Source organism: Myxosarcina sp. GI1 (genome assembly GCF_000756305.1).
In the GTDB taxonomy this organism is placed as follows: Bacteria; Cyanobacteriota; Cyanobacteriia; order Cyanobacteriales; family Xenococcaceae; genus Myxosarcina.
Map to the genome: position 1 here is coordinate 461,374 of NZ_JRFE01000014.1, position 360,630 is coordinate 822,003.

Annotated in this window: 309 protein-coding genes, 5 tRNA genes, 3 rRNA genes, 7 pseudogenes and 1 CRISPR repeat array (1 of these 325 only partly in view); of the genes and pseudogenes, 140 read left to right on the top strand and 184 right to left on the bottom strand. The window is 40.4% G+C overall.

Annotated elements, in window-relative coordinates; translation table 11 throughout:
• Positions 1 to 901, bottom strand: partial view of a beta-carotene ketolase CrtO gene (gene crtO / locus KV40_RS08950; protein ID WP_036480073.1) — the 5' portion only. 791 nt of this gene lie to the left of the window's left edge; only the first 901 of its 1,692 coding nucleotides appear in the window; it begins with the start codon at positions 899 to 901; the stop codon falls past the left edge of the window.
• A gap of 391 nt (positions 902 to 1,292) precedes the next feature.
• On the opposite strand from crtO, the gene KV40_RS08955 reads away from it, so the two are divergent.
• Positions 1,293 to 1,709 carry a CsbD family protein gene (locus KV40_RS08955; RefSeq protein ID WP_052055487.1) on the top strand — a complete coding sequence of 139 codons (417 nt, stop codon included), beginning with the start codon at positions 1,293 to 1,295 and terminating at the stop codon, positions 1,707 to 1,709.
• Positions 1,710 to 1,824: 115 nt separating this feature from the next.
• Here KV40_RS08955 and KV40_RS08960 read toward each other — a convergent pair whose 3' ends face one another.
• From KV40_RS08960 to KV40_RS08980, 5 genes are all read right to left on the bottom strand, one after another.
• On the bottom strand, positions 1,825 to 2,583 hold the full coding sequence (locus tag KV40_RS08960) for a phytanoyl-CoA dioxygenase family protein (protein ID WP_036480076.1): 759 nt from the start codon (positions 2,581 to 2,583) through the stop codon (positions 1,825 to 1,827).
• A 53-nt stretch (positions 2,584 to 2,636) separates the two neighbouring features.
• The gene (locus KV40_RS08965) at positions 2,637 to 3,854 is read right to left on the bottom strand and encodes an ABC transporter permease (protein ID WP_036480079.1); all 1,218 of its coding nucleotides are present in this window, start codon (positions 3,852 to 3,854) and stop codon (positions 2,637 to 2,639) included.
• A 39-nt stretch (positions 3,855 to 3,893) separates the two neighbouring features.
• The gene (locus KV40_RS32030) at positions 3,894 to 4,295 is read right to left on the bottom strand and encodes a hypothetical protein (RefSeq protein WP_052055488.1); all 402 of its coding nucleotides are present in this window, start codon (positions 4,293 to 4,295) and stop codon (positions 3,894 to 3,896) included.
• 444 nt (positions 4,296 to 4,739) lie between these two features.
• A complete protein-coding gene (locus tag KV40_RS08975) occupies positions 4,740 to 5,873 on the bottom strand; it encodes a glycosyltransferase family 4 protein (protein WP_036480082.1) in 1,134 nt (377 codons plus the stop codon).
• Positions 5,874 to 6,694: 821 nt separating this feature from the next.
• The gene (locus KV40_RS08980; protein ID WP_036480782.1) at positions 6,695 to 6,979 is read right to left on the bottom strand and encodes a DUF427 domain-containing protein; all 285 of its coding nucleotides are present in this window, start codon (positions 6,977 to 6,979) and stop codon (positions 6,695 to 6,697) included.
• 132 nt (positions 6,980 to 7,111) lie between these two features.
• Between KV40_RS08980 and KV40_RS08985 the strand changes: the two genes are divergently transcribed.
• The 3 genes from KV40_RS08985 to KV40_RS08995 all read left to right on the top strand — a co-directional run bounded on the left by KV40_RS08985 (position 7,112) and on the right by KV40_RS08995 (position 10,246).
• Positions 7,112 to 9,199, top strand: a complete 2,088-nt coding sequence (locus KV40_RS08985; protein WP_036480085.1) for a hydantoinase/oxoprolinase family protein — start codon at positions 7,112 to 7,114, stop codon at positions 9,197 to 9,199.
• Positions 9,200 to 9,269: 70 nt separating this feature from the next.
• Entirely contained in the window at positions 9,270 to 9,827 is a 558-nt protein-coding gene (locus KV40_RS08990) for a (2Fe-2S) ferredoxin domain-containing protein (RefSeq protein ID WP_036480088.1), read from the top strand.
• A gap of 197 nt (positions 9,828 to 10,024) precedes the next feature.
• Positions 10,025 to 10,246: a hypothetical protein gene (locus KV40_RS08995; protein WP_036480091.1), complete on the top strand. Its 222-nt coding sequence runs from the start codon at positions 10,025 to 10,027 to the stop codon at positions 10,244 to 10,246.
• A gap of 195 nt (positions 10,247 to 10,441) precedes the next feature.
• Here KV40_RS08995 and purF read toward each other — a convergent pair whose 3' ends face one another.
• The 4 genes from purF to KV40_RS09015 all read right to left on the bottom strand — a co-directional run bounded on the left by purF (position 10,442) and on the right by KV40_RS09015 (position 15,506).
• Positions 10,442 to 11,914 (bottom strand): amidophosphoribosyltransferase, encoded by a 1,473-nt coding sequence (gene purF, locus KV40_RS09000; protein ID WP_156113996.1) that lies wholly within the window; start codon positions 11,912 to 11,914, stop codon positions 10,442 to 10,444.
• A 123-nt stretch (positions 11,915 to 12,037) separates the two neighbouring features.
• On the bottom strand, positions 12,038 to 14,356 hold the full coding sequence (gene purL / locus KV40_RS09005) for a phosphoribosylformylglycinamidine synthase subunit PurL (RefSeq protein ID WP_036480093.1): 2,319 nt from the start codon (positions 14,354 to 14,356) through the stop codon (positions 12,038 to 12,040).
• A 106-nt stretch (positions 14,357 to 14,462) separates the two neighbouring features.
• On the bottom strand, positions 14,463 to 14,723 hold the full coding sequence (locus tag KV40_RS09010; protein ID WP_253274201.1) for a hypothetical protein: 261 nt from the start codon (positions 14,721 to 14,723) through the stop codon (positions 14,463 to 14,465).
• A gap of 147 nt (positions 14,724 to 14,870) precedes the next feature.
• Positions 14,871 to 15,506 carry an L-threonylcarbamoyladenylate synthase gene (locus KV40_RS09015; protein ID WP_036480099.1) on the bottom strand — a complete coding sequence of 212 codons (636 nt, stop codon included), beginning with the start codon at positions 15,504 to 15,506 and terminating at the stop codon, positions 14,871 to 14,873.
• Between the two features lie 279 nt (positions 15,507 to 15,785).
• On the opposite strand from KV40_RS09015, the gene KV40_RS09020 reads away from it, so the two are divergent.
• Positions 15,786 to 16,358, top strand: a complete 573-nt coding sequence (locus tag KV40_RS09020) for an HPP family protein (RefSeq protein WP_036480102.1) — start codon at positions 15,786 to 15,788, stop codon at positions 16,356 to 16,358.
• Between the two features lie 31 nt (positions 16,359 to 16,389).
• Here KV40_RS09020 and KV40_RS09025 read toward each other — a convergent pair whose 3' ends face one another.
• Complete coding sequence (locus tag KV40_RS09025) at positions 16,390 to 17,022, bottom strand: Vat family streptogramin A O-acetyltransferase (protein ID WP_036480105.1); 633 nt, start codon at positions 17,020 to 17,022, stop codon at positions 16,390 to 16,392.
• 118 nt (positions 17,023 to 17,140) lie between these two features.
• Positions 17,141 to 18,808 (bottom strand): DUF3352 domain-containing protein, encoded by a 1,668-nt coding sequence (locus tag KV40_RS09030; RefSeq protein ID WP_036480108.1) that lies wholly within the window; start codon positions 18,806 to 18,808, stop codon positions 17,141 to 17,143.
• A 154-nt stretch (positions 18,809 to 18,962) separates the two neighbouring features.
• On the opposite strand from KV40_RS09030, the gene KV40_RS09035 reads away from it, so the two are divergent.
• The 4 genes from KV40_RS09035 to KV40_RS09050 all read left to right on the top strand — a co-directional run bounded on the left by KV40_RS09035 (position 18,963) and on the right by KV40_RS09050 (position 21,725).
• On the top strand, positions 18,963 to 19,313 hold the full coding sequence (locus KV40_RS09035) for a rhodanese-like domain-containing protein (protein WP_036480110.1): 351 nt from the start codon (positions 18,963 to 18,965) through the stop codon (positions 19,311 to 19,313).
• Between the two features lie 99 nt (positions 19,314 to 19,412).
• Positions 19,413 to 20,489 carry a heat-inducible transcriptional repressor HrcA gene (gene hrcA, locus KV40_RS09040; RefSeq protein WP_036480111.1) on the top strand — a complete coding sequence of 359 codons (1,077 nt, stop codon included), beginning with the start codon at positions 19,413 to 19,415 and terminating at the stop codon, positions 20,487 to 20,489.
• Between the two features lie 16 nt (positions 20,490 to 20,505).
• Complete coding sequence (gene dndE, locus KV40_RS09045) at positions 20,506 to 20,895, top strand: DNA sulfur modification protein DndE (RefSeq protein ID WP_036480113.1); 390 nt, start codon at positions 20,506 to 20,508, stop codon at positions 20,893 to 20,895.
• Positions 20,896 to 20,915: 20 nt separating this feature from the next.
• Positions 20,916 to 21,725, top strand: a complete 810-nt coding sequence (locus tag KV40_RS09050; protein ID WP_036480785.1) for a YwqG family protein — start codon at positions 20,916 to 20,918, stop codon at positions 21,723 to 21,725.
• A gap of 69 nt (positions 21,726 to 21,794) precedes the next feature.
• Here the strand turns inward: KV40_RS09050 and KV40_RS09055 are convergent, their stop codons facing one another.
• Both KV40_RS09055 and KV40_RS09060 read right to left on the bottom strand, forming a co-directional pair.
• Positions 21,795 to 22,664: a methylated-DNA--[protein]-cysteine S-methyltransferase gene (locus KV40_RS09055; RefSeq protein ID WP_036480115.1), complete on the bottom strand. Its 870-nt coding sequence runs from the start codon at positions 22,662 to 22,664 to the stop codon at positions 21,795 to 21,797.
• A 366-nt stretch (positions 22,665 to 23,030) separates the two neighbouring features.
• Complete coding sequence (locus tag KV40_RS09060) at positions 23,031 to 24,740, bottom strand: M48 family metallopeptidase (RefSeq protein ID WP_052055490.1); 1,710 nt, start codon at positions 24,738 to 24,740, stop codon at positions 23,031 to 23,033.
• 440 nt (positions 24,741 to 25,180) lie between these two features.
• On the opposite strand from KV40_RS09060, the gene KV40_RS09070 reads away from it, so the two are divergent.
• The 6 genes from KV40_RS09070 to KV40_RS09090 all read left to right on the top strand — a co-directional run bounded on the left by KV40_RS09070 (position 25,181) and on the right by KV40_RS09090 (position 28,933).
• Positions 25,181 to 25,366: a hypothetical protein gene (locus KV40_RS09070; RefSeq protein ID WP_036480119.1), complete on the top strand. Its 186-nt coding sequence runs from the start codon at positions 25,181 to 25,183 to the stop codon at positions 25,364 to 25,366.
• Positions 25,366 to 26,421, top strand: a complete 1,056-nt coding sequence (locus KV40_RS09075; protein ID WP_216595590.1) for a DUF3326 domain-containing protein — start codon at positions 25,366 to 25,368, stop codon at positions 26,419 to 26,421. The genes KV40_RS09070 and KV40_RS09075 overlap by 1 nt, the downstream gene beginning before the upstream one ends.
• Positions 26,422 to 26,429: 8 nt before the next feature.
• Positions 26,430 to 27,026, top strand: a complete 597-nt coding sequence (locus KV40_RS09080; protein WP_036480789.1) for a CPBP family intramembrane glutamic endopeptidase — start codon at positions 26,430 to 26,432, stop codon at positions 27,024 to 27,026.
• Positions 27,027 to 27,229: 203 nt separating this feature from the next.
• On the top strand, positions 27,230 to 28,297 hold the full coding sequence (locus KV40_RS09085) for a hypothetical protein (RefSeq protein WP_052055491.1): 1,068 nt from the start codon (positions 27,230 to 27,232) through the stop codon (positions 28,295 to 28,297).
• Between the two features lie 185 nt (positions 28,298 to 28,482).
• Entirely contained in the window at positions 28,483 to 28,614 is a 132-nt protein-coding gene (locus KV40_RS36950; protein WP_256381113.1) for a hypothetical protein, read from the top strand.
• A gap of 52 nt (positions 28,615 to 28,666) precedes the next feature.
• Positions 28,667 to 28,933 carry a hypothetical protein gene (locus tag KV40_RS09090; RefSeq protein ID WP_052055492.1) on the top strand — a complete coding sequence of 89 codons (267 nt, stop codon included), beginning with the start codon at positions 28,667 to 28,669 and terminating at the stop codon, positions 28,931 to 28,933.
• A gap of 8 nt (positions 28,934 to 28,941) precedes the next feature.
• Here KV40_RS09090 and glnT read toward each other — a convergent pair whose 3' ends face one another.
• The 10 genes from glnT to KV40_RS09140 form a co-directional block, all read right to left on the bottom strand.
• Entirely contained in the window at positions 28,942 to 30,267 is a 1,326-nt protein-coding gene (gene glnT, locus KV40_RS09095; RefSeq protein WP_036480123.1) for a type III glutamate--ammonia ligase, read from the bottom strand.
• Positions 30,268 to 30,459: 192 nt separating this feature from the next.
• The gene (locus KV40_RS09100; protein ID WP_036480125.1) at positions 30,460 to 31,767 is read right to left on the bottom strand and encodes an FMN-binding glutamate synthase family protein; all 1,308 of its coding nucleotides are present in this window, start codon (positions 31,765 to 31,767) and stop codon (positions 30,460 to 30,462) included.
• Between the two features lie 80 nt (positions 31,768 to 31,847).
• Positions 31,848 to 32,564 (bottom strand): hypothetical protein, encoded by a 717-nt coding sequence (locus KV40_RS09105; RefSeq protein WP_052055493.1) that lies wholly within the window; start codon positions 32,562 to 32,564, stop codon positions 31,848 to 31,850.
• A gap of 110 nt (positions 32,565 to 32,674) precedes the next feature.
• A complete protein-coding gene (locus KV40_RS09110) occupies positions 32,675 to 33,628 on the bottom strand; it encodes a hypothetical protein (protein ID WP_036480127.1) in 954 nt (317 codons plus the stop codon).
• A gap of 184 nt (positions 33,629 to 33,812) precedes the next feature.
• Positions 33,813 to 34,358: a hemerythrin HHE cation-binding protein gene (locus KV40_RS09115; protein WP_253274203.1), complete on the bottom strand. Its 546-nt coding sequence runs from the start codon at positions 34,356 to 34,358 to the stop codon at positions 33,813 to 33,815.
• Positions 34,359 to 34,531: 173 nt separating this feature from the next.
• Positions 34,532 to 35,146, bottom strand: a complete 615-nt coding sequence (locus tag KV40_RS09120; protein ID WP_036480131.1) for an NTP transferase domain-containing protein — start codon at positions 35,144 to 35,146, stop codon at positions 34,532 to 34,534.
• Positions 35,130 to 36,185 carry an XdhC family protein gene (locus KV40_RS09125; RefSeq protein WP_052055494.1) on the bottom strand — a complete coding sequence of 352 codons (1,056 nt, stop codon included), beginning with the start codon at positions 36,183 to 36,185 and terminating at the stop codon, positions 35,130 to 35,132. The genes KV40_RS09120 and KV40_RS09125 overlap by 17 nt, the downstream gene beginning before the upstream one ends.
• A gap of 57 nt (positions 36,186 to 36,242) precedes the next feature.
• Positions 36,243 to 38,969: a molybdopterin-dependent oxidoreductase gene (locus tag KV40_RS09130; protein WP_036480133.1), complete on the bottom strand. Its 2,727-nt coding sequence runs from the start codon at positions 38,967 to 38,969 to the stop codon at positions 36,243 to 36,245.
• Positions 38,970 to 39,141: 172 nt separating this feature from the next.
• Positions 39,142 to 39,966 (bottom strand): xanthine dehydrogenase family protein subunit M, encoded by an 825-nt coding sequence (locus tag KV40_RS09135; RefSeq protein WP_036480135.1) that lies wholly within the window; start codon positions 39,964 to 39,966, stop codon positions 39,142 to 39,144.
• Positions 39,967 to 40,211: 245 nt separating this feature from the next.
• Entirely contained in the window at positions 40,212 to 41,222 is a 1,011-nt protein-coding gene (locus KV40_RS09140) for a DMT family transporter (protein ID WP_036480137.1), read from the bottom strand.
• A 276-nt stretch (positions 41,223 to 41,498) separates the two neighbouring features.
• Between KV40_RS09140 and KV40_RS09145 the strand changes: the two genes are divergently transcribed.
• Positions 41,499 to 42,053, top strand: a complete 555-nt coding sequence (locus tag KV40_RS09145; RefSeq protein ID WP_036480140.1) for an SH3 domain-containing protein — start codon at positions 41,499 to 41,501, stop codon at positions 42,051 to 42,053.
• A gap of 297 nt (positions 42,054 to 42,350) precedes the next feature.
• Positions 42,351 to 43,682 (top strand): guanine deaminase, encoded by a 1,332-nt coding sequence (gene guaD, locus KV40_RS09150; RefSeq protein ID WP_036480142.1) that lies wholly within the window; start codon positions 42,351 to 42,353, stop codon positions 43,680 to 43,682.
• 128 nt (positions 43,683 to 43,810) lie between these two features.
• Here guaD and KV40_RS09155 read toward each other — a convergent pair whose 3' ends face one another.
• On the bottom strand, positions 43,811 to 44,098 hold the full coding sequence (locus KV40_RS09155) for a hypothetical protein (RefSeq protein WP_036480145.1): 288 nt from the start codon (positions 44,096 to 44,098) through the stop codon (positions 43,811 to 43,813).
• Between the two features lie 46 nt (positions 44,099 to 44,144).
• On the opposite strand from KV40_RS09155, the gene KV40_RS34845 reads away from it, so the two are divergent.
• Positions 44,145 to 45,611: a hypothetical protein gene (locus tag KV40_RS34845; protein ID WP_156113997.1), complete on the top strand. Its 1,467-nt coding sequence runs from the start codon at positions 44,145 to 44,147 to the stop codon at positions 45,609 to 45,611.
• Positions 45,612 to 45,733: 122 nt separating this feature from the next.
• The gene (locus tag KV40_RS09165) at positions 45,734 to 47,152 is read left to right on the top strand and encodes an NCS2 family permease (RefSeq protein WP_052055496.1); all 1,419 of its coding nucleotides are present in this window, start codon (positions 45,734 to 45,736) and stop codon (positions 47,150 to 47,152) included.
• A gap of 176 nt (positions 47,153 to 47,328) precedes the next feature.
• On the opposite strand, the gene KV40_RS09170 is transcribed toward KV40_RS09165, so the two are convergent.
• Both KV40_RS09170 and KV40_RS09175 read right to left on the bottom strand, forming a co-directional pair.
• Positions 47,329 to 48,855 (bottom strand): nucleoside hydrolase, encoded by a 1,527-nt coding sequence (locus KV40_RS09170; protein WP_052055497.1) that lies wholly within the window; start codon positions 48,853 to 48,855, stop codon positions 47,329 to 47,331.
• Between the two features lie 546 nt (positions 48,856 to 49,401).
• Complete coding sequence (locus KV40_RS09175; RefSeq protein ID WP_172657259.1) at positions 49,402 to 50,466, bottom strand: NYN domain-containing protein; 1,065 nt, start codon at positions 50,464 to 50,466, stop codon at positions 49,402 to 49,404.
• A gap of 789 nt (positions 50,467 to 51,255) precedes the next feature.
• Positions 51,256 to 51,545: direct repeats of the CRISPR family, unit length 36 nt; unit sequence GTTTCTCTTTTATAGAGAACCTAATTGAATGGAAAC.
• A gap of 105 nt (positions 51,546 to 51,650) precedes the next feature.
• Between KV40_RS09175 and KV40_RS09180 the strand changes: the two genes are divergently transcribed.
• The gene (locus tag KV40_RS09180; RefSeq protein WP_036480150.1) at positions 51,651 to 52,004 is read left to right on the top strand and encodes a DUF6717 family protein; all 354 of its coding nucleotides are present in this window, start codon (positions 51,651 to 51,653) and stop codon (positions 52,002 to 52,004) included.
• A gap of 100 nt (positions 52,005 to 52,104) precedes the next feature.
• Here KV40_RS09180 and cas1 read toward each other — a convergent pair whose 3' ends face one another.
• On the bottom strand, positions 52,105 to 53,106 hold the full coding sequence (gene cas1, locus KV40_RS09185; protein WP_036480152.1) for a CRISPR-associated endonuclease Cas1: 1,002 nt from the start codon (positions 53,104 to 53,106) through the stop codon (positions 52,105 to 52,107).
• Positions 53,103 to 53,390: a CRISPR-associated protein Csx18 gene (csx18, locus tag KV40_RS09190; RefSeq protein ID WP_036480154.1), complete on the bottom strand. Its 288-nt coding sequence runs from the start codon at positions 53,388 to 53,390 to the stop codon at positions 53,103 to 53,105. Before csx18 ends, cas1 begins: the two co-directional genes overlap by 4 nt.
• Positions 53,391 to 53,646: 256 nt before the next feature.
• Between csx18 and KV40_RS09195 the strand changes: the two genes are divergently transcribed.
• Positions 53,647 to 54,810, top strand: a complete 1,164-nt coding sequence (locus KV40_RS09195) for a YafY family protein (protein WP_052055498.1) — start codon at positions 53,647 to 53,649, stop codon at positions 54,808 to 54,810.
• A gap of 51 nt (positions 54,811 to 54,861) precedes the next feature.
• Here the strand turns inward: KV40_RS09195 and KV40_RS09200 are convergent, their stop codons facing one another.
• From KV40_RS09200 to KV40_RS34850, 6 genes are all read right to left on the bottom strand, one after another.
• On the bottom strand, positions 54,862 to 57,888 hold the full coding sequence (locus KV40_RS09200; protein ID WP_036480156.1) for an AAA family ATPase: 3,027 nt from the start codon (positions 57,886 to 57,888) through the stop codon (positions 54,862 to 54,864).
• On the bottom strand, positions 57,875 to 58,873 hold the full coding sequence (locus KV40_RS09205; RefSeq protein WP_216595570.1) for an exonuclease SbcCD subunit D C-terminal domain-containing protein: 999 nt from the start codon (positions 58,871 to 58,873) through the stop codon (positions 57,875 to 57,877). Before KV40_RS09205 ends, KV40_RS09200 begins: the two co-directional genes overlap by 14 nt.
• A complete protein-coding gene (locus KV40_RS36155; RefSeq protein ID WP_216595571.1) occupies positions 58,833 to 59,045 on the bottom strand; it encodes an exonuclease subunit SbcD in 213 nt (70 codons plus the stop codon). The genes KV40_RS09205 and KV40_RS36155 overlap by 41 nt, the downstream gene beginning before the upstream one ends.
• A 27-nt stretch (positions 59,046 to 59,072) precedes the next feature.
• Entirely contained in the window at positions 59,073 to 60,815 is a 1,743-nt protein-coding gene (locus tag KV40_RS09210; RefSeq protein WP_036480158.1) for an ATP-binding protein, read from the bottom strand.
• A 21-nt stretch (positions 60,816 to 60,836) separates the two neighbouring features.
• Positions 60,837 to 61,628 carry a hypothetical protein gene (locus KV40_RS32040; RefSeq protein WP_052055499.1) on the bottom strand — a complete coding sequence of 264 codons (792 nt, stop codon included), beginning with the start codon at positions 61,626 to 61,628 and terminating at the stop codon, positions 60,837 to 60,839.
• A gap of 72 nt (positions 61,629 to 61,700) precedes the next feature.
• Positions 61,701 to 61,850 (bottom strand): hypothetical protein, encoded by a 150-nt coding sequence (locus KV40_RS34850; RefSeq protein WP_156113998.1) that lies wholly within the window; start codon positions 61,848 to 61,850, stop codon positions 61,701 to 61,703.
• 172 nt (positions 61,851 to 62,022) lie between these two features.
• On the opposite strand from KV40_RS34850, the pseudogene KV40_RS09220 reads away from it, so the two are divergent.
• From KV40_RS09220 to KV40_RS09230, 3 genes and pseudogenes are all read left to right on the top strand, one after another.
• Positions 62,023 to 63,737 (top strand): annotated as a pseudogene (locus KV40_RS09220) (Mu transposase C-terminal domain-containing protein).
• A gap of 2 nt (positions 63,738 to 63,739) precedes the next feature.
• On the top strand, positions 63,740 to 64,639 hold the full coding sequence (locus KV40_RS09225) for a TniB family NTP-binding protein (protein ID WP_253274205.1): 900 nt from the start codon (positions 63,740 to 63,742) through the stop codon (positions 64,637 to 64,639).
• Complete coding sequence (locus KV40_RS09230) at positions 64,639 to 65,136, top strand: TniQ family protein (protein ID WP_036480160.1); 498 nt, start codon at positions 64,639 to 64,641, stop codon at positions 65,134 to 65,136. The genes KV40_RS09225 and KV40_RS09230 overlap by 1 nt, the downstream gene beginning before the upstream one ends.
• A gap of 42 nt (positions 65,137 to 65,178) precedes the next feature.
• Here the strand turns inward: KV40_RS09230 and KV40_RS09235 are convergent, their stop codons facing one another.
• From KV40_RS09235 to hsdR, 7 genes and pseudogenes are all read right to left on the bottom strand, one after another.
• Positions 65,179 to 66,690 carry an ATP-binding protein gene (locus KV40_RS09235; protein WP_216595574.1) on the bottom strand — a complete coding sequence of 504 codons (1,512 nt, stop codon included), beginning with the start codon at positions 66,688 to 66,690 and terminating at the stop codon, positions 65,179 to 65,181.
• Between the two features lie 129 nt (positions 66,691 to 66,819).
• Positions 66,820 to 67,059: a helix-turn-helix domain-containing protein gene (locus KV40_RS36165; protein ID WP_216595575.1), complete on the bottom strand. Its 240-nt coding sequence runs from the start codon at positions 67,057 to 67,059 to the stop codon at positions 66,820 to 66,822.
• A gap of 253 nt (positions 67,060 to 67,312) precedes the next feature.
• Positions 67,313 to 68,110: pseudogene (locus KV40_RS33295) on the bottom strand (restriction endonuclease subunit S); the annotation flags it as partial.
• Positions 68,111 to 68,176: 66 nt separating this feature from the next.
• On the bottom strand, positions 68,177 to 68,491 hold the full coding sequence (locus KV40_RS34130; RefSeq protein ID WP_156113999.1) for a hypothetical protein: 315 nt from the start codon (positions 68,489 to 68,491) through the stop codon (positions 68,177 to 68,179).
• Between the two features lie 16 nt (positions 68,492 to 68,507).
• On the bottom strand, positions 68,508 to 68,756 hold the full coding sequence (locus tag KV40_RS09245; RefSeq protein ID WP_036480162.1) for a DUF433 domain-containing protein: 249 nt from the start codon (positions 68,754 to 68,756) through the stop codon (positions 68,508 to 68,510).
• Positions 68,753 to 70,600, bottom strand: a pseudogene (locus tag KV40_RS09250) (N-6 DNA methylase). Before KV40_RS09250 ends, KV40_RS09245 begins: the two are co-directional and overlap by 4 nt.
• Before the next feature lie 4 nt (positions 70,601 to 70,604).
• Positions 70,605 to 73,427, bottom strand: coding sequence for an EcoAI/FtnUII family type I restriction enzme subunit R (hsdR, locus tag KV40_RS09255; RefSeq protein WP_081942816.1), 2,823 nt, complete (start codon positions 73,425 to 73,427; stop codon positions 70,605 to 70,607).
• Positions 73,428 to 73,621: 194 nt separating this feature from the next.
• Between hsdR and cas12k the strand changes: the two are divergent.
• A pseudogene (gene cas12k / locus KV40_RS36180) lies at positions 73,622 to 75,538 on the top strand (type V CRISPR-associated protein Cas12k).
• A 1,000-nt stretch (positions 75,539 to 76,538) separates the two neighbouring features.
• On the opposite strand, the gene KV40_RS09265 reads toward cas12k, so the two are convergent.
• A tRNA-Asn gene (locus tag KV40_RS09265) sits at positions 76,539 to 76,610 on the bottom strand.
• Between the two features lie 180 nt (positions 76,611 to 76,790).
• On the opposite strand from KV40_RS09265, the gene KV40_RS09270 reads away from it, so the two are divergent.
• Positions 76,791 to 77,276, top strand: coding sequence for a hypothetical protein (locus KV40_RS09270; protein WP_036480164.1), 486 nt, complete (start codon positions 76,791 to 76,793; stop codon positions 77,274 to 77,276).
• Here the strand turns inward: KV40_RS09270 and rimM are convergent.
• Both rimM and KV40_RS09280 read right to left on the bottom strand, forming a co-directional pair.
• A complete protein-coding gene (gene rimM / locus KV40_RS09275; RefSeq protein WP_253274206.1) occupies positions 77,273 to 77,926 on the bottom strand; it encodes a ribosome maturation factor RimM in 654 nt (217 codons plus the stop codon). The two genes, KV40_RS09270 and rimM, sit on opposite strands and share 4 nt — an antisense overlap.
• Before the next feature lie 58 nt (positions 77,927 to 77,984).
• Positions 77,985 to 79,247: a valine--pyruvate transaminase gene (locus tag KV40_RS09280; protein WP_036480168.1), complete on the bottom strand. Its 1,263-nt coding sequence runs from the start codon at positions 79,245 to 79,247 to the stop codon at positions 77,985 to 77,987.
• 216 nt (positions 79,248 to 79,463) lie between these two features.
• On the opposite strand from KV40_RS09280, the gene KV40_RS09285 reads away from it, so the two are divergent.
• Positions 79,464 to 79,994 carry a GNAT family N-acetyltransferase gene (locus KV40_RS09285; RefSeq protein ID WP_036480170.1) on the top strand — a complete coding sequence of 177 codons (531 nt, stop codon included), beginning with the start codon at positions 79,464 to 79,466 and terminating at the stop codon, positions 79,992 to 79,994.
• Between the two features lie 84 nt (positions 79,995 to 80,078).
• Here KV40_RS09285 and KV40_RS09290 read toward each other — a convergent pair whose 3' ends face one another.
• Positions 80,079 to 80,753, bottom strand: a complete 675-nt coding sequence (locus KV40_RS09290; protein WP_036480172.1) for a DUF4335 domain-containing protein — start codon at positions 80,751 to 80,753, stop codon at positions 80,079 to 80,081.
• 1 nt (position 80,754) lies between these two features.
• Positions 80,755 to 81,384: a DUF3038 domain-containing protein gene (locus KV40_RS09295; RefSeq protein ID WP_036480174.1), complete on the bottom strand. Its 630-nt coding sequence runs from the start codon at positions 81,382 to 81,384 to the stop codon at positions 80,755 to 80,757.
• A gap of 129 nt (positions 81,385 to 81,513) precedes the next feature.
• Here KV40_RS09295 and KV40_RS09300 point away from each other — a divergent pair, with 129 nt between their 5' ends.
• The 4 genes from KV40_RS09300 to cydB all read left to right on the top strand — a co-directional run bounded on the left by KV40_RS09300 (position 81,514) and on the right by cydB (position 86,179).
• The gene (locus KV40_RS09300; protein ID WP_036480176.1) at positions 81,514 to 82,032 is read left to right on the top strand and encodes an adenine phosphoribosyltransferase; all 519 of its coding nucleotides are present in this window, start codon (positions 81,514 to 81,516) and stop codon (positions 82,030 to 82,032) included.
• Between the two features lie 79 nt (positions 82,033 to 82,111).
• Complete coding sequence (locus KV40_RS09305) at positions 82,112 to 82,990, top strand: NAD(P)-dependent oxidoreductase (protein ID WP_036480178.1); 879 nt, start codon at positions 82,112 to 82,114, stop codon at positions 82,988 to 82,990.
• A 711-nt stretch (positions 82,991 to 83,701) separates the two neighbouring features.
• Positions 83,702 to 85,144 carry a cytochrome ubiquinol oxidase subunit I gene (locus KV40_RS09310; RefSeq protein WP_036480181.1) on the top strand — a complete coding sequence of 481 codons (1,443 nt, stop codon included), beginning with the start codon at positions 83,702 to 83,704 and terminating at the stop codon, positions 85,142 to 85,144.
• A gap of 21 nt (positions 85,145 to 85,165) precedes the next feature.
• Positions 85,166 to 86,179 (top strand): cytochrome d ubiquinol oxidase subunit II, encoded by a 1,014-nt coding sequence (cydB, locus tag KV40_RS09315; protein WP_036480184.1) that lies wholly within the window; start codon positions 85,166 to 85,168, stop codon positions 86,177 to 86,179.
• Positions 86,180 to 86,292: 113 nt separating this feature from the next.
• Here cydB and KV40_RS09320 read toward each other — a convergent pair whose 3' ends face one another.
• Positions 86,293 to 87,201: a UbiA family prenyltransferase gene (locus tag KV40_RS09320; RefSeq protein ID WP_036480186.1), complete on the bottom strand. Its 909-nt coding sequence runs from the start codon at positions 87,199 to 87,201 to the stop codon at positions 86,293 to 86,295.
• A gap of 181 nt (positions 87,202 to 87,382) precedes the next feature.
• Here KV40_RS09320 and psb34 point away from each other — a divergent pair, with 181 nt between their 5' ends.
• A complete protein-coding gene (gene psb34 / locus KV40_RS34855; RefSeq protein WP_036480189.1) occupies positions 87,383 to 87,553 on the top strand; it encodes a photosystem II assembly protein Psb34 in 171 nt (56 codons plus the stop codon).
• A 252-nt stretch (positions 87,554 to 87,805) separates the two neighbouring features.
• Here psb34 and KV40_RS36660 read toward each other — a convergent pair whose 3' ends face one another.
• On the bottom strand, positions 87,806 to 89,068 hold the full coding sequence (locus tag KV40_RS36660) for a CAP domain-containing protein (RefSeq protein WP_072013801.1): 1,263 nt from the start codon (positions 89,066 to 89,068) through the stop codon (positions 87,806 to 87,808).
• 744 nt (positions 89,069 to 89,812) lie between these two features.
• Here KV40_RS36660 and dprA point away from each other — a divergent pair.
• Positions 89,813 to 90,928, top strand: coding sequence for a DNA-processing protein DprA (gene dprA, locus KV40_RS09340; protein ID WP_036480190.1), 1,116 nt, complete (start codon positions 89,813 to 89,815; stop codon positions 90,926 to 90,928).
• A 4-nt stretch (positions 90,929 to 90,932) separates the two neighbouring features.
• Here the strand turns inward: dprA and KV40_RS09345 are convergent, their stop codons facing one another.
• From KV40_RS09345 to KV40_RS09385, 9 genes are all read right to left on the bottom strand, one after another.
• The gene (locus KV40_RS09345) at positions 90,933 to 91,472 is read right to left on the bottom strand and encodes a hypothetical protein (RefSeq protein WP_036480193.1); all 540 of its coding nucleotides are present in this window, start codon (positions 91,470 to 91,472) and stop codon (positions 90,933 to 90,935) included.
• Between the two features lie 259 nt (positions 91,473 to 91,731).
• On the bottom strand, positions 91,732 to 92,097 hold the full coding sequence (locus tag KV40_RS09350; protein WP_036480196.1) for a hypothetical protein: 366 nt from the start codon (positions 92,095 to 92,097) through the stop codon (positions 91,732 to 91,734).
• 62 nt (positions 92,098 to 92,159) lie between these two features.
• Entirely contained in the window at positions 92,160 to 93,797 is a 1,638-nt protein-coding gene (locus tag KV40_RS09355; protein WP_036480199.1) for an NAD(P)/FAD-dependent oxidoreductase, read from the bottom strand.
• Between the two features lie 331 nt (positions 93,798 to 94,128).
• Positions 94,129 to 96,324, bottom strand: a complete 2,196-nt coding sequence (locus tag KV40_RS32055) for an EAL domain-containing protein (RefSeq protein WP_052055502.1) — start codon at positions 96,322 to 96,324, stop codon at positions 94,129 to 94,131.
• A gap of 286 nt (positions 96,325 to 96,610) precedes the next feature.
• Entirely contained in the window at positions 96,611 to 98,623 is a 2,013-nt protein-coding gene (locus KV40_RS09365; RefSeq protein ID WP_036480202.1) for a ribonuclease catalytic domain-containing protein, read from the bottom strand.
• 77 nt (positions 98,624 to 98,700) lie between these two features.
• Positions 98,701 to 98,916: a 30S ribosomal protein S18 gene (gene rpsR / locus KV40_RS09370; RefSeq protein WP_036480205.1), complete on the bottom strand. Its 216-nt coding sequence runs from the start codon at positions 98,914 to 98,916 to the stop codon at positions 98,701 to 98,703.
• A 20-nt stretch (positions 98,917 to 98,936) separates the two neighbouring features.
• Complete coding sequence (gene rpmG, locus KV40_RS09375) at positions 98,937 to 99,131, bottom strand: 50S ribosomal protein L33 (RefSeq protein WP_036480208.1); 195 nt, start codon at positions 99,129 to 99,131, stop codon at positions 98,937 to 98,939.
• A gap of 50 nt (positions 99,132 to 99,181) precedes the next feature.
• On the bottom strand, positions 99,182 to 99,712 hold the full coding sequence (locus tag KV40_RS09380; RefSeq protein ID WP_036480211.1) for an RDD family protein: 531 nt from the start codon (positions 99,710 to 99,712) through the stop codon (positions 99,182 to 99,184).
• A 233-nt stretch (positions 99,713 to 99,945) separates the two neighbouring features.
• Entirely contained in the window at positions 99,946 to 101,163 is a 1,218-nt protein-coding gene (locus tag KV40_RS09385) for a bifunctional sterol desaturase/short chain dehydrogenase (RefSeq protein WP_036480214.1), read from the bottom strand.
• Between the two features lie 437 nt (positions 101,164 to 101,600).
• Here KV40_RS09385 and KV40_RS09390 point away from each other — a divergent pair, with 437 nt between their 5' ends.
• Positions 101,601 to 103,034: a glycosyltransferase family 2 protein gene (locus KV40_RS09390; RefSeq protein WP_036480217.1), complete on the top strand. Its 1,434-nt coding sequence runs from the start codon at positions 101,601 to 101,603 to the stop codon at positions 103,032 to 103,034.
• A gap of 156 nt (positions 103,035 to 103,190) precedes the next feature.
• Entirely contained in the window at positions 103,191 to 103,358 is a 168-nt protein-coding gene (locus KV40_RS09395; RefSeq protein ID WP_036480220.1) for a metallothionein, read from the top strand.
• A gap of 22 nt (positions 103,359 to 103,380) precedes the next feature.
• Here KV40_RS09395 and KV40_RS09400 read toward each other — a convergent pair whose 3' ends face one another.
• Positions 103,381 to 105,396 carry a DNA phosphorothioation-associated putative methyltransferase gene (locus KV40_RS09400; protein WP_052055503.1) on the bottom strand — a complete coding sequence of 672 codons (2,016 nt, stop codon included), beginning with the start codon at positions 105,394 to 105,396 and terminating at the stop codon, positions 103,381 to 103,383.
• 129 nt (positions 105,397 to 105,525) lie between these two features.
• On the opposite strand from KV40_RS09400, the gene KV40_RS09405 reads away from it, so the two are divergent.
• Positions 105,526 to 106,278, top strand: a complete 753-nt coding sequence (locus tag KV40_RS09405) for a nucleoside phosphorylase (RefSeq protein WP_036480223.1) — start codon at positions 105,526 to 105,528, stop codon at positions 106,276 to 106,278.
• A 90-nt stretch (positions 106,279 to 106,368) separates the two neighbouring features.
• On the opposite strand, the gene rpsD is transcribed toward KV40_RS09405, so the two are convergent.
• From rpsD to rpmI, 4 genes are all read right to left on the bottom strand, one after another.
• Positions 106,369 to 106,977, bottom strand: coding sequence for a 30S ribosomal protein S4 (gene rpsD, locus KV40_RS09410; protein WP_036480226.1), 609 nt, complete (start codon positions 106,975 to 106,977; stop codon positions 106,369 to 106,371).
• A 174-nt stretch (positions 106,978 to 107,151) separates the two neighbouring features.
• Positions 107,152 to 108,837, bottom strand: coding sequence for a glycerol-3-phosphate dehydrogenase (gene glpD / locus KV40_RS09415; RefSeq protein WP_036480229.1), 1,686 nt, complete (start codon positions 108,835 to 108,837; stop codon positions 107,152 to 107,154).
• 394 nt (positions 108,838 to 109,231) lie between these two features.
• Positions 109,232 to 109,585 carry a 50S ribosomal protein L20 gene (rplT, locus tag KV40_RS09420; RefSeq protein WP_036480232.1) on the bottom strand — a complete coding sequence of 118 codons (354 nt, stop codon included), beginning with the start codon at positions 109,583 to 109,585 and terminating at the stop codon, positions 109,232 to 109,234.
• 63 nt (positions 109,586 to 109,648) lie between these two features.
• The gene (rpmI, locus tag KV40_RS09425) at positions 109,649 to 109,852 is read right to left on the bottom strand and encodes a 50S ribosomal protein L35 (protein ID WP_036480234.1); all 204 of its coding nucleotides are present in this window, start codon (positions 109,850 to 109,852) and stop codon (positions 109,649 to 109,651) included.
• Between the two features lie 216 nt (positions 109,853 to 110,068).
• Here rpmI and KV40_RS09430 point away from each other — a divergent pair, with 216 nt between their 5' ends.
• The gene (locus KV40_RS09430; protein WP_036480237.1) at positions 110,069 to 110,464 is read left to right on the top strand and encodes a hypothetical protein; all 396 of its coding nucleotides are present in this window, start codon (positions 110,069 to 110,071) and stop codon (positions 110,462 to 110,464) included.
• 62 nt (positions 110,465 to 110,526) lie between these two features.
• On the opposite strand, the gene KV40_RS09435 is transcribed toward KV40_RS09430, so the two are convergent.
• On the bottom strand, positions 110,527 to 112,746 hold the full coding sequence (locus KV40_RS09435; RefSeq protein WP_036480240.1) for a PhoX family phosphatase: 2,220 nt from the start codon (positions 112,744 to 112,746) through the stop codon (positions 110,527 to 110,529).
• Positions 112,747 to 112,799: 53 nt separating this feature from the next.
• Here KV40_RS09435 and KV40_RS09440 point away from each other — a divergent pair, with 53 nt between their 5' ends.
• Positions 112,800 to 113,399 carry a TVP38/TMEM64 family protein gene (locus tag KV40_RS09440; RefSeq protein WP_052055504.1) on the top strand — a complete coding sequence of 200 codons (600 nt, stop codon included), beginning with the start codon at positions 112,800 to 112,802 and terminating at the stop codon, positions 113,397 to 113,399.
• 50 nt (positions 113,400 to 113,449) lie between these two features.
• Here KV40_RS09440 and KV40_RS09445 read toward each other — a convergent pair whose 3' ends face one another.
• From KV40_RS09445 to KV40_RS09470, 6 genes are all read right to left on the bottom strand, one after another.
• Positions 113,450 to 113,773 (bottom strand): hypothetical protein, encoded by a 324-nt coding sequence (locus KV40_RS09445; protein WP_036480242.1) that lies wholly within the window; start codon positions 113,771 to 113,773, stop codon positions 113,450 to 113,452.
• A 79-nt stretch (positions 113,774 to 113,852) separates the two neighbouring features.
• Entirely contained in the window at positions 113,853 to 114,248 is a 396-nt protein-coding gene (arsC, locus tag KV40_RS09450) for an arsenate reductase, glutathione/glutaredoxin type (protein ID WP_036480244.1), read from the bottom strand.
• Positions 114,249 to 114,269: 21 nt separating this feature from the next.
• The gene (gene arsB / locus KV40_RS09455; RefSeq protein WP_036480247.1) at positions 114,270 to 115,424 is read right to left on the bottom strand and encodes an ACR3 family arsenite efflux transporter; all 1,155 of its coding nucleotides are present in this window, start codon (positions 115,422 to 115,424) and stop codon (positions 114,270 to 114,272) included.
• A 234-nt stretch (positions 115,425 to 115,658) separates the two neighbouring features.
• On the bottom strand, positions 115,659 to 116,303 hold the full coding sequence (locus tag KV40_RS09460; protein ID WP_036480249.1) for a class I SAM-dependent methyltransferase: 645 nt from the start codon (positions 116,301 to 116,303) through the stop codon (positions 115,659 to 115,661).
• Between the two features lie 20 nt (positions 116,304 to 116,323).
• A complete protein-coding gene (locus KV40_RS09465) occupies positions 116,324 to 117,346 on the bottom strand; it encodes a PstS family phosphate ABC transporter substrate-binding protein (protein WP_036480251.1) in 1,023 nt (340 codons plus the stop codon).
• Between the two features lie 96 nt (positions 117,347 to 117,442).
• Entirely contained in the window at positions 117,443 to 117,766 is a 324-nt protein-coding gene (locus KV40_RS09470) for a helix-turn-helix transcriptional regulator (RefSeq protein WP_036480253.1), read from the bottom strand.
• 251 nt (positions 117,767 to 118,017) lie between these two features.
• On the opposite strand from KV40_RS09470, the gene KV40_RS09475 reads away from it, so the two are divergent.
• The 3 genes from KV40_RS09475 (at position 118,018) to KV40_RS09485 (ending at position 120,329) form a co-directional block, all read left to right on the top strand.
• Positions 118,018 to 118,416 (top strand): Npun_F0494 family protein, encoded by a 399-nt coding sequence (locus KV40_RS09475; RefSeq protein WP_036480255.1) that lies wholly within the window; start codon positions 118,018 to 118,020, stop codon positions 118,414 to 118,416.
• 54 nt (positions 118,417 to 118,470) lie between these two features.
• Positions 118,471 to 119,964, top strand: a complete 1,494-nt coding sequence (gene cobQ / locus KV40_RS09480) for a cobyric acid synthase CobQ (protein ID WP_036480257.1) — start codon at positions 118,471 to 118,473, stop codon at positions 119,962 to 119,964.
• Positions 119,965 to 120,089: 125 nt separating this feature from the next.
• Positions 120,090 to 120,329 (top strand): 2Fe-2S iron-sulfur cluster-binding protein, encoded by a 240-nt coding sequence (locus KV40_RS09485; protein WP_036480258.1) that lies wholly within the window; start codon positions 120,090 to 120,092, stop codon positions 120,327 to 120,329.
• A 174-nt stretch (positions 120,330 to 120,503) separates the two neighbouring features.
• On the opposite strand, the gene KV40_RS09490 is transcribed toward KV40_RS09485, so the two are convergent.
• The gene (locus tag KV40_RS09490; protein ID WP_036480820.1) at positions 120,504 to 121,109 is read right to left on the bottom strand and encodes a VWA domain-containing protein; all 606 of its coding nucleotides are present in this window, start codon (positions 121,107 to 121,109) and stop codon (positions 120,504 to 120,506) included.
• 353 nt (positions 121,110 to 121,462) lie between these two features.
• Here KV40_RS09490 and KV40_RS09495 point away from each other — a divergent pair, with 353 nt between their 5' ends.
• Positions 121,463 to 121,789 (top strand): hypothetical protein, encoded by a 327-nt coding sequence (locus KV40_RS09495; protein ID WP_036480261.1) that lies wholly within the window; start codon positions 121,463 to 121,465, stop codon positions 121,787 to 121,789.
• A 59-nt stretch (positions 121,790 to 121,848) separates the two neighbouring features.
• Here KV40_RS09495 and KV40_RS09500 read toward each other — a convergent pair whose 3' ends face one another.
• Positions 121,849 to 122,823, bottom strand: coding sequence for a LysR family transcriptional regulator (locus tag KV40_RS09500; protein WP_036480264.1), 975 nt, complete (start codon positions 122,821 to 122,823; stop codon positions 121,849 to 121,851).
• A 160-nt stretch (positions 122,824 to 122,983) separates the two neighbouring features.
• On the opposite strand from KV40_RS09500, the gene KV40_RS09505 reads away from it, so the two are divergent.
• On the top strand, positions 122,984 to 123,700 hold the full coding sequence (locus KV40_RS09505; RefSeq protein ID WP_036480266.1) for an NnrU family protein: 717 nt from the start codon (positions 122,984 to 122,986) through the stop codon (positions 123,698 to 123,700).
• Positions 123,701 to 123,798: 98 nt separating this feature from the next.
• Complete coding sequence (locus tag KV40_RS09510) at positions 123,799 to 124,146, top strand: co-chaperone YbbN (protein WP_036480268.1); 348 nt, start codon at positions 123,799 to 123,801, stop codon at positions 124,144 to 124,146.
• Between the two features lie 127 nt (positions 124,147 to 124,273).
• Here the strand turns inward: KV40_RS09510 and KV40_RS09515 are convergent, their stop codons facing one another.
• The gene (locus KV40_RS09515) at positions 124,274 to 124,702 is read right to left on the bottom strand and encodes a hypothetical protein (RefSeq protein ID WP_036480270.1); all 429 of its coding nucleotides are present in this window, start codon (positions 124,700 to 124,702) and stop codon (positions 124,274 to 124,276) included.
• Between the two features lie 140 nt (positions 124,703 to 124,842).
• Between KV40_RS09515 and KV40_RS09520 the strand changes: the two genes are divergently transcribed.
• The 3 genes from KV40_RS09520 (at position 124,843) to KV40_RS09530 (ending at position 127,960) form a co-directional block, all read left to right on the top strand.
• The gene (locus KV40_RS09520; protein ID WP_036480272.1) at positions 124,843 to 125,574 is read left to right on the top strand and encodes a precorrin-2 C(20)-methyltransferase; all 732 of its coding nucleotides are present in this window, start codon (positions 124,843 to 124,845) and stop codon (positions 125,572 to 125,574) included.
• 205 nt (positions 125,575 to 125,779) lie between these two features.
• Positions 125,780 to 125,980 carry a hypothetical protein gene (locus KV40_RS09525; protein WP_036480274.1) on the top strand — a complete coding sequence of 67 codons (201 nt, stop codon included), beginning with the start codon at positions 125,780 to 125,782 and terminating at the stop codon, positions 125,978 to 125,980.
• A 582-nt stretch (positions 125,981 to 126,562) separates the two neighbouring features.
• Positions 126,563 to 127,960: a diguanylate cyclase gene (locus KV40_RS09530; RefSeq protein WP_036480276.1), complete on the top strand. Its 1,398-nt coding sequence runs from the start codon at positions 126,563 to 126,565 to the stop codon at positions 127,958 to 127,960.
• Here the strand turns inward: KV40_RS09530 and KV40_RS09535 are convergent.
• Positions 127,957 to 129,663, bottom strand: a complete 1,707-nt coding sequence (locus KV40_RS09535) for a TrkA family potassium uptake protein (RefSeq protein ID WP_036480278.1) — start codon at positions 129,661 to 129,663, stop codon at positions 127,957 to 127,959. The genes KV40_RS09530 and KV40_RS09535 overlap by 4 nt on opposite strands.
• Before the next feature lie 102 nt (positions 129,664 to 129,765).
• Positions 129,766 to 130,443 (bottom strand): hypothetical protein, encoded by a 678-nt coding sequence (locus KV40_RS09540; protein ID WP_036480280.1) that lies wholly within the window; start codon positions 130,441 to 130,443, stop codon positions 129,766 to 129,768.
• Between the two features lie 117 nt (positions 130,444 to 130,560).
• Between KV40_RS09540 and KV40_RS09545 the strand changes: the two genes are divergently transcribed.
• The 3 genes from KV40_RS09545 to groL all read left to right on the top strand — a co-directional run bounded on the left by KV40_RS09545 (position 130,561) and on the right by groL (position 134,970).
• On the top strand, positions 130,561 to 132,111 hold the full coding sequence (locus KV40_RS09545) for a trypsin-like peptidase domain-containing protein (protein ID WP_052055505.1): 1,551 nt from the start codon (positions 130,561 to 130,563) through the stop codon (positions 132,109 to 132,111).
• Positions 132,112 to 132,329: 218 nt separating this feature from the next.
• On the top strand, positions 132,330 to 133,154 hold the full coding sequence (locus tag KV40_RS09550) for a response regulator transcription factor (protein WP_036480283.1): 825 nt from the start codon (positions 132,330 to 132,332) through the stop codon (positions 133,152 to 133,154).
• 139 nt (positions 133,155 to 133,293) lie between these two features.
• Entirely contained in the window at positions 133,294 to 134,970 is a 1,677-nt protein-coding gene (groL, locus tag KV40_RS09555; protein ID WP_036480285.1) for a chaperonin GroEL, read from the top strand.
• A gap of 86 nt (positions 134,971 to 135,056) precedes the next feature.
• Here groL and KV40_RS09560 read toward each other — a convergent pair whose 3' ends face one another.
• The 6 genes from KV40_RS09560 to KV40_RS09585 form a co-directional block, all read right to left on the bottom strand.
• On the bottom strand, positions 135,057 to 135,428 hold the full coding sequence (locus KV40_RS09560) for a VanZ family protein (RefSeq protein WP_036480822.1): 372 nt from the start codon (positions 135,426 to 135,428) through the stop codon (positions 135,057 to 135,059).
• An 89-nt stretch (positions 135,429 to 135,517) separates the two neighbouring features.
• Positions 135,518 to 136,270, bottom strand: a complete 753-nt coding sequence (locus tag KV40_RS32060; protein WP_052055506.1) for a response regulator — start codon at positions 136,268 to 136,270, stop codon at positions 135,518 to 135,520.
• A 266-nt stretch (positions 136,271 to 136,536) separates the two neighbouring features.
• Positions 136,537 to 136,920 carry a cell division topological specificity factor MinE gene (gene minE, locus KV40_RS09570; protein ID WP_052055507.1) on the bottom strand — a complete coding sequence of 128 codons (384 nt, stop codon included), beginning with the start codon at positions 136,918 to 136,920 and terminating at the stop codon, positions 136,537 to 136,539.
• Positions 136,921 to 137,018: 98 nt separating this feature from the next.
• Positions 137,019 to 137,816, bottom strand: coding sequence for a septum site-determining protein MinD (gene minD, locus KV40_RS09575; protein WP_036480287.1), 798 nt, complete (start codon positions 137,814 to 137,816; stop codon positions 137,019 to 137,021).
• A gap of 21 nt (positions 137,817 to 137,837) precedes the next feature.
• A complete protein-coding gene (minC, locus tag KV40_RS09580) occupies positions 137,838 to 138,650 on the bottom strand; it encodes a septum site-determining protein MinC (RefSeq protein WP_036480289.1) in 813 nt (270 codons plus the stop codon).
• 125 nt (positions 138,651 to 138,775) lie between these two features.
• Positions 138,776 to 140,098: a four-carbon acid sugar kinase family protein gene (locus KV40_RS09585; protein ID WP_036480291.1), complete on the bottom strand. Its 1,323-nt coding sequence runs from the start codon at positions 140,096 to 140,098 to the stop codon at positions 138,776 to 138,778.
• 333 nt (positions 140,099 to 140,431) lie between these two features.
• On the opposite strand from KV40_RS09585, the gene KV40_RS09590 reads away from it, so the two are divergent.
• Entirely contained in the window at positions 140,432 to 142,756 is a 2,325-nt protein-coding gene (locus KV40_RS09590) for an ARC6/PARC6 family protein (protein WP_036480294.1), read from the top strand.
• Between the two features lie 16 nt (positions 142,757 to 142,772).
• Here the strand turns inward: KV40_RS09590 and KV40_RS09595 are convergent, their stop codons facing one another.
• Positions 142,773 to 143,165 (bottom strand): TIGR02588 family protein, encoded by a 393-nt coding sequence (locus KV40_RS09595; protein WP_036480296.1) that lies wholly within the window; start codon positions 143,163 to 143,165, stop codon positions 142,773 to 142,775.
• A gap of 49 nt (positions 143,166 to 143,214) precedes the next feature.
• Complete coding sequence (locus KV40_RS09600; RefSeq protein WP_036480297.1) at positions 143,215 to 144,102, bottom strand: TIGR02587 family membrane protein; 888 nt, start codon at positions 144,100 to 144,102, stop codon at positions 143,215 to 143,217.
• 82 nt (positions 144,103 to 144,184) lie between these two features.
• Between KV40_RS09600 and KV40_RS09605 the strand changes: the two genes are divergently transcribed.
• Positions 144,185 to 144,820, top strand: a complete 636-nt coding sequence (locus KV40_RS09605) for an alpha/beta hydrolase (protein ID WP_172657262.1) — start codon at positions 144,185 to 144,187, stop codon at positions 144,818 to 144,820.
• A gap of 42 nt (positions 144,821 to 144,862) precedes the next feature.
• Here the strand turns inward: KV40_RS09605 and KV40_RS09610 are convergent, their stop codons facing one another.
• Together KV40_RS09610 and carA are read right to left on the bottom strand one after the other, a co-directional pair.
• Positions 144,863 to 145,192 carry a hypothetical protein gene (locus tag KV40_RS09610; protein WP_036480301.1) on the bottom strand — a complete coding sequence of 110 codons (330 nt, stop codon included), beginning with the start codon at positions 145,190 to 145,192 and terminating at the stop codon, positions 144,863 to 144,865.
• A gap of 13 nt (positions 145,193 to 145,205) precedes the next feature.
• Positions 145,206 to 146,342, bottom strand: a complete 1,137-nt coding sequence (gene carA, locus KV40_RS09615) for a glutamine-hydrolyzing carbamoyl-phosphate synthase small subunit (RefSeq protein WP_036480303.1) — start codon at positions 146,340 to 146,342, stop codon at positions 145,206 to 145,208.
• A gap of 282 nt (positions 146,343 to 146,624) precedes the next feature.
• Between carA and KV40_RS09620 the strand changes: the two genes are divergently transcribed.
• Positions 146,625 to 147,566 carry a hypothetical protein gene (locus tag KV40_RS09620; RefSeq protein WP_036480306.1) on the top strand — a complete coding sequence of 314 codons (942 nt, stop codon included), beginning with the start codon at positions 146,625 to 146,627 and terminating at the stop codon, positions 147,564 to 147,566.
• A gap of 175 nt (positions 147,567 to 147,741) precedes the next feature.
• Positions 147,742 to 148,017, top strand: a pseudogene (locus tag KV40_RS09625) (pentapeptide repeat-containing protein); the annotation flags it as partial.
• A 19-nt stretch (positions 148,018 to 148,036) separates the two neighbouring features.
• Here KV40_RS09625 and KV40_RS09630 read toward each other — a convergent pair.
• Positions 148,037 to 148,899 (bottom strand): annotated as a pseudogene (locus KV40_RS09630) (IS1634 family transposase).
• Positions 148,900 to 149,011: 112 nt separating this feature from the next.
• Between KV40_RS09630 and KV40_RS09640 the strand changes: the two are divergent.
• Positions 149,012 to 149,623, top strand: coding sequence for a pentapeptide repeat-containing protein (locus tag KV40_RS09640; protein WP_052055509.1), 612 nt, complete (start codon positions 149,012 to 149,014; stop codon positions 149,621 to 149,623).
• Positions 149,620 to 149,946, top strand: coding sequence for a divalent-cation tolerance protein CutA (gene cutA, locus KV40_RS09645; RefSeq protein ID WP_036480308.1), 327 nt, complete (start codon positions 149,620 to 149,622; stop codon positions 149,944 to 149,946). Before KV40_RS09640 ends, cutA begins: the two co-directional genes overlap by 4 nt.
• A 208-nt stretch (positions 149,947 to 150,154) precedes the next feature.
• Here the strand turns inward: cutA and KV40_RS09650 are convergent, their stop codons facing one another.
• Both KV40_RS09650 and KV40_RS09655 read right to left on the bottom strand, forming a co-directional pair.
• The gene (locus KV40_RS09650) at positions 150,155 to 150,544 is read right to left on the bottom strand and encodes a phosphomannose isomerase type II C-terminal cupin domain (protein ID WP_036480310.1); all 390 of its coding nucleotides are present in this window, start codon (positions 150,542 to 150,544) and stop codon (positions 150,155 to 150,157) included.
• A 94-nt stretch (positions 150,545 to 150,638) separates the two neighbouring features.
• Positions 150,639 to 151,010 (bottom strand): DUF4359 domain-containing protein, encoded by a 372-nt coding sequence (locus KV40_RS09655; protein WP_036480312.1) that lies wholly within the window; start codon positions 151,008 to 151,010, stop codon positions 150,639 to 150,641.
• Between the two features lie 105 nt (positions 151,011 to 151,115).
• Here KV40_RS09655 and KV40_RS09660 point away from each other — a divergent pair.
• A tRNA-His gene (locus tag KV40_RS09660) sits at positions 151,116 to 151,188 on the top strand.
• Between the two features lie 318 nt (positions 151,189 to 151,506).
• Here KV40_RS09660 and KV40_RS09665 read toward each other — a convergent pair.
• The 8 genes from KV40_RS09665 to KV40_RS09700 form a co-directional block, all read right to left on the bottom strand.
• Positions 151,507 to 151,779 (bottom strand): hypothetical protein, encoded by a 273-nt coding sequence (locus KV40_RS09665; protein WP_036480314.1) that lies wholly within the window; start codon positions 151,777 to 151,779, stop codon positions 151,507 to 151,509.
• Between the two features lie 136 nt (positions 151,780 to 151,915).
• Positions 151,916 to 152,257 carry a nucleoside triphosphate pyrophosphohydrolase family protein gene (locus KV40_RS09670; protein ID WP_036480316.1) on the bottom strand — a complete coding sequence of 114 codons (342 nt, stop codon included), beginning with the start codon at positions 152,255 to 152,257 and terminating at the stop codon, positions 151,916 to 151,918.
• A gap of 31 nt (positions 152,258 to 152,288) precedes the next feature.
• Positions 152,289 to 153,155, bottom strand: coding sequence for a histone deacetylase (locus tag KV40_RS09675; protein WP_052055510.1), 867 nt, complete (start codon positions 153,153 to 153,155; stop codon positions 152,289 to 152,291).
• 40 nt (positions 153,156 to 153,195) lie between these two features.
• Complete coding sequence (locus tag KV40_RS09680; RefSeq protein WP_036480320.1) at positions 153,196 to 154,944, bottom strand: ABC transporter ATP-binding protein; 1,749 nt, start codon at positions 154,942 to 154,944, stop codon at positions 153,196 to 153,198.
• An 86-nt stretch (positions 154,945 to 155,030) separates the two neighbouring features.
• Positions 155,031 to 156,173 carry a citrate synthase gene (locus KV40_RS09685; protein WP_036480322.1) on the bottom strand — a complete coding sequence of 381 codons (1,143 nt, stop codon included), beginning with the start codon at positions 156,171 to 156,173 and terminating at the stop codon, positions 155,031 to 155,033.
• 146 nt (positions 156,174 to 156,319) lie between these two features.
• Positions 156,320 to 156,814 (bottom strand): phosphohistidine phosphatase SixA, encoded by a 495-nt coding sequence (gene sixA, locus KV40_RS09690; protein WP_036480325.1) that lies wholly within the window; start codon positions 156,812 to 156,814, stop codon positions 156,320 to 156,322.
• A gap of 216 nt (positions 156,815 to 157,030) precedes the next feature.
• The gene (locus KV40_RS09695) at positions 157,031 to 158,281 is read right to left on the bottom strand and encodes a bifunctional oligoribonuclease/PAP phosphatase NrnA (protein ID WP_036480327.1); all 1,251 of its coding nucleotides are present in this window, start codon (positions 158,279 to 158,281) and stop codon (positions 157,031 to 157,033) included.
• A 167-nt stretch (positions 158,282 to 158,448) separates the two neighbouring features.
• Entirely contained in the window at positions 158,449 to 158,946 is a 498-nt protein-coding gene (locus KV40_RS09700; protein ID WP_036480330.1) for an HNH endonuclease, read from the bottom strand.
• A gap of 169 nt (positions 158,947 to 159,115) precedes the next feature.
• Between KV40_RS09700 and alr the strand changes: the two genes are divergently transcribed.
• Entirely contained in the window at positions 159,116 to 160,312 is a 1,197-nt protein-coding gene (gene alr, locus KV40_RS09705) for an alanine racemase (RefSeq protein WP_036480333.1), read from the top strand.
• Here the strand turns inward: alr and mutT are convergent.
• The 3 genes from mutT to KV40_RS09720 all read right to left on the bottom strand — a co-directional run bounded on the left by mutT (position 160,309) and on the right by KV40_RS09720 (position 162,370).
• On the bottom strand, positions 160,309 to 160,725 hold the full coding sequence (mutT, locus tag KV40_RS09710) for an 8-oxo-dGTP diphosphatase MutT (protein ID WP_036480336.1): 417 nt from the start codon (positions 160,723 to 160,725) through the stop codon (positions 160,309 to 160,311). The genes alr and mutT overlap by 4 nt on opposite strands.
• Positions 160,726 to 160,866: 141 nt before the next feature.
• On the bottom strand, positions 160,867 to 161,196 hold the full coding sequence (locus KV40_RS09715) for a DUF760 domain-containing protein (RefSeq protein ID WP_036480338.1): 330 nt from the start codon (positions 161,194 to 161,196) through the stop codon (positions 160,867 to 160,869).
• Positions 161,197 to 161,413: 217 nt separating this feature from the next.
• Complete coding sequence (locus KV40_RS09720) at positions 161,414 to 162,370, bottom strand: RNA polymerase sigma factor, RpoD/SigA family (RefSeq protein ID WP_036480341.1); 957 nt, start codon at positions 162,368 to 162,370, stop codon at positions 161,414 to 161,416.
• Positions 162,371 to 163,010: 640 nt separating this feature from the next.
• Here KV40_RS09720 and KV40_RS09725 point away from each other — a divergent pair.
• A complete protein-coding gene (locus KV40_RS09725) occupies positions 163,011 to 164,930 on the top strand; it encodes a S9 family peptidase (protein WP_036480343.1) in 1,920 nt (639 codons plus the stop codon).
• 451 nt (positions 164,931 to 165,381) lie between these two features.
• Here the strand turns inward: KV40_RS09725 and KV40_RS37290 are convergent, their stop codons facing one another.
• Entirely contained in the window at positions 165,382 to 165,642 is a 261-nt protein-coding gene (locus tag KV40_RS37290; RefSeq protein WP_371260774.1) for a helix-turn-helix domain-containing protein, read from the bottom strand.
• On the opposite strand from KV40_RS37290, the gene KV40_RS36670 reads away from it, so the two are divergent.
• From KV40_RS36670 to holA, 4 genes are all read left to right on the top strand, one after another.
• Positions 165,578 to 165,805, top strand: a complete 228-nt coding sequence (locus KV40_RS36670) for a hypothetical protein (RefSeq protein ID WP_253274211.1) — start codon at positions 165,578 to 165,580, stop codon at positions 165,803 to 165,805. The genes KV40_RS37290 and KV40_RS36670 overlap by 65 nt on opposite strands.
• A 91-nt stretch (positions 165,806 to 165,896) precedes the next feature.
• Positions 165,897 to 166,598, top strand: a complete 702-nt coding sequence (bchM, locus tag KV40_RS09735; RefSeq protein ID WP_036480834.1) for a magnesium protoporphyrin IX methyltransferase — start codon at positions 165,897 to 165,899, stop codon at positions 166,596 to 166,598.
• Positions 166,599 to 166,770: 172 nt separating this feature from the next.
• Positions 166,771 to 169,227: a pentapeptide repeat-containing protein gene (locus KV40_RS09740; protein WP_036480836.1), complete on the top strand. Its 2,457-nt coding sequence runs from the start codon at positions 166,771 to 166,773 to the stop codon at positions 169,225 to 169,227.
• A 53-nt stretch (positions 169,228 to 169,280) separates the two neighbouring features.
• Positions 169,281 to 170,258 carry a DNA polymerase III subunit delta gene (gene holA / locus KV40_RS09745; protein WP_036480344.1) on the top strand — a complete coding sequence of 326 codons (978 nt, stop codon included), beginning with the start codon at positions 169,281 to 169,283 and terminating at the stop codon, positions 170,256 to 170,258.
• Between the two features lie 37 nt (positions 170,259 to 170,295).
• On the opposite strand, the gene KV40_RS35700 is transcribed toward holA, so the two are convergent.
• Both KV40_RS35700 and KV40_RS09750 read right to left on the bottom strand, forming a co-directional pair.
• Positions 170,296 to 170,400 carry a DUF2382 domain-containing protein gene (locus tag KV40_RS35700; RefSeq protein WP_216595580.1) on the bottom strand — a complete coding sequence of 35 codons (105 nt, stop codon included), beginning with the start codon at positions 170,398 to 170,400 and terminating at the stop codon, positions 170,296 to 170,298.
• Between the two features lie 124 nt (positions 170,401 to 170,524).
• Positions 170,525 to 170,857, bottom strand: a complete 333-nt coding sequence (locus KV40_RS09750; protein WP_036480347.1) for a hypothetical protein — start codon at positions 170,855 to 170,857, stop codon at positions 170,525 to 170,527.
• Between the two features lie 344 nt (positions 170,858 to 171,201).
• Here KV40_RS09750 and KV40_RS32065 point away from each other — a divergent pair, with 344 nt between their 5' ends.
• Positions 171,202 to 172,176, top strand: a complete 975-nt coding sequence (locus KV40_RS32065; RefSeq protein WP_052055511.1) for a DUF3102 domain-containing protein — start codon at positions 171,202 to 171,204, stop codon at positions 172,174 to 172,176.
• Between the two features lie 7 nt (positions 172,177 to 172,183).
• Here the strand turns inward: KV40_RS32065 and KV40_RS09760 are convergent, their stop codons facing one another.
• From KV40_RS09760 to KV40_RS09775, 5 genes are all read right to left on the bottom strand, one after another.
• Positions 172,184 to 172,822, bottom strand: coding sequence for a DUF389 domain-containing protein (locus KV40_RS09760; RefSeq protein WP_036480349.1), 639 nt, complete (start codon positions 172,820 to 172,822; stop codon positions 172,184 to 172,186).
• A 119-nt stretch (positions 172,823 to 172,941) separates the two neighbouring features.
• The gene (locus KV40_RS09765; protein ID WP_036480351.1) at positions 172,942 to 173,718 is read right to left on the bottom strand and encodes a hypothetical protein; all 777 of its coding nucleotides are present in this window, start codon (positions 173,716 to 173,718) and stop codon (positions 172,942 to 172,944) included.
• Between the two features lie 55 nt (positions 173,719 to 173,773).
• Entirely contained in the window at positions 173,774 to 174,340 is a 567-nt protein-coding gene (locus KV40_RS09770; RefSeq protein WP_036480353.1) for a hypothetical protein, read from the bottom strand.
• Positions 174,337 to 174,465 carry a hypothetical protein gene (locus KV40_RS36955; protein ID WP_256381114.1) on the bottom strand — a complete coding sequence of 43 codons (129 nt, stop codon included), beginning with the start codon at positions 174,463 to 174,465 and terminating at the stop codon, positions 174,337 to 174,339. The genes KV40_RS09770 and KV40_RS36955 overlap by 4 nt, the downstream gene beginning before the upstream one ends.
• Positions 174,466 to 174,578: 113 nt before the next feature.
• Complete coding sequence (locus KV40_RS09775) at positions 174,579 to 175,430, bottom strand: M48 family metallopeptidase (RefSeq protein ID WP_052055512.1); 852 nt, start codon at positions 175,428 to 175,430, stop codon at positions 174,579 to 174,581.
• A 93-nt stretch (positions 175,431 to 175,523) separates the two neighbouring features.
• Here KV40_RS09775 and KV40_RS09780 point away from each other — a divergent pair, with 93 nt between their 5' ends.
• Together KV40_RS09780 and KV40_RS09785 are read left to right on the top strand one after the other, a co-directional pair.
• The gene (locus tag KV40_RS09780) at positions 175,524 to 175,784 is read left to right on the top strand and encodes a type II toxin-antitoxin system HicA family toxin (RefSeq protein ID WP_036480355.1); all 261 of its coding nucleotides are present in this window, start codon (positions 175,524 to 175,526) and stop codon (positions 175,782 to 175,784) included.
• A complete protein-coding gene (locus KV40_RS09785) occupies positions 175,774 to 175,986 on the top strand; it encodes a type II toxin-antitoxin system HicB family antitoxin (protein WP_036480357.1) in 213 nt (70 codons plus the stop codon). The genes KV40_RS09780 and KV40_RS09785 overlap by 11 nt, the downstream gene beginning before the upstream one ends.
• Positions 175,987 to 176,085: 99 nt before the next feature.
• Here the strand turns inward: KV40_RS09785 and KV40_RS09790 are convergent, their stop codons facing one another.
• Complete coding sequence (locus tag KV40_RS09790; protein WP_036480359.1) at positions 176,086 to 177,579, bottom strand: carotenoid oxygenase family protein; 1,494 nt, start codon at positions 177,577 to 177,579, stop codon at positions 176,086 to 176,088.
• 198 nt (positions 177,580 to 177,777) lie between these two features.
• Here KV40_RS09790 and KV40_RS09795 point away from each other — a divergent pair, with 198 nt between their 5' ends.
• Positions 177,778 to 179,301: a phosphomannomutase/phosphoglucomutase gene (locus tag KV40_RS09795; protein ID WP_036480361.1), complete on the top strand. Its 1,524-nt coding sequence runs from the start codon at positions 177,778 to 177,780 to the stop codon at positions 179,299 to 179,301.
• A 254-nt stretch (positions 179,302 to 179,555) separates the two neighbouring features.
• On the opposite strand, the gene KV40_RS09800 is transcribed toward KV40_RS09795, so the two are convergent.
• Positions 179,556 to 181,676 carry a DUF3769 domain-containing protein gene (locus tag KV40_RS09800; RefSeq protein WP_081942817.1) on the bottom strand — a complete coding sequence of 707 codons (2,121 nt, stop codon included), beginning with the start codon at positions 181,674 to 181,676 and terminating at the stop codon, positions 179,556 to 179,558.
• 169 nt (positions 181,677 to 181,845) lie between these two features.
• Here KV40_RS09800 and KV40_RS09805 point away from each other — a divergent pair, with 169 nt between their 5' ends.
• Together KV40_RS09805 and KV40_RS09810 are read left to right on the top strand one after the other, a co-directional pair.
• Positions 181,846 to 183,453 (top strand): NAD(P)H-quinone oxidoreductase subunit 4, encoded by a 1,608-nt coding sequence (locus KV40_RS09805; protein ID WP_036480363.1) that lies wholly within the window; start codon positions 181,846 to 181,848, stop codon positions 183,451 to 183,453.
• A 180-nt stretch (positions 183,454 to 183,633) separates the two neighbouring features.
• The gene (locus KV40_RS09810) at positions 183,634 to 185,361 is read left to right on the top strand and encodes a diflavin flavoprotein (protein ID WP_036480365.1); all 1,728 of its coding nucleotides are present in this window, start codon (positions 183,634 to 183,636) and stop codon (positions 185,359 to 185,361) included.
• Positions 185,362 to 185,544: 183 nt separating this feature from the next.
• On the opposite strand, the gene KV40_RS09815 is transcribed toward KV40_RS09810, so the two are convergent.
• From KV40_RS09815 to dacB, 4 genes are all read right to left on the bottom strand, one after another.
• On the bottom strand, positions 185,545 to 185,895 hold the full coding sequence (locus tag KV40_RS09815) for a DUF1257 domain-containing protein (RefSeq protein ID WP_036480367.1): 351 nt from the start codon (positions 185,893 to 185,895) through the stop codon (positions 185,545 to 185,547).
• 134 nt (positions 185,896 to 186,029) lie between these two features.
• Positions 186,030 to 187,541 carry an AAA family ATPase gene (locus KV40_RS09820; RefSeq protein WP_036480369.1) on the bottom strand — a complete coding sequence of 504 codons (1,512 nt, stop codon included), beginning with the start codon at positions 187,539 to 187,541 and terminating at the stop codon, positions 186,030 to 186,032.
• 74 nt (positions 187,542 to 187,615) lie between these two features.
• On the bottom strand, positions 187,616 to 187,990 hold the full coding sequence (locus tag KV40_RS09825) for a hypothetical protein (protein ID WP_036480371.1): 375 nt from the start codon (positions 187,988 to 187,990) through the stop codon (positions 187,616 to 187,618).
• 130 nt (positions 187,991 to 188,120) lie between these two features.
• Positions 188,121 to 189,002, bottom strand: coding sequence for a D-alanyl-D-alanine carboxypeptidase/D-alanyl-D-alanine-endopeptidase (dacB, locus tag KV40_RS09830; protein WP_036480374.1), 882 nt, complete (start codon positions 189,000 to 189,002; stop codon positions 188,121 to 188,123).
• Positions 189,003 to 189,791: 789 nt separating this feature from the next.
• On the opposite strand from dacB, the gene KV40_RS09835 reads away from it, so the two are divergent.
• Both KV40_RS09835 and KV40_RS09845 read left to right on the top strand, forming a co-directional pair.
• On the top strand, positions 189,792 to 190,568 hold the full coding sequence (locus tag KV40_RS09835; protein ID WP_172657263.1) for a 2OG-Fe(II) oxygenase: 777 nt from the start codon (positions 189,792 to 189,794) through the stop codon (positions 190,566 to 190,568).
• A gap of 190 nt (positions 190,569 to 190,758) precedes the next feature.
• Complete coding sequence (locus KV40_RS09845; protein ID WP_036480380.1) at positions 190,759 to 190,941, top strand: hypothetical protein; 183 nt, start codon at positions 190,759 to 190,761, stop codon at positions 190,939 to 190,941.
• 304 nt (positions 190,942 to 191,245) lie between these two features.
• On the opposite strand, the gene KV40_RS09850 is transcribed toward KV40_RS09845, so the two are convergent.
• Both KV40_RS09850 and glpX read right to left on the bottom strand, forming a co-directional pair.
• Complete coding sequence (locus tag KV40_RS09850) at positions 191,246 to 192,532, bottom strand: glutamyl-tRNA reductase (RefSeq protein ID WP_036480382.1); 1,287 nt, start codon at positions 192,530 to 192,532, stop codon at positions 191,246 to 191,248.
• A gap of 303 nt (positions 192,533 to 192,835) precedes the next feature.
• Complete coding sequence (gene glpX / locus KV40_RS09855) at positions 192,836 to 193,873, bottom strand: class II fructose-bisphosphatase (protein WP_036480384.1); 1,038 nt, start codon at positions 193,871 to 193,873, stop codon at positions 192,836 to 192,838.
• Between the two features lie 202 nt (positions 193,874 to 194,075).
• On the opposite strand from glpX, the gene yidD reads away from it, so the two are divergent.
• The 4 genes from yidD to KV40_RS09875 all read left to right on the top strand — a co-directional run bounded on the left by yidD (position 194,076) and on the right by KV40_RS09875 (position 198,759).
• Positions 194,076 to 194,330, top strand: a complete 255-nt coding sequence (gene yidD / locus KV40_RS09860; protein WP_036480387.1) for a membrane protein insertion efficiency factor YidD — start codon at positions 194,076 to 194,078, stop codon at positions 194,328 to 194,330.
• 127 nt (positions 194,331 to 194,457) lie between these two features.
• Entirely contained in the window at positions 194,458 to 197,376 is a 2,919-nt protein-coding gene (locus tag KV40_RS09865) for a glycerol-3-phosphate acyltransferase (protein ID WP_036480389.1), read from the top strand.
• A 131-nt stretch (positions 197,377 to 197,507) separates the two neighbouring features.
• The gene (locus tag KV40_RS09870) at positions 197,508 to 198,551 is read left to right on the top strand and encodes a hemolysin family protein (RefSeq protein WP_036480391.1); all 1,044 of its coding nucleotides are present in this window, start codon (positions 197,508 to 197,510) and stop codon (positions 198,549 to 198,551) included.
• Between the two features lie 135 nt (positions 198,552 to 198,686).
• Positions 198,687 to 198,759, top strand: a tRNA-Arg gene (locus KV40_RS09875).
• Between the two features lie 151 nt (positions 198,760 to 198,910).
• Here KV40_RS09875 and KV40_RS09880 read toward each other — a convergent pair.
• The 8 genes from KV40_RS09880 to KV40_RS09915 all read right to left on the bottom strand — a co-directional run bounded on the left by KV40_RS09880 (position 198,911) and on the right by KV40_RS09915 (position 207,314).
• Complete coding sequence (locus KV40_RS09880; protein WP_036480394.1) at positions 198,911 to 199,849, bottom strand: GDP-L-fucose synthase; 939 nt, start codon at positions 199,847 to 199,849, stop codon at positions 198,911 to 198,913.
• A 90-nt stretch (positions 199,850 to 199,939) separates the two neighbouring features.
• Positions 199,940 to 201,016 carry a GDP-mannose 4,6-dehydratase gene (gene gmd / locus KV40_RS09885; RefSeq protein ID WP_036480397.1) on the bottom strand — a complete coding sequence of 359 codons (1,077 nt, stop codon included), beginning with the start codon at positions 201,014 to 201,016 and terminating at the stop codon, positions 199,940 to 199,942.
• Positions 201,017 to 201,394: 378 nt separating this feature from the next.
• Positions 201,395 to 202,129, bottom strand: coding sequence for a sugar transferase (locus tag KV40_RS09890; protein ID WP_036480400.1), 735 nt, complete (start codon positions 202,127 to 202,129; stop codon positions 201,395 to 201,397).
• Positions 202,130 to 202,189: 60 nt separating this feature from the next.
• On the bottom strand, positions 202,190 to 203,329 hold the full coding sequence (locus KV40_RS09895; protein WP_036480403.1) for a glycosyltransferase: 1,140 nt from the start codon (positions 203,327 to 203,329) through the stop codon (positions 202,190 to 202,192).
• A 54-nt stretch (positions 203,330 to 203,383) separates the two neighbouring features.
• Positions 203,384 to 204,991 carry a glycosyltransferase family 39 protein gene (locus KV40_RS09900; protein ID WP_172657264.1) on the bottom strand — a complete coding sequence of 536 codons (1,608 nt, stop codon included), beginning with the start codon at positions 204,989 to 204,991 and terminating at the stop codon, positions 203,384 to 203,386.
• Positions 204,972 to 205,334 carry a single-stranded DNA-binding protein gene (locus KV40_RS09905; protein WP_036480406.1) on the bottom strand — a complete coding sequence of 121 codons (363 nt, stop codon included), beginning with the start codon at positions 205,332 to 205,334 and terminating at the stop codon, positions 204,972 to 204,974. The genes KV40_RS09900 and KV40_RS09905 overlap by 20 nt, the downstream gene beginning before the upstream one ends.
• A gap of 89 nt (positions 205,335 to 205,423) precedes the next feature.
• Positions 205,424 to 206,704, bottom strand: coding sequence for a histidine--tRNA ligase (gene hisS, locus KV40_RS09910; RefSeq protein WP_036480409.1), 1,281 nt, complete (start codon positions 206,702 to 206,704; stop codon positions 205,424 to 205,426).
• 331 nt (positions 206,705 to 207,035) lie between these two features.
• On the bottom strand, positions 207,036 to 207,314 hold the full coding sequence (locus KV40_RS09915; RefSeq protein ID WP_036480411.1) for a TIGR02450 family Trp-rich protein: 279 nt from the start codon (positions 207,312 to 207,314) through the stop codon (positions 207,036 to 207,038).
• Between the two features lie 70 nt (positions 207,315 to 207,384).
• Between KV40_RS09915 and KV40_RS09920 the strand changes: the two genes are divergently transcribed.
• The 3 genes from KV40_RS09920 to KV40_RS09930 all read left to right on the top strand — a co-directional run bounded on the left by KV40_RS09920 (position 207,385) and on the right by KV40_RS09930 (position 212,003).
• Positions 207,385 to 208,983 (top strand): polysaccharide biosynthesis/export family protein, encoded by a 1,599-nt coding sequence (locus KV40_RS09920; protein WP_036480413.1) that lies wholly within the window; start codon positions 207,385 to 207,387, stop codon positions 208,981 to 208,983.
• Positions 208,984 to 209,089: 106 nt separating this feature from the next.
• Positions 209,090 to 211,444 (top strand): polysaccharide biosynthesis tyrosine autokinase, encoded by a 2,355-nt coding sequence (locus KV40_RS09925; protein ID WP_036480416.1) that lies wholly within the window; start codon positions 209,090 to 209,092, stop codon positions 211,442 to 211,444.
• Positions 211,445 to 211,484: 40 nt separating this feature from the next.
• A complete protein-coding gene (locus KV40_RS09930; protein ID WP_036480419.1) occupies positions 211,485 to 212,003 on the top strand; it encodes a cofactor assembly of complex C subunit B in 519 nt (172 codons plus the stop codon).
• 106 nt (positions 212,004 to 212,109) lie between these two features.
• Here KV40_RS09930 and KV40_RS09935 read toward each other — a convergent pair whose 3' ends face one another.
• Positions 212,110 to 212,433, bottom strand: coding sequence for a DUF3155 domain-containing protein (locus KV40_RS09935; protein ID WP_036480422.1), 324 nt, complete (start codon positions 212,431 to 212,433; stop codon positions 212,110 to 212,112).
• A 248-nt stretch (positions 212,434 to 212,681) separates the two neighbouring features.
• On the opposite strand from KV40_RS09935, the gene KV40_RS09940 reads away from it, so the two are divergent.
• The 3 genes from KV40_RS09940 (at position 212,682) to gyrA (ending at position 218,080) form a co-directional block, all read left to right on the top strand.
• Positions 212,682 to 214,133 carry a GAF domain-containing sensor histidine kinase gene (locus tag KV40_RS09940; RefSeq protein WP_253274213.1) on the top strand — a complete coding sequence of 484 codons (1,452 nt, stop codon included), beginning with the start codon at positions 212,682 to 212,684 and terminating at the stop codon, positions 214,131 to 214,133.
• 171 nt (positions 214,134 to 214,304) lie between these two features.
• Positions 214,305 to 215,300: a glycosyltransferase gene (locus KV40_RS09945; RefSeq protein ID WP_036480423.1), complete on the top strand. Its 996-nt coding sequence runs from the start codon at positions 214,305 to 214,307 to the stop codon at positions 215,298 to 215,300.
• A gap of 227 nt (positions 215,301 to 215,527) precedes the next feature.
• Positions 215,528 to 218,080: a DNA gyrase subunit A gene (gene gyrA, locus KV40_RS09950; protein ID WP_036480425.1), complete on the top strand. Its 2,553-nt coding sequence runs from the start codon at positions 215,528 to 215,530 to the stop codon at positions 218,078 to 218,080.
• 204 nt (positions 218,081 to 218,284) lie between these two features.
• Here gyrA and KV40_RS09955 read toward each other — a convergent pair whose 3' ends face one another.
• A complete protein-coding gene (locus tag KV40_RS09955; protein ID WP_036480427.1) occupies positions 218,285 to 219,064 on the bottom strand; it encodes a hypothetical protein in 780 nt (259 codons plus the stop codon).
• A 169-nt stretch (positions 219,065 to 219,233) separates the two neighbouring features.
• Here KV40_RS09955 and lpxB point away from each other — a divergent pair, with 169 nt between their 5' ends.
• From lpxB to KV40_RS32070, 4 genes are all read left to right on the top strand, one after another.
• Positions 219,234 to 220,391 (top strand): lipid-A-disaccharide synthase, encoded by a 1,158-nt coding sequence (gene lpxB, locus KV40_RS09960; protein ID WP_036480429.1) that lies wholly within the window; start codon positions 219,234 to 219,236, stop codon positions 220,389 to 220,391.
• A 394-nt stretch (positions 220,392 to 220,785) separates the two neighbouring features.
• Positions 220,786 to 226,149 (top strand): chemotaxis protein CheB, encoded by a 5,364-nt coding sequence (locus KV40_RS09965; protein WP_052055516.1) that lies wholly within the window; start codon positions 220,786 to 220,788, stop codon positions 226,147 to 226,149.
• Positions 226,150 to 226,243: 94 nt separating this feature from the next.
• A protein-coding gene (locus tag KV40_RS34145; protein ID WP_216595581.1) for an IS630 family transposase occupies positions 226,244 to 227,126 on the top strand; the annotation gives its coding sequence in 2 pieces (ribosomal slippage) (positions 226,244 to 226,570 and positions 226,572 to 227,126; 882 coding nt in all).
• Between the two features lie 323 nt (positions 227,127 to 227,449).
• Complete coding sequence (locus KV40_RS32070) at positions 227,450 to 229,702, top strand: EAL domain-containing protein (RefSeq protein ID WP_052055518.1); 2,253 nt, start codon at positions 227,450 to 227,452, stop codon at positions 229,700 to 229,702.
• Positions 229,703 to 229,740: 38 nt separating this feature from the next.
• On the opposite strand, the gene KV40_RS09985 is transcribed toward KV40_RS32070, so the two are convergent.
• A complete protein-coding gene (locus tag KV40_RS09985) occupies positions 229,741 to 230,301 on the bottom strand; it encodes a hypothetical protein (RefSeq protein ID WP_253274214.1) in 561 nt (186 codons plus the stop codon).
• Between the two features lie 7 nt (positions 230,302 to 230,308).
• Positions 230,309 to 231,622: a tyrosine--tRNA ligase gene (gene tyrS / locus KV40_RS09990; RefSeq protein WP_081942818.1), complete on the bottom strand. Its 1,314-nt coding sequence runs from the start codon at positions 231,620 to 231,622 to the stop codon at positions 230,309 to 230,311.
• Between the two features lie 405 nt (positions 231,623 to 232,027).
• Here tyrS and KV40_RS09995 point away from each other — a divergent pair, with 405 nt between their 5' ends.
• The 14 genes from KV40_RS09995 (at position 232,028) to KV40_RS10060 (ending at position 249,919) form a co-directional block, all read left to right on the top strand.
• Positions 232,028 to 233,839 (top strand): ABC transporter ATP-binding protein, encoded by a 1,812-nt coding sequence (locus KV40_RS09995; protein WP_036480435.1) that lies wholly within the window; start codon positions 232,028 to 232,030, stop codon positions 233,837 to 233,839.
• 188 nt (positions 233,840 to 234,027) lie between these two features.
• Positions 234,028 to 234,579, top strand: coding sequence for a hypothetical protein (locus KV40_RS10000; protein WP_036480437.1), 552 nt, complete (start codon positions 234,028 to 234,030; stop codon positions 234,577 to 234,579).
• A gap of 230 nt (positions 234,580 to 234,809) precedes the next feature.
• The gene (gene ilvB, locus KV40_RS10005) at positions 234,810 to 236,669 is read left to right on the top strand and encodes a biosynthetic-type acetolactate synthase large subunit (RefSeq protein WP_052055519.1); all 1,860 of its coding nucleotides are present in this window, start codon (positions 234,810 to 234,812) and stop codon (positions 236,667 to 236,669) included.
• A gap of 193 nt (positions 236,670 to 236,862) precedes the next feature.
• Positions 236,863 to 237,705: a universal stress protein gene (locus KV40_RS10010; protein WP_036480439.1), complete on the top strand. Its 843-nt coding sequence runs from the start codon at positions 236,863 to 236,865 to the stop codon at positions 237,703 to 237,705.
• Between the two features lie 282 nt (positions 237,706 to 237,987).
• A complete protein-coding gene (locus KV40_RS10015) occupies positions 237,988 to 238,524 on the top strand; it encodes a DUF4330 domain-containing protein (protein WP_036480441.1) in 537 nt (178 codons plus the stop codon).
• 42 nt (positions 238,525 to 238,566) lie between these two features.
• On the top strand, positions 238,567 to 239,199 hold the full coding sequence (gene trmB, locus KV40_RS10020; protein WP_036480442.1) for a tRNA (guanosine(46)-N7)-methyltransferase TrmB: 633 nt from the start codon (positions 238,567 to 238,569) through the stop codon (positions 239,197 to 239,199).
• Positions 239,200 to 239,474: 275 nt separating this feature from the next.
• A 16S ribosomal RNA gene (locus KV40_RS10025) occupies positions 239,475 to 240,966 on the top strand.
• Between the two features lie 134 nt (positions 240,967 to 241,100).
• Positions 241,101 to 241,177, top strand: a tRNA-Ile gene (locus KV40_RS10030).
• 79 nt (positions 241,178 to 241,256) lie between these two features.
• Positions 241,257 to 241,332 (top strand) — tRNA-Ala (locus KV40_RS10035).
• 206 nt (positions 241,333 to 241,538) lie between these two features.
• Positions 241,539 to 244,350 (top strand): 23S ribosomal RNA (locus KV40_RS10040).
• 102 nt (positions 244,351 to 244,452) lie between these two features.
• Positions 244,453 to 244,570: ribosomal RNA gene (gene rrf, locus KV40_RS10045) — 5S ribosomal RNA — on the top strand.
• Together the 16S, 23S and 5S rRNA genes with 2 tRNA genes alongside form the textbook arrangement of a ribosomal RNA operon.
• Positions 244,571 to 244,695: 125 nt before the next feature.
• On the top strand, positions 244,696 to 247,428 hold the full coding sequence (locus tag KV40_RS10050; RefSeq protein WP_036480443.1) for a UPF0182 family protein: 2,733 nt from the start codon (positions 244,696 to 244,698) through the stop codon (positions 247,426 to 247,428).
• Positions 247,429 to 248,322: 894 nt separating this feature from the next.
• Positions 248,323 to 249,738, top strand: coding sequence for a chloride channel protein (locus tag KV40_RS10055; protein ID WP_036480444.1), 1,416 nt, complete (start codon positions 248,323 to 248,325; stop codon positions 249,736 to 249,738).
• 1 nt (position 249,739) lies between these two features.
• On the top strand, positions 249,740 to 249,919 hold the full coding sequence (locus KV40_RS10060; protein ID WP_036480445.1) for a hypothetical protein: 180 nt from the start codon (positions 249,740 to 249,742) through the stop codon (positions 249,917 to 249,919).
• An 18-nt stretch (positions 249,920 to 249,937) separates the two neighbouring features.
• Here KV40_RS10060 and KV40_RS10065 read toward each other — a convergent pair whose 3' ends face one another.
• Together KV40_RS10065 and KV40_RS10075 are read right to left on the bottom strand one after the other, a co-directional pair.
• Positions 249,938 to 250,768 carry an alpha/beta fold hydrolase gene (locus KV40_RS10065; RefSeq protein ID WP_036480446.1) on the bottom strand — a complete coding sequence of 277 codons (831 nt, stop codon included), beginning with the start codon at positions 250,766 to 250,768 and terminating at the stop codon, positions 249,938 to 249,940.
• Between the two features lie 273 nt (positions 250,769 to 251,041).
• Complete coding sequence (locus KV40_RS10075; RefSeq protein ID WP_036480449.1) at positions 251,042 to 252,025, bottom strand: ATP-binding cassette domain-containing protein; 984 nt, start codon at positions 252,023 to 252,025, stop codon at positions 251,042 to 251,044.
• Positions 252,026 to 252,228: 203 nt separating this feature from the next.
• Here KV40_RS10075 and accA point away from each other — a divergent pair, with 203 nt between their 5' ends.
• From accA to KV40_RS10110, 7 genes are all read left to right on the top strand, one after another.
• Positions 252,229 to 253,236: an acetyl-CoA carboxylase carboxyl transferase subunit alpha gene (accA, locus tag KV40_RS10080; RefSeq protein ID WP_036480451.1), complete on the top strand. Its 1,008-nt coding sequence runs from the start codon at positions 252,229 to 252,231 to the stop codon at positions 253,234 to 253,236.
• Between the two features lie 213 nt (positions 253,237 to 253,449).
• Positions 253,450 to 254,178, top strand: a complete 729-nt coding sequence (locus tag KV40_RS10085) for an SDR family oxidoreductase (protein ID WP_036480454.1) — start codon at positions 253,450 to 253,452, stop codon at positions 254,176 to 254,178.
• Between the two features lie 61 nt (positions 254,179 to 254,239).
• Entirely contained in the window at positions 254,240 to 254,959 is a 720-nt protein-coding gene (folE, locus tag KV40_RS10090; RefSeq protein WP_036480455.1) for a GTP cyclohydrolase I FolE, read from the top strand.
• A 339-nt stretch (positions 254,960 to 255,298) separates the two neighbouring features.
• The gene (locus KV40_RS10095; RefSeq protein ID WP_036480458.1) at positions 255,299 to 255,955 is read left to right on the top strand and encodes a glutathione S-transferase family protein; all 657 of its coding nucleotides are present in this window, start codon (positions 255,299 to 255,301) and stop codon (positions 255,953 to 255,955) included.
• A gap of 88 nt (positions 255,956 to 256,043) precedes the next feature.
• Entirely contained in the window at positions 256,044 to 257,273 is a 1,230-nt protein-coding gene (locus tag KV40_RS10100) for an MFS transporter (protein WP_036480459.1), read from the top strand.
• A 54-nt stretch (positions 257,274 to 257,327) separates the two neighbouring features.
• Positions 257,328 to 257,633, top strand: coding sequence for a hypothetical protein (locus tag KV40_RS10105; protein WP_036480462.1), 306 nt, complete (start codon positions 257,328 to 257,330; stop codon positions 257,631 to 257,633).
• A 498-nt stretch (positions 257,634 to 258,131) separates the two neighbouring features.
• On the top strand, positions 258,132 to 258,899 hold the full coding sequence (locus KV40_RS10110) for an RNA polymerase sigma factor SigF (protein ID WP_036480463.1): 768 nt from the start codon (positions 258,132 to 258,134) through the stop codon (positions 258,897 to 258,899).
• 128 nt (positions 258,900 to 259,027) lie between these two features.
• On the opposite strand, the gene queC is transcribed toward KV40_RS10110, so the two are convergent.
• The 11 genes from queC to KV40_RS10165 form a co-directional block, all read right to left on the bottom strand.
• On the bottom strand, positions 259,028 to 259,717 hold the full coding sequence (queC, locus tag KV40_RS10115; protein WP_036480465.1) for a 7-cyano-7-deazaguanine synthase QueC: 690 nt from the start codon (positions 259,715 to 259,717) through the stop codon (positions 259,028 to 259,030).
• Between the two features lie 44 nt (positions 259,718 to 259,761).
• Positions 259,762 to 260,355 carry a hypothetical protein gene (locus tag KV40_RS10120; RefSeq protein WP_052055520.1) on the bottom strand — a complete coding sequence of 198 codons (594 nt, stop codon included), beginning with the start codon at positions 260,353 to 260,355 and terminating at the stop codon, positions 259,762 to 259,764.
• Between the two features lie 226 nt (positions 260,356 to 260,581).
• Positions 260,582 to 261,187 carry a 7-carboxy-7-deazaguanine synthase QueE gene (locus KV40_RS10125; RefSeq protein ID WP_036480466.1) on the bottom strand — a complete coding sequence of 202 codons (606 nt, stop codon included), beginning with the start codon at positions 261,185 to 261,187 and terminating at the stop codon, positions 260,582 to 260,584.
• A 12-nt stretch (positions 261,188 to 261,199) separates the two neighbouring features.
• Positions 261,200 to 262,519, bottom strand: a complete 1,320-nt coding sequence (locus KV40_RS10130; RefSeq protein ID WP_036480468.1) for an aminopeptidase P N-terminal domain-containing protein — start codon at positions 262,517 to 262,519, stop codon at positions 261,200 to 261,202.
• A gap of 142 nt (positions 262,520 to 262,661) precedes the next feature.
• Positions 262,662 to 263,636, bottom strand: a complete 975-nt coding sequence (locus KV40_RS10135) for an MvdD family ATP-grasp ribosomal peptide maturase (protein ID WP_036480469.1) — start codon at positions 263,634 to 263,636, stop codon at positions 262,662 to 262,664.
• A 15-nt stretch (positions 263,637 to 263,651) separates the two neighbouring features.
• Positions 263,652 to 264,626, bottom strand: a complete 975-nt coding sequence (locus KV40_RS10140; RefSeq protein ID WP_036480470.1) for an MvdC family ATP-grasp ribosomal peptide maturase — start codon at positions 264,624 to 264,626, stop codon at positions 263,652 to 263,654.
• Positions 264,627 to 264,709: 83 nt separating this feature from the next.
• Positions 264,710 to 265,045, bottom strand: coding sequence for a microviridin/marinostatin family tricyclic proteinase inhibitor (locus KV40_RS10145; RefSeq protein ID WP_036480472.1), 336 nt, complete (start codon positions 265,043 to 265,045; stop codon positions 264,710 to 264,712).
• 546 nt (positions 265,046 to 265,591) lie between these two features.
• Entirely contained in the window at positions 265,592 to 266,707 is a 1,116-nt protein-coding gene (locus KV40_RS10150; RefSeq protein ID WP_036480475.1) for a HAMP domain-containing sensor histidine kinase, read from the bottom strand.
• Positions 266,708 to 266,748: 41 nt separating this feature from the next.
• The gene (locus KV40_RS10155) at positions 266,749 to 268,206 is read right to left on the bottom strand and encodes an ATPase domain-containing protein (RefSeq protein ID WP_036480477.1); all 1,458 of its coding nucleotides are present in this window, start codon (positions 268,204 to 268,206) and stop codon (positions 266,749 to 266,751) included.
• 159 nt (positions 268,207 to 268,365) lie between these two features.
• Entirely contained in the window at positions 268,366 to 269,643 is a 1,278-nt protein-coding gene (locus tag KV40_RS10160; RefSeq protein ID WP_036480480.1) for a DUF389 domain-containing protein, read from the bottom strand.
• A gap of 73 nt (positions 269,644 to 269,716) precedes the next feature.
• The gene (locus KV40_RS10165) at positions 269,717 to 270,865 is read right to left on the bottom strand and encodes an AI-2E family transporter (RefSeq protein ID WP_036480483.1); all 1,149 of its coding nucleotides are present in this window, start codon (positions 270,863 to 270,865) and stop codon (positions 269,717 to 269,719) included.
• Positions 270,866 to 271,321: 456 nt separating this feature from the next.
• Between KV40_RS10165 and KV40_RS10170 the strand changes: the two genes are divergently transcribed.
• The 3 genes from KV40_RS10170 to KV40_RS10180 all read left to right on the top strand — a co-directional run bounded on the left by KV40_RS10170 (position 271,322) and on the right by KV40_RS10180 (position 276,103).
• Entirely contained in the window at positions 271,322 to 272,506 is a 1,185-nt protein-coding gene (locus KV40_RS10170) for an NAD(P)H-quinone oxidoreductase subunit H (protein ID WP_036480486.1), read from the top strand.
• A 146-nt stretch (positions 272,507 to 272,652) separates the two neighbouring features.
• A complete protein-coding gene (gene mutS, locus KV40_RS10175; protein ID WP_036480488.1) occupies positions 272,653 to 275,292 on the top strand; it encodes a DNA mismatch repair protein MutS in 2,640 nt (879 codons plus the stop codon).
• A gap of 265 nt (positions 275,293 to 275,557) precedes the next feature.
• Positions 275,558 to 276,103, top strand: a complete 546-nt coding sequence (locus KV40_RS10180; RefSeq protein WP_216595582.1) for an N-acetyltransferase — start codon at positions 275,558 to 275,560, stop codon at positions 276,101 to 276,103.
• A gap of 7 nt (positions 276,104 to 276,110) precedes the next feature.
• Here the strand turns inward: KV40_RS10180 and KV40_RS10185 are convergent, their stop codons facing one another.
• Positions 276,111 to 279,119, bottom strand: a complete 3,009-nt coding sequence (locus tag KV40_RS10185; RefSeq protein WP_036480489.1) for a plasmid replication protein, CyRepA1 family — start codon at positions 279,117 to 279,119, stop codon at positions 276,111 to 276,113.
• 331 nt (positions 279,120 to 279,450) lie between these two features.
• On the opposite strand from KV40_RS10185, the gene KV40_RS10190 reads away from it, so the two are divergent.
• On the top strand, positions 279,451 to 280,149 hold the full coding sequence (locus tag KV40_RS10190) for a M15 family metallopeptidase (protein ID WP_036480491.1): 699 nt from the start codon (positions 279,451 to 279,453) through the stop codon (positions 280,147 to 280,149).
• Between the two features lie 61 nt (positions 280,150 to 280,210).
• Here KV40_RS10190 and KV40_RS33310 read toward each other — a convergent pair whose 3' ends face one another.
• Positions 280,211 to 280,387 carry a YqaE/Pmp3 family membrane protein gene (locus KV40_RS33310; RefSeq protein WP_036480494.1) on the bottom strand — a complete coding sequence of 59 codons (177 nt, stop codon included), beginning with the start codon at positions 280,385 to 280,387 and terminating at the stop codon, positions 280,211 to 280,213.
• Positions 280,388 to 280,626: 239 nt separating this feature from the next.
• On the opposite strand from KV40_RS33310, the gene KV40_RS10200 reads away from it, so the two are divergent.
• The 7 genes from KV40_RS10200 to KV40_RS10230 all read left to right on the top strand — a co-directional run bounded on the left by KV40_RS10200 (position 280,627) and on the right by KV40_RS10230 (position 285,903).
• A complete protein-coding gene (locus tag KV40_RS10200) occupies positions 280,627 to 281,019 on the top strand; it encodes a phage holin family protein (RefSeq protein ID WP_036480496.1) in 393 nt (130 codons plus the stop codon).
• Between the two features lie 411 nt (positions 281,020 to 281,430).
• Entirely contained in the window at positions 281,431 to 281,916 is a 486-nt protein-coding gene (locus KV40_RS10205) for an allophycocyanin subunit alpha-B (protein WP_036480499.1), read from the top strand.
• Between the two features lie 262 nt (positions 281,917 to 282,178).
• Complete coding sequence (locus KV40_RS10210; RefSeq protein ID WP_036480501.1) at positions 282,179 to 282,658, top strand: hypothetical protein; 480 nt, start codon at positions 282,179 to 282,181, stop codon at positions 282,656 to 282,658.
• 12 nt (positions 282,659 to 282,670) lie between these two features.
• On the top strand, positions 282,671 to 283,045 hold the full coding sequence (locus KV40_RS10215; RefSeq protein ID WP_036480504.1) for a tetratricopeptide repeat protein: 375 nt from the start codon (positions 282,671 to 282,673) through the stop codon (positions 283,043 to 283,045).
• A 236-nt stretch (positions 283,046 to 283,281) separates the two neighbouring features.
• Positions 283,282 to 284,337: an N-acetyl-gamma-glutamyl-phosphate reductase gene (argC, locus tag KV40_RS10220; protein WP_036480507.1), complete on the top strand. Its 1,056-nt coding sequence runs from the start codon at positions 283,282 to 283,284 to the stop codon at positions 284,335 to 284,337.
• 39 nt (positions 284,338 to 284,376) lie between these two features.
• Positions 284,377 to 285,228 carry an amino acid ABC transporter substrate-binding protein gene (locus tag KV40_RS10225; RefSeq protein ID WP_036480510.1) on the top strand — a complete coding sequence of 284 codons (852 nt, stop codon included), beginning with the start codon at positions 284,377 to 284,379 and terminating at the stop codon, positions 285,226 to 285,228.
• A gap of 3 nt (positions 285,229 to 285,231) precedes the next feature.
• On the top strand, positions 285,232 to 285,903 hold the full coding sequence (locus KV40_RS10230) for a GNAT family N-acetyltransferase (protein WP_036480513.1): 672 nt from the start codon (positions 285,232 to 285,234) through the stop codon (positions 285,901 to 285,903).
• Positions 285,904 to 285,968: 65 nt separating this feature from the next.
• Here the strand turns inward: KV40_RS10230 and KV40_RS34860 are convergent, their stop codons facing one another.
• Positions 285,969 to 286,139, bottom strand: a complete 171-nt coding sequence (locus KV40_RS34860; protein ID WP_156114002.1) for a CsbD family protein — start codon at positions 286,137 to 286,139, stop codon at positions 285,969 to 285,971.
• 308 nt (positions 286,140 to 286,447) lie between these two features.
• On the opposite strand from KV40_RS34860, the gene KV40_RS10235 reads away from it, so the two are divergent.
• Positions 286,448 to 288,304: an ABC transporter ATP-binding protein gene (locus KV40_RS10235; RefSeq protein ID WP_036480516.1), complete on the top strand. Its 1,857-nt coding sequence runs from the start codon at positions 286,448 to 286,450 to the stop codon at positions 288,302 to 288,304.
• Positions 288,305 to 288,715: 411 nt separating this feature from the next.
• Positions 288,716 to 290,197, top strand: a complete 1,482-nt coding sequence (locus KV40_RS10240) for an ammonium transporter (protein WP_036480519.1) — start codon at positions 288,716 to 288,718, stop codon at positions 290,195 to 290,197.
• A 245-nt stretch (positions 290,198 to 290,442) separates the two neighbouring features.
• Here KV40_RS10240 and KV40_RS10245 read toward each other — a convergent pair whose 3' ends face one another.
• Positions 290,443 to 291,618, bottom strand: a complete 1,176-nt coding sequence (locus tag KV40_RS10245; RefSeq protein WP_036480521.1) for a class I SAM-dependent methyltransferase — start codon at positions 291,616 to 291,618, stop codon at positions 290,443 to 290,445.
• A 669-nt stretch (positions 291,619 to 292,287) separates the two neighbouring features.
• Between KV40_RS10245 and KV40_RS10255 the strand changes: the two genes are divergently transcribed.
• From KV40_RS10255 to KV40_RS10270, 3 genes are all read left to right on the top strand, one after another.
• The gene (locus tag KV40_RS10255) at positions 292,288 to 294,201 is read left to right on the top strand and encodes a fumarate reductase/succinate dehydrogenase flavoprotein subunit (RefSeq protein WP_036480526.1); all 1,914 of its coding nucleotides are present in this window, start codon (positions 292,288 to 292,290) and stop codon (positions 294,199 to 294,201) included.
• 7 nt (positions 294,202 to 294,208) lie between these two features.
• Entirely contained in the window at positions 294,209 to 294,409 is a 201-nt protein-coding gene (locus tag KV40_RS10260) for a hypothetical protein (protein ID WP_036480529.1), read from the top strand.
• A 682-nt stretch (positions 294,410 to 295,091) separates the two neighbouring features.
• Entirely contained in the window at positions 295,092 to 295,304 is a 213-nt protein-coding gene (locus KV40_RS10270; protein ID WP_036480532.1) for a hypothetical protein, read from the top strand.
• Positions 295,305 to 295,406: 102 nt separating this feature from the next.
• On the opposite strand, the gene KV40_RS10275 is transcribed toward KV40_RS10270, so the two are convergent.
• Both KV40_RS10275 and KV40_RS10280 read right to left on the bottom strand, forming a co-directional pair.
• Entirely contained in the window at positions 295,407 to 296,255 is an 849-nt protein-coding gene (locus KV40_RS10275; protein WP_072013741.1) for an IS630 family transposase, read from the bottom strand.
• Positions 296,240 to 296,518: a helix-turn-helix domain-containing protein gene (locus tag KV40_RS10280; RefSeq protein ID WP_036476788.1), complete on the bottom strand. Its 279-nt coding sequence runs from the start codon at positions 296,516 to 296,518 to the stop codon at positions 296,240 to 296,242. Before KV40_RS10280 ends, KV40_RS10275 begins: the two co-directional genes overlap by 16 nt.
• Positions 296,519 to 296,555: 37 nt before the next feature.
• Between KV40_RS10280 and KV40_RS10285 the strand changes: the two genes are divergently transcribed.
• A complete protein-coding gene (locus tag KV40_RS10285) occupies positions 296,556 to 296,915 on the top strand; it encodes an aspartyl protease family protein (RefSeq protein WP_081942819.1) in 360 nt (119 codons plus the stop codon).
• Between the two features lie 194 nt (positions 296,916 to 297,109).
• Positions 297,110 to 298,075, top strand: coding sequence for a D-glycerate dehydrogenase (locus KV40_RS10290; RefSeq protein ID WP_036480534.1), 966 nt, complete (start codon positions 297,110 to 297,112; stop codon positions 298,073 to 298,075).
• 6 nt (positions 298,076 to 298,081) lie between these two features.
• Here the strand turns inward: KV40_RS10290 and KV40_RS10295 are convergent, their stop codons facing one another.
• Complete coding sequence (locus tag KV40_RS10295; RefSeq protein WP_036480535.1) at positions 298,082 to 298,513, bottom strand: GFA family protein; 432 nt, start codon at positions 298,511 to 298,513, stop codon at positions 298,082 to 298,084.
• An 86-nt stretch (positions 298,514 to 298,599) separates the two neighbouring features.
• Here KV40_RS10295 and KV40_RS10300 point away from each other — a divergent pair, with 86 nt between their 5' ends.
• Together KV40_RS10300 and ppc are read left to right on the top strand one after the other, a co-directional pair.
• Positions 298,600 to 298,791, top strand: a complete 192-nt coding sequence (locus KV40_RS10300) for a hypothetical protein (protein ID WP_036480537.1) — start codon at positions 298,600 to 298,602, stop codon at positions 298,789 to 298,791.
• Positions 298,792 to 299,276: 485 nt separating this feature from the next.
• Positions 299,277 to 302,369, top strand: coding sequence for a phosphoenolpyruvate carboxylase (gene ppc, locus KV40_RS10305; RefSeq protein ID WP_036480539.1), 3,093 nt, complete (start codon positions 299,277 to 299,279; stop codon positions 302,367 to 302,369).
• A 94-nt stretch (positions 302,370 to 302,463) separates the two neighbouring features.
• On the opposite strand, the gene KV40_RS10310 is transcribed toward ppc, so the two are convergent.
• Positions 302,464 to 303,570 (bottom strand): histidine kinase, encoded by a 1,107-nt coding sequence (locus tag KV40_RS10310; protein WP_156114010.1) that lies wholly within the window; start codon positions 303,568 to 303,570, stop codon positions 302,464 to 302,466.
• Between the two features lie 240 nt (positions 303,571 to 303,810).
• On the opposite strand from KV40_RS10310, the gene KV40_RS10315 reads away from it, so the two are divergent.
• On the top strand, positions 303,811 to 305,400 hold the full coding sequence (locus tag KV40_RS10315; RefSeq protein WP_036480541.1) for a glycoside hydrolase family 57 protein: 1,590 nt from the start codon (positions 303,811 to 303,813) through the stop codon (positions 305,398 to 305,400).
• Between the two features lie 249 nt (positions 305,401 to 305,649).
• On the opposite strand, the gene KV40_RS10320 is transcribed toward KV40_RS10315, so the two are convergent.
• Positions 305,650 to 306,012, bottom strand: a complete 363-nt coding sequence (locus tag KV40_RS10320) for an iron-sulfur cluster assembly accessory protein (protein WP_036480543.1) — start codon at positions 306,010 to 306,012, stop codon at positions 305,650 to 305,652.
• A gap of 257 nt (positions 306,013 to 306,269) precedes the next feature.
• Positions 306,270 to 306,605 (bottom strand): hypothetical protein, encoded by a 336-nt coding sequence (locus KV40_RS10325; protein ID WP_036480545.1) that lies wholly within the window; start codon positions 306,603 to 306,605, stop codon positions 306,270 to 306,272.
• Between the two features lie 595 nt (positions 306,606 to 307,200).
• On the opposite strand from KV40_RS10325, the gene KV40_RS10330 reads away from it, so the two are divergent.
• The 7 genes from KV40_RS10330 (at position 307,201) to menB (ending at position 318,402) form a co-directional block, all read left to right on the top strand.
• Positions 307,201 to 307,590, top strand: coding sequence for an alr0857 family protein (locus tag KV40_RS10330; protein ID WP_036480546.1), 390 nt, complete (start codon positions 307,201 to 307,203; stop codon positions 307,588 to 307,590).
• Between the two features lie 798 nt (positions 307,591 to 308,388).
• The gene (locus KV40_RS10335) at positions 308,389 to 309,942 is read left to right on the top strand and encodes a ferredoxin--nitrite reductase (RefSeq protein ID WP_036480548.1); all 1,554 of its coding nucleotides are present in this window, start codon (positions 308,389 to 308,391) and stop codon (positions 309,940 to 309,942) included.
• 407 nt (positions 309,943 to 310,349) lie between these two features.
• Positions 310,350 to 311,912 carry an MFS transporter gene (locus tag KV40_RS10340; RefSeq protein WP_036480550.1) on the top strand — a complete coding sequence of 521 codons (1,563 nt, stop codon included), beginning with the start codon at positions 310,350 to 310,352 and terminating at the stop codon, positions 311,910 to 311,912.
• A gap of 335 nt (positions 311,913 to 312,247) precedes the next feature.
• Positions 312,248 to 314,536 (top strand): molybdopterin oxidoreductase family protein, encoded by a 2,289-nt coding sequence (locus KV40_RS10345; RefSeq protein ID WP_036480552.1) that lies wholly within the window; start codon positions 312,248 to 312,250, stop codon positions 314,534 to 314,536.
• 24 nt (positions 314,537 to 314,560) lie between these two features.
• Positions 314,561 to 315,034 carry a nitrate reductase associated protein gene (locus KV40_RS10350; protein ID WP_036480554.1) on the top strand — a complete coding sequence of 158 codons (474 nt, stop codon included), beginning with the start codon at positions 314,561 to 314,563 and terminating at the stop codon, positions 315,032 to 315,034.
• Positions 315,035 to 315,224: 190 nt separating this feature from the next.
• The gene (locus KV40_RS10355) at positions 315,225 to 317,372 is read left to right on the top strand and encodes a polyribonucleotide nucleotidyltransferase (RefSeq protein WP_036480558.1); all 2,148 of its coding nucleotides are present in this window, start codon (positions 315,225 to 315,227) and stop codon (positions 317,370 to 317,372) included.
• A gap of 196 nt (positions 317,373 to 317,568) precedes the next feature.
• Positions 317,569 to 318,402, top strand: a complete 834-nt coding sequence (gene menB, locus KV40_RS10360) for a 1,4-dihydroxy-2-naphthoyl-CoA synthase (RefSeq protein ID WP_036480560.1) — start codon at positions 317,569 to 317,571, stop codon at positions 318,400 to 318,402.
• Between the two features lie 207 nt (positions 318,403 to 318,609).
• Here menB and KV40_RS10365 read toward each other — a convergent pair whose 3' ends face one another.
• The 19 genes from KV40_RS10365 to KV40_RS10460 form a co-directional block, all read right to left on the bottom strand.
• Positions 318,610 to 318,861 carry a hypothetical protein gene (locus tag KV40_RS10365; protein WP_036480562.1) on the bottom strand — a complete coding sequence of 84 codons (252 nt, stop codon included), beginning with the start codon at positions 318,859 to 318,861 and terminating at the stop codon, positions 318,610 to 318,612.
• A gap of 317 nt (positions 318,862 to 319,178) precedes the next feature.
• A complete protein-coding gene (locus tag KV40_RS10370; protein WP_036480564.1) occupies positions 319,179 to 319,790 on the bottom strand; it encodes a DUF721 domain-containing protein in 612 nt (203 codons plus the stop codon).
• A gap of 18 nt (positions 319,791 to 319,808) precedes the next feature.
• Positions 319,809 to 320,612 carry a peptidoglycan editing factor PgeF gene (pgeF, locus tag KV40_RS10375; RefSeq protein WP_036480567.1) on the bottom strand — a complete coding sequence of 268 codons (804 nt, stop codon included), beginning with the start codon at positions 320,610 to 320,612 and terminating at the stop codon, positions 319,809 to 319,811.
• 64 nt (positions 320,613 to 320,676) lie between these two features.
• A complete protein-coding gene (locus KV40_RS10380) occupies positions 320,677 to 321,555 on the bottom strand; it encodes a hypothetical protein (protein ID WP_036480570.1) in 879 nt (292 codons plus the stop codon).
• A 579-nt stretch (positions 321,556 to 322,134) separates the two neighbouring features.
• Positions 322,135 to 322,797, bottom strand: coding sequence for a Na(+)/H(+) antiporter subunit B (locus KV40_RS10385; RefSeq protein ID WP_036480572.1), 663 nt, complete (start codon positions 322,795 to 322,797; stop codon positions 322,135 to 322,137).
• A complete protein-coding gene (locus KV40_RS10390) occupies positions 322,797 to 323,387 on the bottom strand; it encodes a DUF4040 domain-containing protein (protein ID WP_036480576.1) in 591 nt (196 codons plus the stop codon). Before KV40_RS10390 ends, KV40_RS10385 begins: the two co-directional genes overlap by 1 nt.
• 20 nt (positions 323,388 to 323,407) lie before the next feature.
• Positions 323,408 to 323,707, bottom strand: coding sequence for a monovalent cation/H(+) antiporter subunit G (locus tag KV40_RS10395; protein ID WP_036480579.1), 300 nt, complete (start codon positions 323,705 to 323,707; stop codon positions 323,408 to 323,410).
• A gap of 83 nt (positions 323,708 to 323,790) precedes the next feature.
• Positions 323,791 to 324,042, bottom strand: coding sequence for a hypothetical protein (locus tag KV40_RS10400; protein ID WP_036480582.1), 252 nt, complete (start codon positions 324,040 to 324,042; stop codon positions 323,791 to 323,793).
• An 8-nt stretch (positions 324,043 to 324,050) separates the two neighbouring features.
• A complete protein-coding gene (locus KV40_RS10405; protein WP_036480585.1) occupies positions 324,051 to 324,446 on the bottom strand; it encodes a Na+/H+ antiporter subunit E in 396 nt (131 codons plus the stop codon).
• Complete coding sequence (locus KV40_RS10410; RefSeq protein WP_036480587.1) at positions 324,419 to 325,894, bottom strand: cation:proton antiporter; 1,476 nt, start codon at positions 325,892 to 325,894, stop codon at positions 324,419 to 324,421. The genes KV40_RS10405 and KV40_RS10410 overlap by 28 nt, the downstream gene beginning before the upstream one ends.
• Positions 325,891 to 326,226: a cation:proton antiporter subunit C gene (locus KV40_RS10415; protein WP_036480867.1), complete on the bottom strand. Its 336-nt coding sequence runs from the start codon at positions 326,224 to 326,226 to the stop codon at positions 325,891 to 325,893. The genes KV40_RS10410 and KV40_RS10415 overlap by 4 nt, the downstream gene beginning before the upstream one ends.
• A gap of 363 nt (positions 326,227 to 326,589) precedes the next feature.
• On the bottom strand, positions 326,590 to 326,802 hold the full coding sequence (locus KV40_RS10420) for a hypothetical protein (protein WP_036480590.1): 213 nt from the start codon (positions 326,800 to 326,802) through the stop codon (positions 326,590 to 326,592).
• Positions 326,803 to 327,019: 217 nt separating this feature from the next.
• On the bottom strand, positions 327,020 to 327,334 hold the full coding sequence (locus tag KV40_RS10425; protein WP_036480591.1) for a P-II family nitrogen regulator: 315 nt from the start codon (positions 327,332 to 327,334) through the stop codon (positions 327,020 to 327,022).
• A 146-nt stretch (positions 327,335 to 327,480) separates the two neighbouring features.
• Positions 327,481 to 328,644: a sodium-dependent bicarbonate transport family permease gene (locus KV40_RS10430; protein ID WP_036480594.1), complete on the bottom strand. Its 1,164-nt coding sequence runs from the start codon at positions 328,642 to 328,644 to the stop codon at positions 327,481 to 327,483.
• A 332-nt stretch (positions 328,645 to 328,976) separates the two neighbouring features.
• Positions 328,977 to 330,368, bottom strand: coding sequence for a cation:proton antiporter (locus KV40_RS10435; protein WP_156114003.1), 1,392 nt, complete (start codon positions 330,366 to 330,368; stop codon positions 328,977 to 328,979).
• Between the two features lie 118 nt (positions 330,369 to 330,486).
• Complete coding sequence (locus KV40_RS10440) at positions 330,487 to 332,178, bottom strand: SulP family inorganic anion transporter (RefSeq protein WP_036480596.1); 1,692 nt, start codon at positions 332,176 to 332,178, stop codon at positions 330,487 to 330,489.
• Between the two features lie 739 nt (positions 332,179 to 332,917).
• Positions 332,918 to 334,846 (bottom strand): iron uptake porin, encoded by a 1,929-nt coding sequence (locus KV40_RS10450; protein ID WP_052055522.1) that lies wholly within the window; start codon positions 334,844 to 334,846, stop codon positions 332,918 to 332,920.
• A gap of 130 nt (positions 334,847 to 334,976) precedes the next feature.
• The gene (locus KV40_RS10455; RefSeq protein ID WP_036480602.1) at positions 334,977 to 335,381 is read right to left on the bottom strand and encodes a hypothetical protein; all 405 of its coding nucleotides are present in this window, start codon (positions 335,379 to 335,381) and stop codon (positions 334,977 to 334,979) included.
• Positions 335,382 to 335,457: 76 nt separating this feature from the next.
• Complete coding sequence (locus tag KV40_RS10460) at positions 335,458 to 336,849, bottom strand: ammonium transporter (RefSeq protein ID WP_072013803.1); 1,392 nt, start codon at positions 336,847 to 336,849, stop codon at positions 335,458 to 335,460.
• Positions 336,850 to 337,012: 163 nt separating this feature from the next.
• Between KV40_RS10460 and KV40_RS37295 the strand changes: the two are divergent.
• Positions 337,013 to 337,393, top strand: a pseudogene (locus tag KV40_RS37295) (VOC family protein).
• Positions 337,394 to 337,403: 10 nt separating this feature from the next.
• On the opposite strand, the gene KV40_RS10470 reads toward KV40_RS37295, so the two are convergent.
• The 8 genes from KV40_RS10470 to KV40_RS10510 form a co-directional block, all read right to left on the bottom strand.
• Positions 337,404 to 338,609 carry an FAD-binding oxidoreductase gene (locus KV40_RS10470; protein ID WP_036480605.1) on the bottom strand — a complete coding sequence of 402 codons (1,206 nt, stop codon included), beginning with the start codon at positions 338,607 to 338,609 and terminating at the stop codon, positions 337,404 to 337,406.
• An 87-nt stretch (positions 338,610 to 338,696) separates the two neighbouring features.
• Complete coding sequence (locus KV40_RS10475; RefSeq protein ID WP_081942821.1) at positions 338,697 to 340,664, bottom strand: primary-amine oxidase; 1,968 nt, start codon at positions 340,662 to 340,664, stop codon at positions 338,697 to 338,699.
• Positions 340,665 to 340,726: 62 nt separating this feature from the next.
• Positions 340,727 to 341,533 carry a hypothetical protein gene (locus tag KV40_RS36185; protein WP_216595584.1) on the bottom strand — a complete coding sequence of 269 codons (807 nt, stop codon included), beginning with the start codon at positions 341,531 to 341,533 and terminating at the stop codon, positions 340,727 to 340,729.
• A 50-nt stretch (positions 341,534 to 341,583) separates the two neighbouring features.
• Positions 341,584 to 342,549, bottom strand: coding sequence for a DUF3445 domain-containing protein (locus KV40_RS10490; protein ID WP_052055523.1), 966 nt, complete (start codon positions 342,547 to 342,549; stop codon positions 341,584 to 341,586).
• 5 nt (positions 342,550 to 342,554) lie between these two features.
• Positions 342,555 to 343,505 (bottom strand): PDR/VanB family oxidoreductase, encoded by a 951-nt coding sequence (locus tag KV40_RS10495; RefSeq protein WP_036480611.1) that lies wholly within the window; start codon positions 343,503 to 343,505, stop codon positions 342,555 to 342,557.
• Complete coding sequence (locus KV40_RS32075) at positions 343,505 to 344,059, bottom strand: dimethylamine monooxygenase subunit DmmA family protein (protein ID WP_052055524.1); 555 nt, start codon at positions 344,057 to 344,059, stop codon at positions 343,505 to 343,507. Before KV40_RS32075 ends, KV40_RS10495 begins: the two co-directional genes overlap by 1 nt.
• The gene (locus KV40_RS10505; protein ID WP_052055525.1) at positions 344,052 to 344,720 is read right to left on the bottom strand and encodes a DUF1989 domain-containing protein; all 669 of its coding nucleotides are present in this window, start codon (positions 344,718 to 344,720) and stop codon (positions 344,052 to 344,054) included. The genes KV40_RS32075 and KV40_RS10505 overlap by 8 nt, the downstream gene beginning before the upstream one ends.
• 106 nt (positions 344,721 to 344,826) lie before the next feature.
• The gene (locus tag KV40_RS10510) at positions 344,827 to 346,269 is read right to left on the bottom strand and encodes an acyl-CoA dehydrogenase family protein (protein WP_081942822.1); all 1,443 of its coding nucleotides are present in this window, start codon (positions 346,267 to 346,269) and stop codon (positions 344,827 to 344,829) included.
• Between the two features lie 167 nt (positions 346,270 to 346,436).
• Between KV40_RS10510 and KV40_RS10515 the strand changes: the two genes are divergently transcribed.
• From KV40_RS10515 to KV40_RS10530, 4 genes are all read left to right on the top strand, one after another.
• Positions 346,437 to 347,309: a DMT family transporter gene (locus KV40_RS10515; RefSeq protein WP_036480614.1), complete on the top strand. Its 873-nt coding sequence runs from the start codon at positions 346,437 to 346,439 to the stop codon at positions 347,307 to 347,309.
• 453 nt (positions 347,310 to 347,762) lie between these two features.
• A complete protein-coding gene (locus tag KV40_RS32080; RefSeq protein ID WP_052055526.1) occupies positions 347,763 to 348,380 on the top strand; it encodes a hypothetical protein in 618 nt (205 codons plus the stop codon).
• 205 nt (positions 348,381 to 348,585) lie between these two features.
• Positions 348,586 to 349,020, top strand: a complete 435-nt coding sequence (locus KV40_RS10525; RefSeq protein ID WP_072013804.1) for a hypothetical protein — start codon at positions 348,586 to 348,588, stop codon at positions 349,018 to 349,020.
• Between the two features lie 184 nt (positions 349,021 to 349,204).
• Positions 349,205 to 349,834 (top strand): hypothetical protein, encoded by a 630-nt coding sequence (locus tag KV40_RS10530; RefSeq protein WP_036480617.1) that lies wholly within the window; start codon positions 349,205 to 349,207, stop codon positions 349,832 to 349,834.
• 176 nt (positions 349,835 to 350,010) lie between these two features.
• Here KV40_RS10530 and KV40_RS10535 read toward each other — a convergent pair whose 3' ends face one another.
• The 6 genes from KV40_RS10535 to KV40_RS35715 form a co-directional block, all read right to left on the bottom strand.
• Positions 350,011 to 352,488 (bottom strand): alpha/beta fold hydrolase, encoded by a 2,478-nt coding sequence (locus KV40_RS10535; RefSeq protein ID WP_253274218.1) that lies wholly within the window; start codon positions 352,486 to 352,488, stop codon positions 350,011 to 350,013.
• Positions 352,391 to 352,777: a hypothetical protein gene (locus KV40_RS36675; protein ID WP_253274219.1), complete on the bottom strand. Its 387-nt coding sequence runs from the start codon at positions 352,775 to 352,777 to the stop codon at positions 352,391 to 352,393. Before KV40_RS36675 ends, KV40_RS10535 begins: the two co-directional genes overlap by 98 nt.
• Before the next feature lie 105 nt (positions 352,778 to 352,882).
• Complete coding sequence (glyS, locus tag KV40_RS10540; protein ID WP_036480622.1) at positions 352,883 to 355,084, bottom strand: glycine--tRNA ligase subunit beta; 2,202 nt, start codon at positions 355,082 to 355,084, stop codon at positions 352,883 to 352,885.
• 132 nt (positions 355,085 to 355,216) lie between these two features.
• Positions 355,217 to 356,083 (bottom strand): alpha/beta fold hydrolase, encoded by an 867-nt coding sequence (locus KV40_RS10545; protein ID WP_036480624.1) that lies wholly within the window; start codon positions 356,081 to 356,083, stop codon positions 355,217 to 355,219.
• Between the two features lie 16 nt (positions 356,084 to 356,099).
• Positions 356,100 to 356,924 carry a squalene/phytoene synthase family protein gene (locus KV40_RS10550; RefSeq protein ID WP_036480626.1) on the bottom strand — a complete coding sequence of 275 codons (825 nt, stop codon included), beginning with the start codon at positions 356,922 to 356,924 and terminating at the stop codon, positions 356,100 to 356,102.
• A 199-nt stretch (positions 356,925 to 357,123) separates the two neighbouring features.
• Complete coding sequence (locus KV40_RS35715; protein WP_172657267.1) at positions 357,124 to 357,300, bottom strand: hypothetical protein; 177 nt, start codon at positions 357,298 to 357,300, stop codon at positions 357,124 to 357,126.
• A 200-nt stretch (positions 357,301 to 357,500) separates the two neighbouring features.
• Between KV40_RS35715 and KV40_RS10555 the strand changes: the two genes are divergently transcribed.
• The gene (locus KV40_RS10555; protein WP_036480628.1) at positions 357,501 to 357,821 is read left to right on the top strand and encodes a 2Fe-2S iron-sulfur cluster-binding protein; all 321 of its coding nucleotides are present in this window, start codon (positions 357,501 to 357,503) and stop codon (positions 357,819 to 357,821) included.
• A gap of 121 nt (positions 357,822 to 357,942) precedes the next feature.
• On the opposite strand, the gene KV40_RS32085 is transcribed toward KV40_RS10555, so the two are convergent.
• Positions 357,943 to 360,630 (bottom strand): CHAT domain-containing protein (locus KV40_RS32085; protein ID WP_052055527.1); only part of this gene is annotated, 2,688 nt, incomplete at its 5' end.

Here is a 360,630-nt window from a genome sequence, read left to right on the forward strand (position 1 = left end):
GAGCATCGATATTAGAGATTACCCCTTGTTTGGCGCGATATTCTTCGCCATTACTAGTTCTGACTCCTTCTGCCCGACCATTATTACCAATCAAAACCTTTTCTACGGCGCGATCGCACAATACCACTCCGCCTTTATCTTTAACTAAATTTAGTAAAGCTTGAGTTAAGGCACCCGTTCCCCCGCGAGGTCTTGCCATACCAGGGTTGTGCCGCATAGACATCATCATCGAACCAATACCGATAGTTTTCTGAGAGGGAGGCGAGCCAAATTCGGCTGCAAGCCTAGCCAAGGGTGCCCTGAGAAATTCGGAGTCGAACCAATAATGCAAACTATCTTCAGGGGAAGTTAGCATAGTCCGAATCAAGTCGAGTGTTTTATCTATGCCGCCTATAGTAGAAAATAAATCCTTAATATTGTTTAAACCGTAATTACCAGCAATATCGATTAGCGACTTAGGTGGTGCATTGAAAACTGGGGTAATACCTTTGGTCAAACGCTGCCAAAAATCAATGTATTCGCGATATTTTTCGGCATCTCGTTCGCTATATTTAGCAATTTCAGCACAGGTTTTTTCTACCGATTTATGTGCCAAAAAATATTTGCCATCGGGATGGGGGCAAAAGGTTACGGGGTCACAATAAAGATATTCTAAGCCGTATTTATTTAGTTCTAATTCTTCAACGACGGGACCCAAATGAATAAATTCATGATCGATCGCACAGAGATTGAACTTAAACCCTGGTGCTTCTTCTGGCAGAGATTCTTCTGTAGTAGCTCCACCGCCAGGTATAGCACGTTTTTCTAGTAAGGCAACGCTATAACCTTCTTTGAGTAAATAAGCAGCACAGACTAATCCATTATGACCAGCCCCAATAATAACGACATCGTATGTTGGCATAACCTGTAATTGTTAAATAAATTCAGACAGTTCAATCTACTTGCGCTTTTTTAACTTAAAAAACGTCGTGGCATTTTAACTAATATTAAAAAACTATTTACCTCAAATTTATCTATCGAGGGAAATAAAAATAAATTAGCAACTTTTCTGTATTGGTTGAGACAAATAAAAACAAATTGTGATGGTTTTCCTATTTGTAATAGTTGGCGTGTTGCCTTCAAAACGGCTTTATTATCTATCTTTTTGGAGAAGTATTAAAGCGTCAAATATGTATGTAGAGCCTAAAATTGTTTGTAGTTTGCCGACCTATATTTTTTCTTCCTAAATCCTTACAATTATTGCAAATATTATCTATACTTAATTGCGTTGACGATAGTTGAGAGATTTTTAAATGAAGACTTCAAATTTTATTACTAATTTAGTTGACGTTAAACGTAAGTTAGTTGCTTTTGCCAGCATTTTCGCCATATTTTCCCTAATTTTTGCTAGTGTTTTTACTGTAAACACTGCCAGCGTCAGTGCGGAAACCATTAATCTGCCTACAATAGTTGCCTTTGAAAATGTATCTGGCGAAGGTATTGGCGACAAAGTACAAGGTACATTCGATCGCGGTGCAGGTAAGATGCAGAAAAATTTTGGCGATGCCGCAGACCGCCCTGGGGACACTGCTAAAGGAGCTTTAAAAGAAGCAAAAGGTGCAGCCAAACAGAATTTAGGTGAAGCTAAAGCGMAAGCCGATATGGCTGGAGACAAAGCTGAAAATGCTGCTGAAAGCTTTGTAGACTCAGTTAAAGATTTCTTTGAGTAAAAATTAAAATAAAGCTGTAAGCCGTAAGCTTTAAGCTTAATTTCGGTTAAACTCTGTTGATGACTAATAGTCTATAGTCTTTAAGGCTATTTAGCCATCAATTTTTTTATACTTCTCAGTCCATTTTGAATTTCATTGCGAGCATTTGCTCTTGTTGCGATCGCCAGTCATGACGCAACAAATGTTTTAATTTGGGTGTAGCTCGTTCAAACACCGCCGATTGATAGTTAAATAAATTGTTTTCTAAAGGATGAATATACTGCGGTGTATAGTTGCCCAACAAAGATACTCTGGGGCGATCGCTGGTATTTTCCGATGTATCGTGCCAGCATAGCCCATGAGAAATAATCGCCGTTCCCGCAGTTCCCGTTACTTTTTGAGCGATGGATTCAAACTGCTTTACGTCTGGTTTGGTGGCAAGTTTTTGAGTTTCGGCAGCAAATAACGGTGCGCCATTGTTCTCAGTAAAATCTTCTACCAACCAAATTACCTGTATTTCTAAAATAGGATACGCAGGAAAGGGAGAAGACATTGCCCAATAGGGATAATCTACGTGAACTCCCATTCTCGATGCGCCTGGATATAGAACGTGTGCCGAAAATCCACCCAGAATAATATCTTCTCCTAAGATCGCTTCGATAATAGATAGTAAGGTTGGGTTCTGTACTAACCGCTCGAAAATTTCTCCTTGATAGATTAAGCCATAAACTCTGGCTTTGTTACTGCGATCGCCTGAAGATTGCTCTTGGGATTTTACCCGTTCTAAAACTAAGTTACGGGCGGTTTCGGCTTCTTGAGGAGTTATTAAATTGGGAATTGCTACATAACCTTTACCATTAATAATTTCTTGGGTTAAATCTTTAATATCGAGCATTATATCGATCGCCTCTGTTGCAGTCAGTTACATTGTAGAGCTTACAAAAAACTTTATATTGCATGACGTAAAGAGACAATCGGATCGAGTTTGGCAGCTTGTCTGGCAGGTATTACTCCAAAACAAATACCGATACCGCAGGAATTGGCGATCGCCAAAACTACTGCCAATGGTGCTACGCTGGCTTCTAGGGGAGTTATAAAAGTAACAATTGTGACACAGCCAGCACCAGCAATAGTACCGAGAATTCCTCCAGCTAAAGCTAAAATTGCCGTCTCGATTAAAAACTGAGTCAAAATATCACCTGCCGAAGCACCTACGGCTTTACGCAAGCCAATTTCGGCTGTACGGGCTTTTACCGACATCAGCATCACATTCATAATGCCGATACCGCTAACTAATAAAGAAGTACTGGCGATCGCGACTAAAGAAGCCGTTAAGCCTAAAGTTACTAAATTAGAGGTTTGTAAGAATTTTTCCTGGGAGTGAATGGCAAAGTCATTGCGATCGCTAATTCGATGGCGCAATCTTAATAAATTGCTTACCTGAAACTCAGCCGCCCTAACGCTATCTTTATTTTTGGCAGTAAAAGTAATTGCCGAAACTTCGGTGCCGTAAGGAGAGGTATTGCCAACAATTTTAGTTGCCATAGTAGTAATAGGAATAAAAGCGGCATTGTCTTGATTGCTTTCTAGTAAAGAGCCTTTAGCAGCCATAATGCCAATAACTTCAAAGCTGTTATTCTTGAGGCGTACTCGTTTACCAATAGCGTTTTGGTGGGGAAAAAGTTTTTTCGCTAAGTCTGCACCTAAGACAATAACTAAACTACGGCGTTGGAGATGGTTTTCTGCAATAAACTCACCTGTCGCTATTTGGAAGTTACGAACGGCAAGAAACTCTGGTGTGGTACCAACTATAGAAGTTTCTAGACTGAGATTTTGAAAATTGATTAGCTGCTGGTTTTTAATCTGGGGGGCAACTGCGGTAACAGCAGGAACTTGAGTGGCGATCGCTTCGGCATCTGCCAAAACTAAGGTTTTAGGCATACCTTTGCTTTGGCGTACATTACCTCGTTCGGGAATTACATAGAGCATATTTGGTCCAAACGATTCTAATTCTTCTGTAGCTAACTTTTTGGTACCTTCTCCTACTCCTACCAACAAAATAACCGAAGTATTACCAATAATTAGACCTAATGCCGTCAACAAACTTCGCAACTTATCAGTTTTTAAAGTTGCGATCGCCATTTGCAGAGAATCAAGAATATTCATAATTGTTGGTTACAAAACTTATATTTTTCGTTCAAATATTTAGCCAAACAAATGTAAAGAATACTGCCAAATGTGACATCCCAAAAGAAATAAAGCAGCATAGGTAAGATAAACAAGTTTTTTAAAGTTATATTTTATTTCACTAAATATAAAAGCTAAAAATATCAAAAGATTAAAAACTAATAAACCTTCTGCATAAACCCAATAAGTATTTAAGTTATAAAAATCAATGTCTGCTTTTTGGGTCATTAACAAACCATGTACCAAACCAAGAAACACTGTGATAATCAAGGCGATACGAGAGATTTGCCACCATGTTGACTTGCGCTTTTGGATAAATTCTATATTATTGGCGATCGCAGGAAAAAAAGCGAAACCAGAACCTATTAAAGATAATGTGCCTAAAGATTGTGCTAATAAATTTATGTCGATTGAATACATAATTTTAAATTAATTGTTTTTTATATTTAATCGGTCGTTAAATTTTTTTTAAATAAACTTTACAAGAACTAGCAGATATTTTTAAAACCTCTGCAGTTTATATGTAGAAAAATAAAATTTGGCAGATTAAAAAACCGCCAATATTTTTTATCTGCAGTAAAAATAGTTAATAGCAAATTACTTCAAAAGTATTTTGCTTGGCTTTGTTGTTTCTAAGATGCCATGAATTGTAAAACCAAACTATAGTTATGACCGAAAAAATACTCAAACTTCATACTACAAATATCGAGTCAACTTGTAGCTATACTTAGCGAACAAGCCTAGCTATACCTTAAGTTTGGAGGTGCAGGTAAACTATAAAACGAAATTTAAATTAAACTCTTAAAACACGTGTAGTTCGCTGTATTTAGAAGTTGTGGTAATTACCTAACTAAGTTAAAGCTTTTATAAAGCTTGTTGATAAACCTGCTCGATTTGTCGAGCGACTGTTTTCCAGCTATAGTTGTTCTTTACATAAGCCAAACAATCATTCTGGCTGGGTAATTTTCTCTGTCCCGATAATGCTTCATCAATTCCTGCTGCTAACTCGGCAATAGAAGAACCTGCAAATAATAAGTCATTACAAAAAGGCTGCAAAATTTCAGGAATTCCTCCTACCGCCGTACCTAGAACTGGAGTCCCTGCCGCTAGAGATTCTACGACAATTAAACCAAAACCTTCTAAAGAAAGGGTAGGAACGACCGAAAAATTAGCAGCACGATAGCATAAAGGCAATTGCTCATCCGATACGTATCCTAATAGTTTGACGTTATTCTCTAGCTCTAATGCTGAAATTTGCTGTTGTAGAGTTGTGGCTAAGACACCTTTTCCAGCTATGTAGAGGATAACATCCCGATGGCGATCGCGAACTTTGGCTATAGCAGCAATCAAATTTTCTAGTCCCATGCGTCTGGCAAGTCGGCGAATACAAAAAATAGTCGGTCGATCTAAATGCCAGTTAAGTCGATCGCGAGCTTCCGTAGCAGAAATATCGATATTAAAGCGATTGAGATCGACTCCACCAGGAATAATATGGATTTTTTCTTCAGGAACTCCATACTGGTGGTGCAAAATATCGCGAAAGGTTTTAGAAAGTACGATAAACTGACGCGATCGCTTGTACACTGACTGTTCGACCAGTTTTTTGACCTTAATTGCAATTAGCTTTTGAGTTTCGACATCGCTTTCTAATGCCCAAGGACCGTGAAAATGGGTAACTAAAGGGCGATTTTGGAGCAGATTTAATACGGGAAAGGCAAAGAGGCTAAAATGAGAAACAATCAGATCGTAGTCATGCTGGGTAATTTGCTGTTGAAAACTGCTTCTGAGTTTTAGCCATCGCTTTAGTAGAGGAGCCTCTGCGGTTGCGAACGCTTTGACTTTTCCCTCAGAGTCGGACTCTACTGTGTTGGAACCTACAACCAAACCATCAAACTCAACGTTGGCTTGAGGTAAATAGTTACAGCAATCATAATAGTAACGATCTAAACCGCCAGCACATTCTGGAAACCAACCCAACCCTATCTGTAAAGTTTTCATCTATTCATTTAATGTTCGGCGATCGCTAACTGTAACAGTAGCTAATTTTATCAATGAACAATTGATAATTAGTTAATTTGATTTAAGATCTCTCTTTTTAAATTGATAATAGATAATTGACAATTATTCATTATCCATTCTTAATTATCAATTATTGAATTATACTGCCACAAAAAGAGCCAATAAACGCCACTGGATTAAATTTCCAATACGGCAAAAATTGGCAATAAAATTAATATAATATCGATTTGCTTAAAATTTCGGTCGACTTAAACTGCGTCTATCATCTCAGAACGCTCTGATTGGGGGTTGCGCCCCACCTCGATGATAGTTAAGCAGAGGAAGCGATAAAAACTCTGCACCTAGCCAACTTTTGATAACTACACTTTATCGTTCTTTGCCTGACAGTTCGCTCTCCTTCGGCATAAGACAATGAGTCACAGCGATATAACCCTCATCCGATAAAACTAGTTTGTATTTGTTGACTTAAACTGCGTCTATCATCTCAGAACGCTCTGATTGGGGGTTGCGCCCCACCTCGATGATAGTTAAGCAGAGGAAGCGATAAAAACTCTGCACCTAGCCAACTTTTGATAACTGCTCTTTATCGTTCTTTGCCTGACAGTTCGCTCTCCTTCGGCATAAGACAATGAGTCACAGCGATATAACCCTCATCCGATAAAACAGCTTTTTAGTACTTACACACCTATTAGTTTAATAGTCGAGCGCCCAATAGATAATCATACCCAAGAAGTAAATCAGTTAGTTCTTCGGACATAGATCGAGCGGTTATTTTATATGACCTGCGACCGAGCAAATTGCTAAGATTCTATTTTTACTCCTCGCCAAAAAGCAATATAGCCTTCAATGTTCTTAGCTCGTTCTTTAGCATGAGGATAATACCAGGCAGCATCTCGATTTTCTTCACCGTCAACTACTATGGTGTAATAGCTGGCTTCACCTTTCCAGGGACAAGTGGTATGAGTGTTGCTTGACTGAAAATATTCTTGCTTAATAGAATCTGGAGGAAAATACTGATTTCCTTCTACTACTTCTGTGCGATCGCTCTCGGCTAAAATCGTACCATTCCAAATTGCTCTTGGCATTTTATCTCTATTTACAAACGCTACTAACATTAAAGATAATGCTCGATCGCAGATTTCTGGCTTATTTTAAAGATTACTTTTAAGTTAGCGATCGCCAAAATACCATTTATTTCTTACAATAATTGACCGCTCATGACTGCTAATACTCCCCAACGCTGGCAATTTTATATCGATCGCGGCGGCACTTTTACCGATGTAGTTGCCAAAACTCCTGAAAATACTATTATCATTCATAAGCTGCTGTCAGAAAATCCCGAACTATATCAAGATGCAGCCGTACAGGGGATAAGAGAAGTAATGGGTATCGAAGCAGACTGTCCCATCCCTACACAAGAGATTGAAGTAGTCAAAATGGGAACGACAGTGGCGACTAATGCCTTGTTGGAAAGAAAAGGCGATCGCTTGGTACTATTAATCACCAAAGGCTTTAAAGATGCCCTGCGGATTGGTTATCAAAACCGTCCCGATATTTTTGCCCGTCAGATTGTTTTGCCTACTATGCTTTACGAAGCGGTAATTGAAGTAGACGAACGCTATGACGCTAGTGGCAAAGAGCTTAAAGCAGTTGAAATTGAAACTGTTAAAAGAGATTTACAAGCCGCTTATGCTAGAGGTATTCGCAGTTGTGCGATCGTCTTGATGCACGGCTACCGCTATCCCGACCACGAACGGCAGATATCCCAACTCGCTGAGGAAGTTGGCTTTATCCAAATATCTGTATCCCATCAGGTAAGTCCCTTAATCAAGTTAGTCAGTCGTGGCGATACCACAGTAGTCGATGCTTATCTCACCCCAATCTTACGCCGCTACGTCGAGCGAGTAGGCAGTCAACTACCCAATGTCAAGTTGATGTTTATGAAATCTGATGGCGGATTGGTATCGGCGAGCGAGTTTCAGGGGAAAGACAGCATTCTTAGCGGTCCTGCGGGGGGCATTGTCGGCGCAGTCCAGACCAGTAAAAGGTTAGGGTTTGACTCGATTATTACTTTTGATATGGGCGGCACCAGTACCGATGTGGCTCATTTTAACGGCGAATACGAACGGGATTTAGATTTAGAAATTGCTGGTGCCAGAATGCGAGTTCCCGTACTGTCAATTCATACTGTAGCGGCTGGCGGTGGCTCGATTCTTGCTTTTGATGGTTCTAGCTATCGCGTCGGTCCAGAGTCGGCTGGTTCAAACCCCGGTCCTGCCTGTTATCGACGGGGAGGAAGCCTGACGGTAACTGATGCTAATGTCATGTTGGGCAAAATTCAACCGCAATATTTTCCTGCGGTGTTTGGCGATAATGGGGACTTGCCTTTAGATAAAGCAATTGTAGTTAAAAAGTTTACCGAATTAGATTTGCAAATTGCCACCGCTACTGGGAAATCTTCTACCCCAGAAAGCATCGCTGCTGGTTTTATCGCTATTGCCGTGATGAACATGGCTAATGCGATTAAAAAAATTAGTCTGCAACGTGGTTACGATCTTGCCAATTACGTCCTCTGCTGTTTTGGCGGTGCGGGGGCGCAGGTAGCTTGCTTAATTGCCGATACTTTGAGCATCGACAAAATATTTATTCATCCTTATGCGGGGGTTCTTTCGGCATACGGTATTGGTTTGGCGGATATTAGAGTTACTAAAATTAAGTCGGTAGAGCAAACTCTAACTTCAGAACTTATGCCGCAACTAAAATCTGTAATACAGTCTTTGGCAACCAAAGGCAAAAATGAGATGGGTTTTGAAAATGAAACTACTACCGAAAGAATGTTACGCCAGCTAAATTTAAAATACGAAGGAACCGACTCTACTCTAACTGTCAATTTTGTCCCCGATGTCGCTACAATGCAGGACGAATTTGCTACCGAGCACAAGTCTCGTTATGGTTTTATTCAACCCGAAAAAAGCTTAGTGGTAGAATCGGCAGTGGTGGAAGTAATTCGAGAAATGGCTACCCCAGAAGAAGCTACTGTGACTCGCGATTACGCTCCGCGTACCGCCAAAGGCGATCGCGCCCCAGATAAAGCTCCACCAGTCATAGAAACAGTCAAGATGTTTGCTCGAGATAAATGGCATGATGCCCTGGTATACCAACGGCAAGATTTACAGCCAGGAGACTACATTAAAGGTGCGGCAATTGTCGTCGAACCGACTAATACAATTATTATCGAACCAGACTGGTATGCCGAATTGAGCGATCGCAATTATTTTATTTTGAAAAAACTAGAAAAACTATAAGTTATAGTGCCGTCGGTTATTGAGAATTAAAATCAATTACAATATACTAAACTTGGTTAAAATTTGCACTATGGTTACAATACAACCACTAGTTTCGGAATTCACTATTACTGGCAAATTAGAAGACTTAACTATTAGCAATGGCGATCGCGTTAAGTATCTGCAATTATCCACAGAAGCAGAAACGTACTCGATAAAAGTGGCTAAAGAAAAAAAGCGGGTTCTCAGCCAACATTTAAAGCCTGGCTGCTGGCTAAAAGCGATCGGAATGCGAAAGTGCAAACTAGAGCGAGAAGAATTTGAATATATAGCCTACAGAATCGAATTACTTGCAGAACCAGTTTCAGAACAACTTGCCACTCAAACTGCAGTTGCAACAGCCAAACCTAAAGCCAAAGTGCTGTTCTGTCAAAATTCTACTTGCTGGAAAAAAGGCGGAAAGGCAGTATGTGAATTATTAACTTCCGAATTACAAGCAAAAGGTATAGCAGATCGAGTTGAAATTAAAACTACTGGCTGTTTGAAGCAATGTAAACAAGCACCTAATATGGTAATTATGCCAGGAGGAATTCGCCATAGCAGAGTGCGACCGACACAAGTACCTACATTTATCGAACATTTCCTTTAGTTTAAATACATAAAAAATTTCTTAAAAATGCGATCGCATTTTAGATGGTCAAATTTTGTTGCCTAAATACAAGCATCGATTCATCCTTTGGTGCGATGATAATTGGCTGTAATTAGCAGTAATTTAAAAAAAGACAGGAGTATTTAAACAGTTCGATTGGCTGTACTCAGACAATAACCATAAATGAGGAATAAATCATGTTTTTGAAGAATAAGCAATCTGGCGATTTAATTAAAGTTTCGTCAGTAGAAGAACTGTTCGAGCCTACAAAAGATTCTGTTACGGGATCTTTACAAAGCGGTGAAGATGAGCATCAACAAGAGTCTTTTAAAAAAGAACTATTGATCTTTCCTTCTGGGGAAGATCTTCCTCTTTGTTGGATCGATAGCGAATACCGTTCTAAAACTGCTCCAGAATAAAAGCAGCGAGTAGTAAGTTATCTATTGTCCATTTTTGCTACTTGCTACTTGTGAGGCGAGGCATCGCGTTCTTCGTTCACTCGGATGCAAGCTCCGAGTGCTGCGAAAACTTCGTCTTGTCGGTTTCCAGCAAAGAGCGAATGCCGTTGGCGTAGCCTTCTCGAAAAGTACCCGAAGGGCTACTTGCTACTTAATTTAAACGTTAGTTTCTTCTAAAATTAATTTTGAACGCTTAATATCATCGGGAATGTTGATTGGATAATCACCAGTAAAACAAGCCGAACAAAAATTATTCGGATCTTCTCCTGTAGCCTGTAGCATTCCCGACCAACTGAGATAAGCTAAACTATCTACGCCAATTCGCTTTTCAATTTCTCGTTCTGATTTAGTGGCGGCAATTAGCTGTTTTTGGTTGTCGGTATCGATACCGTAAAAGCAGGGATGGGTAACAGGTGGCGATGAAATTCTCATGTGGACTTCACTTGCCCCTGCATCTCTTAAAGCTTTAACAATTTTCTTACTGGTCGTACCTCGAACAATAGAATCGTCAACGATAATAACTCGTTTTCCCATTAAGACATCTTTTAATGTATTGAGCTTCATCCGAATTCCCGATTCGCGCATACTCTGAGTAGGCTGAATAAAGGTTCTACCCACATAGCGATTTTTAATCAATCCTTCCCCATAGGGAATGTCAGATTCACGAGAAAAACCGATTGCCGCAGGTATTCCCGAATCTGGTACGCCAATCACTATATCGGCATCAACTATAGATTCTCTAGCAAGCTGTCTTCCCAGGCGCAAACGATAACTAAACAAAGTCTCATCGTGCATCACGCTATCGGGACGGGCAAAATAAATCATTTCAAAAATGCACAGCTTTTTATCTGGTTGTTGCGCCCAGTCGATCGAAACTAGCCCCGATTCAGTTATCCAGACTAATTCTCCAGGATTTACATCTCGTACGTATTCTGCCCCAATAATATCCAAACCACAGGTTTCTGAGGCAAGTACATAGCGAGGTGGCTTATCCTCTACTTTCAAAACACCAATTACCAAAGGACGAATTCCGTTGCGGTCGCGCACGCCCATTAACCCAACAGGTGTGGCAATAGTCAAACTATACGCCCCAGAACACAGCTTACAGGCACTTATTGCCCCCTGTATCCAATCTTTGCCGCGATTGACTTCATCGGCGATCGCCAGAGCGATCATTTCTGAATCTGTGGTAGTAATAAAAGCGGCTTCTCTTTTAGTTAAATGCTTTCGCAGTTCTACTGCATTAACCAAATTACCGTTATGTGCGAGTGCCAGAGAACCCAGGCGAGTATCGACTACCACGGGCTGGGCATTGGCTCTTAAGCTAGAACCAGTTGTAGAATAGCGAGTATGACCGATGGCAATATCACCTGAAAGCTTCTCTAAGGTTGTTTCATTAAAAACTTGCGAAACCAAACCCATATTTTTATAGGAATGTACGATTTTACCCGCAAAAGTAGCAATTCCTGCCGATTCTTGTCCTCGATGCTGTAAGGCGTAAAGACCAAAGTAAGTTAGTTTGGCAACATCTTCTCCTGGCGCATAAACTCCGAATACTCCACAGGCTTCTTCAGGTTTATCTGGGCGATCGTCTCGGTTCGTCTGCCAATCGAGATAGTTGGGCATCATGCTATGAACTTGCTCCTGCTTTGCGGTAATAGATATTGGCAATTGAGTGGGAAAATTTTGTTAAAAAACAAAATACCTATTTGGCATCTTTTCAACTCTATTGTAATGAAAATTTAAGATTCTTTAAATACTTAACCTTTTTTCTATTGCTTGTTGCCAGCACTCGATTGCACTGTCAATCTTAACATTGATTAACGAAAGATTATCGTCAGTTAAAATTTTTAAGCTGGAGTTGCCTACCGTACCAATTTTTTGCCAATTATTGGCCAAGTTTGACCGTAAATAGTCTTCCCAATCCGCAACTATTTTCGAACTAACCGAAACTACTATGTTACTAGCAACTTCCCCAAACAATATTTCATCCAAACGCTGTGTATCGGATACAGCTACCTTGACCTCCGCCCCTAATCTATTGCCAATACAGGCTTCAGCCAAAGCAACTGCCAATCCTCCCTCCGCTAAATCGTGAGCCGAGTTAATCCAGCCCTGACGGATGCCGTAGCGACAAACTGCTTGTACCTGGCGTTCCAAGTCAAAGTTAACGGTTGGCGGCTTACCAGCAACTGTATTATGAATAGTAGCTAAATATTCCGATGCGCCCAAGGTAGGCAGTTGCAAACTACCTAACAAATAGATAAAATCTCCTTCATTTTGCCAGGCTTGTCCGCAAACTTTACCTATGTCAGGGATTAAACCCACCATACCGATTACGGGGGTAGGATAAATTGCCTGGGGTACGCCGTTAGAATCCAAGGTTTCATTATAAAGGGAAACATTACCGCCAGTAACGGGAGTACCTAATTCTCGACAGGCATCGGCAACACCGCGACAGGCATTAGCCAGTTGCCAATATCCTACCGCTTGTTCGGGACTGCCGAAATTGAGATTATCGGTAATTGCCAAAGGTTCTGCACCCACACAGCTAAGGTTGCGCGCTGCTTCAGCTACTGCCGCTTTTGCCCCTTCATAAGGATCGAGATAGACATAGCGCGAATTACAGTCTGTAGTTGCTGCCACACCAGTCTTACATTCACTGGGTTTGGCATCGAGAGGACGAACCCGCACGATCGCCGCATCCGCACCACCAGGCAATAAGATAGTATTATTTTGCACTTGGCGATCGTATTGTCGATATACCCAATATTTAGAAGCGATGGTAGGAGTATCTAATAGTTGCAGTAAAAGATCGTTCCAGGTTTTGTAGGTGTTACCTACAAACAAACCTTCGTAGTCACAAGCGGGCAAACTCTCGGCTTTCCAGTCCCAGGCTTTTCGAGCATATTCAGGTGGTTCTTCGAGTAATTCTCGATGGTAAATAGGGGTGTTATCTGCCAGCGCAGTGGCAGGAATTTCTGCCGCTATTTCTCCCTGGTATAAAATTCTAACTATCGGTTCGGCAATGACTTCTCCTGCTACTACCGCCTGAAGTTCCCAACGATGAAAGATATCGATTAGTTCCTGTTCTCTTCCTTTTTCGGCAACAAACAACATCCTCTCTTGAGATTCCGAGAGTAGATATTCATAGGGAACCATGCCCGTTTCGCGGACGGGAATTTTATCTAAATTCAGTTCGATACCCAAATTACCTTTAGCCGCCATTTCTGAAGTCGAACAGGTAATTCCTGCCGCCCCCATATCCTGCGCAGCAACTACCGCGCCAGTTTTAAAGGCTTCCAAACAGGCTTCAATTAAAGATTTCTCTAAAAATGGATCGCCTACCTGTACCGCAGGGCGGTCATCCATCGACTTATCGGTTAATTCCGCACTGGCAAAACTCGCCCCGCCCATACCGTCTCTACCAGTAGTGGAACCGACATACAACACGGGGTTGCCAACACCAGAAGCCCCAGCCTTAACAATTTCTTGGGTTTCCATTAATCCCAACGCCATTGCATTAACTAAAGGATTGCCCTGATAGGCGCGATCGAAATAAACTTCTCCTGCTACAGTGGGTACTCCAACGCAATTACCATAGTTACTAATGCCTTCTACTACACCCTGAAAAATCCTTCTAGTCCTGGCATCGCTCAAATCGCCAAAGCGTAAAGAGTTTAAAATGGCGATGGGACGCGCCCCCATAGTAAAGATATCTCTTAAAATCCCCCCTACACCCGTCGCCGCCCCTTGAAACGGTTCTACAGCCGAAGGATGATTGTGAGATTCAATTTTAAATGCCAACTGTAATCCGTTTCCTAAGTCTACAACTCCCGCATTTTCTCCTGGTCCAACTAAGATGCGTTCGCCCGTAGTAGGAAACTGTTTTAATAAGGGACGGGAGTTTTTATAGCAACAGTGTTCCGACCACATTACCCCAAACATACCCAACTCTGCTTTATTGGGATGGCGACCTAACCTGTTAACAATTTCTTGGTATTCTTCAGGTTTAAGACCTTCAGCAGCAATTTCTTCAGCAGTAAACGGAGTTGACCCAATTTCAGACATGACACTCTCAGACAAACGGCACAGGGTTCATTTTATCTGTTTTGATGTCTGTAAAACTGTTTTTTTATTAAGGAGATACTTTAAAGTACTAAGCAATACAAATTAGTTAACCAACAGAATGCTCCAAGCAAAACTGATTGATATTAATAACTGCTTCACCATGATCTGGAATCCAGGCTATCCACTCCCAGTTAGATATTTGACAAAGTAGCAATGCCTCATGGTGACAAAAAGGATTAAACGATTCTGGCTCTAATAATCGCACCCAGGTATCTAACTGTGGTTGGGGTATATCTGTTCTGTTAGAAGGAACAGAACACCATTGCACTGTAGAGTTTTGTTCGTTTGGTTTTTGAAGCGGCATCATTTTTCTCCCATTACAGCAAATACAATTCGTAAATCAAATATTTTGTCTGTATACAAAGTTACAAAAATCTTCGTTAGACAGTCAAGTTAACGTTTCATAACTTAACCCAGTCACCATAAAAGCAATGAGAAAATCGCTAACTAATCTTTACTTCATCATGTGAGAAGGCAAAATAATCTGAGGGATTAAAGGTCTGAGGTCGTCTACAGAAACCGTCCCATAGGTCATGATGGTTGGCACTTCTACCGTAAAATCTATCAAAGTTCCACTTCTACCGTATTTGCTCTTACCGCCATCAGCAATTAAAGAAACTTTGTCGCTAAAAAATTTAACTGCCAGATCCGCATCGGTTACTCGAACACCAGCGAAAGAGGCAGAAGTCCCTACAATTGGAAAAGGTACTTCTATAACTAGATCGTAAATAAATTGACCAGGACAGGTGACGAAAACATTTTTAAATCCGTTTGTTACTGCTTCAGATAAAGTAGGTTTAGCTGTCATAATCATGGTCACGGGATAGGGAAAGTGACTCATCATTTGTAAAGCGGCTTGATTTACTTCTACCACTTCTTTGGCTTTTTCTTTGCGGGTAAATATAGCTAAAGGCTGAGGCGAAGCAAACGCTTTAATTTTATTGAGTTTAGCGATCGCTTGTGTATCGTTGCCATTAACAACTAAGGCGTAAACCGTATCTGTAGGCAGAATAACAACTTCCCCTGCTTGAAGGCAGCTTTTAATTTTGGGGATTATATTGCGATCGAGCTTGATAACTTGACTGTTCATTGTTTTCAAAAAATTGCAAAGTTTTTATTGCTAACAGTTGATAAACTCACAAAACCAAAAAAGTTGCACGAACGCTCTGTCCGTTAGGCTTATCGATTTCATAAGCAGAAACAAAGCAAATCATTAAAAATTTCTGTATATCTAAATACTTTATGCTTTTTTGTCATGATATATTGACTATAAAGCATAACTATTCTATTTAACTTATTTATTTTTGCTAACTCAAATTGAAATGGGTTGCCTGCTTTTATCTCGATTGCCGATCGCATTTACTAACTAATGCTTTATTCAAAAAAAAATTACTCTGCCAGAAAACAGACTAATCGCTCTGTTTTGAAGCGTTGGAAACGTAGATTTTATGTTTTGCAACAGAGCCGAAAACATCAGCCAAAATTTTCCTGGCAACACATTCTGCTTTCTTATCTTGGTAGTTTTATCGGGATAGCAGTTTTAGCTTATCTTTCAGTTTATAGTTCCTATCCTTTAATTGCCGCGCCTTTTGGTGCAACTGCGGTCTTGGTTTTTGGCGTTCCCGATAGTCCTTTGGCTCAACCACGCAATGTTATTGGAGGTAATTTAATTGGCGCATTGACTTGCGTAACCTTAGTACATTTATTTGGTACGGCACCTTGGGTAATGGCTCTAGCAGTAGCTACCACGATTAAATTAACTCAATTGACCAGAACCGTACATCCTCCAGCAGGTGCCGTTGCTTTAGTAGGAGTTTTAAGTAATGCACAGTGGGACTTTATTTTGACTCCTGCTTTAGTGGGATCGATTGTCATTGTAATTGTTACTTTAGTCTTTAGTAATTTAGTTCCTGGCAGACCCTATCCCAAACACTGGCTTTAAAGTTCTATTGTTTTAGTTCTGAAAAAGCTTTCTAAATACACATTTTCAAAGCATCAATATCTGCACTGACTATTTTTTCTAAATTTTTGGTAATTTTTTCAATATTCCAGTTCCACCAACAAATTTCCAATAAAACTAGAATTATTTCATCGGAAAAGCGTTGACGGATAACTTTTACTGGATTACCGCCGACAACTGTATAAAGTTGAATATCTTTAGTAACTATCGACTTAGCAGCAATAATTGCTCCATCACCAATTTTTACTCCAGGCATAATTACTGCTTCATATCCAATCCAAACATCATTGCCAATAACGGTATCACCTTTGAATGGATACCGATCTGGTTTTGGAGCAACCTGCTCCCAGCCATTGCCAAAAATTTCAAAGGGATAGGTAGAAAACCCAGACATCAAGTGATTTGCACCATTCATAATAAACTTTATGCCTCTTGATAAAGCGCAGAATTTACCAATAATTAGCTTGTCCCCAATAAATGGAAAGTGATAGAGTACATTGCGCTCGAAGTTTTCTGAGTCTTCTGGATCGTCGTAATAGGTAAAATCTCCAATAACGATATTTGGATTGGAGACAGTATTTTTAATAAAACAAACCTGGGGAAATTTAGGCAATGGATGAGCATTATTTGGATCGGGATATTGCATTACACAATGATTATTTATTATCTAATTCAAACACTACAGTAGCCCGTCATAGCCCTGTTTTACTTCCTTGTCTGCTAAGGGCGATCGCTTTAATTGTGAGAGTAACTTAAGTTTTAGCTTAACTATTTTCCAACTCAAACACTACAGTAGCCCGACGCACTCCCGCTTTACTTCCCTGACTACTAAGAGCGATCGCTTTGATGTGAGCCAGTAAAGACTGTGCCGATAGTTCGATCGCTTTAATTATGGGTAACTCTCTTTCTAAAAACGCTTTGCCGTCGGCATAGTTGACATAAACATAGCCATCATTTTCGCTAGGTAAAGAAGCGACGATTTTTTGAAATTCTGGGTTAGATAAAAAAGAATTTCGACTATCTAAAGCTAGGGCAACTGTTTCTAAAGAGTCTGCCAGAATCACATAATTATCGGTGACGGCGTGCGCTCCTCTAACTTCGGCATTGAGACTGACAGAGTTTGGTTTGGAGGCGGTTTTCAATCTCGTCCAGGCGGTAACATTTGTATCCCCTACGGGAAACTCCCCGACGCTCAAACCCTGCTGTCTGGCGAGACTGTCTAAATGGGCGATCGCTTCAGTAATATCTTCACTGGCGGTATTTTCGGCAACAAACAGCCAGCCCGAACTATTTTCGGGAGAAGATAACAAAGCTAAGGCATATTCACCTTTTACCCAGGAAAAAATATCTTCTGCCAGATCGATTTTTAAGGGAGTTTCGATACTGGCGATAATTTGATTGGCTAACTGTGCGAGTGGGCTTTGTGGGTTTAAACCCGCCTGAATTTTTTGCCAAAAGTCGTCTAAGTTAGTTCCTGCAACTGCGACAACATTATTAGCAGGAAGATAGGATAGAGCGGTTACGGGTTCGCTCAAAGCAGGTGTGCGATCGCTTTCGTTTTTGACTCCAATTAAAGCGGTTTCGGCTGCTACACCCGCTCGTTTGACTGCCAGAGTTACTGTTAGGGTTTGTTTTTCTGTAGTTTGAGGAACTGCTGCTTTATCCAACCATGCCGATACTCCTGGAAGATTGAGATATGCTAGCCCAATACGAGGCTGATAGATAGTTTCAAGGGCAGTTTGGTAAAAATCGGCTCTTGCTAAACTTAAATCTATAGCCTGGGCATTGTTAATCGCTTGTCGCAAGACTTCGGGATGATTGGCAAACAGCACAAAATCACCCACTACGGCATTTGCCCAAATGCTAGGATTGGCTTCGGGAGCTAGAGAACGTTGATAAATTATATTAACTCCCTTGTATTTTTCGTAGGCTAAATCGATCGATTCGGAAATTGCACCTTCAGAAAGAGAGATTTGTAAAAATTCTTTAGCTAATTCCGTATCTTTAGTAGCAGTAGCCAATAAATATCCAGGCTGTACGCCGTTATTGGGGTTGCGATCGTAATCTAGAGAAGTAATTGCCAGGGTAATTTCTTCTCCCAACCAGGGTTTGATATCTCGCCGATAGTCCAATCCCGTTTGCGCCAGTAAATTGGTTTTTAACTCGTCCCATTCCAAACGTGATTGTCTTCTCTTGCTTATCGGCACCGATAGCTGGCGTAGCGCATCGAGCTTTTCGGGATTGACCAATAATGATATAGCCGCAGGAGCCTGTTTGGATATAAAAAGTGCTGCCTGGGGATATGCTACTACCCCACCACCCAATAGACTGAGAGGACTACGACCGATTATCCAGAAAAAACCTACAGCCGCAACCACAAATACCGCGATCGCACCTGTGGTTAAAATCGTAAAAAAAGAACGAGGTTTCATTAAAAAGCAACCAAAACTACCAAATAAGAGCAGGAAACAATCTTAATTTACTATATGACAGTATTAGTAGTTAGCTTTTTGTCTGCGATCGCAACAATAAAATTAAGAAATAGCTTAAAGCTAATAGCTAAAAACTTTATAATAAGGAATAGTTATGTTTTATAGTTCTCCAATCCCAGAAATAGATGTTGATGATTTGGCATTACGTATGGCAGATGCAGACCAAAATTTGCAGCTTATTGATGTCAGAGAACGAAATGAAGTGGCGATCGCCTGTATTCCTCAATTTGAAGTGCTACCATTGAGCGAATTCGAGCGATGGTCGGATAGTATTCTTACCCGTCTTAACCCTGAAGCCGAAACCATTGTTATGTGCCATCATGGAATGCGATCGGCTCAATTATGCCAGTGGTTAATAGCTAGAGGTTTTAACAATGTTAAAAATGTTGCCGGGGGAATCGATGCTTATTCTCAGGCGGTCGATTCGACTATTCCTCGCTATTAGTTGTTATTGCGCCATCACATAGTCTTTTATTTTTGGTCGGGTTAGAACTATAATCGACCAAAAAATTGGGGTATATTTGTTTAATAATTTGTTTATTCTATGGCTCATTTACCCGATCTGAGTACGAGATATCAGAACATACTCAAAGCCACAGTAAAACACTATATTGCTACTGCCGAACCAGTAGGGTCTAAAACTCTAGCTGAAGAATACGACTTGAATGTGAGTTCGGCAACCATTCGCAATGCAATGGGACGTTTGGAGAATGCGGGGCTATTATATCAGCCTCACGTTTCGGCAGGGCGTATTCCTTCCGATTCTGGCTATCGCATTTATGTCGATCGCCTGCTAGTTCGCGATGAAAACATCGGCAAAATTATCGCTCAATTTTTACAGCACGAGCTTCAGTCAGAAAAAGGCAGTTTTGAAGCTTTGCTGCAAAGAGCTACTAAAATTTTAGCAGCTTTAAGCGGTTATATTGCTCTGATTACTTTTCCCCAAAAACTTAATACTACTTTACATCACTTACAGTTAGTGCGAGTTGCTTCGGGTCAGATAATGCTGATTGTCGTAACAGATTCTTATCATACCCAGTCGCTTTTAATTGAATCTCCATTTAAAAATGAAGCAGCGATCGACGAAGAGGCGATCGCAGGAGAGTTACAAATCTTATCTAATTTTCTCAATCAACAATTAAAGGGGCAGTCATTAGACAAAATTATCACTATAGACTGGCAAGAAATCGATCGCCAATTTGCTTGCTATACTGGTTTTCTCAAAAAACTGGCAGCAACGATCCAGCATTCGCTTCAACCTTCAACATTTAACCCCATTGCCATTCATGGAGTTGCAGAAATTTTGCGCCAGCCTGAATTTTCTCAACTAGACCAGGTTCAAACTTTACTTTATCTGCTAGAAGAAGAACAGGAGCAGCTTTTACCCGTTATTTTCTCTATTTCCGACTTAGAACGGCAACTACAGAAAGTTAAGATCGTAATTGGCGCGGAAAACCCCCTCGAACCGATGCAAATCTGTACTTTGGTATCGGCAAACTACTATCAAGATAATATACCGATTGGCAGTGTGGGGGTCATTGGTCCGACGCGAATGCTCTATGAAAATGCGATCGCTCTAGTAGAAAGTACTGCCGACTATCTTTCCGATACTTTTAAGTAAATTTATCCGATTATCAATGGACAGCCCTATCGAACGCGTTCGCCTATCTAAAACTGCCGAAGACCAATTGAATAAACTCAAGCGCGTTACCAAAATCAAACAGTGGAATATATTGTGTAGATGGGCGTTATGTCGTTCTCTAGCCGAACCAAGCCTGCCTTCTGCGGTACCGATTAAGACCGACAGTAAAGTAGAAATAGCCTGGAACGTGTTTGGGGGAGAAATTGCCGATATTTTGCTAATTGCTCTCAAACAAAGATGCGATCGCGATGGTTTGGGAACAGATCGAGAAGTCCTCAAACAGCAGTTTACCCTGCATCTCCATCGCGGTATCGGTTACTTGGCAGGAGATTCTAACATCAAAAATATCGAAGATTTAGTGGCGATCGCTATGAAGGATGTTTGATAAATTTAAAAAAAATTGATATGAACTACAAACTCAACGTCGAACTATCCGATAAATTAGAATCCTATCGTGGTGCTATTGAAGCTACAATCCAACCCTATATCAAAATAGAATTAACCGATAATAATAACCCTACTTTGTGGCAGAGTAAGTTTGGTGGTCATCCTTATATGCCTCAAGATTTTGAGTATCCTAAAAGCTATGATGGCAAATATCTTTATTTACTGGCGCAGATTAATTTTGCAGAGATTCCCAAAATTGAAAAGCTACCAGATAAAGGAATATTACAGTTTTATTTAGCAGCAGATTTAGACTATTACGGTTGTGATTTTGAAGAACCTTTTAAACAAGATGAATTTAGAGTTATATATTTTCCTGAAGTGGATCTGGAAATAAACAATTTATTGACTGATTTTAGTTTCTTGCCAAAACTTGAATCCAAATATTGGCTGTTGCCATTTCAGGGATGTTGTGCGCTTAAATTCAATCTGGATTCTTCTCCAATTAGTCCAAGTGACTATCAATTTGATTTTTTCAATACTCACAATCGTAACAATGAATATTATGAAAAATTAGATGAATATTGGGATAAATTTAATTCTGCTGGACATAAATTGTTAGGATATCCTTCTTTTACACAAGACGATCCACGTCGCGATTTATCTCAAAACGAGCCGTATATTTTATTGTTACAAATAGACAGCGATAGTAATGAAAGCGGATGCGAGATTGTATGGGGTGATAATGGTATTGCTAACTTTTTTATTAAGCGATCGCAACTTGAAAAACTAGATTTTACTGAAATCTTATATAACTGGGATTGCACTTAATTCTAAAAAAACTTTTTTACTGCAATTGCAGTAAAAGCCCAACAAGAGCGGATATTTTTATAGTGAATTCTACTTCAAACTTTTGTTTTGACTGGCTTCCCAGGCTAATAAAGCTGACTTTCTTTCGGTTCCCCATCTATAGCCACCCATCTCGCCCGACTCTCTAATTACTCGATGACAGGGAATTAGATAGCCAACAGGATTTTTTCCTATGGCATTACCAACTGCTCTGGCAGCATTTGGTCGGTTGATTAATGTTGCTAGTCCTCGATATGTAGCAATACTACCCAAAGGAATTTTTAAAAGTGCTCGCCAAACTTGAATCTGAAAATTAGTTCCTTTGACATGAAGAATCAAAGCCGATCCTTCAACCTCAGTAGGCTGAAAAATGCGATCGATAGTTTCTTTTGTTGCTTGTGAATCGTAGATAAGTTCTGCATTAGTCCATTCCCCGAGAAGACAATTTTCGGCTACCGTCTCATCAACTGAGTCATAAAAATGCAAATTACAGATGCCACGAGTTGTTTTAGCAATAAGACAAATACCAAAAGGAGTATCGTGGATTCCATACCGTATTTGCAGTCCTTTGCCTTTCGTCTTAAATTCACCAGGCGACATAGCCTCTAGATTGACAAACAAATCGTGTAATCGCCCTGGACTTGACAAACCAGCATCTAAGGTTAACTCCAAAATATTTTTTGTTTTAGCTATTTGGGCTTTGGCATATTCCACCGTGAGATATTGCGAAAAACGCTTTGGGCTAATGCCAGCCCATTGAGTAAACAATCTTTGAAAATGATACTTACTAAGGTTTACTTGTTGGGCAATAGTTTCTAGATCGGGCTGTTGGCAATGATTTTGGCGCATAAAAGCAATTGCTTTAGCAATAAGTTCATAAGTTTCGCGGTCGCTAAATGTTTTGTCTAAGGAGAATTTCATTCAATCGAACTAATATCGCTTGGATTGTATAAACTTAAATGTATCTGTAGTAGCGATCGAATACTACCCGTTTATTGCTATTTATCTCGATTGAAAAACCAAATATCCGACCATTTTAAAAAAGTATATAAAGTCCAAAAAAGAATGCTACATAAATAATAGGGATCGGAAATTAGAGATTAGGAACTTTTGCCCATTCACCAATCCCCAGTCCCAAACCTCATCCTTTTGGAGCAAACATTTAGGTGTTTCATATTAAAAGTCAATAGAGATAAATGCCAATTTACAAACAAAAAAGAGAAAGGAATTTATAAACCACCTTTCCCTTAAATTTTGCAACTGACGATCGAGTTGAATTAGCTGCGCTTATTCTTCGGTTTCTTTCTCATCATTATCTACTTCTTCTTTAATTTTTATTCCCTTACATTTTTCTTCATCGACAGTTACGCCGCGCTCTTTTTTATCGCTACATTTTTCTTGTAAGAACTCTTGCCAGAGACTGGTAACTTTTGCTTTCATTTCCTGATGTTTGGTTACCCCCTCATAGGCATAACGATTTAAATTGCGATCGACAATCAAATTTTCCATATAGCTAATTCTGTCTTCGCTGTCGGGGTGAGTCGATAGCCAGGCGGGAGGATGAGGATTATCCTCTGCTTTATTGATTTCATCTAGTTTAGCCATTAAATTGCGGACACCATCGGCAGCATAGCCAGCCGCAACCAAAATTCTCGTACCAAAAATATCTGCTTGTCTTTCCATACCCCTGCTGTAGTCGAGAACTATAAGATTGGTAGCCGTGCTGCCTACATAGGGAACGTATTGCACCACATTGGCGGTGAAATTACCTTTGGTAACTAACTGAAAACCATGAGATAAGGCTGCATGAGAGACTTCGTGAGCGAGTAAACCTGCCAGTTCCGCTTCGGTATCCGTGTTCATAATCGCACCAGCATTAACAAATACTTTACCTCCTGGCAGGGCAAAGGCATTGAGGCGATCGTCCATAATCACATAAAATTCGTACTCAAAATCATCTCTACCTGCAACTTCAGCAATATTACTACCAACTTTCCGCACGTAATTCAATACTTCTTCATTCTCCAGCATGGGAATTTGCTTCTGAACCTGTTTGGCAAAACCTTCCCCAACCGCTGATTCTCCTCTCAACATTAATACGGTGGTTTCAATTGCCGAAATAGGTCCAAATAAGTTGCCCGTTAACGCAAAACCTGCCGCTCCTGCGATAACGTTGCCAACGGCATTCCAAGTCATGTCCGAACGTAACTCACTCTTATATTCTTCTAGGTATTTGTCTGCTAGTTGAGTAAATTCCTCGGCTTTAGGACTATTGGGATTGAATAAGGCAAACTGCCGCGCCGCAATTGATGCTTCCAACCACTTTTCGGCAGCGACATCAGCCTGCATTTTGGCTTTAAGCAGTTTTGAATCGCTGGGATATAAATTGGTGGCTTGCTCTAATATTTGTAAAGCTTCTGGTTCTCTGTCATATTGAGTTAAAACTTTGGCATACTCGGTGTAACCAGGAATAAATTCTGGCTGTTGAGCGATTAATAGTTCTAAAGAACTAAAAATTTTACTTTCTAACTGCTGTTTTTTGCCCTGTTGATAATTGCGCCAATAAACTTTGCCTCCAGGACTTAGTTTGGCAGGATCGTAAATTGCTTCTAGTATTTCATCATTATGTTTGATTTCCTGTTCCCAAGGTTCTTTAGCTTCTCGATACAAAGTTGCTGCTTCGGCTTTGTTTCCTTGAAGGTAAAGTTTATCTGCTGCGGCTAATTTTTCTAAACGAGCAATTTCTTCTGGGCTAGGCTTATCGGAGGTAGTAACTTCCGAAGTTTGCTCTTTAGATGTTTCGGGTGTTTCTATCGGTTTACCGCCAGAGTCATTGTTATTAACTTCTTCGTTCTCCTCTCGAGCAGAATTCTCTGTTTCTACCTTTTCTGTACGAGTAGCTGGCAAATCTAAATTTTGTAAACCACCTTGAGCTAGAGCAGTACCAGGAGCAGAGACAATACTTAAAATAACTAGAAATAAATTTAAAGACTTCATAAAAATAATTAATTCATGGTTGACAAGGTGAAATCACTGGTTCTTCTATTGCCGAGGAAACCTCGGCAATCCGAACCACTAATTTTTGATAGTTTTGAAATCGAGGCAACAATAGGTTATACAGAGCCAAATTTTTTGCTGGTGAATACTCGAATTAACCTCACGACCAAAAATCGCAGCGAACTAGAAGGAAGTTAAAAAAAGCTCGTCACAGCACAACAGTGTCTTGGCGAGCGGCTTCTAATAAATCGCAACGATATACTATATTGATTGACTAATTAAGATCTAGACGTAACGAAACTCTAAAAGTATCCCTGTAATTCAAACAATACAGAAAATTAACAAATAATAAAAAAATATTAACTATTACTTTTTATTCTACAATCAACAGCCTATAGACTAGAAAATATTTACTAGTGCCTTTTAATAGCAAAATACCAATGACTACTCACTTTATTACTGCTGAAATCGATTTAAAAGAATCACAACCTTTACAACAGGAAATTGAAGCTCAATTATCTCAACATGGCAATCCTTTGCGTTGGGCAGTTACCAAAGTAGACAAAGAAAATGAAAAAGTTACGGTAGAGGCGATTGTCACTCAAAGTGACAAAGCAGCAAAATAATTGTGAAGCCTTTTACAGTAGTTTTAATTGTTCCCACGGGAGTAGGAGCGGCAATTGGCGGTTATGCTGGCGATGCTTTGCCAGTAGCCCGCGCCATAGCACAAATAAGCGATCGCCTGATTACCCATCCCAATGTACTTAACGGCGCACAGCTATATTATCCCCAGGGTAATACTCTGTACGTAGAAGGCTATGGACTCGATCGCTTTGCCGCAGGTGACTGGGGGTTACTTCCAGTAAGGCAAAATAAGGTAGGGTTGCTGTTGGATTGCGGTATCGAACCAGAACTACGCCTGCGACACCTGCAAGCTGCCGATGCAGCTAGAGCGACTTTGGGCTTGAGCCTGAGCGATTATGTTGTTACCGACGCTCCTTTAAAAGTAGAATTGCGTACTGCTAGTAGCGGTGCTAGCTGGGGTACTATTGGCAATCCCGATAGTCTATTGAGAGCCGCCGATAAACTAATTACTCAGGCAGGGGCAGAAGCGATCGCTGTCGTGGCTCGATTCCCCGATGATGAAGATAGCCCCGAACTACAAAACTATCGTTATGGAAGAGGAGTAGACTGTTTGGCAGGGGCAGAAGCGGTTATTTCTCATTTAATCGTGCGTGAGTTTCAAATTCCTGCCGCTCACGCTCCCGCTTTAATGCCTTTACCAGTCGATCCTCAAGTTTCGCCCCGTGCTGCCGCTGAAGAACTAGGCTATACCTTTTTACCCTGTGTCTTAGTGGGTTTGAGTCGTGCGCCTCAGTTTACAGACAATCGTACTTTTAATTCCCAAACAATTTGGTCTGATATAGTAGATGCACTAATAATACCTCATACAGCCTGTGGTGGTAGTGCTACCTTGAGCTTTAGTAATTCTCCAACTACCAAAATTATTAGCGTTAGTGACAACTTTACCCAAATGCAAACCCCTCCCGAACCTTTAGGTGTTAAAACCATTAGAGTAAAATCTTATTTGGAGGCATTGGGAGTTTTGGTTTCAATGCGAGCGGGTGTCGATTTTCGAGTTTTCGCGCCCTCTATATCCTCTCTTCGTTGCTTATCATAAAAAAATCCGTGGCAAATTCAAACAGTCCCGAAATAGAACCCCTTAGCCGAACTCAAATTTTAGTTGTCATGGGAGTGACAGCAATTATTTTGCTGACAATCGTTAAAGTATGGCAGAAATTTAGCTCGGTTCGACTACTGCCAGTAGAGTTTAACTCTCAAGCTCTGTTATGGGGTTTAGGCACGGCAGCAAGTATTATTATCAGTAGCAGCATAATCTATCGTATTTGGCCTGCCTATCGTCGGAGTGCTGAAGCTTACCTGAAGTTAATCATCAAACCATTGATTTGGGGAGATTTAATCTGGTTGGGATTATTACCTGGTTTAAGCGAAGAATTATTGTTTCGCGGTATGATGCTTCCTGCTTTCGGCTTTAATTGGACGGCACTAATAGTTTCAAGCCTGTTATTTGGCGTTCTGCACCTTAGTGGTGCCAGTCAGTGGTCTTATGTAGTCTGGGCGACTGTAGTTGGTTTTGTTTTGGGCTACTGTACTCTGATTACAGGAAATCTTTTGGTGCCAATAATAGCTCACGTAATTACTAATTTTCTTTCTAGCTGTTTATGGAAAGTTAATTACGGCAAGCAGGCAATGGAAGGGGAATAGTAAGTAGCGAGTAGCGAGTAGCAAGTAGCGAGTAAAAAGTTTCTACTCTTGGCTCTTGGCTCTTGCCTGTTCCCCGTTCCTCGTTCCCCGTTCCCCGTTCCCTAAAGCCTAAATATACTTTTTACTTTTTACTGTTTTTTTGCTCGCGATCGCTGTAGAGCATAGGATAATTAATAGCTGATAATTAATAAATAAATTGATAAATGCCTGAAAGTGTTGGTGTGAATGGTTTGAACGGCAACTCCATACCTAAAGAAGAAATAGTTGCTGCTCTAGAGACTCCTATAGATTTTGATTTCGATCTACCAGATCCCGAAGATGAAGCGATACGGGAATCTGATTTTCAACAGCAGCTAGATACATTTTGGCGCATCTGCGAACGCTTCGATTTGCAAACCGATATTTGGCGGGGGCGGATCTTAAGAGCGGTAAGAGATCGGGAAAAAAAAGGTGGTGAAGGCAGGGGTGCTGGCTTTATCAACTGGTTAAAAAATCGTGAAATTACCAAGTCCCAGGCGTATGCTCTGATACAGTTAGCCAATAGTGCCGATACGTTGCTGGCTGAAGGGCAGCTAGACCCTAATAGTATCAACAACTTTAGCAAACGGGCTTTTGTGGAAACTGCCAAAGCCGAACCAGAAATTCAAAAGTTAGTCAGCGAAGCGGCTCAACAGGGCGATCGCATTACCCGTCGTGAAGTAAAACAGCTTGCCGATGAATGGACGGCAATGAGTTCGGAATTATTACCCGATGAAGTAAAAGAAAAAGCAACCGAAGGTTCTTTACCCGCTCGCCATCTCGCACCGTTAGTTAGAGAGATGGAAAAACTGCCAGATTCCCATTTAGCCGAAATCAGAAAAGAGATTGCCGCCAGTCCCGACATCGATACGGTTAAGCTAATGACTAGCGAAGCCAAAAATCTGGCAAAATATCTCGATGCTTGCGCTCAGGTACAAACTATTAGAGACTCCGCGATCGATTTGGAAATGGCATTAGAAGAAGCTTTAAGATTAGACTGCATTAATACTGCCGCCGATTTAGTCAAGCAGGCTACTAACTTGGAGCAGACTGTAGGCAAACTCTATACTACTTGGAAACGTTTGGGTAATGTTGCCGATCGCCTGTATGTAGAAACTGGTGCATCCAACCCTCACCTAAGATCTTTGTTAACCTGTTTGGAAACTCTAACCAACGACACTATCGAAGTTTATTTAGATGAATCGGGCGATCGCCTGGTGCGATTAAGAGTAATTAGCGAAGGGGAAGCATAAGATAGTAAGGGCAAGACAGTGAAGAGGGATTGCCAGTTACTATGTCCTTTACGGAGTGTCCTTACAGCGAACCAGACCATACTGGGCTTAGCCTACTCTTACGAGCAGGCAACCCAATTTCGCTTCTCTCCTAAAAGTACGCCCCCATTGCCTGGGGAAGAGTTTGAGTATCTCACTGAAGTGAAGTGACTGTTTATGGGAACGCTGAGGATGATGAAATCGATATCGAGTTACTAGCGGATTTCGATGGCAACGGCGATCTCGTCTTTGCTGTTGCAGGGGAAGATTTTATCAATTTAGCTGGGGGTAACAACTGAATATTGGTGTTCTAGCGATCGCACCTTAGTCGATTTTCCTTTACTGCTAGATGTGTCTCATGTAAATATTTGGCATGGTGGAAATAGTCAAGCGACACGAGAAACTTGCCTGAATCTAATTAATTCGGGTTCGGTAGGAGCAATACATTTGAGTCACAACAAAGGTAAAGCAGACACGCACGATCTCATCCCTGAAGAAATTTGGTTTAATGAATATCTCGCAGAATGGAATCAGAATTATTATCTTACCTATGAAAGTTTGCCTATCGAATATAGAGTTTATGAAAGGTTAGATAAATATCGCGGGCAACTAAAATAATTTCCACGTTAGCTATCGATATACTGTTTAAATTCCCAAGGCGTAACTTCACTAGAATAAGAATTCCATTCATTATGGCGGAAGTCGAGATAGGTTTTGGCTCCCATTTCTCCTAAAACAGTCATCAACAGATCGTCTGCTTCCAAACACTGCAAAGCTTCATATAGGGTGTTTGGTATAGTTTCTAAGTCGGTAAACTCCAAACCGCGTGCAAACATATTTTCATCTAAGCGTTCCCCTGGAGAAGTATGATTTTTCATGCCTACCAAACCTGCGGCTAAAATGCCTGCCTGTGCGAGATACATCGTAGCGGCACCATCTACCAAGCGACACTCAAAACGACCAGCTTCGGGAATGCGAATCATGTGGCTGCGATTATTACCCCCGTAGGAGATGTAGCGGGGACTCCAGGTACTACCAGAAGTAGTCGTAGTCGCACCGAGACGGCGATAGGAATTAATAGTGGGGTTGCAAAGTGCCGTCAAACCCCGTCCGTGTTTGAGGACTCCGCCTAAAAACTCATAGCCTTGCTGAGATAAGCCCATTTCGTCGTTAGCATCGGCAAATACATTATTGTCGCCCTGCCAGAGACTGAGGTGTAGGTGTGCGCCGTTGCCTGTCAGGTTAGAAAATGGTTTGGGCATAAAAGTAGCCGTCAGTCCTCGCTGTTCTGCCAGGGTTTTAACCATATACTTAAAAAAGACGTGGCGATCGCCCGTAGTTAGAGCATCGCTGTATTTCCAGTTGATTTCAAACTGTCCGTTACCGTCTTCGTGGTCGCATTGATAGGGTTCCCAGCCCAACTGTTCGAGGTATTCAATAATCGTAGAGAGAAAATCGAACTGACGCATCAGGTTCATTTGGTCATAGCAGGGACGAACGGCAGTATCTTTACTATCGGCAATTTGCAAGCCATTATCAGTGTCTTTGAGTAAGAAAAATTCCGCTTCAACGCCTGTCTTTAGTTCGTAACCGAGCTTATGGCATTTGTCTAGAACCTGCTTGAAAATAATTCTCGGCGAAGCAGGAAACGGTTCTCCGTCGAGGTAAACATCGCTAGCCACCCAGGCAACATTGGGCTGCCAGGGTAAAACGATTAAAGAGCTGGGATCGGGAATGGCTGCTACTTCTCCTGCATCGGGTCCTAGTCCCAAATTTGAGGCAAAGGGAGCAAAAAAAGCACCAGATTCTTCGACGGAGGCAATTTTAGCCGCAGGAACTAACTTAGCCCGCGTTCCCCCTAAAAGATCGGTGTAGGATACTAAGAAAAATTTTAGTTCTAATTCTTCTGCAAGTTGAACTAAAGTTTTACTAGCAGTTAAAGTTGCAATCACGATCTTACTCCTTGTTATATAAATAGCTTTAAGCTATTAGCTCTAAGCTGTTAGCTTTATTTGTAGTTTGTCTAGATGTCTCGAATTAGAATAAGTTTAAATATTTTGAGCGATCGGCTAATAGCTTTCTAAAAACCATATCCGATCGCGCCTAATAGAAACCGCACTATTGGTTACAGTTAGGGATAAAATTTATCTCATTACAAAATCTGTTCCTGCCAGGGGTAACTTAGTCATTGCCGAGGCTTCTAAGGTTAATGCCACCAAATCTTCTCGCTCTAAGTTGTGAATGTCGGATTTGCCACAAGCTCTCGCGAGGCTTTGAACCTCCATCATCATCGATTGTAGGTAGTTAGCTACCCAAATCCTTCCCTGTTCTACTGGCAATCTCTGCATCAATTCTTCATCCTGTGTAGTAATGCCTACAGGACACATTCCCGTATGGCAGTGGTGGCAGTGATAGGGTTCCGTACCTAGCTTGTGATAATCCTCGATATAAACTGGTTTGTTACAGCCCATCGCAATTAGGGTAGCAGTTCCCAAACTTACCGCATCCGCGCCTAATGCCAAGGCTTTAGCCACATCGGGACCCGAACGAATCCCGCCAGAAATAACTAACTGCACCTCGCCATAAACATCGAGTTCTTTGAGTGCCTCTACTGCCTGTGCTAAAGCTGGTAGGGTAGGAATCCCCGTATGTTCTTGAAAAATACTTTGAGTAGCTGCCGTTCCCCCTTCCATACCGTCAAGGACTACTACATCTGCCCCTGCTTTAACCGCTAATTTGACATCGTCCTTAACGCGGGTAGCACCCATCTTGACATAGATAGGAATTTGCCAGTCCGTTGCTTCCCGCAACTCCTCGATTTTGATTCTCAGATCGTCAGCACCTACCCAGTCAGGATGGCGACAGGGCGATCGCTGATCGACTCCTTCGGGTAAAGTTCGCATTCCAGCTACCACTTTACTTACCTTTTGACCGAGTAGTAAACCACCGCCCCCAGGTTTAGCACCCTGTCCTACGACAATTTCGATCGCGTCGGCTTTTTTTAAGTCCTTAACATTAAAGCCATAGCGAGAAGGCAAACATTGATAGACCAGTTTAGACGAAGCTTCTCTCTCTGCTGGCAGCATACCCCCGTCACCCGTAGTTGTAGAAGTTCCTACCAAAGTCGCTGCCTGTCCCAAAGCTACTTTAGCGTTACGCGACAGTGCGCCAAAACTCATCCCCGCAATAGTTATGGGAATTTCCAATTCCATCGGGCGTTTGGCATAGCGAGTTCCTAACACTGTTTTGGTCTGGCATTTCTCTCGATAACCTTCTAAGGGAAAGCGCGTTAGAGAAGCCGTCAAAAAAACCAGATCGTCAAAGCGCGGAACATTACGAAAAGCACCATAGCCCCGAATCAAGTAGCGTCCGAGTTCGGCTCTTTCCTGAATCGCTTTAATGGTTTGAGGATTATAGGTACTGCTAGTCTCTAAAGTTTGTTTATCTATCATTATTAATGTTTTTTAAATTGCTTATAAAGCAGGAAATATTAAAAAAACTTTTGCCTTTTGACTTTTAACTTTTGCCTTTTTTAATACGCATCCTTAAATTTGAACCAATCTTCTGATTTAAAATGATGCAATTCTTTAGCGGAAACTATTTTTTTAAAGCTATAGGTGCGAGGATCGATTTTTAGATTATTCAATTCCGTCTTTAAAAACTGCCAGTCTTCCGCCGTCATCGGTTCGAGCTTGGCATCGGCTCCCAAAGAGGTAATATTTCCCCCAACATAAATCGCTCCCTCATAAATCGAGTCGGCTAAATTTCCCGCCGCATCGCCACAGATAATTATGCGTCCCTCCTGCATCATAAATGCCGAACCATAACCCACGTTACCAGTAACAATTAAAGTCCCACCCTTAAGAGAAATCCCCGCTCTCGCTCCTGCATTACCCAGAATGCAAACTCTGCCTCCATGAGCAGACGCGGCAGCATTAGCCGAAGCATTACCGCGAACGATAATCTGACCGTCCATTAAGTTTTCTCCCAACGACCAGCCGCAGTTACCTGATATTTTCAGGTTTATACCACTACTCAAACCGCCGCAGTAATAACCTACCGAGCCGTCAATCTCAATAGCGATCGCCTCTGTCATCCCTACTGCTAAATTATGCTTGCCAGCAGGATTGACTAATTTCACCCTGTCAATTCCTTCCGCAACCATAGCTTTTAGTTGCTGATTGATTTCTCTGGTACTTAATTTCTCGCAGTCAATGACCGTATCCTGTAAAACTGTTGGTTGTTGCATAATTGTTTCGAGCGATCGCAAATTGTGTTATCTAAATTGACGTTAATGAACCGACAGGGAAAGCTTTATAAGTAGCAAGTAGCAAATAATAATTTATTACCTATTACCTATTACCTATTAATAAAAACCTTCGCCTGAGAGGGAAAATCAGCCGAATTAGCCGCTACCGACCAAATATTAATTTCTCCCGCATCGGGTTCGCGAATTGACCCGTTAGGATCGAGACTTGGTATATTGAGTAAAGCTCGATGTTCTGAGGCGATCGCCACCATAGTATCCGATTCATAGATTGCGGCGGGTTTGGCAGCATACTTGTCTCTGACCAAACCGACTTTATCTGGCGTTGCTACTAAGAAAGTATAGGTACCGTCAAAGTCTTTTAAAACACTCGCTAACGAATCTTCTAATGTCTTACCCTGAAGTAACTGGTAACGCAGATAATTAGCGATCGCTTCCGAATCGTTATCTGTCTCAAACAAAATTCCTTTGCGTTCTAACTCAAAGCGCAGTTTGTAGTAATTAGCAATTTGCCCATTGTGAACGATACACATATCTGGTGCAGCACTAAAAGGATGTGCCCGTAGATTATCTACCATTGATTCGGTTGCCATCCGTGTATGAGCGAGTCCGTGACTACCTGTAAATTCTGTCAGATTGTACTTGGCGAATAAACTAGCAGCATCGCTTACTTCTTTATAAATTTCTAGTTGTTGTCCGCTGCTTTGCAGGTGTACTTGAGGTAAATGTTTTACTAGTTGGCTTTTTAAATCTTCAATGGTGCAGTTGTTTCGTAGCTCTAATTCGACCCGAAAACCTGCATGAATCTTTTCTAACTCGTTGATTTTTGCCCATCTATCGAGCAATTCTGATAGTTCTTTCCAAACTACACTTTCTATGCGTAAGATTAGTTTGATTTTAGGAGGCTCGACTCTTTTGCCGTATACGCCTACTCCACAAGAATCAGTTCCTCTACTCTCTAGTGGCGCGATCGCACTAAGTAAATCTTTGCCCAAACGATAATATTGTTGAGGATCGCGATAGATAATTCCAGCAATGCCGCACACGAGTTAGTCCTCCAAATAAATCTTCACTTGTCATAACAAGTGCTGCTATCGTTTAGGTTATGAGGAAGACAAAAGAAAATCAGTCGCGATCGCTACATTTTAGGTCATCTAATAAAAAACGATCGCCTGATTAAAAAGTGGCGATCGCTCTATAAGTTTTAAATTAATACCAAATTATGAGAGTTTAGCTAGTCGCGCTGCCTACCGCACCTTTAAGAGCAGCAATACCTTGTTCGACACTGCCCCAAATGCCCATATCTGGTTCTTTACCAGCCATTTCTCTTGTTCCGACAAAGTAAAGAATGCCTTTAAGAATTTCTTGATGAGCGCGATTTTCAAAATTTACTTTATTCAAAGGCTCTACTGCATCTTGGAGTTTATCGTCTAATGATTGAGCAACTTTATGAATTACCAAGCCAGTCATAGTCTGTTGATGCTTTAGTAACTCTAGCTGAAAAAATTTATCATACAGGCTTAATTCGGAGCCATCCATCATTTGTCCGACCTTTTCGGCGTGTTTTTGAGTGATGTCACGAGGTTCTGCGGTACTACCGAGTTTAGAAATGGCTTCTTCGATAGAATTAAGATTTTCGCGATCGCTAGACATCATTTTTTCTAGCCGTTCGCGGATTTTACTATCATCTGTCGCTGCTACTAGTTTTTGAGCATTTTCAATTAAAACGTTTTGAAACAGCTTGAGATCTGCAAGCTTTGTTTCTAGAGTGGTCATGTCAGCCATTGTTGTCTCCAAATTGGGATTTCTATAAACTATTTCTTTTAAGATTCCATGATATTTACTGAATCCCCTCGTTCCTAAGAGAGATTCAGCTACAAAATTCTTAACAATTATATCGATCGATACATTGTTGCGATCGCTGATAGAGCAAACTTAAATTAAAGCTTTTAGCTTTTAGCTACTTGATATTTAGATAATTCTAATTGGTAGCGATCGCGAGTATTAAGGTCCGATATAACTTCTGAGGTGCTAAATTCTACTTTAGCGATCGCATTATAAAACTTGTTGACAACCCGACGTAAGCCTAAACTAGCTTCAGTAATGTTTTTTAGTTCTGGTAGTAAGCGATCGCTAAATAATAAAGGATGTCCTAATTTCCCTCGATGACAAGGGGCTACAATTAAAGCTTGTTTTTGTCGATAGGTTTGCAGTAAAGACTGATAGATACAAAGCGATCGCGGCTGATCGACGGCGGAAATAATAACGCTAGAGAAGTGTTGAGGAAGAAGTTGTAAGCCAGTTAAAATCGAGCTAGTTTTACCGTTCTGACTACACTCATTAATTACAACTCGGCTACCATCGGGACAATCTACTTGACGTTGGGCATTATGCGAACCAAGCACGATAATTGGGGTAATGCCAGTCTGTAAAAACTGTTCTGCCTGGTAGCGTAGCAAGGTTCTATTATCGTGCCAGGGAAGTGAAGTTTTACAAATACCCATGCGGGTAGAAAAACCAGCCGCCAAAATTAGCGCGAAATCTCGATTAGGGCAGTGGCGCATAAGCTAATTCTTCCAGATGAATCCGCGATCGCGCTGATAAGTTTTGTAACCTTTGGGAAAGAGATTTACCCGTACCGCCACGACGCACTTTAATTAATTCGCCGCAAATACTTACGGCAATTTCTTCGGGTGTAAGGGCACCGATATCCAAGCCGATAGGTGCATAAATATCTTGTAATCTCTCTAAAGGTATTCCCTGCTGCTGTAAGACTTGATAGAGGGTACGAATACGTTTTTGACTGCCGATCGCGCCGATATACTGGTAAACTACAGGACGTTGTAAAAGAGTCTGCATCGCTTCGAGATCCTGGGGATAGCCTCGGGTTACTAAAGCAACATAAAGCTGAGATTGGGCAAGAGTATCTAAAGCAGTGTTAATAGACTGAAACAAATGCAGTGCTTGAGGAAATCTTTGCGAAGTAACAAATTCAGCGCGATCGTCCTGTACGGCAATTTGAAATCCTGCTAAACTAGCAACTTTCGCCAAAGCTACACCTACATGACCACCGCCAACTATTAGTAAAGTAGGTGAGGGTTGGATAGTTTCAATAAACTGAAGATGGGGTAAACTTTCTAATTCACTAAAAAAATCTCGTTCCCGTGAAAAGTCTAAGTCTCCAATTAAATAAGGTCGGGTGTATTTAGTAAATGGAGTAATTAACTTAACAGTCTGTCCCAATCTAAATGACTCCAAAATTTGCTCGACAAGGGCAATTTCCCATTCCGACCATTTTTCTAGCCATATTTTTACTTTACCGCCGCATATACCCCGCACATCTTCTCCTGACGTACCAGTAAGATCGATTTCGATAAGCTGCTTTTCTCCTGTCTCTAGTACCTTCAAAGATCGTTCTATTACTTCTCCTTCACCCGCACCACCGCCAATTGTACCAATAATGTTACCATCACCGCATACTGCCATTTTTGCTCCAACTTCTCTCGGTGCAGAACCAATAACTTTAACGATAGTTGCCATTACTACCGATTCTCTTTGAAGAACATTTATAAGTTGTTGATAGAAACTTTGGTTATTGGTCATTAGTCTTAAATTGTTAGTGTTAATTTGATATTAAAAGCCAAAACTTATCAAAACCTTCTACTTGCTATTTGCCACTTTTTCTATTGCTTGCCATACTCGTTCGGGAATCATCGGTAATTGAGTTAGGCGTACTCCTGTAGCGTTAGCGACGGCGTTGGCGATCGCAGGTGCAGTGCAGTTGGTGCCAATTTCGCCAATACCCTTAGCACCAAAAGGACCGTAAGGATCGGCTTTTTCGATTAAGAATACATCCATTGGTGGGGCATCGGTAGCCGCAGGAATGCGATAGGTACGCAGGCAGGGATTAAGTATCTTGCCTCGTTCGTCAAAGCGCAGTTCTTCATTTAGGGCATATCCCAAGCCCATAACTATACCCCCCGTTGCCTGTCCGTGACACATACGCGGATTAATTGCTTTACCGATATCGATCGCCTCGGCGCAGCGCAAGACGGTGATTCTGCCCGTCTCTGTATCTACTTCAACTTCTACACCCATAAAGGCAAAAGTTAGAGAAGCGCGATCGCTAGTGTGTTCTAATTCTACAGCAATTAGTTCTCCTCGTTCTGCTAATTGCTGGAGAGATATATTTGCTGAGGAATTAAATACTTTATCTTCGTCTAACTCTAATTTATCTGGCTTGACTTCCATAATCTTGGCAGCGGTTTTAAGAAGTTGCGATCGCAATTTTTGAGCGGCTAAATTTACGGCTTGTCCCGAAATAAAAGCGGTAGCGGAGGCGTAAGAACCAGCATCGAATGGCGTATTGTGAGTATCGGCAGCAACTAAACTTATGTTTTCTACTGTAGTTGCCAAAACCTCTGCCGCTATCTGACGCAAGGTAGTATCCGAACCCGTACCTACATCTACAGAACCCGTTCGCAGTTCGTATTTTCCGTTAGGTAACAGGGAAATTTTGACGCTGGCTAAATGAATTTTAGCTAAACCACTGGCTTGCATAGTGGCGGCAAAGCCTACACCGCGCTTTAGATGTTTTTTTGTTTCCAGTTTCTTTCCTGACCGATCGTCTAACGCCTGAGTAACTTTAGCTATACACTCATCGAGAGCGTAACTACCGATAATATGAAAATGTTCTTCTCTGCCAATTAAAATTTCATCTTCGGCAGTAATTATATTTTTCTGGCGCAGCTTTATTGGGTCGAGATTTAATTTACTGGCAACTTCATCAAGTTGAGACTCCATTGCAAAGGTGCCTTGAGTCGCACCATAACCGCGAAACGCACCTGCGGGCATGGTATTGGTATAAACTACAGTTCCTTTATAAAATTGGTTAGCACAGCGATATAAGCCCAGGGGAAAACAACCTGTCAGAAAAGTTACCGTTTCGCCATGATTGCCATAAGCTCCCGTATTAGAAATTGCTCTCATTTCCTGAGCGACAATTGTACCGTCTTTTTTTACCCCAGTCTTAAGACAGATCTGCATTGCATGACGGCTATTGGTAGCGGTAAATTCTTCTTCTCTGGTAAATCGCCACTGGACTGGTTTACCCGTTTTTACAGTTGCTAAAACACACAAGTCTTCGGTTAGTATTTCCTGTTTGTTACCAAAGCCACCACCCAATTGTGGTTTATAAACCCTTAGCTTTTCTTTGGGAATGTCAAATAGTTCCGATAATAATCTCTGACAGTGAAATGGTACTTGTGTACTGGAACGAACTACTAAAGTTCCATCTTCGTCGAACCAGGTAATACTAACGTGGGGTTCTAAATGTACGTGCTGGACGGCTGGTAAGGTGTAGGTGTTTTCAACAATTAAATCGGCTTCGGCAAAACCTGCTTCTGTATTGCCTTTTTCTAATACTATCTCAGCAGCAATATTATGTGCCGCATCGTGAATCTGGCTCGATTCTGGTTCGTCGTGAAGGACAATATCTCCCCGCATCGCTTCAATAGGATCGATCGTGTAAGGCAAAATCTCATAATCGACTTTGATTAAATCGCAAGCTAGAGCGGCTATAGCTTCAGTTTCGGCAACTACAGCCGCCACGCGATCGCCGATAAACCTGACTTTATTATCCAATAAATAATGGTCGAAAGGATCGGGAACTGGTGCGCCGTGTCCTGCGGTACTGTATGCCCTGCGAGTAACATCTTTATGAGTAAAAACTGCTGCGACTCCCTGCATAGACTCCGCTTTAGTCGTATCGATACTGCGGATACGTGCATGGGGATGGGGCGATCGCACTACTTTAAGATGTAATAATCCTGGGGGCGACCAGTCGGCGGTGTATACTGGTTTTCCCGTAACTAAATCGGGTCCATCTTGTTTGGGAACGTCTTTTCCTACCTGTCCTTCTTTGGCGGTTATCGGTTTTACAGTGCTGTTTTTACCGCATTCGAGAACGCTCTCGATAATTGCCTGATAGCCAGTGCAGCGACAGAGGTTGCCTTCTAATTCTGCTCGTAATTCTGCTTCCGAACCACACTCTAGCTTACTGGCGGTCATAATCATCCCAGGAGTACAGTAACCACACTGAAAACCCTGCTTATCTAAAAAAGCTTGCTGCATTGGCGATAAGCTGCCATTTTCCAATCCTTCAATAGTGGTTATCTGATGGCTATCTGCCCTCATCGCAGGATAAATACAGCTATGAATGGGTTTATCGTCCAGCCACACCGTACAGCTACCGCAGTCACCCGACTCGCAAACCTGATGTACCCCTGCATATCCCAAATTACGAAGCATACTTAATAAGCTGGTTCCTGGGTTGCATTTCGCTTTGTGGTTTTTGTTGTTGACTTGGAAATTAAGGGATTGTGGCATTATTTTTCGGATGGTCTATGTAAGGGCGCGATATTACTTTGTTTCTACAAATTAAGTTGCTAATTGACAACTAAGAACACTATCTATAAATAAATGGCTGTTAAATTTCTCCCTATCTCCTTGTCCTCCCGTCTCTCGGTCAACCTCAACCTATTGTTTCAAAATTAATTTTTTAATAGCGACGATCGCCTTTCATTCCCGTAGTTAATTCGGTAATACCGCGCTGCATTAGTACTCCCGTAACATGACGACGATAGGCAGTACTACCGCGTTCGTCTTCTAGATATTCGACACTGGGTGGCATTTGTTCGTGTAGTGATATACTACCAAGCTCCCCTGTAACTAACTGTGGCGATCGCACGCTCCCTGCAATGCCAAATCTTACCTGCTGGGTTTGAGTGTGATAGGCTGTTACCACAATGGCGATCGCATATCCAGCAGTACAAACCGCCATACGTTTAAAGCTAGTTTGCCATTGCAAATTCTGTGCGGGAATTTTAATGCGTCGCAATACTTCTCCTGGCTGCAAGATAGTCTGCTGCGGTGCGGTTTGAAAATCTACTGCATCGACAAAGTATGGTTCGCCATTGGGTCGCCAAATTTCATAGCTGGCATCCAAAGCCACCATCACGGGAGCAAAGGTACTGGCACTTAAAGCCAAACAAATATTTCCGCCGACCGTTGCCGCATGGGACAGCTTAAACGAAGCCAATTCTCTCACTGCATCTTTAAGTGCTTCTGTAGCAGTCCAAGATTCGGGAAAAGAAAAATCCAGTAGATCGTTTTGGATGCAGGTTGCACCTATAGTCAAACCTTCTGGCGTAATTTCTATTTCCGTCCAGTCAAACTTTTCCATATCTACCAGGGTTTTTACCTGGGGTTGAGCTTGGTTAAAGATCCAGGTTCCGCCAGCCAACCAATTCCAGTCAGATTGCCAAGCCTTTACTTCTTGTAAAGATTTTGGCTGTAGATAGGTTTCAACGCCATACAAATCCATAAACCTAGCAACTCATAATTTATTCAACTCTCTATCGTGAGATAGAATTAGCTCGCACACTGTATACAATGTTTCAAAATATCGTTCTTTATTATTTATTCCACTTTCAAAATTAATTTAAAGAACGGATATTAATTAGTATTGCTTACTCATCTAAATAGCAAGCGACTTTTGTTTTTAACTGCTTCGCGGTAGTTTAAAGCTTATGGCTTATAGCTCAAAGCTCTTTTTTAATCTCCTGAAAACTAGTTTGGGTTAGCAATGCTATCTGACTTATCAGCATAGGAAAATAGTTTTTCGCTAATTTTTTCTCTTTGAATTACCATCACTACACCTAATAAGGTCAAAACCACTCCTATCCACTGAATAAAAGTAAGTGACTCCAATAAAAATAGGTAACTAAATAGCATGGCAAAAACAGGTGTCAAAAAAATTAAAGAGCTAATACTCGTAAGACTACCTACGGAAGCTAAATAGAAAAAGAGTCCGTAAGTTAATGCGGTACCAAATAATGTTGCGTAACCCAAAGCCGTCCAACCCACACTATCTAAATTATTCCATTGATTAGTCTCTGTCCAAGCAGACAAGACAAATAAAGGAATTCCTCCCAAGAGCATGTGCCAACCCGTAGCTACAACGACATCTGCATGTTGGCGCACATAGCGAATCATAATCGTCCCAAAAGACATAGAGAGAGCCGCTAAAAGCATCAAAAATTCTCCACTCTGAATTAGGCTTTGCCAGCTAATAGCAGTCAACTGATTTTGTAAAAAGCTAAAATTTCCCGTCGCCAGGCTCGTAATCCACTGACTGGGTAAACCACAACAGCTAATACCAATCGCTCCCAAACTCAAACCCAACCACCCCCATAAACCAATAAACTCTCCGAACAGCAATCTTGCTAAAATAGCGACTACTAAAGGTTGAGCATCGATCAGCACCGCACCGATACCCGCTCCCGTACTTACCAAGCCTTCTGTCAGGAAACCTTGAAACATCGCTCCATCAATAAGGGAGAATAGCAATATCCATAGCCAAGCTTTCCAGGTTTTAGGTTGAGGTAGTTTCCACCAGGCAGCCAATAGTAAAACAATGATTCCCGCAGGAACTAGCCGAAAACCAGCCATGAATAAAGGTGTAGTGTCACTGATAATCGCCTTCATTGCTACCATTGCCGTGCCTAGAAAAAAGAAGGGTGCAATTAAGACTATGGGGGATTGTGCGAAATTTTTTGGCGAATTGTTCTCTATAGTCATTGCCTACTGGTTGAGTAAGTGTATCCTTCGATAATGTATATATTTTTGGTATAAAAGCTGTATTTATGATGACAAAAGATTATTGGCGACTCTGTAAAGTATACTGTATACAGCAAGCAGAAAATAAAAAAAAATCGATCGAAACTTACTGCTATTTGTAAAACTTTTAGCAAACTGAGAAAGAACTATCTCGATCGCTTTAGAGAAATTTTTAGTTTCTAGAGTTTAATTTACGTCGAAAGTTATTAATTTTGGAGCATAAATAAGGTAAAAGTAATGAAAATAACAAAAGTATTGAATTTGAAGCAAGTCTGCATCGGTCTTTTAGCTGGTGTTGCTGCGATCGCAGTTGGTTTGGGTAATTTTTCTTCGGCTTTAGCTGCCGATGCCTACAATTATCAAAATAATCAAGAATTAAATCAATCGGCTACTCTAACTGCTTCCAATAGCGATCGCCCAATTAATTTTTATCCCCAACCAGATTTACGCAAGCCACCTTTAGGCAAAGCACAAACGGGCGATCGCGTCACTGTCTTGCAACAGATAAGCGGGAATCGGGGCAAACAATGGGATTATGTCAAATTTGAGAACGAAAAACAGTCAGAGGGTTGGATACAACAAGATTTTATTGCCATTCAAACTCAACAGACTTCCCAACAAGAGCAAAAACCCGATCGACAAAGCCAAAGTCAATCGGCTACTGCATATTCTCAACAAGAAGATTATCCAGATTCTCAGCAGTCAAACAAATATCAAACCAATCAAAAGCAAGCTTATTCCCAAGAAAAACAGGAACATCAAAAATCTCAAAGCTATGGGCGAAATCAATAAAATTTAGGAACATATCTCATACTGCAATGCAGAAGTCAAAAGTTAAAAGCGGCGAGACCCCGCTGAGGTTTCCTCAGCAAGGGAACGCTCGCCAAGAAGTCAAAAGACAAAAGCTTTACCGAGCAAGGCTAAGATTTTTAAAAGGTTGCTTTACTTACGCCCTAGTCTACTAGTTAATTTTTAGGGTCTTCAAGGGGTCGAAAATTACTAAGTTGTCAATCTCAATTAAGCTTATAGCTAATGGCTTAAGGCTAAAAGCTTTTTTTTAAAAAATTAGCAGTTTATTGTTTTTTTATCATGTCATCATCTACTAAAGTTATTCGTAGTTCCTTTTTAGACTTTGTTGAAGATCCTTTTTATCAATCCGAATCTGATAGCATTCGCTATGTACTAGACGGGTTATTGGTAGTAGAAGATGGCAAAATACAAGCTTTGGGAAGTTATGAAAGCTTAAAAGAACGCTATAGTGATGCTGAAATTATTAGCTATCCAGATAAATTAATTACTCCAGGCTTAATCGATCTCCACGTTCACTATCCTCAAACTGAGATGATTGGTGCCTATGGAGAACAACTGTTGCAATGGCTGGATAAATATACGTTTCCAGTCGAAGCAAAATTTAAAGATGCCGAATATGCTCGCACCATTGCCGTTTTTTTTCTCGACGAACTACTACGCAATGGAACGACAACAGCCGTAGTTTTAACTACTATCTTTCCAGAATCGGTGGAAGCTTTATTTACTGAGGCGCAAAGTCGCAAAATGCGAATTATCGCAGGACAAATGATGATGACGCGCAATGCACCCGATTTTTTACTCAATGATGCTTCAACTGCCTACGGACAGATACGGGAACAAATTCAGCAGTGGCACGGGTTAGATCGATTACTTTATGCTATTACTCCTCGCTTTGCTATTACCTCTACTCCAGAGGAGTTATCTCTAGCAGGTAAGCTAAAAGCTGAATATCCCAATGTCTACGTGCATACTCACCTGGCAGAAAATGTCAGTGAAGTGGAGTTTACTGCCGAACTTTTTCCCGAAAGTAAAGACTATTTGAATGTATACGAACAATTCGGCTTGGTTAGCGATCGCACTATTTTTGCCCACTGCATTCAATTAGATGACTCGGCTTTTACCAGACTATCTGAATCGGGTGCGGCGATCGCTTTCTGTCCGACTTCCAATCTATTTTTAGGAAGTGGTTTGTTTAAACTCGACAAGTCAAAATCAACAACAACACCAGTCAAGGTAGGATTGGCTACGGATGTCGGTGCGGGAACTAGCTTGTCGCAACTGCGAACTATGTGTGATGCTTACAAGGTGATGCAGTTGCAAAATAAGAGTTTGTCGGTATTTCAGGCTTTTTACTTAGCAACACTGGGGGCAGCTAAAGCTCTTTCTTTGGAAGATAAAATTGGCAGTTTTGAGGTTGAGAAAGAAGCCGATTTTGTAGTTTGGGATTTACAAGCCACACCTATAATGAAACTACGTAACCCCGACGGTAAAGCGCAAAATCTGGCAGAATTAGCTGAAAAAGCATTTGCCACGATGATTTTAGGGGACGATCGAGCAGTTGCAGCTACTTACGTTGCGGGGGAGCTATTAGCCAATCACAGCAGTTATTGATTGGGTAGACCAAATTAAATTGTTTTAAGTAATAGGTAATAAGCTGTTCCCTGTTCGCTATTTCCTATTCCCCAGATCGAAACTAGCTAATTTTGTACTCATCGCGCCTCACGTACTGTAAGTTCGCCCTATTCACCATACAGCGATCTAATAAGCGATCGCTTGGCTGCGCCCATAGGTTCTATTAGAGTAAAGTCACTAATTTGAGTGTCCTTAGATACTGAAGTTAGCTCCAGATTAATACATCTTTGCAAATGTTCGACTTTTCTGGATACAGATATTTCTCTGACTAATGAATTAGCAAGGGAACACTGTCCTCTGACAAGCAATCGAGTTAACCAGTTTGGAGGTTGGGGTGCAGTTATATATTCGGGTAATTGTTCCCAGCGTCGATAATTTTCCCAATTTTTTTGCATATTGTTCTTATAAAGTAGCTAAAGTTACTGAAAATATTTTTGTTCTGTGAATATTCTATCTAATTTATTTAGTTCGTTGTCCAGATTGGGACTATTTTGGTTATTAATCTTGCTTTGCATGGGTTTTTTAATTGCTCCAGCAAGAGCGATCGAGCTAGACTCGATTCCTGCTCGAATTATGGTGACAACCACTAACGATATTGGTCGGGGTTCTTTGCGAGAGGCGATCGACCTAGCCAATCGGTATCCAGATGATAATGTTATCGATCTCAGTCAAGTCAGCGGCGCGATCGCCCTGAACTCTCCCCTACCCAAAATTTGTAGCAATTTAGCGATCGTCGGTGATGGCAACGATGTTATTAGTGGTAACGATCTCTATCGGGTGCTTTACATAGAACGCGGAGAAGTAAGCATTAGCAAACTATCTATTAGCAACGGTCTGGCAAAAGGAGAAGACGGACGTAACGGTAGTGGTGCGGGGGCAGGAATGGGAGGCGGAATATTTATCGACGATGGAACGGTTATTTTAAGCGAGGTTACTTTTACTAATAATCGGGCAGTTGGAGGAGATGGATGGGAAGAGAAAAGACTAGAAACTACGGCTTTTAACAGCCATATTAGTGAAGATAACCATCATTTTCGCGTCAATCGTGGGGCAACATCGGAAATTAATGGCATTGGTATTAATAATTTAGCCGCGCTTCCCTTACGAGAACGAGAGGTGGATATAGCCACTGACAGTAACAAATATAAGGTCAATCGCGGGGCAGTAGCAGGAGTCAATGGCATCGGAGTGAACGGTATTGGCAGCATTGTTTTTGGCGGTGGCGGTGGTTTTGGAGGCTTTGGTAATGCTGGTAATGGCGGCAATGGCGGCAATGGCGGTAGCGAAGGAGGAAACGGCGGCAATGGTGGTGATGGAGGAAATGGGGGAACTGGGATATTTGGCAGTTTTGGTTTAATGGACGATAGAGGCAGCATCGGAACGGTTGTCTTCAGTGGAGGCGGTGGTTTTGGAGGCTTTGGCAATGCTGGTAATGGCGGCAATGGCGGCAATTTTGTTGTGAGTGGTAATGGCGGTAATGGCGGTAATGGCGGTGACGGTGGTTTTGGCGGTGGCGGAGGCAGTGGAGGTTTTGGCGGCAGTGGCGCAATCGCTGGTAAAACGGGACGAGGAGGAAGAAGCGGTTTTGGCGGTAGCGATGGTGGAGTTGGTTATAGCGGTAGTGGTGCTGGTTTGGGTGGTGGAATTTTTATCCGTTCTGGTAAGTTAATTCTATCTAAAACTATATTTACCCATAATCAGGCAATTGGTGGTAAAGGTATTGATTCTGGTTGGGGAAAAGGTGGTGCTATGTTTATCGTTACCGAAACTCTGGCTAGACAAAGTGGCGATCGCCCTCCTCAAGTAGTATCTTTAGGAGCGCTGCCAAAATTCAATCATAATCTTGCCGATGCTAGTAACTTTTCTAATGATGAAGTTGATGTTTATGGGAAAATCTCGCTTCAGTAATAGAAAATTGGATCTAGGTTTTAGTTTTGACTTTTAACTTTTGACTGTATGCAATGTTTCAGAATAAATACTGTATCGAGGATATCTTAATTAAATAATTATTAAATAATGAGGTATTTACTATGAGTCGGAAACCTTCACCTACTCCGACTAAAACGAAATCCGAGCTAGACGCATCATCAACTAGTTCGAGTGGCATAGCTGGTTTCTTTGGCTTCGATCGCCTGGAAACGAATTTCCGCACCGAAGTTTTGGCAGGGGTTACGACATTTGTAACTATGGCTTACATTTTAGCTGTAAATCCAGATATTCTCTCCAACGCTATCTTTTTACAAGAGTCGGGAGATTTATTTGGTGAGTTGGTTTTTGCTACGGCAATTTCTGCGGCGATCGCTACCCTGATAATGGGACTCTACGCTAAGTATCCTTTTGCCCTGGCACCAGGTATGGGTATCAATGCTTACTTTGCTTTTTCGGTAGTCTTGGGCTTGGGAATAGACTGGCGTGTGGCTTTAGCGGCAGTATTTATCGAGGGACTGATTTTTATAGTCATGTCCCTATCAAAGATACGTAGTCGCATCGTCGCTGCCATACCAGACTGTCTCAAACACGCCACTGCTTCAGGTATAGGTTTATTTATTGCCTATATTGCTCTGACCAGTAATTCAGGAATTATCGTTACCAGTGAGACTACCACTACGACGTTGGGTAATATAGCCGCTCCTAATACCCTCATGGCGATCGCAGGTATTTTAATTACTGCCGCATTTGTAGCGCGAAGAGTCAAGGGTGCATTGCTAATTGGTATTTTTGCAACTGCCTTACTAGGCTGGATTTTAGGAGTTGCCCCCTGGCCTCAAGGTATTGTTGGTTTCCCCTCCTTTCCCGTCAATATTGCAGGACAGGCTTTTGTCGGGTTGAGTCAGGTATTTCAAAACAATATTTGGAACTTGCTAGCAGTAATATTTGTTTTCTTATTTGTCGATACTTTCGATACCGTAGGAACCCTGACAGGAGTTGGTGTTAAGGCTGGTTTTGTCGATGAACAAGGAGAACTACCCCATGCTGAAAAAGCATTTATGGCAGATGCGGTAGGAACCACTGCTGGTGCGGCTTTAGGCACCTCTACTGTCGCTACCTACATCGAGTCTGCGGCTGGCGTATCTGAAGGGGGACGCAGTGGTTTAACTGCTGTGGTTGCAGCAATTTTATTTGCTCTGGCAATCTTTTTTACCCCTCTACTTTCGGCTATTCCTCCTTTTGCTACCGCACCAGTATTATTAATTGTGGGAGTTTTGATGGCGGGTAGCATTACCGAAATTAACTGGAACGATCCTGCCGAATCGATACCTTCTTTTCTAACTATTTTGTTTATTCCCCTCAGTTTTTCAATCGCCGAAGGTTTAGCTGTTGGCTTTATTAGTTATCCCCTGCTTAAAACCTTTCAGGGTAAAGCTCACGAAACCGATTTTGCCGTCTGGATTTTAGCAGCAATATTTTTGCTGAGATTCGTCTTTTTGGCTTTAGAAATTGGCGCGTAAAAAACAAACTGATGATGAGTTGTCTGACGCGATCGCAAATACATTTAACGTAGATAAATAGATGGGTGTAATTAAATATAAAACACTCAGTACCAATAGCCTATCGCGATCGCATCATGAATTTTGTCTTAATACCTTTCCGCAATATTTATCTGGCTAGTATGCAGGGTACAAGCTCAAGCAAAAACTATGTCAGACTCACTAATTTGAGTCGCTTCCACATTAGCAAGTACGGCTAAATCTGTATTAAAAGCACGAATAATAGTGTTGTTGCCATCGGCGACAAATTTTAAAGTATCGAAGTCGAGGCTGGTATTGGCAAAACCAATTACATCTCCCTCGGAACTCTTAAAATCTGTAATCACGTTTGGCTTAGTCGGAAAGCTACCTTCCTCAGAAAGAATCCAAAATTGGTCGGCACCTACTCCACCAGTAACTAAATTATTGCTTCCCGTACCGATAAAAAATGTATCTTTTCCCAAATTGCCAATAAGACGATTATTACTACCAGCTAATAAAATATCGTCGCCACCCCCTGCATAAATACGGTTGTGCCCAAAAGCTAGAGAGGCATCGATTAAGTCGTCACCGCTACCTGCAAACAAAATATCGTTATTGCCATCAAAATCGCTATTTAGTTCGCTTGAATCAATTAAGTCATCGCCAACGCTGCCAAAAACCGTTTCAATTGATTCGTCTACTGTAGGAAGCTCTTCTAAATAGGAAAATACTTCATCCGCAGTAAAGCTAAGGTTGTCAAAGCTAGGATCTAAAGATACCAGAGTATTAGGCGGTAAATCGGGAACGGCTATGGTTTCACCTTGGGTATCCCCTGGGGCAGATTCGGTATCGATATCAAGGTGTAAAGGAGTTTCGGGTGAGAACTTGGGTTCGCTGAGGTTAATTGCAGCAACTAAATCCCAAACGGGGTTAGGATCGTTACCGCTTTGGATGACTTCCAGGGCATAATTTAAAAACTCCGCAGCAATAGTACTTTCAGGAGTACCCGTGTCTAACCAGGCTTGGTAATCTTGGAGATCGAATTCAATTTGGTTGGTCGCATCGAGGGGAGTAAGCTGTATTTTTAATCCCTTTTCTCCAGCGTCAAATACTTCTTGGGCGGCTACAGGATCGACCCAAGTGTTAAACTCGGCATCAGTATTGGTAGAATAAGGCGGCTCTGGCAGTACGGGCAAATTTCCCTCGGTAAATACAGCCCCACCCATGATTTGAACTATTTCAATATTGTCAATTATACTCGGCTCGCGGCGCAAAGCTTCAGCTATATTAGTCAGAGTACCAGTTGCTAAAATCGCCACTGGTTCGGGGGAATTTTGAATGGTATCGATAATTAAATCTACCGCATCTTCTGTAGCAACGTCTGGTGTTTCCTCTGGTAAAGAAACATACGGCGACCAAAAAGTGTCGGCACCATCGCGGATAAAGTTGGGAAATTGATTATTACCTTCTAATGGAGTCGATCGCCCTACGCCAACGGGAACTTCTAGATCGTCCAAACGCTTCAGCATTTTTAGTAGGTTATCTTCAAAAATTTCGGGACGAGCAATTCCTTGAGCGATGGTAATAGCTTTGACATCAAATTGAGGATTCGCCAGCATATATGCTACTGCGGTCATTCCATCTTGGCTACCATCATCGTCGATAATTAGAGGAGTTGGCTCGGCATAATTGGTAATTGTCATTGTGAAATCTATAAATGTAGCGAGTTGAGTTGTAAATATGCTTAATTCTTAGTTGCTTACTATGGAACAAAACAATTTTGTATACTGTATGCAATGTTTCAGAATTAAAATTTTATTGAAGTTAATTAATTAAAAACTATTAATCGCTACGCAATAGAATATATAGCTTAATACCCAAAGCTAGAAGGCAAGCAGAACTGTCGATTGCCACACTGAATGTCGTCTTGACAAATAGTTTGTCTTCTCCTGTCAATCTCTAAAAACCTCAATTAGAAAAGATTATAAGCTTTTTTATGGCGGTCAAGTGTCTAAAGTCATGGTTGACAAATTGATTGTCCGATCTTCAACATTTGACAAATTGATTGTCCAAATTCACAAACAGGGTAAAAATCATAAGAGGATAAGTTTAGAGTATCTCAATAATATTTGCATCGATCGCGATATTTTGTTTCAAAAGAATAGCGATCGCTCGTTGTAACCAATAATAATCGGGAACTTGTAGCGATCGCTAGATGAAAATCAAATATTACTGATGCTCGCGTTAAATTAGGCAGCGTCTAAATCTGTATTACGAGAGATCGAGTTTCTAACTGCATCGAGATCGACAAATCGATCTGCTAAAAGCTGCAATCTATTACTGACAGAGTCTCGCGAAGCAATAACTGTTACCTCCACATCACGTTGCTTGATTTCTTCGATGAGAGGATAAAAGTCACCGTCGCCACTGATTAAAATAAGGCGATCGCCTGGTTTGACTTCTTTTAAAATATCGATACAGATTTGGAGATCGTCACCAACGGTTTTAAAGGCACCTTCTGGACGAGGGACTCTAGGCAAACAAGTAACTCGATAATTTAGATTTCGTAAGTGAGAATGCAGTTCGATGTTTTTACTTTGGGGACAAACGCCATCATAAAAATTGAGTTTGATTTTGCCGTTGGATGGCATCAAATATGCTTTTAAAGCTCTATAGTTTATTTTTGTGTTATGGGTAGAGCATTTAAAATTGTTGCCATCAAAGTAAGCATGAGTAGTTGGCTGTTCGTCAATTAAAATTTTGGTTATTTTTTGAGACTTAGATGAAGAATAAGATTTATTGTTTGATTTTTGCTTTTTTACATTGTCTTTTTCGAGCTTTTTTACTCGATGCTCTTGTCTATCTAACTGCGATCGCATATTAGTTTGCTGTTTTTCTTGCGCTTTAAGCTGCTGCTTATTTTTATCGATCGCTTTGAAGTGTTTTTCTAGTTTAGTTTCAATTTGCTGCGATCGCTTGGAAAAATTTTCTATTGCTGCCGTATAGCTATCTGATGTACCGACGCGACCTTCAAGTTCTTGATATTTGTTATCAAGTTCATTTTTAGTATTCTCAAGCGATCGCGATGTGTTGTCAATTTTTTCATATACATTGTTTTGCCAATTGGCGAACTCATTTTTTGTAGTAAAGCGATCGAGTTTTTCATCTATTGCCTGTTGTTTGACTATGCAAGTAAAAAGCAGTGTACCAATGCTCAAATCTTTCATTGATGAATTTTGAGTAACTGCACCTGAAATAAAGAATGTTCCAGCAAGGGCAAAGATAACGTTAGTAATAAATTTAGTAGTTTTCATAGTAGTTAGTGAATAGAGAATAGGGAATAGAAAAGCAATAGAGTGATATTTCGCTTTAGCTTCTTTCATTTCCTTCTGCATACAAATGTAACCGACTTGTCTTTGACAAACTACCTAATGAAAATATTCACTCTAAAAAAATATCTCTATAAAAATCCATTCTCTACAATGCTTTGAGTTTTTGTTATACGTATTACTCAATATTTTCTTTTTTTGTTTACTTCACACAAAAAAAGCGATCGCTTTTTGAGCGGCGATCGACATCTTTAAAATAACGATGAATGGTGAACGATTAATGCGGAATTAAAGACAAAAATTCATTATTCCTAATTCATCATTGATTACTTCGTTTCTATTCAATTGAGTTCTCCTTAGAAGAGAAATTGCAAAGTACACCTAACAGCAATAAAAGGTTATTATGACTACTCAAGTTTCCATTCAATTAGGTTCTCCGTAGAGGAGAAACTCTTTATCCGAACAAAATAAAGAAGAAAGTTTATGTCATCTTTCTCAAGTAAAAACTTGGGGTGTCGGTAATGAGCTTACAAAACCTCCTACTTCGATAATTGTTTGATTTTTTGATGGATTTATTTTTATTGAATGAAAAATTTGCGAGGGATAGCCAAAATCGCGGTAACTATATTAGTCTCGTTCTGAGCCTCGATATATTACTGTATAAGGCTTTAGAGATTTTGAAAATTGGAAAATCGCTTATTACAGATTCCTGTTTTTCTGAGCCTCGCAAACCTTTTCTCGACATCAGACCAGATCTGGGTTTCAATGGAGGGAGTTTCTCTTTTATAGAGAACCTAATTGAATGGAAACTTGACCGATAAAGCTATTTTTTGCCTGTACTTTTTTTAGGTAAGCATCGTTTCTCTTTTATAGAGAACCTAATTGAATGGAAACACCCTGACGTTTAGCCCAGATTGCCTGAATGGGTGAGCGCTCGGGGTCTACGAAGTTTCTCTTTTATAGAGAACCTAATTGAATGGAAACTTGATTTTGATATTGTTGTTGTTGACTCATTTTCTTTTGCCTATGTTCCTCTTTTATAGAGAGCCTAATTGAATGGAAACTAAGTATTTAATGATGAATACGGAAATGATTTAAAACTCCTAATTCATCATTCATACTTTATCGTTATCAAAAATTATTATCTAATCAATTTACAGACAATAGTTATGAACAATTCCTTAATGGTAATCTTTCCCTATAGATTGCATGACACCTGGGTTTTTGATGACTCGGCAGTAGGTTTACAGCAAGAACCCTTTGTTAACGGTATACCAGAAATTATCGATCTTTTAGTTGAAAACAAAAATATTGCCAATGCCGAACAAGGCTTTAAACTAATATTTTCTCAAACTCCCTTTCCTGGCTGCGACTTAGAATTAGATTGGCGGTCAGAAGAATACGGTGGCAACTGGTATTACTGCCAACAATACGATCGCGAAGGTTGGTTGTGTCCTGCTTTGTTTAAATACTTCGATCGCGCCCCGCAAAAAATTTACTGTCAGGCAGAAGCGGTTAAATAAATTATGAATAAAGAACGATGAATCAGAATTAAAAACAAAATTCATCATTCATAGTTCATATTTCATTAATAATAAAAATGTCTATTCTATTCCCTACTCCCTACCTAATCGAATAAGGACGATAAAGCTGCGTTGGTTGATAGACAAACTGCTTGTATAACCTCACCTGCTGCATCAAAATATGCCATCGAGGTTGATTTTCACCCAAATTGGTTTGTACTTCTTCTTCCATACGCTGAATAAAAGCTTTTAGATATTTCTTGCGTCCAGAATTGTTGAGATAGCAACCGCCATCATGATAGGTAAAGTCATCTTCAACTTTCATTATTCTACGATTAACTAAGTACAAAACTAAAGAATCGACAATTGGGGCGCGAAACTCTTCGATTAAATCTGAAGCTAAAGCAGCGTGGCGATCGCTTGCCCGATGCAAACAAGCCTGATAGGGATCGAGTTGCTGTAGTTCAATGATGGCTAAAAGATGATTCCACAACACCTGATAGCCAAAACTCAACATCGCATTGACGGGATTTCCAGGGGGGCGACGGCGACGGGCGACAAACACAAAATCAGAATTTGTAATAGTTTCGCCATAAGCAGAAAAATAATTAGCTGCTGCTGCACCCTCACAACCAATAAGTCGTTCGAGACTTTCTACACGACCTGCTTTAGAAATCAGATATTCTAAGTTCAGTATAGTTTGGGCTACAGTTGCCGATTCTCGTTTTCGTTGCTGTCTTTGTAGCCAAACACGACTATTTTTATTTTTAAGCTTACCAATGACTATTTCTCTGGCTACTGCCAATCTTTCAGCAAATGATAGCTGTTGTTGATAGCGAGATAGCTGGCGGTATCCTCTGGCTAAAGGTAAAATTCGCCCGTAACAATAACCCATACGAGAGAGATAGACAATCGGAATATCTTGCCGAATACAAGCTTTAATTGCTTGTGTAGTTACTTGCGAGTTGCCAAAAACTAATATCTGTTCGATTAACGGTATCTGGATCTCCTGCAAAATATTCTGCTTGCGCTTAACTATCAAAGTCTCTTTATTTAGATAAACGTAACAGCCTTGTTGGGAAATATAGAGACTTTTCCTCAATAAATTCTTTTTTGTATCTCAGAGGAACGTTGTGTATGGCTTAAATCGTTATCAAAGTGAGGTGCAGAAAATCTATTTTGGCGTGACGGAGATATCGACAGCCAAGAGACAACCATATCGGCAAAAACACCGACAAAAAAGCTAGCTACAGTTACAAAAAAAGTGTTGCCGACTACCGCAGCTAAACCTAAAGGTGCAATTAATAATAAAGTTAGAGTAATCGCTCCGTTGGTAATAGCAGTCGCCAAATTTCTTACTACGGCAGCACGAGTTGATATATACATGAATAAAAGTTTTTATAGTTAAATACAGCACTAATTTAGCCAGTTTTTCAAAGCTTTTCTCGTAAATCCCGATATTTACTCAAGCAATAATTTAAAACCCAAACTTATAATTAGACTTGGTTATTGTTACTAGAGAGCCAAATTTAACAAATATTTTCTTTCAATTGACTCAAAAAAAATCTCCTGAAGATCTAAGATCGAGGATTGAAAATTCTCTGTCCCTCATTCCCCATTCCCCATTCCCCATTCCCAAAAAATGAACCTCTCTCCAAAAATAAACCGCTATGATAGTCCACAGTCTTTAGAAAGATTGTTACTGCTAATTACTACTTTGATTAAATATCCTGGTATTGGTTGTGCCGACCCAGATCGTACTCTTAACGGCAAACATCACAACGCTTTAGAGTTGGTTCGAGACAAACTAAGAGAAATAGCTGCATCGCTACAAATTGAGCTACCAGATAATTATCCTGCAATACCGACTATTCGCAAAGATTTAGAATTACTTAAAGACTATGAAATTTTAGATCGTAGAATGTATCGCTGGGGTTATTACTTGGGTACGGGAGTAATGAATAAGCGAGAACTAAAAGCGGCTTTTAACGCTCTAGAGTCTCAGGCAATATATCAGGGAGATCCCGAACTGAGGAAAATTTATCACACACTTAAGCGCAGAATGAAAGGGTTTGAGTTTGGCGATCGCCAAGACTTTTTTTATCCCGTCAGACAACACCTCAACCGCGCCATCAACTATACCGATCCTCAAGAAATGATGAAAAAGGGAAAATATCAACACACCTTATTTCATCAAATAGAAACACTCGAAAATGCCATTATCAAAGGACAGGCGATCGAGCTTTTTCGCGATCGCGATCCCTATCAGCAAGAGCAACTTGGATTTGTCTCTGTCTACCCTTTACAGCTAATTTATTACGATATTGCCTGGTATTTAATTTATGAAGACTATCGCGATTGCACTTTATCGGTAGAAAGAATCGATCGCTTTAAAGACCATCTCAAGATTATTACCTCTGAAGGTAGAAACGTTAGCGAACAAAAAACCAGTCTCGACAATGCTCACAAGCTTCTAAAAAATGGTTGGGGATTATATTTGGGCAATGCCGAGGAGCAACAACGAGAATTACAGGGAAAACTAGATTTACTCGATTTTAAAGTACGTTTCTATCCTCCCGTAAACAGATTTATAGCGGAAGGTGAGCTACGACATCCACGACAGAGTATAAAAAAACACAAGGAAGAATATCTAGATTATTCAGTCAAATTACCACCGCGATCGCTCAAAGAGTTCGGCATTTGGGTCAATAAATATCTCGACTGCGCTATGGTCTTATCTCCTCCCAAACTAGTTGAAGAACATCGTAATAAGGCTTTAGCTTTAGCAAAAAGATATGGTTTTTAAAAGGAATAGGGAAAATAGGGAACAGGGAATGGGGAATAGAAAATAATAATCCTAGCAAAGTTCTACCCGCAAATTCGATCCTAGTTGTGACTTTTGAACTTTAATTTGGGTAAATTGCTCGGCTAAGGCTGGAATATGAGTAATTACACCAATTAAACGATCTTGCTGTCGCAAAGATTCTAGTGTGCGCGTAACTATATCTAATGTCTCGCGATCGAGCGTTCCAAAACCTTCGTCTAAGAAAAGACAACCAATTTCAGCACCCATCGATAATTTTTCGGATAAGGAGAGAGCCATTGACAGAGAAGCGGCAAAAGTTTCCCCTCCTGATAGAGTCCGAATTCCGCGCATTTCGCCAGCATTCCAATTATCTTCAACGCGATATTCTCCATTTTCTATTTTTAAAGCGTAACGAGAATCAGTTAAATCCTGTAAAAGCACGGTGGCACGAGTTACTAACTCTCTTTCTAAATGCTCTAGGATAAATGCCTGAAAATGGTTGGTTTGAAGATCGCGAGCTAAAGTTTGATAGATGTGTTCTTGCTGTTTGACTTGTTGCTGGCGTTCTAGCAAGTCTTGACTTTGCTGCTGTTTGGTGGCTGCATTTTTTAGCCAAATTTCTAATTCTATTTTTTGTTCTCGTGATTCTTCTAATTTTTTCTCTGCTAGTTGTTTGGCTTCGCGTCTCTTAGTTAAACTAGCTTCATCAGTAGTGCGATCGCCAATATTATCTTTAATTTCTCGAACACGGCTGGTTGCTTCAATTTTTTGCTGTGTGTAAGATGCGATCTCTTTTTGCCATTCTTGTTGTTTGGTTTCAGTTACTAGTGCTTCTTTAAAGCTAATTTCAGTGAAGCTGTTATCGGCAAGTGCAACTTGCCATTGGGTTTCTAAATGCTCTTGTTGAGATTTTGTGTGAGCAAAGTTTTCATTGGAATTATTGTATGTAGTTTCTGCTTGAGTAAAGTGATTTTGCGCTTGGTTAAATTTAGCATCCGTTTCTTGCTTTTGCATTTTCCACTGATTTTTATCTCTTTCTAGCTCATGCTTGAGACTATCGTAAGTCTTACCATTGGTAACTTGATGAAGCTTATCTTGAATTTCAACAAGTAGTTGCTGACGATACTCTACTTCTGCATTTGCTGCATCCAATTCTTCACGAGCAGTTTCTATATTGTTCTGACAAAATTCTAAACTTTGCTCTGAACGCTCTAATTCTGCTTCAACCTTCTGTTTTTGAATCAATGCTTGCTGATAAGCTTTGTTTTGCTCTGAAAGACGTTTTTGCTCTTGTTTGAGAGCCTTGCTATCCCATACTTCGGCTTTTAAAATATCTGCGATCTGATTTTGAAACTTGGATAATTCTATTTGAGCTATTTTAAGCTCTTGCTGCAAGCTCGTTTCCTGTTTTTGTAGCGACTCTAGGCGCGTTATAATTTGAGTCAAAGTAGTTTGAGCTTGTTGGCAATTTTGACGAGTATTGTTAACGAACTTCTCTAAAGGTTTGAGTTCGATAATTTCGGCATCGGTTAAGAATGGCAGCAAATGAGCTTCGGGATATTTACCACCACAAACAGGACAGTCATCACCTGGATATAGTGCAGTGCGTAAAATAGCTGCATGGTTTTTTCGAGCGAAGCGATCGTTGCTAGCTTTCGCCTCTTCTAAACTTAACTCAGCCTCTTGTAACTTTACCTCAATAACTTCTAATTGTTCTAATGATGAAGTATGTTCGGACTGTAATTGTTGTTTTTCCTTAACAGTTCGATCTAGCTTTTCGCGGACTGTTTGCTCTTGACGAACAGCAGTTTCCCATTGAGGTATCAGGGGAACTACCATATCTAAAATTTCTAAACGAGAAGTATCTGGAGATGTTTGAGCAAGAGTATTATTAACTGTCTCTAGTTTTTTTTGAGCTTTGGTTACTGTTTCTCGTACCTGTCTAACTTCAACTTCTCGCTCTTGGCACTGCTTTGTCTTTTGCTGTAGTTTATTTTGTGCTTGGCTGAATTCTATTTTGGCTTGTCCCTCTTGTTGGCTATAGGCTTCAGCAGTTGCTAAATTTTGGCTTCTTCGGTCGAATTGAGCTTCTTTTTCACTAGCAATAGCTTGAAGGCAATCGCGGTTTTCTTGCTGTGTTTTCAATTCACTCTTGGCACGAGCTAATTTGTCAGTAGCATCCTGTAAATTATCTGACGTTTTGGTAAATCGCTGCCGAATATCTCGAACCCTATCCCAATCAGACTTAAGCCGATTTGCAGCTTGAGCTATTTTAAGTTTTTGTTTTAGCTTCTCGATTTCGGTTTCTTTGAGGTTTATCTGGGCTAAATTTTGCTGTAATTTCTCTAAGCGTCGAATTTGCTCTAATAATTTTTCTTCTTCTTCTAAAAGTTTGCCCGCGATCGCAACTTCTTCTGTCAATTGTGGAAGGTTTTGCTCTAATGTTTCAAGCTCGGTTTGGTTGGTTGTTATTTCTGCATCTGTGGGTAATTCTAGTCCTTCAATTTTTCCATTAATCTCGGCTAGTTTTATTTGAGCATTCTTGACGCGATCGCTGGCACGTTGACGCATTTCCTCGAAAATATTGAGTCCTCCCAAGTTTCGTAAAATTTCACGGCGTTTTGCTGCGCTTCCTTTGAGAAACTCATCGAACTGTCCTTGAGGAAGTACAATTACTCGCGTAAAGGTATCGAAGTCCATACCCAGAATATCTTCTACCGAGCGATCGCAACGTTGCCACTGTCCTTGTTCGAGGTGATCGAGTAAAAAATTTGTCTTGGTTCCGCTACGACGATCTTTCCAAGAACGAGTGATTTTATACTCTGTTTGCTTAAGTTGAAATTGAAACGAAACCTTTAAGCTTTGTTCGCCTTGACTGACTAATTCTGGAATATCTGCTTTGCGTGTAACTTTACCAGGTACTTTTTCGTAAAGAGCGTAAGTTATAGCATCGAGTAAAGAAGATTTCCCTGCTCCTGTAGCTCCAGTAATGGCAAACAGATCTAGTTCGGTAAAGTCTAATTCTTGCTTAGTACGAAAACTGGTAAATCCTTCAACGGTTAGTTTAATTGGACGCATCGCTTAACTCCTGATACAAATCATTAAATGCCCGTTTTACAGCAGGTTCGAGATTTTTTGCCGACTGCTCTTGGTAATAGCGAGCGAATTCTTCGGTGGGATTGAAAGTCTGATAATCGATTGATTCGGTTTGTCTTTCTACTGCCGTTTTGGTGTATTTCGGTTGAATAATTAAGGTTTGAGGACAAATTCGGCGCACGCGATCGCCTAACCCCATTTGCTGGGTTTCCATTTCGACAATAACTTTGAGATAGCCAGGATGTTGCCGATGCGCTGTCAAGATTTCATCTAAATTATTTTCGTTACAGTACAAAACTTTTAGAGGTTTATGGCAGGGAATTACTTTAAATTCGACTTTGGCAGGGCGATTGGGTTCGACGGTAACTAAATTAAAACCTTTTTCTTCTTCTGCTTCACCAAAATCGACCTGAATGAGCGAACCCGAATAGTAAGTGGGAGCGGCATTAGGAATTTGTTGCGGTTTGTGGATATGCCCTAAAGCTACATACTGAGCGACTGAAGGAATCGACCCTTCGGAAAGACTGTAAGCACCTTTCGTGTAGAAATCGACTTCTGAATGGGAAAGTTTGGCACTCTGTACGGTTAAATGCGCCATTATTACATTGACGCAGTTTTCTTCAAAGCTTTGAACTAATTGCTCGAATAGGTAACTAACAACTTTTTTGTAGTTTTGCTGTTGTTGTGAATCGCTTTTTTCCCAAAGTTCTTCAGCTTTGAGCAAACGACGCTCTGAAGCAAAGGGCATAGCAGCTACACAAAGTCTCCCGTTACGAGTATCTAGCTTAATAACCCCTCCCTGACTAGCTTTGCAAGGTCTTCCTAAAGCGCGAACTCCAACATGAGCCACAAGTTTAGCTATACCATCGATGCGGTTGGCAGAGTCATGATTACCTGCAATAACTACGGCAGGAATGTTGGCTTCTTTATAGTTGACAAAAAAAGTTGTAAGCAACCTGTTCGGCATCGGCGGTTGGGCTGGGAGTTTCAAAAATATCTCCTGCAACTAAAACCGCATCGACTTCTAAATCTTTTGCTTGTTCTAATAATTGGTCAAGTGCAAATTTTATTTCAGGAGTGCGATCGACTCCTCTAAGTTTTCTGCCTAAATGCCAGTCGGAAGTATGAATGAGACGCATAAAAAATTGTTAATAGCAAAAATGTAATTAAAAACGATCGAGGTCAGCTTCTATTTCGGCAATTTCTGCTTGAGAAAGACTGACTTCACTTTGACGAGTCGCATAAGCAGGAAAAGGAAAATTCACTAATAACGGTGCGGGAACTTCAGGCTGATGAATAAACATACTTCCCGACTTTAATAAAAGCGATCGCTTGCGACAGGCTTCCGTAAGAAAGTTATACTCTGGTCTTTCTGCCTCAGCAGAATCTAATCTGCCAACGACGCGAATTGAAGCTTGTCCGACAACTCTTCGTTCTACCTCTGAAGCCGTTTGCTGTGCGCCAACCAGAATGATTCCCAAAGAACGTCCTCGTTCGGCAATTTCTACCAACAAATTTTTAATCGGACTGCGTCCTTCACGGGGAGCATATTTATTGAGTTCATCTAAGACGATAAAGACAATAGGGTCTTGTCCTCGTTTTTCTTTCTCGGTAAAAAGCTTTTGCAACAGTATGCTAACGACAAACTTTTGGGCTTTTCCGCCTAGTTTGTTGATGTCTACGACTGAAAGTTGATATGCTGCATCGAGAGGATCGAGTCGGCAATCTGCCATGTCTTTGGGCGATAAATCTCCCCGAATTAAATGACTCATTTCGCTTTTGATTCCCCAAAGCCGACGAATTAAAGCTTCAGCCGTAGCACCTGCATTGCGTCCGAGCCAACTTCTGTCCTCGACTTCCAATAACTTGTACTCTAGAAAATCAATTAGATCGCTAAAAGTTTCAATATTTAGCTTGTTGTTATTTCCATAAGCTTCATCAGCAACTAAATTAGTCCCTGATTCGCGATTGTTTTTTCGATCCTCTTTATCATTATCCAGTGCTAATTTAGCTAGTTTTTCGGTAACTCCAGCCACTAAAAATCCTAAATTTCCTCTTTCTAAATCCTCACCTGCAAACAAAAAACTAAACAGGCGATCGCGGCATAATTCTCGTAGACTCCAAAGATAAACTTTAATATCGTCTTGTCTTCGATCCAAATGAGGTGAAAGATCGGGAGAAAATTTACGCGGTGCGGCACAGAAACGAGCATCCTTAAAAGGTTCTATAGGAATCCCTAAAGTCTGATAATCATTACGAGCCTCATCTTTCAGACAGCTATTTGCTTTATCTAGAAAAAATAAATCCTCTCCTTTAACGTTAAAAATTAAGGCTTTAGTATTGGCTTTACGATTGCCTAAAGCCGCAGAATTAAAAATAGCATGAAGTAAAAAAAGTGCGTACGAAGTTTTGGTAGCTACACCAGAAACGCCTGAAATATTTATATGTGCGCCTTTTTCGCCGTTAATAAACTCGAAATTTAAATAGGCAGGTCGTCCATTTCGCATCAATCCAGCAGGAATTGGTTTTTCCATGCCATCGAAATACAAAGCTTTCTTCAAGTCTTCGTTTTCAGCTAAATATACCGTATCTCCTGGTTGTGGCGGTAGATATTCTTCTGGTTCGATACGAGTTACTCGAACGTGAGCGGCATAAGAAATATTTACGGGTAAGCGTCCTTGAGTAACTAAAAACGTATCGGTATCAAACTGCGTACCTTCATAAAGAGTGCGAACATAATCCACTACTCCATAAAAATGAATAATTTTATTTGGCTCGCCAGGACGATAAGTTTGTAGTTCGATCGCGTCATCAAGTCTGAGTACGCGATTGGGAATAACAGCAACCCAAAATTCTAAAGGGGTTGATTCTTGAGTACCGAGAACGTATCCGACAGATGTTTTAGTCATAGAAAAATCGATAATAGTAAATTAATCAATCAAAAAATTACGTAGGCGACGCTCGATCGTTTTGCGATCGCCCATATATCTGCCTAATTGCTTTTCCAATCCCGATACTGGAGTAAGGTTTTGGGGAGCGCGAGGATCGCGAACGGGATGGGAAGCATATTGAGGAATGAGTACGGTACTAAGATTGGCGATCTCTATAGCTTTTTCTATGGGAACTTCACTATACAAATCCAGACGAACAATGCCATGTAAATCGTGATAGCCAAGTTTTTTGGGAACGATATTTTGTTCTCCAGAACGCAAGTACCAACTCCAATGGGATTTAAACTTTTCTGGTTTGCCTACTGCAAAAATAGGTGTACGTTCGCCTAGCCCTAAATGCCAAAGTATTGATGCTGCATCTTCTGTAAGATATTGCCGACCCATCGTTTTGACATAACCGAGCGTTAACCCAGGAGATTTATAAGAGCCATACAACAAAGGTCCATCGCGAATAACTAGTATGTCAGGATGATTATATTTTTCGGCTAATCTTGCTTCAGCTTTTAGCATTGCTTTTTGTATTGAAGAAAGAGCAGCTTGAGGACTATTTTCGGTGCAGTTCAAACAAAGATCGTAGGTAAGAGTTGCCTGACTGCCAAAAGGACAAGGAATATGAGTAACGGGAGAAGTTAGATCTCCACAAAGCGCGATCGCTCGCTGTACAATAGGTTCAACACAGGTAGCGCGGCAAGCGAGGCGATCGACTGCTACTGCACCTACAGCTAAAGTAGCAAAAGCACCATAGAGAACTTCGTTGTCTTTGCGTCCCAAAAATCGAGAATCCAGACGAAGGCGACCGTCGATGAAGAGAATTTTGTCTGGTATTTTTGCAAATTTATCTAACTAAATGGCTGTCCATTCATGGGTTTCTACGGTGAGATCGATCCGTTCGGGCTGTGTACATTCTAGATTAGTCAGATTAATCGGACTGTCATATTCGGTCGCCCAAGGTTCTACACGAATTCGATAATTACTCCAGAAATTTTCAGACATTAATCTTCAAATACTAGCTCTGTTGAATATTTTGAAGCCGCAAGTGATATCTACTAACTAATTACCTTAACTTTTGCTTAACTCAAAATAACAGCGAAAGATTACGCAAATCTGTTGACAATAGCTATCGTCTATAAAATAATAACATAATGTTTTTATTTAACAATTTAAGTTGACGAACGACAAAAATAGCGATCGCTATATAATTCCAACAGAGTTTGATGAAGAAATTAAGCGCAAAATGGAAATCATTGAGAGCTTGATGGAACCCTGTAATCGCAAGACTTACAGCAAGAAACTCAAAAAAGCAGCAAAGAAGCTTGGTAAATCCAAAAAAACAGTACAAAGACTAGTCCAAAGATGGAAAGAGGAGGGAATAGCAGGATTAAAAACTGGCGAAAGAAATGATAAAGGTCAACACCGCATATCTCAAGAGTGGCAGGACTTTATCTTTAATACCTTTCGGGAAGGAAATAAAGGTAGTAGAAAAATGTCTCGCAAGCAAGTAGCGGTGAGAGTTAAAAATAAGGCACAAGAATTAGGTGTAAAAAAATACCCGAATTGCCGAACTGTATATCGCGTATTGCAACCCTTAATCGAAGCTCGAGAATCCAAACCCAAGATTCGTTCTGTAGGCTGGCGAGGCTCTAGTCTATCAGTCAAAACTCGCGACGGAAACTACATTGGTGTGGAATACAGCAATCACGTTTGGCAGTGCGACCATACAAAGGTGGATATTCTGCTGGTCGATAAATTTGGAGATTTGGTGGATCGCCCTTGGCTAACTACTGTTATAGATACTTATTCGCGTTGTATTATTGGCATTCGTTTGGGTTTTGATGCACCTAGTTCTCCAGTAGTAGCTTTGGCTTTGCGTCATGCGATATTGCCTAAAAATTATAGTCCTGAATATGGTCTTAATTGTGAGTGGGGAACTTATGGAAAGCCAGAATACTTTTTTACAGATGGAGGTAAAGATTTTCGTTCCAATCATTTGAGGCAGATTGGAGTTCAGTTAGGCTTTACTTGCGAACTGAGAAATCGCCCTTCAGAAGGCGGTATCGTAGAGCGTCCTTTTGGAACCTTTAATACTGAATTGTTTTCTACTCTTCCTGGCTATACAGGTTCCAATGTCCAAGAACGTCCCAAAGAAGCCGAAAAAGATGCCTGTCTGACTCTAAGAGAATTAGAAAAATTATTCGTTCGCTATATCGTCGATAACTACAATCAAAGAATCGACGCTAGATTGGGCGACCAAACTCGATATCAACGTTGGGAAGCAGGATTATTATCTACTCCTCATTTGATGAGCGATCGCGAATTGGATATTTGTCTGATGAAGCAATCAACTCCGTTGATTCGACGTTGCTCCGCAACGGCGGATTGCCAAAGGCAATCAATCGTTCTATCTATCGAGATGGCTATATTCGCTTCGAGAATTTAATTTACAAAGGCGAAAATTTAGCTGGTTATGCTGGAGAGCAAATAGCTTTACGTTACGATCCCAGCGATATTACTCAAGTTCTAGTTTATCGAAGAGAGCAGGGAAAAGATATCTTTCTAGCTAGAGCTTTTGCTCAAGATTTAGAAACTGAAACACTATCCCTAGAAGATATTAAAGCTACTAACAAAAAAATTCGCGACAAAGGTAAATCCATAAGCAATCACTCGATTTTGGAAGAAGTTAAAGAGCGAGATCTTTTTGTTGCCAAGAAAACAACCAAAAAAGAGAAACGCAAGCAAGAGCAATTTGAGTTCGATGAAGGCAAAGTTTCAACTCGGGTAATTGAAACAGAATCAGAGATTGAAGAAACAACCACGTACGTAGAACCAGAACCAGTGGAAATTTTGGATTACGAAGACGCAATGGACGAATTTGGATGGTAACTATGGCTAAATCTAATGAAGATCGAGACGATTACAAAGAAGAAAATAGTCGGTATAAAAACTCAAGTGACAAAGATCAAGCTCAAGAATATGCGGATGATTTGGGAAAAATAGAACTCCCAAACGAGTCTATCCAAAAAGAAATCGCTCGACTGAGATGTAAAAATATTGTTCTACTGCAACAGGTTGAACATTTACATAATTGGTTGGAAGGAAAAAGAAAATCCCGTCAGTCTTGTCGTATTGTGGGGGAATCTCGTACTGGTAAAACTATCGCTTGTGAGTCATACAAATTGAGACACAAGCCAAAACAAGAAACAGGAAAACCGCCAATTGTCCCTGTAATCAATATTCAACCCCCTCAAGAATGTGGTTCGAGAGATTTGTTTGCTCTAATTATTGAACATTTAAAGTACAAGGTTGTCAAAGGAACAGTCGGAGAAATTAGAAATAGAACTCTAAAAGTTTTGGAAAGATGCCAGGTTGAAATGCTAATTATTGACGAAGCAGACCGCCTAAGACCAAAAACTTTTGCTGATGTTAGAGACATTTTCGATAATTTAGGGATTTCTGTAGTTTTAGTGGGAACAGATCGTTTGGACGCAGTAGTGAAGCGAGACGAACAAGTTCACAATCGTTTTCGAGCTTGTCATCGCTTTGGCAAATTATCTGGGGTTGAATTTCAAAAGACAGTAACTCTTTGGGAAAGGAACGTTTTGAAACTTCCTGTAGCCTCGAACCTGAGTAGTAAAGCTATGCTCAAAGTTTTAGCACCAGCAACTGGGGGTTATATTGGTTTGCTAGATATGATTCTGCGAGAGTCTGCTGTTAGAGCTTTAGAAAAAGGTTTGAAGAAAATCGATCTAGCAACTTTGAAAGAGGTAGCGGGAGAGTATAAGTAATGGCAGAACTTCAGTCTTGGCTGTTTCAATTGGAACCTTATGAGGGAGAAAGTCTCAGCCATTTTTTGGGTAGATTTCGACGAGAGAATAATTTTACTACTTCTGTTTTAGGTCAAGAAGCAGGAATTGGTGCAGTAATTTCACGCTGGGAAAGACTTTATCACAATCCTTTTCCACCCCAGGAAGATTTAAAAGCACTAGCTAAAGTTGTTAAAGTAGACGTTAATCGCTTGAGAAAGATGCTACCACCAAAAGGTATTGGTATGAAGCATCAGCCAATTCGCCTCTGTGCAGCTTGTTATGTTGAATCACCTTGTCATCGCATTGAATGGCAGTTTAAGCAGACAGACAGATGTGAGAAACATCAGCTTAGGTTGTTATCGGAGTGTCCTAATTGTAAAGCTAAATTTTCTATTCCTGCTTTATGGGCAAATGGCTGGTGCAGCAGGTGTTTTTTGACTTTTGCTGAAATGGTGCAGTATCAAAAATCTGTTTAATTGTATTAAAGCGATCGCTGTTTTGAATAATGCGATCGCATTTTATTTTTTTGTTCGATAGGCTTGTTCGGGATGACTTGGTTTGTCGGGGTATCTTAATTCTATAAGTCCTTCTTCTACCATCTTTTTAAGAAATCGAGTTCTAAGCGTAGAATTAGTGCGATCGAGTATTACTTCTAATTGTTGCAGGGTTAAAAATCTCTCTTTGCACACCTCTAAAATAGCTTGTCGCATTACATCTGCTGAAACTTTTCTTTTCTCTCTGACAGGTCTTGCGATCGCCTTTAGTTTTTCCAAATCATCAGAGTTTTCACTTAAATGATCGGAGTTAACTGGCAAATGATCGGAGTTAACTGGCAAATGATCGGAGTTAACTGGCAAATGATCGGAGCTACTTACAGAAACTTGAATATTTTGATTCAATAGTAATGCTTTAGAAATATCTAAAGTGGGCAAACAATAGTAAGTGCCACGACCATGACCGTATTTTTGCAACCAACGATTCTCTACTAAATATTTCAGGCGATCGCCAATATCTCTAGGGTGTTTTTGGCTAAAACCTTGGATACCATTATTGCTAATTTCCCCAAAACGATGTGCTAACAATAAAATAATCCGATCTAACTCCTGGAGATAGCGATAATTATCCCCAACAAGTTTGCGTAATTCCTGTTCTATGTCTTCAGGAATGAAACTAACCATTGGTAGAGCAACTTTGGTAATGTTGAGATCTATATTTTCAGAAATAAAAGGTCTAAACCATTGTTGTTCTCGCCAAGCTCGCAAAATTTTAGGAAATCCAGAACCAGCTTGTTCTCCTAAACCAATCATTTTAAACATTTTTAATAAATTAGGATTACGAGGATCGCTTACACCTCCGTCGTAAAGCAGATCGATAGGAATCCTTAAACGACCTGGATTAGAAAGCTCGAATCTGTCTTTAAATTTTAAAATCGTTATTGGGCGAGAAGATAAATGATCGGCATGGATTAACGTATTAACCAAGGCTTCTCTTAGTGCTTCATGAACATGAGTCTCATCTTTACGCATGGCATCTCGATCGAGAATAAAAGGTACGTCCAAATCTTGTACGAGCCTTCCATAAACACGATAGTAAAAATTAAATAAATTTCCTTCCCATTTGCCATCTAAGGTAACTCTATATGTCCAACGTTCTTCTGGATCGTTAGATAATCTTTCTTGGTAATCCAAGTGGTAATGAGAGAAAAAATCTTGAATACTTAATTCAAGACCAAACATTAGTAATCCAGCAGCTGTTAGCCCTTCTTTTGTTGTATTGCGATCGCGTTTCCATCCTCCTAACTTACACAGTAAATCTCGATCGTTCAATGCCAACCAAGGATGATCGGGTTGTCTAGAACTGAATCTTTGACGATAAGCTTTGATTGTTTCTACATCGAGATCGCTAAAGTCAAAATTTTCCAAAATTTGAGAATCTTGGGGTTCACTGTTAGCATCCCGCAACATTTGGCGAACTTCATCTTCTGTACAAGGATAATCTCCTTCATAGTTACGTTTATAAGTCCCTGTCATGGGATTGTTATTAATGTAAATAGGACGCTGAGTACGAGTTGCTTGAGGAACTTTAATAACGATTAGAGATTTATTCTCTATTGTTTCAATAGTTATGTCAGACTCGTTACAAATAGGGATGTTGAGTTTTTAAGGATTATTGTGATTGTCCCAAAATTCTTTAAGTTGTTTTTTTGAATTGTTAACACCGAGGATTTGAAATCTGCCTTTTTTCTCTGCAACACCAAGAACGACATAACCTCCTTCTGTATTGGCAAAAGCTGAAATACTTTTCCAAGCGTCTTTTGGTACGTTATCTTCAGCCCTTTTGCATTCAAAATCTTGACTTTCACCAATATCGAGTTTTTCTAGGAGGGTTTCTAAATCCATTTGGAAAAAATAGCGATCGCACTTCAACAACAATCTACAAGCAACTACTATTTATAACTCACCTCTAAGAACATTATGTCAATTTCTGCGTTTGTGGATAATCGCTAGCGAAAAGAGCTAAATATAGTGTTCTTATTTCATCACCGTGAGATAAGGCGAATATTTTGATTTCTTATTTCACATATAGCCTATTTTGTGAAATAAGACTTGTCATAAGTGCGATCGCTTTTCTCTAAATCCTCACAAAGCGCGATTACAAAGTTAGCCGAAGACATCGCTTGTCAAGACATAGCTCACCTTTGAATGCTTTATCTAAAATAGAAGGAAGCAGTGCATCTAGTTCTTGTAATACTTTTTCTCGCGAATTTTTTGCATTATCGACTTTCGCTTTTAAGTTATCAAACCAAAGTATCTTGTCATATGACGGAACTGGCACTTGAATATTATCCAATGCTTTGAGTCCAAGAGTTCTATTCCTTCCTGCTCCTCCAGGCGAAGCATTTCCCAAATCTTCTAGACCTTTTGAAGTTAGAAAATGAAAGCATAAAAAGCTAGAAGAAGATAAACCTTGTTTGGGTACACAAGTTAAGAATCTGTGTGAACCAAATCTTCCGCTATCTTTTGGTTGTGCTACAGCTACTGCACCTTCCCAAGCAAAAACAATCTGAAACAATAAATCGTTATTTTCGATTCGATACAGTTTTTTTGTTCCAACTTCTAATCCTGTCAAAGCAGGTTTATGAAAACTACCTTTACCAAAGCTTCTTATTCCTAATTCTGGATAGCTTTCTAAAGGATCTATTTCAACTTTTCTTCTTATTAATGGCGCAACTTTATTCATAGGTAAATAATCTGCACCTTCTATGATGTTTTGATAAACGCTGAGTAAAAGTCGCTCTAGTTTTTCGATTGCATCTTTTCTTAACGATCGCGCTTCTTCTATCTTCTCCGCCAACTCCTCAACCTTCGCCACTATTCGCCGTTGTTCTTCTAATAGTGGTAATGGAATTTTAATCTCTAAAAATTTCTCTGGACGGATTCTATTTTTACCACTTGTACCCCTTGATTTTTCATCGCATTGTTCCCAACAAGACTTTGTTTTGGTAAACCAATAAAATCAGCGTGGTTCTAAATTGTCTAAATCTGGTTTAAAACTGGGAAATTCATTAGATACATAACATCCAGATAGATGAGAAGGAATAACAGTAACACTTCCATTTCTTGCCCATATTTTATTGACTATGATATCGTTCGTTTCGGTTCTGGATAGTTTTTTGTATTTAATTTGACTTCCATCTATTGATTCTCTTTGGTAAGCTCCTTCACCCCAAAGTCTTACTCCAATTTGTTTATAAAGTTTACCAGGAATTGGTGCTTCTGATCTTTCTACTGGTTTGACAATATCTTTTAACGAAATTAATGAAATTCCCATATCTACCAAAAACTTTTTATGCAGTAATTTCAAACGGATAAACACTTTCTCTTGTCAACAAAGCTGCATATTGCAAAGATTGTTTAATATCGTCTAGTTCTAAATCGGGATATTCTTCTAAGATTTCCTCGAAAGGTTTACCGTTTGCTACTAAATTAAGAATTAAAGAAACGGGAATATGCATACCGCGAATACAAGCTTGTCCTGCCATAATGCGAGGGTTAAAGGTAATACGGTCTAAATTTGCAAGATGATAATTATTCATTGTTCGTTAATAATTGAATTAATTTCATTCATTATTTCCGCTACTCGCCGATCCTTTTCTAAAATATCGGCTAATAACTGTTCTGGTGGTAAATGTTCGAGATCTTGTCCCGAATTGGGATTTTTGCGATCTAGATTATAAATTGCCCAGTAAATAGCATCGCCTTTGGTTTGTTCTTCTTTGGCGATGTCTCTTTGTTGTTTTTCTTCGGTTTGTAATTGTTTAATATCTTGCGCGATCGCTTTGATTTGAGTTTTAATTTCTTTTTGTTCTCTTTTGGGTGTGAAATCAAGAATAGTACTTTCTAAGTATTTGATTTTATCTTCTAACTCTTTAACTTGTTTGAGACATTTATCGGCTGTTGCTGATGCTTGTTTGACTGCATCTTTGTGAATGTTAGATTCGGCGATCGCTTTTTCCTTAGCTGCTTTAAAATTATATTTCCAAGCCTGTTCGTTTTCTTGGCGATTATTCCACCACTCAATACAATCAACAAAAGCATCATCTTGAATGGGTTTGGTTTTGGTGTAGTTTTTTCTGCCTTCTGGTAAGGGTATCTCGTAGTACCAAATCTCCTCAGTAGGTTGAGAGGAATCAAAGAATAGTAAATTGGTGGGAATCTTAGTATAGGGTTCAAATACGCCGTTAGGTAAGCGCACAATGGTATGAAGGTTAAAGTCTTTGAGTAAGTCTTCTTTGATTTTGGCGCAGACACCATCCCCAAATAGAACGCCGTTAGGAAATACTACCCCTGCTTTTCCTATATGGTTATCTTTTTGCAGCTTCCGCATAATTAACTGCAAGAATAGCAGGGCAGTTTCTTTAGTTTGTTTGTCGCTAGGGAAATTGTTTTTAATTCTGTCTTCTTCCTCTCCCCCAAAAGGTGGGTTAGTCAGGATAATATCTACCCTGTCTTTAATTCCCATCTCGGAAAGACTAAACCGCAAACTATTACCGTCATCGATATCGGGATATTCAAACCCGTGTAGCAACAGGTTCATGTGCGCCAGCATTAAAGGTAACGATTTGGCTTCCCCACCGATAATGCTTTTCTGTAAAATTTGCCAATCGGTAGCAGTAGATTGTTTTTTGAGATATTCGTAAGCTTCGACTAAAAATCCACCCGTACCACAAGCAGGATCGAGAATAGTTTCTCCTAGCTTCGGTGCAATTACCTCCACCATAAAGCGAATTACAGGACGTGGCGTATAAAATTCTCCCGAATCTCCCGCAGCATCGCGCATTTCCTTTAACATTGATTCGTAAAGAAGGCTGAGAATATTGACTTCTTCCGATCTGTTGAAATGAATTTCGTTTATCTTGCTAAGAACATCGAATAACAATGTTCCGCTAATCATGCGGTTATTGACATCTTTAAATACTTTAGCAATGACATCGGCGCGATCGCGTCCTGTTTTACTTTTGAGACTGCGAAGATAAGCCAGTAACCCCAAACCCTTTGTTCCATCTGGTAAATCCGCCTCATCGTTGTTGATAAAGTTTTTTAGGCGATCGCCACTAAAGTTTTCATTAGCAGCCCAATACGGCGCATCTGCGCCATCGTCTCCGAAGGAGACTGGTGATGCTTCGCATCACGTCCAGCGATAGGGGGCTTTAATAGTAGGTTTATAAGTATCCCCTGCTAATTCTGCTTCATCTTCCCGTAGCTTTTCCGCATCGTCTAACAGCTTGAGAAACATAATCCAAGTTAATTGAGGAAGGCGATCTAACTCCCCATTTAAACCCTTATCTTTCCGCATAATATCCCGTGCGGATTTAATAACGCTTCCTAATTTTTGGGCGGTAGTAACTGATTTGGTAGTTTGTTTCTTTCTCGTTGCCATTTAATTATGCAGAGTATAAAAGGTTTTGCAGTTGATATACGGCTTCTTTTAGCTGGGGAATACCACCAAATTTTTCTGCTATTTCCCGCACGTTGCCATAAGATTCAAATTCGCGGTTAGCTTTAAAGGTAGTAGGCATCTCTAATTCTTTTACTCCATATTCGGCGTATTTATTCAGAAGAATTTCTAAAATCTCCCGCGCATCTTCGCCATATTGTTCAAAAAAGTCCTTCTTACGACGTTTTAAGCGTTCTACTCGTTGCTTGTAAGTTAAAACTGGCGCATCAAAAGCAATATGACAAATTAGATCGAAGGGATCGGCTTCTGGTTGGTTGGCAACTTTCTGCAACTCTTCAAAATCGATTCCTTTTTCCTCTAACAACTCAATCACTTGCGATCGCCTATCTGGATCTGCCCATTTTTGCTGTATTTCTAAAGTAGAACGATAGAGAATACGGACTTGTTCTTTGGTATAGTCAATGAGTTTAGATAGTTTTAATTGATTCTCTGCATCAGGATCGTAGATTTGTTCCTCAACGATTTCTTCTGTTCCGCCATCTACATAGTATTTGCGAGGTAATTCTTCTTCATCTGATGGTAAACCTCTAAAACCAGATTCTTCTGTATCTTCTTGTTCTTGTTCCTCTGTTTCTGGTTCAATTGCTTTTCCCTCATCATCGATTTCTGTCTCCTCAACTAAAGCTGGTTCGCCGTCAAAATCAGGGTCTTCAAACAGAACGGTGCTTTTAGTGTAGTCGATGATATTAAAGGATATTTTGTCGTATTCTTCTCTCACTCTAGTTCCTCTGCCAATTATCTGTTTAAAATCAGACATCGAACGAATTACACGAGCAAGCACGATATTTTTACAGGTAGGAATATCGACTCCTGTAGTTAATAACTTAGATGTCACCGCAATAATATGGGTTTTATCCTCGACATCTTTAAAATCATCTAAATGTCCTTTACCCACAACCCCAGCATCAGATGTAATGCGAGTAATGTAATCGGCATTGTCTTTAGTAATATCTGTATTGAGATTCCGTAATGCTTTAATCATTGCCTTGACGTGTTCTTCGTCTACACAAAAGACAATGGTTTTAGCGTATCTATCCGTAGCTTTGAGAAAATCTGTCAGGTGTTGGGCGATCGCTTTAGTTCTGGCTTCCCTAACTAGTCTTTGTTCAAAATCGGGAGTTAGATATGCCTCATTGGGAATAGTCCTACCATAGCAGTCTAGTTGTCCTTCACTCGGTCGCCATCCATCTTTATCCGAACGAGTCGTAACGCGATAAACTCGATATGGTGCTAAAAAACCATCCTCAATCCCTTCTTTTAGAGAATAAGTATATAAAGGATTGCCGAAATAACGATAGGTATCGACATTATCATTTCGTAGGGGCGTAGCAGTTAACCCCAACTGATAGGCAGGTTCAAAATACTCTAAAATACTACGCCAGCTACTCTCACTCTTCGCGCTACCGCGATGACACTCATCCACAATAATTAAATCGAAGTAATCGGGACTATATTCTTTATACAGTCCAGGGCGAAAATTATCTTCAGCGATCGCCTGATAAATTGCAAAATAAATATCTCGTCCTTTCTTAGCTTCTCTTTGAATTTTATAAATTTTATCCTCCTCAAAAGCCGCGAAATCCTTATTCATCGGATCGTCTACTAAGATATTGCGATCGGCTAGAAATAAGATTCTCGGCGGACGGGGTTCAAAAATTGTATTCCATTTCATCCCTGTAAGCATCCAGCAAATCTGAAAAGCTACCGAAGTTTTACCCGTACCCGTCGCCATTGTTAGTAGCAGCCTTTTTTGACCTTTAATAATTGCTGAAACAGCAGCATAAATAGCATTTCGTTGGTAGTAACGAGGTTTTTTACCAGGAGTGGGGAACATCGAAGTAACTAACTTTTCTGCTACTTCAGTCTTTATTTGTTCGTCTGCCTCCCCAGTTAATCGCAACCAAAGCTGACTCGGAGTAGGAAATGTCTCTATTACATCAGACTGTTTTCCTGTAATGAAATCAAATTCTACAATTCCCTTTCCGTTAGTAGAGTAGGCAAACTTGACCCCTAACAACTTGGCATAATCGATCGCTTTTTCTAATCCCTCGTCGGGAGTTTTGTGTTTTCTCTTTGCTTCTACTACTGCGATTGGAAATTCACTCTTATACAACAGCAAGTAATCAACAAACTTTCTTTTCCCCCGTCGCTTCCTTTTTGACTGAATCTTACCAGCAGTAAAGTAATACTGTTCTGTATAATCATGAGGTTCACTTTCCCAGAGAGCTTCCCTCAGCTTCGGTTCGACATATTTACGGCAAGTATTAGTTTCATTACTTATGCTGGCAAACTTTTTATTTTCTAATTCCTCTACTTGCTCTATTTTTCCCATATTTGCCAGTTTCTGACGCAATCTGCGGTGAATGCGCTCTAACCATAAAGGAATCACGGGTTGACCCGATTTGACAGACGCGATCGCATCGGAAAAATTGAACTCAGCAAATGTCAGTGTTTCGTCAGTCAAGTTACGAGAAATTGCAAATTTTCTAGTCTGTGTCGGTTTAAAAAACTCTGGTTCTTCTTTTTTGACAGCTTCCAATCCAGCAACGGCTTCTTGAAACTCCAAACCAGCAGATAGTAAATACTCCATTACTGCCAAAGATACCAAGTCATCTTCAGTATAAAAAACACTGCGTCCTTTTCCTGTGGCATCTACCGTAGGAACAACCACTTCTTTTTCTCGCCAATACTGTAACTGTCGCAGAGTACAGCCCGTAATTTTGGCTGCTTCCTTGCTGGTAAAAAACATTTACTTTACTATCTAATGTCTGTTGGAGTCTGAGATATCCATCTTATTGCCTAAAATAATTCTAAAAAATTTTGTTACATAAATTTTTATCTCCGCAAGAAAACAATATGTTATTATCAAACGTATGAGCCAGATTACTATCCAATGTTACTTAATTGCCTCTGAATCTACCCGCAAACTTATGTGGGATATTAATGGCTGAGAAAAACACACCGTTAATCAATGAGATACTATGGCAAATAAACAATCATCCAGACTTTGACCAATGGCAGTCTGATGGAAAATTGCCTGGAAGTTTAGTTGGCGATTTATGCAAATCTCTGAAGAACGATCCGCTTTATGCAGGACAACCATCTCGGTTTTATCTGTCTGTAACCAAGTTAGTTAATTACATTTACAAATCCTGGCTCAAACTGCAGCAACGCAAACAGCGCCAACTTGAAGGAGAAGAACGTTGGTTATTGATGCTCAAAAGTGATACCGAGTTAATCAAAGAGTGCGAATGCAGTCTCGATGTTTTGCGAACTAGAGCCAAAGAAATTTTAAGCAATATAGAAACTAAGATAGAAAAAGCTAAGAAAAAGCCCAACGAAAAAGTACCAAAAAAGTCATCGCTTCTGTTCGAGCTATACGACGAATTTGAAGAGCAAGATGTTCTTACTCGTTCGGCAATATGTTACTTACTTAAAAACGGTAGCCAACTATCCAAGCCAAATAAAGTTGAAGACAAAAAGAAATTTGCTCGGCGTCGTCGTAAAGTAGTCATTAAAATTGAAAGACTGAAAGAACAAATAGAAGGTAGTCGTCCTCATGGAAGAGATTTAACGAGCGAACAGTAGTTAGAAACTCTAATGATTGCTGCAACTACTGTTCCCAAAGACAATAAAGAAGCTCGTATTTGGCAAGATAAACTTTTAACCAAACCCAAATCTCTACCTTTCCCGATAACTTTTGAAACCAATGAAGATTTGAAGTGGTCGAGTATTGATAAACGGTTTTTGATTTGGCTAATATTCTTTTTTAGCATTAAAAATCAATTTGGATTTTCACTATTATTTTTGCGCTTATCTTCTTATCTCAATAGTCAACGCGACCGCTTATTTGTCAAATTCAATGGATTGAGTCAACATAGATTCCAAATATACTGCGATCGCAGGCAGCTATATTGGTTTCAACGCTTCTTAGAAGACCAACAAATTAAGAAAGAAGGCAAAAATAGTCACTCAAGCGGTTTGTTTATCCTTCGTTCGGCACAACTATCTTGGAGAGAAGATAAGAAAAAAAATACGGGCAAACCTTGGAATGACAATCGCCTAGTTTTATTCTGTACTGTAGATACCAGATTTTGGTCGGCAGAAGGAACACAAGTAGCTAGAGAAGAAAAAAGGGCTAAAATTCTTAAGACCATCGATAACATGAAGAAAAAAGGCGAGTTAACTGCTAATCAGCAAGCCTTTGTTCAAAAAAAACACACTACATTAGCTAAACTACACAATTTATTCCCTCGTCCATCTCGTAAACTCTACCAAGGCAAAGAAAATATAGTTCTTGGTGTAGCGATGGGTTTGTCAAAGCCAGCTACAGTCGCTATTGTTGATGGCAATACAGGTAAGGCGATCGCCTTTCGTAGCATCAAACAATTATTGGGCAAAAACTACAGATTACTCAATCGCCAAAGACAACAGAAGCAAGCTTTATCTCGCCTGCGTCATAAAGCCCAAAAACGGGCATCTGATAACCAAAAAGGCGAATCTAACTTAGGTGAATATGTAGATCGATTGATTGCTAAAGCCATTGTGAAATTAGCCAAAGAGTATCAAGCAAGCGCGATCGCCGTTCCGAAAATTGAAGATATGAGAGAAATTGTTCAAAGTGAAATCAAAGCTAAAGCAGAGGCTAAAATTCCTGGCTATGAAGAAGGACAAAAGAAATATGCCAAGCAGTATCGAATCAACATTCATAACTGGAGTTACGGTAGATTAATTGAAAACATTACGAATCAAGCTAGTAAATCAGGTATTGCGATCGCCGAAGTCAAACAATCCGTACGCGGTAGTCCAATGAAAAATGCTTTAAGCATAGCGATCGCGTTTTATAATAAAAACACTTAATTTTTATCTCTGTGAACCTCGAAAATTACATAATCTTCAACAGTGCCGCAGTTCATGTTTTAAACCTCTGAACTGTGAAAAATGTGGGTTAGTTTGATTATTGAAAGATAATCCTGCTTTCTGACCCTAGTAGCTGCTCACCCTGATGCTGCTGTCTACAAACAGGAATAAGGCGCACTCCCAGCAAAAAGGGCGCGGGTCTACTGCTGTAGTGGCTACTGAATCATCCTCGATCGAGGGGAAATCCTTTCTCACGCTTGGTTTGAGGCTTTGGGAATCGGCTTTTTTAACGAGTCGTACCGCGCAAACTTCAAAACCATTATTATGTATAGATTGTGGCTATTTTTCAAGTCAAGTATTTTTGACACCTATGACTGAAATGGACTTTTTATCTTGGTACCGCGCAAGTTGCGATCGAAAGGACTGCTGTATCAAGCTTTTAAGTTGCCGCTGTCGCAATTTACTTTTAGCGATGAAATGGATTGAAAGCTGTTTTGACTAAGTCCAGGTTGACCGAGTCGCCATTGTCGCAATCTACTTTTAGCTATGAGCGATCGCAGCAACACAATTCAGTTGTTTTATTAAATAAATACCTAGTTATCAACAATTAAAAAAAATCGCGCCGCAGTTCATGCTTTGAAAAGCCTCTGTGCTGCGAAAAATGTGGGTTAGTTTGATTGTCTAAAGACGATCTTGCTTTCTGACCCTGGTAACTACTCGCCCCGATGCTGTTTCTAATTCAATTAGAAAGAATAAGGTGCGCTCCCAGCAATAGGGGTATGGGTTTACTATAGTAGTGGTTGCTGAATCACCTTCGAGCAAGAAGGATTTTTGCTTATTTGATTGACATTTAGTCAAGTTGAGTAACTAAAATTTGAAAGAATCGATTGGTTGTAGGAACTGAATGGTTCAACGACAAATTATTTGTCAAGACGACAATAATTTGACAACGGTGACAAATAATGTGGCAATCGACAAGGACAAAGCCAGTTAAATTTAACTCCCCAGGTAGGATTTGAACCTACGACCAATCGATTAACAGTCGACCGCTCTGCCGCTGAGCTACTGAGGATTGCTACAGACACTAGAGTTCATGATAGCCAAAAAGAAATTTTTTGACAAGTATTCTGAAAAATATTCTATATTTCCCAATTAGCTAGATCTTAAGGATATCCTAGAAACGAGTGGATAAATATTGAATCGACCGAATAATAGCATCAGTTGTATAGTATTCTCGTTTAAATTGTAAGTAATGCTAGTAAATCGTCATCAAAACGTATACCTATCGTTTATTTCTACCGATCTACCTATATGGCATGTTGTTGAAACTACTGCTGCTTTGTATCATCAAGATGGCGATTGCTTTCGTTTGTTGTTGGACAGACAAAATTTACCTTATTCTACTTTTGCTAATGCACACACTAAAGAGAAAGTTAATGGCAATCGCCCGAAAGGAATATTTTGGCTGGAAATTTCGCCCTACCGAGTTATTCTGACTATGCAGGGAGATCGATGTACTAGCTATCGACACTTTTGGGAAAAAGGAATTTATGGAGTAAGTAGGTATTGCCTGAATGCCAAACCGCCAGAAGCGAGTAGTTCTATGAAGCTACGTAACTACACTCGAAAGCTAATTTTAAAAGCCGATCCCTATCCTACAAGTTTGCAAATCGAGTATGAACTATGGTCGGCAACAGTCAACTTGGGTTCTTATATTCTATATATTGATATAGATTAACTGCGATTGATTTCCAGCAAACCAGGAGGAGGTAAAATTTCCAGTCGCTTGTTTTTAAGATCTACTACTGGAACTATCTCTTTAACAAAAGGAATAAAAACCGTTACGGGCTTGCTAGCTTTAGCTTTTGGTCTCTTACGTTTGCTTTTACGACTGATTGAAGAGTTGTCTTTCACAGGTAGCTCTTGTTTATCTGGTTGCCGATGTAGCTTTACTTCTAGTATATCGTTACCCGCCGTATACATCTCTACCGTTACACCAATATTTTCTCCAGTGGTGCGATCGTACACTTCTAAATCGATAAGATCGGCAACATGATATTCATCAGGTGCTAATGCTGGTTTACCTCTTTTATCTGCTAAGAATAAAGACTGACGTAACTCTTCAGCGCGATCGCGGTTATCAATTCCTGCTAGTTTGATTACATAAAGATTTTTTTTAGCAACTCGTCCCTTTAATAACTCCACTTCTGTAATTTCTTGAGTTTGAGGATGCTGCAACCAACGAATTCCTGGGTTGATGAATCGTTCGGGAAAGTCAGAGTCAGCATATACTTTCAACTCTCCTTTGATTCCCTGTGGTGAAACAATCGTTCCTACTTTAATTAAGTTTTCGCTTATTAATGGCTCATCATTCATTATCTCTGTCATTTCATTTATCATTTAGCATTTAGCAATTAACAATGTTTAATGTTCAACGATCGGTCATTCATCTATAGCTAGCTTCGGTTACTGCTGCCAGTCGCTTCATGGCGGTGACTATCTCGGCTTCTGTTGCGGTAAGACTGAGACGCAGACATTGGTGTTTGTGCTGCCAGTCCGTTTGTAAGCCAGGAAAAAAGCTATTTCCAGGTACGGCAATTACTCCTACCTGTTTGAGCCGTTGATAGAACTCCCAGTCGGTTATGGGTAAATCTTTTAACCACAGCCAGGCAAAAATTGCCCCTTCTCCACGATGCAAAAACCAGGGTAGACTTTGAGGCATTGCCTTATCTAAGGTTGCTTCGAGCAGTTCTAGTTTACGTTGGTAGTGAGTACGAATTACTTTCTGAGATAGTTCTGCCAGTCTACCAGAAGCAATAGCTAACGCTGCGATCGCCTGTCCGTAACGAGGAGAATGAATACAGGCATTAGTTTGAAAAGATTCCAAAATCTGAATTAGCTGCGGATCGCCGATTGCCACCCCAACTCTTTCTCCAGGTAATCCCGCTTTAGATAAGCTCAAACAGTGAATGATATTTTCGCCAAAGCGAGGAGACATAGCAGTAAAGTTAAGAGCGGGATAAGGCGTAGCGTAAGCAGAATCAATTAGTACGGGAACATCATTCACGGCAGCCATAGCCGCGATTTTATCTACTTCTTCATCGCTCAAAACATTACCAGTGGGATTACAGGGACGAGAAAAGATGACACAGCCAGTTTCAGAGGTAATTTGCAGCTGGCTAAAATCGGGGCGATATTTAAAACGATGTAGACTATCTTCAATGTCTAATTTTGGTTTGTAGGCTACTAAGGCTTCGGGTGTCAGAGTAACGCCTCCATAACCCGTATAGTCGGGACTTAGTGGTAAAACAACCTGTTTTAATTTGCCATCTGTGTAGCCACCAAAAGCATTAGCTGCATAAAAATATAAACTCTGAGAACCAGGAGTAATCAATATATGGCGATCGCTCAGGTTCAAATTATAGCGAGCATTAAAATCGTTTTTGACAGCTTCAATCAGTTGGGGGTATCCCTGAGAAGAGCCGTAACGACAGACAACTTCGCCGTATTCTTTACTGGCTAATAGTTCTTGAGTACATTCGCGCCATAATTGTTCTACTTCTGGGAGTATTACGGGATTACCAGCACTGAGGTTAATAAATTCTCTGTCGCCACTATTTCTCAAAGTTTCGATAATATCTTTCATAATCGCCCTGACTCCCGTAAGTTGGGACATTTGCTTACCGAATTGAGATAGAGTGGGGTTCATAGTCGAGAAAAAAGGTAAAGAATAAAACGAGAATCGCGACGATATTAAAATGTTTGTTTATAAATTTTAAACTACTAAGTAATTAGACAGAATTGTAAACGGCAAACAAATACTACCAAAACTGCTTCTATTGTGTCTTCCGAACGAAACTGCTTTGAATCTGGGGTTCAAAATTTTTGGTAATTCTCGATATTGCTTCCTCTCCAAATTTATTTTATGACACTCATCTTAGAAACTTCACGACTAATTCTCAAACCACTTCTAAAGTCTGATTTCGACTTACTTCACAAGATACTTGTCGATCCCTATGTCAGAAAATACCTCTGCGACGACACAATATTTTCTGTGGGGCAAATCCAAGCAATGTTGCAAAAGAGTCAAGAACTTTTTGAGCGAGAAAAATTTGGTCTTTGGTCGATTGCAAACAAAACCAAATTAGAAATTATTGGTTTTGTCGGCTTGTGGTACTTCTTTGAAGAAGCTCAACCTCAATTAATTTATGCCTTATTGCCTAAAGCCACTAAAAAAGGTTATGCGACAGAAGCCGCCGCCAGAATATTAGATTATAGCTTTGTCAAACTTGGATACAATTATTTGGTCGTCAGTTGCGATCGCCCCAACCTCGAATCTCAACAAGTCGCGACAAGATTGGGAATGAAACAACTAGAAGCAAGAATGATAGACGGAAAACCTACTTTATTTTTCAGAATCGACAAAATTACATTTGCTAAAAACAATTGCACCTAAAAACTCAGAACATCGGTTGCTAAATGCTTCAAATGAGTAACTAAACGCCGTCTAAAAATATGTAATGTAACTTTTTTTATCATTTTATTCAGTTTCTTCCGAACTAGGATTAGCCGTTGGTGGTGCAGTTTGTGGATTTGTAGGTATAGTTTCTGTGGGAGTTGCTTCTAGTTCGGGTTCTCTTTCTCGTACTGTTGGAGGAGGAATTAGCCACAATACTGCGGCTGCTAATGCCAAACTAGCAACACCTACGACTGCGGGAGTTGCTCTGTCGGCAAATGGTTGTTCTGGCTTGCGGTAGCGTCTGCCTACAGAGTGGAGTTCTAGAGCCAGTTGTGGTAAGGTAGCGCGATCGCTGGCTAGCCGATCTATAGCATCGACAAGATCGAAAAACTCTACAGTAGTTAAATCGATCGCCGTAACAGCTTCACTACTTTCTGGTTGGGATTCTACAGTCAGTCGGTGTAAATTGTTTTCAGTTTGAGTAATTTTAACCTGGGGATATTCTGTCTCATTTTGAGGATGGGGTAAGCCACTTAGAAATTCTTGAGCATAGTTACTAACAGCTTGCACCAAGTTATTTAAAAATACGCTACCGCCACTGAGTTTTCGATCGGCACCGATAATACATTCAGCATTGACTAAGATTGCCATTGGCGATCGCCCGTCTAAGATATTTACTTTATCTTCGGAAACATCTTCCAATCCTTCTAGGATTAAAGAACAGTTGGGTAAATTGTATTGCCTTGTAATGCTCACTTTAAGCTACCTCTCCATCAAACAAACTGTACCAAACTCTCTCTATACCTCTAGTTCCCGTACAGAATAACAGCTTGCGTAATAAACTTAAAGCTAACTCGTTCAACTCTGCTTCCGAGCCTATGTACGCCGATACTTTAGCCCTTCTAGCATTCATCCGACTGCGAAAATGAGCGCGAAATCTGGCACAATATTCTGCCAGACGAAAATGATTTTCCAGAGGCAGTTGTTTGGCTCTCATTTGTTGTTCGGCAATTAATAACTGTCTGATTATGACTACTAACTCTTTAGCACGATAGTTAGCCAAAATCATCAAAGCTTTTGCTTCGTCCAAACTTAAAGAATCCCGCGTATAAGAACGTCGCCAGGGATTGCTACGGCGCAAACGCCAAAAGACTACTCTATTTTTAATAATTTCCTCAATTTTTAACTGTTTTGCCGTAGCTAACATCTTTTCAGAAGCCCCCAACTCTAGAGCCTCAATAGCTAATAAGAGTAGATCGATTTGTTGTTGGGTGTGAGGCGAACAACCACGCGCTGGCAGGGCAATATCGGGTAAGGAATTTAAAATTGCTGGTTCCTTAGCGATCGCTGGCTGAAAATCGGATGTTGTGCTTGCGGATTGACTCATTACTAAATAAAGTCCATATTCTAAATTAAATATTTCTTCTTAATCGAGGATAACAAATAGTTTCTGCTGCTATGATGCCATAGCGATGGCGATAAACATTGCCCTTAGTAGATTTATTGACTTTTATTTATGGAACTAAAATCTTTAATTCGCGATATTCCCGATTTTCCCCAACAGGGAATTATGTTTCGAGATATAACCACTTTGCTAAAAAATCCCCAGGGCTTACGCTACACCATCGATACTCTGACACAGAAATGCCGCGATCGCAATTTATTACCAGATTATATAGTCGGCATGGAATCAAGAGGTTTTGTTTTCGCTCCGCTTTTAGCCTATCAACTCAACGCGGGTTTTATTCCCGTACGCAAACCAGGTAAGCTTCCTGCCGCAGTTCATCATATCGAGTACGAATTAGAATACGGTACCGATAGGCTAGAAATACATCAAGATGCGCTTGAAGCTGGTGCAAAGGTACTAGTTGTTGACGATCTCATTGCTACGGGGGGAACCGCTAAAGCTACTGCCGAACTGTTAGCCAAAATGGGAGCAAAAATTTTAGGATTTGCTTTTGTAATCGAACTGACTGGTTTAAATGGCAGACAAATGTTACCAAATTTACCGATTATTAGCTTGATGGAGTATTAAAAAAATTAAAAGTCAAAAGCTTTAATTTATAATACTTTCAGATTTTTTTAACGGTTGCTTTATTCATCATTCATCATTTATGAAGAAGCTATTAGTTACTGGTGCGAGTGGTTTTTTGGGTTGGAATTTGTGTCAGGTGGCAAGAAAGTACTGGCAGGTATATGGAACCTATTTTTCTCATTTGGTAGAAATACCTGGAGTAAGTTTGACCGAAATAGATCTGAGGGATTATTCTAGCCTCCAGCAGTTGTTTGTTGCGACCGCACCAGATGCGGTTATCCATACTGCTGCCGCTTCTAAACCTAACTTTTGTCAAACCCATCCTTTAGAATCTTATTCAATTAACGTTGAGGCTTCGTTAAATGTTGCTCGCCTGTGTGCCAAGTTTAATATTCCCTGCGCTTTTACCTCTACAGATTTGGTTTTTGATGGTAAAAGTTCGTTTTATAAAGAAAGCGATCCTGTATCTCCAATTAGTTATTATGGCGAACAAAAAGTAGCAGCAGAACAAAAGATGCTAGCAATACATCCGCAAATAGCAGTTTGTCGGATGCCGTTGATGTTTGGTTTGGCTTCCCCCGTAGCTGGCAGTATGTTGCAGCCAATGGTAACAAATTTAAAAGCTGGAACAGAATTAAACTTATTTGTCGATGAATTTCGTACTCCCGCAAGCGCGACGACGGCAGCAAAAGGGCTGTTACTCGCGATCGAAAAACGAGTAACGGGTATTTTACATTTGGGAGGTAAAGAAAGAATCTCTCGCTATGACTTTGGCTTATTATTGGCAAATATTTTAAATTTGCCAGCGAGTTTAATTAAACCTGGAAAACAAGAAGATGTAACTATGGCTGCACCGCGATCGCCCGATACTTCTCTAGACAGCAGCAAGGCTTTTGTTCTTGGTTATCAACCGCTATCTTTACGCGAAGAGTTATTGAATTTAGTCGAACATCTTTAACTATAAATTGCTTACTGCGAATAAAGCCAGCGATTGACTATCTTAAGCATAGTTTTATCACCTAGCCCTTTGATTTTGCTAGCACTTCAAGTATACAGTTATCTAAATTAAATATTATTTAGATTAATATTGCCTGTGAAATCAAGCTACAGACATTGCTTTTAAACTTTTTTACTCTATGAACGGCTTTTTGACAAAAGAGTAAAACTGTTTTTTTACTCAAGATTACAAGATTAACTGTTTAGTTTCAGAAGTGAACACTACATAATCTTTAATAATTTCATTCAAAGTTTGCTTTTACTTCTAGGTTACAGCTTTAAATTTATTAAATATAGTCATAGTAATAAGTAATTAATAAATTTTAGGGATAAAACACAATTTTATACTTTAAAAAATGATACCGCCAGCATAAATTTTGATTGTGCTGCAAACACTGAAAACAAAATATAACAATTCTAGAAAAAGTAATTACCTCATATCATCGAGAATTGGTATAGGTAAGTTGAATTTATTTTGCTGGGAGTAAAATTGATGTCGATTTACTCGATTGATAGTCAGATTTTTTAAAATTAATTGCGATCGCTTTCTTACCAAACTTAAGAAAAAATTAATTCAAGTGAAATGCTCCCAAATCGTCAGCAAGATATTTAAGTTTTTTATACAATCTGCTGTAGAACGCAAAATTCATGCTGATTACTTCCAGAAATATAAATGGACTTTTTATCGAATCCTGTTGCTCTATCGCGGATGCAGTTTGCCTTTACCGCTATCTTTCACATGTTATGGCCAGTTCTTACTACGGGTATGGCAATCTATCTGATAGTTGTAGAAGGAATGTGGCTCAAAACTCGCAACCCAGATTATTACTATCACGCTCGTTTTTGGTCGAAACTCTACGTACTTAATTTTGGTATTGGCGTAGCTACGGGTATTCCAATGGAGTTTCAGTTTGGTACTAACTGGGCACCTTTTTCGCAAGCTACGGGAGATTTTTTTGGTAGCGTTTTGGGTTTTGAAGCTTCGATGGCATTTATGCTAGAGGCTGGTTTTTTAGGCATTATGCTGTTTGGTTGGGAAAGAGTACCACCCGTAATGCACTATATTGCCACAATTATGGTGGCATTTGGAGCTAATTTATCTATTTTCTGGATTTTGAGCGCGAATTCGTGGTTGCAGACACCCGCAGGTGGCGAATTTATTAACGGACATTTTGAAGTTCGAGATTATTTTCAAGCAATCTTCAATCCGTTTATGCTTAATAGCGTGATGCACATGTTTATGGCGACATTAGAAACGTCGTTATTTGTCATCGGCGGCATTAGTGCCTGGTATATTCTCAAAGACCGTAATGCCAAATTTTTTAGCTTATCTTTTAAAATAGTTTTGGCAGTTGCGATCGCGGTTACTCCCCTACAGCTTTATATCGGACATTTAAGCGGCGAACAAGTTTATCGCTATCAGCCAACCAAATTAGCAGCAATGGAAGCACAGTGGGAGACTATCCCCGCAGGTGAATCTCCCGCTTGGAGTATGATGGCAATTCCTAACGATAAAGCAGAGCAAAATGATTGGGAAGTTTCTATTCCTGGGTTGTTAAGCTACATTCTGGAAATTAAACCCCGACTGTCCGAACCCGTACAAGGACTCAAAGAATGGCAGAGTGAAGATCGTCCCCACATGATTGGTTTGGTGTACTATTCGTTTCGAGTCATGATTGCTATTGGCGTATTTTTGGCTGCTTTGATGGCATTGACTACCTTGCAATGGCTGCGAGGTAAACTCTCACCCGAAAACATTACCAAACAGCGTTGGTTGCTGAGAATTTGGATGTTAGCCGCACCTTTAGGCTATATTGCGATCGAATCTGGCTGGATCGTGCGCTGCGTCGGCAGACAGCCTTGGGTAGTCTATGGAGAAGTTCGTACTATCGATGGTGTTTCCGATTTACCAGCAGGAGACATTATCGGTTCGCTAGCTGCATATATAATCGTTTACTCTTTACTATTTATTGCCACACTTTATTTTGGCAGTCGCATTATTCGCAAAGGTCCAAATTTAGATTTACCTATACCTGGTAAAGAGGTTGCTTCGGAAGTAGAAACCGAACCAGCGACTAAAATTCCCGATAATCGTCCTTTAGAAGCGCAACAGTAATTTGACAGTTATGTGACAGTTATGGAACCATTACAAAATTTTTTACCTCAACTCTGGTTTGTAGTTCTGGCTTTATTTCTCTTTCTCTACGTAATGTTAGACGGTTTCGATTTAGGGGTAGGCATTCTATCTATTACTAGCTCTACCGAAGAACGTCGCGGTATTCTCATGACTAGTTTAAATAATGTTTGGGATGCCAATGAAACCTGGTTGGTATTAATGGGAGGCGCATTATTTGGAGCATTTCCTCTAGCTTACGGTACGATTCTTCAAGCTTTATATATACCTATTACGCTCATGGTTTTTGGGCTAATTTTTCGGGCGGTAGCTTTTGAATTTCGCGAACATTCTAACCGCAAATTGTTCTGGAATTTGGCATTTGGTATTGGTAGCTTTTTAGCAGCTACAGGACAGGGTTTTGCTTTGGGTGGAGTCTTAAAAGGTATTGCCGTAGACGAGTCGGGAATCTTTATTGGTAATACTTGGGACTGGTTTAACTGGCAGTCGGTTTTGATAACTCTAACTTTGATTCAAGGCTATGTATTGATTGGTTCTACCTATTTGATTACCAAGACCGAAGGTGAGTTACAAGATGTTCATTATAATACTGCCAGAATTGCTGCTATTACAACTTTAATCGGGGCGATTTTAATTACCATTACCACGCCAATTTTTTATGTCAGTGCCAGAGAACGCTTGTTTACCGAGCCATTTATCTATGTTTTTGCGGCAATACCAGTATTAGGGATTTTGCTGATAGGTTTATTGTTGAGAAGTATCCGCCGAAGGCGCGAACGCAGTCCTTTTATCTGGACTATTTTATTATTCTTACTTTCTTTTTTCGGATTGGGATTAATTGTTTTTCCCTATATCATTCCTACAGAAATAACTATCTATGAAGCTTCGGCTAGTCTTAGTTCTTTAGTGTTTATGATAATCTTTATCGGCTTTTTGATTCCAATTATGCTGGCATACAACATCTATCAATATATTGTTTTTGGTGGCAAGGTTACGGAGCAAAATTATGGCGGTTAATTATAGTATTTTGTATATAAGACGGGGGAAGCTGTGAGAAATTTGAGCAATAGGTAATAAGTATTAAAGCGATCGCCTAGAACAAAAATTCTTTACTTTACCGCTTCTAGGTTTCAAACTAAAGTAGAAACTGCTTCTAATCCCCAATGAAATAAAATAGGCACGAATAAAACGCCATCAATCCAGATATTGTAGAGCGCTCGCGACATTTCAGGTTTAACTATCCAAATATAGCCAATGGTTATTTCTGTAGATAAAACTATCTCTGGATAATAGTTAAAAGTATTTGTCCTCCAGGCTGCAAACATTACCAACAGCATGACAACATTCAAAGTCGTTAAGACGATTCTCGTTCCTCGCACTCCTACTATTAGCGGTAAAGTAGTTACACCTTTATGGCGATCGGACTCGATATCCCGCAGATCGAAAGTATGAGAATTAGAAACAATAAAGACAAAGGTAAACAGAGTCGTCAATGCTGCCATTGTATCAAACTGTCTTCCTGCGTAAGCTAATGGTAAAGCAACTGCTGCATAAGTTAGAGTTCCTCCCACAATCCAGGCTTTAGAACCAGGAATATCTTTTAAGCGATACCATCTAATTTGGGAATTTCTGCGCCAGGGAAACAAAGGCGTACCGTAAAGTAGAGGCACGATACCCGCACAGCTTACATATCGAACTATCAAAGGCGCGTCATATAAAAGTACGGCAGTGGCGATAATTGCTGCGATTAATAAGAGAAAAATATAAGGCTGACGAAAAAAAGATTGTGCCTCGGCTTCGGGGATTTCTTGCACGTAAGAATCAAAGATGCGATCGAGATTATAGGGAATGAGTCCCGTAGCGAAAATCAAAGCAATAGGTTTCCAATTAAACTCTAGCCCCATTAAAATCTGAGCAAAAATCCCCAATGAAGCGATCGCTGCCGATACCCATACACTCGGATAGATTATTAGGCGAACAAAGCGGTCGTACAGCCAAGTTTGCAGATTAGTATCTTTCTCTAATAAAGCAGTTTTCATGTTTTGAGTGTTTTGGGCAAAAATAATAGATTCTACTTTAGCCTAGAAAACTTTACATAGTTCGACAATCTATAACTCGCGCTAATCATAAAATACATTTTTGTCAACCATGCTTTACAAAACTAAAAATCTTTGTTAACATATATTACAGAAGCGTAAAACAAAAATTTAAAACTTAATTATGACTACGACAAAAGACGAAAACGGAATTATTAATAACTTTGCTAAAGAACCTAAAGTGTATGTTGCCGAAAACCCCACACCAAAAGAGCAACGTCGTTATGCAATCACTGGAGCTATATCTGGTCTGCTCATCGCAGGCTTTATTGCTGCTTCCTTTGCAATTAGCTAAGACTTTAACTAGAGTTAAATTTAAAAAACCTCGGTAAGACCGAGGTTTTTTGTTTAGAGAAAATAATATAAGCTCTATTTTCTCTATATTCAGTACGAATATCGATAGTCGATGTTGATGACTTTAGTTAAAAACATTTAAGTAGGTAAGCGAAATAATTTATAAGACTCGAACGTAAAATTTTATCCCTAATCCCCAATCCATAATTCCAAAATAAACTATCTTATATTTAATTACACTCACTTACTTAACTTAGAGTGATGTTTGGTTGTTTGAATTTTCCATAAATACTTTGCTTTCATTCAAATCAGAACCAGAAATATTATCGACAAGATTGCTTAATTCATAATCTCGATCGATCTTAGCTGCACTTCCCAAGCTCGAATTAGTAGATAACTTAGAAAAAGTGTTCCAATTACCATCTTCTAACCAATCTTGGAATTTTTCTCTCCAGTTGCCACCAAGATCGACTGCATCATTACCACCCGTAGGCACTGAATTATCACTACCCGTTAAGTTATCGTTATTACTGCTGTTTAGAGGAGAGCCAAAAACCTGCGTCCAATAATGATTGTAGTTGACTTTTCCCGTATCATTGGCTAAATATTCATAGCCAATACCAATTTCTTGGTAATTTGGATTGAGAATATTGGCACGATGACCAGGACTATTCATCCATCCTGATACTACTTCGGCAGCAGTTCTCTGTCCCGCAGCAATATTTTCTCCTACAGTTGAATATTTATAGCCGCTATCTAAGGCGCGATCGCCTACACTAGAACCATCAATTCCCCTATGGCTAAAAAAGTCGTCCTCTGCCATATCGTTACTATGATTTTGAGCGGCATCAACTAATTGTGAATTTAGCTTTAAAGGTTTTAATCCCGCTTTAGTGCGTTCGGCGTTAGTAAGTTTGAGAACTTTGCTAATTATTCCAGTGTCTGGAGAATTAATATCTCGATCGATTACGGGAGTAGATATCGTTTTTTCTTTCTTAGGTTTAGAGGTAGAATCTCGATCTGTATTAGTAGGATTTGGTTCTACAGGAGTAGGATCTTCGGTTGTCGATTTTGGCAATTCCGCATTAGAACCTCCACTACGATTATTTAAAGAAGTTCCAAAAACTTGAGTCCAATAATGTTTGTAGTTAACCTTTCCCGTATCGTTGGCTAAATATCTGTAGCCAACGCCAAGTTCTTGGTAATTTGGATTGAGAATATTGGCACGATGACCAGGACTATTCATCCATCCTGATACTACTTCGGCAGCAGTTCTCTGTCCCGCAGCAATGTTTTCGCCTACAGTAGAATATTTGTAGCCACTATCTAAAGCGCGATCGCCTACACTAGAACCATCAATTCCTGTATGGCTAAAAAAGTCATCTTCTGCCATATCGTTACTATGGTCTTGAGCGGCATCAACTAATTGAGAATTTAGCTTTAAAGGTTCTAATCCCGCTTTAGTACGTTCGGCGTTAGTAAGTTTAAGAACTTGGTTAATTAATTCTGGATTCATAAAAAAGTATTCACATTACAAATACATCAAATAGCTAGACACTAAAACTTAGTCTTCTATTTTTTTTGACTTTGCTTTTACGTGCTGTTTTTTAAATTGGTTTTATAGTTTTAATTTATTTGTCTAAATAAAAACACCAGTATTAATTAGTCTGGCGATCTAATATAAAATCGACTAAAAAACAGTTTAAAAATACGTTGTGATAGCTTAATACAACCTAATATTTAGCTGTAAAATGTTAAAAAGCAATTGTATTTTGCTGTATCAATGGGTTTACTGTATTTTCAAAAAATCTAAAATTTATAATGTTTTAGTATCGCTAAATTGTAGAATTATAAAAAGATCGACTTTTTAACTAAATAGCTAACGGTTACTTCATCGCTCTTTAATTGGTTCTACACTTTCATTTATAAAATTTTATTCAGTAAAGTCGTGCGATCGCGATTTGCTAATATTTGTGTTTATTAATATTGCCAAATACACGAGTTTGTAATATAATAGAAGCTTTAAGTATTTAGATAACTATAAATAGCTAAGTAGATTTATTTCTCGCAAAGTATTTACAACTTATTTCCAGAAATTAATTTAGAGCCAAATGTACAAAATATATTGGCAATCCGCTCAAAATTAGAAGTTTATCTTAAAGAAGGGTTAACATTGTCTCTATAGTTTCATTAGCAACATAAATACTTGTTGTACTTTCTTTGCTGAGTCTTGTTTTTTACTAAATATTAGTTTATATAAATGCCAGAAGAACGAGCTTATTGGTTGGCCTGGTCGCAGATATCGGGTATAGGTGCAATTTCTCTTAAAAGAATCGCTCGACACTTTGGTTCTTTGAAAGATGCCTGGAATGCTCCAGCTAATGCTTTTGGAGCAGTAGAAGGATTAAATAGTAAAGCTATTAATGCTATTATCCGCGAGCGAACGCCAAACTCTCTCGAACCCGAACAGTTACTCAAACGACATCTACGGCACAATCCTCAATTTTGGACTCCAGATGATTCTGAATATCCGCGTCTATTACAAGAAATTCCCAGTCCTCCGCCTCTACTGTATTATTGCGGACGAGTTTTACTTGCAGAAAATCAGGGTGATACACCTTTAATCGGCATCGTTGGCACTCGTTATCCTACTGAATATGGCAGACGATGGACTAGCAAAATCACTAGATATCTAGTCAAACATGGTTTTGGTATTGTTTCGGGAATGGCTGCGGGTATCGACGCAGTGGCTCACGATAGTTGTATCAAAGCAGGAGGTAGAACGATCGCCGTATTGGGTACGGGAGTAGATACAGTTTATCCCCTTAGTAATCGACAACTCTATCGACAAATAGAGCAAAATGGCTTGATAGTTAGTGAATACCCCGCCCAAACCAAGCCAGAGCGCGGTAACTTTCCCGCTCGCAATCGCATCATTGCAGGTTTATGTCGAGCGGTCTTGATAATGGAAGCTCCTAAAAAGTCGGGTGCATTGATTACCGCTCGTTTTGCTAACGACTTCAATCGCGATGTCTATGTTTTACCAGGATCTTTAGACAATTCTCAATCTTTAGGATGTTTGGAACTATTAAATCGAGGCGCACACGTCATTTTGAGTGAGGAACATTTGCTAGAAATGTTGGGTACGATGCCTTATTTAGATCCGATAGAGCGATCGCCCGTTACTCAAACTTTACCACAGTTAGAGCCAGAACTAGAGCGTGTTTTTCAAACTATCGGAACTGGAGCGATCGCTCTAGATGCGATCGCCCAAAAAACTAACTTACCTCCAGAGCGAATAATGGCCGCCCTATCTCAACTAGAAATTATGGATTTAATCGTTCAGTTACCAGGGATGCGCTATCGAAGAACATAAGCTTTTATCTAACTGGGTAGCGATAAATAATATATGGAACTCTACTTTGTCCTCGTCTGAAAATTGAGGTCAGACTGTAAGGGTCGAAATAATTCTCAAATCTAAATACCCGATCTTTAATTACCTCACGAGGTAAATAGCTGGGGGAAGTTTGATAGCGTCTGAGATATGCCGTGTAGTCATTACCTATTTCATTGTCGATATAGTATGTGCTACCAATAGTACTTAAGTCAACAGGAACACTGCCTTCTCCTAAAAAATATAGGTTATCGTCCGTTAAACTTTGGCTAGTTAAGGGGTCAGAGCCAACAATATTACTATTGTTGTTAATAATATTTAATTCTCCCTCAGTAGTAGCAGCCTCTGTAGTTTCACTGCTGACTAATCCCTGACTGGCATTGCATATATCTGTTAAATCGGTTAGCTCTCCAGAATTATCGATTAAAAAGCACTCAGGGCGTTCTTGAGCCATAGCTATTGGCACGATTGCACCAAGCGAGACAATACTAGTTAAAGTTACTGACAGTAAAAACTGAAATTTCATCTTACTTGCTCCATCAAAAAACAATAATACCGATATATTTACTAATATCTTTATTTATTGTCGTTTAAAAGTGCAGTATTGTACTACTAAATTGGTTTTATTATTAACAATTGTTACTATCGATGCAACCAAAAAACGCTCGCGCTATAAATATAGAATCATCCTAAGATTCACAAGTAACGCGAGCGTTTCGGTGCTTAGAAACCGAAATGGACGGAAGTGGTCGAGCTAGATATTTGCTTTCCTAGAGCTATAGTCACTAGCCGACCATTTCTACTAACTTTTTGCTATAACTTCTAATTTCTCCGTAATCGTTACTGTTATCGGCAAAAAATGTTCCGCTAACTTTAATTTCTTCTTCTCGTTCTTGAAACCACAAAGTATCTATGCCAGAGAAGCCAGCAAACGGTCCTTTGTGTTCCCGCCAGTGTAAAACTAAAACGCTTCCCCCTTCAGGATGATTTCCTGCTGCCAGACATGTGAATACACCTTCTTCTTCGCCATCAGGAGTAGCATAAGTGCCTCCTCGCTCGTTTAACAATATTTGTACTAATTGCCAATCATCTTGATGGGTACGGAATTGAGCATTAATTGTTATACTTCTAAGCCAATTTGGTACTGTCATTACTTGATGCCTCCTCATAAAATTTTGCTAGTTTTATTTATACTCAATCGCCAGGGCGATCTTTAATGACCTAAAGCTGTTGCTAAACTTTCAGTCGTTTGATTTTGAACGATGTAGGGATTCAGTTCTAAGTGATTGTTGAGATAGTTAGACAAATAAGCCTCTATTTGTGCGATCATTGGTTCGTAATCTTTGGAGGACTGTTCGTCAATTGTTTTAGTTTTGCCTATTGTAATTTCTGCTTGTCGCATAATGTGCCATAACTGTTGTTGGAATGACTGATAGACTGGATTGAGAATTCCCCAGACGTTAGTGTCGGCTAAAGTGTAGTCGGAGTTGATGTGCTGATTAAAGTGACGACGAGCATCAATTTCTTGAAAACGCTGAATAATTTCGATCGCTCTAGGATGATTGAACGACATATACACTAAGTGGTTGTCGCGTTCGTGAGCTTCATATAGTTTATAGGCAAAGTGTTCGTAATCGGCAAAAGCCTGGCGAGAAAAGTTACAGTTATCGAGCGCTCTTAAAGTGCTTTGAGCGGCAAAGTAAGCTGTAGCAGCACCGCTAGTCAATCCAGGAGAAATTAAGGGATCGACAAAGAAAGCTGCTTCGCCAATACTCAACCAACCGTTACCCGTAATTTCTTTAGCGTAGCCGCGAATGTTTGCCCGCGTTCTCAAAGGCTGCTGGGTGCCGTAAAGATCGCTAACTAGTTCGGCACCTTCGAGCATTTCCTGAATGGCGGGATATTTAGCAGCATAGTGTTCTAAAGTAGCTTGGCGACCTTTACCAAACATATTGTCGCGATCGTCGCGTAAGACTAATCCCATGCTTACCAAATCTTCTTCGGGACAGCCATGAAGCGCGGCGAGTTCTTCTTTACTTGGTAAAGGAGATTCCGAATCTAACAAGCGAGCGAACATTGAATCGGCATTGAGATTTGGTGCTTGTTCCCAAGAATTTAAAGGAATATACCACATCCAACCTTCTTTAAAACAGAAGTGTTGGGTGTATTCATCACGACTAAACTGGGCGACTTGGTTCCATTCCGTACGATTTCCCAGACGGTTGAGGTTTTTGAAATAACCCCAAACAGCATTATTCTGAAACAGAATATTTTCTTTAGTATACAAACCAAGATGTTTGGCAATGACGCTTGCAGGACCGCTAGCATCGACTAAAAGCTGACATTTAAGTTCGTATCTCTGTTTGCGGTAGCGATAAGCAACAGTATTACCGCTGTCGCTAAGAACAGAAGCAGCTAGTTCGACTCTAGCACCTTGAATTACTTCTACACCCAAACGGCGAGCATTTGCAAGCAACAAACCATCTAACAAACGGCGTTCTACTTGAAAAGTTTCATCAAAAGTTTCTAAAATATATTCTGAAGCTTTACCTATGTCTGGTGTCGTTTCATCTATGTGGAAAAAACCCAAACCGTTTTTAGGATAAAATAAAAGTTCTAGTGTTTCCTGAGATATACCTACAGAACGCAATGCTTTGCAAAATCCCGAGAGGGTACTTTCTCCGATTTTATATTTAGGTGTTTCCTCTCGCTCTAAAATAACAACACTTAAGTCTGGGCGAGCTTGTTTTAGCCAGGAAGCATATAGTAAACCCTGGGGACCTGCTCCAATTACTGCAACTTGGCATTCATTACTATAGTTATTTAGATTAGATTTAGTGTTAGTAGTCATCGTTAATTAGTTAGCTTGAATTACTTAGACTACTAGAAGATAACCTCGCTATTTTTAATTGATAATGTGGAGAATACTTATGTTTTTATCCTGAGATCTAAAACTAGCTCAGTGAAAATATTTATGTAATAATACATTTTCAAGAAAACAATTATTCCGAATAACTGATATATTTAGCTTTGACCGTGAAATAAAGTTGAAAGCAAGTCTTACAACCAAAGAAAAAGTAGGAAGAAATTTAAGCTTTGGGCTTTGGAAAAGTAAGTAATAAATGGGTAATGGGAATAAGTGAATTATTTGAATTTGCTACTCGCTACTTGTTACTTACTAGCTAGTAATTCCACCGATCCAACCACAGTTTCAATGATTGATGGTGCAAGGGACAAGAAAACAAGTATCCCTGACCGTAAACACATTGGAGTCCACGCAATGCAGCTAACTGCTTTTCGGTTTCTATGCCTTCGGCAATTACTTTTAGACCCAGGCTTTTTGCCATCATGACAATTGCTTCGACAATTTTATTATTTTTATCTTTGCGATCGAGATTCTGTACGAAAGAGCGATCGATTTTAAGAGCGTCAATAGGCAAACTACGTAGGTAACTCAAAGAAGAATAACCAGTACCAAAATCATCGAGGTCGAGTTGTACTCCTAAAGCTCTTAATTGCTCCAATGTTTTCATCGTGGCTTCCGTATTATCCATGAGCATACTCTCAGTGATTTCCAATCTCAGGCTATCTGCTGCTAAACCCGTTGTTTCCAAAATTTGCACCAAAGATTCGGTCATAAACGGTTGCGATAGCTGCTTTTGTGAGAAATTTACCCCCATAGTCAAAGCAGGATTATTAAAACTCACTTGCCATTCTCTGAGTTGATAACAAGCCTCCTGCAAAATCCACCAGCCTAAAGTGACAATCGCTCCTGTTTCCTCTGCCAAAGGAATAAAATCTCCAGGACAAACCAAACCTTTTTGAGGATGCTGCCACCTGGCTAAAGCTTCAAAACCTTTAACTTTATTATCGGATAGGGAAATAATTGGCTGATAATAAAGCTTGATCTCTCCTCTGTCTAAAGCTCTGCGAAAGTCAGTTTCTAACTGTAAGCGGTTTACAACTTGTACGTGTAGCGTGTCATTAAACAGTTCGTAGCGAGTTTTACCTAAAGCCTTAGCTTTGTACATGGCAATGTCAGCATTGCGTAAGAGTTTTTCCGCAGAATCCGAACTGCTATCACTAATGGCAATACCAATACTCACGCTAGTAAAAACTTCATGAGTACCCAAACAAAATGGTAATTTTAGACTAGCTTGGATTCGCTCTGCCAATCTTGTCGCATTACTAATACATTCAATATCGTCAATCAAAATTGCAAATTCATCACCGCCTAATCTAGCCAAAATATCGCTTTCACGTAAATAAGCCTGAATTCTCTGCGAGATTGTTACTAAAAGTAAATCGCCAAAAGTATGTCCCAAACTATCGTTGATTACTTTAAAGCGATCTAAATCTAAAAATAAAACTGCAAATTTATCGTTGGAATTGCGTCGGTATTTTTTCAAAGCATGAGTCAGATGGTCGCTAAATAAACTACGATTTGGCAATCCCGTTAGGGAATCATGTAAGGCATCGTGAATTAGCTGTTCTTCAACTCGCTTGCGTTCTAGTTCTGCTGCGGCGCGGGAAGCAAAAATTTTGAGAATGGCAAGTTCTAATGAGCCATCTTCAATAGGATTTTCGCTAATTATGGCAAGATGTCCCAATACTTGTCCTGAAGAGTTTAGTAATGGAACCCCAACATAACTTTCAGCATTAAATTTGGCAAAATCCGCATCTTGAGGAAAAATCTTTTGAATGTTACGAGGATAGTGACAGGGCAAACCATTAATTACTCTCTGACAGGGGGTATGTGCCAGTTTATATTCATAGTTTTGTCCGAAATCATCTTTACACCAGAATGCCAGGGTGCGAACCATCGGAATATCTCCTCGAAGACATTCAGTTACCAGAGCATAGTTGACCCCAAGCGCACGTGTCAGATGATAGACCAAAGAGTAAAAGAATTCATTTCCCGTTGCTGCTGCGGTGCCTTCGGCTATGGAACGCAAACATGATTCCATTTGCTTGTATTCGGTAATTTTGGTTTGAGCGATCATTACCTTGGGCGAGTCGGCATCTTGAAATTTTTCTAAATGAATTGAAAACCAATTTTTGTTACTGCCGTTCCCATAGACATACTCTAATTTGAAATCGTTTCTCTGGCGATTGAGAATTTCGGCTATAGCTCGGTCGAGAGAGTTAATACAACTGCGATCGCTATCTTTAGCTACATTTTTCAGCCATAAACTAAAGTAGCTATCGCCTACTACTGCATCTCTATTTAATAAACTTAGTTCTCGATTGGTTTTCCAGGGTTGATTGATAGCAGTAATATATCCAGTTCTATCTACTATGGCAATTTGAGTAGAAAAAGTATTGAGTACAGCCTGTGATAGTTTGAGATCGAACTGAAACTGATTTGGCGATCGCATATAAATTATATCTGGCAGTAAACTGCGATAAAGTAATCGAAAGCGATATTTTATAAGAAAAGTATCGATACTCCTAATGCTCGAATTAACGCAAGTGTCATTTAAGCTCTAGTTTGTTGGCTCGCTATTTTCCGCATAAATATACATAATATTAACGGCTAAGTGACTATACCGAACAAACTATCGATACTGCTTAAAATAAGCGTTAATATTCTATCAAAAATCTCAATCCCCTGGTATACACTTAGTGTTTTTCTCTGAGATTGAGTAAGAACTTAAATTTTAGCTATATAGTTGCCTGAGCTTCTGCCTGAGTTATTTCCCGAAACTGAATTTCATCGCGATGTGGATCGGAACGAGTTACCCGCATTTCCAAACGATCGCCTAAAGCTACAGAGCGATCGAAACGATGGGGTAACTCCAAACCCAAGTCTTCAATTAAAATCAAGCCTAAATTTTCATCTTCTCGCAGCCACCGTAAAACTAGCACTTGCCAAATACATTCTGCATTGCGCCGTAAATATTCCAAACTCCAGTAACGATTGGTTTGGCGTTCGACTAAAGTAGCTTCGTAAGCCGAACTGGTAACGCTAAAGACAATTTCTTGAAGCTGTTCGCGTGCAAAAGGTAGCGGTTCGCCTTTAAGATGAGCTTTAATTTGAAAATGAGCCAGCAAATCGGTATAGCGACGAATGGGAGAAGTTACCTGAACGTAGCTGTCCAAACCCAGGCTAGCATGGCGGGTTGGGGTCATGTTAATTTCACTGCGGGGCATGCAGCGTCGCATAGCACAATAGCGAACTGGTCCTGGCGGTAAGAGCAGTAGTTCTTCATCTGATGGTAATTCTGGCTGTTGCTGCCCGCGATAGGGTAGGGGCAAACCATGTTCCGAACCGTATCTACCGCCTATTTCTCCTGCCAATATCATCATCTCTGCTACCAGTTGACGCGATCGCGAACTGTCTAATAGTTCGATGACAATTTCATCATTTTCTTTGACTTTGATTGCAGATTCTGGCATTTTGATTTGGATCGAACCCTGAGACTTGCGCCGTTCTCTTCTCAGTCTCGCCCATTCTGATAATTCGGCAATTTCACTTTCGTTTTTTAAGCCAAAATCTAACATTTCATCGACATCGTCATAGGTTAGGCGATAAGTCGGTTTAATTAGAGTTGGTTCGATTCGATATTCTCGAATTTCGCCAGTATCGTCGAGAATTACGCCAAAGCTTAGGGCGGCACATACCTGACTCTGTACCAAGCTCATCGGTCCTGTAGCTAGTTCGGGGGGAAACATCGAAACCATACCCGTAGGTAGATACAAACTGGTACTACGGCGGCGAGCTTCTAAATCCAGTTCGTCTTCGGGAACGACCAAACGAGTAGGGTCGGCAATATGAATCCATAACCGACTCGAACCATCATCGAGGTATTCAATGCTCAGACCGTCATCAATTTCTGTAGTACTTTCGTCATCGATGGTATAAACTTTGAGTTGGGTCAAATCCAAACGTTCTGGATCGGGTTCGGTCATGGTTGACTGAAGACGAGATTGCGCCACATCAAGTACCCTTTGAGAAAAGTTAAGTGGAAAAGAACTACGGCGTAAAAATAAATTTTCGTGTTCTTTCCACCATCCTATCTCTACCAACAGTTGAAAAGCACCACGAGAATCGTTAGTTTTGTTAGCAGCAGCTAAAATTTCTTCAGCAGTACGGGAGTTGTTGCTCGAATCTAATGCTAGTTTTTCTACTGCTTCTAGTCGCAGGCGATCGCTTTCCGTCCATTCAATAGCAGTTCCTGCTAGAGCCTGTTGGAGATGAGCGATAAATTCGGCTTGTTCTCGCTGTTTCTGTGCCCGAACTTGTTCTTGATGTTCGATTTCCTCTACTTGTGCTGCCGAGCGAGGTTCGTAACTGTCGCCTTTTTTCTTAAAATAAATTTTATCCTGACTTAATAGCACGTGAGCGGCATAACTATATATCGAACTGCGATCGGAAAACAGCAGTTCTGCCATCTCCTCTGGAGTAACGGCTCTTTCCTCTTCAGTTAAAATTTCCCAGGCTATCTGCAAACTATCTGGATCGATATATTTTCGCGCTCGTTCGACAAAGCTGGGGATGTCGGCAACTTTATAGGAACCGCCATCGACCATATATTCGACTCGTTGAGGGCGTATTTTGTGGGATTGTCCTCCTTCGTCGATAACTATCCAGTCTTTTTTTCCTTCTGGTCTTTCGGCAACTGCAAGGCGACGCTCGCCCTGCACTCTGAATTCAATCAGTTTTCCTTTTTCCACCAGCTTTGTACTTCAATTCAACAACCTTTGCTCTTTTAGTCTAGCTTCTTCTCTGTCAAATATTTGCTGGAGCGCGATTATCCTTCTTTATTAACAAAGGGCAGCAAAGCGATCGCTCTTGCTCTTTTAACAGCTACAGTCAAGTGCCTCTGCTGTTGGGCAGTCAAGCCAGTAATCCGCCGAGGTAAAATTTTGCCCCGTTCGGTAATAAATTTACGTAACAACTCCACATCTTTATAGTCGATAGGATCGCTTGGTTTGATAGGTGAAAGACGTTTGCGGTAATATGCCATAACTAAAATTTAATTTTATTTTATTTGATTTCTTTGTGAACTGTATGTCGGTTGCAGTGGGTGCAGAATTTTTTTAATTCCATTCTGCCAGTAGTATTGCGTCGATTTTTGCTAGTCGTATAACGAGATACTCCAGCCGAACGTTTGTCGGTATTGCTGCGACACTCGGTACACTCTAAGGTAATAATAATTCGTACTCCTTTCTTGGCTGCCATAGTTTTAATTTAAAGATATTTATACTTCATACTTATTAGCACGCAAATTCTCATTTTTGCATACTTCGCCGTATTTGAGCAACTATTTTTTTGAGACGTAGATCTAGAGAAAAACCTCTCTTAGTTTGGGTAACTGCTGTTTGAGCCAAACGGTCGTGAAGTGCCTGGTTATAGTTTTCGTCGGCAATAGCGATCGCGCAATCGACTAGTAAGGGGGCAAGTAACAGCAGCATCGATAAACCATTCTTAAAATTTATTTGTAAACCGATCGTAGCCAGCATTGCTGCTATACCGACTGCTCCTTCTCTCTTTGCCAAATCGACCAAACTGGGAACGCGATTAAAACGAGGATCGATAACTTTAATATCTAAAGCCCATTTCCCCAAACTTTGACCCTGATTTTTATCACCCAGCACGACCCGCATTCCCAACCAAACTAAAATAAATACTAGCCACTGGAAACTCACACCAAAAAAAGAACTAATAAACCAAACAGTCAAAAAATCAATTGCAAAAGCTCCAATTCTTCTGTCATTTGGAACTCTAGGAAAACGTTTGTAGCTAGTTTTTGAATCGTACATCGTTGCTGCCCAAATTTTTTAAGCTTGTTGGTTTTACCGCTTCGCGATAGCTATTAGCTATTGTATCTACTAGTAGACTGAGGCGTAATTAAAGACACCGTTAAAATCCTTGCTGTATCTTAATTGCTGCTTGTGAGACAGTTGCGTTTGGTGGGTTCCCCAACTCGAACAAACTGTCGAACCCGAAGAGCTACTTAAGCGAAGCGGTACTAACTATTTGTTGCTGCATCGCCTTAACTAGAGCGGGTAAAAAATCTATAGTAAAGCGAATTACTGAATTCTTTAATTGGGAAAAAGATAAATGTAATTGGGTTGATAGTCACGATAATATTGCGAATATCTCTTTTAGCCAGAGCAATAATTTGTTTGGCTACCCAGTCGGCAGACATAATCCCAATAGGATTGAGGTTGCTTTTAAACGGTCCTAAAACCAGTTTGCGAACTACACAGGGGGCATCTAAACGGCGCATGGTAACCAAACTACCCATGGCTCTTTTACTCAGTTCGTATAAGGGACTGAAAGCAGGGTTTACTTCGGCTTCGGAAGTATTAATCCAAACTTCTTTTCTAACCATGTCGCGATCGCTCTTTACAGTTTTAAAAAATTGTTCCATCAGACGCAAACCCGAAAAAGTATTAATCTGATAAGACTTGGCGATCGCCTCTGCGGTTCTGTCTGCGTGTACGTTAAGCCCGTGATTGATAATTAAGATATCAATTTTTTCTAAGGTAGCTGCTAATTCGGCTTCGCGATCGCTCTGCCAAACAATAGTTTCGATAGGAATTTCTTTACCAGCAATTTCTAGATTAATTTGAGTTTGAGAAGAAGTTAGAGCTACAACTTTTGCTTCTTGCCGATAGAGTTGTGCCAGCAAAGCCCTACCCAAAGTACCAGAAGCCCCCGTAACGGCAACGCGCTTATTTTTAAGCGATAGAGCCGTCCCCATCACTTTGTCTACCAAACTTAAAGTACCGCTAAAGTAGGCATTTTGGTTATCAAAATGATGCCGCCAGTGATAGGAACGATTGATAAACCAGCGAGACGGTAGAGTGGTTAACTTTCCCTGGCGATGGGTAATATCGGTAAGTTCGCCTACGTGGGGAATGCCCAGTCCCCTGGCGATCGCTCCTAGCAAAAAGCTTAATGTATATAAAAAACCCGCCCAGGCAGCCCATTGTGAAGATATATGATAAGTACGAACCATCAGCCAGGGCAGCAAACTAAAGGTCAGCATTACCAATGATTCGGGAACATCGTTATACCAGTGTGCTTGACGATAAATGGCATCGTTGACTACAGACAAGTCTGGGCGAAAAACTCGATGATGCCAAACATGAAGGCGGTATAGCGGTTGCCAGATATGAGAACAAGCATGATATATATCTCGTACTATTTCTACCCATAAAACCGAGCCTAAAGCTACTGTCAACTCAGCTACGAAGTTAAACATAAAACAAGTTTTTAGTTTTAAAATTATCGATCTCGTTTGATTATTAAAAGAGTTTTAATATTATTGCTGTAAACCGCTTAGTGGTAAGCGATAAGACTTCATTTTGAAGCTATGTTTTAGTAAATTCAAACTACTGTTCATAGGCTCTAATAATTACAGAGAAATTGTCCGATTTAGGATAGCAGAAGAAACACAAATCTGTTGGGGTTAGAGCTTGGAATCTAAAGTTTAAAGCTTTTGTTAAATTTTAGTCAAGAAAGTTTACATTTTTCGATACAATATAGACCATTAATTATTGACCGAGCCAAAGTTCCGCTGCAAGAGATTTCGGCGCGGAGCATAAAATCGAGAAAATGCAGCCTGGGACTCTTTCAGAGACAGACCATTAGCTGCCGCGAGCAAACCCAATACACCGAACCACAAACGCATTAACAATTATGGCAGAGAATTACTGGCGAAACCAAGAAACCGAATCAGATTTCGATCCGATTAACTCTTTGCTTTACGAATGGTCAGATCCTGAAGAAGAAGAAGAAGAATTTAGAAGTGAGTTTTTTGAAGGATTGTCAGGACGCAGACGCAAAGCGGCTTTCGTGTTAATGTCAGTGTGGGTAATTACGATTTTTATTCATTTATTTAGCTGGGGATACTGGTTAGTAGTTGGTGTTACGGGATTGGTTGGCATGCAGTTTCTTAGATACTTATTTGCCAAACCAGAAGTAATGCCTCAGTTGTTGAGTGATGACGAAATAGCTACCGCTCCTAAGATTTCTTTGCTAGTTGCTGCTAAAAACGAAGAATTGGTAATTGGCAATTCTATCGAAATGCTTTGTAACCTGGATTATCCTGCCGAAAAATATGAAGTTTGGGCAATTGACGATCGCAGTACCGATAATACTCCGTCTATTTTAGATAGATTAGCTACAAAGTATCCCCAGCTAAAAGTAGTTCATCGCCGCGATCCCGCTACTGGTGGCAAATCGGGAGCTTTGAATCAAGTCTTACCCTATATGCAGGGAGAAATTATTGGCGTATTCGATGCTGATGCTAAAGTAACTAAAGATTTACTGCGCTGGGTAGTGCCAATGTTCGATAACGAATCTACAGGCGCGGTACAGGTACGAAAAGATATTGCTAACGCCTCAGAAAATTTTTGGACTAAAGGACAAGCTGCGGAAATGGCAGTAGATAGCTTTATGCAGCAGCAGCGTATTGCAGTAGGCGGTATTGGCGAACTGCGTGGTAACGGACAATTTGTCAGACTATCGGCTCTCAAACGCTGTGGTGGTTGGAATGAAGAAACGATTACTGACGATCTCGATCTGACTATTCGTCTACATTTGGATGGCTGGAAAATCGATTTTCTGATGCTTCCTGCCGTAGAAGAAGAAGGAGTTACTAAAGCAACTTCCCTTTGGCACCAGCGCAATCGTTGGGCTGAAGGCGGGTATCAGCGATATCTCGATTATTGGCGTTATATTATCAGTCAACCTATGGGCTTGGGCAAACGCTTCGATCTTCTTTGCTGGTTATGGTTACAGTACATTTTACCTGCGGCTAACATTCCCGATTTGGTCATGGCGATCGCCCGACATCGTTTACCTTTGTTTGGTGCGATGACCAGTTTGCTGTTTTCTTTAGGCTTTATTGGTATTTTCAAAGGGTTAGTTCGCATTCGTAGCCACAGCGAACGACTTGGTTTTTTAACTATGTTAGATATTACCTGGCAGTCACTGCGAGGTATTGTTTATATGGCTCACTGGCAAATAGTTATGTTGAGTATTACCGCCAGAATGTCAGTACGTCCCAAAAAGCTTAAATGGGTTAAAACTATACATCAAGGTGGCGATCGCGAAAGTTTTGAATTTTAAAACGAACAGGAGACAGTGAACAATTAACAATGAACAGTAAACAATGAACAATTTTTACCGACTACTGATATCTACTCATTGCTCATTGCTCATTGGTAAATGTCGAACGCAGGTTCCTCTACAATTTAAATACATTGTTAATTAGAGGAAAAAACTATGGCTACTGCTAATATGGTGCAATGTGCTTGCGATCGCTGTCAATGCGATGTTTCTTTAGAAGAAGCTATTAAGAAAGGCGATCGCTACTATTGCTGTGAAGCCTGTGCCAATGGTCATGTAAACGATGAAAGCTGCAAACATCAAGATTGCAGTTGTGGCGACTAACTTCGTAATTATCAATTATTGATTATCGCTCGAAGATTTCATGTCCTTTTATTGTCAGATTGCGCTCGCGCAAGCAGCGTAACCATCCATAATAACGACGAATAGCGTCAGGATTGTCTGACAAACCGAGTTGACGTTCGCGATCGCTAAGTTGGGCAAATAGACTATAATCAGGATAGTCGGGAGCGACTAAAGCCTCTTTGCGATGTAAGATTAAAGGATTGGGTTCGTCTGCAACATCGTGATAAACCACAGACAAATTTTGTAGGTCTACTTCTAAAGTTGCCTGTAGTTGGGGATGAGCGACAGTATCGAAGTCGGGATAAGCTAAATAGGTTATTTTCGGTTTGTGATAATAAAGTTTGATAATGTTGGCAGATTCGAGACGATAAAAATTACGGCTGGCGCATCCTTCATACAGACGCAATAGGGGAGGTAGCTTTTCTAAAGCACTTACGTGGATTACCAGAGCATTTTTTAGCTGTTTGCCGATCGAACTGGTTTGGCACAGGTAAGCGATTTTAGGTAAATCGCCTACGTGCAATAGTAATAAATCGGCAATAGTACAAGCTTGTTTGTAGCTGCCAAATAAAGCTTTGACATCGGCTTTAAGTTCGGGTGATAATTTTCTCACACTGGGGCGATCGCCAAACTTGGATAAAGCCAAATAAACTAACAGATCTTGACGGCGTTGTTCGGCAATTGCTTCCCATTCGTTTTCGTTAGTTGCTTGCAGTACCAGCTTGAAAGCGCGACGATAGTTACCAAATTCGGCTTTAATTTCAGCTTCGTTGGTAAGTTCTCCCTTAACAGGTAATCTACCTCTACGGGTATAAAATTCCATTAAGGGAGTCAGCAATTCTCGATAGTCCTCAAATTTTCTGACATCGAGTCGCACTCTAGGAGTACTGACGCGAGAGTTAAAACGTGAGGCGCGAAAAGATTCAGCTTGTGCTGCATCGCGAAATACTAAATAAACTCCCAAACCAACGGGAATTGAATCGACTTCTAGCACCCCATCGATATATAGTTTGAGTTCTTCTTGTTCGTAATATTTCTGAAAGGTGTTGCGGTTGGTAATAATACCATCGCTGTAGGCTACCAAGCCCCTGCGGCGATCGTCTACTAAGATTTGAGCGGAAACAATAAGAACTTTTTTAGTCAACTTCCAGGCTTCAATTAAAGCCGTTCGTCTTTCTGCTATGTCTTCAATGACGTTGATAATGTAACCCAAGTTGATAATATCGGCTGAAGACAAAGGTGTGTTGAGACAATAGTAAGGGTCCCATCCAGAACTAACATACCCTAAAGCCTCAATTTGCCGAACATCTTCTCCAAAGCCACAACCATAATCAAAAAAAGTTGTTGTTTCAGAAAATAACTCTGCTTCCAAGGCAATTCTAACGGGACGCGATAACTCGTTGCGTCGTAATGCCGCTTTGTGTCTGTCAATAGCAACCGTTTGTCTCGTTTGGGCAGTGGCATTAAGGGGACAAATCAGCCGATGTCCGACAAAGTCTATTCCTTGTTTTGCCAGTAACTTTTGCCATTCTTGCTGCGTACCGATAAAACGAGGATTATCTAACAATCCCAGATTGATTTCTGCTTGAGTCAGTGTGGCGAATTTACGATATTGAGGATAATCTGGCGTAACAAAAGTTTCTTTGCGGTGCAAAATTGGTGGATTGGCTGAATTTTGATATTGCCGTTGTGCTACTTGCTGGGTAGTTAAGTCGACTACGATACTCTGGTACAGTCGGGGATGGGGATCGCGATCGAAATCAGGATAGTCTAAATAAGATATTTTAGGGCGATCGAGACTAAATTTTAGTATAGTTGCTCGATCAAAATTGTCTACTAGTTTTCTGGCTTGACGTTCGTAAGCTTGTAACAGAGGATCTAAAGCATCGAGAGCGCGTATGTGAACGTAAAGAGCGGTGGGTAACAGCTTACCTATACTACTGTTTTTGCAGCTAGAGATAATAGTAGTAAATTGTTCTGGGGCGATTGCGCTATCGGATTCAACTATTTTTGGCATTAGCTTAAAAAGCAGAATTAAGAAAAAAGCTCTATCGTTAGCATTTTTTTAAAGTTTATAGTCTTCTACTAAATCGAGGGCAAAAAAATTCGCAAATTTTTATTATTTAATAATTTATCGCCAACTCAAATGAAATATCATATTGGTTTTGACACCGAAGATCTGGGCAATAATCCGCCGCAAATCGCTTTGTTGTCGGGAGAACCAGAGCGATCGCAATACATTGCTCGCAATTATTGTCAGAATGCCCGATTGCTTTCAGAATACCGAGGTTTAAATAGTTATGTAGGTTATCTAGCTGATGATAGACCGGTTTTAGTCGCCACTAGCGGTATGGGCGCACCATCGTTAAGTATTGTGGTTAATGAATTGGCGCAGGTAGGAATCGAGAAGTTTATTCGTATTGGTACTTGTGGCTCGATTCAACCCCAGGTAAAAGTAGGAAATATCGTTATCTCTCAAGGTGCTTTGTGTAGGCAGGGTGCTGCTGACGATATTGCACCACGCGAATATCCTGCGGTTGCCGATCCTTTTTTAACGGTGGCTTTAGTCTCAGCAGCAGATAAGCTAAAGATTCCCTATCATCTCGGTATTACCGCTTCGGTAGATACTTTTTATGAAGGACAAGAACGAGTTCGTTCTTCAGCTAACGTTAGTTTACAATTTTGGCTTCAGGGAATTACCACAGAATATCGCCATCTCAATATTCTTAATTACGAAATGGAAGCAGGTACGCTATTTAAAATGGCTGGAGTCTACGGTTTTGCAGCAGCTTGCGTCTGTGGTGTAGTAGCTCAACGAACTACAGGAGAAGATATTGTTTTAGAAGATAAAAATTTAGCAGTAGAACGGGCAATTGCCACGGCGATCGAGGCGATTTGAGTATTTTAAACCGCTTTTAAGATTTCGAGCAATTGGGGCGAACGATCGCTCGCCCTTACCATATTTAAGCTACACATAGCCCAATAAATCTTAAGCCAAACGAGAGTAATACTCAATTACGAGTAGTTCGTTGATTTGTAGGGCAACCCATTCTCGTTCGACAATGCCGTTAACTTTGCCAGTATAGGTATTTTTATCAAATTCCAAATGGCTGGGAACATTTGCCAACCCTGGATATTCCATATTGGTTTCAACTACACGGCGAGAGGTTTCGCGGTCTCTAACTTTGATAACATCACCAGGACGACACTGATAGCTAGCAACATCAACTACTCGGTCATTGACGGTAATATGTCCGTGATTGACTAACTGACGCGCTCCTGGAATAGTACCTGCCATACCCATGCGAAAGATAGTATTATCCAAGCGCATTTCTAAAAATTCTAGTAAAGCTTGTCCTGTCGAACCACCAGTTCTACGAGCCTTACGGACGTAACGAACCAGTTGTTTTTCGGTAACTCCGTAGTTAAACCGCAGCTTTTGCTTTTCTTCTAGACGAATAGCATATTCCGATCGCTTTCTACGTCCTTGTCCGTGTTGACCTGGGGGATAAGATTTGCGGGGGCTTTTACGACTTAAACCTGGTAGTTCACCCAAACGGCGTACGACGCGCAAACGCGGTCCTCTATAACGAGACATATATTAGAAATCTCCTTAATGTTAATAATTACAAAATACGTCCAAATATATCATTATACTGTTATTTACAATTCGAGCAAAATATAAAAGACTTAAAAAAAAGCGATCGCGAAGCGGATGTCCTTCGAGCTTATCGCGCCGAAATTTTAACCGAAGCGACCGCTACTAACACAATTAAGCAAACTGATGTTCTAAACGATTTAGTTGAAAATCGGGAATGCAGTTTTCTTCCATATAAGTTTTATATTCGCACTTTGCGCGATCGCATTGCTCTTGACTCCAGCCACAATATTTTTGCAACGTTTCGGTCACTACGGGCAATAGATCTAAGCCGTAATTACCATTCATTGCCAACATAGTGCGACGACGCATAATATCAGTTAATTTGTGGGCGTATTCGTGTTCTACTGCATAGACAATTTGAGCTTTAATGTCGGGTAGCGCGTCGCCAATTTGCGCTGCTAATTCGGGCTGTTCGCTAGTTAGATTCAATACTTCCAAAGCTGTTGCTCCATAAGCATTAAATAAATAATTTATAGTTCTAGGAGAGAGAAGAGAACTATAATCTACTATCGCCTGCTCTATGCGCTCGTCATCAGCCACAATACAACCTGGAAGTGGCTCTGAGGCAGTTGTACTATGCTTGCCCGACCGCTTCATTTTTTTCAATACCGCATCGGTCATTTCTTCTCCCACGTTGCGATAAGTAGTTAGTTTGCCGCCAATAAGCGAAAACATATTATTTACCCCCTCCTTTTTATGGTCGAAGATAATATGCTTGCGGGTAATGCTGCCTGGTTTTTTGCCTTCAGCATTAGGTAAGGGGCGAACTCCAGAATAGGTAAATCTAATATCTTCTCTGGTTAAATTAGCGGCAGGAATGATGTTATTAGTTTCGGTCAGTAAATAATCGATTTCATCATTATCGGCTTTAACGCGATCGAGGTCGCCTTTAAACGGCAGATCTGTCGTACCAATAAGATACATTCCCAACCACGGAACGATAAAGAACGGACGACCATCGGACTTGGCTTCTACGTATAGGCTACTGGTTTCTGGTGCGCCAGGGAATTTCGACACTACAATGTGACTGCCTTTAGTTCCACCAATTTTACGAGCATTGCCGATGGGAACATCTTTACCAGCTTTATTACCCAATTTACAAACTTTATCTACCCAGGGACCAGCAGTATTAACTACAACTGCATTTTGGCTACAGGAGATAGTAAAAATTTCATCTGATAGTCTATCTTTACAGTCGATACTGCTAACGAAGTTGTTTTGCAAGGATATTTCGTTTACTTCTGCATAATTAAGAACCGTTGCCCCTGCATTTTCTGCTGAGATAATATTTTCCAAACACAAACGTTCGGCGAGGGTTGCCTGTCCATCATAGTATTGCGAACCTCCCGTTAGATGCTCTCTGTCTACATAGCGAAATAGCTGCTGAAATTGTTTTTTAGGCAACATCCGATGTAGGGGTAGAGTCTTGTCAAAGCTAAAAATATCGTACAGAATCATTCCCGCCCAAATTTTCCAATAGGGACGAGAGCGATCGCCATAAATAGGAATAGTTAAAAGTAGGGGTTTGACTAAATGGGGCGCAACGCGAAAGAGAACTTCTCTTTCTTTAAGAGCTTCTCTTACCAAAGGAAATTCAAAATACTCTAAATAACGCAAACCGCCATGAATTAATCTCGTAGACCAGCTAGAAGACCCGCTAGCAAAATCTTCTTTTTCAATCAAAATAGTTTTAAGACCTCTAAGGGCAGCATCTCTGGCAACTCCCGCTCCATTAATACCACCACCAATAATAATTAGGTCATATTCTTGCTGCTGTATTTGGGCTAAATCTCGCATAATTTTTCTTCAATTTACAGATAGTAGTCATGATGGCTTGGTAAAACCAAAAATATTTACTAGGGAATTGGTAATATTTTTCTCAATTCCAGTCTTAAAAAGTTTTCACAATTAAACTTTAATGCAATTAAAAATCTTTTGCTTCCAATTTAGCCCAACTGTATATGAGTTAGGAGTTCAAAATTTGGAGTTAGTAGTTGCGAACAGCTTTATAAATTTAGTTGATTTGTAAACTTCAAAAACAGCACTGCACGGTAATAGAAGTGACGGAGATGTAAAAAATTTTCCTCATCGCGCAAGATAAGATCGCAAAAACAATAGGGGCAACTATCTTAGTTGCCCCTATAAAAGTAAAAAAATGTTTTATTGGCTCAAATAGCGATCGCTATTTAATTTAATCAGTTCCATCAGCTACTTCTACAACTTTGGCAAAAGCTTGAGGATCGATCATCGCAATTTGTGCCAACATTTTGCGATTGAGTTCGACATTAGCTTTTTTGAGCTTGCCAGTAAATTTGCTGTAGCTCATGCCGTGCTGGCGAGAAGCAGCATTAATGCGTGTAATCCATAGACGACGAAAATCCCGTTTGCGTTTGCGGCGATCGCGATAAGCGTTCCGCAACGCTTTCATTACCTGTTGGTTGGCAGTGCGGAACAGTTTGGAGTGAGAACCGCGAAATCCTTTGGCTAACTTGAGAACTTTTTTACGACGTTTGCGGGCGACGTTCCCTCTTTTAACTCTAGTCATAATTACTATTTACTGAAGTTTGTTTTTATAGTATTTAAATTTATCTCGAAAGAATTTTAGCCTCTACATATAAGGCATCATCAAGCGCACGTTTTTCTCGTCAGATTCGTGAACTACTGAGATGTTGGAAAGGCGGCGACGAGTACGTTCTTTACTTTTGTGCTGTAGTAAATGATTTTTAAATGCTTTACGGCGCATAATTTTTTTGCCGCTACCGCTTAGACGAAAGCGTTTGGCAGCAGATTTCTTAGTTTTGAGCTTGGGCATAATCTTTCAGTGATTCGACACAATTTACAATTATACCTTTTTTATATGAGTTTAAATTTTTTTATTTTACTAAACCATAAAGACAACACCCGTAATGATTTGTGATGGAGGAAAAAGGTTTTGGGGTGCAATTTATAATCCAAAAACTAACGAGTTTAGCGATCTGGCTTTCAATGGTGAAATATAATGACTTTGTGACAGAAATGTTTTCTATTTATGATTACATCTTCCTATTGTGCGCTAATTCCACTAGCTATAGAGAACAACTTCACTATTGCCAAACTTGCCGAACTATTATCAAAACGCCTACCAGAGTACGAGAGCGAATCGACAACAGACAGAATAGTTATTAGCCAAAATGAATGGACTCTTAATGTAGTTTTAGATAAGGGTGATTGGGTTAATATCGAAGCTAAAGAAATGGCTAAGTTTTATCCAGACTTGCCAAATATTGAATCTTTAAAATCTTCAACTCAGCGAATCGATATCTCAAGTTATGCCAATGACTCGGAAATGGAGCATTTCAACACGTATTTATTTGTATTAGAAGAAATAGAGACATTTCAAGGTGTTCTGTTCGAGTTCGATCCGCGAGATGCTAAAACGCTCTAAGTCGAGTGGCAGTAAATAGAACACGATTGTAATTATTAGTCTTTATCGCGTCTGACGTTGTTCTATGTAGCGATCGCTTCATTATCTAAACGTCTAATTGCTACCACCGCAGGAATAGGAGGTTGGTTTGCTTTACCACTGAACCAATTAGAACCTACAGGAACTTGGCGTTTTTGAATAAATGATTTACCGTCGCTCGTTAACAATTCAAAGTCTTTTAATTCTGAAGCCATATCTCGACGAATGCCATTTGCTTCTCCTGGATGCTGAATTGACAAAAACAGGCTTTTACTATCATTGCTAAACATCAAACCCGTACATTCACACTCCATTGGACCCATCGCAAAAGGATAAACTTCTCCTGCCAAATCTCCACTCAAAGGAACGTACCAGAGGGAATTGTTGCCAAAAACACCCGTTAGCTCGCTACTAGATAAAGCCTTGTCATTTTCCATTCTGCTGGAAACGGCACTATTTTGCTTGTCAGTAGACATATCCGTTACCATCCACAAATTGCCCTGGTTATCTACAGCCAAATTATCGGGATTAGCAAAACCAGCACCGCCAAGCGCGGGTTCGCCGCCCATAGCCAACATACTCCAACGGAAGCTTAAGGATTCGGGATTGCTGTTGTCTTCTTCTAATTTCATAATCCAGCCATATTCATAGTCGGATTCGCCGTTAGGTCCTGTAAACACCTGCTTGTCAGGTCCGCCATCCTCGTCGGCAGCACCAGAGGTAAAAGTAATAAACAAAGTACCGTCCTTAGTAATTTCGGTATCTTCAGGACGAGCAGTACAGGTAACGCCTGCCGCACTTGCCGCCAAATGAGCGTCGATTAAAATCGCTCCCTGCTGTTCTAACTCGCTACTTCCTCGATAGAGATCTCCTAATTTAGCAAATCGCTCTTGAAATGGAGGAACTTGACTGTTGCTGCTTGCCGTCATCGCTCCTCCAGAGTTGCGGTTGTTGTTGGGAAGTTGCACTACGCCGCCGACTACTTGAGAAGGTAGTATGGGATTGACTGCGGTTTCGGGACTCAAAGGAATCCATTCGCCGCTACCATCGGGATTTAGTTTAGCTCCATACAGCATTCCTGCTTCAAATAAACTAGAGTTAGCTTTATCTTGAGGATCGTTAACGAAATTGCGACTGATAAACTTATAGAGATGACCGCCTCGGCGATCGCAACCAGAATAAACGGCTAACTTTTTACCTGCTACAGCGCGAATGCCAAAAGCTTCGTGGCGAAACCTGCCCAACCAAGTATGTTTGGTGCCATAGTCGTTGGGGTTGGCGGGATCGACTTCTACCATCCAGCCGTATTTATTCCCCGCCAAACCAAATACGTTACCGTTACCAGCAACTGTTTCTTCGTCAATTACAAACGGCATCTGGCTGGGACTCATTGCCGAACCATCTGCCATTACCGCTTCTATTACTTGATCTTGAAAATTTTCTTCCGCACTTAACACTGTACCCCAGGGGGTCATTCCTCCCGCGCAGTTTTGAAAAGTACCAATGATGCGATCGCCCAAATTATCTTTGTAACCGAGCTTATTTTCTTTGTTAAAGATAGCCGTTGCCGCGCCAGTAGATTTTAGTAGGCGACTTTCATCGTCCAAACCAGAAATTCCTGTAATGCGGCGATCGCCAGAGCGATAAGTTCGTTCCCATTGACCGTTTTCATTACGGCGTACGGAAATTACGCCAATTCCTAAATCGGTTAAACCCTCGCGTGCAATTTCTACAATCTGAGCTTTAAGAGGATCGTCATCGCTCAAGGTAAAAGCATCGATTTGGCTATCTGTCGCTTTGGCGGCAACCTCAGCAAAGGGTAAAGTTTTACCAATAACTAGCGGATAAGTTTGCATCCAGGTTTTACTGCTAAGATACTCAAAATTAACCGTTAGCAAACCTTCGTTAGGTGTGGTTTCAACTAGTGCCAAATAGTCATTGTTATAACCAAATCTCGAATCTCCTACCCGATCGCCCCAGGCAGCAATTACGTCGTAAGTAAACCCATCTGGTAAGACTAAATCGTCTTTTACTTCATAACTACTATAAGCCGCTATCTGTTCCTCTGTAGCGAGTGTTTCTAATTTCAAAGGTAGTGGCGGTTTTACTGGTTGAAAACCCAAGCGATCGCTCAAGTTGAGAGCTTTAGTTCTGGCTTGCTCTCTAGAAAATTTGCGAACTTGTGGCTTAGCGATCGCCTTCAATGGCAATGAGCCAACAGCAGCTCCTAAAAATAGCAGAAGATTGCGGCGTTTGAGAGTCATAATAATATAAATTGCAAACTAATTTTTTTCACTACAACACCATCATTTATTTTATGTTTTCAGTTGGTGAATGGCTGACACAAAGCCAAGACTGGCTTAGTTCTCTCGGTTACGGTGCATATCCCGCTTTTATAATTCTGTATTTATTGTCAACTTCGATTGGTTTACCGACTATTTTTTTATTTATTGGTGCTGGTAGTTTGTTCGGGTTCATTCCTGGTTCTTTGGTGGTTTCGGTTGCCGATACCTTGAGCATCGCCATTTGTTATGTTTTGGGCAGAACTATAGCTCGTAAAAAGGTTAACCAGTGGATTTCCGATCGCCCTGAATGGAAAAAATTCGACCGTACCGTTGCCGAAAAAGGCTGGAAAATTGTGTTTTTAGCTCGCCTCGCTCCAGTTTTGCCTTCTAATCTACTCAACTATGGTTTTAGCCTGACTGAGATTAATTTTTGGCAGTATTTACTCGTTTCTTGGCTGGGTACGGTTCCAGTTATCGCGCTATATGTTTATCTTGCTTCTGTGGGAGCTAACTTACTATCTGGAAATAACGACCCCCGACAGATTATATTTTCGATTATCGGCGCGATTGCGGCGGTTGCAGCTTTGATATACACTACTAAGATTATTAGAAATACTTTTTCCAAGGAATAAAAGTTTTTTAACTCATTTTCAATGGGTTTGAAGTCAAATATTAGTTATAGTCATTGTGAAGACATTTTTTCACAACTTTTATAATAAAACGTAGAACCGTTAACTTCAGGTTGCCAACCCAGAGCAATAGCATCTCTAATGCAATGCTCGATATCTTTTGGTGTAATTGAAAATTCTGCACCGGAATAATAGTTATAGCAGTTCCACAAAAAAGTAATTGAAAGAACTGAGCCTTTAGTTTCTACTCTTTCGACTCCAGCAGTTATGCAAGTGGCATAGTCGCCTTGAGTGTGAGTAGGTTTCCTTCTGACATACCATCTATACGGAATTCCATCAACAATAATCTTTCGCGTCCCTTTTTTAGGTATTGCCATAAATTAAATGTATTTTTCCTCCCGAGCTGACTTGATTAACACACGGGTAATAACATAAGCGTCACCAATAGCAAATTACTCAGCTAAGTTGCTTAATTAACTTGGCTACTCTATCTTTAATTTCGTCTCTAACACGGTAAAAGGTTTCAATTGGCTGTCCGTCTGGATCTTCTAATTCCCAGTCGTCAAACACTTCTTGCATTACCCATTCTGAGGGTAAATTAGTGCCGCAACCGCACATCGAGATGACGGCATCGTAATCTTTGGCATTGAAATCACTTAGAGCATCAGAAGTTTGATTGCTAATATCGATACCAATCTCTGACATAACCTCAATAGCGGTAGGATGAACTCTGCTAGCTTCCAAACCCGAAGAGGTAACTTCAATCTTATCTTTACCCAAAGCTCTAGCAAAACCCTCTGCCATTTGCGATCGACAGGAGTTTCTCTTACAGACAAACATAACTTTTTTCATAATTAATGATTGAATTGCAATTTAACGATAGGGACTAACACAGCGAGGATCGAGGAGAGTAGCTTTTTCTGGTTGTCGGGGGAACCAAGTAGCAGTACGCTTGCAAAATTCTACTAACATTAGCATTACTGGTACTTCTATTAATACGCCAACGACAGTAGCCAAAGCCGCGCCAGAATTTAAGCCAAATAAAATTACTGCCGTAGCGATCGCAACTTCAAAGTGATTGCTCGCGCCAATTAAAGCCGCTGGTGCGGCATCTTCGTAATAGAAATTAAGTTTTAAAGCGGCTACATAAGTAATAAAGAAAATAAAGTTGGTTTGGAGAAATAACGGTACGGCAATTAAAAGAATATGTAAGGGGTTGTTGACAATTAGTTCGCCTTTAAAAGCAAACAAAAGTACTAAGGTTATTAGTAAAGCCGCGATCGCCACAGGTGAAAGATACTGCAAAAATTTGGTTTCAAACCAGCGTCTGCCTTTATGCTTCAAAATCCAGTAGCGACTAAAAATTCCTGCTATTAGCGGTAAGCCAACATAAATTAATACTGAGAGTACGATTGTCTGCCAGGGAACGACCAAATTATTAGTCGCTAGCAACCACTTCCCTAAAGGTGCGTACAGAAATAGCATCGCTAAGGAGTTAATTGCCACCATTACTAAAGTATGTCCCTGATTGCTGTAAGAGAGATAACCCCACATCAAAACCATCGCCGTACAGGGGGCAATTCCCAATAAAATTGCTCCTGCAATATAGGAATTAGCTAAAGTAATTTCTGCTCCGCGAACCAGTTCGGTTTCTGATAACAAAGGAAGAAATAACCAGCCTAAAAAAAACTGAGCAAATGCGACCATAGTAAATGGTTTAATTAGCCAATTTATTACTAGAGTAAGAATTACTGGTTTGGGTGTTTTAGCAGCTTTTGCAGCTTGAGAAAAGTCGATTTTTACCATGATGGGATACATCATGAAAAAAAGACAGACTGCGATCGGAATAGAAACGTTATAAACGCTCATATTATCTAAAGCTTGAGCGATTTCTGGAAAGACTCTTCCTAAAGTAATTCCAATCAAAATACAAACTATTACCCAAACAGTAAGGTATTTTTCAAAAAAACTTAGATTGCTTCCTGCTTTAACAGATTGAGGATTGATTTTAGAACTATGATTAGCCATGAAACTTGTAAAGAATAAAATTTATAGTGAATTACTCTGGTAAAAATTAAAAGTTAAAAGCCAAAAGTCAAAAATAAAGTTTTTGATTCATAAAGCTTTCAGCGACTGAAAATATCTTAATTCTTGTGTTCGCTGCTATAATTATTTACTTTTATTAACGATAGTTTGTAAATAGGTATAAAAGACACATTTTTGCGTTTCAATTACCAGCACAAATTAGGATTTTTAAAACCTTTAGTTTTCTTTAATAGCAGTTGCGATCGCCATTCCCCACAAAAAATCCAGCTTAAATTTATCGGCTTTAACTACAGTTAAGTTTGCTACAGCTAATAACTGATGTAATTGAAATTGTGTATAACATTTTTCGTGTGCCGAATCAAAAAACTTAAGAAATATATTTAGAGCTTTTATCGTCCAAAAATCACGACACCAATCTAAAATTATCAGTCTACCATTTGTTTTTAAAACTCGCTTTATTTCTAAGAGAGCTAGTTGTGGATTTTCAAAATAATGAAGTGCGCTAGCGCAAATAACTAAATCGAAACTTTCGTCATCAAAAGGTAATTTACTAGCCGTTGCTTGCTGAAATTCTACATTAGAATATTCCCGACATTTTTCTCTGGCTACCTGTAGCATATTCGCAGAAAGATCGATTCCTGAAATTTGCTGACTGGAATTTTGTTCGAGGATTAATTTCGCCAATTCACCAGTCCCACAAGCTACATCCAACACTTTTTCGTTATTAGTAACTTGCGATCGTTGCAAACAAATAGCCAAAGTTTTGTCAATATATTTCTGCCATCGGCGATCGTACCAACTAGCCATTTTGTCATACTGCTGGTTGACTTTTTGTTCGGATAAGTTGGTAGTTGATGACATATAGATATATACTGGCTTGTTTAGAAGTTTGCTCGTTTGCGTAATAGTTCGCCCAAAGTTAAGTTTAGTGCCGCTTGCCCATCAAATACCGTACCGACTTTACCTCTGGTAAAGTGAAGTTTGTCTAACTGATAGCCATCTTCAGATAGAGCTACGTAACCTACTTCGGTAGCGGTTTGCGGAACTTCATTCAGGTAAAATTCAACGAACTCTTTGAGAGCGGGATTATCTTGTGCTGCGCTAGAGTTAATGTAAATAAATAATGGACGAGAAAGAGGCTGATATTTTCCTGCTTCTACCGTTTCACTGGAGGGTAATACCGCACCATTACCGCTGTCTATCGCCAAAGCTTTCAAATTGTTTTGATTTGCTTCGTAGTAAGCATAACCAAAATATCCCAAGGCATTAGGATCTTGTTCTATTCCCTGCACTAAAACATCATCGTCTTCACTAGCTAGATAATCACTACGACTAGAACCAGATTCTCCAACTACCGCTTCGGTAAAATAATCAAAAGTACCCGAATCTGTACCAGGTCCGTATAGATTTAAAGGTCGGTTTGGTAAACTGCTGTCTACTTGATTCCAGCGAGTAATTTGTTGTTCGGCTTCTGGGGACCAAATTTGGCTTAATTTTTTTAGAGAAATTTCGTTTAGCCAGTCATTGTTGGGATTGACTACTACCGTCAGTGCATCAAAAGCAATTGGTAGTTCGATATAAGCTACTCCTGCTGCTTTGCAAGTGTCCATTTCTGCTTTAGTAATGGGACGAGAGGCATTATTAATTTCAGTTTCTCCCGCACAAAACTTTGCAAAACCGCCCCCAGTCCCAGAAACGTTTAGTTCGATATCACTAGCTTCAGGGCGAGTAGATTCAAAGTCCTTAACTACAGCTGCAGTAATCGGATAGACGGTACTAGATCCATCAATTGTTATTGATGTATCTTCCTGGGAGTTAATTTTGGCACCTGTGAGAATAAATGCAGTAAAAACTCCAAAGTATAAAACCAAGCTAGTAAGTTTTTTGTGAATTTTTGTATTCATTTTTAACCATCCCCAATTTATATCTGGGTAATCGTACTCTTATTATTTCAAAAAAAGTTGATATGACGGTTAAGAATAATTTAAGAAAACTACTTTTTAGCGAGCGCAATTTCGTAAGGGAAAGATAGTGGCATGACGGCGAAACTCTGCTAAATACTGCTCGATAATTACAAACTGAGGCAAATTAAGACTATAGTATATCCAGCGTCCTTCTTGTCGAGAGTGAATTAGCTTTGCTTCTTTTAAGGTTTTGAGATGAAATGACAGCTTAGACTGACTGAGATCTAGATGCTGACAAAGATCGCAAACGCATAGTTCGCGGTCTTTCAACAAATCGACTACCGCCAGACGTATGGGAACGGAGAGGGCATGAAACCCTGTCATAATCAGAGTAGAATCTGTAGATGGTTCGACTTGCATCAACTTTTATTGAAATGACTCTTTTACCTTAACCTAAATATTAGGACTCACGCACTCAGAATATAAAAACGTCTGTAAACTGACATTTTATGTTCCCTGTTTTCTGTTTTTGTCTTAGCGAGCGTTCTCTTGCGGATTCAGGCGCAGATGCGCCAAACGTCGCTTCTGCCTTGTGCGATTCCGCGGAATCTCGCTGCTATTCCCTAAAATCCTGATTTTTTGTTTTACTGCGTAACTTCGTAAATATTATAATGACTAGCACTGGTCAAACTCCAATCTATCCTCGTCATACTGTCAATCGAGCTACTAGAGCTTTGATTTGTTCTCCGTTTCAATTAGCACTATTTCAGGCACTGCGAAATCAAAGCGTTCCTCTAAACAAAATTGCAGGTGTCAAGGGAGTTGAAGCAGGTTATACTCAAAAGACTATATCTGAATCCAGGGCTGAAGCTCAATTACTGTGGTTGATAAAAGTTGGTTTATTAAGGCGAGAGGTAGATGGACAGGGCTTGACTGATAGTTTTCGTCTGACTCCTCTAGGCAGACAAATAATAACCAAATACGAACCAACACCAAATTCACTGCCTCAGCCCGACTCGTTCGCTAGAGTTTTCAATTGGCTAAATCGTTGGTTAAAATGGTCACTTTAAGTAAACTAGCAACCGTAAATACGGTGAAACATATTATAAGCAGGGGCTAGATTGATGAAAGCGATTATGGTGGTAGGGACTACCTCTCATGCAGGAAAATCCTTCTTGACTGCTGCTTTGTGCCGCATCTTGGCAAGACAGGGCTGGAGGGTTACTCCTTTTAAAGGACAAAATATGGCTCTCAACGCCTATGTAACGGCTACGGGAGGTGAAATTGGTTATGCTCAAGCAGTACAAGCCTGGGCAGCGGGAGTAGTACCCCAAATAGATATGAATCCGATTTTGCTCAAACCCCAGGGTAACATGACCTCGCAAATAGTTATCAAGGGTAAAGCAGTAGGAGCCACCAAAGCCGCAGACTATTACGAAAAGTATTTCGATTTGGGTTGGGAAGTCATTCAAGAATCTCTCTATCGCCTATCATTAGAATTCGATTTAGTTATTTGTGAAGGGGCTGGTAGTCCAGCAGAAATCAATCTCAAACATCGCGACTTAGCTAATATGCGGGTTGCCAAACATTTACGAGCGGCAACGATCTTAGTTGTCGATATCGAACGTGGTGGTGCTTTCGCTCACGTTGTAGGTACTTTAGAACTATTAGAACCAGAAGAGCGATCGCTTGTCAAAGGTATAGTTATTAATAAGTTTCGTGGTGATAAAAAGCTTTTAGATCCAGGAATTGAATGGCTGGAAAAACATACTGGCATCCCAGTTTTGGGAGTAATTCCCTGGCAAGAGACAGCCCTACCTGCCGAAGATTCTTTAGATTTACTAGAAAGAAACTATCGACCAAATCCTAACAACATAAATATTAGTATTATCCGCTTACCAAGAATTGCTAACTTTACCGATTTCGATCCTTTGAACGCCGAATCGACAGTTTCAGTAAAATATGTTGGCATCCACGAAACTTTAGGTCATCCCGATGCGGTAATTATTCCTGGAACCAAAACTACAATCTCCGATATGCTAGCTCTAGAACAAAGCGGCATGGCACAGCAAATTAAGGAATATGCGGCGGCTGGAGGCACAGTTTTAGGAATTTGTGGCGGCTATCAAATTCTCGGTCAGCAAATTATCGACCCTGAAGGCATTGAAGGCGAAGCTGGAGAGTTTGAAGCTCTAGGTTTAATGCCAATAAGCACTATCCTGGCAAACAATAAAGTTGCCCGTCAGAGACAGGTCGTTTCTAACTTGCCACAGGCAGGACTACCCGTCGATGGCTATGAAATTCATCAAGGGCGAAGTCGCATCAATCGCAAATTTAGAGATATTGAGTCTGACTACCAAGCAATTTTTGACGACCATAATTTAGGCATGACCGATAAAAGCCAATCAATCTGGGGCTGCTATATTCATGGTTTATTTGATAACGGTGCTTGGCGACGTTCCTGGTTAAATCAACTACGCAAACAGAGGGGTATGCCATCATTAGCAACGGGAATTGCTAATTATCGCGAACAAAGAGAAACTGCTTTGAACGAGATCGCGCAGATGGTAGAAAAACATCTTGACTTAAGCACATTTGCTTTAACTCGCAGATATTAAAAAAGCAGGTTTTAGAATTTAGGAATTACTATTGGGTAACTACTCGCTACTTGAAAATAGACTCTATTTATTGAAATTGGCTATAAATAAATATAGACATAGATTCTAAATAGATAAAGTATAGTATGAGTGTGAGAGTCCGCTTTTTGCCCGATGATGTTGTTGTTGCTGCCGAACCAGGCGAACCACTGCTACAGGTTGCCGAACGAGCGGGAGTATTTATTGCTACGGGATGTTTGATGGGAAGCTGTCATGCTTGCGAAGTAGAGTTGGAAGATGGAACAGCAGTTCGCGCCTGTATTAGTTCCATACCAGGCGATCGCCCAAAACTTACAGTTAATATTTATGAAGATCTGGCTTGGTAGAGTAAAGATGTTCTTTTAAGTAGCAGATAGCAGATAGCAATTAAAAGTAATTTGCGTCTTGCTACTTGCTACCTCGCGCATTCCCTAGCGGAGGACGGGCGGCATAATCTTTGGAGGTTTTCTCCAAAGACACGCCCTCAACCATCCGCGGTGTCGCTCGTTTATTTGCTACTTCTAATCGGTAATTGCGTTTAGCAATACTTCCGCTAGAGTCAAACCTTGCATATCGTCAATAGTTACCGTATCGACAATATCAAATTTAGCCCCAGCAGCTTCTAAACGGTCGTCTAATGCCTTAAGAAACTGGGTGGCTTTGCGATCGTTGCCAACTTGAATTAGAGAAATGGCTAGTTCTTCATCGCGGTCTATTTGCCGAGAAGCATCGATAATCAACCGCATTACCGATTTATAGTCGTCGGGTTCGCCGTCGGTAATAACTAAAATAGTCTCCCCATTGGCTTTAGCTTGCCCCGCAGCTTTGCGTTGAAAATAGTTATCGAGAGCATCAGATAAAACGCTATATAGATCGGTACGACCCATAGGATCGTTTTCTTCGTAAATTTGGTCTACCTTGTCGGAAGTAACATTGTCGTAACGGCGAAAACGACCAGAAAATAAGTATACGGTAATACCATCAGGATCGATTTCTTCGCATTTTTTTGCCAAAGCTAGAGTTGATTCTCGCGCTGACTGCCAGCGTGTTTTACCTCCAGGACGGTCATTAGTAGACATACTACCGCTTTTGTCAATAATTAACGTATAGTCGCGGTCTTCTATAATAGAACCTTCAGCCATAGTGTTATAGTAAACTCCTAAAAACTAATTTTTTCTTTGATTCACGCTCGAGCGAGTTCAAACTAAATTTACCAAGATTAAGGAAGCCTTATCGAACGAGGGCGGAATTTTCTCCGAGCGATAAAGAACGCAAACTTATTCTAAAAAGACAATTTTGGCAGTTGCCTCGCTTAAAAAAATAATTTTTGAGTATTTATACTGTACCGCCAAGTAAATTGTAAACAGATATTGCAGGACTGGAACAAATATTTAAATGTTGTTATGAATAAAGAGCGAGAGCGCATTTATTATCTACATTGAAAGATAACTAAGAAACATTATTATTTACGAGATAAATCATGGATAACGAACTCCAAAAATATAAGATGATCTGTACCCTTAAATTTGGTGATATTTACGGTCAGATTATTGTCTGGTTAATTGTTATTTTTATTAGCTTAGCTACTACCTTAGCTCTTTGGAGTAGTACGCGACAAATTTATGCTTTGGCTACTGTAGGCATCGTTTTAGTTCTCTCTCTACCTTTCTTGCTGTTTGCCTTTGTAACTACTCTGTTAAATCATATTGAATTTGCACCTCTAGAAGAAGCAGATACTCTAAGCCGCAGAAATGCCAATCGCGAAGCTGCTAGAGCTTCTCGTCAAAAATCAGCAGCGGCAGGTTGAACGAATCTATAGCGTATGCTACTCGCTTGCTGTGGTAATTTTGCAAGCGAGTTTGACAGCTAATGAATGTTGAGCTGATGATGACATAAAAGATCTATAGCCTGAAAATCTCTAAAAGTAGAAAACTGAGGTAGAATTTCTTTACTAAATGCCTCTGCGGCTTTAGAACGGTAGCGATTGGGATTGATAATCACAGAAAGCGTCCGCTCAATACTGACTTCGTTAATTTTAGCTCGGTGTAATACTCCCATCTGTAGTTCTTTTTCGATCGCCGTTGTCGAGACAAAAGCAGCACCTAGCCCCGACTGTACGGCATTTTTAATTGCTTCAATTGAGTTAAGTTCCATCTCGACTTTAAGACGTTTGGGATCTATTTCATAGCAGGTTAAAACTTTATCAATCACTTTACGGATTGTTGATTGAGAATCGAGAGTAATAAACTGTAACTTATACAAATCGTCTTTGTGAATGGTTTCTTCTCGTGCCAGGGTATGAACGGCAGGTAAAATCAAAGCTAATTCGTCATCGGCATAGGGAATAATCTGGAGTACTTCTTGTAACTCTGCTGGTACTTCGCCACCAATAATAGCCAGATCTACCTGTCCGTTTGCTACCGCCCAAGATGTACGGCGCGTTGAGTGTACCTGTAACTGTACGGAAACATCGGGGTATTTTTGGCGAAACAAACCAATCATGCGCGGAATTAAATAGGTTCCTGTAGTTTGCGAGGCACCGACAATTAGGGTACCACCTTGTAAATTTTGGAGATCTTCAATCGCCCTACAGGTTTCCTGACACAGTGAAATAATTTTCTCGCCGTAGCTTAATAATAAATGTCCTGCTTCGGTCAACTGCGCTCTGCGCCCGCCGCGATCGAATAAAGGTACATTTAGCTGTTTTTCTAGATTTTGTACCTGAAGACTAACGGCAGGTTGAGAGACATACAAACTATCAGCCGCTCGTTTGAAGCTTCCTTCTGAAGAAATTGCCTTGAGAATGCGAAGCTGATCCAAAGTAAAGGGAATATCAGACATATATTTATAAGATCGAACTTTAAATTTAATTTGTAGTTATGAGGTTGTATCTTAAGAAAGTTTTTTTATTTCAATTTGCACCCTACCACGAACGGCTCGTATTTTTGGTTAATTATTGCTACTATCGACTATGATAAATAACACTTATATAGGTATTAAGATGTCCGTACCGAGTTGGTTCACTCCCAGTCACGGGATTATCTTAGGGCTGCTGCTCGGTTTTGCTATGGTGCATAGTGGTTTGGCAGCTTTAAGACCTTGGGCTGAAGCTAAAATGGGGGCGAGGCTATATCGAGTAATTTTTGCTAGTGCCAGCATTCCCTTTGCCACTGTTTTAATTATTTATTTTTTCAATCATCGCTATGATGGTTTTCAATTATGGCAGGTTCGGGAAGTTACGGGTATGATACCTTTAGTGTGGATACTATCGGCAGTCTCGTTTATTTTTCTCTATCCTGCTACCTTTAATTTACTGGAAATTGCCGCCGTGCAAAAGCCAGAAATTCATCTGTACGAAACGGGAATTATACGTATTAGTCGCCATCCTCAAATGGTAGGACAGGTAATTTGGTGTATCGCCCATACTCTTTGGTTGGGTACGACCTTTACCTTATTTACTTCATTAGGCTTAATTGCCCATCACTTATTTGCGGTTTGGCATGGCGATCGCCGTTGGGAACATAAATATGGCGAGGCTTTTTTAAAAGTCAAACAGCGTACTTCTGTGGTTCCTTTTTTGGCAGTTATTGATGGTCGTCAAACTTTAAAGTGGCACGAGTTTTTGCGACCTGCCTATTTGGGAGTTTTAGCTTTTGTGTTGCTCGTATGGTGGGGACATCCCTGGCTAATGCAAGCAACTTCTAGAGTATATTGGTAGTTTGCCAGATTTTCTTTGTTAGTAGCTTTCAATTAAGGGCAACACGGTTTAAATTAAACAGTATATTTGAAATTTTAAAATTTATTATTAGATTCAATATGTCATCTGCGATTGACGAACATAATTTTCAACAAGAGGTTTTAGAAAATTGCCAGCTAGTTTTAGTTCACTTTTGGGCTCCTTGGTGCGGTTTGTGTCGCTTAGTCGAACCTATGCTAGAAAATTTACAGGCAGACTTTCAATGTGGGATAAAATTAGTTTCAGTTAATGCCGATCGCAATTTCAGGTTAGCTAATACCTACCGCATTCAAAATTTACCTACTTTATTATTGTTTCATAATGGAAACCTGGTTCAAAAGCTAGATAGCTTTCAAAATCGAGAAAGCTTATATTCAACTTTAGAAATATTTCTTTCCGAACGGGCAAAGGAAATTCAATCTGCATAAGTTAACGTCAGTTAGAGTTGGAAAAATTTATAGGTTGAGGTAGCACGTCGAGCGAAGCTCAACAAGCGCTAAGCAGTGTAGATGTAAACCTTAAGCCTGTAAAGATAGAATCAAGTGAGATTTAGATTTAAAGTATTTCGGCTTCAAACAACTCAAAAACCTGACGACAAAACAACCTGAGTTTTTGTTCGACATCTTCAGAGGGTTGACATTTACCCACAAACTGCCAATTATCGACTGTAGAAAACCGCCAAGCTCTACCCAGATGGCTAAATCCCGCAGTTTCTAGTCCGATTAGCTTTTCACCTGCTTCTAATGCGTCGTTGTGAAAGCGAATTTGAACTAAAATACTGTTGCTTTGAAAACGTCTGCTCCAGCCTGGAAAATGAAAACCAATATCAATCGAATCTGGATCGACTAATTCTAAAGTTTCGGGATCGTTTTTCCAGGGTTTGAGATCGGCTTTAGCATCGGGAAACTGTATTTTAAACAAGTTAACCACAGAAGCAATTTTGGCAGTCATGTCCAAACTTTTAGCTCTTTCTGATGCGTTCATTGTGTTCGCTCTCCTTTAATTAGTTCGATTAGCTTGAGTTAAATGTCCATATTCAAATATTTATTGCTTGTTACCAGAAACTGGTTGTCAGCTTCAAACGCGCTATGGTAAAAGCATAGATCGAACATAGCTAAATTGAGATTGACTTGTATACACTTTATGGCATTAGCGTAGGCACGGGCGATCCAGAACTAATTACTCTTAAAGGACTGCGACTCTTACAACAAGCACGGGTAGTAGCTTTTCCCGCAGGTAAAGGTGCTCGCCCAGGAGTAGCGCAGACTATTATTTCTGATTGGCTCAAGCCAGAGCAAAAGACTTTAAAACTCAACTTCCCTTATGTCTGTGAAGAAGCTATTTTACAACAGGCTTGGCATACTGCCGCCAGACAAGTTTGGCAATGTCTGCAACATGGCGATGTTGCTTTTGCTTGTTTGGGAGATGTCAGCCTCTATAGCACCTTTACCTATTTGGCTCAAACTTTGCGCCAGCTAGCTCCAGAAACGCAGATAAAAACAGTACCTGGGGTTTGTTCGCCTGTGGCGATCGCTTCAGAGTTAAATATTCCTCTGACAGTAAATCACCAGCGTTTGGCAATCTTACCAGCCATTTATAGCGTTGCCGAATTTGAAACGGTGCTTACCTGGGCAAATGTGGTAGTTTTATTAAAAGTCAATTCTGTATATCCACAAGTGTGGCAGCTTTTAAAAGCCAAAAATTTACTCGAACATAGTTGGGTGGTAGAGAAAGCTACTTTTCCCGACCAAAAAATTTATGCCAATCTCGCTCGATTTCCTCAGCTGAAATTATCGTATTTTGCTTTACTGTTAGTTGCTAACGACAAAAATACCGATTATTCGTCAGTTTATTAACGCGAATCAAGCCTACCTTGGTTGTAGAAGCCTGTATTTTTTGCTAATTAAAATATTTACTGAGTAATATTGGCGAATTTTCCGAGATTTTTTATGATTTATGTTTCAAAATATTTAAACTTTAGTTAATTTGTAGATTGTAACTATAGCTCGTGATACTTTTAGAAAGTACTTTACTATACAAAATTTTCTTGGGACAGAATTAATGAATATTCAGCACGCAGATAACCAACCAAAATTATTTCGTGAAGATATTAGCGAATATGTCGCACAGTTACAGTTGCACATGACTTTGCAAGCCCGCAACTTAGTCCCTACCCTTACAGAAGCAACAGACAGTAGAAAACAGATGCTTCAAGAAACTCAGGCAGCGGTAGAAAAATTAGCGTCTCGTCAATGCTTCTAATTTAAACAGATTCTTTTTAGCAAGTATGGTTTGAGTTTTTTGAGATTAACATTCAAACTATACTTGTTTTTATTTCTTTATTGTTAGTGGTTTTTTGATGATACTTGGTTTTGTTTCTAAATATTTATTTTTTATTGCATGGGTTTTAAATCTTTGCTTAAAAGCAATAAATTAGTGGTTTGACGACAACCTGACATTTAAATAAGCTGTTAATAATTTAAAACGAATACCTGGTTCGTTGTACGCTCGCGTTAAATACCAATTAAAATTTTTGGTTGGCTGTGGGTAATTATCTCTAACCTCATTTTAGGTTAGTGCGATCGGTATATTTATTTAGACTGTTTCTAAATATTAGTGATATAAAGGTGATGTAAGAAAGTAAGCCTTTATAGCATGACTTAGCGCCAGCAGAACGATTAAAAAACTTAAGACACTAGTTACTATCTAATTTGCTACGATCGCTCAATTATCGAGCGAAAGTTTTCGAGTAGGTTTAATCGATCCACTCGCCTAAAAAAGTTGATTTGTCAAAACTAACGGTGTTTGACTGTATTTAAAAGTTATTTATTGCCAAACAATATAATGAACCAAATATGCAACATTAGATCGCAAAAAAATATTTTAATCGTAGAAGATCTTCCAGAAAGCCTACAGCTTTTGTATTCATTGTTGACCAAACAGGGCTATAACGTTACCTGTCTTAATGATGGACAAATGGCACTACAAGCTATTGAGAATGACCTTCCCGATCTGATCGTACTAGATATCATGCTGCCAACTATTGATGGCTATAAAGTTTGTGAAATTCTTAAAGCTCAAGAACGCACTTGTCATATACCAATTATTTTTTTGAGTGGCTTGGATTCAGAAATTGATAAAGTCCAAGCATTTAAAATAGGAGCGGCAGACTATATTAGCAAACCTTTTTTTATTGAAGAAGTTATTGCTCGCGTACAAAATCAATTAAAAATACTCAGCCAATACCAAGAACTGCAAGCAACCATACACCAGCAGCTTGTTTCTCATCAAGCTATCGAACGACAATTAAAACGCTCTCGCAATTTATTGTATGGGGTATTAGATAGTTCTCTAGATGGCGTGGCAGTATTTGAAGCCGTTCGCGATATTAAAGGGCAAATTATTGATTTTAGATGGTTGCTTGCCAATACTGTCGCCATGATGACTGTAGGAGAAACCAAAGAAGGCGTAATTGGCAAAAGTTTATTTGCAGAAAAATCTCCAAGAAATTTATTTGATAAATTGTTCGATTCATTTGTGCGAGTAGTAGAAAATTGTACCGTTTTAAACAAAGAATACTACTATAATTCAGTTGCTCTTAAAACTTGGATTCATGTCGTGGCTGTTAAATTAGGAGATGGATTTGCCATGACGTTTCGAGACATTAGCGAGCGCAAGCAAATAGAAATTGCTTTAGAATCAGCTAATATCAGACTGCAATCGCAGGTAAATTATGACAGTCTTACCAAAGTTTATAATCGCCGACGTTTTGATGAATATATCGCTAGCGAATGGTTGAGGTGCGCTCGGGAACAACAATACATTTCGCTAATTTTATGCGATATCGATCGCTTTAAAGCCTACAATGATACTTATGGACACGTACTTGGCGATCGCTGCCTCCAACAGGTGGCACAAGGCATCGATAGAGGAGTTCAGCGTCCCGCCGATTTGGTATTTCGCTATGGGGGAGAAGAATTTGCTATTGTTCTGCCCAATACCGATATCGGTGGGGCGGTTAAAGTTGCCGAACAGATTCGGCAAGATATCGAGCAGTTGCAAATTGCCCATAGTTCGTCGGCGGCAGGTTATGTAACTTTGAGTATGGGAGTATTTAGTATGATTCCCAATGCTCATACAGAACATCAGGTTTTAATTACTGGAGCCGATCGCGCTTTATATCAAGCCAAAGCACAAGGACGCGATCGAGTAGTTGCCAATATCAATACGAGCGGTAGTTAGAGTAAGGCACGGTCTAAAGCTATTTCTTCTGAGGGCGGAACTCGCCATAATTGTTCCAAACCGTTAGCAGGAATAGTTAAGTACAAAACATCTTCAGATTTTAAAAAAGTTTCGAGCAGTTGCCAACCGTGAATAGTTTTGCCTTTTCTTTCTAAATATAAAGGCACAAAATCGGCTTGAATAGCAGCATTACCTACAGACTGACCGCAGAAAGGATGTTTGGGAGTAATCATTGTTGCCAGAGCTACCCAAAGTAAATCTTGGGTCATGCCGTTGCCCAAAATTCTCCCCCCCAAAGCCGCAGCGGCAAAAGAATGAGTAGCTAACTCTATAGGAGATAAAACACAGTCAAATTCAAACACTTCCTGCATTGATTGAGCAAATTGCGGGTCGTAACTGCGAACGATAGTTCTCAAGTAAGGTGCGATTGCCTTGGCGGTAAGCGAAATCTCTAAGTTAGCCATATCATTACTGGTAACTGCAATTAAAGCTTTAGCCCGTTGAATATTAGCGGCTCTTAAAGTAGCAGCCAGACTAGCATCTTCAATAATTACGGGAATACCCAGAGAACGAGCGCCGTGCATAAAGCGATTGTTGGGATCTTGTTCGATCGCTACTACTTCATGTCCTTGCTGGTGTAATTGACGGGCAATTTGAATGCCAATTCCTCCCAGACCACAGATAACATAGTGATTGCGAGTGGGAACTCTAGCAACATCCCAAGCTTGTTTTAAGCGACTGCCTAAAACAAAATCGTTGATCAAAGCGTAGCAAATGCCAATGACACCCGCACCGACGATCATCATTACTGCCGTAAAAATTTTAATCGTGTCGGGAGCATATTCGGCGACTTCTTCTTTGCCTCCCGCTCCCGTAATCATCCCGACCGAAAAATAAAGAGCATCAGCTATGGAAATATTAAAGTTGACGCTCATATAAACAATTGTCGCTAAAAAGACAACCGCTAGCAGTGATAGACTTACTAAGGCGACGGGACGAGCATAGTGTTGATATCGCGGTAAATTAGAAACGGCTTTAGCAACTTTGCGCCACCAGGGATTGCTTCGGGTACGAACTTTGGGTTTGGTTCCGACAATCAAGCGATCGCCAACTTCTAAAACTTTTTTTTGATGTATTGCCGAAACTAGATCGATTTCGCTTTTAGCAGACAAATAATAAATTAGCATGCGATGGGGATTGTCCCAGAGTTCGGCTAGCTGCCTACCCAACCAGGGATGGTTGCTGTCAATAACTTCTTCTCGTATGGGCCAGGTACGATTGAATAGCTTTAGCTGACCGATGGCGCGATCGCCCAAAGCGGCAAAAGTAAAAATTGGTGCTGCCAGAGCCGCAACGCTCATGGTAAAGTGAGCCGATAGAGTCATATCGAGCCGTTCGCCTAAAGTTTGGTTAAACAAACGATTGATAATGCGGATGCGGGGATTAATAACTCTAGCTTGAGTTAAAACTGCAAGATTGAGAGCATCATCATTATTAGCCAAAACTAAAGTTTGCGCCTGCTTGACTCCTGCCTGAATTAAAGTAGTAGCCGCTCGCGGATCGCCAACCACGATAGTTTCATTGCGGCGCGTTACCATCGAGCGATCGCTTATACCCACTACTTCTGCTCTTTGCTGCCGCAATAGACTATAAATTTTATATCCAGTACGCCCCAAGCCACAAACAATTATTTTGGGTTTCATACACATTAATTTGTATATTTATATACTTAAAAAGGCAAAAGCCCATCATACTTTATTGTTAACAGACAAAATACCCGAACAACTGTAGCCAAAAACACCGAGTTAAGACTGTTCGATTGCTTGGCTACCGATCGCTGAATTGTCATTACCGCTTAAAGAAGGGCGCAGACAAAGATAGGCTAAAGTTCCTAGCAAAGGTGTGAGACTAATTGCCCAAAAAATTTTGTTGCTTTCGATACGCCGACGCGCCAGATCGTCTTTTACAGCTAGAGGAAAAAACACACACAACAGGCAAAAATCCAAACTCATAACGTGAATAAACCTGCTGGTTTGCCACTGTCTGACAAAATCAGACCAGTCACCTTGAGTAAATCCTAATACTAGTAGGAAGATCGCACTCAAAGTCAAAATAATTCCACAAGCTCGCGAATCTAAAATTTTTAATAACCAACTGCGCTCGCCGTTCCATTTGGGATTGGGCTGACGCAGCACGAAATAAGGTAATAGAGCAAAAATTCCCACACCAAAAGATAAAGCGACAAAAGGTGCGGCAGGAAATTTTTGACCTCGACCGTCAAACAACAGCATACAGGCATAAACTGCCGGCAATACGCCCATAATATTAAACAAAGCTATAATTAGGGGATTTATTTCTCCCCAGTTGCCTGTAGCCAAATCGGCAATGAGAGCAAAAGTATCGGGCTGTTGGGGAGGAGCAAACACAAAGGCATAAAAGCTAAAGCCAATCCAAATTAAAGCTAAAGTTACTTTTCTCGGCATTATTTATTTATTACAAAAAGTTAAGACGGTCTTCTTTTAGTGTATAACTTATTTTTCAAAACCACTTTTGGCTTAGTCATAACCACAGTTAGTTCGATCGAGATATCTGCGCAGTCTGTGGTTGCCGCTACTCCTCAAGAAATTGCCAGACAGATTACCGTACAAATTGTCGGTAACTCCAATCGCGGTAGCGGAGTTATTGTCAGCAGAGAGGACAATACTTTTTCAGTTTTAACTAATGCCCATGTTGTCAACCAAACTGGCAATTATCGAGCGATTACTGCCGATGGGATCGCTCATCAGATTAGCGATCGCACGCTAATTCCCAATCTTGATTTGGCTTTACTAACTTTTACCAGCAGCAATAATTACTCTGTTGCCGCCATAGACAATACTATTCCTTCGGTGGGAGAAACTATTTATGTCGCGGGTTGGCCTCGTTCGGGAGGCAGTCTCAGACAGCCAATTTTTAAAGTCACTAGCGGAGAAATACGCCAGCCTAATCTCTCTTTACCTCTAGGTTATTCCCTTAACTACACTAACTTGGTACGTGCGGGAATGAGTGGAGGTGCGATCTTAAATGCTGAGGGTAAATTAATTGGTATTAATGGTTTGGTAAGATTAGAAGCTTCTGGCGCTCGCGCCATCTCCTCAGGAATTGCGATCGATGCCTATTTGCGCTGGCATGGCAGTAAGGCTAATACTGCAACCGATCTATCTGTCACGATCGCAGAGCCAAATTTACCTAACAATTCTAATTACAATCTATCCCAAAAAATTTCTCTACCAAAGGGCGGAGTAAATGCTTTAGCATACCATAATGCCAGTCAAACGCTTATCAGTGGCAGTAGCGCGGGTATCATTGCTGTTTGGCAAACAGCAACTGAAGAGCAATTAGTTAGCTGGCAAGCACATTCGTCTGTTAACGCAATCGCAGTTTCTGCCGATGGTAAAGTTCTAGCTAGTGGCGGTGACGATGGCACGATTGCCCTTTGGGATTTGACTGAATTACGTTCTTCTAACAAAGTCTCTTTGACTCAACCGCAATTAATCCGTACTCTCCAGGGTCATAAAGGTGCAATTACCAGTCTGGTTTTTAGTGCCGATGGTAATTTATTTAGCAGCAGTTGGGATAAGACCGTTCGTCAGTGGCAAATCGAATCTGGTAAAGCAATTAAAGATTTTATCGGACATACTCAAATTGTAAATGCGATCGCGCTTTCTGATGATGGCAAAATTTTGGCTAGTGGAGGACAAGATAAAACTATTCGTCTTTGGGATGTAGCTACAGGCAAGTTACGCTCTACCTTAAATGGTCACTCCCTGGCAATTTTGTCTCTCGATATCAGTGCGGATAATAAAATTTTAGTTAGCGGTAGTGGAGATAGCGCGATTAAGCTTTGGAATCTCAACACTAATAAATTAATCGATACTTTACAAGGTCATACTGACGGAGTTTGGCAAGTGGCTATCTCCTCAGATCTTCAGACTTTAATTAGCGGTAGCTGGGACAAAACGATTAAAGTCTGGAATCTTAAAACTAGTACACTTCAAAATACTTTAGTCGAACACCAGGATTATATTAGTGCTTTAGCTATTAGTTCTGATGGCAAAATGTTTGTTTCTGGTGATTGGCAAGGACGAATTTGTTGGTGGCAAAAATTATAAGGGTGCAAGTTCAAACATCTTAATTGTTGCCCCTATTAATTTAAAAAAACCGTCTTTATTAAGCGTAAAATAGTTTTTTTTGTTTACATATAATTTAACAATTATAGTTTTATATTTATTTTTTTGGTTGGTACTGGTATTATTATAAATATATAAGATATTTATTTAAAATTAAAAATTTATAAACAATTTGTTTAATAATCTTTTTTAAAATAAACATGACTCGGATTTTGATACTTGATGATTTTAATTTTACCAGACAGGCACTCAAAACTATTTTAGAAAAAGAAGAAGATCTAGAAATTATCGGGCAAGCTAATAACGCAACTCAAGCTTTAGAATATCTCGAACGAATAGAAGTAGATATAGTAATTGCAGATATAGAAATGCCCGAAGTTAGCGGCATAACTATGACTAAAATAGTTACGCAGCAGTTTCCTGATGTTAAAGTTATTATTTTTACTTCTCACGATGACGAACAAAACATTAATGCCGCTATTGAAGCTGGAGCCAAAGGATACATTTCAAAAAACACTTCTACAACTATATTAGTAGAGGTAATTCGTAACGTTCGACAGGGTTATTTTCAATTAGGACCGGGAATTTTTGAAAAATCTCTCGCGGCTGTAATTCGACAACAACAATCGAGTTTGGCTTACCTGTCTCAGATAGAAGAAAAATGCGCTCAACTTGATAAGAGAGATCGAGAAGAGATTTTTAATGAACTATACTTTCAACTAGATAATCTTAAAACAGAATTGCGAGAAGGATTAAATATTTTTCAAAATCGCGTCAATCATCAAGTTCAAATAGGCTTAGATGAGTTCTCAAAATCTAGCGATCGCCTTAATTTGCTAAGTGAAATTAAAAAACAAATAGGCATTCAAAACTCAGAGTATCAAATTTATCTGCGAAACCTGTTTGTGTCTACCAAAAGTTCTGTCGAAAAGCTAGAGCAGCAAGTGTCTTTTATTCGTTATTTAGTTATCTTTCTCGGCATCGCTTTTTTTGCCGAACATCTAGCGGGTTTTTTTTGGCGATGAACTTTTTTGCCAAACTGAGGTTCGGTAATTTCGCTCTAGCAAGGATTTTTGAAATTGATATGATAAACTTTAGCACTCTCCATGCAAGAGTGCTAAATAACGCATATAGAATACATAACGGAACTCAAAGCAGAATACTATGGCAAAAATCGTTTCGTTTAATGAAAAGTCGAGAAGAGCATTAGAGCGTGGAGTTAACTCCCTTGCCGATGCGGTAAAAATCACTCTCGGTCCGAAAGGACGAAATGTTTTATTAGAAAAGCAATTTGGCGCGCCCCAAATTGTCAATGACGGCATCACCGTCGCTAAAGAAATCGATTTAGAAGATCCTTTAGAAAATACTGGCGCGAAGCTAATTCGAGAAGTAGCTTCTAAAACCAAAGACATTGCTGGTGACGGCACGACTACAGCAACAGTTATGGCTCAGGCTTTAATCAAAGAAGGCTTAAAAAATGTTGCCGCAGGTGCCAACCCCGTTGCTCTGAGAAAAGGGTTAGAAAAAACCACCGCTTTTTTAGTCAAAGAGATCGAAGCAGTAGCCAAACCCGTAGAAGGTGAAGCAATAGCGCAAGTGGCAACTGTCTCGGCTGGTAACGATGAAGAAGTCGGGATCATGATTTCAGAAGCGATGAAAAGAGTAACTACCGATGGGGTAATTACTGTAGAAGAATCAAAATCCTTAGCTACAGAACTAGATGTAGTAGAAGGGATGCAGATCGACCGCGGCTTTATTTCTCCTTATTTTGTTACCGACCAAGAAAGACAGTTAGTCGAGTTTGATAATGCAGCAGTTTTAATTACTGATAAAAAAATCGGCGCGATCGCCGATTTAGTTCCCGTACTAGAAAAAGTCGCTCGCGAAAGCAAACCCCTGCTAATTATTGCTGAAGATTTAGAAGGAGAAGCTTTAGCTACTCTAGTAGTAAACAAAGCTAGAGGCGTACTCAATGCCGCAGCAATCAAAGCTCCAGGCTTTGGCGATCGCCGCAAACAGATGTTACAAGACATTGCCGTACTAACTGGCGGACAAGTAATTTCTGAAGAAGTAGGCTTAAGTTTAGATACCGTTTCGATGGATATGCTCGGAACGGCGGAAAAAATTACCATTGACAAAGAAAACACTACTATTGTCTCTGGTGCTGGTAACAGCAACGATATTAAAAAACGAGTCGAGCAGCTACGCAAGCAGCTTGCAGAAACCGACTCTGACTACGACAGCGAAAAACTTCAAGAGCGCATTGCCAAACTAGCTGGTGGAGTTGCGGTGATTAAAGTAGGTGCGGCAACCGAAACCGAACTAAAAGACCGCAAACTACGTATTGAAGACGCACTCAACGCTACTAAAGCTGCTGTAGACGAAGGTATCGTTCCTGGTGGCGGTACGACTTTGATTCATTTAGCTCAAAAGCTTGCCGAGTTTAGAAATACTATTAGCAACGCTGAAGAACAGGTAGCTGTAGATATTTTTGCTAAAGCACTTGAATATCCTCTAATTCAGCTTGCTAACAACTCTGGAGTAGAAGGATACGTAATCGTCGAACGTGTCAAAGAAACAGATTTTAATGTCGGTTACAACGCTCTCAATGGTCAATTTGAGGACATGATTGCCGCAGGTATTATCGACCCTGCTAAAGTAGTACGCTCTGCGGTACAAAATGCTGCTTCTATTGCTGGTATGGTTTTGACTACTGAAGCTCTAGTAGTAGAAAAACCCGAACCCGAAGCTCCTGCTATGCCCGGTGGCGGCATGGGCGGCATGGGCGGCATGGGCGGCATGGGCGGCATGGGCGGCATGGGCGGTATGGGTATGATGTAGCCCAAACGCCTATAGCTCATTCGTCACATTAATGGCTATTCTGGGGCAGCTTCAAGCGAGCTGCCCTTTTAATTTTTCAAACTGTCTTATTGGTTCTTGTTTGAGTTAAGCTGCAAAAGCCGTTCGAGTATTTTTACTATAACGAAACCAATAACTAAGCCCGCAATGTTGGCTGCTAGATCTTTAAACTCTCCGTAACGGTTGACAAAAGGTTGTAATAATTCAATAGCTCCGCTCCAGCAAACAAAAAATAAACCAATTGCTGGCAAATAATTGGGTTTTTTTACTGCTGCTGGAAACATCAATAGAGCATAAGCAACGAGATGATGAGTTTTATCGCTGCCTGGTGCGGGAGGTAATTTGTCTCGTGGATAAAGAGACAAAAAAGTAATAACTGTCAGGATAAATAGTGTAATAGATATCCAATATCTTTTGATAAGCGTCAATAGTGTGAGCATTGAGTTTTGCACGACTGACTTACAATTATACAAATTCGATTTTTGGAGTAATTTACACTCGTCAGTCAGAAAACTCTATCGATTGACAATTAAAAAACCAAGTTAGTCAAAATGACATAGCAGCAATATCCAACCGCAATAAACAATATTAAATTGCAAACCAGCTGAATTTTTGCCAGTAAACTAAGATTTTTTTCTAGTCTTTTTAACTTTTGCTGTAGTCGGTCAATTTTATACTGTAAATTGGCATCCCGTTCTTTTCTAAGATTTATTTCCTGTTTAACTGTATTTTCAATGGTTTGATTGAGTTTTTTGGGGGTTAATTCTTGTAAATTGCTAAATTTGCCCTCGACTTTAGCTAAAACCGTATCTAAAATATCAAGCTTTTTGTCTAGTTCTTGTTTGTCTGTTAATTGTGAATCTAACTGTGAGGTTGGAGGTTGATATTTATCAATTAATTCTAGAGCTAGTTGAAAATATCCCTTGTGAACGTAGCGAACTGCATTTGCAAGCTCTTTAGCGGTGGTGTTTTTTAGCCAGTATCCTTTAGCTCCCGCTTTAAAAGCGCGATCGAGATGTTCTTGATTGTTTTGAATTGTCAGAATTAAAATTTTAGGATGGGTATAGTGTTGCACGATAATTTGAGTAGCACTCAAGCCATCCATAATGGGCATTTCAATATCCATCAACACCACATCGGGATTTAGTGCTGCTACTCGTTCGATCGCTTCTTTGCCGTTATTGGCAAAACCAACTATATTTAGATCTGGTTCTGACTCTAAATAAGTTTTTAAAGTTTTATGGACGAAGGTTCGATCGTCAACTATAAGAATATTTATCATACGAAAATAGCTCGTACTCAATCGTATTAGTTGGGTTACTCATACGATTGAGTTTTATTAGTATCTAAAGAACATACGAAGGCTTTACCGACAATGAAATACAATATATAGAAAATATATTAAGTTTATGTAGGCAATTTTACGTAACGTTTAAAATTTCTTTAGATTTACGTTTATTTTCGTTTAATAGCTTTTCAACAATCGAAAATCGATCGATACATTATCCGAACAATTTGTCAAATTTGTCAATTATCAATAACTCGCGTTCAAAGCTCTTGAGGAATATCGGAGCGATCGCCGTCTGATTCGGATTTAACCTCTTTATCAGACAAGCTTTCGACTTTCTCAGCCTCGGTAACAGTCGATGTATTTGCTAGTTCGGCAGAACGTCTAACCTTACGAATTGGTAAATTAGCAGTAAGAGAGGTAATACGATGGTCGTTAGATAGAGAAAACTCCATTTCATCGCGATCTACATCTACGTATCGCGCTACTACTTCGAGAATTTCTTCGCGCATCGAACTCATCATTTCGGGATTAATGGCAGCGCGGTCATGAGCTATAACTAGCTTGAGACGACGTTTGGCATTATCGCGGCTATTGGCATTATTTTTCCAGGGAAAAAGCATTTTTAAAAGCTCTTTAAACATAACTAAAACTATTTAAATTGGAAAAACCCAGCGCATCGCGGACTGGGGAAAACTAAAAACAACGCTGTGCTTTAACTAAACTCGATCTATTTTGCCGTCTAACCACCAAAAATACGGCGCAAGCGCGATAGTAGACTTTCATGATATGCTATTAAATCTATAAATGGAACTTTCTCGCCTTCTAACCGCAAGGCAATGTTGTTGATAGTTATTGCTGGTAAGGAATCTCGTTCTCCAATTACTAAAGGTTCGCCCCTATTGGTAGCAACAATTACTTTTTCATCATCGGGAATGACTCCCAGTAAAGGTACTCCCAATAACTCTAGCACGTCTTCAACACTCATCATTTTATTGCTCTGAACCATAGCTGGCTTGACCCTATTGACGACTAAATTAATCTTGTGAATGCCTTCGGCTTCGAGCAAGCCAATGACACGATCGGCATCCCTCACTGCTGCAATTTCTGGCGTAGTGACAATTAAAGCCTCTTTAGCAGCAGCGATCGCGTTGCGAAAGCCTAGTTCGATTCCTGCGGGGCAATCTAAAATAACGTAGTCATACTCTTCCGTCAGCGCGTCTACAATTTTTTGCATTTGTTCTGGCTGCACTGATTCTTTATTGCGATTTTGCGCCGCAGGTAATAAAACCAATCCTTTAAGTCGTTTATCTTTGACTAATGCCTGATTTAGTCGGCAGTCTCCAGCCAAAACGTCTAAAGCCGTGTAAACGACACGCTCTTCTAAACCCAATAGCAAATCGAGGTTTCTCAAGCCAAAATCAGCATCTACCAGAGCTACTTTACGATCTAAACTGGCTAGTGCCGCTCCTATATTAGAAGTAAATGTGGTTTTACCCACTCCTCCTTTACCAGAAGTAACAACAATTATACGAGTCATATTGTTTATTGTTAGCAGTATTTAATTGATTCGATTTTTCTCGACCCAACCGCCGCCAGACGGCGAAAAAGTATAGGTTTTGTTAAAGTCTAACGCCTTCGCCAAACGTATCCCTTCCGTAGTCATAAAGGCTAACTCTGGTGCATACTGTTTGGGTCTGGTTTTTGGCGATCTGGCAACGGCATCGGCTATACGCAGTTGGGTAAACTCCATCTGCAATGCCGCAATGCGACAGCGGCGATCGCCATCCGCTCCTGCATGAGCTATGCCTCGCAAACGACCCCAGACAAAAATATCGCCTGCGGCGATCGCTTGCCCACCTGGATTTAAGTCACCACAAACAATTATTGTCCCCCGATGGCGAATTTCAACACCCGAACGAACGGTGTTGCGTACGTAAAGAGGCTTGGCTAACAGCGAGATTGCCGCTTCTTGAGTAGTAGAGGTCAAATCTTGCTGTTCGACTGAGTAGCCGCTAGTTGCTGCCGCTACTGCTGTTTGTCTGCGATTAGTACTAACGCTAGTCAAACGCAGTTCCACATCCTCTAGAGTGTCGGCAATAGTCTGTAGCTGTCTGGCATCGAGCAGGCGATCGCCTGCAACCAAAAACACAGGCGTACCAGGCTGCCACGACTGTTCTTCAATCCGCAGCAAATGTTTGAATTCCTGCCAGTTTTCCGACCACAGTAATTCTGAGTCAACTTCTGCTTGAGTCGGTAACACTAGCAACAGTTTATCGCCCTCAGTGGTTAAAGTTATGGACGAATAACGTTTGCGCTCGGAAGAAGACGGCTCATCAGTTTCATCTAAGGAGAAAGTAGGCTCTAGAGTCATGCAAATATCCTATTGTCTGCAGAGCGAGCCTCATTTCCACACGATTAAAATAAATGTAGATTATCTCGCTTTAGCAGGTCTATTTTCTCTTGCACATATTAGCGTAAGTTAAGCGCAATAAAAAATTAGAAATTTGTTAAACGCTGCCAAACTTCCACTAATCCTCGTTCGTCGCCAACATTGCCAGGGAACAAAACTACGGGCAAATTGGGACGAAAATGAGTTTGGGGGGTACGAACTACCGAACATCCAGGTAAAATTTGTCCTAAAAGCCGCGCCGTCTCTAAGTTTAGCCCCGTACTCAAAACATCATTAGAAGTAATACCGCCTTTACTAATTAGAAAGCTAATGTCTTTGGGTAGATTTTGCACCACATCCATAAGTAGAGCCGAAACGCTGGCTCCAAATTCAAGTCGTTGACTAGTATCGGCAAAACTCAATTCTTCCCTGCTAGTGTAAACTGCAGGAGTTTTACCACGGTCGAAAATTTGCCGTACTCGCTCGATAGTTGTCTGTAAAATAGCGTCTCGTTCTTCGGGACGGTCGCGCAAACGTACTACGTCTACTTCAATGCCTTCTACCTCTGGCTCTTGTAGCAGTTTTTCTAACTGTTGGGTAGTTTTACGAACGTGAGAACCAATTAAGACCGCTCCTGGCTTTTGGGTGGGTTTGTATTGAGACATCTCGGTAGGAGGGACTGGCTGTTCTCCTAGTTGGGCTAAAGAAGTTAACAAACTGGCAGCAGAACGGAATAAAAAGCGTTTGCCTTTTGCCGCAGTAGCTAACAATGCCGTTGCCAAACGGTCGAAGTCGGCTTGAGTTTCGCCATCGACGACTACACATTGATTGTCATGAAACTCTAACAATCGTTCTCGCAGGCAATCGCCACGTAAATCGGCAAGCAACAATCTTGCTACTGTATCTGCGGCAATTTTCCCTTGAGTTTTTTCGGCGACATAATCTGGTAAATAGCTGTGAGAATAGCCAAACACCGAATCGTTGGCAAATTCTGTTTCGGCTACGGGAGTTTTAACTCCATCAATAATTAAATAGTGAACGCTATCAATGGTAACTCTTCCTCCTTCAAAAAAAGCAGGGGTAAGAAAATGAGCGTCAAAATCTCCCAATTCTTCGGCAATAATATTGGTTTCTACAGGATAGTGTCCCCGCAGCGTCGAATCAGAACGGCTAACTACCAAAAAATCTTCGATTCCCACTTCAGCGATCGCCTGCTGCAAATTATGACAGACTTCCTTGGTAGTATCGGCAGCCGCTTCGGGACTCATAGCTCTGGTATTGGTCAAAATAAACAAAATTGGTGCGGTATCCTCAAGTGCCTGTTTGAGAGTTGCCACATCCCAGACCATTAACAACAGGCAACTATGAACGGTTTGTGACCCTGTAGGATCGTCGTCGAGAACGATAATTTTGGGTTGAGAAGATTTCATTTTTATTTACAAAAATTTACTGAGAAAGCTATTTTCACCAAATATTTAGCAATATGTTATTCAATCTGAAAAATTTACGCTAAAATGCTGGCAAAAATGAATTGGCAGTTTTTAGAGCTAAACTACTCAAGGCTAATCCAACAGTCGAACGGCAGCGCGTCTAAAATTACAATCGACAATAATTAAACTTGTTACCTTAAAATCGATCGAATACAGTGGTAACGCGGTTATTCGATAGTGCCAGCAACATCAAATTGCTAAAGAGATGAAGATTAATTTTTTCACATCTCTAGATGTTTTTACTTATTAAATCTTTCCATATTTTCACCTACTATGGCAGTCAAATCTAGCCAACAAATGAAGTTAACAGTGCAAATACCTCTCGATTACTACAGGATTTTGAGTGTTCCCGTTATGGCTTCGGAGCAACAGTTAGAGCAGGCTTATCGCGATCGCCTCCAGCAAAAACCTCGTAGAGAATACAGTGAGGGAGCAATTACCGCTCGGCAAGAACTAATTGAGTTTGCCTACAAACTTCTATCAGACTCTCAGTGTAGGGCAGATTATAATAAGCAGTTTTTTGGCAATTATAGTTTTGAAGAGCGATTGGTAGAGGCTACAGGCTCGGAAACCACAACTACAACGGTCACTCCCACTCTACCAGAGTTAGCTTTACCCAATCCGACTATTGATGTTCTGACCGAACAAATGTCGGGAGTCTTGCTGATTTTGCAAGAATTGGGAGAATACGAATTAGTTTTAAGATTGGGCATCGATTATTTAAATAGTCTTGAAGCGGAGATGCAGCAACAGCAACAAAAAATTTCTCCTGCCGAGCGAGAAGATGTTGTCCTTTCTCTAGCACTGGCGTATTTAGAGTTAGGCAGAGATCAGTGGATTCGTCGAGAATACGAACGCGCCGCTCTTTCTGGTCAAATGGGGTTAAAGCTACTAGCAAGAGAAAATTTATTTCCCAAAGTCAGAAAAGAACTAGAAGTAGACTTGTTTCGACTACAACCATACCGTATTTTAGAATTAATCGCTCACAATCCAGTAAATTCGTCTCAGAGAAACAAAGGATTGCAGCTACTAATTAATACAATTCGACAGCGTCAGGAGTTTGAAGGGCAAAGACAGGATAAATCTAGCCAGAACTTCGAGCAATTTTTGGGTTTTATTCAGCAAATTAGAACTTACTTAACCTCAGCCGAGCAAGAACGAGTGTTTGTTAGCGAAGCAAAACTCACTTCGGCTACAGGTGATTATCTAGCTGCTTATGTTTCACTAGCCAGAGGATTGGCTCTCAAGCAACCAGTTTTAGTGCTGCGTGCCGAAAGAATGCTGGAAACTATGAGCCAGCGTCAAGACGTGTATTGGGAACTAGCAATAACTTCGCTACTGTTAGGTTTGAGCGATCGCGCTATCGACCGCCTACAGCAAAGCCAAGAAAAAATTCGGGTTAAAGAGATCGAGCAGTACTGTCGCGGTGGAGACTTATTACCTGGACTGTATGTTTATGGCGAACAATGGCTGAAACAAGAGGTTTTCTCTCAGTTTTGCGATTTAGCACGCCTACCTGTAACTCTTAATGAATACTTTGCCGATCCTCAAGTACAAGCCGATTTAGAGGAAATAGATTCGGCAATAGCCTCTAGCGAAGAAACTAAGACAACGTCTCAACCGACAGCGGCAAATGCTGAACTTTCCCCTAAATACGGACGATTTTTTTCGCGCTGGCGCAAACAATTAAGAGCTAAAATTAAATCTGCTCCAGCATCAGCCTCGCCCAAAACAAACCCAGATGTAGCTGCTGGTGCTGCCAAAGTACCAGTTATTTCAAGTAAGGTTAAAGCTGGCAAGTCTTCTAAACAAAAATCCGTGACTCGCGTTGCTGCTAGTGGTAGCCAAAACGGTCGAGTCAGTAATTCGCCCTCAACGACCGCAACCAAAACCAAAGTTGCCAATATTGGCTCGCCAACAGCACCACATCTAGAAAGTTTTGTCGTTAAAAAAACTAATTCATCGCGTTGCGGCAGTGGTAAATATAGGGGTAAGGCTTTCAATCCAGTTTTGTTGAGATTGGGATTGTTATTAGGTTTAATTTTTGGCATAGGTACTCTCAGCTTTGCTGCCATGAAGCTATTTTTAGCTCGCAGTTCTCAAACCGCAGCAACAGAAACCGAGTCGCAACTGTTTATTACTATAGACCGACCGCTTTTCGAGTTACCTCAAGCTAGGGCAGAAACCAGTTCTACTCCACCTCAGCCAACTTTTACCAACGAAGCCAAAGAAGTAGTTGCCAGGTGGCTGGATAGTAAATCGGCAGCTTTTGGTGAGGAACATCAGGTAGAAAAACTCAACGAGGTGTTGATCGGTTCTTTATTAACTTCCTGGCGAGATCGCGCTTTGAGCGACAGTCAAAACAATATCTATCGAGAATACGACCACAAGCTTGAAATCGAGTCGGCAGTGGTCAATTCGGATAATCCCCAACAGGCAACTGTAACAGCAAAAGTAAAAGAAACAGCAAGATTTTATCAACAGGGAAATTTAGATAGTTCTCAGTCTTATGATGATGACCTGTTAGTACAGTACAGTTTAGTCCGCCAGGGAAATAAATGGATGATTGCGGGTTCGGAAGTATTAGAAATTCTGTAACTGGCGATCGTTATTATTACGGTAGTTTATAGCTGGCAACTCTAACATTTAGCCGCCCTTGCTGGGGATTGCCTCTAAAAATAAAAGCACCTTGCTCGACTTCCTTGCTAGATAAGTAATCAATTTGTTGCGTACCAGTTTCTGTGTTGTTCGTAGGGTCGATTAACTCGGCAATTACTTCGATCGATTCGGCAGTTTCTCCTCCTTGATTGATAACTTCAAAAGGAACGTAATACTGTTGGTTTGCCTGCCTAATTTGTTTGCCTACGGTAACTTCTAAAATTGGAGGACCATTTTCGCCGCTTATCCAGCTATAGATTAATAAAGCAAAAATTACGCTCAGAATAAACAAACAAATACTAAAGCTAATTTTTTCGGCTGTCGAACGCCGCGAAACGATGTTTTTCATTAGTAATTTATACCATCTCTCAAAAAAAATATTTAGAGAAATATTGCTATTAGATAGCCAAACGTCCTGCCGCACCACCAATACTCGCAGGCAAGCCTAGTATGATGCTATAGCGCAGCCATAAAGTCCAGGGATCTTCAAACGATAGTCTTTGAAAAAACCAGAGCATCACTGCCGATGCTAATAGAGAAATTAAATAAGAAATAATTGTTTCGCTGCGAGGACTTTGAAACAATCCCTGTTGCTGTCTTCTTTCAGCCTGGTTGGTAAAACCAGAAGCAAACACAATTCCATAAGAAATTATCAACGAACTAAGAATAATTAATAGTGACCAAAAGGGGGAAGCCGCAGCAGCCAGAAAGGGGACTTCATCGGTAGGAGCAATATTAAACGCGATAATAATAGCCCCAATCAGAGTCGCGCTGAGATCGGCGAAAGTATCGTGCCAAAAAGTTTTAGAGCGATCGCCAGAGTCAGATATGTCAGTTCCAGCATCTTTGGTTACTTCCCCAGTTAAAATAGAACGAGACAAAACTACTCCCAGAGCAAAAGGCACTGCTTCAAAAATAATTTTACCCAGTGCTTCGATTAATGAAGTTTTAAAATCGACACGCTGTAATACAATTAACATTACGGTAGAACAGACGATGCCAATTGCTAAAGCCTCTATACTCTCGGTAATAGGCGAAAACTCTCCATCGTGTTGCTGACGACGAAAGCCTTCTACTTGATTGAGTAAAAATATTACTACAAATGTAATTGCAATAATTCCCAATAAAATCGGCGGTCGAACATAGGAACCGATAAACCAAATTTCCATCGTATAGATCAGCGGAATACCAAATAAAAAACCCCCAGAAGCACCGCTAATTAATTCTCCCAATTCTTCCGACCAATCATTGGCGGCGTCAGTTTTGTCTGGGTGTTTTGTTGTCATTATATTTATCGAAAGGTAAAAAAATTTACTAATCTTCAATTGTAATTTAAATTGAAGTTTATTCAAACCACTCTAAAAATATATGACTGACAATATAACTATAAATGCTATTTCTCAAATGCCTGCTGATGGCAATCCGACTTATCTCTTTGTAATGCTTCATGGCTGGGGCGCAAATTACCAAGATTTAGCTCCACTGGCACAAATTTTAAACTTACCTGAATTTGGTTATTTATGTCCTAACGCTCCTTACGAACATTATCAAATGCCTGGTGGTAGAGCCTGGTATGCTTTGGAAAAACCAGAGTTTGATGGCTTGGTAGCAAGCAGACAGAGTTTGCGAGAGTGGTTGTTATCTTTAGAAAACACTACTGGAGTTCCTCTAAAACGGACGATTATGGCAGGCTTTTCTCAAGGAGGAGCAATGACTCTAGATGTAGGTTTGACTTTGCCTTTAGCCGCTCTCTGTAGTCTTAGCGGCTATCTACATTATCAACCACAGCCTAATGACAATATTATTGCTTATCCTCCCGCTTTAATCGTACACGGCATACAAGATCCTATAGTTCCTCTTGCTGCTGCGAAAAAAGCTAGAGACGAACTAACTAAACTTAGCGTATCGGTACAGTATCGAGAATTTGAGATGGGACATGAAATACAGCCACCAGCCATTGAGTGTGTAAAAAAGTTTGTTTTATCAGTAATTAGCGATCGATAATTTAAACTTTCTACTTTTGCCTGCCTAAAGCCTCAAGCCTTCTTACTCGTACAAAAGCTCTTCAAAACAAACTTGTCCCGTTTGTACTAAAGCATCTTGCGAGGCAGGGTCTGTATTAGAAGCTATAGTTAACTGTTTGAATTCTTGAAAAGAATACTGCTGTTGAAACTTGTTTAGGGTGCAGCTACACAGTTTTTTGGCTTCGGCTGCTTCTAAGCCTTCAGCCATTGAAGTTTGCAGGCACTCTTGGGAATACTTTCTTACAAATTCAGGGGGATATTTGGCGGTCGAACTTGAATTGGCAAAAGTTGGTGCTGCTAATAAACTGCTAGCAGCAATCGCCGATAACGATGCTAAGGAGTAAATGTTCATCTGCTTCTAGATTTTAGGTAACGTTTTCTCGCATTAAATTAACGAACCGCTCGAATAAATAGTCTGCATCGTGAGGTCCGGGACTAGCTTCTGGATGGTACTGCACCGAGAAAAAGGGCAGATTTTTGTGTCGCAGACCAGCTACAGTTTTGTCATTAAGATTGAGATGGGTAATTTCTACATCTGCACCGAGAGACTCAGAGGCGATCGCAAAACCGTGATTTTGACTGGTAATCTCTACGTGTCTCTTTAGTCCTGCTGGTTGATTTAAACCTCGATGACCAAACTTAAGCTTAAAAGTTTCCGCACCCAAAGACAAACCTAAAATCTGATGTCCCATACAAATGCCAAAGGTAGGCTTACCTGCCTTAAGCAATTCTTTGGTAGTGGCAATCCCCTCGGTAACTGCGGCAGGATCTCCAGGTCCGTTAGAGAGAAACACTCCATCGGGATTATATGCCAGGATTTTCTCGACAGGAGTGTCGGCAGGAACTACAATAACGCGGCAGCCATAGCTAGCCAAACGGCGTAAAATATTGCGCTTGATACCAAAGTCAATTGCTACTACAGTTAAAGTTTTATCGCCAGGACTTTGAGGAGAAAATTCCCAACTTGTATCGGTAGTTTCCGACCACTCGTAAATATCTTTAGTAGTGACATCGTTAACTAAATTCAAGCCGTTCATGTCTGGTGCCGCAATTACCCGTTCTAACAGGCGATCGCGATCGAGAATTTCTGTAGAGATTCCTCCATTCATCGCGCCTACAGAACGAATTTTACGAGTCAAAGCCCGAGTATCAATGCCATAGATACCAGGAATGTTTTGTTGCGTCAGGTAATCGGGAAGAGATTGGCTAGAACGCCAGTTACTAGGTCGATAAGTCACGTTGCGAGCGATTATTCCTTTAACTTTAATACCGCTGGACTCTTCATCGTCTAAATTTACTCCCGTGTTTCCCAGTTCTGGATAGGTAAAGGTCACAATTTGCCCAGAGTAACTCGGATCGGTCATGACCTCCTGATAACCTGTCATTCCCGTATTAAATACTACTTCTCCAATTGCCGTTCCTTTGGCACCAAAAGACTGACCTCGATAAGTAGTTCCATCGGCTAAAACGAGTAGTGCGGGCTTGGCTTTGCCTTGAAGCATAATGAAATATTAGATAATGTAATGTTTTGCCTAAAGCTAAATAGGTTCGCTCGAAGAACAATTTATCAGCTCTTGGCTAAAGTCTGTTAACAATCTATAAAATTAGCAACAAAATTTTGGTTTTGGCTGTAGTTGAAGTTACCAACATCAGTTTGACAAGATAGAATGTAAAACAGTGCCAAAAATAAACTTAGTATGAATGTCGATTGGATGACAGTCTAAGTGTGCCTCCTCGGCAAAAAGTTACAGTTAGTATCAATAAAATAGGTTGATAGAGAAAGCATGAGTCCCCGAAAACTGACAGAAGACGACAAGCAAGAAATTCTTCAGCTTTATCGCAGTTCTGAAGCCACTACATCTACTTTGGCAGACCAGTTTGAGGTGAGTAGTTCTACAATTAGCCGCTTTCTCAAAAACAAATTATCTAAATCTGAATACGAAGAATTAATTCAACAAAAACGCTTGGCGCGTACTCCTAGAGGTGATAAATCGAGTACTGTTAAAACAAAAAGTAGTGCCTCTAAAGTCGTTGCCAAATCGAAGCGTCTAGATAAATCCGATTCGTCGGCTCTATCTAGTTTGCCAGTTACAACCACAGAACCAGAATTAGAAACAAATTCTACAGGCGATAGAAGCGATCGCGTTGCAGACACTGCTAAGGATAATGACGAAGCTGAAACTTCAGTCAAAAAAATCCCCGAACCAGAAAGAATGATAACTAAAGCTAGCGATCGCTTAATCTTAAAAAGACAGCAAATTGAAGAAGATGATGACGAAGATGAGGTAGATGTAGCGGCACTAAGCGAGATGATTGGTGAAGATCTAATCGATCTCGAAGATGATGAAGATGATGAAGATGACGAAGATGATAGTTTGGACGCTGAAATTGACTACCCACATACTCACTCTGGTTTTGGTCTAAAAATTATACCCCTGGCTGAGGCTGCTCTGCCCCACACCTGCTATATGGTAATCGATCGCACTGCGGAACTAATTGTCAGACCATTAGAAGACTTTGGCGATTTAGGCTCGATCCCTGAAACGGAAGTTCGACAGAGAACTCTACCTATATTTGATAATCATCGCATCGCCAAGCGTTTCTCTCATCGCCGCGAACGAGTTATTAAAGTTCCCGATGGCACAATGTTTCAGAAAACCTCAACCCAACTGCAGGCTAAGGGAATTACCAGACTGCTATATGATGGGCAAATTTATGCTCTCTAATTAACAAAGCAATAATTATTCAATTGTAAAATAAGTTAAGTATAGCTTTGCAGTTTTTTTGTCAGCTAAATGAATTACGAACATCGAATGAGGGCGACACTACAAATTTAGGTTAGAAATATATATATAGCAAAACTTTATTTGTTATATAAACAATACTTATTAAATGTAGTCAATGGAAAGCAATCGACTTCTAAGACTTTACGAACAAGGATGTAGAGATTTTTCGGGAGTGAATTTAAGCGGTGCCGACTTGTCGGGAATTACGTTGATTTCCGTGAATTTAAGGGGTGCTAATTTAATGGGAGCTAACTTAAGTCGTGCTTTTTTGACTCAATCGGATTTAAGTCAAGCTGCTCTAAATTGGGCAAATCTCAGCCATGTCAAAATGAGCGAAGTCAAACTACACCAAGCCGATTTGACTAAAGCTAATTTGAGTGGAGCTTTTATCCGACATTCCGCAGAAAAGTTTAAGAGAGCAGATAATATTGACGACAATAGGAATTAAAAAACTGAAGAATGTGACTTCGTTCACTAGTAAGATTACTAATTTGTTTGACTCCACCGAAGGAAACAAGATGAACCGACATAAAGCATTGAAAAACCCAACGTAGAGTAGGGGAAGTAGTCGGTTTGCCCAACTGATTAGGAATAGTTTGCCCTGCGGTTGCCAAAGCTAGTCGTAAAGCACGTTGACCCAGACTATAAACTAAAAGAGATAAGCCCATAACTATTGCCAAAGCAGCAATCCGTTTTGGGGATTTAAGAAAAACACTACTGGTAAAGAACAAAGGCTCTTTGAGAAATCGAAAACCTCGCTCAGTAGATTGTTGTGCTTTATACTCAATCAACAATTGGTCATTGCTCAACTGATGTTTGTCCAAGACATTAGTTGCCAGAATAAATCTTCCTGCTTTTCGTTCTTCTAGAGCAATAGCATTTAGATTAGGAATCAAACTAGCATCAATTTGGTAATGAACCTGAGTTGGGAGTTGATTTTGAGGGGGTCTACCAGATTTGCCGTGACTAAAATGTGGAATTAGTTTCACATCATATCGTCATTAAGATGTTCTGGTAATATTCCTTCCCCCAGTAAATGTTCTGTAGCTTTACCCTCAAAGAATTTTGGGAACAGATATAATGGAGAGCTAATCATGCCCAAGCCATTGATAATCATGGCTTTCACTGCTTGCCCTGTTGTTACTTTTTGGTTGCCATGAGAAGCGATAATTTTGTCTATTTCCTCTACTAGCCCAATTTCATCAATTATTCCTGCGATTATTCCACAGTGATTTAGGTCTTTAACTTTTACTTCTGCTGTTGATGGTGTCATGATTTTTAACATACCATCAACTTTTTCTTTAATTTAACTTGATTTGATATCCAGACTTGATTCTTCCGATAATTATTCAGTTATTTTTTTATTTCTGCGGAATGTCGGTTTTATGGTTAAATCAGAGTTGATCGCAGCTAAACTTAGTGGAGCCGATCTCTCTTATACCAATCTTAGAGCCGCTAATTTACTAGCAGCAAACTTATGTGGAGCTAAATTTAAAAAAGTCAATTTGCGTCAGGCAAACTTAGAGCGAGCTAATCTCAATTGGGCAAATATCACCGAAGGAAGACTTACAGAGGCGCGTTTAAAAGCTACTACTCTATCGGAAGCTAATTGCAGTCAAACATTGCTCAAAAATGTCGATCTCAGTAATGCTAATTTGGCAGAAATTAATTTTAGCCAGGCTATACTTAGCGATTCTAATTTAACTAATGCCAACTTAACTAGAGCCAATTTAGAAGCGGCACGAATGCACAAAATAAATTTAACTGGAGCTAATTTGACTGGAGCCAAACTGTTTCGAGCCAATCTAGAACGCGCTAATTTGACTGATGCTAATTTTGTTCTAGCTGACTTACGCTTTGCTAATCTCCGACAGGCAATTTTGGCTAATGCTAATTTAGAATGGGCGGCGATCGATAATACAATATTTTCAACCGATCGCACAGAGGTCAATTATGATAATTGTTGTGCGGTATCCGTTGGTGGTAGTTCGCTATGAACTCGAATGTGTCTCAATATGGCGTAATTTTAGTAACCGTTGCCTCTCCCGAAGAGGCAGAAGAGATCGCTCGCGTACTTTTAACTGAAAAGTTAGCCGCCTGTGTAAATATTTTTCCCGTAAACTCCATTTATATCTGGCAGAAAAAAATCAATCGCGATCGCGAATGGCAGTTGACGATTAAGACCAATCTAGCTATTTTCGACAAGATACAAGCGAAAATAAAAACACTTCATAAGAATGAAGTGCCAGAGATTATCGCCATACCAATAGTAGCTGGTTCGCCACAATATCTTAATTGGATTGAAGACAGTCTTAAGTAGACAAGTTATTTTTTATCGCTTTGCTTAAAGTCAAAAATATTAAGTCAAAAATAAAAATTTGTGTGCTTTAGTCTTTTGGCTTGAGTTTTGGGTATAAGACCCCCACTAAAAACCTTCGATTAAAGTTGGCATAATTTTAAGTGCCCGATCTGGATCTCGCTCTTAAAAACTTATTTTTGCCTTTTGCCTTTTGCCTTTTGCCTTTTTTTTATGCTGTTTGCTCGGAAAAGCGAATAATATCGTCATCTCCTAAGTATTCTCCATTTTGTACCTCAATCATTACCAAAGGAATAACTCCTGGATTTTCTACGCGATGGGGAGTGTTCATGGGAACATAAGTTGATTGTTTCTGCATGAGTAAAGTTTCTTTACCATCACAGGTTACTTTGGCAGTACCAGAAACTACTACCCAATGCTCGCTGCGATGATAGTGCATCTGGGTACTCATGTGTTGTCCTGGATTGACTTCGATACGATTAATTCGATAGTATTCTCCTTCTTCTAGCATCGTAACTTTTCCCCAAGGTGGAGTACGAGTAGGCTCGGTTTTAATCGTAGAAGTATGATTTTGATTTTCTACTCTGTCAGGCTCGTTCATAATTGGTTATATAATATTTTTTAGTTATTTCTTTTATACCTAGTTTAATCTCATTTTTTGTCAGGATTGAAAATCTTTTCAATCCCTTAAACAGCTACAGTTCTTCTGCTTTATAGATAAAAAAACTATTAAATATACCGAGAGTCTCTACTTGATAGTTAGCAACCGAAGTAGGTACTGGTAAATTGGTTTGATAAATACTAAACAACACAAAGTTGTGTCTTAGAGTGTTGCTGTCTATAGTTGCAGCTAGATAGGGACGGGCTGTATCGACTAAATTATAACAGTGAGGTTGCAACCATTCTCCGACTGTATTGTTAGACTGACGACAGAATTCTCGAAGACGGGCATTAAGAATTTGAGCGGCATACTCTCTGTATTCTTGCTGTCCTGGATTGGTCGCGATCGCGATCGCACCCAACCCAATACTGAGAATTACACCAACACCAATTAATCGTGAATTCATTAAAGCTATCTGTAGAGATTTTTTATGCAGTCAGAAGAAGTTTCTCTGTCCTATAATTTTAAACGAACTTTGGTTGTGTTATAATAATTCGGCAACACAAACATGGCGGGCGTAGCCAAGTGGTTAAGGCAGTGGGTTGTGGTCCCACCACTCGCGGGTTCAAATCCCGTCGTTCGCCCTTAAAAAATGTACAATGACAGATTAAGTTTTGTTGGAGACAAATTACTCTTATCAAGTTAAATTATGTGTCATATAGACAAATTCTTGTCACTACTTTTCGTTCTCAACTACGCTCAGTTATAAACTTTTCCAGCAATACGCTACGCGCACATATCGGTCACTCAATTGCTTATTCTTCGCTGATTCATTTTTTAACCGAATCCTTAAAATAAGAGGGTTTTAGGTACTTTTGTTAGGCAACCAGCTTCGTATCATACCTCGATTCAGCAACGCCATAAATATTATTGTGCTGCACGGATTAATTTATCGAACTTTACTATTTATGTCTGCGTTTTTTTCGAGAACTTTTTAGTGGAGTTCGATCCGAACCAAAATATTTTTCACTGCGATAACGTAACCAAACTCGGAGAACTTGAGGAATTTGGGCTTTTTGTTCTTTTGTCAGAGTATTGTAGAGCTTTAACGCCTTTTCTCTTTCACCACGACAAGCAGCATTGTTATGTGCATCCCAGTAACTTCTAGCAACTCTAATGCGGCGACAAACTTCTTTAACTAATTCTCTCTCGCTGAGATTGGTATTGTCAGTCATAATTTGATGCTATAGAAATTTTCGGTTAGGATAAAATACATTTCAATCTTGTTATACTTTAAGCACTGTGATTTCCAGATAAATCAAGGGTTAGCTAGTTTTTTTCTATTAAAAAATAATGTACTCAGCTATCTAGCTAGTTTCGAGAATTGGTATTAATGCGGTTAATACTGTTCTCACTAGAAAAACCCTGGGGATATCTAGCTTTTAGTTTCTCAATATTTTTGGTCGCGATCGCCTCTAAGTCTAAATCTAGTTCCTCAGCCAATACTGCAAGATACCAAAGGATATCTCCAAGTTCCAAAGCAATCTTATTTTTATCTAATTGATGTCCGTGAGCAACTACTTTTTTTAAATAATCGATCGCTTCTCCAGTTTCACCAGCTAATCCCATACACCAGATAGCTATAGCTTTTTCTTTTGAGTCTGGTTGGCTAGAAGTAAGTAAAGCTTGTTGTTGATAGTCTTTAAAATCCATATTTTTAATTTATTTTTTCTTTGTCTGAATGCTAATTTGATAGTTGTTCTTTTGCCGCACGATACAGTATTGAGTGGCGATAGACCAAAGCCGACATATCTTTACCATAACCACCGCCAATTACTCCAGCTACGGGGCATCCTGCTGCAAAGCAAGTACTCAAAACCAGGCGATCGCGCCGATAAATCCCCCAATCGCTTAGAGATAATTTACCCAGGACATCGTTAGTATGCACATCTACTCCAGCATCGTATAGTACCAAATCTGGTTTGACCTCAGAAAGCAAATCGGGCAAGTTTTTGGCGAGTATTTGTAAATAACCATCATCATCTAAACCTATAGGTAAGGAGATATCCAAATCGCTTTGCTGCTTAGTACCAGGGAAGTTAGCTTCACAGTGCATCGAGAAGGTAAACACGCTGTCGTCATCTTTAAAGATATCTGCCGTACCGTCTCCTTGATGTACGTCAAGATCGACAATCAAAATTTTCTTAACCAAACCGCGATGTTGCAATTCGCGAGCGGCGATCGCCAAATCGTTGAAAATACAGAATCCCGAACCATAGCTAGGAAAAGCATGATGCGTACCGCCAGCAGTATTACAAGCACATCCATGTTCTAAAGCCAGCTGCGCGGCTAAAATCGTTCCCCCGACAGCAATACGAGTACGCAGAGAGAGTTCCCGACTCCAGGGCAAACCAATACGGCGTTGAGCTTTAAATTCTAATTTCCCTTCGCAGTAAGCTCTAACGTAATCGGCAGTATGAACTAGCTCAATTGTGGAATAGCTACTTATCTGCGGTTGCTTGATTTCTTCTGGTGCAACTATGCCATCTTTAACTAATAAATCTCGCAGCAGCCCAAACTTAGCCATCGGAAATCGGTGTCCTTCTGGCATCGGCGCGACATAATCGGGGTGATAGACAATAAACAATTTCTTAATTCAAAACTTCTTCTAACTGATGCTGCTGCCACAGTGACTGATATGTTCCAGGCTGCTGCAATAGTTCTTCGTGTGTTCCATCCTGAACGATTTTGCCTTTATCCATAACCATAATGCGATCGCAAATAGCCGCAGCCGCTAGCTGATGGGAAATAAAGATTACCGATCTTCGTTCGCGTTCGGGAGAAAGATTGTTTAAAATTTCTGTTGCCGTTTCGTTATCGACGCTAGAAAGAGCATCATCTAAAATTAGCACTGGCGCGTCTACCAATAAAGCCCTCGCTAGAGATGTACGCTGTCTCTGTCCCCCAGAAAGGGTAATTCCCCTCTCTCCAACTAGAGTTTTATATTGTTGGGGAAAATTGATAATTTCAGGGTGAATTTGAGCTTGTTTGGCGGCGTATTCTATTTCTGGTGATTCTACTAAGGGTTCGCCATAACGAATGTTATTTTCAATCGAGGTACTAAAGAGAAAGCTATCTTGGGGTACATAAGCGATCGCACTACGTAAAGCGTCTAAATCTAACTGAGTAATATCGCGCTCGTCTAAAAATAGCTGTCCTGCTTCGATGTTTAATAATCTAGGAATGGCATTAGCTAACGTCGATTTACCAGAGCCAATTGCGCCAACAATAGCCACCGTTTCTCCTGGTGCGATGGTAAAGTTGAGATCGTCTAAAGCAGGTTTATCGCTGTCGGGATAAGTATAGGTGAGATGCCGAGCAATAATTTTGCCTCTGACCGCCTTTTTTGGCAAAACAATTGCATGGGGAACATTTTTAATTTTGGGTTGAGCTTGAAATATTGCTTCGACGCGATCGATACTAACTTCACCTCGTTGATAGGCAGTAATGGTAAATCCTAATAAGGCGGTAGGAAAAACCAAACGCTCTACTAATAGAATTAATGCTACTAAGTTTCCTACGGTAATTGCACCGCTAGCGATCGCATTAGTTCCCAGCCAGAGTAAAATTAATAAACTAATATAAGAAATCCCTTCAATAACTGGAAAGAGAATATTTCTGATTTTGGCTAGTTTGAGGTTGGCACGCAACAAACGCTGATTTTTGATCTCAAAAGCCTGTCTTTCTTGGTTTTCCTGAGCGTAAATTCTAATCAATGCCATACCGCTCATATCTTCTTGGATCAGTTCGCTTAGATCGGAAAGCTTTTCCTGCACTACTTTTTGGCGATCGCGCAGTTGCCCGCTAAATAGCTGTACGGTAATAATCATTACGGGATATACGGCGATGGAAATCAAAGTCAGGCGCACGCTGATAGGAAACATTTCCCGTAGAGTTAAGGTATAGGCAAAAATCACGTTGACTATACTCAATAGGGCAAATCCCACCAAACGTCTGATATTATCTACATCGCTGGTAGCGCGGTTAATTAGATCGCCAGAAGTATTATTGGCAAAATAAGCTGGTTCGATGCCTAATAAATGCTGAAAAATCTTTTGCTTCAGTAAAAATTCCACCTGTCTGCCTACCCCAAAAATCGAAAGACGAGACAGCATCCGAAAGATCCACATCAATACCGAAAACAGCAAAAGTAACAGCGCAAAGCGAGACAGTTCGGAAAAATCAAAGTCGTTACTAAGTCGATCGATACTGTCGCCTATTAAACGGGGAATTCTAGCTCCCAAGTAGTTAACCACCAGAAGCGCGACGACACCCAGAGAAACCATTCGCCAATGGGGACGAAGGTAGTTAAATAATTGTTGCAGCCGAGAATTTGCCATGATACAAATCCTAGCAATTTTTAACCACCTTACCCACCTTTCTACGGGTATATGTTTTCTTTTTGTTCTTAGCTAAAGCCTATAAACTATCTTTCTGCTATAGGAATATAGGGAGCATTATGTTTTCCTGCATACACTTGAGTAGGACGAAAAATACGATTGACGGCTAGCTGTTCTTTCCAGTGAGCCAACCAGCCTGCCACGCGAGCGATCGCAAATATGGGAGTAAACAAATCTGTAGGAATGCCTAGTTTGCGATAGACTAAACCAGAATAAAAATCGACGTTGGGATAAATACCTTTGTGTGCCAACTTTTCAGAAACCAATCTTTCTAGTTCTAAGGCAATATCGTAATAGCGATCGTAGCCCATCGAGCTAAATAGTTTTTCTGCTAATTCCTGCAAAATAGTGGCTCTAGGATCTTTAACTTTATAAACTCGATGTCCAAAGCCCATAATTCTTTTTTTCTTGGCTATATGTTCTTCTACAAAAGGACGAACATTTGCGACCGAGCCAATTTCTTCTAGCATTAACAATACTTCTTCATTGGCACCACCGTGTAAGGGTCCTGCTAGAGTACCTACTGCTGAAGCCACTACGCCATAAGGATCGGTTAGGGTAGAAGCTGTTACCATTGCCGAAAAGGTAGACGCATTAATTGTATGTTCGGCATGCAGGGTCAAACACACGTCAAAAACTTTAGCTGCTATCGGATCGGGTTCTTTCTCTGTCAGCATGTACAAAAAGTTAGCAGCATAGTTTAATTCGTCATTAGGTTTGATCGCATCATTTCCCTTTCGCATTTGGTGGAAAGCTGCAACCATTGTCGGTATTTTTGCCATGAGCCGTACCACAGCTTTTCTAATGTATTCGGGATCGTCTAAAGCACGACGAGAATAAAATAGTCCTAACGCCGCAGCAGAGGTTTGCAAGGCATCCATTGGATGTCCGCTTTCGGGAAAACATTTCATCATGTCCCGAATACGATACTTAATTCGGCGATGAAACAAAATATCGATTTCAAATTCTCTAAGTTCTTCCTGACTTGGTAACTTACCCCAAATAAGTAAATACGAAGTTTCTAAAAAACTTCCTTTTTCAGCCAATTCTTTAATGTCGATCCCACGATATTCTAATATGCCTTGATTGCCATCGACATGACTAATACTAGATTTTGTAGCGGGTATTCCTTCTAAACCTGGTTTATATTCACAAAATGTAGCTGTCATAAATTTTCCTATATTCTTGATAAGGATAATATATCTGAAGCTACCGTAGATAAGGAAGAGCTTAAGTGGCGACTTTTACCAAAGTAATACTAAATTTATTTTTTTAGAGCGCGATCGCTCGTTCCACAACTCTCAAATCAAAAAAACTAAATCGTCCATTTCGGCGAAGTCAACAAAAACAAATTACTTCTGGCAATTGGCGTACCACTGTCGGATATTTCTAAGCCAATAATGCCAGCTTTTTTTAAAGTCAAACGCTCTTTTACACCTCCCCACACCAACATTTCTGCCCAATTAGACAAGTCTGGTTGATGACCTACTAAAGCTAAACTGCCATTTTTATTATCCCGATACCATTGCTGCTGCCATTTAATCCATCGCTGAATATCTCCATCTGGCTTGAGAAATTCGTAGTGTTCTATATGCGAACTCAAGCCGACCTTTTGTAAGATGTTAGCTGTTTGATAAGCTCGCACCAAAGGGCTAGTCAAGATTAAGTCAAATTTTATGCCGATAGACAGTAAGCGTTGAGCTACCTGGGTTGTTTTTATCTCGCCAATTTCCGTCAAAGGACGCTGTTCGTCATCCGTATAAGTTCCTCTTTCAGCGGCGATACCGTGCCGAATTAAATATACTTTCATTTCATTAAAGGCAACAGGGAATAGGCAATAGGCAAATTCAGTAAAAACAGACCAAACGCAACCGCTAACGCGGCAAGTACAGCGCGTACGCGCTGTACGCAGGAGCGGTGCTTTGAGCCGAAAGGCTCTACAAAACAGTGAAAAAAGGTAGGTACAGCTTTTTTTCTGCTTTCACCAACTAGTTGCTTTCGCTATTTAAATAATTAAAGCATCACATTAGTCGGTTTGAATTAGGTTATCTTCTGGTTGTACCAAGCGCAATAATTTTTGCTTGATTTGAATGTCGAATACTTCCCATTTAAGTCTGGCATAGTCGGAATTGTCATTAAAACTACCCAAAAAACCAATGGGAATTTCAAATCCCCCTGCCATATAGCGACCACCGCCAAAAAATCTTCCTTGAGTATCTCTACCAAAAGTTTCTTTAATAAACTCGTCGGGATCGAGGGTTAGTTTGGCAGTTCTCAAAGAACCAATCACCAGTTCGATATCTTCATCTTCGTCATGAACGATACCGTAGACTACGGCAGTATGAATATCTTCTTCGGTAACTAAAAAGTCTGCCGCTTGGGGAATTGCATCGCGGTCATCATAGCGTAGATAACCTACTCCAGAAATAGAAAAGTTATTTTTAATAATTCTATTTCTCAAAGCCCGCTCGATTACATCCATAACGCGACGCGACCTGGCAGATTGCATTACGGCATTGAGCAACTGAGAATCGTAATAGCGACTCAAATACGCTGCTGCCATAAAATCTTCTTCTTTTGCCTGCATCAGACGGTTGGTATCAGATCTCAGACCGTGCATCAAAGCAGTGGCGCATTTAACATGATTGTCGTTACTGGTGTCAAATTCGAGCATCCCTTCTTTGATGTATTGAGTCAAGATAGTTGCAGTAGCTCTAGTTTGAGGACGCAAATCGATAAAATCTGCTGCTAGCTCTTTTTGTTTGCTGTGATGATCTATTACTACCACCAAAGGGATTTCAGCTTCTTCTACTACTCGATATAGTTGGCTATTAGTCCCCTGACTATCAATCAAAACACAACCCTGATAAACGGATAGATCTTTAGCTTGCAAAGAATTATTTAAGATCCTTTGCGCGGGTAAAGCAGTCAATCTAACTAAAGCTATGTTTTCTTGGTGCGATACCGTTCCGCCGTAAACTATGTCGCACTCAATATCGTAATTTTCTGCTATCAACAGGTAAGCCCAAGCACTAGAAAGAGCATCGGGATCGGGAAAATCTTGAATAACAACAATTTGACGTTCTCCCTTATGTTCCTCTAATACTTGTTGCAACTTACGAACTATAGGTTTGGGACTAGTCTTTTTTTTATCTTCGCGCTCTTGTTTGGTAGAATTAGCGGAAGTTTGAGATTGTTTATCGCTTGATTCTGGCGATCTTGGTTCTGGTCGATCGAGTAAATGATTTTCTAAAGCAGTATTGTTATTTAAAGACATATACAAAATATATTAAGAATTGACCTTCAACAAAACAAGTCCGAATTAAATTTGTTCTATCTAGGTCATTAAAGGATTTTTTGAGTTATTGAAAGGCGATCGATATTTATTTAGGCATCTAAGATCTAATTTGCCACAAAATCGCTTAGAAAGAACACCACTTTAAGTTAGATTCCAATGACATATTTCTTCCATTCTTGATTAGAATTGCCTTTGGTATGTTTGATAATTTCAAAATGAAGACTGCTATAAGGACGACGGGGCTGAGTCAATAAAGTCATATTGGCTTCTTTAGGAGTGCGATTTCCTTTTCTAACATTGCAACGAACACAGGCACCCACTAAGTTTTCCCAGGTATCGCCACCGCCACGAGAACGGGGAATAACATGGTCTATAGTTAGTTGATCTCCTTTCGCTTTACAATATTGGCAAATATGGCGATCGCGCTCTAAAACGTTACGGCGAGTTAAAGGTATTTCTTTGTAGGGAACTCGAACATAATAACGCAGTCTAATAACGGTAGGAAGAGGAAAATCTGAATATATTTGTCTGCCTTTATATTCGAGTTGCTCGGCTTTACCTTTCAACAGTAAAACTACCGCTCTGCGCCAACTGGTAATGTTGAGCGGCTCGTAGGAGGCGTTTAACACCAGAACCTTGCCCATACTCTTAATTTTTACTATTTATCTGAGATAGTAACACAAACGCACTAATTTCTGAAGTTTGGTTGGCATATCGAGTGTCGCTGAAGCCAGAACAAACGGCAACACTTGACCAAATAAATTTCTAGTTTATATTTGGGGATAATTAACCAATCGAGAATCAACTCTGCCTATGTTAAGTTGGCAAAATACAGATTTGTCTTTAAAAGACGATCGCCTGTCGTTGTTAGTAAGTCGTCAACGCGCTTGGGTAGAAATAGATCTTCAGGCATTAGCAGATAACACGCGAGCTATCTCCAGATTTATTTCGCCTCAAACCGAGCTAATGGCAGTAGTAAAAGCAGATGCTTACGGTCATGGTGCGATTGAAATAGCCAAAACAGTTTTGGCTAACGGTGCTAGCTGTTTGGCGATCGCTACTTTAGCCGAAGGGGTAGAACTGCGTCAGGCAGGGATCGACGCACCAATTTTGATTTTAGGAGCGATTAACGCCCCCGAAGATATTAAAGCCGTTGCTGCTTGGAGTTTAGAACCAACTATTTGTAGTCCCCAACAAGCCTCTGTTTTTGCCGAGACTCTATCTGAAGTTGGACAAACGCTTTCGGTTCATCTCAAACTAGATACGGGAATGTCGCGTTTGGGAACGGACTGGAAAGACGGTGTAAAATTTGTCAACATAGTTCGGAGTTTGCCCAATCTAAACCTCAAAAGCGTTTATTCTCACTTTGCTACGGCTGACGATCCCGACAAGACCATAATGAACCAGCAGCATCGGCGTTTTTGCCAGGTGATAAGCCAGTTAGAACGATCCCAATTAACGCTGCCCTATCTGCATATAGCCAATTCTGCTGCGATGTTGAGCGATCGCTCGCTACACTACGATTTGGTTCGAGTGGGGTTGGCTCTTTACGGTCTTTATCCCGCACCCCATCTAACTGCTTCTATTCCACTCAAACCTGTTATGGCAGTTAAATCTAAGATCGCACAAATTAAAACTATTGCCCCTGGTACGGGAGTTAGTTACGGTCATCGATTCGTCGCTCACAAAGCCACTAAAATAGCCGTAGTTGGTATCGGCTATGCAGATGGCGTTCCTCGACTGCTTTCCAATCGTTTGCGAGCGATCGTTCGCGGCAAACTAGTAGCTCAAATTGGCACGATTACTATGGATCAGCTAATGCTCGATGTCAGCAATATTCCTGATTTGCAAGCAGGAGAAGTAGTTACTTTAATCGGCAACGAGGGACAGATAACACTCACTGTCGATGATTGGGCTGAGGCTTTAAATACTATTTCCTGGGAAATTATTTGTGGGTTTAAACATCGTTTACCGAGAGTAAATCTTAATAGTAGAGGCAATGGTTTTTAAGCTAAATCTTTACACAAAGCATTAATAATTTGAATGTTAGCTTGAGGAAACTTATATCTATTGAGATCGGCTCTATTCACCCAGGCAATTTCTTCTGACTCTAAAGCCTGTGGTTCTCTAGATATATGTAGGCAGTCATGTACGTATAGCGTGACTTTAAAAGTCTGATAAGTATGCTCGATGGTCAATAGACGGTTGCCAACCTCTATTTCTATAGCTAATTCCTCTTCTATTTCACGTTCTATACATTGCTCTACGGTTTCTCCTGGCTCGATTTTACCTCCTGGAAACTCCCAAAGTCCGCCCATTTCACCTTCATTACGTCTACGAGCTATCAGTATGTTTTCGTTACCATCTCTAATTACTCCTACTCCGATGATTTTGTGAGGAAGTAAAAATGACCTTTTTGTCATAAATATTGGTTGAATTGTTTTTAGCCAAAGTCAAATACCGCTCGCCTTGGCATCTATGCTTGAGAAGAGCGGTTGGATAGATTTCTGGTCTTTACTTGTATGCGGTAAAATTCTTATTAATAACCTGTATTAATGGAAAGTTTAAATTTCATGATGGCGTTCGCCTGTTAGAGAGTTTTCAAAGGTCATTCTTTGTTCTGCTTTATGTAAAAAATAACCGCTCATCATAGCAGAAGCTAATAAACGTCCCAGGTTTTCGCGACTGGTGCTAATAGCTACGTCAAATTGTTCCGATGGAAGACCTCCAAGCATACCGATAATGTTGCGTTCGATAACCTGAAATACTTCTTGAGACTCTGGTTGAGACAGTTGAGCGATAGTTTCAGGACTAAGAGATTGAACGTAATGCCATAGTTTATTACCTTCTCCCGATTCTTTAAATATACTTTGAGAATGGTTAGATCGATCCACTATTTGGCTCCTTTTGACTATACGTTATGTATGTTAAGTTGACAAATTCACCTAGTAATAGTGATTTATTAAAAATACCCCAGGTGTATTTGAACTAAGTCTATAAAATAATTACATCTATAATTTATCAGTTTTAATCTGTTACTAATATTCGGTATTACCGAACTGCCAGAAGCGAATTTTCCGTACTACGTGCAGTTCGATAATTTGTTACCCACTAACTTGCAAGATATTCGCGAATTGCGGTTTTGCGCTTGCGTAATTTTGATAGTGCTTCGCGTTCTATCTGTCGCACCCGCTCTCTACTAATGCTCAAACAGTCGCCAATTTTGGCTAAAGTCATAGGCTTACCATCATTCAATCCAAAGCGCAGCGAAATTACTTCTCGCTGTTGATTGGTTAAATCTCCCATCAACTTATCTAAGTCTCTTTGCAAGGAAGAATAAGTTGCAAAATCTTCTGGAGATTGTCCCGTATCTTCCAGCATATCGCCTAGTTCGGTGTCGTTATTGTCACCGACTCTTACGTCTAGTGAAATTGGTTGGCGAGATTTTTCCAGGTAGTCGCGCACCTGCTTGGGAGTCAGATCTAGTTCTTCTGCCAGTTCGGTGATACTGGCAGTTCTACCTTTCTGCTGTGCTAGCTGTCGCTGTGCTTTTTTGATTTTGTTGAGCTTTTCGGTAATATGAATTGGCAGACGAATCGTGCGTCCTTTTTCGGCGATCGCTCTAGTAATCGCCTGACGAATCCACCAGTAAGCATAGGTAGAAAAACGATATCCTTTAGTAGGATCGAATTTTTCTACGCCTCTTTGCATCCCAATAGTTCCTTCTTGAATTAAATCAAGAAGATCGAGATTGCGTTTGAGGTATTTTTTGGCAACCGAAACTACTAAGCGCAAATTTGCTTCTACCATTTTGCGTTTAGCCGCTTCTCCAGCATCGATTATCGAATTCATCTGCTTAGGTGACAACTCTGCTGCTTCTGCCCACTCTGCTTCTGTGGGTTCTCGACCCAACTCTTCTTGAAGTGATTCTTTAATTCGCTCGATGGCGATCGCTTTTTGAACTCTTTTGGAATAAAGAATTTCTTCCTCATGAGTTAACAGAGGAACGCGACCTATTTCTTTCAAATAACTTCTAACCAGATCGTTAGATTTTTTGGCTGTTTTCATGACGCGTTGTTAGTTTTCGAGATTGAGTGAAATTAATTGAAACTGCCAGCAGTTCAGTTGCGTAAGTATTTTTGTATTAAAAACGAAATGCAGCTTGATTGATGAGAGACTGTAGCTTTTTTGTTAAGAATAATGTCGAAAAACAAAGTTATCTTACCGACTGTTAGCTATCATCTGCATAATGGTTGATTGCACCAATTTACTGTTGTTTCTGGCTTTGCTTCTATATTTTTTCAGTCTGACCTCATTGTTTTCACTGTATTTAGAGTACACTAGTATGTTAATTATTGTAACTTATTATTAGGAAATCCAAGCAATTAATAAATTTAATCTGCTATTTGGCGTAAGTAATGATATAGGATACTCGATCTTGGCAAATAATTATTGAAGCTTAGACAACAAAATGCTGTAATAGACCGAACCAATTTAACAATCTAACTTCGATCGCAGTTTCCTAGCTTACCATGCTGTATTAAATTCATCTTACATATCGCGCTTTATCTGAGTTTGGCTCTGTATATCAATCTCACTTAACATACTAGCGATAGTACTATAAGAATTGGACTGACAAACTGTAGAAATAATTAAGTATTAGAGATATAAGTTCGCTTTAACCCGTAGTTTTTCTTAGTTCAATTTTATGAATGTTTCACCCTTTGGTTCTTGGTACTCGCCGATAAGCTCGGATTTAATTGTTTCACAAGCTATTGGTATTGGTAATGTTGCTGTAGAAGAAAACTGTATTTATTGGTTAGAAAAACGCCCCACAGAAAAAGGTAGAAACGTTTTAGTTCGATACCAAGAAGGTAAGAGTACCGATGTGACTCCAGCACCATACAACGTTAGAACCAGAGTCCATGAGTATGGTGGTGGCGCGTATGTAATTGCCAAAGAAACGGTTTATTTTTCTAATTTTCAAGATAACCGAATTTATCAAAACGGACTTGGCGAAACGCCTCAGCCTCTTACACCAGAATCTGCTAAAAGATATGCCGATTTTATTTTAGATAGCGATCGCAACCGCTTAATAGCCGTTTGTGAAGACCATTCGCCAGAAGATAGCGAGGCAATTAATACGATAGTTACTATCGATTTGGCTACGGGTGAAGTTGGAGATTTAATTTCGGGTGAAGATTTTTATGCCGCACCCCGTTTGAATAAAGATGGCACACAGCTAGCCTGGTTGAGTTGGCAGCATCCCAATATGCCCTGGGATAGCTGTTATTTGTGGTTAGCTGAAGTAAATGCTGACGGTTCGATGGGTGAAGCGCAACTGGTAGCGGGAGATAAAACCGAATCTATTTGCGAACCAAAATGGTCTGAAGATGGTAGGCTTTATTTTTCTAGCGATCGCACCAACTGGTGGAATTTGTATCGCCGCAACCCAGATGGTGAAGTAGAAATTTTGCACGAAATGGCGGCAGAGTTTGCCTATCCTCACTGGGTATTTGGCTTATCTAATTACGCTTTTAGCGGTAATTATTTAGTTTGTGCCTATACTACTGAAGGTAGCTGGCATTTAGGCAAGATAAATACTAAAAGTAAACAGTTTGAAAAAATTGACACTCCCTATACAAGTATCTCTGACGTACAAACTACCAGTGATGGCGAGGTGGTTTTCGTCGGGGGATCGCCTACAGAAGCGACGGCAGTAGTTAAATTAAATTTAGATACTTTAGAAACTAAAATACTCAAGCGCAGCAGCAAATTAGAACTAGATTCTGGCTATCTCTCGCAACCAGAAGCGATCGCTTTTCCTACAGAAGACAATCTAACCGCTTACGCTTGGTACTACCCACCACAAAATAAAGACTACAGCGCACTAGAAGGAGAATTACCGCCTTTGGTAGTTAAAAGTCATGGTGGTCCTACCGCTGCGGCTTCGGTTACTCTCAGCCTAAAAATTCAATATTGGACGAGTCGGGGTTTTGGTTACTTAGACGTTAACTATGGCGGCAGTATCGGCTACGGTCGCGAATATCGCCAGCGACTAGAAAATAAGTGGGGTATTGTCGATGTCGATGATTGTGTCAATGCCGCTAAATATTTAGTCGATAAAGGCAGAGTAGACGGAGAGAGATTGGTAATTACTGGCGGCAGTGCGGGAGGCTATACGACGCTAGCAGTGCTGACTTTTCGCGATACCTTTAAAGCAGGTGCCAGTCACTACGGCGTAAGCGATTTAGAGATTTTAGCCAAAGATACCCATAAGTTTGAATCTCGCTATTTAGATCGCTTGGTTGGTGATTATCCCCAACAAAAAGAAATTTATCAGGCGCGATCGCCAATTTATCATACAGAAAGTTTAAATTGTCCCGTTATCTTCTTTCAGGGGTTAGAAGATAAGGTAGTACCACCCAATCAAGCTGAAATGATGTTTGATGCCATCAAAGCCAAAGGTTTACCCGTAGCTTACGTAACTTTTCCCGAAGAAGGACACGGTTTTCGCAGTTCGGAAAATATTAAAAAGGCACTAGATGGCGAATTTTACTTTTACAGTCGTATTTTTGGTTTTGTGCCAGCAGATGAAATAGAACCAGTTGAGATTGTCAATTTGTAATTACCACAATTTATAGTCATGACTAGCATTGAGTGCATCCCAATAATGCAGTAAGCAATTAAACAGATTGGCAGACGAAATCAAAATCTCAGGTTCTCAATAGAAAACTGAAAATGTTTTCCAGGTTCTCCATCATCGATGCGCTTATCTTAATGGTTGTTTTTCCACTTAATCTGACTAAGTTTTTCTACCTGTTACATAATTAGGATGCATTCAATATTATATATACAAACCTCAAGATCCAGCTTATAAAGAATATCTTCTTTTGTTTGAAGCAACTCAACCGTATAATCGACAAAATGCTTCTTATCGAGTTAATACATATAGAGTGGCAAGAGTGCATGAAGTTGCAGCTTTAGTAGAAGGATGTTCTAGCTCGATCTCACTACCTGGGATCGAGTTCGGTTTTATAAAGGCGATTTGGTTTTAAAGCAAGTTCTCCTAAAAATTTCTAGCGATCGCTCTCAGAACTCATAATTACTTGTGCTAATTCTTGACGAGTAGCCCCAGCAGTCAACAATGCCCGCACAATCAAATCTAAGGAAACCGAGGGATCGCCAGACTCAATTTTAGCTACTCGCGATTGAGACGAACCCATTTTTTTGGCTAAAGTGCCTTGAGATAGATTTCTAATTTTTCTTTGTTCTTTGGCAAATAAAGCCAGTTTTACCTTCAGTTCTACTAGTTCGGTTTCAACAGGAGTTAAACCCAGAAATTCACCAGCATCTCCTACAGTCTATCCAGACTCTTCTATTCTTTTTCATTTTTCAGAGTTTATTGTCATTACCTCTACTTTGACTAAATTGCATCATATTCCCTCAATCTCTTCTGACATTTATCGATCGGTGCGTTTGGAGTTTTATTTGTCTTTTTAGCAAACACTTCGGATAATATTTTCCGATCGCAACATCCTTCAATTGCTCTATTCTAGTTTAGGTGTGGTCTTTAGTTAAAAATACTCAATACATGAAAGCAGGAAACGATAAGGCAATTGTCAAAGATTATTTTAATGCTACGGGGTTCGATCGCTGGCGGAGAATTTATGGCAATGCTGAAGATGTCAATAAAGTACAGCAGGATATTCGCGTTGGACATCAACAAACTATCGATACGGTAGTTGAATGGTTGCAGCAAGACGGTAATTTAAACGAGATTTCGGTTTGCGATGCAGGTTGTGGCGTAGGTAGTCTCAGTATTCCCTTAGCTAAAGAGGGTGCAACGGTTTTTGCTAGTGATATTTCCGAAAAAATGGTAGGAGAAGCTAAAGCCAAAGCTGCAAATATTCTGGAAGATACCAGCAAACTGACTTTTGCTGTCGAAGATTTGGAAGCCTTAGGCGGTAAATACCACACCGTTATTTGTCTGGATGTCTTGATTCACTATCCCCAAGCAGAAGCAGCGAAAATGATCGCACATTTAGCATCTTTAGCTGAGTCGCGTATTATTCTGAGTTTTGCACCCAAAACGTTTTTACTATCAATTCTTAAAAAGATCGGTGAATTTTTTCCTGGTGCTTCTAAAGCCACTCGCGCTTATCAACACAAGGAATCCAATATTATCAGTATCTTAGAGAAAAATGGCTTTGCTGTCAAACGTCAGGGAATGACTAGCACTCGCTTTTATTATTCGCGTATTTTGGAAGCAGAACGAAAAAAAGTTAAAAGTTAAAAGGAAAAAGTTAAAAGTAGCGAGTTAGATATTTTAGGCAAATGACTTTAGTAGATTTTGTCCGCTCTAAATTTGTACTCAACCTATAAACTTGCGATATCGGTAAAAATTAATATTATGGCTTGCAAAAATAAAACAACATATATAAAGACAACCTTATTTTGACATGCAGATGATTGATTCATCTCAGTTTATTGCTACCGAATCTTTGGGGAGTAAGGGAGAGACAGCAGAACGGTTAGTTTGGGAGGGAATTAAAGCTAGTTTTGGCGAGCGCAACTGTTTGGCGTATTGGCGTTACCCAATTTTTTCTAGTACGGGTAAATTTCGCAAAGAACCAGATATTTTAATTGCCGATTATTGGTTGGGTTTAATTGTTATTGAAGTTAAGGGAATTAATATTGAAAACGTTGCTGCAATAAATGGTCATCGTTGGGAATATCGAAACTTTTATACTGACTACGGCAATCCCTATCAACAAGCAGAAAATCAATTATATAGTTTATTAGAATATTGCGATCGCGAGCCTTTATTAAATAAACGAGTTACCGCTAGAGCGATGGTAGCTTTGCCGTTAATTACCCAGGAAGAATGGCAGCAACTAGGTTTTGACAAACTACCAAATAATCCACCAATTCTATTTAAAAATAGCTTCAGTTCGCCAACATCAACTTTAGAATCTATTACTAAAGCCTCGGTAATTAGATCTGGTGTTGGACTAACCTCAACTCAATGGCAATTATTGCTGGCAGTTTTGGGTGGTACGACACTATATATCCAACCCTATAGAAGCAGACCAACGGGAAATGACACTCGTACTAATATTATCCAACAGGCGCGATCGCGTCTCAATCGACTGGACTTACAGCAAGAAAAGCTAGCCAAACAAATTCCACCAGGAATGCAAAGAATTAGAGGTGTTGCTGGTTCTGGCAAAACTGTAATTCTCTGTCAAAAAGCCGCACTGATGCACGTTAAATATCCACAGTGGCGGATCGCATTAGTTTTTTTTTCGCGGAGTTTGTACGAGTCGATAACCCAACAGGTAGAGCGATGGATACGTTATTTTACTAACGGCGATCGCGGCTACGACCGACAATCCAATTTAAAAATATTACACGCCTGGGGTAGCAGAGAACAACCTGGTTTTTATAGTACTATTTGTAAACTAACGGGTGTTAGACCTTTAGGCGTTAACTATACCGAACTTCAACAGCCTAACGAAGCTTTAGCCGAAGTTTGCGTTCGCTTATTAGAAGCTACTGCCATACCGCAGCTTTACGACGCTATCTTAATCGACGAAGGACAAGATTTAATTGTCGAGCGTTGGAAATATCGAGACAAACAACCTTTTTACTGGTTAGCATATCAGGCTTTACGTCCCGTCAATCCCATTCATCCCGAACAAAAAAGGCTAATTTGGGCTTATGATGAATTGCAAAGTTTGGATAGTTTGTATACTCCTGATGCTTGCGAACTGTTTGGAGAAGAACTAGGACATTTAGTTACGGGTAAGCACAGTAACGATATCAATAAAACCGAAATTTTAACTTGTTGCTATCGTACTCCCAAACAAATTATAGTTACCGCTCATGCGATCGCAATGGGATTATTGAGAAAACAGGGAATGCTGACGGGTTCAATTTATCCTGAAGAATGGCAGGCATTAGGTTATCAAATAAACGGTAACTTAGAAAACGGCACGTTGGTTACTCTCAAACGCCACGACAAAGATTCACCCAATTTAGTTGGCGAACTATGGTCGGAAAATATTATCGAATTTAATAAATTTTCAACTCGTCAACAAGAATTAAGCGTTTTAGCAGACAACATTAAATATAATTTAGCCACAGATAAATTACGAAGCGATCGCGAAATTTTAGTTATAGTTTTAGGGACTTTCTATGTCGCAGCGGAACTAGAATTAGAAGTTGCTAAATTTTCAATCAGACAGGGACTTAATATTTATCTGCCTACAAATAGCGATATTAACATTTTATATACCGAACCAGATAAACGCTTACCAGACTGTTTTTGGCATAGTGGTGCAGTAACTATTTCTACTATTTATCGAGCTAAAGGACAAGAAGCAGATATGGTATATTTAGTCGGCTTAGATAACATTGCCAGACAGGAAGATAATCTGTCTTTACGCCATCAATTACTTGTTGCTCTAACTCGCTCTAAAGGTTGGGTAAATATTAGCGGTATCGGAGATTATTCTTTATACAGAGAATTAGAAGTAATTATAGCCAGTGACGATACGATTGAGTTTACTTTTAACGCTCCCATGCAAAAAACTATTGCTATAGGCGATCGCGCCGAACTATTAACAGGTTATGCTTTAGGAAGAACCAACTTTCGACATGCTAATTTATTCCAGGCAGATTTATCAGAGTTAAACTTGGCAAATATCAATTTAATCGATGCTAACCTATCGGAAGCCAATTTAACTAATACTAACTTATCGGGAGCAAAGCTAATTGCTGCTAATTTATCGGGAGCCAATTTAACTAATACTAACTTTACCAAAGCAAAATTAATCAGCGCAAATCTAATCAATGCAAATTTAACTAACACTAACTTTACCAAAGCCGATTTAACCAATATTATTTTGAATGACAATTAACCACTAACCACTAATTACCTCAATTAACCTCAAATTGTCGTTCTATAAAAAAGATGCCTATATATTTATATTGGGGAGAAGACGATTTCGCCATCGCTAAAGCAGTAAAACAACTACACGATCGCGTTTTAGATCCTGACTGGCTACAGTTTAACTATCAAAAGCTGACAGGCGATCGCGGCGAAACAATTATTGAAGGTTTGAATCAAGCTATAACTCCCGTATTTGGTATGGGAGAGCGTTTGACGTGGCTAGATGATACTACTATTTGCCAGCAGTGTTCGCAAGATACCTTAACTGAATTAGAACGCACATTAACTGTTATTCCCGACAATTCTCATTTACTTTTAACTACCACTAAAAAACCAGATGGAAGATTAAAGTCTACCAAGCTAATTAAAAAACACGCTGAGGTTAAAGAATTCAGCTTAATCCCTCCCTGGAAAACTGAAATAATTGCTAGTAAAATAAAAGATTTTGCCCAAGAAATAGACATTAACTTAACACCAAAGGCAATAAAACTACTAGTAGATTCTGTAGGAAACAATACCAGACAATTATGGAACGAACTAGAAAAACTACAGATTTATCAAGGAGAAAATAAGAATGCGATCGATGAAGAAATAGTCCCTAAACTAGTTGTTTGCAATACCCAAAACAGTCTCAAACTCGCCGCAGCAATTAAAGATGGCAAAACAGAAACAGCCTTAGAATTAGTTACGGGTTTGATCGATCGTAACGAACCTGCTTTAAGAATTATTGCTACTCTAGTCGGGCAGTTTCGCACCTGGACGATAGTTAAACTAATGCAGGAAGCAGGAGAAAAAGACGATCGCGCGATCGCCACAGCAGCAGAAATTAATAATCCCAATCGACTTTACTATATTCGCCAAGAAATCGCTCGCGTTTCAGGACAACAATTTATGACTGCTTTGCCGATGCTTTTAGAGCTAGAATATAGCTTAAAAAGAGGTGCCGAACCTTTAGCAACACTACAAACCAAAGCGATCGAACTAGCTAATTTATTTTAGTAACATGAAAGCTTTACGATCTTTCAGTTATTTCTCGTCATTCATTATCGATCTCTAATTCTTCTTTACGCAGTGTTTCAGATGCTTCAACGCTATCTCGTTCTACTTCCTTCTTAATGCTTAAGTATTTTACTTCTACCAATAGCTGTAGTTCTAGCGTTCGTATTTAAGTTGAGAAATAAATTTTTATTGTTTTTTATTACTTGACGGCGATCTCTTTTTTAAGTTAGCAAAATATAGCGATCGCCACTGCATAAATTGTAAATCTATTGACGTTCGGGTTGTTGTGGTTCTAGAGCATCGGTAGTATCTACAGAATCTTCTAAAATATCTTTATCCATTTCATCGGCATAATTTTCGTTAGTTTCTTCAACTACACTAGTGTCTCCATCACCATCTTCTTTAGTTTCGGTGACGCTAACATCTTCATCACCTTCAATAAAATCTGCATCTTCTCGGTCTGCCGCATCTTCGACTGGATTTTCGATGTAGTTACCGTCTATATCAGTTTCACGCTGGGCATTTACATCCTTTGCAGACACACTAATGCCCAAAATAGTAAAAATAATTACTGCTGTATATAAATTTAAAAGTTTCATATTTTTAAAACTGAGATTGTAATTTACTTGGTCGCGCTCATTTATCGTTACCAAACTTAACCTTTAAAAGTTCAAAAGTAAATATGCAATTTTAATTATTTTTTCGCGTCATCAAAAAGACAAATAGCGATCGTGCACAAGTCAAATTATCTTCACTGGAAAGACATATTTACTAGATATGCTAATTTAAGTAAGTTTTGAATAACAGAAAACAGCTTTTTACTTTAGCTGAAAATATTGTGCATTCGTAAAATTAGTTCGATCCTTTTGTTTTCAAGCGAACAGACAATATTTCAAACACAAATATTTCATTAAATTAAATTGACATAGTTAGCATAAACATAATGAGTAAAATTTCAGATGAGAGCTTTGAATATACCCTTTTAGATGACGAAACCAGATCGCTTGTCTGGCAACGCGCATCCGAAATCAAAAATTTAATGCGTCTTACTGCTGAAAATATTATTAATATTGGTAAAAAATTAACAGAAGTTAAAGAACAGCTAAGGCACGGTAGTTTTCAAAGGTGGTTGAGAACTGAATTTGAATGGAGCGAGCAAACAGCTCGTCAATTTATGCAAGTATATCGCTGGGCAGAAACTTTAGAAAACAAAAATTTTGTGTTTTCCCAATTAGCTACATCCGCACTATATTTATTAGCTGCCCCATCGACACCATCGGCAGCTAGAGAGGAAGTCATGAGTCTAGTCGATGCAGGCGAAAAAGTTACTTATACCGATGCTAAAACTATAGTAAATCACTATAAAAAACTAACTACGACTGATGAGAAGCAAATAGAAAAGATTATTGATATTGAAGCTCGAAGCGAAGAAGATAATAGTTCTCAAATAGAATTTGCTTTTAACCGATTATATCGTTTGGAAACTGCAAATTCAGGCTATCTTATAAGACTTTATCGAGCGGATGAACTGGAAACAATAACTAACTTAAATGTAGGAAAGACCGTCAAGATAAAGGTGGGTCGTCGTAAGGGACAAACAGCGAAAATAGTTGAAATTTTAACTGACTTACAATCAACAGAAACCGACTCAGAAGAGGTACCAATGCTACCTGCTAGTCATGAAACTCAAGCCAGCAACATTACTGTTCGCACTGTGAACAAGTCAGATTTGTATGAAGGCAGAATACAGGGTGAAACAGGCAAACAATTATTACTTAGTTATGGCAAGGTTTGTCTGGCTGTTGAGGGAAAGGCTAAAGTTTTATCAGCCTTTATCGAACAACTACAAACTAATTCTGCTTTTGTCGAGGAGACATTCGAGCGAGTGCAATACTGGCAACAAACTCCTGAAAGTTAGAACGAGTTTATTTTCGCTGTTCTGGTCGCATTACAATTAGCGTCAAAACTCCAGAAATAATAATAAATCCCACATTAATAACCAGTAATAGTAGTCCGCCAAAACCCATTACGGAATTTTTAGAGAGAAAAGCAATACCAGCCGCCCCAATAGCAGGAACTAAAGCTAAAGCTGCTACTACACCTACTAAGGTATCAGTTTTTTGTTTTACCAAAGCGATCGCCCCCGAAATTCCTGCTGCTATGGCGGCAATAACGCTATACCATCCTGGTCTTACACGTTCTGCTAATAGTTCCTTATCAATTAAATTGGTTTCTGGCGGAATAACATTAGTAGTGTTTAGTAACCAAGTAGTCATCATTGCCAACAGCATAGCTACTAAAAAGCCGAGGCAAGCCGCAACTAAACCTTTCAGTGCCAACCGAGGCTTTTTTGCTACTACTGCTAGAGAAATTAACTCTAAAGGCGGTAGTGCGGGAGCGATAACCATCGAACCAATTAAAATCGGTACTGAGTTGGTTAATAAAGCAACTGCGGCTAGTATGCCAGACATCGCCATAAACACCAGATAGGAAGCGGTTAATTCTGCTTGCTTGGCGACTTTTTGAATAGTGCGATTGCTAACTATTGGTTTGGAAGAAGACACAAATTTACTCAATCTACCAAATTTGACTCTTCTTCATTGGACTACAAAGAGCGATCGAAGCGCAATACTAATCGCGCTTCTAGTACAGATTATTCTAGTAGCCCTTGGTCTTCCGTAGCCTAATTGATGCTATCTACTACCAAAACAGGTTTCTGTGAGTATTCTGCTTCAAGTTGCTCTTGTACATCTAAATCCCAAGTTAAGTCGTAGTCTCGTTCGAATTCGGCAGAGACAAAAGGACGAACCGTACCAGTGACGACTATATTTTCTTCCTCTGAAGGAATTGACTCGCCAGTAAGATTGACAACCAGCAAATCCTCACCAGCAATCAACTGTATTTCGTCGAGCCTAAAAGTGGTATCGCTCCAAATTTGACCCACTTCTCCTTCTACGGCAACTTCTTTACCATAAAAGTTTTCTGGTCTGTCGGAAATATCTCCGATACCAGGAGATAAAGTTAAAGCTTCAGCAAAAATAACTGGACGATTTTCGTAGTCTACATAGATATCGGGGTCTAAGTCGAGACCGTATAGTCTGTTAACATCTGCATAGACAAATTCACCCAGTTCCCCTGTAACCTGTAGTTCTAGCTGTTCGTCTGGCATTTCAGGCAGCATTTCGCCAGAAACATTTAGCACCAAAACATCATCTCCCTCTAAAAACCCTTCTTCGTTAATTGTGAAAGACATATCGGGTTCGACTTCTTCAACCTGTCCTCTAACGGTTACTTCTTCACCCAAAGCTGCCGTAGGGTTTTCTTCAATATCTTCGATAGTTGTACTGCTATCAGTTTCTTGTGCTTGCAAACTAGTAGGGATAATAGTACCAAAAACTGATGCTAGGGACAATACTAAAGTGCTTGCTCCAAGTTTAATTAATAGATTATTTTTGAACATAATTTTATATTTTTTCCTTTGCTAACGACGTTTTTAAAAAATTGGTTGAGTCAAACTAGACAACACCCATTCCAGATGCAGGATGATTTAGAGGCGCGCCATAAATTTCCCAATCGCGAATTTGTTGTTGTTGTAGAATTGCCTCTGCCCCATTAATTTCAGCTTTCGTTCCTTCTAGTAAAACTATGTAGTGTCCTTCTGAAAGCATATTGTTGTAGTGTTTGGCTCGATCTTCAGGGACACCCCAACCGATTAAAGCCCCAACTAAGCCACCACCGGCAGCACCGATACCGCTACCTAAAAGAGTATTAGCCAAAACTATTCCTAATTCTGCGGCGGCACCCACGCCAGGAACTGCAAGTACGCCTAAACCTCCAATTAAGCCTAAAACTCCTCCCGTAGCCGTACCAGCTTTTGCACCTGCTTTAGCTCCACCTTTAGCTTGTTCGCCAGGGGGTTTGACTTCCGCACCACCTATACTCTCTTTTGGTTTGACATTACGAGCAATTACCGAAACTTTATCCATATTAAATCCTGCATCTCTTAGATCTTTTAAAGCAGTTTCGGCATTACCTCTCGTAGCAAATGTTCCGACAGCATGTCTGAGTTCATTAGTAGTCATGATTTTTTTATTATTGATGTGCCAACAAAAACTTTTAAATTTGCAAGAATACCGATTTTTTTATTTCTAATAACAATTGGCATTACAACTTTATTGTTTTTATTTTGATTAATTTTTTCATCCATCAAAAGCACTAACTAAAATTAAAATCAATGTTTAATGTACTGCATAAAAAATATGTCAATAATAATTTTAAATTTTAAAAAATCTTACTTTTATAAGTAGCTTCTTTTGAATTTTATTGAACCTCAGCAGATTTTATTTCTTTGGTAAGAGCTTCAATACGATTACTGTTAGTAGGATGAGTACGCAAAAATTCAGGCTGACCACCTCCTTCTAGCTGTTCGAGAAAGTTGACAAAGGCAATAGGAGGATAATCAGCTTGTTGTAATATTTCTAAACCAACGCGATCGGCTTCATATTCATATTCGCGGCTTTGAGGTAAATCTATCGCTAGTTGATAACCGATTTGCGCTAAGGTATTGGTATTTACACCCGCGGTTTCGGCAATCCCTTGTGCTATTACGGCTTGCTTTAAATTTTCAATACTGTGTCTTTGATTAATATGAGCTATTTCATGGGCGATAACCGACGCTAGTTGTGCTTGATTGTCTGCTTCTTCTACTAATCCACTAGTTACATAAACGAAACCCCCTGGAGTTGCAAAGGCATTAACTGTATCACTAGCAACCACTTGAAAGGTATAAGGAATATCTCGACTATCGCTACTAGCTACTAATTCTTGCCCAATATTGTCTACGTATTCTTGAATTTGAGTATTATTGAAAAGTTGATACTGTTGATTTAATAACTTTTGATTAATTTGCTTGCCAATTTCTACTTCTTCTTCGTTAGAGATACTTGATATTTGCACATAGCGCACTGCATTTTTAAACAGATCGAGCAGATCTAAACTAATAACCGTACGAGATGATAAATCGATTTGCTTTTCTTTTGTTAGTGATGTAGCTTTAGCTTCTAAAGGAGCGATCGCACTAAAAACTCCAACAAAAATTAATGGTATTTGATAAACTTTACTATAGTTTTGATTTTTTTTATTGCCTACAAGATTATTTTTAAAGTTAAACATATTTATCGCCGTTTTTTTAAGCCTAATTTTTGACTAAAGCATTTTTCTTCTTACTTCAGCAGTATTTTTATTAAGCTAATAAGATATTTATTAATGAGCAAATACAAAAAACTACTGCAAAAAATTCTTACAGGAACATCCGATAACAACATCAACTTCTCCGAACTGCGACAGCTACTTAAAAAACTTGGATTTGAGGAACGCGTCAAAGGCGGACACTATATTTTTACTAAGGTTAATGTAGAAGAAATCATTAATTTGCAGCCCAAGAGTGGCAAAGCTAAAAGTTACCAAGTTAAGCAAATTAGAAATTTAGTTGTGAAATATCGTTTAGGTGATAGTAATGTCGATTAAATACGAACTAATTATTTATTGGAGTGAAGAGGATGGAGCTTTTATTGTAGAAGTCCCAGAATTACCTGGATGTATGGCAGATGGTGAAACCTATATTGAAGCAGTTAGCAATGCCGAGGTTGTTATTCGAGAGTGGATCGAAACAGCTCAAGAGTTAGGACGTTCTATTCCCACTCCTAAAGGACGGTTACTCTATGCTTGATACAGAGCAAAAATTGCCCAACAAAGACGCTAAAATGCGATCCCATTTTGAGACAGTATTTTTCAGACGCGATCGCTTTAGCAGTTGATTAAGGTTTAGCTATATAAATACCCGATCGCACCAGCTACCGTGTAAACCATAGGGAATATGATGTTTGAGATGGAGGCGGGCGATCGCATCTCCTGCTAAGTTTTGTCCGTCTAAGATTGCCAAGCTGGAACGGTGTTGGCTGCCATCATAAACTAAAGTTAATACCCAGCCCGCATCTTCTTCAGTGGCACTGGGTTTGGGAACGAAAATCGGTTCGCTGACATAGCCATGTGGTGCAAAAGAATGAATGGCGCGATCTCCTGTTTGCAGATCGGCTTTCATAATTGCTTGCAAAGGTGCATTGCCTGTCGCCTCATGAGAGATGCCCATAAATAAGTAGCGATATGCTTTACCCGCTTTATCGGGGTGAACGTAGGGAAACTCACAGCAGCGACTTTCTAATAGTTTACGTTCTACCTTTTTAGTTTGAAAGTCGTAGCTAAACCGCCATAGTTGACCTGGATCTAACAGGGCAAAATCCACATCTTTATAGTTAGTGTCTGGCTGAACTTGGGGTAGAGATTTATAGGCAATTGAATCAATATAAAGTTTACCGTCGGTTTCAAAAGCGTTAGCGTGATGGAAGACAAAACCAGACTCGACTTTAAAGTTAATTACCTTTTTATTTTCTGGGTTACGAGGAATTAAAATTACGTTAGTTGGTTCTTTGGGTTGAAACTTAACGCACTCACCAGCACCCTGTAAGCCAAATGCAAAAGGTAGGGGATTAAAAGAAACCGCATTTTGGAAAAAGATGCAGTAGTTGGGGGTAATGGCAAAATCGTGAATAAAACAAAAACCAGGAACGCTATGAGAACGACGACGCAATAATTTTCCTTGAGAACTAAATTCAAATACGGTAATCTTGCTTGAAAGTCCTGGTTCGATACGGAAATTAATCAAGCAGGGTTCGCCGTTATCTAGTTCGCAGTGAGGATCGATCCAGGGATGCGCTGCAAAAGCTTCCCCCTCTTTTAAAACACCATCTAAATAATCTATACCGATAGTTTTTAAAGTACTGGGATCTAAACGATGGGGTTCGGCGGCTTCCCAAAGTGCCAGTAATTTATCACCCCAGTAAATAATATTAGTATTAGCAATATTTTTTAATCTAAAATCGAAGGCGTTACTGAGCCAACCCCCAGGTTTTTGAGTGCCAAAAACACCACGATAAAGAGGCTTTCCTGCCTTTTCTTCCTCTACATAAGCTTTGGTACGGACATAGCGATTGCGATAGTAGGCTTTACCATCTTTAAAATAGAAAGCGTTAATCATGCCATCGCCGTCAAAGGGATGTTTTATCGGCGTACCGCCGATATCCAAACGACCAGGACCATTACGAAATAGCGTTCCCTCTAGTTCGGAGGGGATTTTTCCTTCAATATCTTCAATTTGATATTCGTATTCGTTGGGTTGGGTTTTGTAACCCTGTTGCCATTCTTCAGGGTAATAAGATTTGCTGTTATGTGCGGTGTTTGCCTTTTGCGTAATCGTATCGATCATAGTCCAAAATATATAGATATAGGCGATCGCCTGAGATAGTCTTCCTCCTTCCAAAATATCAATTTTTGTAAAGCAGATTCTATATCGATGGGGCAATTTATTAAATAAAGTCTTAAACTTATTCTGCTTTGGCTAGAAGTGCGTTAGGTATGGATCGAGTATGCTTGCAGTTACACAGTAGCGATCGCTCCTGACAATATGAAAAATTTTAATTGGAAAAAACTACAAAACGGTTCGGATATTCGAGGGGTAGCTTTAGAAGGAGTTCCTGAAGAAACAGTCAACCTAACGCCTGAAGTGGCTAAAACTCTGGGACAGGCTTTTGCTAACTGGTTGAGCGAAAAAGTAGGCAAGTCGCCTGAAGAACTAGTAGTTTCAGTAGGGCGCGATAGTCGTCTGTCGGGGCAGACTTTAATCGAGTCATTTATGGAAGGAATGAGCGAATGCGGTTGCCAAGTCTACAATTTTGGGATCGCCTCTACTCCCGCCATGTTTATGAGTACCATCGACCCTAAGTTTAATTGCGATGGTGGGGTGATGCTCACCGCCAGCCATTTACCCTTTAATCGTAACGGATTTAAGTTTTTTACCAATCGCAGCGGTTTAGATAAAAAGGATATTGCCGATATTTTAAATTTAGCCGAGCAAAACAATTTTGCTACCGTTTCGCCAACTAAAGCGATCGAACAGCACGATTTTATCTCTGTTTATGCTGCTGGTTTAGTTGAAACCGTTCGTAATGCCGTTAATAGTTCGGAGAATTTCGATCGCCCTCTAGAAGGACTAAAAATTGTTGCCGATGCGGGTAACGGTGCGGGAGGTTTTTATGTCGATAAGGTGCTGCAACCTCTAGGCGCAGACACTACGGGAAGTCAGTTTTTAGAACCAGACGGCACTTTTCCCAATCATGTCCCCAATCCCGAAAACCAAGAGGCAATGGCTGCTATCTGTCAGGCAGTTATCGATAATGATGCCGATTTTGGTATTATCTTCGATACCGATGTCGATCGCGCCGCAGCAGTAGACCATCAAGGCAACGAACTAAATCGCAATCGCTTGATTGCTTTAATTTCTGCGATCGTTCTCCAAGAACATCCAGGTTCGACCATTGTTACCGACTCTATTACTTCTGAAGGCTTAAGCAAATTTATTGAAAAAGACTTAAATGGCGTTCATCATCGTTTCAAACGCGGTTACAAAAATGTAATTAACGAATCGATTCGTTTAAACCAAGAAGGACAAGAATCCTGGCTGGCGATCGAAACTTCTGGACATGGGGCGATGAAAGAAAACTACTTTCTCGACGATGGGGCATATCTAGCCACCAAACTCTTAGCCGAACTCGCTAAATCCAAACAAGAAGGTAAATTCTTGACCGATTTAATTGCCAACCTGGTTGAACCAGTAGAAAGTGAAGAATATCGACTTAAAATTACAGTAGATGACTTTAAAGCTTACGGTAATAAAGTAATCGAAAAACTGCAAGAATTTGCGCGATCGCAAACGGATTGGAAGATTGTCCCCAACAATTATGAAGGTGTTCGCATATCCTGTCAGTCACCAGATGAAGACGGCTGGTTCTTATTACGCCTATCCCTCCACGACCCCGTACTACCATTGAACATTGAATCTAATGTTTCTGGAGGTGTTGAGAAAATAGTCAGCAGACTTAATGAATTTTTCCCGTCATTTAATTCACTCGATCTGTCATCTCTCAATTAATTTAAAGGCGTTGCTGATTTGAAGTATGAAACTGAAAAGTAATCTGTTTGTAGCTATCAGCTATTAGCTGTTAGCTTTTTATAGTCATTCTCATTAATTTTTCTATGGTAGATATGTACTATTAATAACAGGTTTAATTATTACTTGCTACTTGCTACTTGCTACTCGCTACTTGTTTCTGGAAATCGTATGGTTTCTATTTGGAATGACTATAACTTAACTTCTGCCCTCTGCCCTCTGCCCTCTGCCCTCGTTCAACGCTTTACTCCCTGAATCACTGGCGAAATATTATTTTCTTCAAAAGGTCGAGCATTACCCTGCCAGTTAAAATCGTTGATTAGCAACCCAATCGAACCAATTTCCAGTACGGGATTGTAGCGTAAAATAACGTTAAAAGTGCGACGGCTGTATTCTAAAGTATAGTCGGTGCTAATTTCGTCGCTCCCCTCAAGCTCGATCGCGCTTTGGATGCCAAACCTTATTGGACCATAAATTTGTTGGCTAATCCCTAAAGATAGAACCTGTCTGTCTACATCTCTGTCAAACAAAAAAGGTGATTCATCACCGCGAATACTTTGGGAGTAGACAATTCTAAATCCCGTATAGTCCAACCAGGAGCGAGAAAAATGTCCGAATTGCCCCTGAATTCCAATTTCACCTCGTAAAGATAGTTGCGTTTCATCATTGCTATAAATACTACCCACACCCGTAACCCCGGTAAGTAGCTGTAAATAGGGAACCACTGGAACGGGAGTGTAGCGCAAACCTGCCTGGGGTGTGAGCGCGAGAGGTTCTCCTTGCCAGAGAGAAAAACCTTTATTAAGAAACACTGCGGCTTGATAGCGAGTTAAATTAATGCGATCGTTATCTCTATCTGCTGTTAGTAAATCTTCTCTGTCGGTATTAGCGGTAATATTTTGAATCGAACCTTGATAGCGTAAATTAATACCACTAGTACCAACGGCAATGTTGGGAGAAGTTACTACACCACCAAAACTACTATATACAGTTTGAAAACCAAGAGAGCCATTAAATAGGCGTTCGCGAAAATTATATTCCAGACCGAAATTATAGGGGTTATTAAGATCGCCAACTAACTGTCTGGCAGTTAATCTGGCACGTAAATTGTCTTCTAAATCTCCCACATCGAGACTGGTTAAGGCGGTTGCTGCCGATAGGCTAGTTCTAGCACCCAATAGGGTATTAAATTCACTTTCTACGCCAAAAGAAGAAGAGTTAAAGATACCTCCATCTTCATCATCGTTAAATTCAAAAGCGTTGGGAAACAAGGCTCGTTGCAAAAAATACTGCGGTGAGATCGTCCAGTCTACATTTTCGGTATTGATAATGCCAAACTTTCTCTCTACATATAAACCACCGCGATCGTCGCCGTCAAAACCTAGATTAAATAGTCCTGGTTGACGGGGACGACTATCAAAAGTAAAGCTATTTGCTAATAAAGGTAGAGTAAAACTATCGTCGATGACTACGCGAGATTTGGTAGTGGTTAGTTTTCCTACTAAAGGTTCTACTTGTTGATAGGTAGCAGTATCGGCTCTAAGCTCTAGTTCTGGAGGCGAAAAAGGATCGTTAGTCAGGCGAAAATTCTGGGCTTGCCAACTATTGGGTTCAAAATTGATTCGTTCGGCTTCAAACCTCAGCCGATTTATGGTTCCCGAACTATTATTGTCCCGATCGAAAAGTTCGGAATTTCTCTCACTACCAATAGTAAAGCCAACACCCTCGGTAGAAGTTACCTGGGTAAAAGGTTGGTTATTATTGAGGCGATCGCTCAGGCTATTATCGGGAATAATTGGATTGGGTGGTAATTCTGTTTGTAAGTCTCGATTCAAACGAGCGCGATCGATTTGTCCGCCTGCATCGTAAACAACACCGCGGTCTTGAACGAGATAATATTCAAACTTGCTGCCTCGTAAAACCTGTTTTCCTCTAGTCAAAACTACATTTCCCTGGGCAACCGCAATGCGATCTGCTAAATTAACCTCCAGGCGATCGCCCGTCAGCACCGAATTGGCAAAACGCATCACTACATTACCTTCGGCGGTAATTACTTCTAGTTCGGTGTCGTATTCCTGGCGATCGGCAATAACTTCTACTACCTCGATATTGCCAATAGGTACTTCGGTTGATGACGGTTCGGTAACGGGTATTTCAAACTGTCTTCTTTCTCCCTGACGTTCTTGAGTAATTAAGTAAGTCTGATTTAATGGATAACTGGCAATTTCCTTATTACGTTCGATTCTTATCTCATTACTTAATTCTGGCGATTTATCTACCACAAAAACTTCTGGCGGTGGCGGAATTGGCGATCGCGCAATTACAGGAAGTTCGACTGGATAAATTAATACCATCATGCCCGAGAAACACCACAATAACTCCGTTCCGTAGTATAACCCTTCGTTCTGCTCTCCTAAAATTTTATTTCTGGCGATCGCTCAAAAAAAGTAACGAAAAGCGTAGCACTTTTTTACAAAAGTTAATACAATTGAAGACGAAATACATTGAGTATATATGCCTAGTGATATGGATAGTATTCACCTTCCTTGGCTTACGGCAACAATCTTATTACCTCTAATCGCTGCTTTTGCTATTCCTTTGATACCCGACAAAGAAGGCAAGACTGTAAGATGGTATGCTCTGTATGTCGGTTTAGCTAATTTGTCTTTAATAGTTTATGCTCTTTGGCAGGGCTACAGTTTTCAAACCACAGAATTTCAATTAATTGAAACCTACCCTTGGATTCCCCAACTAGGATTAAATTGGTCGGTAGGTGTTGATGGCGTATCGATGCCCCTGGTGGTATTATCTGGTCTGATTACTACCCTGGCAATCTTGGCTTCTTGGAAAGTAGAGCATAAAGCAAAACTATATTATTTTCTCGTATTAGTTCTCTATAGCGCGCAAATTGGCGTATTCGTTGCTAAAGACTTATTATTATTTTTTATTATGTGGGAAATCGAGCTAGTACCCGTATACTTGCTCATTTCTATTTGGGGTGGCAAAGAGCGTTTTTATGCAGCCACTAAATTTATTCTTTATACTGCCTTGGCTTCAGTCTTTATTTTAGTAGCTGGTTTGGCATTAGCTTTATATGGCGATCGTGTTACCTTCGACATTGCCGAACTAGGAGTAAAAAACTATCCTTTAACGCTAGAGTTACTTGCCTATGCTGGTTTCCTCGTTGCTTTTGGCGTAAAGCTACCAGTATTTCCCTTGCATACCTGGCTTCCCGATGCCCACAGCCAAGCTTCGGCACCAATTTCGATGATTTTAGCGGGCGTACTTTTAAAAATGGGCGGCTACGGATTAATTCGCTTGAATTTGGAAGCTTTACCCCATGCCCATATTAAGTTTGCACCTTTACTAGTAATTTTGGGAGTTGTCAACGTCGTTTATGGTGCCTTTACCGCTTTTGGACAAACCAACCTCAAACGCCGTCTGGCATCTTCTTCTATCTCCCACATGGGTTTTGTGCTAATTGGTATTGGTTCATTTACCAACTTGGGTTTAAACGGTGCCGTTTTACAAATGATTTCTCACGGTTTGATTGCTGCGGCATTATTCTTCCTTTCTGGTGCTACTTACGATCGCACCCATACTTTAATGATGGATGAAATGGGCGGTATGGCAAAAGCGATGCCCAAAACCTTTGCCCTATTTACCGCAGGAGCGATGGCTTCCTTAGCTTTACCTGGAATGAGCGGTTTTGTCGGGGAATTGACCGTTTTCTTAGGGTTAGCTACCAGTGATGCTTACAGTACGGCATTTAAAGTTGGCGTAACATTCTTAACTGCTGTAGGTTTAATTTTGACTCCAATCTATCTTTTGTCAATGCTGCGTCAGGTTTTTTACGGCGACAGCAAGCCCAATTTTCAGTTAGATTGGCAAGCAGACGCACAGCCTCGCGAAATATTTATTACCGTTTGTTTGTTAATTCCGATTATCGGTATTGGTTTGTATCCCAGACTCGCAACTAACACCTACGATCTCAAAACAGTGCAAGTTGCTACCAAAGTACGCGGTGCTTTACCAGTAATTGCCATACAGGAACAACAAAATAAGTTAAAAGCCGATATCTTTAAACCAAATGCAACTGCTGCTATTATTCCTCAAATTCCAGCTAGCAACTAAAACCTAGTTAATTCTCGATCTAAACTTTTATCCCGCGCTTTAGTAACGTGGGATTTTTTATTGGTTTTAAAATAATTTATTTTTTTTCTACTTGGCATTAGTAATTACTAAGCATTCATCAAACGAGCCGTGTCACAATAAAGAAGAATAAAGAAGATTTTATAAATATAGAGAGGGGATATGGTAGCGACACCAGCTAAAACCCAGAAGCGGTTAACTATGCAAACCGCAGAGATAACTCCCGATACTACGGCTATTCGTTCTCTCGATTGGGATCGCGATCGCTTTGATATAGAATTTGGCTTACAAAATGGTACTACATACAATTCTTATTTAATTCGTGGCGATAAAACGGCTTTAGTCGATACTTCTCACGCTAAGTTTCGCCAGCTTTATTTTGATACTCTTACTGGACTGATCGATCCCCAAAAAATCGATTATTTAATTATCAGTCATACCGAACCCGATCACAGTGGTTTGGTTAAAGACTTTTTAGAAATGGCACCCCAAGCTACGGTAGTCGCTGCCAAAGTAGCGATTAAATTTCTGGAAGATTTAATTCATCGACCTTTTGAAAAACAAGTAGTCAAAAACGGCGATACCATTGACTTAGGTAAAGGTCACGTAATTGAATTTGTTAACGCACCCAATCTACACTGGCCCGACACTATTTTTAGTTACGATCGCGCTACTGGTATTCTGTTTACCTGCGATGCCTTTGGGATGCACTACTGTTCCGAGGCAACTTACGATGAAGATTTAAAGGCGATCGAACCAGACTATCGTTTTTATTATGACTGTTTGATGGCTCCTAATGCCCGTTCGGTACTTTCAGCAATGAAACGTATGGATAAGTTGGGAGAAATCGAACTGGTTGCTAACGGTCACGGTCCTTTACTCTCCCATCATCTCAAAGAATTGTTAGACCGCTATCGCAAGTGGAGTAAAGCCCAAACTAAAGCCGAGAAGATGGTAGCGGTATTCTATGTCTCCGACTACGGTTACAGCGATCGCCTGTCCCAAGCTATTGCCAGAGGTATTACTAAAACAGAAGTGGCGGTAGAAATGGTCGATTTACGTTCGGCAGAAAATAACGAAGTTCACGAACTAGTATCTCGCGCTACTGGTTTGGTTTTGGGTATGCCCCCTCTTGGCAGCAATAGCCAATCGGAAATTGCCGCCAATCTGGGTACGGTTTTGGCAGCAGCGAAAGAAAAGCAGGTTATTGGCATGTTTGAATCTTATGGCGATGATGACGAACCAATAGACCCCTTACTAACTAAGTTTCGCGATGCTGGTTTGAAAAAAGCTTTTCCTTCAATTCGCGTCAAAGATACTCCCGACGAAGCCATCTATCAACTGTGTGAAGAGTCGGGAACCGATTTAGGACAGCTATTAAATCGCGAAAAGCTAGTCAAGCAAATGAAGTCTCTCGATAGCGATCTCGATAAGGCTATGGGACGTTTGAGTGGCGGACTGTATATTATTACTGCTACTAAAGGAGATATCAGGAGTGCGATGTTGGCATCCTGGGTATCTCAAGCTAGCTTTACTCCTCCTGGTCTGACTATTGCAGTCGCCAAAGATCGCGCGATCGAATCTTTAATGCAGGTAGGCGATCGCTTCGTGTTAAATATCCTCGAAGAAGGTAGGTATCAAAGCCTGATGAAACATTTTCTCAAACGTTTTAAACCAGGTGCAGATCGCTTTGCAGGAGTTGACACTCAAACTGCTAGCAACGGTTCTCCGATTCTCACTGAAGCTTTAGCTTATCTGGAGTGTCAAGTAGAAAGTCGCATGGAATGTAGCGATCACTGGATTGTTTATAGCAAAGTAACCACTGGTCGAGTTTCCGATCTTGATGGTTTGACCGCAGTGCATCACCGTAAAGTAGGCAATCACTACTAAGGAAGACGGAAGAAGGATGAAGTTATTTTTCATTCTTCTTTAACGTTTTTCCTTTAATATACCGTCCGTCCTTTAAAAACAGGCTTACAGCTAAAAGCTACCGCGAAGCGGTTAAAACGAAAAAGGGTTGACTTCAATTGAGTCAACCCTTTAGTTGGGGAACGCGCTTCAAATCAAATTCTTTTATTGAAGAACTAATTTGACGTTGGCGTTTTGTAAACCGCGTTGCTTGACTTCGGTTAAAGTCTTATTCACGGCATATTTTTGGTTGATAGAGTTAATTAGTTCGGTCTGATTATGCTTTTTAGCTACACCCCAAAGGTCAGCAATTAGGTCAAAAGTACCATCACTGTTTTCAGACCAGCCAAGATCGTATTCTCCGTCTAGAACTGCAACGATGTCAGCACGTAGTCTTTGACCGTTGTAGCCGCGTACGTCAGCATTAGTTTTTACGTTAATACCAAGATCTTTAAGAGAATTAGTTAAGATTTCAGCATCGCTGATTTTAGTGCGTAGAGTGCTAAAATGTGACATAAGATTTCCTCCAGTAGAAGAGATTAAGTAAACAACAACATTTAACTCGATACGCCGTCTTAAATGACGGTTTTTATAAACTGCTAGCTTATGCTAGCCTTTGCTTCTGCAAACGCGTTACAGAAGAAAGCCTGTTAGAACTCCAGTCGCTGATATTCAGCAACGGAGGCAGATGCAGGTCTGGCTCTTTGTCTTGCCCAATCTCTTAGAGCCGTTACCTGCTCGGTCATCGTCCGCGAAAGAGGTAGAGTAGCTTTAATCGCAGCGATAATGTCCAACTGCGTAAACTCTCTATCTTGAGCAAAAGCATCATACATAGCGGCGATAATTGCTTGCTCGATTTCCGCGCCAGAATAACCTTCGGAAATTTTGGTTAGCTGTTCTAAGTCGAAGCGATCGATATCAGAACGTCTTTTACCTAGATGAATTCTATAAATATCTTGTCTTTCTTCGGGATTAGGCAAATCGACGAAGAAAATTTCATCAAATCTACCTTTTCTGAGAAATTCCCCTGGTAGCCTTTCGATGCGGTTGGCTGTAGCCATTACAAATACAGGAGATTTTTTTTCTTGCATCCAGGTGAGAAAGGAACCAAAAATCCGACTCGACGTACCGCCATCGGAATCTCCCGAACCACTACCACCTGCAAAAGCTTTATCTAGTTCGTCGATAAACAGAATTGCTGGCGAGATTGATTCTGCCGTCTTAAGCGCATTACGAAGATTGGCTTCAGAACGACCGACGGTAGAACCGTCGTAAACTCTACCCATATCTAGCCGAAGTAATGGCAGTCCCCAGAGGCGAGAAGTGGTTTTAGCAATTAACGACTTGCCGCATCCAGGCACGCCCAAAATTAACATTCCTTTTGGTTGGGGAAGTCCATACTCTCTCGCTCTTTCGGTAAAAGCATTGGAACGTTGTCTCAACCAGCGTTTTAATTCTTCTAATCCGCCTATAGAATCTAAAGTTTCATCTTCTTCGATATATTCTAAGATGCCGTTGCGGCGAATTAACTGCTTCTTCTCAGAAAGTACAATTTCTACTTCATTTTCGGTTAAGCGACCTGCTTTCACCTGTGCCTTACGATAAACTTTTTGCGCTTCGTCTTTAGTCAATCCCAAAGCTGCTTTAAGTAATTTTTCTCTAGTTTCTGTGGTTAAACGACTATTTTTTCCTTTTTGCAATCTTGCTGAGAGAACTCGGTCGAGTTCTGATAAATTTGGAAGGGGAAAATCTAGAACTACCGCTTCTTTCTCTAGCTCGATCGGTATCTGCTGTAGGGGAGACATCAAAATAATGGCTTTTTCCGTTCCTTTAAAGTTGGAAACGGCATCTCTCAACCATCTAGTAATTACGGGACCGTCAATAAAAGGATGTAAATCTTTGAATATGTAGATAGCAGGTTCTTTTTGCCGAATTACCCACTCTATTGCAGCCTCTGGCGAAACAGTATTATGCTGGGTCATTTGACGGGGTTGACCGTACTCAACAATGCCGTGGGTAACAGTCCACACAAAGACACGCCGATGCTCGGTATTGCTTTTAGCAATCTTAGATATTGCTTGCTCTGCCCTTTCTTCCTCTGGTGTAACGAGATAGATTAGGGGGTATTGAGCCTGTACGAGGATATTAAGCTCTTCTTTCATAACACATCGACCTGGATATTACGACTACTACTTTTGTGGTTTGACCCTTGCCTGGTTGAGGTTATCTGTATACATCAGATACAAGATACTAAAGTTTCCCCATGAGATTTGTCCGATTTAGAAATATCAATATCTCGCTCGGAAGTATCCACTTTGCTTCTTACCTCTAAAGGAATTTCTTCGGCAATTGCTCCCTCGCGATCGCTGATAGAAACCATTTCTCCGTCGCGCATAACTAAAGCACTATCGCATTCGGGACAAAAGTGCACTTGATGCGTCTTACCATGAATCAACTCTACTTCTTCCACCTTTTCTGGATGGTGTAGATAAAAAGAAATTGCTCTCTCTACTAAAGCTGACATAGATTCAATGTCTAGCGCAGCTTTAATTTTGAGTTTTCTATGCAGTTCTGGAGGAATGTATAAGGTTACTTTCTGCTTGTTTTGCATAATACTAAATTTATTAATTACCCGGGTATGTAAATCAATTTATCTACTTAATAGTTTTCTGTCAAGATGGCAAGACAGCATGACGGCATTATTGTCACAATACTTAACAAAATTCGCGTATTTTATTGTTTTACGAACAACTACTTATTGTAGCCAATCGTAAAACAATTTCGTCAATAGCCTCTACTACAGCTAAGTTAGAGCTATCTTGAGGTTGATTGGTAAGAATACTAAAAATAAGATCGCCGTATTCTGGGTGGTCTATATAACCAGACAAAGCTCTTACGCCCCTTAATGTCCCAGTTTTAGCATGAACAGTACCTTCAGCGAGGGAGCCACGAAGGCGATTTTTGAGAGTTCCACTAATTCCCGCAACTGGAAGAGAAGTAAAAAAAACATCGTTGTTTTTAGCGTGAGACATAGCTCTAAGAATAGAAACTAGAGTTCTGGGAGTAACCAAGTTGTTTCGAGATAAACCAGACCCATCTCGAAGACGATAACCGTTGGTATCGATTCCTAAAGAAGTTAAAACCTCTCCTACTGACTGAGAACCGCCTAAATAACGTAACAATATTTCTGCATAGGCATTATCACTTCTAAGATTCGTAACTGTAATCCAGTCGCGAATTGATGTAGAGCGTATATTACCACTTAAATCAAGCTTTTGTAGGGCAGCCGCAGTTACTAACAGCTTCATGTTAGATGCGGGAATCATATATGAATCGGGATTGCGACTATAAAGAGTGTCACCTTCAGAAGTTTGAACTAAAATTGCCCATTTACCACTGGATAAAGCAGGATTTTCCAAAATGCGATCGATAATGGGTTCGATATAGGCAGTGCAAATTCCTGGGGTAGATTTTTCTGGAGGAGGAACATAAAGATCGATCGCATCGAGTTGACGGTCTAAACGAATGGCAGTATTTGCATTAACAGGAGCGACAGTACCAATTTGAGTAGCAACTGTAGCTGCCATAGCGAGGAACTTAAAACAAGAGCGTACTGATTTCATATGTAGAGTAAGTAGTAAGCAAGAGAAAAAGATATAATCTCAGAACTAAAGTATTAACTTTAGAACCACGAACAACGCCGATTTACCTATCAAGCTCGTTTAGCTACTAACAAAATTTAAGAATACAAACAAAGTACAATAAACTGTATTATCCGAACGAACGGAGATTCAAGAAAAGGTTATGCTTCTGTTTGTTGTTTTGTTGGCTGTTCATTGTAGCTCGATCGAGTAGATAGGTGAAACAGATGAATATATCGTAATTTCCATCAAGGTTTTAGTCGATCGCCTTACGTTTCGTCAAGTAAACTTTCGTAAATACAACAAATTTTTTAATAGTTAGTTGCGGCGATCGCTGATTTAGCTTTTTATACGCTACAAAAAAATTCAGTAGTCAAGCTGTGTTTGATACTCGCTGTTTTTATATTTCAAATACAAGATTTTTTTTGGCTAGAGTTCCTCATCTATGCTTATCTACAAAACCATAAAAGATTAAAGTATAAAAATTTCTAAAATAGTCTAAAAGACACTTTGATTTTAATAATATTTTAGACAATTGAAATCGAGCAAATAACAATTAAATATTCATAATTTATATTATTTTCATTCTCTGGCAAATTAAGTAACCGTTTAAAAAATTTATATATGAACTATTCTAATAACTTAAAATCTATTTACTATAAGATTAAATATACTCCATATAAAATTATGCGAGTAATAAATCGCCTTCCAGTACTGCAAACAAAGCTAGAGTTAAAGCTTCAGAAACGAATCAAGAATTATACCCCTCTTTTGCCAAAATTAAATTCAGAAGACCTCGAAATACTTAAAACTTTGAAGAAAGACGGTATTTATATAACTTCAATAGAAAAATTAGGATTACCTTTCAGCAATATAATGTTCGATTCGGCTATTAGTTTGGCAGAGCAACTGTCACAAATTAGATTTAGTAAAAATAAAAATTTAATTTGTAACGAGCATAGCGTGAGTATTACCACAGGTTATTTAGCTAACTTTCCAGAAATTTTTTTATGGGCTTTAGAAACAAAATTACTCAATCTAGTTGAAAACTATATTGGTTTGCCAGTAATTTATCAAGGATTAGCAATTCGCAGAGATTTTACAGACGGTAAACAAGCAGATGTTAGAAAATGGCACTTAGATTGGGAAGATCGCCATACTATTAAGGTTATTATCTACCTGAACGATGTTGATGTTGACGGAGGACCTTTAGAACACATCCACAAAGATTCTTCTTTTCAGGCTATTAAAACTCTAAATTATTATAATTTGGGTTATCTTTCCGACGACGAGATGATGTCAGCAATACCAAAATCACAGTGGCAAACTTGTATTGGTAATGCAGGTACCTTGATAGTGATTGATACTAGTATTATTTTTCATCGTGCCAGTCCTCCAATAAATCGCGAGAGATTTTCATTAACCTTTTGTTATACTTCTGACCGCCCAAAGGTGATGTGGACGTGTCGCCAAATTTCTCAAAAACAGTGGCAGTCAATCGAACATCGGCTCGATGAAAGACAAAAAAAATGTCTATCAAAAAAATAACTATTTTGTAGGCAAACGAGCAAAACTTACTTTCGATATTCGATCGCGATCTTATAGTTACTATGATTTGTGTCACAGATTAAGTTTTTTTCTTACTTTATACTCTGACTATAGAAGTTTTAATAGCCATTTTGCATTTAACAAACTAAAGGTTTATTTACTTCTATTTATTTAGTAAGGAGTAAAAAAAATGAAAAATTATTTTGCTTGTGCTTTATTAACTGTCGGTATTATTGGTTTTAATGCAATACCAGCTAAAGCTATTAACGAAGTTAAAACAAATACTAATGCGGCAAGTTGTGTTTCCGTTCCTGGAGTAGGAGATTGCTGTTATGCCGTTCCTTGGTTAGGATATTGGTGCAAGAGTTGGTAAGGATTAAATCAATTTAATAGAAGTTCTCGTTTATTTAAGGTATACCTCAGTCTTTATTAAAGACTAGCTAATAGATACTAAATTCTGAAAGTATATTAGAGCTATAATAAGAGACCGTTTGTACCTCATTAGTATAAAAAGCAAAAACCGAGATCGTGTACTTTAATTATAATATAGTACTGAAAGTTTAGACTAAAGTGCAAATACCTATCTAAAAAACTATTATTTATACCGATAAATAAATTTTAGAAAATAGAGCAAAGATTATTATAAAAAACTAATTCTTTGCTCTACTTTTTTATACTCAGCTAAATTTTTCTTCGGTATCTAAATTAAACAACATTTGTAAAGATTGAAGACAATGACGGCGAGCTTCAATATCTTGTTGTGCTCTCAACTGTACCATCGGCTCGTGCAGAATTTTATTAACAATTCCTCTAGTAAGAGCCTCAATTACTTCCTGATGTTTTTCAGCAAATTCCGAACCCAAACGAGACAAAGCTTTTTCCAACTCTTGCTCGCGAATGTCTTCTACTTTACTACGCAAACAGCTGATAGTAGGAACAGTTTCTAAAGAGCGCCACCATAAAATATAATTAGCTACTTCTTGTTCGATAATTTCTTCGGCTTCAAGTGCTATTCGGCGACGGCTTTCTTGATTGGCAGCAACAACAGCTTTGAGATCGTCTACGTTAAAACAGTTGACACAGCTAATCTCGCTAACGTTAGTGGCAATATTTCGCGGTACGGAAATGTCAATTAGCATCAAAGAACGTTCTGGGAAAAGATGACGTTCTAATTTGGCTCGGTCGAGTATTGGTTCTGTAGCGCCAGTGCTGGTAAAAACTAGATCGCTGTTAGCAACTGCCCCTATCATTTCGGCGATAGGATAAATTTTCATGTCTATGTGAGAAAATTTATTAGCTAGTTCTTGTGCTCGCCGATGAGAACGATTGACGATTGAAATTTTAGTCGCTCCTTTAGCCAACAAGTGCTGAACCAACAGGCGAGCCATTTTGCCTGCTCCTACTATCGTAATACTGTATGGTGCCAGATTTTCAACTTGAGTTTGAGCTAATTCTACAGCCGCAGAACTAATCGACATAGCACCAGTACCAATACTGGTTTCGCTGCGAACTCTTTTTCCTACAGAAATAGCCTGTTTGAACAAGCGGTCTAGCAAGCGTCCTAGTCCGCGATATTTTTGTGCTAATTTGTGGGTGGTTTTTACCTGGGCGAGAATTTGTCCTTCTCCCAAAACCAAGCTTTCTAATCCTGCTGCTACCCTCATAAGATGTCGTAAAGCATCTTCTCGCAGCAGAATAAATAAATTTTTTCTTAGTCTGTGCAGGGGGATCTGGGCTTTTTCAGAGAGAAACTGACAGATTTCTGTAACACCTGCTTCGGTTCCTTTAGCTATGGCATAAATCTCTAGACGATTGCAGGTGCTGATAATAGCAACCTCTTCAATATGAGGATAACTTTGCAAACGTGCGATCGCATCTTCTATTTGTGCTTCTGGAATACTTAATTTTTCTCTAACTTCTACAGAAGCAGTTTTATGGCTTAAACCGACAACTATAATATTCATGTGTTTTAAGTTAATTTTGCTATAAATAGCAGGTTTAAATGTATTTTAAAAATTTATTTATGGGGGTCTATGACCTAGGCATAGCTCGATCGAAAGTCAAGGCAAATTCGATTTGCTAACGAATTAACCTTTTAACTTTATTTTTTTGTTTGCTTGCTTTTTATCATCAAACGAGCCGTTGGTTGAGAATCTGAAAGCCAGAATGTCCAACTTTCCAGATTCCAATACCAAACGGGCATAAATTGTCCTGTTTTCAGACACGAGTAAGATGATTAGCCAGCAAAACTGCTTTCGAGTTCCAAACTAACGTAGTTGCAAACTTTTTGGTTGGTCGAACATATGTACGGTATCTACAAAACGAGCGGTTTTAGACTGAGAAGAAATAACTAAGCTTTGAGTTCTAGCACCGCCTTTAAAAAAGCGTACTCCTTCCATTAAGGTTCCTGGAGTAATTCCGCAGGCAGCAAATAAAACTGTTTCACCACCAGCTAGTTCTTCAGCATTGTAAACTTTGTTAGGATCTTCAATACCCATTTCTTTTAATCTAGCAAGATTGCTTTCTTTGCTTTCACCAATCAAACCTGTTTTAACTGTTTCTGGATCGTAAATTAACTGTCCCTGAAAATGTCCGCCTAAACAGCGCATTGCTGCAGCTGAAATCACTCCTTCTGGTGCGGCACCAATACCCATAAGTGCATGAATATTCGTACCAGCAAAAGCACAGGAAATAGCGGCTGAAACATCACCATCGCTGATTAGTCTAACTCTGGCTCCAGCTTCGCGAATTTCATTAATTAAGTCTTTATGACGCGAGCGATCCATCACCACTACAACTAGTTCTTCAATAGAACGACTCATGCAGTCTGAGAGAATTTGGAGATTTTCTGTTGCCGACTTGTTGATGTCTACATGACCTCTAGCTACAGCAGGTGCGGCTAATTTTTTCATGTAAAAATCTGGAGCGGCGAACAATCCACCTTTTTCTGAAATTGCGAGTACTGCCATAGAACCATTTTGTCCATAGGCAACTAAATTAGTTCCCTCACAAGGATCGACCGCAATATCAATTTCAATTAGTTCGTCGGGATTACAATAGTTTGCTGCATCTTCACGAGTACAAATACCTACTTCCTCGCCAATATATAGCATTGGTGCATCGTCTCGCTCTCCTTCTCCAATAACGATTTTACCACGCATGTAAATTTTGTTCATGCGCTCGCGCATGGCTTCTACTGCTACCTGGTCGGCGGTGTCTTTTTCCCCTTTACCCATCCATTTAGCAGATGCGATCGCTGCTTGTTCGACTACTTCAATAATTTCTAAACCTAGAGTGTTTTCCACGTTTTGTATCCTCTATAACTGCATATTTTTTGCTGGCAAAGCTATGCCTACTCAAGTCAAAAGTCTATCAGAGAGCGGTGTCCCTAAGCACGTTATTAAGTTTTAATAAGCGCGATCGCTTAAAATAAAAACGAGCAAACAGTCAGGCACCAGCCAAAAACTTTGAATATTTGGCAGTAGCAAATTTGCTATTATTATGTTTATGAAAATTATCTTGACCGCACTTATTGTTGGTTATCGTCGTTTTGTTTCTCCTTTGTTTCCTGCTAGCTGTCGTTTTCAACCGACTTGTTCTCAATATGCTTTAGAAGCGATCGATAAATTTGGTGCCTTCAAAGGTAGCTGGTTGGCTTTCAAGCGTATTTTAAAATGCAATCCTTTTTATCCCTGTGGTTACGATCCCGTTCCTGCTAAAAAAAAAGAGGACAAGATGCTCGCCTCAAAAACAAGCGAATAAGAATTTTTTTTGTTTCTCTAATCTAGTAAGCACTAAATGACTTGGATAACTACAAAAGTGCCATTCCCAAGACTAAGTTACAATAGGGAAATATGTTTGAAGACTGTATGAGTATGGATTTAGTTAAATGAACCTCACACCAATCTGGGGTTCTCTAGTTATCTTGTTAATTTGTCCCCTTATAGGTGGATTACCCCTTATTGACTGGATGACCTATGCTATTACTGGTCGGCAACTAAGCAAACTCGGTACGGGCAACATCTCTGTATCCGCAGCTTTTTATCATGGTGGCAAACTAGCTGGTATTCTAGCAGTACTCTCAGAAGCTGCGAAAGGAATTATCGCTGTATTGCTGGTGCGTGCTTTTTTCCCCAATGGTTCGGTGTGGGAAATAATTGCCATAGTTGCTTTAGTTGCAGGAAGATATTGGCTTGGTAAAAGTGCGGGAACTACAAACGCAGTTTGGGGAATAATAACTCACGACTTATTAGCTGCTGGACTGATATTTTTAATTAGCCTGGTTAGTTTTACAGTTATTCGCGATCGCCAAATGGGAAAGTTTGGTGCTTTAATACTGCTGGCGATTATTATTGGTTTGCAACATCCTCAAGAACCAGAATACGCGATCGCAGCGGCTATTTTAGGTGGTTTACTCGCTTGGATTTATACACAAATACCAGACGATCTCGATCTAGCCGCTACAGCAGGACAAACAGATACTCAATCGCTGTTTCGCTTTTTTCAGGGGGACAAAAATATAGTTACTTTAGACAGTAAACTAAATGCCAATAAAGTAGGTAATAAAGCTGCCAATCTCTCCTTGCTCAAACGATTGGGTTATGACGTACCCCAAGGCTGGGTTCTAGCTCCTGGAGAAGATTTCCAACCTTTAGTAGAGTATTTGCAGCCTTCTGTAGCCGAACCATTAATCGTGCGCTCTTCTGCCGTTGGTGAAGATTCACTTACTGCTTCGGCAGCAGGACAGTATCTTAGCATAGCAAATGTTACCAATTCGATGGCTTTGAAACAGGCAATTTTAGAATGTCAGTCCTCATATTTTCAGAGCAACGCCATCGAATATCGACAAAACCGCTCTCAAAAAGATCTATCTCTAGCAATTTTGTTGCAAAAACAAGTTAAAGGTGAGTTTAGCGGCGTGGCTTTTAGTCGCGACCCCATAGATAGTTTTAATGATAGTGTAGCGATCGAAGCTTTACCAGGAGAGGCGAATAAAGTCGTGTCGGGAAAGTTTACCCCTCAAAGATACTGCGTTGCCATTCCTGATAGCTTATCTCAGACAGAAATTACTATCTCAGAAGCAGACAATAATGATTCTACAATTATCATTCCCCGACATTTGCTAGAGTCGGTAGCTTTACTAGCTAGAGAAATGGAAGACTTATTTGAAAGTGTTCCACAAGATATCGAATGGACTTACGATGGGGAAAAACTGTGGCTCTTGCAGGTACGTCCTATTACCAATCTTCAACCAGTCTGGACTCGCCGTATTGCTGCTGAAGTAATTCCTGGAAAAATTCCTCCTTTAACCTGGTCGATCAACCAGCCTCTAACCTGTGGCGTATGGGGACAGTTGTTTACTTTAGTTTTGGGCAAAAAAGCGCGAGATTTAGATTTTAACCAGACTGCAACCCTGCATTTTTCCAGTGCCTATTTTAACGCTACCCTGTTAGGTACTATCTTTCGCCGTATGGGTTTACCTTCGGAAAGTTTGGAATTTTTGACTAGAGGGTCAAAATTTAGCAAACCACCGCTAACATCTACGATTAAAAATTTTCCTGGTTTGTGGAGATTGTTAAGGCTGGAGTTGAGCTTAATTAAAGATTTCGATCGCGATCGCCAAAAAACCTTTGCTCCTATACTACAAGAATTAAAAGCTCAAACAGTCGGCGAACTATCGGCTTCAGAAATAGTATCTAGAATTGAAACAATTCTAGAAGTACTTACCAAAGTAACCTACTATAGTATTCTCGCGCCGCTAAGTTTGGCGTTACGGCGAGCGATCTTACAAGTACCAGAAACCAGCTTGGATAACAGCAAAACTCCAGAAGTAGCCGCAGTGCACGAGCTTGCAGATTTAGCAACTGATATCCGTAAGTTATTGGCTTCAGAACAGATAACGATGGACTCTTCTGCTTCTTTGTTCGCTCATATTGCCGAAAATGCAGATGGGGAAAACATTTTAGAACAGTTTAATATCTGGTTAGATAAATATGGTTATTTAAGTGAAGCGGCTACCGATATCTCTATTCCTCGGTGGCAAGATAAGCCGAGTATTCCTAGAGAGATGCTGGCACAGTATTTTTTCGATCGTGAAAAAAGCAGACAAGCTAGAGCCTCAAGCGATCGCTCTAATTCTTCGTGGAAAACTAAAATAATTCAAGCGCGAGTGGATCTTAAAGGTGAAGTTAGCGAGATATACAATCGACTTCTAGCTTACTTGCGCTGGAGCTTTTTGGCATTAGGAACTTACTGGCAACGCTCAGGCGCGATTGAAGTAACGGAAGACATCTTTTTTCTAAGTTTTGAGGAAATAAAACGAATTGAAATTGAAACAGATTTAGAATTTAAGCATCAGTTTTCCCAACAAATTGCCCAAAGAAATGCACGATGGCAACGAGAAAAAGAATTAACTGCCGTTCCCTACATAGTTTATGGTCAGCCCAATTCTCTATCTATGCCTACTTTATCTGCTCTCAAGGCGCGGCAGCAGCTAACGGGAATTGGTACGAGTACGGGTCAGATAGAAGGAACAGTTAAGGTTGTATGTAATTTGCGTTCGGGAACAAACATCGATCGCCAAACAATTATTGTCGTTCCCCATACCGATGCGGGCTGGTCGCCGCTACTGGCTCGCGCTGGGGGGTTAATTTCAGAAGTGGGGGGCAGGCTGTCTCATGGCGCAATCGTCGCTAGAGAATACAATATTCCTGCGGTCATGGATATTCCCAATGCCACTCGTTTATTAAAAAATGGTCAAAGAGTAAGAATGAACGGTCAAACTGGTATAGTAGAAATTTTAAGTTGATTCCCAGAAAAATTTTGACGACTGTATTTTCACAGTAAAAAAAATGAGCGAGCCAAACTTTAAAAAAGTTATCAAACCAATGTAGCGATGCCAGCAAACAATAATCTTATTAGCATACCGTAAAAAAATATATGTTTGGCTTAATTGTTGCAGTTATCGTAGTTATTACAGGTTCGGCAATTTGTTCTGGTTCGGAAACTGCTATTTTATCAATATCTCTAATTAGAGCCAAACAGCTAGCTCAGTCAAAAAAACCAGCTACTTTGGCATTGCTCAAAATTCGCAGCAAAATTAATCGCCCTATTGCCACAGTCGTAATTCTCAATAATATTTTTAATATTATTGGTAGTATCGTGATTGGTAGTTTGGCAGCTAGAGAACTGGGCGATACTTTACTGGGTATATTTTCAGGAGCTTTAACCTTTTTAATTATCGTGTTTGGCGAAATTGTTCCCAAAACCCTAAGCCAACGTTATGCCGAACGTATTGCTGTAGCGATCGCCATACCAGTTAGATTATTAACGGTTTTGTTTACCCCATTAGTCTGGTTGGTAGAAAGAGTAACTGCACCGTTTACTCAAGCTAATAAAATTCCCACAACCAACGAAGCCGAAATCAAATTTTTAGCCAACATTGGTTATCAAGAAGGGGTAATTGAAGACGACGAAGCCGAAATGATCCAGCACGTCTTTCAGCTAAACGACTTGACTGCCGCCGATTTAATGTCTCCTAGAATTATCGTTACTTATCTTAAAGGCGATCTAACTCTAGCAGAATCGCAGCACGATATTATTCAATCGCAACATACTCGTATTCTGGTTATTGAAGATTCTATCGATCGCGCAATTGGTTTGGTACTAAAAGACCAATTGTTAACTGCTATAGTTACTGGTGAAAGCGGGTGCAAAGTCGCCGATCTGGCACGACCCATTCACTTTGTACCAGAAACTATCAGAGCTGATAAACTACTTAAAGTGTTTCAGCAAACCAGAGAGCATTTAGCGGTAGTTTTAGATGAATATGGCGGTGTTGCTGGTGTCGTCACCTTGGAAGATGTTTTGGAAGTATTGACGGGTGAAATTGTTGATGAAACAGACCGCAATGTCGATCTACAAGAAATTGCTCGTAAGAGACGCAAGCGTCTTTTACAGTCTAGAGGTATTATCAACGAATAGTAGCTTGTAAATAGACAAAACTAAAGAAGCCACCTAAAAATTTGGCTTTTATGTATAATAAATATTGCGTTTCTAAGACTTTTCAAACTAAGGTCATAAGGAATTGCCGTCACTCTAGAAAACTGAGATAGTTTTGGGTGCATAGCTCAATGGATAGAGCACCGCCCTTCTAAGGCGTAGGTTGAAGGTTCGAGTCCTTCTGCACCCGTATGACTTTGAAAATATCAGATTAGTCAGTTTAGAAATAGTGCTCGCTTAAATTCTCGAACATTCCGCGATCTTAATTTGACGGCAAACCAAATTTTTCTGAAAATTGAAGTAATTTATCGAGCGACCGCAAACACTAGCAGATTAGTAATTTATTCTCCATACTGGCGATACCAGTCAACAGTATTTTTTAATCCCTGACGAAACTCAGTTTCGGCAACAAAACCAAATTTTTCTTTGGCGCGTTGCGTATCCAAACAGCGACGGGGCTGACCGTTGGGTTTATCGGTTTGCCAAACAATTTCGCCTTCAAAATTCATCACATCGCAAATTAACTCGACTAAATCGCGGATGGAAATTTCGTAGTTAGTTCCTAAGTTGACTGGTTCGGGTTCGTCATATTTCTGAGTCGCCATGACGATGCCTCGGGCTGCATCGGTAGAATAAAGGAACTCACGAGTAGGACTGCCATCACCCCAAACGGGAAGTTTTTTATCCCCTTGTTGTTGTGCTTCGTGTACTTTACGAACTAAAGCGGGAATGACATGAGAACTGCGGGGATCGAAATTATCTTCGGGACCGTATAAATTTACTGGTAAGAGATAAATGCCGTTAAAACCATACTGCTGCCGATAGGACTGTAGCTGTACTAGTAAAGCTTTTTTGGCAATACCGTAAGGAGCATTGGTTTCTTCTGGGTAGCCGTCCCAAAGATTGTCCTCTAAAAAAGGAACGGGAGTAAATTTAGGATAGGCGCAAATTGTACCAACGCAGACAAACTTTTCTACCCCAGCTTCGTAAGCAGCATGAATTAACTGCGCTCCCATCATTAAATTATCGTAAAATAACTCTGCTGGCTTTTCTCGATTCAAGCCTATACCGCCGACGTGAGCCGCTAAGTGAATAATAATATCTTGATTTGCAGCTGCCTGCTGACAGTTTTCAAGTTGGCGTAAATCTAGTCGGCGCGATCGCGGTACGGAAATTTTATCCAAACTAGCTCCAGCCTTGCACAACTGGTCGATTACCTGCTTGCCCAAAAAGCCCGCACCACCCGTAACTAAAATCCGCTTGCTTATAAGATCTAGCATTGTTGTCAAATTTATCGATTGTTTTCCAGTGTCTCGATCTTGTGCTTATTGTGAGAATATATGCCGTTTGTAAAACTCTATCTCAAAATGCTAATCTACAATTTGAGCAAAAGTTCGGCGAATGTGAGCGTTATCTTCAGAGCCTTTAAGTCTGGTATTTGGGAGCGGTAAATTTAAAGTCTTTAAGTCGGCATTTACCATTAATTGGACTAACTCTTCAAAAGTTACTGAAAGTTGCCAACCAAGTTTTTGTTTGGTGAGAGTAGGATCGCCAATTAGTAGATCCACTTCAGCAGGACGTAAGTAACGAGGATCGAAAGCTACATAGTCATGCCAGTTTAAACCAACGTAACCAAAAGCAATATCTAGAAACTCTCTAATTTCATGAGTCTCTCCCGTAGCTACCACATAATCATCTGGTTTGTCTTGCTGTAGCATCATCCACATTGCTTTAACATAGTCTTTGGCATAGCCCCAGTCCCGTTTAGAATCTAAGTTACCCAAATAAAGCTTTTTCTGAGAACCTTCAACAATTCTAGCTACCGCTCTAGTAATTTTGCGCGTGACAAAAGTTTCACCTCTTCGGGGAGATTCATGATTAAATAGAATACCGTTACAGGCGAACAAATCGTAAGATTCTCGATAGTTTACCGTCTGCCAGTGAGCGTATACTTTGGCACAGGCATAGGGACTGCGGGGATAAAAAGGCGTGCTTTCTTTTTGGGGAACTTCCTGCACTTTGCCAAACATTTCCGAAGAACCTGCCTGATAGAATTTAACTTCAATTCCCGTTCTTTGCTGATAGTCGCGGATTGCCTCCAATAAACGTAAGGTTCCCATACCCACAGAATCTACAGTATATTCTGGAGAATCAAAACTAACACGTACGTGAGACTGCGCTCCTAAATTATAAATTTCTACTGGTTTGACTGCTTCTAAAATGCGACGCAGAGTAGTACCATCAGTTAAGTCACCGTAATGTAAAAATAGTTTGGCATCAGAACTATGAGGATCGACATAAATATGATCGATGCGATCGGTATTAAAAGTAGAAGTGCGGCGAATAATACCGTGAACTTCATAGCCTTTATCTAACAAAAATTCACTTAGGTAAGAGCCATCTTGACCAGTAATACCAGTAATCAGAGCTACTTTTGTTTTTGTCATATTTTTGTTCTTAATTCTGTCTGTACGTATTGTGGGATTTAGTTCTTTCAGTTATTAAGCCATAACACTATCAATCGGGATAAGCATTATCTGTTTTTGAAGTATTTTATAATACAAGCTTTAGGTTTGCGTGTGGCTTATCCGTATTGCTAGCGCATTATTCTATCATATAGTCGAGCTATACAAATAACTCAAAAGCTAATCCAGAAACTTGCTAGTCGTACTAAACATTTTTAACATCAAACTTATTTGTTGCCAAATAAATACTTAAATATCTATTTAAGTATTGCGCTTTACTTTTTTGTTATTAGTATAAGCTCTTAAACTGAATTTGTACTTAACTGAATATAACAACCGCTGTCTAATAATTTTTCTAATTTAATAAGCTCCATTCTTGTTAGGAAAAACAACTATACCGATAGTCTTAAAGATAATCCAAAGATCTAGCAACCAGTTATGGCTAGTAGCGTAATAAACATCAATTTTAATACGCTTGGGATAGGGAATATCATTTCGTCCAGATACCTGCCACAGTCCCGTAATTCCTGGTTTAATCGTCAAAACGGTATCGATTTTACGACCATATTTGTAAAGTTCTTCTGGCACTAAGGGACGAGGACCAACGACACTCATATCACCCCTTAAAACATTCCAAAACTGCGGAAATTCATCTAGGCTAGTCAAACGCAAAAACTTACCAATTTTGGTAATTCTAGGATCTTGTTTTAATTTAAAATCGGCTTCAAATTCCTGACGAATTTGGGGCGAATCACTCATCATTGTCACTAACATCGAATCTGCATTATCGACCATCGTGCGAAATTTAATACAGCTAAAGACTCGATGATTTTTACCAATTCTTTGCTGTCGGTAAAAAATAGGTCCTGATGAACTAATTGCAATTAATGTCATTAAAAATAGACATATAGGGGAACAAGCAACTAGCACGAATAGAGAAAAAACAATATCAAACAAACGTTTGGCAAAATTTCCGTCCCAAGCTGCTAAAGCTAGACTAGATAGCAGTTTGTTTGAGCCTACTAGCGGCTGCAATCTTTTTCTAACTAGACTTTGTAAGAGCTTGGCGGAAATAAGTTGGCTGTTAGCAGTCATCTTACTCCTTCACATCACATCACACCACACTGTCTCAATCATAAATCCAGAAAGCTGTTTTTAGCTGAGTAATCGAAACTCTTCATAACAGCGTTCGATAAATTCTAGATATGATTGTTTAAAAACCGTCGGTTCAAACTTCATTGCCTGCAAACGACAGTTTTCGCGATCGATTTTAGTATGCAATTTTTCAAAAGTTACAACGGCTTTGACTAAATCATCTGGCTGCTGTTTTTGAAAAAATAAACCCGTACCTTCTGGAGCGGCTCSAATATCTTTCACTGTTTCTAAAGCACCTCCTTTACCATAGGCAATTACTGGAGTTCCACAAGCCTGCGCTTCAACTAAAGCAATGCCAAAATCTTCACAAGCAGCATAAACAAAAGCTTTAGCTTTTTGCAAATATTCTTTTACTACCAGATCGCTTTGCCAGCCTAGAATTTTAATATTAGATTTGGCTAGTTTGCGAATTTGCTGTAGTTGCGAACCACCACCAATTACGACCAGAGGTTTTTGAAGCTGATTGAATGCTTCTACAATTAACTGAATTTGTTTGTAGCTGACTAACCGAGAAACGGTCAGATAAAAGTCTTCTTTTTGAGTTTGAAAGGTAAATTTAGCTAGATCTACGGGAGGATAAATAACTTTGGCTTTACGGCGATAGCAACGCCAAATTCGTCTGGCTGTATGATTAGAGTTAGCAATAAAGTAATCGACTCGATTAGCAGAAACTACATCCCATTGTCTCAAGCGATGCAAAATGTATCTAGTGACTATACCTGGAAATCCTCGTCCCAGGCGATCGCCCCGTAGATAATCAAACGTTAGATCCCAGGCGTAGCGCATTGGAGTATGGCAGTAACATATGTGCAACTGCTCTGGTTTGACTAAAACGCCCTTCGCAACAGCATGGGATGAGGATAAAATTACATCATACTCTTGCAAATTTAGTTGTTCGATCGCCACGGGTAAGAGGGGTAGGAATTTTTGCACCCCATTACGTGCCAGGGGAAAATGTTGTAAAAAAGTAGTGCCAATCGCACGTTTGTAGAGATAGCTTTCGGGATTGACCGATTCAAAATCAATTAAGGCATAAAGATCGGCTTCAATATGCTTTAAAATTTCTCGAACGACTAGTTCCGAGCCTCCTGTGGCTTGCGGAGTTAACCATTCGTGTACTAAAGCATATTTTAATTTCACTATTCACTCGGCAATTATAGTCGATTTGTTTGGCTACTAAGTAGATTAGTGTAGCTATTGAGAATTGATTTGGCGAAAATCTTTATTTTTAGTTATTAATTGCCATTTTAAAGCAGTATTTAAAACTTCAACTTTATTTAAATCTAACAGTAGCTGGCGATCGCTGTTTTGAGGTACGAGAGCGTAAATTGTGGGCTCATTCAGCCAAAGCTGCCTCATTTCCTCCTCGGAAACAGTAACTAAATGTCGATCGCTGTAAAATGCCAGGGAAGGACGATAAATTTCAGAGCGGACATAAATAACTTGCTCTGGTAAGGTATGTCGAGCGACCATAGCTGCTACTGGTTTGACGGGATAATCTTCAGCAAGTTCCCAAATCCAATGAGAAGAGTGGAAAAATAATAGTAACGCAAAGTACCAACTACCAACTAAAACCACGAAAAAATAACGAGATTTCAAACTAAGTAACATCGCTACCGTTAAAAATGCGATCGTCAGTTCGATAAAAATAACTCCTAGTAAGCGATCGCCAGAGTCAGAGCGAAAATAAAAAATACTGGCAATAAAGTTCAGCAATGCTAGTATGCCAAAAGCTATTATTTGCCAATAAACTAAATTTTTACCAATCGATCGCCGAATTTTTGCTAAATTAGCTCCAACTAGAAGGGAAAAGGCAGGATAGATAGGAATAACGTACCAGGGAAGCTTGGTAGACATAAAAGAGACTGCCAGTAAATAAACGCCTCCCCAAACTAATGCCAACCTAGCCCAAGTAGTACGATGATTCTTGATAGCTAATTTGATTCCTCCAGGTAAAAATAGCAGCCAGGGTAAAGTATATTTAGAAATTTCTAGCAGATAATACCAAGGTGCTTGTCCGTTGTTTTCCACATCAGACCATATACGATTTAAACTTTGGTTGCCCAAATTATTGTTAATAAAAGCCGCGCCATAATGCCAATATTGCAAACAATACCAAACTATGGCAGGTAATAGTCCCAAGCAAATCGCCAGCCAAAAATAACTGCTTTTAAGAAGACTGCGCTGTTCCCAGACAACAAATAAAACTGCAATTACTCCCAACAGTATTCCTAAAATCGCGCCTTTAGTCAGGCAAATTAAACATAGTCCTATGCCAACGCCTAAATAAAAAGGGGGCTGTCTTCTGCCCCGTAACAAACTCCAGATAGTCAGACAAAACCAACAGGCGATCGCACCATCCAACATTGCCAATCTGCCATGACGCACCATAGGAAGTAAAGTTAAATAAACCAACGCCGAGCAAATTGCCTCAAGGCGAAACTTAAAAACTTCTCTAGCAATGCCATAGAGTAACGGTACGGAAAACGCCGAAATTACCGAAGGTGCTAATCTCGTACTCCATTCGTTAACTCCAAACCAACTATAGGAAACGGCAATTAACCAGTGAATTAACGGCGGTTTGTTCCAGTAAGGTTGCTCCTGAAGCATAGGATAGAGCCAGATATTGCTACCTAGAGGCGATCGCCAGATTTCGSGAGCCACCATCGCTACCGTACCTTCATCCCAATCTCTCAGGGGCAAAGAGCCTGAATTGTATCCATAAAGAATTAGAGCGGCGATGAGTAAACCTACCCACCATAGGCAATCGCGATTAATTTTTTTATTCGTCTGGATAGCCACTAACCATGCCAGAATCGCTATCATTTTTCGAGCCTAAAAGTTCCAGGCGATCGACTCTAATCACGGGGCGAGAACGCTGGATGCTGCTATTATTGCGGTCTGCCCAAGTATCTATTTTTAAAGATCCCTGAATGCCAATTAATTTGCCCTTACGGACATAGTTACCCGCTATTTCTGCGGTTTTACCCCAAATTTCTAAGTTAAACCAGTCTGGTTTATCGTTGTTGCGGCTGCGGCGATCTACTGCCAGAGGCAATTTACACAACATCGATCCCGACTGAAAGTGGATGATTTCTGGTTCGGCACCAGCACGACCGACTAAATTGACGACATTAAGACCCATAATTCGTTTGATAGTATTAATGAACTAATAATGTGCTTTAGTTTAGCAAATTATAGTTAACTTTATAGCTCGAAGTTAGTGCTATCGACCTAAGTTTTTAATTGCGAAATTTTGAGTTTTAACTCCTCAATTGTTGCTAGTAACTCGCTTTGAGAGAGCGTCTGCTGCTCTCCCGATGACAGCCACTTTAAGTTTACAGTTCCCTTTTCTGCTTCGGCTTCACCCAAAACCAGACAGGCAAAAGCATTACTGCGATCGGCTCGTTTGAACTGTTTGCCAAAAGCACTACCGCTCAAGTCTAGTTCGACTTTCAAACCAGCACCGCGTAGTTTTTGAGCCAAAACTAATCCCTGTGCTTCGGCGCGATCGCCTCTAGAAACAAGATAAAATTCTGGAGCTTCGGAAGGAGCCGCTTGTAATTTTTGTAGCAGTAAAACCAACCTTTCCATACCGATTGCCCATCCTACCGCTTGCGTATCGGGACCGCCTAATTCGGCAACCAAGCCATCGTAACGACCACCGCCACATACGGTTGCTTGCGCTCCCAACTCATCTGAAACCATTTCAAAGGCGGTATGAGTGTAGTAATCTAAACCCCTAACCAAACAGTGATTGATAACGTATTTAATTTCTAAATCTCTTAGTAACTGCAAAACTCGATCGAAGTGTGTTCTGGATTCTTTACCGAGACTATCGATTATTTTCGGAGCATTGCGAGCAATTTCTTTAGTTTTAGGATCTTTGCTATCTAAAATTCTTAACGGGTTGCGAGTTAAACGCTCTTGAGAATCTTTATCTAAGTCATTTTGATAGGGAGTTAAATAGTTAACTAAAGCTTCTCGATAGTTTTGGCGGTCTTCTGCTGTGCCAACCGAGTTAAGCTCTAGCTTGAGACTCTTCAAACCCAAAGTCTGTAAAATATCTGTAGCTAAAGCAATAACCTCTACATCAGCACGAGGAGCATCACTGCCGAGTAACTCCAGCCCAATCTGATGAAACTGCCTTTGGCGACCAGCTTGGGGACGTTCGTAGCGAAACATCGATCCTTGATACCACAAACGCTGTACTCCTCCCTGAGCGTAGAGTTTGTTGCTAATAAAAGCCCTGACTACTCCTGCAGTACCTTCAGGACGCAAAGTAATCGAGCGATCGCCGCGAGTGGTAAACGTATACATTTCTTTAGCTACCACATCAGTAGCTTCGCCAATACCTCTTTCAAACAACGAAGTTTGTTCTATAATTGGCGGACGTATTTCTTTATAGACGGCTCGTGCCAGTATTTGCCGAACCACAGCTTCGATTGCTTGCCAGTAGTCAACTTCATCTGGCAAAATATCTCGCGTTCCTCGTAAAGCTTGAATTTCTTCCATCTCGTAATTGCTAAATATTGTTTTATTTAAAATGTAACGGCAAACCTTTATATCTTTTTTTGACGACAAGTAGCCTGCTTTTTTTTAGCATTATCATTTAGCTATCGTGCGATCGCTCGTCGTTTATAAACCTCGAAGGTTTTATGTAAATTCTCTCGTTCGTGTAATTTTATAGACAGTTTTTAAATTTAAACAATCTTCATCAAAAGCACAATTTGCTTTATTAAAATAAAACCATAATTATTTTTGGTGCGTGTTAACATCTAAGTAATCATACGTAAATAAAAATATGTTAGTAAGTTAAGAACTAGTATTTTTGCCGATTGCGGTACTAAATATAAATGTTTCGATCGCTCGTAGCGGTTTCTAAATGCTCTATTTCCTGCAAACTTTTCCAACCAGCCAGCCATAAAGATTCGTCTTTAAGCTGTGCGGCGTTGAGCCAAAAACGAGTTTGAGAATCGCAGGAGGCAACCATCTCGGCAAATACCCACTTACCCCGATCTTGGCGATCGGCTACCTGAAAATGTCGCCACCCCCAAGTTTTTTGTCTGGCAGTCCATTTAGAACCTAGTAAATAAGGGAACTTCTGCTTTTGTTTTTTCGACATTTTAACTTACAGAGATAATAATGATAGTTTAGTCGCAATAATGTAGTTTTAAAATCGCGATCTTTATTTTATGAATCTTAAATTTGCTTGGTATAAATTATTTTTAACAAAAGTCAATCGTGTTGGTGCAATCGCTCTAATTCTTGCTTTAACAACTGCTAGTTTACCCGCGCTCGCTCAAGAGAATGACTCTCTCGAAAACGATACGTTGGAGTTACAAGATCCCGACTCTCTCGATGACTCATCAACTCCTGAAAGATTGCCAATTGGTGATTTTTCCAAGCCTTTACCCAGATTAAATTCTGATGAATCTAGTCCCGTAGACGGTCCAGTTCTTCCTGCTACAGCTAGCGATAGCTCAGAATTTGCCACTGAAGAAACAGCCTATACTCTCGGTGCTGGCGATCGAATCGCCTTAAATATTTTTCAGGTAGAAGAATATAGTGGTGAATATCCCGTAGCAGTAGACGGTACGATCAATTTACCTTTAGTAGGTGGAGTAAATGTTAGCGGGCTTACGCTGGCAGAAACTTCCGATGCGGTTTCTAAGAAATATGCTACATATCTCAAACGTCCGATTGTAACTGTAGGTCTGATTGCTCCTCGTCCCCTCAAGATTGCTGTCTCTGGAGAGGTAGATAATCCTGGTTCTTACGAAGTTCCTCTAACTGGAGAAAATCAAAAGTTCCCTACTGTCACCGATATGATCGAGCAGGCAGGAGGAATCAATACTATTGCCGATGTACGTAACGTTAGAGTCCAAAGAACAATTAAAGACAAAGAAGTAGTATTCAACGCTAATCTTTGGGATCTTTTGACTAAAGGAGCAATCAGACAGGATATTTCTTTGCGAGATGGCGATACAGTTTTCGTGCCTACTACTGACGAAATTAGTACTTCAGAACTAGCAAGGTTGTCTCAAGCTAGCTTTGGTTTGCAGGTAGACGAACCAATTAGCGTAGCAGTAGTGGGAGAAGTTTATCGTCCTGGTTCTCACACCGTAGAACCAGAACAGCTTACTAGTGGCAATAATAACCTCAATGATGTCAAGCCATCTCTGCCTCCCAGACTTACTCAAGCTATCGGCGCGGCACAAGGAATCAAACCTCTTGCCGATGTTAGAGAAGTAGCAATCTATCGTAAAGCTTGGGACGGTTCGGAAAAACTGATTGCCGTTAATCTTTGGGAACTAATTCAGTCAGGAGATACAAGTCAAGACGTAATTTTGCAAGAGGGCGATCGCATTGTCATTCCTCAAGCTGAAGCTATAGCCAAGGAAGACATAGATTTAATTGCAACCGCTAGTTACGCTCGCGATACGATTACTGTTAACGTAGTCGGCGAAGTAACAAGTCCTGGAGCGCAACAAGTACAGCCCAACACTCCTTTAAACCAAGCGATATTGGCAGCAGGCGGCTTTGACAATCAAAGAGCCGACACCAGTGACGTAGAATTAGTTAGACTACAACCCAACGGTACAGTGGATAAACGGGAAATCAAGGTCGATCTCTCATCGGGTATCGACGACGAAACTAATCCAACCTTGCGCCATAACGATGTCGTGGTTGTCAATCGCTCTGGTGTAACCAAAGGTACAGATGCTGCTGGCAAAATTTTAAGCCCAATTGGCGGAGCTTTAGGCATAATTAGATTATTCTTTGGTTTCTAATCCAAATATTTACTATCATTTACTATTGTTGCCTCAGCACTATGGGGCAGCAATACGTTACTATGCCACTAGCAAAAATTAATTTGTGTTGTGAGGATTAGCGATCGTGACAGATACAGGTTCCGACCGTCCTGTTTATTCAGCCATCTTAAATGGACGTGGCGATAGCAATGAAGTCAAAAATGGCAACCACAGCTATGCCCATGTTTTACCTGTTGCCAACACTACTTCAATAGATGAAGACGAAGACAGTATCGATCTACGTCAGCTTGCCACTGTATTCAAACATCGGTTGCGGCTAATTTTAGCTATAGCTCTCGGCTCGACTATAGTTTCAGCAATTTTGACCTTTATTCAGGAGCCTATATACAAAGGTAGCTTTCAGCTCTTGGTCGAACCAGTAACTCAAGATGAACAAAGCAGTCCTTTGGAGATTTTGTCTCAAGAATCGTCTGGTTTGGATTATGAAACTCAAATAGAAGTGTTGAGAAGTCCTAAAGTATTAACACCAATAATTGCCGAGCTTAATGCAAAATATCCCGAACTTGAATATAAAGATTTAATCATACCTAAAGACTCTCCTTTAGAAATCGAACAGTTAGATCGCACCAAAATATTAGAGGTATCTTATATTGACGAAGACCCTCAGAAAATTCAGTTTGTACTCAGTCGCCTCGCAGAGTCTTATTTAGCTTATTCCATAGATGAAAGAAAAGTTCAAGTTAAGCAGGGTATTGATTTTGTAGACCAACAGCTACCGAGAGTTAGAGCTAGAGTAGATGAGTTGCAGGCTGAACTACAAAGATTTCGGCAAAAATACAATTTGCTCGATCCTCAAGGTAGAGCGGTATTTTTAGCGGAAAAACAAAGCAGCTTTGAAGATAAATACTTTGAAACTCAGGGAGAGCTTAACGAAACTACCTCTCTCTACAATTTGCTTCAGAAACAGCTAGGATTGCAGCCTCAAGAAGCATTAGCTGCTAGTTATCTCAGCGAATCTCCTCGATACCAAAACTTGCTCGATCGACTACAGGAAGTAGAAGTCGAGCTAGCCCAAGAGTCGGCTCGTTTTTTACCCGATAACCCTAACATTCAAGTACTTCAAGATAAAAGAAATGAATTATTGCCTTTACTGCAAAAAGAAGCAGGAGCAATTTTCGGCGACAATCTATCAGATTTAATTGACAACAAATCTAATATTTCCTCTCCAAGCACTCTAAGACTAGATTTAAGCAAGCAATATATAGAAGCAGCCAATCAAATTCAAATTTTAACTATTAGAGAACAGTCATTAAAAAGTGCACTCTCCAAACTCGAACGACAAACTGAGCTAATGCCAGTCATCGCTCGTCAATACACGGACTTGGAAAGAGAGCTAATGGTAGCAACCGAAAGTCTCAATCGCTTTCTTGCCGCTCAAGAGGAGCTACAGCTTGAAGGAGCCAAACAAGGTTCTCCCTGGCAGACAATTGCTCCCCCCATTTTGGCAGAAAATCCTGTCTCACCAAATCCACCGCGAAATTTACTACTGGGTTTATTTGGTGGTGTGCTATTGGGGTTGGGAACGGCTTTGTTAGCAGAACGTCTCGATCCCGTATTCCATTCTACGGAAGAATTAAAAGAAAGCGTGCAGTTGCCAATTCTTGGAGAAATTCCCGTACAAACGGATCTCAAGCCTTTAGACGAGTTAGAAACTGCTAAAACTCAAAAATTCAGCTTTCCTCAATTGCAAATAGGTAACAAAAGCCTGAATATTAATACTTCAGCCTCTAGCGATCGTGCAGAAACTCCTAGTTCTTGGCAAGGATCTTCTCCTTTTATCGAAGCATTTCGTTCCTTAAACACCAATATTAGATTACTAGGTTCGGATACTTCGATTCGTTCGATTGTTATTAGTTCTTCTATTCCTTCGGAAGGAAAATCAACTATTTCTAGCCATTTAGCACAAGCGGCGGCGGCAATGGGACAAAAAGTGCTGTTAATTGATGCCGATTTGCGTCGTCCACAGGTTCACCGCTGGATTGGAGTTGAAAATAAAGCAGGATTGAGCAATATTTTGGCTACGGGTTTAAACATAGAAGAAGCAATAATTAAAGTACCTCAGTGGGAAAACCTCTCGGTAATTACCGCAGGAGATATACCTCCCGATCCCACTCGCCTGCTTTCGTCACAAAAAATGCAGCAGTTAATGGATAAGCTAAAAAGCGAACCCGATTACGATCTGATTATCTATGATACTCCTCCTATACTAGGATTTGCCGATGGACGTATTTTGGCTTCTCGTACCAACGGAGTGGTATTGGTAGTCAGAATTGGTACTACCGATCGCGCCCTACTCAAGCAAAACATTGATAATATCAGAGTATATAATGTTCCTGTTTTGGGTATAGTTGCCAACCAGGTCAATCGCAGTTCTCGCGGCTACCATTACTACAATCACTATTATACAGATAGAAAATAAGCGATTATTTATTTGAGAAATCGCCAATTAAGTTAAAATTGTGAACTCACTAATTACTGCTTCTACTTTCTTCCTTACCTTATTGATGGTAATTGGATTATTTTTCTTTATTCGCGCTTCGGTTAAAGACCGAACTCGGCAAATACAACTGCGAGCAGTTGAGTCTATGGAGCTTTTAATCGAGCGACTGGGCGAGCATTTTGAAGCACGTGCCTATCAGCCTGTAGAAGTTAATGATGCTACCAAACAGTTGGCCTTTAAAGGTTTTGTCCGACCGAGCTGGTTTTTAGCGACCTTATTAACAGTTTTGGCAACAGTCGGTCTATCTTGTATTGCCTTGGTGCTAGCGTTGCTGTTTCCCGCCTTTAGCAGTTGGTTCTGGTTGTTGCTGGTATTTGCACCAGTTGCAGGAATTTTTTACTGGCGTAAAGCAGGGCGCTGGGAAAAAGTGCTGCTAACGCCTGAAGCGGAAAGACAAATTTTAACTGTTACCGCTCATCGTGATGAATTGATTCAACTACAACTTAATTCTTCTTTTCAAGTAGTCACCGATCGGTAGTATTGTTATTGTAGCTTGTAAGTAATAAAATAAAATCAGGAGGTTTAATATAACCTCCTGTTAATTAAATTAGTTGTGGTTTTCCCTGAAGTTGTCTGTAGATAGCTCAATGTCTCATTGCCGTAGCAATAGCAGGTCTATCTGATTCGTGTAGGTCAATTGTTTGCAAACTGGGAAAAAGAAAATGATTCTCTTCTACATATTGCGCTCCAAATAAACCTTTTTCCGCCCAAAAATAACGATCTGTAGTGTGTTCGTTTCTTTTTACTATTAATAAAGCGGGGGGAACGATATTGAGAGAAGCTATATATTTTCGAGCAGCTGTTACGGGTTTTTCTTCGCCACTTTCAATATTATAATTTGGTACTAGCTCTAATATCTTGCGTCCCTCTTGGCGGCGGCGGCTCTTACGTTTGCGTTTTCTTGCCAATCCGTTTACCTCCTAGTTATTTTATTATTAAATATTTGTAATCATAGTTACAGAACACTCCGAAATTGTATCGTGATAAGCTTAAAAAATCAAGCATGTACACTAGTAGCAGTATCGAGAACTATTAACTCAAAATCATGGCAAATTCTGGTTTTGGTTGCCGTTATTTGCAACTTAATGTTTTTAAACGAGATAATTTTTTCCTAATACTTCTTTACATTTAGCTGTGAAATTCGCCAAGATAAAAGTTGTTACAATTTTTATCCCTCGATAGCGAAACTATTGCTTGCTACTTAGCAAGCAATAGTACCGTTTCGCGTAACTTTAAGCCAATTTTGAGCTATCCTTTGGAAAACGCAGTCCTTCAAATCCGTATGTCTTATTCTCGTCTTGCCAGTGCCAAATTTGCTTCTCTGTGTCAATCTCAGATGTCTTTATTAGATTACAGAGTAGGTGATATTTGTAGTGTTGTCTATTTAACAACAGGACTGGGTAAAGATTGGCAAGAGCGACTTTTTCCTTTTGCAATTTATCCGCAACGCGATCGCCACAGCTTTTATGAATTGCCGCCAATTAAATTATCGGAAATTTGGCAACAACCGAGCCAGTTATCAACTGCTTCAGCTTTGTTACCCCTTCAGAATCGCGACTCTCTTGCTGCTGCTACGATGAATCAATGGAGCGAGGACTTTCAGGGCAAACGATTGCTATTGCCGTTAATCTATGAAGAAAAAATTTTTGGTTTGTTAGTTGCCGAGCGTAAAGATCGCGACTGGCAGGAAACAGAGTTAGGACAAGTTGAAGAAATTGCCAGAACTATGGCGATTGCTAGATGGCTCGATTTACAACAGCAGTCTACTCAAAAGCAACTAGCGACACAACAAAAATTACGGCGACTCGATCGCGATCGCTTAGACGATTTGTTACATCAGTTACGCAACCCCCTAACGGCAATTAGAACCTTTAGCAAGCTCTTGCTCAAGCATTCTCTACCCGAAAAAGACAGCTCTATCGTCCAAAACATTCTCAAACAAGGCGATCGCTTCGCCGAATTGCTCGAACAATTTGAAGGAGAAATAGAGCGACATGAACCACGAGAAACTCTGACTCTTAGCGCGACTTCTATCCCATTATTAGAAGAAGATACTGTAGGCAGTAACTTTCTCTTACCCGAATCTACTACCAAATCGGCAACAGTAGAGTTAAACCAAATTTTAGAACCTTTATTAATGGCGGTAGAAGCGATCGCCGAAGAAAGAAATATTACTCTAACTAATAATATTTCACCAGAATTACCTCTAGTTTATGGCGATTTTAAAGGATTGAGAGAGGTTCTAAATAATCTAATCGATAATGCTTTAAAATATACATCTGCTGGCGGTAATGTAGAGATTGCCAGCTGTAAGCGATCGCATTTAGAGCGAGAATGGCTGGGACTTGCTATCAAAGATAGTGGTTGCGGTATTAGTCCCCAAGATCGCGAACGTATTTTCGAGCGTCACTATCGCGGTATTCAAGCAGAGGGAAATATTCCTGGTAGCGGTCTGGGATTAGCGATCGCTAAAGAGCTAATCGAGCAAATGCATGGTGAAATCGAACTAATTAGCCCTAATGATTTATCAGCAGATAGCAATTTTTTGGGAACGACTTTTATTATTTGGCTGGAAATAGCTGATTCAGCAATGAACAATGAACAATGAGCAGTCATCAACGTTCATTATTCACTGTTTACTGTTGACTGCTAACTTCTTATTATTTGTTGATACAGAGGTTTTAGACCAAATTAATTGTCAATTTTTAGCGATCGATTGTCCATTGATAATTGTGGCTCGATATCAGTAGTTACTCTCAAAAGCAAGATCTAAATTTACATGAGAAAACTCTACTTTTTAGTGCCTGGAACCAAAGGTAAATTCGGTGGTGGTGGGCTGTGGGCAGAATTAAATACTTATAATCTGGCAGCGCAAATTTGTGAGGCAGAAATTGTTACCTATCGGCAACAAGAAGCAGAACATTTATTTATTGCAGAAGTTTTAAAACGTAGCGATTTAAAAACGAGTATTTTTGTTATTGGTTGGGGATTTGACGTACCCAAACTAGTAGCTAAATTAAATAATTATCATCTTATCTATCACGCTCATAGTTCGGGCTATGGTTTCAGACTGCCGCCGAACATACCCATAATTACTGTCAGTCGCAACACGATGGGTTATTGGGGACAGCAAGCAGCAAATAATTTAATTTTTTATTTACCCAATCAAATTGGCGATGAGTTTCGCAACTTAAATCAAATGCGAGATATTGATGTTTTGGTGCAAACTCGTAAATCTTCAGCCTATTTACTTCAGCAATTAGTACCTGCCCTGCAAACGCGCTGTCGTGTCAAACTTCTAGAAGGTTATGTCGAAGATCTAGCAGGTTTGTTCAATCGCAGTCAAATTTATCTTTACGACTCTGCTGAATATTGGGTAGTAAGCGGCGTTAGTGAAGGGTTTGGCTTGCCTCCCCTGGAAGCTCTAGCTTGTGGCTGCCAGGTATTTTCCAGCGTCAATCATGGCTTGGCAGACTATCTCGATCCTGGCTTTAACTGTCACAAAATTGCTGGATATGCTTTAGAGTACGATTTGCAGCGAATTATGTCCGTATTAAAATCTAGCGAAAAATCTAGCTTACCCGAGTCTTTTTTTGCTGAATATCGTCGAGAACACTTGAGTAAACGACTGAAGACTATTCTCAAAGAAATCAATAGTTTTTTTGACTTTCAAACTGATAATTACGCTTCAATTTCCAGTTTGACTTCTTGGCGCATCAAACAGTTATGGTTTCAGCAATTGCTGATAAAACTGCGTAAGTTAAAGAAAAGTTAAGAAAATAGGCTTTTTCTTCTACTTTATCTGTCTCATTCATCAAATGTAAAAGTCTACTATTGTATGTTCTTTCTACCCTGCAAGGTTCTGCATTAGCAGGGGGTTTTGTGTTAAAATTTAAGAATAAAATGCAATTTTATTAGGTTTTATCGGCTAAAAAAGGAAGAAAAACGCAATTTATTAGCCTTTAATCCAAATTATGGCATATATTTGGAGTTTTTTATTATATGACCACTTCCCAGGAACGGATTATTCCTACCGATCTGAGTAACGAAATGTCGCGCTCCTATCTGGAGTACGCCATGAGCGTAATTGTGGGACGAGCCTTACCAGATGCTAGGGATGGTCTAAAACCGGTCCATCGTCGTATTCTCTATGCTATGTACGAATTGGGGCTTACTTCAGATCGTCCGTTTCGTAAATGCGCTCGTGTAGTAGGGGAAGTTTTAGGTAAATATCACCCTCATGGCGATACTGCTGTTTACGATGCTCTAGTCAGAATGGCACAAAGCTTTTCGATGCGGAATCCTTTGGTTGACGGACATGGAAACTTTGGCTCTATTGATAACGATCCTCCAGCAGCAATGCGTTATACGGAGTGTCGTCTGCAATCGTTGGCTACGGATGCTTTATTACGAGATATCGAGGCAGAAACCGTAGATTTTGCCGACAACTTCGACGGTTCGCAACAAGAACCCGTAGTGCTTCCTGCCAGAGTTCCCCAGTTACTACTTAACGGTTCTTCTGGTATTGCCGTAGGTATGGCAACCAATATTCCCCCCCACAATTTGGGCGAATTGATCGAAGGCACGATCGCGTTAATTCAAAATCCCGAAATTAGCGATCGCGAGTTGATGCAATATATTAAAGGTCCCGATTTTCCTACAGGTGGTCAGATTATCGGTCGCGCTGGTATTAGAGATGCTTATATTACGGGTAGAGGGTCGATTACCATGCGAGGGGTGGCGGCAATTGAAACTATCGCCCCTAGAGGCAGACAGGAAAAAGAAGCGATTATTATTACTCAGTTGCCCTATCAAACTAATAAAGCTTCTCTCATTGAAAAAATTGCCGATCTCGTTAACGATAAAAAAATTGAAGGCATTTCCGATATTCGGGATGAGAGCGATCGCAACGGGATGAGAATCGTTATCGAACTCAAGCGCGATGCTTATCCCCGTGTCGTACTCAATAATCTCTATAAACAAACTCCCCTACAGGCTAACTTTGGGGCGAATATGTTGGCGTTAGTCAGCAGCGAACCCCTACTGCTGACAATCAAGCAATTCTTACAGGTATTTATTGACTTTCGTATCGAAGCTATTACTCGGCGTACTCAGTACCAACTGCGAAAAGCCGAAGAAAGAGATCATTTATTACAGGGCTTATTAATTGCTTTACAAAATATCGAGCCAATTATTCAGTTAATTCGCAGTGCTGCCGATACGGCTACAGCTAGAGAAGAGTTAATTGCCAGATTTAGTTTTTCTCAAACTCAAGCCGATGCTATCTTGCAGATGCAGCTAAGAAGACTGACAGCTTTAGAAGCAGAAAAAATTCAGGCAGAACATGAAGAATTGCTGCGTCAGATCGCCGACTTTCAAGATATTTTGGCAAGACGAGAACGCATTGAGGCAATCATTCAGGCAGAAGTTACCGAGATTAAAAATACTCATGCTACGCCACGACGTACCGAAATTATTCAGGGTGAAGGAGATCTATTAGATACAGATCTAATCGCCAACGAACAGGCGGTAATTTTACTAACCGAACAAGGTTATATCAAACGTATGCCCGTAGGCACTTTTGACATCCAGAATCGTGCTACCAGAGGTAAAGCCGCAGCCAAAATTAAAGACGATGATGTAGTCAAACACTTCATGACCTGTTGCGATCACGATACAGTGTTGTTTTTTAGCGATCGCGGCGTAGTTTATTCGGTAAATGCCTATCAAATTCCCGCTACCTCTCGTACCGCTAGAGGAATTCCCTTAGTGCAGATGTTGCCAATTTCCCAAGAGGAAAGAATCACCTCCGTCGTAGCCGTAAGCGAATTTACTCAAGAGCAGTATTTAGTGATGCTAACTGCTAAAGGCTACATCAAAAAAACCGCCCTGTCGGCATTTAGCAATATTCGTTCTAATGGCTTGATTGCTATTTGTCTGGAAGAAGGTGACGAATTGCGATGGGTACGTTTGGCAACTGAAGAAGACAGCATCATTATCGGTACTCGTCAGGGTATGGCAATTCATTTTCAGGCTAACAATCGGCAACTGCGACCTTTGGGCAGAGCAACTAAAGGCGTTAAGTCAATGAAGCTTAAAGGGCAAGACGAACTAATCAGCATGGATATCATTCCTGCCCAAATTGTGGCAACTATCGACACCAACGGCGATGACGATGATGAAGAAAGCGAAGAATTAACTACAGAAGATGTCAATCGCGGTCCCTGGGTATTGGCTATTACTACCAATGGTTATGGCAAACGAGTGCCAATTACTAAATTCCGCCTGCAAAATCGGGCGGGAATGGGAGTAAGAGCAATTAAGTTCAAAACTCCTGGAGACTGTCTGGCAGCCGTCGATATAGTCAATCCCGAAGACGAATTTTTAATTATCACCAATCGCGGGATTATGATTCGTCAAGCAGTAGATGCTATTTCGCAACAGTCGCGCAACGCTACGGGGGTAAGAGTACAAAAACTAGATGGTGATGATGCGATCGCTGCCGTCGCTTTAGTTCCGCCAGTAGAAGAGGAGGCACTAGCCGAAGTGGAATAAATTTGAAAAAGGGCAGATGAAGGCTGTCCGTGTCTAAAAAACTTTTTTCCCCGTCGATTTTTTTTGTTTATTGCTTAAGCGGCGGGGAAATTTCGATCGGCTTTTTTTTGAAATAAATTTTTTAAATTGCGATCGCATTTCAAACTGGTACAGTCATAAAAAGTGTTGAAATAATCAAAGTTTGGAAATAAAGCTGCTTAATATTCAAGAATCTTTATGACGACACGGATGACCGAACCAAGCAGAATCATCTTTACCATCATATTTGTCTTTCAGTAACTCAGAGACTTGTTCCATATTACCCTCAGCAGCAATCCAGCCATTTTCAATATCGGGAAAGTCTTGCTTGCAGTTTTCACATTTTTTATCGGAGTAAAAGCGAATCGGACACCAAAATGACTCTACGTTTCTCAACATCTCCGTACCTAGCGACCATACACCAGTCATCCAGTCGCAGTACAAACACCAAATTAGATCGTAGCCAATCAAACCTTCAAATTTCTGGCGCGAAACATTGACCCAGTCTTTTGCTTGATATTTGGGCAAGCCAATTAATGACGTTAGTGGCGGATAGACAATTGCTTCGGCAAAGCGTACAAACCAAAACACGGGAATTGCTAAAGCTGTAATCCAGATTGCCAGATGATTGCGCCAACCACCAAAAATACCGCTCATAGTAAGAGCGATTTTGCCGCGATTGGAATTTTTGCGATTGGCTAGTTCGTGTCCAATTATCCAGATCCATAAAACGCTCAGTTCGGCTACTAAAGCTACCAATACACCCAGCCAACCCTCTACAAAAGAACCGATCGCCAGAGGCAACAGCATAAAATATGCTAAAACTAAATCGATTCCAGGTGCCTGACAACAGAACTCAGAAAGATTTTTGCCAAACTTTCCCAGACGGGGCAAAGATTGTAAAACAACAACACCTGTAACTAAAGCAACGACTAAATATAGATAAAGCTCGATTATGAGTTCCATTTTGCTATCTCAGATAAAAAATCTCCAACAGTACTTTTAACAACTGCTTGTCATTTAAGATATCGAACATTAGACAGATTAGACAAAATAGTGTGAAAGCTTAATAAATACTTTTCTATTTCAAGAGAGCGAGCGATTACGATCGATACTGCAAATTTAGAGTCGAACGATGCAAATTTTTATTAGTACGGGTGAGGTTTCGGGAGATTTACAGGGAGCGATGTTAGTTGAGGCATTGTATCGTCTAGCATCCCTTAGCGAAATCGAACTAGAAATAGTTGCCCTGGGTGGCGATCGCATGAAAACAGCAGGTGCGTCTTTAATTGCTAATACTGCTCGTATTGGTTCGGTTGGGTTGTTAGAAGCCATACCTTTTGTGCTACCAACTTTAAAAATTCAAAGACAAACCCAACAGTATTTAAGACAAAATCCGCCTGACATTTTAGTATTAATAGACTATCCTGCTTCTAACTTAGCGATCGCCAGCTTTGTTAACAAACATTTGCCCCAAGTACCGATAATCTATTACATCGCTCCTCAAGACTGGGCAGCACCAATGTTAGGTAATACCAATAAAATTACTAAGCTAGTAGACAAAATCCTGGCAATTTTTCCTGAAGAAGCCAATTATTTTAAGGCTAGAGATGTTGAAGTTAATTGGATCGGACATCCTCTATTAGATCGTTTGGCAAGTGCGCCAGATAGAGAAACCGCTCGTAAAACATTGAGTATTAAACCTCAAGAGCAAATTATCACTCTACTACCAGCTTCCCGCCAACAAGAGATTGAGTATTTATTACCAATAATCTGTCAGGCAGCCAGAGAAATTCAGCAGCATTTGCCGAAAGTACGATTTTTAATTCCCATTTCCCTGGAAATATATCGTCAACAAATTACTGCTGCCGTTGCCGAATATAATTTGCCCGCAACTATTTTAAAAGAACAAACCTTAGAAGCGATCGCGGCTGCCGATCTAGCGATCGCCAAATCGGGTACGGTCAATCTAGAAATCGCCTTACTTAACATTCCTCAAGTAATTATTTATCGCCTCAATCCCGTTACGGCTTGGGTAGCGCGATATTTGCTAGGGTTTGATATTCCTCTAATTTCTCCACCTAATTTAGTCGTCGGCAGAGAAATAGTACCAGAGTTGGTTCAAGAAAGAGCCACTGTAGATAATTTGCGTGTGTGCGCTTTAGAACTATTGTTAAATGAACGCAAGCGACAACAGATATTTCATGATTATCAGCAGATGCGTTCTTTATTAGGAAAAGTTGGAGTATGCGATCGCGCCGCATTGGAAATACTGAAGTTTTCTAAGTGCTAACAAGCCAAACCTTAAACTCCTGCTTCAGAAAATGTGATTTCATCTACGTAAAATCGTGGATTAATTTAAGCTTCAATACTTATAACTAGTTGAATATACGGTTATAAAAGTTACTCTTAACTTACATAATCTAAAGTATTAACTGGTATTACGTACTCATCGCTCTGTGAAGATTGGGAAAGAGTAAAGGGGATTCGGCATACGCCGAATCGACGTAGTCTGGAGGGCATTAAAAAATTTATTCGTCTTTCCGCTTTTGCTTCTTGAAACTACTATTGTTCAGACATATTGCGTAACGTCAGGTATTAATCGATCGCGATACTTACTCTGCAAAAGATCGTGCAGAAAACACTACAAAATCCATAGTATTTTGAGCATATAACCACCAAAATTAATGTCAGGGCAATATAAAGGCAGCTGTCAGCCAGAAACAAACAATAAGAATGATAATGCTATAGAGACAGCAAAGGATAACTTTTACGTAGTTGGTATTGGTGCCTCAGCAGGAGGACTTAATGCCCTCAAAGAATTGTTCGGACGTTTGCCTGCCGATAGCGGTGCGGCATTTGTAGTCATTCAACATCTATCGCCAGATTATAAAAGTCTGATGAAAGAGTTGCTGCAACAGCATACTGAGATGATTGTTTATCGCACTATAGAAGGTATGGAGCTACAGCCAAACTCGGTGTATCTAATACCTCCCGATAAAAACTTAACTTTAGAAGGAAATTTATTACATTTAGAACCACGTAGCAAAAATAGCGATCGCCAACCAAACTTTCCCATCGATATTTTTTTTAAATCACTGGCTAAAAATTTTGCTCGGCAAACGATTGGTGTAATTTTGTCGGGTTCTGGAAGTGATGGTAGTCAAGGTATTAGAGTAATAAAAGAGGCAGGTGGGGTGACGATAGTTCAAGAGCCAGCCACGGCAGAATTTGACGGAATGCCTTTAAGCGCGATTGATACTGGTGTAGTCGATCGCATTGTTCCGCTCGGTGAAATACCCCACCAAATCTATCAATGCCTGAATACGTCAGATACTCGTGCCGACTCAAGCTTGGAACAAAACAACTGGCTCGCTACCCAACAACTCAACGCAATTATAGATTTGCTGAGCGAAACTGAAAACTTAGATTTTTCTCATTATAAAACCAATACTATATCTCGACGCATCGAACGGCGTCGTTCTATTGCTAACTTAGATAATATCGATAATTATATTCATCGGCTCAAAATCTCTGAAGCAGAAAGAAAAAAATTAGTTTCGGACTTATTGATTAACGTCACACATTTTTTTCGAGATAAACCAGCTTGGGATAATCTTAAAAACCAGATCTTGCCTTTGCTAGTCGAACAAGTAACTACGCATACAGAGTTGAGATTTTGGGTAACAGCTTGTTCTACAGGCGAAGAAGCCTACTCACTAGCAATTTTAATCGACGAGGTTCTGGCAGACTTACCCAAGCAGATTAGTTACAAAATCTTTGCTACAGATATCGATCGTCATGCTCTGCAAAAAGCCTCTCGGGGTATATATTCCCCCTCCATAGCTAATGATGTAGGAACCGAACGACTACAAAAATATTTTGTTGCCAAAGACAACTCCTATCAGGTAATACGTAGAATACGTAACAAAATTATTTTCTCCTTGCACGATCTAACTAGCGATGCTGGATTTACTCGCATGCATTTTGTTAGCTGCCGCAACGTGCTAATCTATCTCCAGCCCAAATTACAAAATTTTGTACTACGCAATCTTCATTTTTCTTTAGTAACTAAAGGAGTGCTGTTTTTGGGAGAAGCCGAAACGGTTGAAACATTTGCTAAAGAGTTTAAAGTCTTAGACCGCAAATGGAAAATCTATCAAAAACAAAGAGATATTAGATTATCCTTGCCTTTAAAGGAAAAACGTCAGGTCGCGCCTAAAAATTTATTAGGTACCATACAGCCTGTAGAAAAACATCAACTCGATTCAATTCTCGAACAAAGTCTCAAGGGATTATTAGCCGAATCGCAGTCTATCGCTCTAATTGTCGATCGCGACGACCAATTACTTCGTGTATGTGGGGACAGCAAAGTCAAAATTTTTAAACCTCCTAGTGGCAAAATAACTACCAAAGTCACCAAAATGGTCGTTTCCGATCTACAGTTGCCACTTAATGCTGCTCTACACCGTGCCAGAAAAGAACAAAAAACAATTTTCTATCGAGGGATAAAACTTAATCTATCGGATAAAGCTAATAATATTAGTCTTAAAGTTATACCTTTATTTTCAGCTTCAGACGAGCGACATGGGCATTCTAGCTTAAGCTCGTCGAAGGAAAAATTTTGCCTGGTGCAAATTCAGGAAGAAATTTCTCTATTTATAGAAACAGCAGAAAAATTTGAGATTAACAATGAGGCTCAAAAACTCAATCTAGAGTTAGAACAAGAACTACAACATACCCGTGGCAATCTTCAAACACTGGTAGAGGAGCTAGAATTTACCAATGAAGAACAACAAGCGTCTAACGAAGAATTGACTGCTGCTAACGAAGAACTTCAAAGCACCAACGAAGAACTTCAAAGCACCAACGAAGAATTGCATACGGTTAACAGAGAATACCAATACAAAATTCAAGAACTAATCGAACTCAACAACGATATTGATAACTTACTTAAAAGTACCGATATTGGTGTCATATTTTTAGACCGAGATTTAAAAATTCGTAAATTTACTCCTGCTGCTACCGAAGCAGTTGCCTTACGTAATGAAGATATAGACCGCCCCATTGAAGAACTTTCGCTGAGAATTGAATGCCCCGACTTGCAGGACTTGTTGGTTCGAGTTCTTGAGGATAAACAAACTATCGAACGTGAAGTAAAGCTCAAGCAAAACGATTCATATTTGTTGATGCGAGTTAATCTTTACATTACAGAAGAAGGAAATGATGACGGCATTGTTATTAGTTTTGTCAAGCTAGACGAAATTAAGAAAGTTCAACAGCAACTAAAAACAACCTTAAAGGCACTAAGTTATAGTGAAGCAAGATTGAATTTGGCTCTTTCAGCTGCCGACATCGGGACTTGGACTTTGGAGGCTAGCGGCAAATTGATTGGGGACGATCGCTTCTGTCAGCTTTATGGTATCGATCGCCAGCGAATGCCTAATTCTTTTGCAGCTTGGCTAGAGATAATCGAAATAAGCGATCGCCAACGAGTCAAAAAACAAATACAAACGGCTTTCAAAACTCAAAAATCTTGTCGAGTTGAATACCGCGTTTTTCATCCTAACGGTAATGTTCGCTGGTTGGTAACTAAAGGTAAATTTTATCGGCAGCAAAACCTTAGTGAAGGTCGTATGGCGGGCGTGACAATCGATATTACCGAAATTCGCCAAACCGAAGCGGCTTTGCGATCGCGAGAAGCCGAACTTAAAAAGTTAAATCAAGATCTCGAACTGCGAGTAGAAGAACGTACTGCTACTTTGGCTGAATTTGGTAATAGCCTCAAACAACTGCATCGTCTCGCAACTACTAACTACTCTAAAATTGAAGACTTGTTTGACGATTATCTACAAACTGGATGTAATATACTCAAGCTCACTACTGGTGTTATTTGTGAAATTAAAAACAATAGCTATAAAGTTTTAGCAGTCAAGTCGCCGTTAAATTTTACAGTAGGTAAACTTGTTTACTGTCAAGCCCCTCACTGTAACGATGTTATCCAACGGCAACAAACTGTTGCTTATGCCCAAGTCAATTCAAATGAGTCGATCGAGCCGCATTTGCTTTATAGCAGTTTCCCGTTACAATCTTTTATCGGTACACCAATTTTTGTCAACGGAGTTCTCTTTGGAACTTTAAATTTTTTTGACACTACTGCTAAAGAACAGAAATTTAAAGCGCACGAACGAGAAATAATCGAGTTGATGGCAAGGGATATCGGGCAATCTCTAGCTACTATTAAAGCCAAAAAAGCTCTTAAAGAGAGCGAAGCTCGTTTTCGCAGCACGTTCGAGCAGGCAGCCGTGGGCATCGCTCATGTAGCGACAACAGGAAGATTTATTAGTGTTAATCAGCGATTTTGCCAAATAGTCGGCTACTCAGTCAATGAATTGACCCAAATAACATTTCAAAAAATTACCTATCCTCAAGATTTAGCGAGAGAGCTCAAATACGTTCGACTAATGCTCGAAGGAGAAATTGAAACCTATTCGCTGGAAAAACGCTACATTCATCGTAATAATTCGCTGGTTTGGGTAAATCTAACGGTTTCTTCGGTTAAAAAAGATTCGGGCAAACTAGAATATTTTATTGCCGTTATTGAAGATATTGGCGATCGCAAACAAGCAGAAATGGCTTTACAAGAAAGTAAGGAAAAACTGCAACGCGCTAATTTAGCTAAAGATACTTTTATCGCTCATGTAAGCCACGAACTACGTACACCTTTAAATAGCATCTTAGGCTTTAGTCACATTGTCAAACAAGGTTCTAATCTCACTCCCGAACAATCGCAAAATATCGACATTGTCTATCGCTGCGGACAACATTTGCTGATGCTGATTAATGATATTCTTGACTTTTCTAAAATTGAAGCCAATAAATTAGAGCTAGAAACAAAAGAATTTAATTTAATTGACTTTTTGCAGACTACTACAGCTATTTTTCAACTTCGTACCCGCGAGCAAGGCATAGAGTTCGATTATCAAACAATTTATCCCTTACCTCAAATTGTCAACAGTGATGAAACTCGTTTGCGACAGGTTTTGTTTAACCTGCTCAGTAATGCCGTTAAATTTACTCAAGCAGGCAAAGTAACTTTTACCGTAGGCTATGTGTCCAACTTAGAGCCAACAGCATCTTCAACAGCTACCGATTTGCTTCGCTTTCAAATTGAAGATACGGGTATAGGCATACCCGAAGATAAGTTGACCAGCATTTTTTTACCTTTTGTACAGTTAAACGGTAATTGCGAACAACAAGAAGGTACTGGTTTGGGACTGACAATCGCCCAAAACATCGTGCGGCTTATGGGTAGTCAAATTTATCTTGAAAGCACTGCTGGAAAAGGAAGCAAGTTTTGGTTCGATCTCAAACTATCAGAAGCCAGAGCAAATATTACTTATTCCCCTAGTACTAGAAAATTTTCAACTCGATCGAGCGGCAAACTGCAACAGCCTTGTAAAGTCTTAATCGTAGACGATAATCTAGATAATTGCCGTTTATTGAGGAGTTATTTACAGCCTTTAGGTTTTATAGTCGAAGAAGCCAATAATGGAAAAACAGGTTTGGTCAAGGCAAAATCTTTTAAACCAGATGCCATTCTTTTGGATTGGGTGATGCCCGAGATGGATGGTAGAGAAACAATCGTCAAAATTCGCCAACAGCCAGAACTACAGCAGCTTAAAATTTTCGTAGTTTCTGCCAATCGCACAATTGTATCTACAACCTCAGAAATTGATTACCAGGGCTTTTTGTCCAAGCCAGTTGACTCAAACAAGCTAGTCGAGCTATTAGAAATTAATCTCAACCTGACATGGAAAATTTCCGATCGCGCTGAAAGTTTTACTCCGCCAGCGATCGATGTTCCCGTCACCGAACTCAGTCGGCTACTGGAATTAGCTGATTTGGGCGATCTCGAAGCAGTTCAACAGCAACTTGAAGACATTGCTGCACAAAATTCTAAATACACTACCTTTGTCAAACAAACCAAACAAATTACTGCCAGTTGCCAACAGCATAAATTAGTCAAATTTATCACCCAATTTTTGTAGAGTTAGTAATTACACTTATAGCAATACGGGGTTAGGTTAGGACACAGTAGGCTATTATTAGGAGCGAAGCGATCGCGAAAAAAGAAGAAAAAAAATGCCTGCTCCCTACAGCTACGACTTGAGAAAAAAAGCGGTAAATGCAGTAAAAAGAGGTGAGAAGAAAATAGTTATTTGTCGGCTAATGAGAATTAGCCGTAATACCTTAAACCTATGGTTACAGAGAGAAAAAGAAACAGGAGACTACAGCGCGATCGCCAACCGCCCTCCTAGAGAAAATCGCAAAATTCAAGATTTAGAGAGATTTAAACAGTTTGTGAAGCAACATCAAGATAAGACACAGCAGCAGATGGCGGATTTATGGGGAGAAAATCTCACCCAGCAAAACATTAGTGATGGCATGGAAAAGTTAGGCATAACCAGAAAAAAAAACTTACGGGTATCAAGAAAGAGATGAAGAGAAAAGAAAACAATTCAAAGAGAAACTTCACCAAAAATCCTCAAATCATCTAGTTTATATTGATGAGGCAGGATTTGATAATCGAGACGATTATCCCTACGGATATAGCCCCAAAGGAGAAAGATGTTACGCACTTAAATCTGGTAAAAGAAACGAGAGAGTAAGTTGGATTGCGGCACTTAAAAAAGGAAAAGTATTTGCTCCATTAACTTTTGAGGGGTCATGTAATCGAGATTTGTTTGAGACGTGGCTCGAGAAAAGTTTGATTCCTCAACTTCAACCAGGGGATATCATTATTATTGACAATGCTACTTTTCACAAAGGACAAAGTATTCAAGAAATAGTATCCGAGGCTGGATGTGAGATTTGGTATTTGCCTCCTTATTCTCCCGATCTAAACAAAATAGAGCGTTGGTGGTCTGTTCTCAAAACTTGGATGAAGCAGAGAGTTAAAGAATTTGAGACTATTAGAGAATGTGTTGATGCAGCTTTCAAAAAATGTCCTAACGTATATGCGTAACGCTATAATACAGAAAAATTTTAGCCACAACTACTCGGTTTTTAAGTAAGAAAATCGACGTAGTTATTATTTAACTCAATCTAAAAAATTATATTAATTTTCAGAATTTTTTGCTTTGTTTAGAGCGCAATTTTAGAAGGGCGGTCGCTTTCAATGTTAACAAATTAGACAACTTCAGTACCAATACTTAATTGATTGTACTTAGTGAAACTTTTTTTAAATTTTCGGGCTAAAAATACCAGTAATTTAACCTATTACGAAGTTTGAATAAAGTAAGTTAAAACTAAATAGATAAAATTTCAAACGATTAAAAAAATATTTTTATGGTTGCTTTAGTAGATTGCAAGCGTCAAAAAACAATTCTTTTGGTTGATGATACGCCTGATAATCTACAGCTTATATTTAAATATCTCAAAGATTTTGGTTATAAAGTTCTGGTAGCACAGAGCGGTAAAAAGGCAATTAAAACAGCTAAAAAAATGTTGCCAGACCTCATTCTTTTAGATGTAATGATGTCTGAAATAAATGGATTTGAAACCTGCCGCCATTTGAAAGCCGATAATAGTACTAAAAACATACCAATTATATTTATGACTGCCCTGTCAGAAACCTCAAGTAAACTAACGGGTTTTAAACTAGGTGCAGTTGACTATATTACCAAGCCAATCGATCGCCAAGAATTACTAGCACGTATTCACACCCATCTTTCTTTACAAAATTTAAATCGTTGCCTGGCATTAGAAGTCAAAAAACAAAAGTTACTGTTCGATATTACCGATCGCATTCGACAAACATTAAATCTTCAAGCGATTTTTCAAACCGCTACCGATGAAATTTTGCATTTTTTGGAGTGCGATCGCTTGTCCCTGGTATCTATAAATAATGCCATAATTTGTATAGAGGCTCAGTCTATAGCTGATAATTTAACAGCTAGTCTGTTACCAATTACCTTAGATTCTATTTGTCCTAGTGAAGAACAATACCATCGTTATCTCAAAGGCAAGAGCGAAATTTTTGAATACAGAAATCGTTCTGAAAACTTAGTCAATATTGAGTCTCAACTGCTAGCAGTCGTGCCAATTTTGCTAAACCAAACCGCACGGACAAAGAATTCGAGTTTGTTATGGGGATGGTTGGTTGCCGAACGCCACTCTTTAACCAAATGGCAAGAAGGAGAAATAAATTTACTTCAACGTTTGACTACTCAGTTAGAGATTGCGATCGAACAAGGTCTGCTATACAAAAGACTTCGAGAAGCCAACGTACAACTCAAACAGTTAGCTATGTGCGATCCTCTGACCAAAATTTTTAACCGACGTTATTTCGAGCGACAAATATATTTAGAGTGGCGCAGAGCGATCAGAATTCCTGCTGCACTGTCGTTACTGATGTGTGATGTCGATTTGTTCAAAGTTTACAACGATACTTACGGTCATCAGCAAGGAGATGAGTGTTTGCGTCGAGTGGCTGGAGCTATTGCTTCTGCTGTTAAGCGACCCGCTGATATTGTAGCTCGCTATGGAGGCGAAGAATTTGCAGTAATTTTACCTCATACACCGTTGCGAGGAGCAATTGAAGTTGCCGAAAATATTAGAGCCAAGGTTAGAGAACTAAATATTTCTCATGCTAATTCATCGGTGATTTCTACGGTAACTCTGAGTATAGGAATAGCCAGTACTTTTCCCAATGCTAAAGATAATCCTGCTTTGCTGATCGAAGCTGCCGACCGAGCATTATACACGGCTAAAAGTCGAGGCAGAAACTGCATTAGTATTTATCGAGACGATATTTCTCAATCGAAATCAGAACAAGCTCGCGAACTACAGTGGAGCAAGCGATTACGGCAAGCACTACAAGAAAATTTGTTTGTGTTGTATGCTCAACCAATTACTTCCCTAAGTTTGGACGACCGCAAGCAGTATTTTGAAATTTTGCTACGATTATCCGATCGACACAACCGTGTAATTGCTCCCAATACATTTTTAGATATTGCCAACCGCAATTTTTTAATGCCCAATATTGATACCTGGGTAGTCGAAAATGTGTTGGCAACTTTAGCTAGTGGCGATCGCTGTAATTGGGAAAATCATCGCTTTTCGATCAATCTTTCAGGGGCATCTTTAAACGATGAAAATTTTCTTAAGTTTTTAACCACCAGACTTAAAGACTATCAGCTTCCTCCCCAACTTTTTTGTTTTGAAATTACCGAAACCATAGCTATTTCCAATCTCAACTCAGTTTCTACTTTTATTAAAACTTTGAAAGATCTTGGCTGTAGTTTTGCCTTGGATGATTTTGGCAAGGGTATGTCTTCTCTGACATATTTAAAGAATTTGTCTGTAGATTATTTAAAAATTGATGGCTCATTTATTCGCGCTTTAGATCGAGACAACGTATCGAGAGCGATGGTTGAAGCAATTAATAATTTGGCGCAAGTAATTGGCTTAAAAACCGTAGCCGAATTTGTAGAAAATCAAGATATTTTAGATGCCTTACGAGCTCTTAAGGTAGATTACGCCCAAGGATATCATCTCGGTCGTCCTGAAAAATTTACCAATCTTTTGCTCCGAACATAAGTACGGGTAAGGCAGCGCCTTGCCTCTACAGATTCAATTTACTTTATCTTGCCTGCTCGACAATCTCTCAGCCATAGCTGAACTCCTTGTCCGAGGATACCATTACTAGTTTCGCGGGGTGGGGTAGGTGGACGCAATTCTGACTCATTACCAAAGCGAGAAAACATCATCACCATACGCCATCCGCTATCAGAAGGAGTTAAAAACAACCAGTGATAGGTTTGTATTTCTCTAACTTGGCGATCGCTGTATTGACGTTCTAAAACTGTAAAAAATATCTGCTCTGGTGATTGTGAATCAATTGGCTCGTATTGAAGATTGGGAAGATTTAACGGCACAAAGTTGGCTCTTCCTGCTGAAATAATATAGTTATCAATTACCTCTCGATCTAAATCTTTGGTTCTTTGAATTACGCGGTTGGCATAGTTTGGTAAATCTTTTAACAGTGAAGCAGTTAAAGTTTCTAGATTGCGATCGCAATTGTTGGCTGTTGGTTCGGCTATAACTTGGCTCAAGGGAAATCTCTCTGCTCCTCCAAACCAAATAATGGCTGACAAGATTAAAATTCGCCATAGTTTGCCCGCGTTTAAATTCATCATTACAATTTTATTGAATTAGACGCACAAACTTTTTCTTACCCACCTGTAAAACTTTCCCTGCTAGTTCTTCAGCCGTGCTAAAAGTAGCATTGACATCGGTAATGCGATCGCCGTCTAGCCTTACCGCACTGCCCTGTATTTGCCTTCTGCCTTCACCACTACTCTTACACAGTCCACTAGCACCTAAAACAAAAAACAGTTTGGCAGGAAACTCTACTTCGGATAAAGAGTATTCTGGCACGCTATCGCCACTAGTAGTATCTCCTTGAAGGACGATTTGCTGTGCGGTTTGCTGTGCCTGTAAAGCTGCGTCTTTACCATGAAATTGAGAAGTCACCTCGATCGCCAATAGCTTTTGACATTCTCTCGGATTATCTGGTAGTTCGTTAAGGTCTAGTTTAGTTAATAATTCAAAATAATCTTTTAAGAGGCTATCTGGAGTTTTTTCTAGCTTGGAATACATCGACAGAGCATTTTCTTTTAGTCCCACGTAGTTACCCAAAGATTTAGACATTTTTTGCACGCCATCCGTACCCAACAAAATTGGTAACAGCAAACCAAACTGGGTACTTTTACCAAAATATCTTTGTAAATCTCTACCGACGGCAATATTAAACTTTTGATCCGTTCCCCCTAGTTCTACATCTGCTGCTACAGCCACTGAGTCATAACCCTGCATCAAAGGATAAAGAAATTCATGGAGAAAAATTGGTTTTTCCTGTCCATAGCGTTCGGCAAAACCTTCTTTCGCTAGCATCTGTCCGACAGTCATCGTCGCTAATAGTTCTTGTATCTGCGCCAAATCGAGTTTGCCCAACCATTCAGAGTTGTAGCGAATTTCCAGCCGTTCGGGGTTGTCGAAATCTAAAATTGGGCGCAGTTGGTCTAAATAACTTTGGGCATTGGCTTTTACCTGTTCTGCTGTTAACTGACGACGCACCTCTGATTTACCAGTAGGATCGCCAATTTGTGCCGTAAAATCGCCAATAATTACTACTGCCGTATGCCCTACATCTTGAAATGCCCGCAACTTGCGAAAGGGGATACTATGACCGAGATGAATATCCGTTCCCGTAGGATCGATGCCCAACTTGACTCGTAAGGGGCGATCGCTCTTAATAATTCGCTGCGCCAGGTTTTCATCGAGATTATCGGAGTCGGGACGATCTGGAAAAATTTCACTCGTACCCCGATATAGCCAATCTAAATTTGAGGCGTTCTTAGCTTGCTCTACGTTTTTAGGGGTCGAATCTTCCAACGAATGCTCTACTTTTGGCAATGCAGATCCTTCAATAATTTTATTTGCTGCGGAAAATGGCATCTTTGTTATCTTTTTCCAGTCAAACCATTAATTGAAGGTATCAAAAAAGCTAGGGTTTATCAAATATATCTGCGGGCGATCGCTACAAGTGCCAATTCCTGAATAATTATCGCTCTTAATTTTTGAATTAGCTGTTTTGGAAACGAGAAACACTAATGCAGAAAAAGAGATCGTTAACGTCAATTGGGTTTAAATTTGTTTTTACTGGCAAACTATAGGCGTTTGTCGCTAAATTAATCATTGAGTTTAAACATAGTATAGTAACCAAAAGTTAATAGCTACAGCTAATTTCAGTAAACTCGCGCTCAGTGCTAATCCGATATTGAGCCGTACTCTATCGCAAACTAGTGTAAACGTTCGATCCTATTCGCTACAGCTTATAAATAAACTATCAACTACAAAATCATGGCATCTTTGCGGGATATAGTTGGTTACTTTGGCAAATATAGAGCGATCGCTATTTTTAGTATTGCCGCTTCTGGATTATTTGAAATTATCGATCTTATCGTTCCTTATGCGATCGGGCAAATTCTCAATGTTCTTTCTGCCCAACCTGTAGATAAACCAGTACAATTTTTAATCGATCGCGCTGCTCTTATTAGCAACTTAGACACCAAACCACTGTCTTTGGTTGTTTTACTCGGCATAATTTTTATCGTCACCGTAGTGAGATCGCCCATTCAGCCCTGGATCGGTTCTTGGTATCACTGGCTAATTGCTTTAAAAGCCAGACGAGACAGCTTTTATAACGTAGTTGCCAAAATTCTTACTCTACCACTAGGATTTTATGACGAAAACAACCCAGGACGCATTGCAGGTAGAATTTCCAGAGGTATAGAAAATCACACCTGGACGTATCCCGAAATTGCAGGTCAGTTATTACCCAAGTTAGCGCGGATTTTGGGTATTTTTGTGATGATTTTGTTTATCGATGGCCCGATTGCGATCGCTTTTTTAATTTCTTTTGTGGCAATTCTCCTTTATAGCCTCAAGCGTCTGAAGATACTGATTGAAAAAGAAGAATTACTAGAAAAACATCAGGAAAGCACTGAAAGCCGTACCTCAGAAATTATTACCAATATTAAAACCGTCAAAGCTTTTGCCAGTGAAGCACGTGAATTACAACGCCAGCAGCGAAGATTTGAGCGTGAATATAAATACGTTACCTATCGCATTCATAAAGGTTATGTAGTTTTGGCGACGCAATTGCGAACCAGTATTCAAAGTTGTGTATTTGTAATTTTGCTATTTACTCTTATTGCTACCGTTAGAGGCAATATTTCTCTGGGTCATTTTATTACCACGCTAACGATTTCTAGTATGGCTTATGCCGAACTCGAACCTATTACTTTATTGTCAGAAACTTTTGCCCGTCGTTCGGCAGCAATGAAGCGGTTTCACGATTTTATGCAGCTTCCTGTTGGGACTGATGCCGCTAGTTTAGTATCAGAAGACGTTAGCGATAATCCCTACAAATTTACGGGCAAGCTAGAATTTTCTCATCTCAGCTTTGGTTACGAGCCTCAGCAGCCAATTCTTAAAGAGATCGATTTGCTAATAGAACCATATCAAACTGTAGCTCTAGTCGGTCGTTCTGGTTCGGGAAAATCAACTCTAATTAAATTGCTATTTCGTTATTTTGAACCAGATTGTGGGCGCATCCTTATCGATGGTGAAGATATTCGTAGTTTAGATACTGCTCGTTATCGTCGCCGTTTGGCAATTGTCCATCAAGATGTAGATATTTTTAACGGTACGCTACTTAGTAACCTCACCTATGGCAATCCTACTGTTAGCTGGCAAGAAGTAGAAAGAACCTGTCAAATTGCTAGAGTCAGCGAATTTATCGATCGCTTGCCTCAAAAATACTTTACTGTAGTAGGCGAAAGAGGGGTACGACTTTCAGGTGGACAAAAACAGCGTTTGGGTATTGCTAGGGCTTTACTTGTCGATCCCGATATTTTAGTCTTTGATGAAGCTACTTCCAGTCTAGATTACGAGTCGGAGCGATCGATTCAACTGGCAATGCGATCTATTTTAGGAACTCGCACTACGATTATTATTGCCCATCGCCTCAGTACGGTTCGCGAAGCCGATAAAATTGTCGTTTTAGATGCAGGGCGAATTGTAGAAGTCGGTAGCCATCAAGAATTATTAAATCGCGGTGGTATATATCATCGACTCAATTCTCTACAAGAAACAGGAGAATTACAGTAAAGTCAATTTTAGTTGAGGTTTTGAATTATTTATTTGGAAATTCTTTTGCAGAATGCGCTCGTTAATTGTCTAATACTAAATCTGATTGATACAAGTCACAATCATAATTCTTCAAGTCCCCCATTGTTGGGGGATTTAGGGGGCGATTAAAAGTAACCTCTACGAACGGGATTTAGTATAAAATTACTATGAAAATTATTGTTTGTCCTGGGATACATCCCACTCAACTGACTGACAGTTTTATCGATAAATTGCAGCCAACAAACCACCAGCTATTAGACATACTAGTTTTTCCTACAGAGCGATATTCAGCATATTCGGCTATAGACCTCGAACGCTGGCTAAAACAATGCCAACTATCTCCTCAAAATGCTCCTCCGTTATTTTTTATTGCTTTTAGTGCGGGAGTAGTAGGCGGTATTGGTGCAGCACTGGCATGGCAACTTCAAGGAGGCAAAGTTAAAGCTTTCGTAGCGATCGACGGTTGGGGAGTTCCTTTGGTTGCTAATTTTCCTGTCTATCGTCTCAGTCACGACTATTTTACGCACTGGAGTTCGGCTTTGTTAGGTAAGGGAAAAGAGAGTTTTTATGCCGATCCTGACGTAGAACACTTAGAATTATGGCGATCGCCAGATCGATGTTGGGGTTGGCGAGTAGTTAGTTCTGGATTGAAAACTCGCTGCACTGCCGCTGAATATTTGCAGTTTATATTACAGCCAAAAAACAATATAGATTTTTAATCCACAAATGTCATCAAAATTTAAGATTTTTCGATTCTTTAGACAGGTCAAAAAGCGATCGCCCGTAAAATCGATCGCCTACCGCTACTAAGATTTGCCTTGTAGACATTAATTGAAAATTAATTTAAACTAAAAGATTCTAGTATAGCGATCGGTATACTAGAGCATTGCATCATAGACAACAAAACTTAAAATAATAATAACAAAGCAAGTAATTACGGTTAGCAAGAGTGGTTTCTACAAGTATTCCCAAAAGTCCACAATCTATCGATCTGCCTCAACGACGTACTGGTGCATTTGCCCTCATTGATAGTCTGCGCCGACACGGAGTCAAACACGTTTTTGGTTATCCAGGCGGTGCTATACTGCCAATTTACGACGAACTTTATCGTGCCGAAGCTAGAGGAGAAATTTCACATATTTTAGTCAGACACGAGCAGGCTGCGGCTCATGCTGCTGATGGCTATGCTCGTGCTACGGGTAAAGTAGGTGTTTGTTTTGCTACTTCAGGTCCTGGGGCGACTAATTTAGTAACGGGTATCGCTACGGCTCACATGGATTCAATTCCTATGGTGGCAATTACGGGACAGGTGGGTCGGGCAGCGATCGGCACCGATGCTTTCCAGGAAACAGATATTTTTGGGATTACTTTACCCATTGTTAAAAACTCTTATGTAGTTCGTCATGCTGAAGATATGGCGCAAACTATTGCCGAAGCTTTTCATATTGCTAGTACGGGTCGTCCTGGTCCAGTATTAGTTGATATTCCCAAAGATGTCGGACTGGAAAAATTTGATTATGTGCCAGTAGCTCCAGGTAAAATTAGATTATCTGGCTATCGTCCTACGGTAAAAGGCAATCCACGTCAAATTAATGCTGCTCTTTCTTTGATTTCAGCAGCAGAAAAACCTTTGCTTTATGTAGGTGGTGGTGCAGTTGCTTCTGATGCTCATCCGCAAATTCGCGAACTGGCAGAACGTTTCCAAATTCCTGTAACTACGACTCTAATGGGACTAGGAGCCTTTGACGAACATCATTCATTATCTGTAGGAATGTTGGGAATGCACGGTACGGCTTACGCTAACTTTGCTGTTAGCGAATGCGACTTATTACTTGCCGTAGGAGCGAGATTTGACGATCGCGTTACTGGTAAGCTAGATGAATTTGCCTCTCGTGCCAAAGTGATTCATATTGATATCGATCCTGCCGAAGTAGGTAAAAATCGCACTCCTGAAGTACCTATTGTAGGAGATGTGCGACAAGTATTAGAGCAAATGCTGGAAAGGGCTAGGGAATCGGACTATTTGACAGACACAAACCGTACTCGTCCCTGGTTGCAACGCATTGCTAACTGGCGAAAAGATTATCCCTTAACTGCCCCTCGACCAGAAGCTGGCATTTCACCTCAAGAAGTAATTGTCGAAATTGGTCGTCAAGCACCCCGCGCCTATTACACTACAGATGTCGGACAGCATCAGATGTGGGCGGCACAGTTTCTAAAAAATGGTCCTCGCCGCTGGATTTCTAGCGCGGGTCTGGGGACTATGGGTTATGGCTTACCTGCAGCTATGGGAGCTAAAGTCGCTCTTCCCGAAGAAGAAGTTATCTGTATCAGCGGCGATGCTAGCTTTCAAATGAATCCGCAAGAACTGGCAACTTTAACCCAATTCGGTATTAAAGTTAAAACCGTAATCATTAATAATGGCTGGCAGGGAATGGTACGTCAATGGCAGCAAGCATTTTTTGGCGAACGTTATTCCTCTTCCAATATGGAAATTGGCATGCCTAACTTTGAACTATTGGCGCAAGCCTACGGCATTAAAGGTATGATAATTAGCGATCGCGGCGAGTTAGAGTCTAAAATTGCTGAAATGCTAGCCCATGATGGTTCGGTTTTAGTTGATGTGCGAGTCACCAGAAATGAAAATTGTTATCCAATGATCGCTCCTGGTAAAAACAATGCACAAATGCTCGGACTGCCTAATGCAAATAAATTAGAAGGAGCAAGCACAACTAACAACTGTAATAAGTGTGGTGTAGAAAATGCTGCTAGCCATAACTTTTGTTCTGAATGCGGCACTAAACTATAGCTGCTGTTAGTAGAAGACAATAGCAAAAATTTTTGGGGGAAATTATCAAACAGGTAATTACCCCCTTCTTTATAAAAAAAATAACTTACTAAACTTTCAGGTTGTTAAGTTTCTTACCTGTTTCCTCTATTAAGGATCGGGTTTGGCAGTAATCTAAGATCGGGAAAAAAGATTAAAAAAATGAGTTAGAACAATGCTTAACAAAATTTTATATGCCGACTCTGGAGCCGATAATGCCAGAGATATGCTAAAAATTCTTCTAGATCTACCAGCATTGAAAAAATCAGAAGTATCGATTTTACGAGTTGTTTCTTCTACCAGTAAAGAAAAAGAAGCTGCTGACAATTTACAAAGTCAGGAAGAGATTGAAAGTCTCAAAGCAAAATTGAGCCAAGAGTGTAAAGTTAATAGTTTAATTCGTGAAGGCGAACCTAAAACTACAGTCTTGAATGTGGCTAAAGAAACCGATGCCGATCTGATTATTATGGGTTCGCGTGGTTTAGGTAAGTTGCAGTCAATCTTGAGCAATTCTATTAGTCAATACGTATTTCAGTTGACCGATCGCCCGATGTTGTTAGTCAAAGACGACATTTACGTTAAGCGATTGAAAAGAGTAGCGATCGCTCTAGATAAATCTCCAGCCTCTCAGTATGCTCTCGATATGGGGTTATTTTTGTTACAAGGTTATCGAGATGCAGAAATAGTTTTGATGCGGGTTAATCCCGACCTCGAACCAAATTTAGCTATGTCTAAAGAGGAAATGGAGCATAATCCAATTCTCGCTCCTGCTGTAGCTAAGGTAAAAGCTAGAGGTCTTGACTATCGCTGTATCGTTACGGGCGGTAGACCTTCTGTAAAAATTTGTAATTTGGTAGCTGAAAACAATATTGACTTACTTATTTTGGGTTCTCCCGAACGCCGACCTTCAGTAGCCAAAAATCTACCAGATCTCGAACGTTTATTAGGTAGTTCTCTATCTGACTACATTAGAATTAAGGCTGACTGTCCCGTACTTCTAGCCAGACAAGAAGAATAAGTAAGTTCGGGCAATTGCGGATATAAAATTTAAGTTAATTTGACGAGGCAGTAAGAACACAATCGAAATAGACGAAAATACAGCTTTTTCGCTTACTTCTAACCTTTTTAACTCAGTTAGAAAAAAATCTACTTGCAACCTTTTGTTTTCTTCTTGCTGCCTTTTCGTATGAAAAGATGATTCCAAGTTTATTAGATTACACTGTCGCTTCAAACAGTAACAAATTTTCTTCGATAATATATACGAGATTAATATTCGAGCAAAAGCTGCCAACTGCTAGTTATGAAAATCATAGATTCTAAAGGTAGATTGTTTAGTAAGGTAAGTATTCTCGATCTCGGTGCTGCTTTAATAATCTTACTAGTCATTATTGGTATTTTTTTCTTTCCTGGCACTCCCGTAACTCAGAGCATAGTCGCTCAAACCAAGTTAAAACCAGTAGAAGTTAAAGTTTTGGTAAGGGGATTGAGCGTAGCCGATTTCGATGGTCTATTAGAAAATTTTGAAACTGACAAAAAATCTAATATTATTATTCGCAATCAGCCTGCGGGAGAAGTGGAAGTTATTGACGTTTCCCCATTGCCAAGAACCACTCCAGTACCACAGCCAGATGGAACAGTAAAAGCTCTTCCCGATCCGCGTCCAGAAATTGCCATGATTCAAGATATGGTCTTAACTTTACAAGGTAGAGCCGAAATCACTAATAATGGTGTTGTTTTAGATAATACTAAAAAAGTGAAAATAGGTACGCCGATTCAGCTTGAAGGCAACATGTATGATTTTAACGGTACTATCATTTCTGTGAATACTGAAGTTTAGTAAATAAATTACGTATGTCAGTTTAAATGGAGGTGTTAACAATTGCCTAAGCTTCGTGTTCGTCAGCATGTCAATCCCCTTACTAAAAAATTTCAACAACCAATATTACTACCAGACTGGAATGAAATTTATTCTCGTTCAAACCGTCCACTTCATTTAGACATTGGCTGTGCTAGAGGTAAATTCTTGCTAAAGTTGGCGCAACTTCACCCAGAAACTAACTTTCTAGGAATTGAAATTCGTCAATCTTTAGTTAATAGTGCCAATCACAAGAAAGCCAAGCTAAATTTGAGCAATTTACATTATCTGTTTGGAAATATCAATAATTCGGCAGTGCCAATCCTAAAATCTTTTGACAACGATGTTTTAAAGTCAGTTACTATTCAATTTCCCGATCCCTGGTTCAAAAACAAACACCACAAACGGCGAGTAGTCCAACCCGATTTAGTTAAGACTCTTTCAGATTATCTAGTTTCGGGCGGAACTATATTTTTACAGTCCGACATTAAAGAAGTAGCTCAAGAAATGTGCGATCGTTTTGCAGCTAATTCTTTGCTGGTTCGCCAACATCAAGGTTGGTTAGAGACTAATCCTTTAGAAGTACCTACTGAAAGAGAACTTTTTGTTCTCGCTCAAAACAAACCTGTGTATCGGACTTTGTTTGCCAAAGCCTAAAAATAATTATTCGCTCGAGCATATTGCTACGTATACGTTTTAGTTGTTAATAAACTAAAAATTGAAAAAAAAATCCTAATTAAGTTGACAAATAAAAATAGAGTAAGTATATTGGTAAATGCGCGGTTGAGAGAGGAACAACTCGAAACCAGCGAAGAACCTAGAAAAATCAATAGTTTGACGAATTTTAAGACACCAAGCCAAAGTTGCTTGAAAAAAACATATACATAGAACGCAAAAGAGCTAAACGATTGACTCGCTCAATGGTGAAGTTCACCATGGAGAGTTTGATCCTGGCTCAGGATGAACGCTGGCGGTATGCCTAACACATGCAAGTCGAACGCTCTTTTATAAGAGAGTGGCGGACGGGTGAGTAACGCGTGAGAATCTGCCTTCAGGATGGGGACAACAGTTGGAAACGACTGCTAATACCCAATATGCCCTTAGGGGTGAAATGTATTTCGCCTGAAGAGGAGCTCGCGTCCGATTAGCTAGTTGGTGGGGTAAGAGCCTACCAAGGCAGCGATCGGTAGCTGGTCTGAGAGGATGAGCAGCCACACTGGGACTGAGACACGGCCCAGACTCCTACGGGAGGCAGCAGTGGGGAATTTTCCGCAATGGGCGAAAGCCTGACGGAGCAATACCGCGTGAGGGAGGAAGGCTTTTGGGTTGTAAACCTCTTTTCTCAAGGAAGAAGCAAGTGACGGTACTTGAGGAATCAGCATCGGCTAACTCCGTGCCAGCAGCCGCGGTAATACGGAGGATGCAAGCGTTATCCGAAATCATTGGGCGTAAAGCGTCCGCAGGTGGCATATCAAGTCTGCTGTCAAAGACTAGAGCTCAACTCTGGAAAGGCAGTGGAAACTGGTAAGCTAGAGTACGGTAGGGGTTGAGGGAATTCCCAGTGTAGCGGTGAAATGCGTAGATATTGGGAAGAACACCAGTGGCGAAGGCGCTCAACTGGGCCGTAACTGACACTCAGGGACGAAAGCTAGGGTAGCGAAAGGGATTAGATACCCCTGTAGTCTTAGCTGTAAACGATGGATACTAGGCGTTGCTTGTATCGACCCGAGCAGTGCCGTAGCCAACGCGTTAAGTATCCCGCCTGGGGAGTACGCACGCAAGTGTGAAACTCAAAGGAATTGACGGGGGCCCGCACAAGCGGTGGAGTATGTGGTTTAATTCGATGCAACGCGAAGAACCTTACCAGGGCTTGACATGTCCGGAACCTGCTGGAAACAGTGGGGTGCCTTCGGGAGCCGGAACACAGGTGGTGCATGGCTGTCGTCAGCTCGTGTCGTGAGATGTTGGGTTAAGTCCCGCAACGAGCGCAACCCTCGTCCTTAGTTGCCAGCATTAAGATGGGCACTTTAGGGAGACTGCCGGTGACAAACCGGAGGAAGGTGGGGATGACGTCAAGTCAGCATGCCCCTTACGTCCTGGGCTACACACGTACTACAATGGTTGGGACAAAGGGCAGCTAACTCGCAAGAGCAAGCGAATCTCAGCAAACCCAGCCTCAGTTCAGATTGCAGGCTGCAACTCGCCTGCATGAAGGAGGAATCGCTAGTAATCGCAGGTCAGCATACTGCGGTGAATTCGTTCCCGGGCCTTGTACACACCGCCCGTCACACCATGGAAGTCGGCCACGCCCGAAGTCGTTACCCTAACCTTTCGAGGAGGGGGATGCCGAAGGCAGGGCTGGTGACTGGGGTGAAGTCGTAACAAGGTAGCCGTACCGGAAGGTGTGGCTGGATCACCTCCTTAAAGGGAGACCGATGGAAAAGCAATAGCAACAAAGCTGTTGCCAGACACCACAAAATCCCCAAGGTCATCAAGCAAGCAGGTGAAGGGTAAAAATTTCGTCAAACTAGATTGGGTTCGCCATTAATAGAAACAAAGGGCTATTAGCTCAGGTGGTTAGAGCGCACCCCTGATAAGGGTGAGGTCCCTGGTTCAAGTCCAGGATGGCCCACCACTAAATTAAGTAAGAAGTAAAAAGTAGAAAGTAATAAGTAAGAAACTTATCAAAGCTACAATTGACTTCTGAAATTTGTGGGGGTATAGCTCAGTTGGTAGAGCGCCTGCTTTGCAAGCAGGATGTCAGCGGTTCAAGTCCGCTTACCTCCACCAGAAACTAGAAAGCCAAGAGTAGCAACGACTAGCACCATCTCTCAAAATAGCTAAAGCGAGAGAGAATGCTGGGGGTTAAACTCAGCAACAGAACCTTGAAAACTGCATAAAACAAAACTAAAGCCAAGTAAAAATTGTCATTAGGTAACAAAAAACTAAGATAAAGTCCAGGTAAGTAAAAATTACCGAGCAAGACCAAATAAATAGGTCAAGCTACAAAGGGCTAACGGTGGATACCTAGGTACACAGAGGCGAAGAAGGACGTGGCGACCGACGAAACACTCCGAGGAGCTGGAAGCAAGCAATGAGTCGGAGGTCTCCGAATGGGGCAACCTATTAGAACGGTCTACCGAATATATAAGTAGATGCGAGCCAACCCAGCAAACTGAAACATCTTAGTAGCTGGAGGAAGAGAAAGCAAAAGCGATTCCCCGAGTAGCGGCGAGCGAAACGGGAGCAGCCTAAACCAACGACTAAGGTTGTTGGGGTAGTGGGACAGCCATCAAGGAAGGAACAAGCTAGACGAAGCAGCTGAAAACTGCACCAGAGAAGGTGAAAGTCCTGTAGTCGAAAGCCGAAGCCACCAGGCTGGATCCCGAGTAGCACGGAGCTCGTGGAATTCCGTGTGAATCAGCGAGGACCACCTCGTAAGGCTAAATACTACTGTGTAACCGATAGCGAAACAGTACCGCGAGGGAAAGGTGAAAAGAACCCCGGCGAGGGGAGTGAAATAGAACATGAAACCGTTAGCCTACAAGCAATGGGAGGACGATTGAACGTCTGACCGTGTGCCTGTTGAAGAATGAGCCGGCGACTTACAGGTAGTGGCAGGTTAAGGAGAAAAAATCCGAAGCCAAAGTGAAAGCGAGCCTGAAGAGGGCGTATTGTCACTAGTTGTAGACCCGAACCTGGGTGATCTAACCATGTCCAGGATGAAGCTTGGGTAAAGCCAAGTGGAGGTCCGAACCGACCGGCGTTGAAAAGCCGGCGGATGAGGTGTGGTTAGGGGTGAAATGCCAATCGAACCCAGAGCTAGCTGGTTCTCCTCGAAATGCGTTTAGGCGCAGCGGTCGAAGAAAAGCGGAGGGGTAAAGCACTGTTTCGCTGCGGGCTGCGAGAGCGGTACCAAAGTGAGGCAAACTCAGAATACTCCGTGAAGTTCGACCAGTGAGACGGTGGGGGATAAGCTTCATCGTCGAAAGGGAAACAGCCCAGACCACCAGCTAAGGTCCCCAAATGGAAGCTAAGTGATTAAGGAGGTGGGAGTGCACAGACAACCAGGAGGTTTGCCTAGAAGCAGCAATCCTTGAAAGAGTGCGTAATAGCTCACTGGTCAAGCGCTCCTGCGCCGAAAATGAACGGGGCTAAGCATCCTGCCGAAGCTGTGGACTAGAAAATTCTAGTGGTAGAGGAGCGTTCTGTGAAGGGAGAAGCACTAGCGGCAAGCAGGTGTGGACGACACAGAAGCGAGAATGTCGGCTTAAGTAGCGAAAATTAGGGTAAGAATCCCTAACCCCGAAAGCCTAAGGGTTTCTCCGGAAGGCTCGTCCGCGGAGAGTTAGTCGGGACCTAAGGCGAGGCCGAAAGGCGTAGTCGATGGACACAGGGTGAATATTCCCTGACTTCAACCAGGGAGTGATGCTGGGGACGCATGAGGAATAGCTAGAGTTGCGCTTTGGAAGCAAGTCTAGTAAAAAGTAGTGCCAAGAAAAGCCAGTAGCACGATGAAATGGTTGGACCCGTACCCGAAACCGACACAGGTAGGCAAGTTGAGAAAACTAAGGGGCGCGAGATAACTCTCTCTAAGGAACTCGGCAAAATGACCCCGTAACTTTGGGAGAAGGGGTGCCACCGAGAGGTGGTCGCAGTGAAGAGGCCCAGGCGACTGTTTACCAAAAACACAGGTCTCTGCCAACTCGAAAGAGGAAGTATAGGGGCTGACGCCTGCCCAGTGCCGGAAGGTTAAGGAAGCTGGTTAGCGCGGTGACGCGCGAAGCTGACGACCGAAGCCCCGGTGAACGGCGGCCGTAACTATAACGGTCCTAAGGTAGCGAAATTCCTTGTCGGGTAAGTTCCGACCCGCACGAAAGGCGTAACGATCTGGGCACTGTCTCGGAGAGAGGCTCGGCGAAATAGGAACGTCTGTGAAGATACGGACTACCTGCACCTGGACAGAAAGACCCTATGAAGCTTTACTGTAGCCTGGAATTGGGTTCGGGCTTCGCTTGCGCAGAATAGGTGGGAGGCGTAGAACTATTCCTCGTGGGGGATAGGGAGCCGCAATGTGAGATACCACTCTAGCGAGGCTAGGATTCTAACTTCAACCCGTAAGCCGGGAGAAGAACAGTTTCAGGTGGGCAGTTTGACTGGGGCGGTCGCCTCCAAAAAGGTAACGGAGGCGCACAAAGGTTCCCTCAGGCTGGATGGAAATCAGCCAGAGAGTGTAAAGGCACAAGGGAGCTTGACTGCGAGAGAGACAACTCAAGCAGGGTGGAAACACGGTCTTAGTGATCCGACGGTGCTGCGTGGAAAGGCCGTCGCTCAACGGATAAAAGTTACTCTAGGGATAACAGGCTGATCTCCCCCAAGAGTTCACATCGACGGGGAGGTTTGGCACCTCGATGTCGGCTCATCGCAACCTGGGGCTGAAGTAGGTCCCAAGGGTTGGGCTGTTCGCCCATTAAAGCGGTACGTGAGCTGGGTTCAGAACGTCGTGAGACAGTTCGGTCCATATCCGGTGCAGGCGCAAGAGCATTGAGAGGAGTCTTCCTTAGTACGAGAGGACCGGGAAGAACGCACCGCTGGTGTACCAGTTATCGTGCCAACGGTAAACGCTGGGTAGCCAAGTGCGGAGCGGATAACCGCTGAAAGCATCTAAGTGGGAAGCCCACCTCAAGATGAGTGCTCTCATGGAGTAATCCAGTAAGGTCACGGGAAGAACACCCGTTAATAGGCGCTAGGTGGAAGAGCAGCAATGTTTGTAGCCGAGGCGTGCTAACAGACCGAGGGCTTGACCTCAAACAAAATCAAGTAGAATGTTACCCAATGGCAATTGACGAGGCGGCAAGATTTGGTTTATGCAGTCTTGAGGGTTGGAAAGACCAGAGATATAGAGATATTCCTGGTGCTTTGAGCACGGTGGAACCACTTCGACTCCATCCCGAACTCGAGAGTGAAACGCTGTAGCGGCGAAGATACTTGGAGGGTAGCCTCCTGGGAAAATAGCTCAGTGCCAGGTTAAATTTTTTTTATAATTAAGACCCTAGCGAGATAGCTAGGGTCTTTGTTTATTTATAATAAGACTGAAGAATTGAGACTAATAATATAGTTTGGTTTTCTTCAGTATTTAAGCTTTTTAGAGTAATGCAACTTCAAAAAAAGATATCGCTCGCTATTATTGTATTGGCGATCGCAGGTTTGACTTTTGCTTCTACCTTAATTCACTTATTAACAGAGCTATGGTGGTTTGAAGCGGTAGAGTTTGCCGATATTTTTTGGAAACGAATTAGTTGGCAAATTATTATTTGGGTTGGTACTCTGACTGTTTTTGCTCTATTTCTTTGGTTAAATTATTGGTTGGCATTACGCTTGACTAAAGATAGAGCGTTTCGTTTTTTGGAAGCTAGTGCATTAGAACCTTTTACTAAAAAAGTTGCTAACTATATCGCTATAGTCTTAATTTTTCTAAGTTCTTTTGCAGTGGCTAATGCTAGTTCTAGTGCCTGGGAAACTATTTTAAAGTATTTTAACGCCACAAATTTTAACAGTAGCGATCCAGTTTATGACAAAGATATTGGCTTTTATTTATTTCGTCTTCCTCTTTATGGCAGTATACAAGATTGGTTATTAACTCTATTAATTGCAGGGTTGGTATTAGCAGCACTCGTATATCTTTTTAAAGGTACAATTCAGTTTAATTGGCAGTGGAAAAGCTTTGTAGTAGAGCGCAATTGGCATAGACTATTAACCAAACCAATAAAAATTCATCTTAGTTTATTACTTGCTGCGATCGCAATTAATGTTGCCTTTGACTTTTGGTTAGAACGCTACGAACTATTATATTCTTCTGCTGGTGTAGTTTGGGGAGCAGATTATACAGATACTCATGCTAGGTTATTAGCTTACTGGGTAATGACTTTTGGCTCTATTTTGCTCGGTGTATTTTTAATTGCTGCCATATGGTCGAGAAGGGCTTTGCTACCAGTATATGGAATTATTGCCTACACGATTGTTTTAATTCTCGTAAACGGAATATACCCAGAATTGCAACAGCGACTGATAGTAGAACCCAACGAACTTGCTAAAGAGTTGCCCTATATCAAACATAATATTGCCTATACGCGATCGGCATATAACTTAGATCGTATAGAAGATAACGATTATCAAGTTTCTAACACTGCCAATAGTATTCAACCTCAAAATCGAGCCACTATTGATAACATTCGCCTTTGGGATTATCGAGCATTACTAAGTACCTATCGACAATTACAAGAAATTCGTTTTTACTACAGGTTCAAAGACGTAGATGTCGATCGCTACACTATAGACAATAACTATCGTCAAGTTATGCTTTCTCCCAGAGAATTTGACTACTCAAAAGTACCTCAAACCGCACGTACCTGGGTCAATCAGCGCCTCAAATATACTCACGGTTATGGTTTAGTAATGAACCCCGTTAATCGAGTAACTTCTGATGGTTTGCCAGTTTTCTGGATTAAAAATATTCCCCCCGTTTCAGAAGTAGATTTGCAAGTTAAAGAACCTGCAATTTATTACGGTGAAGAAACTTCAGACTATATCTTTACGGGAATGAGTACTCCAGAGTTTGACTATCCTCGTGGAGATGAAAACACTACTACTAAATATGATGGTGCTGGCGGCGTACCAATTCCCAGTTTATTACGCAAATTGGCTTATGCTTACGACCTTGGCAGCTTAAAAATTTTAATTTCTCAATACTTTACTTCAGACTCTCGCATTCACTATCATCGTCAGGTTAGAGAGAGAGTTAGTCACGTAGCACCCTTCTTAAAATTCGATCGCGATCCCTATATTGCGCTTATCAACGGTAGATTGCAGTGGATTATCGATGCTTATACTACAAGCAAGTATTATCCTTACTCGGAACCTGTAGCTCACGAAAACGAAACTAATTTAATTGAAGATCGAAATATTAACTATATTCGCAACTCGGTTAAGGTAGTTGTCGATGCTAAAGATGGCACGATGCAGTTTTATATTGTTGACAACCGAGATCCAGTTCTGGCAACTTACCGTAAGATTTTTCCCACTCTATTTAAAGCTTCTAATACTATTCCTCCAGAAGTTAAAGCACATTTTCGCTATCCTCTGGATTTATTTAAAATTCAGGCAAAAATGTATTTGACTTATCACATGAGCGATCCGCAGGTATTTTATAATCGCGAAGACTTATGGCGGTTTTCTACCGAACTTTATGACGGCGCACAGCAACCAAGCGAACCATATTACTTGATTATGCGTTTGCCAGGAGAAGACCGAGAAGAATTCGCGTTAATTTTACCTTTTACTCCCGTCAATAAAGACAACATGATTGCCTGGATGGCAGCACGCTCTGATGGTGAGAACTACGGTAATTTATTACTATATGAATTTTCCAAACAGGAACTAGTCTACGGGCCGTTTCAAATTGAAGCTAGAATCGATCAAAATCCCGAAATTGCCCAACAGTTAACCCTGTGGAGTCAGCAAGGATCGCGAGTAATTCGTGGCGATTTATTAGTAATTCCAATTGATGGTTCTTTATTGTATGTCGAACCCATATACTTACGTGCCGAACAGGGCGAACTTCCAGAACTAAAACGGGTTATTGTCGCTTACAACAAAGATGTAGTAATGACTCCAACTTTGGAACAGTCACTAGCGCAAGTATTTGGAGATTCTCCACCAGCAGCTACAGCTACGCAACCAACCGCTAACAATATAAATTCTGATTTAACGCGTTCTGCTTTAGATACTTATCAAAAGGCTCAGGAGGCATTAAGTCAGGGGAATTGGGCAGAATACGGACGCTATCAACAACAGTTAAAAGAGATTTTACAGGAGTTGGATCGCTAAAAAATCGTGGCGCGATTGAGCGAGTTTAACAAACTTTAGTAATATTTCTGTGAGTTTAAATTTACGTCTAAGCGAAATTTAAGCTATTGATTCACCACATGACGCTAACAAAATATCAGGGTCATTTCATTCTAGTTTTGAGTAACGAATTTAGGTGCTTTGAAGCACCAATAGATAAATATCGATGAAATTATACATGGTATTTTTGTGAACGTATAAAATTTCGTGGTTTAGAATGAAATAGCCCTGACAAAATATAGTTGTCGGTATTATCTTTAGCAACTTTAATAAGTACGGCAAAAGCAGAATCGTTATCAAAACCAGATAAATCTATTGCTGCATCATTTTTAGCTTAAAATATACTTTTATCAAGCGAAATTTCTATAAGTGGCTTGCAATCCATTTTTTTAAATTAAATAACAAGCTCATTATAATCATATCTTTTTTCCAAACAAAAACGAGTAAAATACAATACTTTAATTTAGATACGTTACTGTCAATTCACGAGCTTATCGCGCTATCGACACAAGCACTTATAATTTTGATAAATATTCAATTATTGCATATACTAAGCACAAAAAGCGCATTAAAAAATGTGTAAAAACCAAAACAGTATTAGTTTACACATTCGATATATCTAAGTTTAGATAAATTTAAAAATAATAATTGATGTTGGTATTAATTAAATAATTATTCACGGCAAAAGCAAACAATTATCATATTTAGCCCCAACTAAAAGCAATTTCAAACTAGCCCAGATGGATATTTGATTTGCTTCTGATTTGTTCTTTAATATTAAATTGTTAACATATCTTTGCCGTAAAATAATATTTTAAAAAACTATTTATCAACCCCGTAAACATCAAAAATTTTTTTTTATTTATAGGTAAATATATGTCTTCAAATGTTCGAGATAGTAATTTTTTAAACGAAAACAGTATAGAAAATAGCGATCGCAATCAACTTACATACTCGCAACTGATTCTTTGTGCTGTGGTTATCGGGATCTCAGGCGGTATGGTTGCTACCATATACTACTTCGTACTAGAAACAATGATGCACAGTATGTGGCATACTTTACCAGAAATAGTCGAACCACTATTTCCTGGCTGGCTACCTGCTGGTAACTATGTTTGGATTGCTACTACAGTTGGTGGTTTTTTTGTCGGTTTGGCTCTTTACTTCCTGGGACTTCCTGGAGAAATGGCTCAGGTAGTCGATAAGATCCATAATCCAGGTAAGATTGATATTCGCAAAAGTCCCGCGATGGTTATTGCTTCTTTGATTGCCATTACTTCTGGAGGGAGTGCGGGACCAGAAGCTCCTTTAGTACAGGTTAATGGTAGTTTGGGCAGTTGGTTGGGAGATAAATTAAAACTAACCAAGTCTTCCATCAGGATTTTAACCTTTTGCGGTATGAGTGCGGCTTTAGGAGCTTTTTTTGGCGCACCAATTGGTGCAGCACTTTTTGCTTTGGAAATACCTCATCGTCGGGGTTTGCAATATTTTGAAGCGATCGCTCCTGCTATTATTGCCGCCATTCTTTCTTTTGCTGTATTTCGGCTCAATACTGGCATGACTATTGGCGGTTTCTATCATTTTGAGGAAGTTCCTGCCCTTTCTCCCCAAAATTTGTTTGAAGGTTTGGTTTTGGGCTTTATTGGTGCGGGATTAGCAGTCATGTTTATTTTTGTTTTTCGTTTAATTGGCAAATTACTCGAACCTTTAGAACACGATAGAATTTTGCTGGCGACTTTGGGCGGACTGTCAATTGGTCTAATTGCTTTTGTTTTTCCCCAAACCCTATTTTTTAGCGAAGCGCAAATTCAGACAGTAATTGAAACTGGGGCGAGTTTGGGAGCGGGTTTATTATTAGCGATCGCAATAGCTAAAATGTTTGCTATTAGTTTTACACTTCATTCTGGCTTTTTAGGTGGTTTTATTTTCCCTTTGTTTTTTATTGGTGCTAATGCTGGTTATGCAGTTTCTCTAGCAGTACCACAAGTTCATCCAACGGTAGGTATGGTTTGTCTGATGGCGGCGGTAAACGTAGCCGTAACCAAAACTCCAGTTAGTACCAGTATTATTCTTAGCGTACTTTCAGGTACGACCATGCTGCCTGTAATTGCTATATCCAGCTTTGTTAGTTTTGTTTTAACTAGCCAAATCTCGATGATTAAGACACAGCGTAGTCGAGATTTAGAGGAAGTTAGTTCTTCTAGCTTGATTTTAGAGAAAGTAACTTCAGTTAATGAAGAAGACACTGCTGTTCTCGGTCTGAATAAAATAAAAGCCTTGGTAAATAACTAATATGTCAATTGTAAATTTTTTGGTGGCGATCGCCATATTGCTATTTTCAACTTGCCTTTTCTGTCTGCTTATGACTACAAATCTGGGTTGGGGTCCCGTAGTTTATGTTAGTTGTTTCCTTGGCGGCATAGTCCTTATAGGTTGGACTGGTGTTGCTTGTCTCGATCTATTCAAAGATTGAAAAAATTTTTCGCTCGAACTACAAACTCCGAACTCCGAACTTATGTACTTCGGGGTGAAATCTCAACCATTGCTCGATGTCTGTCAGTACTAACTGGGGTATTTCCCAGGGAAAGAGATGGGCATGAGGATAACTTTTCCAATGACAATATTTTAAATGCCTAGCGGTTTCTCGACTAGAATCGACAGTAATATGGCGATCGCTTTCTCCTGCTAAGACCAAACAGGGAATTTCTATTTTCTCTAAATCTGCTAAACGATTGTAACCTTCTCCTATAGCCCGATTTAGAGCTTTGCTAGCCGCTGCCGAAGTCTGCAAATAGGCAGGTACACCTTCTTTCGCCAGATATTGATAAGCTGCTGGTGTTTGCTCTGCAAGTAAATAGCGAAACAGCGATCGCTTGCCAAAAGTATCGATGTTCCACTGCCACCCTGGTAGAACATAGTTAACTATTCCTCCTACGCCAGTAAACAGTAAATCTTGCCAACTAACCGCAGGATGACTGCTTAGAGGGCGTGCTGCTGAAGCGATTAAAATTAGTCCGCTAAAGCGATCGGGGTCTGCTAAAGCCAATTCTAGAGCCAAAATTCCGCCTAAAGACCAGCCTAATAACAAACAGCGATCGATTTGATATTTATCTAGTAAGATTTGAAGATCGTGTAAATGATCTTTCATTTCAAAATTCTCTCGCGCTCGGCTTTTACCATAACCTCGCAGATCTGGTGCTAGTGTTTGATATTCGCGAGAGAAATAGTTAGTAAATACAGACATACTAGTACTAGATCCTGGGTGTCCGTGTAGACAAAGAATGGGATAGCCCTCACCTTTAATTTCAACATTCAAATCCATAAACCGTATTTAGATCGAAACCTGTAGTTTTTTAGATGACCGTTCTAGGGAACAGGGAACGGCGGGGCGTATTAACTCCGCAACCAAGCTACGGAGACAGCCCCTTGGCAATAGGGAATAAAAAAGAAGCGGAAAGAAATAAATTACTTTCTACTTACCCTTCGGGAGCGGAGCGTTCCCTTGCGCCTGACGGCGAACAGCGCATACGCGCAAACGCCGCCAGGCGGCTCTGAGGCGGTAGGCTCTGTGGGTCTCCGCTCTACTTCCTACTTCTTACGTTACCGTCCCCGCACTAAAAAGACGACCAATTACTTCTTCTATCGGCGGTTCGCTAACGCTCATATCCTGAATTTGTAACTCAGAAAGCAAACGCGAAATAGTAGCGGTCAAATCTTCTCTTCTTACCAAAAATCTTACCTGTTGTCCGTCGATCGCTTTGACATCTCCATACTGAGATAATTTGTCTGTTGGCAGGTGCCGAGCGAGTTCTACTCTTACTTCGCGACAGGGAGCAAAACGGGCTAACAGTCCTTCCAAACTGCCATCATAAATTAGCTGTCCTTGATGAATTAACAATACGCGATCGCACAAAGCCGTAATGTCTGCCATATAGTGGCTGGTAAGTAAAATAGTTGCCTGATAGCGATGATTGTACTCTTGCAAAAATTCTCTTACTGCAACTTGAGCATTAACATCCAAACCTAGAGTCGGCTCGTCGAGAAACAAGACTTGCGGATGATGCAGCAGCGCGGCTAACAATTCTGCCTTCATTCTTTCCCCTAAAGACAACTTGCGTACTGGCTGGATTAACTTGCTTTCAATATCGAGCATCCGTGCGAGTTCGCTTAATCGCTGCTGAAATACTTTATCGGAGAGATTATAAACCGCAGCATTAATTTTGAGTGAATCGAGAGCGGGTAAATCCCAAAGAAGCTGCTGTTTTTGTCCCATCACCAAACTGGTTTTGTGTAGAAACTGCGGTTGGCGACGAAAGGGAGTATAGCCAGCTACTTTAACCTTACCTTCAGAAGGATGAATTAGCCCAGTTAGCATTTTTAAGGTAGTAGTTTTACCCGCACCATTGGCACCTAAAAAACCTACCACCTCTCCTGGTTCGATATAAAAGGAAACATTCTGTACTGCTTTAATTTCGCGATAGGTACGGCGAAAGAAATGAGTTAGCGTTCCTTTGATTCCTGGTTGCTTGACCGCAACTGGATAGATTTTGCTAAGATTTTCAACTGCAATAATAGACACGGAGTTTCTCAAATAAAAATCGACTACTCGATTAGTTTGCCGTTTGTCGATCTCTGTTAATAGTTTACAGGTTTTAAAAAAGATCGTTTTCGGGGACAATAAAATTGAAACTTTTATAGTTAATAAACATTCATCAATAAAGATCCCGTTGAGGATAATGATAGTTTACGAGTACTATTGGCAAAAATAAATTTTAGTACGGTATGTCTAAACCCAAACGCACATTTTTACTAGATTTTGAGAAACCTCTTTGTGAATTAGAAGCAAGGATCGATCAAATAAAAAACCTGGCAGAAGAAAATCAGGTAGACGTTTCGGCAGAAATATTGCAGTTAGAAGCAAGAGCCGAACAACTGCGTAAAGAAATATTTAATTCTCTCACACCTGCTCAAAGATTGCAGTTAGCCCGCCATCCCCGTCGTCCTAGCACTTTAGACTATGTTCGAGCGATTACCGATGAGTGGATCGAACTACATGGCGATCGCGGCGGCTATGACGATCCCGCATTAGTTGGAGGAGTGGCTAGAATTAATGGCAGACCATTGGTAATCTTGGGACACCAAAAAGGTAGAGATACTAAAGATAATGTCGCTCGTAATTTTGGCATGGCTTTTCCTGGAGGCTATCGTAAAGCCCTCAGACTGATGGAACACGCCAATAAATTTGATATGCCAATTTTAACCTTTATCGATACACCAGGGGCTTGGTCGGGAGTCGAAGCTGAAAAACTAGGGCAGGGAGAAGCGATCGCCTATAATTTACGGCAAATGTTTAGCTTTACGGTGCCGATTATCTGTACCGTTATTGGCGAAGGTGGTTCTGGAGGTGCCTTGGGAATTGGTGTTGGCGATCGCCTGTTAATGTTAGAAAATTCGGTTTATACCGTTGCTAGCCCCGAAGCCTGTGCGGCAATTTTGTGGAAGGATGCTAAAAAAGCCGATCGCGCTGCTGCTGCTTTAAAAATTACTTCCTGGGATTTAAAAGAGTTGGGAATAATTGATGAAATTGTACCAGAACCAACTCGCGGAGCGCACGCCGAACCTTTAGAAACTGCTGTCAATCTTAAAACAGCTATTTGGGAAAATCTAGAAAAACTCTTGCAAATGCCCCCCAAACAAAGACAAGACCTTCGCTATCAAAAGTTTCGTAATATGGGCATATTTGAAGCTACGGCTTTAGAAAAATCGAAAAATGTCAAGCTATCTTCATAGACAGTAGCAATTACCAATTAAAACAAAGAATTTATTGATGATAAACTTGCGGTCGGGAGATTTTAAAGCGAGACATTACCAAGAGAAATTACGAGGATGCTATAATTGCTAAGGCAATATTTTGTTACATTACATTATGTTTAATGTGCTATTGCTAAGAACTATTTAGCGTCAAGCTATTTTTTTAACAAACAGTTTTAACTACAGACAATAATGAATCCACCCCCAAATCAGCTACGAGCGATAGTGACAGGCGCGAGTAGTGGCATCGGCAGAGCAACTGCTTTAGCGTTTGCTAAATCGGGAATTGACGTAGCTTTAGTTAGTCGTTCCCTGGATAAATTAGAAGCGGTAGCTGAGGCGATCGAAACCATGGGAGTAGTGGCAAAAGCATATTCATTAGATTTGTCAGTTGTAGACCGAGTTAAAGAGCGCGTAGAGGCGATCGCTAATGATTTTGGCGATGTCGATATTCTAGTCAACAATGCAGGCATGGGCTATACTAACCATCTAGCAGAAACACCCCTGTCCGACTGGCAACAAATACTCGACCTCAACCTGACTAGTGTTTTTCAGTGCATACAAGGTGTTTTACCTCAAATGCGCCAGCGTCAGCGAGGAACAATTATTAATGTTGCCTCTATCGCTGCCCATCGTGCTTTTCCCAACTGGGGAGCATACAGCGTTAGTAAAGCTGCCGTAGTGGCTTTAGGAAAAGTATTAGCGGTAGAAGAATCATCTAACGGTATTCGTGTGGTTACTATTTCGCCAGGTTCGGTCAATACTCCAATCTGGGATACCGACACCGTAAGCGCGGATTTCGATCGCCAAGCAATGTTGACTCCCGAAGCCGTCGCTCAATCTATACTCCATGCAGCTTTACTACCATCTCAGGCGGTAGTTGAAGAAATGACCGTCATGCCTAGTGGAGGGGCTTTATAAGGTAAATGACGCTCACTAGTTTAATATCAGCAAGATCGAGGAGTTTTACTCACAATTAATTATGACCAGAGCTTTTTCTAACGGTTCTTCCAAGTCTTTTAACAACAGTGCTTCCAATCCATTAAAGTCTAATTTATCAGAAATTAATAGTCGTCCAGATCGAAACACTCATAATGGCAAGGAAGCCGAAATTCATGCGACTACAGAAGCAGCCAAAGAACAAATGATGGATGCTGTACGCATTATGTTAGAGTCTGTTGGAGAAGATCCAGAGCGAGAGGGTTTATTAAAAACTCCCAAACGAGTTGCCGAAGCCATGCAGTTTTTGACTCAGGGCTACAAGCAATCTTTAGAAACTATTGTCAATGGCGCAATCTTTGATGAAGGACATAACGAGATGGTGCTGGTGAGAGATATTGATTTCTTTAGCCTCTGCGAACATCATATGCTGCCATTTATGGGTAGAGCGCACGTAGCCTATATTCCCAATCAAAAGGTAGTCGGCTTGAGCAAGCTTGCCAGAGTTGTCGAAATGTACGCTCGTCGTCTTCAGGTGCAAGAACGTCTTACCCGTCAAATTGCCGAAGCTATTCAAACAGTATTAGAGCCTCAAGGAGTTGCAGTCGTTATGGAAGCAACTCATATGTGTATGTCGATGCGCGGCGTACAAAAACCTGGTTCCTGGACGGTAACTAGCGCGATGTTGGGTGCGTTTCAAGACGAGCAAAAAACTCGCGAAGAGTTTCTCAACCTGATTCGCCACCAGCCAAGCTTTATGTAATAACTTTTTTGTAGCTTGGTGTTTAGCTTAAACGAAGTATAATTTATCCTTTGGAAAAACAAAGACAATGACGGTAAAATGCTCGATCGCCTTGCGAGTTACTGTTATTGTCTTAATTTGTATTTACTATCAGTTGAGCTATAGCAGTGGACAGAGGGATTATAACACCCCTGTATCAATGAACAGTAAACAATGAACAATTTTCATTGACCACTGATATCTGCTCATTGCTCATTGTCGAAGGGTTAAGCATCTTAGTTTTGACTGTCTTGGCGAGCGTTCCCTTGCGTCTTTCGCCGACGCGGGTTCTCGCCGCTTTTGACTTTTAACTTTTTCTCTATGTTGAAATTTTACTATTCTCGCTTGTCTGTAAACGCTCGCAGAGTTTGGGTTACTTTATTGGAAAAGAATCTAGAATTTGAACCGATTTTAATGAAGCTAAACGGCGACCAGTTTCAGCCAGATTTTCTTCAACTCAATCCCTTTCATCACATACCAGTATTAGTAGATGAAGATTTTAGTATTTTTGAATCTCTAGCAATTCTCGATTATTTAGAAGCCAAATATCCCGAAACTTCATTAATGCCTACCGATGCTAGAGATATTGCTAAAGTTCGTATGCTCGAATTAGTTACCGTTAACGAATTACCGCCAGCCTCTATTGCTTTAATGAAACAGATGTTGGATGTAGATGTTGCTGATAAGCAAGTAGATGCAGCCAAGCAAACTATGGCAACAGCATTACAGTATTTTGAAGCTAATTTAACAGCTAATTCTGAATATTTTATAGGCGATCGCCTGACCTATGCTGATATTGTAGCAGGAACTGCGGTAGCATCTATTCCCTTGTTGGGTATTTCCCTGGAACCTTATTTAAGGGTAAGCAAATGGCTGGATAATTTACAGCAAAGAGCCAGTTGGCGACAAACCGCCCCTGCTGCCGAAGATATCGAAAAATCTAAGACAGTAATGAAGGCGATACTGCAAAAAAGATAGAAAGATAAACTCAAACCTCCAGCAACTGATAGATAGGCGATCGCATCAATTAAAGTTATGCTTTAATGCTAATAAATTAAATTTTTAGATGAAACAAATCTGGCGACAGCAATTCGATCTACCGCCTATATTTTGGCTAGTTACCGCAATTGCCTTTATTAACTCGGTTAGCTTTACCATAATTATTCCTTTACTCTATCCTTACGCCAAACAATTTGGGTTGAGTGATTTTCAAGCCAGTTTGTTAACTACAGCATTTGCTCTGTCTCAATTTCTGGGAACGCCAATTTTGGGAAGCCTTTCAGATCGTTTGGGACGTAAATCCATACTAATTGTGAGTCTGGCAGGAACGGTACTGGCGAATGTTGTTGCCAGCATGGCGGCAGTTGCCTGGTTGCTTTATGCTGCCAGAGTTTTAGACGGTTTGACTGGCGGTAATACTTCGGTTGCCAGGGCTGTTATTAGCGATATTACCGATGCTTCCCAACGCCCTAAAGCCTTTGGAATTTTTAGTGCTACTTTTCGTTTGGGTTTTGTTGTCGGTCCGTTTTTAAGTTATCTAGCACAACAATTACCTACCGTCGCGGGAATTTCTTCTTTAGGAATGAGCTTTGTAGTTAGTGCGGCGATCGCTGCTATCGCTTTAATACTTACAGTAATATTTTTACCAGAAACGCGATCGCAAAAAGGAAATTTTAAATTAAGCTGGAATGATTTTGCCTTTGGCAAGATTGCTAAGTCGGCAACTATTCCCAAACTAGGACAGTTGTTTATTCTGACGTTTTTAAGCGGTAGTACCTTTACTATTTTTACCTTTGCCTTTCAGCCATTTTTTCTCAACGTACTCGATCGAGATACCAAAAGTCTGGCGATTATGTTTGCCATTGTCGGTATGCTAGGGTTTATTTCTCAGGTGGTTGCTCTAGAACCTTTGAGCAAACGCTTTAATCTGATGAATATTATTGCTGTAACCCTGGCAATAAGAGGGCTGACTTTTATGCTCATGCCTACTTTTCCTACTTTTGCCGCGTTTGTAGTAATTTTGAGTATTTTTGGTTTGGTTAATTCTTTTCCCATGCCGTTAATCGATACAGTGCTGTCACTAAATACCAGTCCTCAAAAACAGGGAGAAGTATTGGGAATTAATGCTGCTTATTTAAGCATCTCTAATGCGATCGGACCGATTATTTCTGGTTTACTGGTTAGTTTTGATTATCAAACTCCCTTATGGATTACAGGTGGCTTAACTTTATTAGTGGCTGGTTTTGCTACTTATTTAAAACCGAAGTTTGATTGCAGCTCAAAAGTAGTTTCATAAGATAGCTTAAAATATAACTATACTGCTTTAAATATTTATTAATTTTATAAATCTATGTATCAACCAGAAGACCAATTCGACAACGATAAATCTCTGCAAAAATTTCAAAACTCCGAATTAAATTTCGATCCTTCCAACGAACCAAAAATTACTTCAGTCGATAATTATCAAGCACAAAAAAAACAAATAGTAAATTTGTTCAAGAAGCTAATTATTGGCGGTTTAGTTGGTGGTCTTATTTTAGGAATTGGTGTAGTAATACTACTCAAAAAGTTAGGTCTGACCGATCGCCCAGAGCCAAGAGAAACATTGCCTAAACCTGCGACCGAACAGATTAATTTTTTACCAAATATCGACTAAATTATTCATTCCTATTTGTTCTGTTCAAACTAAAAGTATGGCTATAAAAGCTTGCTCTGCTCTTTAGTTTTGGTAGATCGACTTCCGATCTAAAACATTCGGTTATTTTTTTGTAAATTGCTGTTTTAAGTTTTGACTTTAAGTATACTCACGTACATAAAAGCCAAAGATCGGACAAATCAAAAAAATCGAGATGGGAGCAAGGCTGAGAATCTTTTTGAACAGAGAAGAAGATTTAGAATATCTCGAACAAAGTTGGGAGAATAAGCAGCGAACATATAACAATTCTCCACTAGATTAAGTAACAGATAGCCAAACTAGCGTATTGTCATTTTTAGTTTTTTTTCCGTATATGTGCTGAGAATAAAAAAAAAATATTTTAATTTTCCGTAAAACAACTATGGTATAGCTTTGTCAAACATTAGACAATAAAGTTTAAATTGACCCATCGAATATGGAACTTCATGGGGTTGCTGTTATCATAGCTTTTATTGATTTATGTCTACTCAATCTCTTAGTTATCAATCTATAGAGCTGCTTAAAATTTATTTTAATAGTCCTTCTTTAGAACTACGCAATAAATTAGTAGAATTAAACGCTGGTTTAGTGCGTAAAGTCGCTCACCAAATCTGCCGAAGATGTAACGAACCTTATGAAGATTTGGAACAAATTGGTTATTTAGGTTTAATTAGAGCTATCGAACGTTTTGAGCCTTATCAAGGAGCGGCATTTAGCTCATTTGCAATACCATACATTCGCGGCGAAATGCTGCACTATCTTAGAGATAAAGGCAGCATGATGAGAATTCCTCGCCGATGGCAAGAACTCTATACTAAAGGCAAAAAACTAAGAAAAGAATTGACAGAACAGTTTGGTCGTTTGCCTAACGATTTGGAAATTGCTAATGGTTTGGATGTGCCACTTGAAGAATGGAGTGAGTGTCGTCTAGCATTACAAAATCGCTTGCCAATTAGTTTAGATGCTGTAGTTAATAATGCTTTAGACTCTTCTATAACAGTCGGTGACACAATTGCCGATCCTCGTGCTGCTGAATTGAGGAAATTAGAGGACGATAAAATGCAGTTGCAAAAAGCATTGAATACTTTAGAAGATAAAACCAAAGCAGCTATAGAGTGTGTTTTTTTGTGGGATTTACCCCGTAAAGAAGCTGCAAAACATATTGGCATTAGTCCAATGACCGTAACCCGACATTTACACAAAGGCATCAAGCAGTTGGGTATAGTGCTAGAAGCTAAAGTAGCGTAAATATTAGTAACTCGCTCAATAGTTTGGTCTTTAAAATTGATAAATTTACTAGAAAAAGATATTTAACTTGTTTTAAAATTAAGTTTGAGGTTATAAAAAAATATCCTAAAAAACATTTTATATTTAAACTATTTATAATTATTATTTTGAGCAAAGGGACTGACTAAATCCAATCTTCCAATTTCAATAAGTGCGCGATCGCGTATCCGACAAGAGTCGCATCTACCGCAGGGAGTTGCTTGTCCTTGATAGCAAGACCAGGTATCGGCGATAGGTACATTTAACTCTAGCGCACGACGAACTATATCGACTTTAGAAGCTTTAGCTAAAGGTGCGATTAGTTGGGGCGCATGACCTTCGATACCAGCTTTAGAAGCGAGGTTGGCTAAATTTTGATACGCCTGTAAATATTCGGGGCGACAATCGGGATAACCCGAATAGTCTACAGCATTAATGCCAAGATATATAGCAGATGCACCTTTTGCTTCTGCTAGAGAAAGAGCGATCGCGATAAATACCGTATTACGCCCTGGTACGTAAGTTGAAGGAATAATATCTGACTGTACGCCTTCTTGAGGTAAAGTTTGAGTAGTATCGGTTAATGAAGAACCACCCCACTGAGCTAAATTAACATCAATAATATAGTGTTCGCCGATATTTAACGCCTCGGCAACTTTGGCTGCCGAACGTAGCTCTTTTTCATGGCGTTGTCCGTAGCGAAAAGAAAGGGCGATCGCTTCGTAATTGTCTGCGATGGCAATTGCCGCCGTAGTAGCTGAATCTAAGCCCCCAGATAGTAAGACAACTGCTTTATTCATAAACAAATACTGTTTTTACTACTTTAGATCGTTTTTGTAGATAATTAACGTCTTCTATAGTGGTTCAAATTCGAGTCAATAGTATTTTTTACAGTTTCAAAGCACAAACTAACAAAATAACTAAACCAACTGGCGATACCGAGCAGTTTAAATCCATCTTCCAGCAAAGTAATCCTACTGCCCGATATGGAAAAGAAATCGATTGTTAGAGAAGCTGCAAAAAACAAAAATCCCAAGCAAAGAATTCCCCAGGTAGTGCTAAATATTATTTTTCTAAATTTTAATAGGTAAAGTAAAACTACAGTTACATAGCTCGAATAAACTACCATCTCAGAAATATTCAAACTCGGAAAAATATCTTCGTGTAGCAAAAACAAATCGTCAAACATTAGCATCAATGTTATCAGACCAGAAAACAGTAAAAAAGATAGAAAATTATTTTTAAAAGCAATAGTTTTGATTTTTAACTTTTGTAGCACTGCAAAAACAAATAGACAAATAGAAGCAGAAGCACACCACAACAAAATACCAATATTGGAAATCATGCCGTAGAAAGATGGGACTTCTGCAATTGCTGCTATATCTCTGGTTAGGCGATCGGTAGGAATATCTGTTATCAAACCAACAGTTGCAGCCATGAATAATAAGGCTAATACTAATGCATAAACTATTCCATAAAAACTAAATTTATACTTAGCAAGGGATTGGGTGTTTTTAGTTATATTCAATTCTAGCTATATTTATTTTATTAACTTTAATTTAATCTAAAGTTAACTCTAAGATAATACAGTTGATTAAGTCAATCGCTATAGCGGGTAATTTCATGAAGTTAAGATAAATATTTATTGATAAACTGGCAATTTTTTATCTTATTTGTAACAACTTATGAGTTTGTAGGCTAATACGCCACTGTGGATGCTGGAGAATATAGTTAAAAATTAAGTCTTTACTCTGCGGAGTGTTCCATTCTGGCTGTAGATATCTGACCGCATCGGAAGCAACCATTTGTGCTTGCCGTTCTGCCCACTCTAAATCTTCTTGGTTAGCTACAACTACTTTTAGTTCGCTAACGCGATCGTAAATACTCAAGTGGGGTGGTTTAAACTGTTTGGGAGAAAACGTTACCCAATCGAAATTACCGCTAAAAGGATGTGCGCCAGAGGTTTCTAAATGAACCTGCATTCCCAATTTTTTAATAGCTGCGGTAAGAGGAACTAGATCGTGTATTAGTGGTTCGCCACCTGTGACGATGACAATCTTAGGATTAGCAGCTTTAGCAGCTTTAGCTATATCTTTTATTAGCTGTTGGGGATGTTTTTTGGCATTCCAAGAATGTTTGGTATCGCACCAGGGACAGTGAACATCGCAACCACCCAAGCGAATAAAAAAGGCATTCGTACCAGTCCATGCACCTTCTCCCTGTACTGAATGAAAGGTTTCTACTATGGGATAGGTAATAGTTTCGTTCATTTAAGAAAATTACTATGTTTCCATATCTGCAACTGACTTGGGTACATCTGCAGTTAAAATATCGTGTCCCGTTGCTGTAACTAAAAGATCGTCTTCGATCCTTACTCCAATGCCCTTCCAGCGATCGCTAATTTCTGGCTGTCCTTCGGCTGGCTTGATGTGAGGAGAAATATAAATTCCAGGTTCTACGGTTAATATATGTCCTGGCTGTAAACTCTGCCACGTTTCTTCATTATGCTTGTAGGTTCCTACATCGTGCACGTCAAGCCCCAACCAGTGACCCGTACGGTGCATATAAAAAGGCTTGTATTTTTCTTCTTTAATAATTTCTTCTAGATCGCCTTTTAGCAAGCCTAAATCTAACAATCCCTGGACGATAACGCAAACAGCCATATCGTGAAATTCATTATAGGGTTTTCCTGGCTGTACTTCCTCGATTGCCTTTAGTTGAGCTTCTAAGACAATTTCATATATTGCTTTTTGTTCGGGAGTAAACTTACCACTAGCGGGAAAGGTACGGGTAATATCGCCATTGTAATAATCATAGGAACAGCCAGCATCAATTAATACTAAATCGTTTTCTTCTACTTGACGATTGTTTTCTATATAGTGAAGAACACAAGCATTAGCACCAGAAGCGACAATTGAGGGATACGCAATCCCAATTCCTCCTTCTTTGCGAAAAATATGCTCGATTTCCGCCTGTATTTGATATTCGTAAACTCCAGGACGAGTAAATTCTCTGGCGCGGTTGTGCGCCATTGCCGAAATCTTAGTGGCTTTACGCATCATGGCGATTTCTGTCGGACTTTTAACTAGGCGCATGGGAAAGATTAACTGTCTGCTATCTTCCAAGGCTAGGGGTGCTTTGCCAAATTTTTGATATCTTCTTAAAGTACTTTGCCAATGTGAGAGAACTACATCGTTAAAATGGCGATCGCTGCCTAAATGATAGTAAATGCGATCGGCATTAATTAAATATTGGGGTAATTTTTCATTTAGCTCGTTAATAGGATAAGCTTCATCGGCACCATAGATTTCTTTGGCGGCTTCTACTCCACAGCGATATCCCGTCCAGGTTTCTTTTTCAGGATCTTTTGGCTGCACGAACAGAATATACTGATGTTCTTCATGATGGGGTGCGAATACGGCAACGGCTTCAGGTTCGTTAAATCCTGTCAAATAATAAAAGCTGCTGTCCTGACGGTAGGCATATTCGACATCGTTGTGCATCACCGCCATTGGCGCACTGCGAAAAATCGCCGTACCACTGCCAACTTTTTCCATTATTTGCTGCCGTCTTTTTCGGTACTCGCTATGTTCGATCCCCATTGTTGTTTGCTTTTTAAAAATTACTCTTTATTTATTATGCAAGAGAATTTAATTTGATAGGTTTGAATTGTAACTGATGTCACGATCGCCAAGTTGCTCGATGCTTTTTTTTAAGTTACAGCGATCGCCAGTCAAAAATTTTTTAACCTCTAACTAAAAGCTCGGCGATCGCTTGAGAAATTGGAAAGCAAGGTGGATAGCATTCTAGCCAAAAAAACTCACCAACTGGATTGACTTCTAAAAAGACATAGCGGTTATCGGGAGTAAGAATTAGATCGATCGCGCCATAATTTAAACCAAAGTACCGCATCAGCTCTAGCAGCTTTTCAGTTATCTCAGAGGGTAATTCATAGGACTTCCAGTCTTTAATCATTACTAGTCCCTGTCGCCGCCAGTCATGACGTGCATGTGAATTACTTTGTGAGTCAATCGCAGCCGTAAATACTCGCTCTCCTACAATAGTCGACCGCAACTCTAGTGTCTTGGGAATTTGCTCTTGAAACGTCATCGGACAAAAATTCAGTCCATCAAGGTTTTCCAAATCTTCCGATCGAACTGGATTGGTAAAAACTACTCGCTCCTGCCCTCGTTCGTCGTAAATAGCAAAAGAAGAAAGCATCTTAGCGATTGCCCCTTCTCGGCAGGTTGCAACAAATTCTTTTACTGCTTCTGGATTATTAGTAGTTAAGTTACGAGGAATATCGAGTCCTATTTCTCGCGCTATTTTAAGCTGAAGCTGTTTGTTTTTCGCTCGTTCGACCTTGATTATGGAGTCTAAATAAAACGCTTGAAGGCTGGCGAGTAGTCCTCGAACAGTTACGCGCGATTCTTGCACCGAAGCTTGTCGCATTTGCGGTTCCATAGTATCGGGAATCCTCGAACCAATCGCTATACGTCGATACCAAACTGCCGATACTTCTCGAAGATCGAGGGTTGCTGCCTCTGAAAAGAGCGTTAGCCGTTCTTCTTCTCTACCATAATAGATATCTAACCGTACTTGAGTGGGAAAGCGATCTGTATCGAAGCGAAAAGCTCGCCCACCTTGAGACTCGATCGCATCGATTACCAGAGGAATACTTTCATTATCTTGACTGTGAGTAACGATTAGAACGCACATGTTAATTCCTCGAACTTAAGATAATAGGGCATTGGCGATCGCTCCTGAAATGGAGTAACCCAAATCTCGCTCTAACATTCCCCACTCTCCTGTAGGGTTGACTTCCAGAAACACATACTCGCCGTCTGGTGTTTCAATCAAATCGATCGCGCCAAAAATCAATTTTAATTTTGCCATTAAAGCCTTGAGTTTGCTGGCTACTGCATCGGGCAAATCGTCTGATTCCCAGGGAGAATCTGTCATAGCTGCTCGTCGCCAGTCCATCGTAGTAGCTGAATAACGAGAGGCATCTAACGCCCCGACAAAAAAGTTTCCAGCGACAAACACTACCCTTAATTCTCTGTGCTTGGGGATTTGCTCTTGGAAAATCATCGGGCTATAGCGGAGTGTCTCGGCTTCTAACAGATCTTCTGGTTGGACGACACTGGTATAAACAAAAAAAGCAGAACCTTCCATACCTGTAGAAAGTGGTGTCATTAGTTTGGCGATCGCTTTGCCGTTGACCGACTGAAAGAACTGGCGTACTTCTTCGGGGTGATTGGTAACAAGAGTGCGAGGAATACGAAGACCGACTTCTCTAGCTATTTCCAACTGTCGTAATTTGTTCTCCCCTTGCTCGATCTGCTGTAAGTCGTCAACCCAACGTACTGCCTGCCAATTAGATAACAGACTACGCAAAGCAACTGACGATTCTCTAGCACATGCCGCTCGAAACTGCGGAGCTACTTTTTCTAGATTGGGTTGCCAGATACGGCGCATCCAAACAGCTCGCACCTGTTCTAGCGCGATTATTTCTTTGCCGTACTCTAGCCGATAATCAAGTTCCGAACTACTAATTCGAGCTACAAGTTCGATCTCCAGAGGAAAGCGATCGCTGTCGAGGCGAAACGGACGTACGCCTGATTTTGTTAGAGCCTCTGCCACTCTATCAACCGTAAAATAATCTTGACTATGGGTCAGTAGTAAAACAATATCGCCTGGTAAACTCATAAAACATATTATCGCGCTCGAACCAGCAAAATCTCAAAAAGCGGCTACGATCTGCCGCTTTTTGGTTAGGAAATCTGCTTGATTTATTTCTGTAAATCTTTTTTGTTAGAAGGATGCTTGTGCTTTATTACCCCACCGCCCCCTTCTTCATTATCGGAGGGAAATTTAAGGGTTACTACACTTCCTCCGCCACCCTCTTCATTGTCTGAAGGATATTTCATTGTTGTTACGAATCCACCACCGCAAACCTCTTCATTGTCGGAAGGGGCTTTTTTAGTCTGGATTAGGGGGCGGCGACCACCACCAATGTGTTGTGATTCCTCTTCAGAAAGCTCTTCTTGGTAGTCTTGGTCTTCTAGATAACGAGCGAAGAAAGGAACTGCTTCGGTATTTAATTCTTGTCGATCGTTGTCAGACATAGCTTTCAACTTCTCCCATTTAATAATTGTTATTATCGAGTGTTTTTTGAACCAGCAAACAAAAGCATTTTCGTTTTAAGCACAAAAGAGCGCGGCTTGCCACGATTACGACTTTTTATTTTCCATTTTCATAGTTTCGTTTGAATGAAACCCATCTTCGATGTTCAAAGGCTCATGCTAATAGAAACTTGGCATTATGTGTTTCAGTAAATGCTTTGCCTTTTGCCCAAATTATTGCTTAGGGTTAACTCAATTCGAGAACTACTATATGTCTTATATGTTTGAAAACAGGAAAGTATGCAAAAATCAATAGTTATTGCTTTTGACTAACCGTCAGAGTTTACTGCATCGTATAACGAGCAAGTGATTTGTAAGCTTTAACTTATATTAAGCGGTTTTGATTCTCACCATTAGTTTACTATTTCTGTAGTGCGGCTAAATTAAATCGTCATAAAAATTTTTGCTGCCTCAATCTAGTATTTTGCATCTGACTGTACGTTGCGTTCTGCTGAGTAAGACGTGTCATTAATTAGGAAAATGCGATCGCTAGCAGGGAAAACTAATCGTAAAAGTAGTGCCTTCGCCTAATTTGCTTTCGACATTAATTTTGCCCTGATGTAAATCTACACATTGTTTGACAATGCTTAATCCCAACCCCGTTCCCCGAACTTGATGAGAATTACTAGCGCGATAAAACGGCTCGAATAGATTATCGAGGTCTTCAGCAGGAATGCCAATACCGCGATCGCCAATTACAAATACTACTTCTGAAGCTTGGCAGTATACCTGAAACTCAACTACACTATCTGGCGGAGAATACTTGCAGGCATTGGTAAGCAAATTGCTCAGAATACGCTCTATTAGATGGCGGTCTAGATCGAACTGTCGTCTTTCTGCTCGATAAACAAAGTTAATTTGAATTTCTCTGTCAAAAACTGTCTGTATTTCTCTAATTAAACTCTGACAAAAAGCTGGTAATTCTAAAGGTGCAGTTTTGAATTCAAATTTGTCCAGATCTTTACGGCTAACAACAAGCACATCTTCTAAAAGATCGGTCATCTTCGTAACGTTGCGCTGTAGCTGTTCAAAAACCTCAACTTTTTTTTCTGGAGTCAATTTATCGCCATAGGTCTTTAAAATTTGAGCCATTCCCGAAATACTATTGAGTGGATTGCGGAATTCATGTGAAACGACGGAAACGAAGTGAGATTTGAGGCGATTGAGTTCTTTTTCCTGGCTCAAAGCGCGATCGACTTCCTCTTTTGCTTGCTGAAGCTGTAATGAATCAGAACGCGATCGCATCAGAACCCTTAACTTGGTTTGCAGTTCGATCTTGGCAACAGGTATGTGAATCACATCGTCAATTACTGATTCTAGATGATCTGTAGAGATACCAATGTTTTGCAGATTGGTCAAAAAGACAAATGGCAAAAATACGGGTACTGCTTTTTTTCTTCTGGCAAGAATTTGCTGCCGTAATTGCTGGATGGAAGAAAAATCTACAAAACACAAATCAAAAGGCTGGGTCAGCAATTGTTCTCCTCGATTGGCAAAATCGCATTTAGCTTCAGGCAACAAAACTCGATATTGTCCTGCAAGCCATTGGGACAACAAATTACGATTTTCTTCATGCTCGATCAGCAATAAGATAGTGTGGTTCATACTGGCTATTTGGGAAACTAACTAATACTCAATAAAGCCTATTAACAATCGTCTTCTCTGTTGTTTTTGCTCCATTCTGGTACGCCGCTAAGTATTCCTCTCAACTGGGATAAAGGCTCTCCTACCTTAATGCCATATTTGGTAATGGTAAATTCTCGTAAAGTCCGCTCGAAATCTGATACTCTTTTTTTGAGTACGCCGATCGCCTTACGTAATTTACCTCCTAATTCTAAGTAACGTAGAAAAATTAAATTATCTGCTATGTAAGAAAGTCCTTCTTCAGTAACGCTAAATTCGCTTCCAGCAATAGTATGGGTTTCATTAACTAAAATAACTGTTATCCCCATGTTTTTAAGATACTGACACAAAGAGTGTAGCTGACGAATTAGATCTTTTCCCTGCATTGAGAGTTTATAGCCAGAGGTGCTGTCAACCATGACTATTTTGGCCTTGTTTTGTTCTACTTCAGTGCGTACTAAATGTGCGAATCGATCGGGAGTATATTCTAGTGGCTCGACTGAAACTATCGAGAGAGTACCACGCTCGATCATCGCACGAACGGGAATATTGACTGCTTCGCAACGCTTTAATATAGTTTCTATTCCTTCTTCAAAAGCATAGAGTACCGATCGCTCTCCCCTACCTGCGGCTTCTTTCATGAACTGAACGCCAAAAGTCGATTTGCCAACGCCACTAGGTCCGCTAATAATTGTAACCGTACCGCGTTCGATACCTCCATACAGTAATTCGTCGATTTCGGGGATGCCAGAAGAAATAGATTCAGATATAAAATTGCGTTGATAGGCTTGAGAAACCAAACGAGGAAAAACTTTGATGCCGCGATCGCCTAAGTGCAAATCGTGATAGCCTCCCAAAAAACTAGAACCCCGAAATTTAGAAACTATCAAACTGCGTTTTTCTGGCTTGGAGTTCAACTGAATCACTCCATCACTCATAAATTGAAGATCGTCGTCGGGAAAGCGATCGCTACCTTCAGAAGCAAACAACAAAGTTATATTGCAATCAACCGTGAAGCGTAAAAAAGATTGCACCTGTTTGCGAAACTGAAAGGGGTCTGATGCCAAAAAACGAAATTGAGTTATGGCATCTAAAAAAATGCGCTGAGGTTTGAGGCGATCGATAGTATCAATAATGTTTTGAGTAACTGGACGTTTTTCAACCTCTGCTGGAGAAAAAATATCGTAAGTTTGGTCTTCGGTAAAAAAACCAGCAGTCGGGCTGAGATCGAGGAATTCAACTCGGTCGAGATCTATTCCGATTAACCTGGCATTACGACGCAGTTGTGCTTCTGATTCGCTAAAACTAATAAATAAAACTTTTTCTTCTCTAGCTACACCATCAAAGAGAAAATGAAATCCTAGAGTAGTTTTACCAGTACCAGCTTCTCCTTTGACTAAATACGCCTGGTTGACAATTAATCCTCCAGATAAAATTTCATCTAAACCACTGATTCCTGTTGAAATGCGAGTCACGGTCATGTTATATATCTTGAATCACTCGGTCGATATTACCTACAAACTTGAGTTTAAACTATTCGTAGTATTGCGCGAACGACTGAAATATAAAAAATTTGTCTAGAAAAGAAACGAACGAGGTAGTAAAACTATACTTTGAGAATAATTTTGCCTGATACTGTTTTAGGGAGCTTCTAACACATTGATATTTACTAGAGGGGTAGCTGGAAAATCTTTCTGTCTCAAACGGTTTTGAATCAATTTAGTAAGGCGGGTACTAATTTCTCTATCTGAGGCAGTGACGTTATTGGGACGCTGGACGTAAACCAAACAAAGTAGAGTATTTTGCCCCTCAATATTGGCACGAGTAAAACTAACGCTAGATTTAACTAGTCTAGCAAGATTGCTGTTTTCAATTACTTGTTGCACTTCAGTATTGGCTCGCTGTTCTAAACTAGAACGCTGTAAATTGGGAGATAAAGAAAATTGCAGACTAACTAAAGCAACTAAAACAAGCGATGTAATGCCCAGAGTTATGGGAAACAGCCATTTTTTACCCCGCTTATAACGCGCACCCTCAACCGACAAACCATATAAACGAAAGACAATCGCCGCAGCCAAATTAATCCCTACTAATTGCATTACTAATAAAAACAAACCATTGAGAACCATTCCCCATCTACCGAGGGCTGCTGCCATGCCCAAAGTTCCCGCAGGAGGTGCTAAAGCTGCAGCCACCAGCATTCCGACCGCAGTTCCCGAAACCAAACTACTTCTTTCTGACTGCACCAGATTTAATGCACCTGCCGCACCACCTACCAGAGGTAAAAGCACAGAAATAGTAGAGACTTTACTGCTTTCTACCATAGAGCTGGTGGCTAATTCTTGCCTGAGAACCAGGCTTAGTATTGCTGTTACTATTACAGTTACAGAAATTGCCGACACATAGCGCAAAAGACTTTTTCGCAGCAACATGCTGTCTCCTCTGGCTGTGGCGATCGCTGTATTCATTGCAGGTCCGGCAAAAGGTGCGATCAGCATCGCCGCAACTAATAAAAAACTGCTGTTGGTAAACAGACCAATCCAGACGACAACACCACCTGCCGCAGCATAAGCCAGAAAACCTTTCCAAGACCCCACGCTTTGTAAGCCAGCTAAAAAGACTTCTAAAGGACTTTTGGGTTCGACATCCATCACTTTTTGGGGAACTTCAGCTACAGGGGGTCGTAAAGGCATTACGCCTCTGGGAATAAGAGTAACGTGTAGTTCGGAAAAGTCTTCTAACTCTGCTAAGAAATCTTCTATTTGGGAGTTGGGAAGGTAAACAAATATTAAATCGATCGCGCCTCTGATACTATTGGCTTCTACCTGACTTAAATTGGTTCCCCCAAACTTTTGTTTGGCTAATTCTAAAATAGCCTTTCCTTTTCCCGCTTGTACCTCTATTAATAATTGTCGCATGTATCTCAGAATAAATTTTCAACCGCCGTTACCAAACCGAACGCCGCACCAAACTTGCATCGAATAATAAAGCTTACTCACTTATTTGGTCATCATCTGAAAAGCTGATTTCGGTAGTAAAAACTTGGGGGGAAGTCTGAGAAGTTTGATGCCGAACGAATGGATTTTTAGCTGATTTAGAACCCAAACGTTGCTTTTTGCCATTCCAATTGCTCAGTATATCTTTAATCAAGACTTCATTAATCCATACCTGAGCGACAACTGCTAGTGGTAGTGCCAGAAACAGACCGATAAAACCAAAAAAGATCGCAAAAGTAGCTTGAGCGAGTAAGGTTACTGCTGGTAATAAAGATACCTGCTGTTTCATGACTAAAGGAGTCAAGATATTACTTTCAACTTGCTGAATCAAAATATACAATATTAACACCGCTAATGCCTTCCAGGGTGCATCGAGCAAAGCTAAAATTATCGGTGGTATACAGCTTAAAACAGGTCCTATATTGGGTATGAAGGTCAGCAAGCCAGCCAAAAGTGCATTAGCTAAAGGAAGTTTGACTCCCAAAATAGTTAGTCCCAGCCAGCTAAGAACAGTAATAACCAACATATTAAACAAAATACCTTTAGTCCAACCTACTAAAGCTGTTTCGCATTTTTTAAGTATTTGAGCGGCGCGACGACGATAGAAAGAAGGAAAAAAAGCTAGATATAGCCGCATATATGGATGCGGAGTGGTCAATAACATTATCGTAATTACTGTAACCAGCAGTATATTTAACAGAGCTCCTAACGAACCTGTAAAAATACTATAAAAATTACCAATCACCCTGGATGCCAAACTAGGTAAGTTACGAGTAACATTTTCCAACCGCTGAATTTCCCCTACCAACTGTTCGGGAACTTTCTCTTGCAGCCAATTAAACCAAATTTGTATTTCATCTACGGCTTGCGGAAATAAGTCGATTGCTTGCTGTAGCTGATCGACAAAAGGAGGAACGACTATAAAAATAAAACCAGCAAAAATCAGTATTAGCAAAGCTAAAGATACAACAATCGCTATCCCTCTTTTTTTTATTCCCAGTCTCATCAAGAAATGAACTAAGTAATTAATTGCCGTCGCCAAAGCTACTGCTGCAAAAGCTAGCAGCACGATAAAGCGTATTTGCCACAGAATATAGATAGCGATTAATAGCGCGATCGTGCCTACCAGATTACTGAAACGCAAAATGCCACCTGCTTTGATGTAATAAAAATTAAGTGCGATTTAAATAATAATTTAACTATTAGCAAAAATATTTTAGTTTGAAATAAAATCGACTTTATAGACTCTACCATTGAATTATTTGGTTATTAACTAGCTGAGGTATGAGTATTTTTAATAAAAATAGATTGCGATCGCATACCTGATGTCAAGCTAATTTCTTTAAGAAGTTTCGCTCGATAACCAAAATATTTTTTTAACCAAAGACTATAAATTTAATTATTTACAGTTTAATCGAGCTACTTTTAAAATGAACGATCTTTGGACATAGTACATATAGCTGTTATTTATTGGCAATTACCAGTGATCGCCTGAAAAGCATTATAATCGCCATTGGAATAAATCCTTTATTTGTAAGGGAAGAAACTCGATAAGATATATTAAAGCAGCATTTCATATTGAGGCAAGATCGCATATTTTATGGCACAGATACAAACCAGAACCGAACCTATGGTTCTCAACATGGGACCGCATCATCCCTCTATGCACGGGGTATTGCGGTTAGTTGTCACCTTGGATGGTGAAGATGTTGTCGATTGCGAACCCGTAATTGGCTATTTGCACCGAGGCATGGAAAAAATCGCCGAAAATCGTACTAATGTTATGTACGTTCCTTACGTCAGTCGTTGGGACTATGCTGAAGGTATGTTTAACGAAGCGATTACCGTCAACGCACCAGAAAAGCTGGCTGGTATAGAAGTACCAAAACGCGCTCAGTATATTCGGGTAATTATGCTGGAACTAAACCGCATCGCCAACCATTTACTCTGGTTGGGACCATTTATGGCGGACATAGGCGCGCAAACTCCCTTTTTCTACATCTTCCGCGAACGGGAAATGATCTACGACCTGTGGGAAGCGGCTTCGGGACAGCGACTAATCAATAACAACTACTTTCGCGTTGGGGGAGTGGCGGTAGACTTACCTTATGGCTGGATAGACAAATGCCATGATTTTTGTGATTATTTCGATCCTGTAATAGACGAATACGAAAAGCTGATTACTAACAATCCTATTTTTCGCCGCCGTGTAGAAGGTATAGGTACGATTAGTCGAGAAGAAGCGATTAACTGGGGTCTTTCGGGACCGATGTTGCGTGCTTCTGGGGTCAAGTGGGACTTACGCAAAGTAGATCGTTACGAATGCTATGACGACTTCGACTGGGAAGTACACTGGGAAACTGGTGGCGATTGTTTGGCTCGTTATTTGGTTAGAATTAGAGAAATGCGCGAATCACTCAAAATTATTCGCCAAGCACTAGATGGAATTCCTGGCGGTCCGTTTGAAAATCTCGAAGCCAGACAAATGGCGGAGGGTAAAAAATCTAAATGGAACGATTTTGAGTACCAATACATTGCTAAGCGAGTCGCACCCACGTTTAAAATTCCTGAAGGCGAACATTACGTTCGCTGCGAAAGCGGTAAAGGGGAACTAGGTATTTTTATTGTCGGTAACGATAATGTTTTCCCCTGGCGATGGAAGATTCGTTCTGCTGACTTTAATAATTTGCAAATTCTACCCTATTTGTTAAAAGGCGTTAAATTAGCAGATATTATGCCCATATTAGGCAGCATCGATATCATTATGGGTTCGGTAGATCGTTAACAGCGATAATAATTTAATTATCTTAAATTTCCCTATCTCAAACTTGCGAGATAGGGTTGTTTTATTTTGCTAATTCTACTTAAAGAGAGTTGACAGTTACGATAAAGTCATAATTAAGTAAATATTTACAAGCGATCGAGCGATTTATGGCATCTGATAAGCAAGCAAAAGAAAATATTATTACCGATTACCGCGATATAAATCGAGCAAAGCTTTCACCGATGTATCATCACTATGTCGAAGTGAAAGAACAGTATCCTAATGCGCTGTTGCTCTATCGGGTGGGTGATTTTTTTGAGTGCTTTTTTCAAGATGCAGTAACTATTTCTAGAGAACTAGAGTTAATTCAAACTAGCAAGGAAGCGGGTAAAGAAATTGGGCGCGTAGCGATGACGGGCGTACCCCATCATGCCCTAGAACGATACAGCACTATGTTAGTGGAAAAAGGTTTTGCCGTAGCAATTTGCGATCAGGTAGAAGATGCTAAAGAAGCAATGGCAGAACGACGCATGGTGCGCAGGGAGATTCAAAAATTACTCACTCCAGGTACCTTGACCGATGACGGTATGCTGCAAGCTCGACGTAATAATTTTTTAGCGGCAGTAGTTATGGCAGGAGAACACTGGGGCTTGGCTTATGCCGATATTTCTACAGGCGAATTTTTAACTACCCAAGGAAGCGATTTAGCCAATCTGACTTTAGAACTCCTGCGACTGCAACCGTCAGAAATTTTAATTCCTACTAATGCTCCAGACATAAGTGGTTTATTGCGTCCTGGAGAAAAGACCGAACACTTAGCCGACTGTCTACCCGAACAGTTTTGTTATTCGTTGCGATCGCAAAAATCGTTTACCTTAGTAGAAGCAACCCAGAGATTGAAAGATACTTTTAAAGTTAGTTCTCTAGAAGGCATGGGCTGTGCCAATTTGCCTTTAGGAGTAAGGGCGGCTGGTGGCTTGCTCGAATATGTTGAAGATACTCAAAAAGTCTATCGAGTACCGCTACAGCCTCTACGCTGTTACAGTTTGGCAGATTATTTGATTTTAGACCATCAAACGCGCCGCAACTTAGAAATCACTCAAACTGTCAGGGATGGTACTTTTTATGGTTCGCTGTTGTGGGCGTTAGATCGCACCAATACGGCAATGGGAGGTAGGGCGTTGCGCCGCTGGCTATTGCAGCCTTTAATCGATGCTAGAGGTATTGCTGCCAGACAGGATACTATTGGCGAATTAGTTGCTAATACCTCTCTGCGGCAGGATTTGCGAGCCATGCTGCGAAAAATTTACGATCTCGAACGCCTGGCGGGTAGGGTTGGTGCTGGTACGGCAAATGCGCGAGATTTACTTGCTCTAGCCGAATCTTTAGTAAAATTGACCGATCTAGCTGCGATCGCTTCTTTTGGTATGTCTCCCTATCTCAAAGCGATTCAAAAAGTGCCGTCAGAGTTAGAAAAATTGGGAACTTACGTTATCGAGCATTTAGTAGAAACGCCGCCACAGCAAGTAAAAGAAGGAGGTTTAATCCGAGACGGCATTAACTCTCAATTAGATGAAATTCGTCAAAGATTGGAAGATGATAAGCAGTGGCTTACCAATCTAGAAGTAACAGAAAGAGAACGAGTTGGAGTTGCCAATCTCAAAGTTGGCTACAACAAAACCTTTGGCTATTACCTAAGTATGCCTCGCTCCAAAGCCAGTCAGGCACCCGATAACTATCAGCGCAAACAAACTCTAACTAATGAAGAAAGATATATTACCTCGGAGCTAAAAGAAAGAGAAACCAGAATACTTACAGCCAAAGACGATTTAAATAATTTAGAATACGAAATTTTTACTCAGTTGAGAGCGACGGTAGCCGAGAAAGCTAGTGAAATTCGCAGTATTGCTAAAGCAGTGGCAGCAGTTGATGTCCTGTCGGGATTGGCAGAAATAGCAGTATATCAAAACTACTGTCGTCCAGAAATAGTTGAAGGTAGAGAAATAGTAATAGTTGATGGCAGACATCCAGTAGTCGAACAGTCTCTGGGTGAGGGTTTTTTTGTGCCTAACTCTACTTACATGGGTGATGCTGCTAATTCAAACACAACCAACGAACAAACTAATCCCGATTTAGTTATTCTAACGGGACCCAATGCCAGTGGTAAAAGCTGCTATCTACGTCAGGTGGGACTAATTCAGTTAATTGCCCAAATCGGTAGTTTCGTTCCCGCAACGGAGGCTAAATTGGCAATTTGCGATCGCATTTTTACCCGTGTTGGTGCGGTAGACGATTTAGCAACGGGACAATCTACCTTTATGGTAGAAATGAACGAAACTGCAAATATTCTCAACCACGCCACCCCCAAGTCATTGGTTTTGTTAGATGAAATTGGCAGGGGTACGGCTACTTTTGACGGGCTTTCCATCGCCTGGGCAGTGGCGGAATATTTGGCGGCAGAAATTCAGGCGCGGACGATTTTTGCCACTCACTATCACGAACTAAACGAACTGGCTTCGATTTTGACTAATGTAGCTAACTATCAGGTAACGGTTAAAGAAATGCCCGATAAAATTATTTTCTTGCACCAAGTTAGTCCTGGTGGTGCGGATAGATCTTACGGTATTGAAGCAGGAAGACTTGCAGGCTTGCCAACTTCGGTCATTTCCAGAGCCAGACAGGTAATGGGACAAATAGAAAAGCACAGCAAAATTGCTTTGGGTTTGCGTCAGGGCATCGAACAAGTACAGCCTAAAAAACCAAGACAGGGAGATTCTATCGAGCAGTTAGATATATTTGAAAACTAAATCCGCAACATAAAACTAATTCTTCTAATTCTTTCTTAGGGAAGAGCCGATATCTGCTCGAAATAGTGCAAGATGGGTGATAAAGCTATATACAGTAGGAGTTTCAGTAATTAAGATATTTTTTTGATTTTAGCGATCGCAAACAACAAAATAATGTGTTCAAACTGCACGTTTTTTTTACTCTTTGTGTTTACGATCGGGGTGAGTGAGGAGAATTTATGCCATAAAGTTTACTAGCACTAATAGTTAGAAAAAAAAAATTATTATGAATGCCAAGATTGCAGTTGCTGAATACACCCAAGAACAGCACGTACAAGATACTATGAACGCCGAAATTGTAATTGCTGACTATACCAATAAACAGCACGCGCAAGATATTGTATTTTTACTCAATCATTATGCCGTCGATCCCGCAGGTGGTGGTGTAGAACTAGATAGATATACTAGAAGCAACTTGACTGAAGAACTGGCTAAACTACCTTTTGCCTTTTCTCTTATTTGTTATGTCGATCGCGTGGCTGTAGGATTAGCAAATTGCTTTACTTTATTTTCTACATTTCAATGCAAGCCAGTTATTAATATTCACGATTTGATTGTAGTCGATCGCTATAGAAGACAGGGTATCAGTCAGCTTTTGCTTAACGAAGTCGAACAAATCGCCAAAGATAAAGGAGCTTGTAAAATTACTTTAGAAGTTCTAGAAAAAAATTATGCTGCCAAAAATTCTTATGGAAAATTTGGCTTTGTTAAATACGAGTTAAATCCTGAGTACGGTAACGCAATTTTTCTAGAAAAAAAGTTGCCTTGGTAATACAAGTTTAAATATTTAAGCTCAATTGCAAATAACTAGAATCATTCTTCTGTACGGTGCGACTGCACTTTAAGCTACTAAACTTATCTTCCGACCAAAACAAAGAGTTGCCTGGACGTTGGCGATCGATATTCAACCAGTGTTGAAATACTATGTCTCGATTGTCGGTTATGGTTTCTAATTGATAGACGCGAATTCTTTTTTTGTTTTCGGTTTCCGAACGAATGTGTTTGAGCTTACAGTCAATTTTGCTTATGATACGGCTGAGAATAGTTATAGGACTGTAATTTTTAGCAATACCTGTATTGAGAATGGTTTTAATTTCGCTACGATTATTAATGGCGATCGCCTTCAAAGCTTGTAAGTCGCGATCGCTGTTACGTAATTGTCGCGAGCTATCTGATAGTAGTACTGGAATGCCCAATATTTCCATCGTACCTACTACCGCCCCAAGTTGAGAATGGTTGAAATCGGGTAGAAACAGGCTACCGTTACCGCGCTGAATAAGTTGGCGGGCGACTTGAGTATCTCTATCTGCTAGATAGGAACGACCGACTGTCAAAAAATAATGAAGTCTAATTTTGTCATACCAACCATCGTCATCGAGGGCGACTAAGTCGGAAGTTACAGGCAGATGATAGCGTTGCTGTAATTGATATTTTCTCAACTTGCGGCGATCGCTCAAAGATTTGACTATGCTTTTGTTGAGACGTTGGTATTCTATATCGCTCAAATTGGCACAAGCAGCGATCGCCTGACACTCTGCCTGATAATTTTGGGTGCTGATTTCGGTAATAACTTCTACTAAAGACTTAGTATCTTGAGATTTCTTATCGGGTTCTTTGATGGCTACCGTAGCGGCATCGATAATTTGATGCCCTTCTGCGCTCAAAGCAGCTAAGATCGAGCCGCGATAGTCGATCGCGCTGGCGTTATAGCGCACCGCCATTTTTGCCCAACATAATAAAGACTCGGCTTGAAAACCCGTATCGAGATCGTCGAGGTAGGCTAAATCTAACTGTTGCAACAAACGAATATTAAGTTGGGTAAAGCGATGACTGGAATTGAGTAAGGCGGGTATGGAAGTCGAGCCGTTGCCAATTTTGTTAAAGCTATAGCTAGCACACCAGAGGTAGCGAGGTACATTGTCTCTAATACGGGCTAGAGTTTGCCGAACTGCATTTTCACTTTGTATCCCCTGGGCGATCGCCCAGACGGAAGTAAAATGATGTTTGAGTTCGATGGATATTCCCGTTTCAATTGAGGGACTGACAATAACAATATCGTAATTACTCAATACCGTATTTAGTTTGGCAATACATTGATATGCTGGATGATGGCGATCGGCAAGAGATTCCGAATCGATGCGGAGTATTCTAGTTTGGGGAAATTTTTGCTGGAGATAGGCTTCTAAATTCTGAGTACCCCACTTACTAGTTAATTTTTGTGCCGAAAGACAAATAAAAGGCTTGCCTCCCTTCTCAATATAGGTTTCTAAATCTTCAACTAATTTCTTGGGAGTTTTACCTTCGTAGTTATATACTTGCCAAAAAGATTTATCGTCTGGTTGCCACTCATTACAAATAATATAGGGTTCTAGCTCGATTCCCGATAGAGAAATTAAATAATCGATCGCAACATCGCTCAAGTCGGCATCGGCAACGTATACTTGTCCCTGCTGCGCTAAGACATTTTGCATCAGAGTTTTAAAAGTCTTAAGGATTTCTACCCGATTATCTTTGCAGGTAGCAGAATTTAAACCATGCCATAAAACCTGTTCGATTTCGTCGATAATTACCAGACTATCTTGCCAGTCATCAGGGTTAAACTTGGCTTGAGAATTAGGATGTAATGAATCAATACAAAGTCCATAACCCAAACACTTATGCGAACTATCTCGACTGACTTCACTAATATATTGCAGACCAAATCTCTGACAAAGTTCTTGTACTAACTGAATGCGATGTCCGATTACCAATACTTTTTGCTGGCGTTGTCTGGCTTGCAAGACAATTCGTTCGAGAAACTTAGTCTTACCCGTACCTTTAGGCGATTTGATGCCGATTAACTTGGTCTGAGTAGGGATTTCTGTGTTGGGCAAGTAGCGATCGCACAATTTTACTTGAGGCGTATAAGTCAAACTCTGCCACGCTCTAGCTTTCCAGGTTTCCAAACTAGGGGCGCGATCGTAAACCTCGGCAAAATACTCGCGTCCGCAGTTGGCGATGAGATCGTCTACACCCTTACCCAATTGCGAATCCCAGACGACAACTTTTACCTGACAGCCTGCCTGTTGCAAGAGGTAGCCCGTTTTTTTAATCGCGGCATTGACAGCCTTCACTGTTTTAGGCTTTGAGTCGCGATCGAATACCAGATAGATTGTTCTACCCGATATAGCTAATTTCTGTAGTTGAGGTATTAAATGAGATTTGCCGATGCGTTTGCCGTTATTGTCTTTGGGAGTACGATAGCCGTTGTTGATTCCTGGTAAGGCGATCGCCGCGTAGCCAGCAGAAAGTAATGCTCCTGCTTTTTTTGCTCCTTCAGTAAGGCAAAGAGGAACTTCAGAGCGATCGATTAACCATTGCCAAAATCCTAGATCTGGTAAATTTTCTTTAATATCTGATGCTGCAAATTCTACTGCGCCGCGATCGCTTATTTGCCGCCAAATATCTTTGGTGACTTTGAGGGCAAATAAACCAGTAGGAGTAAGGGGTGGATGTTCGTATTTGATTGGTTTGGAGCGTTCGCTATAGCGGGGAAACTCTGGTTTAAAACAGCCCCAGGTATCTTCTTCTCCCGTAAGTAGATCGATGCCCGAACACCACCAGCCCCCGTTTTCAGTGTGGGCATAACGCTGTAAAAATCCCCGGCTGATTCTGCCATCGTTTCTTCTGGGTATGGCATCGGAGTAAAGCAAATACTCTGAAGGAGAAGTACCTTCCAGAGCCTTTACATTCAACTGGGTTAAAGCTTCGTCAACACCACTAGATTTCCATTCCCACAGAAGATCCATTTTTACTAATCCTTTTCCGAGCCAGGATTAGTATCATAACACTATATGTAGGGTTAAAAACCAAAATTTTTTGAAGACTACGCTATATGTGGAGTAAGGTCGATCTTTTCTTGTTTTAGTTTTGACTTTTGACTTTTACTATAGATAGTAATTCTCCGTTGTCCGAGGATAAGAAAGATAATTATAGATTATTCATTAGACAAAAAACTCTAGCATTAAATACTTTTTTTATTGCCTTTAGCGATCGCTCTTAAGAGCAAGGCACGGCGTTGCCCATACAGTAGCAACAGTACCTTGCCTCTACGAATTTTGAACTCACCTTAACCCTAATATGAGACCAGATCGATATATTCCTATTCAAGAATGCGGCGAACCTCTAATTGCCATTCCTTTAGAACATTTCGCCGTTGAGTCGCCCCATCCCTATCAAAAATTAGGTGCGCCATATGACGATAAGTCACCTTACTATCTACGTAAGGGGGTAGTAAATGCTTTACTTGAAGCGCGAGAGTTACTAATCCAACAACATCCCCATTGGAAATTAAAAATTTTTGATGCCTACCGTCCGATCGCAGTACAGCAATTTATGGTTGACTATACTTTTAACTCTTTAGCCGCACAGTACGACCCGACAAAACTCTCATCTCAGCAGCGTCAAAACCTTTGGGAGCGGGTGTATCAACTTTGGGCTGTACCTAGTAACGACCCCGCAACACCTCCTCCACATAGTACTGGTAGTGCTGTAGATCTAACCATTGTCGATGAGCATGGTAACGATTTAGATATGGGAGGAGATATTGACGAACTTTCCGAGCGATCGCATCCCGACTACTATGCCAATGACAACAACATCGAATCTCAACAATATCATCGTCATCGTCTACTACTCAATCGAGTAATGTCGGAGGCTGGTTTTTGCCGTCATCCTGGGGAATGGTGGCATTTTTCTCTAGGCGATCGCATGTGGGCGTGGCTCAATAGCAAAGATGACACCCTTGTAAAAGCGATCGCCCGTTACGGTGGAATTTAAACTAATAGAAGCGCGCTTTCTAACATAGGGTTAAAAATTATAGCCTCTGGCAAACACTTTTTCAAGCATTTACTTTTTCTGCATATTTGGAGTAAACCCAAACAGCATGAATCAATCCAGGAATAAAGCCCAATAGCGTTAGCAAGATATTGATAATTAGAGCCTGACTAACTCCAGCAGTCAAAAATACTCCTAAAGGGGGTAATAAAATACAGGCAATAAGTTGAATAATTTTCATGGTTTTTCAAACGAATTTATTTTTACTTTTGTTTATTTAATATTGTGATAAAAATTAAGTAACTTTGTCTTCTATCAAGAGAAAGATGAGTTAGTTGCCAAATTTGCATAAACAGTTAAAGTTGCTGCTAAAAAATATATCTTCAAAGAGAGGTAAAAACCAAACAATCGAGTAACAATAAAATTATCAAAAACTCGATAGAAAATATTACAAAAAGTAAAGATTTAGGAGAAAACCGAATGATAGGAACACTTTTAACCCTATTAGCAACCACCCTCAGTCTGTTAATAGTTGATATTATTTTTCCAGGGGTGAATTTGGCAAATTTTCCTGCTGCGTTGTTGGCAGCAGTAGCGATTGGAGTAGTAAACGGTGTAGCTAGACCATTTTTATCAGTTTTATCCTTACCGATTAATATACTTAGTTTGGGAGCATTTTCTTTAGTTGTTAACGGCGTATGCTTCTGGTTAGCTTCCTTATTCGTACCCGGATTCCAAGTAACAGGGCTATTAGCTTTTATTCTCGCACCAGTACTTCTCTCTGCTGGTAACACTTTTTTAAACAACTATTTTGGCGAAAAATTCCCTACTTTGGCTGGAGCTAAAAATGCAGGCGAATTACCAGATAGTTAAATAATATTGCGATAATTAACTTTAAATAAGGAACGTTCTTAGAGAATGTTCCTCTTTTTTTGCTTGTAGAGAAAGAGTATAGCAATTTTGCTTCTGGTAAACGTAAGTTCGATAGATACAAAATTAAATAGTTTGGAGAGAGGCAAAAGACTATTATTTTCGTTCTCTTGACTCCAATATTCAAGCTTAAAGTACGTTCCGTCGAACTGAGGTTGGTAAAGTTTATTTGCTTTGAAGCTGCACCGAGGCGAAGTAGTTCCTTAGAGGGCGAAGCAACGTTCCGTTTTTTCAAAGAGGACGAAAATTTATATAAAATTGTTACTTTAACTAAGCTGGTTCGGCTTCTTCGTCTAATATATGAACGCGAGTTCGGCTAAAATTATTAAAGTTAATTAAATCTATCACATAATTATGAGCGTAGTTAGTCAAGTTATTCTTAAAGCAGATGATGAACTCCGCTATCCTAGTAGCGGCGAACTAGAAGGAATCAAAAAGTTTTTAACAACTGGTGAAAAACGAGTCCGTATTGCTGAAACTCTAGCAGACAATGAAAAGAAAATTGTCGATAAAGCTGGAAAAGAACTATTTAGGATACACCCTGAATATCGAGCGGCAGGTGGCAACGCCTTCGGTCAGAAAAAATACAATCAATGTCTGCGTGATTTTGGTTGGTACTTAAGACTTGTTACCTATGGCGTTATGGCAGGGGATATAGAACCAATTGAAAAAACAGGCTTGATTGGAGTTAGAGAAATGTATAATTCTCTGGGTGTTCCCCTACCAGGTATGGTTGATTCCATTCGTTGTTTGAAACAAGCGGCATTAGGTCTGTTAAGTAAAGAAGATGCACAAGAAGCAAGTCCTTACTTTGATTTCATTATTCAAAGTATGTCCTAACTGAATGGACATCACAAATTGTCTAGATCGCTAAATAGTGCAATCGCAGCAACCGATAGAATAGACTATCGCTAGCTGTCAAATAGAACTTTAATAGTTCGCAACCAAGTCATAAATATATTTATTTAGTTACTTGGTTCTCATACAGAGCAGCATTAGTAGGTAGACAATCGGTGATAGGCAGTATATGAAGTCTGGTAATAGCTAACTTGACTTAAAATATACTTGTTTGCGATCGATTGTCTATAACTAATTGCCACTAATGCTCTGGTCAAAAAAAATTCCTTGGCTATCATCAATCTTACTTTTACTTACCTATGGAGTTTTTGGTTGGTCTTATACTTCGTGGGGGACTTCTGTAATCGAGTCGGGAAGTTTATTTCAGGCTTTAGAAAAAGACTTGGCAACGATTTTCCTCTACAGTGTGGGCGGAGTTTTAATTATTTTACTGGCGATCGCCTTTACCGCTCCTATTTCTTTGATGACCATAAGCCTTTCTACTTGGCTCAGGTCAGAAACCAGAGCTTTTTTATCGATATTTATTGGTGCTTTTGCATTTGCCCTAATCGTTCAAAAAATAACTTTATTTGCTAATTTTCTATTGCTGTTGTCTGCTGCTTTATTAGTAAAGCTAGATTTGCAGCTAGCAGGATACACACGCTGGTTGTCTTGGTTATTACTAACTACTCTTTGTTTGTTAGGCTTTGCAGGGGGTATACTGGCATTCAATATCTTGAGGTAAAGTAGTTATCTTATGAAAAACAAAACATTCCAGCGTATTATTACTCTAATTTTTGGTTTGGCATTTATTGGCTCGACGGGGGCAATAGTACTGGCAGGTTTGTTTGACAACCAAAAGCCTGTTGCAGAAACGGCAGTCAATCCGCAGTCTTCAGAAAAACAAATTCAATCACAAATTCGCGGTTATGAAAAAGTACTAGAGCGCGAACCAGAAAATTTAACCGCACTCAACGGACTGGCACAACTATATCTACAAACAGGAAATGCCGAAGCAGCGATCGCGCCATTAGAAAAGTTAGCTCGACTACAACCGCAACAGCAAGAATACCAGCAAATTCTTCAGGTACTAAAGCAACAGCAAAATTCAACAATTGACAATGAGCAATGAACAGTGAGCAATCAAGTTTGTACTCGGCAGTTCAAAGTTGGTAATAGAAAATTGTTCATTGTAGTTCTGCTCATTGTTCATTGATAATTGCCTTACCCTACTGCTTAAAAATTGCCGAAAATTCTAAATACTTTCCAAACATCTCGAAATCGATTTAGTATTATCCTTGACTAAAAATTATTGTCCATTCGACCAAAAATTAGAATAAGCGATCGATACTATCAACCGAGAAAATTATGAGCGAATCAAAAAAAACTGTAGGCATTATTGGTGCATCTGGATATGGCGGGGTACAGTTAGTCAGATTATTACTAGAACATCCACAAGTAGATATAGTTTATTTAGGAGGAGATAGCAGTGCTGGAAAACAATTTGCCACTCTCTATCCCCATCTCGCTCATTGTGTCGATCTTGGTATCGAGGAGATCGATATAGACAAAGTCGCTGCCAGATGCGAAATTGTCTTTTTAGGTTTGCCCAATGGTCTTGCCTGTCAAATGGCTTCTGCCCTAGTAGAAAAAGGCTGTAAGGTTTTAGATCTCTCAGCAGACTATCGTTTTCAAGATCTTAATACCTATACCAACTGGTATAAAAAAGAACGAAATGATGGCGCGATCGCTGCTACTGCCGTATATGGGTTGCCAGAACTCTATCGCGATAAGATCGCTCGTTCGCAATTAATCGGCTGTCCTGGTTGTTACTGTACTGCTAGCTTACTCGCTCTTTCTCCCTTACTCAAACAAGGACTAATTTTACCCGAAACGGCAATTATCGACGCTAAATCAGGAACTTCTGGCGGTGGTCGTCAGGCAAAAACCAATCTCTTATTAGCTGAGGCTGACAACACTCTTTGCGCCTATGGAGTAGCCAGTCATCGTCACACTCCCGAAATCGAACAAATTTGCAGTTCTTTAGCTCGTCAAGAAGTCAAAGTTCAATTTACACCCCACCTCATACCAATGGTGAGAGGAATTTTAGCTACCGTTTATGCTACCTTGCGAGATCCGGGTTTGGTTAGAGAAGATTTACTAACAATTTATTCGGCTTTTTATCGCTCTTCTCCCTTCGTGAAAATTCTCCCCAACGGTATTTATCCCCAGACTAAATGGGCATGTGGTACCAATCTTTGCTATATCGGCGTAGAAGTAGATTCACGTACCGATCGCGTTATTGTGATGTCGGCTATAGATAATTTAATTAAAGGACAGGCAGGTCAGGCAGTACAATGTTTGAACCTGATGATGGGTTGGGAAGAAACTCTAGGTTTGCCTAAATTGAGCTTCTATCCTTAAGGCGATTTAACATCATACTAAATAAAATTGATTTGCAATATGCGTAGGAAACTAGCATCTTTTTTGGCTGGCAGTCTTGGTTGGTTATGTTTCTCTTTTGCTGCCAATGCAGAACCCATTTTAGAAACAATTCAACGCACTGGAGTTGTTAGAGTTGCCATCAGAGAAGATGCCGCGCCTTTTGGCTACTTAGACAGCAATGGAGAGTTGCAGGGGTATTGTCTCGATTTTTTTGTGATTCTAGAAAATCAGTTGAGTAAAAAACTAAAGCGGAATACTTTAATTATCAGGCTGCTCAAGTCAAACGCCAGAAATCGCTTTCAATTAGTAGCAGACGATTTGGTCGATCTAGAATGCGGTCCTAATACCATTAATGAAAATCCTCCCGATGGCACTCAATTTTCGACAGGTTTTTTTGTTTCGGGTACCCAATTTTTGATTAAGCAAACAAATGCCTCAGAATTAGATCTTAACGGCGATCTAAACGATATTAAAATTGGAGTATTGGGAAATACTTCTACAGAAAAGTTTTTGCAAAATCGCTATCCTTCAGCACAAATAGTGAGGTTTGGCGGTACTACGGGTAGAAGTCGCGGGGTACAGGCACTACAGCAAGGCAGAATCGCAGCAATGGTTAGCGATGGTATCTTGTTAAGAGCAGAAGCACAAATTCAAGATTTTTCCCAGCAAGAATATCCGCTAATTCCAGAACCGCCTTTGACCTGCGATCGCTATGGAATGATAATTACAGGCAACGATCCCGAATGGCAGGAGTTTGTCAACTCGGTAATAGATAGTTCCGTGTCGCAAAGATTGCTAGATAATTGGTTTGGAACTTTTATTACTGATGCCAAAAGCTCTAAAAGTTTATGTCAGGTGAAGTCAGAATAATTTATGAGCGATCGCTCCTTAAGATTTAAGATTAGACCGTTAAATACGAAAGACTCAAATGAAGTTTTTTTACTCAAACAACAAGCGACTTACGTACTCAATTCACCCGACTATACTCCCGAACAAATAGCGGCTTTGTGTAGACCCAGTTGGGAAAAATTCAACTTAGAAAATTTAAAAATTACTGATAGCGTAGCTTTGTTTGTAGCTAACTCTACTGCTAGCAACAAATACGCAAATAATTTTATTTCTATAGTTGGCGAGAGTGAAGACAAAATTATTGGGTACGGTTTTTTACAGGTAGATAATTTATCATGGGTTAACAACGGAACGCTCTTTGAATTATTCGTTCATCCAGATTACGCACGTCGTAGTGTAGGCACAAAATTGTTACAGCATTTAGAAGTTTATGCTAGAGAACATGACTGTAAAGTAATATTTGTTGGAGCTTCACTTACAGCATTACCTTTTTACAAATCTTGCAACTATCAAATAATAGAGTATGGTAGCTATGAGCGCGATCGCGTAAAAATACCTGTAGTTTTTATGGAAAAATGTCTGGTCGAGCTTACTGAAATGGAACGAGTTTATTGGCGGGCAACAGAAGAGTTTAATCGCAATGCAGGTTGGTTGTTCGATGAAACGGCAGGTTTGCTCAGACAAACATCTGGTTAAAAAACAAATGCGCCAACAATAAGTTAACGCATTTAAAAAAATATTTTATTTTTATATCGAAAAAATTATCCTTTCTTTTTTGCTTCGGCTTGCTTGGCTTGCCCTTCTTTAACATCTTGAGAGTCGTTATCCATTTTACCGATTGCCTCTTGCACTTTTCCTTCAATTTTTTCGCTTCTTGCCTCGGCTTTTTCTACAAGATTTTCAGCAGGATTTTGGTTCTTTTCGGTAGCCATATTATTAAATTACCTATATGTTGTTTTGAAAGAGCGTAGTTTCAAGAAAAAACTTGTAACTATCGATCGCTCATCGAGCTTATTTCATTTTCAAGTTAGCAGTTATCAACTATGTCTTGCTCTATCGTGAGATTGAATCTATAAAATATCATTCGATAGTATTAGTCTAAAAAGCGAGGTGGGTAAAGAAAAAGCTTTTATGGCGATCTCCGACATTTGAAAAAATTTTGCCCATCCTACAATTAATTTTTACTTTTTACTTTCTGAGTATCGGTTAGAATTCTGTTAAAGTTTGCCCTAACTATACTATGCACGATCCCGTTCTAGACGTTCGCCAGCTACAAGTACAGTTTTTAACCGAAGATAAACCCGTCGTGGCAGTAGACAATTTGAGTTTTCAACTGCGACAGGGAGAAAAATTGGGTTTGGTGGGTGAGTCTGGTTCTGGTAAATCGGTCACTTCACTAGCAATTATGGGTTTGATTGCTACTCCAGGAAAAGTCACTCAGGGAGAAATTTGGTTTCAACCAGATGGCGCTCGCCAGGTAGATTTATTAAAGCTAAAGGAAGCTCAGAGAAGAATCTATCGCGGCGGACAAATTGCCATGATTTTTCAAGAACCGATGAGTGCTTTAAACCCCGTATATAACATTGGGTTTCAGCTTACAGAAGCAATTTTACTCCATCAACAAGTTACTTCAGCCGAAGCAAGAAGAAAAGCTATTGCCTTACTACAGGAAGTGCAACTGCTGCCTAATGACGAACGACTAGAACAACAATATTTATCGGAAAATCCCGATCGCCGCAGCAGCGATAAAGAAATTTCTAATTACGTCAATCAGCAAAAGCAAGCGATGCTCAAACGCTATCCTCACGAACTTTCTGGAGGACAACTGCAACGGGTGACTATCGCGATCGCGATTTCTTGTAATCCCAAAGTTTTAATTGCTGACGAACCCACAACAGCTTTAGACGTTACCGTTCAGGCGACAATTTTAGATTTATTACGGAACTTGTGTCGCAAGCGCGGCATGTCACTAATTTTTATTACACACGATTTGGGAGTCATCGCCGAACTTGTAGACTCCGTAGCGGTAATGTATCGTGGCAAGGTTGTGGAAACGGGAGAGATTGCCGAAGTTTTTACTAATCCCCAGCATCCCTATACTAAAGGTTTACTCGCCTGTCGCCCTCGTTTGGATCTGAAGCTGCAAACCCTGCCTACCGTAGCTGACTTTATGCAGTTAGAACCAGGGCAAAACGGAGAAGTAATTATTAAAGAAAAACCTACAGATATTAACCTACATACAGCAACGGTTACTGTTGAAGAACAAGAAGCTAGACTGGTTAGATTGTGCGCCCAACAGCCTTTAGTAACTGTCGATCGCCTGCGGGTAGGTTTTCCTGTTAAAGGAGTATTGGGGCGCACTCAACGTTATTTTATGGCGGTAAAAGACGTATCTTTTGAGGTTTATCCAGGAGAAACTCTGGGCTTAGTGGGAGAATCTGGCTGCGGCAAATCAACTCTGGCAAGAACTCTATTACGTTTGATCGCTCCTTTAGAGGGCAAAATTGTCTTTGATGGTGACGATATTACCAACCTATCGCTTAAAAGCCGTAAGTTACGTAACCTCAGACGGCAAATGCAAATTGTCTTCCAAAATCCCTACAATTCTCTCAATCCTCGTATTACTATCGGTAATGCGATCGCCGAACCTCTAAAGGTTCACCAAATTAAATGCAATCGTCGTAAGCGAGTTGCCGAACTGCTAGAACGTGTTGGCTTGAACCCCGACTTTATCAATCGCTATCCCCATGAGTTTTCGGGCGGACAGCGACAGAGAGTCTGTATCGCTCGCGCTATCGCCTTAGAACCGCAATTTATTATCTGTGACGAGTCGGTTTCGGCGCTAGATGTTTCGGTACAGGCGCAAGTATTAAACCTACTTAAAGAACTACAAAGCGAACTGGGCTTAACCTACGTTTTTATTTCTCACGATCTCAGCGTGGTTAAATTTATGAGCGATCGCATTATCGTAATGAATCGAGGCAAAATCGAAGAAATTGACACTGCCGAAGCAATTTATCGACATCCCAAAAGTCACTATACTCGCCAATTAATTGAATCTATTCCCACAGGAAAATTTAGCCGATCTAGCAACTAGAAAAATCGCTTATAAATCAATTTAAGCGGTAAAACTATTTCATAACATATCGTTATTTATTTAAATAATTTGTTACCTAAAATTTATTAGATTTAGGGCGATTTAATCCATTACAGCCCAGCGAAAATATGTCAATAGTGTATCTAAAAATTCACAATTTTCAAAACTCTCTAGCTATTTAACTGAGTTTTAGACTGTTTTAATACACTAGCATCGCTAAATATTAAATTTTTTGTAAAGAACAAATGTTGCGAATGTATAAAGTCAAATATTGTATCTTATTTTTGTCTTTAAAAAGTAACGCTTTATACGGAAAAACAGTTAAGAAACCCAGAAACTAATGTGAATTCAGTTTGTTATTTTAAACAAGCTAACTTTATATGTTATGTGCCGAGACTATTTGAAAACTAAATGAATTTTCAGCTCATAGAACAAAAAATACGAAAACCTAAAAATAGAAGTAATACAACTTCATTTAATAATTCGTTACCAAAACCATTAAGAGTTATATTTAGTGGTTTTACACCTTACTGGCTAGCCTGTATTCCTCTATCTGCCGCGATCGTGCTGATTTGGAATACTGCCGCTAAAGCTCAAGGATTCGATCCACCAGAAGATGTAGAACAGCTAAGAGTAGTATTAGACTCGATATTTTTATTGTTTGCGTCGGTTCTGGTTATTTTTATGAATGCCGGATTCGCAATGCTAGAAACTGGCTTTTGCCGTCAGAAAAACGCCGTAAACATTCTCGCTAAAAACCTGATTGTTTTTGGTATTGCTACCATAGCTTACTGGGCGATTGGCTATGCGTTTATGTATGGTGAGGGAAGCAGCTTTATCGGTTGGCAGGGCTTTTTCTTTAATGGCGATCCTGCAGCTTACGGCAACGATCCCTATCCTGCGGCAGTACCCGAAGCAATTAATTTTTTATTCCAAGTTGCTTTTGCCGCTACCGCAGCAACAATCGTTTCTGGGGCTGTAGCCGAGCGAGTTCACTTTAGCTCCTTCCTGATTTTTAGCTTCCTCTTGGTAGGAGTTTCCTATCCAATTACAGGTCACTGGGTTTGGGACGGCGGTTGGTTGAGCGAAATGGGCTTTTCTGACTTTGCTGGTTCTACCGTAGTCCACTCAGTTGGCGGTTGGGCAGCTTTAGTCGGTGCGGCGATGTTAGGACCGAGACTTGGTAAATATCAGGCTGGTAGAATCAGTGCCTTACCAGGACACAACATGGGTTTTGCTACTCTAGGCTGTTTGATTTTGTGGATTGGCTGGTTTGGTTTTAACCCTGGTTCGGAATTAGCAGCAACTGCTAACGTTCCTTACATTGCTGTAACTACCAACCTGGCAGCAGCAGCAGGAGGCGTACTCGCTACTTTTACTTCTTGGATTAAAGACGGCAAACCAGACCTATCGATGATTATCAACGGGGTTTTGGCTGGACTAGTTGGAATTACCGCAGGTTGTGCCGACGTTAGCTATCTATCAGCTATTATTATTGGCGCGATCGCTGGTATCATCGTCGTTTTTGCTGTAGCCTTTTTTGACAGTATTAAAATTGACGATCCCGTTGGTGCAACCTCTGTCCACTTAGTTTGTGGTATTTGGGGAACTCTAGCCGTAGGTATTTTTGGGACTGGTAATATTCTGACTCAAATCATCGGTATTTTAGCTATCGGTGCCTTTACCGTTATCTTCAGCGCGATCGTTTGGGGTATATTAAATGCCATATTCGGCATTAGAGTTACCGCAGAAGAAGAACTGCGCGGTTTGGATATCAGCGAACACGGTATGGAAGCTTACAGTGGCTTTGTTAAAGAAGCCGATGTTTTGGCTACTGGTGCTACCACCACACCTATAGGTTCTTCAGAAATAGGCAAGCCTACAGAATTTTAATTGTATCGGTAAATTTATTTTATTAATTATGGGGTTTAGACGTTGTCTAACCTCTTTTTTATTTTGTTTTATATGAAATACTTGAATATTTACTACCGATGGGCCAACAAATCTTCTTACTCCTGACTCCTGTTTATTGAACATTAAACATCGAACGAGGTGACATGTGCCAAGGTTTTCTCCGCAACTTGTGACAGCTGTGAAACCTCCGATGCGCCTCTTGCCGCTTTTGACTTTTGCTATATCTAGCGCATCGCTGGTATTTTCAAACCCCTGAGCGAACTACTATTAGCCACATCTTTGCCTTGGATTAGCACTCCAAAACTTCCCAATCCCGTAGGCGAAATCAGTTGATGCAGAGCATCACGACGTTTAAAAATTTGGTCGGGACTGAATTCACCGCTAGATAATTTGTTCAAGCGATCGCTTAATCCTAAAGCCATTAGAAACATTCCCTGTTTGGTAAAGCCAATATTTTCTAAGCCTAGTAGCTTTCCCTGACGTTCTAAAGCAGTAAAGTCAACGTGGGTAGTAAGATCTTGCTCGCCCAAATTTACATAAGGATTATTATGTCGGCGGTGTCGATAGTAACATTGCAGTGTTCCCTGGCTTCGCTGCGGATGATAGTATTTCTCTGCGGTGTAACCATAGTCGATAGTAATTAGGTAGCCTTTTTTTAGCTTACGGGTAATGGTTTTTAGCCAATCTAACGCTGTGAGATTTACTTCTGTACGGTAGTTGTCGGGGTATCGCTCTGAGGTTAAATCTAAATCTAGAGCGTTAAAATAATCTTTTAGCTTAGAAGTAGACAACTCTCCTACTACTTCTGTTAGTTGGTTTTCTCGAACGGTTAAGTATACTTCTTTTAACTTTTGCGATCGCACCATAAGTTGATGAACGGGAAACGCATCGACAAGTTCATTAGCAAAGCAGCAGCCAACAATATAGTTATCTGGTATTTCTGCCCACGTTTTCCAAGTAAGATTTAGATCGCTAAAAGACTTTAATAATTTTTGCTGACGAGCAATCAACGCTGGCGATCGCTCGATAATAATATATTCTAAAGCTTTAGTAAAATCAAGCTCGTTTTCTCGCACATAAGCCAAAATATCTGCTGCCAAACTGCCATTGCCCGCTCCCATTTCCACAACCGTAAAGCGATCGGGACTACCTAAGTTTTGCCACATTTCCACCAGCTGAGTTGCCAGCAGTTCGCCAAAATCTCTACCTAAAGAACTAGAAGTAAAAAAGTCTCCCGCACTACCGATATTAGCCACTCCCGAACTGTAATAACCAAACTGCTGATGATATAGAACTAAGTTCATAAATTCAGCGAAAGTAATGCGCTGTTGGGAAGAAGTAGTTATTTGTTGAAAAATTACTTTCGATAATTCTTGAGAATTAGAAGCTACTGCATTCATATTTTACTGAAGGTCTACGTTTAGTCTGATATAAATAGCTTAAAACACAATAAATACGGCGTTTTTCAGATTGGTTGAGTACAGATCGAAACCTGCCTTTAAGATTTAAAAAACTGAGACAGAGAACTAAAAAAAAATCCCTCCTGCTTCATACGCCCAAACGCAGGGATATTTCCATGCTTTTATCTGTACCTCGGACGACGGAGAAATACTGTAGTTATTCGTTATCTAGCTTACAAAAATTCGTCCCAAAATGCCGACCACTTTTGCTCTGAAATGAATAGGCTCGCCAGCATTAATAAGATAAGGACTGGTATCGCGAGCGACAGTACGAAAATTTTAAACAATAAACTTGGTTTTGCTCGCTTAAAAAAGACAATTATACTTGAAGCCGAGCGCAGTGTATCTAGTTTCATTTATTCACCTCGCCTAACAACTTTTAGAAGACGAAATTTAGCTTTTGGAGCGACAATTTTATAGCGTCTATTTTGCTAGGTGTTTTTTTAATTTTAGCTATAGCAATCCAAAATGATTCATGAAAATTTTTTATTGCTTTTTGCTTTGATCGACTAAATAAATTAGTCTGAGGCGATCGCCCTTGGCATTAGCTTAAAATTAACTATAGAACTAAGAATAGTATTTACCTCAGACGCGATCGCAACTGTATCCATGAAACTCGACTCCAAAATTCCTTCTGGCAACCTACAAGAAAAATGGGACAACTATAAAGACCACTGCAAGTTAGTCAGTCCCGCCAATAAAAAAAAGCACGATATTTTGATTGTCGGTACGGGTTTGGCGGGGGCTTCGGCAGCGGCTACCCTGGCAGAGTTGGGTTACAGCGTTAAAAGCTTCTGCATTCAAGATTCTCCCCGTCGCGCCCACAGCATTGCGGCACAGGGAGGAATTAATGCCGCAAAAAACTATCCCAACGATGGCGATACGGTATGGCGGTTATTTTACGACACGATTAAAGGCGGTGACTATCGTTCCAGAGAAGCTAATGTCTATCGCCTAGCGCAAATTAGCAATCAGATTATCGACCAGTGTGTGGCACAAGGCGTACCGTTTGCTAGAGAATACGGCGGCTTACTGGCAAACCGTTCCTTTGGTGGAGCGCAGGTATCCCGTACTTTTTACGCCAAGGGACAAACGGGACAACAATTACTTCTTGGGGCTTATAGTGCCATGTCGCGTCAAATTGCCGCAGGTAAAATTCAGATGTTTCCCCGTCGAGAAATGCTCGATTTGGTATTAGTTGGGGGTAAAGCTAGGGGCATTATCGTTCGTAACTTAGTAACGGGTGCGATAGAAAGATATGTAGGCGATGCCGTATTGCTTTGTACTGGCGGCTACAGCAACGTGTTTTATCTTTCCACTAACGCTAGAAACTCCAACGTCACGGCGGCTTGGCGTTGTTACAAACGCGGCGCACTATTTGCCAACCCCTGCTATACCCAGATTCATCCTACCTGCATTCCCGTAGCGGCAGACTATCAGTCCAAACTAACTCTAATGAGTGAAGGTTTACGCAACGATGGGCGGGTTTGGGTGCCAAAAACATCAGGAGACAAACGCCACCCTCACCATATACCCGAAGCAGAACGAGACTATTATCTAGAAACTAGATACCCTAGCTTTGGTAACCTCGTACCCCGCGATGTCGCTTCGCGTAACGCCAAACAGGTAACGGATGAAGGTAGAGGTGTTGGTAAAACTGGTTTGGCTGTCTATCTCGATTTTCGCGATGCGATCGCCAAACAGGGAAAAAAGACGATAAGCGATCGCTACGGCAACCTGTTTCAAATGTACCAGCGCATCACCGATGAAAATCCTTATGAAGTGCCGATGCGGATCTATCCTGCCGTACACTATATTATGGGTGGCTTATGGGTAGACTACAACTTGATGAGTACCATTCCTGGCTTGCACGTTCTAGGAGAAGCTAACTTTTCCGATCACGGTGCTAACCGTTTGGGTGCAAGTGCTTTAATGCAGGGTTTAGCCGATGGTTACTTTGTTATTCCCTACACTTTAGGTAACTACATAGCAACGACAGATTTACCACCAGTAGACACTAACGATGCTGCTTTTGAAGAAGCCGAAGCTACGGTAAACAATAAAATAGCCAAACTAATTAACATTCAAGGTGAAAAAACCTCTACCGAGTTTCATCGCCAGTTAGGAAAAATACTTTGGGACTATGTAGGAATGTCCCGTAATAAAGCAGGATTGGAACGGGCGATCGCTCAAATAGCCGAACTGCGACAAGAGTTTTGGCAAAACGTCAAAATTCCCAGCAACTCCCACACCATCAACAAAAACCTCGAATTTGCAGGTAGAGTCGCCGATTTTCTCGAACTAGGAGAATTAATGGCACGAGATGCATTAAACAGAGAAGAATCTTGTGGCGCACACTTCCGCGAAGAATATCAAACCCCAGAAGGCGAAGCCAAACGCAACGATAAAGATTATTCTTATGTTAGTGCGTGGCAGTACACGGCTGATGAGGAAAAGCCAGTAATGTATAAAGAGCAGTTGGAGTTTGACAACGTGGAGTTAACTCAGCGTAGTTATAAGTAATGTTGATATGATAGTGTCTCAATTACTCAAGCACATAGAACAAGAAATTAGTCGCAAGCGCAAAGATCTAGATATCTGGCTTGAGAATTCCTATGCTGGAAGGGAACACCTCCGCTACTACGGAGAAAATGACGCTAGTTATCCACTCTGGGGTATAATTGAGTCGCTTGTTGGTTCTGTGTTTGACTGCTACTTACCCAATATTTAAGCACCTCTTCAATTAATTCATTGCTATTCTTTATTTCTCGCAGCGACGAACTCGGCATAATTATCGCTTGGTTAGCATCAAAAAAGGGAGGTTCTTTTTCAGGATGTGGCGACTTATTGTATTCTGACTTTATATTTCTATGCGAACAAGCACTAATTCGTAAAGAAGACTATTGTGACTATCAATTAGTATCGTGCTTTAAAAAACTTGAATCACTCGACGAAACTGCAATTTCAATCTTACATAAATTTTTTAACAGAAATGATTCTTACACTCGCCGTGTAGTTTTACATACGTTTGCACATTTCGCACTTCCACAAACTATCGATCTGGCTGTAGAGCTATGGAACACAGATGATTGTGAATTCGCTAAACTGGACTGCTTGGAAGCTCTTAAAAAATTTTCCGAAGCAAAACCGCTATTTAACACCTATTTAAAAGACTATCAGAATCTATTTAATATTAATGCCTGTGAATATCGACGGTCAAACATTCTCTATTTAACATCCGAAAATGATACATGAATGTTTATTTACATTAGAGCTTTTTCAGTACGAAGTATCTAATTGCCATAAAAAATAATAGCTGTTAATAAATTTAGATAGGCGGTCGCCTTGTCCTTAGCTCTCAATTCTAGAGTATATGTGAAAAAATAAATTAGATAGCAAGTCCGTTTAAATTTATGTCATTAACAGAACTTTTGCCGACTTTAAAAAATTTACCTCGCGCAGATAAGTTAAAAGTGATGCAGTTTTTAATTGCAGAACTAGCTCAAGAAGAAGAACCAAGTCTACAACCAGAAGCAACTTATCCAATTTGGTCGCCTCTTGACTCTCATGAAGCCGCTCACAAGTTAGCTCGACTTTTAGAATCCGAGCAACCAAATAATGATTGACGCTCAAAAATTTAGCTTCAGACAGGGATTTGATGCTTTTGGTATCCCAGACGCACTACCTCAAATACCATTAACTTTAATTTATCGAAACTTAAACCGCATCTACTTTGAAAACCGTAGTTTTTCTTCTTCTGGATCGAGGTGTTTTTTAACCCACAAGCGATCGCTTAAAAACAGTGGAGTAGTATTAATTAGATGCTGAAAATCAGCAACAGCAGAAATTAACTCTTGTTGTTGGTCATAACAAACATGATAAGTTATGTCTTCTCTGAGCCATTGCCAAAGATGTTCGACAGGCATAAAATCTGGGCTATAGCCAGGTAATTGTAGAAGATGGATGTCCATTGCTGATGCTGCCTCGGTGACCACTTTAGCACGATGATATGGTGCGCCATCCCAAACCACAGTTATTTGTTGCTGGGGAAATTCGACTCGCAACTTTTTGAGAACATCAATGGTATTAATTTTCTCTGCTTTCTCATAAGGAAAAATTCTGGTTTGCGCCTGATTATAGAGGTAAACACCATAAAAAGAGACTTTCTTTCTTCCAGGAGAACTAGAGCTGACCCAAAACCTTTCTCCCCGAATTGACCAACCGTAACCTTCATCGGTATCTAAATGTATATGGGCTTCATCAATATAGATAATTAATCGCTTTTGATGAAGTGCATCCTCTAATAATTCAGTAATTTGTTCGACAAATTCAGCTCTTTTGGCGGTATTGCCTTTATTAAGCAACTTCTTCGCTTTCTTCCAGGAAAAACCCATCTGCTTAAGAGTTTTTCTGACTGTCTCTCGACAACAATTTATCTTCCACTTCTGTTTCAGCCAGTGGACGAATCTTTTTAACGTCCAACGTGGAAACCCTTGAGATTTCCTCCCTCTTTCTTGTGGTGCTAATGCTGACCTTAAAAGAGCTTTCTGGATTTGATTCCCTAAATCTTTTCGCACCGTTTCGGAAAAAAAGGGTTTCTTCCTCCCGTTCTTTGATACTCGACGGCTTTGAGACCTTCTTGATTATAACGATGCACCCATTCCATTACTGTTTGGGGATTTCTTCGGGTTTGTTCCCCTACCTTTGTAGCACTTTTCCCTTCACTAATTTCATACAATGCCATCAGTCTCTCTCTTGTTCGAGGATGTTTGGCAGCCAATGCCTCTGTTCTTAATAACTCTTTGCTTTGATTCCAACGAGCGTAATCTACTTTTAACATCAAATCGATCTTATTTTTCTTCTCTTAATCAGCCTATTTGATTTTGAGCCAAAACTCCAGTTTTCAAACTGGACGGGGTTTATCAGTAGAAGTTCTAGCATTACTAGATACTGGAGCAAGCGTCAATGTATTGCCTTATAGTCTTGGACTTGAGCTTGGTGCTGTTTGGGAAGAACAGACAACTTCAGTGACTTTAGCTGGTAATTTAGCATCAGTTGAAGCCAAAGGTTTACTATTGTCTGCCAAAATTGCCAATTTTGAGCCAGTTAGGTTGGTTTTTGCCTGGAGTCAATCGGACGATACACCACTATTACTCGGTCGAATGAATTTTTTCCTTGAATTTGATGTTTGTTTTTATCGTTCGCAATTACTATTTGAAGTTTGTCCCAAATCTTGAGATTGTTTATTAAATTTGTCAAAGAAACTGAAAAATAACTGTTAAAAACTTTAGTCAGGCGATCGCTTCTCGCTAAAAATTTCACAACCCCGTACGGGTAACCCTAAAGCAGTAGTCGAAATCAAATATTAAGACAAACTTTACTAACGGCATGGTAACGTTCGATCGGGTCTATTAAAAAAATAGAGGTGGCTATGACTCGACCGACAGTATTAGTAACGCGGAAACTACCACAAGCTGTAGAAGAGCGTTTGATAAAAGATTATCAGCCTTTACTCAATAAAGAAGATCGCCCTCTTGCTACGGAACAATTATTGTCAGACAGCAAAAAAGCAGACGCTTTAATAATTACAGGTCAAAATCATTTGAGCGAAGAAACAATTGCTCAACTACCCGAACGCCTAAAAGCGATCGCTACTTTTTCTGTAGGATACGACCATATCGACCTGGAAGCAGCCGAAAAGCGTGGTTTTGCCGTAATCAATACTCCTGGAGTTTTAACCGATGCTACTGCCGATGTAACCTGGTTATTACTTCTCGCTGCTGCACGTCGCGCTCATGAAGGAGAACAGCTTATAAGACAGGGGAAGTGGAGCGATCCTCGCCCTACTCAGTTACTCGGCACTGAGGTTACGGGAAAACGTCTGGGTATATTAGGCATGGGTCGCATTGGTAGAGCGGTTGCCAAAAGAGCCAAAGCTTTCGATATGGAAGTTCACTATTGCAATCGCCATCGGCTTAGTTCGGAACAGGAGGCGGGAGCAATTTTTCACGATACTCCAGAAGATTTGCTTGGGGTAAGCGACTTCTTGTCTTTCCACTGTCCTGCTACCCCCGAAACCGAAAACTTTTTGAACGCCAGACGGATCGAACTACTACCCGACGGAGCAATTATTGTTAATGCCGCTCGTGGCAGTTTAATAGTAGATGAAGACTTAATTGCCGCCCTGCGATCGCGCAGAATTTTTGCTGCTGGCTTAGATGTCTTTGAAGGAGAACCCAATCTCAATCCTACTTATCGATCTTTACCCAATGTGTTTTTGTTACCCCATCTTGGTAGTGCTACGGTAGAAACTCGCACACAGATGGGATTTTTAATACTAGACAATTTAGATGCTGTCTTTGCAGGCAAACAGCCTCCTAATAATTTAGTTAGTTAAAAGTTATTACGTTGCCGATGGAGGCGCAAATTGGGCAAATACTTCTTCGCCCGTCATGTTTTTAGTTTTGTTGGCAAAAGAGTAGTATTCTGGCTTTTCGTCGATAAAAACCTGATGCTCTAAAATAAGTTCTTTTTCATTATCAAAAATACCTGCTGGTATATAGTATTGACAGTTTTGTTTGAACCTATAAAATAAATGGCTGCCACACTGCTTGCAGAATCCGCGTTCTGCCCATTCTGAAGACTGGTAAACCCCAATATTTTCTTCACCAGAGAAGCTAACGTCATTGCTACACTCTACTGCCAACAAAGCTCCTCCACCCCATTTACGACACATATTGCAGTGACACGCCGCTACATGAGGATTCATGCTAGTCATAGAAACGCTTACTGCTTTGCAGAGGCAATTACCCTTAGCAACATTTGATTCAGACATATTGTTCCCTTTTTAGGTAAATATAATAAATATAATAATAGAAACCAATAAAACTATTACTCACACATTAAACTACACAAACAACCGTGAAACCTAACAATACTTCCTGCATATTTTCTTTTCTGGGATTGAGTTTGGCAACTAGTCCATTTATTTTCAGCCTGTTAATTGTAAAAATTTTAGCTGATGCTCTAAACGATTTAGGCAAAACTAGCGAAGAGTTATTTCGCTCGGAGCGTTTACCAATACTAAATTTTCCAGAAATGAATCGCGATTGAAAGAAAATAACTAAATGGTAGTAAAAATAACTGTTTGAGTGTTTAAAAACACGGTAAGACTTGAGAGAGTTGAGTCAAACGAAGGCAGAAAGTTAGTCTTACTAAAAGGTACTACTGTCGTCAGACTACCTCAAAATTTTCTCAAGCCCTGCCTCATTTTGAGGTTGTAGTTTGCTGGAAAATTCTCTCGCATGGGTGATTGTCACGGTCTTCGAGAGATATTTAAATTACCAAATGCTCTTTAAAATTTTAGTTTTGTTTTCAACGATTTTTAATCGGCGCGATCGCGCGATCGCTAAGAGCGACTTGCACCTCTTACTGACAATAGTTGACAGTTTAAAGAATAAATATAACTTTACTTATTACTCTATAAACTGATATTTAATAGAAAGCTCGATTATTTTTTATTATCTAGTAACAACAACTAGCAGTCTTTTGGAAATTGCGATTGAGCCAAATAATAGCATAGCAAAGGTGTTCTGTATATGAGTACGGTTTTACAAACTTCACAAACTTCTCGATCGACAATCGATCCTATTTCTCCCTCACATATAGTTTTACGCCATCGTCAAAGATTAGTAGAAGATTTGTGGGAAAGAGTATTGCATTCAGAATGCGGTAAAGAGATGGTAGATTTGTTGCAGAAAATGCGTACTCTTTCTTCTCCCGAGGGACAAGCTACAGATTTACCTCAATCTTCTGTTACCCAACTAATTGAAAAACTGTCTCTTGAAGATGCAATTCAGGCTGCACGCGCCTTTGCTCTCTATTTTCAGTTGACTAATATTGTCGAACAGCATTACGAACGCAAAGAGCAGCAACTTTCACGACGTACTATTAATAATCAGCTACGTTCTGAGACTAATGGCAATAGCGATCGCTTGAATGTGTTAGCGGCAGCCAACGAAACTTTACCAATAGTTTCAGAAGCAGAACTTCGCGGCGAAAATAGCTTAATTGATTCGCAAAATCACTTTTTCAACAAGTCAGCGACTTTCAACTGGTTATTCCCCTATCTAAAAAAGATTAATATGCCGCCTTTGATGTTGCAAAGGCTTTTAGACCAGTTGGACATTAGATTGGTATTTACAGCCCATCCGACTGAGATCGTACGCCACACGATTCGTAAAAAACAGCGACGCATTTCTAGTATTTTGCAACAGCTAGATGCAGCCGAAGAGGCGATGGAAGAAATGGGCTTGAGTAATTCGTGGGAGAGCGAAGAAGCGATCGCGCGACTAACTGAAGAAATTCGTCTGTGGTGGCGCACCGACGAACTGCATCAGTTTAAGCCTAAAGTTTTAGATGAAGTAGACTATGCCCTGCATTATTTCCAAGAAGTTTTGTTTGATGCTCTACCTCAACTGGCGACTCGTCTCAAACAGTCTCTGGCTAGTTCTTTTCCCGGGCTGGATGCCCCCACCCACAATTTTTGCTACTTTGGCTCCTGGGTAGGTAGCGATCGCGACGGTAATCCGTTTGTAACACCAGAAGTAACCTGGGAAACTGCTTGTTATCAAAGAAGTATCGTTTTAGAAAAATATGTTAAGTCGGTCGAGCAGCTGAGAGAATTACTCAGCTTATCGCTACACTGGAGCAATGTTTTACCAGAGCTACTCGATTCTCTAGAACAAGATCGGCTTCAGTTACCAGAAATTTACGAACGCTTGGCAATTCGCTACCGTCAAGAACCCTATCGTCTCAAACTTACCTATATCGAGCAGAGATTAAAAAATACCAAAGAGCGCAATCAGTTGTTAGCTCAAAGTTTTAACAAACCATTTAAATCCGAACTAGAGGATGAAAGAGCTTATCTTTCGGGTGCCGAGTTTTTAGCCGAACTCAAACTAATTCAGCAAAGCCTGGCCGAAACTAGCCTTAGCTGTCGCGAACTGGATAATTTAATTTGTCAGGTAGAGGTTTATGGCTTTACCCTAACCGAATTAGATTTTCGTCAAGACTCTTCTCGCCACTCCGATGCCATTTCAGAAATAACCGAATATTTACAAATTTTACCCAAACCTTATGAGGAGCTATCGGAAGAGGAAAAGTCAGCGTGGTTGGTTAGAGAGCTGCAAACCCGTCGCCCTCTAATTCCTGCTGAAATGCCTTTTTCGGAAACTGCTTGCGAGACTATTGAGACACTGCGAATGCTGCGTCAGCTACAGCAAGAATTTGGCACCAGCATTTGCCAGACTTACATTATTAGCATGACCAACTTTGTGAGCGATGTTTTAGAGGTAATGCTACTGGCTCAAGAGGCGGGACTGTACGATCCCGCTACAGGAAGAACTTCGGTAAGAATTGTACCTCTGTTTGAAACCGTAGAAGACCTCAAACGCGCTCCTTCAGTAATGCGAGAGTTATTCGAGCTACCCCTGTATCGTGCCGCTCTAGCAGGAGGATATCAAAATTTACCGCAGACCAAACCCTCAGAAGGTGAAATTGATATTCCCTCTTTAGAGCCTACCAATTTACAAGAGGTGATGTTAGGCTACTCCGACAGCAACAAAGATTCGGGTTTTTTAAGCAGCAATTGGGAAATTCATAAAGCGCAAAAAGCCTTACAAAAAGTTGCTTCAGAATACGGTGTCGCTCTACGAATTTTTCACGGTCGCGGCGGTTCGGTCGGTCGCGGTGGTGGTCCTGCATACTCAGCAGTTTTAGCGCAGCCTACAGATACCATTCAAGGCAGAATTAAAATTACCGAACAGGGTGAAGTCCTAGCCTCTAAATACTCTTTACCAGAACTAGCACTTTATAATCTAGAAACTATTACTACTGCAGTAATTCAATCGAGTTTATTGGGTAGTGGTTTCGATCGCGTCGAACCCTGGCATGAAGTTATGGAAGAATTGGCAGCCAGGTCGCGCACCGTATATAGGGCTTTAATTTACGAACAGCCAGATTTTGTCGATTTCTTCCACTCCGTAACTCCAATTGACGTAATTGGTAAGTTACAAATTGGTTCTCGTCCTTCCAAACGTCCTGGTAAAGGTGGTGGCAAGAAAAAAGATATGAGCGGTCTGCGAGCTATTCCCTGGGTGTTTAGCTGGACGCAAAGCCGCTTTTTACTACCAGCCTGGTACGGTGTCGGCTCGGCACTACAGGAATTTCTAAACCAAGAGCCAGAGAAAAATCTCGATTTGCTACAGTATTTTTACTTTAAATGGCCCTTCTTTAGAATGGTCATCTCTAAGGTAGAAATGACGCTGGCAAAAGTCGATTTGCAAATTGCCGAGCATTATGTTAACAAATTATCGCTTCCAGAAGATTTAGAGCGGTTTAAAAAATTGTTCGACCAAATTTCTCAAGAATACTATTTAACTAGAGATTTGATTTTAACAATTGTGGGTCAACAGCGTTTGCTCGATGGCGATCCCGAACTACAGCGATCGGTACAGTTGCGCAATGGTACAATTGTACCGTTAGGATTCTTACAGGTAGCACTAATCGAGCGATTGCGCGAACACGATCGCTCTCAAGCCGTTCATTTTCGCTTTAGTAAAGAAGAGTTACTGCGCGGGGCGATGTTAACCATCAACGGTATTGCCGCTGGCATGCGTAACACGGGCTAAAGAGATTGGGGACTGGGTGACTTGGGGACTTGGGGGGGACTAGGAAAGATCTCTCTACTAAAGAAATTCTCCCCGTCACCCTGTCACCTCGTCTTTATTTATAGACTGGCAGCATAAAGTGAAAACTACTACCGCGATCGCAAGAACTATCAACCCAAATTTGTCCGTAGTGAGCGCGAACGATTTGGCGACACCAAGCTAAACCCAAACCATATCCTTCTTCATTTTCGTCGCGTTTGAGACGAAAGCTACCTTCAAAAATAGTCTCTTGTTTTTCTGCGGGAATTCCCGCACCAGTATCGCAAATGCTAACCTGAATTTTTTGGCTAGTGCGATGTAAAACAGACAAAGAAACTTCTCCTGCTTCTGGAGTGTATTTGATAGCGTTATCTAACAGATTGATAATTAGCTGACGAATTAGCTCGCGATCGCCATGAACTAAAGGTAAATCTTGAGGGATATCTAACTTAAAAACCTGCGATTTTTGTCTGAAACGTTTTTGTAGCTGAGTATTGGCTTCTTCGCATAATAGCCTGATGTCAAACTGAGAGGGTTTTACTTTTAATTTTCCGTTCAGGTCGCGCGAGCTTTGAAGCAAATCGGCAATCATAGAGTTGGCAATTTTAAACTGCTGTTTTGCCTGCTTAAACAGTTGCGATTTTAATTTGATGCTTTTATCGCTTTGCTGTTGTCGGTCGGCTAGTTCGATAGTCTCCACAGCAATTGAAGCTGCGGTAAGTGGACTACGTAAATCGTGTGCCAACATTGCAATGATTTGATCCTTAAAACGCAATTGCGAAGCGAGTTCTTCTTTTTCCTGTTTTAAACGAAAAATTTCGTCAGAAAGTTCTATTACTTCAATGGAGCAATTGAAAAAATCGGTATTCGTTTGCTCTAATTTTAAGCGGTCTTCTTCCGTAACCGCACGCTTGAGCGACATCCATTTGGGCAACCATTGCTTTAGCTGCTCCACTAAGTTACTTCCCGTCAGAGTTTGTCTGGGCGCGGGAGTAATCTTAACTAAAGCTGGAGTAGCTACTAATTTAAAATGTTCGACTAAATGAGGTTGTCGATTAATTTCAATAACATCTAACTTAAAATCAATATTCGGTTTCAAATTTTCTAAATGGGCTGTAATTTGCCGAATATTGTTTAATGATGAAGGTCGTTCGTCTACAAATAACAGTAATTGAAAAAACACTCTTTCGTGACTATTTATTACATAATCGACTGGTTGCGATAAGAATTGCACCGCTATTTATACAAACTTATTTGTTGTAAAGTTAAAAATATGTTTTGCGATCGAGCAAATACAAAATGCAACTTGCTATTTTAGCAATTAAACTTTTTTGAAGTTCAATATTAAGATATCATAAAGTTTACCCAGATTGCCTTAGTCTCTCAATTGAGAGAATTAGAAACAAGTTATGGAAATATAATCATGGCTCTTGGTTACCTTGCCCTCGTACTTCACGCTCATCTACCGTTTGTAAGACATCCAGAGAGCGACTATGTTTTAGAAGAGGAATGGCTGTTTGAAGCCATTACCGAAACCTACGTTCCTTTGTTGCAAGTGTTTGAAGGCTTACAGCAAGATGGAATCGACTTTAAAATTACCATGAGCATGACACCGCCTTTGGTGTCAATGCTGCGCGACCCGCTTCTACAAGAGCGTTATGAAGCTCATCTGGCTTTACTTGAAGAGCTAGTTGCCAAAGAAATTAAGCACAATCAGCACAACGGTCATATACGCTATCTAGCAGAATTTTACGCCAATTCTTTTGCTAAAATTCGTCAAACCTGGGAGAAATATGACCGTGATTTAGTAACGGGATTCAAAAAATTTCTCGATAGCAATAATTTAGACATCATTACCTGCGGTGCGACTCACGGCTATCTTCCTTTAATGAAGATGTATCCCCAAGCTGTATGGTCGCAAATCAAAGTCGCTTGCGAACATTACGAAGAAAACTTTGGTCGTCCTCCTAAAGGAATTTGGCTACCAGAATGTGCTTATTATGAGGGATTAGAAAGAATGCTAGCCGATGCTGGTTTGCGTTACTTTTTAACTGACGGACACGGTATTTTATACGCTCGTCCTCGTCCTCGTTTTGGTTCTTATGCTCCCATCTTCACCGAAACTGGAGTGGCAGCTTTTGGGCGAGACCACGAATCATCCCAGCAAGTTTGGTCTTCTAAAGTTGGTTATCCAGGAGATGTAGAATATCGCGAATTCTATAAAGATTTAGGTTGGGAAGCAGAATACGAATATATCAAACCCTACATTATGCCCAATGGACAACGAAAAAATACGGGCATTAAATATCATAAGATTACCAGTCGCGACGGAGGGTTGTCAGAAAAAGCTCTCTACGATCCTTATTGGGCGAGAGAAAAAGCTGCCGAACATGCAGGCAACTTTATGTACAATCGGGAAAAACAGATTCAAAATTTAGAAGGGATGCTACAGCGTCCGCCAATTGTTGTCTCTCCTTACGACGCAGAATTGTTTGGTCATTGGTGGTATGAAGGTCCTTGGTTTATCGATTATTTATTCCGTAAGAGTTGGTACGACCAAAATACCTATGACATGACTCATTTGTCTGACTATTTGCGTCAACAGCCCACACAACAGGTTTGCCGTCCATCACAATCTAGCTGGGGTTACAAAGGATTCCACGAATATTGGTTGAACGAAACCAATGCTTGGGTATATCCTCACTTACATAAAGCTACAGAACGAATGATTGAGTTGGGTAGACGCGAACCTGCTGACGAATTAGAATGGCGTGCTTTGAATCAGGCGGCGCGAGAACTGTTGCTGGCGCAGTCTTCTGACTGGGCATTTATCATGCGTACGGGAACTATGGTACCTTATGCTATAAGACGGACGCGATCGCATTTACTTCGTTTTAATAAACTATATCAAGATATCAATCGAGGCAAAATAGACTCTGGGTGGCTAGAAAAAGTCGAAAAAATCGACAATATTTTCCCCAATATTAACTATCGAACTTATCGACCTCTTTAAAAATTAAATTTAACTGATGTCTACAAAAAAATAAACATAATTTATTGTCCCTCTTAGCTACAGAGGGCTAATTTTTTAATTATAAATATGGCAGCTTGGCGATCCGAAGGCTATGCGGTTGCGGAGCAAGTCCATAGGACTCAGCGTAATTACTTTAAAGCTAAGGTCGATCGACTGGCTAGCAAATAAAAAATGGCAAGCCGCTTTTGCAACTTACCTAAATTGTTAAATTTAAATATTGAATTGAACTTACACGCCAAATGACTTACCGCAACCACAGGTTTGAGCAGCGTTGGGGTTAGTAAATTGAAAGCCGCCACCAATCATGGCATTGCTATAATCGAGAACTAAACCGTAAAGATACAAAATACTCTTAGGATCGCAGACAATTTTGAAGCCATCTTCATAATCAAATACTTCGTCACTATCGCGAATTTTATCTATTTCTTCAAAATCCATCATGTAAGACATTCCCGAACAACCTCCTTGACGGACTCCCACGCGCAAGCAAAGTTCTTTGTTGCCCTGTTGTTCTTGCAGCATTCTAATATGCTTGAGAGCAGTATCGGTCAATTGAATGCCTTTAGAGGGGGTTTTAGTTGCTTCTACCATTTATATATTTTTTAAAGAGCTTAATAATTACAGTTTATTGCAGAGAAGACATCATTAATGAACTTAAATGCCTACTCCTATATATAATAGCGAGTAAAAAAACAACCGAAAACAAAAAAAGTTGAAAACAAAGTAATAAATTAAAATTAAAGTGAAGGGACTATTACAATTTGTTTTCAAAACAGCTTTGTTCAAAAATAAAACTATCGATCGCACCACCTGAGAATTTTCTCAGGTGGTTTGGTAACAATTGCCAATTACTCGCTAACGCTATTTACACTTAATGGAACCAAGTCTCCATAAATGGTAAATCCTAACAACATTGGTTCGTTTTCTTGAATTAATTTCCCTGTTAAGGCACAGCTTTCATCTTTTCTGGCAGTAGCATCGATAGTAGCGCGAATATCAGAACGAGCAAACTGAGGACGGTAATCACCAGACTTCTGATGAACGTAATTCCAAAGAATATCCCGAATCAATGCTTGATAACCCTGATTTCCAGACAACTCTTTGAGCTTGTCTTTCAGACTGCGCTCTAAACGAATGCTGGTAACTTCCATTTCAGTTGTAGACGTGCGAGTTAGAGTTCGCATTTTTTTTCCTCTAAAATACTAGACATATAACGTGCTATACATTGTATTACCGAAAATAAATTTTGAACACTTTTTCTAGAATTAAAGGGGAAATTGTAATACTTCTTTACAAAAAATATACATTTAATATTCTAGCAAATAGCAAGGTTAACAACAGCGGTCGATTTAAGCTGTGCGATCGCTATTACAAAGTTAATGCGCTTGTGTTCTTCATAATTAAATCATAAAAAAGGCGCGTTCTTCACAATTAAAACACAAAAAAAACCGTAAATAGAAGTGAGAATATTCATAGATTCAGTTTGGCGCAGGCTGAGAATGTTCTATAAGCATCAAATTAAAAATATGTTTGTTAGTGGTATAAAAGTTGAATTTCGCGCTAACGACATTAAAAATGACAGAAAAAGCAAACTAGCTTAAAAATTCTGTCTTGATTGCTAAATAAGCTTTCATATTGTCTGTTTAGTCGATCGCAATCCTAAGCGGTGATGAATATCAATGCCAATACTGTAAAAATAGGAAACATTTAATTAAGACCTAAATAATTTTTTGAAAAAACAGCCAAAAAAGCAATTCATTTTTAGATTAAAGGAGCTTAATGTTAAAAACTACTTATACAGAAAACGGTTACTACCTAAACTATTTGAACGAATCTTTGTCTGATTGGTTAAATACCAGGTATTTAGTTTATTTGCGAGCAACAGTTAGCATTTATGTCCACAAAAATGCGATTGCCAGTATTATGCTACCTCGCAATTTATTTCACATCAGTCTTCTTAAAGCTTTACAAGCTGAAAGCCAAAACGTTTACGAGATTACAATTTGCGATGAAGAATTTATAGAAGTTTCTTTGAAAGGTATTTGGTTAGCTAACCACGAAGTCAGTGATGAAGGAATTTTTGTTTGTGACTTAGGCAACCGTGTAGAAAGCTGTATATATCAAATATGGCAAGAGTCGCAACTAGGAGTTTCCGTATTAGGTGAATAGTAACGATTCCATCGGCGGCTAGAGTTTTCCATATTATATACATAATATATATGTATTAGTCGCCTGATAAATTTTTCTAACCTTATAGACTTTATATTTTTAATACATATAAACAGCTTTATTTTTATCAATACACTTAAAATATTTTAGATAAATTACAGTATAGCGTTACGAACTTAGATTAAGAAATTCATTACTTATTACTTATGGGCAAGTCAATTAACTTGTCCTAAATAATTTACGTACTGCGGTACATTTTGAATCAGTCAAGCATTAGGCACTAGGCATGGGGTATTTCTAGATTTTGTGCATAGTGCTGTTTTTAGTTGAAAGTTTGAAATTAACTCTAAAATGCGTTTTTTGCATCTGTCTGATGCTATGAATACATATTATTTGGCAAAATACCTTACTGTTTTTGGAGTTTGGTGACAATATATACAAAAAGTTTGGGTCTATCCTTAATTTAATATACATAACCAATATCTTTAATCTGTAGAGAGATTACTCATGTCCAGTTGAATAAATATCGCTCTCCAGACATTAGACAATTTTTTAAATAAATTGCCACAACGTTCGCGGGCTGTTGGCTGCCAAACAGAGCGAATAGACCTTAACTAATGCATTTGACGGACGACACAAGCCAAGGGTTCGTGTCTTGAGGAGGGGGAAACAGTCGGGAAACCCGACCATGTTCCACCCCTTGTTGGCTCAAGATCCTGGAACCTCGCCCCGAATCAAATTTGGGGGACGCGCCCTTACGATAACAGCCAAACTTAATATACATAAAGGAGAAATCTGATGGTAGGAACTACCAAATCAGCTAAACTAAACAAATTTGAGAAATTTAAAGCTGAAAAAGATGGATTAGCGGTTAAAGACGAAATAGAAAAGTTTGCCAAACTAGGTTGGGAAGCAATCGATAAAACCGATCTCGAACATCGGCTGAAATGGTTGGGAATTTTTTATCGTCCCGTAACTCCAGGTAAATTTATGCTGCGGATGCGGACTCCCAACGGTATAGTTACCAGCGAACAGATGAAAGCTTATGGTGAAATCGTGCAGCGTTATGGGGAAGACGGCAGCGCAGATATTACTACCAGACAAAATATTCAGTTACGGGGTGTGAGGTTAGAAGATATTCCAGATATTTTTCAACGTTTTAAAGCGTTGGGACTAACCAGCGTTCAATCGGGAATGGACAATGTCCGCAATCTTACTGGTTCGCCAATGGCAGGAATCGATGCTGACGAACTAATTGATACTCGCGAACTGGTACAAAGAACTCAGGACATGATTACTAATAGCGGTAAAGGTAATTATGACTTTACTAACCTACCTCGTAAATTTAATATTGCTATTGAAGGCGGTAGAGATAATTCCGTACATGCCGAAATTAATGATATTGCTTTCGTTCCTGCATATCGCGAAGGAGAACTAGGTTTTAATGTATTGGTTGGCGGTTTTTTCTCTGCCAAACGTTGTGAAGCGGCGATTCCCCTTAATGCCTGGGTGGGGGTAAACGATGATGTGGTAGAGTTGTCTCGCGCCATTTTAACTGTCTATCGCGATCGCGGCAGTCGTGCCAATCGCCAAAAATCTCGGATGATGTGGCTGATTGAAGAAATTGGCTTGTCAGAATTTCGCTCTCTAGTAGAGGCTGAATTTGGTAAGCCACTGGCAACTGCAACGGAAGAAGATTTAATCGATTGGGAAAAAAGAGATCATATAGGAGTATTCAAGCAAAAACAGCCTGGATTAAACTACGTTGGGATGCACGTACCTGCTGGCAGACTGCAAGCTTCAGATTTGTTCGATTTGGCTCGTCTGGCAGAAGTCTACGGCACTGGAGAAATTCGCCTGACTGTCGAGCAGAATTTATTAATTCCCCATATTCCCGATGAAAATCTCGATGCCTTTTTAGCCGAACCTTTACTTAAAAAATTTACCCTCGAACCCCAGTCTTTAGAAAGATCTTTAGTTTCTTGTACGGGATCTCGTTTTTGTAATTTTGCTTTGGTAGAAACCAAACAACGGGCATTAGCTATGGCACGAGAATTAGACCGCGAACTTGAAGTTCCTGACAAAGTTAGAATTCATTGGACGGGATGTCCTAATTCCTGCGGACAACCACAAGTAGCCGATATTGGCTTTATGGGTACAAAAGTACGTAAAGATGGCAAAACTGTTGAAGGAGTAGATCTTTACATGGGTGGTAAAGTTGGTAAAAACGCCAAATTAGGCGATCTGGTAGAAAAAGGTATTGCCTGTGACGAATTAAAGCCAGTTTTAAAAAAAATTTTAATCGAGCAGTTCGGAGCCAAGCCAAAAACGGTTCAAACACGATCGAGTTAGTATTTTGTGACTGCATAGTACCCGATCGCTTATAGTTCGATGTCAAAAATGGACTGAAGATAAAATTCTTCAGTCCATTTTTTGTTGTGGCAGTCGCCAAAAAAGTAAATGCAATAAACGTGTTTTTGTCATGCAAACAATACATAAAACTTAAAATTTAGTAGTTAAATATACGAAAAAAAAAAGCCAACAATGTGAATCTATAACATTAGAGATATATCGATTTATTAAAACGTAATCGGAAGTTTTTATTAATGATAAAAAGCTCTTTAATTTTAAAAAGAAGCAAACAAATGTTATCTCTTACATCGAAAACAACTCAAGTCAATAATTTTTCTCTAACTTGAGTTTTTAAAAATGAAAATTTCGCTCATCGCATCTATTTAAATATTAAAGGAAGGTAGAATATGCTTGGAGAAATGTGGCAACTCAGGGGTAGATATAAGATTCTACATATGACCTGGTTTGCATTCTTTTTATCTTTTGTCGTCTGGTTTAACCTGGCTCCTCTGGCAACGACAATTGCCGCCGATCTAGGCTTAGAAGTAAGTCAAATCAGAACCCTGGCTATTTGTAACGTCGCTCTAACCGTCCCTGCTCGAATTATTATTGGGATGGTTTTAGACAGATATGGACCGAGAATTACCTTTTCCGCTTTGTTGATGTATGCAGCAATTCCCTGTTTGCTGTTTGCTGCCGCTCAAGATTTCAGCCATCTGATTATCGCTCGGCTACTGATGGGTATTGTCGGTGCTGGATTTGTGATTGGTATTCGTATGGTAGCTGAGTGGTTTCCACCTAAAGAAATCGGTCTGGCGGAAGGTATTTATGGCGGTTGGGGTAACTTTGGTTCGGCATTTTCGGCATTTACTCTAGCTATGGTCGGTGCCTGGCTTTCTTTCGGTGCCGTCAACCCTGCAACTAACGAAGCAGTAATTAACTGGCGGGCTGCGATCGCGCTAACAGGTATCATAGCCGCTCTTTACGGCATTTTCTATTTCTTTAATGCTGAAGATACACCTCCTGGTAAAGTTTACAAACGTCCGAAAAACACTAGAGGGCTAGAAGTAACTAGCAAAAAAGACTTTGGGTTTTTGATGCTGATGAATATTCCCCTTACTGGAGTTTTAATGCTGCTAGCTTGGCGTTTGTCTCAGGTAGGACTTTATGGCATCGGTACGATGTTTATTATCTGGGTATGTCTGCTCGGTCTATATGCCTTTCAAGCTTACAATTGCTGGAATGTAAACAAAGAACTATTAAACGGTACCAAACGCTATCCTCCCGAAGACCGCTACAACTTCTCTCAGGTGGCAATACTCCAGCTTACCTACATTGTTAATTTTGGTTCGGAACTAGCAGTAGTTTCAATGCTTCCCGATTTTTTTGAAGGTACTTTTTCGCTGTCTCCCGCTCAAGCAGGGATGATTGCTTCTAGCTATGCTTTTATGAACCTGGTAGCTCGTCCTGGTGGTGGTTTGATTTCTGATAAGCTGGGCAGTCGCAAACTAACAATGGGAGTGCTTACAGGCTGTATGGGTATTGGCTATTTACTATTAGGTACGGTTACCAGTAGCTGGTTTTTACCCGCAGCAGTGCTTCTAACTATGGCTTGTTCTTTCTTCGTTCAGGCTGGTGAAGGTTCTACTTTTGCGATCGTTCCCCTGGTCAAGCGTCGCGTTACGGGTCAGATAGCTGGTAACGTCGGAGCTTATGGCAACGTCGGAGCAGTAATATACCTGACCATATTTAGTTTGCTTCCCACTTGGTTGGGTGGGGGTGAAGATCCCTCGGCAGCAATTGTTGCAGCTTCCAATCGCTCCTTTTTTCAAATTATGGGTGTAGCTGCCCTTATCGTTGCTGCTTTATGTTTTGTAGTTCTCAAAGAACCTCAAGGTTCATTTGCCGAACATCATAAAGATGAAGAGGAAATTTCGCAGTCAAGAGTTGAAACAGAAATGAATATCTAAGAGGTTATCTTAGAAATCTAAAAAGTCATGGTTGACTGACTAATTAGGATTCAAATAAAACTAACCTGAAATTTATGGTCAAAAGTCAAGCAATTTTTTAATTTTTTGGCTTTTGACCTTTGAATTTTTAATCAAAATGATAATAAAATTTAATCTATTTTATAGATTAAAAGTTTAATTGACAACAATAGTAAATAACACAATTAGCTATAAATATTGAAAAGCAAGAATTTATTCACAAAAGCTTACTCAATATAGATACTTTTCTTTTAAATTAGAGCGAATATTTAAATAGCAGTTTGCCAAAAAAAATCTTGAATTGGGAGAACAGCGACGTGACCGAACCGACTAAAACCTTATGTCCCTATTGTGGAGTTGGCTGTGGCTTAGAGGTGCTTCCTCCAGCGCAGCCAGGAAAAGCAGTCAATCGAGATAGTCAGGGAAATCCACTGTGGCAGGTTAGGGGCGATCGCTCTCACCCATCTAGTAAGGGTAAAATTTGCGTTAAAGGCGGTACGGTTGCCGAATCTCTCGATAAAGATCGTCTTAAGTATCCGATGCTCAGAGATTCTTTAGACGATCCATTTCGGCAGGTTAGTTGGGATGAAGCTTTCAATAAAATTGTGACTCGCATTCGAGAGGTCAAAGCTACTCAAGGTGTCGAGGCAATATGTATGTATGGTTCGGGGCAGTTCCAGACCGAAGATTATTACCTCGCTCAAAAACTGCTCAAAGGCTGTCTGGGAACTAACAACTTTGATGCCAATTCTCGTCTTTGTATGTCATCAGCAGTAGCGGGATATATTCAAAGCTTTGGTTCTGATGGTCCACCCTGTTGTTATGATGACCTCGAAGAAACCGACTGTGCTTTTCTAATCGGTACTAATACTGCCGAATGTCACCCTATAGTTTTCAATCGCTTGCGAATACATCACAAAAAAAATCGTAAAGTAAAAATGATTGTGGTCGATCCTCGGCGTACCAAAACCGCTGAAGCTGCCGATTTACATTTGCCAATTAAACCAGGTACGGATATAGATTTACTCAACGGCATAGCTTATCTGTTGATGCGCTGGAGCAATCTAGACACTCTATTTATCGATGAATGTACTCAAGGGTTTAGCGAGTACGCTCAAATAATTCAGCACTATCCCCCAGAGTTGGTCGCAAGACGTTGCGGCATTCGCATCGATCGCCTGGAAGAAGCCGCTCGTTATTGGGCAGAGTCGGAAAGGGTACTTTCTATGTGGTCGATGGGCGTAAATCAGTCTAGCGAAGGAACGGCAAAAGTTCGCACGATTATCAACCTGCACTTGATGACGGGTAATATTGGCAAACCTGGTGCGGGACCTTTTTCGCTTACGGGACAACCCAACGCTATGGGAGGTAGAGAAGCAGGAGGACTAGCTCATATTCTTCCTGGTTATCGACTAGTTAAAAATTCCCAACATCGCGCCCAAGTAGAACGCCTCTGGAAACTACCAGAAGGGAGTATTTCCTCCCATCCTGGAAAAGATGCCTGGAGTATGATTACAGGACTAGAAACGGGAGAAGTAGGATTGTTGTGGGTAGCAGCGACCAATCCTGCCGTTAGTATGCCCGATCTAGTTAGAACCAAAAAGGCTCTATTAAAATCACCGTTTACCATCTATCAAGACGCTTACTTCCCTACAGAAACAGCAGCTTATGCTCACGTACTGTTACCCGCGGCACAGTGGGGAGAAAAAACGGGAACCATGACCAATTCCGAACGGGTCGTTACTCTGTGTCCTCAGTTTCGCCAAAGACCAGGAGTAGCCAAAGCAGATTGGGAAATTTTTGCTGAAGTGGGTCGTCGTTTGGGCTATGAAAAAGAATTTGACTTTGCCAATTCTGCCGAGGTTTATCGCGAATTTGTTAAATTAACTAAAAACCGCCCTTGCGACATGAGTGGTTTGAGTTATCAAAAATTGGCGAAAACTCCCCTACAGTGGCCTTATCCCGATAACGAAATTATAGATACAAGTAAGAAAGGCGATCGAGACAATGGATTGTTTTCTTCTTTATTCTCCGATAAAAAGGACTCCAATAGCTCTGGCGAACCCAAACGACTCTATACCAAGGGTGAATTTAATACTGCCGACAAACGAGCAAAATTTGCGGCTTTTCATTCCAAAGGTTTGGCAGAACCTTTAGACGCAGCTTATCCTTTGGTCTTGACTATCGGTCGACTTTACGAACACTGGCACACTATGACCCGTACGGGACGGATTGAGAAAATTAATAAAATGCAGCCTCAGCCTTTTATTGAGATTCATCCTAACGATGCCGAGAAATCTGGAATTGAAGCCGAAGCAACGGTCGAAGTGCGATCGCGCCGAGGTTGTGGTCGGTTTGTAGCTAAAATAACCAAGGCGATCGCACCTGGAACGGTATTTGTACCTATGCACTGGGGAGCTTTATGGGCAGATGCAGCTGAAGCTAATAGTATGACTCATCCCGAGGCCTGTCCGATTTCTCTGCAACCAGAGTTAAAAGCCTGTGCGGTGAATATAGCTCCTGTAAAAAACGAAACTGAAGCATTTGCCGAACAGCCTCAACCTATTCGGGCTTTGCTTGAAGTTAAAGAATCTGTTTCTGTTTAAAATAAAAAAAATTAGGAATTAGCCGTGTCTCAGTTCTCGCTCTCTAACCTACCCTATTTTCAATTTGAAGCTGATTTCACCGAATCGCTACGCTGTATCCCAATGATTGTCAGAATGAAGCTAGATACCTGTGGGGTAAAGTTAAAGCTGCACCATTGGAATTTACTCGATACCACAGAGCGGCTGACACTGGTAGAAATGCCCTGTGAGACAGAAGCAGAAGCAGCAGCTTATCGCCAATGGTTACAGAGTTTAATAACCAAAAAAACGGGAAAACCCGCAGGAGAACTAGCTGTATCTCCCCATTCTCCCTGGCTAAATGATACAGTTATTCCCGATGCGGTTACTGCTAAAGCTCGCGAATTGAAAATAGATCTACATCTCCACCAGTGGCAAAAACTTACACCCCTACAGCGTTTTGCTTTAATTAAACTCAGTCGTCCCAGTCATGAAAATCAGAATTTTTTACCTGCCCTCAAAGAATTTAATCTAACTTAAACAATATTTATTAAGGAGCGCACGCTCTTTCAACAATGAACATTGATAATTGCACATTGTTTATTGCTTACTGTTAATTGTCGAATACACTCTCATTCGATTACTCACTCTCAATTTAGATCTTCAAATTCAGATAGTGTTAGGATCGCCACAGAAAAAGAAAGTGAGAGAATAAGGAAAAGTAAACTTAATGCAAGAATTCGATAAGTCAATATCCTTTGATGCCAGGGATATTAGGCTCAAGGTAGGTCTGCTCGCGCCACAAGCAGGCGGTTCCGTACTAATCCAGTCGGGAGATACGGCGGTTTTAGTAACTGCAACTAGAGCTAAGGGAAGAGAAGGAATCGATTTTTTACCACTAATTGTTGATTACGAAGAAAGACAATATGCCGCAGGGCGTATTCCTGGCGGTTTTTTGCGCCGAGAAGGGCGACCTCCAGAAAAAGCTACACTCACCAGTAGATTGATCGATCGACCTTTGCGCCCTCTATTACCTAGCTGGTTGCGAGACGATATTCAAATAGTTGCTACTACCCTGTCAATGGATGAAGACGTACCTCCCGACGTGCTGGCAGTAACTGGAGCATCAGTAGCGGTATTACTCGCCAAAATTCCCTTTTACGGTCCGATGGCAGCAGTCAGAGTCGGTTTGGTAGGAGATGATTTTATTATCAATCCTACTTATAAAGAAGTGGGACAGGGAGATTTAGATCTAGTAGTAGCTGGTAGTCCCGATGGCGTGGTAATGGTGGAAGCAGGAGCCAACCAGCTACCAGAACAAGATATTATCGAGGCGATTGATTTTGGCTACGAAGCCGTACAAGAATTGATTCAGGCTCAAAGAGATTTGATAAAAGAGTTGGGCATTGAAATTGTTACTGCCGAACCTCCCGAAGAACCAGTCAATCTCGATAAATTTATTAGCGATCGCGCTACAGAAGATATCAAACAGATTCTCTCTCAATACGACCTAGATAAAAACGGTCGCGATGAAGCTCTAGATGCCATTAAACAAACCAAAATTGAATCAGCGATCGCCGAACTGCCAGAAGACGATGAACTTGTTATCGCTACTACTGAAGATCCTAAAGCGATCGGTAAGTCTTTTAAAGCTCTGACCAAAAAGCTAATGCGCGCTCAAATCGTTGAAGAAGGAATTAGAGTGGACGGGCGCAAGCTAGACGAAGTTAGACCGATAAGCTGTAGAGTAGGACTGTTGCCTCAAAGGGTTCACGGTAGCGGACTGTTTAAAAGAGGATTGACCCAAGTGCTATCGGTAACTACTTTAGGGACTTCGGGAGATGCTCAAGATGTAGGTGAAGAACTCAATCCTCAAGACGAAAAACGCTATCTCCACCACTATAATTTTCCTCCCTATTCGGTAGGAGAAACCAAACCGATGCGATCGCCAGGACGCAGAGAAATCGGTCACGGTGCTTTAGCCGAACGCGCTCTAATTCCCGTTTTGCCAAGTCAAGAAGAGTTTCCTTACGTCTTACGTGTGGTTTCGGAAGTTTTATCTTCTAATGGCTCTACCTCAATGGGTTCGGTATGTGGCTCTACCCTGGCTTTAATGGATGCGGGAGTACCAATTAGCAAACCTGTTAGCGGTGCGGCAATGGGTTTGATTAAAGAAGGCGAAGAAGTCAGAATTTTAACCGACATCCAGGGCATTGAAGACTTTTTGGGCGACATGGATTTTAAAGTTGCGGGAACGGATACGGGAATTACCGCCCTGCAAATGGATATGAAAATTACGGGTTTATCATTAGCAACCGTTGCTAAAGCGATTCAACAGGCGCAGCCAGCGAGAATGCACATTCTCGAAAAAATGGTTGAAGAGATCGCCGAACCCCGTAAGGAACTATCTCCTTATGCACCTCGTTTGTTAACCATGAAGATCGATCCCGATTTAATTGGTATGGTAATTGGACCTTCTGGTAAAACTATCAAAGCCATTACCGAGCAGACAGGAGCTAAAATTGACATTGAAGATGACGGTACGGTAGTTATTGCGGCAGTCGAAGCTGAAAAAGCCGAAAAAGCTAGAAAAACTATCTTCAACATTACGCGCAAGCTAACCGAAGGGGATGTTTATGTCGGTAAAGTTACCAGAATTATCGACATTGGAGCATTTGTAGAAATTCTACCTGGCAAAGAAGGAATGATTCACATTTCTCAGCTAGCTGAAGGAAGAGTAGGCAAGGTTGAAGATGAAGTAGCAGTTGGCGATGAAATTGTGGTTAAAATACGCGGTTTCGATCAAAAAAATCGCCTCAATTTAACTAGATTGGGAATTCATCCCGAAGAGGCTGCTGCTGCTAGAGCTTCTGTTTAAACTAATCTCAGGCACTTATGTTATGGGGAATTTTTGTCTCTATAAAAGTGTGGGGTTGCTTTAGTTAGAGAAAGTAGGGGTATGTGACAGAGGAATAATTTTTTTACTGACAAATACCTCTATCTCTATCTCTCGCATTTTTTGATATCTTTAATGCCATTAACAGGTAAATTTAACTAATTCAATACGGCAATTTATGAACACTGAATGGCAAAAGGTTAAAAATTATCAAGATATTTTATATCATAAGTGGAACGGCGTTGCCAAAATTACCATCAATCGCCCCCACAAACGCAATGCTTTTCGTCCGCAAACCGTATTTGAAATGTACGATGCCTTTTGTGATGTTCGTGAAGACAGCCAAATTGGGGTAGTTTTGCTTACGGGAGCGGGACCTCACACAGACGGTAAATATGCTTTTTGTTCTGGCGGCGATCAAAGCGTTAGGGGCAAAGCAGGTTATGTAGACGACAAAGGTGTGCCTCGGTTGAACGTACTAGATTTGCAAAGGCTAATTCGCTCGTTGCCAAAAGTAACCATTGCCTTAGTTGCAGGCTATGCAATAGGTGGTGGTCACGTACTCCACGTAATTTGCGATCTAACTATTGCGGCAGACAATGCAATTTTCGGACAGACTGGTCCTAAAGTAGGTAGTTTTGATGGTGGGTTCGGAGCTAGCTATCTCGCCCGTCATGTAGGACAAAAAAAAGCCAGAGAAATTTGGTTTCTCTGCCGTCAATATAATGCTAATGAAGCTTTAGAAATGGGTTTAGTTAACTGCGTCGTTCCTGTAGAGCAGTTGGAAGCAGAAGGAATACAGTGGGCACAAGAAATTTTAACTAAAAGTCCTATAGCTATTCGTTGTCTTAAAGCTGCTTTTAATGCTGACTGTGACGGACAAGCAGGATTACAAGAATTGGCTGGTAATGCTACTTTACTTTATTACATGACTGAAGAAGGAGCAGAAGGCAAGCAAGCATTTTTGGAAAAACGTCCTCCAAACTTTCGTCAATATCCTTGGCTGCCATAACTCGCAGCCACTATTGAGTAGTATTATTTTAAGTTTAAAAAAAATACATCATTTTTTGGTTAGAGCCTAAAGCCTAATATAGCAGTAGACAAAAAGTAAGACACTTCAAACTACGGCTCGACTGAGCTTTGTCTCTCGCCTGAAAGCTTTATAGATTAAGCATCTTAGTGCGCGATTTTTGCTTTTTGACTCTTGACTTTTGCTGTATCATAATTTTGTAGCTACGGTAGCTTGCTTTGAGGAAGTCAAAGAGTCTATTTCTAACAAAGAAGTTTCTAAATCTAGAAGCTCTTCCAACTGCAAAAAGTCTGTCTCAAATGGTGGGGTGGCTAAAGCACAGGCTTTCCAACTGCTTTGAACTGGTACACCTAACATTTGGCAACTACCGCCTCTGCGCCCTACTGGTTTGTAGTAGCGACAAAATCGACAAGCAGAAGTTGTAATCTTATTGATGTTCATTAGTAATGTTTTATTAAAAAATAGATTTAATCTATGTCAATTACTTCTATTTTGCTTTATCGATTTAATCGTAAATAAGTGATTGTAGCTGTGATTGTTACTATGTTTTGGCGATCCCCAAGGATAATTTGTTTTTTAGATTGTCTTAATATTTGATTAATAAATATACATAACGATCAAAAAAAGTGATTTTAAACTAAATAAATATCCGTATATCTACGGATATACACGATGTAAAACTATTGGGGATCGCCGTTAATTAGCTTTATATCTTTTGGTCGATTTATTTTATTTAATCTTTATTGTTTTTTATAATTTTAATTTACGCTCGGACGATATGCCGCAAATTTTTGTTTGGAATAACAAAGATAACACTGCTGCCAACGTTGCAGTTCGGCTTCGGGAGTAGGTACCGAACATTGAGGACATAAAGGTAAAGATTGAGAGCGAGCTTCAATCGATTTCAACCAATTTCGGACAGCAGCTTGTGGTTCTTGGAAGTGAGAACTAGAAACTTTTTGGCTGTTCCCTTTGGCAGTATGCCGAGGGTAGTCGCCCACTGGCTCAAAAGGTTTGGATCTTCGCTGGGATAAGAGCGACTCGCTAAAATCATGTTGCTCATGTTGCTGGTGAGTAGCGTTATGCCATAAAGAGCAAGAGAAACGAATATCTTTAAGCTCAAACGCCAACTGAGAATTCAGCTTTTTCAGTAAAGAATATCTTTGAAAAGATAATTCTTGCGCCCAAACAGAACTAGAAGTAGCAACCCACAAAATACCTTTTTTAAGATAAGTTGGTCGAGCTTGATTGGCTGTAGCTGAAGTTACAGTTTTCTGCCACAACTTCAGCACTTGCCGATATTGGCGATACTGTTCCCAGCTAGGCTGCTGTTCGAGAGAAGGTAAAATTTTTTTAATAGAGTCAAACAATGGCGATCGCTAACACTTTCAATTACTAACAATTCCCGACCACTGTACTTCCTTTTTTTTAGTACGGCGATAGGAGCAAAAACGGTCATTCTTGTAAGTACAATAGGGGGCGATCGCAATTTGTTCGCGATTGATTCCCAACTGTTCTAACTGTATTTGATTGACCAATCTAATATCTAAACGGACTCTTCCTGGTTTATCATCGGCTAAAAGTAGCTTAACAGGTAACTCGGATAACTTAGCTAATATTGCCTGGCTATCTTGGGCTGCTGCCGCACAAACTATAGTAGCTCCAACTTCAGCAGCTACCTTTTCTCCTACTTGATAAACCTCACCCGAAATTGCAGGTCCCATAACGACTCGCAGATCTTTGAGGGAACTTCCCCAAATTAGAAAACGAGCGATCGCTTCGGGGACAATTTTCAGTGAAGTTCCCCGCCAACCTGCATGAACGGCAGCAACTTTTCCCGACGAAATATCCGCAATCAGTACGGAGTTGCAGTCTGCACTGGCGACCCAGACTGACTGCCGCAAACCATCGGTAACTAAACCGTCTCCATCAACTAAAGTATTGTTTTCAGCCTGTTGACTTGCAAGGTTAATTTCTTTAGGAGTTAAAACTATTTTGCCATGCACCTGCTTGAGTCGATAAACTTCGGCATCAGGGTCGAAAGCCGCAATCAATCGGTCGGGAGTTTGGGGATAAGATTCTCCAGTAAAAAAACCATGCTGCCAATTCGCTAGCAAACTACAGGTTAAATAGCTCGACCCGTTCCAACTGCACCACTGCCATTCAGGTACGAGCGATTGATTTTTAGTCACCTTATGTACGTTACTTTAGTCAACAGTAAATAGTTTACTGTTTATTTTTTAGTTCGGCTCGTCCTTAATTTTCATCTAGAGGTACGAACTCTTTAGTTTCGCTAATGTATTTCCAGCCTATTCCTTCGGGATCTTTACTCTGACTCCATTGAGAAAAGTCTTCATCCAATTTACGTCTGCCAACAGTACTAGAATTAAGGTCTAGCCGTTTTGCCAGGTCTGCTTGGATTAAAGCGCGATCGCTAGTGGTTTCAGTTGCCGCTTCAGCTTCGGCTGCTTGAGTCGTAACTGCATCTGTCTCTAGATCTCGATCGAAATCGCTGCCAAAGCTTGAAGGTTTTGACGATGTTGCATCATCAGCTTGTTCTTGAGCGTATTTCGCGCTTTCTTCGGTTGGTTTTTGAGTTGTAGTAGTAGAGGCTGACTCTTGATTTTCTTGCTGTCGAGCTTGTTCTTGTTTTGCAAGGCTAGCTATTCCACGCACTGACAGCCTCTCGGAATCATTGGCAGCATCATAAGAGTTTAAAGATAGTTCTGACTCTTCTTCTGGTTCGCTATCATCTAAAATACTGCCTAAAGCACTTGCAGTAGGAAAGTAATAAACGACTCCCTTATCGGGGATTGTCTTTGGTGCTACGCCGTAATCAATAGCTTTGTTTTGTAAAAAGGTTTTGGCTGCTCTAGCAGTAAGGTCTGCTTTTAAGGACAAGTCTACTGGGGTAAGATAACCGCGATTTTCTTTGATCAATTGATTGAAGTAGGGATTGACCTCGGCACACCACTTTTGCCATTGATAATTTTGCCAAATTCTAAAGAGGGCAAATAACAATATTAGCACTAACAACAAGGGCCACAGTTTGTACAAAATTACAACTGCTAATGCTACGGGAAGAATTAGAATTAGAATGCCAGCAGAACTATTGTTTAAGGTTTTTCCTGTCATAGTTGTATTTGCAATTGCTAAGACTATCTATTGCAAGTTTGTCTTGCATAATTGCCAATCTTAATGCAATTTGGCAAGCAAAACACCTATTTCTTGCAATTGCTTAAAAAACATTTGCAACTCAAGGCTAAAATTAGCTCTATTAGAGCCAGAGTTATTGTGTGTACAATCTCTCCTCGTACTGAAATTCGTAAAAGATTGCGTCAAGCTGTGAGCCATAATTGCGGCTCGTCCCAAATTTTTGCAACGGTTAAAAAATCGTCTCGTAAACTACATTTAAAACGCACTAAGTAGCGCGATCGCAAATAAGTTAAAAAATAAAAAACAATGGCAACTAAAAGCAATGTTATCTATCGCGATCGCGAGCTTATGGGAGGAACACTCGTATTTAGAGGAACTTGCGTTTCATTAAAAACTTAATTGATTATTTATACTAAATCCGATTTACAAAACCCATTTTTAACTTGGGGGCGTTAACCAGGCTGAAAACCTATTGCCTCTTGCCTTTTGCCTTTACTTAGCTTTTATGGTGTATTTCAACAGGATTTAGTATTAAAAGATAAAACAGCAGTGTTTGATTTAAAGTAGACCTCGATAGCGGATAAATAATAAAATAACTGCCCATGAACCCAAAGCAACTTTAATCGCTACTAAAACATTCAGCAAAGGAATCATACCGCCACTAAATAAAGTTTCTAATTCTCCTGATGGTAACTGAAAACCAATTAAAGTTACTATTGCCAAAACAATAAAAACTAAAACCGAAATTTTTTCCCAAGTAGCAGCATTCCATTTTTTATATATTGCTTCCATCCATCGAGAGTTAGAAGTAATGGCAATTAAGCCGATTGCAGTACCTCCAGCTACACCAGCAGCAAAACCACCCCCAGGGCTGAGATGACCTCTAATTGCCAGTTCGATCGCGACAATTGCAGAGATAGTAGCCCCCAGACGTGCCAAAATTATTGAAGGGCGATCGCTGAATCGATACACTGTTTCTGTAGGTTGTTCGTTTGCCAGGAGAAACTTCACGCCTAATATAGCGATGGTAAATACCACCACTTCAAAAATTGTGTCATAAAGACGATTGCGAAAGATAATACCCGAAACCGCATTCGGTACGCCTGCATCTTCGGCGATCGCCTCAACAATAGAAAATTCTGACCATTCTGCTGCTGGATTGGGCATTATAAGTACTTTAATAAATAAGGCTATTCCAGCCAAAAAATAAATCCACTTCATCAATGCTTATCTTCTCCGTCAGGTACAGTTACCAAAGTTAGTTGAGTTTCGGGTGAAGCTAGTTCGGATTGCAAAATCTCATACAAACGACGAACTCTAATTGCAGTATGATAAATTTGCCTGACATCTATTCCTGTGGTCTTATTTAGTTGTGGTTCCAAAGATTTGGGTTTGGTAGTACAAATTCCGTGTATTTCTTTAGTCATCAATGCCCGTTCTAAAGCTTGTAAATCGGGATATTCGACTAATTCGAGACGCAAATGATGTCTATTAATGGCTTTTTTCAGATTGGCTATTAATTCTACGAAATAACTTTCCCGTTCTATTGCTAATTCTTGCAATACACCCAAACGCATAACCAAAGAGGAACGTACTGCGACCACATAAAGAGTAATTGCCAACATTGTACCTACCAAAGCCTCAGTTAAAGCTACATCGGCAGCACCTAAAACAGCATAGATTAATACCGCAACTGCCCCTAAAATAGCTCTAATAACTAAAGCATGATAGGGATTAGCTTGAAATACCAGCATCAAGGCTGATAGCGGTAACAATGCGACAATTATATAAATATAATATTTATCGATCATTTTGATTTTGTCAGTGGTTATTAGCTACTTGTCAGTTTATTCCTATCTTCAATCTTTTCATCGCTGGCGCAGTAGGCTATGACATATCCCAACACGGTATTCCAAATTGCTAAGGTAATAATTGCTAGCAGCAACAGCGACCATTCACCAGGTATTTTGAGTAGTAAACCCAAGATAATAGTCATCGAACCGAGAGTATCGGCGACAGAAAGACTGTGAAGCTTATATAAAACAGATCGCTTGCCAATTAACGGCAATGTTCCCCAAAACCAGAAGATGATGCCGATTACCATCAGACTATAACTCAAAATGTCAATCATAATAATTTACAAGCTATAAGCTATAAGCTTTTATAGTGTGTTTACTTATTGTCTACTACCTATTACTTGTTACTTAACTGATGTTACGCTTCGTTCAATCGTTTAATTAAATGTGCTAGCAACATCAATCCTGCATTACCCACGCACAGAATAATAACTGCAACTACGCCAATCGACCAATCATCGCGTAAAACAGAAATAACTAGCATCATAATGGAAGTCTTGGTGGCAATACTGGCAAACGCCAGCATTTTTTGCCAAATATCATTATCTTGCCAAGCTTCATAAATTGGTATTAGTAAGGCTAAAATCATGGCGATTAAAATTGAATCCATCTTACTTGCTACTTGCTGCTGCTTCTTGTTACTCTGTGTACTTCATACCACCCCCGTCGATCGTATTTAGTCACAATAGTTTTGGGGGTAAAGGTAATCAGGAATATATCTAAAAATACTAGTCCTGGTGTGCGTCTTGGTTTGACTCTTTGTCTGACAATTTCTTCACGGTTGTGGGGACGTAGCATCATTTGAATTGCTTCTAAATATGCTTGGGGAATTGCTCTTAAGATTTCCCACAACACCCTTAGCCAATCTTTTAACTTGCCCGAAGAAGTATAACCGCGAGGCAACAAAAAAGCGATCGCCACACCGATAATAATATTGGACAAACTAAAATCGGCAGTAAGCAAAAACCAAATTGCTAGTCGTAAAATTAGATTGAGATAGTTGCTCGCGTCCATACAATCCAGAATAGTAAGATTAACATTAAGCTCATTACCCCGATTAAATGGTCGAATTGTTCGATCGCCCGAGGTAATTTTATTACCGATTTTTTGAAAATCAGGAGATATGCTAACCAGCCAAGAACAATTGTTGCCAGTGGTTTGAGCGTATTTTGCAGAGTATAAGCCTGATAGTAAAAAACGTTTGCCCCAACCAATCCACCAAGTAAAATAACCATCGCCCACCAAAAACCAGGCTGTATTTTTTTCCCTATCTCCCTATTGTCTCTTTTCTCCATCTCCTTGTGATGTGGCAGAAAAATAAATTTAGCAAAGGAAACTGCCGTTCCCAAAGCGGCAAGATTCATGCCAATAACCTGCCAAGGCAATAAATTTTTACTGGTTAATACTTTTGCGCCAAAACCAGATAACAGAGGAAAACCAGAAATAGAAAAACTAGCAATTACTAAAGCAATCCAAAGTTTGTTACTAATAGGTTGCTGCTGTAGTTGTTTAAAATTACGACTATGTAAAATACCAGCAATGAGAAACAGGGCAGACTTTACCAAACCGTGAGTAAGCGCATAAAAACCACCTACAACTGGCGCAGCGAGAACAAAACCCAACTGTGAAATGGTATGAAATGCCAACATCCGTTTGGTATCTTTTTCAAATACGGCATAGCCTACCCCCAACAGTGCCGTACACACGCCAAAAAACCGCACTACAGGATCTATTTCTTCTAGCAGCAGCGCACAACGTACTAAGGGGAATACCCCCGCTTTTACTACTACCCCCGAAAGCATTGCCGAGACTGGAGATTCTGATTCGGAGTGTGTTAGAGGCAGCCATAACCCAGAAACAAAAATACCTCCTTTGACCAACAAACCTAAAAAAATTAAAGCCACTGCTTCGGGAGGAGAACCGCGCAAACCTGCATAACTAAAAGAATGATGTGCTTGATATACCAGCACTGCTCCTACCAAATAAAACAGCATTGCCGTATTGCTGACAAATAAATAGCGTAAGCCCACCCAAATCGCTCTATCTGTACGGGGATAAGTAATTAATAAAAAAGAAGCAATACTAATTACTTCTAACGCCACGTACAAACTAATAAAATCGGCACAGATAAAAGTTGCATTAACGCTGCCATGCAGAATAATTGTCTGCATATAAAAGTAAGATGTTTTACCTGTTTGCCAACAGTAAACAACTACTGCTGCCGTGACCAAGGCGTTAGTCAAAATAAAAAAGCCACTCAAGCGATCGATAGTTAAAGTAACGCCAAAATTATCTAGCAGCTGAATATTTAAAGGCGATCGCATTAAAAAGAGCGATACCGAATAAGCAGCAGAAACTAACGCTATTGCTAATGCAAAATAGCGGTCTAGTTTGGGCAATAGATAAATAATAAACCCAACAAAAAATGATAGAGCTAGCCAAATAATTGTAATTTCGGTCATGGTGTATTGTTTTCTTCGATCGCGCTAGTTTCCAAGGTAGGATTATTATTAGCTAGCTTCATTACCCCTACCAGCATCAACGCCTGGATTGAAAACCCAATTACAATTGCTGTCAGAATAACTGCCTGGGGAACGGGGTCGGCATAGGCAACATTGTCTTTATTCGACACAATTGGCGTAAACAAACCATCCCGCGATGCTACCAATACGTAATAGGCAATGATTCCCGTACTCATAATGTCCATTGAGATGATTTTCATTACCAAATTTTTCTTAAAGATGATGCCAAAAAAGCCACATAATATCGTGGCAAATACAAAAGCTTCTAAAATTAACATCAGTATCTTACAAATTCAACTAAGTAAACAACAACTCAATAAGTAATATTGCGCAAATATACCGCATCTAATTTGAAATTCGTAGTTTCTTGCATTGTCTGTTCGAGGTAAATTGTTTTTGTTGTTACTCAAATTTGGGATGCAGAAATGACAATTAAAGCAACAAACTTAGCATGCGACCAAAATAATCCAGTAAATCGAGATTATACAGTTTTAGCTGACTAAAAGTTAAATTTTCAATTGTCACCTTAGTCTGAGTAAGATAAATTTCAGTGTTTTGAAGATTGATAAACTATAAAACACTAAATATTCAAAAATATACCTTACAGTCCGATCTAAAATTGACAAACATTACTTTTAAATAATGTTTTTTATTATTAAAGCAACAAAAACAGCTAAAGCATTGCGAAATCCAAAACGCCAAGCAAATTGAAAGATATTGCTTTCGAAATCTGATACTTTTGAAAAATCAAACTTGAGTTTATTAGGTAATATAAAAACTGTAGTCAAAGCATAAACAGTAAACCAAAACCAGATCCAGGTATTTTTATCTAATACTAAATTTTCCATTGTTTTTATTATCTTGTAGCTGAATTGATAGTTCTTATTTTTTCAAAATGAGACTTGCTGCCTTTTGTCCGAGGGATAGTATTAGCTTCATTGATTTAGAGCGGCGCGATGCCGCTGGCGGGCTACGCCTACGGGTGCGGTTCTCCCATTTTGCTGAGTTTTCGTGTAAATCGGGGTCTTGCCCCAGCTTCTCGGTTCGATCGGCTGGGTGAAAAAGTCAGAACTTGTGCGCGTGCAGTACTTCCGCGTTACAGATATAGGCGATGCCCGAATAATCGTCGAAAAACTCCGCTGCGATCTTATCGGAAATTTTCACGGCCATATCCCGATTGCGGATAAGCACCTCTATCTTTATATTCGACTGAGTGTCGGAAACGGAGGGTTGTCCCGACGAGCGCACGTTGCGACTGCCTTTACCGCCAGCGTCCACCACCGTATAACCGGTAGCCCCAGCTTCGTCGACGATCTTGGCGATCTTTTTCAGCAGTACCTTTTCCGTGACGATGACGAGCTTGCTTGCTTGTTGGGTCATATGTGTTACCTCTTAACGTGTGTATTTATTAAACTATATATATATAAACTCAGAAAAACGGCAGCACCGCGCGCGTTCGCTCCGCTCCAGCCGCCGTATCGATCGCTGGGTCAAAGAAGCACCAGCAGACCGCGACCCCTTTGGGATTAGCCACCCATCACCGCCTGGGCGACCCCGATGAATAGCGGTATTCCAACGGCAATTGCAATTGGCGTGCCGACGGCCGTGGATGAGCCAATGTATGCCGAGGGATTAGCCGACGGGATACCGCCTCGTAAGGTGGGGGGTCCTGAAATGTCTGAACTAGAGCCAGCGATGACGGACAGAAGCACAACACCCCCAAGGCTGAACCCCGTGGTGTAATGGGCAATCAGACCGAAACCGAAGGCTATAAACCCATGCACTAGCGGTGCCACAAAGGCATATAGGGCGTACCAGTGACCCACCTTGCGCAGCTCGCCGATTCTTGCCGTGGCTTCCATACCCATTACCAACATCAGGATCGAAAGCAGTCCGTCGAAGAGGGGCTCGTAGAAGCTCTCAAAGACAGGTTCTGGTTGGGTTAGCAGACCTAGAGCGAGACCGAGCAGTAGTGCTGATAGGGCAGATCCTTGGAGGCTTTCCTTGATGATGGGCCAGATCTCGACCCGTTTGCTTACGCTATCGCGCTGCTCTTTGGGATACCCGCTTGCAGTAATGCGCTGCTGGCTGCGATACTCCTGTCTGCTGGTGGGATACTTCTGCTCGCTAGAATACCCGCCTGCGGTAACAGCTTGCTTGCTGAGAGACTCCTGCTTCTTGAGAGACTCTTCTGCGGTACGGTTCTGCTTGCTGGTATAAATGCTAGCCAAGACAATTGCAGTCACGAGTGCTGGGATATCCATGAAGGGATAGAGTGCGCCAGCCCAAGCCTCGTATGCGATGTCTTGCTGTTCCAGTACCGTTATGCCAGCGGCGAGGGTAGAGCCACTCACGGCACCAAACAAGCCCCCAGTCGCAATAGCATCCACGACTCTAACCTTCGGCAGCTTCGCCAAGGTGTAGCGTGCGATAAACACGATTAGAATCCCTATTACTACGGCAAACACTGCGGGCAACAGCATCTCCGCCAGATTGGACTCGCGGATTGCAATGCCGCCCTTCAGACCAACCTTTATGAGCAGCATGAAGACGATCCACTTATAGACTGCATCTGGAATTTGCAGTCGGCTATTGAGGGCAGCAACAACCATACCACCAATTAGAAAGCCGAGTGTCGGGGACTGTAACTGCGCCAGGAAGCGCGTCAAAAAATCAGACAAAAAATCCATGTTGTAATTCCTCCTTTATTAAAAACTTTTTAAGGGTCGGGACGACAGGCAAGTGATGATTGAAAGATAGATAGAAAACTTTGTACTGTCGCCATGAATGCCTACAGTTTTAGCGTTCATAGACTTTGTACTATTGTTTGTTTAAAACCATTGACTAAAATCTATGTATAAATGATACCACTAAAAAATACATAGAAATATAGAAAATACTTATATTATTGTTTGTATTTGTAATCAGTGGTGATTCATTAGCAATGGATCGAGATGCCAATTGTCATACTTAGCGATCGCCAAGATTTACATTTTTAGTTTTAAAAACAACGCTCGTTATTTTATGACAACTCTGGTTGTTCTACTAGTTGTTCCTCTCCTTTAAAAGCAAAACGCAATAAAGGAGGAGCGATGAAAGTCGTGAGAATTACCATGATAATGATAGCTGCCTGTAAAGGTTTATCTAAAACGCCACTAGCTGCACCTATACCAGCAAAGACCAAGCCGACCTCACCGCGAGGAATCATGCCAATACCAATTGCCAAACGGTTGATTTTTTCTTGACCTACAATTGCCCAACCAGTAATTAATTTACCGATAATGGCAACTACAATTAAGAAAGCGGCAATAATTAATCCCTGTCGGTTAGCAGCACTAGAGGGATTGAGGACGCTAAGATCTACTCTGGCACCGACAGATACAAAGAAGATTGGCACTAAGATATCTGCAATGGGAATAACCTGTTGGTCTAATTCTTTACGTTTGTCAGTTTCATCTAAAACCAAACCAGCGGCAAATGCACCCAAAATTGCCTCTAAGTGAATGGCATTAGCTAGAAACGCCATCGAGAAAGCAAAAATTAAGGCAGGAATGACTAAATTTCCTCTAGTCTGAAGTTTTTCAGCAATAGCGACGAAGCTTTTGTTAAAGAATTTACCTAAAAAGATCGAACCAACTAAGAAAGCAGTAGCACTAAGAATTAGATAGACTAAGTTAACAATATCTACCTCTCCAGTTTTTGCCAGACTGGCTACTACAGCTAAGACAATAATACCGAGAACGTCATCGATAACTGCCGCACCGACAATAATTTGACCTTCTGTAGATTTTAGCTGTCCCAACTCCGACAGTACCTTGGAGGTGATACCAATACTAGTAGCAGTTAATGCCGCACCAGCAAACACCGCAGGAATTGTAGGCATACCAAAGATTAATACCAGACCTACAGTACCAGCGACAAAGGGAGCGACAACACCTACAATTGCCACGATAGCCGCTCTAACTCCAACTTTTTGCAGTTCTCTAATATCCGATTCTAAACCGATTTCAAATAAGAGTATGATTACTCCAATTTCGGCTAACACAGAGACAACTTCACTAGAGAGGGCAAATACTTCCTCGGTGCTTTCGGGATTTAACCCCACAAACTGTAGGATAGTAATAACAACTGAATCGCCAGCAACTGCACCAGCTTCGGGAAATACTAATAGGTGCAATGCAGAAACCCCTACTACTACACCAGCAACTAGTTCGCCCAGCACGGGAGGTAAATCGACTAATTTAGAAAGTTCCCCTCCTAGTTTACTTGCTAGATAAATAAAGATTAGACTCAATAAAACCCCTGCTAATACCATTGGTGCAGTTTCAGAACTAGGCTCGGTAGCTAGTAATGGAGAAGTAAAGATACAATCGGGAACTAAGGGATTAGGAAATATCGATGCCAAATTAATCATGATTTTATGTTTGCAAAGATGTTTTAAATTTGAATTCTAGTTTTGTTATTTATTAGTCATTCGACGTTTATTAAAAGCATTCCAAAATTAAAGATAAATGACTATTAACCCTCAACTACTAACTAATTGCTTGAGGTGGAACTGTGCCGCGATCGAAATCGCTGTATTCGTCAACGTAATTTACTGCCTGTCTGAGAGCCATAGTGCGATCGCTTAAAATATTTTGAGTGGGAATTTGTGTCATTACCCCCATCGTTTTCAAGCGTTTTTCTGCCTGTCCGCTCACACCTACCAAGAAGACTTGGCGACCTTTTTCTAGTGCTTCGGTAATGGCATTTTCTAAAGCTAAAGAAGAGGTTACACCCAAAATAGGTACTTCCGATAGATCTAGAACCAATGCCTGATAATTGTCGATCAAATTGTGTTCGCGAGAGATAGCTTTAGCTACACCAAAAATCATTGGACCGCTTAAATAGAATAGAAGTACGCGACCATTAGCTTTTTCTAACAGGTGTTTTTCTTCCAGTTTGAGTTTTATTTCTTCATCGTCATAGGTAACAGCTTTAACTTGGTCGGCACGATGATTGGAAAGACGTTCGATAGTTAAAACGTTAGCAACAAATACCCCGACACCGACAGCAACAATCAAATCTACAAACACCGTCAGGATAATTACCCCATACATAATTAGCGCGGCTTTGGTAGAGATTTTGTGAGCGCGTTTGAGAAAACCCCAATCGACAATATCGATACCAACTTTAAGGGCAATTGCTGCCAAAACTGCTAGAGGAATACCTTCAAGATATTGACTAAGTCCTAAAACTACTATTAGCAAAACTATTGCACGGGTTAAGCCAGAAAGAGCAGTTCTACCACCAGACTGAATATTAACTACAGTTCCCATAGTTGCACCAGCACCAGCAATACCGCCGAATAAACCAGCTATTAAATTACCAAGACCTTGACCTATTAATTCTTTATTGGAATCGTGTTCTGTACGAGTTAAACTATCTGCAACCAAAGAAGTGAGTAAAGCATCGATACAGCCCAGCATTCCTAAAACCAGTGCATCAACTATCATTTCTCTTATTTGAGCTGCACTAAAAGTAGGTAGTTGTAAACTTGGCAAACCTACTTTTATTGCACCAATAGTGCGAATATTTGCATCGCCGAAAAATAATATGGCGACTAAAGCTCCCACAATCAATGCCAATAACTGAGGCGGTATGTACTTCTTCAATTTGTCAGGATAAAAGAAAAGAATCGCTACCGTTATCGCAGCTAAGAGAGTTTCTAAAGGATTGATATTAGCAATCAGATTCGGTATGTTTTGCACCGTACCGACTACCCCACCTTTGGGACTAGCTTGACCCAAAAATGGAGCAATTTGCAAAATAATCAGAATTACCCCAATGCCCGACATAAAGCCAGAGATAACTGTATAGGGCATTAGGGTTACGTATCGACCGAGTTTTAACATCCCAAAAATAATTTGGAAAACTCCCGCCAGCATGACGACGGTAAACGCCATTGCCAAACCATTTTCTGGATTAGAAGCTGTTAGTCCTGCAATAACTGCGGTCATCACTACGGTCATGGGACCTGTAGGTTCGGAAATTAGAGTGGGAGTTCCTCCGAAAAGAGCGGCAAAAAAGCCGATTAAAATCGCGCCCCATAACCCTGCTGAAGCTCCTGCACCAGAAGCAACTCCGAAGGTTAAAGCCATTGGTAGGGCGATAACTGCGGCAGTGATACCGCCGAAGATATCGCCTTTTACGTTTCTAAAGTGAATTCTATTAGTAATTGCCATGATGAAAATTTCAAAAAACTTATTAGTAAATTTTTACTGTGTTTGCAGTTTTAGCTAATGACAGAAAGTTCTAATTCGAGAAGTTGAGCTGAATTACGATGATGACTCAACTGTTGCAATGTAAATTTGATAAGCACTCAAAATTAAAATTCCACTCATAAATTGAAACAGGCAAGGACTAGAAAAATATCCCCAACCCAAAGCAAGCAGACCCAAAGAAGTTAAAGCGAGTCGATATATCTCCTCTGTTGTTTTAAGAGCGACCCAAATTGTTGCTAGTCCTAAAAAAAATAGAATGCAGTATGTCATTAGTCTAAGAGGCTGAAAACCTTATAAGTTCACTTGTATAGAATAAAACCTATTAAAAAATGTAATTAATTGATTTTTGTCTATGGAAATATCCTACATCAACAAATGCAAAAAACCACACTAAAAACTTAATGGTTACTAATTAAGTAGTTAAAAAAATCTTATCAATCGCATTTTCGGTCAAATTTTTAAATGTGCTTTCTGGGGAACAGAAGCTAAAATTTCAAGAACTTCTCGCTAAGAAAGAGAACAAAGAAAAAGAAATAGAAAAGAAATATATTAATAAAATTAAATAAGGCGATCGCATTTTAATTTGCTTCTGGTAACTTCAAACAGTCAAAAAAAAGCCTTGAATTAATTCAAGGCCTTGAGTTGCTTTAAGCTATCGGCTTTGCTTTTGCCTTCGGCAATCGCTGTATTAAGTTACCGTTTAAAAACTAAACTGCATTCGTAAATTGCCCACGTAGATATTAGGATTCTCGTCAAAGTTGTTAGGATTGCTAACTAGATAAAAAGCAGGAATTAAAGCAACATTGTCATTGAGGGGATAAAAATAACTTAATTCAAATTCATACTGAGTACCACCATCACCAGCACCTGCAACTAGATATTCTTCGCCATTGGTAACGTCAAAGGGAATCAAAAAAGAAAACGTACCTAAAGCTCCTTCTTTGCCGACATCGGGAAAAGCCAATCCTGCTTGAATTGATTGAACGTTGACCGTACTGTCTATAGGTTTGAGCGTGATACTGGCATAAGTATAACGAGCAAAAACGCCCAGCTTAGACAAAATTTCCCAATCGAAATTAAATCCCACCGTATGAGAAAAAGAATCTTTTAAACCTCCGTCATTGGGATCGATATCCAGTCCCGCACCAGCACCAGCATCGGCTAGTCCATTTTGTATGGGTTCTCCCGTTACCCCCCCAATTACACCACCTACAACATTTACATCCGAACTGAGGTGGGTGTAGTTATACATCAGTCTGGCATTAAAAGTATCGGTAGGAGAGTAAGTTAATTCTGCCGTGCTGGTATTCGTACCCCCAAACACACCTTTGTCTGGGTCACTAGCGGTATTAAAAGGCGGACTGGGAAGAAACTCAGTAGACTCTCCTAGATAGCCAATATTTAATTTAAACTTATCGCTAATATCCCACAGCACCACTGCTCCCGAACCGCGATCTACCGCGTTAGATAAACTACTACCGATAGAATTAAAGCTACTCGCTCCAGTTAAAAAATAAGTGTAGGCATTTTGCTCGAAAAAGACATACCAGTTGATTTGAGGACCAACTGCGATGCGAAAGCTGTCATTAATGGGGAAATTGTAATACAAATCGTGAATGACAACCTCGCTGTTACCTTCTCCCTGAACCCCTGCTGTCTGGTCGGTAAAAGGTATGCCAAAAGTATTATAAGTACCAGCCGAAGCAAACAAATTGGCGGGAGAATCTCCATTACCTACCGCCAATTGAGTTACTAAAACATCTTCCCCCGTAAAAGAGGTTTCAAAAGTCAGCCAGACTAAATTGCTCAAAGTAATTTCAGGATCGTCGGTCAACAATGATACTGCTGGTTCGCCAGTTACAGGATCTCTTCCTGGGGGTCTAATTACCGAAGGAACGCTTAAATCTGTTGTCTCTACCAAAACATCACCGTCGGCTGCCGCTCCAGTAAGATTAAACCAGGTAAAAGCACTAAATTTGGTGGTAGTAGAAAAGCGATTGTCTTCTATAAAAGCGAGGCGATTTTCTAAATTGTCTATTCTGCCTTCTACAGTTGCAAGTTCGGCAGCGAACTCTTGAGACAGACGCTGCATCGTATCTAAGTCTTGTTGCGATACCGTCTGTGAAGAGGCGATTAATCTTTCAATCTGATTCAAACAAGCGTTTAAACCTGCGGCAAATTCATATCGAGTAATAGCTTGACTACCACGATAAGTATTATTAGGATAACCTGCAATACAACCATAGCGGTCTACTAAGCTACGTAAGGCTTCATAAGCCCAGTCAGTAGGCGCGACATCTCGTAACTGGTTGACTTTAGTAAGCTGTTCTAAACCACTAGCAGTTTCTAATTTAGAATCGGTTAATAACTCCAAGTCGGAATTGAGCAAGCTTGTAGTATCTATCGTACCGTTTTTGATTGCTTCAACTCCAGTAACTTGTCCTAATTGATTAGAAGTTTCTGGAGGCAAGGCGCGATCGCTCGTTTTTTCGGCTACCTCTGATGCTAATACCGAAGTCCCTAAAAACAACCAAAAAAAATTACCAAAAATTATTAGCGTTAAACTACTAAGAACTTCGGTTGTTTTAGCAGCACAAAAACAACAGATTTTTGCTGTCTCTCTATACATTATTTATTTCTCACACCACTTAAATATTTAAAAAAGCTACCATTATTTTTTGGTAGCAAAAAGTAATTTCAAATACTTTTTTGTGGTTTTGAAGCAGAGTAGAGTTAAATTTTTTAAAACTTAAAATTTTTCAACTTCTACGAATTGTTTTACTGCGATCGGAAAAACGCGAATGATATCCGCTCGATACGAGCTTATTTCTGTTAGTTAATCTTCTAGATAAAATAGTCGTTCTTTTACGTAATAAAACTTCAGATTTATTTCTTTGTTTATAATTCTCAATTTTATTCGTACCAGAAATATAAGCAGATTGAGCTAGTGAAAGAAAACTAGTTAAAAGCAAAATGCTCATCATCGCAGGATTAGCGGGTGTAGACTTGCTACCGTTAATTTTATAGCTTGCAAAAATAAACCAGAAAAAAATAACCACGCTAATAACTAGAAAAAGTATCAGCCAAAAAGGATTGTTGGCAAAAGTATATAGTGGACCTTTTACTTCCAAAAACTCTTGCGGCGTTTGAAAAGGACTGCTCATTTTATTACTTCCTGTTTTTTATTGCTCGATCGAATTAATAACAACTCGTAGTGCTAACGATTCAGTCTCATTTTGTTTACGGAGGCGTGACGTTAACTGAAGGAATATTATGTGCGTGTAAGTTATCTCTCTGCCAGGTCGTATTATATTCTGGATAACCTTCTACACCCATATCGGCAATATCTAAACCTTCGATTTCTTCGGCTCTAGAAACTCGTAACAGACCAAGTTTTTTCAATACAAAACTAACACCGTACCCAGGAATAAATCCGAGAATGATGGTACAGATAAGAGCAGGAACAATCTGACCGATAGGATTGATAACTGGTATTCCCTCAGCTTGAGGGTAGCCATAGGCGAAAAATCCAGGTAAAATTGCGCCCAGTATACCGCAAAAGCCGTGTACCGCAAAGGCTCCAACTGCATCGTCAATTCCCACTCTTTCTATAATCGCCGCTACTTTGGGCATGATAAAAGCACCCGCAAAAGCTAGAGGAATTACGATTAAGGGATGATATAAATCTAAACCCGCGCCTACGGTAATAATTCCAGCCAAACCCCCAGAAATAGTAAAAAAGGGTTCTGAATTACTAGAAATGTAGGCTCCAATAATACCCGCAGCTAAAGCTAAGGTGGTATTGACTCCAATTGAGGCTAGAGTCATTGGCGTACCGTAAATTGTCGTTTCGACGGTTTGACCTGGAACGAAAATAACGCAGGCGGCTAAAAAGGCATAGAAGCCGACAAAAATTAGCATCAAACCCAACATAGTCAGGGGCAAATTGTGAGGCAGAATAGCTCTAGGTTTACCACTCTCGTCGAACTTGCCTACTCTCGCTCCTAAATTAATCAAAACTCCTAAAGCAAAAAAGCCAGAAACTCCATGAACCACTGCCGAACAGCCAAAATCGTGATAGCCAAGTTTGGTTAAAAACCAGCCAGTATAGTGCCATCCCCAGGCTGCGGCTACTACCCAGGTAAACGAACCGAGAACAATTGATAAAACGATATAAGCTCCGACTTTTATTCTCTCGATGACTGCACCAGAAAGAATAGAGGCTGTAGTCATCGCAAACAAAGCAAAGGCAAAGAAAAATACCCCAGTCAAATTATCGGCGGTGTTGGGTCCCATCGCTGCCGACCAGGGATAGGAAGCGTCTGCCAATGCTTTTAGTTCGGCAACTAGTTCGCTTGTCTCTGGATTAGTCCAGGGGAATATAATTCCGCCAGCAACTGGAAACAAGGGAAAGCCATTATAAACCCACCAACCGAAGAAAAAGAAGGAAAGTCCGACGCTGGATAAGGTAAGCAAATTTTTGACCATCGTTGCCAGCACGTTCTTGCAGCGTGACGCGCCACCCTCATAAGCGAGGAAGCCAGCATGAATGATGAGCATAAATACAGAAGCCCAATAGTAATAGCTTTCTGAGACAAATGTTCCTAAAAATTCTTGTGCTTCAGGATTCATTATTATTTAACTTTGGTAATATTTAAATACTGAATCTGTTCCCTATAAAATATCTGCTATAGGGAAACTTATTTGATATAACAAGTTTGCAACCGATCGCCAAATTCATTTGTAAATATGGCTACAAATGTAAGTATTATTTAAATCTTGTTAACTATAAAAGATGAAAATAGAAAATATCGACCATTTTGTTTTGACAGTAAGAGATATTGAAACTACTTGTGAGTTTTACTCTAAAGTACTGGGTATGGAAGTTGTTACTTTCAATCGAGGAAGAGTTGCACTAAAATTTGGCGATTGTAAAATAAATTTACATAAATTTGGTAAATAAATCGAACCAAAAGCAATTAAGCCTACACCTGGTTCGGCAGATTTTTGTCTAATTACTAAAGATTCTTTATTGAGTGTTTTAGAATATCTTCGCGCCTGTAATGTAGAAATTATTGAAGCGTTAGTTGGTAAAACTGGAGCAATGGGAAAAATTACTTCAATTTATATTCGCGATCCCGATCTAAATCTAATTGAAATTTCTAGTTACAATTAACCCGTTTTATTTAACGCAAACCTTTGGCTTGGCTATAGCTAAATTCTGACTTTATTCGGTCATTTTCTGCAAAGCGACTCAAACGAAACATTTTTAGCTTTTCTACTAAAGGATTGGTTTCTCCTAAAATGAATTGACTGACCAAATCGCCAATTATAGGACTCAATTTATAGCCATGTCCGCTAAAGCCAACGGCACAATAAAGTCCTGGTACTGGCTCTATGCGATCGATTATGGGCTGATAGTCTGGGGTAATTGCCCAAATACCAGAGTATTTTTCGATGATTTTGCCTGTTTCTAAAATGGGATAGCGATGCAGCAGTTTTTGGGTTAATTCTTCAGTAATGTCAGGAAAAAGCTGACCGTGAAAATCATCGGCATCTTCTAGCAGAAAATCGGCGTGACGTTGGGGATTAGAATTACCAATTCTGGTGTATGGTAAATTTGCATCAGAACGAGAGTAACAAAGATTGACCAGATCGGAAACTACTGGATGTGGCTGGCTAAACTCTGGCGGACGTTCGACAACGACAACATGTTCTACTACCGTATCTACGGGAAAGTTTAAACCTAAATGCTCTGTAAACTGTCTCGCCCAAGGTCCTACACAGTCAATAACGGTGCGTGTAGCAATTTCGCCAGATGGAGTAATAACTCGTTCGATTCTACCTTCAGCATCTAGTTTTATCTCTTTAACGGGTGTAGCGGTACGAACATCTACCCCTAAATCTGCCGCTCGTTTGGCAAAAGCAATCGTAGTCTGGGGTGGCGAACCGTAGCCCGAATTGGGTTCGTAAGCGGCGATCGCCACATCGTTGAGATTTAGCGCGGGAATAGCACTATGTACGGCATCTAGATCGATAAAGTCAACATCGATACCCATTGACTGGTGTAGTTTGACCACACTAGAGAGGGTTTGAATGTCGTCTTCTCCTACTAAAATGTAGTAACCGGAAGGATTAAAGCCGCTATCGTAACCGCCGTAACGCTCGGCAAAATTATGAAAGGACTGTAGGGAAAGCTGCGCCAACTCAGCCAGTACGGGGTGAGTGTAGTGAGTGCGAATAATGCCAATGCCCTTACCCGAAGCACCATTAGCTAGAGATTTTTTCTCTAATAGGATAATTTTACCTGCTTGTTTTTCGGCTAAATGTAGCGCGATCGCCGCACCGATACAGCCACCGCCGACAACTACAATATCTGCTGTTTCAACCATAATAAGTAAAAAGTTAAAAGTCAAAAATTAAAAGTCAAAAAGGAAGTATATAAATTCATTTCACCCTTTTTAAACTTTTAACTTCTTTTAATGACATTTTTTGTGACCATTAGCCGAAGGCGGCACATCCAAGGCGGGATTGGCATCAAAAAAGCCGATGGGTTTGAGCTTGAAATCAATATATGCCACTGGCATTACGGGCCAATCTTCGGGGCGGGTGACGTGATGTTGTCCGAAGGTGTACCAGACAACGACATCGGTATTGTCTACAGAGCGATCGCTTTGAGTCCATTTAGTTAGTCCTTCATTCCCAGGATGCTGGTTGGGATAGTCTCCCGCACCATACAGTTCGTCTGGCTGGTAAGGAGTAACCCAAAGATGCTTGTTCATAAAGCCAGCCCGTTTTATTACGCTAGACTCTGGATGGGCAAAGGGCAAAATATTGTCTCCTGGCATCAGTTTGTAGCCTACTGGTTGACCGAGACTATTAAGGCTGGAGGGATTGACAATTTTCCAATAACGACCAGAAAAAGGATTGATGATTCTTTGGGCTTTTAACTCGGTAGTTAGGGGAGTCGCTTTAGCAAAAAAGGCATTGCCGTGAGGATTGTTTTCACCCAAAGGTTCGGCTTCGGTATTGACCTCGTAAACCGAATTATCTGCGCCATCGACGCACATATCCAGACGCACGTTGAAAAAGTGCTGGTGAATCGGGGCATTTAGTTGGGGGGCGACTAAAGTACCGTATTTAGGATCTTCTCCTGGTGCGGCAGCAGCAGTATTAACGATACCAGTTAATTTAACCTGGTACTGAATCGTGCCATCTTGATAGAAGTACCAGAAAAAGCCGTATTCATAATTACCCACCGTAGCAATAAACGAAACCACCAAACGGCGCGATCGCCTCACTTCAGCTTGTTCGGTGCGCCAGTCTACGTGCTTCCAAAGAATGCCAAAGTCTTCTTCGTGCATACACACGGCGTTCTCAATGGTGAATACATCGCCCCTACTGTTGGTCATAAAGGCATCAAAGTAGCGGATTTCCCCCAAACAGTCACAGCCCAACTTGAGGGAATTAGCCAGAGTACCTACGCCATATTCCCCCACGTCAAAGGCATTTTTACGATAGTGGTGGGGTCTGGGGTCGCCGTAGGGAACCACCATATCCGATAAGGAGGCGCGATAGATAATCGGTCTGACCCGTCCTTTGTCTTCGTAGCCAATGGTATAGAGAATTAGTCCTTCGCGGGGAGTAAAGCCGATGCGAAACTGCCACTTTTGCCAGCGCACGAAATGACCCTGCACTTCAAAGCTAGTTCCCTGTGGCTGAGTAATTTCTATGGGTTTAAGATCCTGGCGAAATTCCTCGATAAATTCTCTGGCGTAATTTCCTGACTCTGGCGGTAGGGGAACGACTCCGTGGTCTTCGACCCGAATTACCTCCATTTTGTTTAAATCTACGACAGGAATAACTCCTTCAATGGGTCGGGCGTAACCGTTATCGGTGGGGTTATCTCGCACCCAGCATAAAGCCCTTGACAATCTCTGTCCTTTTTCGTCCTCAATTCCGTAGTAGCCAGCCGACCAGGGATCGACCATTACCAAATCGGGATCTTCAATGCCCCGCTTTTTTATTGCTTCCTTAAATTCAGGACTGGCTTTAACCGCCGCCTCGCACTCTTCAAACTCATCGAGCATAATTGAAGGCTGTACTCCTGGTATATGCTTCCAGGAGGTTACGCTTTCTGAAGTTAGAGAAACAATTGCCTCATAAGTCGCCCCATCGGCATTATCGAGGAGGATAATAAAAACTTCGCGATCGATTTTAACTCCCTCTTCAAAATTGAGGACGGCTTGCTTGTCGGGTTCTTTAAGGGTAACGGTAGGAAATCTAACTGTAGGTGCTAGTTGTTTTTCGCGTCTGAGTATACTTACCGCAGCTTTAATTTCCTCAGCCGTTAGTGGTTCTAGGGGATGTTGGGGAGAAGCCAGATTGCGAAAGGTTTGCGATTGGGCGTTAGCCCAGCCTTCGGATCGCGTTGTAGTTGTAGTCATGGTAGAAGTAACGAGTTACAGATTAGCCAGTAGGGGCGTTTCGCAAAACGCCCTTACAGAATTTATAAAAGAAGGAACAGAGGTTCTGGTTCGCGATGTCCTGCATAAACAGCCTCACCATCTGATTCAGCCAAGAAAGTTACCTCGGTTTGAGGAGTAAAAACATAAACATCACCTGGGGTTGCCTCGTATTTAACTCCTTGCTCATCTTTGACGCAAATCTTGCCTTTAAGAATTACCTTTACTTCTAAATATTCATAAAGAAAGGGAAAATCAATTGATGGCTGCATGGCAAAACGTCCCAGAGAAAGAGGTCTGCTTGCTTCGGAAATTGGAATATCGATAATTTGGCTTTTGTGGTCGGGTAGTGCTACTTTGGGTCCAACTTCTACCGTCTTTGGCGTTCCTGCTTTAATTAACTGAATTCCTGGTTTGACTGAAAGTGCGCTCGGTTTTTCCTCTCCATCGCCAAACATTGGCTCAAATGCCCGATGAGCAACATAAACAGCTTCTCCTTCTGAGTCGCCAAGAAAAACTACGGAAGCTGGCGGCGTAAAGACGATAACATCTCCCGCATCGGCTTGATGAATTACGCCGTCACTATCTTTAACGCGAATCGAACCCGAAATAACTACCTTCAATTCTAAAAACTCGTAGTCGAAAGGCAAATCTGCAGATTTTTGAATGGTAAATCGTCCTGTGGTTAGAGGCTTTTCACTGTCTGTAATCGGAAATTCTACAATCTGACTTTTTAAGCCAGGAAAATCACAGCGAATAGCCAGATCCGCCATATCTGAAGTCCCAGCTTTAAGTACTCTTACACCTGGTTTGGCGGCGATAAATTCCGATATTTTTTCTTGGGCTTGCATGATTATTGCTCCTTAAATCAACTATTTTTTATCTTGCGTTCGATCGCTATTTATGACGAAGCCAATTCTGGCTGAGGCTCATTCTGAGATAGCCAAGCTAATACCGTGTCGCGGTAAAGGCTCAAGCCTTTATACTCGACTAGATCTTCTGGCAGATTTTTAAGCACTTTTTCTAACCGTTTCGTCCAAACTGGTTTAAGTAACAGTTCATTTAAACTAATTAGATAAGTATGGATGGGAAACATAAGAGCATTACTTCGAGGTAAGCGGACAAATCTCTGGACTTCTACCCGCAAATGAACTTTTTCGCCACAGTTTTCTAAAGTAACCGTACTGTCCTCTATGCCCCAGTCGGCATAGGATTCTAAAGAAGTGTCCAAGCGTCGGTTGACGGTCATCGTCCAGTTAAGCCGCGTCCAGGGTTTGCCGATTTCTACCCGCATCAAAAAGGCTTTGGCTTTCTTAAACACGCCCATTTCGTGCGCTCGCGGTACTGGTCCGTGAAACTCCTCAAAACGCATCCCCTCATCAAAGCCCAAAGACCAACTGGCAGGAAAAGTTAGAATTCCCGCATCCATAAACAAATCTCCTTCCCGTTGGTCGAGGAGAATGATATCTTCTTGTACCTGACGCGAGATATATTCAAAGGGTTCGTATGGTAGAGTCGCTTCGTCTAAAAAAGTAAAAGTATCTTGAAGATCGAGTTTTTTATTTTCCCAAGTCCAGCGATCGCCCTTTTGAGTTAGAGTAAAAGACTCTGGAAACCAAGTAGCCAGATCGTTCATCATTACTTCCAAAGCATCCCACTGAGCATCGCGCATGTGGGGCAAGGTTAGATAGCGTCCCTGTTTGCCCTGTTTGAGGATGCGATCGCGCTCTTTAATTTCTGTGTGATAGTGTTCGTCAACATCAAATAAAGCCTCGTCGGTAACGGGTTCGATATTAACCGAGTACATATAGGAATCATCGGCAAAAGGAAAGGGAAAATTGTTAATTGCTTTAATACTGTTACTCATAACTTTTATATATCGATTACCAGTTGTTTGCTTTTAGCGCGAGATATACAGGCGAGAATGCGATCCTGTTCGGCTCTTTCTTCTGGGGAATAGTAGCTGTCTAAATGTTTTATTTCGCCTGCTAAAACTTTTACTTCACAAGCACCACACCCTCCCGCACGACAGGAATAGTTGGCGGGAATGTTGGCAGCTTCTAATGCTTCTAATAGAGTTTTGTCTTTGGGTACTTTTATTTCAGTTTCTGACTGTGCGAGGACGGCGGTAAAGGGTTTGGTTTTGTTGGATTTAACCGCCCCAAAAAGCTCTCGATGAATTGCCGCATCGGGATAGCCTAAAGACTGCGCGGTGTTGAGAATGTCTTCGCTCAAGCTAGGAGGCGTGCATAAATAAACATGAGTTCCTAAAGGTTGTTCTTTAAGTATTTGCTTGGGGTCGAGGCGATTATTTAAGTGACTGAAATAAAATTTTATCTGCGAACTGTATCGCTCTTGTAAAAATTCATAAAAAGCGCATTCGGTAGGCGATTCAGCAGCGTAGTGTAATTCAAAAGGAATTTGCAATCTATTTAAAGTAGCCAGTATGGAAAGAAAAGGAGTAATACCAATGCCGCCAGCAATTAAAAGATGTTTTCTCGCCAAACTTGCCAAAGCAAAGGAGTTTTTGGGCATTCCTAGCTTTAATTCCGTTCCTACAGAGATTTGATGTAAATATTCAGAACCGCCGCGAGAGTTTTCCGTCAACAGTACCGCAATTTCATAAACGTCTGTTTTATAGGGAGAACTACACAAAGAATAGGAATTACGTTTAGTTTTCTGCTCTACAGGAATTGCTACCGCCACATGACTTCCTGGGGAAAATGCCGCCAGCTGGTTCTCATTAGCACTAACCAAACGCAAGCTTTTAATTCTGGGAGTTAGCTGTTTTATCTCGACGACTCTAACGGTTTGCTCGTTCATCAAAAAACCTCTACAACTTCGGGCAATTCTCCTGGATTTTCAGCATCGGCACAGATACCGAGATAGGCATTTTTTAAGCGCGAAAAATGCTCTTGAACTTCTAGCTTTATGCCACAACTAGAGCAGGTAGTAATATTAGTGCGAACTTGAGGATTAATAGTCTGACAGTTAGAACAGTAAATATTTCTAGCTTTACTGCCCACTACTTCTGAACTAATTTCCTCCTCAGACAGCCCAAAACTGCGGGCAAAACCTCTGAGTTGCCAAACAAACTGTTCCGAACCGATCGCATAAAACCTCATGCCCATGTAGGCGCGATCGAAAATTTCGGTCAATCTAACTTTTAATTTTTCTACCGAATCAAACTGTTCTATATCTAAATCTCGTTTATTTTCCGTTACTCCTACCTGCAAAATTTGGAGATTTTGAGGATGGCGATCGAGTTCATCCAGTCTGATATAGAGTGTCTTCATTGCTTCTTCGTTCTCCACACAAATTAGATGCCGAGAACCAGAATTAAACTGAAGTTTGGTCGGTTGGGGAACGCTACGCATGGGATGTTATTTGCTGATAGATACGAACGTGAATGGGAGTTAATTTGTCGCCGTTAATCGAACTAAGATCGTCGGCACAGGAAGAAGTAGCACAAAGCAAATCGCAGCTAGCTCTTAAGACAACGCAGTCTCCAGGTTGCGATTGCGATGGTTCGGCTTTAATTACTCCTTTAGAGTCAACACTGGTGTTATAGAAAAAATTCACTGCTGCCCAGCCTTTCCTTGCTGCAATTCCGTAGGGTTTGAGTACCCGATCGAAATTTTCGCTACAGCTTGGATGCTGGAAATAGCCCAAATCTTCGTAATAGCGACTGGTACAGGCGAGGAAAAAGCTATCGTGGTAGCCACAAGTATCCATAACTATCTCTGCCAAGGGCTGCATCTTCTGAGAGTAAAAAAAGCTATGTGTGCCGACTTTAGGAACTGTAGTTTGATTGAGCGTTCGAGTTACGGCATTGTCTACTTCTTCTTCTAAATATGAAGCGTTAAAAGCCAACCAGTCGGAACATTGAGAGCCATTGACATCGATAATTTGAATGTATTGGTTTTCTCTAACCGAATAGGCGATCGCCTTACCAGGCGGAATGCGATATTCGGCAATCGTTTCCCCCAAAGCTGATGGTAGATCGGTATATTGTTCTCGCTCGATCGTAGTTTTCATAATTCATCCCTCGGTGCTGCTGTATAACCTTTTTTATGCCGAATTAAGACATTTTGAACTACTAGAAAGCTTATGAGTTAAGCGTTTGACTTTTGACTTTTGACTTTTAACTTTTACTTGAGGTTACTAAAGTTTGGCGATCTGATTCTTGTTTAGCTATGTCGGCTAATAATTCTTCGGCTAACTGTTTTTTGGCTGTGGCATCCATTTTTTTGATTTCGTTGTGCAAAACTCGCTCGTTTACTGACTGATTCCAATAGTCGAGAGCTTCATAACCGTCGAATAAAGCAAACTTACCGACAAATTGGCGTAAAACTTCGTTGGTAGGACCCATGACCCAGCCAGCTTTTCCATCTCGCAAATATCGTTCGATTCCCAATTCTTTTTTATAGCCAGTTCCGCCACAGGCATGAAGCATTTTATCCGTAACTCGCGCCACATTCTTTGCCGCCGTAAATTTAATTTGCCAATACCAATGTAAATATGCAGAACGAGGGTTGATAGTAGCATCATTATGGAGAGTCCAATCGCAATTATTGGTTAAGTCATCCATGAGCTTTGCCATTGAAAAGACAAAACTGCGAGACGCATTAGTATCCATAACTGCTTCGCCAAAGTAGTCTTGAATCGTAGGATAGTCAGCCACCCGCATTCCTACGTCTACGTGCTTCTTCTTCGTCGTGTGACGTTTGGCAAGATCCATCGCCCCCAAAGAAATGCCGTTCCAACAGGCTGAAGAACAAAGGAGGAAAAAAGGATCGACGATTTCATCGTTGGCGATCGCGCCTTCTCCTGCATCGCCTATCATTCTTTCTGGAGGAATAGTGACATTATCTACCAGTAAAGTTCCCGACTGATTGCCCCGCAAACCCAAAGCATCCCATTTTTTGGGTTCGGCTTGTACTTCGTCTTCGTAAACTAAAAAACAAGACAAGTCGGAGTAATCTCCGTCGAAATTGGGACTGGTAGTTTGAACTACATACCAGTCCGCAAAACCAGCAGAAGTAGTCCAGGAAGCTTTTTTTAATACTTCCCATCCTTCAGTTACTTTTTCTGCCTTAGAAGAAAAAGGATACCAGAAGTGCGAACCCGTCTGTGGATCGGAAAAAGAAAGCGTTCCAATAAACACATCCGAGTCCAAACGCTGGAGAACTTTTTGCAGTTCCAAATTTTCCTCGGCACGAAATAATGCTGTCGCTACTGCTGCTATGTGCATCGTGTAACACATTGCCGTACTCGGACAACCATAACGGGCGATCGTTTCGACTACCATCGCGGCACAGGTATGGTTCTCTGCCAAACCGCCCCATTTTTTGGGAACTATTAATCCGAGCAAACCCAAACTAGCTAGAGCTTCAAAATTCTCGCGGGGATAAATTAAATCTACATCCGATTCAATAGCGTTGGGACGCAAAGTAGTGGCGCAGAGATCGATTAACTCCGCCTGTAATTTTTGTTGTGCTGGCGTTAAAACCCACTGCGGGTCTAAATCGTAACTCAGTCCCCAGAATTTCTCTCTATTCCATGTTTTGGTGCTGGATATATACATAATTTATATATACTTCTTGAAGTTCAGAGTGGTTTTGAGGCTGTGATAACTCTTTTATGAACTTAAGATAAAGGTAATTTCAATCTGCAAAAGTATAACTAGGTACACTTGTTATATCAAGTTATGGGTTGTTGATATTCAGGCTAAATTAGAGGCTTTTAAAATTCATGTTGAAGTTCAAATCAAACATAGCCTTGCCACCGCCTACTGCTTTGGTGTTAATATCGATTGCCTCAACTCAACTTGGTTCGGCAATTGCCAAACCTATAATTCAAGAATTGGGCGCGACTACTACCGTACTGTTGCGGGTTGGCTTAGGTGCGATCGCATTATTACTGCTACAAAGACCGCAATTAAAAGGCTATACCCGTAAAGACTATTTACTTTTAGTTATGTTTGGTTTGGGCATGGCGGCAATGAATCTGAGCTTTTATGCGGCGATCGCTAGGATTCCCATAGGAATTGCCGTTACTCTAGAGTTTGTCGGACCTTTAGCTGTAGCTTGTGCTAATTCCCGTCAGCTTTTAGACTTGCTGTGGATCTTTTTAGCTGGTGTGGGAATTTTTTTATTAGCTCCCATACAGGGATCTAGGCTCGATCCTCTAGGTGTAGCCTACGCTTTATTAGCAGCTTTTTTCTGGGGTAGCTATATTTTGCTTTCTGCTAGAGTTGGTAAGGTTTTTGCCGAAATTAGTGGCGTGGCGCTGATGAGCGCAGCACTAACGGCAGGAACGTTGGGACTTTTACCTATAAGTATTTTATCTGGAGGTTTAACCAGACTCGAACCCCGATTTCTAGCAATAGGGTTAGCAGTAGCAATTCTCTCTTCGGTAATTCCCTATACTTTTGAACTAGAAGCACTTAAAAAACTTCCTGTTCGCATCTTTGGCGTGTTGATGAGTTTAGAACCCGCGATCGCCGCACTTCTAGGATTTATTATTTTGCAAGAACAATTAGAATTGCAATCGATTATTGCGATCGCTTTGGTAACATTAGCTTCAGTAGGTGCTTCCGCTTTTGAAAAGCGACGACTTAAATAGCAATTTTTTGAGTAACAACAATGAGATCGCGGTAATTTTCCGCTCGGTATTCTCCATACCTCCGACGAGTAAGTTACTATCCATTAATATAATTAGGCTCTCGATTCTGATAGAAGCTATAAGTCAACTCGATTATTTCAGCCAGGTGTGCTTCGTAAAGCCTTTAGTTTTTACCAATGCTAGTAGTAGTCGTGCGATCGCCATTAAAGTCGTTATGCAAACAATTCTAGACAATTAAGCTAGAGTTTGGCACGGAAAAGATAGGCATTGCTAAATAATGGGCAAATTCGTTGAATAAAAAAGAGAAGTTTAAAGTTTGAAGTATGTTAAAAAACTCCTCGATAAATATCTTCTCTTTGGTTGCTAAAAGAAAGTAATATATGCTGGGCATTCGTCCTGTCCGTTAGGCTTATCGTTCCAAATCCCATACCATTAAGATACATTTTTAAACAAATGAAAAAATTACTCACAATAGTCTTAGGCTCGCTAACTCTTGCTTTTGCAACCCAAGCCAATGCCCAAACACCCGTTCCTAATTTACAAGATTTAGTCGGTGCGAGAGGAAGCAGTGGTGAAGCCCAACTACACGAAAGAGGCTATGAATTTTTGCGTACTGAAAAATCAGATGACAGTGTTTATAGTTATTGGACAGAAAGCAAAACTGGAAAATGTGTCACTGTGAGAACGGAAGAGGGTCGTTATCAATCTTTAGTTTATGCTCCCTCATCTGATTGTGGAACGGCTAGCGCATCGCAATCGAGAACTGAAACTTTTCAAACTGTATGTGGCGTGATTGTCGGTCAACAAAACTATCGCTATCTCTGTGAAGTCTCGGAGCAATATGAAGGAGATGAAAAAGTCAAAACTACTCTGACTTATCCTGACAATGAGCTTCAATTGACCTGGAAGCAAGGAAACCAAGTCAGAATTGATATAACTGGTACATCAGGAATTGATGCAACCTACTCTACCTCTGAAGGAGAAACCGATATATTTACTTCAGAAAAGACTTATTTTTACATCTCCGATAAAGATATGGCGGCTATGGAAGTAGAGAATTTTCAACCTTAACGTTGCAAATAATACCAAATCCTGTTTGAATACAACACTTAAAACTTGAGTGAAGGCAGAGAGCAGAAGACAGAAGGGTTTAAGACTAATTTAAACTCTTAAGTGAAAAGTATATTTTGGTAATCGGATTTGGTATTATTTGCCAAGATAAATTGTTCGGAAAAAATGCAAAAAATGGAACAGTGTAGCCAATAGCTTAAAAAGAATGAAGAAATTTTTCTATGCTTTATTACTAGCCATCCTGACAACTTCTCCTGCTATACTCGTGAAACCAATCTTGGCACAAGAAGGCATTCGCCAAGAACGAATACAGTTTAAACCAGGTGCAAGCAGTGCCGTAGTCGAGGACTCAATTACAGGCTACGAGACAGTAGACTATGTACTCAATGCCCGTGAAGGGCAGTACGTGAACGTCAGCATGGCGACTGACAATAGTGCCAATTACTTTAACCTTCTGGCACCAGAGGAAAACGAAGAAGCCATGTTCAACAGTTCAATGGGAGAGAACCAGTATGAAGGCATTCTTCCCAAAAGTGGTGATTATAAAGTTCGGGTTTACATGATGCGGAGTGCCGCGCGTCGAAACGAGGTTGCTAACTACCGTCTCGAAATGATTATTACAGAAGCTGGAGATAGGTAGTCAACTTCTGGCGGAAGCCCCGAAGGGAATATTAGTGAGGAACGCTACCAAATTCCCGACGCAGTAATTTACGGCGGTTAATTACTTCCCCACTAAAGAATTGAAGGCGATCGCAAGAATTACAAAACGTTTAGCAAGAATTCTATTCGGTCTGACATAAATAAAAAAAACAGGATTTTACCTTATGAAAATTCTTTTTAGTCTGACTCTTGCTACTGCTCTGTCAATCGTGCCTATGGGACTTGTCGAAGCTCAGGGCGACCGTACTGAAAGAGTTCAATTTCCCTCCGGCACCACCGGAACTACTCTCACGGGTCAACTAGGTTCCGAACAAGCCATTCGTTACATTCTCAACGCACGCGAGGGGCAGTTTCTGAAGGTTAGTCTACGACCAGATAATCCATACACTTACTACATTATTTATGTCCCTGGTGGCGAAATTCTCTACGAATCTTCTCAAGCCGGGAACGAATATAATGGGCAACTTTATTTGAGTGGCGACCACATCGTGGAGGTATTCTATAAAGGTGATGTCAATACCGTTGGCAAATACGATATCGCTTTCACGATTGATGGAGGGCAGTCATCTGGGTCGGCAGACGCTCCCTATAGTATTTCTCGTGCCAAATCGTATTGCTTGGCTGCTGTCGGAAATCAAGTCAATAACCGCAATGTATCGGTAATTTCTGCGGAACGGGATGAAAACTTCACGATCGTCAAGGTGCGCGTACCGGGCGCGCAGGCTCCCTGGCAGTGCAATCACGCAGGCAATGTTAAAAGCGTTTTTTATACAGGCAGCGAAGGCGAACTCTAAGCAATACTTAAACCCTTATAAATAAAGGATTTTAAGTTTAAAAACAAATTTTATAGCGATCACTTTGAGATTAAAGCCAAAACTAATTAATAGAAACAGCGCGATCGAGTTTTTGTGGTTTACAATTACCAAGTATTTAAGCGTTGCCTATGATAATCTAAAAATGAGCCAGTTATTTAACGATTGAGACAATATTCTAAATCGTTTAATTCACTCGGAAAAATCCGCTCGAACCATGTTTGTAAAACTCGCTCGGCTCGTTCTTGAGTGAGAAATCGATCGACCGTACCTCGCCACTCTGGATCGTCGGCAGGTAAAATTAGACCATAAAAATCACAGGTTAGGGGACGAGTGGGCTGTAAAACATAATTCTTAAAAGTATTCTGCTTTTCTATTGCTGCCAAGCTTAAAACACTATCGTTAGCAAAGGTATCGAGCGCACCATTTCTAACCGCTTCGATCGCCTCTGACTGTCCATTCGCTCCTTCAAAGTAAACTATGTTTGCTTGGGGATAGTTGTCTTGCAAAAATTGGGCGGTAGTTGTATTTTTTAGTACCCCCACTCGCAGTTTTTCTAAGGCGCGATCGAGATTGCTTTCAAGCTGATTGTTTGACTTGGTTAGTAGACGAGTTCCCGTTGCTAGAAAAGGATTGGAAAAAGTTACCCCTTCTATATCCTCACGAATAGTATTAGGACCGCATTCGAGATGAACTGTATTGTCTCGAACCAAAGAAAAACGATTGTCTAAATTTGATGGCAACTCGGCTAATTCAACTTCTAAATCTAGGTCTAACTTTTCTGTCAAGTGTTCTGCTAGAGCGATCGCCAAGTCGCCACAGTAACCAGACCAACGCTGTCGAGCGTCGATATAACCCAAGGGTGCAGCATCGCGACGCATAGCTACCTTTAAAACTCCAGTTCGTTTTATTTCGCTTAAGATACTTTCTTCTTTGACTGAAGTAACCTCTGTTTCTACAGCAGGAGGAACTATGGAAATAGGTGGTGTTTTACCATAGGCAGTTTCTAGTTGAGTGGGTGTTAGCGACTTAACGGCAAACAATTTCATGGGTTTGTTAGCACTAATAGCTCGACCATACGCAGCACTTAGATAAGGCAGAAATTCAGGGCGGTCGCGCAAATAAGCTTCAAAAAAAGCCACATTCAGGCTTTTGAAATACTCCCGTCCAAAGTTTCGATATTTCCCGATTAAAAACTCGGGAATGGTATCGGCTCCTGCCGCACTTTGTTCTCCCGTAGCAAAATGAGTTCCAGGGTCGAATAAAGCTAAATATTTGGGTTGCGATCGCATCCAGACAAAAGGATGAATCTGTTCGGTAACGACAGGAGCAATTACATCTTGACTGCCTGCCGTTATCATTAGGGGAATATCGATTTTACTCATTCCTTCTGGTCCAAAAATACCGCTAGCGAGGGGATGGGCTGCGATCGCGGCTTTAATACGCGGCTCTTTTAGATCGAAATTCTCTGGCGGTAAAAATTGCCCCCGACACTGAAGATAGAGTGAAAAATTGAGAATCAAATTATCTTGTTGGCAAGTTTCCACCAAACGAGCGCGATCGAGTTCCGCTCCTGCCAGAGACAGAGCCGTAGACCCACCTAAAGAATGTCCCATAACTCCAATTCGTTCTAGATCGAGCAATTTCGCCCAGCGATCTTTAGAGGCGACTAATTTTTCTAATTCATCGATTAAAAACGAAATTTCCTGGGGGCGATTGAGAAACTCGATCGGACTGAGTAAAGTATTGAGTTGCCCTTGTAAATAGGTTTTACGATAGGATAGGTCACTGCCTACATGATCGGGAACTAAAACTACAAACCCATAGGATGCTAGATGTTCGGCAAGGGAAACAAAGTTTTCTTTAACTGCGCCAAATCCATGAGAAATAATGACAATTGGTGCGGGTTGGCTCAATCCTTGAGGAAGGTAAGCATCTACGGGAAAATCGTAGTTCACCGATAATCCCCGTTGGGTTTGCCGCAGGGCTGGATTGTTAACGGTCAGGGTTTCTCTATTAAAAGCGTAAGCTCCAGGTTGGCTCAGATCGGATAATTTACCTGGTTTTGGAGAAGATTTGGCTTCTATCTTTGCCTGTTCTTTTATCGCTTTAACCGCCGCTCGATTATAGTCGAAGTATAAAGTTAGTTCTCGTTGCAGATTTAATAAGTCTCCAACCTCAATCTCGATCGCATCTGTTGGAAACTGTTTTAAGGCATCTAAAATCGTCCAGCCTTCCGACTCGGCATTAGCAGCAGCACCAATCACTGCCGCTCTCAATCCATAGAAGCCATTTTGGTTTGGTGTAAATTTGATTACCTTGCCAACTTGCTCGATTGCATCTCTACCCAATGGGGAATATGCTAAATGATGAGTTTGAATTAGATCGAGCGGAAAGCGTCGCTGAAGTCCCTGACGTAAATTATTTAAAGTTGATTCATCTAAAAATCGCGCAATTAGCCCTAAATCACCAGTAATTTCGCCTGTTGCTGCAAAATTTTCTAAAGATTCTACCGATATCGCGATCGCTAAAGGACTGTTAAGATAAAGGCGAATTTCTTCCGCACCGAGACTCGGTTTGGCAGTCGTAGTTTCTAACAGACAACCGATTGTCGCAACCGAACCAAAAACAAACAAACTCGATACAATTTTGGATATGCCCTTGAGTAGCTTCTTGCTCATCTTTAAAATTAATTAGATTTAATACGATCGCTTGTTCTAAAGTGAAGCTTCCCGTAAAAGACTTACCTCCCTGACACTGAAAGATCGACATCTCCCCTACAGAATTTTCAGACAGTATTGCTGAAGAAGCAACTTCTGGTTCGGAAGTTGCCAAAGCTATATTTTGAAATTTTCTAACTTTAGAACCAGCTATACTCAAACTAGCCACACTCAATGCAGTACCAATCATCCAGATGTTTTTCATATTCAAAATTGGATAGAAAATTGCATTTACATAGAAGTACTATAATCGTTCGTTATTGGCAAGCATAGCGATCGCCGCACTTTTATATGACCACACAAAACACAGCTAATTTTTCACGATCGCGCCAAAATCAGCTAAAACTCTGGCATGATTGCGTAACAAACCAAGCAAGTTGAGGCGGTTGCGGCGCACGTCGGGATTTTCTGCCATAATTAACACGCTTTCTTCGCCATCGAAAAAGCTACTGACAATAGGGGCAATTTCTGCCAAACTATCGACTAATAATTGATAGTTGCGCTGTTCTTGTGCCGCCTGAGTTTTGGGAACTAATTCCAATAGTCGTTCGTAAAAAGCTGCTTCAGAAGGACTTTCAAACAAATCGGGGTTTACTAACTTTTGGGGATCTAAAGCTTGAGTGTCTAAATCACGGCGGTCTGAAATGGGCGAGAATCGCTCCAGTTTGCCCTCGCCCATCGCCACCTTGCCTTTTACTGCTAATCTTGCCGAACGGTTGACGGTTTCATAAATTTCATCTAGCTTGCCGTTGTCGCGAATTTGCTGTAAAAATGTAGCGCGGTCGCGAACGTCTAAGAGATCGTTCAAAGCTCGTTCGGTATATTCTGCATCTGCATCGCCTAAAACAGCATTAACCAAATCGTAATCGATGTTTTTTTCGTCTTGTAATAAAGTCCGCAATCGCTGCATAAAAAATTCCTGTATCGCAGCAACAGGAGACGATCGTTCTGGATGAGCGGCTAAGAAATCTGTAGCACCTTGTCTAATTAGTAGAGCTAAATTTAGATCTAAGTTAGCCTCCCAAATAATCGCAACAATGCCGTTGGCAGCACGACGCAAAGCAAAAGGATCGGACGAACCTGTAGGAATCATTTCCAAGCCGAAAATGCTCACTAAGGTATCTAATTTATCGGCTATTGCTACTACCTGTCCGTTTAAAGTAGCGGGCATTATATCTTCTGCACCTCTAGGTAGGTAATGCTCGAAAATTCCTCTGGCAACTGTTTCTGATTCACCACTAACTAAAGCGTACTTTTCGCCCATGACTCCCTGTAGCTCTGGGAATTCATAGACCATCTGAGTTACCAAATCGGCTTTGCAAAGTAAGGCGGTACTTTCAATTTCGCTGCGCTCTGCTTCGCTTAAATCCAGCTGTTCGGCAATGGAACTAGCTATTTCCATAATGCGATCGACTTTATCACGCATCGTACCTAGATCTTCTTGAAAAGTTACAGTTTCTAGCTGGGGTAAATAAGTTTCGAGATGTTCGTCACAATCTGCTTTATAAAAAAATTGAGCGTCTGCAAGTCTGGCTTGAATTACTCTTTGGTTACCCTCAGAAATTATCTCTCTTTTAGCGGGATCGCCATTAGAAATCGTGATAAAGTAAGGAAGCAAGGTATCTTGGCTAATATCTTGCTTTACAGGAAAATAACGCTGGTGAGTTACCATCACGGTAGTAATTACTTCAGTAGGAAGACTGAGAAAATTGTCTTTAAATTTACCCGTAATTGCAGTAGGATATTCAACTAAATTGACGACTTCTTGCAGCAGATCGGGGAAAACGTCGGCAGTACCCTTAACTTTATTGGCTTCAGCTTCAATTTCAGATATTATTTTCTGCTGGCGTATGTCGGGATCGACTTCTATATAAGCCGATTGCATAGTTTCTAGATAAGCAGTGGCATGGGGAATAGAGACGGGTTGGGGATGCAAGACGCGATGACCTCTAGATAAGCGATCGCTCTCGATAGTTTCCGAGCCATTAACCAACTTTACAGGTAAAATAGCATCGTCAAGCAAAGCTACTAGCCAGCGAATCGGACGAGGAAAACGCAAGTCGCCATCTCCCCAGCGCATAAAACGCTTGCCTTCTAAACCCGTAATCCATTGCGGACATAGTTCCTGTAAAATTTCAGCCGCAGCGCGCCCTTGTATTTGCTTATAAACAAAAACAAATTCTCCTTTAGGAGTATCTCTAATTTCCAAATCTTCTACAGCTACTTCTTGCTTGCGGGCAAAACCTAATGCGGCTTTAGTAGGTTGTCCGTCTTTAAATGCGGCTTTGGCAGGTGGACCTTTAATTTCTTCGGTGCGATCGCTCTGTTGTGAGGGAAGATCTGTAATCAATATCGCTAAACGTCGCGGAGTTCCGTATATTTTAATGTCTGATGGTGTTAGAAATACCTCTGAGAGAGATTGAGAAATTTTATTTTGCCATTGGGCGATCGCACTACTGACAAAATCTGCTGGCAGTTCTTCTGTACCTACTTCCAATAAAAAATTAGACATAAATAATAAATAATATATATTAGCGATAACCTGATAGTTTAAACAGAATAACAGCTATCGGTAACTGCTTCCAAGCAAAGAGCGAGAGGGGCAAGGCACTGCCTTACCCGTACAGAGGTTCAAACATTTTACCTACTCGTCAGCCAAAAATTCTCTGATGTATTGATTTACTAATATTGGCTGTTCTTGCTGTACCCAGTGGCTACAGTTGGGAATGTATTTAATTTGTAAATCTCTTACGTAAGCTTCCGTACCATAGGTTAATTCTTTCCCCAACGCAGTATCTTTTTCACCCCAAATCATCAGGGTAGGAATATCTAAAATGCCCCAGGTGCGATCGCGATTGAATAACTCTTTACCGATACAGCGATAATAATTAATCATTGCCGTCAAAGCACCGCGTTTGGCTGCGGCATCTTTAAAAGCGTTGAGATCTTCTGTAGTAAAAGCCGATTTGTCGATCGCCATGTCGTAAAACATTGAGGAAATTAGCTGGTAGTCATTAGCTTGTAACATTAATTCTGGTAGCCATGGTAACTGAAAAGCAAATACATACCAACTTTTTTGTAGCTGCTGGGGAGTTTTCAGCCCTTCAGCAAACTTGGCAGGATGGGGTATATTTAACACGATTAGCTTTTCCACCATTTCGGGATAGGCATAGGCAAAATTCCAGGCGATCGCTCCTCCCCAATCGTGTGCCACTAAAACACATTGTTCGTAGCCCAAACCTTCAATTACACCTCTAACATCTCGAATTAGTTCGGACATAGCGTAAGCTTCAACCCTTTGAGGTTTATCGCTGTCGTTATAGCCACGCATATCGACAGCCACCGTATGATAATTGGCAGCAAATTCGCTTAGTTGATGCCGCCAAGAATACCAAAATTCGGGAAAGCCATGCAGCATTAGCATTAGCTTACCCTCTCCCTGGCTGACATAGTGTAAGTTAACTCCGTTGGTAGAGATGAATTGATGATTCGGGCTGCTAATAACCGACATATTTTATAAATTATTCTTAAGCCAATTTCATCTTAGCGTTCTCGACTAAACTTAAAACATCGCTACGACTGAGCTTGACTTTTCCCAAAGCGATCGCTTCTAAAGTACCGTTAGCCAGTATTAAAGGAATCTGGCAAAAGTCCAAAGCGGGACTGTTTCTAGGTAAAGCATTAGTATAGAGTTGAGCTAACTTAAGCTGACGACGAGCGTAAGCCTGCATATCGCGATCGCTCCAGTTAATAGGAAAAAAACTAACTCCGCGTTTTAGATCGTCCTGCTGATTGCGAACGATATTAACTGCTTGTAAGCCACGTCCAAAACCAATGGCATGAGAGCGATTGGTTTTAGTGCCATCGTACCAAGCCCAAAGATCGGACAGTAATAAACCCACAGAACCAGCTACGCTAAAGGTATAGCGATCTAAATCTGCTTCAGTTTCAATCTGCCAATTGTTTTCCGCCCAGTAAGCCATCCTATCTGCCATTGATGCCGTAGCATCCCAAATACGAGGCGCAATACTTTCAGGAGCAAAAACCGCCCATTCTCCAACTCGCAGCGATACTTCTGGTAGGTCATGACTATAAAGTTCTAACTCGGATGCAATATGACTATAATTGTCGCGATCGACAGTTGCTTGCAGTCCCAGGCTAATACTCCGCAACAGTCTGGCTTTGGTTCGATTGTCTAATTGGCTACTGTCTTCAATCTCATCGATCGCTCGCATGCACAAGTAAGCCGATGCTACTGCATCCTGTAGCTTTCCAGGTAAGCGGGCGATGGGAATATAAAAAGTTCTACTGTTTTGTTTTAGGATTTCTAAAGCTTGAGTCCGAAAATCCATTAATTTAGCTCCTCACACTGACCGACGGTTATAATTCGAGCTTCGTCTGTTTAGGACGGAGTAATCTTTGACTTCTCGATAGCATACAACGAATATTCAAAATCGAGATTAGATTTTAGTTAAAAACTAAGATTTATTGTCAAAGTTAGCTAGTATTTGGAGCTTGGATAATTTTAAAGGATAACGCAATCTTGGTAGTTTATATCAGGTCGTATTGACGGCAAATAACGGCAAACAAGGCTGCTACTATAGTAATTGCCAGCGCGATCGCGGGATGTTGACCTTTGCTTACTGCAAACGAGGTTGCTATACCCGCACCAAGTCCAGCAACAAGACCCGCATTAATTAGTTCTTCAGTAGTATTTTTATCGTACATGAGCGATGTCTTTTTAAATTTAATTTTAAATTTGTGAGTTTATTCAAACTACCATCGTTAAGTTAGATAGACCTATAACCATCTGAAATACTGCAACTAAGCTTTAAATTAAGCTAATTTTCTTAACAAAATTGAGTAGAGAGTGAGAAAATAATAAATTCAGTAGAGCAAGTGTTAATGAAAACAAATTTAGTATTTTAATGTCTAAAACCTACACTGTTGAAATCAAACATCAAGGTAAAACTAAAACTATTGAAGTTTCTGAATCCCAAACTATATTGCAAGCTGCAACTGATGCAGGAATGGATTTACCATATTCTTGTAGTGCTGGCGTTTGCACTACCTGCGCCGCTCAAATTGTTTCTGGCGAGGTCGAACAAAGTGAAGGCATGGGAGTATCTCCAGAATTACAGGCTGAAGGTTATGCTCTTTTATGCGTTTCCTATCCACGTTCCGATATTAAACTAGAAACTGAAAAAGAAGAAGCAGTATATCAAAGGCAGTTCGGACAGCCATCTTAAATTTTTTTTTCTAAAAATAACGGGTAACTACCTATCTTTATAGAGATAGGTAGTTACCCTGCTGCATTATTATTGGTTTATGGTTTGAAGTCTATTAATTTTCTTACGGCAAATCTCCTAATTAGTTCCAGTTGCCTATTAAAGTAAATGCCGACCAAAAATAAGGGTGTGAGAGTTCTAGCGTTCCATGAGGAAATTCAGCAGGCAATGCTACAGAATCACCTTTAGTTAGTTCAATCCTGCCATCATCTACTAAAACTTTGCCTTCTAACATAGCTAACTGGGTTTGTCGTAAAGCCTCGGCTTTAGTTAAAGTATCTCCCAGGCGATCGTAAAATTCACTCATCAAAGCCAAAGTACCAAGATCGCTGATATACCAAAGGCTAGCTAAAGCCGACTTTACTCCTGCCTGAACGGCTAAACCAGCAAATCCTAATTCCGCTTCTTCATCGCCTAAAGCAGTTTGACAAGCACTAAGAACTAATAATTCTACTGGCGTAGTGTCACTACTATTCCAACCTAGTTCGTCAGAAATAGTTCTTAATTCAGATAAATTCAGCTTTTCATTATAAAACTGAATATAAGAATTATTCAAACTACCTTTTTGAAATGCAGCGTGAGTACCTAAATGAATAATAGGAAATCTTTGTGCGGCAAGATTTTGAGCTTTAAAGTTAGCAATAGTAAATTGCTCGTTGAGAAATATTTCTCCCTGGCGAGGATCGCTAACTATCTTTTGTAGTTCGATTGGCATGGTAGGTAAAGCAGCTTGTTCGGCAAATTTAGAAGCTCCCATTGCCAAAATAGAACCTTGATTGAGGTTGACATAACGAGTATCTGTCAGACCAAAACTAGGAACTAAAGCAACGGCATATTTCTCGATCAAAAATTGCTTACCATCGTTTAGAGCGGCAATTGGTAACAAACGCAATCCCGAATCCATTGAAAAAACTAAAACATCAACATTATTAGCTTCTAACTCTGCTTCAATTGGTTCTATTAATAACTGATAGAGTTTTTGCGCGGAGTTGATATAGCTAGTCTGTCTGAGATTTCTAACATTGCTCACTTCTTCACGAAATTGGGTAGCTATAGCTAATACGTCACTTCGCGAGGCATTTTGAACGGTTTTTCTTATGTTTGCTGGTTGCGTATTGCTTAAAGTAGCAGCACTAATTTTAGTAGAGGCAATCTGAGGGTTGTCCAAAGCAGATTTGTTTACAGTAGGCAATACTACGAAAGTTTCTAGTTGATTCGACTGGAGCGACACATTAATAAATGCAGCTTTTTTACCAGTTTGCAGCCAGAGCTGTCCCAATCTTTGTGAGATTTCGGTAGTTGAAGGAGGTTTACCATAAATTTGTAAACCAGAAGTATCAATTAGTTGAGTTGCCTGAAACTCCTCTTGTAGCTGGATTGCTACATCGAAATCTGACTGCTGTACTTGGACTTCATAAGCTAGACGATCTACCTCAGGCTCAAAGTCAGATTGCCGCTCTTCTTCCTTGGCTTTGTCTGTAGATTCTTCAGACTCTTGCTCTTGAGAATCTGATTCTGCTTCAGCTGATTCTTCAGCTACGGTTTCTTCTTGTGTTTCTACTTCTGTTTCAATAGAATCAGGCTCGATCGCTTCTAATTCGGTTTCTTGCAAATCAGCCGATTCTGTCTCTAGTTCGGTTTCTGTTTCATTCTCACTAGAAGTATTTGATTCGATAGTAGCAACTGGCTCCTCTGCATTCAATTCATTTTCTGTGTCAGATGAACTAGTTTCAACCTCAGTTTCTGATTCTGCTTCAGCCGATTCTTCAGCTACGGTTTCTTCTTGTGTTTCTACTTCTGTTTCAATAGAATCAGGCTCGATCGCTTCTAATTCGGTTTCTTGCAAATCAGCCGATTCTGACTCTAGTTCGGTTTCTGTTTCATTTTCATTGGAAGTATTTGACTCAGTAGTAGCAATTGGCTCTTCTGCATTTAAGTCAACTTCCGTGCCAGATAAACTATCAACTTTTGTTTCAGTAGAAGTTGTTTCTAAATTGCCAGCTTCGTTAACTTCAGCAGTAGATTCTACAACCGCAGATTCGCTATTTCCCTCCGCGAGAGCTTTCATTACTGTTTCATTAATAATTTCTGGAGAAGTTTCAATACCAGTATTATTTTGACCATCAAAATTTTCAAAGCTAGCTTCTGCTGTTGATTCTGATTCTACAGATTCTGGAGTTTCAGTTATCGTATCAGCTTCAGCATCAATTGCATCAGTTATGTCAGGAGTATCTATAACATCGACATCAGCTTCTGTATCAGCTGTATCAAGAGTCTCTGTACCAGTTGTATCGGTGACATCAATATCAGTTCCAGTGAGAGTTTCAGGAATCTCGAGAGTCTCAGTTACAGGGGTTTCAGTTCCAGGGGTTTCGGGAGTCTCAGTTACAGGGGTTTCGGGTGTTTCAGTTACAGGAGTCTCAGTTACAGGAGTCTCGGGAGTTCCAGGGATTTCGGAAGTTCCAGGAGTCTCGGGAGTCTCAGTTACAGGAGTTTCAGTTCCAGGAGTCTCGGGAGTTTCAGTTACAGGAGTCTCGGGAGTTTCAGTTCCAGGGGTTTCTGTTTCAGGAGTCTCAGTTACAGGAGTCTCGGGAGTTCCAGTTCCAGGAGTCTCAGTTACAGGGGTTTCTGTTCCAGGAGTTTCGGGAGTCTCAGTTACAGGGGTTTCTGTTCCAGGAGTTTCAGTTCCAGGAGTCTCGGAAGTTCCAGGGGTTTCAGTTACAGGAGTCTCAGTTACAGGGGTTTCTGTTCCAGGAGTTTCAGTTCCAGG

Excerpts from the sequence above, each read along its gene's own strand:
- KV40_RS09720 (WP_036480341.1), bottom strand. The coding sequence starts at position 162,370 with ATGAAAACAGCCAAAAAATCTAACGATCTGGTTAGAAGTTATTTGAAA.
- KV40_RS09815 (WP_036480367.1), bottom strand. The coding sequence starts at position 185,895 with ATGTCACATTTTAGCACTCTACGCACTAAAATCAGCGATGCTGAAATC.
- KV40_RS09795 (WP_036480361.1), top strand. The coding sequence starts at position 177,778 with ATGAAAAATTTTAATTGGAAAAAACTACAAAACGGTTCGGATATTCGA.
- KV40_RS10420 (WP_036480590.1), bottom strand. The coding sequence starts at position 326,802 with ATGGAAAATTTAGTATTAGATAAAAATACCTGGATCTGGTTTTGGTTT.
- KV40_RS09035 (WP_036480110.1), top strand. The coding sequence starts at position 18,963 with ATGTTTTATAGTTCTCCAATCCCAGAAATAGATGTTGATGATTTGGCA.
- KV40_RS09665 (WP_036480314.1), bottom strand. The coding sequence starts at position 151,779 with ATGACTGACAATACCAATCTCAGCGAGAGAGAATTAGTTAAAGAAGTT.
- arsB (WP_036480247.1), bottom strand. The coding sequence starts at position 115,424 with ATGGCTAATCATAGTTCTAAAATCAATCCTCAATCTGTTAAAGCAGGA.
- rplT (WP_036480232.1), bottom strand. The coding sequence starts at position 109,585 with ATGACTAGAGTTAAAAGAGGGAACGTCGCCCGCAAACGTCGTAAAAAA.
- KV40_RS09105 (WP_052055493.1), bottom strand. The coding sequence starts at position 32,564 with ATGCAACAACCAACAGTTTTACAGGATACGGTCATTGACTGCGAGAAA.
- KV40_RS09100 (WP_036480125.1), bottom strand. The coding sequence starts at position 31,767 with ATGATAGATAAACAAACTTTAGAGACTAGCAGTACCTATAATCCTCAA.
- KV40_RS09170 (WP_052055497.1), bottom strand. The coding sequence starts at position 48,855 with ATGACAATTACCAATTATGCCGAGCCAACTCCTCTAATTATCGACGAT.
- KV40_RS09685 (WP_036480322.1), bottom strand. The coding sequence starts at position 156,173 with ATGACAGCTACATTTTGTGAATATAAACCAGGTTTAGAAGGAATACCC.
- KV40_RS33310 (WP_036480494.1), bottom strand. The coding sequence starts at position 280,387 with ATGAAAATTATTCAACTTATTGCCTGTATTTTATTACCCCCTTTAGGA.
- KV40_RS34130 (WP_156113999.1), bottom strand. The coding sequence starts at position 68,491 with ATGGGAATTTCATTAATTTCGTTAAAAGATATTGTCAAACCAGTAGAA.
- tyrS (WP_081942818.1), bottom strand. The coding sequence starts at position 231,622 with ATGCCATTTTCCGCAGCAAATAAAATTATTGAAGGATCTGCATTGCCA.
- KV40_RS10280 (WP_036476788.1), bottom strand. The coding sequence starts at position 296,518 with ATGTTAAAAGTAGATTACGCTCGTTGGAATCAAAGCAAAGAGTTATTA.
- dacB (WP_036480374.1), bottom strand. The coding sequence starts at position 189,002 with ATGAAATCAGTACGCTCTTGTTTTAAGTTCCTCGCTATGGCAGCTACA.
- KV40_RS10260 (WP_036480529.1), top strand. The coding sequence starts at position 294,209 with ATGATAGTGTCTCAATTACTCAAGCACATAGAACAAGAAATTAGTCGC.
- KV40_RS09385 (WP_036480214.1), bottom strand. The coding sequence starts at position 101,163 with ATGTTTAACTTCGTAGCTGAGTTGACAGTAGCTTTAGGCTCGGTTTTA.
- KV40_RS09695 (WP_036480327.1), bottom strand. The coding sequence starts at position 158,281 with ATGTCTTTAAATAACAATACTGCTTTAGAAAATCATTTACTCGATCGA.
- KV40_RS09600 (WP_036480297.1), bottom strand. The coding sequence starts at position 144,102 with ATGACAACAAAACACCCAGACAAAACTGACGCCGCCAATGATTGGTCG.
- KV40_RS08975 (WP_036480082.1), bottom strand. The coding sequence starts at position 5,873 with ATGAAAACTTTACAGATAGGGTTGGGTTGGTTTCCAGAATGTGCTGGC.
- KV40_RS10010 (WP_036480439.1), top strand. The coding sequence starts at position 236,863 with ATGCTTAACAAAATTTTATATGCCGACTCTGGAGCCGATAATGCCAGA.
- KV40_RS09125 (WP_052055494.1), bottom strand. The coding sequence starts at position 36,185 with ATGACCAATAACCAAAGTTTCTATCAACAACTTATAAATGTTCTTCAA.
- cobQ (WP_036480257.1), top strand. The coding sequence starts at position 118,471 with ATGAAAGCGATTATGGTGGTAGGGACTACCTCTCATGCAGGAAAATCC.
- KV40_RS10425 (WP_036480591.1), bottom strand. The coding sequence starts at position 327,334 with ATGACCCAACAAGCAAGCAAGCTCGTCATCGTCACGGAAAAGGTACTG.
- KV40_RS09055 (WP_036480115.1), bottom strand. The coding sequence starts at position 22,664 with ATGAAATTCTCCTTAGACAAAACATTTAGCGACCGCGAAACTTATGAA.
- KV40_RS09680 (WP_036480320.1), bottom strand. The coding sequence starts at position 154,944 with ATGGCAAATTCTCGGCTGCAACAATTATTTAACTACCTTCGTCCCCAT.
- KV40_RS10085 (WP_036480454.1), top strand. The coding sequence starts at position 253,450 with ATGAATCCACCCCCAAATCAGCTACGAGCGATAGTGACAGGCGCGAGT.
- KV40_RS09510 (WP_036480268.1), top strand. The coding sequence starts at position 123,799 with ATGTCATCTGCGATTGACGAACATAATTTTCAACAAGAGGTTTTAGAA.
- KV40_RS09525 (WP_036480274.1), top strand. The coding sequence starts at position 125,780 with ATGAATATTCAGCACGCAGATAACCAACCAAAATTATTTCGTGAAGAT.
- KV40_RS36660 (WP_072013801.1), bottom strand. The coding sequence starts at position 89,068 with ATGAATCCAGAATTAATTAACCAAGTTCTTAAACTTACTAACGCCGAA.
- KV40_RS10510 (WP_081942822.1), bottom strand. The coding sequence starts at position 346,269 with ATGTATATATCCAGCACCAAAACATGGAATAGAGAGAAATTCTGGGGA.
- dndE (WP_036480113.1), top strand. The coding sequence starts at position 20,506 with ATGGACAGCCCTATCGAACGCGTTCGCCTATCTAAAACTGCCGAAGAC.
- KV40_RS09845 (WP_036480380.1), top strand. The coding sequence starts at position 190,759 with ATGAAAAATTATTTTGCTTGTGCTTTATTAACTGTCGGTATTATTGGT.
- KV40_RS09285 (WP_036480170.1), top strand. The coding sequence starts at position 79,464 with ATGACACTCATCTTAGAAACTTCACGACTAATTCTCAAACCACTTCTA.
- KV40_RS09235 (WP_216595574.1), bottom strand. The coding sequence starts at position 66,690 with ATGACAGGGACTTATAAACGTAACTATGAAGGAGATTATCCTTGTACA.
- KV40_RS10160 (WP_036480480.1), bottom strand. The coding sequence starts at position 269,643 with ATGCGACAATTATTAATAGAGGTACAAGCGGGAAAAGGAAAGGCTATT.
- KV40_RS09030 (WP_036480108.1), bottom strand. The coding sequence starts at position 18,808 with ATGAAACCTCGTTCTTTTTTTACGATTTTAACCACAGGTGCGATCGCG.
- KV40_RS09765 (WP_036480351.1), bottom strand. The coding sequence starts at position 173,718 with ATGTTCAAAAATAATCTATTAATTAAACTTGGAGCAAGCACTTTAGTA.
- accA (WP_036480451.1), top strand. The coding sequence starts at position 252,229 with ATGTCTAAACCCAAACGCACATTTTTACTAGATTTTGAGAAACCTCTT.
- KV40_RS10150 (WP_036480475.1), bottom strand. The coding sequence starts at position 266,707 with ATGAACCACACTATCTTATTGCTGATCGAGCATGAAGAAAATCGTAAT.
- KV40_RS10430 (WP_036480594.1), bottom strand. The coding sequence starts at position 328,644 with ATGGATTTTTTGTCTGATTTTTTGACGCGCTTCCTGGCGCAGTTACAG.
- KV40_RS09650 (WP_036480310.1), bottom strand. The coding sequence starts at position 150,544 with ATGAACGAGCCTGACAGAGTAGAAAATCAAAATCATACTTCTACGATT.
- KV40_RS09805 (WP_036480363.1), top strand. The coding sequence starts at position 181,846 with ATGGATAGTATTCACCTTCCTTGGCTTACGGCAACAATCTTATTACCT.
- guaD (WP_036480142.1), top strand. The coding sequence starts at position 42,351 with ATGTCATCATCTACTAAAGTTATTCGTAGTTCCTTTTTAGACTTTGTT.
- KV40_RS09995 (WP_036480435.1), top strand. The coding sequence starts at position 232,028 with ATGGCATCTTTGCGGGATATAGTTGGTTACTTTGGCAAATATAGAGCG.
- KV40_RS10330 (WP_036480546.1), top strand. The coding sequence starts at position 307,201 with ATGTTAAAAACTACTTATACAGAAAACGGTTACTACCTAAACTATTTG.
- KV40_RS09800 (WP_081942817.1), bottom strand. The coding sequence starts at position 181,676 with ATGATGGTATTAATTTATCCAGTCGAACTTCCTGTAATTGCGCGATCG.
- KV40_RS09395 (WP_036480220.1), top strand. The coding sequence starts at position 103,191 with ATGGCTACTGCTAATATGGTGCAATGTGCTTGCGATCGCTGTCAATGC.
- KV40_RS09140 (WP_036480137.1), bottom strand. The coding sequence starts at position 41,222 with ATGACTATAGAGAACAATTCGCCAAAAAATTTCGCACAATCCCCCATA.
- KV40_RS10435 (WP_156114003.1), bottom strand. The coding sequence starts at position 330,368 with ATGATTAATTTGGCATCGATATTTCCTAATCCCTTAGTTCCCGATTGT.
- KV40_RS10050 (WP_036480443.1), top strand. The coding sequence starts at position 244,696 with ATGCAACTTCAAAAAAAGATATCGCTCGCTATTATTGTATTGGCGATC.
- KV40_RS09500 (WP_036480264.1), bottom strand. The coding sequence starts at position 122,823 with ATGTCTGATATTCCCTTTACTTTGGATCAGCTTCGCATTCTCAAGGCA.
- KV40_RS32060 (WP_052055506.1), bottom strand. The coding sequence starts at position 136,270 with ATGATAAATATTCTTATAGTTGACGATCGAACCTTCGTCCATAAAACT.
- KV40_RS09430 (WP_036480237.1), top strand. The coding sequence starts at position 110,069 with ATGATTACATCTTCCTATTGTGCGCTAATTCCACTAGCTATAGAGAAC.
- KV40_RS09180 (WP_036480150.1), top strand. The coding sequence starts at position 51,651 with ATGAACAATTCCTTAATGGTAATCTTTCCCTATAGATTGCATGACACC.
- KV40_RS10055 (WP_036480444.1), top strand. The coding sequence starts at position 248,323 with ATGTCTTCAAATGTTCGAGATAGTAATTTTTTAAACGAAAACAGTATA.
- KV40_RS09825 (WP_036480371.1), bottom strand. The coding sequence starts at position 187,990 with ATGCAAAACAAGCAGAAAGTAACCTTATACATTCCTCCAGAACTGCAT.
- KV40_RS10525 (WP_072013804.1), top strand. The coding sequence starts at position 348,586 with ATGAAGAAATTTTTCTATGCTTTATTACTAGCCATCCTGACAACTTCT.
- KV40_RS09195 (WP_052055498.1), top strand. The coding sequence starts at position 53,647 with ATGAACCTCTCTCCAAAAATAAACCGCTATGATAGTCCACAGTCTTTA.
- KV40_RS10320 (WP_036480543.1), bottom strand. The coding sequence starts at position 306,012 with ATGGTAGAAGCAACTAAAACCCCCTCTAAAGGCATTCAATTGACCGAT.
- ppc (WP_036480539.1), top strand. The coding sequence starts at position 299,277 with ATGAGTACGGTTTTACAAACTTCACAAACTTCTCGATCGACAATCGAT.
- KV40_RS10380 (WP_036480570.1), bottom strand. The coding sequence starts at position 321,555 with ATGACAGGAAAAACCTTAAACAATAGTTCTGCTGGCATTCTAATTCTA.
- arsC (WP_036480244.1), bottom strand. The coding sequence starts at position 114,248 with ATGAAAAAAGTTATGTTTGTCTGTAAGAGAAACTCCTGTCGATCGCAA.
- KV40_RS09390 (WP_036480217.1), top strand. The coding sequence starts at position 101,601 with ATGGCAGAGAATTACTGGCGAAACCAAGAAACCGAATCAGATTTCGAT.
- sixA (WP_036480325.1), bottom strand. The coding sequence starts at position 156,814 with ATGAAAGTATATTTAATTCGGCACGGTATCGCCGCTGAAAGAGGAACT.
- KV40_RS09205 (WP_216595570.1), bottom strand. The coding sequence starts at position 58,873 with ATGCCGAACAGGTTGCTTACAACTTTTTTTGTCAACTATAAAGAAGCC.
- KV40_RS08985 (WP_036480085.1), top strand. The coding sequence starts at position 7,112 with ATGACTGCTAATACTCCCCAACGCTGGCAATTTTATATCGATCGCGGC.
- lpxB (WP_036480429.1), top strand. The coding sequence starts at position 219,234 with ATGCAAATTTTTATTAGTACGGGTGAGGTTTCGGGAGATTTACAGGGA.
- KV40_RS36165 (WP_216595575.1), bottom strand. The coding sequence starts at position 67,059 with ATGGATTTAGAAACCCTCCTAGAAAAACTCGATATTGGTGAAAGTCAA.
- KV40_RS09505 (WP_036480266.1), top strand. The coding sequence starts at position 122,984 with ATGTCCGTACCGAGTTGGTTCACTCCCAGTCACGGGATTATCTTAGGG.
- KV40_RS09345 (WP_036480193.1), bottom strand. The coding sequence starts at position 91,472 with ATGAAATTTCAGTTTTTACTGTCAGTAACTTTAACTAGTATTGTCTCG.
- KV40_RS09435 (WP_036480240.1), bottom strand. The coding sequence starts at position 112,746 with ATGACTCTCAAACGCCGCAATCTTCTGCTATTTTTAGGAGCTGCTGTT.
- KV40_RS10295 (WP_036480535.1), bottom strand. The coding sequence starts at position 298,513 with ATGTCTGAATCAAATGTTGCTAAGGGTAATTGCCTCTGCAAAGCAGTA.
- glpD (WP_036480229.1), bottom strand. The coding sequence starts at position 108,837 with ATGCGAGATTTAGCCCAAATACAGCAGCAAGAATATGACCTAATTATT.
- KV40_RS10335 (WP_036480548.1), top strand. The coding sequence starts at position 308,389 with ATGGTAGGAACTACCAAATCAGCTAAACTAAACAAATTTGAGAAATTT.
- KV40_RS09400 (WP_052055503.1), bottom strand. The coding sequence starts at position 105,396 with ATGCCAAAAATAGTTGAATCCGATAGCGCAATCGCCCCAGAACAATTT.
- KV40_RS09025 (WP_036480105.1), bottom strand. The coding sequence starts at position 17,022 with ATGCAATATCCCGATCCAAATAATGCTCATCCATTGCCTAAATTTCCC.
- dprA (WP_036480190.1), top strand. The coding sequence starts at position 89,813 with ATGCCAGAAGAACGAGCTTATTGGTTGGCCTGGTCGCAGATATCGGGT.
- KV40_RS10365 (WP_036480562.1), bottom strand. The coding sequence starts at position 318,861 with ATGAACATCAATAAGATTACAACTTCTGCTTGTCGATTTTGTCGCTAC.
- KV40_RS10455 (WP_036480602.1), bottom strand. The coding sequence starts at position 335,381 with ATGAGCAGTCCTTTTCAAACGCCGCAAGAGTTTTTGGAAGTAAAAGGT.
- KV40_RS09540 (WP_036480280.1), bottom strand. The coding sequence starts at position 130,443 with ATGCCGAGAAAAGTAACTTTAGCTTTAATTTGGATTGGCTTTAGCTTT.
- KV40_RS09655 (WP_036480312.1), bottom strand. The coding sequence starts at position 151,010 with ATGAATTCACGATTAATTGGTGTTGGTGTAATTCTCAGTATTGGGTTG.
- KV40_RS10460 (WP_072013803.1), bottom strand. The coding sequence starts at position 336,849 with ATGAATCCTGAAGCACAAGAATTTTTAGGAACATTTGTCTCAGAAAGC.
- KV40_RS09295 (WP_036480174.1), bottom strand. The coding sequence starts at position 81,384 with ATGAGTCAATCCGCAAGCACAACATCCGATTTTCAGCCAGCGATCGCT.
- KV40_RS09605 (WP_172657262.1), top strand. The coding sequence starts at position 144,185 with ATGACTGACAATATAACTATAAATGCTATTTCTCAAATGCCTGCTGAT.
- KV40_RS09560 (WP_036480822.1), bottom strand. The coding sequence starts at position 135,428 with ATGCTCACACTATTGACGCTTATCAAAAGATATTGGATATCTATTACA.
- KV40_RS09515 (WP_036480270.1), bottom strand. The coding sequence starts at position 124,702 with ATGAACGCATCAGAAAGAGCTAAAAGTTTGGACATGACTGCCAAAATT.
- KV40_RS09010 (WP_253274201.1), bottom strand. The coding sequence starts at position 14,723 with ATGATGCCGCTTCAAAAACCAAACGAACAAAACTCTACAGTGCAATGG.
- rpsR (WP_036480205.1), bottom strand. The coding sequence starts at position 98,916 with ATGGCATATTACCGCAAACGTCTTTCACCTATCAAACCAAGCGATCCT.
- yidD (WP_036480387.1), top strand. The coding sequence starts at position 194,076 with ATGAAAATTATCTTGACCGCACTTATTGTTGGTTATCGTCGTTTTGTT.
- KV40_RS32070 (WP_052055518.1), top strand. The coding sequence starts at position 227,450 with ATGGTTGCTTTAGTAGATTGCAAGCGTCAAAAAACAATTCTTTTGGTT.
- groL (WP_036480285.1), top strand. The coding sequence starts at position 133,294 with ATGGCAAAAATCGTTTCGTTTAATGAAAAGTCGAGAAGAGCATTAGAG.
- KV40_RS09620 (WP_036480306.1), top strand. The coding sequence starts at position 146,625 with ATGAGTCCCCGAAAACTGACAGAAGACGACAAGCAAGAAATTCTTCAG.
- KV40_RS09530 (WP_036480276.1), top strand. The coding sequence starts at position 126,563 with ATGAACCAAATATGCAACATTAGATCGCAAAAAAATATTTTAATCGTA.
- psb34 (WP_036480189.1), top strand. The coding sequence starts at position 87,383 with ATGACTACGACAAAAGACGAAAACGGAATTATTAATAACTTTGCTAAA.
- KV40_RS09915 (WP_036480411.1), bottom strand. The coding sequence starts at position 207,314 with ATGTCGAAAAAACAAAAGCAGAAGTTCCCTTATTTACTAGGTTCTAAA.
- KV40_RS10190 (WP_036480491.1), top strand. The coding sequence starts at position 279,451 with ATGAGACCAGATCGATATATTCCTATTCAAGAATGCGGCGAACCTCTA.
- KV40_RS09595 (WP_036480296.1), bottom strand. The coding sequence starts at position 143,165 with ATGAAAAACATCGTTTCGCGGCGTTCGACAGCCGAAAAAATTAGCTTT.
- KV40_RS10205 (WP_036480499.1), top strand. The coding sequence starts at position 281,431 with ATGAGCGTAGTTAGTCAAGTTATTCTTAAAGCAGATGATGAACTCCGC.
- KV40_RS09850 (WP_036480382.1), bottom strand. The coding sequence starts at position 192,532 with ATGAATATTATAGTTGTCGGTTTAAGCCATAAAACTGCTTCTGTAGAA.
- KV40_RS10550 (WP_036480626.1), bottom strand. The coding sequence starts at position 356,924 with ATGGATTTTCGGACTCAAGCTTTAGAAATCCTAAAACAAAACAGTAGA.
- KV40_RS09130 (WP_036480133.1), bottom strand. The coding sequence starts at position 38,969 with ATGCCACAATCCCTTAATTTCCAAGTCAACAACAAAAACCACAAAGCG.
- KV40_RS08995 (WP_036480091.1), top strand. The coding sequence starts at position 10,025 with ATGTTTTTGAAGAATAAGCAATCTGGCGATTTAATTAAAGTTTCGTCA.
- KV40_RS36185 (WP_216595584.1), bottom strand. The coding sequence starts at position 341,533 with ATGCAAGCCCAAGAAAAAATATCGGAATTTATCGCCGCCAAACCAGGT.
- KV40_RS09785 (WP_036480357.1), top strand. The coding sequence starts at position 175,774 with ATGTCGATTAAATACGAACTAATTATTTATTGGAGTGAAGAGGATGGA.
- KV40_RS09965 (WP_052055516.1), top strand. The coding sequence starts at position 220,786 with ATGTCAGGGCAATATAAAGGCAGCTGTCAGCCAGAAACAAACAATAAG.
- KV40_RS32065 (WP_052055511.1), top strand. The coding sequence starts at position 171,202 with ATGAGTAAAATTTCAGATGAGAGCTTTGAATATACCCTTTTAGATGAC.
- KV40_RS10060 (WP_036480445.1), top strand. The coding sequence starts at position 249,740 with ATGTCAATTGTAAATTTTTTGGTGGCGATCGCCATATTGCTATTTTCA.
- KV40_RS09165 (WP_052055496.1), top strand. The coding sequence starts at position 45,734 with ATGAGTCGGAAACCTTCACCTACTCCGACTAAAACGAAATCCGAGCTA.
- rpmG (WP_036480208.1), bottom strand. The coding sequence starts at position 99,131 with ATGGCAGCCAAGAAAGGAGTACGAATTATTATTACCTTAGAGTGTACC.
- glyS (WP_036480622.1), bottom strand. The coding sequence starts at position 355,084 with ATGTCTAATTTTTTATTGGAAGTAGGTACAGAAGAACTGCCAGCAGAT.
- minE (WP_052055507.1), bottom strand. The coding sequence starts at position 136,920 with ATGTTTAAAGAGCTTTTAAAAATGCTTTTTCCCTGGAAAAATAATGCC.
- queC (WP_036480465.1), bottom strand. The coding sequence starts at position 259,717 with ATGAATAAAGCAGTTGTCTTACTATCTGGGGGCTTAGATTCAGCTACT.
- KV40_RS09120 (WP_036480131.1), bottom strand. The coding sequence starts at position 35,146 with ATGCGCCACTGCCCTAATCGAGATTTCGCGCTAATTTTGGCGGCTGGT.
- KV40_RS10095 (WP_036480458.1), top strand. The coding sequence starts at position 255,299 with ATGTTGAAATTTTACTATTCTCGCTTGTCTGTAAACGCTCGCAGAGTT.
- KV40_RS09460 (WP_036480249.1), bottom strand. The coding sequence starts at position 116,303 with ATGTCATCAACTACCAACTTATCCGAACAAAAAGTCAACCAGCAGTAT.
- menB (WP_036480560.1), top strand. The coding sequence starts at position 317,569 with ATGAACACTGAATGGCAAAAGGTTAAAAATTATCAAGATATTTTATAT.
- KV40_RS10200 (WP_036480496.1), top strand. The coding sequence starts at position 280,627 with ATGATAGGAACACTTTTAACCCTATTAGCAACCACCCTCAGTCTGTTA.
- KV40_RS10495 (WP_036480611.1), bottom strand. The coding sequence starts at position 343,505 with ATGAACGAGCAAACCGTTAGAGTCGTCGAGATAAAACAGCTAACTCCC.
- KV40_RS36675 (WP_253274219.1), bottom strand. The coding sequence starts at position 352,777 with ATGAAAAACATCTGGATGATTGGTACTGCATTGAGTGTGGCTAGTTTG.
- KV40_RS10140 (WP_036480470.1), bottom strand. The coding sequence starts at position 264,626 with ATGAGTTTACCAGGCGATATTGTTTTACTACTGACCCATAGTCAAGAT.
- KV40_RS10225 (WP_036480510.1), top strand. The coding sequence starts at position 284,377 with ATGCGTAGGAAACTAGCATCTTTTTTGGCTGGCAGTCTTGGTTGGTTA.
- KV40_RS09780 (WP_036480355.1), top strand. The coding sequence starts at position 175,524 with ATGAGCAAATACAAAAAACTACTGCAAAAAATTCTTACAGGAACATCC.
- KV40_RS09015 (WP_036480099.1), bottom strand. The coding sequence starts at position 15,506 with ATGAACAGTCAAGTTATCAAGCTCGATCGCAATATAATCCCCAAAATT.
- KV40_RS09085 (WP_052055491.1), top strand. The coding sequence starts at position 27,230 with ATGCCTGAAAGTGTTGGTGTGAATGGTTTGAACGGCAACTCCATACCT.
- rpmI (WP_036480234.1), bottom strand. The coding sequence starts at position 109,852 with ATGCCCAAGCTCAAAACTAAGAAATCTGCTGCCAAACGCTTTCGTCTA.
- KV40_RS10290 (WP_036480534.1), top strand. The coding sequence starts at position 297,110 with ATGACTCGACCGACAGTATTAGTAACGCGGAAACTACCACAAGCTGTA.
- KV40_RS09880 (WP_036480394.1), bottom strand. The coding sequence starts at position 199,849 with ATGCTAGATCTTATAAGCAAGCGGATTTTAGTTACGGGTGGTGCGGGC.
- KV40_RS10105 (WP_036480462.1), top strand. The coding sequence starts at position 257,328 with ATGTATCAACCAGAAGACCAATTCGACAACGATAAATCTCTGCAAAAA.
- KV40_RS10400 (WP_036480582.1), bottom strand. The coding sequence starts at position 324,042 with ATGGATTCAATTTTAATCGCCATGATTTTAGCCTTACTAATACCAATT.
- KV40_RS36955 (WP_256381114.1), bottom strand. The coding sequence starts at position 174,465 with ATGGATGAAAAAATTAATCAAAATAAAAACAATAAAGTTGTAATGCCA.
- KV40_RS32080 (WP_052055526.1), top strand. The coding sequence starts at position 347,763 with ATGAAAAAATTACTCACAATAGTCTTAGGCTCGCTAACTCTTGCTTTT.
- KV40_RS09590 (WP_036480294.1), top strand. The coding sequence starts at position 140,432 with ATGGCAGTCAAATCTAGCCAACAAATGAAGTTAACAGTGCAAATACCT.
- KV40_RS09750 (WP_036480347.1), bottom strand. The coding sequence starts at position 170,857 with ATGAAACTTTTAAATTTATATACAGCAGTAATTATTTTTACTATTTTG.
- cutA (WP_036480308.1), top strand. The coding sequence starts at position 149,620 with ATGAACTCGAATGTGTCTCAATATGGCGTAATTTTAGTAACCGTTGCC.
- KV40_RS10325 (WP_036480545.1), bottom strand. The coding sequence starts at position 306,605 with ATGCGAACTCTAACTCGCACGTCTACAACTGAAATGGAAGTTACCAGC.
- KV40_RS10145 (WP_036480472.1), bottom strand. The coding sequence starts at position 265,045 with ATGTCTGACAACGATCGACAAGAATTAAATACCGAAGCAGTTCCTTTC.
- KV40_RS10230 (WP_036480513.1), top strand. The coding sequence starts at position 285,232 with ATGAGCGATCGCTCCTTAAGATTTAAGATTAGACCGTTAAATACGAAA.
- KV40_RS10235 (WP_036480516.1), top strand. The coding sequence starts at position 286,448 with ATGCACGATCCCGTTCTAGACGTTCGCCAGCTACAAGTACAGTTTTTA.
- KV40_RS10215 (WP_036480504.1), top strand. The coding sequence starts at position 282,671 with ATGAAAAACAAAACATTCCAGCGTATTATTACTCTAATTTTTGGTTTG.
- KV40_RS09245 (WP_036480162.1), bottom strand. The coding sequence starts at position 68,756 with ATGAATAATTATCATCTTGCAAATTTAGACCGTATTACCTTTAACCCT.
- KV40_RS09485 (WP_036480258.1), top strand. The coding sequence starts at position 120,090 with ATGAGTGTGAGAGTCCGCTTTTTGCCCGATGATGTTGTTGTTGCTGCC.
- KV40_RS10270 (WP_036480532.1), top strand. The coding sequence starts at position 295,092 with ATGTCATTAACAGAACTTTTGCCGACTTTAAAAAATTTACCTCGCGCA.
- KV40_RS10135 (WP_036480469.1), bottom strand. The coding sequence starts at position 263,636 with ATGTGCGTTCTAATCGTTACTCACAGTCAAGATAATGAAAGTATTCCT.
- KV40_RS09775 (WP_052055512.1), bottom strand. The coding sequence starts at position 175,430 with ATGTTTAACTTTAAAAATAATCTTGTAGGCAATAAAAAAAATCAAAAC.
- mutS (WP_036480488.1), top strand. The coding sequence starts at position 272,653 with ATGGCATCTGATAAGCAAGCAAAAGAAAATATTATTACCGATTACCGC.
- csx18 (WP_036480154.1), bottom strand. The coding sequence starts at position 53,390 with ATGTATATATCAACTCGTGCTGCCGTAGTAAGAAATTTGGCGACTGCT.
- KV40_RS09305 (WP_036480178.1), top strand. The coding sequence starts at position 82,112 with ATGAAGAAGCTATTAGTTACTGGTGCGAGTGGTTTTTTGGGTTGGAAT.
- KV40_RS10475 (WP_081942821.1), bottom strand. The coding sequence starts at position 340,664 with ATGACTACAACTACAACGCGATCCGAAGGCTGGGCTAACGCCCAATCG.
- KV40_RS10440 (WP_036480596.1), bottom strand. The coding sequence starts at position 332,178 with ATGGCAATTACTAATAGAATTCACTTTAGAAACGTAAAAGGCGATATC.
- KV40_RS09200 (WP_036480156.1), bottom strand. The coding sequence starts at position 57,888 with ATGCGTCCAATTAAACTAACCGTTGAAGGATTTACCAGTTTTCGTACT.
- KV40_RS10395 (WP_036480579.1), bottom strand. The coding sequence starts at position 323,707 with ATGATTGACATTTTGAGTTATAGTCTGATGGTAATCGGCATCATCTTC.
- KV40_RS10355 (WP_036480558.1), top strand. The coding sequence starts at position 315,225 with ATGCAAGAATTCGATAAGTCAATATCCTTTGATGCCAGGGATATTAGG.
- KV40_RS09405 (WP_036480223.1), top strand. The coding sequence starts at position 105,526 with ATGAAATATCATATTGGTTTTGACACCGAAGATCTGGGCAATAATCCG.
- bchM (WP_036480834.1), top strand. The coding sequence starts at position 165,897 with ATGAAAGCAGGAAACGATAAGGCAATTGTCAAAGATTATTTTAATGCT.
- hisS (WP_036480409.1), bottom strand. The coding sequence starts at position 206,704 with ATGGAAGAAATTCAAGCTTTACGAGGAACGCGAGATATTTTGCCAGAT.
- KV40_RS09155 (WP_036480145.1), bottom strand. The coding sequence starts at position 44,098 with ATGCAAAAAAATTGGGAAAATTATCGACGCTGGGAACAATTACCCGAA.
- KV40_RS09310 (WP_036480181.1), top strand. The coding sequence starts at position 83,702 with ATGGACTTTTTATCGAATCCTGTTGCTCTATCGCGGATGCAGTTTGCC.
- KV40_RS09270 (WP_036480164.1), top strand. The coding sequence starts at position 76,791 with ATGCTAGTAAATCGTCATCAAAACGTATACCTATCGTTTATTTCTACC.
- KV40_RS09985 (WP_253274214.1), bottom strand. The coding sequence starts at position 230,301 with ATGATGAATTTAAACGCGGGCAAACTATGGCGAATTTTAATCTTGTCA.
- KV40_RS09955 (WP_036480427.1), bottom strand. The coding sequence starts at position 219,064 with ATGGAACTCATAATCGAGCTTTATCTATATTTAGTCGTTGCTTTAGTT.
- KV40_RS10065 (WP_036480446.1), bottom strand. The coding sequence starts at position 250,768 with ATGGATTTGAATGTTGAAATTAAAGGTGAGGGCTATCCCATTCTTTGT.
- folE (WP_036480455.1), top strand. The coding sequence starts at position 254,240 with ATGACCAGAGCTTTTTCTAACGGTTCTTCCAAGTCTTTTAACAACAGT.
- KV40_RS09790 (WP_036480359.1), bottom strand. The coding sequence starts at position 177,579 with ATGATCGATACGATTACGCAAAAGGCAAACACCGCACATAACAGCAAA.
- holA (WP_036480344.1), top strand. The coding sequence starts at position 169,281 with ATGCCTATATATTTATATTGGGGAGAAGACGATTTCGCCATCGCTAAA.
- KV40_RS09320 (WP_036480186.1), bottom strand. The coding sequence starts at position 87,201 with ATGAAAACTGCTTTATTAGAGAAAGATACTAATCTGCAAACTTGGCTG.
- KV40_RS09640 (WP_052055509.1), top strand. The coding sequence starts at position 149,012 with ATGGTTAAATCAGAGTTGATCGCAGCTAAACTTAGTGGAGCCGATCTC.
- KV40_RS09470 (WP_036480253.1), bottom strand. The coding sequence starts at position 117,766 with ATGCAAGTCGAACCATCTACAGATTCTACTCTGATTATGACAGGGTTT.
- KV40_RS09865 (WP_036480389.1), top strand. The coding sequence starts at position 194,458 with ATGAACCTCACACCAATCTGGGGTTCTCTAGTTATCTTGTTAATTTGT.
- KV40_RS09890 (WP_036480400.1), bottom strand. The coding sequence starts at position 202,129 with ATGACTGCTAACAGCCAACTTATTTCCGCCAAGCTCTTACAAAGTCTA.
- KV40_RS10110 (WP_036480463.1), top strand. The coding sequence starts at position 258,132 with ATGTCTACTCAATCTCTTAGTTATCAATCTATAGAGCTGCTTAAAATT.
- KV40_RS10385 (WP_036480572.1), bottom strand. The coding sequence starts at position 322,797 with ATGAAGTGGATTTATTTTTTGGCTGGAATAGCCTTATTTATTAAAGTA.
- KV40_RS09495 (WP_036480261.1), top strand. The coding sequence starts at position 121,463 with ATGGATAACGAACTCCAAAAATATAAGATGATCTGTACCCTTAAATTT.
- KV40_RS09675 (WP_052055510.1), bottom strand. The coding sequence starts at position 153,155 with ATGCCAGAAGGACACCGATTTCCGATGGCTAAGTTTGGGCTGCTGCGA.
- KV40_RS10245 (WP_036480521.1), bottom strand. The coding sequence starts at position 291,618 with ATGAATGCAGTAGCTTCTAATTCTCAAGAATTATCGAAAGTAATTTTT.
- rimM (WP_253274206.1), bottom strand. The coding sequence starts at position 77,926 with ATGACAGAGATAATGAATGATGAGCCATTAATAAGCGAAAACTTAATT.
- KV40_RS10210 (WP_036480501.1), top strand. The coding sequence starts at position 282,179 with ATGCTCTGGTCAAAAAAAATTCCTTGGCTATCATCAATCTTACTTTTA.
- KV40_RS09145 (WP_036480140.1), top strand. The coding sequence starts at position 41,499 with ATGAAAATAACAAAAGTATTGAATTTGAAGCAAGTCTGCATCGGTCTT.
- KV40_RS10490 (WP_052055523.1), bottom strand. The coding sequence starts at position 342,549 with ATGAGTAACAGTATTAAAGCAATTAACAATTTTCCCTTTCCTTTTGCC.
- rpsD (WP_036480226.1), bottom strand. The coding sequence starts at position 106,977 with ATGTCTCGTTATAGAGGACCGCGTTTGCGCGTCGTACGCCGTTTGGGT.
- KV40_RS32055 (WP_052055502.1), bottom strand. The coding sequence starts at position 96,324 with ATGCGATCGCCAAATCAGTTTCAGTTCGATCTCAAACTATCACAGGCT.
- gyrA (WP_036480425.1), top strand. The coding sequence starts at position 215,528 with ATGACCACTTCCCAGGAACGGATTATTCCTACCGATCTGAGTAACGAA.
- KV40_RS09920 (WP_036480413.1), top strand. The coding sequence starts at position 207,385 with ATGAATCTTAAATTTGCTTGGTATAAATTATTTTTAACAAAAGTCAAT.
- cydB (WP_036480184.1), top strand. The coding sequence starts at position 85,166 with ATGGAACCATTACAAAATTTTTTACCTCAACTCTGGTTTGTAGTTCTG.
- KV40_RS10545 (WP_036480624.1), bottom strand. The coding sequence starts at position 356,083 with ATGTCGGTTATTAGCAGCCCGAATCATCAATTCATCTCTACCAACGGA.
- KV40_RS09300 (WP_036480176.1), top strand. The coding sequence starts at position 81,514 with ATGGAACTAAAATCTTTAATTCGCGATATTCCCGATTTTCCCCAACAG.
- KV40_RS09350 (WP_036480196.1), bottom strand. The coding sequence starts at position 92,097 with ATGACAGTACCAAATTGGCTTAGAAGTATAACAATTAATGCTCAATTC.
- minD (WP_036480287.1), bottom strand. The coding sequence starts at position 137,816 with ATGACTCGTATAATTGTTGTTACTTCTGGTAAAGGAGGAGTGGGTAAA.
- KV40_RS08960 (WP_036480076.1), bottom strand. The coding sequence starts at position 2,583 with ATGCTCGATATTAAAGATTTAACCCAAGAAATTATTAATGGTAAAGGT.
- KV40_RS08965 (WP_036480079.1), bottom strand. The coding sequence starts at position 3,854 with ATGAATATTCTTGATTCTCTGCAAATGGCGATCGCAACTTTAAAAACT.
- KV40_RS34850 (WP_156113998.1), bottom strand. The coding sequence starts at position 61,850 with ATGTCTGAAAATTTCTGGAGTAATTATCGAATTCGTGTAGAACCTTGG.
- KV40_RS10155 (WP_036480477.1), bottom strand. The coding sequence starts at position 268,206 with ATGACCGTGACTCGCATTTCAACAGGAATCAGTGGTTTAGATGAAATT.
- carA (WP_036480303.1), bottom strand. The coding sequence starts at position 146,342 with ATGCTTCAAGGCAAAGCCAAGCCCGCACTACTCGTTTTAGCCGATGGA.
- KV40_RS10505 (WP_052055525.1), bottom strand. The coding sequence starts at position 344,720 with ATGAAAACTACGATCGAGCGAGAACAATATACCGATCTACCATCAGCT.
- KV40_RS09225 (WP_253274205.1), top strand. The coding sequence starts at position 63,740 with ATGGCTAAATCTAATGAAGATCGAGACGATTACAAAGAAGAAAATAGT.
- KV40_RS09020 (WP_036480102.1), top strand. The coding sequence starts at position 15,786 with ATGCTTTATTCAAAAAAAAATTACTCTGCCAGAAAACAGACTAATCGC.
- KV40_RS09440 (WP_052055504.1), top strand. The coding sequence starts at position 112,800 with ATGTTTTCAGTTGGTGAATGGCTGACACAAAGCCAAGACTGGCTTAGT.
- KV40_RS09465 (WP_036480251.1), bottom strand. The coding sequence starts at position 117,346 with ATGAATACAAAAATTCACAAAAAACTTACTAGCTTGGTTTTATACTTT.
- KV40_RS09700 (WP_036480330.1), bottom strand. The coding sequence starts at position 158,946 with ATGGGCAAGGTTCTGGTGTTAAACGCCTCCTACGAGCCGCTCAACATT.
- KV40_RS09945 (WP_036480423.1), top strand. The coding sequence starts at position 214,305 with ATGAGAAAACTCTACTTTTTAGTGCCTGGAACCAAAGGTAAATTCGGT.
- KV40_RS10405 (WP_036480585.1), bottom strand. The coding sequence starts at position 324,446 with ATGGACGCGAGCAACTATCTCAATCTAATTTTACGACTAGCAATTTGG.
- KV40_RS09810 (WP_036480365.1), top strand. The coding sequence starts at position 183,634 with ATGGTAGCGACACCAGCTAAAACCCAGAAGCGGTTAACTATGCAAACC.
- minC (WP_036480289.1), bottom strand. The coding sequence starts at position 138,650 with ATGACTCTAGAGCCTACTTTCTCCTTAGATGAAACTGATGAGCCGTCT.
- KV40_RS10100 (WP_036480459.1), top strand. The coding sequence starts at position 256,044 with ATGAAACAAATCTGGCGACAGCAATTCGATCTACCGCCTATATTTTGG.
- KV40_RS10180 (WP_216595582.1), top strand. The coding sequence starts at position 275,558 with ATGAATGCCAAGATTGCAGTTGCTGAATACACCCAAGAACAGCACGTA.
- KV40_RS10130 (WP_036480468.1), bottom strand. The coding sequence starts at position 262,519 with ATGGGGATCGAACATAGCGAGTACCGAAAAAGACGGCAGCAAATAATG.
- purL (WP_036480093.1), bottom strand. The coding sequence starts at position 14,356 with ATGTCTGAAATTGGGTCAACTCCGTTTACTGCTGAAGAAATTGCTGCT.
- KV40_RS10000 (WP_036480437.1), top strand. The coding sequence starts at position 234,028 with ATGAAAATTATTGTTTGTCCTGGGATACATCCCACTCAACTGACTGAC.
- gmd (WP_036480397.1), bottom strand. The coding sequence starts at position 201,016 with ATGACAAAAACAAAAGTAGCTCTGATTACTGGTATTACTGGTCAAGAT.
- KV40_RS09135 (WP_036480135.1), bottom strand. The coding sequence starts at position 39,966 with ATGGATTTGTATGGCGTTGAAACCTATCTACAGCCAAAATCTTTACAA.
- KV40_RS10555 (WP_036480628.1), top strand. The coding sequence starts at position 357,501 with ATGTCTAAAACCTACACTGTTGAAATCAAACATCAAGGTAAAACTAAA.
- purF (WP_156113996.1), bottom strand. The coding sequence starts at position 11,914 with ATGATGCCCAACTATCTCGATTGGCAGACGAACCGAGACGATCGCCCA.
- KV40_RS09820 (WP_036480369.1), bottom strand. The coding sequence starts at position 187,541 with ATGAAAGAAGAGCTTAATATCCTCGTACAGGCTCAATACCCCCTAATC.
- KV40_RS08980 (WP_036480782.1), bottom strand. The coding sequence starts at position 6,979 with ATGCCAAGAGCAATTTGGAATGGTACGATTTTAGCCGAGAGCGATCGC.
- KV40_RS09670 (WP_036480316.1), bottom strand. The coding sequence starts at position 152,257 with ATGGATTTTAAAGACTATCAACAACAAGCTTTACTTACTTCTAGCCAA.
- KV40_RS09585 (WP_036480291.1), bottom strand. The coding sequence starts at position 140,098 with ATGAAATCTTCTCAACCCAAAATTATCGTTCTCGACGACGATCCTACA.
- KV40_RS10255 (WP_036480526.1), top strand. The coding sequence starts at position 292,288 with ATGAAACTCGACTCCAAAATTCCTTCTGGCAACCTACAAGAAAAATGG.
- KV40_RS36155 (WP_216595571.1), bottom strand. The coding sequence starts at position 59,045 with ATGCGTCTCATTCATACTTCCGACTGGCATTTAGGCAGAAAACTTAGA.
- KV40_RS09740 (WP_036480836.1), top strand. The coding sequence starts at position 166,771 with ATGATTGATTCATCTCAGTTTATTGCTACCGAATCTTTGGGGAGTAAG.
- KV40_RS09550 (WP_036480283.1), top strand. The coding sequence starts at position 132,330 with ATGACTCGGATTTTGATACTTGATGATTTTAATTTTACCAGACAGGCA.
- KV40_RS10170 (WP_036480486.1), top strand. The coding sequence starts at position 271,322 with ATGGCACAGATACAAACCAGAACCGAACCTATGGTTCTCAACATGGGA.
- mutT (WP_036480336.1), bottom strand. The coding sequence starts at position 160,725 with ATGACAAAAAGGTCATTTTTACTTCCTCACAAAATCATCGGAGTAGGA.
- argC (WP_036480507.1), top strand. The coding sequence starts at position 283,282 with ATGAGCGAATCAAAAAAAACTGTAGGCATTATTGGTGCATCTGGATAT.
- KV40_RS10390 (WP_036480576.1), bottom strand. The coding sequence starts at position 323,387 with ATGATCGATAAATATTATATTTATATAATTGTCGCATTGTTACCGCTA.
- KV40_RS09230 (WP_036480160.1), top strand. The coding sequence starts at position 64,639 with ATGGCAGAACTTCAGTCTTGGCTGTTTCAATTGGAACCTTATGAGGGA.
- KV40_RS09475 (WP_036480255.1), top strand. The coding sequence starts at position 118,018 with ATGACTAGCACTGGTCAAACTCCAATCTATCCTCGTCATACTGTCAAT.
- KV40_RS10340 (WP_036480550.1), top strand. The coding sequence starts at position 310,350 with ATGCTTGGAGAAATGTGGCAACTCAGGGGTAGATATAAGATTCTACAT.
- KV40_RS09175 (WP_172657259.1), bottom strand. The coding sequence starts at position 50,466 with ATGAAAACTACTAAATTTATTACTAACGTTATCTTTGCCCTTGCTGGA.
- KV40_RS09610 (WP_036480301.1), bottom strand. The coding sequence starts at position 145,192 with ATGAACATTTACTCCTTAGCATCGTTATCGGCGATTGCTGCTAGCAGT.
- hsdR (WP_081942816.1), bottom strand. The coding sequence starts at position 73,427 with ATGTTTTTTACCAGCAAGGAAGCAGCCAAAATTACGGGCTGTACTCTG.
- KV40_RS09280 (WP_036480168.1), bottom strand. The coding sequence starts at position 79,247 with ATGAACCCCACTCTATCTCAATTCGGTAAGCAAATGTCCCAACTTACG.
- KV40_RS08990 (WP_036480088.1), top strand. The coding sequence starts at position 9,270 with ATGGTTACAATACAACCACTAGTTTCGGAATTCACTATTACTGGCAAA.
- alr (WP_036480333.1), top strand. The coding sequence starts at position 159,116 with ATGTTAAGTTGGCAAAATACAGATTTGTCTTTAAAAGACGATCGCCTG.
- KV40_RS09445 (WP_036480242.1), bottom strand. The coding sequence starts at position 113,773 with ATGGCAATACCTAAAAAAGGGACGCGAAAGATTATTGTTGATGGAATT.
- KV40_RS09210 (WP_036480158.1), bottom strand. The coding sequence starts at position 60,815 with ATGACTAAAACATCTGTCGGATACGTTCTCGGTACTCAAGAATCAACC.
- KV40_RS09905 (WP_036480406.1), bottom strand. The coding sequence starts at position 205,334 with ATGGGTCTTAATGTCGTCAATTTAGTCGGTCGTGCTGGTGCCGAACCA.
- KV40_RS09050 (WP_036480785.1), top strand. The coding sequence starts at position 20,916 with ATGAACTACAAACTCAACGTCGAACTATCCGATAAATTAGAATCCTAT.
- KV40_RS10185 (WP_036480489.1), bottom strand. The coding sequence starts at position 279,119 with ATGGATCTTCTGTGGGAATGGAAATCTAGTGGTGTTGACGAAGCTTTA.
- KV40_RS32030 (WP_052055488.1), bottom strand. The coding sequence starts at position 4,295 with ATGTATTCAATCGACATAAATTTATTAGCACAATCTTTAGGCACATTA.
- KV40_RS10120 (WP_052055520.1), bottom strand. The coding sequence starts at position 260,355 with ATGGCTGCAACTGTTGGTTTGATAACAGATATTCCTACCGATCGCCTA.
- KV40_RS09115 (WP_253274203.1), bottom strand. The coding sequence starts at position 34,358 with ATGACCACTCTAGAAACAAAGCTTGCAGATCTCAAGCTGTTTCAAAAC.
- KV40_RS35715 (WP_172657267.1), bottom strand. The coding sequence starts at position 357,300 with ATGTACGATAAAAATACTACTGAAGAACTAATTAATGCGGGTCTTGTT.
- KV40_RS09060 (WP_052055490.1), bottom strand. The coding sequence starts at position 24,740 with ATGAAGTCTTTAAATTTATTTCTAGTTATTTTAAGTATTGTCTCTGCT.
- KV40_RS10470 (WP_036480605.1), bottom strand. The coding sequence starts at position 338,609 with ATGGTTGAAACAGCAGATATTGTAGTTGTCGGCGGTGGCTGTATCGGT.
- KV40_RS10530 (WP_036480617.1), top strand. The coding sequence starts at position 349,205 with ATGAAAATTCTTTTTAGTCTGACTCTTGCTACTGCTCTGTCAATCGTG.
- KV40_RS10125 (WP_036480466.1), bottom strand. The coding sequence starts at position 261,187 with ATGAACGAAACTATTACCTATCCCATAGTAGAAACCTTTCATTCAGTA.
- KV40_RS09380 (WP_036480211.1), bottom strand. The coding sequence starts at position 99,712 with ATGTACGATTCAAAAACTAGCTACAAACGTTTTCCTAGAGTTCCAAAT.
- KV40_RS34860 (WP_156114002.1), bottom strand. The coding sequence starts at position 286,139 with ATGGCTACCGAAAAGAACCAAAATCCTGCTGAAAATCTTGTAGAAAAA.
- KV40_RS09725 (WP_036480343.1), top strand. The coding sequence starts at position 163,011 with ATGAATGTTTCACCCTTTGGTTCTTGGTACTCGCCGATAAGCTCGGAT.
- KV40_RS09770 (WP_036480353.1), bottom strand. The coding sequence starts at position 174,340 with ATGACTACTAATGAACTCAGACATGCTGTCGGAACATTTGCTACGAGA.
- KV40_RS09535 (WP_036480278.1), bottom strand. The coding sequence starts at position 129,663 with ATGAAACCCAAAATAATTGTTTGTGGCTTGGGGCGTACTGGATATAAA.
- KV40_RS09870 (WP_036480391.1), top strand. The coding sequence starts at position 197,508 with ATGTTTGGCTTAATTGTTGCAGTTATCGTAGTTATTACAGGTTCGGCA.
- KV40_RS10315 (WP_036480541.1), top strand. The coding sequence starts at position 303,811 with ATGGCTCTTGGTTACCTTGCCCTCGTACTTCACGCTCATCTACCGTTT.
- KV40_RS32075 (WP_052055524.1), bottom strand. The coding sequence starts at position 344,059 with ATGCGTAGCGTTCCCCAACCGACCAAACTTCAGTTTAATTCTGGTTCT.
- KV40_RS10515 (WP_036480614.1), top strand. The coding sequence starts at position 346,437 with ATGTTGAAGTTCAAATCAAACATAGCCTTGCCACCGCCTACTGCTTTG.
- KV40_RS10410 (WP_036480587.1), bottom strand. The coding sequence starts at position 325,894 with ATGACCGAAATTACAATTATTTGGCTAGCTCTATCATTTTTTGTTGGG.
- KV40_RS10015 (WP_036480441.1), top strand. The coding sequence starts at position 237,988 with ATGAAAATCATAGATTCTAAAGGTAGATTGTTTAGTAAGGTAAGTATT.
- KV40_RS10450 (WP_052055522.1), bottom strand. The coding sequence starts at position 334,846 with ATGTATAGAGAGACAGCAAAAATCTGTTGTTTTTGTGCTGCTAAAACA.
- KV40_RS10240 (WP_036480519.1), top strand. The coding sequence starts at position 288,716 with ATGAATTTTCAGCTCATAGAACAAAAAATACGAAAACCTAAAAATAGA.
- KV40_RS09070 (WP_036480119.1), top strand. The coding sequence starts at position 25,181 with ATGACTACTCACTTTATTACTGCTGAAATCGATTTAAAAGAATCACAA.
- hrcA (WP_036480111.1), top strand. The coding sequence starts at position 19,413 with ATGGCTCATTTACCCGATCTGAGTACGAGATATCAGAACATACTCAAA.
- KV40_RS09355 (WP_036480199.1), bottom strand. The coding sequence starts at position 93,797 with ATGACTACTAACACTAAATCTAATCTAAATAACTATAGTAATGAATGC.